The sequence below is a fragment of the Aeromonas sp. XH genome (assembly GCF_033348475.1).
GTDB lineage: Bacteria > Pseudomonadota > Gammaproteobacteria > Enterobacterales > Aeromonadaceae > Aeromonas > Aeromonas sanarellii.
Genome location: NZ_CP137630.1, coordinates 840172 through 1295128, shown reverse-complemented (window position 1 = coordinate 1295128; position 454957 = coordinate 840172). Strand labels below are relative to the sequence as shown.

419 protein-coding genes, 21 tRNA genes, 1 other RNA gene, 5 pseudogenes and 1 riboswitch (2 of these 447 running past the window's edge) are annotated in these 454957 nt (G+C 63.8%); of the genes and pseudogenes, 206 read left to right on the top strand and 240 right to left on the bottom strand.

Translation table 11 applies throughout. The annotated features are described in order from the left end of the window. Both nifJ and R2B70_RS06195 read right to left on the bottom strand, forming a co-directional pair. On the bottom strand, positions 1–346 hold the beginning of the coding sequence (gene nifJ / locus R2B70_RS06200; protein ID WP_318162895.1) for a pyruvate:ferredoxin (flavodoxin) oxidoreductase. Its footprint begins 3230 nt before the window's first position; 346 of the gene's 3576 nt are visible here — the first part of the coding sequence; the start codon lies at positions 344–346; its stop codon lies beyond the left edge, outside the window. After that, positions 343–1989, bottom strand: a complete 1647-nt coding sequence (locus R2B70_RS06195; protein WP_318162894.1) for an NAD(P)-binding protein — start codon at positions 1987–1989, stop codon at positions 343–345. The genes nifJ and R2B70_RS06195 overlap by 4 nt, the downstream gene beginning before the upstream one ends. Before the next feature lie 338 nt (positions 1990–2327). Here R2B70_RS06195 and R2B70_RS06190 point away from each other — a divergent pair, with 338 nt between their 5' ends. Continuing rightward, positions 2328–4142, top strand: coding sequence for an MOSC N-terminal beta barrel domain-containing protein (locus tag R2B70_RS06190; RefSeq protein WP_318162893.1), 1815 nt, complete (start codon positions 2328–2330; stop codon positions 4140–4142). Between the two features lie 81 nt (positions 4143–4223). Here the strand turns inward: R2B70_RS06190 and htpX are convergent, their stop codons facing one another. The 5 genes from htpX to bioB form a co-directional block, all read right to left on the bottom strand. Next, entirely contained in the window at positions 4224–5096 is an 873-nt protein-coding gene (htpX, locus tag R2B70_RS06185; RefSeq protein ID WP_042077276.1) for a protease HtpX, read from the bottom strand. 113 nt (positions 5097–5209) lie between these two features. Continuing rightward, the gene (gene bioD, locus R2B70_RS06180; RefSeq protein ID WP_318162892.1) at positions 5210–5890 is read right to left on the bottom strand and encodes a dethiobiotin synthase; all 681 of its coding nucleotides are present in this window, start codon (positions 5888–5890) and stop codon (positions 5210–5212) included. A 120-nt stretch (positions 5891–6010) separates the two neighbouring features. Next, positions 6011–6814, bottom strand: a complete 804-nt coding sequence (bioC, locus tag R2B70_RS06175; protein WP_216989861.1) for a malonyl-ACP O-methyltransferase BioC — start codon at positions 6812–6814, stop codon at positions 6011–6013. Continuing rightward, a complete protein-coding gene (bioF, locus tag R2B70_RS06170) occupies positions 6804–8000 on the bottom strand; it encodes an 8-amino-7-oxononanoate synthase (RefSeq protein ID WP_318162891.1) in 1197 nt (398 codons plus the stop codon). The genes bioC and bioF overlap by 11 nt, the downstream gene beginning before the upstream one ends. Continuing rightward, on the bottom strand, positions 7997–9085 hold the full coding sequence (bioB, locus tag R2B70_RS06165; protein WP_318162890.1) for a biotin synthase BioB: 1089 nt from the start codon (positions 9083–9085) through the stop codon (positions 7997–7999). The genes bioF and bioB overlap by 4 nt, the downstream gene beginning before the upstream one ends. A 192-nt stretch (positions 9086–9277) precedes the next feature. On the opposite strand from bioB, the gene bioA reads away from it, so the two are divergent. Further along, complete coding sequence (bioA, locus tag R2B70_RS06160) at positions 9278–10552, top strand: adenosylmethionine--8-amino-7-oxononanoate transaminase (RefSeq protein ID WP_216989858.1); 1275 nt, start codon at positions 9278–9280, stop codon at positions 10550–10552. 156 nt (positions 10553–10708) lie between these two features. Continuing rightward, positions 10709–11530 (top strand): HAMP domain-containing protein, encoded by an 822-nt coding sequence (locus R2B70_RS06155; protein ID WP_216989857.1) that lies wholly within the window; start codon positions 10709–10711, stop codon positions 11528–11530. 122 nt (positions 11531–11652) lie between these two features. Here R2B70_RS06155 and R2B70_RS06150 read toward each other — a convergent pair whose 3' ends face one another. Then, the gene (locus R2B70_RS06150) at positions 11653–11955 is read right to left on the bottom strand and encodes a hypothetical protein (protein WP_254203778.1); all 303 of its coding nucleotides are present in this window, start codon (positions 11953–11955) and stop codon (positions 11653–11655) included. Between the two features lie 240 nt (positions 11956–12195). Here R2B70_RS06150 and asnS point away from each other — a divergent pair, with 240 nt between their 5' ends. From asnS to R2B70_RS06100, 10 genes are all read left to right on the top strand, one after another. Then, positions 12196–13596 carry an asparagine--tRNA ligase gene (gene asnS / locus R2B70_RS06145; RefSeq protein WP_216989856.1) on the top strand — a complete coding sequence of 467 codons (1401 nt, stop codon included), beginning with the start codon at positions 12196–12198 and terminating at the stop codon, positions 13594–13596. Between the two features lie 297 nt (positions 13597–13893). Further along, a complete protein-coding gene (locus R2B70_RS06140; protein ID WP_143237313.1) occupies positions 13894–15237 on the top strand; it encodes an anaerobic C4-dicarboxylate transporter in 1344 nt (447 codons plus the stop codon). A 126-nt stretch (positions 15238–15363) separates the two neighbouring features. Next, positions 15364–16020 carry a hypothetical protein gene (locus R2B70_RS06135; RefSeq protein WP_318162889.1) on the top strand — a complete coding sequence of 219 codons (657 nt, stop codon included), beginning with the start codon at positions 15364–15366 and terminating at the stop codon, positions 16018–16020. A gap of 339 nt (positions 16021–16359) precedes the next feature. Further along, a complete protein-coding gene (locus tag R2B70_RS06130; RefSeq protein ID WP_042077263.1) occupies positions 16360–16674 on the top strand; it encodes a hypothetical protein in 315 nt (104 codons plus the stop codon). 199 nt (positions 16675–16873) lie between these two features. Next, entirely contained in the window at positions 16874–17224 is a 351-nt protein-coding gene (locus R2B70_RS06125) for an ArsC family reductase (RefSeq protein ID WP_209793504.1), read from the top strand. 9 nt (positions 17225–17233) lie between these two features. Continuing rightward, positions 17234–18361, top strand: a complete 1128-nt coding sequence (dapE, locus tag R2B70_RS06120) for a succinyl-diaminopimelate desuccinylase (protein WP_318162888.1) — start codon at positions 17234–17236, stop codon at positions 18359–18361. Between the two features lie 41 nt (positions 18362–18402). Further along, positions 18403–19089 carry a M15 family metallopeptidase gene (locus R2B70_RS06115; RefSeq protein ID WP_318162887.1) on the top strand — a complete coding sequence of 229 codons (687 nt, stop codon included), beginning with the start codon at positions 18403–18405 and terminating at the stop codon, positions 19087–19089. Next, positions 19089–19235: a hypothetical protein gene (locus R2B70_RS06110; RefSeq protein ID WP_084202797.1), complete on the top strand. Its 147-nt coding sequence runs from the start codon at positions 19089–19091 to the stop codon at positions 19233–19235. The genes R2B70_RS06115 and R2B70_RS06110 overlap by 1 nt, the downstream gene beginning before the upstream one ends. Positions 19236–19506: 271 nt before the next feature. Next, the gene (locus R2B70_RS06105) at positions 19507–21234 is read left to right on the top strand and encodes a potassium/proton antiporter (protein ID WP_042076910.1); all 1728 of its coding nucleotides are present in this window, start codon (positions 19507–19509) and stop codon (positions 21232–21234) included. A gap of 45 nt (positions 21235–21279) precedes the next feature. Beyond that, on the top strand, positions 21280–22383 hold the full coding sequence (locus R2B70_RS06100; protein ID WP_318162886.1) for a beta-N-acetylglucosaminidase domain-containing protein: 1104 nt from the start codon (positions 21280–21282) through the stop codon (positions 22381–22383). 74 nt (positions 22384–22457) lie between these two features. Here the strand turns inward: R2B70_RS06100 and R2B70_RS06095 are convergent, their stop codons facing one another. Then, positions 22458–23090 carry a LysE family translocator gene (locus R2B70_RS06095; protein WP_318162885.1) on the bottom strand — a complete coding sequence of 211 codons (633 nt, stop codon included), beginning with the start codon at positions 23088–23090 and terminating at the stop codon, positions 22458–22460. Positions 23091–23253: 163 nt separating this feature from the next. On the opposite strand from R2B70_RS06095, the gene R2B70_RS06090 reads away from it, so the two are divergent. From R2B70_RS06090 to R2B70_RS06080, 3 genes are all read left to right on the top strand, one after another. After that, positions 23254–24876, top strand: a complete 1623-nt coding sequence (locus R2B70_RS06090; RefSeq protein ID WP_318162884.1) for a methyl-accepting chemotaxis protein — start codon at positions 23254–23256, stop codon at positions 24874–24876. A gap of 158 nt (positions 24877–25034) precedes the next feature. Further along, a complete protein-coding gene (locus R2B70_RS06085) occupies positions 25035–25565 on the top strand; it encodes a DUF1523 family protein (RefSeq protein ID WP_042076902.1) in 531 nt (176 codons plus the stop codon). Continuing rightward, positions 25562–25858: a winged helix-turn-helix domain-containing protein gene (locus R2B70_RS06080; protein WP_318162883.1), complete on the top strand. Its 297-nt coding sequence runs from the start codon at positions 25562–25564 to the stop codon at positions 25856–25858. The genes R2B70_RS06085 and R2B70_RS06080 overlap by 4 nt, the downstream gene beginning before the upstream one ends. Before the next feature lie 98 nt (positions 25859–25956). On the opposite strand, the gene R2B70_RS06075 is transcribed toward R2B70_RS06080, so the two are convergent. Further along, positions 25957–26433 (bottom strand): hypothetical protein, encoded by a 477-nt coding sequence (locus R2B70_RS06075; protein ID WP_042076899.1) that lies wholly within the window; start codon positions 26431–26433, stop codon positions 25957–25959. A gap of 29 nt (positions 26434–26462) precedes the next feature. Then, on the bottom strand, positions 26463–27398 hold the full coding sequence (gene rihA, locus R2B70_RS06070) for a pyrimidine-specific ribonucleoside hydrolase RihA (protein WP_318162882.1): 936 nt from the start codon (positions 27396–27398) through the stop codon (positions 26463–26465). A 159-nt stretch (positions 27399–27557) separates the two neighbouring features. Here rihA and R2B70_RS06065 point away from each other — a divergent pair, with 159 nt between their 5' ends. Beyond that, positions 27558–28322, top strand: coding sequence for an RluA family pseudouridine synthase (locus R2B70_RS06065; protein ID WP_318162881.1), 765 nt, complete (start codon positions 27558–27560; stop codon positions 28320–28322). 97 nt (positions 28323–28419) lie between these two features. On the opposite strand, the gene udp is transcribed toward R2B70_RS06065, so the two are convergent. Continuing rightward, entirely contained in the window at positions 28420–29175 is a 756-nt protein-coding gene (gene udp, locus R2B70_RS06060) for a uridine phosphorylase (RefSeq protein ID WP_042076893.1), read from the bottom strand. Between the two features lie 754 nt (positions 29176–29929). Here udp and R2B70_RS06055 point away from each other — a divergent pair. The 4 genes from R2B70_RS06055 (at position 29930) to R2B70_RS06040 (ending at position 32530) form a co-directional block, all read left to right on the top strand. Beyond that, positions 29930–30784, top strand: a complete 855-nt coding sequence (locus R2B70_RS06055) for a hypothetical protein (protein ID WP_318162880.1) — start codon at positions 29930–29932, stop codon at positions 30782–30784. Positions 30785–30915: 131 nt separating this feature from the next. Then, the gene (locus tag R2B70_RS06050) at positions 30916–31434 is read left to right on the top strand and encodes an iron-containing alcohol dehydrogenase (protein ID WP_318162879.1); all 519 of its coding nucleotides are present in this window, start codon (positions 30916–30918) and stop codon (positions 31432–31434) included. A 7-nt stretch (positions 31435–31441) separates the two neighbouring features. Then, positions 31442–31780: an outer membrane protein assembly factor BamE gene (locus tag R2B70_RS06045; RefSeq protein ID WP_005325779.1), complete on the top strand. Its 339-nt coding sequence runs from the start codon at positions 31442–31444 to the stop codon at positions 31778–31780. A 114-nt stretch (positions 31781–31894) separates the two neighbouring features. Continuing rightward, positions 31895–32530, top strand: a complete 636-nt coding sequence (locus R2B70_RS06040) for an NAD(P)H-binding protein (RefSeq protein ID WP_042076912.1) — start codon at positions 31895–31897, stop codon at positions 32528–32530. Positions 32531–32599: 69 nt separating this feature from the next. On the opposite strand, the gene R2B70_RS06035 is transcribed toward R2B70_RS06040, so the two are convergent. Together R2B70_RS06035 and R2B70_RS06030 are read right to left on the bottom strand one after the other, a co-directional pair. Further along, positions 32600–32959 (bottom strand): RnfH family protein, encoded by a 360-nt coding sequence (locus R2B70_RS06035; protein WP_042076892.1) that lies wholly within the window; start codon positions 32957–32959, stop codon positions 32600–32602. Then, complete coding sequence (locus R2B70_RS06030; RefSeq protein WP_042076890.1) at positions 32952–33386, bottom strand: SRPBCC family protein; 435 nt, start codon at positions 33384–33386, stop codon at positions 32952–32954. The genes R2B70_RS06035 and R2B70_RS06030 overlap by 8 nt, the downstream gene beginning before the upstream one ends. A gap of 169 nt (positions 33387–33555) precedes the next feature. Here R2B70_RS06030 and smpB point away from each other — a divergent pair, with 169 nt between their 5' ends. Together smpB and ssrA are read left to right on the top strand one after the other, a co-directional pair. Continuing rightward, positions 33556–34044, top strand: a complete 489-nt coding sequence (gene smpB / locus R2B70_RS06025; RefSeq protein ID WP_042076889.1) for an SsrA-binding protein SmpB — start codon at positions 33556–33558, stop codon at positions 34042–34044. 106 nt (positions 34045–34150) lie between these two features. Beyond that, positions 34151–34510: a transfer-messenger RNA gene (gene ssrA, locus R2B70_RS06020) on the top strand. 139 nt (positions 34511–34649) lie between these two features. Here the strand turns inward: ssrA and R2B70_RS06015 are convergent. Further along, complete coding sequence (locus R2B70_RS06015) at positions 34650–35084, bottom strand: GNAT family N-acetyltransferase (RefSeq protein ID WP_318162878.1); 435 nt, start codon at positions 35082–35084, stop codon at positions 34650–34652. Positions 35085–35266: 182 nt separating this feature from the next. Between R2B70_RS06015 and R2B70_RS06010 the strand changes: the two genes are divergently transcribed. Beyond that, positions 35267–35767: an SRPBCC family protein gene (locus tag R2B70_RS06010; protein ID WP_042076887.1), complete on the top strand. Its 501-nt coding sequence runs from the start codon at positions 35267–35269 to the stop codon at positions 35765–35767. Between the two features lie 72 nt (positions 35768–35839). Here the strand turns inward: R2B70_RS06010 and R2B70_RS06005 are convergent, their stop codons facing one another. From R2B70_RS06005 to R2B70_RS05985, 5 genes are all read right to left on the bottom strand, one after another. Next, positions 35840–36346 carry a GNAT family N-acetyltransferase gene (locus tag R2B70_RS06005; protein ID WP_042076886.1) on the bottom strand — a complete coding sequence of 169 codons (507 nt, stop codon included), beginning with the start codon at positions 36344–36346 and terminating at the stop codon, positions 35840–35842. A 91-nt stretch (positions 36347–36437) separates the two neighbouring features. Further along, entirely contained in the window at positions 36438–37388 is a 951-nt protein-coding gene (locus tag R2B70_RS06000) for a GNAT family N-acetyltransferase (RefSeq protein ID WP_318162877.1), read from the bottom strand. Between the two features lie 134 nt (positions 37389–37522). After that, positions 37523–38161, bottom strand: a complete 639-nt coding sequence (pdxH, locus tag R2B70_RS05995; protein WP_318162876.1) for a pyridoxamine 5'-phosphate oxidase — start codon at positions 38159–38161, stop codon at positions 37523–37525. A 163-nt stretch (positions 38162–38324) separates the two neighbouring features. After that, positions 38325–38648, bottom strand: a complete 324-nt coding sequence (locus tag R2B70_RS05990) for a hypothetical protein (RefSeq protein ID WP_318162875.1) — start codon at positions 38646–38648, stop codon at positions 38325–38327. Then, the gene (locus R2B70_RS05985) at positions 38645–40630 is read right to left on the bottom strand and encodes a reprolysin-like metallopeptidase (protein ID WP_318162874.1); all 1986 of its coding nucleotides are present in this window, start codon (positions 40628–40630) and stop codon (positions 38645–38647) included. The genes R2B70_RS05990 and R2B70_RS05985 overlap by 4 nt, the downstream gene beginning before the upstream one ends. A gap of 210 nt (positions 40631–40840) precedes the next feature. On the opposite strand from R2B70_RS05985, the gene R2B70_RS05980 reads away from it, so the two are divergent. Beyond that, on the top strand, positions 40841–42052 hold the full coding sequence (locus R2B70_RS05980) for an RsmB/NOP family class I SAM-dependent RNA methyltransferase (RefSeq protein ID WP_318162873.1): 1212 nt from the start codon (positions 40841–40843) through the stop codon (positions 42050–42052). A 66-nt stretch (positions 42053–42118) separates the two neighbouring features. Here the strand turns inward: R2B70_RS05980 and R2B70_RS05975 are convergent, their stop codons facing one another. Then, on the bottom strand, positions 42119–42463 hold the full coding sequence (locus R2B70_RS05975; protein ID WP_139435261.1) for a Grx4 family monothiol glutaredoxin: 345 nt from the start codon (positions 42461–42463) through the stop codon (positions 42119–42121). 287 nt (positions 42464–42750) lie between these two features. On the opposite strand from R2B70_RS05975, the gene sodB reads away from it, so the two are divergent. Then, the gene (gene sodB, locus R2B70_RS05970; protein ID WP_318162872.1) at positions 42751–43335 is read left to right on the top strand and encodes a superoxide dismutase [Fe]; all 585 of its coding nucleotides are present in this window, start codon (positions 42751–42753) and stop codon (positions 43333–43335) included. A gap of 109 nt (positions 43336–43444) precedes the next feature. On the opposite strand, the gene R2B70_RS05965 is transcribed toward sodB, so the two are convergent. From R2B70_RS05965 to R2B70_RS05770, 40 genes are all read right to left on the bottom strand, one after another. Continuing rightward, on the bottom strand, positions 43445–44257 hold the full coding sequence (locus R2B70_RS05965) for a VacJ family lipoprotein (protein WP_318162871.1): 813 nt from the start codon (positions 44255–44257) through the stop codon (positions 43445–43447). A gap of 82 nt (positions 44258–44339) precedes the next feature. Further along, entirely contained in the window at positions 44340–45614 is a 1275-nt protein-coding gene (gene ccmI, locus R2B70_RS05960) for a c-type cytochrome biogenesis protein CcmI (protein ID WP_318162870.1), read from the bottom strand. Next, a complete protein-coding gene (locus R2B70_RS05955; RefSeq protein WP_318162869.1) occupies positions 45611–46093 on the bottom strand; it encodes a cytochrome c-type biogenesis protein in 483 nt (160 codons plus the stop codon). Before R2B70_RS05955 ends, ccmI begins: the two co-directional genes overlap by 4 nt. A gap of 11 nt (positions 46094–46104) precedes the next feature. Further along, the gene (locus R2B70_RS05950; RefSeq protein ID WP_318162868.1) at positions 46105–46635 is read right to left on the bottom strand and encodes a DsbE family thiol:disulfide interchange protein; all 531 of its coding nucleotides are present in this window, start codon (positions 46633–46635) and stop codon (positions 46105–46107) included. Beyond that, positions 46632–48587, bottom strand: coding sequence for a heme lyase CcmF/NrfE family subunit (locus tag R2B70_RS05945; RefSeq protein WP_318162867.1), 1956 nt, complete (start codon positions 48585–48587; stop codon positions 46632–46634). The genes R2B70_RS05950 and R2B70_RS05945 overlap by 4 nt, the downstream gene beginning before the upstream one ends. An 82-nt stretch (positions 48588–48669) precedes the next feature. Continuing rightward, a complete protein-coding gene (gene ccmE / locus R2B70_RS05940) occupies positions 48670–49161 on the bottom strand; it encodes a cytochrome c maturation protein CcmE (protein WP_318162866.1) in 492 nt (163 codons plus the stop codon). Next, the gene (ccmD, locus tag R2B70_RS05935) at positions 49158–49364 is read right to left on the bottom strand and encodes a heme exporter protein CcmD (RefSeq protein WP_209793477.1); all 207 of its coding nucleotides are present in this window, start codon (positions 49362–49364) and stop codon (positions 49158–49160) included. Before ccmD ends, ccmE begins: the two co-directional genes overlap by 4 nt. Positions 49365–49366: 2 nt before the next feature. Then, positions 49367–50107 carry a heme ABC transporter permease gene (locus R2B70_RS05930; protein ID WP_216989836.1) on the bottom strand — a complete coding sequence of 247 codons (741 nt, stop codon included), beginning with the start codon at positions 50105–50107 and terminating at the stop codon, positions 49367–49369. 165 nt (positions 50108–50272) lie between these two features. Continuing rightward, positions 50273–50941 carry a heme exporter protein CcmB gene (ccmB, locus tag R2B70_RS05925; protein WP_042076860.1) on the bottom strand — a complete coding sequence of 223 codons (669 nt, stop codon included), beginning with the start codon at positions 50939–50941 and terminating at the stop codon, positions 50273–50275. A 3-nt stretch (positions 50942–50944) separates the two neighbouring features. Then, positions 50945–51580 (bottom strand): cytochrome c biogenesis heme-transporting ATPase CcmA, encoded by a 636-nt coding sequence (gene ccmA, locus R2B70_RS05920; protein WP_318162865.1) that lies wholly within the window; start codon positions 51578–51580, stop codon positions 50945–50947. Between the two features lie 214 nt (positions 51581–51794). Further along, complete coding sequence (locus tag R2B70_RS05915) at positions 51795–52181, bottom strand: DUF2802 domain-containing protein (protein WP_010673943.1); 387 nt, start codon at positions 52179–52181, stop codon at positions 51795–51797. A gap of 79 nt (positions 52182–52260) precedes the next feature. Next, on the bottom strand, positions 52261–52749 hold the full coding sequence (locus R2B70_RS05910) for a chemotaxis protein CheW (RefSeq protein ID WP_005333026.1): 489 nt from the start codon (positions 52747–52749) through the stop codon (positions 52261–52263). 69 nt (positions 52750–52818) lie between these two features. Next, on the bottom strand, positions 52819–53679 hold the full coding sequence (locus R2B70_RS05905; protein ID WP_318162864.1) for a chemotaxis protein CheW: 861 nt from the start codon (positions 53677–53679) through the stop codon (positions 52819–52821). Then, positions 53676–54470: a ParA family protein gene (locus tag R2B70_RS05900; protein ID WP_209793473.1), complete on the bottom strand. Its 795-nt coding sequence runs from the start codon at positions 54468–54470 to the stop codon at positions 53676–53678. Before R2B70_RS05900 ends, R2B70_RS05905 begins: the two co-directional genes overlap by 4 nt. Positions 54471–54474: 4 nt before the next feature. Beyond that, complete coding sequence (locus tag R2B70_RS05895) at positions 54475–55383, bottom strand: flagellar motor protein MotB (protein WP_318162863.1); 909 nt, start codon at positions 55381–55383, stop codon at positions 54475–54477. 2 nt (positions 55384–55385) lie between these two features. After that, the gene (locus tag R2B70_RS05890) at positions 55386–56123 is read right to left on the bottom strand and encodes a flagellar motor protein (protein WP_042076851.1); all 738 of its coding nucleotides are present in this window, start codon (positions 56121–56123) and stop codon (positions 55386–55388) included. Between the two features lie 2 nt (positions 56124–56125). Further along, the gene (locus R2B70_RS05885; protein ID WP_318162862.1) at positions 56126–57238 is read right to left on the bottom strand and encodes a chemotaxis response regulator protein-glutamate methylesterase; all 1113 of its coding nucleotides are present in this window, start codon (positions 57236–57238) and stop codon (positions 56126–56128) included. A 31-nt stretch (positions 57239–57269) separates the two neighbouring features. Continuing rightward, positions 57270–59414 carry a chemotaxis protein CheA gene (locus tag R2B70_RS05880; RefSeq protein WP_318162861.1) on the bottom strand — a complete coding sequence of 715 codons (2145 nt, stop codon included), beginning with the start codon at positions 59412–59414 and terminating at the stop codon, positions 57270–57272. Positions 59415–59425: 11 nt separating this feature from the next. Next, positions 59426–60166 carry a protein phosphatase CheZ gene (locus R2B70_RS05875; RefSeq protein WP_042076845.1) on the bottom strand — a complete coding sequence of 247 codons (741 nt, stop codon included), beginning with the start codon at positions 60164–60166 and terminating at the stop codon, positions 59426–59428. Between the two features lie 12 nt (positions 60167–60178). Then, the gene (cheY, locus tag R2B70_RS05870; RefSeq protein WP_010673934.1) at positions 60179–60562 is read right to left on the bottom strand and encodes a chemotaxis response regulator CheY; all 384 of its coding nucleotides are present in this window, start codon (positions 60560–60562) and stop codon (positions 60179–60181) included. A 110-nt stretch (positions 60563–60672) separates the two neighbouring features. Beyond that, on the bottom strand, positions 60673–61389 hold the full coding sequence (locus R2B70_RS05865) for an RNA polymerase sigma factor FliA (RefSeq protein WP_042076843.1): 717 nt from the start codon (positions 61387–61389) through the stop codon (positions 60673–60675). After that, on the bottom strand, positions 61382–62257 hold the full coding sequence (locus R2B70_RS05860; protein ID WP_209428960.1) for a MinD/ParA family protein: 876 nt from the start codon (positions 62255–62257) through the stop codon (positions 61382–61384). The genes R2B70_RS05865 and R2B70_RS05860 overlap by 8 nt, the downstream gene beginning before the upstream one ends. Before the next feature lies 1 nt (position 62258). Further along, positions 62259–63758, bottom strand: a complete 1500-nt coding sequence (flhF, locus tag R2B70_RS05855; RefSeq protein ID WP_318162860.1) for a flagellar biosynthesis protein FlhF — start codon at positions 63756–63758, stop codon at positions 62259–62261. 16 nt (positions 63759–63774) lie between these two features. After that, positions 63775–65877: a flagellar biosynthesis protein FlhA gene (gene flhA / locus R2B70_RS05850; RefSeq protein WP_042076837.1), complete on the bottom strand. Its 2103-nt coding sequence runs from the start codon at positions 65875–65877 to the stop codon at positions 63775–63777. 274 nt (positions 65878–66151) lie between these two features. After that, the gene (flhB, locus tag R2B70_RS05845; RefSeq protein ID WP_042076835.1) at positions 66152–67282 is read right to left on the bottom strand and encodes a flagellar biosynthesis protein FlhB; all 1131 of its coding nucleotides are present in this window, start codon (positions 67280–67282) and stop codon (positions 66152–66154) included. 86 nt (positions 67283–67368) lie between these two features. Next, positions 67369–68166, bottom strand: coding sequence for a flagellar biosynthetic protein FliR (fliR, locus tag R2B70_RS05840; protein ID WP_042076833.1), 798 nt, complete (start codon positions 68164–68166; stop codon positions 67369–67371). A 52-nt stretch (positions 68167–68218) separates the two neighbouring features. Next, positions 68219–68488, bottom strand: a complete 270-nt coding sequence (fliQ, locus tag R2B70_RS05835; protein WP_042076832.1) for a flagellar biosynthesis protein FliQ — start codon at positions 68486–68488, stop codon at positions 68219–68221. Positions 68489–68514: 26 nt separating this feature from the next. Continuing rightward, the gene (gene fliP, locus R2B70_RS05830; RefSeq protein ID WP_042076830.1) at positions 68515–69270 is read right to left on the bottom strand and encodes a flagellar type III secretion system pore protein FliP; all 756 of its coding nucleotides are present in this window, start codon (positions 69268–69270) and stop codon (positions 68515–68517) included. After that, positions 69257–69640 (bottom strand): flagellar biosynthetic protein FliO, encoded by a 384-nt coding sequence (gene fliO, locus R2B70_RS05825; protein ID WP_318162859.1) that lies wholly within the window; start codon positions 69638–69640, stop codon positions 69257–69259. Before fliO ends, fliP begins: the two co-directional genes overlap by 14 nt. A gap of 61 nt (positions 69641–69701) precedes the next feature. After that, positions 69702–70097, bottom strand: coding sequence for a flagellar motor switch protein FliN (gene fliN, locus R2B70_RS05820; protein WP_010673924.1), 396 nt, complete (start codon positions 70095–70097; stop codon positions 69702–69704). 44 nt (positions 70098–70141) lie between these two features. After that, complete coding sequence (fliM, locus tag R2B70_RS05815; RefSeq protein ID WP_042076826.1) at positions 70142–71212, bottom strand: flagellar motor switch protein FliM; 1071 nt, start codon at positions 71210–71212, stop codon at positions 70142–70144. 10 nt (positions 71213–71222) lie between these two features. Further along, entirely contained in the window at positions 71223–71729 is a 507-nt protein-coding gene (gene fliL / locus R2B70_RS05810; protein WP_042076824.1) for a flagellar basal body-associated protein FliL, read from the bottom strand. A gap of 57 nt (positions 71730–71786) precedes the next feature. Further along, positions 71787–73976, bottom strand: a complete 2190-nt coding sequence (locus R2B70_RS05805) for a flagellar hook-length control protein FliK (RefSeq protein ID WP_318162858.1) — start codon at positions 73974–73976, stop codon at positions 71787–71789. 83 nt (positions 73977–74059) lie between these two features. Further along, positions 74060–74500 (bottom strand): flagellar export protein FliJ, encoded by a 441-nt coding sequence (gene fliJ, locus R2B70_RS05800; RefSeq protein WP_042076981.1) that lies wholly within the window; start codon positions 74498–74500, stop codon positions 74060–74062. A 26-nt stretch (positions 74501–74526) separates the two neighbouring features. Then, complete coding sequence (gene fliI / locus R2B70_RS05795; protein WP_318162857.1) at positions 74527–75858, bottom strand: flagellar protein export ATPase FliI; 1332 nt, start codon at positions 75856–75858, stop codon at positions 74527–74529. Between the two features lie 59 nt (positions 75859–75917). After that, positions 75918–76721 (bottom strand): flagellar assembly protein FliH, encoded by an 804-nt coding sequence (gene fliH / locus R2B70_RS05790; RefSeq protein ID WP_318162856.1) that lies wholly within the window; start codon positions 76719–76721, stop codon positions 75918–75920. Between the two features lie 70 nt (positions 76722–76791). Beyond that, a complete protein-coding gene (gene fliG, locus R2B70_RS05785; RefSeq protein ID WP_042076986.1) occupies positions 76792–77853 on the bottom strand; it encodes a flagellar motor switch protein FliG in 1062 nt (353 codons plus the stop codon). Continuing rightward, on the bottom strand, positions 77846–79552 hold the full coding sequence (fliF, locus tag R2B70_RS05780; RefSeq protein WP_042076987.1) for a flagellar basal-body MS-ring/collar protein FliF: 1707 nt from the start codon (positions 79550–79552) through the stop codon (positions 77846–77848). Before fliF ends, fliG begins: the two co-directional genes overlap by 8 nt. A gap of 55 nt (positions 79553–79607) precedes the next feature. Further along, positions 79608–79925, bottom strand: a complete 318-nt coding sequence (fliE, locus tag R2B70_RS05775) for a flagellar hook-basal body complex protein FliE (RefSeq protein WP_042076988.1) — start codon at positions 79923–79925, stop codon at positions 79608–79610. 196 nt (positions 79926–80121) lie between these two features. Continuing rightward, the gene (locus tag R2B70_RS05770) at positions 80122–80898 is read right to left on the bottom strand and encodes a lipoprotein (RefSeq protein ID WP_042076989.1); all 777 of its coding nucleotides are present in this window, start codon (positions 80896–80898) and stop codon (positions 80122–80124) included. A gap of 272 nt (positions 80899–81170) precedes the next feature. Here R2B70_RS05770 and rimO point away from each other — a divergent pair, with 272 nt between their 5' ends. The 11 genes from rimO to R2B70_RS05715 all read left to right on the top strand — a co-directional run bounded on the left by rimO (position 81171) and on the right by R2B70_RS05715 (position 95462). After that, positions 81171–82499: a 30S ribosomal protein S12 methylthiotransferase RimO gene (gene rimO, locus R2B70_RS05765; RefSeq protein WP_318162855.1), complete on the top strand. Its 1329-nt coding sequence runs from the start codon at positions 81171–81173 to the stop codon at positions 82497–82499. Between the two features lie 532 nt (positions 82500–83031). After that, positions 83032–84714: an ABC transporter substrate-binding protein gene (locus tag R2B70_RS05760; protein ID WP_042076992.1), complete on the top strand. Its 1683-nt coding sequence runs from the start codon at positions 83032–83034 to the stop codon at positions 84712–84714. A 117-nt stretch (positions 84715–84831) separates the two neighbouring features. Next, positions 84832–85815, top strand: coding sequence for an ABC transporter permease (locus R2B70_RS05755; RefSeq protein WP_042076993.1), 984 nt, complete (start codon positions 84832–84834; stop codon positions 85813–85815). 1 nt (position 85816) lies between these two features. Further along, entirely contained in the window at positions 85817–86722 is a 906-nt protein-coding gene (locus tag R2B70_RS05750; RefSeq protein WP_318162854.1) for an ABC transporter permease, read from the top strand. After that, positions 86719–87741 carry an ABC transporter ATP-binding protein gene (locus tag R2B70_RS05745; RefSeq protein WP_318162853.1) on the top strand — a complete coding sequence of 341 codons (1023 nt, stop codon included), beginning with the start codon at positions 86719–86721 and terminating at the stop codon, positions 87739–87741. The genes R2B70_RS05750 and R2B70_RS05745 overlap by 4 nt, the downstream gene beginning before the upstream one ends. An 11-nt stretch (positions 87742–87752) precedes the next feature. After that, positions 87753–88751 (top strand): ABC transporter ATP-binding protein, encoded by a 999-nt coding sequence (locus R2B70_RS05740; RefSeq protein ID WP_318162852.1) that lies wholly within the window; start codon positions 87753–87755, stop codon positions 88749–88751. Positions 88752–88858: 107 nt separating this feature from the next. Next, on the top strand, positions 88859–90586 hold the full coding sequence (locus R2B70_RS05735) for a glycoside hydrolase family 9 protein (RefSeq protein WP_318163320.1): 1728 nt from the start codon (positions 88859–88861) through the stop codon (positions 90584–90586). Then, a complete protein-coding gene (locus R2B70_RS05730; protein ID WP_318162851.1) occupies positions 90579–91451 on the top strand; it encodes a BadF/BadG/BcrA/BcrD ATPase family protein in 873 nt (290 codons plus the stop codon). Before R2B70_RS05735 ends, R2B70_RS05730 begins: the two co-directional genes overlap by 8 nt. Continuing rightward, positions 91436–93295 (top strand): beta-N-acetylhexosaminidase, encoded by a 1860-nt coding sequence (locus R2B70_RS05725; protein ID WP_318162850.1) that lies wholly within the window; start codon positions 91436–91438, stop codon positions 93293–93295. The genes R2B70_RS05730 and R2B70_RS05725 overlap by 16 nt, the downstream gene beginning before the upstream one ends. 196 nt (positions 93296–93491) lie before the next feature. Next, entirely contained in the window at positions 93492–95045 is a 1554-nt protein-coding gene (locus tag R2B70_RS05720) for a PAS domain-containing methyl-accepting chemotaxis protein (protein ID WP_318162849.1), read from the top strand. 66 nt (positions 95046–95111) lie between these two features. Continuing rightward, entirely contained in the window at positions 95112–95462 is a 351-nt protein-coding gene (locus R2B70_RS05715; protein WP_216989814.1) for an MGMT family protein, read from the top strand. A 30-nt stretch (positions 95463–95492) separates the two neighbouring features. Here R2B70_RS05715 and R2B70_RS05710 read toward each other — a convergent pair whose 3' ends face one another. Both R2B70_RS05710 and topA read right to left on the bottom strand, forming a co-directional pair. Then, a complete protein-coding gene (locus R2B70_RS05710; protein WP_167335713.1) occupies positions 95493–95663 on the bottom strand; it encodes a hypothetical protein in 171 nt (56 codons plus the stop codon). A gap of 115 nt (positions 95664–95778) precedes the next feature. Beyond that, the gene (topA, locus tag R2B70_RS05705; protein WP_318162848.1) at positions 95779–98412 is read right to left on the bottom strand and encodes a type I DNA topoisomerase; all 2634 of its coding nucleotides are present in this window, start codon (positions 98410–98412) and stop codon (positions 95779–95781) included. Positions 98413–98772: 360 nt separating this feature from the next. On the opposite strand from topA, the gene astB reads away from it, so the two are divergent. Continuing rightward, positions 98773–100110, top strand: a complete 1338-nt coding sequence (astB, locus tag R2B70_RS05700; RefSeq protein WP_318162847.1) for an N-succinylarginine dihydrolase — start codon at positions 98773–98775, stop codon at positions 100108–100110. Between the two features lie 89 nt (positions 100111–100199). Here astB and sohB read toward each other — a convergent pair whose 3' ends face one another. Continuing rightward, positions 100200–101207, bottom strand: a complete 1008-nt coding sequence (gene sohB / locus R2B70_RS05695; RefSeq protein WP_042078123.1) for a protease SohB — start codon at positions 101205–101207, stop codon at positions 100200–100202. 225 nt (positions 101208–101432) lie between these two features. On the opposite strand from sohB, the gene R2B70_RS05690 reads away from it, so the two are divergent. Both R2B70_RS05690 and R2B70_RS05685 read left to right on the top strand, forming a co-directional pair. Then, positions 101433–102188, top strand: a complete 756-nt coding sequence (locus R2B70_RS05690; RefSeq protein ID WP_216989810.1) for a YciK family oxidoreductase — start codon at positions 101433–101435, stop codon at positions 102186–102188. An 88-nt stretch (positions 102189–102276) separates the two neighbouring features. Then, positions 102277–103161: a LysR family transcriptional regulator gene (locus R2B70_RS05685; protein WP_042078121.1), complete on the top strand. Its 885-nt coding sequence runs from the start codon at positions 102277–102279 to the stop codon at positions 103159–103161. Positions 103162–103195: 34 nt separating this feature from the next. Here R2B70_RS05685 and R2B70_RS05680 read toward each other — a convergent pair whose 3' ends face one another. Continuing rightward, complete coding sequence (locus R2B70_RS05680; protein WP_042078120.1) at positions 103196–104368, bottom strand: MFS transporter; 1173 nt, start codon at positions 104366–104368, stop codon at positions 103196–103198. 162 nt (positions 104369–104530) lie between these two features. On the opposite strand from R2B70_RS05680, the gene R2B70_RS05675 reads away from it, so the two are divergent. Both R2B70_RS05675 and R2B70_RS05670 read left to right on the top strand, forming a co-directional pair. Continuing rightward, positions 104531–105673 (top strand): MalY/PatB family protein, encoded by a 1143-nt coding sequence (locus R2B70_RS05675; RefSeq protein WP_042078119.1) that lies wholly within the window; start codon positions 104531–104533, stop codon positions 105671–105673. Between the two features lie 142 nt (positions 105674–105815). Further along, positions 105816–107135 carry a TAXI family TRAP transporter solute-binding subunit gene (locus R2B70_RS05670; protein ID WP_318162846.1) on the top strand — a complete coding sequence of 440 codons (1320 nt, stop codon included), beginning with the start codon at positions 105816–105818 and terminating at the stop codon, positions 107133–107135. 71 nt (positions 107136–107206) lie between these two features. On the opposite strand, the gene R2B70_RS05665 is transcribed toward R2B70_RS05670, so the two are convergent. Then, positions 107207–108115: a LysR family transcriptional regulator gene (locus R2B70_RS05665; RefSeq protein ID WP_318162845.1), complete on the bottom strand. Its 909-nt coding sequence runs from the start codon at positions 108113–108115 to the stop codon at positions 107207–107209. Between the two features lie 191 nt (positions 108116–108306). Between R2B70_RS05665 and R2B70_RS05660 the strand changes: the two genes are divergently transcribed. The 3 genes from R2B70_RS05660 (at position 108307) to R2B70_RS05650 (ending at position 111089) form a co-directional block, all read left to right on the top strand. Then, a complete protein-coding gene (locus R2B70_RS05660; protein WP_219143780.1) occupies positions 108307–109563 on the top strand; it encodes an adenylosuccinate synthetase in 1257 nt (418 codons plus the stop codon). 177 nt (positions 109564–109740) lie between these two features. Next, complete coding sequence (locus tag R2B70_RS05655; protein WP_209793452.1) at positions 109741–110274, top strand: YbhB/YbcL family Raf kinase inhibitor-like protein; 534 nt, start codon at positions 109741–109743, stop codon at positions 110272–110274. An 11-nt stretch (positions 110275–110285) separates the two neighbouring features. Then, on the top strand, positions 110286–111089 hold the full coding sequence (locus R2B70_RS05650) for a helix-turn-helix transcriptional regulator (RefSeq protein ID WP_318162844.1): 804 nt from the start codon (positions 110286–110288) through the stop codon (positions 111087–111089). A gap of 103 nt (positions 111090–111192) precedes the next feature. Here R2B70_RS05650 and tyrS read toward each other — a convergent pair whose 3' ends face one another. Beyond that, the gene (gene tyrS, locus R2B70_RS05645) at positions 111193–112392 is read right to left on the bottom strand and encodes a tyrosine--tRNA ligase (protein ID WP_318162843.1); all 1200 of its coding nucleotides are present in this window, start codon (positions 112390–112392) and stop codon (positions 111193–111195) included. A 114-nt stretch (positions 112393–112506) separates the two neighbouring features. Between tyrS and R2B70_RS05640 the strand changes: the two genes are divergently transcribed. Beyond that, positions 112507–113817, top strand: a complete 1311-nt coding sequence (locus R2B70_RS05640; RefSeq protein WP_042078110.1) for a peptidoglycan DD-metalloendopeptidase family protein — start codon at positions 112507–112509, stop codon at positions 113815–113817. 53 nt (positions 113818–113870) lie between these two features. Then, positions 113871–114992 carry an anhydro-N-acetylmuramic acid kinase gene (locus R2B70_RS05635; protein WP_318162842.1) on the top strand — a complete coding sequence of 374 codons (1122 nt, stop codon included), beginning with the start codon at positions 113871–113873 and terminating at the stop codon, positions 114990–114992. A 130-nt stretch (positions 114993–115122) separates the two neighbouring features. On the opposite strand, the gene R2B70_RS05630 is transcribed toward R2B70_RS05635, so the two are convergent. Beyond that, entirely contained in the window at positions 115123–115410 is a 288-nt protein-coding gene (locus R2B70_RS05630) for a hypothetical protein (protein WP_318162841.1), read from the bottom strand. Between the two features lie 413 nt (positions 115411–115823). On the opposite strand from R2B70_RS05630, the gene R2B70_RS05625 reads away from it, so the two are divergent. Continuing rightward, positions 115824–117089: a RidA family protein gene (locus tag R2B70_RS05625; protein WP_318162840.1), complete on the top strand. Its 1266-nt coding sequence runs from the start codon at positions 115824–115826 to the stop codon at positions 117087–117089. Between the two features lie 147 nt (positions 117090–117236). After that, positions 117237–118277 carry an IS481-like element ISAs19 family transposase gene (locus R2B70_RS05620; protein ID WP_318161979.1) on the top strand — a complete coding sequence of 347 codons (1041 nt, stop codon included), beginning with the start codon at positions 117237–117239 and terminating at the stop codon, positions 118275–118277. 142 nt (positions 118278–118419) lie between these two features. On the opposite strand, the gene R2B70_RS05615 is transcribed toward R2B70_RS05620, so the two are convergent. Both R2B70_RS05615 and tkt read right to left on the bottom strand, forming a co-directional pair. Beyond that, positions 118420–119100 (bottom strand): site-specific DNA-methyltransferase, encoded by a 681-nt coding sequence (locus R2B70_RS05615; RefSeq protein ID WP_318162839.1) that lies wholly within the window; start codon positions 119098–119100, stop codon positions 118420–118422. Positions 119101–119659: 559 nt separating this feature from the next. Beyond that, complete coding sequence (gene tkt / locus R2B70_RS05610; RefSeq protein WP_318162838.1) at positions 119660–121651, bottom strand: transketolase; 1992 nt, start codon at positions 121649–121651, stop codon at positions 119660–119662. 340 nt (positions 121652–121991) lie between these two features. Here tkt and metK point away from each other — a divergent pair, with 340 nt between their 5' ends. The 7 genes from metK to ruvX all read left to right on the top strand — a co-directional run bounded on the left by metK (position 121992) and on the right by ruvX (position 127567). Next, positions 121992–123143: a methionine adenosyltransferase gene (gene metK / locus R2B70_RS05605; protein WP_318162837.1), complete on the top strand. Its 1152-nt coding sequence runs from the start codon at positions 121992–121994 to the stop codon at positions 123141–123143. A gap of 68 nt (positions 123144–123211) precedes the next feature. Next, a complete protein-coding gene (locus R2B70_RS05600) occupies positions 123212–123751 on the top strand; it encodes a SprT family zinc-dependent metalloprotease (RefSeq protein ID WP_318162836.1) in 540 nt (179 codons plus the stop codon). Between the two features lie 73 nt (positions 123752–123824). Beyond that, positions 123825–124517, top strand: a complete 693-nt coding sequence (locus R2B70_RS05595; protein ID WP_318162835.1) for an endonuclease — start codon at positions 123825–123827, stop codon at positions 124515–124517. A 62-nt stretch (positions 124518–124579) separates the two neighbouring features. Continuing rightward, complete coding sequence (rsmE, locus tag R2B70_RS05590) at positions 124580–125311, top strand: 16S rRNA (uracil(1498)-N(3))-methyltransferase (RefSeq protein WP_042078102.1); 732 nt, start codon at positions 124580–124582, stop codon at positions 125309–125311. Between the two features lie 122 nt (positions 125312–125433). After that, entirely contained in the window at positions 125434–126384 is a 951-nt protein-coding gene (gshB, locus tag R2B70_RS05585; RefSeq protein WP_216989796.1) for a glutathione synthase, read from the top strand. A gap of 148 nt (positions 126385–126532) precedes the next feature. After that, on the top strand, positions 126533–127087 hold the full coding sequence (locus tag R2B70_RS05580) for a YqgE/AlgH family protein (protein ID WP_318162834.1): 555 nt from the start codon (positions 126533–126535) through the stop codon (positions 127085–127087). A 57-nt stretch (positions 127088–127144) separates the two neighbouring features. Then, positions 127145–127567: a Holliday junction resolvase RuvX gene (gene ruvX / locus R2B70_RS05575; protein WP_012477381.1), complete on the top strand. Its 423-nt coding sequence runs from the start codon at positions 127145–127147 to the stop codon at positions 127565–127567. A gap of 65 nt (positions 127568–127632) precedes the next feature. On the opposite strand, the gene blaMOX is transcribed toward ruvX, so the two are convergent. Beyond that, positions 127633–128781, bottom strand: coding sequence for a CMY-1/MOX family class C beta-lactamase (gene blaMOX / locus R2B70_RS05570; RefSeq protein ID WP_318162833.1), 1149 nt, complete (start codon positions 128779–128781; stop codon positions 127633–127635). Positions 128782–128999: 218 nt separating this feature from the next. Between blaMOX and R2B70_RS05565 the strand changes: the two genes are divergently transcribed. Genes R2B70_RS05565 through R2B70_RS05555 form a run of 3 tightly spaced genes read left to right on the top strand, consistent with a single transcriptional unit; the run spans position 129000 to position 132866 of the window. After that, positions 129000–129920, top strand: a complete 921-nt coding sequence (locus R2B70_RS05565) for an AAA family ATPase (RefSeq protein WP_318162832.1) — start codon at positions 129000–129002, stop codon at positions 129918–129920. Beyond that, a complete protein-coding gene (locus R2B70_RS05560) occupies positions 129920–130906 on the top strand; it encodes a DUF58 domain-containing protein (protein WP_318162831.1) in 987 nt (328 codons plus the stop codon). The genes R2B70_RS05565 and R2B70_RS05560 overlap by 1 nt, the downstream gene beginning before the upstream one ends. Then, positions 130893–132866, top strand: a complete 1974-nt coding sequence (locus tag R2B70_RS05555) for a DUF3488 and transglutaminase-like domain-containing protein (RefSeq protein ID WP_318162830.1) — start codon at positions 130893–130895, stop codon at positions 132864–132866. The genes R2B70_RS05560 and R2B70_RS05555 overlap by 14 nt, the downstream gene beginning before the upstream one ends. An 85-nt stretch (positions 132867–132951) precedes the next feature. On the opposite strand, the gene R2B70_RS05550 is transcribed toward R2B70_RS05555, so the two are convergent. Next, entirely contained in the window at positions 132952–134391 is a 1440-nt protein-coding gene (locus R2B70_RS05550) for an alanine/glycine:cation symporter family protein (RefSeq protein WP_042078088.1), read from the bottom strand. 743 nt (positions 134392–135134) lie between these two features. On the opposite strand from R2B70_RS05550, the gene tal reads away from it, so the two are divergent. Together tal and R2B70_RS05540 are read left to right on the top strand one after the other, a co-directional pair. Next, positions 135135–136085 carry a transaldolase gene (tal, locus tag R2B70_RS05545; RefSeq protein ID WP_209793436.1) on the top strand — a complete coding sequence of 317 codons (951 nt, stop codon included), beginning with the start codon at positions 135135–135137 and terminating at the stop codon, positions 136083–136085. 181 nt (positions 136086–136266) lie between these two features. Next, positions 136267–136446, top strand: a complete 180-nt coding sequence (locus R2B70_RS05540) for a DUF3545 family protein (protein ID WP_010673858.1) — start codon at positions 136267–136269, stop codon at positions 136444–136446. Between the two features lie 89 nt (positions 136447–136535). On the opposite strand, the gene R2B70_RS05535 is transcribed toward R2B70_RS05540, so the two are convergent. Both R2B70_RS05535 and ung read right to left on the bottom strand, forming a co-directional pair. After that, on the bottom strand, positions 136536–137078 hold the full coding sequence (locus R2B70_RS05535) for a hemerythrin domain-containing protein (RefSeq protein ID WP_042078086.1): 543 nt from the start codon (positions 137076–137078) through the stop codon (positions 136536–136538). Positions 137079–137216: 138 nt separating this feature from the next. Next, positions 137217–137903, bottom strand: a complete 687-nt coding sequence (gene ung, locus R2B70_RS05530; protein ID WP_042078084.1) for a uracil-DNA glycosylase — start codon at positions 137901–137903, stop codon at positions 137217–137219. 622 nt (positions 137904–138525) lie between these two features. Between ung and grcA the strand changes: the two genes are divergently transcribed. Continuing rightward, positions 138526–138906, top strand: coding sequence for an autonomous glycyl radical cofactor GrcA (gene grcA / locus R2B70_RS05525; protein WP_216989790.1), 381 nt, complete (start codon positions 138526–138528; stop codon positions 138904–138906). 82 nt (positions 138907–138988) lie between these two features. Here the strand turns inward: grcA and R2B70_RS05520 are convergent, their stop codons facing one another. From R2B70_RS05520 to hemA, 7 genes are all read right to left on the bottom strand, one after another. Next, positions 138989–140272 carry a dicarboxylate/amino acid:cation symporter gene (locus tag R2B70_RS05520; RefSeq protein WP_318162829.1) on the bottom strand — a complete coding sequence of 428 codons (1284 nt, stop codon included), beginning with the start codon at positions 140270–140272 and terminating at the stop codon, positions 138989–138991. Positions 140273–140558: 286 nt separating this feature from the next. After that, positions 140559–141413 carry a 3-deoxy-8-phosphooctulonate synthase gene (kdsA, locus tag R2B70_RS05515; protein ID WP_209793434.1) on the bottom strand — a complete coding sequence of 285 codons (855 nt, stop codon included), beginning with the start codon at positions 141411–141413 and terminating at the stop codon, positions 140559–140561. 105 nt (positions 141414–141518) lie between these two features. Further along, the gene (locus R2B70_RS05510; protein WP_010673852.1) at positions 141519–142319 is read right to left on the bottom strand and encodes a SirB1 family protein; all 801 of its coding nucleotides are present in this window, start codon (positions 142317–142319) and stop codon (positions 141519–141521) included. 11 nt (positions 142320–142330) lie between these two features. Then, a complete protein-coding gene (locus R2B70_RS05505) occupies positions 142331–142714 on the bottom strand; it encodes a SirB2 family protein (protein ID WP_318162828.1) in 384 nt (127 codons plus the stop codon). 43 nt (positions 142715–142757) lie between these two features. Beyond that, entirely contained in the window at positions 142758–143591 is an 834-nt protein-coding gene (gene prmC / locus R2B70_RS05500) for a peptide chain release factor N(5)-glutamine methyltransferase (protein WP_318162827.1), read from the bottom strand. Beyond that, entirely contained in the window at positions 143591–144679 is a 1089-nt protein-coding gene (gene prfA / locus R2B70_RS05495) for a peptide chain release factor 1 (protein WP_318162826.1), read from the bottom strand. The genes prmC and prfA overlap by 1 nt, the downstream gene beginning before the upstream one ends. Positions 144680–144730: 51 nt before the next feature. Continuing rightward, entirely contained in the window at positions 144731–145990 is a 1260-nt protein-coding gene (gene hemA, locus R2B70_RS05490; RefSeq protein ID WP_042078066.1) for a glutamyl-tRNA reductase, read from the bottom strand. A 125-nt stretch (positions 145991–146115) separates the two neighbouring features. Here hemA and lolB point away from each other — a divergent pair, with 125 nt between their 5' ends. From lolB to R2B70_RS05420, 14 genes are all read left to right on the top strand, one after another. After that, positions 146116–146694, top strand: coding sequence for a lipoprotein insertase outer membrane protein LolB (lolB, locus tag R2B70_RS05485; protein WP_318162825.1), 579 nt, complete (start codon positions 146116–146118; stop codon positions 146692–146694). Continuing rightward, on the top strand, positions 146691–147578 hold the full coding sequence (gene ispE, locus R2B70_RS05480; protein ID WP_257520006.1) for a 4-(cytidine 5'-diphospho)-2-C-methyl-D-erythritol kinase: 888 nt from the start codon (positions 146691–146693) through the stop codon (positions 147576–147578). Before lolB ends, ispE begins: the two co-directional genes overlap by 4 nt. After that, positions 147558–147632, top strand: a tRNA-Gln gene (locus R2B70_RS05475). Before ispE ends, R2B70_RS05475 begins: the two co-directional genes overlap by 21 nt. A 183-nt stretch (positions 147633–147815) precedes the next feature. After that, entirely contained in the window at positions 147816–148763 is a 948-nt protein-coding gene (locus R2B70_RS05470) for a ribose-phosphate pyrophosphokinase (RefSeq protein WP_010673845.1), read from the top strand. Between the two features lie 258 nt (positions 148764–149021). Next, positions 149022–149618, top strand: a complete 597-nt coding sequence (pth, locus tag R2B70_RS05465; protein WP_113977790.1) for an aminoacyl-tRNA hydrolase — start codon at positions 149022–149024, stop codon at positions 149616–149618. Positions 149619–149710: 92 nt separating this feature from the next. Next, the gene (ychF, locus tag R2B70_RS05460; RefSeq protein WP_042078059.1) at positions 149711–150802 is read left to right on the top strand and encodes a redox-regulated ATPase YchF; all 1092 of its coding nucleotides are present in this window, start codon (positions 149711–149713) and stop codon (positions 150800–150802) included. Positions 150803–151037: 235 nt separating this feature from the next. Further along, positions 151038–151114, top strand: a tRNA-Met gene (locus R2B70_RS05455). Between the two features lie 8 nt (positions 151115–151122). Next, positions 151123–151197 (top strand) — tRNA-Gln (locus tag R2B70_RS05450). A 45-nt stretch (positions 151198–151242) separates the two neighbouring features. Beyond that, positions 151243–151317, top strand: a tRNA-Gln gene (locus R2B70_RS05445). A 41-nt stretch (positions 151318–151358) separates the two neighbouring features. Beyond that, positions 151359–151433 (top strand) — tRNA-Gln (locus tag R2B70_RS05440). Between the two features lie 36 nt (positions 151434–151469). Next, positions 151470–151546, top strand: a tRNA-Met gene (locus tag R2B70_RS05435). 45 nt (positions 151547–151591) lie between these two features. After that, positions 151592–151666 (top strand) — tRNA-Gln (locus R2B70_RS05430). Between the two features lie 36 nt (positions 151667–151702). Then, positions 151703–151779, top strand: a tRNA-Met gene (locus R2B70_RS05425). Between the two features lie 8 nt (positions 151780–151787). Next, positions 151788–151871 (top strand) — tRNA-Leu (locus R2B70_RS05420). A 232-nt stretch (positions 151872–152103) separates the two neighbouring features. Here the strand turns inward: R2B70_RS05420 and R2B70_RS05415 are convergent. Further along, positions 152104–153936, bottom strand: a complete 1833-nt coding sequence (locus R2B70_RS05415) for an SLC13 family permease (RefSeq protein WP_318162824.1) — start codon at positions 153934–153936, stop codon at positions 152104–152106. A gap of 266 nt (positions 153937–154202) precedes the next feature. On the opposite strand from R2B70_RS05415, the gene pnuC reads away from it, so the two are divergent. The 7 genes from pnuC (at position 154203) to R2B70_RS05380 (ending at position 158889) form a co-directional block, all read left to right on the top strand. Then, positions 154203–154925 carry a nicotinamide riboside transporter PnuC gene (gene pnuC, locus R2B70_RS05410; RefSeq protein ID WP_318162823.1) on the top strand — a complete coding sequence of 241 codons (723 nt, stop codon included), beginning with the start codon at positions 154203–154205 and terminating at the stop codon, positions 154923–154925. Then, complete coding sequence (locus R2B70_RS05405) at positions 154922–155647, top strand: nucleoside phosphorylase (protein ID WP_318162822.1); 726 nt, start codon at positions 154922–154924, stop codon at positions 155645–155647. Before pnuC ends, R2B70_RS05405 begins: the two co-directional genes overlap by 4 nt. 120 nt (positions 155648–155767) lie before the next feature. Further along, entirely contained in the window at positions 155768–156439 is a 672-nt protein-coding gene (locus R2B70_RS05400; RefSeq protein ID WP_219143744.1) for a Crp/Fnr family transcriptional regulator, read from the top strand. Between the two features lie 24 nt (positions 156440–156463). After that, complete coding sequence (yqfB, locus tag R2B70_RS05395) at positions 156464–156790, top strand: N(4)-acetylcytidine aminohydrolase (protein WP_042078989.1); 327 nt, start codon at positions 156464–156466, stop codon at positions 156788–156790. Positions 156791–156877: 87 nt separating this feature from the next. Then, entirely contained in the window at positions 156878–157798 is a 921-nt protein-coding gene (locus tag R2B70_RS05390) for an alpha/beta hydrolase (protein WP_042078987.1), read from the top strand. A gap of 60 nt (positions 157799–157858) precedes the next feature. After that, a complete protein-coding gene (locus R2B70_RS05385) occupies positions 157859–158209 on the top strand; it encodes a DUF1622 domain-containing protein (RefSeq protein WP_042078986.1) in 351 nt (116 codons plus the stop codon). Between the two features lie 83 nt (positions 158210–158292). After that, positions 158293–158889, top strand: coding sequence for a beta-phosphoglucomutase family hydrolase (locus tag R2B70_RS05380; RefSeq protein ID WP_318162821.1), 597 nt, complete (start codon positions 158293–158295; stop codon positions 158887–158889). 90 nt (positions 158890–158979) lie between these two features. Here the strand turns inward: R2B70_RS05380 and R2B70_RS05375 are convergent, their stop codons facing one another. The 19 genes and pseudogenes from R2B70_RS05375 to tapM all read right to left on the bottom strand — a co-directional run bounded on the left by R2B70_RS05375 (position 158980) and on the right by tapM (position 177152). Then, positions 158980–159777 (bottom strand): DUF1338 domain-containing protein, encoded by a 798-nt coding sequence (locus R2B70_RS05375; RefSeq protein WP_318162820.1) that lies wholly within the window; start codon positions 159775–159777, stop codon positions 158980–158982. Positions 159778–159834: 57 nt separating this feature from the next. Further along, the gene (gene astD, locus R2B70_RS05370; protein ID WP_318162819.1) at positions 159835–161304 is read right to left on the bottom strand and encodes a succinylglutamate-semialdehyde dehydrogenase; all 1470 of its coding nucleotides are present in this window, start codon (positions 161302–161304) and stop codon (positions 159835–159837) included. 61 nt (positions 161305–161365) lie between these two features. Next, complete coding sequence (gene astA, locus R2B70_RS05365) at positions 161366–162385, bottom strand: arginine N-succinyltransferase (protein ID WP_042078978.1); 1020 nt, start codon at positions 162383–162385, stop codon at positions 161366–161368. A 75-nt stretch (positions 162386–162460) separates the two neighbouring features. Further along, positions 162461–163678 (bottom strand): aspartate aminotransferase family protein, encoded by a 1218-nt coding sequence (locus R2B70_RS05360; protein ID WP_042078977.1) that lies wholly within the window; start codon positions 163676–163678, stop codon positions 162461–162463. A gap of 278 nt (positions 163679–163956) precedes the next feature. Then, a complete protein-coding gene (locus R2B70_RS05355) occupies positions 163957–164538 on the bottom strand; it encodes an aminodeoxychorismate synthase component II (protein WP_318162818.1) in 582 nt (193 codons plus the stop codon). Positions 164539–164944: 406 nt separating this feature from the next. Further along, positions 164945–165160, bottom strand: a complete 216-nt coding sequence (locus R2B70_RS05350) for a hypothetical protein (RefSeq protein WP_318162817.1) — start codon at positions 165158–165160, stop codon at positions 164945–164947. 120 nt (positions 165161–165280) lie between these two features. After that, complete coding sequence (gene trpS / locus R2B70_RS05345; RefSeq protein ID WP_219143740.1) at positions 165281–166285, bottom strand: tryptophan--tRNA ligase; 1005 nt, start codon at positions 166283–166285, stop codon at positions 165281–165283. A gap of 17 nt (positions 166286–166302) precedes the next feature. Then, on the bottom strand, positions 166303–166968 hold the full coding sequence (locus tag R2B70_RS05340; protein ID WP_318162816.1) for a phosphoglycolate phosphatase: 666 nt from the start codon (positions 166966–166968) through the stop codon (positions 166303–166305). After that, on the bottom strand, positions 166958–167629 hold the full coding sequence (rpe, locus tag R2B70_RS05335) for a ribulose-phosphate 3-epimerase (protein ID WP_042078970.1): 672 nt from the start codon (positions 167627–167629) through the stop codon (positions 166958–166960). The genes R2B70_RS05340 and rpe overlap by 11 nt, the downstream gene beginning before the upstream one ends. Before the next feature lie 250 nt (positions 167630–167879). Then, the gene (locus R2B70_RS05330) at positions 167880–168752 is read right to left on the bottom strand and encodes a Dam family site-specific DNA-(adenine-N6)-methyltransferase (RefSeq protein WP_042078969.1); all 873 of its coding nucleotides are present in this window, start codon (positions 168750–168752) and stop codon (positions 167880–167882) included. A 69-nt stretch (positions 168753–168821) separates the two neighbouring features. Beyond that, entirely contained in the window at positions 168822–170369 is a 1548-nt protein-coding gene (locus R2B70_RS05325) for an SPOR domain-containing protein (protein WP_042078968.1), read from the bottom strand. Further along, positions 170359–171441 carry a 3-dehydroquinate synthase gene (gene aroB / locus R2B70_RS05320; protein ID WP_042078967.1) on the bottom strand — a complete coding sequence of 361 codons (1083 nt, stop codon included), beginning with the start codon at positions 171439–171441 and terminating at the stop codon, positions 170359–170361. Before aroB ends, R2B70_RS05325 begins: the two co-directional genes overlap by 11 nt. 17 nt (positions 171442–171458) lie before the next feature. Beyond that, positions 171459–171977, bottom strand: a complete 519-nt coding sequence (gene aroK, locus R2B70_RS05315; protein ID WP_042078966.1) for a shikimate kinase AroK — start codon at positions 171975–171977, stop codon at positions 171459–171461. Positions 171978–172168: 191 nt separating this feature from the next. Then, positions 172169–173488 (bottom strand): type IV pilus secretin PilQ, encoded by a 1320-nt coding sequence (locus R2B70_RS20185; RefSeq protein ID WP_408867466.1) that lies wholly within the window; start codon positions 173486–173488, stop codon positions 172169–172171. 24 nt (positions 173489–173512) lie between these two features. Then, positions 173513–173791: pseudogene (locus R2B70_RS20180) on the bottom strand (AMIN domain-containing protein); the annotation flags it as partial. A gap of 616 nt (positions 173792–174407) precedes the next feature. After that, the gene (locus tag R2B70_RS05305; RefSeq protein WP_042079004.1) at positions 174408–174935 is read right to left on the bottom strand and encodes a pilus assembly protein PilP; all 528 of its coding nucleotides are present in this window, start codon (positions 174933–174935) and stop codon (positions 174408–174410) included. Between the two features lie 2 nt (positions 174936–174937). Then, the gene (gene tapO, locus R2B70_RS05300; RefSeq protein WP_042078964.1) at positions 174938–175537 is read right to left on the bottom strand and encodes a PilO family type IV pilus biogenesis protein TapO; all 600 of its coding nucleotides are present in this window, start codon (positions 175535–175537) and stop codon (positions 174938–174940) included. Beyond that, on the bottom strand, positions 175534–176103 hold the full coding sequence (tapN, locus tag R2B70_RS05295) for a PilN domain-containing protein (RefSeq protein WP_209793419.1): 570 nt from the start codon (positions 176101–176103) through the stop codon (positions 175534–175536). Before tapN ends, tapO begins: the two co-directional genes overlap by 4 nt. After that, complete coding sequence (tapM, locus tag R2B70_RS05290; RefSeq protein WP_042078961.1) at positions 176091–177152, bottom strand: PilM family type IVa pilus assembly protein TapM; 1062 nt, start codon at positions 177150–177152, stop codon at positions 176091–176093. Before tapM ends, tapN begins: the two co-directional genes overlap by 13 nt. A 297-nt stretch (positions 177153–177449) precedes the next feature. On the opposite strand from tapM, the gene R2B70_RS05285 reads away from it, so the two are divergent. Further along, positions 177450–179939 (top strand): penicillin-binding protein 1A, encoded by a 2490-nt coding sequence (locus R2B70_RS05285; RefSeq protein WP_042078960.1) that lies wholly within the window; start codon positions 177450–177452, stop codon positions 179937–179939. Between the two features lie 66 nt (positions 179940–180005). On the opposite strand, the gene oxyR is transcribed toward R2B70_RS05285, so the two are convergent. The 3 genes from oxyR to R2B70_RS05270 all read right to left on the bottom strand — a co-directional run bounded on the left by oxyR (position 180006) and on the right by R2B70_RS05270 (position 182627). Beyond that, positions 180006–180902 carry a DNA-binding transcriptional regulator OxyR gene (gene oxyR / locus R2B70_RS05280; RefSeq protein WP_209793418.1) on the bottom strand — a complete coding sequence of 299 codons (897 nt, stop codon included), beginning with the start codon at positions 180900–180902 and terminating at the stop codon, positions 180006–180008. A gap of 148 nt (positions 180903–181050) precedes the next feature. Next, positions 181051–181686, bottom strand: a complete 636-nt coding sequence (locus R2B70_RS05275) for a DsbA family protein (protein WP_318162814.1) — start codon at positions 181684–181686, stop codon at positions 181051–181053. Between the two features lie 80 nt (positions 181687–181766). Next, complete coding sequence (locus tag R2B70_RS05270) at positions 181767–182627, bottom strand: Vmh family MBL fold metallo-hydrolase (RefSeq protein ID WP_318163319.1); 861 nt, start codon at positions 182625–182627, stop codon at positions 181767–181769. A 125-nt stretch (positions 182628–182752) separates the two neighbouring features. Between R2B70_RS05270 and R2B70_RS05265 the strand changes: the two genes are divergently transcribed. Next, on the top strand, positions 182753–183655 hold the full coding sequence (locus R2B70_RS05265) for a LysR family transcriptional regulator (protein ID WP_318162813.1): 903 nt from the start codon (positions 182753–182755) through the stop codon (positions 183653–183655). A 47-nt stretch (positions 183656–183702) separates the two neighbouring features. On the opposite strand, the gene R2B70_RS05260 is transcribed toward R2B70_RS05265, so the two are convergent. Genes R2B70_RS05260 through R2B70_RS05235 form a run of 6 tightly spaced genes read right to left on the bottom strand, consistent with a single transcriptional unit; the run spans position 183703 to position 190181 of the window. Beyond that, on the bottom strand, positions 183703–184485 hold the full coding sequence (locus R2B70_RS05260) for a BPSS1780 family membrane protein (RefSeq protein ID WP_042079002.1): 783 nt from the start codon (positions 184483–184485) through the stop codon (positions 183703–183705). Positions 184486–184525: 40 nt separating this feature from the next. After that, on the bottom strand, positions 184526–185560 hold the full coding sequence (locus R2B70_RS05255; protein WP_318162812.1) for a fimbrial protein: 1035 nt from the start codon (positions 185558–185560) through the stop codon (positions 184526–184528). Then, entirely contained in the window at positions 185553–186281 is a 729-nt protein-coding gene (locus R2B70_RS05250; protein WP_318162811.1) for a molecular chaperone, read from the bottom strand. The genes R2B70_RS05255 and R2B70_RS05250 overlap by 8 nt, the downstream gene beginning before the upstream one ends. Next, positions 186278–188836 carry a fimbria/pilus outer membrane usher protein gene (locus R2B70_RS05245; protein WP_318162810.1) on the bottom strand — a complete coding sequence of 853 codons (2559 nt, stop codon included), beginning with the start codon at positions 188834–188836 and terminating at the stop codon, positions 186278–186280. The genes R2B70_RS05250 and R2B70_RS05245 overlap by 4 nt, the downstream gene beginning before the upstream one ends. Positions 188837–188870: 34 nt before the next feature. Next, entirely contained in the window at positions 188871–189632 is a 762-nt protein-coding gene (locus R2B70_RS05240) for a fimbria/pilus periplasmic chaperone (protein WP_318162809.1), read from the bottom strand. A gap of 9 nt (positions 189633–189641) precedes the next feature. Further along, positions 189642–190181, bottom strand: a complete 540-nt coding sequence (locus R2B70_RS05235; RefSeq protein ID WP_318162808.1) for a fimbrial protein — start codon at positions 190179–190181, stop codon at positions 189642–189644. A gap of 244 nt (positions 190182–190425) precedes the next feature. Here R2B70_RS05235 and R2B70_RS05230 point away from each other — a divergent pair, with 244 nt between their 5' ends. After that, positions 190426–191253 (top strand): peptidoglycan DD-metalloendopeptidase family protein, encoded by an 828-nt coding sequence (locus R2B70_RS05230; RefSeq protein WP_318162807.1) that lies wholly within the window; start codon positions 190426–190428, stop codon positions 191251–191253. Between the two features lie 78 nt (positions 191254–191331). Here the strand turns inward: R2B70_RS05230 and R2B70_RS05225 are convergent, their stop codons facing one another. Further along, the gene (locus R2B70_RS05225; RefSeq protein WP_318162806.1) at positions 191332–192669 is read right to left on the bottom strand and encodes an MATE family efflux transporter; all 1338 of its coding nucleotides are present in this window, start codon (positions 192667–192669) and stop codon (positions 191332–191334) included. Positions 192670–192824: 155 nt separating this feature from the next. On the opposite strand from R2B70_RS05225, the gene mscM reads away from it, so the two are divergent. From mscM to frdD, 7 genes are all read left to right on the top strand, one after another. Then, positions 192825–196100: a miniconductance mechanosensitive channel MscM gene (mscM, locus tag R2B70_RS05220; protein WP_318162805.1), complete on the top strand. Its 3276-nt coding sequence runs from the start codon at positions 192825–192827 to the stop codon at positions 196098–196100. A gap of 78 nt (positions 196101–196178) precedes the next feature. Continuing rightward, positions 196179–196856: a glycerophosphodiester phosphodiesterase gene (locus R2B70_RS05215; RefSeq protein ID WP_318162804.1), complete on the top strand. Its 678-nt coding sequence runs from the start codon at positions 196179–196181 to the stop codon at positions 196854–196856. A 156-nt stretch (positions 196857–197012) separates the two neighbouring features. Next, a complete protein-coding gene (locus tag R2B70_RS05210; RefSeq protein ID WP_042078946.1) occupies positions 197013–198890 on the top strand; it encodes a methyl-accepting chemotaxis protein in 1878 nt (625 codons plus the stop codon). Positions 198891–199406: 516 nt separating this feature from the next. Next, positions 199407–201191 carry a fumarate reductase (quinol) flavoprotein subunit gene (frdA, locus tag R2B70_RS05205; RefSeq protein ID WP_042078945.1) on the top strand — a complete coding sequence of 595 codons (1785 nt, stop codon included), beginning with the start codon at positions 199407–199409 and terminating at the stop codon, positions 201189–201191. Next, complete coding sequence (locus tag R2B70_RS05200) at positions 201184–201918, top strand: succinate dehydrogenase/fumarate reductase iron-sulfur subunit (protein WP_042078944.1); 735 nt, start codon at positions 201184–201186, stop codon at positions 201916–201918. The genes frdA and R2B70_RS05200 overlap by 8 nt, the downstream gene beginning before the upstream one ends. A 16-nt stretch (positions 201919–201934) precedes the next feature. Next, positions 201935–202333, top strand: a complete 399-nt coding sequence (locus R2B70_RS05195; protein WP_042078943.1) for a fumarate reductase — start codon at positions 201935–201937, stop codon at positions 202331–202333. A 117-nt stretch (positions 202334–202450) separates the two neighbouring features. Continuing rightward, positions 202451–202807, top strand: a complete 357-nt coding sequence (gene frdD / locus R2B70_RS05190) for a fumarate reductase subunit FrdD (protein WP_042078942.1) — start codon at positions 202451–202453, stop codon at positions 202805–202807. A gap of 83 nt (positions 202808–202890) precedes the next feature. Here the strand turns inward: frdD and R2B70_RS05185 are convergent, their stop codons facing one another. Together R2B70_RS05185 and R2B70_RS05180 are read right to left on the bottom strand one after the other, a co-directional pair. Further along, on the bottom strand, positions 202891–204108 hold the full coding sequence (locus R2B70_RS05185; RefSeq protein ID WP_318162803.1) for a winged helix-turn-helix domain-containing protein: 1218 nt from the start codon (positions 204106–204108) through the stop codon (positions 202891–202893). Between the two features lie 74 nt (positions 204109–204182). Continuing rightward, entirely contained in the window at positions 204183–204818 is a 636-nt protein-coding gene (locus R2B70_RS05180; RefSeq protein WP_219143726.1) for a class I SAM-dependent methyltransferase, read from the bottom strand. Between the two features lie 194 nt (positions 204819–205012). On the opposite strand from R2B70_RS05180, the gene R2B70_RS05175 reads away from it, so the two are divergent. From R2B70_RS05175 to R2B70_RS05145, 7 genes are all read left to right on the top strand, one after another. Continuing rightward, entirely contained in the window at positions 205013–205678 is a 666-nt protein-coding gene (locus tag R2B70_RS05175; RefSeq protein WP_219143725.1) for a thermostable hemolysin, read from the top strand. Continuing rightward, positions 205675–207198 (top strand): AMP-binding protein, encoded by a 1524-nt coding sequence (locus tag R2B70_RS05170; protein ID WP_318162802.1) that lies wholly within the window; start codon positions 205675–205677, stop codon positions 207196–207198. Before R2B70_RS05175 ends, R2B70_RS05170 begins: the two co-directional genes overlap by 4 nt. After that, positions 207195–207851 carry an iron-containing redox enzyme family protein gene (locus tag R2B70_RS05165; RefSeq protein ID WP_318162801.1) on the top strand — a complete coding sequence of 219 codons (657 nt, stop codon included), beginning with the start codon at positions 207195–207197 and terminating at the stop codon, positions 207849–207851. Before R2B70_RS05170 ends, R2B70_RS05165 begins: the two co-directional genes overlap by 4 nt. After that, positions 207848–208696: an SDR family oxidoreductase gene (locus R2B70_RS05160; protein ID WP_216989753.1), complete on the top strand. Its 849-nt coding sequence runs from the start codon at positions 207848–207850 to the stop codon at positions 208694–208696. Before R2B70_RS05165 ends, R2B70_RS05160 begins: the two co-directional genes overlap by 4 nt. A 1-nt stretch (position 208697) precedes the next feature. Further along, positions 208698–209330: a tetratricopeptide repeat protein gene (locus R2B70_RS05155; RefSeq protein ID WP_209793403.1), complete on the top strand. Its 633-nt coding sequence runs from the start codon at positions 208698–208700 to the stop codon at positions 209328–209330. 81 nt (positions 209331–209411) lie between these two features. Then, a complete protein-coding gene (locus R2B70_RS05150) occupies positions 209412–210104 on the top strand; it encodes a response regulator (protein ID WP_042078934.1) in 693 nt (230 codons plus the stop codon). Continuing rightward, positions 210101–211543 (top strand): ATP-binding protein, encoded by a 1443-nt coding sequence (locus R2B70_RS05145; protein ID WP_042078933.1) that lies wholly within the window; start codon positions 210101–210103, stop codon positions 211541–211543. The genes R2B70_RS05150 and R2B70_RS05145 overlap by 4 nt, the downstream gene beginning before the upstream one ends. A gap of 68 nt (positions 211544–211611) precedes the next feature. Here R2B70_RS05145 and R2B70_RS05140 read toward each other — a convergent pair whose 3' ends face one another. Beyond that, positions 211612–212103, bottom strand: a complete 492-nt coding sequence (locus tag R2B70_RS05140) for an ATP-dependent zinc protease (RefSeq protein ID WP_042078932.1) — start codon at positions 212101–212103, stop codon at positions 211612–211614. Between the two features lie 386 nt (positions 212104–212489). On the opposite strand from R2B70_RS05140, the gene R2B70_RS05135 reads away from it, so the two are divergent. The 5 genes from R2B70_RS05135 to R2B70_RS05115 all read left to right on the top strand — a co-directional run bounded on the left by R2B70_RS05135 (position 212490) and on the right by R2B70_RS05115 (position 217417). Beyond that, positions 212490–213533, top strand: coding sequence for a GMP reductase (locus R2B70_RS05135; protein ID WP_318162800.1), 1044 nt, complete (start codon positions 212490–212492; stop codon positions 213531–213533). Between the two features lie 81 nt (positions 213534–213614). Then, a complete protein-coding gene (gene earP / locus R2B70_RS05130; RefSeq protein ID WP_318162799.1) occupies positions 213615–214790 on the top strand; it encodes an elongation factor P maturation arginine rhamnosyltransferase EarP in 1176 nt (391 codons plus the stop codon). Positions 214791–214834: 44 nt separating this feature from the next. Further along, on the top strand, positions 214835–215401 hold the full coding sequence (gene efp / locus R2B70_RS05125; protein ID WP_042078929.1) for an elongation factor P: 567 nt from the start codon (positions 214835–214837) through the stop codon (positions 215399–215401). A gap of 200 nt (positions 215402–215601) precedes the next feature. Continuing rightward, a complete protein-coding gene (locus R2B70_RS05120) occupies positions 215602–216360 on the top strand; it encodes a DUF3530 family protein (RefSeq protein ID WP_318162798.1) in 759 nt (252 codons plus the stop codon). Between the two features lie 100 nt (positions 216361–216460). Continuing rightward, entirely contained in the window at positions 216461–217417 is a 957-nt protein-coding gene (locus tag R2B70_RS05115; protein ID WP_209793399.1) for a D-2-hydroxyacid dehydrogenase, read from the top strand. A 60-nt stretch (positions 217418–217477) separates the two neighbouring features. Here R2B70_RS05115 and R2B70_RS05110 read toward each other — a convergent pair whose 3' ends face one another. Together R2B70_RS05110 and R2B70_RS05105 are read right to left on the bottom strand one after the other, a co-directional pair. Further along, positions 217478–217951 (bottom strand): glycine zipper domain-containing protein, encoded by a 474-nt coding sequence (locus tag R2B70_RS05110; RefSeq protein ID WP_042078924.1) that lies wholly within the window; start codon positions 217949–217951, stop codon positions 217478–217480. Positions 217952–218190: 239 nt separating this feature from the next. Beyond that, positions 218191–219738, bottom strand: a complete 1548-nt coding sequence (locus R2B70_RS05105) for a sensor domain-containing diguanylate cyclase (RefSeq protein ID WP_318162797.1) — start codon at positions 219736–219738, stop codon at positions 218191–218193. Positions 219739–220028: 290 nt separating this feature from the next. On the opposite strand from R2B70_RS05105, the gene R2B70_RS05100 reads away from it, so the two are divergent. After that, entirely contained in the window at positions 220029–220631 is a 603-nt protein-coding gene (locus tag R2B70_RS05100) for a nitroreductase family protein (protein ID WP_209793388.1), read from the top strand. Between the two features lie 57 nt (positions 220632–220688). On the opposite strand, the gene R2B70_RS05095 is transcribed toward R2B70_RS05100, so the two are convergent. Together R2B70_RS05095 and R2B70_RS05090 are read right to left on the bottom strand one after the other, a co-directional pair. Next, the gene (locus tag R2B70_RS05095; RefSeq protein WP_219143718.1) at positions 220689–221342 is read right to left on the bottom strand and encodes an HAD-IA family hydrolase; all 654 of its coding nucleotides are present in this window, start codon (positions 221340–221342) and stop codon (positions 220689–220691) included. Beyond that, positions 221339–221563: a hypothetical protein gene (locus tag R2B70_RS05090; protein ID WP_042078919.1), complete on the bottom strand. Its 225-nt coding sequence runs from the start codon at positions 221561–221563 to the stop codon at positions 221339–221341. Before R2B70_RS05090 ends, R2B70_RS05095 begins: the two co-directional genes overlap by 4 nt. Before the next feature lie 114 nt (positions 221564–221677). On the opposite strand from R2B70_RS05090, the gene R2B70_RS05085 reads away from it, so the two are divergent. Next, on the top strand, positions 221678–222577 hold the full coding sequence (locus R2B70_RS05085; protein WP_318162796.1) for a LysR family transcriptional regulator: 900 nt from the start codon (positions 221678–221680) through the stop codon (positions 222575–222577). A gap of 38 nt (positions 222578–222615) precedes the next feature. Here R2B70_RS05085 and R2B70_RS05080 read toward each other — a convergent pair whose 3' ends face one another. Beyond that, a complete protein-coding gene (locus tag R2B70_RS05080; RefSeq protein WP_318162795.1) occupies positions 222616–223779 on the bottom strand; it encodes an FAD-dependent monooxygenase in 1164 nt (387 codons plus the stop codon). A gap of 242 nt (positions 223780–224021) precedes the next feature. Here R2B70_RS05080 and miaB point away from each other — a divergent pair. The 5 genes and pseudogenes from miaB to lnt all read left to right on the top strand — a co-directional run. Continuing rightward, positions 224022–225449, top strand: a pseudogene (gene miaB, locus R2B70_RS05075) (tRNA (N6-isopentenyl adenosine(37)-C2)-methylthiotransferase MiaB); the annotation flags it as partial. 129 nt (positions 225450–225578) lie between these two features. After that, positions 225579–226634, top strand: a complete 1056-nt coding sequence (locus R2B70_RS05070) for a PhoH family protein (protein ID WP_042078916.1) — start codon at positions 225579–225581, stop codon at positions 226632–226634. Continuing rightward, positions 226631–227101, top strand: a complete 471-nt coding sequence (gene ybeY / locus R2B70_RS05065; RefSeq protein WP_042078915.1) for an rRNA maturation RNase YbeY — start codon at positions 226631–226633, stop codon at positions 227099–227101. Before R2B70_RS05070 ends, ybeY begins: the two co-directional genes overlap by 4 nt. 189 nt (positions 227102–227290) lie before the next feature. After that, positions 227291–228172 (top strand): CNNM family magnesium/cobalt transport protein CorC, encoded by an 882-nt coding sequence (corC, locus tag R2B70_RS05060; protein ID WP_042078914.1) that lies wholly within the window; start codon positions 227291–227293, stop codon positions 228170–228172. Between the two features lie 146 nt (positions 228173–228318). Further along, positions 228319–229896 (top strand): apolipoprotein N-acyltransferase, encoded by a 1578-nt coding sequence (gene lnt, locus R2B70_RS05055; RefSeq protein ID WP_209793377.1) that lies wholly within the window; start codon positions 228319–228321, stop codon positions 229894–229896. Positions 229897–229967: 71 nt separating this feature from the next. On the opposite strand, the gene R2B70_RS05050 is transcribed toward lnt, so the two are convergent. Beyond that, on the bottom strand, positions 229968–230450 hold the full coding sequence (locus R2B70_RS05050) for a zinc ribbon-containing protein (protein ID WP_042078912.1): 483 nt from the start codon (positions 230448–230450) through the stop codon (positions 229968–229970). A 143-nt stretch (positions 230451–230593) separates the two neighbouring features. Between R2B70_RS05050 and leuS the strand changes: the two genes are divergently transcribed. From leuS to R2B70_RS04975, 15 genes are all read left to right on the top strand, one after another. Next, on the top strand, positions 230594–233173 hold the full coding sequence (gene leuS / locus R2B70_RS05045; protein ID WP_318162794.1) for a leucine--tRNA ligase: 2580 nt from the start codon (positions 230594–230596) through the stop codon (positions 233171–233173). Positions 233174–233252: 79 nt separating this feature from the next. After that, positions 233253–233735 (top strand): LPS assembly lipoprotein LptE, encoded by a 483-nt coding sequence (gene lptE / locus R2B70_RS05040; protein WP_209793373.1) that lies wholly within the window; start codon positions 233253–233255, stop codon positions 233733–233735. A 13-nt stretch (positions 233736–233748) separates the two neighbouring features. Next, positions 233749–234783 (top strand): DNA polymerase III subunit delta, encoded by a 1035-nt coding sequence (gene holA, locus R2B70_RS05035; protein ID WP_318162793.1) that lies wholly within the window; start codon positions 233749–233751, stop codon positions 234781–234783. Positions 234784–234859: 76 nt separating this feature from the next. Further along, positions 234860–235516 carry a nicotinate-nucleotide adenylyltransferase gene (gene nadD, locus R2B70_RS05030; RefSeq protein ID WP_209793369.1) on the top strand — a complete coding sequence of 219 codons (657 nt, stop codon included), beginning with the start codon at positions 234860–234862 and terminating at the stop codon, positions 235514–235516. Positions 235517–235732: 216 nt separating this feature from the next. After that, complete coding sequence (rsfS, locus tag R2B70_RS05025; protein WP_042078907.1) at positions 235733–236071, top strand: ribosome silencing factor; 339 nt, start codon at positions 235733–235735, stop codon at positions 236069–236071. Between the two features lie 39 nt (positions 236072–236110). After that, a complete protein-coding gene (gene rlmH, locus R2B70_RS05020; RefSeq protein WP_005298242.1) occupies positions 236111–236578 on the top strand; it encodes a 23S rRNA (pseudouridine(1915)-N(3))-methyltransferase RlmH in 468 nt (155 codons plus the stop codon). Positions 236579–236677: 99 nt separating this feature from the next. Then, positions 236678–238594: a penicillin-binding protein 2 gene (gene mrdA, locus R2B70_RS05015; protein ID WP_042078905.1), complete on the top strand. Its 1917-nt coding sequence runs from the start codon at positions 236678–236680 to the stop codon at positions 238592–238594. Further along, a complete protein-coding gene (gene rodA, locus R2B70_RS05010; protein ID WP_042078904.1) occupies positions 238587–239690 on the top strand; it encodes a rod shape-determining protein RodA in 1104 nt (367 codons plus the stop codon). Before mrdA ends, rodA begins: the two co-directional genes overlap by 8 nt. Positions 239691–239722: 32 nt before the next feature. Then, the gene (mltB, locus tag R2B70_RS05005; protein WP_318162792.1) at positions 239723–240703 is read left to right on the top strand and encodes a lytic murein transglycosylase B; all 981 of its coding nucleotides are present in this window, start codon (positions 239723–239725) and stop codon (positions 240701–240703) included. Then, positions 240645–241574, top strand: coding sequence for a septal ring lytic transglycosylase RlpA family protein (locus R2B70_RS05000; RefSeq protein WP_209793365.1), 930 nt, complete (start codon positions 240645–240647; stop codon positions 241572–241574). Before mltB ends, R2B70_RS05000 begins: the two co-directional genes overlap by 59 nt. A gap of 165 nt (positions 241575–241739) precedes the next feature. Further along, positions 241740–242969 (top strand): D-alanyl-D-alanine carboxypeptidase family protein, encoded by a 1230-nt coding sequence (locus R2B70_RS04995; protein WP_042078901.1) that lies wholly within the window; start codon positions 241740–241742, stop codon positions 242967–242969. Between the two features lie 280 nt (positions 242970–243249). Next, positions 243250–243513: a DUF493 family protein YbeD gene (gene ybeD, locus R2B70_RS04990; RefSeq protein ID WP_042078900.1), complete on the top strand. Its 264-nt coding sequence runs from the start codon at positions 243250–243252 to the stop codon at positions 243511–243513. Positions 243514–243604: 91 nt separating this feature from the next. Beyond that, positions 243605–244297 (top strand): lipoyl(octanoyl) transferase LipB, encoded by a 693-nt coding sequence (gene lipB / locus R2B70_RS04985; protein ID WP_318162791.1) that lies wholly within the window; start codon positions 243605–243607, stop codon positions 244295–244297. 85 nt (positions 244298–244382) lie between these two features. Further along, entirely contained in the window at positions 244383–245348 is a 966-nt protein-coding gene (gene lipA / locus R2B70_RS04980; RefSeq protein WP_219143710.1) for a lipoyl synthase, read from the top strand. Positions 245349–245518: 170 nt separating this feature from the next. After that, positions 245519–246028, top strand: a complete 510-nt coding sequence (locus R2B70_RS04975) for a GNAT family N-acetyltransferase (RefSeq protein ID WP_318162790.1) — start codon at positions 245519–245521, stop codon at positions 246026–246028. Between the two features lie 46 nt (positions 246029–246074). On the opposite strand, the gene nqrE is transcribed toward R2B70_RS04975, so the two are convergent. The 6 genes from nqrE to R2B70_RS04945 form a co-directional block, all read right to left on the bottom strand. Then, positions 246075–246674 (bottom strand): NADH:ubiquinone reductase (Na(+)-transporting) subunit E, encoded by a 600-nt coding sequence (nqrE, locus tag R2B70_RS04970; protein WP_318162789.1) that lies wholly within the window; start codon positions 246672–246674, stop codon positions 246075–246077. 175 nt (positions 246675–246849) lie between these two features. Continuing rightward, positions 246850–247275, bottom strand: coding sequence for a hypothetical protein (locus tag R2B70_RS04965; protein ID WP_318162788.1), 426 nt, complete (start codon positions 247273–247275; stop codon positions 246850–246852). 185 nt (positions 247276–247460) lie between these two features. Then, complete coding sequence (locus R2B70_RS04960; RefSeq protein ID WP_318162787.1) at positions 247461–247964, bottom strand: N-acetyltransferase; 504 nt, start codon at positions 247962–247964, stop codon at positions 247461–247463. Between the two features lie 39 nt (positions 247965–248003). Then, complete coding sequence (locus R2B70_RS04955) at positions 248004–249185, bottom strand: MerR family transcriptional regulator (protein WP_318162786.1); 1182 nt, start codon at positions 249183–249185, stop codon at positions 248004–248006. Positions 249186–249336: 151 nt separating this feature from the next. Continuing rightward, entirely contained in the window at positions 249337–251067 is a 1731-nt protein-coding gene (gene recJ / locus R2B70_RS04950) for a single-stranded-DNA-specific exonuclease RecJ (protein WP_042078893.1), read from the bottom strand. 96 nt (positions 251068–251163) lie between these two features. Continuing rightward, a complete protein-coding gene (locus R2B70_RS04945; RefSeq protein ID WP_318162785.1) occupies positions 251164–252498 on the bottom strand; it encodes a sigma-54 dependent transcriptional regulator in 1335 nt (444 codons plus the stop codon). Between the two features lie 452 nt (positions 252499–252950). On the opposite strand from R2B70_RS04945, the gene R2B70_RS04940 reads away from it, so the two are divergent. The 3 genes from R2B70_RS04940 (at position 252951) to R2B70_RS04930 (ending at position 258453) form a co-directional block, all read left to right on the top strand. Beyond that, on the top strand, positions 252951–254651 hold the full coding sequence (locus tag R2B70_RS04940) for a hypothetical protein (RefSeq protein ID WP_042078997.1): 1701 nt from the start codon (positions 252951–252953) through the stop codon (positions 254649–254651). A 330-nt stretch (positions 254652–254981) separates the two neighbouring features. Next, a complete protein-coding gene (gene mscL, locus R2B70_RS04935; protein WP_042078892.1) occupies positions 254982–255392 on the top strand; it encodes a large-conductance mechanosensitive channel protein MscL in 411 nt (136 codons plus the stop codon). Between the two features lie 709 nt (positions 255393–256101). Continuing rightward, positions 256102–258453 carry a hypothetical protein gene (locus R2B70_RS04930; RefSeq protein ID WP_318162784.1) on the top strand — a complete coding sequence of 784 codons (2352 nt, stop codon included), beginning with the start codon at positions 256102–256104 and terminating at the stop codon, positions 258451–258453. A gap of 86 nt (positions 258454–258539) precedes the next feature. Here R2B70_RS04930 and xerD read toward each other — a convergent pair whose 3' ends face one another. Then, positions 258540–259439 (bottom strand): site-specific tyrosine recombinase XerD, encoded by a 900-nt coding sequence (gene xerD / locus R2B70_RS04925; RefSeq protein ID WP_318162783.1) that lies wholly within the window; start codon positions 259437–259439, stop codon positions 258540–258542. Between the two features lie 188 nt (positions 259440–259627). On the opposite strand from xerD, the gene fldB reads away from it, so the two are divergent. The 6 genes and pseudogenes from fldB (at position 259628) to R2B70_RS04895 (ending at position 264031) form a co-directional block, all read left to right on the top strand. Continuing rightward, the gene (gene fldB, locus R2B70_RS04920; protein WP_042078890.1) at positions 259628–260146 is read left to right on the top strand and encodes a flavodoxin FldB; all 519 of its coding nucleotides are present in this window, start codon (positions 259628–259630) and stop codon (positions 260144–260146) included. Positions 260147–260209: 63 nt separating this feature from the next. Next, positions 260210–260311, top strand: a pseudogene (locus tag R2B70_RS04915) (flavodoxin FldB); the annotation flags it as partial. Between the two features lie 21 nt (positions 260312–260332). After that, positions 260333–260476: a hypothetical protein gene (locus R2B70_RS04910; protein WP_412055159.1), complete on the top strand. Its 144-nt coding sequence runs from the start codon at positions 260333–260335 to the stop codon at positions 260474–260476. Positions 260477–260763: 287 nt separating this feature from the next. Then, on the top strand, positions 260764–262164 hold the full coding sequence (locus R2B70_RS04905; protein WP_318162782.1) for a TldD/PmbA family protein: 1401 nt from the start codon (positions 260764–260766) through the stop codon (positions 262162–262164). Beyond that, a complete protein-coding gene (locus R2B70_RS04900; RefSeq protein ID WP_318162781.1) occupies positions 262164–263504 on the top strand; it encodes a TldD/PmbA family protein in 1341 nt (446 codons plus the stop codon). Before R2B70_RS04905 ends, R2B70_RS04900 begins: the two co-directional genes overlap by 1 nt. 149 nt (positions 263505–263653) lie before the next feature. Beyond that, positions 263654–264031 carry a VOC family protein gene (locus tag R2B70_RS04895; RefSeq protein WP_042078887.1) on the top strand — a complete coding sequence of 126 codons (378 nt, stop codon included), beginning with the start codon at positions 263654–263656 and terminating at the stop codon, positions 264029–264031. Positions 264032–264097: 66 nt separating this feature from the next. Here the strand turns inward: R2B70_RS04895 and R2B70_RS04890 are convergent, their stop codons facing one another. Further along, complete coding sequence (locus R2B70_RS04890) at positions 264098–265024, bottom strand: L,D-transpeptidase family protein (protein ID WP_042078886.1); 927 nt, start codon at positions 265022–265024, stop codon at positions 264098–264100. 444 nt (positions 265025–265468) lie between these two features. Between R2B70_RS04890 and yegQ the strand changes: the two genes are divergently transcribed. The 3 genes and pseudogenes from yegQ to R2B70_RS20175 all read left to right on the top strand — a co-directional run. Continuing rightward, the gene (gene yegQ / locus R2B70_RS04885; RefSeq protein WP_209793333.1) at positions 265469–266833 is read left to right on the top strand and encodes a tRNA 5-hydroxyuridine modification protein YegQ; all 1365 of its coding nucleotides are present in this window, start codon (positions 265469–265471) and stop codon (positions 266831–266833) included. A 1-nt stretch (position 266834) separates the two neighbouring features. Then, the gene (locus R2B70_RS04880; protein ID WP_042078883.1) at positions 266835–267083 is read left to right on the top strand and encodes a YfhL family 4Fe-4S dicluster ferredoxin; all 249 of its coding nucleotides are present in this window, start codon (positions 266835–266837) and stop codon (positions 267081–267083) included. 120 nt (positions 267084–267203) lie between these two features. Further along, positions 267204–267287, top strand: a pseudogene (locus tag R2B70_RS20175) (ferredoxin); the annotation flags it as partial. Positions 267288–267368: 81 nt separating this feature from the next. On the opposite strand, the gene R2B70_RS04875 reads toward R2B70_RS20175, so the two are convergent. Next, positions 267369–267761, bottom strand: coding sequence for a DUF1090 domain-containing protein (locus tag R2B70_RS04875; protein ID WP_318162780.1), 393 nt, complete (start codon positions 267759–267761; stop codon positions 267369–267371). Positions 267762–267921: 160 nt separating this feature from the next. On the opposite strand from R2B70_RS04875, the gene R2B70_RS04870 reads away from it, so the two are divergent. Further along, complete coding sequence (locus R2B70_RS04870; RefSeq protein WP_209793327.1) at positions 267922–268275, top strand: DsrE/DsrF/TusD sulfur relay family protein; 354 nt, start codon at positions 267922–267924, stop codon at positions 268273–268275. A 3-nt stretch (positions 268276–268278) separates the two neighbouring features. Here R2B70_RS04870 and R2B70_RS04865 read toward each other — a convergent pair whose 3' ends face one another. The 16 genes from R2B70_RS04865 to rlmE all read right to left on the bottom strand — a co-directional run bounded on the left by R2B70_RS04865 (position 268279) and on the right by rlmE (position 285084). Continuing rightward, complete coding sequence (locus R2B70_RS04865) at positions 268279–269490, bottom strand: MFS transporter (protein ID WP_318162779.1); 1212 nt, start codon at positions 269488–269490, stop codon at positions 268279–268281. Between the two features lie 146 nt (positions 269491–269636). Then, a complete protein-coding gene (gene pnp, locus R2B70_RS04860) occupies positions 269637–271781 on the bottom strand; it encodes a polyribonucleotide nucleotidyltransferase (RefSeq protein WP_318162778.1) in 2145 nt (714 codons plus the stop codon). 180 nt (positions 271782–271961) lie between these two features. Continuing rightward, a complete protein-coding gene (gene rpsO, locus R2B70_RS04855) occupies positions 271962–272231 on the bottom strand; it encodes a 30S ribosomal protein S15 (RefSeq protein ID WP_042078876.1) in 270 nt (89 codons plus the stop codon). Between the two features lie 144 nt (positions 272232–272375). Beyond that, positions 272376–273335 (bottom strand): tRNA pseudouridine(55) synthase TruB, encoded by a 960-nt coding sequence (truB, locus tag R2B70_RS04850; RefSeq protein WP_318162777.1) that lies wholly within the window; start codon positions 273333–273335, stop codon positions 272376–272378. Position 273336: 1 nt separating this feature from the next. Then, positions 273337–273771: a 30S ribosome-binding factor RbfA gene (gene rbfA, locus R2B70_RS04845; RefSeq protein WP_042078874.1), complete on the bottom strand. Its 435-nt coding sequence runs from the start codon at positions 273769–273771 to the stop codon at positions 273337–273339. Between the two features lie 55 nt (positions 273772–273826). After that, positions 273827–276529 (bottom strand): translation initiation factor IF-2, encoded by a 2703-nt coding sequence (gene infB / locus R2B70_RS04840; RefSeq protein ID WP_042078873.1) that lies wholly within the window; start codon positions 276527–276529, stop codon positions 273827–273829. 20 nt (positions 276530–276549) lie between these two features. Next, positions 276550–278052, bottom strand: a complete 1503-nt coding sequence (nusA, locus tag R2B70_RS04835; RefSeq protein ID WP_042078872.1) for a transcription termination factor NusA — start codon at positions 278050–278052, stop codon at positions 276550–276552. Between the two features lie 14 nt (positions 278053–278066). Then, positions 278067–278525 carry a ribosome maturation factor RimP gene (rimP, locus tag R2B70_RS04830; protein ID WP_318162776.1) on the bottom strand — a complete coding sequence of 153 codons (459 nt, stop codon included), beginning with the start codon at positions 278523–278525 and terminating at the stop codon, positions 278067–278069. Between the two features lie 166 nt (positions 278526–278691). Continuing rightward, positions 278692–278768: transfer RNA gene (locus tag R2B70_RS04825), tRNA-Met, on the bottom strand. Positions 278769–278859: 91 nt separating this feature from the next. Next, positions 278860–278944, bottom strand: a tRNA-Leu gene (locus R2B70_RS04820). A gap of 7 nt (positions 278945–278951) precedes the next feature. Further along, the gene (secG, locus tag R2B70_RS04815) at positions 278952–279278 is read right to left on the bottom strand and encodes a preprotein translocase subunit SecG (RefSeq protein ID WP_010633113.1); all 327 of its coding nucleotides are present in this window, start codon (positions 279276–279278) and stop codon (positions 278952–278954) included. Next, complete coding sequence (gene tpiA, locus R2B70_RS04810; RefSeq protein ID WP_216989726.1) at positions 279279–280043, bottom strand: triose-phosphate isomerase; 765 nt, start codon at positions 280041–280043, stop codon at positions 279279–279281. Positions 280044–280174: 131 nt separating this feature from the next. After that, complete coding sequence (glmM, locus tag R2B70_RS04805; RefSeq protein WP_216989725.1) at positions 280175–281509, bottom strand: phosphoglucosamine mutase; 1335 nt, start codon at positions 281507–281509, stop codon at positions 280175–280177. 18 nt (positions 281510–281527) lie between these two features. Beyond that, positions 281528–282373 carry a dihydropteroate synthase gene (gene folP, locus R2B70_RS04800; RefSeq protein WP_318162775.1) on the bottom strand — a complete coding sequence of 282 codons (846 nt, stop codon included), beginning with the start codon at positions 282371–282373 and terminating at the stop codon, positions 281528–281530. A gap of 83 nt (positions 282374–282456) precedes the next feature. Further along, on the bottom strand, positions 282457–284409 hold the full coding sequence (ftsH, locus tag R2B70_RS04795; protein ID WP_042078868.1) for an ATP-dependent zinc metalloprotease FtsH: 1953 nt from the start codon (positions 284407–284409) through the stop codon (positions 282457–282459). A 45-nt stretch (positions 284410–284454) separates the two neighbouring features. Next, entirely contained in the window at positions 284455–285084 is a 630-nt protein-coding gene (rlmE, locus tag R2B70_RS04790; RefSeq protein ID WP_010675375.1) for a 23S rRNA (uridine(2552)-2'-O)-methyltransferase RlmE, read from the bottom strand. A 97-nt stretch (positions 285085–285181) separates the two neighbouring features. On the opposite strand from rlmE, the gene yhbY reads away from it, so the two are divergent. Then, a complete protein-coding gene (gene yhbY / locus R2B70_RS04785) occupies positions 285182–285478 on the top strand; it encodes a ribosome assembly RNA-binding protein YhbY (RefSeq protein WP_042078865.1) in 297 nt (98 codons plus the stop codon). 106 nt (positions 285479–285584) lie between these two features. Next, positions 285585–286178 carry a hypothetical protein gene (locus tag R2B70_RS04780; protein WP_042078864.1) on the top strand — a complete coding sequence of 198 codons (594 nt, stop codon included), beginning with the start codon at positions 285585–285587 and terminating at the stop codon, positions 286176–286178. A 46-nt stretch (positions 286179–286224) separates the two neighbouring features. On the opposite strand, the gene greA is transcribed toward R2B70_RS04780, so the two are convergent. The 3 genes from greA to pomA form a co-directional block, all read right to left on the bottom strand. Continuing rightward, positions 286225–286701 (bottom strand): transcription elongation factor GreA, encoded by a 477-nt coding sequence (greA, locus tag R2B70_RS04775; RefSeq protein WP_042078863.1) that lies wholly within the window; start codon positions 286699–286701, stop codon positions 286225–286227. 146 nt (positions 286702–286847) lie between these two features. Then, on the bottom strand, positions 286848–287741 hold the full coding sequence (locus R2B70_RS04770; RefSeq protein WP_042078862.1) for a flagellar motor protein MotB: 894 nt from the start codon (positions 287739–287741) through the stop codon (positions 286848–286850). Positions 287742–287749: 8 nt separating this feature from the next. Then, positions 287750–288508, bottom strand: coding sequence for a flagellar motor protein PomA (gene pomA / locus R2B70_RS04765; RefSeq protein WP_042078861.1), 759 nt, complete (start codon positions 288506–288508; stop codon positions 287750–287752). Between the two features lie 233 nt (positions 288509–288741). Here pomA and xseB point away from each other — a divergent pair, with 233 nt between their 5' ends. Genes xseB through dxs form a run of 3 tightly spaced genes read left to right on the top strand, consistent with a single transcriptional unit; the run spans position 288742 to position 291771 of the window. After that, complete coding sequence (gene xseB / locus R2B70_RS04760; protein ID WP_025326041.1) at positions 288742–288993, top strand: exodeoxyribonuclease VII small subunit; 252 nt, start codon at positions 288742–288744, stop codon at positions 288991–288993. Continuing rightward, positions 288994–289884, top strand: a complete 891-nt coding sequence (gene ispA, locus R2B70_RS04755) for a (2E,6E)-farnesyl diphosphate synthase (RefSeq protein WP_216989723.1) — start codon at positions 288994–288996, stop codon at positions 289882–289884. It abuts the gene before it with no gap. A gap of 21 nt (positions 289885–289905) precedes the next feature. Further along, positions 289906–291771: a 1-deoxy-D-xylulose-5-phosphate synthase gene (gene dxs, locus R2B70_RS04750; protein ID WP_318162774.1), complete on the top strand. Its 1866-nt coding sequence runs from the start codon at positions 289906–289908 to the stop codon at positions 291769–291771. A gap of 75 nt (positions 291772–291846) precedes the next feature. Here dxs and R2B70_RS04745 read toward each other — a convergent pair whose 3' ends face one another. The 13 genes from R2B70_RS04745 to glyA form a co-directional block, all read right to left on the bottom strand. Further along, the gene (locus R2B70_RS04745; protein WP_209793311.1) at positions 291847–292788 is read right to left on the bottom strand and encodes an ABC transporter permease; all 942 of its coding nucleotides are present in this window, start codon (positions 292786–292788) and stop codon (positions 291847–291849) included. Between the two features lie 4 nt (positions 292789–292792). After that, positions 292793–293767 (bottom strand): ABC transporter permease, encoded by a 975-nt coding sequence (locus R2B70_RS04740; RefSeq protein ID WP_042078855.1) that lies wholly within the window; start codon positions 293765–293767, stop codon positions 292793–292795. A gap of 96 nt (positions 293768–293863) precedes the next feature. Continuing rightward, positions 293864–295420 carry an ABC transporter substrate-binding protein gene (locus tag R2B70_RS04735; protein WP_209793310.1) on the bottom strand — a complete coding sequence of 519 codons (1557 nt, stop codon included), beginning with the start codon at positions 295418–295420 and terminating at the stop codon, positions 293864–293866. Between the two features lie 70 nt (positions 295421–295490). Continuing rightward, a complete protein-coding gene (locus R2B70_RS04730) occupies positions 295491–297215 on the bottom strand; it encodes a dipeptide ABC transporter ATP-binding protein (protein WP_209793303.1) in 1725 nt (574 codons plus the stop codon). Positions 297216–297989: 774 nt separating this feature from the next. Continuing rightward, positions 297990–298469: a phosphatidylglycerophosphatase A gene (locus R2B70_RS04725; RefSeq protein ID WP_216989720.1), complete on the bottom strand. Its 480-nt coding sequence runs from the start codon at positions 298467–298469 to the stop codon at positions 297990–297992. After that, on the bottom strand, positions 298466–299425 hold the full coding sequence (gene thiL, locus R2B70_RS04720; RefSeq protein ID WP_318162773.1) for a thiamine-phosphate kinase: 960 nt from the start codon (positions 299423–299425) through the stop codon (positions 298466–298468). Before thiL ends, R2B70_RS04725 begins: the two co-directional genes overlap by 4 nt. A 57-nt stretch (positions 299426–299482) precedes the next feature. Continuing rightward, positions 299483–299896, bottom strand: a complete 414-nt coding sequence (gene nusB / locus R2B70_RS04715; RefSeq protein WP_010675390.1) for a transcription antitermination factor NusB — start codon at positions 299894–299896, stop codon at positions 299483–299485. Positions 299897–299910: 14 nt separating this feature from the next. Then, positions 299911–300381 carry a 6,7-dimethyl-8-ribityllumazine synthase gene (gene ribE / locus R2B70_RS04710; protein ID WP_042078850.1) on the bottom strand — a complete coding sequence of 157 codons (471 nt, stop codon included), beginning with the start codon at positions 300379–300381 and terminating at the stop codon, positions 299911–299913. A 360-nt stretch (positions 300382–300741) separates the two neighbouring features. Continuing rightward, a complete protein-coding gene (ribBA, locus tag R2B70_RS04705) occupies positions 300742–301851 on the bottom strand; it encodes a bifunctional 3,4-dihydroxy-2-butanone-4-phosphate synthase/GTP cyclohydrolase II (protein ID WP_318162772.1) in 1110 nt (369 codons plus the stop codon). A gap of 138 nt (positions 301852–301989) precedes the next feature. Then, the gene (locus R2B70_RS04700; RefSeq protein WP_318162771.1) at positions 301990–302643 is read right to left on the bottom strand and encodes a riboflavin synthase; all 654 of its coding nucleotides are present in this window, start codon (positions 302641–302643) and stop codon (positions 301990–301992) included. Positions 302644–302698: 55 nt separating this feature from the next. Next, on the bottom strand, positions 302699–303808 hold the full coding sequence (gene ribD / locus R2B70_RS04695; RefSeq protein WP_318162770.1) for a bifunctional diaminohydroxyphosphoribosylaminopyrimidine deaminase/5-amino-6-(5-phosphoribosylamino)uracil reductase RibD: 1110 nt from the start codon (positions 303806–303808) through the stop codon (positions 302699–302701). Between the two features lie 89 nt (positions 303809–303897). Continuing rightward, a complete protein-coding gene (nrdR, locus tag R2B70_RS04690; RefSeq protein WP_005338880.1) occupies positions 303898–304347 on the bottom strand; it encodes a transcriptional regulator NrdR in 450 nt (149 codons plus the stop codon). A gap of 152 nt (positions 304348–304499) precedes the next feature. After that, positions 304500–305753 carry a serine hydroxymethyltransferase gene (glyA, locus tag R2B70_RS04685; RefSeq protein WP_161469847.1) on the bottom strand — a complete coding sequence of 418 codons (1254 nt, stop codon included), beginning with the start codon at positions 305751–305753 and terminating at the stop codon, positions 304500–304502. Positions 305754–306103: 350 nt separating this feature from the next. On the opposite strand from glyA, the gene R2B70_RS04680 reads away from it, so the two are divergent. The 12 genes and pseudogenes from R2B70_RS04680 (at position 306104) to R2B70_RS04625 (ending at position 317791) form a co-directional block, all read left to right on the top strand. Then, positions 306104–306391, top strand: a complete 288-nt coding sequence (locus tag R2B70_RS04680) for a hypothetical protein (RefSeq protein WP_161469846.1) — start codon at positions 306104–306106, stop codon at positions 306389–306391. Between the two features lie 166 nt (positions 306392–306557). Then, a complete protein-coding gene (torD, locus tag R2B70_RS04675; protein ID WP_219143684.1) occupies positions 306558–307202 on the top strand; it encodes a molecular chaperone TorD in 645 nt (214 codons plus the stop codon). Positions 307203–307209: 7 nt separating this feature from the next. Next, positions 307210–307578: a hypothetical protein gene (locus R2B70_RS04670; RefSeq protein WP_042078166.1), complete on the top strand. Its 369-nt coding sequence runs from the start codon at positions 307210–307212 to the stop codon at positions 307576–307578. Positions 307579–307683: 105 nt separating this feature from the next. Beyond that, positions 307684–309474 carry an EAL domain-containing protein gene (locus R2B70_RS04665; protein ID WP_318162769.1) on the top strand — a complete coding sequence of 597 codons (1791 nt, stop codon included), beginning with the start codon at positions 307684–307686 and terminating at the stop codon, positions 309472–309474. A gap of 173 nt (positions 309475–309647) precedes the next feature. Beyond that, positions 309648–311594 (top strand): acetate--CoA ligase, encoded by a 1947-nt coding sequence (gene acs, locus R2B70_RS04660; RefSeq protein WP_318162768.1) that lies wholly within the window; start codon positions 309648–309650, stop codon positions 311592–311594. Next, positions 311591–311716 (top strand): hypothetical protein, encoded by a 126-nt coding sequence (locus tag R2B70_RS04655; RefSeq protein WP_318162767.1) that lies wholly within the window; start codon positions 311591–311593, stop codon positions 311714–311716. Before acs ends, R2B70_RS04655 begins: the two co-directional genes overlap by 4 nt. Before the next feature lie 284 nt (positions 311717–312000). After that, complete coding sequence (gene aroQ, locus R2B70_RS04650; protein ID WP_318162766.1) at positions 312001–312450, top strand: type II 3-dehydroquinate dehydratase; 450 nt, start codon at positions 312001–312003, stop codon at positions 312448–312450. 36 nt (positions 312451–312486) lie between these two features. Further along, on the top strand, positions 312487–312951 hold the full coding sequence (gene accB, locus R2B70_RS04645) for an acetyl-CoA carboxylase biotin carboxyl carrier protein (RefSeq protein ID WP_209793288.1): 465 nt from the start codon (positions 312487–312489) through the stop codon (positions 312949–312951). Between the two features lie 15 nt (positions 312952–312966). Continuing rightward, positions 312967–314307, top strand: coding sequence for an acetyl-CoA carboxylase biotin carboxylase subunit (gene accC, locus R2B70_RS04640; protein WP_042078171.1), 1341 nt, complete (start codon positions 312967–312969; stop codon positions 314305–314307). A 189-nt stretch (positions 314308–314496) separates the two neighbouring features. Continuing rightward, a pseudogene (locus tag R2B70_RS04635) lies at positions 314497–314748 on the top strand (DUF997 family protein); the annotation flags it as partial. A 73-nt stretch (positions 314749–314821) separates the two neighbouring features. Next, positions 314822–316279 carry a sodium/pantothenate symporter gene (panF, locus tag R2B70_RS04630; RefSeq protein ID WP_042078172.1) on the top strand — a complete coding sequence of 486 codons (1458 nt, stop codon included), beginning with the start codon at positions 314822–314824 and terminating at the stop codon, positions 316277–316279. Positions 316280–316366: 87 nt separating this feature from the next. Beyond that, complete coding sequence (locus R2B70_RS04625; protein ID WP_042078173.1) at positions 316367–317791, top strand: PTS transporter subunit EIIC; 1425 nt, start codon at positions 316367–316369, stop codon at positions 317789–317791. Here the strand turns inward: R2B70_RS04625 and R2B70_RS04620 are convergent, their stop codons facing one another. Beyond that, complete coding sequence (locus R2B70_RS04620; protein WP_318162765.1) at positions 317792–318667, bottom strand: LysR family transcriptional regulator; 876 nt, start codon at positions 318665–318667, stop codon at positions 317792–317794. Between the two features lie 100 nt (positions 318668–318767). Between R2B70_RS04620 and R2B70_RS04615 the strand changes: the two genes are divergently transcribed. The 3 genes from R2B70_RS04615 to R2B70_RS04605 all read left to right on the top strand — a co-directional run bounded on the left by R2B70_RS04615 (position 318768) and on the right by R2B70_RS04605 (position 321918). Further along, entirely contained in the window at positions 318768–319784 is a 1017-nt protein-coding gene (locus tag R2B70_RS04615; RefSeq protein ID WP_318162764.1) for a zinc-binding alcohol dehydrogenase family protein, read from the top strand. A gap of 528 nt (positions 319785–320312) precedes the next feature. Continuing rightward, entirely contained in the window at positions 320313–321191 is an 879-nt protein-coding gene (prmA, locus tag R2B70_RS04610) for a 50S ribosomal protein L11 methyltransferase (RefSeq protein WP_318162763.1), read from the top strand. A gap of 163 nt (positions 321192–321354) precedes the next feature. Beyond that, complete coding sequence (locus R2B70_RS04605; protein WP_318162762.1) at positions 321355–321918, top strand: sugar O-acetyltransferase; 564 nt, start codon at positions 321355–321357, stop codon at positions 321916–321918. Positions 321919–322386: 468 nt separating this feature from the next. On the opposite strand, the gene R2B70_RS04600 is transcribed toward R2B70_RS04605, so the two are convergent. Then, entirely contained in the window at positions 322387–322935 is a 549-nt protein-coding gene (locus tag R2B70_RS04600) for an NAD(P)H nitroreductase (protein ID WP_318162761.1), read from the bottom strand. A gap of 132 nt (positions 322936–323067) precedes the next feature. Next, positions 323068–325095: an NADPH-dependent 2,4-dienoyl-CoA reductase gene (locus tag R2B70_RS04595; protein ID WP_318162760.1), complete on the bottom strand. Its 2028-nt coding sequence runs from the start codon at positions 325093–325095 to the stop codon at positions 323068–323070. Positions 325096–325401: 306 nt separating this feature from the next. Here R2B70_RS04595 and sppA point away from each other — a divergent pair, with 306 nt between their 5' ends. Continuing rightward, positions 325402–327246 carry a signal peptide peptidase SppA gene (gene sppA / locus R2B70_RS04590; RefSeq protein WP_318162759.1) on the top strand — a complete coding sequence of 615 codons (1845 nt, stop codon included), beginning with the start codon at positions 325402–325404 and terminating at the stop codon, positions 327244–327246. 63 nt (positions 327247–327309) lie between these two features. On the opposite strand, the gene R2B70_RS04585 is transcribed toward sppA, so the two are convergent. Both R2B70_RS04585 and R2B70_RS04580 read right to left on the bottom strand, forming a co-directional pair. Continuing rightward, positions 327310–327867, bottom strand: coding sequence for an NUDIX domain-containing protein (locus R2B70_RS04585; protein ID WP_209793271.1), 558 nt, complete (start codon positions 327865–327867; stop codon positions 327310–327312). Then, a complete protein-coding gene (locus R2B70_RS04580; protein ID WP_209793269.1) occupies positions 327864–328667 on the bottom strand; it encodes a DUF2989 domain-containing protein in 804 nt (267 codons plus the stop codon). Before R2B70_RS04580 ends, R2B70_RS04585 begins: the two co-directional genes overlap by 4 nt. 210 nt (positions 328668–328877) lie before the next feature. Here R2B70_RS04580 and R2B70_RS04575 point away from each other — a divergent pair, with 210 nt between their 5' ends. Then, entirely contained in the window at positions 328878–330311 is a 1434-nt protein-coding gene (locus R2B70_RS04575; RefSeq protein WP_318162758.1) for a glyceraldehyde-3-phosphate dehydrogenase, read from the top strand. A gap of 39 nt (positions 330312–330350) precedes the next feature. Further along, entirely contained in the window at positions 330351–330644 is a 294-nt protein-coding gene (locus R2B70_RS04570; protein ID WP_042079182.1) for a YeaC family protein, read from the top strand. A gap of 80 nt (positions 330645–330724) precedes the next feature. Here R2B70_RS04570 and ansA read toward each other — a convergent pair whose 3' ends face one another. Beyond that, positions 330725–331732, bottom strand: coding sequence for an asparaginase (gene ansA, locus R2B70_RS04565; protein WP_042079181.1), 1008 nt, complete (start codon positions 331730–331732; stop codon positions 330725–330727). A gap of 496 nt (positions 331733–332228) precedes the next feature. Here ansA and gltS point away from each other — a divergent pair, with 496 nt between their 5' ends. Then, on the top strand, positions 332229–333428 hold the full coding sequence (gene gltS, locus R2B70_RS04560; protein ID WP_042079180.1) for a sodium/glutamate symporter: 1200 nt from the start codon (positions 332229–332231) through the stop codon (positions 333426–333428). Between the two features lie 176 nt (positions 333429–333604). After that, positions 333605–335899, top strand: coding sequence for an EAL domain-containing protein (locus R2B70_RS04555; RefSeq protein WP_318162757.1), 2295 nt, complete (start codon positions 333605–333607; stop codon positions 335897–335899). A gap of 187 nt (positions 335900–336086) precedes the next feature. Here the strand turns inward: R2B70_RS04555 and R2B70_RS04550 are convergent, their stop codons facing one another. Next, positions 336087–337958, bottom strand: coding sequence for a methyl-accepting chemotaxis protein (locus tag R2B70_RS04550; protein ID WP_042079179.1), 1872 nt, complete (start codon positions 337956–337958; stop codon positions 336087–336089). 249 nt (positions 337959–338207) lie between these two features. Here R2B70_RS04550 and prfB point away from each other — a divergent pair. Next, positions 338208–339306 (top strand): peptide chain release factor 2 gene (gene prfB / locus R2B70_RS04545; RefSeq protein ID WP_318162756.1). Its coding sequence is split into 2 segments (ribosomal slippage): positions 338208–338282 and positions 338284–339306, totalling 1098 coding nucleotides; the frame shifts between segments, so codons are not numbered across the junction. Positions 339307–339326: 20 nt separating this feature from the next. After that, entirely contained in the window at positions 339327–340862 is a 1536-nt protein-coding gene (gene lysS / locus R2B70_RS04540; protein WP_042079176.1) for a lysine--tRNA ligase, read from the top strand. 105 nt (positions 340863–340967) lie between these two features. Here lysS and R2B70_RS04535 read toward each other — a convergent pair whose 3' ends face one another. Next, the gene (locus R2B70_RS04535) at positions 340968–341768 is read right to left on the bottom strand and encodes a PhzF family phenazine biosynthesis protein (protein ID WP_318162755.1); all 801 of its coding nucleotides are present in this window, start codon (positions 341766–341768) and stop codon (positions 340968–340970) included. 198 nt (positions 341769–341966) lie between these two features. On the opposite strand from R2B70_RS04535, the gene R2B70_RS04530 reads away from it, so the two are divergent. The 3 genes from R2B70_RS04530 to R2B70_RS04520 are packed head-to-tail and all read left to right on the top strand — an operon-like array spanning position 341967 to position 346262. Then, a complete protein-coding gene (locus tag R2B70_RS04530) occupies positions 341967–343754 on the top strand; it encodes an assimilatory sulfite reductase (NADPH) flavoprotein subunit (protein ID WP_318163318.1) in 1788 nt (595 codons plus the stop codon). After that, positions 343754–345466, top strand: a complete 1713-nt coding sequence (gene cysI, locus R2B70_RS04525; RefSeq protein ID WP_318162754.1) for an assimilatory sulfite reductase (NADPH) hemoprotein subunit — start codon at positions 343754–343756, stop codon at positions 345464–345466. Before R2B70_RS04530 ends, cysI begins: the two co-directional genes overlap by 1 nt. After that, a complete protein-coding gene (locus tag R2B70_RS04520) occupies positions 345456–346262 on the top strand; it encodes a phosphoadenylyl-sulfate reductase (protein WP_318162753.1) in 807 nt (268 codons plus the stop codon). The genes cysI and R2B70_RS04520 overlap by 11 nt, the downstream gene beginning before the upstream one ends. A gap of 66 nt (positions 346263–346328) precedes the next feature. Here the strand turns inward: R2B70_RS04520 and folA are convergent, their stop codons facing one another. From folA to R2B70_RS04500, 4 genes are all read right to left on the bottom strand, one after another. Further along, positions 346329–346823, bottom strand: coding sequence for a type 3 dihydrofolate reductase (gene folA, locus R2B70_RS04515; protein ID WP_042079169.1), 495 nt, complete (start codon positions 346821–346823; stop codon positions 346329–346331). Between the two features lie 24 nt (positions 346824–346847). Continuing rightward, positions 346848–347315 carry a threonine/serine exporter family protein gene (locus tag R2B70_RS04510; protein WP_042079168.1) on the bottom strand — a complete coding sequence of 156 codons (468 nt, stop codon included), beginning with the start codon at positions 347313–347315 and terminating at the stop codon, positions 346848–346850. 67 nt (positions 347316–347382) lie between these two features. Continuing rightward, on the bottom strand, positions 347383–348180 hold the full coding sequence (locus tag R2B70_RS04505) for a threonine/serine exporter family protein (RefSeq protein WP_042079167.1): 798 nt from the start codon (positions 348178–348180) through the stop codon (positions 347383–347385). A gap of 218 nt (positions 348181–348398) precedes the next feature. Beyond that, positions 348399–348737, bottom strand: a complete 339-nt coding sequence (locus R2B70_RS04500; protein ID WP_042079166.1) for a DUF3135 domain-containing protein — start codon at positions 348735–348737, stop codon at positions 348399–348401. 407 nt (positions 348738–349144) lie between these two features. On the opposite strand from R2B70_RS04500, the gene mog reads away from it, so the two are divergent. Further along, on the top strand, positions 349145–349675 hold the full coding sequence (gene mog, locus R2B70_RS04495; RefSeq protein WP_318162752.1) for a molybdopterin adenylyltransferase: 531 nt from the start codon (positions 349145–349147) through the stop codon (positions 349673–349675). An 80-nt stretch (positions 349676–349755) separates the two neighbouring features. Here the strand turns inward: mog and R2B70_RS04490 are convergent, their stop codons facing one another. The 18 genes from R2B70_RS04490 to R2B70_RS04405 form a co-directional block, all read right to left on the bottom strand. After that, positions 349756–350094, bottom strand: coding sequence for a DUF2541 family protein (locus R2B70_RS04490; protein ID WP_257520094.1), 339 nt, complete (start codon positions 350092–350094; stop codon positions 349756–349758). A gap of 162 nt (positions 350095–350256) precedes the next feature. Beyond that, the gene (locus R2B70_RS04485; protein ID WP_318162750.1) at positions 350257–351483 is read right to left on the bottom strand and encodes a beta-ketoacyl-ACP synthase; all 1227 of its coding nucleotides are present in this window, start codon (positions 351481–351483) and stop codon (positions 350257–350259) included. Between the two features lie 55 nt (positions 351484–351538). Then, positions 351539–352264, bottom strand: a complete 726-nt coding sequence (locus R2B70_RS04480; RefSeq protein ID WP_318162749.1) for a 3-ketoacyl-ACP reductase FabG2 — start codon at positions 352262–352264, stop codon at positions 351539–351541. 76 nt (positions 352265–352340) lie between these two features. Next, positions 352341–352790 (bottom strand): hotdog family protein, encoded by a 450-nt coding sequence (locus R2B70_RS04475; protein WP_318162748.1) that lies wholly within the window; start codon positions 352788–352790, stop codon positions 352341–352343. Then, a complete protein-coding gene (locus tag R2B70_RS04470) occupies positions 352787–354037 on the bottom strand; it encodes a beta-ketoacyl-[acyl-carrier-protein] synthase family protein (protein WP_318162747.1) in 1251 nt (416 codons plus the stop codon). Before R2B70_RS04470 ends, R2B70_RS04475 begins: the two co-directional genes overlap by 4 nt. Further along, complete coding sequence (locus R2B70_RS04465; RefSeq protein WP_318162746.1) at positions 354034–354603, bottom strand: DUF3261 domain-containing protein; 570 nt, start codon at positions 354601–354603, stop codon at positions 354034–354036. The genes R2B70_RS04470 and R2B70_RS04465 overlap by 4 nt, the downstream gene beginning before the upstream one ends. A gap of 32 nt (positions 354604–354635) precedes the next feature. After that, positions 354636–356987, bottom strand: coding sequence for an MMPL family transporter (locus R2B70_RS04460; RefSeq protein ID WP_318162745.1), 2352 nt, complete (start codon positions 356985–356987; stop codon positions 354636–354638). Further along, a complete protein-coding gene (locus R2B70_RS04455; RefSeq protein WP_318162744.1) occupies positions 356977–357579 on the bottom strand; it encodes an outer membrane lipoprotein carrier protein LolA in 603 nt (200 codons plus the stop codon). Before R2B70_RS04455 ends, R2B70_RS04460 begins: the two co-directional genes overlap by 11 nt. A gap of 17 nt (positions 357580–357596) precedes the next feature. Further along, complete coding sequence (locus tag R2B70_RS04450; RefSeq protein ID WP_318162743.1) at positions 357597–358022, bottom strand: thioesterase family protein; 426 nt, start codon at positions 358020–358022, stop codon at positions 357597–357599. Further along, a complete protein-coding gene (locus R2B70_RS04445) occupies positions 358012–359583 on the bottom strand; it encodes an HAL/PAL/TAL family ammonia-lyase (RefSeq protein ID WP_412055166.1) in 1572 nt (523 codons plus the stop codon). The genes R2B70_RS04450 and R2B70_RS04445 overlap by 11 nt, the downstream gene beginning before the upstream one ends. Next, positions 359573–361258, bottom strand: coding sequence for a glycosyltransferase family 2 protein (locus R2B70_RS04440; RefSeq protein ID WP_318163317.1), 1686 nt, complete (start codon positions 361256–361258; stop codon positions 359573–359575). Before R2B70_RS04440 ends, R2B70_RS04445 begins: the two co-directional genes overlap by 11 nt. Then, the gene (locus R2B70_RS04435) at positions 361255–361605 is read right to left on the bottom strand and encodes a 3-hydroxyacyl-ACP dehydratase FabZ family protein (RefSeq protein ID WP_042079157.1); all 351 of its coding nucleotides are present in this window, start codon (positions 361603–361605) and stop codon (positions 361255–361257) included. The genes R2B70_RS04440 and R2B70_RS04435 overlap by 4 nt, the downstream gene beginning before the upstream one ends. Next, on the bottom strand, positions 361596–363029 hold the full coding sequence (locus R2B70_RS04430) for an AMP-binding protein (RefSeq protein WP_318162741.1): 1434 nt from the start codon (positions 363027–363029) through the stop codon (positions 361596–361598). Before R2B70_RS04430 ends, R2B70_RS04435 begins: the two co-directional genes overlap by 10 nt. Next, positions 363026–363592, bottom strand: coding sequence for a hypothetical protein (locus R2B70_RS04425; protein WP_318162740.1), 567 nt, complete (start codon positions 363590–363592; stop codon positions 363026–363028). The genes R2B70_RS04430 and R2B70_RS04425 overlap by 4 nt, the downstream gene beginning before the upstream one ends. A 9-nt stretch (positions 363593–363601) precedes the next feature. After that, positions 363602–363850 (bottom strand): acyl carrier protein, encoded by a 249-nt coding sequence (locus R2B70_RS04420; protein ID WP_042079155.1) that lies wholly within the window; start codon positions 363848–363850, stop codon positions 363602–363604. Positions 363851–363874: 24 nt separating this feature from the next. Continuing rightward, positions 363875–364129 carry a phosphopantetheine-binding protein gene (locus R2B70_RS04415; RefSeq protein ID WP_042079154.1) on the bottom strand — a complete coding sequence of 85 codons (255 nt, stop codon included), beginning with the start codon at positions 364127–364129 and terminating at the stop codon, positions 363875–363877. 17 nt (positions 364130–364146) lie between these two features. Further along, a complete protein-coding gene (locus R2B70_RS04410; protein WP_042079153.1) occupies positions 364147–364905 on the bottom strand; it encodes a lysophospholipid acyltransferase family protein in 759 nt (252 codons plus the stop codon). Next, positions 364890–365615 carry a beta-ketoacyl synthase chain length factor gene (locus R2B70_RS04405; RefSeq protein ID WP_318162739.1) on the bottom strand — a complete coding sequence of 242 codons (726 nt, stop codon included), beginning with the start codon at positions 365613–365615 and terminating at the stop codon, positions 364890–364892. Before R2B70_RS04405 ends, R2B70_RS04410 begins: the two co-directional genes overlap by 16 nt. 257 nt (positions 365616–365872) lie before the next feature. On the opposite strand from R2B70_RS04405, the gene R2B70_RS04400 reads away from it, so the two are divergent. Genes R2B70_RS04400 through R2B70_RS04390 form a run of 3 tightly spaced genes read left to right on the top strand, consistent with a single transcriptional unit; the run spans position 365873 to position 367627 of the window. Beyond that, positions 365873–366265: a hypothetical protein gene (locus R2B70_RS04400; protein ID WP_042079152.1), complete on the top strand. Its 393-nt coding sequence runs from the start codon at positions 365873–365875 to the stop codon at positions 366263–366265. 18 nt (positions 366266–366283) lie between these two features. Beyond that, positions 366284–367366, top strand: coding sequence for a methyltransferase (locus tag R2B70_RS04395; protein ID WP_318162738.1), 1083 nt, complete (start codon positions 366284–366286; stop codon positions 367364–367366). A 45-nt stretch (positions 367367–367411) separates the two neighbouring features. Continuing rightward, complete coding sequence (locus tag R2B70_RS04390; protein ID WP_042079149.1) at positions 367412–367627, top strand: hypothetical protein; 216 nt, start codon at positions 367412–367414, stop codon at positions 367625–367627. A gap of 43 nt (positions 367628–367670) precedes the next feature. Here the strand turns inward: R2B70_RS04390 and R2B70_RS04385 are convergent, their stop codons facing one another. Beyond that, positions 367671–367805, bottom strand: coding sequence for a hypothetical protein (locus R2B70_RS04385; RefSeq protein WP_318162737.1), 135 nt, complete (start codon positions 367803–367805; stop codon positions 367671–367673). A 451-nt stretch (positions 367806–368256) separates the two neighbouring features. Between R2B70_RS04385 and R2B70_RS04380 the strand changes: the two genes are divergently transcribed. Beyond that, positions 368257–368982, top strand: coding sequence for a carbonic anhydrase (locus tag R2B70_RS04380; RefSeq protein ID WP_318162736.1), 726 nt, complete (start codon positions 368257–368259; stop codon positions 368980–368982). 70 nt (positions 368983–369052) lie between these two features. Here the strand turns inward: R2B70_RS04380 and R2B70_RS04375 are convergent, their stop codons facing one another. The 10 genes from R2B70_RS04375 to R2B70_RS04330 form a co-directional block, all read right to left on the bottom strand. After that, entirely contained in the window at positions 369053–369961 is a 909-nt protein-coding gene (locus R2B70_RS04375) for a pseudouridine-5'-phosphate glycosidase (protein WP_318162735.1), read from the bottom strand. Continuing rightward, complete coding sequence (locus R2B70_RS04370; RefSeq protein WP_318162734.1) at positions 369955–371046, bottom strand: PfkB family carbohydrate kinase; 1092 nt, start codon at positions 371044–371046, stop codon at positions 369955–369957. Before R2B70_RS04370 ends, R2B70_RS04375 begins: the two co-directional genes overlap by 7 nt. Before the next feature lie 144 nt (positions 371047–371190). After that, the gene (gene nirD, locus R2B70_RS04365) at positions 371191–371544 is read right to left on the bottom strand and encodes a nitrite reductase small subunit NirD (RefSeq protein WP_318162733.1); all 354 of its coding nucleotides are present in this window, start codon (positions 371542–371544) and stop codon (positions 371191–371193) included. Positions 371545–371591: 47 nt separating this feature from the next. Then, positions 371592–374174 carry a nitrite reductase large subunit NirB gene (nirB, locus tag R2B70_RS04360; RefSeq protein WP_318162732.1) on the bottom strand — a complete coding sequence of 861 codons (2583 nt, stop codon included), beginning with the start codon at positions 374172–374174 and terminating at the stop codon, positions 371592–371594. A 26-nt stretch (positions 374175–374200) separates the two neighbouring features. Next, positions 374201–375022 (bottom strand): ABC transporter ATP-binding protein, encoded by an 822-nt coding sequence (locus R2B70_RS04355; protein ID WP_318162731.1) that lies wholly within the window; start codon positions 375020–375022, stop codon positions 374201–374203. Between the two features lie 191 nt (positions 375023–375213). Beyond that, complete coding sequence (locus R2B70_RS04350; protein WP_318162730.1) at positions 375214–376173, bottom strand: ABC transporter permease; 960 nt, start codon at positions 376171–376173, stop codon at positions 375214–375216. Positions 376174–376187: 14 nt separating this feature from the next. Beyond that, entirely contained in the window at positions 376188–377543 is a 1356-nt protein-coding gene (locus tag R2B70_RS04345; protein ID WP_318162729.1) for a CmpA/NrtA family ABC transporter substrate-binding protein, read from the bottom strand. Positions 377544–377891: 348 nt separating this feature from the next. Next, complete coding sequence (locus R2B70_RS04340; RefSeq protein ID WP_318162728.1) at positions 377892–378476, bottom strand: ANTAR domain-containing response regulator; 585 nt, start codon at positions 378474–378476, stop codon at positions 377892–377894. A 125-nt stretch (positions 378477–378601) separates the two neighbouring features. After that, complete coding sequence (gene cobA, locus R2B70_RS04335; protein WP_318162727.1) at positions 378602–379360, bottom strand: uroporphyrinogen-III C-methyltransferase; 759 nt, start codon at positions 379358–379360, stop codon at positions 378602–378604. Between the two features lie 28 nt (positions 379361–379388). Further along, complete coding sequence (locus tag R2B70_RS04330; RefSeq protein WP_318162726.1) at positions 379389–382013, bottom strand: nitrate reductase; 2625 nt, start codon at positions 382011–382013, stop codon at positions 379389–379391. A 283-nt stretch (positions 382014–382296) separates the two neighbouring features. Between R2B70_RS04330 and R2B70_RS04325 the strand changes: the two genes are divergently transcribed. Beyond that, a complete protein-coding gene (locus tag R2B70_RS04325; protein WP_318162725.1) occupies positions 382297–382800 on the top strand; it encodes an RNA methyltransferase in 504 nt (167 codons plus the stop codon). Between the two features lie 32 nt (positions 382801–382832). On the opposite strand, the gene R2B70_RS04320 is transcribed toward R2B70_RS04325, so the two are convergent. Next, the gene (locus R2B70_RS04320) at positions 382833–383573 is read right to left on the bottom strand and encodes a hypothetical protein (RefSeq protein WP_219143649.1); all 741 of its coding nucleotides are present in this window, start codon (positions 383571–383573) and stop codon (positions 382833–382835) included. Positions 383574–383765: 192 nt separating this feature from the next. On the opposite strand from R2B70_RS04320, the gene R2B70_RS04315 reads away from it, so the two are divergent. Then, entirely contained in the window at positions 383766–384197 is a 432-nt protein-coding gene (locus R2B70_RS04315) for a universal stress protein (RefSeq protein ID WP_042079134.1), read from the top strand. Between the two features lie 57 nt (positions 384198–384254). Here the strand turns inward: R2B70_RS04315 and R2B70_RS04310 are convergent, their stop codons facing one another. The 6 genes from R2B70_RS04310 to gpt all read right to left on the bottom strand — a co-directional run bounded on the left by R2B70_RS04310 (position 384255) and on the right by gpt (position 389918). Next, positions 384255–384890, bottom strand: coding sequence for a murein L,D-transpeptidase catalytic domain family protein (locus R2B70_RS04310; protein ID WP_318162724.1), 636 nt, complete (start codon positions 384888–384890; stop codon positions 384255–384257). 156 nt (positions 384891–385046) lie between these two features. Then, positions 385047–386300, bottom strand: coding sequence for a glutamate-5-semialdehyde dehydrogenase (locus R2B70_RS04305; protein ID WP_318162723.1), 1254 nt, complete (start codon positions 386298–386300; stop codon positions 385047–385049). Positions 386301–386332: 32 nt separating this feature from the next. Beyond that, entirely contained in the window at positions 386333–387436 is a 1104-nt protein-coding gene (gene proB / locus R2B70_RS04300) for a glutamate 5-kinase (RefSeq protein WP_219143647.1), read from the bottom strand. 134 nt (positions 387437–387570) lie between these two features. Further along, positions 387571–387963: a sigma factor-binding protein Crl gene (crl, locus tag R2B70_RS04295; protein WP_209793200.1), complete on the bottom strand. Its 393-nt coding sequence runs from the start codon at positions 387961–387963 to the stop codon at positions 387571–387573. A 63-nt stretch (positions 387964–388026) separates the two neighbouring features. Next, positions 388027–389295 carry an esterase FrsA gene (gene frsA, locus R2B70_RS04290; RefSeq protein WP_042079129.1) on the bottom strand — a complete coding sequence of 423 codons (1269 nt, stop codon included), beginning with the start codon at positions 389293–389295 and terminating at the stop codon, positions 388027–388029. 155 nt (positions 389296–389450) lie between these two features. Beyond that, positions 389451–389918, bottom strand: coding sequence for a xanthine phosphoribosyltransferase (gpt, locus tag R2B70_RS04285; protein ID WP_209793199.1), 468 nt, complete (start codon positions 389916–389918; stop codon positions 389451–389453). A 921-nt stretch (positions 389919–390839) separates the two neighbouring features. Here gpt and R2B70_RS04280 point away from each other — a divergent pair. Further along, positions 390840–392291 (top strand): aminoacyl-histidine dipeptidase, encoded by a 1452-nt coding sequence (locus tag R2B70_RS04280; protein ID WP_209793197.1) that lies wholly within the window; start codon positions 390840–390842, stop codon positions 392289–392291. Between the two features lie 609 nt (positions 392292–392900). Here the strand turns inward: R2B70_RS04280 and R2B70_RS04275 are convergent. The 5 genes from R2B70_RS04275 to R2B70_RS04255 form a co-directional block, all read right to left on the bottom strand. Continuing rightward, entirely contained in the window at positions 392901–393902 is a 1002-nt protein-coding gene (locus R2B70_RS04275; RefSeq protein WP_209793195.1) for an ABC transporter ATP-binding protein, read from the bottom strand. 91 nt (positions 393903–393993) lie between these two features. Next, on the bottom strand, positions 393994–395031 hold the full coding sequence (locus R2B70_RS04270) for an ABC transporter ATP-binding protein (protein ID WP_318162722.1): 1038 nt from the start codon (positions 395029–395031) through the stop codon (positions 393994–393996). A 25-nt stretch (positions 395032–395056) separates the two neighbouring features. After that, positions 395057–396874 carry an extracellular solute-binding protein gene (locus tag R2B70_RS04265; protein WP_318162721.1) on the bottom strand — a complete coding sequence of 606 codons (1818 nt, stop codon included), beginning with the start codon at positions 396872–396874 and terminating at the stop codon, positions 395057–395059. Positions 396875–396956: 82 nt separating this feature from the next. Beyond that, on the bottom strand, positions 396957–398000 hold the full coding sequence (locus R2B70_RS04260) for an ABC transporter permease (protein ID WP_219143643.1): 1044 nt from the start codon (positions 397998–398000) through the stop codon (positions 396957–396959). A 103-nt stretch (positions 398001–398103) separates the two neighbouring features. Further along, positions 398104–399129, bottom strand: a complete 1026-nt coding sequence (locus tag R2B70_RS04255) for an ABC transporter permease subunit (RefSeq protein ID WP_318162720.1) — start codon at positions 399127–399129, stop codon at positions 398104–398106. A 14-nt stretch (positions 399130–399143) separates the two neighbouring features. Here R2B70_RS04255 and R2B70_RS04250 point away from each other — a divergent pair, with 14 nt between their 5' ends. The 8 genes from R2B70_RS04250 to R2B70_RS04215 all read left to right on the top strand — a co-directional run bounded on the left by R2B70_RS04250 (position 399144) and on the right by R2B70_RS04215 (position 407622). Next, the gene (locus R2B70_RS04250; protein WP_157005480.1) at positions 399144–399455 is read left to right on the top strand and encodes a hypothetical protein; all 312 of its coding nucleotides are present in this window, start codon (positions 399144–399146) and stop codon (positions 399453–399455) included. Positions 399456–399866: 411 nt separating this feature from the next. Continuing rightward, entirely contained in the window at positions 399867–402473 is a 2607-nt protein-coding gene (locus tag R2B70_RS04245; protein ID WP_042079121.1) for a TonB-dependent receptor plug domain-containing protein, read from the top strand. Positions 402474–402575: 102 nt separating this feature from the next. After that, on the top strand, positions 402576–403340 hold the full coding sequence (locus R2B70_RS04240) for a DUF3450 domain-containing protein (protein ID WP_318162719.1): 765 nt from the start codon (positions 402576–402578) through the stop codon (positions 403338–403340). Beyond that, on the top strand, positions 403337–404710 hold the full coding sequence (locus R2B70_RS04235) for a MotA/TolQ/ExbB proton channel family protein (protein WP_216989670.1): 1374 nt from the start codon (positions 403337–403339) through the stop codon (positions 404708–404710). The genes R2B70_RS04240 and R2B70_RS04235 overlap by 4 nt, the downstream gene beginning before the upstream one ends. A 10-nt stretch (positions 404711–404720) precedes the next feature. Next, positions 404721–405248, top strand: coding sequence for a MotA/TolQ/ExbB proton channel family protein (locus R2B70_RS04230; protein WP_042079118.1), 528 nt, complete (start codon positions 404721–404723; stop codon positions 405246–405248). A 67-nt stretch (positions 405249–405315) separates the two neighbouring features. Continuing rightward, entirely contained in the window at positions 405316–405723 is a 408-nt protein-coding gene (locus tag R2B70_RS04225) for an ExbD/TolR family protein (protein ID WP_005327075.1), read from the top strand. 16 nt (positions 405724–405739) lie between these two features. Then, a complete protein-coding gene (locus tag R2B70_RS04220) occupies positions 405740–406375 on the top strand; it encodes an energy transducer TonB (RefSeq protein WP_209793187.1) in 636 nt (211 codons plus the stop codon). Positions 406376–406386: 11 nt separating this feature from the next. Then, complete coding sequence (locus R2B70_RS04215; RefSeq protein WP_318162718.1) at positions 406387–407622, top strand: tetratricopeptide repeat protein; 1236 nt, start codon at positions 406387–406389, stop codon at positions 407620–407622. 524 nt (positions 407623–408146) lie between these two features. Here the strand turns inward: R2B70_RS04215 and R2B70_RS04210 are convergent. Then, positions 408147–411185 (bottom strand): glycosyl hydrolase family 18 protein, encoded by a 3039-nt coding sequence (locus tag R2B70_RS04210; protein WP_412055158.1) that lies wholly within the window; start codon positions 411183–411185, stop codon positions 408147–408149. 112 nt (positions 411186–411297) lie between these two features. Then, positions 411298–411381, bottom strand: a riboswitch (cyclic di-GMP riboswitch). Positions 411382–411676: 295 nt separating this feature from the next. On the opposite strand from R2B70_RS04210, the gene R2B70_RS04205 reads away from it, so the two are divergent. Then, on the top strand, positions 411677–413827 hold the full coding sequence (locus tag R2B70_RS04205; RefSeq protein ID WP_318162717.1) for an ExeM/NucH family extracellular endonuclease: 2151 nt from the start codon (positions 411677–411679) through the stop codon (positions 413825–413827). 113 nt (positions 413828–413940) lie between these two features. Here the strand turns inward: R2B70_RS04205 and R2B70_RS04200 are convergent. From R2B70_RS04200 to gltX, 6 genes are all read right to left on the bottom strand, one after another. Further along, a tRNA-Ala gene (locus tag R2B70_RS04200) sits at positions 413941–414016 on the bottom strand. A gap of 34 nt (positions 414017–414050) precedes the next feature. Then, positions 414051–414126 (bottom strand) — tRNA-Ala (locus R2B70_RS04195). Positions 414127–414185: 59 nt separating this feature from the next. Next, positions 414186–414261 (bottom strand) — tRNA-Ala (locus tag R2B70_RS04190). A gap of 64 nt (positions 414262–414325) precedes the next feature. Continuing rightward, positions 414326–414401, bottom strand: a tRNA-Ala gene (locus tag R2B70_RS04185). 28 nt (positions 414402–414429) lie between these two features. Next, positions 414430–414505: transfer RNA gene (locus R2B70_RS04180), tRNA-Ala, on the bottom strand. Between the two features lie 370 nt (positions 414506–414875). Then, a complete protein-coding gene (gltX, locus tag R2B70_RS04175) occupies positions 414876–416291 on the bottom strand; it encodes a glutamate--tRNA ligase (protein WP_318162716.1) in 1416 nt (471 codons plus the stop codon). Between the two features lie 251 nt (positions 416292–416542). Between gltX and R2B70_RS04170 the strand changes: the two genes are divergently transcribed. From R2B70_RS04170 to R2B70_RS04160, 3 genes are all read left to right on the top strand, one after another. Then, positions 416543–418645, top strand: coding sequence for a methyl-accepting chemotaxis protein (locus tag R2B70_RS04170; RefSeq protein WP_318162715.1), 2103 nt, complete (start codon positions 416543–416545; stop codon positions 418643–418645). 99 nt (positions 418646–418744) lie between these two features. After that, positions 418745–419413 carry a LysM-like peptidoglycan-binding domain-containing protein gene (locus R2B70_RS04165; protein WP_318162714.1) on the top strand — a complete coding sequence of 223 codons (669 nt, stop codon included), beginning with the start codon at positions 418745–418747 and terminating at the stop codon, positions 419411–419413. 296 nt (positions 419414–419709) lie between these two features. After that, the gene (locus R2B70_RS04160) at positions 419710–419919 is read left to right on the top strand and encodes a cold-shock protein (RefSeq protein WP_005297820.1); all 210 of its coding nucleotides are present in this window, start codon (positions 419710–419712) and stop codon (positions 419917–419919) included. Positions 419920–420586: 667 nt separating this feature from the next. Here R2B70_RS04160 and R2B70_RS04155 read toward each other — a convergent pair. The 4 genes from R2B70_RS04155 to orn form a co-directional block, all read right to left on the bottom strand. Next, positions 420587–420662, bottom strand: a tRNA-Gly gene (locus R2B70_RS04155). A 31-nt stretch (positions 420663–420693) separates the two neighbouring features. After that, positions 420694–420769: transfer RNA gene (locus R2B70_RS04150), tRNA-Gly, on the bottom strand. 24 nt (positions 420770–420793) lie between these two features. After that, positions 420794–420869: transfer RNA gene (locus R2B70_RS04145), tRNA-Gly, on the bottom strand. 177 nt (positions 420870–421046) lie between these two features. After that, the gene (gene orn, locus R2B70_RS04140; RefSeq protein WP_216989664.1) at positions 421047–421592 is read right to left on the bottom strand and encodes an oligoribonuclease; all 546 of its coding nucleotides are present in this window, start codon (positions 421590–421592) and stop codon (positions 421047–421049) included. A 92-nt stretch (positions 421593–421684) separates the two neighbouring features. Between orn and rsgA the strand changes: the two genes are divergently transcribed. From rsgA to R2B70_RS04115, 5 genes are read left to right on the top strand one after another with little or no spacing between them, the layout of a single operon-like run. Further along, entirely contained in the window at positions 421685–422719 is a 1035-nt protein-coding gene (gene rsgA / locus R2B70_RS04135) for a small ribosomal subunit biogenesis GTPase RsgA (protein ID WP_216989663.1), read from the top strand. A 30-nt stretch (positions 422720–422749) separates the two neighbouring features. After that, on the top strand, positions 422750–423622 hold the full coding sequence (gene asd, locus R2B70_RS04130; RefSeq protein ID WP_318162713.1) for an archaetidylserine decarboxylase: 873 nt from the start codon (positions 422750–422752) through the stop codon (positions 423620–423622). Next, on the top strand, positions 423619–423870 hold the full coding sequence (locus R2B70_RS04125) for a VF530 family protein (protein ID WP_318162712.1): 252 nt from the start codon (positions 423619–423621) through the stop codon (positions 423868–423870). Before asd ends, R2B70_RS04125 begins: the two co-directional genes overlap by 4 nt. Before the next feature lie 4 nt (positions 423871–423874). Beyond that, positions 423875–424126 carry a DUF2960 domain-containing protein gene (locus tag R2B70_RS04120; protein ID WP_318162711.1) on the top strand — a complete coding sequence of 84 codons (252 nt, stop codon included), beginning with the start codon at positions 423875–423877 and terminating at the stop codon, positions 424124–424126. A 2-nt stretch (positions 424127–424128) separates the two neighbouring features. Next, a complete protein-coding gene (locus R2B70_RS04115) occupies positions 424129–424530 on the top strand; it encodes a hypothetical protein (protein ID WP_318162710.1) in 402 nt (133 codons plus the stop codon). A gap of 74 nt (positions 424531–424604) precedes the next feature. On the opposite strand, the gene R2B70_RS04110 is transcribed toward R2B70_RS04115, so the two are convergent. Next, the gene (locus tag R2B70_RS04110; RefSeq protein ID WP_042078021.1) at positions 424605–425099 is read right to left on the bottom strand and encodes a hypothetical protein; all 495 of its coding nucleotides are present in this window, start codon (positions 425097–425099) and stop codon (positions 424605–424607) included. A gap of 171 nt (positions 425100–425270) precedes the next feature. Here R2B70_RS04110 and R2B70_RS04105 point away from each other — a divergent pair, with 171 nt between their 5' ends. After that, positions 425271–427241: an EAL domain-containing protein gene (locus R2B70_RS04105; RefSeq protein ID WP_318162709.1), complete on the top strand. Its 1971-nt coding sequence runs from the start codon at positions 425271–425273 to the stop codon at positions 427239–427241. 76 nt (positions 427242–427317) lie between these two features. On the opposite strand, the gene rraB is transcribed toward R2B70_RS04105, so the two are convergent. Next, the gene (gene rraB / locus R2B70_RS04100; RefSeq protein WP_042078026.1) at positions 427318–427653 is read right to left on the bottom strand and encodes a ribonuclease E inhibitor RraB; all 336 of its coding nucleotides are present in this window, start codon (positions 427651–427653) and stop codon (positions 427318–427320) included. A gap of 497 nt (positions 427654–428150) precedes the next feature. Here rraB and R2B70_RS04095 point away from each other — a divergent pair, with 497 nt between their 5' ends. The 3 genes from R2B70_RS04095 to R2B70_RS04085 all read left to right on the top strand — a co-directional run bounded on the left by R2B70_RS04095 (position 428151) and on the right by R2B70_RS04085 (position 430700). After that, entirely contained in the window at positions 428151–430364 is a 2214-nt protein-coding gene (locus R2B70_RS04095) for an immune inhibitor A domain-containing protein (RefSeq protein ID WP_412055157.1), read from the top strand. Between the two features lie 177 nt (positions 430365–430541). Beyond that, positions 430542–430617 (top strand) — tRNA-Phe (locus R2B70_RS04090). A 7-nt stretch (positions 430618–430624) separates the two neighbouring features. After that, a tRNA-Asn gene (locus tag R2B70_RS04085) sits at positions 430625–430700 on the top strand. A gap of 65 nt (positions 430701–430765) precedes the next feature. Here R2B70_RS04085 and R2B70_RS04080 read toward each other — a convergent pair. Both R2B70_RS04080 and R2B70_RS04075 read right to left on the bottom strand, forming a co-directional pair. After that, a complete protein-coding gene (locus R2B70_RS04080; RefSeq protein ID WP_042078030.1) occupies positions 430766–430987 on the bottom strand; it encodes a hypothetical protein in 222 nt (73 codons plus the stop codon). A 164-nt stretch (positions 430988–431151) separates the two neighbouring features. Then, the gene (locus tag R2B70_RS04075; protein WP_081843827.1) at positions 431152–431286 is read right to left on the bottom strand and encodes a hypothetical protein; all 135 of its coding nucleotides are present in this window, start codon (positions 431284–431286) and stop codon (positions 431152–431154) included. 224 nt (positions 431287–431510) lie between these two features. On the opposite strand from R2B70_RS04075, the gene R2B70_RS04070 reads away from it, so the two are divergent. Together R2B70_RS04070 and R2B70_RS04065 are read left to right on the top strand one after the other, a co-directional pair. After that, positions 431511–432788, top strand: a complete 1278-nt coding sequence (locus R2B70_RS04070) for an alpha/beta hydrolase (protein WP_318162707.1) — start codon at positions 431511–431513, stop codon at positions 432786–432788. Positions 432789–432886: 98 nt separating this feature from the next. Beyond that, positions 432887–436450 carry an ATP-binding cassette domain-containing protein gene (locus R2B70_RS04065; protein WP_318162706.1) on the top strand — a complete coding sequence of 1188 codons (3564 nt, stop codon included), beginning with the start codon at positions 432887–432889 and terminating at the stop codon, positions 436448–436450. Positions 436451–436503: 53 nt separating this feature from the next. On the opposite strand, the gene R2B70_RS04060 is transcribed toward R2B70_RS04065, so the two are convergent. From R2B70_RS04060 to trmB, 5 genes are all read right to left on the bottom strand, one after another. After that, a complete protein-coding gene (locus R2B70_RS04060; protein ID WP_318162705.1) occupies positions 436504–436713 on the bottom strand; it encodes a YgdI/YgdR family lipoprotein in 210 nt (69 codons plus the stop codon). A 200-nt stretch (positions 436714–436913) separates the two neighbouring features. Next, complete coding sequence (locus R2B70_RS04055; protein WP_412055165.1) at positions 436914–438197, bottom strand: sulfurtransferase; 1284 nt, start codon at positions 438195–438197, stop codon at positions 436914–436916. Between the two features lie 38 nt (positions 438198–438235). Further along, complete coding sequence (gene glsB / locus R2B70_RS04050) at positions 438236–439156, bottom strand: glutaminase B (RefSeq protein WP_164884769.1); 921 nt, start codon at positions 439154–439156, stop codon at positions 438236–438238. Positions 439157–439254: 98 nt separating this feature from the next. Further along, positions 439255–439587, bottom strand: coding sequence for a YggL family protein (locus tag R2B70_RS04045; protein WP_042078042.1), 333 nt, complete (start codon positions 439585–439587; stop codon positions 439255–439257). Between the two features lie 26 nt (positions 439588–439613). Then, a complete protein-coding gene (gene trmB, locus R2B70_RS04040) occupies positions 439614–440327 on the bottom strand; it encodes a tRNA (guanosine(46)-N7)-methyltransferase TrmB (protein WP_042078043.1) in 714 nt (237 codons plus the stop codon). Between the two features lie 260 nt (positions 440328–440587). On the opposite strand from trmB, the gene R2B70_RS04035 reads away from it, so the two are divergent. Both R2B70_RS04035 and R2B70_RS04030 read left to right on the top strand, forming a co-directional pair. Next, positions 440588–441655: a M28 family metallopeptidase gene (locus R2B70_RS04035; RefSeq protein ID WP_318162703.1), complete on the top strand. Its 1068-nt coding sequence runs from the start codon at positions 440588–440590 to the stop codon at positions 441653–441655. Between the two features lie 188 nt (positions 441656–441843). Continuing rightward, positions 441844–443025 carry a PLP-dependent aminotransferase family protein gene (locus R2B70_RS04030; RefSeq protein ID WP_318162702.1) on the top strand — a complete coding sequence of 394 codons (1182 nt, stop codon included), beginning with the start codon at positions 441844–441846 and terminating at the stop codon, positions 443023–443025. A 63-nt stretch (positions 443026–443088) separates the two neighbouring features. Here the strand turns inward: R2B70_RS04030 and R2B70_RS04025 are convergent, their stop codons facing one another. Continuing rightward, on the bottom strand, positions 443089–444630 hold the full coding sequence (locus R2B70_RS04025) for a cyclic diguanylate phosphodiesterase (protein ID WP_318162701.1): 1542 nt from the start codon (positions 444628–444630) through the stop codon (positions 443089–443091). Between the two features lie 235 nt (positions 444631–444865). Between R2B70_RS04025 and R2B70_RS04020 the strand changes: the two genes are divergently transcribed. Next, a complete protein-coding gene (locus R2B70_RS04020) occupies positions 444866–445771 on the top strand; it encodes a TIGR01777 family oxidoreductase (protein ID WP_042078051.1) in 906 nt (301 codons plus the stop codon). A gap of 42 nt (positions 445772–445813) precedes the next feature. On the opposite strand, the gene R2B70_RS04015 is transcribed toward R2B70_RS04020, so the two are convergent. Both R2B70_RS04015 and R2B70_RS04010 read right to left on the bottom strand, forming a co-directional pair. Further along, positions 445814–448267, bottom strand: coding sequence for an ABC transporter permease (locus R2B70_RS04015; protein WP_318162700.1), 2454 nt, complete (start codon positions 448265–448267; stop codon positions 445814–445816). A gap of 162 nt (positions 448268–448429) precedes the next feature. Continuing rightward, the gene (locus tag R2B70_RS04010; protein ID WP_042073978.1) at positions 448430–449146 is read right to left on the bottom strand and encodes an ABC transporter ATP-binding protein; all 717 of its coding nucleotides are present in this window, start codon (positions 449144–449146) and stop codon (positions 448430–448432) included. 57 nt (positions 449147–449203) lie between these two features. Between R2B70_RS04010 and R2B70_RS04005 the strand changes: the two genes are divergently transcribed. Continuing rightward, positions 449204–449812 carry an arylesterase gene (locus tag R2B70_RS04005; RefSeq protein WP_042073979.1) on the top strand — a complete coding sequence of 203 codons (609 nt, stop codon included), beginning with the start codon at positions 449204–449206 and terminating at the stop codon, positions 449810–449812. Positions 449813–449877: 65 nt separating this feature from the next. Here R2B70_RS04005 and R2B70_RS04000 read toward each other — a convergent pair whose 3' ends face one another. The 3 genes from R2B70_RS04000 to R2B70_RS03990 all read right to left on the bottom strand — a co-directional run bounded on the left by R2B70_RS04000 (position 449878) and on the right by R2B70_RS03990 (position 452966). Further along, the gene (locus R2B70_RS04000) at positions 449878–450822 is read right to left on the bottom strand and encodes a chemotaxis protein CheV (RefSeq protein WP_042073980.1); all 945 of its coding nucleotides are present in this window, start codon (positions 450820–450822) and stop codon (positions 449878–449880) included. A 342-nt stretch (positions 450823–451164) separates the two neighbouring features. Beyond that, positions 451165–452235, bottom strand: coding sequence for a porin (locus tag R2B70_RS03995; protein WP_318162699.1), 1071 nt, complete (start codon positions 452233–452235; stop codon positions 451165–451167). Between the two features lie 320 nt (positions 452236–452555). After that, a complete protein-coding gene (locus tag R2B70_RS03990) occupies positions 452556–452966 on the bottom strand; it encodes a CBS domain-containing protein (protein ID WP_042073983.1) in 411 nt (136 codons plus the stop codon). A 146-nt stretch (positions 452967–453112) separates the two neighbouring features. On the opposite strand from R2B70_RS03990, the gene R2B70_RS03985 reads away from it, so the two are divergent. Continuing rightward, positions 453113–454957, top strand: the 5' portion of a protein-coding gene (locus R2B70_RS03985) for an ABC transporter ATP-binding protein (protein WP_042073985.1). The gene runs 66 nt beyond the window's last position; the window shows 1845 of its 1911 coding nt (coding positions 1–1845); it begins with the start codon at positions 453113–453115; the stop codon falls past the right edge of the window.

Sequence of the window (454957 nt, the reverse complement as noted above, 5' to 3'; positions counted from 1 at the left end):
GCGATCTGGCCGCCACATGGAACACCGCCGAGGTCAATTCGCCTGCGATCTTGTACATGTTGGGCAGCATCAGCATCAGCCCCTGGCTGGCGGTGAAGGTGGTGGCGAGTGCCCCCGCCTGCAGGGCGCCGTGTACCGTGCCGGCCGCCCCCCCTTCGCTCTGCATCTCCACCACTGTGGGGATGTTGCCCCACAGGTTGCGCTGCCCCTCGGCCGCCCAGGCGTCGGCCAGTTCGGCCATGGTCGAGCTCGGGGTGATGGGGTAGATGGCACAGACTTCGCTCAGCTGGTACGCCACCCGGGCCGCGGCTTCGTTGCCGTCGACCATGATCAGTTCGTGTTTCATAGGGACACCTCAGGTTGGCGCAGCAGGATGGCGTGGCAGGGGCACTGGTCGTGGCAGGCGCCGCAGCCGGTGCAGCGCGCCGCATCCACCCGATAACCCAGACCCGGCCCCAGCTTGACGATGGCCTGCTCGGGGCAGCTGCCGTAACAGCCGTCACACTCGAAGCAGTTGCCGCAGGAGTAGCAGCGCGCCGCCTCGTAGCGGGCCGCCGTCTCGTCCAGTCCGCCGATGATCTCGCCAAAGTCGTCCCGCGCCGAGGGCGGTTTGACCGGCTGGCTGCTGGCAGGTGCCTGGGTCTGGAACCAGAGCTGCAACTGCTCTGGCCCCACCAGGGGGTGGGCGTCCGGCTTGCGATACTGCCCCCCCCTCAGCCAGGCATCCATATGGCGCGCCGCCTTCTTGCCGTGGCCGGTGGCGATGGTGACGGTGCGCTCACTCGGCACCATGTCGCCGCCGGCAAAGAGGCCCGGCACGTCCGTCATCAGGTTCTCGCCAACCTGCACCACCCCCTCCTGGTTGACCCGCACGCCGGGGATTCTCTCCAGCACGCTCAAGTCCACCTCCTGACCCAGCGCCAGAATGAGGGAGTCCGCTTCGAGGGTTTCAAACTTGCCGGTGGGCACCGGCTTGCCCTCGGCATCCAGCGCCATCACCTCCACTTCAATACTGGTGCTGTCGAGCTGGCGGATGGTGCGCAACCAGTTGATCTTGATCCCCTCCTCCTCGGCCTCAAGGGCTTCGAAGGCATGGGCCGGCATATGATCCCGGTCGCGGCGGTAGATGATCATCGCCTCCTCGACCCCGAGGCGGCGGGCGGTGCGGGCCGCGTCCATGGCGGTGTTGCCGCCGCCGTAGATGGCCACCCGCCGTCCCAGCTTGGGTGGCGGCAAGCCCTGCTCCTCGGCCAGGCTGGCCTGCTCGAGGAAGCTCACCGCATCGAGGATCTTGCCCGCCTCCCGGGCCGGAATGTCGACCCGCTTGGCCAGATGGGCGCCGATGGCCATGAAGACGGCGTCAAAGCCCCCCTCATCCCGCTCGCGCAGCACATCCTCCACCTTGTGGTTGAGGGTGAGGGTGACGCCAGCGGCGACGATGCGGGCTACCTCCCGATCCAGCACGTCGCGGGGCAGGCGGTAGGCGGGAATGCCGAAGCGCAGCATGCCACCGGCGAGCGGGCCCGCCTCGCGGATCTCCACCTGATGGCCGAGCCGGTTGAGGTGCCAGGCGCAGGAGAGGCCGGAGGGGCCGGCACCGATCACCAGCACCTTCTTGCCGCTGGCGGGTGCAGGCGGCGCAGGCTGCCAGCCCCGGGCCAGCGCCTCGTCGCCGAGGAAGCGCTCGATGGCGTGAATGGAGACGGCATCATCCACCTGGGCCCGGTTGCAGGCCGTTTCGCAGGGGTGATAACAGACCCGCCCGTGGACCGCAGGCAGGGGATTTTCTTCGATAAGTCGCTGCCAGGCCGCCTCGAAGCGGCCTGCCTCGGCCAGGGCAAGCCAGGCCTGGATATTCTCGCCAGCCGGGCAGGCGTGGTTGCAAGGTGGCAGGGCCGCCCGCCAGACGGGCAGCCGGGTACGGACCGGGCCCGTCCCCGTCTTCTGGGAGAGATCCGGCTGTGGGGTCATGTCCAGTTGTTTGCTCATAGATTGCTTTCTTCTTTCTGGGTGACAGGCCCCACCCGAATGCACTTGATACCGTGTCGCCTGGGCGGACGGTGGCCGGAGGGGAAGAAGCGAAAGCGTCAGAAACTGGAAGCTGGTTCGATGATGGGCCGTTTTTTGTACGACATGGCGGATCAGGATCAATAAATGTTGCATTTTATGGTGCCCGGCCCCCACAACCGGATCCCGATCACAGGGCGGGGCGGCAGAGGCCATGCGCCGCCCCCCCATCATGGGGGGAGAAGAGAGGATTGCCGCTCGGGGCAGGAATCGTTATCTTCCCCTCTTCACCGGATTCGCCACAGCACAAGGACCAAGACATGCCGACCCTCGCCAGCATACATCTCTACCCCATCAAGTCGACGGCCGGCATGCCGCTGAGCCGCGCCCTGGTCACCGAAGAGGGTCTCGCCGGGGATCGCCGCTACATGGTGGTCAAGCCGGACGGCAGTTTCATCACCGCCCGCACCCATCCCCAGCTGCAGCAGGTGGTGGCGACCCCCATGGACGGCGGCCTGCAACTGCACTATCCGGGCCTTGAGCCCCTCATCCTGCTGGAGGCGGCGTTCAGCCGGGTCCCCCAGGCCACCGGGGTCTGGAGCGACCATTTCACCGCCCTGCATACCACACCGATCGCCGACAGCTGGCTAAGTCGAGTGGCTGGCGAACCGGTTGCGCTGCTCTGGCTCGGCGAGGAGTCCACGCGTTTCCGGGAGAAGACCGGCACCCGGGTGAGCTTTGCCGACGGCTATCCCCTGCTGCTCATCAGCCAGGGTTCCCTTGAGGATCTCAACCTGAGATCCGACGCCTTGCACCAGATGAGCCAGTTTCGCACCAACCTGGTGGCGAGCGGCACCCGCCCCTTCGAGGAGGACGGCTGGAAGCGGATCCGCATCGGCGAGGTGGAGTTTCGGGTCGCCAAACCGTGCAGCCGCTGCATCATGACCACGGTGGAACCGGGCACGGATCGCTTCAACGCCCTGAAAGAGCCGCTCGCCACCCTCAGCCGCTATCGCCGTGGCGAGGATGGGGAGGTCTACTTCGGCCAGAACCTGGTGGCCCTGAACGAGGGGTGGATCGAGGCGGGCAGCGAGATCGAGGTGCTGGAGCGGGTGCGCCCGCCTGTCTACCCCAACGCGGCCCCCAAAAAACGGGAGCTGGTGTGCGTGGCCAGGGAGCCCCTGGCGCGGGATCTGGAGACCTTCTGGTTCGAGGCCGCCGACGGCGAGCCCCTGCCCGACTACCTGCCGGGCCAGCACCTGCCCATCAGCCTCGACATCGGCCAGGGAATCAAGATGGAGCGGGTCCAGCGCCGCTATACCCTGAGCTCCACCCCGGAGCGGCCCGAGCGTTACGGCATCAGCGTCAAGAAGCTGGCCGATGGCCGCCTCTCCCCCTGGCTGCACCGGCAGTTGCAGGTGGGTGACCGCCTGCTGGCGGCCGCCCCTGCCGGCGAGTTTCACCTGGGGGCCGAGCGCGCCCTGCTGCTGCTCTCGGCGGGATCCGGCGTCACCCCCATGCTCTCCATTGCCCGCACCCTGGCCCTGCGCGGGGAGCTGGATGACGTTCACTTCATGCACCTGTGCCGCTGCGAGGCGGACATCCCCGCCGCCGCCGAGCTGCACGCACTGGCGCGGCAGGGGATGACCCTCACCCTGATCCTGAGCCAGCCCGAGGCGCACTGGCAGGGGCTCAAGGGACGGCTGGATGACAGCCACCTCGGCCAGGTCAAGGGGCTGGCCGGACGAGAGGTGTTCGTCTGCGGTCCCCAGGGCTTTATGGCCGACGCGGCCAACCGGCTGACCACCCTCGGCGTGCCCGCCGACCGCATCCGCCAGGAGAGCTTTGGCGGCGCCATCCTCTCGGTGGCACGCCCCCACCAGGCGGTACGGCTGCGTATCGGGGAGCGGGAGTTTGCCGGCAACAACCAGGGTACAGTGCTGGATCAGGCCAACAAGCAGGGGGTGGAGCTGCCCTGGAGCTGCCGCGCCGGCATCTGCGGCAGTTGCAAGCAGACGCTGTTGTCGGGAGAGGTGGATCACCCGGATGCGCCGGCCATCACCGCCGCCGAGCGGGCCCAGGGCAAGTTCCTCGCCTGCTGCGCCGTGCCCCTGACGGATCTCGTGGTCGAATAGGGTGATCGGGGGACAAAATGCCCCGCCCCGAAAAGCAAAACGGCTGCCCCTGGGCAGCCGTTTTCTTGTGGTGTCTGGCCATCAGCCACGCAGGGCGGCGATGCGCTGCTCGATGGGCGGGTGGCTCATGAACAGCTCGCTCATGGAACGCTTGCCGTTGATGCCGAAGGCCATCATGGAACCTTCCAGCTGCGGCTCGGCACCGCGGGCGAGACGCTGCAGGGCGGCGATCATCTTGTCACGGCCGGCCAGCTTGGCGGCACCGGCGTCGGCGCGGAACTCGCGCTGACGGCTGAACCACATGACGATCATGGAGGCCAGCACGCCGAACACCATCTCCAGCACGAACACGGTGATCATGTAGGCGAAGCCGCCGGAGCTGCTGCTCTCCTCGTCGTTGTTGGAGCTGAAGACGTTGCTGATGACGCCGGCCACGATGCGGGCGAAGAACATCACGAAGGTGTTCACCACCCCCTGGATCAGGGTCAGGGTCACCATGTCGCCGTTGGCCACGTGGCTCACCTCGTGGGCCAGCACGGCTTCCGCCTCGTCGCGGCTCATGCTGTAGAGCAGGCCGGACGACACGGCCACGAGGGAGTCGTCGCGGCGGGCGCCGGTGGCGAAGGCGTTCATCTCGGGGGAATCGTAGATCCCCACTTCCGGCATCTTGATGCCAGCCTCACGGGCCTGACGGGCGACTGTGCTCACCAGCCAGTGCTCGGTCTCGTTGCGGGGCTGCTCGATGACCTGGACGCCATAGCTGCGCTTGGCCATCCACTTGGACATCAGCAAGGAGATAAAGGAACCCCCAAAACCGAACACGGCGCAGAACACCAACAGCCCGGAAATGCTGGACTTGTTGATCCCCAGAACCGAGAACAGGATATTGAGCACCACCCCCAGCACCAGCATGACGGCCAGGTTGGTCACCAGGAATAGCATAATTCGCTTCATATTGACTCCTTGTGAGATATGGATGCATGGCTCGGGTCACCCCAGGGGCGACCGATGCCACACTTGCCCCAGATAATAGACAGACACGATGAATGATTGCTGAATGTCTGGCCTCAGAGCAGGGGCGAGATGTCGAGGCAGTCGCGCAAGTCCGTCTCGTGCGGTGCCTCCACGAAGGGTATCTCACCCAAAAATGGGGCCGGCAGCAAGGCTTTCAAGGTCGCCAGGTTCTCCGGATAACGATTCATGTGCGGATCCACCCGGTTGGACACCCAGCCCGCCAGGGTCAGCCCCTGCTGGCGAATGGCGGCGACGGTGAGCAGGGCATGGTTGAGACACCCCAGCCTCGCCCCCACCACCAGGATCACCGGCAACCGCTCAAGGACGACCCAGTCCGAGAGCAGATGCTGGTGATCCAGCGGCAGCAACCAGCCCCCCGCCCCCTCGACGATCACGAGATCGGCCCCGCTCGCCTCTATCTCCCTCAGCCCAGCCGACAAGCCGGCGAAGGGGATGCTCTCCCCCGCCTCCCGGGCGGCGATATGGGGGGCTATGGGGGGCTCGAAGGCATAGGGATTGACCTTCTCGTAGGGCAGAGGCAGGCTGGCGGCCTGCTGCAACAGCAGGGCATCCCGATTGCGAAGCCCCTCCGGGGTGCGGGTGCAGCCCGCCGACACCGGCTTGTAACCGGCGCAGACTATCCCCTGGGCGGCGAAGGCGTGCAGCAGGGTGCGGGCCACCAGGGTCTTGCCCACATCGGTGTCCGTGCCCGTGATGAAATAGGATCTGGTCATGATGACTCCTCGGCGCGATGGCGGGCGACATGCCTGCCTGCGCACATTGATGATGTTCGGTGACAAGATCGGGCCGCGTTGAGCTGCGGACCCGGTGATGACGCTTGGTTGGCGAACGGCTTATGCCCGGATCAGGCGCCCGAGGCAAACCTCATAGCTGGCGGCCAGCAGGCCGTCGGGCTGGCGATAACGCTCGTAGGCCTCCCCCAGGCGCACCAGGCGCTGGCGATGACCCAGGCCCGCGGGCCGCTCGTCGTTGACCTGGCTCGCGCCTATCCCCTTGAGGTCGCGCAGCAGTCCGCTGAGCGCCGGGTAGGCGAGGGACCAGGTCAGCGGGCAGAGCTCAGGGGCATCGAAGCCCCCGTCACGGGCCGCCTGCTGCAACTGGGGCAGCGTCAGGAAGCGATTGACGTGGGCGCGGCCATCGACGGCGCGCCAGGCCTCCCGCAGTTGCCACAGGGACCCCGAAAGCAGGGTCGAGAAGAAGACCTGACCACCGGGCCGGAGCACCCGGTTGAGCTCGGCGAAGGCCTGGGCCGGACGCTCGCACCACTGCAGGGCCAGGCTGGAGAAGACCCAGTCCAGGCTCTGGTCGGCAAAGGGGAGCGCCTCCGCGTCGCCGCACACCAGGCGGGCGCCACTGCCGCGAAGGGCGGCCTGGGCCAGCATGCCGGGGGCGAGATCCAGCCCGGTCAGCGCGTCGCAGCGCGAGGCCAGATCCGGCAGAAAGAAACCGGTGCCGCAGCCGAGATCCAGCCCGGCCCCTGAGCGCACCTCTTTCACTCCCCCCTCGTCCATGCACACCAGCAGTGCCTGCCCCACCTCCTGCTGGAAGCGGGCGTGGGCGTCGTAGTGACGGGCCGCCGCCCCGAAGCGGCGGGCGAGCTGCGCCTTGTCCACCGACTGGAAACGCTCATGGAGCATGGCCGCCCCCTCTCTCGTCGGTGGCCGGGCGCGAACCCAGGGCCTCGAGCAGGCGATCCACGTCGTCCTCGCCGTGGGCAGCGCACAGGGTGATGCGAAGGCGCGCCGTGCCGACCGGCACCGTCGGCGGGCGGATGGCCCCGGCCCAGATGCCGCGCTCCCGCAGCCGCTCGGCCAGTTGCAGGGCAGCACCGCTCTCTCCCACCAGCAGCGGCTGGATGGGGGTGTCGCTTGCCCCCAGCTGCCAACCCAGGGACCGCGCCCCCTGCCGAAAGCGGGCGACAAGGCGAGCAAGGTGGGCACGGGCCTCGTCGGCTACGCGTACCAGCTCGATGCTCTGGCGCACGGCGCACGCCTGGGCGGGGGGCATATGGGTGCTGTAGACGTAGTGGCGGGCGAAGTTGACCAGATACTCCACCAGCTCGCGACTGCCGCCCACGAAGGCGCCGGCCACCCCGAGCGCCTTGCCAAAGGTCCCCATCTGGATGTGCACGCTGGCAGGAGCAACCCCCTGGGCCGCCAGGGTGCCGCGCCCCTCGGCCCCAAGCACCCCAATACCGTGGGCATCGTCGATCATCAGCCAGTTGCCGCTCTGGGCAGCCAATGTTGCAAGTTCAACCCAGGGACCCTGATCCCCGTCCATGCTGAACACCCCTTCCGAGACGATCAGGCCCCGGTTTGGCTCAAGCAGCCGTTCCAAGGCCGCCATGTCGTTATGACCGAAGCGCTTCATCCTGCAGGGGAGCTGGCTGCCCATCTCCTGCAGGGAGGCGTGGTTGAGCCTGTCCTGCCACAGCAGATGCTCCTTGCCGAGCAGGGCCTTGAGCACCGCCTGGTTGGCGGAGAAGCCGCAGTTGAACAGCAGCACCGCCTCCACCCCGAGCCAGTCGGCCAGCGTCTCTTCCAGCTGCTGGTGAGCGCGGCTGTAGCCGGTCACCAAGGGCGAGGCGCCGGCGCCCGCGCCATATTGCGCCACGCCTGCCGCGAAGGCGGCCTTGATGGCGGTATGGCCCGCGAGCCCCAGGTAGTCGTTGCCAGAGACGTTGAGGTAGTCCCGCCCCCCGACCCGGATCCGCCCGCCGCTCGCGGCCTCCACCGGGGTGCGGCGGCGCAGCAGGGCGGCCTGCTCACGCTCGGCCAGGGCCTGCCCCAGTGCAAAGGGGCTGGTGACAACGGGCGTCATCATGTACGGACGGCTTCTGTGCGGGGACGAGTAGCGTCGTAGAAGAGCTCGCTGGGCTCGCTCTGGCGACTCACCTCGGCCAGCAGCTCCTCCTCTTGAACCTGATCCGGCTTCTGGGCCCGCTGGGCGGGGCGGATGCCGAGGCGCTTGAAGAGCTGCATGTCGCTGTTCTCGTCCGGATTGGGAGTGGTCAGCAGCTTGCAGCCATAAAATATCGAATTTGCCCCCGCCATAAAGCACATGGCCTGCATCTGCTCGTTCATCTTCTCCCGCCCGGCGGAGAGGCGCACGTGGGAGGCGGGCATCATGATGCGTGCCACGGCGATGGTGCGGATAAATTCGAACGGGTCCAGGTTCTCCTGGTTCTCCAGGGGCGTTCCCTTCACCTTGACCAGCATGTTGATGGGCACGCTCTCCGGGTGGCGCGGCAGGTTGGCGAGCGCCATCAGAAGGCCCGCCCGGTCTTTCGCCTGCTCCCCCATGCCGACGATGCCGCCGGAGCAGACCTTCATCCCGGCGCCGCGCACGTGCTCCAGGGTGTCGAGCCGGTCCTGATAGGTACGGGTGGTGATGATGTCGCCGTAAAACTCCGGCGAGGTGTCGAGGTTGTGGTTGTAGTAATCCAGCCCCGCGGCCCCGAGACGCGCCGCCTGATCGGCAGTCAGCATCCCTAGCGTCATGCAGGTCTCCATGCCGAGCCCGCGCACCTCTTCAATCATCCGGATGATGTAGGGCATGTCCTTCTCCTTGGGGTTGCGCCAGGCGGCCCCCATGCAGAAACGGGACGAGCCGTTGGCCTTGGCTTCCCGGGCCCGCTCCAGCACCTTTTCCACCTCCATCAGCCGCTCGGTCTCGAGCCCGGTGTGATAGCGGGCGCTCTGGGGGCAGTATTTGCAATCCTCCGGGCAGGCGCCGGTCTTGATGGAGAGCAAGGTGCTCACCTGCACCTCGTTCGGGTCGAAATGGGTGCGGTGCACCGTCTGGGCCTGGAACAGCAGATCGTTGAATGGCAGGGCAAAGAGAGCCTGAACCTCGGTCAGGGTCCAGTCGTGACGAAGGGCGTGGGCGCCCGCGGTGAGAGCATTCATACATGGCTTCCGGTTGTTATAGGTGGGATCCTGCGCCGCGCTCATGGAGAGATGGCCGCAGAACCCGCCAGCTGGACTATGCACCGCAAGGGCGTGAGCGAAGCCAAGTGGCTGAAATTGTTGGCTAGTGTAGAGAGCGCGCGTAGACTGTCAACACCGACCAGATCAAATCAATTGACAACAGAACACAAAATGACCAATCAAGAATTCGACCTGCACCACGTCTGGCATCCCTATACCTCCCTCACCCATCCCCTGCCCTGCTACGAAGTGGCCAGCGCCAAGGGGGTGACCCTCACCCTGACGGACGGGCGCGAGCTGGTGGATGGCATGAGCTCCTGGTGGGCCTGCGTGCACGGCTACCAGGTGCCTGAGCTCGACGCGGCCGCCACCGCCCAGCTCGGCAAGATGTCCCACGTGATGTTTGGCGGCCTGACCCATGCCCCCGCAGTCGAGCTCTGCCGCAAGCTGGTTGATATAACGCCAAAGGGGCTGGATCGGGTCTTTCTGGCGGACTCCGGCTCGGTGGCGGTGGAGGTGGCCCTCAAGATGGCCCAGCAGTACTGGCACGCCAAGGGGACGCCCCGCGCCAAATTCGTCTCCCTGCGGGGCGGCTATCACGGTGACACCTTCGGCGCCATGAGCGTGTGCGATCCCGATGGCGGCATGCACGAGCTCTACAAGGGCTTCCTGCCCGAGCACCATTTCGTCGAAGCCCCCGGCTGCCGCTTCCACGCCGAGTGGGACGAGCGTTGCGTGGTGGAGCTCGCCACCCTGGTGGCGGATCATCACGAGGAAATCGCCGCCATCGTGCTCGAACCCATAGTCCAGGGGGCAGGCGGCATGCGCTTCTATCACCCCCGCTACCTGCAGTGGGTGCGCGCCCTGTGCGACGAGTTCGGCCTGCTGCTGATTGCCGACGAGATCGCCACCGGCTTTGGCCGCACCGGCCAGCTCTTCGCCTGCGACTGGGCGGGGATCAGCCCCGACATCATGTGTCTGGGCAAGGCGCTTACCGGGGGCTATCTGACCCTGTCGGCCACCCTGACCACAGAGCATGTCGCCCGCACCGTGTGTGATGGGAAGGCGGGCGTCTTTATGCACGGCCCCACCTTTATGGGCAATCCATTGGCGTGCGCCGTCGCCAACGCCTCCATCGAGCTGCTGCTGGCCTCACCTTGGCGCGATCGGGTGCAAGCCATCGAACACCAGCTGCGCACCGAGCTGGTGGAGCTGACCCTGCACCCGGCGGTGGCCGATGTCCGGGTGCTCGGCGCCATCGGGGTGGTGGAGATGAAGGAGCGGGTGGATGTGGCGCGCATCCAGCGCAAGTTCGTGTCGCTTGGGGCCTGGATCCGCCCCTTCGGCAAGCTCGTCTACCTGATGCCTCCCTTCGTCATCACCCCCGAGGAGCTGCGGGTATTGACCTGCGCCATCCGCGAGGCCATCACCGCCGGGGAGTTCTGAGCCAGAAGAGGCTCGGCACAAGACCCCGTCACAATGGCCCCGTCATGGCGACGGGGCCTTTTGGCTCTTTTTCATCAGAATGTGAGCAAGTCATCAAAACCCGTCCGGCGAGGAGAGTAGACTGCGCGGGTTTTACCCAACAGATGTACCAGTCCCATGCGCCTCTCCATTGCTGCCAAGATCAATTTCTTCCTGCTCTTCATCTTCTCCATGGTATTGGTGTTTTCCGCAGCCTATCAGGCGGTGCGCGAGCGGGATCTCATCCTGACCCTCATCAAGGAGCAGAGCCGCGAGCAGACCGAGGCCTACTTCGACGGTCTCAACATGCTGATGCTGACCGGCAAGATGGAGGCCCGCGACACCCTGCGCGCCAAGTTTCTCGATCACGCCCACGTGGAGGATGCCCGCATCGTGCGCGGGGCGGCGGTCAACAAGCAGTTCGGGCCGGGCCGTGACGTGGAGGCTCCGAAAGACAGATTTGACGCCCTGGCCCTGGCGGGCAAGGGCAGCCTGGAGGTGGAGCATGACGGCATGCACAGCCGGCTGGTGGTGACCCGCCCGTTGCTGGCGCAGAAAGACTTTCGCGGCACCGACTGCACCAGTTGCCACCAGGTGCCGGAAAATACCGTGCTGGGGGCGGTGCGCTTTGACTACTCCCTCGACTCCCTGTTCACCCGGGTCGAGCAGAACATCCTCACCTCGGCGCTCAGCCTCACCCTCATCTTCGGGCTGGGGCTGCTGCTCACCCTCTGGGTCATCCGCACCTGGATAGTTCGCCCCCTGAACCAGCTGACCCGCTCCATGGAGGAGGCGACCGATCGCAACGACTTCGGCCATCGGCTGGAGGGGGATGAAGGGGACGAGATTGGCCGGGTGGCACTCGCCTACAACCAGATGCTCGACAGCGTGGAGCGCCAGCTCGGCAAGCGCTCGGTCGCCCCGCCGCAGGACGAGCCGTCAGACTATCACCCCAGGTAGTAAAACAGTAGGCTGGCCACCAGGATCCGCTGCTGGATCAAGAGATTGATGTGCAGCGCATCCTCTTGCAGTAGGCTGCGCCTGCGCTCCAGCGCCTCGCCGTAGGACGAGCCGTCAGACTATCACCCCAGGTAGTAAAACAGCAGGCTGGCCACCAGGATCAGCAGCAGGATAAAGAGGTTGGCGTGCAGGGCATCCTCCTGCCGGCGGCTGCGGCCGCGCTCCAGCGCCAGGACCACCAGGGTCAGCAGGCAGCAGGCCCAGAGCCCGCGCTCCAGCCAGGGGGTGAGGGCGGGATCCCAGCTTTGGCGCACCCTGACCCCGCCATAGACCAGAAAACCATAGGCAGTCTGCGGCCTGGCGAAGTGATAGAGGGAGAGCAGGGCGATGAAACCGCCCCAGCAGAGGATCACCAGCCCCCTCAGTAGCCGTACCCGGCCATCCGGCCCCCGCCTGCGCTCCTTCACCCTCACCCCCGTCCAACCGTCAGGATCCATGCAGGATGCATGGGGAAATCCCCGCAAGGGTCCGACATTTTTGCTTGTTTATCAAACCCGCGCGGGTAAGATGAACGGCTTAGTCTGCCATGGTGGGCCAACTGTGCCCGGGCCAGACCCCTAGTGTTGCAAATAGCGCTGCAAGAACAAGCTGGAGACAATATTTCGATGACGCACGCATCCGTAGTAGATGTGCTGGCCGGTAAGTATTCGGTCGGCACCACCCAGACAGTGAAAGGGTGGATCCGGACCCGCCGCGATTCCAAGGCGGGGATCTCATTTTTGGCCATCTCCGATGGCTCCTGCTTCCATCCGGTGCAGGCAGTCGTCCCCAATACCCTGGCCAATTACGAGAATGAAGTGCTGCGTCTGACCACAGCCTGCTCGGTGGAAGTGACAGGTCTGGTGGTCGAATCCCAGGGCAGCGGCCAGGCGTTCGAACTGCAGGCCACCGAGGTCAAGGTGGTGGGCTGGGTCGAGGATCCGGACACCTACCCCATGTCCGCCAAGCGCCACAGCATCGAATACCTGCGCGAGCAGGGCCACCTGCGTGCCCGTACCAACATCGTCGGCGCCGTGACCCGGGTGCGCAACTGCCTCTCCCAGGCCATTCACCGCTTCTTCCACGAACAGGGCTACCTCTGGATCGCCGCGCCCCTCATCACCGCCTCCGACACCGAAGGGGCCGGCGAGATGTTCCGCGTCTCCACCCTGGATCTGGAAAACCTGCCGCGCACCCCCGAAGGCAAGGTGGACTACGACAAGGACTTCTTCGGCAAGGAGACCTTCCTGACCGTCTCCGGCCAGCTCAACGTCGAGACCTATGCCTGCGCCCTGTCCAAGGTCTACACCTTCGGGCCCACCTTCCGCGCCGAAAACTCCAACACCAGCCGCCACCTGGCCGAGTTCTGGATGGTGGAACCGGAAGTGGCCTTCGCCAACCTGGAAGACAACGCCGCCCTGGCCGAAGCCATGCTGAAGTACGTCTTCAACGCCGTGCTGGCGGAGCGCCGGGACGATCTGGAATTCTTCGCCCAGCACGTGGACAAGGACGCCATCGGCCGTCTGGAGCGCTTCGTCGCCTCCGACTTCGCCCAGATTGACTACACCGACGCCATCGAAGTGCTGAAGAACTGCGGCAAGAGCTTCGAGTTCCCGGTCTCCTGGGGTATCGACCTCTCCTCCGAGCACGAGCGCTACCTGGCCGAGGAGCACTTCAAGTCCCCGGTGGTGGTGAAGAACTACCCGAAGGACATCAAGGCCTTCTACATGCGCCTCAACGACGACGGCAAGACCGTCGCCGCCATGGACGTGCTGGCCCCGGGGATCGGCGAGATCATCGGCGGCTCCCAGCGCGAGGAGCGTCTCGAGGTGCTGGATGCCCGTCTGGCCGAGATGGGCCTGAACAAGGAAGACTACTGGTGGTACCGCGACCTGCGCCGCTACGGCACAGTGCCGCACTCCGGCTTCGGCCTGGGCTTCGAGCGTCTGGTGGTCTACGTGACCGGCATGGGCAACGTGCGCGATGTCATCCCCTTCCCCCGGACTCCCCGCACCGCCGAGTTCTAAGGCGACCGCCTGCTCGCACCGTGCAAGAGCCGACCTCTGGGTCGGCTTTTTTATGCCTGTCGTTTCCCCCCTTGTCTCCCTCCTTCCCACGACCCTGACCCGGTTTTGCCTTTGGTAAAGCGGGTCGACCGTAGTTTTTATGCACTTAAATCGGAAAAAAGCGGGTTGTTGAAGCAACGCAAATTTTTACCCCTTTAGGGGTGACAGAATATCCATAACCCTTCAGGGGTAATTGACGACAGCGGATCCCGGGCAGCTGGCCGATGGGGACATGGATAAAACACACGAGGTAATGGAATGATCTTGATGGAATTTTTGGTGGTACTCGGCTGCTTGCTGCTGGGAACCCGCTTTGGGGGCATGGGGCTTGGTCTTATCAGCGGCATCGGCCTCTTCCTGCTGACCTTCGTCTTCGGCCTGGTGCCGGGCGAGCCGCCGGTGCAGGTGATGCTGACCATACTCGCGGTGATCGGCTGCGCCGCCACCCTGCAGACCGCCGGCGGCCTCAACCTGATGATGCAGGTGGCCGAACGCCTGCTGCGCCGCCACCCCCAGTACATCACCCTGCTGGCGCCGCTCACCACCTGGACCCTCACCTTCCTGTGCGGCACCGGCCACGTGGTCTACACCATGTTCCCCATCATCGCCGACATCGCGCTGCAGAAGAACATCCGCCCGGAACGCCCCATGGCGGTGGCGTCCGTCGCCTCCCAGATGGCCATCTGCGCCTCGCCGGTCTCGGTGGCCGTGGTCTCCATGGTCTCCATCCTGGCGGCGGCCCACGGCGTGGGTCAGGCCTATGGCCTGCTCGACATCCTGATGATCGCCATCCCCTCTTCCCTCACCGGTGTCATGGTGGCGGCCCTCTGGAGCCTGCGCCGCGGCAAGGATCTGGACAAGGACGAGGAGTTCCAGGCCAAACTCAAGGACCCCGCCCAGCGCGACTTCATCTACGGCGGCGGCGAGACCCTGCTCAATACCAAGTTCCCGAAAGAGGCCTATTGGTCCACCTGGATCTTCTTTGCCGCCATCGCCGCCGTGGTGCTGCTGGGTGCCGACGAGGCGCTGCGCCCCGTCTTCACCATCAAGGACAAGACGGGCCCCCTCTCCATGAACCTGGTGATCCAGATGATGATGCTGATCGCCGGTGCCATCATACTGATGCGCTGCAAGGTCAAGCCGGGGGAGATCGCCAACGGCGCCGTCTTCAAGGCGGGCATGGTCGCCATCTTCTCCGTGTTCGGGGTTGCCTGGATGAGCGAGACCTTCTTCCAGGCCCACATGCCGCTGCTCAAGGAGTCCCTCTCCCACGTGGTGCAGGCCCAGCCCTGGACCTACGCCCTGGTACTCTTCCTCATCTCCAAGCTGGTGAACAGCCAGGCGGCGGCGCTCACCGCCATCGCCCCCATGGGGCTGGCGCTGGGGGTGGAGCCCAAGCTGCTTATCGCCTTCCTGCCGGCGAGCTACGGCTACTTCGTGCTGCCGACCTACCCGAGCGATCTCGCCTGCATCGGCTTCGACCGCTCCGGCACCACCCGCATCGGCAAGTTCATCATCAACCACAGCTTCATCCTGCCCGGCCTCATCGGGGTGGTAACCTCCTGTACCCTGGGCTTCATCCTGACCAGCATACTGCTGTGACAGGCCCCCAGTTCGAACGGCTCCCACACGGGGGCCGTTTTTTTATCCCCCGCCACCGGCCCGCGCTTTGCCAACCGCCCGCACTCTGGGTAGCATGAGCCCTCTTTTTCTTTGCGGAATCTCCCCATGTCTCGCGTCATCCTGCTCTGGAGCGGCGGCAAGGATGCCATGCAGGCCCTCTGCCATGCCCGCGAAGCGGGTCATCAGGTGGTGGCCCTGGTCACCTTTGCTCCACCCGAACCCCGTTTCCTCGCCCATCCCCTGCCGCTGGTGCGCCGTCAGGCGGCGGCCCTCGGCCTGCCTCACCAGCTTGTCACCATAGAGGCACCGTTCGAGCTGGGTTATGAGCGGGCGCTGATACGGCTCAAGGAGCAGTGGCACCTCGATGGGGTGGTCACCGGCGATATCGACAGCGTGGGCGGTGCGCCGAACTGGATCCGCGAGCGCTGCCGCCCCCTTGGGATCAAAGTCCACACCCCTCTCTGGCAGCAAACCCGCGAGGAGCTGCTGGCGGACCTGCTGGCACGCGGCATCGTCGCCCACCTCTCCTGCGTCGATACCCGGGTGCTGGCCCCCGACTGGGTCGGGCGCAGGCTCGATGCCGCCACCCTGGCCGAGTTGCAGCGGCTCGCCAACGCCCAAGGATTCGATGCCTGCGGCGAGCAGGGGGAGTACCACACCATGGTGACCGACGGCCCGGGTTTTGCGGCGCCCGTGCACCTCGGCCCCTGGCGGGTCGCCCGTCAGGATCACCTGGCCTATCTGGCGCAGGCAGAGCCCTGACAGGACGCGGGCCACCGTCACCACGCCCGGAAGAGACCAAGCTGGCTCATACCGACCCGCACCGCCTGCGGGTCACCGAGCGTGGCCCTCCCGTGGGGATAGCTCAGGTCTTCTTTGACCGACACCCACAAAAGTTACCAAACCGCACATTGATGGATGTAAATTCCATAAATAAACAAAACAACGATATTTAACGCCAACCTGGAGGCGCTAGAATGTGCCCCAGGGTATCCCTGACCGACAACCTCCACTTTGTTTGCGTTGGATCAACATCCATCCGGGGTGAACTGGCCAAGATGCCCGTCGACACAGAGCGACCATTTCGCACCGGAGAGAGTTATGACAAACCAAGCCACCGCGGGCACCTCGGCCTGCGACTACAAGCTGTGGGACATCCTCGTCGAGTCTGCAAAGGAACGCACCACCATTCGTTACTCCAAGCTGGCCAGGCAGGCCGGGCTGGAGCAGTGCCAGGATGAACTGCGCACCCTGCTGCAACGCATTCGCATGTACTGCACCGAGAACAACCTCCCCATCCTCTCCGCCATCGTGATGGATGACGTGGGCAAGTACACCGGCCTCTCCTCCAGCCTGCCGGATGCGCCCTGGGAGAGGGCCAGGGTCTTCGACCACGAGTGGACCACCCTGCACTGACAGGCATCCCCTTCCCCTCGAAACGCGCCGGCCGGCGCGTTTTCGTCTCTTGCCCCCATCGGCGTCCCCTACTGCACTGGTAAAACCAGCGAGCCTGGCCATGAGCGTTGCCATGGGGGGGCCACAATGCCAGAATCGGGCCCTTGTATGATTCCACCCCGGATTTCAGGGCCGCAGGCCCGCAGACAAAGGATCCCCCATGGCCACCACCCTCTATGGCATCAAGAACTGCGACACCATCAAGAAGGCCCGCAAGTGGCTGGAGGAGGCGGGCATCGACTACCGCTTTCACGACCACCGCGCCGACGGCCTGGCTCCCGAGCAGCTCGATAGCTGGCTGGAGCGCCTCGGCTGGGAGGCCCTGCTCAACACCCGCGGCACCACCTTCCGCGCCCTGCCGGACGAAGCCAGACAGGATCTCGACACCGCCAAGGCGCGCGCCCTGCTGCTGGCCCACCCGGCCATGATCAAGCGCCCCTTGCTGGACAAGGACGGCGAACTGACCCTGGGCTTCAAGGCCGATCACTACCAATCCCTCTTCTCTCGTTAAGGAAAAACGATGTCGGATGTCATCGCACTGGCCAAGGATCTGATCCGCCGCCCCTCCGTTACCCCGCTGGATGAAGGGTGCCAGACCCTGATGGCGGAGCGCCTCCAGCGCCTCGGTTTCGTCATCGAGCCCATGGTGTTCGAAGACACCACCAACCTCTGGGCCCGCCGCGGCAGCGAGGGGCCGCTGTTCTGCTTCGCCGGCCACACCGACGTGGTGCCCGCCGGCCCGCTGGAGAAGTGGCACACCCCGCCGTTCGAGCCGACCATCCAGGATGGCGTGCTGTACGGGCGCGGCGCCGCCGACATGAAGGGGTCCCTCGCCGCCATGGTGGTGGCCACCGAGCGCTTCGTGGCCGAACACCCGGACCACAAGGGCTCCATCGCGTTTCTCATCACCTCGGATGAAGAGGGGCCCTTCATCAACGGCACGGTGCGCGTCATCGACACCCTGGAGGCGCGCAACGAGAAGATCACCTGGTGCATCGTCGGCGAGCCCTCCTCCACTGCCGTGGTGGGGGACGTGGTAAAGAACGGCCGCCGTGGCTCCATCACAGGGGATCTGGTGGTGCGCGGGGTGCAGGGCCACGTGGCCTATCCCCATCTGGCGGACAACCCCATTCACAAGGCGGCCCCGGCCCTGGCCGAGCTCGCCGCCACCGTCTGGGACGAGGGCAACGCCTACTTCCCTCCCACCAGCTTCCAGATCGCGAACATCCAGAGCGGCACCGGCGCCTCCAACGTCATCCCGGGGGAGCTGCACGTCCAGTTCAACTTCCGTTTCAGCACCGAGCTCACCGATAGTGCGATCCGCGAGCGGGTCGAAGCCCTGCTGGATCGTCACGGCCTCGACTACCAGATCAAGTGGACCCTCTCCGGCCAGCCCTTCCTGACCGACACCGGCGCCCTGCTGGAGGCCACAGTGGCCGCCGTGGCGGCGGTCAACGGTCAGCAGCCGGCCCTGCTCACCACGGGGGGAACGTCCGATGGACGCTTCATCGCTCCGACCGGGGCGGAAGTCATCGAGCTGGGCCCGGTCAACGCCACCATCCACAAGGTGAACGAGTGCGTGAAGGCGGACGATCTGGATCTCCTGGCCGACATGTACCAGGGAGTGCTGGCCCGGCTGCTGGCATGAACGCCTTTCGCCGCCTAGCCCAAGAGGGAGACCATGCAACCATGACCCAGGATCAACTGCTTGGACTGGATGAGAGCCACCTCATCCTAGTGGGGCGTGGCCCCCATCGCCTGACCGCCGCCACCGCGGCGGCCTTCAACGACATGCAGGTGGCCGCCGCCCACGCGGGGTTCAACCTGCAGGCTGCCTCCAGCTGGCGCAGCTTCGAGCGCCAGCTCGCCATCTGGAACGGCAAGTGGCGCGGAGAGCGCCCCCTGCTGGATGCGGACAACCAGCCCCTCGATGCGCTGCAGTTCGGCGATATGGAGCGGCTGCACGCCATCCTGCGCTGGAGCGCCCTGCCCGGCACCAGCCGCCACCACTGGGGCACGGATCTCGACATCTACGATCCGGACTGCCTGCCCGCAGGCACCAAGCTCGCGCTGGAGCCCTGGGAGTATGAGGCGGGGGGCTGGTTTGCCGACTTGAGCGAGTGGCTGGATGATCACATGAACGACTTCGGCTTCTTCCTGCCCTATGCCAGGGGGGGGCAACCGGGTCAGGGGGTGGCCTACGAACCCTGGCACCTGAGTTTCGCCCCCGAGTCCGACGAGCTGGCCCTGGATCCGGCGGCGCTGGCGCTTTGCCTGCAAGGGGCGGATATTGAAGGCAAGGCGTGCATACTGGCCCATCTCGACGAGATCCTGGCCCGTTATGTCACCCTGGCACACCACGAAAGGAGGATCTGATGAGCTTGTGGTTATGGATAGGCCTGCCGCTGCTGTTTCTGCTCGGCCTGTTTCTCAATGCCATCAAGGACATGAAACAGCTCGAGAAGCAGTTGCCCAAATACAGGGACAAGATCCGCGACGTCAAGGACGACGAGGACGACTGACCCCCTTCGCAGGAGCCCGCTGGCGCTCCTGCATCCCGACACGGCCAGGGGCCGACACAGGCCTCTCGTCACCCTGGTTTTGCCCCTCAATCCCGCGCCGATTGCCCCCTTTTTATCCCCTCCCCCTCCCCGAACGCCCGATCGCGGCCGGCGCCTGAAAACGACGCTGAAAACGTAAAAAACTGCAAAACGATGCACAATTAAGCCACACAAGGGGGATCAAACTGCATATAATGTGCCTGTTTTGCCGACCGCTACGAGGAGTTCGCCATTGGATGCCACCACCATCAACAGTTTCTTCTTTATCGGTGCCCTGTTGGTGGGAGCCAGTGTCCTGTTGAGCGCACTCTCGTCCCGGGTCGGCATCCCCATCCTGGTCATCTTCCTCGCCGTCGGCATGCTGGCCGGTGAGGATGGCCCCGGCGGCATCCACTTCGCCGACTACTCGGTCGCCTACCTGGTGGGCAACCTGGCGCTCGCCATCATATTGCTCGACGGCGGCATGCGCACCCGGGTCTCCTCGTTTCGCGTGGCGCTCTGGCCCGCCCTGTCGCTGGCCACCGTCGGGGTGGCCATCACCACAGGCCTGACGGGTCTTGCCGCCGCCTGGCTGTTCGATCTCAACCTGCTGCAGGGGATGCTGATCGGCGCCATCGTCGGCTCCACCGACGCGGCGGCGGTCTTCTCCCTGCTCGGCGGGCGCAGCCTCAACGAGCGGGTCAGCGCGACCCTGGAGATCGAATCGGGCAGCAACGATCCCATGGCGGTCTTCCTCACCGTCACCCTGATCGAGGTGCTGGCCACCGCCCAGCAGGGGCTGGACGCCGGCTTCCTGCTGCTGCAACTCATCAAGCAGTTCGGCCTGGGCGCCGGCATCGGTCTCGCGGGGGGCTGGCTGCTGTGGAAGCTCATCAACACGGCCCGCCTGGCCCCGGGCCTCTACCCCCTGCTCACGGTGAGCGGCGGCCTGCTCATCTTCGCCCTCACCACGGCGGTGGGGGGCAGCGGCATCCTCGCCATCTACCTTACCGGCCTGCTGCTCGGCAACCTCTCCCTGCGCAGCCGCAGCACCACCCTCTCCGTGCTGGACGGTCTGACCTGGCTCAGCCAGATCGGCATGTTCCTGGTGCTGGGGCTGCTCGCTACCCCGAGCAACCTGCTGCCCATCGCCCTGCCGGCCCTGGCGCTGGCCACCTGGATGATCCTGTTTGCCCGCCCGGTGTCGGTGTGGATCGGCCTGCTGCCGTTCAAGAACTTCGCCCCCCGGGAGCGCTGGTTCATCTCCTGGGTGGGACTGCGCGGCGCCGTGCCCATCATCCTCGCGGTCTTCCCCATGATGGCGGGACTGCCGGGCGCCCAGCTCTACTTCAACGTCGCCTTCTTCGTGGTGCTGGTCTCCCTCATCCTGCAGGGCAGCTCGCTGCCGCTCGCCTCCCGCCTCGCGCGGGTCGAGGTGCCGGCGCCCCCCTCTCCCATCAACCGCTCGGGCCTGGAGATCGATCTCGACAGCCAGTGGGAGACCTTCGTCTATCGCCTGAGCGCCGAGAAGTGGTGCATCGGCTCCCCCCTGCGGGAGCTGCGCATGCCCCAGGGGACCCGCATCTGTGCCCTGTTCCGCGGCCAGGAGCTGCTGCACCCCTCGGGCAGTACCCGGCTGCAGTCCGACGACATCCTCTGCGTCATCGGCCACGAGCGCGATCTGCCCGCCCTCGGCCAGCTGTTCAGCCAGGCCCCCGAGCAGGATCTGGGCCCGCGCTTCTTCGGCGACTTCCTGCTGGAGGCCGCCGCCAGGCTGGTGGATCTGGCCCCCCTCTACGGGCTGGATGTGAGCGAGGTGGCGGATCAGACGCTCGGCGATTTTATTGCCCATCAGTTGGGCGATAATCTGGTTGTCGGTGACCACGTCGCCTGGCAGGGGCTGCTCTGGACCGTGGCGGAAATGGAAGAGGGCGAGCCCCGCAAGATAGGGGTGCGCTTCCTGGAAGAAGACCCCGTCTAGGCACCGGCCATAAGTTGCCATTACTCAGTGAGAAGGGAGTGACCCATGCCTTATCAAACCCTGTTGTCTGGTCTGTATCCTCCCTCGCCCAAGCTGGGCCTTATCGAGGGCTTCTTCGGCAAGGGCTGGAGCTGGGAGGCCCGCGCCCGCTATGCCCAGTGGCTGCCCCGCCATGGCTACGGCTTCTACCTCTACGCCCCCAAGGAAGACGGCTACCTGCGCAAGCACTGGGCCCAGCCCTGGCCCGCCGACCAGCTAGAGGCGCTGCGTCGCCTCGCCGGGCAGTGCCGGGACAACGGGCTCGCCTTCGGGGTGGGTCTGAGCCCCATGGGCGCCCATCACGACTACGCCCACAAACGCCCCGCCCTGCTGGAGAAGGTGCGCCTCATCGAGCAGGAGCTCAAGCCCGACATCCTGGCGATCCTGTTTGACGACATGAAGGGGGATACCCCGGATCTCGCCCACTGGCAGCTCACCATCACCCACGACATTGCGGCCCACACCGGCGCAGGCCGGCTGCTGTTCTGTCCCAGCTACTACTCGACGGATCCCGTGCTGGAGAAGGTGTTCGGCGCCATGCCCCCCCATTACCTCACCGACCTCGGCCAGGGGCTGGACAGGCGCATCGACATCTTCTGGACGGGCCCCAGGGTCTGCTCCACCGAATACCCGGCGGCGCACCTCAGGCAGGCGGCCGACTGGCTGCACCGCAAGCCGTTCCTGTGGGACAACTACCCGGTCAACGACGGCAGCAAGGCGAGCAGCTTCCTGCACCTGCGCGCCTTCGAGAACCGCCCGGCAGAGCTCGCGGATCTCACCGCCGGCCACGCGGTCAACCCCATGAAGCAGGCCGCCCTCTCGGTGCTGCCACTCGCCACCCTGCCCATGAGTTACCGGCTCGGCCGCCAGTACGATCCGGACAAGGCGCTGCACGCCTCCCTCAACGCCACCTGCGGGCCGCAGATCTCCGCCATGATCCAGGCCGACCTGCCGCTGTTCCAGGACATCGGCCTGGCCCAGCTCACGGCTGATCAGGTGAGCCATCTCAAGACCCGCTACCTGCCGTTCCAGGATCAGGCCTGCGTCGCCGAGATCCTGCGCTGGCTGGACGGCGAATACGTGTTCGATCCCGACTGCCTGACCGACTGACACATCGCCAAACGCCCAATAAAAATGCCACCTCCCCTTCACCAGGGGAGGTGGCATTTTTCATTCCGAGAGCCTCAGCCGAAGGCGAGCCAGACGCCCACAAACAGCATGAGCGAGCCCGCGATCCGGTTCATCAGGGTGACGTTGCCGCTCCTGGCGAGGAAGTGGCGCAGGGTGCGGCCACCGCTCGCGTAGAGCAGCAGGCAGGAGAACTCGATGACCAGGATGAGCGTCACCAGGGCCCCTATCTGGGGTGCCATGGGCTTGGCCGCGCTGATGAAGGGGGGCAGCAGGGAGACCATGAAGGCCCAGCCCTTGGGATTGGCGATGGCGGTGACGAACCCCTGCAGCGCCAGCCCGAGCGGCCTGGTCTCCTGTTCCGCCGACAGGTCGGCCGGGATGGCCATCTTGCCCTTGGCCTGCCACATCTGGATGCCGAGCCAGACCAGATAGGCGCCCCCCACGTACTTGAACGCCGAGAAGAGGGCCGGATAGTTGAGCATGACCGCCGCCACCCCGACCACGGAGAGCACGGAGACCAGACCGACGCCGATGAGCTCGCCCCACATCATGTGCAGGGTACGGCGCACCCCCAGGCTCATGCCCAGGGTCATCGCCAGGGTCATGCACATGCCGGGGGTCACGGAGACAAAGAAGAACGTGGGAACAAAGAGCGCCAAGATGGCGGGATCAATCCAGTCGGACACACTACACCTCCAGGTAACAAGCAGACGATCATGCCCAGCACACTCTTTTAACACAAGAAAAACCTTTTCGTTCAGCCCGAATTCAGACTCAAAAACCCTGTGACAAGGATTGTCGCACCTGTGTAAGATGCGGCCTTGTTCCTCTTTCGGGTTAGGATCTTTCATGTCTTTGAACAATCTCTCCATTCGCCTTCAAGTGCTCATCCCTCTGCTGCTTGCCAGCCTGCTGATGCTGCTGATGGCCGTTGTCAGCAAGCAGGAGATAGACGGTGCGATCGGTGACATGAACGACACCACCGCCAGCGTCACCCGCCACAAGGACGACATCGCCGCCCTGATCCACGCCACCTACCGGCTGCGCACCAACGCCATCTACGGCCTCTACGATCAGGCGCGCTTCGCCCAGTTGCCGGCCCAGCTCTCCGCCGCCGAGCAGGAGATAGGCACCATACTGTCACGGCTGGTGATCCCGGGGGCCGAGCAGGACAACACCCAGGTGGCCGCGGCCCTGCAGGCCTACCTCGGCCACACCCGCAGCAACATGCTGCCGCTGCTGGCCGCCAAACATCAGGGCAGCGGCGAGCCCGCCAGCTATGAGCAAGCCAGGCTGCGCTTTCGCGATCTGGGGGAGCAGCTCATCAAGCAGATCGACACCCTGTCGGCCCACATCAGCCAGCTGAGCCAGCAGGAGATCGCCCTGGAGCAGGCCCACTACCACGCCACCCTGCTGCAGACCCTGCTGCTGATGGGAGCCACCCTGGTGGCGGCGCTCTGCTGCGGCTGGTGGCTCTCCGGGCGCATCGTCCAACCCATCGGCCAGCTGCAGGAGGTGATGCACGCCGTCGCCCTCGGCCGCTTCAACGTGCGCGCCAGGGCCGAGGGCGACAACGAGCTGGGCCAGCTCGCCAGGGACATCAACCAGACCCTGAGCCAGCTTGGCAACACCATTCAGACCCTGACCGGCATCAGCGGCAACGTGGCCTCCGCCGCCACCGAGCTGGCCGCCGTCATGACCCAGTCCGAGGCCAATGCCCAGCAGCAGCGCAGCGAGACCGAGCAGGTGGCCTCCGCCGTCACCGAGCTGGCCAGCACCGCCGACAACGTCAACCACAATGCCGCCCTGGCCGACGAGCTGGCGCGGGACGCCAACCGCCGGGTCGAGCAGGGGCTGGCGCTCTTTACCGAGAGCATCCAGGCCAACGGCCGCATGGCGGGCAGCCTGGAGCAGGCCGCCACCGTGGTGGCCAGGCTCAAGTCCCAGTCCGAGCAGATCGGCAAGGTGATCGAAGTGATTCAGAGCATCTCGGAGCAGACCAACCTGCTGGCCCTCAACGCCGCCATCGAGGCCGCCCGCGCCGGCGAGACCGGTCGCGGCTTCGCCGTGGTGGCCGACGAGGTGCGTCTGCTGGCGGCCCGCACCCAGGACTCCACCAAGGAGATCCAGGTCATCATCGAGCAGTTGCAGAGCCAGTCCCTCTCCGCCAACAGCGGCGTGCAGGAGACCCTGGAGATCCTCGGCCACAACCAGCGCCTCTCCGCCGAGGTGCAGGATCTGCTGGGGGGCATCACCGAGGCGGTCAACCAGATCAATGGCGCCAACGCCCAGGTGGCGACCGCGGCGGAGGAGCAGTCCTGCGTCACCGCCGACATCAGCCGCAACCTCACCAACATCCACGAGATAGTGAACCAGAACGCCGCCGGCATCAGTCAGAGCGCCGCCGCCAGTCACGAACTGTCACAGCTCGCCGAACAGCAGCGCAGACAGCTCGCCCAGTTCCAGCTGTAATACTCCCCTCTCGTTGACAGACTCCGGGCCCCGCCCCGGGGTCTGCCCCCTCACGTTTAAAACGGTTTTTTGCCTTTAAGGTGTCATTGGGGGCTGGGCTGCATCCGCAAATATGGGTATGGTAGAGGCACGTCACTCCCCCTCACCCAGAGAACACCATGAGCCTCAAGTTCAAGAAACCCGCTTTTGTCGCGCTCGGCCTCATCGCCCTGCTCTCCGCACTCTGGCTCGATTTCTATCTGCCGGAGCACACCATCGCCACCATCACAGGGGTCGAGGTGAAACGCACCGACAAGGACGGCCCCATCAGCCAGAAGAACCCGGCCGACGGCCCCACCGTGGATGTCTATTACATCTATACCGAGCGCCCCGGCGAGAAGATCCGGGTATTCCGCAACGAGGATACCCTCTGGGGCTGGCCCTTCTACTTCAAGTTCAACGCCGCCGACGTCCAGGCCAAGGCCAAGTCCATGGAGTTCGAGAAACGCCTGGCCATGATCACCTCCTACGGCTGGCGGGTGAACATGTTCTCCCTCTTCCCCAACGTCACCAAGATCGAGAGCGCCGAGCCCGATGCCTCCACCTGGAGCTTCTTCCGCTGGTTCTGGTTCGGCGTCTGGGCCCTGGTGATGGGCAAGGCCGCCATCGCCACCTGGCGCTACTTCGATCGCCTCGAGGACGAGATATGAGCGAGCCGAGCAAAACACGCACCAGCTTCTACCGCCGGCTCTACGTGGCTCACCTCATCAGCCAGGGCACGGATACGGTGCCCGCCATCATGACCGCCACCGGCATGCCGCGCCGCACCGCCCAGGACACGCTCAGTGCCCTGGCGGAGCTCGACATCTGCTGCGCCTTCGAGCAGACCGAGGGGGCCCGCCACCTCCAGGGTCACTATCGCATCAGCGACTGGGGGCCCATCAATCCTGACTGGATCCGGGCCCAGCTGCCCGCCATCAAGCAGACCCTGGGTTATCCCTGATTTCCAGGCCCCTGGTCTGCCTCCCATAGAAAGGGGCCAGCCTTGCGGCTGGCCCCTTTCTTGTCTGGCCGGGTCACCCTTCTGCGAGCGCCGGGCGCTTAATCCCCTTCGTCAAAGGACTCTTCCGGCAGCGGCTCCGCCGACTCGCCCCGGGTGCAATCGATGATGGAGCGCTTGGGGTTGTTGGGATCGCGCAGCAGCAGGGGGGCCATCCCCTCATCATGCAGCTGCTCGTCAGCAAACTCGCTGCCATAGGCGTTGTGGGTCAGCCTGCGCGCGTTGGCGATGGGGGTGTCCACGAAGAGGGCGTGTACCTCGAAGGTTGAGGCGGGGACGAGAAAACCGACGATGGGCAGGCCGTGCAGCTCCTCGTGCAGCTTGTACCAGGCAAAGCCGTCGCTCACCTTGTCGGGGGTGTAGATGGCAAGCTGTGGATTCGCCGGGCGCCCCGTCTCGCTGTCGAGATGGAGGGAGTCCAGCTCGCAGGTCGCCAGCCCCTGCCACATCTTCTCGAACGGGGTGGCACAACCCGCCAGTTGCATGCATGTCAGCAGCGCCAACGTCCCTTTCCACATTCCCAACCCCTTATCCGATGTCCGAGATGTTAGCCAAATGTCTGCAACCGCTGCACCAGCAGTTCGATGAAGCCGACCCTGTCCAGCCCCAGCAGCACCAGGGCATTGGCGGGCCTGCCGGTCAGATCGTAGCGATCCACCACCGTCATGCCCAGGGTATGAGTACCGCAGGTTTCGATGTCGACCCGGCACTCCACCCCATGAAACAGGGAGGGTGCCAGCAACCAGGCGATGGTACAGGGGTCGTGGAGCGGTGCGCCAGCAAATCCCCACTTGGGATCCCGATGATAGATCATGAAGAAGTCGAGCAGCTGTGCCACGCACTGCGCCACCGGGTTCGGGATGGCGCGCACCCGCTCGATATCCTCGTCCATTACCTGGGCCTGGTGGGTCACGTCCAGCCCGCACATGGTGATGGGCAGCCCCGACTTGAACACCATATCGGCCGCTTCCGGGTCCACATAAATATTGAATTCCGCCGCCGGGGTCCAGTTGCCCGCCCCTGCGGCGCCGCCCATCAGCACGATGCGGGCGATCTTCTGCTTGAGCTCGGGGTGGGCCGCCAGCAACAGGGCGATGTTGGTGAGCGGACCAGTCGGCACCAGGGTGACCGGCTCCGGGCTCTCGCGCAGGCATTGGGCCATCAACTCCAGCGCCGTCATGGCCTGGGGCGCAAAGGCGGGATCCGGCAGACTGGGGCCATCGAGGCCCGACTCCCCGTGCACCTTGTCGGCGATGATGAGCTCCCGGGCCAGGGGCCTGGGCGCCCCCGCCGCCACCGGCATGTCGTGGCGACCGAGCAGGGTGAGGATGCGCAGGGCATTGTTGAGGGTCTTGTCCGGCGTCTGGTTGCCGGCGCTGGTGGTGACCGCCAGCACCTTCAACTCCGGGCTAGCCAGCGCCAGGATGAGGGCGATGGCATCGTCGTGGCCGGGATCGCAATCGAGAATAAGGGGCAACGCCATGGACAGACTCCGTGCAACCTGACAGGCCCCCTACCTTAGCAAGCCGCGGCCGGATGAACTCTGGAGGGAGTCACAAAACGGCTTCACCCGCCAGATCAATCACTTGCCGCCCCATGTCGGTAGCGCGTCGTGTGGTCGCCTCTGTCCGGTCATTCGGGTATGATCCCTCCCCCTTCTCAGCCCGGGTGCCCTATGTCCGTCATCGTCGATACCTTCGTTGCCCCGCCCTGCGAGGCCGGCATCGGGATCCTGTTCGAGGATGAGCACCTGCTGCTCATCAACAAGCCGAGCGGCCTGCTGAGCCTCTCGGGCAAGAACCCGCAGAACCTCGATTCGGTCCATTACCGCCTGGTACAGGATTACCCCGGCTGCACCCTGGTCCATCGCCTCGACTTCGGCACCTCCGGCATCATGGTGGTGGCCAGGAGGAAGGCCATCAACGCCCGGCTCTGCCAGCAGTTCAGCCTGCGCTCGGTGAGCAAGGCCTACGATGCCCTGCTGTGCGGCCATCTGGCAGCGGACGAGGGGGTGGTCGACGCCCCCATCGCCAAGGATCCGGCCCTCTTCCCGCTGATGAGCATCTGCGCCGCCAGCGGCAAGCCCGCCCGCTCCCGCTACCGGGTAGTGGAGCGGCTGACACGGGAGGTGCAAGGCCAGCCGGTGCCATTGACCCGCGTACGGCTGGTGCCCGAGACCGGCCGCACCCACCAGCTGCGCATCCACAGCCAGTGGCTGGGCCACCCCATCCTGGGCTGCGATCTCTATGGCGGTCTGCGGCTGCCCGGCTGCGCGCGGGCGCCACGGCTGATGCTGCACGCCAGCGCCCTGGATTTTGTCCATCCGGTGAGCGGTGAGCCCATGCAGATCCGATGCGAGGCCCCCTTTGGGGAGGCGTTGGCAGCCATGACGGGGCAGCAGGAGTAAGGCGGGTCGAGGGAGAGTGAGCAGGGCGGTAAGCGGCGGATAAAGATAGGGGCCGCGCTTTCGCAACGGCCCCCACCCCCCACTCGGTGTGGTGCTATCAGATCAGCTTGCGGGCGGCGCCCAGCACGATCTTGATGGCATCAGATTCGGTTTTCGCCATGGTCTCGGCGTTCGGGATTTCCTGCTGGGTACGGTTGACGATAACGCCAGCCACCATGCCGGCGCGCAGGCCCTGGCTGGTGCACATGGTCAGCAGGGTGGCGGACTCCATCTCGTAGTTCAGCACGCCCATGGCTTGCCACTCTTTCATGGAACCCTGGAAGCGCTGCACCACGCGGCCGGAGACGGTGTCGTAGCGCTCCTGACCCGGGTAGAAGGTATCGGAGGAGGCAGTCACGCCCACGTGCAGCCTGGAGCCCAGCTCCTTGGCGGTGTTCACCAGGGCGGTGGTGCACTCGAAATCGGCCACGGCCGGGAACTCCATCGGCGCGAAGTGCAGGCTGGCACCGTCGAGGCGCACGGAGCCGGTGGTGACGATGACGTCGCCCACGTTCAGGTGCGGCTGGATGGCCCCCGTGGTGCCGATGCGCAGGAAGGTGCGGATGCCCAGCTGGGCCAGCTCTTCCACCGCGATGGAAGTGGACGGGCCGCCGATGCCGGTGGAGCAGATGATCACGGCCTTGCCGTCCATCTCGCCGCGCCAGGTGGTGAACTCACGATGGCTGGCCAGGTGCACCGGGTTGTCCAACAGCTCTGCGATGCGCTTCACGCGCTCGGGGTCACCGGGAACGATCGCCAGGGTGGCGCCTTGCAGATCCGCTTTCTTCAAACCCAAGTGAAATACATCAGACATAGTGGACTCCTGGTTGCGCCCCGCCGCCTGGCAGCCGAGTGCAGTTAAGGTGATTCTTTATGGTACTTTCAAGCCTGTACCCCCTCGTCCGGGGAGGCGCCAACTATGGTCGAAAGCGCTTTCCAATTCCTTGATGCGCCTCACACTTCTGTGCTTCCAAGATGACAAAAACGGCGCGAAACGTTTGCTAACGTGATGAATTTATTGAAAAACGTTTTTGCGTTCTTTTGCCACCCCTCCCCCTTGTCAAACCCCTCTCAGCCCCGCATAACCAGAGCTCGATCGAGCCCACAAAGTTGCCAACAAGATACCATCGACCCCTTCTCATCCCCTCCGACGCTGTTATGTTGGCGCCCGCATGCCACTTAATGGCTAATCAACCGGAGTCCATCATGACCACATTCAAGTTCTACATTCCCGCTATCAAGCTGTAGCCCGCCGCGAAAAATGAAAAACAGTGGTGGGTAAACGGGCGTTGTTGCCCAAATCAACCAGCAAGTCATGACTTTCCCAGCCCCAGGTGACCGCTACACTCGGGGCTTTCTGGCAGGCAGTGTAGAGGGCACTAAAGGATCCATGGACTGCCGATCTTGAAACCTCTTCTGCAATCCCTTCAGAGGGCCGGGGGGGGATGGTGTGCTACATCTTCTCCGTGACACCGAAACCTCTCGATGATAAAGTGCCAATAGAGTCTTTTTATTGAACGCTGCCATACTTTAACGCATCGATCACCAGTACACATAAGGAACGTGGTATGACTGGTCTGTTTAAGCAGCTAAAAGATCATGGTGTTGATATTTTAACCTACCGAATGATCGGGATTGAACGTATTGAATCATTCAACAGCAAACGCAAGCTATCATTTAACCCTACTATCATAAATCTTTTCCAGCCTGTGGTTCAGGACATTCATATAGCATCAATATTTAGATCACGCCAAGTCAATCTCCCGTCCATCGCCATTGAAGGTCAGCCACGGCTATTGGAGATTTTATATCGACCACAGGAAGCTGTCCCCCCCACCAGTTTTTATAATTCATGTGACTCAATATCACTTATTGAGTTAACTCTTCTACAGTTAAGTGACGCACTTATTAATGCTTTAAAAGAAAAAGTCACCATGTTTTTCTTTAAAGTTGAATACCGAATACTACACGCTGTAGAAGAGGCTCTAATTTATTTCTCCAACATTTTCTCTTCATATAATATTTCTTTATACATTGAGATAAGCCACTGCCCGATTATTGACAACAACATCACCATTAATAGTTTGGTGAGGCTCAAAGAGCATGACATTAATTTGGCTGTCGATAACTTCTTGTGGCAGGGGGGGGATTGGCGTAAACGGTATCTTTCAAGTGGGATATTCAATTGCGTTAAATTTGGCGCGCCTCCATCATCGCAGCAAGAGATAAATAATTTCAAAGATTGCGTGCTATCACTTCAGGAAAAATACAGCCTAACAACTATCATCAGTAAAATTGAAACAAAAAAACAACACGATATTGCTCTGTCCAGCGGCAGTTGGGCGATCCAGGGATTTTATTATTCAAAACCCAGAGCAGTTAAACTAATGGATCTCTATTCTTTTCACACCGAAAAACCCTAATCAAACCCCCACGGACTGATAGGGCCGTCGTTTAGATTAACGAAGCATAATAAGACGGTCACGATATATGAAAAGCCGCGGATTTTCCCGCCGTCTTCCATTCCCTTCCCCACCCGTCACGCCGTCTCCGGGTGAACCAGCTGATTGCCAGACACCTGCGTACCGCCGTCGACCGGGGGGATGATCTGCACGCCCGCGAGCAGATGGCCTACGCCCAGTTCCTGGCCGGCATGACCTTCAACAACGCGAGCCTGGGTTACGTGCACGCCATGGCGCACCAGCTCGGCTGGCTTCTACGACCTGCCCCACGGGGTCTGCAACGCCGTGCTGCTGCCCCATGTCCAGGCCTACAACACCCAGGTGAGCGCCATGACCGACGAGCAAGGGGCCGCAGCCATTGCCGCATCCGGCAGCTGACCCGTGACGTGGCGCTCCCGGCCAGGCTGGCGCAGTTCGGGATCTGGGCCGATGACTTCGACGTGCTGGCCGAGAACGCCCTGAAAGATGCCTGCGGCTTCACCAACCCCAAGCAGGCGTTGCCAGGACCGCCGTCCGGCCCTTTTTATTGGCTGATGGATCAATGGCTTTTTACTTCCGCCCGGGGAGTGGGTATGATTTGCCGAGCTAAAAAGACTGTATGGATGATCTGAACCCGATATGCGGATGAAACACCTGATTGCCGCGGCCCTGACCGCCCTCACCCTGTCCGGTTGCAGCCTGGTCTATCGCATCGATATTCCCCAGGGCAACTACGTGGAACAAAAGCAGGTCGACAAGCTGCGCCAGGGCATGACCCGCGAACAGGTCGAGTTCGTGCTGGGCTCCCCCATGCTGCGCGATGGCTTCGACCCCAACACCTGGTACTACCTCTACGAGTTCCAGCCAGGTCGTGGCGACAAAGAGCGCAAGGAGCTGACCCTGAACTTCGTGGGGGACAGGCTGGCCACCGCCACGGGCGATTTCCCCCTCCCCGCCGCCTTCACCACACCGCTCTAGATTGCATCACAAAACCGGCCAAGGCCGGTTTTGTCTTGTCAGAGCCGGGAAAAACGGCCAAGGCTCCCCTGCCGGGCCATGCTCAAGGGCACAGGACCCACCAAGGAGATCATCATGAGCCAGATCCTGATTGCCGGGGCAACCGGTCTGATTGGCCAGGCCCTGATCCGCGAGTTGAGCCCGGCGCACTCGCTGACCCTGCTCTGCCGCAAGCCGGGCGAGCCGGCCCCCGGTCGACACTGGCTGCCGGTAGACTTCGAGCACCTCGACGAGGTCGCGCTGCCCACCCCCATCGATCTCGCCTTCTGCTGCCTCGGCACCACCCGCAAGGAGGCCGGCTCGGCGCAAGGATTTCGCCGGGTCGACCTCGACTATGTGCTGGCCTTTGCCGATCTGGCCCGCCGCCACGGCTGCCGGCGCCTGCTGGTGGTCTCCAGCCTGGGGGCCAATCCGCGCGCTCCCGCCCTCTATCCCCGCACCAAGGGGGAGATGGAGCAGGCCCTGCTGGCACAGGAGTGGCAGCGACTCGTCATCCTGCGCCCCGCCATGCTGCTGGGCGATCGCCAGCCACCTCGCCTGTCGGAGCAGATCGTCCAGGCCATCTACCCGCTGATAAGGCCGTTGTTGCGCGGCCCTCTCAGGCGCTGGCGGGCCATAGAGGCCAACCAGGTGGCCCACGCCATGGCGCTGCTGGCACAGCAGGAGAGCGGCATCGAGACGGTGGAGAACGAGCGCCTGCTCGCGCTGTAAGCGGCCTTCGGCATCAGAGTGCGGGATCAACAAGGGGCGCCGCAGCGCCCCTTGTCATTGCATCCTTCGTCAGGCCGATTCGCCGTCGTCCCGCTTGCGGTGGACGTCGGGCCGCCCGCCGGTGACCACATCGGCCCGCCCTTCTTCCTTGGCCTTCTCCGCCCGCTTCTTGCGCATCTCCTTGGGATCGGCGATGAGGGGGCGGTAGATCTCGATGCGATCCCCGTCCTGCACCGGCTCGCTCCCCTTGACCGGACGGCTGTAGATGCCGAACTTGTTGACCGCCAGATCGATCTCCGGGTGCTTTTGCACTATGCCGGACGCCTCGATGGCCGCCAGCACGCTGGTACCCGGGGCGACGCGCAAGCTGAGCACGGTTTGCCGCTCGGGCAAGGCATAGGCCACTTCGATACTGAGCAGTTCAGACACCGTACACCACCTTGGCACGATTGGAGAAGGCGAGCACCATGGAGCTCACCAGTTCACGGAAGATCTGGCCGAACGCCAGTTCGATCAGCTTGGAGGTGAACTCGAAGTCGAGGTCGAACTCCACCTTGCAGGCATCCTCGTCGAGGGGGGTGAAGGTCCACCAGCCCGCCAGCTTGCTGAAAGGGCCCTCCACCAGCTCCATCTTGATGGCGCGGTTGGCATCGAGCCGGTTGCGCGTGGTAAAGGTCTTGGCAATCCCCGCCTTGGCCACGTCGACCGACGCCATCATGTAGTCCTCCCCCGACTCGTGAACGCGACTGCCGACGCAGCCGGGCAGAAACTCGGGATAAGCGTGAACATCATTGACCAGCCGGAACATCTGTTCCGCGCTGAACATCACCAGGGCACTGCGAGTAATACGGGGCATGGGTTTTCCTCATCCAATCGCCGCGATTTTATCACCATGTTTCGGCTTGTGGAGGTAAAACCTCGGTCAAACTGCTCACAAAGCCGCCACTCGAGCCGCTGCGCGTTTTACAGCCGTCCCTGCCTACGTATAATACGAACCTCCCAGTCATTGCCGGAAATCGCCCGTCATGAGCAAAAAAAACAGTAAAAACAAAGCCGGGTCCAACACCATTGCACTCAACAGAACCGCGCGCCACGAGTACTTCATCGAAGAGAAGATCGAAGCGGGCCTGTCCCTGCAAGGGTGGGAAGTCAAATCCCTGCGGGCGGGCAAGGCCAACATCAGCGAAGCCTACGTCATCTTCCGTGATGGCGAAGCCTATCTGTTCGGATCCAGCTTCCTGCCGCTGCAGGCAGCCTCCAGCCACGTGGTGTGCGACCCGACCCGCACCCGCAAACTGCTGCTGAGCCGCCGCGAGCTCGACAAGCTCGAGAGCCTGATCGCCCGCCAGGGCTACACTGTGGTGCCGCTCGCCCTCTACTGGAAGCAGTGCTGGGTCAAGGTCGAGATCGGCCTGGTGAAGGGCAAGAAGGAACACGACAAGCGGGAAGACACCAAGGCCCGCGAATGGGATAGGGAGAAGGCCCGCATCATGAAGAACAAGCACCGCGGCTGATGCGCCAGACGCCCAATAAACCAGCAATCGACCGGCCCAGGCCGGTCGATTGCCATCAACGCCTTGCCATGGCAGGTTTTTTGCGTACAATCCCTCTTAACAACTTGGGGCTGATTCTGGATTCGACAAGATTCACGAAACCCAAGGTGCATGCCGAGGTGCGGTAGGCCTCGTTAATAAACCGCAAAAAAATAGTCGCAAACGACGAAAACTACGCACTCGCAGCTTAATAACCTGCGCTGAGCCCTTCTCCCCTAGCTTGCCTGTGTCCTAGGGAAATGGAAGGTCATCCTTCACAGGATCGTGTGGAAGTCCTGCTCGGGGCGGAAGCATTAAAACCAATCGAGCTAGTCAATGCGTGGCGTGTCTCTCCGCAGCGGGTTGGCGAATGTAAAGAGTGACTAAGCATGTAGTGCCAAGGATGTAGTAATTTTGGACGGGGGTTCAAATCCCCCCAGCTCCACCAAATGTTTGGAAAGGGCCACCTCGCAAGAGGTGGCCCTTTTTTCTGCCTGTAGTCGGAAACAGGGCCTGTCAGTAGCCGAAGACATGGCACTACCATGGGGCGCGGGCTGCGGGGTGATGGCGTTGCCTGTCGGGTTCCCTCATGCCGGGCCTGATTCCAGAATGAGCCTGCGCCAGGGTCCCGTGATGTCGCAGTGGCCGGTCTCGTCCGTGTTCTGCCAGCCCAGGCGGTGGTAGAAGGCCATCGCCGTGGTGTTGCGGGTGGCCACCTTGAGGGAGGCCGGTGACGGGTATCCGGCCAACCCTGCAGCCAGCAAGGCACGCCCCATGCCCTGCCCGTGCCAGTCAGCCACCACGTAGAGGTGATGCACGAAGCTGTCTTCACCCCAGATGGAGACGAATCCGCAAGGGTTGCCCCCCTTCTCCGCCACCCAGATCCGCTCACCCCGGGTCTGCTCGGCAAAATCCTCCAGCCGGAACAGGGAGGGATCGACCCAGTGAAAGGCCTGACGCCTCCCCTTGAGAAACAGCTGTGCCAGCTGGGGTTCGTCGGCATCTCTCATCATTCTGATCATGGTGCCATCCTTGAATTAGGTTCTCACGGTTTCCCACTCTCGATGGATCCCGCCGCGCTGTCAAATCGGCAATCTGGACCCTCTTGAATACATGACGGTGTGACACAGGGCTGCCTATTTTATCGCCCGACGGGCTATACTGCCGAGGTCCCGTCCATGACTGGTTTGAGGTTCACTGATTTATGGATAACAAGCAAATAGAAGGCAGTATTCTGGTACCCGCCCACATTGACGATGTCTGGCGCGCCTGGACCACGGAGAGCGGGCTGCGCAGTTTCCTGGCGCCGGAATGCCTCATGGTGCCGGAACCCAACGGACCTTTCGAAATCTATTTCAGACCCGATGCCCCGCTGGGAGAGCGCGGCAGCGAGGGATGCAGGGTGATGGCGGTCATGCCCCATGACCTGCTCAGCTTCAGCTGGAATTTCCCGCCCCAGTTTCCCCATATCCGCCAGCAGAAGACCCAGGTCAGCCTGCGCTTCGTGCCGGAAGGTCAGGGCACCCGGCTCCACTTCCTGCAGACCGGCTGGGCCAATGACCCGGATTGGGATCAGGGTTATGCCTACTTCCGGGAGGAGTGGCTGGAGCTCAGCCTGCCGAGGCTGCAGTACCGCTTCACCCATGGCCCCATCGACTGGAGCAATCCACCGGGCAAGCAGCAGCTGAAATCCTTGGCTCAGTGACGTCCATTCAAGCGATGGGCATGGCACAAAAAAGGACCCGTTCAGGGTCCTTTTTCGTGGATGGGCAGGCGGTCACGCCACCGGCTCCTCATCAAACAGGGGGTGGTAGAGCACTTCGCCCCGCATGCCGTCTAGCCCGCCGGGCTGCAGCTCCATCGCCATGAAGCACTCCGAGGGCACCTCGTAGATGCAGTGCAGGCCGAAGTCACTGGCGGGCCGAAAGCCGAAACGGCCGTAGTAGGCGGGATCGCCGAGCACCACCACCGCCTTCCAGTCCATCTCCAGGGCGGTATCCAGCCCCTCCCGCACCAGGTCCGAGCCGATGCCTTGCCCCTGCCAGTCGGGATGGACGGCCACGGGAGCCAGTCCGAGCCAGGGTCCTTCCTGCCCGTCAATGGTGATCGGGCTCAGCATCAGGTGCCCCATGAACTCGTACTCTTCCTCTTCGACCATGGTGACCACGGCAGCCCCACACTCGCGCAGGCGGTTGACCAGTTCGGCCTCGTCGGGACGGCCAAAGGCGGCGCTCACCAGCTCATAGACTGGCAGCATGTCGCCGGGACGCTCGGTTCTCAACATACAGGGTTACTCCTCGTACAGCAGGGCGGCCATTATTCCACAGAAGTGGCATCCGGCTTGAGTGCCTTTGTCTGAAAATGGGAGGACGGACTCAGGAAAAGGGGCGAGAATGCGTCCTGGCCGCCGACAGGGAGGGCTCCCTGTCCAGTCGCCAGTGATCGAGTACCAGGGGCTGGCGAGCCGAGTCGGGCCACCGCCCGCAGTGGCGCATGCCGAGCTTGGCCATCACCCGGGTGGAGGCGAGGTTGCCCGGCAGGTGGCGGGCGGTCAGGGCAGCTAGGTGGAGCCGGTCGAACGCGAACGCCCTGATCAGCAACCCGGCGCGCGTGGCCAGCCCCCGGTTCTGCCAGGGCACGCCCACCCACCAGGCCAGCTCCCCGTGCCAGTGCAGGGAGATGGTGCCGACCAGGGGAGCGGGCTCGTCTTCGCGCCCCTGCGGCAGGGTCAGGGCCCAGGTTCGCCCCAGCCCGAGGGCCGCCTTGCGCCCGCTCATGGCGAGCCAGTCCCTGGCCGCCCCGTCGGGATAGGGATGGGGGATGTTAAGGGTGTAGCGGGCGAGCGCCTCGTCCGAGCAATAGTGCTGGATGGCGCTCTCATCGGCAGGCGCGAGGGGGCGCAGCACCAATGCGTCCTGCCCGCCGGTTTCGCGCAGCACCGGCGTGGTCAGGCGCCGGGCGAGCAGCGCTTGCAGCGCGCTGGCCAGATCCTCATCGGCGCCAAGGGTCTGGTCAGCCCCCCTCGGTCCCAGGGTGATCAGGCCGCTCTCCTTCGCCAGGGTCAGCAGGGCGCCGGAGCCGGCGATCAGGATCTGCCGGATCGGCTCCCCGGTCATGAGGGGGGCGGCATCCGCCTCGAGCCAGGCGGCGAGCAGGTCCCGGGCACGGAGAATGCCATTTGGCGGGCAGGCCGCCCAGGGAGCCCCCACCGCCTGCCCCTCCCCCTTGCCGAGCAGCAGCCACCAGCGGTTCCCCTGCCGCTGCCAGGCCTGCAACACACCTTGCCAGCGGGGCTGCCAGAGCCTCCCCTCTATCAACAGATCCATGTACCCTCCTGCGACAACAGGATGCTGACACGGGAAGAAACCGTGACCATTACCGAGCGACGCCCACGGATCCTGCGCTCAACCGCGCTCACCAATACACAACCGCCCTTGCAGGGAGAGCCTGGCAAGGTTCATCAGGGGGCCAGACGCTCGATGTGCCAGCAGTCCCCCTCTCGGGTGTAGTAGAAGCGATCGTGCAGGCGATGCTCACCCCCCTGCCAGAACTCGACGGTGTCGATGCGCACCCGGAAACCGCCCCAGAAGCTCGGCAGCGGCACCTCGCCCTTGGCAAATTTCTGCTTGAGTTCGAGGAACTTGGCCTCCAGCACGCCACGGGTCGAGATGCGGGTCGACTGCTGGGAGACCCAGGCCGCGATCTGGCTGTCCTTGGGGCGGCTGTGGAAGTACTTCATCACCTCGAAGGTGCTCATCTTCTCAACCCGGCCGGTGACGTGCACCTGGCGGTCCAGGGTGTGCCAGGGGAAGAGCAGGCTGATGCGGGGATTGTCCTCCAACTGGCGCGCCTTGCGGCTGCCCATGTTGGTGTAGAACACCATGCCCTCGGCATCGTAGTGCTTGAGCAGCACGGTGCGCTGCCAGGGCTGGCCGTCTGCGTCCACTGTGCCCACCACCATGGCGGTGGGGTCGGTCAGCTTGGCCTCGCACGCCTGGGCCAGCCACTTCTCGAACAGGGCGAGGGGCTCGGCCGGCAGATCGGCCCGGTGCAGTCCGCCCCGGGTGTATTCACGACGCAGATCAGCCACATCCATCATCTTGATTTTCCTTCTCTCTTTCTCTGCCGCCCGTGCGGCGATCGGTGGAGGCATTGTGCGACGAGCACGCCATGGGTACAAGCCTCGGAGCGGCCAAATGGCCGTGCAAAAAAAGAAAGGGAGGCTCATGCCTCCCTGTTTCTGCCAACTGGCTGCCGCCTGCCTATGGCTTGCCGTCAACCGGCGGGCAATGGGCCAGCATGCGCTGGTTGTACTGCGCCGCATAGGCGCTCAGCCTGGCGAGGGCCTCCTTCTGCTCCGGCTTGATGACATCGCCGAAGCCGTCGAGGTAGCGCACACCGCAGCGCGCCTTGGCCGAGACCTGCTGCTCCGCCGCGATGCCGGGCGCCACCTCGCCGCGCCCGGCCCGCACGATCAACCGGTAGTCCTGCCTGGCGAGGCTGTCGTCGATGGCCTGTGCCAGGGTATCGGCATCGGCCTGACAACCGCCGAGCAGGGCGAGCAGCAGCGTGCCGAGCAGCCTCATGCCCGCCTCCGCCGCCAGCCCAGCAGGGCCAGCACCAGGGTCCAGATGCCGAGGGCACCGCCGCCGCCACCGCCGCCTTCCACGCGCTGGGTCACCGACAGCTTGAGGGGGCTGATGGCGAAGAAGAGGTTGTTGCTGCAGGCCACCTTCAATCTGGCGGTGCCGTCCTTGCCCGCCGGAATGGCGACGCTCGCCGATCCCGAGTTGGGCTGGCCGCCGGCGAGCAGGGTCCAGTTCACCCCCTCGTCCCGGGTCATGTAGAGATCCACCTTGCTACAGTTGATGGGCGCCACATTGGTGCCGGCCACTTCCCAGCCGATGGTCTGCGTCTGGCCGGCCGCCAGCGGGGTCACCAGCGGGCTGGTCAGGGCAAAGGCCTTGCCGGTGTCGACCACCTGCACCTTCATGTCGTCGCTGCTGACCCCCCCCTTGCCATCCCGTGCCGTGAGGCGGAAGTTGAGATCCCGGTTGGTGGTGGGCCAGGCCTCTCCCTTCGCCAGGGTGTTGGTGAGCAGGGAAGGCAAGCTTGGCAGGGTACGTTCCGGCACGCTGGTCGGCGCCACGAAGGGGAACAGCGGGCGACTGCCGTCGTCCACCATGCTGGCGACGCTGAAGGACTCGGTGCCGAGATCGATCTGCTCCCAGGTGTAACTCAGGGCGTCGTTGTCCAGATCGGTGCCTGCCCCCTTGAGCACGAAGGGGGTGTTGGCCGGGATCACATGGTCGCTGCCCGCCGCCACCTGGGGCGCGTTGTTGACGAGCGTCTGGCTGGTACCACAACTGGGTACGGTGGCCATGTGGGCCCGCATCTGCTCGATGGACTTGCTGTGGAAATAGGGCAGGCTGTTGGCCTGCAGGTTCTCCTCCCCGCAGATCCCCGCATAGGCCATGATGGAGCTACCGCTGCCGGGCTCCCAGGCCTGGCTGGGCTCCCGGTTGCCACCGCCGCAACTGCCTGTGGTGCCGTTGAAGGTGTGCTCGGCGCCGAACTGGTGACCGATCTCGTGGGCCACGTAGTCGATGAAGAAGGCATCTCCCACCGGGTTGGGGGAGCCCGTCATCCCCGCCGATTTCTCGCCGGTACAGAGCACGCCCAGGCCCGCCAGGCCGCCGCCCCCGGTGTTGACCACGTGGCCGATGTCGAAGGCGCCCAGCCCCAGGGTCTGCGCCACGGCCTGCACCTGCATGTTGACGTCGACGTCGTTCAGGCCAGAGCCGGAGGGATCATCCCCGTTGAAGAAGGGATCCGTGGCCGCGTCGGTGAAGATGATGGTGTCGTTGCCGCTGGCCAGCTGGAACTCGGCCGCCACGTCACGCTGGTACACCTCGTTGACCCGGTTGAGCAGTGTGGTGATGGCGCCAAGACCGGCCTCGACGGTACCGCCGTGATACTGGGTGTACTCCCCCGCCGCCGAGATGGCGATGACATAGCGTTTGCGCTCGTTGCCATCCACCAGCACCTGGCGGGCCAGCTTTTTGGCCTCGCCACCGATAACCTTGTCAGCTTCCTCTTCCAGCCGGCTGTGGGCGTCCTGCTGGTAATAGACCGCGTAGCCCTCGCCATTGCGAAGAGGGTCGACGAACACCATCTTGCCCTGGTGGCTGAACATGGCGTGGAAGCCCTGGGGACCGAGATCGACGCGCCCGGTCTCGACCGGGTTCGCTTCGTCGTGTCCCTTGAAGGTCCGGATCCCGGGGTACTTGGCGGCGAGGTCCGCCGGCAGCAGATCATAGGGTTGCAGGCTGAAGGTCACCTCCTGGCCGTCCGGCAGAGGCAGGGTCAGCTGGCGCTTGCCTGCCTTCAGCTCGGCCAGATAGTCGGTGGACACGGTCACGATGCGGTACTGGTTGGCCCGCACCTCATAGCCATCGGCGGCGGTGGCCCGTGCCGCCACCGTATTCCACTCCCTGGCGGCCAGGCCGCTGGAGGTCATCAGACCGGCCACCAGCAACGCCAGCGGAGAATATTTCATCAACTGCATCTTTTTATTCCTTTTTAAATGCGTTCGCCTGAACTGCCACGGCATCATTTGCCTGCTGGTCCGATTAGTCCAGCACCATCCTCTGTACATTCCCCGTATGGGGAAGGTTGCACCAATGCAGACTAGCCCCTATCATGGCGCGGATTTGTCCGTTTCAGAACCCCTCTCCGACGGGGCCGGTTCACCCTTTCTTTGGCCAAGGTTAATCTCATGCTCAAGTCCCCACTGTTGCCCCGTTTCGGGGATCTGGTCGTTGCCATCGTTGACGATGTGCTGGGTCAGGGTCTCACCCTCGACCGCGCTTATGCCCGTCACTTCTCCGGCATCGAACTCAAGCCGCAAGAACAGGCAAGGATTGCCCTGGTCACCGGCGACCTGCTGCGTCGCCTCAGCCTCTACTGCTTCCTCACCGGCATTCAGGTCCGTCAGGCCGAGAAGAACGTCTGGCCGCTGCTGCACAGCTGGCACGCCTTCCACAAGATAGACCAGCCCAACCATCCGACCCTGGATCGCTTCAACGAAGAGGCGTTCCGTCGCCGCCTGACCGAGGCCAAGAAGAACCCGGTGCTGATGGATGGCTGCCCCGCCTGGCTGGAAAAACTCGGCAGCGAGCAGCTGGGTGAGGCCTGGCCTGCCGAACGCGCCGCCCTGGCCTGGATGCCCAAGCGCTACCTGCGGGTCAACACCCTCAAGTGCACCCGGGACGAGCTGCAAGCCATGCTGGCCAAGGAGCATGTCACCACAGTGCCCGTCGAGGGGGTGGAAACCGCCCTGCAGGTCACTTCGGATGCCGCCCTGTTCCGCACCCAGGCCTTCGCCGACGGCTGCTTCGAGCAGCAGGACGCCGGCTCCCAGCTGGTGGCCGCGGCCCTGGACGTGGCGCCCGGCATGCGCGTCATCGATGCCTGCGCCGGTGCCGGCGGCAAGACCCTGCACCTGGCCGCCATGATGCAGGGCAAGGGCCGCCTGCTGGCCATGGACGTGGAAGAGTGGAAGCTGGAGAACCTCAAGCAGCGCGCCCGCCGTGCCGGTGCCCACAACGTGGAGACCCGGGTCATCACCACCAGCAAGACCGTCAAGCGCCTCAAGGAGAGCGCGGATCGCGTGCTGCTGGACGTGCCCTGCTCTGGCCTGGGCGTGCTCAAGCGCAACCCGGATGCCAAGTGGCGCGACACCGCCGAGCGTCTGCCGGTGCTGGTCGCCCTGCAAGAAGAAATTCTGCAACGTTACAGCCAGATGGTGAAGGTGGGCGGCCTGCTGGTCTACGCGACCTGTTCCATCCTGCCCGAGGAGAACCGCCAGCAGGTGGACAAGTTCCTCGCCGCCAACGCGCACTTCCGTCTGCTGGAGGATCACACCGTGAGCCCGGCCGCCACCGGCTTCGACGGCTTCTACATGGCGCGCCTCGAGCGCATCGCCTGATGCCGCCTAGGGCACAAAGAAAAGGGGAGCCAGTGGCTCCCCTTTTTGCATGGTACGGATGGGGCCTTATTCGGCGGCAGCATCGTCCTGCTTGTGCTTGGCGGCCACTTCCTTGATCAGGGTCTGCAGCTCACCAGCCTGGAACATCTCGATCATGATGTCGCAGCCGCCGACCAGCTCGCCCTCGACCCACAGCTGCGGGAAGGTGGGCCAGTTGGCGAATTTCGGCAGCTCGGCGCGGATGTCCGGGTTTTGCAGGATGTCGACGTAGGCGAAGGGCTCGCCGCAGGACATCAGGGCCTGGGAGGCCTGGGCAGAGAAACCGCAGCTGGGTAGCTTGGGGGATCCCTTCATGTACAGGATGATGGGATTCTCAGCCAGCTGCTGTTTGATCTTTTCGATAGTTTCCATAAATGCCTCACTGGAGCGATTTCGGCGGCCATTCTACTGCAATCCGGGCAGACCACAAACTGGCAAACCGTTCAGAACGAAAGAAGTCATGCGCCAATACGCCGCAGCTTGATCCGGATCATGGCGAGAATCAAGAGTTGTTCGCCCATCTTTGATGCTGCTACAATCGACGGGCTTTGGGCCGCCAGGCCCCATCACTTCAAGAACAATTCTTTTCGAGACAGAAAAGAGTACGCAATGTCTTGCAACCGTCGCCTTCGCACGGTCCAGCCAATGGAGAGTAGAAAATGGCATTCGAACTTCCCGCTCTGCCCTATGCAATCAACGCTCTGGAACCGCACATCTCCCAGGAGACCCTGGAATACCACCATGGCAAGCACCACAACACCTACGTGGTCAACCTGAACAACCTGGTGCCGGGTACCGAGTTTGAAGGCAAGTCTCTGGAAGAGATCATCAAGACCTCCACTGGTGGCATCTTCAACAACGCCGCCCAGATCTGGAACCACACCTTCTACTGGCACTGCCTCTCCCCGAACGGCGGTGGCGAACCCACTGGCGCCCTGGCCGATGCCATCACCAAGGCCTTCGGCTCCTTCACCGAGTTCAAGGATGCGTTCACCAAGTCTGCCATCGGCAACTTCGGCTCCAGCTGGACCTGGCTGGTGAAGAAGGCTGACGGCTCCCTGGCCATCGTCAACACCTCCAACGCCGGCTGCCCGCTGACCGAAGCCGGGACCACCCCGCTGCTGACCGTCGACCTGTGGGAGCACGCCTACTACATCGATTTCCGCAACCTGCGTCCGAAGTACATGGAAACCTTCTGGGCCCTGGTCAACTGGGAATTCGTGGCCAAGAACCTGGCTGCCTGATAAGCCTTTCTTGCCAAAACGCCCCGCACTTGCGGGGCGTTTTTTTATGGACGGCGTTTCTCGCCCATGAAAAAGGCGCCCGCGGGCGCCTTATGGAAGATGACCGTGCTTACTGGTCTATCTCGTCCATGTAGTCGTCCAGGCTGCCGTCGTCCTGTGGCTGTGACTTCTGCTGCTGAAGCTCGGGCTTGCGCCCCGTCACCTTGCCATCGTTGTACTGCAGGTAGAAGTCCTTGGTCAGCGCATAGGGATCCAGGGCGTTGTCGATGATCCGCTCCTGATCGATGAGCTTGGCCCGGGTGCCCAGGCCGTCCAGCGCCCAGTGCACCACCCGCAGTGGGAAAGTCAGCAGGGCATAGGGGAAGTAGACGGTATCGATGGTATCCCCCACCAGCTCCCGGGTGGTGGTCGGGCCGTAGACGGGCACCATGATGTAGGCGCCATCCCCGATGTCGGCCTTGCCGAGCACCGTATCCATCTCCAGCATGTTGCGCTCGAGACCCGCATGCCTGGCCACGTCGAAGATGCCCAGCAGGCCCACTGTGGTGTTGAGGGTGAAGCGGCCCAGGTTGGTCCCCGCCCCCTTCAAGTCCCCCACCAGCAGGTGGTTGACCATGCTGCTCGGCTCGTCGAAGTTATCCACGAAGTTCGCGATGCCGTCCTGCACCCCCTGCGGGACATAGCGGGCATAACCGTGTACCACGGGGCGGGCCACATAGGGCTCCAGCACGTCGTAGTTGACGGCCCACATGGCCCGGTTCGCCCCCTGGAAGGGGTCACGGGGGTCGCTGGCCGTGCTGGTCGCCTCGGGGCGGCTGGGGGTCTCGTTGAGATCCAGGCTCTCTGGGCCCGGCTTGGGAGGGCCACCCGCACAGCCCCCAAGCAGCAATGCCACTGCCAATGCTCCTGAACGCAGATACATATGAAAGTCCTAAGCTTTTTTATTGGGTATTGGTATGGATTATACAGGTGACCCGCCCCTCCAGGGGCGGGCCAAAGATGTATTAGAGGGCGTGATCAATGCGGATGTCAATCGGCGCTGTGGGAATGGTACTGGTCGGCACGGTGACGGAGACCCCTTCGAAGGCCCCCTCCTTGTTCATGACGTTGCCGCCCCGGGAGAGGCGCGCCTTGAACTGCAGCTCGGCGTGGGCCGCCAGCTTGCTGCCCTCCATCATGGCGTCCCCGTCACCCAGGGACAGGGTGAGGGGCAACTGCGGCGCCGGGATGCGCTTGACCGCGATGGGCATGGGCGGCCCGTTGGGGATCACCGCAAACACGAACAGATGGGCATCCTCCGGCAGCTGAATGCCGGGGGCCAGGGTGATATGCAGGGGGAACTCCCCCTCCTTCACCGCCAGTTCCTGCGCCTGGGCTGCAGCCTGGCTCGTTTGCGTGGCGGTGGCCGCGCTCACGGCCACCCCGCGCTGGCGCAGTTGCTGCTGGGCGTACTCGATGGAGCGCTCCACCATGACCTGGCGGGTCGACCCTTTCTCCAGCAGCGGCAGCATGGCTTGCCAGCGATCGAGGGCGGTCTGGAAATCCTCTTTTTGCAGCGCCATGAAGGCGTGAACGGAGCGCGCCTCGATATTGGCGGGATCCTCGGCGATGACGGCCTGCAGCAACTGGTCCGCCCTGGCCTCCTCCCCCGTCATCATCAGGGCCTGGGCATAGGGCACCGCCACCAGCGCCTTCTGGGGCGCCAGGGCATAGGCTCGCTCCAGCGCCTCGCGGGCCATCTCTGGGTCATTGCCATCCAGGGTCAGACGCCCCAGCAACAGCCAGCCGCGATAGTCATTCGGTTCCTCTTTCAGCCGGGTGCGCAGCCCCAGGGTGAAGTCCAGCAGATCCTGCTCGGTCACCTGGGCGTCCCGCTCCACCAGGATGCGGTTGCTGAGCTCTCCCAGCCGGCTGCTGGCATCCTGCCAGCGACTCACCTCCTGCCAGGCGCCGAGCTTGGCGTAGAGGCCGACGCTCACCACCGCCAGCACCAGCACACCGGGGATCCAGATCAGGCTCTTGCCGCCGCGGGCGGTCTGCTCCACGTCGGGGATGTCGTCCAGCAGGCTGCGCTGCAGCTCCACCAGGGACTCCGACTCCTCGGCCAGCACCCCCTGTTCACGCTCCTCGCCTATCTCCAGCAGGCGCTGGCGATAGAGCTGCTTGTTGAGGGCCGAGCGGCTGATGCTCTGGCGTCCTTCGCCGCGCCAGAGCGGCACGATCAGCGCCAGGCTCGCCAGCACCAGCAGGGCGGCGCCCAGTATCCAGAATGGGGTCATGGTTTCTCTTCCTCTTTGAGCAGGGCGGATAGCCTTGCCTGCTCTTCTGCGCTCAGGGCGCCTTCAGGCTGTTGCAGGGTAGCGGGGACGTGACGGCGGCTGCGCACCACCACGGTGACGGCGCCGATGACGATGACCAGCAAGGGGCCGAGCCAGAGGATCAGGGTCGAAGCCATCAGGGGGGGATCATAGAGGATGAAGTTGCCGTAGCGGGCCACCATGTAGTCCACCACCTCCTGCTTCTCCTTGCCCTCGCGCACCATCTGGTAGGTCTTGTCCCGCAAGTCCTTGGCCAGGCCCGCATTGGAGTCGGCGATGTCCTGGTTCTGGCACTTGGGGCAGCGCAGCTCACGGGTCAGCTCGCGAAAGGTCTGCTCCTGGGCGTCGCTGTCGAAGGTGTAGACATCGATGGCGGCGCTGGCCTGGCCGGCGCCAAACAGTCCCGCCATCAGCAGCAAGGACGCAATAAGCGTTTTCATCGGTCGCTCCCTTATTTCATGGCGTCATAGATGGGTTTGAGGGTCGAAGCCCAAATCTCGGGATTGACGTCCCCCACGTGGCGATAGCGGATGATGCCCTGGCTGTCGATGAAGAAGGTCTCGGGCGCACCATAAACACCGAGATCCAGCCCCAGCATGCCGTCCGGATCATAGAGGTTGATCTGGTAGGGGTTGCCGAGCTCCGCCAGCCACTTGATGGCCTTGTCCCGCTCGTCCTTGTAGTTCATGCCGACGATGTAGATCCCCTGCCCCGCCAGCTCCTTGAGGTAGGTATGCTCCCCGTAGCAGGTCGGGCACCAGGTGGCCCAGACGTTGAGCAGCATGGGGCGTCCCTTGAGGATGCTCCTGTCGTGTTGCTTGCCGAGATCGTAGATGTCCTGCAGGGTGAACACGGGCACCTCCTTGTCCACCATCACGGACTCGAGCTTGGTGGGATCGGAGTAGAGCCCCTTGAACAGGAACAGGGCCCCCAGCAGGAAGATGATGAAGGGCAGCAGATAGAGCCAGGTCTTCTTGTTCATGCCTTGACCTCCTCGTCACGACGGCCGAACCGGTAGCGCTTGTCCAGCATGGCCAGCACGCCGCCGATGGCCATGAAGACGCCGCCGAACCAGATCCAGCGCACGAAGGGTTTGTAGTAGATCCGCACCGCCCAGGCGCCGTTGTCGAGCTGCTCGCCGAGCGCCGCATAGAGATCCCGGGTAAAGCCCGCATCGATGGCCGCCTCGGTCATCGGCATGCGGCTCACGGTGTACATCCGCTTCTCGGGCTTGAGCAGGGCCACCTGCTTGCCGTCCCGGTGCACCTCCAGCACACCCTTGAAGCCGTCGTAGTTGGGACCGTTCTTCTCCTTGATGCCGGTGAAGACGAACTCGTAATCGGCGAACTGGACGCGATCCCCGGCCTGCATCCGCAGGTCCTTCTCAATGCTGTAGTTCTGGGTGCAGGCGATGCCGATGATGCTGACCGCGAGCCCCACGTGGCCCAGGATCATGGCCCAGTGGCTATTGCCCAGCCTGCGCACGCCGGTGGCGAAGCCGTGCTTGTGGGTGGCGCGCACCCAGGTCTCCTGCACGCTGGTGACGATGATCCAGACGCCCAGACCGATGCCGAGTGCAGCCCAAGGCTTGAAGTCTTCCGCGAAGGCGAGGGGCAGCAGGAAGGCGGCGGCCAGGCTCAGCACCAGGGCGACCACCACCTTGAGCCTGAGCTCCCCCAGCTCCTGACGGCGCCAGCGGAACAGGGGGCCCACCCCCAGCAGCAGGGCGAACGGGATGATGAGCCAGCTGTAGATGTGGTTGAAGAAGGGGGTGCCGATGGAGATGCTGCCGAGCCCCAGCTCCTTGTGCACCAGGGGCAGCAGGGTGCCGAGCAGCACGGTGAGCAGGCCCGCCACCAGCAGGATGTTGTTGCCAAGGAGCAGGGTCTCGCGACTCCACAGCTCATGCTTGCCGTGGCTCTTCACTTGGGAGCCCTTGAAGGCAAACAGCAGCAAGGATGAGCCTATCACCGCCAGCAGGAAGCCCAGGATGAAGAGGCCCCGGGTCGGGTCCGAGGCGAACGCATGGACGGACACCAGCACGCCGGAGCGCACCAGGAAGGTCCCCAGCAGGCTCAGGGAGAAGGCGGAGAGCGCCAGCAGCACTGTCCAGGCCTTGAAGGTGGCGCGCTTCTCGCTCACCGCCAGGGAATGGAGCAGGGCAGTGCCCGCCAGCCAGGGCATGAAGGAGGCGTTTTCCACCGGATCCCAGAACCACCAGCCGCCCCAGCCGAGCTCGTAATAGGCCCACCAGGAGCCGAGCACTATGCCCAGCGTCAGGAAGACCCAGGCCGCCATGGTCCAGGGGCGGGACCAGCGCGCCCAGGTGGCGTCGAGGCGCCCCGTCATCAGGGAGGCGATGGCGAAGGCGAAGGCCACCGAGAAGCCCACGTAACCCATGTAGAGCATGGGGGGGTGGAAGATGAGGCCGGGATCCTGCAGCAGGGGGTTGAGGTCACGCCCGTCCACCGGGAAGTACGGCAGGGTGCGGGTGAAGGGATCCGAGGTGAACAGCACGAAGGCGGTGAAGCCCACCGAGATGAGGCCGAGCACCCCCAGCACCCGTGCCACCGCATCCAGCGGCAGCCGGCGGCTGAAGAGGGCGACGGCCGCGGTCCAGCCCCCCAGGGTCAGTACCCAGAGCAGCAGGGACCCCTCGTGGGCCCCCCACACCGCCGAGATGCGATAGGCCAGCGGCAGCAGGCTGTTGGAGTTAGTGGCCACGTACTGCACGGTGAAGTCGTTGTCGATAAAGGCCCAGGTGAGGCAGAGGAACGACAGCAGCAGCAGCAGGAACTGGCTGTAGGCGAGCGGTCGGGCCGCCGACATCATGCCGAGTCGGCCGAGATGGGCCCCGATCAAGGGGTAGCTCCCCAGCAGCAGGGCGGTGGCAAAGGCCAGGATCAGGGCGAATTGACCGAGTTCAGGGATCATGACTGGCTTCCTTTCAATCGAGCCGCGGCATGAACCGGTGCACGGGAGAGAGACGGGGAGAAGGGCGCGGGTAGCTCCGGGATCATTGCTTGGCTCCCTGCAACTGCGCCTCTGTGTATTCGGGCTTGAAGTGCATGCCGCTGGTGGCGTCTGCCACTTCCGGCGGCATGTAGTTCTCGTCGTGCTTGGCCAGCACCTCGAAGGCCGCCACCGTGGTGGCATCCTTGAGATTGCCCTGGGCGACTATCCCCTGCCCTTCCCGGAACAAGTCCGGCAGGATGCCGTCAAACTCCACCTTCACCATGTGGCCGCCGTTGTCCACCAGCTTGAAGGCAACCTTGAGGCTCTGGGGGTCCCGCTCGACCGAGCCCGGCACCACCAGGCCGCCGATGCGCAGGCGCTGCCCCTCTTCGGGCTTGATCTTGTCCGGCCCCTTGCCCTCCACCAGCTCGCTCGGGGTGTAGAAGAGGTCGATGTTCTGGCTGAGGGCATAGAGCACCAGGCCGATCACGCTGGCGAGGCCCAGGCTGATCGTCAGTATGATGGTGAGGCGTTTCTTGCGGCGCGGGTTCATAGGGTGTTCTCCATCTGCTGGGCCGCCTTGCGGCGGGCCTCCCGCGCCTGCTTGTTGCGCAGTTCGCCGAGCAGGCTGCGGGTCTTCAACCGGGTGGAAATGACGAGGCCGACCAGGCAGAGCCCGGTCAGACCGAAGGAGAGCCAGACGTAGAAGGCGTAGCCCCCCATGGCCATGAAATCACTGAACGAGGCAAAGTGCATGCTTACTTCTCCTGGCTGGCGATGTCGGCGACCCAGGGGCGGTGCCACTCCCGCATCAGGAGCTCGTTCCTGAAACGCATCAGGGTCAGGGCCCCCAGGAAGGCCGAGAACGCCAGTATCATGATGAGCAGCGGCCACAGCATCTCGGCCGAGATGGAGGGCTTGTCAAACTTGGTGATGGTGGCCCCCTGGTGCAGGGTGTTCCACCACTCCACCGAGTAGTGGATGATGGGCAGGTTGATCACCCCCACCAGCGCCAGGATGCCGGCGGCGCGGCCCGCCACCACCTTGTCGCTGAAGGCGTTGTAGAGGGCGATGACGCCGAGGTAGAGGAACAGCAGGATGAGCTCCGAGGTGAGCCGTGCGTCCCACACCCACCAGGTGCCCCACATGGGCTTGCCCCAGGCGGCGCCGGTAAAGAGGGCGATGAAGGTGAAGACGGCGCCCACCGGGGCGATGGCCGCCACCGTCATGTCCGCCATGCGCAGCTGCCACACCAGGCCGATGAAGGCCGCCACCGCCATGGTGGAGTAGGCCCCCATGGAGAGGATGGCGGAGGGCACGTGAATATAGATGATCCTGAAAGAGTCCCCCTGCTGGTAGTCAGCGGGGGCAAAAGCCAGCCCCCAGACAGTGCCTATGATGAAGGCGAGCAGGCTTGTCACGGCAAACCAGGGCAACAGGGTGCCGGCCAGCCCATAGGCACGCTCGGGTTTGGCATAAGGGTGCAACCATTTCCACATAGCTCACAGAACCTTTCAGTTATTAATTCTAAAGTGGCGAGGCCTACCATACCCACGGGGGGGAAACATCATATCCCCCGAAAGCAGTAAGCCGCCATCCCCTTGATCTATCTCAACAATATCGCCAAAAAAACGGCCTCAAAAAAGGACGTCCCACCAAATTAATCAGTTGACGCTGACCCGCAGCGCCGCCGAGATGGCCAGGGGGGTCAAGGTGACGGCCCCCACCAGCATGGCCCCCAGGATGGCGAGCTGTCCGGCATAGGGCAACCCCATGCTCGCCGCATCGATGGCGGAGGTGGCGAAGATCAGCACCGGAATATAGAGCGGCAGCAGCAGCAGGCTGAGCAGCACGCCCCCCTTGCGCAGCCCCGCCGTCAGCGCCACCCCGACCGCCCCGAGCAGGCTCAGCACAGGGGTGCCGAGGGCCAGGGTGGCCACCACGGCCAGATAGGTCTTCATGTCCAGGGAGAGCAGGATGGCCAGCAGCGGGGAGATGAGCAGCAGCGGCAGGCCGGTCAGCAACCAGTGAGCGATCACTTTGGCCAGGGCCAGCAGCCCGAGCGGATGGGGCATCAGCATCATCTGCTCCAGGGCGCCGTCGCTGAAGTCATCGCGAAACAGCCGCTCCAGGGAGAGCATGGCCGCCAGCAGGGCCGCCACCCAGATGATGCCGGGGGCGATGCGGGCCAGCAGCTGGGGCTCGGGCCCGATGCCGAGCGGGAACAGGGTAATGACGATGAGGAAGAACCAGAGCGGATTGAAGATGTCGGCCCGCTGGCGCAGGGCCATCAGCAGTTCGCGGTGAATAAGGTGGAAGACGGCGCGCAGCATGGGCTACTCCTGCAACAGCGAGGACAGGGAGAGGGTCTTGAGACGCCCCTGCATCAGGGTGAGATCCTGGTGGGTGGTGAGCACCACCATGCCCCCCCGGTCCGCATGGGTCAGGAACAACTGCTCCAGCACCCGGACCCCCTGCTTGTCGATGGCGGTGAAGGGCTCGTCCAGGATCCAGAGCGCCGGCCGGTCGCTCAGCCAGAGCCTGGCCAGGGCCACCCGTCGCTGCTGCCCCGCCGAGAGCTGGCCCGCGGGATAGTCCTCGAAACCGGCCAGGCCGACCTGGGCCAGCACCCGCCACAGATCCACCTCGCCCCCGGCCGTGCCGTGCAGCTTCTGGTAGAAGGAGAGGTTCTCGAGGGGGGTCAGGGTCGCCTTGACGCCAGGCTGATGGCCCAGGTAGAGCAGGTTGGCATGGTACTCGTCCCGGCAGCGGCGGATGTCCTCCCCGTTCCAGCACACCTCCCCCGCGAAGGGCTGGGAGAGGCCGGTCAGCAGGCGCAGCAGGCTGGTCTTGCCCACCCCGTTGGGCCCTTCAATCTGCATCAGATCCCCCGAGCGCACCGCGAAGGAGAGATGTTCAAACAGGGTACGATCTTCACGTACGCAGCTCAGATTGTTCGCTTGAAGCAGCATGGGGATCTAATCGTTGAAAATGAGGCGGCCTGCATATTAACACAGGATCCGGAGGCGTCTTTTCAAAGATGCCGATAATCAACAGGATTTGTGGGGGAGATCGCGCCCCATCAAAGAGGCTTGATACCAAAGGAATATCGGCCACCCCTGTCTTGGCACCGCACGGGGATGGAAGGGAAAACGGGGAGGCCTCGGCCTCCCCGCAACACATCCGTCAGCTCCGTCCCTTGCGCAGGGAGATCAGCAGCTCCGCCTCGGCCTGGGGCAACTCGCACTCGCTCATCACCTCGTCGAGATCGGCGCCGAGCTCCACCATCTTGGCGGCCCGGCTGTAGAGGCGGCGCTCAGGATCCTGCAGGGTCAGCTCCTGCTGGCTGTCGTGGATCTTCTGCATGGCGCCCTCTGCGGCCTGCAGCCGCTGACCCATGCCGATGGCACCGGTATGCAGCTCCATCATCTGCTTGCGTAGACTCTCGAGCTGGCCCTGCAGCGCCTCCACCCTGGCCTCGGACTCTCGCTGGCGACGACGGTGACCCAGGATCCCGTAAAGGGCCAGCACCAGTGCGAGCAAGGACAACCCCAAGGCTGCAAATTCAATCATCAAACCATCACCTTCCTATCAGGGTAAACGGACAAGGAGCGCAGGCGCCCGGCCTGGTGCCTTGCACGCCCTGCTCCCGTTACAGGGAACCGATATCGTCCCACTCTTCGTCGGAGAGCAGCTTGTTGAGATCCACCAGGATCAGCAGCTGGCCATCGCGGTTGCTGACGCCCTGGATGAACTTGGCGCTCTCCTCGGTGCCCACCGCCGGGGCGGCATCGATCTCGGAGGAGCGCAGATAGACCACCTCGGCCACGCTGTCCACCATAATGCCGATCACCTGCTTCTCCGCCTCTATGATGACGATGCGGGAGTTCTCGCTCACGTCACCGGCCGGCAGGCCGAAACGGGAGCGGGTATCGATGACGGTCACCACGTTGCCACGCAGGTTGATGATGCCCAGCACGTAGTCCGGTGCACCCGGGACCGGGGCGATCTCGGTGTAGCGCAACACCTCCTGAACCTGCATCACGTTGATGCCATAGGTCTCGTTTTCCAACTGGAAGGTCACCCACTGCAGCACTTCGTCTTCGGCCAGATTCTGTGCGATATTGCGCTTCTCTGTCATCTTCTTGATCCTTGTATGAACCCGTCAACGGGTAAAATTAGCAATAAAACCATGGCAGTGCCGATCTTGTCAGCGCCCTTCGATGTTCACGCCGCGACCGAGCAGCACCAGCAGCTCCCTGACGTGCAACAGGGCGCACATCTTCTCCTTGACCATGCCAGCCAGCCAGGGGCGCTTGCCCTCCTGATGGCGCCACTTCACCTGATCCCGGTGCAGCAGTTCGGTGCCCTTCAACTGATGACAGGCCAGTCCCCAGGGTGATTCCCCCAGCATAATCAGATATTTGTAATCGTCCATCGCCAGATGCTGGCCCGGCATGACCCACTGGGCCGTGTCCACCACGTTCATCTTCTGCTCCCTGGAGGTCATGATCCCCTTGTACCAGCCCGGCTGGCCGAACAGGGAGGTCACCTCCCCCAGCTGATGGATGCCGCCAAGCTCGGTCAGGGGCACCGCGAAGGTCACCCCGGCCACATCGAAGAAGAGCGCCTGAAACTCGTTGCCGGTGTCCAGGTTCTCCCAGGTCGAGGGAGCGGGCGCCGTCTCGAGCGCACGCTCGGGCTCGGCCACCGCCAGGGCCACGGGTTCGGGCTCCGCCGCCACGACCTCGGGCGGCGCCAGGGCCGCCTCTGGCTCGGTGTCGACCGCCTCGGCCTCGAGCTGAAATGGCTCGACATGGACCTCTTCGTGGCTCAGGGCATCCATCTCGAACTGCACCTGGCCCACCTGGGCGAGCAGCTCGCTCAGTTGCGCCAGCCTGGCATCAGCCTCCAGATAGGGGGCGGCGGTCACCTCCGGCAAGGCAGCGGGCTGACGCTGCAGCGCCGGGGCCGGCGCTTCGTCCTCCGGATCCTCCCGCAGCAGGGCATCGTCCAGCAACAGGGAGTGGAAATAGTCGTCCATGGCCCGAACCTGGGTGGTCTCTCTCATGGCTTCACCTCCTGGGTCCGTTGACGCTCCAGGGCGTCGAGATGGTTGAGCAGGGTCTCATAGGCATAGGTGCCGCGGCTGCCCGGCGCATAGATGGACGGGGGAATGTGCACCAGGCTCGCATCCCGGAACTTGGTGTCGATGGGAATGACCGCATTCCACACCGCCTCGCCATACTGCTCCTTGATGGACTGCAGTGTCATCAGGGAGGCCCGGGTGCGCTTGTCAAACATGGTCGGGATCACGGTGTAGCGGAACTTCTCCCGCTTGGAACGCTGCATGATCTCGAAGGTCTTCATCATCCGCTCCAGCCCCTTCAGGGCCAGGAACTCGGTCTGCACCGGCACCAGGATGCGATCGCAGGCCGCCAGCGCGTTCACCATCATCACCCCCAGCACGGGCGGGCAGTCGATGAGCACGTAGTCAAACTGATCCTGCACCCGCAGCAGGGCGCGCTTGAGCACCAGCCCCATCCCCTCCCGGTTGCCCATCACCCGGTCCAGGGTGGCCAGCGTGATGGACGCGGGCAGCAGGCTGATGTTCTCGAACCTTGTCTTGAGGGTCATCCGGTTGACCAGCTCCGCACTGGGTTTGGCCGCCTGGAACAGCTCGTACAGGGTGCCCTCCAGCCGGTCCGAGTCGAAGTCGAGATAGGAGGTCAGGGAGGCATGGGGATCGGTGTCGATCAGCAGTACCCGCTGGCCACGCTGGGCCAGAATGCCCGCCAGGGAGACGACCGTGGTGGTTTTACCGACTCCACCCTTCTGATTGGCAACCGTCCAAACAATCACTGTATCAATCCTGCCTTGTTGTTATGCGTATGCCACCACCCGGCAGCGTGACCACCCTGACGTTTTCACTGTCGACACTCTGCAACTCGTCCTGCACCGGCGTCCCCGTCAGCGGTTTGACGGTGGCTGGCGGCACCCAGGCGAATCTGGAGATGGCGACCACCACCTTGCGATTCTGTAATCGTCCCTGCTCGCTGCCGTTGTCGGCGAAGGGGGAGAACTCCCCGTAGGCCTCGTAGGCGAGCCGCTCTGGGGCGATTCCCTTGCCCACCAGGGCGGTGAGCACCGCCTCGGCTCGGGCGGCGGACAGCGTCCAGTTGGAGCGGAAAATCTCGTTGTTTATCGGCTGGTTATCCGTGTAACCCCGCACCCTGACATAGTTATCGGCCGGTTTCAGAATACCTGAAAGCGTATCGAGCACGGGGCCGGCATTGCTGCCGAGGAAGGCGCTGCCGCTGTTGAACAAGAGGCCCGAGCTCAGCTCCACCGTCAGCCAGTCGTCGTCCTTCGCCAGCTTGACCACGCCGGCGTCGACTAGGGCGCCCATGGCCTGCTGAAGCTGCAGATCTATCGTGGCAAGGGCCGTGCCATCTTGCTGAACTGGCGTACCCGTAATGGGGGCCTGCGAGGGAGATGGCGACGCCTCGCTCTCCAGCAAGGAGGGGGCGGCCGACACCGGGTGGTCGAGCAGGGACTTGCCCTGCCCCTCCAGCAGGCCATCGCTGCGCGGCACCTGGTTGAATGCCCTGGTCATGCCCTCGATGACGGCGCGGTACTCCTCCTTGTTGACGATGGCCACGGAGTAGAGCACCACGAAGAGGGCGAAGATGAGGGTCATGTAATCGGCGTAGGAGACCAGCCAGCGATCGAGATGTTCTCGCCCTTGCAGGTGCAAACGATAGCGCTTGCGCATGGCTATTCCCCTTTCAGATAAGCCCGTAGCCGCCGTTCAACCTGCTGGCCGTTCTCCCCGTGGGCGATGGCCAGCAGTCCCTCCAGGGTCATCTCCTGATAGAGACCGTAATGGTAGTGGAAGGCCCGCAGGCGGTTCGCGATAGGCAGATAGAGAAGGTTGGCAAAGCCGACCCCGTAGATGGTGGCGACGAAGGCGACGGCGATACCGGCTCCCAGGGTGCCCGGCTCCTCCAGGTGGAACATGGCCTGGATGAGGCCTATCACGGCCCCTATGATGCCGATGGTCGGGCTGTAGCCCCCCATGGCCTCGAACACCCTGGCAGCATGCTCGTTGCGCTCCTGCTCGATGTCGATGTCCGCCTCCAGCAGGCGGCGCAGATCCTCGATGGGGACCCCGTCCACTATCATGGTGAGCCCCTGGCGGGTGAAGGGATCGGGCTCCTCTTCGGCCTGGTTCTCCAGCGCGAGCAAGCCCTGCTGGCGCGCAAACTGGGCCCAGGCCTGCAGACGCTCGGCCTGATGCACCAGATCCCGCTGCGGCGGAAACAGCATCCAGGCCGCCTGCCTGAGGGCGGACAGCATGTACTTGCGGGGCGTTTGCAGGATCACCGCCCCCCAGGTACCGCCGACCACGATGACGAAGGCCGGGCCGTCGAGCAGGGTCAGCAGGCTGCCACCGTGCCACCACTGGGCGACGGCGAGCGCCCCCAGCGCCAGCACCAGGCCGAGCATGCCCATGGTCAGCGACCCAACTCGACCAGGATGCGCTGGGCCACCCTGTCCAGCGGCAGGGATTCGCTCGCGATGCCGGCCTTGGCGACGGCCTGGGGCATGCCATAGACCACGCAGGAGGCTTCATCCTGGGCCCAGATGGTGGCGCCCTGCTCCTTGAGCAGGCGGGCACCATCCCGGCCATCCGCCCCCATGCCGGTCAAGACGATGGCCAGCACCTTGTCGCCATAGGTCTTGGCGGCCGAGGCGAAGGTGATGTCGACGCAGGGCTTGTAGTTGACCTTGTCGTTGCCCTCGATGATGCGAAGGCGGGCACCGGGCCCGCGCCCTTCCAGCAACATCTGCTTGCCGCCCGGGGCGAGGTAGGCGTGGCCAGGCCTCAGCACGTCGCCGTCCTCCGCCTCCTTGACCCCGATCTGGCACAGGCCGTTGAGACGGGCGGCGAAGGCGGCGGTGAAGGTGGCCGGCATATGCTGGATTAACAGGATCGGATGGGGAAAATCGCCCGGCAGCTTGGTCAGCACGTTTTGCAGCGCCACCGGGCCACCGGTGGAGGTGCCGATGGCCACCAGCTGGTAGCTCTTGCCGCTGCGCTTGAAGCTGGCGGGGGCGCTCGGTGCACGCACGGGCTCTGGCTGGCGCTCGGTGGGGCGGGTCAGGGCACCGCCGAGAGCGGGCCGCCCCAGAGGCTCGGGCGCCCGGGGCCGGGTCGTCATCAGGAAACGCTTGCGGGCGATCTCCTTGACCCGCTGCTGCAGCAGGCTGACCGCCTCGTCCTTGTCCCGGGCGATGTCTTCGAATTTCTTGGGCAGAAAATCGAGGGCACCGGCATCCAGCGCATCCAGGGTCGCCTTGGCCCCCTCGTGAGTGAGGGAGGAGAACATCAGGATGGGGGTCGGACACTTGGCCATGATCTCGCGCACGGCGCTGATGCCGTCGAGCACCGGCATTTCGATGTCCATGGTGATGACGTCCGGCCGCAACTGCAGCGCCTTGTCTACCGCCTCCCGTCCGTTCTGGGCCGTGTCGATCACCGTCATCAGGGGATCCTGATTGATGATCTCGCTGACCCGACGACGGAAGAAACTCGAATCGTCGACCACTAATACCTTGACTGCCATTGTTATTCTTTTAACTCCTTGAGCCAGACGCTCAGTGGCGACGGGCATAGGCCTTGAGCAGGCTGGGCACATCCAGGATGAGGGCGATGCCGCCGTCGCTGGTGATGGTGGCACCGGCCATGCCGGGGGTCCCCTGCAGCAGGTTGTCCAGGGGCTTGATCACCACCTCTTCCTGGCCGATGAGGTTGTCCACGACGAAGCCCACCTGCTGGGTGCCGATCTGGACGATGACCACGTGGCCTGTGTCCTGGCGCGCAGACTTGGCGCCACGCACCAGCCACTTGTGCAGGTAGAACAGCGGGATAGCCTTGTCGCGGACTATGATGGTGAGCTGGCCGTCCACCACGTTGGCCTTCTTCAGGTCCAGGTGGAAAATCTCGTTCACGCAGCCGAGCGGCAGGGCGAAGGTCTGCTGGCCCACTTCCACCATCAGGGTCGGCAGTATGGCCAGGGTCAGGGGCACCTTGATTTCCAGCCGGGTGCCCTTGCCCCAGGTGGAATCGATGTGCACCGAGCCATTGAGGCTGACGATGCTGGTCTTCACCACGTCCATGCCGACGCCGCGGCCGGAGATGTCGGAGATCTCGGACTTGGTGGAGAAGCCGGGGGCGAAGATCAGGTTGTAGGCGTCGTTGTCGCTCATGCGCGCCGCGCTGTCGGCATCCAGCACGCCGCGACTGATGGCGATGGATTTCAGCTTCTCCGGATCCATGCCGGCACCGTCATCCTCGATGCAGAGCAGGATGTGATCCCCCTGCTGGGAGGCGCTCAGGGTGATGGTGCCCTGACGGGGCTTGCCCGCCTTCTCGCGCACGTCCGGCATCTCGATGCCGTGGTCGCAGGAGTTGCGCACCAAGTGAACCAGGGGGTCTGCCAGGGCCTCCACCAGGTTCTTGTCCAGATCCGTCTCCTCCCCCACCATCACCAGCTCGATCTCTTTCTTGAGGGTGCGGGCCAGATCGCGCACGACCCGCGGGAAGCGGCCGAACACCTTCTTGATGGGCTGCATGCGGGTCTTCATGACCGCGCCCTGCAGATCGGCGGTCACCACATCCAGGTTGGCCACCGCCTTGGACATCTCTTCGTCGTTGCTGGCGATGCCGAGGCTCACCAGGCGGTTACGCACCAGCACCAGCTCCCCCACCATGTTCATGATGACGTCCAGGGTCTTGGTGTCCACCCGCACCGTGGTGTCGCTCTGTACCGCGCCGCTCTCGGCGGGGGCGGCCGGCTTGGCAGGGGCGGCCTTGGCCGGCGCGGTAACGGGTTCCGAGGCGGGCTTGGCCGCCACCGGCGCCTTGGGGGATGTCACGGGGGCGGCGGCAGGCGCCTTGGGTTCGGGGGCCGGGGCAGCAGCAGCCATGCTGTGCTGGGGCCCCTGGCCACGGCCGTGCAGCTCGTCCAGCAGGCGCTCGAACTCGTCGTCGTCGATGAGCTCGTCCACCTCTTTCTGGACCGACTGCAGCGGCGTCAGATCGGGGGCACCACCGTGCTGGCCCTGGCCGTGGAGCTGGTCGAGCAGCGCCTCGAACTCGTCGTCTGTGATGTCCCCTGAACCGCTCAGCACGGGGGCGGCAGAGACGGTCGGGGCCTTGCCGACCCCGTGCAGCTCGTCGAGCAGGCGCTCGAATTCGTCGGCGGAGATCTCGTCGATGGAGCCGCCGCCATTGACGGCCACCGGCTCGCTCGGGGCGACGATGACGGGCTCCGGCTCCGGCTCGGGCTCAGGCTCGGGTTCTGGCTGTGACTGGGCGGCGACGCTGGCGGTGCGCAGCTGCTCCTGCCCCTCGGGCTTGCACAGCTCGTGCAGATCGTGCAGCAGGTCGGGAGAGGCCGGGCTTATCTCCTCGCGGTTCTGCACCTGGGCAAACATGACGTTGATGGCGTCCAGCGCCTGCAAGATGACGTCCATCAGCTCGGCGCTGAGGGTCCGCTTGCCGTTGCGCAGCATGTCGAACAGGTTCTCGGCGCCGTGGCAGACGTCCACCAGCTCAGTCAGGGAGAGGAAGCCAGCCCCCCCCTTGACGGTATGGAAGCCGCGGAAGATGGCATTCAACAGATTCTTGTCATCGGGCCGCTTTTCCAGGTCGACCAGTTGTTCAGACAACTGTTCCAATATTTCTGATGCTTCGACCAAAAAGTCTTGCAGTATGTCTTCATCAACTTCGAAGGCCATGCGTCACTCCATTAGAATCCCAGGCTAGACAGCAGATCGTCCACATCATCTTGACCATTGACCACGTCGGACCTCGTCTGCGGGTTCATGATGGGACCTTCCGCCTCGATGCCGCTCGCCGGCAGGCTGCGCGCCGAATGATCGATAACGCCCTCACCAAACATGGTCAGCATCTCTATCAACTTTGTTTCAACTTCCTGCACCAGCTTGATCACCTTGCGGATCATCTGACCGGTCAAGTCCTGGAAATCCTGAGCCATCAGGATCTCCGTCAGCAGTTGTCGTAACTTATCGGCATCGCTTTCCGAAGCCTTAATAAAATCATTCAGTTGATGACAGAGCGCCTTGAATTGACCCAGCTCCAGATCCCGGCTCATCAGGGCATTCCAATTGGGCATGACCAGCTGAATGTTGTCATTGAGTCGATCGGCGATGGGGAGACTGGCCTCCACCGCATCCATGGTGCGGTTGGCCGCCTTGTCCGTCATGTCGATGACATAGCTGAGGCGCTCCCGGGCATCCGGGATCTCATGGGTGGCCAGGTCGGGGATCCTGGGATCCAGGCGAAAATCTTGCAATGAGTTGTGCAACTGGCGGGTCAACTGCCCCACCTTGTCAAACAGGGCTGCCGCGTTGGGGGCACACACATCGGCGAGGATGTTGTCGGCCTGTTCAAACTCCTCTCGCTCCAGGTGGGCAACCAGCATCCTTGCCTGTTCAAGCGAGATCATGGCACTCGTTTTGGCCTTCATCCCTGCCGCTCCTTAGCCGATTCGTTCAAAGATTTTGTCGAGCTTCTCTTTGAGGGTGGCGGCGGTGAACGGCTTGACGATGTAGCCATTGACCCCTGCCTGGGCGGCTTCGATGATCTGCTCGCGCTTCGCTTCGGCAGTCACCATCAGGACCGGCAGGTGCTTGAGTTTGTCATCGAGGCGAATGGCCTTGAGCAGGTCGATGCCCTGCATGCCCGGCATGTTCCAGTCGGTGACCACAAACTGGAAGTCGCCGTTCTTGAGCATCGGCAGCGCCGTGTTGCCATCGTCTGCTTCATGGGTGTTGTTGTATCCCAGGTCACGCAGCAAGTTCTTGATAATCCGGCGCATCGTTGAAAAATCATCGACGATGAGGATTTTCATGTTCTTGTCCAAAGTTCCTCCTAAATAGCCGTCAAGACGGCTCGCTTACATGATGCAGATCGCAGGTTTTATGGTGCGGATTATGCCTTAGAGTTGCGCTCCAGTGTAGCCAGTACAGTCACTTATACATTCCAATCTCGCAGACGGGCGCGCAGTCTGTGCATGGCCTGGCTGTGGATCTGGCTCACGCGAGACTCGCTCACGCTCAATACCTCGCCGATCTCGCGCAGGTTCAATTCTTCGTCGTAATAGAGGGAGAGCACCAGGGCCTCCCGCTCCGGCAGTCGGGCGATGTGCTCGGCCAAGGCGCCCTGAAAGCGCTCGGCCGCCAGATCGTCGTAACCGCCGTGGCTGGCGTCATCGGGATGCCCTATCACATCCTCGCTGACCCCCAGATCCTCGATGCCGATGATCTTGCCGCAGGAGACATCCTGCAGCATGGCGTGATACTCCCCGAGGGAAACCCCCATGTTGGCGGCCACCTCGGTGTCCCTGGCGTCGCGGCCATGGGCCTGCTCCACGTTCTCGATCGCCTCGGCGATGGCGCGGCTGTTGCGGTGCACCGAGCGGGGCACCCAGTCCCCGCGGCGGATCTCGTCGAGCATGGCGCCGCGGATGCGGATGCCGGCATAGGTTTCAAAGCTGGCGCCCTTGCTGCCGTCAAAATTGCGGGAGGCTTCGAGCAGCCCAATCATACCTGCCTGGATCAGGTCATCCAGCAAGACACTGCTTGGCAGGCGAGCCAATAAATGCTGGGCAATCCGCTTGACCAGCGGAGCGTGACGCTCGACCAGCACGTAGGAATCCTGATGACGCAAGTATGCTTGGGCTTTATTCACGGGAGTCTTCCTGTGTTATGACCGGCTTTTGCAACAAGTTTTCCAGGAAAAATTCGAGGTGCCCCCCCGGCTGGTTCGGGATGGGCCAGCTCGCCGCCTTGTTGGCCAGGGCACGGAATGCCAGGGAGGCGGGGGATTTCGGAAACGCCTCGACGATCAGCTTCTGCTTGCGCACGGCGGCCCGCAGGTTGGTGTCGTAAGGGACGCAGGCCACCAGTTCCAGGGAGGTGTCGAGGAAGCGGTCGGTGACCCGGGTCAGCTTGGCGAACAGCTCCTGCCCCTCGCGCAGGGAGCGGACCATGTTGGCCACCACCTTGAAGCGGAACACGCCGTGATCCTTGGAGAGGATCTTGATGAGGGCGTAGGCATCGGTGATGGAGGTGGGCTCGTCGCACACCACCACCATGATGTCCTGGGCGGCGCGGGTGAAGCTCAGCACCATGTCGGAGATCCCCGCCGCCGTGTCCACCAGCAGCACGTCCACCTGGGTCTTCATCTCGCCGAAGGCGCGGATGAGCTCGGCGTGCTGCACCGGCGACAGCTCGACCATGGACTGGGTGCCCGAGGTGGCCGGCACTATCATCATGCCGTAGGGGCCCTCGACGATGATGTCGTCTATGGTGCACTCCCCCGCCAGCACGTGGGAGAGGTTGCGGTGCACCCGCAGCCCCAGCATGACGTCGACGTTGGCCAGACCCAGGTCGGCATCCAGCACCAACACCCGTTTGCCCTGGGCGGCCATGGCTCCCGCCACGTTCAGGGTCACGTTGGTCTTGCCGACGCCCCCCTTGCCTCCGGACACGGCGATCACTTTCACTCGATTGTTTTGACGCATTTTGCGCAGACCACTCGCCTGATCCATATACATGTTACTCATAAAACTCCGAATCTTCGGTCTCGCCGAAACCCGATCCCCAGAAATAGGGATCCTCTGCTTCCCGCTCCAGCGACCCCATGGCGGCACCGACCAGCAGCGCCGCGTTGGCAACTTGAATATCTTCCGGCACCCGCTGCCCGTCGGTGATGTAGCTGATGGGCAGGGCGTTCTGAATGCACACGTTGATCACTTCCCCCAGATTCAGGCTCTCGTCGAGTTTGGTCAGGATGCAGCCGGAGAGCGGAATGCGCCTGAAATGATCCACCGCCTCCTGCATCACCCGCCGCTGGGAGGTGGCCGACATGACCAGATAGCTGCGAATGCGCACCTTGGCGTTCTTCACCAGGGTATCGAGCTGCTCGGTCAGGCGGATGTCCCGCTGACCCACCCCGGCGGTGTCGATGAGCACCAGCCGGCGATGGCGGAACTGGTAGAGCGCATTGGCCAGCTCTTCGGCGTCCCGCACCTGGCGCACCGGGCAGCCCATGATGCGACCATAGGTCTGCAGCTGTTCGTGGGCGCCGATCCGGTAGTTGTCCGTGGTGATGAGCGCCACCTGCTCGGCGCCATATTTCATGGCGAAGCGGGCCGCCAGCTTGGCGATGGTGGTGGTCTTGCCCACCCCGGTCGGGCCGAGCAGGGCCACGGCGCCGCCCTGACGCAGGATCTCGTCCTCGCTGATCTTGAGCTGGGCCGTCAGCACCTCGGCCAGCTGGGCCATGGCCTGATGGATGGGCATGTCCTCGGGGATGAGCCCCGCCAGCTGATCGGCGAAGGCGTCGTCGAAGCCCATCTTCTTGAGCTCCTTGATGAGCAGGGCGCGCATGGGCTCGCGGCGCTCCACCTCCTGCCACATCAGGCCGGAGATCTGGTGCTCCAGCAGCTTGCGGATGCTGGCCATCTCCTTGCGCATCCCCTCCATCTCCTGATCCCGCTGGGGGGACTGGGCAGGACGGGACGCGGCGGCCGGACGTGGCTTGGGCTTGGCGGGCTCGGACGCCGCCCCCCACTGGCCCTGTTCGGCCAGGGTTCTGGGGGCGCTGCCGGCCGCGGCCAGCCCGGCGGACTGGGTGCCGGCACCGCCATTGGTCTGCCAGGAGGCCGGCGCAGCATTGCCGCTGCCCGCCCCATTCCCGGACCTGGGGCCCTGGGCTGCATTGCCGCCCGCGGGGTTGGCCGGGTTGAGCTTCTGCTGGCGCGCCAGCAGGGCGGCCAGGGTATCGGCATAGTATTCGTTCTGTTCCTTGGGCGGCGCCGAACGCGTCATCTGCTTGCCCGCAGACGAGATATTGACGCTCTCTTCGTTCAACTGACGGCGAACCGGCGCGTCTTTGGGCCCCGGCACCTGGGACTGGTAATCGACGGCCGCGACTATCTCCACCCCACCGGTGACCTTCTTGTTGGACATGATGACGGCATCGGGCCCGAGAGTCTCCTTGACCTCGGCCAGCGCCGTGCGCATGTCTTTGGCAAAAAACCGCTTAATCTTCACCCGTCATCTCCGCTAACTAGCCCTGTCCCACCGCACTGACGATGCGGATCTGCTTGTCGTCAGGCACTTCCTGATAGGACAGCACGCGTAATCCAGGAATGGCATTCTTGACAAATTTCGCCAGGGTATTGCGCAATATCCCCGATGTCAGAAGCACGGCCGGCTGGCCTTCCAGTTCTTGTCGTTGAGTGGCTTCCACCAGGGAGCGCTGCATCCGCTCCGCCAGTCCCGGCTCGATGCCGGCGCCATCTCCCCCACCTGCCTGCAGGGATTGATGCAATATGCGTTCCAACTCCGGTGACAGGGTGATCACCGGCAGCTCGGGCTCTGGGCCGGCGATCTCCTGCACGATGAGTCTGCGCAGGGCGATGCGGCAGGCCGCGGTCAGCACTTCCGGATCCGGGCTGCGGGGCGCATATTCCACGAGGGTCTGCAGGATAGTGCGCATATCGCGAATTGGCACGCCTTCATTGAGGAGATTTTGCAGTACCTTCACCAGGTTGCCCATGCTGATCACCTCGGGAACCAGCCCTTCCACCAGCTTGCTCTGGTGTTTCCCTATCATGTCCAGCAGTTGCTGCACTTCGTCGTGGCCAAGCAGCAGGGCGGCGTGGTTGGAGAGGATCTGGCTCAGGTGGGTGGCCACCACGGTGGCCGCATCGACCACGGTATAGCCCAGAGTCTGCGCCTGGGAGACCTGCTCCTTGGCAACCCAGACCGCCTCCAGCCCGAACGCCGGGTCCTGGGTGGCGATGCCGTGGATCTGGCCGAACACCTGGCCCGGGTTGATGGCCATCTCCTTGTCGTGATAGACGGTGGCCTCGCCGGTGCTCACCCCCATGAGGGTGATGCGGTACTGGTTGGGGGCGAGATCCAGGTTGTCGCGAATGTGCACCGCAGGCACCAGGAAACCGAGCTCCTGGGAGAGCTTCTTGCGCACCCCCTTGATCCGGTTGAGCAGCTCGCCGCCCTGGTTCTTGTCCACCAGCGGGATGAGCTGATAGCCCACCTCCAGGCCGATGATGTCCACCGGCATGACGTCGTCCCAGCTCAGATCCTTCTGCTCCACCGGGGCATCCCCCTGGGCCGGCAGGAGTTCGCCGCTCGCCGCCCTCGCCTTGTTCTGCTTCTCCCGGCGCAGCAGCCACCAGGCACCGGCGGCCGCCACGGCCCCCAGGCTCAGGAAGGCCAGGTGCGGCATGCCGGGCACGCTGCCCATCATCAAGAGGATGCCGGCGGAGATGACCAGCGCCTTGGGGTTTTCGAACAGCTGGCCGAGCACGGCCGTGCCCATGTCCTGATCCGTGTTCTGGCGGGTCACTATGATGGCGGCGGCGATGGAGAGCAGCAGCGAGGGGATCTGGGCCACCAGGCCGTCACCGATGGCGAGCAGGGTGTAGATCTGGGCCGCCTCGGCGAAGGTGAGCTGGTGTTGCAGCATGCCGATGATAAAGCCGCCGATGATGTTGATGAAGAGGATCATGATGCCCGCGATGGCATCCCCCTTCACGAACTTGGAGGCACCGTCCATGGAGCCGTAGAAGTCCGCTTCCTGGGTCACGTCCTGACGGCGTTTCTTGGCCTCTTCCTGGTTGATGAGGCCGGCGTTCAGGTCCGCGTCGATGGCCATCTGCTTGCCGGGCATGGCGTCCAGGGTGAAGCGGGCGCTCACCTCGGAAATCCGCCCCGCCCCCTTGGTGACCACCACGAAGTTGATGATCATCAGGATCATGAAGACGATGATGCCCACCGCATAGTTGCCGCCGATCACCACGTTGCCGAACGCCTCGATCACGTGGCCGGCCGCCGCGCTGCCGTTGTGGCCCTCCAGCAGCACCACCCGGGTGGAGGCCACGTTGAGGGCGAGTCGCAGCAGGGTCGCTATCAGCAAGACGGTGGGGAAGGCGGCGAATTCCAGGGGCCGGCGGGTATAGACGGCCACCAGCAGCACCACGATGGAGAGGGCGATGTTGAAGGAGAAGAGGATATCCAGCATCAGGGGCGGAATGGGGAGTACCACCATGCCGAGGGAGGCGAGCACCAGCAGCGGGGTCCCGACCCCCTTGGTCAGCAACCACCTGTACTCTTTGAAACGGCCTAGCCCTGCCTTCAATCCCATCGTGCTTCTCAATGTTCAACTACCGATGCCGGATTAAAGCAAATATCAAGCCAATGATTCAACCCATTGATCTGCATGGGTTTTATTTTGATGCTGTCAGAAGTCCGTCGCAGGCTTTCCGGGCTGGGGCGGCAAGGAGGCTGGCGTCTCCCAGCCGGGAGAACATTGGGGACGGGTCCCAGGCGAACAGGTCAGGCTCCAGCCAGCGCCTTACGACGCTCAGGTGGAAGCTTGGAGCAGCCCCTGGCGACAAAGCCAGACAGCAGCCAGCGCCTTACTTGCGAAACTCGGGCGGGATGGGCAGATCCTTGGCGAGGGGGGTCGGCCGCCGGCCACGGCCGCGGCGGAACTTCTTGAGCTGGTAGACATAGGCCAGGACCTGGGCCACGGCGGCGAAGAGCCCCTCGGGGATCTCCTGGCCAATCTCGGTGGCGTGGTAGATGGCCCGGGTCAGCGGCGGCGAGGACATCACGGGGATGTCGTACTCGCGCGCTATCTCCCGGATCTTCATTGCCACCTCGTCGACCCCCTTGGCCAGCACCTTGGGCGCCGCCCCCGGCTTGCCCGCATCGTATTTCAGGGCCACCGAGTAGTGGGTCGGGTTGGTGATGATGACGTCCGCCTTGGGCACGTCCCCCATCATGCGGCGCATCGCCATCTGCATCTGCAGCTGGCGGATCCGCCCCTTGACCTCGGGCTTGCCCTCGCTGTCCTTGAACTCGTCCTTGACCTCCTGCTTGGTCATCTTGAGCTGGCGATTGTGGTTCCAGGTCTGGAACGGCACGTCGATGGCGACGATGGGAATGAGGGCGCAGCAGAGGATGATCAGCATCCAGAGCAGCAGGTCCAGGGCGTCTATGATGCCACCAGGGAAGCCCTCCAGGGAGAGGTTGAGCAGGTGGTTGAACTGGCTGGAGAGCATCCACCAGGCGAACAGGGAGATGAACAACACCTTGGCGATGGACTTGACCAGTTCCACCAGGGACTGCACCCCGAACATCCTCTTCAAACCACTCAAGGGGCTCAGTTTGCTCCACTTGGGCAGCATGGCCTCGGAGGAGAAGTTCATCCCGCCGAGCAGGGTATTGCCGACGAAGGCGGCGATGATCACCAGCAGAAACAGCAGCCCCAGGGGTTGGAGCAGCTCTCCCAGCAGGGCCGGCACCATGACTCCCATGGCGTTGGGATCGAACGCCTGATCCCGGTCCAGGGTGAAGCCCATGGTGAGCACCTTGACCATGGCATCGGCCAGGCTCTCCTTGATCATCAGAAGCCCGAACACGGTCGCCAGCAGGACGCTGGCGGTACCCAGCTCCTTGGAACGTGCAATCTGCCCTTTTTCCCGGGCCTGTTGCAGTCGTTTGCCCGTGGGTTGTTCTGTGCGTTCCTGATCGGTATCAGCCATGCTGACCTCCGATGGGGATCATCCCGCCAGCAGCCTGCCACGATGGCAGACCACTCGGTTGTTCGATGCCATCGCCCCGAACGAGATCAGCCATGCTGACCCCCCAGGCACTGGACGTTGATCAGCTCGCAGCTGGTCTCCTGCACCCGCTCCCAGAGGGCATCGAAGTGCCCCATGAAGCCGCCTATGGTGAACCAGAGGATGAAGAGACCCGACATCATGCTCACCGCGAAGCCGATGCTGAAAATGTTGAGCTGGGGCGCCGCCCGGGTCATGACCCCGAACGCGAAGTTGATGAGCAGCAGGGCGATGATGGCCGACAGCGCCATCACCAATGAGGCCTGGTACATGATCCCGAGGAAGCTCACCAGGCTGCGGATGGCGGGCAGGGTGAGCCCGCTGTCCGACACCGGCAGGGTCTCGAAGCTCAGCACCACCATGCGCAACATCAGCAGGTGACCATCCACCGCCAGGAACACCAGGGTCGCCAGCATCAGGTAGAACTGGCCCACCACGGGGGCCGACTGACCGTTCATGGGGTCCACCAGGGTGGCGAAGCCTAGGCTGGTCTGCATGGCGATGACCTGACCCGCCATTACGAAGGTTTCCAGCAGGAACTGGGTCATCAAGCCCAGCGCGATGCCGATGAGCAGCTGCTGGCCGAGCACCAGGAAGCTGCCGACGGAGAAGAGCTCAATCTTGGGCATGGGGGGCAGCAGAGGCGCGATGATGAGGGTGATGGCGAGCGCCAGACCGATGCGGATATGGGCTGGGGCCAGCCGGCTGCCAAACACCGCCATCACCATCAGCAGGCTGCTCACCCGGGCGAGCGGCCAGAGGATGCTGGTCAGCCACTCCATGATCACCGCCGTGGTGTAGCTCATGCCCCTACCTCGTGGCTGCGTGATGCCGGCACCACCACGGCCTCCCCCTGACTCACCCCACCACCTCGGGGATCTGGCTCACCATCAGCAAGAAGAAGTCCATCAGGCTCTGCAGGCCCCAGTGGGCACCGGCCCCCAGGGCCAGCAGGGTCACCACCAGGCGGGGCAGGAAGCTTAAAGTCTGTTCGTTGATGGAGGTCGCGGCCTGGAAGATGGCGACGATGAGGCCCACCATCAGGCTCGGCAGGATCACGGCGCAGACCATGATGGTCACCAGCCAGAGCGCCTCGCGAAAGACGTCGACAAAGGTTTCAGGGCTCATCTATCGGCTCCTCTCCATTGACCGGCTTAGCCTGCACCCAGCCCGAAGCTGTTGGCGAGCGAGCCCAGGATCAGGTTCCAGCCGTCTACCATGACGAACAGCATCAGCTTGAAGGGGAGCGATACCAGCATCGGCGACAGCATCATCATCCCCATGGCCATCAGGATACTGGCTACCACCAGATCGATGACCAGGAAGGGCAGGAACAGCATGAAGCCTATCTGGAAGGCGGTCTTGAGCTCGCTGGTGACGAAGGCCGGGATCAGCACCCGCAGGGGCACCTCCTCGGGTTGCGCCACCTGGACGTTCGCTATCTCCATGAAGGTATTGAGATCCTTGACCCGGGTCTGGGCCAGCATGAACTGGTGGATGGGCAGCTCCGCCTTCTCCAGGGCCTCCTTGGCCCCTATGGTCTCGGCCAGGTAGGGCTGCAGCGCCTCGTCGTTGATGCGATCCAGCACAGGCGACATGATGAAGAAGGACATGAAGAGCGCGATGCCGATCAGCACCTGGTTGGAGGGGCTCTGCTGCAGGCCGATGGCCTGTCTGAGGATCCCGAGCACCACTATGATACGGGTGAAGGAGGTCATCATGATGACCATGGCCGGCAGGAAGGAGAGCGCGGTCATGAGCGCCAGCACCTGCAGGGTCAGGCTGTACTCCTGACTGCCATCCGCCATGGTCTTGACGGTGAGGGCCGACATGCCGTCCTGGGCCATCGCCAGGGGCGACAGCAGCAGGGAGATCAGGGCCAGCCATCCAGTCCAGTTAACGTTTTTCATGCTTGCCCATCAATTTGCCGAGCTGCTGGGAGAAGGCCTGGGGCTGGCTCTCGTCCAGCGGCGTCTCCAGACGATAGAGGAAGTTGACCTGCTGCGGCGTCACCCCGATGAGCAGCTGCTGCTCCCCCACCTTGACCACCATCAGCTTCTCCTTGTAGCCGAGCGGCAGGGTGGCGATGACCTTCATCTGGCCCCCGCCCATCACCTGGGTGAGTTTGCTCTTCTTGAGCAGGAAGCCCAGCACCAGGATGAGGCCGATCACCATCAGGCTGGAGAGCAGCCAGGAGGTGATGCTGGGAGGGTTGGCGCCCGTCCCCGGGTTGGCCAGGGCGGGCAGGGACAACAGCAGTAACGGGAAAGCGCGGATCATTTGAGCTTCTTGATCCTCTCGGCCTGATCGATGATGACATCGGTCAACGCAATGGGTCTGGTCATTTGAGTTTCTTGATCCTCTCGATCTGGCTGATGACATCAGTCAGCCTGATGCCGAACTTGTCGTTCACCACCACCACCTCGCCGTGGGCGATCAGGGTGCCGTTGACCAGCACATCCAGCGGCTCGCCCGCCACCCGGTCGAGCTCCACGACAGAACCCTGGTTCAGTTGCAGCAGGTTGCGGATGCTGATCTGGCTGCGTCCCACCTCCATGGCGATGGTCACCGGGATGTCCAGTATGGTGTCCAGCTTGCGCCGCTCCTCGGCGCTGATGGGGGCTTCGTCCTTGAGCTCTTCCAGGGGGGCGGGCTTGGCCTCGGCCGTGACCTGCTCCTCCAGCGCGGCCGCCCAGGCGTCAGCCATCAAATCCTGCTCGTCATCGGTTCCGCTCATCTTCAATTCCTCAGTGTTGCAAGCTCCCCTCGGGGAGGATCAATTCAGGGGTGTTTGTCCGCTATGCTGCGTTCGAGCTCTTCCAGCTCGGCCTCGCCATCGATGCGCACGCCCCCCCGGGTCACCAGATGCATCTCTGTCTTGACCCCGTCAGGGCGCTTGATCTTGTCGACTATCTTGAGCGCCACGTTCTCCTTGGTACGCCCCATCTTGGCGTGGAAGGTGGGCAGGTCCTCCACGAAGACCAGCAGGTTCTCCGGCATCTCCACCGGAATGATGTCGCCGGGCCTCAGCTCCATCAGCTCCCGCAGGGAGAGCTCGGTCTCCAGCAGCTTGGCCCTCAGCTCCACCTTGACGTCCATGATCTCGTCGCGCAGGGCCTTGCTCCAGCGCACGTCGGTGTCGCCCTTGTCGCTCTGCACCCCGGCATCGAGCAACTCGCGGATGGGCTCCAGCATGGAGTAGGGCATGGCCACGTGAAAATCGCCGCCACCGCCGTCCAGCTCGATGTGGAAGGAGCTCACCACTATCACCTCGGTGGGGCTGACGATGTTCGCCATGGCCGGATTCACCTCGGAGTCGAGGTACTCGAAGCCCACGTCCATCACCGGCGCCCAGGCATCCTTGTAGTCCTCGAACACCAGCTTGAGCAGCATCTGGATGATGCGCCGCTCGGTGGGGGTGAACTCGCGCCCCTCGATCTTGGCGTGGTAACGGCCGTCACCGCCGAAGAAGTTCTCCACCAGGATGAAGACGAGGCGGGCCTCCATGGTGATGAGCGCCGTGCCCTTCAAGGGGCGGAAGCGCACCATGTTCAGGCTGGTCGGCACGAACAGGGTGTGCACGTACTCGCCGAACTTCAGCATCTGCACGCCGTTGATCGACACCTCCGCGGTGCGCCGCATCATGTTGAACAGGCTGATGCGCATGTGGCGGGCGAAGCGTTCGTTCACCAGCTCCAGGGTCGGCATGCGGCCACGGACGATGCGGTCCTGGGAAGAAAAGTCGAACTGGGTGATGCCGGGATCCCCGGCAGGCCCTAACTCTTCCTCTTCGACATCATCGACACCGTGCAGCAGGGCATCAATTTCGTCCTGACTTAACAAATCGCTCACGCTTCACCTTTTATTGCATGACAAAGCCGGTAAACAGCACTTGTTCGATTACGGGGGAAGAGACCAGGTCATTCAGCACCCGGCGACACTCTTCCAGCGAGTCCTGTCGCAGCTTCTCCTTGCCTTCGAAGGTCATCAGCTGTTCGGCGGTCGCCGCGCTGAAGACCCGCAGCAGGGTGCCTTCGATCAGGGGAATATTCTGTTTGGCCAGGGTCTCGTCGGGGGCCCCCCGCACCATCAGCTGGATCTTGATCTGCACCAGCCGATCCCGCTGGCTGCCCGCCACGTTGAACACGAAGGGGCGCGGCATGCCCACATAGAGCGAGGGCTGGGGCGTGTTGGCCTCAGGCTTGGCCTCGGCCTGCTCGGCCGGCGGTGTATCCGAGCCGGCGAACATGAACCAGGCGCCGGCCCCGCCGCCGCCCAGCAGGACGACAACCAGGGCGAGTATCATGATCAACTTCTTTTTCTTGGCCGCCGCCGGGTCTTTCAGCGTCAGCTCGTTATCCTCTGCCATCCCTTGTCCACCCTAGTCTTAAACTTGTTCGGTATCATAAACTTACTTATGAATGCATCAAGCATAGAAATCGATCCCGGCATCGTTTGCCGATTCCACCAGCAGGCTCAGGGTGCGGGACCCGCCCTCGCCCCCCGCCTGCTCGCCGCCACCGAAGCCGCGCCCCCCCTGCTGACCCTGACCGCCGAAGGCTGACTGGCCCTGGGATTGCTGCTGTGCCTGCTGTTGCGACTGCTGCTGCACCTGGGTCTGGCCGAGCTGGATCCCCTGTCCCGCCAGCATCTCCCTCAGCCGCGGCATGGCCTGCTCCAGCATCTCCCGGGTCTGGCCATGCTGCACCACGAAGTGGACGTTGGCCTGGCTGGAGGCATCAATCTGGATCTGGATCTTCATCTTGCCAAGGCCCAGGGGGTCTAGCTGGATCTCCGCCTGTTGCAGCTTGTCCGCCAGCATCAGGTTCACCTTCTGGTGCAACTGGGCCGGCGCCTCCGGGGTCGCCAGCTTGAGGTGGGGCAGGCTCTGGGGCTCCCGCCGTGCGGCGAGCTCGGCCGCGGGCTTGCTCTCGCCAGCCGCCGTCTGGGCAGGCGGCAGGGAGGCCGTGGCGTCGGTCTGTCCCGCCCCCTTGGTCTCAACCCCGCCAGGCTTGCCTACGTCGTCCAGGGACCCCTTCATATCGCTCTTCTTGAACTCGGCGGCAACCTTGACCATCGCGGGGGCCGACTCCATCTGCTGGATGCCGGCCGACAAGGCCGTCAGAGAGGCCTGGGGCCCCTGGGACTCCTGGCGTGCCAGGATCTGTTGCGGCGCCGCCAGCGTCGGCTCCGGGGTGCTCACGGGGGCGGCTGCCGGGCTGGGGCTGCCGGTCTGAGCCGTATTCTGTTCCGGCTTGGTCGTATTCTGTTCGAGCCTGGCTGCCTGCACCGGCTTGTTCTCCGATGCCTCCTGAGCCGAGCCGGGCTTGCCGTCCCCGGTCGTGCCCGTCAGCCCGTCCCGGGTGCTGGCCTCACGGCGCAGGTTCCCAGCGGCATTGGGCGCGTCACCCTGGGCTGTCACCTGGCTGTCCAGACCAACCTTGACCAGCCCCTCGCCGAAGGACCTGGCCGCACCGGCCTGCGCCGTTGGGGCTTCGAGGTGTACCGCGGTGCCGGTTCCCTTGTCAGCAGCGGCCTCCTGGCTCGGGATCACTTTTGATAGCAAAGCCGCCCGCTCCGCGCCGGACAGGGGGGATGGCCCCTCGGTCTTGGCCCGTGTGGCGCCAGTGTCGGCGGCCTTGTCTGTACCCTTCTCCGTGCCTTTCTCTGCAATCTGGTCGGGAGCGGCGGATCCGAGCTCTGCGTCGCTCGCCACAAGGGCGTCTGCCAGGGTCCCTTGTCCCCCCTTGCTTGCGCCAGCCTCGGTCGTAGCAGATTTATCCACGCTCTGGACATCGCCGCGCACCGCGGTTTGCGTCGTCTCGCCGTCCGCTGCTAGTGCTGGCTCAGCCTTTGCGAATCCGGTCTGAGCCAGGGCGCCTCTGGCAAGGTCGCTTTGTGTCACGTCGCCCTGTGCCTGGCCACTCTGTATCGGGCCACGGGCTGTCGCCCCGGTCTGTGCCAGATCTGTTTGTGCCAAGCCGGTTTCTGCCAACGCGTTCTGCATCGGGCCACGCGCCGTCGCCACGGTCTGGACCAGATCGGTCTGTGCCAGCTCGGTCAGTCCTGCGCTGCCCGGCACAGGGCCGCTCGGCGGCATCGGTGCAGGCTTTGCGGTAACGCCCTTGCCTTCGGCACCGGGCCCGGACAGGGCACGGGACTCGACCAGCGGCTGCGACTCGGGCGGCAAGTCATTGCCGTCGACGGGCACACTCTCTCCCTGAGGTGAAGGAGGCACGGCGGGGTGCACCAGGCTCACGTCCTGACGCAGGGAGGCCTGCAACTGCTGAAGGAAATCGTCGGGAGGCAGGGCCGCCTCGTCACCTGAGGCCTTGGCGGCTTGGGTCTCCTCGCCAGCCAGCTCGCCAGACGCCAAAGATTTGGCATCAGCGCCGTTCGTCTGCGGGATATCGTCACTCACCTGAGGCGTCATCGCGGCCTGACTGGCGGGGGCCTTGCCCATCAGCTGGGCCCTGACCATGGCGTCGGAGAAGGCAACCTTGCCATCGACCGGCAGCTGACCCCCCTCGACTCCCCCGATGGGAAGCGCCGAGGACGCACTGCTGTCGCTGGAAAGCACCTGAGCGGGCGTTTTAATCAACTGGGTCTGTATCATGCTGGGATCCCTGGCGACGATTCGGTGATGACAGCACGAGCAGCGGGGTAGGCCACGTGCCCGTTCAGACTATGGAAAGCAAATTACAGGCCAGATTGGTGGTACCGACGCTGGATGGCGTAATCGTCCAGCATCTTCTGCTCCTGGCGCTGGGCCTTCTGGCGCACCTTGTCCGCCTTCTTCTCCAGCAGCAGCTCCACCGCCTTGCGCCGCTGTTGGGCCTCGAGCCACTGGGTACGGCACTGGGCCAGCGCCTCGCGCACCTGAAGCACCCCCTGGTACTGCTGGGTGGCCGCATTCTCGAGCTTGTTGATGAAGGCGTGATACTGGCTGTTCTGTTGGGGGCTGATCCCCTGCAGACCGCGGTCGGTCCACTGCTGGTGGTAGATCTGGCGGTACTGATTCAGCGCCTCTTGCTGATCCATAAACAGCTTCAAGTCCTGCTGCGCCTTGGCCAGCGCCATGGCGGCCTGGTTCTCGGCCTCCACCAATCGGGTCGCCAGCAACTCCAATCCTTTACTCATCTCGGCACTCCAGCGGCATTATCGGCTCAACGCATCAATGGCATGGCGACCATGTGCAGGGATTGCAGGCCTTCGTCGTAGGGAATGACCTCGCGCATCTTCTGTTGCAAGAACTGATCCAGATAGGGTTTCTGGATGATCGCCCGGTCGATCCTGGGATCCGATCCCTGGCTGTAGGCGCCTATGGTGATGAGATCCCGGTTCTGCTGGTAGAGGGAGTAGAACTGCTTGAAGGTGCGCGCCAGCTCCATGTGCTCAGGGGAAGTGACCATGGGCATGACCCGGCTGATGGACTTCTCGATGTCGATGGCCGGGTAGTGCCCCGCATCCGCCAGCTCCCGCGCCAGCACGATGTGGCCGTCGAGGATGGCCCGCGCCGCGTCGGCGATGGGGTCCTGCAGATCGTCCCCCTCCGTCAGCACGGTGAAGAACGCCGTGATGGAACCCTGACCGTCGCTGCCGTTGCCGGCCCGCTCCACCAGCGCCGGCAATTTGGCAAATACCGAGGGCGGATAGCCCTTGGTGGCCGGCGGCTCTCCCACCGCCAGGGCAATTTCGCGCTGGGCCTGGGCGTAACGGGTGAGGGAGTCCATCAGCAGCAACACGTTGAGCCCCTGATCCCGGAAGTATTCTGCGATGGCGAGCGCCGTCTCGCACCCCTTGAGCCGCATCAGCGGGGAGGCATCGGCGGGGGCCGCCACCACCACGGCGCGCTCGCGCCCCTCGGCACCCAGGATCTCCTCGATGAACTCCTTCACCTCCCGGCCCCGCTCGCCGATGAGGCCCACCACCACCACGTCCGCCACCGAGCCCCGGGTCATCATGCCGAGCAGCACGGACTTGCCGACGCCGGAGCCGGCGAACAGCCCCATGCGCTGGCCCTGGCCCACGGTGAGCACGGCGTTGATGGCGCGCACCCCCACGTCCATGGGTTGATGGATGGGGCGGCGGGCCAGCGGGTTGATGCGGTGCTGGGCGAACTGCACCGTCTGGGAGGAGATGATGGGGCCCATCCCGTCCAGGGGCTGGCCGATGCCGTCGATGACGCGCCCGAGCAGGTTCATGCCCACCGGAATGCCGTGATCCTCGGTGACGGGCACCACCCGGGCGCCGGGAATGACCCCCTTGAGCTGTTCGCTCGGCATCAGGAACAGGCGATCGCCGGAGAAGCCCACCACCTCGGCCTCCAGGGCCCCATCCTGGGTGTCGATCCGGCACAGGGAGCCAATGGCGGCGCGGCAGCCGATGGCCTCCAGGGTCAGCCCCACCACCCGGGTGAGCTTGCCCGCCACCGGCGGTATGGGGGCCTGATCGCGCACCCGGTAGCCTTGCAACCGGCTGAGCAGGGATGCAGTCATGTCGCCTCCGAAGATAGATCGTGGGAGATACCCAGGGTGTTCAAGCGCCAGGCCACGGCTCAGCCCGCATTGTCGCGCAGGAAATTGCGCAGCAGCTGATCGATGCGCCCGGAGAGGGTGAGATCGATGCTGGAAAGCTCGGTGGCCAGTTGCAGATCGCCGGGAGAGAGGGTGGGATCGCTTTGCAGCCGCCAGTGGCGCCTGGCGCACTCCTCGGCGCCAAAGGCGGCCTCTACCCGGGTCACATCCTCCGGGTGCAGCATCAGGGTGACCCCCTGCTCGGCGGCAGGGAGCAGGGCCAACCCCTGCTTGAGTGCCTCCAGCAGCAGCGTGGGGGAGGTTTGCGCCTCATGGCGGATGAGGGCGCGGGCGAGCTGTTGCACCAGGGCGATGAGCTGCTGCTCCACCGCCCCATCCAGTTCGCTGAGCGGCGTGGCGAGGCGGGTGGCGAGCGCCTGCCAGCGGGCCACCTCCTGCTCCACCTGATCCCGGCCCAGGGCGAGCCCTTCTTCCCTGCCCTGCTCCAGACCCGCCTGATGGCCCTGTTGCAGCCCCTCCAGCTTGCCCTCTTCCAGCCCCTTGGCGAAGCCGGCTTCCCGGCCTTCGCGCATGCCCTCCTCCCAGGCGGCCTGGCGAATCGCCTCCACCTCCTCGGCGGTGATGCTGGGGGCGGGCTCCTCCACAGGGGCATCCGGCGGGAGCTCGGGAGCCTGCTCCTGGCGATACCAGTCCGGGGCCAGCCCCAGGGCGTTGGTCTCGACTTCGGCCTCGGTCTCCATCTCGGGCCAGCCCCAGGCTTCAATCTGCGCCTCGTCAGCCTCGGGCCTGAGGTAACCGCGCAGCTTGTTGTTCTTGTTGTTCATGTGCCGAAGACACTCCTATCGAGAGCCGGATGCAGGGCCCGACATCATCGCACATATGATGGCCGATGGCTTAGAGGAACTCTTCGCCACCGCCGGCCCCCAGCATGATCTCGCCCGCATCCGCCAGACGGCGGGCGGTGGAGAGGATCTCCTTCTGGGCGGCCTCCACCTCGGAGACCCGGATCGGCCCCATGGCCTCCAGGTCGTCCGCCAGCATCTCGGCGGCCCGCTTGGACATGTTCTTGAAGACCTTCTCCCGCATCTGGTCGTCCGACCCCTTGAGGGCCCGTTGCAGCAGATCCCCCGGCACTTCCCGCAGCAGGGTCTGGATGCCGCGATCGTCCACGTCGATGAGGTTCTCGAACACGAACATCAGATCCTGGATCTGCTGGCTCATCTCCTCGTCCGACTCGCGGATGGAGTCCATCAGCTGGCCTTCGATGTTGGTGTCCAGGTAGTTCATGATGTTGGCGGCGGCCTTGAGGCCACCCATCTTGGCCGCCTGGGCGCCCGCCGCACCGGCGAACTGTTTCTCCATGATGTCGTTCAATTCTTGCAGCGCCGCCGGTTGCACCTCTTCCAGGTTCGCGATCCGCATCACCAGATCCAGGCGCACCTGCTCCGGGAACTGGCTCAGGATCTCGGCGGACTGCTCCGGCTCCAGGTAGGAGAGGACTATGGTCTGGATCTGCGGGTGCTCGTTCTGAATGATGCTGGCCACCTGGCGCGCATCCATCCACTTGAGGGAGTCGAGGCCGCGGGCACCCGAGCCCAGGATGATCTGATCCACCAGGTTGCTGGCCTTGTCCTCCCCGAGCGCCGCCACCAGGGCCTTGCGCACGAAGTCTTCGCTGCCGATGCCGATGTTGGTGTATTTCTGGATGTCGTCGATAAATTGACGATGCACCGCCGCCACCCGGTCGTGACTGAAATCCGACATGGAGGCCATGGACATGCCGAGCCGCTGCACCTGCTTGGGCTCGAGGTGGCGGAAGATCTGGGCGGCATCTTCCTCGCTCAGGCTCAGCATCAGCACCGCCGCCATCTCCATCCCGCTCATCTGATCCAGGATCTGACGCTGGGTATCGGTAATCTCGTTACCGGTGACTTGGGTTTTCTTCTCTTCAGGCATCTCGGTTCGTTACCCATTCTTTGATGACCTGAGCGGCCAGGTCGGGTTCGTTTGCTACCAGGGCGCGCACGGCCTTGAGCAGGTCCTCGTCACGGTGCAGATCCGGCAGCTTCAGCTGGCCATCCCGCAGACCGAACACGGGTTCGGCCTCGGCCTGGGCCGCCAGCAGGCTCAGTTCGTCGTCCCCACCCAGCACGGTGTGGTTGTCGAAGTCCAGCTCCCCTTCCGGCTTGGCATCCGGGTAGAGCAGGCGCTTGAGCATGGGCCTTACCACGGTGACGATGAGCACTATGATGACCAGCACCGAGGCGGCGATGCGCACCGCGCGCCAGAACCAGGGCTGCTCGTAGAGCGGCGTCTCGGCGACGGCTTCCAGCTCCGGACGGTTGAACGGGATGGCGACCACCTCCAGGGTATCGCCCCGGGTCACGTCGAAACCCAGGCCGCCGCTCAGCAGACGGCGCAGGGTATCGAGTTCGGCCTGGCTGCGGGCCTCCCGGGTCACGGCCCCGTCGGCACCGGGGACGGCCTTGTAGTCCACCGCCACCGACACCGTCATGCGGCGGATGCCGCCCTGCTGGCGCCGGATGTGGCTCACGGTGGTGTCCAGTTCGAAGTTGCGGGTCGCCTCCTTGCGGGAACGGCCGGAAGAGCCGGTTCCCCCTTCCCCGCCGGCGGCCTGCTCGGGAATGCTGGAGGCGGCGGGCGGCTGGTTGGAGAGGGCGCCGGGCACGCCGCCGTTGCTGCCGTTGGCGCTGTTCTCCTCCACCGTCATCTCGGAGCGCACGGCGGGCAGGTCCGGGTTGTAGGTCTTGCGGGTCTGCTCCTGCTGGGAGAAGTCGAGGGAGAGATCCACCTCGGCGGTGTAGTTGTCCGCCCCCAATACCGGGATCAGGATGGCGTCAATTTTTTGTTTGTATTCCAGCTCCTGCTTCTGCTGCATCGCAAACTCCTTGCGAGTCTGGGCAGAGAGGGGATCCTGGGAGCCGGAGTTGAGCAGGCGACCGTTCTGATCGGTCACGGTGACGCGGGTCGGCTCCAGACCGTGGACGGCGGAGGCCACCATGTCGACGATGGAGTCCACCTCCCCCTGGCCGAGGGCGCTGCCCTTGAGGCTCAGCACCACAGTAGCGCTCGGCTTGCGCTCGTTGCGGGCGAACACGTTGTCTTTCGGGATAGCCAGCAGCACCTGGGCCTTGGCCACGTTCTGGAACTGCTCGATGGCGCTCGCCAGCTGGCGCTCGCGGCTCAGTTTCAGGCGTTCGCTCTCCATGCGCTGGCTGACGCCGAAGCTGGAGTCCTTGAGCAGGATGGCCTCCCCGTCGTTGCTGACCTCACTGCTGCCGGCCAGGCCGGCCCGGGTCAGGCGCAGACGGATGTCCGCGTAGTTTTCGGCACTGACCAGCACGCTCTTGCCGTCGACCTGGTAGGGGATCTTCTGCTGATCCAGATAGTCGAGGGTGGAGACCAGCTCCTGGGTGTTGAAGGTGCCGAGGGGACGCATCTCCGGCTCCTTGCCCCACAGCAGGATGAAGACGGCGATGGCCAGACAGATGGTCAGCCCCAGGATCAGGGTGATCTGGCGCAGCACATCGGTGTTGGACAGGAAGCCCAGCGCCGAGCTCTTCTGCTCGTTCTCGTCGAGGGCCGCCGCCCCCTCGTTGTTCATCAGCAGATCGCCGTTTGGATCGTTAGCCACGGTTTATGTCCTTGTTGCTGACATGTTTATGATGCTCGGTCGCCATGGGCCCGAGTTACACCGGCATGTTCATGATGGTCTTGTAGGCGTCGACCATCTTGTTGCGCACCTGCACCGTCGCCTCGAAGGCGATGGAGGATTTCTGCCCGGCGATCATCACCTCGGAGAGATCCACCGACTTGTCACCCAGATCGAACCGGGTGCGCAGATCGTTGGCGCTGCCCTGCAACTCGTTGACGTTGTCGAGGGCCTGCTGGAGCATCTGGCCGAAGTCCGAATTGACCGGACGACCGGGCTGGGTCAGCGGCGTGGCACCGGCTTCCACCCTGAGAGCCTGCATCTCTTGCATCAGACTGCTTGCGCTTATTTCCATCTTCCCTTCCCAGACAAATCATTGACACTGGCAAGCCTTAAGCAATTAGAGTGCCAACCAGGAAGGATCCATAAAAGCCTCACGGCAACGGCAGGTCCTGCCGCCATGGTCAGCCTCACCGCCAGGGGATGGATCCGCCCGGCAGACATAAAAATGGCCCGCAGGGTACGGGCCATCATCACGACGGATCCTGAGGTTATTGAGTCAGATCCTCGTCGATCCAGTATTTGGATCCCGTGACGCTGACGCCGTACAGCAGCCCCTTCTCCCCAAGCTGGTAGATGGCCATGCCCCCGTTGTAACCCGAGTCGAGGGAGGCGCTCTCCTTGCCGGCCACCACCCCCGCCTCCGAGGTCGCCTCCCAGCCCTTGTTCACGAAGTTGTCGAAGGTCTGCTTGGTCTCGAACAACATCACCTGCTGGTAGAACTTGCCGCCGAAGCCAGCCGCCATGCCGGCGCCGAACATCTTCATGTAGGTGTGCTTGCCGCTGGCGCGGTTGACCGCCACCCCGGATCCCTGGTTGGTGTGCACCATCAGGGAGAACTTGCGCGAATCGAACACCGCATAGCCATAAGCCTTGTCAAACAACAGCTTGGCAGAGGGCTGCTCGTTGAACAGCCGCACCAGGGCGGTATCGGCCATGGTGTCGAGGGCGGTGCGGGCCTCCTCCGGGGTCTTGGGCTCGAGCATGGTGTCGAGCTTCTTGTCGGCGGCCGCCAGCCACTCCTTGCCGGTGGCCGCGCTCTCCGCCGTCCAGGCACCGGCCTTGTTGTAGGCCTCGGCCCCCCAGTTGGAGACAGACTCCCAGGTCTCCTTGGAAAAATCGGTGATCCCCTTCCACGCCTCCTTGCCGGTATCGCTCACCGCGGTACCGAGTTCGGAGGCGGCCTCCTTCAACTTCGCCCAGTCGGCATGGCCGGGGGTCGACGCCAGCACCAGGGTGGCGGCAATCAGCCAGGATCGGCTCTTCATGATCAGCTCCTCTTTCGTTGTGCCAAGACTCAGCCTAACAGACTCAAGCTTACTCGAAGAAGGGCTTGATTCTCTCCCGTTCAGCCTGCGTCAATGAAACCACCACGGGCCCGTTCCCGTCCTTTCCGGGCAGGCACACGGCCGCACGGGGGCAGGCCTTGCCGTGGCGCGAAAGAATGTTCGGACCAGCGACGCCAGTTGTATAGTTTTTGGTTAGCCATTCCGGTAAAATCCGCGCCCTTGAATAAGAGCCACCTAAGAGTGATTGAGCGATGTCCAACACAAAACAGGCCCCCAAAGTAGGATTCGTCTCCTTGGGTTGCCCCAAAAACCTGGTCGATTCCGAGCGCATCCTGACCCAGCTGCGTACCGAAGGGTACGACGTGGTGCCCAGCTATGACGATGCGGAGCTGGTGGTGGTCAACACCTGCGGCTTCATCGACAGTGCGGTGCAGGAGTCCCTGGAAGCCATCGGCGAGGCCCTGGCCGAGAACGGCAAGGTGATCGTCACCGGCTGCCTGGGTGCCAAAGAGAACCAGATCCGCGAGATCCACCCCAAGGTGCTCGAGATCACCGGTCCCCACGCCTATGAAGAGGTGCTGGGCCACGTTCACAAGTACGTGGAAAAGCCCACCCACAACCCCTTCACCAGCCTGGTGCCGGCCCAGGGCGTCAAGCTGACCCCGCGCCACTACGCCTATCTCAAGATTTCCGAAGGCTGCAACCACCGCTGCACCTTCTGCATCATCCCCTCCATGCGCGGGGATCTGGTGAGCCGCCCCATCGGCGAGGTGCTGGCCGAGGCCAAGCGCCTGAAAGAGGCCGGCGTGAAGGAGATCCTGGTGATCTCCCAGGACACCTCCGCCTACGGCGTCGACGTCAAGCACCGCACCGGTTTCTACGACGGCATGCCGGTCAAGACCAGCATGGTGGCCCTGTGCGAGGAGCTGGCCAAGCTCGGCATGTGGGTGCGCCTGCACTACGTCTACCCCTACCCGCACGTGGATGACGTCATCCCCCTGATGCGCGACGGCAAGATCCTCCCCTACCTGGACATACCGCTGCAGCACGCCAGCCCGCGCATCCTCAAGCTGATGAAGCGCCCCGGCTCCGTCGAGCGCACCCTGGAGCGCATCCAGAAGTGGCGCGAGATCTGCCCCGAGATCACCCTGCGCTCCACCTTCATCGTCGGCTTCCCCGGCGAGACCGAGGAAGAGTTCCAGATGCTGTTGGACTTCATCGACAAGGCGGAGCTGGATCGGGTCGGCTGCTTCAAGTACAGCCCGGTCGAGGGCGCCAAGGCCAACGAGCTGCCGGATCCGGTGCCGGCCGAGGTGCAGGAGGAGCGCTTCCAGCGCTTCATGGAGCTGCAGCAGCAGGTCTCCATCCGCAAGCTCGCCCGCAAGGTCGGCAAGGAGATGCTGGTGCTGATCGACGAGGTGGACGAAGAAGGTGCCACCGGCCGCTCCACCGCCGATGCCCCCGAGATCGACGGCCTGGTCTACCTGAACGGTGAGACCGGCCTCAAGCCCGGCGACATGGTCAAGGTTCGCATCGACGAGGCGGACGAGTACGACCTCTGGGCCAGCCTGGTCGAGTAATCTCCCAGAACATCCCTCAAGCCAGTCAGCCACCGCTGACTGGCTTTTTTATTGCCCTCGACTCCCCGACCTCCGGCCATGCCTCCCTTGGGACTGAGTGTGGCAGAGCGCCCTTCGCCTCGGCCCCTCTCTGGCCGTGAACCGGCGCACAGTTTCGCCTCACCTCGCATCCTGCTTCTTTCCCGGTCAAAAAAAAGCCACCATGGCGGAGAAAAAACGAGCACGATCCAGTTCACACTATCGTCGTCACGCTGTCAAAACAGGTGACTTCGTATTTTGTGAGAATTAATGCAACTGTATAATTTAAAAGGATTAAAAATACATTTTGACGATAATGACGAGAGGCCGTGCGTTTTTACGATATCGACGAAATGAAGAGTTGTTGTCTTCCTGTTAATTCTGCTTTTCTAAGGGCGTTGGACGACACAACAACAAGGGTGTAAAACCTGACCAACATTGAGGGCCGGTATCCAAGCATGGGATCCGGTGCTCCATTCCAAAACCATGGAAGACCAATAAGAAAGGAAAAAATATGCTTGCCAAAGTATCCAAAATCGCTACCTCAGTCATGCTGGGAACCCTGATGCTCGGTGCCGCCGGCACCACCATGGCCGCCGACAACAAGACGGTGCTGACCCTGGTCGCACAGCAGGAAACCGCATGGGTCAAGAACTTCAACCCCTTCCTGCAGGCCGGTCTGCTGCACACCACCCGCCACTTCATCTATGAGCCGCTGGTGATCTTCAACGATATGCAGGGTGGCAAACCCGTCTATCGTCTGGCCACCCACTACGCCTTCAGCGATGACCTGAAGTCCGTCACCTTCGATCTCCGTGAAGGGGTCAAGTGGTCAGACGGCGAAGGCTTCGACGCCGACGACGTGCTCTTCTCCTTCAACCTGGTCAAGGCCAACAAGGCCCTGGACGAACGCTCCATCTGGACCCAGGTGAAGAGTGTCGAGAAGCTGGGCCAGTACAAGGTCAAGTTCGATCTGGCGGCCGTCAACACCAACGTGGTGAACGACATCGTGCTGGTGCCCATAGTCCCCGAGCACCAGTGGAAGTCGGTGAAGGACCCGGTCGCCTTCACCAACGACAAGCCGGTCGGCAGCGGCCCCTTCACCGAGGTGGACAACTTCTCCGCCCAGCTCTACACCCAGTGCCGCAACCCGCACTACTGGGACAACGCCAACCTCTCCATCGACTGCCTGCGCATGCCGCAGATGGCCACCAACGACCAGGTGCTGGCCGCCGTGATGAAGGGTGATGTGGACTGGTTCGGCTCCTTCGTGCCGGACATCGAGCGCCTCTACGTCGGCAACGATCCCAAGAACAACAAGTACTGGTTCCCCGCCTCCGGCACTGTGGCGTTCAACGTCAACTTCCAGAGCAAGCACCCCGGCAACCACGAAGCCTTCAACGACATCAACTTCCGCCGCGCCTTCTCCATGGCCATGGACCGCCAGTCCATGGTGGACATCGCGGGCTACGGCTACCCCACCGTCAACGAGTACCCGTCGGGCCTGGGCAAGGCATTCGCCTCCTGGGACAACCCGGAAGTCGAGAAGAAATACGGCAAATACAACAAGTTCGACCTGGAAGGGGCCAAGGCCCTGCTGAAGGAAGCGGGCTACAAGGACTGTGACGGCGACAAGTTCCTCGACACCCCGAGCTGCAAGAAGATCGAGTTCAAGGTGCTGGTCCCGAACGGCTGGACCGACTGGGTCAACACCGTCCAGATCGGGGTTGAAGGCCTGCAGGCCCTGGGCCTGAACGCCAAGACCGCCACCCCGGAAGCCACCGTCTGGACCGAGTCCCTGATCACCGGTGACTTCGACGTCGCCCTGCAGGGTTACTTTGCCGGTGCCAACCCGCACAAGTACTTCGAGACCGCCTTCCACTCCCGCAACATGGGTGAGCGCGGCAACCGCTTCGCGGCGCCCCGCTACAAGGATCCCGAGCTCGACAAGCTGATCGACGACTTCACCCAGACCGCCGATGCGGCCAAGCAGAAGGAGATCATGTTTGCCATCCAGGAGCGTGTCGGGGCCAACCAGACCATCATCCCGGTGTTCAACAACCCGACCTGGTACGAATACAGCACCAAGCGCTTCAACGGCTGGTTCAGTGCCGACAACCCGGTCGCCAAGCCGCAGGTTCACCCGGACACTCCGGAGCGTCTGCTGCACGTGCTGTCACTCAAGCCGAACAGCTAATCACCCCGGCCCCCTGCGGGGGGCCCTCTTCCCCGCCATGTCTTTCACCCCCGTCCTCTGCCGGGGTTGGGGGAGCTTTGCCCGGCGCGGGGCAGGCTTGCAGTAAAAGGTATCACCATGGGATTCATACTTAGACGCTTCTCCTTCTATCTGGTCGCCTTCCTGGTGGCCGCCACCATCAACTTCCTGCTACCCAGAGCCATGCCGGGGGATCCCGTCTCCGTCATGTTTGCCCGGGCCGGCGCCATGATGGAACCTGCCGCCCTGGAAGCCCTCAAGGCCACCTTCGGCTTCGTGGACGGCCCCATCGGCACCCAGTTTCTCGCCTATGTGAAGAGCGTCTTCACCTGGGATCTTGGCACCTCGGTGCGCTACTACCCCCAACCGGTTGCCGACGTCCTCGGCCGCGCCATCGGCTGGACTCTGTTCCTGGTGGGCACCTCCACCATTCTGAGCTTCTCCATCGGCTCCATCGTCGGCATCTTCGCCGCCTGGTACCGGGGCGGACGCATGGACAGCATCCTCTCCCCGCTCACCCTGGTGATGCAGGCCATCCCCCCCGTGGTGGTCTCCCTGCTCGCCCTCTTCCTGTTCGGAGTGAGCCTCGGCTGGCTGCCCATCGGCTACGCCTACAGCCCCGAGATCCCCGCCGATTTTGGCTGGGAACACATCAAGAGCATCCTGCTGCACGCCATCATGCCGGTGGGTACCCTGGCGCTGGTACAGGTGGGTGGTTTCCTCATCACCATGCGCAACAACATGATCAACCTGCTGGGCGAAGACTACATCACCATGGCCAAGGCCAAGGGGCTCTCCAGCAACCGGGTGATCTTCAACTACGGCGCCCGCAACGCCGTGCTGCCCAGCGTCACCGCCCTCTCCATGGCGCTGGGCTTCGTCATCGGCGGATCCCTTATCACCGAGGTGATCTTCAACTATCCCGGCCTGGGACTGACCCTCTATCAGGGCATCCTGGCCCGTGACTACCCCCTCATCCAGGGGCAACTGCTCATCATGACCATCACCATGCTCAGCTTCAACTTCCTGGCGGACGTGCTCTACGTCTTCCTGGATCCCCGTCTGCGTACAGGAGGCAAATAAGATGCGTATGCCGACTATCTTGAAAATCCTGCTGGGCAACAAGAAGGCCGCCTTCGGCCTCGCCATCGTGGTCACCTTCGTGCTGATGGCCCTGTTCGCCCCGCTGCTGGCCAGCAACGAGCCCACCAAGCGGGTCGCCCGCCCCCACCAGCCCCCCAGCGTGGAGCTGGTGATGGGATCGAACCGCATGGGCCACGATCTCTGGGCCCAGTTCACCCATGGAGCCCGCATCTCCCTGCTGGTGGGCTTCGGGGCTGGCCTGCTGGTCTGCGCCCTGGCCATCACGGTCGGCATCACCGCCGGCTACTTCGGCGGCGTGGTGGACGAGTGCCTCACCTTCCTGATGAACGTGGTGCTGGTGATCCCGAACCTCCCCCTGTTGCTGGTGCTCGCGAGCTTTATCGGGGAGGCGTCGCCCATGGTGATAGCCCTCATCATCGGCTTTACCTCCTGGGCCTATGGTGCCCGCGTCATCCGCGCCCAGACCCTGGCCCTGCGGGAGAAGGAGTTCGTCATCGCCGCCGAGGTGCTGGGTGAGCCGGCCTGGCGCATCATCCTGGTGGAGATACTGCCGAACCTCATCTCCATCATAGGGGTGAGCTTCATCGGCTCCATCATCTACGCCATCGTCACCGAGGCGACCCTGGAGTTCCTGGGGCTCGGCGACCCGACCGTGGTCAGCTGGGGCATCATGCTCTACAACGCCCAGACCTCGAGCGCCATCCTGGTGGGCGCCTGGTGGGAGATTTTGGCCCCTTGCTTCGCCATCGCCACCCTGGGGGCGGGTCTGGCCATGCTCAACTTCGCCATCGACGAAATCGCCAACCCGCAGCTCCGTTCCCACAAGGGCCTGCGTCGCTGGAAGCAGCTCGCCACTCCCATCGCAGCCCAGGAGAAGACAGCATGACCTTGCAACAACCCCTGCTGTCGGTGCGCCAGCTCTGCGTCGACTACATCACAGAGAGCGGCGACGTGCGCGCCGTCAATTCGGTCAGCTTTGACATCATGCCGGGTGAGGTGTTCGGCCTCGCCGGCGAGTCCGGCTGTGGCAAGTCCACGGTCGCCTTCTCGGTGGCCCGGCTGCACAAGCCGCCCGCCTACATCAGCGGCGGCGAGATCCTGTTCAAGGGGGAGAACATCCTCGCCTTCGACGACGAGCGGCTGCGCAGCTACCGCTGGCGCCAGGCGAGCGTGGTGTTCCAGTCCGCCATGAATGCGCTTAACCCCGTGCTGCGCATGGAAGAGCAGTTCTGCGACGTGCTGCTGGCCCACAACCCCGGCATGACCCGCTATGAGGCGATCAAGCGTGCCCAAGTGCTGCTGGAGATCGTCGACATCCACCCGAGCCGGCTCAAGGACTACCCGCACCAGTTCTCCGGCGGCATGCGCCAGCGGCTGGTGATCGCCATCGCCATGGCCCTCAACCCCGAGCTCTTGATCATGGACGAGCCGACCACGGCGCTGGACGTGGTGGTGCAGCGGGAGATTTTGCAGAAGGTCTATGCGCTCAAGGCGAAGTTCAACTTCTCCATCCTCTTCATCACCCATGACCTGTCGCTCATGGTCGAGTTCTGCGATCGCATCGGCATCATGTATGCCGGTGAACTGGTGGAGGTGGCGCCGGCCAAGGCGATCCTGACCGCGCCCCTGCACCCCTATACCAAGGGACTGGGCAACTCCTTCCCGCCCCTGCACGGCCCGAAGACCGTGCTGGAGGGGATCCCAGGCACCCCGCTCAACCTGCTGGAGGTGCCGGCCGGCTGCCGCTTCCAGGCCCGCTGCAGCAAGGTGCACGAACGCTGCCGCCAGGAATACACCCGGCTGGCCGAGATCCGGCCCGGCCAACAGGCTGCCTGCCACCTTCATGAGGCAGCAGAGGAACAACCGGATCTTCCGATCCATATGGACAAGGCCGCTGGCTGTTAAGGATGTCTGTCATGCAAATCGCCCAAACCGACGCGCCCATCATCGAGGTCCAGCACCTCTACAAGGACTTCGCCGTCAACTCCAACGCCATCAAGAGCGGCAAGATGCGGGCGCTGTCCGACATCACCTTCAACCTGCACCGGGGCCGCGCCCTGGCGGTGGTGGGGGAATCCGGCTCCGGCAAGAGCACCATCGCCAAGATCATCGCCAAGATGTACAAGCTCTCCAACGGCCGCATCCTCTACCGCGGCCGCGACCTCGAGGAGTTCAACAAGGGCACCGCCCTGCTGGACTATCGCCAGAGCGTACAGATGGTGTGGCAGGATCCGTTCGGTTCGTTGAATCCGACCCACACCATCTACCACCACATCGCCCGCCCCCTGCTGCTGCACAGCAAGGTGAGCGACAAGCGGGATCTGCCCGACATGGTCTACGGCCTGCTGGAGAAGGTGGGGCTCACTCCCGCCAAGGCGACCGCGGCCAAGTACCCTCACCAGCTCTCCGGCGGCCAGCGCCAGCGGGTCAACATCGCCCGCAACCTGGCGGTGGAGGCGGAAGTGGTGCTGGCGGACGAGCCCACCTCCATGCTCGACGTCTCCATTCGCATCGGCATCCTCAACCTGATGGAGCAGATGAAGAACGAGCTCGGCGTCTCCATGCTCTACATCACCCACGACATCGCCACCGCCCGCTACGTGGCGGAAGATCTGGCGGTCATGTACGTGGGGCACATGGTGGAGTGGGGAGAGGTGGACGAGATCCTGCACCACCCCCAGCACCCCTACACCCAGTTGCTCATCTCGGCGGTGCCCGATCCCGAGAAGAGCATCCACGCCGAGCTGGAGGGAGGCCGCAAGGGGGAGATACCGCTCTGGACCCCGGAATCCCGCGGCTGCCCCTTTGCCGGGCGCTGCCACCAGGCCATGCCCCGCTGCAAGGAGAGTCTGCCCCCCGTGACCAAGCTTGCCGACAACCACTTCGTGCGCTGCTACCTGCACGAACAGGGGTAAGCAGGCCCGCGGCCGGGCACCGTCGCCCGGCCATGCCTCGCGTCGGGGCCGCAAGGCCCCGCATTGAGCCTCGCCCGCCCGGGGCGAGCCTTCGGAGTAAAAGCTTGATGGAACTTTTGATCAACCAGGTGGGTTACGAATGTGACGGGGAGAAGAGCGCCCTGCTGCAGTGCGGCGCCGACCTCGATATCCGCGGCCACGTCAGGCTGCTGCGCCGGGAGGACGACCACCTCCTGCTGGAAGCGCCGCTGGTGGCGGCAGGAAGCGTCCCCGGCTGGCAGGGGCGCCACTACTGGCAGGCCGACTTCTCCGCCTTCACCGAGCCCGGCCACTACCGGCTGGAGGCCGTCGTGACCACGGGAGCGCAGGAGCGTCTGGTGCGCTCCCCCCCCTTTGCCATCGGCCGGGGGCTGCTCGCGCGCCGCTGCCTCTCCGACGTCATCCACTACTTCAAGGGGCAGCGCGCCAGCGGCGCCTTCGATAGAGCCGATCGCCGCGCCCGTCTGTTTGGCACCGATCAGCACAAAGACGTACACGGCGGCTGGTTCGATGCCAGCGGCGACATGAGCAAGTACCTGAGTCACCTCTCCTACGCCAACTACCTCAATCCCCAGCAGACCCCCCTGGTGGTCTGGTCCCTGCTCAAGTGCCGGGAACTGCTGGCGACGCGCCGCGACATCGACGGGGTGAACCTCTGCAAGCGGCTCAACGACGAGGGGCTGCACGGGGCGGATTTTCTCTGCCGGATGCAGGACGAGAGCGGCTTCTTCTACATGACCCTGTTCGACAAGTGGAGCAAGGATCCCGAGCAGCGGGAGCTGTGCGCCTATGCGACCCAGCAGGGGATCAAGTCCGCCCGCTGGCAGGCGGGTTTTCGTCAGGGGGGCGGCATGACCATCGCCGCCCTGGCCCGCGCCGCCCGGGAACCGAGTGGCGGCGACCTTGACACAAACCAGTACGCCGAGGCGGCCAGACGCGGCTACCTGCACCTGCGCGAACACAACCTCGCCTGCCTGGACGACGGGGTCGAGAACATCATCGACGACTACTGCGCCCTGCTGGCGGCGGTCGAGCTCACCAGAACGCTGGGCGCCGAGTGGCTCGCCGAGGCGCGGGACAGGGCAGGCAGGCTGTGCGCCCGCCAGCGCCCTCACCCCGAGCTCGGCCACCATTGGGCCGCCAACGACGATGGCTCTCGCCCCTACTACCACGCCGCCGAGGCGGGCCTGCCGGTGCTGGCGCTGCTGGAATATCTAAGCGTTGAGCCGGATCCGGCGCGCCAGTGGGCGGCCCGGACCGTCGCCGAGCAGGCGTTGGCCGCCGAGCTGGCGCTCTGCGCCCGGGCAGGCAACCCCTTCGCCCTCGCCCGCCAGTATGTGAAAGGCGTTGGCGAAGAGCCTCGCATCAGCTTCTTTATGCCCCATCACAACGAGTCCGGTTACTGGTGGCAGGGGGAGAACGCCCGGCTGGCGTCGCTGGCCGCCATGGCCTTCGCCGCCGCAGAGCAACTGCCGCAACAGAGCCGGTTGCTTCGCACCTTCGGCCAGCAGCAGCTCGACTGGATCCTGGGGAGAAACCCCTTCAACGCCTGCATGCTGGCGGGTCAGGGCATCAACAACCCGGAATACACCGCCGGCTACCCCAATGCACAGGGGGGGATCTGCAACGGCATCACCGCCGGCTTCGATGACGAAAATGACGTGGCCTTTATTCCAGAGGAGTACAAGGATCGGCTGGATCAGAACTGGCGCTGGGGGGAGCAATGGATCCCGCACGCCGCCTGGTTCGCTTTGGCCATCACCTGGCAGAGCGCGCAGGGAGGTCACCATGATTGAGTTCTGGGTCGGGGTGGACGGCGGCGGCACTCACACCCGGGCCCGCATCCGCAACAGCGCAGGCAAGCTGCTCGGCGAGGGGCGCGCCGCCGGCTCCAATCTGGAGCTGGGCATCGCGCTCGCCCACGGCAACGTGCTGGCCGCCATCGATCAGGCCCGCATCGAGGCCGGTTTGGGCGAAGATGCACAGCAGCGGATGGGAGTCGGACTGGCGCTCGCCTCCGCCGAGCTCGCCGACTGCTATCACGCCCTGCTGACCATGCCTTTCCCGTTTGCGAGGGTGAAGCTCACCTCCGACGCCTTTGGTGCCTGCCTCGGCGCCTTCGGCGGCCAGGAGGGGGCCATCCTGATCGCGGGCACCGGCTCCGCCGGGCTCATCTACCGGGATGGCCGGCTGCGCACCTGCTCGGGTCGCGGCTTCCCCGTCTCGGATCTCGGCAGCGGCGCCTGGCTCGGGCTTCGCGCCATCCAGCAGTCCCTGCTCTGCCACGACGGCATCCTGCCCCCCAGCCCCCTGGCGGTGCGGCTGATGGATCACTTCAGGCGGGATCAGGCGGAGGTGGTGCGCTGGGCCGCCCGCGCCCTGCCTGCCGACTACGGCCGCTTCGCCCCCTGGGTGTTCGATGCCGCCAGCGACGGGGACGAGCTCGCCACCGCCCTGCTGGATGAGACCTGTGCCCAGCTCGGCATGCTGCTCGAGGGCATGACCCAGCTCGGGGCGGACCGGATCGCCCTGCTGGGCGGCATCGGCATGCGCCTCTCCCCTCGCCTCTCCCGTTTCAACCTGGTGACCCCCAAGGCCGATGCCCTTGACGGCGCCATCCTGTTTGCCCAATCAGAGGAATACCCATGTCTGCACCCCTGATCCATACCCAGGTCGATCACCGCGACGGTGAGGACGTCTGGTTCCGCTTCACCCTGAGCCAGTTGCCGGGCGTGCCCTGGAAACTGCACTTCTGCCTGGCCCGGCACATAGACGCGAGCTCGGTTGAGGGCGGGACACTGGAGCGCCAGAGCGGCAGCTACAAGGTGCTGGTGCCCCATGAAGGGGTGAGCGAACTGCGTTTCTGCTGCCGCAAGACCCCCGTCAAGCGCCTCTCCGATCTGCCCAAGGGCTTCTTCCTGAGCCTGATGGAGGGCGAGGGACGGCTGCAACCCGTGGTGCTGGGGGGGGAAGCGCTCGGCCTGCCCTCCCCGCCGCCCGCCGCCCCCGATCTGCCCGAGGTGGAGGCCGCCAACGGCATAGTGCCCGAGCCCGCCCACCTGATTTATACCGAGGGCAACTTCCGGCTGGCTGAGCGCGCCCACGTCGACGGCCCCGTCCCCCTCGCCCCCCTGCTCGCCCATTTCAACGAGCTGACGGGCCTGGCCCTGACCCAGGATCACGATGCGGAGATCCACCTCGTCGAGGCGCCGCTCCCTCAGGAAGGGTATGAACTCTCCATCACCACGGAGGAGATCCGCATCCGGGCCGCCGGCGAGGCGGGCTGGCGCCACGGTCTGGTGACCCTGGCCCAGTGGTATCTGCAGCACGGCGAGAGCCTGCCCTGCCTCGAGGTCAGGGATGCGCCGCGCTTCGGTTTTCGCGGCATCTTTCTCGACTGCGCCCGTCACTTCCACTCCATCGCCACCCTCAAGCGCCTGCTCAGGCAGATGAGCCTCTACAAGTTCAACCGCTTCCACTGGCACCTGACCGATGACGAGGGGTGGCGCCTGGAGATCAAGGCCTTCCCCCGCCTCACCGAGGTGGCGGCCTGGCGCGGCCATGGGCTGGCGATCGATCCCCAGCTGAGCGGCGGCCCCGACCCCTATGGCGGCTACTACACCCAGAGCGAGGTGCGCGAGCTGGTAGCCTATGCCGCCGGGCTCGGCATCACCATCATCCCGGAGATAGACATCCCGGGGCACTGCCACGCCGCCATCAAGGCGCTGCCCGAACTGCTGCGGGAAGAGGCCGACCGCTCGTGCTACCTCTCGGTGCAATATTTCGACGACAACGTGCTCAACCCGGCGCTGCCAGGCACCTATGAGTTCCTGGAGACGGTGATGGACGAGGTGTGCGCGCTCTTCCCGGGGCCCCAGGTGCACATGGGGGGAGACGAGGTGCCCACCGGCGTCTGGACCGACAGCCCCGCCTGCCGACAGTTGATGACAGAGCAGGGCTACACCGATTGCCGTGAGCTGCAGGGCCACCTGCTGCGCCACTGTCAGCACTATCTGGCCGCCAGGAGCAAGCAGATGCTGGGCTGGGAGGAGATACTGCACGGGGACAAGGTGAGCCGGGAGGCCGCCATCTGTGCCTGGACCAGCTTCCAGGCCGGGCTGGACGCGGCGGCGGCGGGCTATCCCGTGGTGATGGCGCCGGCCCAGCACCTCTATCTGGATCTCGCCTGGAACCAGGACATCCACGAACCGGGGCTCTACTGGGCGGGCACCCTCAATCTCGAGCAGGTCCATGCCTGCGATCCTGCCCCGGCCGATTTCCATGCCAACGATAACATCCTGGGGGTGCTGAGCCCCTTGTGGTCGGAACTGATCACCTCTCGCGATCGTCTCGACTACATGTTGTTCCCGCGCCTGCTGGCCACGGCCGAGGTGGCCTGGAGCGACCCCGCCCGCAAGGCGTGGGATCACTTCGCGGCCCGCCTGCCCGGCCAGCTGCAGATCCTCGACCAGTTGCAGGTGCGTTACCGGGTGCCACAGAGGTAGTGTTATCTTTCTCTTTTCGGCGACCTCCTGGTCGCCGTTTTTTTACCCATTGACAACAAAAACCCAACCTAAGCCCTACTTTTAACCCGCCTTTATTGGCAGAATAGGGCCCACGATGGAACCGGCCAGGCACAAGGTCAGCGTTTCATCCGCTCAATCACAATAACAATCAGCATGAATATCGGAGCTTATCCCTATGGCCCGCAGAGACGTCCAGACACTGGACAGCGAAGTGGAGTTTCCTGCCGACGTACAACTCGTGTCCACCACGGACTTGCGCGGCGTCATCACCTACGCCAACCCCGCCTTCTGCCGGATCGCCGGCTACCGGGTCGATGAACTGGTCGGTCACAATCACAACCTGGTGCGTCACCCCGACATGCCCAAGGCTGCCTTCGCCGATCTCTGGGCCCGCCTCAAGGAGGGCAATCCGTGGCGCGGCGTGGTCAAGAACCGCTGCAAGGATGGCCGCTACTACTGGGTCGACGCCTATGTGACCCCCATCTACGAGCACGGCAAGATAAGCGGCTACCAGTCGGTGCGCTGCAAGCCCGAGCCCCGGCTCAAGCAGGCCGCCGCCCAGGCCTATCAGGCCCTGCTCAAGGCCGAGCGGGGGGAAGCCCGCAAGCTCCCCTCCCTGCAACCCTTCAGGCCTCTGCTGCTCGGCTTGCCGCTGCTGGGGCTGCTGGGCTGGGCCGCCCTCACCCAGGGGGCCCTCACCGTGCTGCTGATGCTGTTGCCCCCGATCGCCATCGCCGGCGCCTACTGGCGCGAGCTCATCGCCCTGCCGCGCTATCTCAGGCAGCTCGGCCAGCAATACGACAGCCTGACCCGGCTGGTCTATTCCGGTGACGCCCCGGGCGCCATCGCCGACTTCCACCTGAAGATGCTGCAGGCCAGGATCCGCACCGTGCTGGGCCGGGTCGACGACGCCACCCATCCTCTGCAGGCCCTGGCGACCGATCTGCAGGACTCCTCCCACCGGGCCTTCCTCGACATCAACGAGCAGGATGCCCAGACCCAGCAGATGGCCGCCGCCATGACCCAGATGGCCAGCACGGCCCACGAAATCGCCCGCAACATCCAGGACACCAACGGCCAGGTGACGGAGGCGCGCAGCAGCTGCCAGAACACCGTCATGCAGCTGGATCAGACCCAGCAGCAGATGACGCAACTGGCCAGGCAGGCGGAGCAGGCCTTCCACTCCGCGGTGGAGCTGGCCAGCGAGTCGGAGCGGATCGGCAGCGTCATGGGGGAGATCCAGGGCATCGCCGAACAGACCAACCTGCTGGCGCTGAACGCCGCCATCGAGGCGGCCCGGGCCGGGGAGCAGGGCCGCGGCTTCGCCGTGGTGGCGGACGAGGTGCGCACCCTGTCGACCCGCACCCACAAGGCGACCGAGCAGATCCAGGGCAGCATCCGCCAGATCCAGCAGACCCTCGAGCGCTGGCAGGGCATGATGCAGGACAATCTGGCCCAGACCCGGGAGTGCGTCGAGATGACCCGCCAGGGCTCGGGCAACCTGCACCAAGTGCTGAAGGAGATCGATCAGGTGACCGAGTTCTCCACCCAGATCGCCGCCGCCGCGGAACAGCAGCAGGTGGTGGTGGAGGAGATCAGCCGCAACATCCACCAGATCTCCGAATACTCCCGCGCCAACAGCCAGAAGATCCGGGCGGTGGACGACTCCAGCCAGGAGCTGCTCAAGCGCGCCAGCGAGCTCAGGGGGCTGAGCCAGACCTTCGGCTGACGGATTGCAAGCCATATGACGGAAGCGCCACAATGGCGCTTCTGTTGTTTCTGACGAGTCAACTTCATGAGAACGGAATCGACACCTCTGGACAAGGTTGCCCGCATCGAGGCCATCCTGGCCCTGATCCCGACCGGTCGCGTGGTGAGCTATGGCCAGGTCGCCGATCTCGCCGGCCTGCCCGGGCGGGCTCGCCTGGTGGGAAAAGTATTGCGGGAGACCGACAAGACACTGCCATGGCACCGGGTGCTGGGGGCGGCGGGCACCATATCGCTGCCAAAGGGATCGGCGGGGTTCGACAGGCAGGCGGGGCTATTGCAGGAGGAGGGGGTGCCGGTGATCGGCGGGCGGGTCAGGATGCGGGAGTGGCAGTGGCAGCCCGATCTCGCCGAGCTGCTGTTTCTGCTCCCCTTCTAGGGACTCCCTGCCGGGAGTCCCTCAGGGTTGCTAGTCGCCCACCAGAGGCCCCAGGATGTCATCGCTGCGCACCTGCACCGGGATGGTTTCGTCCTCCCGTTGCAACAAGACCAGCAGACTCTGCCTGTCCACCTCCAGCACATAGGCCGTCCCTTCCCGCGTCAGGCAGGTCATGCCCGGCCGGATATCCTGTATCTCCATGACAACCTCCGTGTCTTGCACTGCCATCCATGCAGCCCTTCCAGTATACCGCCATCTCCCAATGAAGAGGCCCCTCGCAAGGGGCCTCTTTCGTCATTGTGTGACCGGAAACGGGTCAGGATTTCTTCGCCTTGGGCAGGCTCTCCTGCCATTTTCCGTTGTCGTAATGGGCCGTCCAGCCGGTCGCCTTGCCGTTCACCTCGGTCATCACGTACTGCTCCTTGCTCTTGCGGCTGAAGCGCACCACGGAGGCGTTTCCGTCAGGATCTGACGCCGGGGCGTCCGCCAGGTACTGGTGCTTGGGGGAGAGGCGGTCGCGGAAGCGCTTGAGCTCCTCAACCAGAGGCGCACGAGTCTCACGTGACTTGGGGAAGTTGCTGGCGGCGAGGAACAGACCCGCCGCGCCGTCCCGCAGCACGAAGTGGGCGTCGGACTGGGTGCACTTGAGCTCCGGCAGCGGCACCGGATCCTCCTTCGGCGGCGCGATGTCGCCGTTTTTCAGGATCTTGCGGGTGTTCTTGCAGCTCTCGTTGGTGCAGCCCATGTACTTGCCAAAGCGCCCGTTCTTGAGCTGCATCTCGGATCCGCAGCGATCGCACTCTATGCTCGGCCCTTCGTAGCCCTTGAGCTTGAACTGGCCCTGCTCCACCTCGTAGCCGTCGCAGTCCGGGTTGCGGCCGCAGACGTGGAGCTTGCGGCTGTCGTCGATGATGTAGGCGTCCATGGCGGTACCGCAGATGCCGCAGCGGTGCTTGGCGCGCAGGGCGTCGGTTTCCGCCTCGTCCCCGTCGGTGGCGGAGACAAACTCGTCGGCAGAGACCAGGTTGATGGTCTTCTTGCAGCGTTCCTTGGGCGGCAGGGCATAGCCGGAGCAGCCGAGGAAGACGCCGGTGGTGGCGGTACGGATGCCCATCTTGCGGCCGCAGTCCGGGCAGTCGATGTCGGTCAGCACCATCTGGTTGGCGCGCATGCCGCCTTCCTCATGGGGTTTGTCGGCCTGCTCCAGCTCCTGGGTGAACTCGGCGTAGAAGGCGTCCAGCACCTTCTTCCACTCCAGGCTCCCCTCGGCGATGCCGTCGAGCTTGTCCTCCATCTTGGCGGTGAACTCGTAGTTCATCAGCTCGACGAAGTTCTCCACCAGGCGGTCGGTGACGATCTCCCCCATCTTCTCGGCGAAGAAGCGGCGGCTCTCGACCCGCACATAGCCGCGGTCCACTATGGTGGAGATGATGGAGGCGTAGGTGGACGGACGGCCGATGCCGCGCTTCTCCAGCTCGCGCACCAGGGCCGCTTCGGTGAAGCGGGCGGGCGGCTTGGTGAAGTGCTGGCGCGGATCCAGCTTGACCAGTTTCAGCACCTCGCCGACGGTCACCGCCGGCAGCTGGCTGTCTTCGCCCTTGCGGCCCATGGGCGGCAGCGCCTTGGTCCAGCCGGCGAAGCGCAGGGTGCGGCCGCGGGCCTTGAGCTCGAACTCGCCCGCCTTGACGGTCAGGGTGGAGGAGTCGTACTGGGCCGGGGTCATCTGGCAGGCGACAAACTGGCGCCAGATGAGGTCATAGAGCCGCATGGCATCCGGCTCCATCCCTTCCAGCATCTCGGCGGTCACCTGGACGCTGGAGGGGCGGATCGCCTCGTGGGCCTCCTGGGCGTTGGCCTTGGCACCGTACAGGTTCGGCTCGGACGGCAGGTAGGCGGCGCCATACTGCTCGCCGATGTATTCCCGCACCGCGTCCACCGCCTCCTTGCTGAGGTTGGTGGAGTCGGTACGCATGTAGGTGATGTAACCCGCCTCATAGAGACGCTGAGCCATCATCATGGTCTTCTTGACCCCGAAGCTCAGGCGGGTGGAGGCGGCCTGTTGCAGGGTGGAGGTGATGAAGGGAGCGGACGGCTTGGAGCCGGTCGGCTTGTCTTCCCGGCTCACCACCTTGTAGTCGACCCCTTCCAGGGCCGCCACGGCGGCGAAGGTCTCGGCCTGGGTCACCGGCTTGAAGTCGGCCCCGTTGCGGCTGACCACCTCCATGCGCAGCTCGCTCTTGTCGCCGGTCAGCAGATCGGCGTTCAGATCCCAGAACTCCACCGGCACGAAGGCCTTGATCTCGCGCTCCTTGTCGACGATGAGGCGCACCGCGACGGATTGCACCCGACCGGCGGAGAGACCCCGGGCCAGCTTCTTCCAGAGCAGCGGCGAGACCATGTACCCCACCACCCGGTCGAGGAAACGACGGGCCTGCTGGGCGTTGACGCGGTGGATGTTCAGCTCGGACGGCTGGGCAAACGCCTCCTGGATAGCCGTCTTGGTGATCTCGTTGAACACCACGCGCTTGTAGCGGCTGTCGTCGCCACCGATGATCTCGCGCAGGTGCCAGGCGATCGCCTCCCCCTCTCTATCCAAGTCGGTTGCGAGATAGATGGTGTCGGCCTTGGCGGCCAGACTTTGCAACTCGCTGACCACCTTCTCCTTGCCGGGCAAAATCTGGTAGTTGGCCTGCCAGCCTGCGGTCGGATTGATCCCCATCCGTGCGAACAGGGCGTTGCGATCCTTGGCCGCCTTCTCGGATTCGCTGAGCTTGATGCCGCGAATGACAGGTTTTTTGGGCGCCGTGCTGCCATTAGCGCTGGCGCTGCCGCTGGTCGGCAGATCGCGCACATGGCCTACGCTGGATTTCACCACGTAGTCCTTGCCCAAATATTTGTTGATGGTCTTGGCCTTGGCCGGAGACTCCACTATGACCAGTGATTTGCCCATGCTGTAACTATTATCCTCATTGCACCCGACGGGGTTGGCGTGCGGTTTTGTGGGGCTGTATAAGAGATTTGACGGGAAAAAGCAATCTTGCGGGTCAATTTGCCCGACAGCCCGAACCGCCTCGTTTCTTTATTTATTAATGCGAAGCCGGGTCGCGGTAAGCAACCGCTTTTTTGTTTTTATGCTATATCCCCCCCTTTTTTAGATTGGAAATGACATATCCAGCCACCCTTGTGACATAAAAACCCACTCTGGTTATCAGCTTGTTACAAAGGATGAAATCTCTTTATAATGGCCACACGCCGCAGCTTTGTGCGCGGAAGGAACCGCTCCCCATATAAAAATCGAAAGGATGTCATCATGAAGCACTTCGAGGTCAACTTCGACGGCCTGGTCGGCCCCACCCACAACTACGCCGGCCTCTCCTATGGCAACGTCGCCTCCCAGAACAACGCCAAGGAGGCGTCCAATCCCAAGGAGGCGGCCAAGCAGGGGCTGCGCAAGATGAAGGCGCTGACCAAGCTCGGCATGGTGCAGGGGGTGCTGGCGCCCCAGGAGCGGCCGGATCTCGCGACCCTGCGCCGCCTCGGCTTCACCGGCAACGATGCCAGCGTACTGGCCCAGGCCGCGAAGCAGGCGCCCGCCGTGCTGGCCGCCTGTTACTCGGCCTCCAGCATGTGGACCGCCAACGCCGCCACCGTCTCCCCCAGTGCCGATACCCAGGATGGCCGCATCCATTTCACCCCCGCCAACCTGACCAACAAGTTCCACCGCTCCCTCGAGCCCGAGGTGACCGGCCGCATCCTGCGCGCCGTCTTCAACAACGATCGTCACTTCAGCCACCACCAGCATCTGCCGGAGAACGACCACTTCGGTGACGAGGGGGCCGCCAACCACACCCGGTTGTGCCGCGCCTATGGCGAGGCAGGGGTCGAGCTGTTCGTCTATGGCCGCAGCGCCTTCGACGTCTCCCGGCCCGCGCCCAAACGCTACCCGGCCCGCCAGACCCTGGAAGCCAGCCAGGCCATCGCCCGCCTGCACGGCCTTGGGGATGAGAGCGCCGTCTTTATCCAGCAGAACCCGGACGTGATCGATCAAGGGGTGTTCCACAACGACGTGATCGCGGTGGGCAACCAGAACGTGCTCTTCTTCCACCAGCAGGCCTTCCTCCATACCGAGGCGGCCCTGGCCGAGGTGCGCACCAAGTTCGGCGAGGGGGATCTGCACTTCATCGAGGTCCCCACCAGCGAGGTGTCGGTGCAGGATGCGGTGAAGTCCTATCTGTTCAACACCCAGATCCTGACCCTGCCGTCCGGCGAGATGGCGATCATCGCCCCCACCGAGTGTCGCGACAACCCGGCGGTGTCGGCCTATCTGGCCAGGCTGGTGACCCTGGGCACCCCGATCAAGGGGGTGCACTACATGGACGTGAAGCAGAGCATGAAGAACGGTGGCGGCCCCGCCTGTCTGCGGCTGCGGGTGGCCATGAACGACACCGAGCTCGCCGCGGTCAATCCGGCCTGCCTCATCAACGACGCCCAGTTTGCCCGCCTCGACAACTGGGTGGATCGCCACTACCGCGACAGCCTGACCCTGGACGATCTGCGCGACCCCTCCCTGGTGCTGGAGACCCGCACCGCCCTGGACGAGCTGACCCAGATCCTGAAACTCGGCTCCGTCTATCCGTTCCAGCGCTGAGCACAGGCTCGCAGCGAAGCCGCGACATCCGCATCAACAGAGAGCCGGGCAATGCCCGGCTCTCTTTTTTCACGCATTGTTAAGGCGCCTCAGCGCCAGGGGCTCTGCTGCCACAGGCGGCCGAGCGCCCCCTCCAGCCCCAGGGCGGCCTGGCGACCCAGCTTCTGGGTCAGGCTCCTGGGCTTGCTGTAGCGAATACCGACCACCTTGTGATGGCTGGCCTGGGCCAGCAGGTAGTCGTCGCTGGTGCAGAGCGCATCCACCAGGCCGAGCTGCTTGGCCTGGCTCGCCAGCCAGTGCTCGCCCGTGGTGACGGCGTCGATGTCGAGCGCCGGTCTGTGCTCGGCCACGAACGCCTTGAAGCGCTCGTGGATGGCGCCCAGCTCCTCGCGAAACTTCTCCCGGCCCTGATCATCGTTCTCGCCGAACATGGTGATGGTGCGCTTGTACTGGCCGGCGGTGTGCATCTCGAACTCGATATCGTGCTTTTTCAGGAGCTTGTTGAAATTCGGCAGCTGGGCGATCACCCCGATGGAGCCGACGATGGCGAACGGGGCCGCCAGGATCTTGTCCGCGACGCAGGCCATCATGTAGCCGCCGCTCGCCGCCACCTTGTCGATGGCCACGGTGAGGGTGATGTCCTTGTCCCGCAGCCGCTGCAGCTGGGAGGCGGCCAGGCCATAGCCGTGCACCACACCCCCGCCGGACTCGAGACGCAGCAGCACCTCGTCGCCTGGCCGGGCAACGCCGATCACCGCGCTCACCTCTTCCCGCAGGGAGGCCACCTCTCTGGCGTCCATGCTGCCGTGGAAGTCGATGACGAACAGCCGACTGCGCTCATCCTCGCTCCTGGCACGGGCCTTGTGCTCGGCCTTGCGTGCCTTCTCCATCAGCTTTCGCTCGGCCTTGCCAGCCAGAGCCGATTGCAGCTGGTGACGCCCCTGCTCCAGCTCGCCGGAGAGATCGGTCACCACCAGCTCCCCCTTGCGCGCCTTCGGCTGGCGGCTGCTCGCCACCATCAGGATGACGGCGCCGATGGCCAGCAGGAAGGTGAGGGTCTTGGCCAGAAACAGGCCGTATTCGGTCAAAAATGCCACTTGATGCTCCGCTCTATGTCCGGTTTTTTCACATAGTAAGGAGTTTGGCTTCGGGGTGCAAAAACTCTGCCATGGCCCTGGCACCAGGGGAGGCGATCCGCGCTAGCGCCCTGTTTTCTTCACATTTTTGCCGTCTCATACTGGTCAACCGCCGGGCCGGATCAGTACACTTGCCTCCTCTATTTCCGTCGCGCCAGCCGCCACGCATTGTTAACAGGAGTCCACATGCTCGATTATCAGGCCCCCCAGGATCTGCTCAAGGACAAGGTCATTCTGGTGACGGGCGCCGGTGACGGCATCGGCCGCGAAGCGGCGCTCACCTACGCGGCCCACGGCGCCACCGTGATCCTGCTCGGGCGCACCAGCGCCAAGCTGGAGGCGGTCTACGACCAGATCGAGGCCGCCGGCCACCCCCTGCCCGCCATAGTGCCGGTGGATCTGAAAGGGGCGACCAAGAGCCACTACCTTGGCATGGCCGAGACCTTCGCCCAGCAGTTCGGCCGCCTCGACGGCGTGCTGTTCAACGCCGGGCTGCTCGGTACCCTGTCGCCGTTCGAGCACATCCAGGAGCAGGAGTGGGACGAGGTGATGCAGGTCAACGTCAAGTCGGAATTCCTGCTGACCCAGGCGCTGCTGCCCCTCATTCGCCAGACCGCGAAGGAGCACGGCGAGGCGTCCATCGTCTACACCTCCTCCAGCGTGGGCCGCAGGGGGCGCGCCTACTGGGGCACCTACGCCATCTCCAAGTTCGCCATCGAGGGAATGATGGAGGTGCTGGCGGACGAGCTGGAGAACACCACTGTGCGGGTCAACACCCTGAACCCGGGCGGCACCCGCACCAGGATGCGGGCCAGCGCCTTCCCGGCGGAAGATCCCCAGACCCTGAAGACACCGGCCGACCTGATGCCGCTCTATCTCTATCTGATGGGACGGGACAGCCGGGGCCAGAGCGGCAAGACCTTCGTGGCCCAGCCCAAATAACCCAACAAACCGATCAGACAGGATTACATTGAAGAGGGGCGCTACCCGCGCCCTGTTGAATCCCATCGGTCCCCTGACAGGTTGCACTATGTTTCGTCCCAAGAGCACGTTTGAGCAATGGCGGATCTTTCAGGCCGTGGTGGACTGTGGCGGTTATGCCCAGGCCGCCGAGGCGCTGAACAAGAGCCAATCCTCCCTCAATCATGCGGTCGCCAAGCTGCAGCAGAGCCTGGGGCTGGCCCTGCTGGAGGTGCGGGGACGCAAGGCGGTGCTGACGCCGGCGGGGGAGATCTTCCTCAAGCGGGCCCGCCAGCTCAGCCAGCAGGTGGAGGAGCTGGAGAACCTGGCCAACAACCTGGAGCGCCAGTGGGAGCCGCAGATCAACCTCTATGTGTCGGTGTTGCAGCCGCGGGAGCGGCTCTACCGGGCGCTGGCCCACTTCCACCCCCGCAGCCGGGGCTGCCGCATCAACCTGCACGAGCGGATCCACTGCCACTTCAATGCGCTGCAACCCGGGGATCTGATGCTCTCCGAGCACCTGCCCCAGGATCGCACCGGCCTGCCCCTGGACGAGGTCTGTCTGCTGCCCCTGTGCGCGGCGACCCATCCCCTCGCCGGGCAGGAGGAGCCCGTCACCGCCGAGCAGCTCGCCAGCCACAACCAGATCAGCCTGCATCCCCCCATCCACCGCTCGGTGGACTGGAACGATGCGGACGACACCGGCTGGAAGGCAACCCACTATCACGAGGTGCTCAGCATGGTGCGCCTCGGTCTCGGTTACGCCTGGGTGCCCCGCCACCTGGTGCAGGAGGAGCTCGACGGCGGTGCCCTGGTGCGGCTCGATCTGGCCGGCGGCAGCGAGCGCTATCTCTACACCTACCTGCTCACCCCCTCCGTCGATGCCCTGGGCCCGGCGGCCGAGCTGCTGCTGCGCTGCCTGCGCAACGAATACCAGGGCGACAACGGCAAGTAAGCCCTCCCACGCCCTTCTCAGGGCGGATCAGGCCCTAGACGTTGGGCACCCGCCAGCAGGCGGCCAGCGCAGCCAGCGCCAATGCGGTGGCCACCATAAAGACCCCATGGAAACTCCAGATCTCCGCCACAGTGCCGGCAATGGCCCCCGCCATGATGGAGCCGGTGCGGATGCTGTTGGCGAACAGGGTGGTCGCCACCCCGGCGCGGCCCGGCATCAGATCCTGGAAGTAGGACATGCCGATGCCGGCGACGATGCCGATGAAGATGGCATTGAGCAGTTGCAGCGCGATGAGCGCCGTCTGGCTCGACAGTGTCACCAGCCCCAGGTAGAAGCCCACCCCGGCCAGCACCGCCAGCAGCATCATGGGCCGCTTGCCGAAGCGCCGGGTGTAGTAGCCCGCCAGCAGCATGAAGGGGATCTCGAGGGCTGCCGCCGTGCCCATCAGGATCCCGGCCAGCTTCTCCTCCAGTCCCAGCTCGCGGGTGATGTAGAGCGGCATGTTGATGAGATACATGCTGTTGCAGGTCCACATCAGGGTGGAGGCGATGAACAGCGCCCGCACCGAGGGCATCCGCCAGCTGCTGACCCGCTCCTGGCCTCCTCCCGATGCGGGCAGCGGCAGGGAGGGCAGCCAGCGCCAGACCACGAAGGCGCAGACCAGATAGGCGAAGGCCGAGGCAAGGTACATCACCTCGAAGCCGTAGCCGATGGCGAGCGCGAAGGCGGCCGGCGGCCCTATCACCCAGGCCAGGGAGAACTGGGCCCGCAGCACCGAGCTGAACATGTCGGCCCGTTTGTTGCGGCTGTCGGCGTATTCCCGCGCCAGGGCGAACAGCTGGGGGCTGGCGGTGGCGGTCAGGCTCGCCAGCACCACGCCGAGGCTCACCAGCAGCCAGTACTGGCGATTCCAGGCGAACAGCAGGGAGAGCACTATACCGGCGAAGCAGCAGCGCAGGATCAGCTGCTTGCGATCCCCCTTGCTGTCGGAGCGGTGACCGAGCCACTGGCTGATGAGGATGCCGATCACCGCGTTGACGGTGTAGAAGAGCCCCACCAGGAAGGGGCGCACCTGCACCTCTTCGGCCAGGAACAGGCTCAGGGTGGGCACCTGAAGCGCCACCGCCACCCCGGTCATGAAGGTCACGGCGAGAAACGAGAGAGAGACGGGATCCGGCCTCTTGCGGGCAGCACTCAGCAAACTCATGGAGACACCTAGATACGGACGCGAAAAGGGAGCCAGAAACGGGCGGGCACGGCTATGACGGCGGCTATTTTATGCCATTATCAACAGCCACCTCAAGGGTTGCGAGGGCGCGTCCAAGTCCGTACATTGGAAGCCCATCCAGCGCCAGTACAAGGATTTAACATGTTTGATTTTGATCGGGAAATAGATCGCAGCGGCACCATGAGCCTGAAATGGGACAAGTACAAGGGCCAGGATGTGCTGCCCATGTGGGTGGCAGACACCGACTTCGTCTCTCCCCCCGCCATTCTCGAGGCGCTCACGAAGCGGGTCGCCCACGGCATCTTCGGCTATTCCCGCCCCTCTCCCCGGCTGATCGAACTCATCAAGACCCGCATGCAGCAGCGCTATGGCTGGACCATCCAGACCGAGTGGCTCGTCTTCCTGCCCGGCGTGGTGCCGGGGCTGAATCTCGCCTGCCGGGCCTGGAGCCAGCACGGTCGCGGCATCATCACCCCCAAGCCGGTCTACTATCCCTTCCTGCAGGCGCCGGGCTTCAACGACCGCCCCCTGCTCACCGTGCCCATGGTGGAAGAGGCCGGTCGCTGGGTGCTGGATCTGGAAGAACTGGAGCGCCAGGCGCCCAGCGCGGATCTGCTGCTGCTGTGCAACCCCCACAACCCGGGCGGTACCGTCTTCACTCGCGAGGAGCTGCTCGCCATCGACGCCATCGCCGAGCGCCACAACCTGGTGATCTGCTCAGACGAGATCCACTGCGACCTGTTGCTGGACAAGGACGCCCGCCACATCCCCTATGGCGCCCTGAGCCCGGCGGCGGCCGAGCGCAGCGCCGTCATGATGGCGCCGAGCAAGACCTTCAACATCGCGGGTCTGTGCTGCTCCTTCGCCGTGGTCCCCAACGCCCGCCTGCGCCTCAAGCTGCAGCAGGCGATGCGCGGCATCAGCGCCGACGTCAACCTGCTGGGTTTCGTGGCGGCCGAGGCGGCCTACGAGGGGGGCGAACAATGGCTCACCGAGCAGCTCGACTATCTGAGGGGCAACCTGGCGCTGATCGAGCAGGCGGTGGCCCGCTGGCCCGGCATCAAGCTGGCACGCCATCAGGCCACCTACCTCGCCTGGGTCGACGTGAGGGCCCTCGGCCTGGATGACCCCATCGCCTTCTTCGAGCAGGCCGGTGTGGGCCTCTCCCCCGGCGCCCAGTTTGGCGATGGCCAGTTCGTGCGCCTCAACTTCGGCTGCACCCGGGCGCGGCTGACCGAAGCCCTGTCGCGCATGGAGAAGGCCATCCTCCAGGCGCGCCGCTGATGGCAAGGGGTGGCGGCCGTTTCACCGCCCCCGGACCTGAAATGGTGAAAGCCATTCAGCTTCCCATCCGATGCAGATAAGATGAGATTCATGACGGGATGAGCCTGGCTCATCCTTTTTTCAGCCACGGTTCCGGTTCACTATGCGCCCATTCGCCCTGTCTTCCCTGCTGCGCCTGTCGCGCTTCGCCCTGCCCTGGCTGGCGACCATGCTGGCCCAGCCCCTCCTGGCCGCCCCCGCCTATGTGACCATAGGCACGGGGGCGCTCAACGGTGTCTACTACCCCACGGGAGGCGCCATCTGCCGCCTGCTGAACGAGGAGAGCGCCCGCCACGGCGTGCACTGCACGGTGCAGAGCACCTCGGGCTCCCTCGCCAACCTGGCGGCGCTCGCCAAGGGGGACATCCAGCTGGCCCTGGTGCAGTCCGATGTGCTCCACCACGCGGTCCACGGCAGCGGTCCCTTCTCGGGCCAGCCCTCCTGGGATCAACTGCGCAGCCTGCTGCGACTCCACAAGGAGTCCCTGACCCTGCTCGCCAGCGCCACCAGCAACATCACCACCCTGGCGGATATCAAGGGCAAACGGGTCGACCTCGGCGCCCCCAACTCGGGGGACAGGATCACCAGCCGGGCACTGCTCGATGCCATGGGCTGGCAGGCCACCGACTTCACCCTGCCAGCGGTGGCATCCCCGGGCAACCGGCTGGAGGGGCTCTGCAACGACACCCTGGATGCCGCCTTCGTGGTCGCCGGTCACCCCAACCAGGGCATCGGCGATCTCACCGGTCGCTGCAAGGCCCGTCTCATCCCCATCGAGGGGGAGCAGATAGACAGGCTGCTCGAGCAGTATCCCTACTATGAGCGCAGCCGCATCGGCGCCAACCTCTATCCGGGGCAGACCAGCGGCGTCAATACCTTCGCCGTCACCGCCGAGCTGGTGGCGCAGGCCAGCCTGCCCGAGACCGAGGTACGCACCCTGCGCGACGTGCTGAGCGAGCGCCTCAAGCAGTTCACTCGCCTGCACCCGGCCCTCACTACCCTCACCTGGGAGGGGATGCAGGCGGGAGATCTGGCCCCGCTCCACCCAGGCATGCTGGATGCCGCGCCAACGCCGGTCCTGCCACCGGACAGCCTCACGGCGTCGGGGGCCGGGGCGACCTCGGGCGCCCAGCCCACCGGGTTCCCGGCTCCCACCAGCGCGGCCACACCGCTGGAAGGGGCAGACACCCAGCCGGAACAGCCTTCCGGAGCCACCCTGCCGGCCAGCTCGGCGGCAGCGCCCACGGGGACGGCCCCGGCACTGACCGATCTCCCCTCCCAGGAGAGCGCCGTGATGACGCCTGACGCGCTGCCCGTCCCCATCAGCCCCACCCCGTCTGCGGCGCAGGCGAGCGACCAGACCGACCCCGCCGCCTCCCGACCAGACGGCGCCGCCGAGGGGAAGGAGACGCCCGCCCAGTGACGGGCACCGGATATACGAGAGGCCACCCCAGGGTGGCCTCTCTTCGTTTCAGCGGTGGCAGCGGGTCTGGCTCAGGCCTTGGCGGCCGGCAGCAGGGCCGGGCTCTGGATCTCCTCCTCCACCCAGTGCAGCAACTGCTTGATGGCCCGCGACAGCACCTGGTTCTGGCGCACCACATACCCCAGGCTGGTGCCGGGAAAGTCGGTGAGCCGGGTCACGGGGGCGGTCAGCTTGAGCCTGGGGTGAAGGGAGAAATCCGGCACTATGGCGACGCCAAAGCCCGCCTCGGCCCAGTCGAGCTGGGCATCCACGCTCCCCACCTCCATGATGCGGCAGCTCGGCAGACCGAGCAGGGGCAATGAGGGGTCGATCAGCGCCCGGGTCCGGGTGTCGTGCCCCAGCAGGATCAGGGTCGGCTCGTCCAGAGGATCGCTCTCCCCCGAGCTGGCCCGCGCCTGCCCGCGGGCCAGGCCGTGCCCCAGGGCACACCAGGTCACCTGCTGCAACTCGGTGTAGAAGAGCGGTTCGCTGCGCTTTTGCGCCATCACGAAGCCCAGATCCGCCTTGCCCGCCCGCACCAGATCCGCCGCCTGATCCGAGGTGGTGTTGAACAGGGTGAGGTCGATGCCGGGGAAGGCCTGCTTGAAGCGCTGGAACGGCTGGATAAGCAGCAGGCGCGAGATGATGTCGCTGGCGGCGATGGCGAGCGTCCCCTGGCTCAACTGGCTCAGGGCATTGAGATCGGACTGGCACAGCTGCAGCTCGTTGATGGCGCGCTCGGCGCTTTGCAGCAGCCGCTCGCCGGCCTGGGTCAGGCGGAACGGGCTGCGCTCCACCAGCTTGACCCGGGTCGCCTGCTCCAGGTTCTTGAGGTGCAGGCTGACATTGGGCTGGGTCATGTGCAGCTCGGTGGCGGTCTGGCCGAAGTGCTGCAACCGGGCCAGGGTGACGAAGGTGTGCAGCCAGTGAATGTCCAGCATGGGGGTCCTCTTCTCCCGGGATCGGTGGCAGGGCCAGCGCCGCCAGGGCACGGGCACCGCGGAAGGGAGCGCGTTGTCGATAATTGCACCGTAATTATATGACTCTCTTATCGGAATTATAAAGATAATTAATTTTTCTAATCCTCACGGGACTCCTAGGATGAACGCCTAACGTCTTAGGAGAAAGAGTCATGTCGTCTATCGTAGTCGTAGGTGCTAACTGGGGTGATGAGGGCAAGGGCCGCATCGTCGATTATCTGGCAGGCCAGGCTGGCGCCAGCATTCGTTTCCAGGGCGGCAACAACGCCGGCCACACCGTGGTCAACGATCTGGGCACCTTCAAGCTGCACCAGGTGCCGAGCGGCGTCTTCAACCCGGATTGCCTGGTGGTGCTGGGCCCCGGCATGGTGATCAGCCCCGAGAAGCTCACCGTCGAGCTGGAAGAGGTCAAGGCCTCCGGCGTCACTCCCAAGCTCGCCATCTCTGACCGTGCCACCCTCTGCCTGCCGCTGCACGCGCTGGAAGACACCCTGGAAGAGCAGCGCCTGGGTGACGGCGCCTACGGCTCCACCCGTCAGGGCATTGCCCCGGCTTACGGTGATCGGGTCATGAAAAAGGCGATCCTGGTGGGCTGGCTGAAACAGCCGGACGTGCTGGTCGAGCGCATCCAGTTCATGCTGGACTGGAAGCTGCCGCAGATGAAGGCTCTCTATCCCGACTTCACATTCACCCAGACCGCCCAGGAGATGGCCGACTGGCTGCTGGAAGTGTCCGCTCCCTGGATTGACGCCGTCTGCAACGTCAGCATGCCCCTCAAGGCGCTGCAGGCCGAAGGCAAGACCCTGCTGTTCGAAGCCCAGCTGGGCGCCGGCCGTGATCTCATCTACGGCGAGTACCCCTGGGTCACTTCCTCCCACGTGTCCGGCGCCTACGCCGGCATCGGTGGCGGTCTGCCGGGCCTGCGCCCGGAGCGCGTCATCGCCGTGGCCAAGGCGTTCAGCTCCTCCGTCGGTACCGGCACCCTGCTGACCGCCATGGAGAACCAGGACGAGTTTCGCAAGATCACCAACGAGTTCGGCGCCACCACAGGTCGTCCCCGTGACGTGGGCTACTTCGATGCCGTCGCCACCAAGAACGGCGTCGAGCTGCAGGCCGCCACCGAAGTGGCCCTGACCAAGCTGGACTGCCTGACCGGTCTGCCGGATCTGAAGATCTGCGTGGCCTACGAAGGGGCTCACACCGAGAACCCGATCTGGCCGCAGACCGCCGCCCTCACCCCCGTCTACGAGAAGATGGAGAGCTGGAGCGAAGACATCAGCGGCTGCCGCACCTTCGCCGAGCTGCCCAAGGCGGCCCAGGACTACGTGCTGCGCATCGAAGCCCTGCTGGGCGTGCCGGTGCCCATGGTCTCCGTCGGCCCGGGCCGTGACGAGATGATCCTGCGCTAAGCAGCGCTCCGCGCATAAAAACCGGCATCCCTGGATGCCGGTTTTTTTATGCCCTTTGAAAAAGCACCAAACGACTCACAAAAACCGCTTCCAAGGCATGATTTGAGCCATAGGGGCACTCTGTTTTGAGCCTGCCCCCTTAGAGTGAACTCCTTATTCACACAAGGAGTGCACACCATGAGATCCCCCATCACCACCCTGCTGCCCCTGCTCTGCCTGACCGCCCTGCCCGCCGGCGCCATGACCCTGAAGAGTACCGACATCCGCGAGGGTGAACCCATGGACAAGGTCTTCAGCTTCAACGGCTTTGGCTGCAGCGGCGAGAACCGCTCCCCCCAGCTGAGCTGGCAGAACCTGCCCGCCGGCACCCAGAGCATCGCCATCACCGCCTATGATCCGGACGCTCCCACCGGCAGCGGCTGGTGGCACTGGCTGGTGGTGAACCTGCCGGCCAGCCAGCACGAGTTGCCGAGCAACGCCTCCGGCAAGCTCAAGCAGGGGCTGGAGCTTGGCACCGACTACGGCACCCAGGGTTATGGCGGCCCCTGCCCACCCGCGGGTCACGGCATGCATCGCTACCAGTTCACCGCCTGGGCCCTGCCCGGGGCGCTGGAGGTGAAGGCCAACACCCCGCCCGCCATGGTAGGCTACATGCTCAACAGCCAGGCCCTTGGCAAGGCCACCCTGACCGCCACCTTCACCACCCCCTAGGAGCCCGCCGGATGAGCACGCCCCTGCTGCAACTGAATCACTACTTCGGGATCCGCCAGCAGCCCCTGCGCCGGGTGCTCATCTATGCGCCGACCCTCATCTGGGTGCAGCAGGGCCGCAAGCAGCTGTGGTGGCGGGAGCAACGCCTGTCGTTTGACAAGGAGAGCTGGCTGCTGATCCCGGCGGGTCACCGGCTCACCTTCGTTAACCAGCCGGAGCAGGGCACGTTTCGCTCCCAGGCGCTCACCCTGCTGGCCCCGCCACCGGCCGAGTGGCTGACAGGGAGCGCCCTCGATCTCCTCAAGCCACCGGCCATCAGGGTGAATCCGGCCCTCGCCTTCTGCTTCGATCTCGTCACCACCATGGCGGACCGGCAGCTCTGCGAGGCGGCCCAGACCCGGCTGCTGCAAGGGTTTTATGGCGAGCTCAGGGAGGCGGGGGGTCTCGGCCTGCTCTTTCCCGCCACCACCATGACCCTGGGGGAGCGGCTGGCCCGCTACCTCAGCGTGGAGCCGGGCTGCGATCACCGGCTGGAGACGGTGGCGACCCACTTCGCCATGAGCCGCGCCTCCCTGGTCCGCAAGCTGGCCGCCGAGGGGCGCAGCTTTCGCCAGGTGCTGACCCAGGTGCGCCTGGGTCATGCCCTCACCCTGCTGCAACAGGGGTTCAATCCGCTTCAGACCGCCCTCGCCTGCGGTTACGACTCCCCCGGCCGCTTTGCCGCGCGCTTCAAGGAGGAGTTCGGCCTGACCCCCTATCAATACCTGCGAACCTGCCCCGGGAGTCCTGCCGCTCGCCAGGTGGAAGGACGCTGAGCGCCCCTCTCCTTTGCATGGCACCGAACGCCATGCCGACCCCAAAAACAAGAAGGCCTCCGCAAGGGAGGCCTTCTTCATGGCGGTGTGACGCGCAAGGAACTTACTTGACGGTCACCCGGGCAAACTTGCGCTTGCCGACCTGGTAGACGGCGGTGCCGGCACCGATGAGTGCCTTGCCATCATCCAGCTTCTCGCCATCAACCTTCACCGCGCCCTGCTTGATCATGCGCAGCGCCTCGGAGGTGGTGGCCACCAGATCGGCGTCTTTGAGCAGGTTGGCGATGGCCAGCCCGTCCCCTTCCAGGGCCAGCTCGACCTCCGGCATCTCGTCCGGGATCGCGTTCTTGGAGAAGCGCTGGGTGAAGTCCTCGTGGGCCGCCTCGGCCGCCGCGGCGTCGTGATAGCGGGCAATGATCTCCTTGGCCAGCCAGATCTTCACGTCGCGGGGGTTCAGGGTACCGGCGGCAATGCCCGCCTTGAACTCTTCGATTTCAGCCAGCGGACGGAAGGAGAGCAGCTCGTAGTAGTTCCACATCAGATCGTCGGTGATGGACATGATCTTGCCGAACATCTCACCCGGGGCGTCGTGTACGCCGATGTAGTTGGCGGCGGACTTGGACATCTTCTTGACGCCGTCCAGGCCCACCAAGAGCGGCATCATCAGCACACACTGGGTCGCCATGCCGGCATCTTTTTGCAGCTCGCGGCCCATCAGCAGGTTGAACTTCTGGTCGGTACCGCCCAGCTCGACGTCCGCCTTCAGCGCGACCGAGTCATAGCCTTGCAGCAGCGGATAGAGGAATTCGTGAATGGCGATGGACTGGCCGTTGCTGTAGCGCTTCTTGAAGTCGTCGCGCTCCATCATACGGGCCACGGTCTGCTTGGCCGCCAGCTTGATCATGCCGGTCGCGCCCAGCTCGCTCAGCCAGGTGGAGTTGTACTCGATGCGGGTCTTGGCCGGGTCCAGGATCTTGAACGCCTGCTCGGCATAGGTGAGGGCGTTGTGCTTGATGGCCTCTTCGGAGAGCGGCGGACGGGTGGCGTTCTTGCCGGAGGGATCCCCCACCATGGCGGTGAAGTCGCCGATCAGCAGGATCACTTCGTGGCCCAGATCCTGGAAGGTCTTCAGCTTGTTCAGGATCACGGTATGACCCAGGTGGATGTCCGGCGCGGTCGGGTCCATCCCCAGCTTGATGCGCAGCGGGCGCCCTTCCTTCAACTTGGCGACCAGTTCTTCTTCAACCAGAATTTCTTCCGCTCCGCGCTTGATCTCGGCTAGCGCCACCTCGAGCTGGGACATTTTTTGACTCTCCAATCACGATTCCACAGGGCCAGACATATTACTGGAATGGCGGGCCAATTGGAAAGGCGGTAAACTCCGACCTTCTTCTGGGTTCAACTTCGTCTGCTTCTCATGGTCCTTTGGCACGCCTTCAATTCTCTTCCTACCTGGCACCGCAAGATGGTGCTGATCCTGAGCATCATGATCATGATGCTGGCCGCCTGGCCAAGCGAACAGGCAGTCGCCACCCGGGTCGATGACAACGACAACGAGCTGGCCGTCGAGCAGCGGGTCGACGAAGAGGCGCTGCTGGCCCGGGCCGAGCCCGTCACTCCGCCCAAGCCGAGCTATGTCACCAAACAGGTGAAGGTGCGCCGCGGCGACAACATGCAGGTCATCTTCCAGCGCCTCGGCCTCAGCGCCAGCGATCTCTACCTCATCGCCCAGCTGGAGGCCACCAACCCATTGCGAACCCTGCAACCCGGCCAGGAGCTCACCTTCAAGCTCACCAGGAACGGGGATTTGCACAGCCTCTACTACCCCCACAGCCTGGAGCAGGCGCTCAAGGTGAGCCGCAAGGCCGAGGGCTTCGTGGCCAGGCCGGTGAAGCTCGAGCTCGACACCCGCGAGCAGGTGGCCAGGGGGGAGATCCGCTCCAGCTTCTGGGGCGCCGCCGTCGACGCAGGCATGACCGAGGACCAGATCATGGATCTCGCCGCCATCTTCGGCTGGGACATCGACTTCGCCCAGGACCTGCAACCAGGGGACAGCTTCCGGGTGGTCTACGAAGAGAAGTACCAGGATGACGAGCGGGTCGCCTCCGGCGACATCCTGGCCGCCGAGTTCGTCAACCAGGGCGCCACCTATCGCGCCGTGCTGAACGAGGATGGCAACTACTACACCCCGGAAGGCAAGGCGATGCGCAAGAGCTTCCTGCGCGCGCCGGTCAACTTCAAATACATCAGCTCCAACTTCAACCCGCGCCGCCTGCACCCAGTCACCGGCAAGGTACGCCCCCACAACGGCATCGACTACGTGGCGCCGGTGGGCACCCCCATCATGGCGGCGGGCTCAGGCAGCGTGGTGGCCGCCGGCTACAACCAGTTCAACGGCAACTACGTCTTCATCAAGCACGCCGGCAACTACGTCACCAAGTACCTGCACCTCTCCAAGCGCACCGTCAACAAGGGGCAGCGGGTCAAGCAGGGCCAGACCATCGGCCTGCTCGGCGGCACAGGCCGCGTCACCGGGCCCCATCTGCACTATGAATTCGTGGTCGGGGGCGTGCACAAGAATCCGCGCACCCTCACCCTGCCCCAGGCCGAGACCCTCAGCGGTCGGGCGCTGGCCAACTTCAAGGCCCAGGCCATGCCCCAGCTGGCCAAGCTGGACAGCACCGAGCTGCAACTGGCCCAGAACAAACGGGACAGCAACGGCGGCTAAGACCGGCCCGACTGCGGCAATTGGCCGTCATGGAGAGAGCACAAGGAGAAACCATGAGTGAGCGCTATATCGGATTGATGTCGGGAACCAGCCTGGATGGCATAGACGCCGTGCTGATCGAGACGAAGGGGGATCAACTGCGGGTAGAGGCGGCGCTGTGCCACCCCTGGCCAGCGGAGACCGCCCGCGAGCTGCACGCCCTCTGCACCCCGGGCGACAACGAGATCGATCGCATGGGGGTCGCCGACAACCTGGTGGCGCGGGAATTCGCCGCCGCGACCCAGGCCCTGCTCGCCAAGGCCGGGCTGAAACCGGCCGACATTAGCGCCATCGGCTCTCACGGCCAGACCATACGCCACCGCCCGCAACTCGGCTTCACCCTGCAGATCGGCAATGCGGCCCTGCTGGCGGCCCTGACCGGCATCGACGTCATCAGCGATTTTCGCACCCTGGACATGGCTCTCGGCGGCCAGGGGGCGCCCCTGGTCCCCGCCTTCCATCAAGCCATTTTTGCCAAGCCGGGCGCCCTGCGGGTGGTGCTGAACCTCGGCGGCATCGCCAATATCTCGGTGCTGCCTGGCCACGCCGACGGGGGCTCCGGTTCAGGGGTCTATGGCTTCGATACCGGCCCCGCCAATACCCTGCTCGATGGCTGGTATCGCCGTCACCACCCCATGGGGGGCGACTACGACGCGGGCGGCCGCTGGGCGGCTGGTGGCCGGCTTGTTCCCGAGCTGCTCGAAAAACTGCTGGCTCACCCCTACTTCGCCGCCCCCCACCCCAAGAGCACGGGACGGGAGATGTTTACCCTCGACTGGCTAGACCACGAGCTGGCAGGGGGCACTTATGCCCCGGTGGACGTGCAGCGTACCCTGCAGGCGCTGACCTGCCACAGCATCGCCCGCCAACTGCCCGTGCTTGAGCCCGATGCGACGGGAGCGCTCTTTATCTGCGGCGGCGGCGCCCACAACGCCCCCCTGCTGGCGGAGCTCGCCGCCCTGCTGCCCCGCTGGCGCCTGGCCAGCACCGCCGAGCTCGGCCTCGCCCCCGACTGGGTGGAAGGGGCCGCCTTCGCCTGGCTGGCGATGCGCTTTATCCAGCGCAAGCCGGGCAACCTGCCCGCGGTGACCGGCGCCAGCCGCCCGGCGGTGCTGGGCGCCCTCTATCCCGCCTGAGCGGGCAACCCGCTCACGCCAAGATGGAGAGGGCGGCACATGCCGCCCTCTCTGTCATTGTCCGGTTCAGCCATTGCCCAGCCTCACCCTTGTCCGGCTCTGCCGGCAGACCTTATCGACCCTGCGCATCCTACTTCTTTTTCCGCTGCAATTTCATTGCATAAATCTGGATGCCATTTTCAGCCCGGATTGACTGATGGCGGCGGCTCGCTTTTGTCGACGACATTGTCACCATGCAGCCTGCGTGAATCATATTTCCAGCTGCGGTTTCAGGGGCCAAAAACGGGCACTGGCTAGCATATTTTTGATATTGCCGACAGCCCCGTCCATTGGCATAAAATGCATAGCAATTCATATCTGGATGCATGAACAGCCGAATATCGCCGATGTTTAACCCTTTATTCACACCATTGTTCAAGGGCGCCTCGACACAAACCCGCATGCGACGGCCATTCCCCTGATAAAACGCTTTATCACCCCAGACCAGCCGCCATATATCGTGAATTGAACCGCATTTTCGCTATTTTTCAGAGCATTGAGCCACCTCATAGAAATGCGATCCCGGTTTGCATCCCCTGGTTGCCCCCCATAGAATCCCCCTGTCTGAAATAACCAACCCAATCCATATCTCTGTTATCCGTTCGCCTGCACAGGCGACTACGACTCATTATTCGAGGCAATGTCTGCCACCCGTCATTATTTGCCGGGCATGGCTGGCCATTGCCGAAATAAAGAGGAGTGCCTGCTCGTTCCTGAGCCGGGACGGCTATCGGAGGATGAGGGAGGGTGACCCGTACCTACACCAATAATGCTTGAAAAAGGAGTATCGCCATGAGTGGTACCATCATCAAATCCGCCAGAAATACCCCCAACGCACCGCAGGATCTGGGCCCCTATACCCAGAGCGTGGCCTTCTCCCACTACAACAATATTGCCGCCCAGCTCCCCGTCGATCCCAGGACGGGCAAGCTGATCGAGGGGGATATCCAGGCGCAGGCCAGACAGTGTCTCACCAATATCCAGGCCATAGTCCAGAGCGTCGGCCACGGCATGGAGGACATGGTGAAAGTCACCCTCTTCCTCAAAGACATGGGGGATCTGGAGGCGGTCGATACCGTCTATCACGAGTTCTTCCCCCACTCGCTGCCGACCCGCACCGTGCTCGCCGTGGCGGCCCTGCCGCTCGGCGCCGCCGTTCAGATGGATGCCCTGCTCTCCAACGGGGAAGGCACCTTCCCCCAGGCTCCCTGCCCCCTTATCAAGCTTGCCCGAAACAGCGATCGCGTGCCGCAGGACCCGCTCTCCAGCCAGAGCGTCGCCTTCTCCCATTACAACAATATCGGCGCCCAGCTGCCCCTCGACCCCGCCTCCGGCGCCCTGGTTGGCGGCGGCATCCGCGAACAGGCCGCCCAGTGTCTTCGCAATATCAAGGCGGTGCTGGAGAGCATCGACGTACCCTTCGACGACATCGTCAAGGTGACCGTCTATCTGACCAGCCTCTCGGATCTGGAGGCCGTCAACGAGGTCTACACCACCTTCTTCCCGGATTCGGCCATCGCCCGCGCCGCCGCCTACCTGCCGGCCCGCTCGGTGATCAGTGCAGCGGCCCTGCCGCTGGGTGCCCGGGTGCAGATGGATGCGGTCATCTCCCACGGTGACGGCACCCCGCCCCAACTGGTGGAAGACCGCCACAACCTGGTGATCCGCGCCCGCAATACCGACAAGGCGCCGCGCAGCCCCTTGCACACCCAGACCGTGGCCTTCTCCCACTACAACCATATCGCCGGCCAGCTGCCGCTCGACATGGCCACCGGCAAGGTGCTGACCGGCTGCGTCCGTGAGCAGACCGCCCAGTGCCTCGGCCATATCAAGACCATCGTCGAGAGCATCGGCCATGTGATGGACGATATCGTCAAGGTCAATATCCAGCTGAAGAACATCGAGGATCTGGAGGCGGTCAACGCCATCTATACCCAGTACTTCCCGGGCTACCACCCCGCCCGCACCGTGATCGGTGTAAGCGAGCTGCCCGCCGGCGCCCTGGTGCAGATGGATGCAGTGATGTCCAACGCGGAAAGTACCCCGCCACAGATCTAAAGTCTCTCAGTGAGATATAAAAATACACCGGCTAATGTCTGTATGGAGACGGTATTCACCTGACAGTTGCCCACAAAAGGGAGTGGTCATACGGCTTCAAACCGGATAACAAAACGGTACCCCTACCGTGTTATCTGGAGTCACCGTATGACCACCAACGAGAAAGTAGCACGTCGCAAACTCAGCCTGCTAGAGCTCGCCAAAGAGCTCAATAATGTCAGCAAAGCCTGCAAGCTCATCGGCTACAGCCGTCAGCAGTTCTACGAAATTCGCCGTAATTACCAGACCTATGGCGCCGAGGGCTTGCTCGACAAATTGCCCGGCTGTAAAGGGGCTCATCCCAATCGGGTCGCTCCCGAGATTGAACACGCCATCCTCGATTACTCCCTCACCAGACCAACTCATGGCCCGCTGCGGGTCGCGCAAGAACTGGCTCTGCAAGGCATCAATGTCAGTGCGGGCGGTGTGCGTGGCGTGTGGCAACGGCACGACTTGCTCTCCAAACACGACCGCTTGCTGCGCCTTGAGAAAACTCACCGGGAGCAGACCATTGAGCTCAATGACGAGCAGATTCGCCTGCTCGAACGCTTCAGCCCCGAGTTTCGCGAACGCCAGATTGAGGTTCACTACACCGGAGAACTGGTGGCGGTCGACACCTTCTTCGTCGGCGCGCTCAAGGGGGTTGGCAAGGTGTATCTGCAAACCGTGCTGGACTGCTATAGCCGCCACGCCTGGGGACGGCTCTACACCAGCAAGCTGCCGGTGACCTCGGTTCATGTGCTCAATGAAACGGTACTGCCGTTTTTCGAGGCCCACGAGGCACGGGTCTATACCATCCTGTCGGATAACGGGCGCGAGTTCTGTGGACGAGCTGACCACCATCCCTACGAGCTGTTCCTGCAACTGGAGGGGATTGAGCACCGGACAACCAAGGTACGCAGGCCGCAGAGCAACGGCTTTATCGAACGGCTGCATCGCACACTGCTGGATGAACACTTCCGTATCAAGGGGAGGACGACCTGGTATGAGTCGGTAGAGCAGATGCAGACAGACCTGGATAGCTACCTGGAACACTACAACACCCAGCGGCCACATCAGGGCAGGATGATGGAGGGACAGACGCCTTACAGCATGTTCAAGAAGGGTCTGAAATTGATACCGAAGGAAGTGCGCACTAAAGTAGCGTAAACAAGACACCGGTTTGAGGCCGGTGTCAGGTGATAACTAGATCTGTACATAATGTCGGTGTATTTTTTACTGAAACTAAAATGTATATAAAAATAAACAAACACTCCATGTTATAAAAAATAAAGGCTGAAAGATGTAATAATTATACGACTTTGTCGAAATTTAAATAGTTTTCCATTCTTGTATTCAAATGCTCGTGAGCTGAATGAGAAATATCACATCCCATTGCTTTTCTACCGAGATTTTCAGCTGCAACCAAAGTTGAACCAGAACCAAAAAATGGGTCTACTACCAAGTCACCATGACCAGAGCTCTGTGATATAAGAGTCTCCAATAATGCAACTGGTTTCTCTGTGGGATAGCCACGATGTACGCGTTTGCACTCCAAGACATCAGGTATACCTAGGTCATTTAATTTTCTTTTCCCCTTTTCGAAGAAAAGGATAAATTCATATTTTGCCCTATAATGATATCCCATCCCAATTGCCATTTTATTCCATACAATCGGCTTCCAAAACTTAAAGCCAACTTTTTCTGCTATAGGTTTGACATGAAACATTGTTTCTTGATCACAAAATAAATAAAAATGTGAGTTTTTCTTTAGCACACGATAAATATCTACAAATAATTCTTCAAAACGTTCATTTGGGAAAATATCAAACCATTGATTACTCGAACCATCACTTATTTTTAGGCGGGTAGTAGTTCCTATTTTTCGGTGCTTTTCAAGAGATTCATAAGGGGGGTCAGTTATAATAAGATCAACGCTTGCATCCGCAAGCGTTGACAACCAGTTCACTGCGTCATCACGAAATAGCTTCATTTTCCCTACTTAAAAAGAACTACAAAGTTTGCCATTCAAGTATACCGTTGATGGAGCCCCTGGGTCTAATGTCCGACAATCGACACAGTAGCTTTGATCACCTTGAGGGTTCGTCTCCGTCACACGTGCAGGGGTTTGGCCAAAAGCCTCTGGATGACGATGAAAAACATGTTCACTACCATTTGTGTCAGAACAACGAGGACAAGACTTGTATTCATGACCTAGCTCATTGTACTTATGTAAAACTCCGATATTCAATCGTTGACCACAACATTGGCAAGGCATCTAAATACTCCCTATTTTAGGCTTTTATAATTTCAGAGTTCATCAATACTCTGATTTCTATCTCATAGTAATGATATTAAAAATATCAAAACTGATGCCTAATCTACTGCTGAAAGGGGGCTGTATGAAGCCTTTTTATTCTGTTTTGAGATCCTTGTCATTATGTGATTTGAATTACATAGACTAAGAAGCCCTAAGCAGGCGTAATATCTGCCATGTAAAAAAGCGCCTCCCTCGGGAGGCGCTTTTCAGTTCAGTACCAAGCAATCAGCGATTACAGGGATTCAGCGGTCGCAACCACGTTTTCCACGGTAAAGCCGAATTCCTTGAACAGCAGCTCGGCCGGGGCGGACTCACCGAAGGTGCGCATGCCGATGATCTTGCCGCCAAAGCCCACGTACTTGTACCAGTAGTCGGCGATGCCCGCTTCGATGGCCACGCGCTTGGTGACGGCGGCCGGCAGGACGGACTCCTTGTACTCGGCGGACTGGGCGTCGAACACGTCGGTAGACGGGATGGAGACCACGCGCACGGCACGGCCCTTGGCAGTCAGCTGCTCATAGGCGGCCACGGCCAGCTCCACTTCGGAACCGGTGGCGATCAGGATCAGCTCCGGAGTACCGGCGCAATCCTTCAGCACGTAACCACCCTTGGCGGCATCGGCCAGTTGCTGGGCGGTGCGGTCCATCTGGGCCAGGTTCTGACGGGAGAAGATCAGGGAGGTCGGGCCGTCGGTACGCTCGATGGCGTGTTTCCAGGCGATGGCGGACTCTACCTGGTCACAGGGACGCCAGGTGCTCATGTTCGGGGTCAGACGCAGGGAGGCGATCTGCTCGACCGGCTGGTGAGTCGGGCCATCTTCACCCAGACCGATGGAGTCGTGGGTGTAGACGAAGATGGCGCGCTGCTTCATCAGGGCGGCCATGCGCAGGGCGTTGCGGGCGTACTCCATGAACATCAGGAAGGTGGCGCCGTAGGGGATGAAACCACCGTGCAGGGCGATGCCGTTCATGATGGCGGACATGCCGAACTCGCGCACGCCGTAGTGGATGTAGTTGCCTGCGGCGCTCTCGGGAGTCAGGGACTTGGAGCCGGACCACATGGTCAGGTTGGACGGAGCCAGGTCGGCGGAGCCGCCCATGAATTCCGGCAGCAGCTTGCCGAAGGCTTCCAGGGAGTTCTGGGAGGCTTTGCGGGTCGCGATCTTGGCCGGGTTGGCCTGCAGGGTTTCGATGATCTTGGCGGATTCTGCGGCCCAGTTGGCCGGCAAGTCGCCTGCGGTGCGGCGCTTGAACTCGGCAGCCAGGGCCGGGTGAGCGGCTTCATAGGCGGCGAACTTGGCAGCCCAGTCGGATTCGAGCTTGGCGCCCTTCTCCTGACCGTTCCATTCGGCGGCGATCTCGGACGGGATGACGAAGGGCGCGTGGTCCCACTTCAGGAAGGCACGGGCGGCGGCGATCTCGTCGTTGCCCAGCGGTGCGCCGTGGCAGTCGTGGGAGCCGGACTTGTTCGGGGAACCGTAACCGATGATGGTGCGGCAGCAGATCAGGGTCGGCTTGCCGGTCTCGGCCTTGGCGGCTTCGATGGCAGCGTTGATGGCCTCAGGGTTGTGACCGTCGACGGCCGGGATGACGTGCCAGCCGTAGGCTTCGAAGCGCTTGGGAGTGTCGTCGGTGAACCAGCCTTCCACGTGACCGTCGATGGAGATACCGTTGTCATCCCAGAACGCGATCAGCTTGCCCAGACCCAGTGTGCCGGCCAGGGAGCAGGCCTCGTGGGAGATGCCTTCCATCAGGCAGCCGTCGCCCATGAAGGCGTAGGTGTAGTGGTCGACGACATCAAAGCCCGGCTGGTTGAACTGCTCGGCCATGGCCTTCTCGGCGATCGCCATGCCGACTGCGTTGGTGATGCCCTGACCCAGCGGACCCGTGGTGGTCTCGACGCCCGGCGCATAACCGTACTCCGGGTGACCCGGGGTGCGAGAGTGCAGTTGGCGGAAGTTTTTCAGATCGTCGATGGAGAGGTCATAACCGGAGAGGTGCAGCAGGGAGTACAGCAGCATGGAGCCGTGGCCGTTGGAGAGAATGAAACGGTCGCGGTCGGCCCACTTGGGGTTGTTCGGGTTGTGTTTCAGGTGGCTGCGCCACAGCACTTCAGCGATATCCGCCATTCCCATGGGGGCGCCCGGGTGACCGGAGTTGGCTTTTTGAACGGCATCCATACTCAATGCGCGAATGGCATTGGCAAGCTCTTTACGAGAAGGCATCTGTATCTCCTGCGATTGCTTCATTTGATGGCCAAGATTAAGGCGCGTTATTGTCCCAGCAGGGGGCGCGGCGTGCAAATATTATCTGGGCGAATAAAGTGGCTTTGGGAGCACAATCGCTTTTCTGCTGCGGGAAAACGATTCAATCCGCCCCCTCGTTTACCCCCATGGGGGTGGATCCACCCCGAGCCTTGGCCCGGTCGACTCCAACCCCAAATAGTGCTGGCAATCACCCGGTGACCTAATTAAAATAGACGTCCAGATGTAGATACCTCTACAGTCATCCTGTCATTATCCGGTTATGGCCAAGGCGATAACCCTTACGAATTGAGAACCAAACATGGCAAAGCTGTTTACTTCCGAGTCGGTCTCCGAAGGCCATCCCGATAAAATCGCCGACCAGATCTCCGATGCGGTGCTGGACGCCATCCTGGAACAGGACACCAAGGCGCGCGTCGCCTGTGAAACCCTGGTCAAGACCGGCATGGTGATGGTCGCCGGCGAAGTAACCACCTCTGCCTGGGTCGACATCGAGCAGATCGTGCGCGACACCGTGCGCGAGATCGGTTACACCCACTCCGATATGGGCTTCGACGCCGACTCCTGCGCCGTGCTGAACGCCATCGGCAAGCAGTCCCCGGACATCAACCAGGGCGTCGACCGTACCGACCCGTACGAGCAGGGTGCCGGTGACCAGGGCCTGATGTTCGGTTACGCCACCAACGAAACCGACGTGCTGATGCCCGCGCCCATCACCTACTCTCACCTGCTGGTGAAGCGTCAGGCAGAAGTGCGCAAGAACGGCACCCTGCCGTGGCTGCGCCCGGATGCCAAGAGCCAGCTGACCTTCGCCTACGACGACGCAGGCAAGATCCTGGGTGTCGATGCCGTGGTCCTCTCCACCCAGCATTGCGACTCCATCAGCCACAAGGACCTGGTGGAAGCGGTGCGCGAAGAGATCATCAAGCCGGTGCTGCCGGCCGAGTGGATCACCAAGGACACCAAGTACTTCATCAACCCGACCGGCCGTTTCGTCATCGGCGGCCCCATGGGTGACTGCGGCCTGACCGGTCGCAAGATCATCGTCGATACCTACGGCGGCATGGCCCGTCACGGTGGTGGCGCCTTCTCCGGCAAGGACCCGTCCAAGGTGGACCGTTCCGCCGCCTACGCCGCCCGCTACGTGGCCAAGAACATCGTCGCCGCGGGTCTGGCGGATCGCTGTGAAGTGCAGGTCTCCTACGCCATCGGCGTGGCCGAGCCGACCTCCATCAGCGTCGAGACCTTCGGTACCGGCAAGGTGGCCGAGGAGCTGCTGGTCAAGCTGGTGCGCGAGTTCTTCGAACTGCGCCCGTACGGCCTCATCGAGATGCTGGATCTGAAGCGTCCGATCTACCAGGCAACCGCCGCCTACGGCCACTTCGGCCGCGACGAGTTCCCCTGGGAGAAGACCGACAAGGCAGAGCTGCTGCGTTCCGCCGCCGGTCTGTAAGACACGCTGTCGTGATGAAAGGGGAGCCTGGCTCCCCTTTTGCTTTTGTGTCCTGTCCCGAGGATCCCATGCCTGCCACCGCTACCCGGCTCGACCCCGCCCTCATCGAGACGCTGCTCGCGCGCGTCGAGGCCTGCTTTGTGCAGGCCGAAACGCGCCTTGGCCGCCCCTTCCCCCGCCCGCAGGTCCACTGCAATATGCGGGGCCGGGCGGCAGGATCGGCTCGGCTGCAGACCTGGGAGCTGCGTTTCAATCCGACGCTCTATCAGGCCAATCAGCAGGCGTTTCTCAGGGAAGTGGTGCCCCACGAGGTGGCGCACCTGCTGGTCCATGCGCTCTGGGGAGAGGGGCGCGGCAAGAGCCGGGTACTGCCCCACGGCCGCCAGTGGCAGTCGGTGATGCGGGAGCTGTTCGGCCTCGAGCCCAGCACCACCCACAGCTTCGATCTCGGCGTGCTGACCCAGCGCACCTTCGTTTACGCCTGCGCCTGCCAGCAGCATCCCCTCTCGGTGCGCCGCCACAACAAGGTGATGCGCGGCGAGGCCCGCTATCACTGCCGTCGCTGTCGCCAGCCCCTGGTGTGGCAGCGCGACACCACGGCGGATTGAGTCACCCTGTGTCGCGCCCCTGTGATAGTGTGCGCATCCTCTTCACTCAACTGTTTCATTGCCAAGGATATTCATGTTTCGCCCTCTGCTCTCCCTCTGCCTGGCCCTGCTGGTCAGCGCCCCGGCCCATGCCGACAACATCCAGACCTTTCGCGCCGCCAAACAGGATCTGAACAAGCTCTACCAGAGCCACCCCACCACCTTCTATTGCGGCTGCAACATCAAGTTCAGCGGCAAGAAGATGGCCCCCGATTGGGAGAGTTGCGGCTACCTGCCGCGCAAGCAGGCCGAGCGGGCCTCGCGCATCGAGTGGGAGCACGTGGTACCCGCCTGGGAGTTCGGCCACCAGCTGCAGTGCTGGCAGGAGGGGGGCCGCAAGAACTGCGGCAAGAGCGACGAGTTCAACAGGATGGAGGGGGACATGCACAACCTCTTCCCCGCCATCGGCGAGGTGAACGGCGATCGGGCGAACTTCCGCTTCTCCGACTGGAACGGCAAGCCGAACCAGTACGGCAAGTGCCAGATGCTGGTGGACTTCAAGGAGCGCCGGGTGCAGCCGCCCAAGGGGCCGGTGCGTGGCCAGATCGCCCGTGCCTATCTCTACATGAGCGAGCAGTACGGGCTGCGCCTCGCCGCCCAACAGCGTAAACTGTTCGAGGCCTGGGATCGCCTCTATCCGGCGGATCGCTGGGAGTGCGAGCGCAACCGCCGCATCGGCAAACTGCAGGGCAATACCAACCCCTTCATTGAAAAGCAGTGCCAATAGCCCCATCTATGGGCACAAGGGATTTAACATCCCTTCCCTTGAGCGAGAGACAGAATTGAGCCATGCGCATCCCACGTATCTATGAACCGGCCCCCCTGCAGGCGGGCCAGACACTGGCCCTGTCGGAAGACGGCGCCAACCACATCGGCCGGGTGCTGCGCATGCAGCCAGGCCAGCAGCTCGAACTGTTCAACGGCGACGGCCACCAGTACCCCGCCACCATCACGAATGTGGGCAAAAAGTCGGTGGAGGTGCGCATCGACCGTTGCGACACCCAGTCGGTGGAATCGCCCCTTGCCATTCACCTGGGCCAGGTGATCAGCCGCGGCGACAAGATGGACTTCACCATCCAGAAGTCCGTGGAGCTCGGCGTCACCTGCATCACCCCGCTCTTCTCCGAGCGCTGCGGCGTCAAGCTGCCGGCGGATCGGTTGGAGAAGAAGCGCGAGCAGTGGCAGAAGGTGGTGATCAGCGCCTGCGAGCAGTGCGGCCGCAATACCGTGCCCGAGGTGCGCATGCCCATGGAGCTGGACGCCTGGCTCGCGGAAGAAACGAAAGAGCTCAAGCTCAACCTGCACCCGCGGGCGCCCTACAGCATCAACACCCTGCCGGTACCGGAGCACGGGGTGCGCCTGCTGATCGGCCCGGAAGGGGGCTTGTCCAGCGACGAGATCGCCCGTACCGTGCAGGAAGACTTCAAGGAGATGCTGCTGGGGCCTCGGGTGCTGCGCACCGAGACCGCCGCCCTGACCGCCATCACGGCGCTGCAGTGTCGCTTCGGCGATCTGGCCTGACAGCCGACCCCATCCCGGCCCTCCCCTTCGCAGGGGAGGGAGCAACAGGTCCCTCCCCCTTGTGAAGGGGGAGGCAGGGAGGGGGTCATCACACCCAATCGAGCCACCAGAAGGAAATTCGGATGACCATCAAACTCGGCATCGTGATGGACCCCATCTCGTCCATCAACATCAAGAAGGACTCCAGCTTCGCCATGCTCGAAGAGGCGCAGAAGCGCGGCTATGAGCTGTTCTATCTGGAGATGAAGGATCTCTACATGGAGGCTGGACGGGCGTTTGGCACCATGCGTCCGCTCACCGTCAGGCATGATTACGCCCACTGGTTCACCCTGGGCGAGGTGGTGGATCAGCCCCTCTCCACCCTGGACGTGATCCTGATGCGCAAGGATCCCCCCTTCGACACCGAGTTCATCTACGCCACCTACATGCTGGAGCGGGCCGAGGACGAGGGCTGCCTCATCGTCAACAAGCCCCAGAGCCTGCGCGACGCCAACGAGAAGCTCTACACCGCCTGGTTTGCCGAGCACACCCCGACCACGCTGGTGACCCGCCGCGCCGACAAGCTGCGCGCCTTCCACGCCGAGCACAAGGACGTGATCCTCAAGCCCCTGGACGGCATGGGCGGCGCCTCCATCTTCCGCATGAAGGAGGATGACGCCAACGTCGGCGTCATCATCGAGACCCTCACCGCTCACGGCAGCCAGTACTGCATGGCCCAGACCTATCTGCCCGCCATCAAGGAGGGGGACAAGCGGGTGCTGGTGGTGGACGGCGAGCCGGTGCCCTACTGCCTGGCGCGCATCCCGGCCCAGGGGGAGACCCGCGGCAACCTGGCGGCCGGCGGCCGTGGCGAGGCCCGTCCCCTGAGCGAGGCCGACTGGGCCATTGCCCGCGCGGTGGGCCCGACCCTCAAGGAGAAGGGGCTCATCTTCGTCGGCCTCGACATCATCGGCGATCGCCTGACCGAGATTAACGTCACCAGTCCCACCTGCATCCGCGAGATAGAGGCGGCCTTCCCGGTGCACATCAGCGCCATGCTGATGGATGCCATCGAGCGCCGACTGGGTAAATAAAACCGACCGGGGTCTTCAAAGGCCCCGTTCATCCCCTTGCGCCGGGGCGATCCACCGCCTTCCCCGGTCGCAAAAAGCGGTTTTGCCTGCCGCCCCTAACTGCCATAATCACCCCAACTACCTTTGCACTATTAGTCCTATGCACTCTATGCAGACATTGCAAAATCACTTCCTGCTCGCCATGCCGAGCCTCACGGACGCCTATTTCCAGCGCTCCCTGGTCTACCTGTGCGAGCACAGCAGCGAAGGCGCCATGGGCCTGGTGGTCAACATTCCGGTCGACATGTCCCTGGACACCATGCTGACCAAGCTCAAGCTGAGCCCCCCCGATACGGCCGAGATGAAGCAGCCGGTGCTGCAGGGCGGCCCGGTGCACGGGGATCGCGGCTTCGTGCTGCACAGCTTCCGCCCGGGCTTCAACTCCACCCTGCAGGTGAGCGACGAGATCATGGTCACCACCTCCAAGGACATCCTCGAGACCCTGGGCACCGACCAAGCCCCTGACCACTGGCTGGTGGCCCTCGGCTACGCCGGCTGGCGCGCAGGGCAGCTGGAGCAGGAGCTGGCGGATGGCGCCTGGCTGGTGATCCCGCCCAATCCCAAACTGGTCTTCGACACCCCCATCCACCTGCGCTGGCAACAGGCCGCCGCGAGCATAGGCGTCAATCCCCTGCATCTCTCCAGCCAGGTGGGGCATAGCTAGCCTTGTACCAAGCGGGCCCCAAGGGCCCCTTTTACTCATTCCGTTGTAAGGAACCCCATGTCATCACGCAGCATCATGGGCTTTGATTACGGCACCAAGAGCATAGGTGTCGCCATCGGCCAGGAGATCACCGGCAGTGCCCGCCCCCTTCGTTCCCTCAAGGCCAACGACGGCATCCCCAACTGGGACGAGATAGAGAAATTGCTCAAGGAGTGGCAGCCGGACCTGCTGGTGGTGGGATTGCCGCTCAACATGGACGGCACGGATCAGGAGATCACGGTGCGGGCCCGCAAGTTTGGCAACCGCCTGCACGGCCGCTTCGGCAAGCCGGTGGAGTTCAAGGACGAACGGCTCACCACCACGGATGCACGCGCCCGCCTGTTCGAGCGTGGCGGCTACAAGGCCCTGGACAAGGGCAGCGTGGATGGCGTCTCCGCCCAGCTCATCGTCGAGGCCTGGATGGAAGAGCAGTACGACTAACGGGGGTATTCCCCCAGCACCAGAAAAAGGGCGGCACATTCACCGAATGTGTCGCCCTCTTTCTGTCACCCGGCCAACTGCGCCAGGATGGCGTGGGCCGCCTTCACCCTGGCCGGGATGGGATAGTTGCGATTGGCCAGCATGACGATGCCGATCCCCCTGGCCGGCACGAAGGCCACATAGGCGCCAAAGCCATTGGTCGAGCCGGTCTTGTTGAAGAGCACCAGGCTCCCCGACTCCCGGGGAGCCGCCGTCGGATTGGCTTCGAGGATCACCTTGGCCGAATTGCCCGCCAGCAATATCTGCTCGGTGACGGGATAGGCGTAACTCTCCCAACCCAGCCCTTGGGTCATCCCGCCTACCGAGTAATGCCCCTGGTGGGTCAGGGAGATGGCCTGCTGCAACGCCTTGTCATCAACCCCGCTGATGTTGGCCTTCACGAAGGCGAGCAGATCCGCCGAGCTGGTCTTGATGCCATAGGCCTCGTCCGCCAGCATGCCGGGGTTGACCCGGATGGGCTTGTCCTCTTTCGAATAGCCATAGGCATAACTCGCCATGGCCTGCTTCGGCACATTGACATAGGTGTGGTGCATGCCGAGGCCGGGCAGCAGGGTCTGCTCCATCAAGGGGGCAAACGGCTGCTTCAGGCTGCTCGCCGCCAGGTGGCCGAACAGCCCTATGCTGGGGTTGGAGTACTGGCGATGGGAGCCCGGCGAATAGACAGGGGTCCACTGGCGGTAGTAGGCGCGCATCTTCTCGGGTGAATCCACCTCCTCGGGGAATTGCAGCGGCAGGCCTCCGGCGCTGTAGGTGGCAAGCTCCCCCATGGTGATGCTGTCAAAGGCGGATCCCTTGAGCCAGGGGGCATGCCGGCTCGCCTTGTCATCCAGTTGCATCGCTCCCTTGACCACCGCATAGGCCCCCAGGGTCGCAGTCAGGGTCTTGCTCACGGACCCTATCTCGAACAGGGTCTGCTCGCTGACGCCGGCCCCGCTCTCCCGGTTGGCCACCCCGTAATTGAAGTAGTGGGCCTTGCCATCCTTGAGCACGGCCACCGCCATGCCCGGGATCCTGTGCTCCTTGAGCAGCGGCTGGATGCTGGCATCCACCACGGGGCGCAGGGGATCGACCGGTGAAGCCTCACCTGCATGGGCCAGACCGGCCCACATCAGGGTGGCCACGGCCCCCCACAGGATGGATTGTCGTTGTTGCATCGGGTCTACTCCTCTCGTCATAAGTCGAATGTGCTGCCTGGGTACCTGGCAGTGCTCCCAGCCTAATCCCGCAAGGTGTGCGCAATATGAGGCTCTGTGAAGCCGATGTGAAGTCGGCGTTCAAATAGCCCAGTTTCAATGGGTTATCCATGACTTGCCCCCCTTGCCCGGCGGCTGGCGTATAAGCTGTAGGGGCGGCAACGAAGAGGGAGGCGCGCGTGCAGACACAACCACAGATAACCCGGCTGCTGACGGCACTGGAGCAGGTGATCCTCGGCAAGCCGTTGCAGCTCAGGATAGCCCTGGTGACCCTGCTGGCCCGGGGCCACCTGCTGATCGAGGATCTGCCCGGCATGGGCAAGACCACCCTGGCCCACGCCCTGGCGCAGGTGCTGGGGCTCGACTGCCGGCGGGTGCAGTTCACCGCCGATCTGCTGCCGGCCGACCTGCTGGGGCTGCAGATCTTTGATGCCCACCAGCAGCAGTTTCGCTTTCACCCGGGCCCCGTCTTCGCCCAGGTGCTGCTGGCGGACGAGATCAACCGCGCCAGCCCCAAGGTGCAGAGCGCCCTGCTGGAGGCCATGGCCGAGGGCAAGGTGAGCATCGAAGGACAGAGTCACCCGCTCCCCTCCCCCTTCTTCGTCATCGCCACCCAGAACCCGGCGGATCAATCGGGCACCTATCCCCTGCCGGAATCCCAGCTCGACCGCTTCGCCGTGCGCCTCTCCCTCGGCTTTCCGACCCCGGAGGCGGAGCGGCGGCTGCTGCGCGGGGCCAGTCAGACCAGCCCCCTCGAGCGCCAGCTGGATGCCGCAGACCTCGCCGCCCTGCAGGCCGAGGCGGCGCAGATCCACCTCTCCGATGCCAGCCTCGACTACCTGCTGGCCCTGGTGCAGCAGAGCCGCTTCGATGCCGAGCTGCCACAGCCGCTCTCGCCCCGCGCCGCCCAGACCCTGCTGGCGGTGAGCCGGGCCTGGGCCCTGGTGGCGGGTCGCCGCTTCGTCAGCGTGGAGGATGTGCAGGCCGTCTTCCCCTACGTGGCCGAGCACAGGCTCAGGGGCAGCTTCGGGGTGCAGCGCGGTGAGGCCTGCCCCCTGAGCCAGCGCCTGCTGGCCCGGGTCGATCCGGATCGCCCCTGATGAGCTGGCGCCAGCGCAGAGCCGGGTGGCAGCGACGCTGGCTGGCCCGGCGCATCCCGCCGGCACGCCAGATCACCCTGGGCTCGCGCAGCCTGTTCATCCTGCCTACCCGGCTCGGCCTCTGCTATCTGCTGGTGATGCTGGCCATCTATCTGCTCGGCACCAACTACCAGAACAACCTGGTGCTGCTGGTGGCCTACGCTCTCGGCAGCCTGTTCATGGTCACCATGTGGCTCACCCACCGCAACCTGCTGGGACTGTCTCTGCTGGGGGGGCCTGCCGTGCTGAGTGAGGCGGGCAACCCCTTGCCCATGCCCATCACGGTGCGCAGCGAACGGCCGCTGCAGGCGCTGCAATTTTCCCTGAACGAGGGGCGGCTCTGGCTGGCGCAGGCCGATGCGGTCCCCCAACCCCTGCTCCTGCCGGTGCAGGGCATCCGGCGCGGACGCCTGCCGCTGGAGAGGCTGCGGGTGGAGAGCCGCTACCCCCTGGGCCTGTTTCGCTGCTGGTCCCTGCTGGACCTGCAACTGGAGGGCTGGCTCGCCCCGGCCCCCGAGTACGGCCCCCTGCGCGGGGAAGCCACGAGCGATGCGGCGGGCAGCCGGGGGCAGCCCACCCCGGCCTCGGTGGGGGATTTCGACACGCTGCGGGCCCACCAGGGCGGGGAGCCGCTGAGCCGGGTCGCCTGGAAGCAGCTCGCCCAGGGACGCGGCCTGCTGGTGAAACAATTCTGCGAGCCGGGGCAGGATGATACCAACCTCAGCCTGCAGCGGGTCGGCGGCCGGGATCTGGAGCAGCGGCTGGCGGTGCTCGCCTGGTGGTGCGGCGACTATGCCAGGCGGGGCATCCCCTTCACCCTGACCCTGGCGGGCCGGATGCTGGGACCGGGCTGCGACCCCGCCTTCCTCCAGCGCTGCCGGCTGGACCTGGCCCGCGTCGATGCCGAGGATCCTGCGCAGGAGGCCGACACCGATGCTGCTCGATAACCGGCGCCTGCTGCCGCTCCTCGCCCTGCTGCAACTGTTGCTGATCCCGGCCCTCTGGCCCCAGCTGCTGCTCTGGGTCGTGGCCGTCTCGCTGCTCACCCTGGGCGTGCGGGCCATGATGCTGTGGCGGGGCTGGCGTCCCCCGCCCGCCACCATGCTCGCACTGCTGGCCATGCTCAGCGTGGCACTGCTGGCCTGGCAGTGGCGCCAGCTCGGCACCCTGCCGGCCCTCATCAACCTGCTCTGGCTCGGCTACGGCCTCAAGCTCGTCGAGGTGCGCCGGGAGCGGGATGTGGAGCAGGTGCTGCTGCTCGCCTTCTTTCTCGTCGCGCTGGCGCTGGTGCAACGGCAGAGCATGGGCTGGGCCCTGGCGATGGCGGGAGCGCTCTGGCTGGCGGTCACCACCCTGCTGGCGGCGGTGCAGCCCCTCGGCCGACGGCTGTGGCGCAGTGCCGGGATCATCCTGCTGCTGGCCGGCCCCCTGCTGCTCACCCTGTTCCTGCTGCTGCCGAGGCTAGCGCCGCTCTGGCAGATGCCGAGCAGCAGCCGGGCTCTTTCCGGCCTCTCTGAAGAGGTGGCCCCCGGCGACATCGGCGAGCTGGTCAACTCCTCAGAGCTGGCCTTTCGCATCAGCTTCGCCGAAGCGCCGCCCCCGCCGGGGGAGCGCTACTTCCCGCTGATGCGCCAGGAGCTGTTCGATGGCCGGCGCTGGCTGCTCAGCGACCAGGTGCGCCGCTGGCAGCAGTCCCAACCCACGCGGGGGCAGCCATCGGCAAGCCCGGTGACGCCGCTGCCCGCCGGCGGTTACCAAGTGATCGCCGAACCCCAGCGCCACCGCTGGACCCTGGCCCTGGCCGACCCCGAGGTGCTGAGCGGCCCTGTCGCCTTGAGTCCCCTCGCCACCCTCTATCGCCAGGACAGGGGGGATGGTCGCATCAGCTATCGGGTCAGCACGGCCGCCACGGCGCCGCCTGCCAGCCAGGCAGCCCGCCGCCTCAACCTGCAACTGCCCGCCGGCGGCAACCCCAAGGCCCGGGCTTACGCCCTGCGGCTCAAGACCCGCCATCCGGGGGCCGGGGCGCTGGCCGCCGCCCTGCTCGGCGAGTTTCGCGAAGGCGACTTCTACTACACCCTGCAGCCGCCGCGGCTGGGGCAGGACGGGGTGGATGACTTCTTGTTCGAGAGCCGGCGCGGCTTTTGCGGTCACTACGCCACGGCCACCGCCTTCGTGCTGCGGGCGGCCGGCATTCCGGCCCGGCTGGTGACCGGCTACCTCGGCGGCGAGTGGAATCCCAGGGGCAACTATCTGGAGGTGCACCAGTTCGATGCCCATGCCTGGGTGGAATATCTGGATGAAAATGACCGCTGGCAGCGGCTCGATCCCACGGCCGTGGTAGCCCCCCGGCGCATCGAGGAGGGCATGCCGGCGGCCCTTGGCGGCGAGTTCACCGCCGCCGACCCCCTCTCCCTGCAGCGCTATCGCCACTGGGCCCTGCTCAACCAGCTGCGCTGGTGGGGGGCCAATCTCGACTACCAATGGGCCCGCCGGGTGCTCAACTATGACGCCGCCAGCCTGTGGCAACGGCTGGGGCAACGCTGGCCGGGGCTCTTAGGCCATACCCACTGGCTTATTCTGGCCGCCCTGCTAGGGGTGGCCGGCCTGGTGGGCGGCCTGCTGCTCTGGACCGGCCCAGCCCCGATCCGGCTGCGGCTATGGCAGCCCCTGCGCCGGCGCGCCGCCCGCCACGGCTGGCAACCCCTGGCGGGGGAGAGCCTGGCCAGCTGGTGCGAACGGCTCGCCAGCCTCAGACCCGCCCTGGCGCGGCCGCTGCAACAGGGCGCCTGGCTCTACCGGCGCTGGCGTTATGCCCCCCTGTCGGCGGCGCAGCGACAACGCACCCTGCGCCAGCTGAAACGACGGCTGCGCCAGGCCTGCCGCGACTGGGATCGCGACCGCTGAGGAGACGCCGGCCAGCCCCTGTGGCATAAAAAAGAGGGAGCCACTGGCTCCCTCTTGCTATCAAACAACTGCAATCACGCAATCATCATGCCTGTTTGCTTCTGCCCGGGTTGTCCCAGATCCCCTCTTCCAGCTGACTGCGCAGCTCGGGGTATCTGTTGGCATCGAAGGTCGGCACGCGGCCCAGCTTGAGCTGGTCGTTGTAGTCCTTGGCCAGCTTGATGGCGACGCCGGAGAGCAGCAGGATGGCGATGAGGTTGACGATGGCCATCAGACCCATGGAGACATCCGCCATGGCCCAGACGGTCGGCAGTTCGCCCACGGAACCGAACATCACCATGCCCAGCACGAACAGCCTGAACAGCATCAGGCCGCCCTTGTGGTTGTGCTCGAGGAAGACCAGGTTGGTCTCGGCATAGGAGTAGTTCGCGACTATGGAGGTGAAGGCGAAGAAGAAGATGGCCGCCGCGATGAAGATGTTGCCACCGCCGCCGATCTGGGAAGAGAGCGCCCGCTGGGTCAGCTCCACCCCTGTGATGCCGGAGCCCGGCTCAAACTGGCCGGACATCAGGATGATGGCGGCGGTACAGGTACAGATGACGATGGTGTCGAGGAAGACCCCCAGCATCTGCACATAGCCCTGGGAGGCCGGGTGCGGCGGATAGGGGGTGGCGGTGGCGGCGGCATTGGGGGCAGATCCCATGCCCGCCTCGTTGGAGAAGAGGCCGCGCTTGATGCCGTTGATCATCGCCTGGGAGATGGCATAGCCCATGGCGCCGGAGCCCGCCTGCTCGATGCCGAAGGCAGACTTGATGATCAGCGCCAGCACGCCGGGCAGCTCGCCGATGTTCATGACCACCACGAACAGCGCCATCAGGATGTAGGCCAGCGCCATGAAGGGCACGACCAGCTCGGCGAAACGGGCGATACCGCGAATGCCGCCGAAGATGATGAGGCCGGAGAGCACCACCAGGGCCAGACCGCTCACCCAGTCAGGGATGCCGAACGCCACGTTCATCGCCAGGCTGATGGAGTTGGCCTGCACCGCGTTGAACACCAGGCCGAACGCCAGCAGCAGACAGAGGGAGAAGACCACCCCCATCCAGCGCATGCCGAGGCCGCGCTCCATATAGTAGGCGGGACCGCCCCGGTAGTTGCCGTCCTCGTCCTTGACCTTGTAGAGCTGGGCCAGGGTGCTCTCGACGAAGGCGGTGGACATGCCGATGAAGGCGATCAGCCACATCCAGAACACGGCGCCAGGGCCCCCCAGATAGATGGCGACGGCCACACCGGCCAGGTTGCCCGTGCCCACGCGGGCGGCCAGGCTGGTACAGAGCGCCTGGAAGGAAGAGATGCCGGCACTGTCGGATTTGCGGCTGTTGCGCAAGACCGAGAACATGTGGCCGAAGTGGCGGATCTGGATAAACCCCAGACGGAAAGTAAAGAAGAGTCCGACCCCGATCAGCAGGTAAATGAGCACGGCTCCCCACATCAGGTCGTTAATCATTGCAATCAAGGTGTCCATAATTCTCTCGTTGTTATCACATCCATGGCCAGTCTGCGCTGACCGCTCTCTGTCAATTTCCGAATTAGCATTGCGCCGAAGGGGCGGAATCTAGCATAGCGAGGGAGTTCAGAATAGTGATAAGGCTCACTGGAAAGACAAAAAACGAGCGATTTGGTGCAAAAAAGCTTCATTTAGCACGCAAAAAATCAACAAAAATTGATTCCCCCTCCCGAGGCCACAAGATTAGAGCCAAGAGAGAACCTTTTTGCAATTAGCCCCATGGAGGTAAGAGAGGGGAAATGACGCTCCCAGGAGAGGCAAGCGTTTGCCTTCGGGAGGGGGCTGACAGGGGGTTGAAACGCAAAACGTTTTACACGTAATTAAATTTCAAGTAGCTGACAATGATATTTATGTGACGCAGTTCTCATATTTGCCAATCAGCCAAAAAAACTGCGCCTGCTCACGCCTTGACCCGCTGCCGGGAAATCAATAAAAGTCGTTTTTTATCAAATACTTTTCTTCAGGCATCGGTAGCGTTTTCACCACCTGGCTGATTCCCATACAAGGGCCCCTATTGCAGGAAGCGCCGCATCCGTATTAATTAGGCAGGCAATGGTGATGGGTCGCCCCCATCGTGCCTTTCTGAGCCTGAGCCGCCGGGATTTTGTAATTTTATTTCAGAACTGTCGTCTCACGCCCGCCACCCCCGAGCCTGCGCCCTCACCAAGAGAGTGCGCCCTCATAAAGAGATGATATTTGCCATGGCCGATAAATTAACCCAGCTGAAAGCCCTGACCACGGTAGTTGCCGATACCGGCGATATCGAAGCCATCAAGCGCTACCAGCCCATCGATGCCACCACCAACCCCTCCCTGGTGTTGAAGGCATCCGAGATCCCCGAATACGCGGCGCTGATCGAAGACGCCATCAACTGGGCCAAATCCCAGAGCCAGGACAAGGCACAGCAAATCATCGACGCGGGCGACAAGCTGGCGGTCAACATCGGCCTGGAAGTGCTGAAAATCGTCCCGGGTCGCATCTCCACCGAAGTGGACGCCCGCCTCTCCTTCGACACCGCCGCCAGCATCGCCAAGGCCCGCAAGCTGATCCGTCTCTACAACGAAGCGGGCATCAGCAACGACCGCATCCTGATCAAGCTGGCCTCCACCTGGGAGGGCATCCGTGCCGCCGAGGTGCTGGAGAAAGAGGGCATCCAGTGCAACCTGACCCTGCTGTTCTCCTTCGCCCAGGCCCGTGCCTGTGCCGAAGCCGGCGCCTTCCTGATCTCCCCCTTCGTGGGCCGCATCCTCGACTGGTACAAGGCCAAGCACAACCGTGACTACACCGCCAGCGAAGATCCGGGCGTGGTCTCCGTCACCGCCATCTACGACTACTACAAGCAGCACGACTACCCGACCGTGGTGATGGGTGCCAGCTTCCGCAACACCGGCGAGATCCTGGAGCTGGCCGGCTGCGACCGCCTGACCATAGGCCCCGCGTTGCTGGAAGAGCTGAGCAAGGCCGAAGGCACCGTGGTCCGCAAGCTGGACTACACCGGCGAGCGCAAGCCCAAGCCGACCCCGATGACCGAAGCCGAATTCCGCTGGGAACTGAACCAGGACGCCATGGCCGTCGAGAAGCTGGGGGAAGGCATCCGCCTGTTCGCCGTCGACCAGGGCAAGCTGGAAACCATGCTGGCCAGCCGCCTGTAACAGGCGCTTGCCGGCCACCTTCGGCAGGCAGGTCTTGAGCCGATAAAACCGGGCTCCCGCAAGGGCAGCCCGGTTTTTTTATCCACCTTTTCGATTGTCACAACTTCGTCATAAAAACGTTTTATTTTCAAAGGCGTCGTGTTATACGGGTGGTGAAAACCATAAAACCAAGGAGGGAGCCATGGACATGTTCAACTTCGATTTTGACGAGGTCGTTGAGCTGGGTTCACGTAGCCGCGGGACAACGGGAAAAAAACGCAAATGGCGTGAGATCGAGGCGCTTAAAGACAAGCACCGCCTGCAAAAGGAGCTGCAGGCCATCGACATCGCCTATGAGGGCTCGGACGACCTGGAACTGTGACAACCTCCGTCCTTGCCGCACTCGTACGAGTGGACACATAAAAACAGCGCCCCGGTTTGACCGGGGCGCTGTTTTTATGTGTGGCGGCATCAGGAGGGCAACGAAAGCTGCTTGGCCAGCGCCCGGAAGTGCTGGCTCACCTCGGCGCCGAACAGGGGATCATTGATGGCCCGGTTCTGCCAGAGCTGCTCCAGGTGGCGCCAGTCATCCTCGGTCAGGGAGTCGCGCAGGTGGGGGAAGATCACCCCTTCCTCATAATTCATGTGGGCTTCCTGCTGGGCGATGAACTCCTCCAGCCTGGCGGTGAACTGATCCAGCGGGATCACCGCATCCATCAGGATCATCTCCACCATCTCCTTGAGCTCGGTCCCCGCATCCAGCAGGCGAGCGTGCTCCTCGTGCAGCCGGTTCGCCACCTCCCCCTCCACCACCCGGTATTTCAGGTAATAGTCGTAAATCATGTCCTCCTTCGGGTGGTGGTACTTGTCGGACACCTCCCGAAGGTAGTCCACCACGTCCCTAAGCAGGAAATAGCTCACCGGCTGTTCATTGCGAATGGCTGCCAGCTTCTGCTTGAGCAGCGTCAGCAGCCTGGCGATGTTGAGGTGGTCCTTATGCAGACTGGATAACATGGGCACTCCTTGCACTGAATTGAGAAAGACGCTGTCTCGAGTATACGGTCATTTATCACGCGAACTTTGCACTCAATCAAGTCGGATGCAGACAACACCCCTCCGGCATGGCTCCCCGGCCTGGCGGCACCAGGGCCATCAGGCCGGCACGGACGGCGCCTTGCAGACCGAGAGCCAGTCGATGGGGCTCATCCCCTGCTGGCTGAGCAGGCGGTTGGCCTCGGAGAAGTGGCCGCAGCCGATGAAGCCACGATGGGCGGACAGCGGGCTGGGATGGGGAGCGCTCAGCACATGGTGGCGCGACCTGTCGATGAAGCGGCCCTTCTTCTGGGCGTGGGCCCCCCACAGCAGGAAGACCACCCCCTCGCGACTGGCGTTGATCTGCTCGATGACCCTGTCGGTGAAGGTCTCCCAGCCGAGATGGGCGTGGGAGTGGGCCATGCCCGCCTGTACCGTCAACACCGTATTGAGCAGCAACACCCCCTGCCTGGCCCAGGACTCCAGAAAACCGTGATCCGGTGTGACAAAACCGGGCAGATCCCGCTGCATCTCCTTGTAGATGTTCACCAGGGAGGGGGGCGTGCGCACCCCGGGCAGCACCGAGAAGCAGAGGCCGTGGGCCTGATCCGGGCCGTGATAGGGATCCTGGCCCAGGATCACCACCTTGACCTCGTCCAGCTCGGTCAGCTTGAAGGCGTTGAAGACCTCGGTCGCCGGAGGATAGATCACCTTGCCCGCTTCCCGCTCGGCCCTGACGGTCGCCAGGGTCGCCTTGAAGTACTCCTGCTCTTTCTCCGAACCAATCACATCTTTCCAGGTCAGCACGCCCGTCTCCTCTCTCTGCAAATCCACATCGACAACCCAGGCTGGCGCACCAGCCTCCCCTGCTCCGACGCCACCTTTCTGTCCAGGCCGGCGCCGCTTCACCCCGGTCAACGAAGCAAGGGGCTCAGGATAGGGGCCCGGGCGACAAGACGCAACCGCAGCCCGGTCAGCAGAGCCCGGGAAGGGGGCCGGCCTGCCCCCCGCTGGACTATCCCCAGTGATGACCACTGGAGGGGCTGTGCCCGGCCCCGGGGCCGGAACCAGCATCCGCACCGGCCAGCACACACCTCAGGCCAGCTCCTCGACGGGAAATAACGGTCAAAGATGTAGTTAAATTACTAGATATGATCATTGAAAAATGCATAATTCATATATCTTACAAAATCAGAAAAATGATCTCTTTTTGATTAATCTCAATGAATTAATGCCTTTCATTTCGCGAAAAACGCGATTTTATTGATGTGGATCAATTTTCGTATTATTACCATCATGGTATACATGACCCCAACGAAGTAAAGGTGTAAGGCAAGGCCCCGTTAAATCATTCCTCCCGCGAGGTGGTTTAAAAACATCAGGGTAATGTGCTTACCGTTGAATCCGCTTTCCTATGAGGAGTCATACCATGATCAAGGGCATCCAAATCACCCAGTCCGCCAACGCCGCACTGCTGAACTCTTTCTGGCTGCTGGACGAAGAGAAGCAACAGGCTCGCTGCATCTGTGCCAAGGGCGACAGCTTCGCCGCCGACCAGGAAGTAGCCCTGTCTGATCTGGGTCAGTTCGAATACCGTGAGCTGCCGGTCCAGAGCGAACCCGTGGTGGAGGGGGGTCAGCACCTGAACGTCAACGTGCTGCGCCGCGAAACCCTGGAAGACGCCATCGCCAACCCGGAGAAGTACCCGCAGCTGACCATCCGCGTCTCCGGCTACGCCGTGCGCTTCAACGCCCTGACCCCGGAGCAGCAGCGTGACGTGGTGACCCGTACCTTCACCCAGAGCCTGTAAGTCACTCTGCGTAACGAAATGATGAAAAAACGGCCCGCTCGGGCCGTTTTTTTATGGGTAACCGTCACGCTCAAGGAGCGGTTCAGCCCCGCAGATCCACCGGCTTGGCCACCACGGGTTTCGCCAGAGCCTCCTGCATCCTCTCCTCATCGAGCTGTTCGCAGTAGCGGGCCACCACCAGGGTCGCGATACCGTTGCCGATAAGGTTGGTCAGGGCGCGGGCCTCCGACATGAAGCGATCTATCCCGAGGATCAGCGCCAGCCCGGCCAGCGGCAGATGTCCCACCGCCGAGATGGTCGCCGCCAGCACGATGAAGCCGCTGCCCGTGACCCCGGCCGCCCCCTTGGAGGAGATGAGCAGCACCACCAGCAGAGTGAGCTGATGGAACAAGTCCAGCGGGGTGTTGGTCGCCTGGGCGATGAAGACGGCGGCCATGGTCAGGTAGATGGAGGTGCCGTCCAGGTTGAAGGAGTAACCGGTCGGGATCACCAGGCCCACCACCGACTTCTTGCAGCCGAGCGCCTCCATCTTCACCAGCATGCGCGGCAATACGGATTCAGATGAGGAAGTGCCGAGCACGATCAGCAGCTCTTCCCGGATGTAGGAAATAAAGCGCACTATGCTGAAGCCATTTGCCTTGGCGATGCTGCCAAGCACCAGGAAAATAAACAGCAGACAGGTCAGATAGAAGCTGGCGATCAATTGCCCGAGCTGCACCAGGGAGCCAATACCATATTTTCCTATGGTAAACGCCATGGCACCAAATGCCCCGACCGGTGCCAATTTCATGATCATGTTGATGATCCCGAAAATAACCTGGGAGAAGCCGTCGATGATATTGAAAATAGCCTTGCCTTTCTCACCGATATGATGCAGGGAAAAACCGAACAGCACCGCAAACAGCAGCACCTGGAGAATATTGCCGCTGGCAAAGGCGCCGATCACGCTGGCCGGGATCACGTCCAGCAGGAAGGCGACGATGCCCTGTGACTGGGCCTGCTCCGCATAGGCGGAGATGGCGCTGGCATCCAGCGAGGAGGGGTCCACGTTCATGCCGACCCCGGGTTGCAGCAGGTTGACCACGCACAGGCCGATGATCAGCGCCAGGGTGCTCACCACCTCGAAATAGATGAGCGCGATGGCCCCCGTCTTGCCGACTGCCTTCATGCTCTCCATGCCGGCGATCCCCGTCACCACGGTACAGAAAATAACGGGGGCAATGATCATCTTGATCAATTTCACGAAGCCATCACCGAGGGGTTTCATATCGGCGCCCAGGCTCGGATAGAAGTGCCCTAGCAATATTCCAATGGTGATGGCCAATATCACCTGAAAGTAGAGGCTGCTGACTATTTTCTTGTGCATGCTCAACGTCCTGTTAATTAATTGACACGGGCGATGGCAAAAAACGCGTGCAGGGATCCGCGGCGAGACAGTTCACTCCTCTCACCCGGTTCATGCCATTTCGCCATTCCGACGGCGGCACTTTCACACGTTATAAGAATCATTTTAGCGACATCAATCACACAACACATTTAACATCATTAACACCACGGCAACCTTGCCGTAATGACCATGAAGGGGCGCCATGTGAAGATGGAAGAAATAAAAATGCCCCGCAGAGCGGGGCATTTTTCAACCTAAGCCTGGATCAGACCGAGGTATCGAGGGGCTCGAAGCCCTTGACCAGATCGTCGATGGCCTTCATCTGCTTGAGGAAGCCTTCCAGCTTCTCCAGCGGCAGGGCGCTCGGACCGTCGCAGCGGGCGACCTTGGGATCCGGGTGGGATTCGATGAACAGGCCCGCCAGGCCCACCGCCATGCCGGCACGGGCCAGCTCGGCCACCTGCTCGCGGCGACCACCGGAGGCGGCGCCCAGGGGGTCACGGCACTGCAGGGAGTGGGTCACGTCGAAGATGACGGGGTAGCCACCCGTGCTCTTCTTCATGACGCCCAGACCCAGCATGTCCACCACCAGGTTGTCATAGCCGAAGTTGACGCCGCGTTCGCACAGGATCAGGCGATCGTTGCCGCACTCCTCGAACTTGTCGGTGATGTTCTTCATCTGGCTCGGGCTCAGGAACTGCGGCTTCTTGATGTTGATGACGTTGCCGGTGCGGGCCATGGCCTCCACCAGATCGGTCTGGCGCGCCAGGAAGGCGGGCAGCTGGATGACGTCAACCACCTCCGCCACCGGCTTGGCCTGATGGGGCTCGTGCAGGTCGGAGATCACCGGCATGCCGAAGGTGCGCTTAAGCTCCTCGAAGATCTTCATCCCCTCTTCCAGACCCGGGCCACGATAGGAGTGGATGGAGGAGCGGTTGGCCTTGTCCCAGCTCGCCTTGAACACGAACGGGATGCCCAGCTTGCTGGTCACTTCCACGTACTTCTCGCACACCGCCATCGCCATGTCGCGGGACTCCAGCACGTTCATGCCGCCGAACAGCACGAAGGGCTTGTCGTTGGCGACGTCGATCTGGTTGATCTTGATATTCTTCTGTTCCATCTCAGGCTTCCTTAGGTAAAAGGGCTCGGGGCTTGAATCCACATCCGGCCGCTGTGCCCTGGGCACGGCGACCTCGATATTCGTCCGCTTGATTTCCCAGCCACCTCAATGGAGTGGCTTGGGGCTCAGATCCAGACTGGCCAGCTGGGTTTTCAGCACGTCGGCCACGGGATCGTCGGGGCATTGTTCAATAAAGTACTCGAAATCGTCGGCGGCGAAGCGCGGGCAATCGAGCTGTTCGTAGATGAAGCCCCGATCCCGCGTCTCCAGCGGATCGCCGGGTTTCATGCGCAGCAGCAGCTCGCTGCAGCGCAGCGCCTCCGTCATCCGCTCCTCCCGCAGCAGGGCCCCCTTGCTGACGTTGAGCAACCGCTCGATGATCTCCCACTGCCCCGATGGCTGCAGGTGGTCGTCGCTCAGGCTCGCCAGGTTGCCGAGGGCGCCGCGCAGCAGCAGTTCGATGCGGTGCCTGCTCAGCTCGTCCCCATTGAAGGGGTCCACATAGACCTCCCCTTCCAGGCCGGCGAAGCTCAGCAGGAAGTGGCCGGGGAAGCAGATCCCCTCCACATCCAGCCCTATCTTGCGACCCAGCTGGATGATGAGGATGCCAAGGCTCACCGGGATCCCCTTGCGCCTTGCCAGCACCTGGTTCAGGTCGCAGTTGGCCGCCGAGAAGTAATCCTGCCAGTCGCCGCGAAACCCTAAGGTCTGGTAGAACCCCTGCAACAGCTGGCGGCGCACCTCGTCGCAGTCCCCCTCGGCAATCGCCTCGTCCAGCCAGGCGTCGAGGCGGGCCAGCTCGGCCTCCCCGCTCCCACCCTGTCCCCGGATCTCGTCGCTCACCGACAGCGCCAGCTCGGCGATGTCATGGGCTTCGAAATCGGTCCATTCGTCCACGCGTATCATCGTCGTCATCCCTAACCGAACAGGCTGGCCTGCTTTTGTACCGCCAGCTTGGCGATAAAGAAGATCCACCCCAGGGCGCCCAGGAAGGCAAACCAGCGGATGCCGTTGCTGCGGGCCAGGCGCAGCGCCATCAAGGCCAGAAACATCACCACCAGCACCGCGGCCAGCTTCTCGCTGAGCCAGGGAATGGCGTTGTTGAGGGGGTTGAGGTCCAGCACCATGCACAGCAGCACGCCGGTGAGCACCACCAGGCCGTTGAGCCAGCCGCTCACCTTGAGGGTGCGGGCGCCCCCTGCCAGGGCGGAGCCGGTCTGCAACCAGTAAAAGCGCAGGATAAACATCAGCACGGCCCCGGCTATCAGGGCGAGGTGCAGATGCTTGAGCACAACATACATAACATTTCCTTGCTCGGGGGCGGGAAGAGCCCGCCCGTCATCGTCAACGAGCCAGCCGCCCCAGGGTCACCCGCTCGTTATCACCGTAATCGCGCACGGTTTCCACCTGGTCGTAGCCTTGCTGCAACAGGAGTTGACGCACCAATGCCCCCTGCTCCCAGCCGTGCTCCAGCAGGAGCCAGCCACCGGGAACCAGGTGGGCAGGTGCGCCTGCCACGATGAGGCGGATGTCCGCCATCCCCTGCTCGTCCGCCACCAGGGCGGAGCGGGGTTCGAAGCGCACGTCCCCCTCGTCGAGATGAGGATCCGCCCCGTCGATGTAGGGCGGGTTGGAGACGATCATCGCAAAGCGCGGGGCACCCGAGAGCGGCTCGAACCAGCTGCCGTCCCGCACCGTGACGGGCAGCCCCAGGGCGGCGCTGTTGGCGCGGGCCAGGGCGGCCGCCTCCGGCATCCGGTCCACGGCCCATACATCGGCATCCGGTCGCTCGGACTTGAGCGCGAGCGCGATGGCGCCGGTCCCTGTGCCGAGATCCAGCAGGGCGCAGGGGCCAGCCGGCAGGCGCGCCAGCGCCTGCTCCACCAGCACCTCGGTATCGGGACGCGGGATCAGGGTGGCCGGGCTCACTTTCAGCGGCAGGGACCAGAACTCCCGCTCGCCGATGAGGTGGGCGATGGGTTCGCCCTGGAGGCGGCGCGCCAGCCAGCCCGCCAGGGTCGCCTGCTGGGCGGCATCGAGCTCGCGCTCCGGCCAGGTCATCAGGTAGCCGCGTCGGCAATCCAGCAGATGGCAGAGCAGGGCATCGGCGTCGGCGCGGGGGGATTCCCCGGAGGCCAGGGTCGCCATGATATGGGCACGGGCCTGCTGGATCTGCATCAGTTGCTCTCGGCCAGGGAGGCGAGCTGATCCGCCTGATACTCCTGCACCAGGGGGGTGATCACGCAGTCCAGATCCCCCTCCAGGATCTCGCCCAGGCGATAGAGGGTGAGGTTGATGCGGTGCTCGGAGAGGCGTCCCTGGGGGTAGTTGTAGGTGCGGATGCGCTCGGAGCGATCGCCGGAGCCCACCAGGTTGCGGCGGGTGCTCTGCTCGGCGGCGCGGTGGCGCTCGTCCTCGGCCGCCTGCAGCCGGGCCGAGAGCACCGACATCGCCTTGGCGCGGTTCTTGTGCTGGGAGCGCTCGTCCTGGCACTCCACCACCAGGCCGGTGGGCAGGTGGGTGATGCGGATGGCGGAGTCGGTCTTGTTGACGTGCTGGCCGCCGGCCCCGGAGGCGCGGAAGGTGTCGATCTTCAGCTCCGAGGGGTTGATCTCGATCTGCTCGGCCTCCGGCACTTCCGGCAGCACGGCGACGGTGCAGGCGGAGGTGTGCACCCGGCCCTGGGACTCGGTCTCCGGCACCCGCTGCACCCGGTGACCGCCGGATTCGAACTTGAGGCGGCCGTAGACGTGCTCGCCGTCCACCTTGGCGATCACCTCCTTGTAGCCGCCGTGCTCGCCGTCGTTGCAGCTGACGATGGAGACGCGCCAGCCCTGGCGCTCGGCGTAGCGGGAATACATGCGGAACAGATCCCCCGCGAAGATGGCCGCCTCGTCGCCACCGGCGCCGGCGCGGATCTCCAGATAGCAGTTGTTGTCATCCTTGGGATCCCGCGGCAGCAGCATCACCTGCAGCGCCTGCTCCTGCTCCTCAAAGGCCGCCTTGGCGAGCGGCAGCTCCTCCTGCGCCATCTCGCGCAGGTCGGCATCCTCCTCCTCCAGCATCAGCCGGGTGGTTTCGAGGTTCTCTTCGGCCTGACGGAAACGCTGGAAGGCGTGGACTATGTCTTCCAGCTGGGCATATTCCCGGGTCAGGGCACGGTATCTGTCCTGATCCGAGGCCACCCCGGGCTCGCCGAGCAGGGCCTGTACTTCTTCGTGGCGCTCGATGAGGCCTTCCAGCTTTCTGATCAATGACGGGTTCATGACTCTTGGATTCTCGATGGAGGACGGGACGGCCAAGGGGCCGCCCCAACACTATGATTCTTGTGACAATCCCAGCACCTGACGCAGCTGGGCCAGCTTGTGGGCATCCCCCTGGGCGGCGGCCTGGCGCAGGGCCTGGGTCGGTGCGTGGATCAACTTGTTGGTGAGGCGGTGCGCCATGGCCCTGAGGGCCTGCTCGGCATTCTCGCCCTGTTGCAGGGCCAGCAGGGCGCGCTGCAGCTCTTCATCGGCCACCTGCTGGGACTGGTGACGGTAATCGCGGATGAGATCCACCGAGTGCTGGCTGCGATACCAGCCCATGAAGTCGTCGCGCTCTTCCTGGACGATGAGCTCCGCCTCGGCGGCCGCCCGCTTGCGGGTCTCGAGGTTCTGCTCGATGATGCCCTGCAGGTCGTCCACCGTGTAGAGGTAGGCGTCGGAGAGCTCGTCCACCTCGGCCTCGATGTCCCGCGGCACGGCGATGTCCACCAGGAACATGGGCCTGAAGCGGCGGGCCTTCAGCGCCCGCTCCACCATGCCCTTGCCGAGGATGGGAAGGGGGCTGGCGGTGGAGCTGATGACGATGTCCGCCTCGTGCAGGTAGTCCGGGATCTCCTCCAGGGTCATCACCTGGGCGCCGAACTCCTCGGCCAGCAGCTGGGCCCGCTGCAGGGTGCGGTTGGCCACCATCATGCGGGTGACGTTCTGCTCGCGCAGGTGACGGGCCACCAGTTCGATGGTCTCGCCGGCCCCTATCAGCAGCACCTTGGTCTGGGAGAGATCGGAGAAGATGCGCCGGGCCAGGCTCACGGCGGCGAAGGCCACCGACACGGCGCTGGCGCCGATCTCGGTGTCGGTACGTACCCGCTTGGCCACCGAGAAGGATTTCTGGAACAACCGCTCCAGGGACCCCTTCACCGCCTCCGCCTGCTGGGCGTGGGCGTAGGACTGCTTGATCTGCCCCAGGATCTGCGGCTCCCCGAGCACCAGGGAGTCGAGGCCGCAGGCGACCCGCATCAGGTGGCGTACCGCCTCCTCGTCCCAGTGCTGGTAGATGGCGGAGACCACCTCGGCCGCATCCAGCTCGTGAAACCGCTGCAACCAGTGCAGCACCTGCTCCCCCTGCCCCTGCTCCAGGCTGCAATAGAGCTCGGTGCGATTGCAGGTGGAGACGATCACCGCCTCGCTGACACCGGGCTGCTCCACCAGCTCACGCAGGGCGCGATCGATGCGGTCCGGGCCAAAGGCGACCCGCTCCCGCAAGGCGACACTGGCGGTGTTGTGGTTGATTCCGAGGGCAAGCAGACTCATGGGTGGGTGATGATCGTTTCATGCACTGGGTGTAAAGGCCGACAATTGTACGAGAAAGGGTAAGTCTTTAAAAGCGATACGGCCGCCCCGTATACTGTGGCAAACCTTTTGTTCGGAGCTCGACCTTGTTCTTGCGTATCTTCTCCCTCGCCTGCCTGCTGGTGCTGGCGGGCTGTACCACCACCCAACCCCAGCGGGATCAGGTCAACTGGCAACAGGAGCGCGCCCGCCTCGAGCGCCTCACCCACTGGCAGCTGTCGGGCAAGATGGCCATCATCACCGCCCGCCAGAAGGGCAGCGCCCGCCTCAACTGGCATCAGAACGGCGACGACTACCGCCTCAACCTCACCAGCCTGATCGGCACCCATATCCTGGAGCTCTCTCGCAGCAAGGGGGAGATCACCCTGACCGACAACGAGGGCAAGGTGCACCAGAGCCAGGATGCCGAGGCGCTCGTCTACCAGCTCACCGGCTGGCACATTCCGGTGGCCGGGCTGCCGGAGTGGATCAAGGGGCTGCCGGGCAACGCCGAGTTCGAGCTCAATCCCGACGCCAGCCTGGCCTCGGTGCGCGACGGCCAGTGGCAGATCGTCTATGGGGACTACCGGGATCAGGACAACTACCGGCTGCCGCACCTGCTGACCATGACGGGCCAGGGCAGCCGTCTCAAGCTGCAGATCAACCAGTGGACCCTGGCGCCATGATGCACGATATCCCCCAGGCGCCTATCCGCTGGCCCGCCCCGGCCAAGCTCAACCTCTTCCTGCACGTCAACGGCCGCCGCCCGGACGGCTATCACGAGCTGCAGACCCTGTTCATCTTCCTCAGCCACGGGGACTGGCTGGAGTTCGAGGTGATCCCGGGTAGCGACCAGCTCACCCTGAGCCCCGCCATTCCCGGCGTGCCCGATGAACAGAACCTCATCATCCGCGCCGCCCGCCTGCTGCAGGGGAGGCTGCCAAGCCCGATGGGGGCCCACATCCGGCTGGAGAAGGTGCTGCCCATGGGCGGCGGCATCGGCGGGGGCTCGTCCGATGCCGCCACCACGCTCGTGGCCCTGAACCATCTCTGGCAGGCGGGCCTCGGCGAGGATGAGCTGGCGCAGCTCGGCGTGCAGCTCGGCGCCGACGTGCCGGTGTTCGTGCGCGGCCGGGCCGCGTTTGCAGAAGGAGTGGGCGAGCGACTGCAACCGGTCGAGGTGCCCGCGGCCTGGTATCTGGTGCTCAAGCCCGACTGCCATGTGGCAACGGCGGCCGTGTTCCAGGATCCGGAACTGCCTCGCGACACCCCCAAGATGACCCTGGGCAATCTGCTGGAAGGGGAGTGGAAAAACGATTGCGAATTGCTGGTGAAAAAGCGCCACCCCGAGGTTGCCAATGCGCTCGGCTGGTTGCTAGAATACGCGCCGTCAAGAATGACGGGCACTGGCGCCTGCGTCTTTGCTCAATTTGAAGACGAAATGGCTGCTCGGAAGGTGTTGGCCAAAGTGCCGGAAGGCTGGGATGGGTTTGTCGCCAAGGGCGAGAACATATCACCACTCTTCGCCACTTTGCAACAAGTCAGTGATTGGGGTATCGCCAAGCGGTAAGGCAGCGGGTTTTGATCTCGCCATTCCTAGGTTCGAATCCTAGTACCCCAGCCAAGCTGGCATGATGACGCATCAAGGGTAGACGCCCCCTGTCCACCCACCCAGCCAGGGTGATGCGACGCCATTTTCCCTGTGCTGAGACCTTGTCCGTCATCTTGCTAAATCGTTTGCCCCCAAACGATCCGGGTCTGAACTCAGACTCCCCACATACTGGATGCAACCCCGAGGTTTCAAACCGTGCCTGACATGAAGCTGTTTGCTGGTAACGCAACGCCGGAACTAGCCCAGAAGATCGCAGATCGCCTGTTTATCAAACTCGGCAATGCTGCCGTAGGTCGCTTTAGCGACGGCGAGATCAGCGTACAGATCAACGAGAATGTACGCGGTGGCGATATCTTCATCATTCAATCCACCTGTGCCCCGACCAACGACAATTTGATGGAATTGATCGTCATGGTGGATGCACTGCGTCGTGCTTCAGCTGGCCGTATCACTGCCGTTATCCCCTACTTTGGTTATGCCCGTCAGGACCGCCGCGTCCGCTCCGCCCGTGTGCCCATCACCGCCAAGGTCGTCGCCGACTTCCTCTCCAGCGTGGGTGTGGACCGTGTGCTGACCGTTGACCTGCATGCCGAGCAGATCCAGGGCTTCTTCGACGTCCCCGTCGACAACGTGTTCGGCAGCCCTGTGCTGCTGGAAGACATGAAGGCCAAGAACCTCGAATCCCCCGTGGTCGTCTCTCCGGACATCGGCGGCGTGGTCCGTGCCCGTGCCATCGCCAAGCTGCTGGACGACACCGACATCGCCATCATCGACAAGCGTCGTCCCCGCCCGAACGTCTCCCAGGTCATGCACCTGATCGGCGACGTGGCCGGTCGTGACTGCGTCATCGTCGACGACATGATCGACACCGGCGGCACCCTGTGCAAGGCGGCCGAAGCGCTGAAAGAGCGCGGTGCCAAGCGCGTGTTCGCCTATGCGACCCACCCGGTCTTCTCCGGCACCGCCGTGGAGAACATCAAGAACTCGGTCATCGACGAGCTGATCATCACCGACTCCATCCCGCTCACCCCGGAAATGAAGGCCGTCGGCAAGGTCAAGCAGCTGACCCTCTCCTCCGTGCTGGCCGAAGCCATCCGCCGTATCAGCAACGAAGAGTCCATCTCTGCCATGTTCGAGCATTGATAGATCCCGTTGTCACAAAAACCGCCGCACGGCGGTTTTTGTTTTTCTGTTTCCGCTCGATCCCGCCCTGGTGCGCCGATGAGGGCGGCCGGCACGGCAGACAAGGGCCGGGCGATGCCCGTTCTGGCCGCCATGCACGGCCGTTATCCTCCCCGCTGCCGCACTTTGGTTGAGTGTTCGCCAGCCGGCGGCTAGAATATTGCGTCCCATTGCCCAGGGCCATCCGCTCATGGCAAGTAGCGAGTGAAGACATCAAGCGTGACAAGTCAAATCAAACTGATTGTCGGGCTCGGTAATCCCGGCCCCGAATATGCCAAGACCCGCCACAACGCGGGGGCCTGGTATGTGGAGCAACTGGCCCGCTGGCACAATGTCAGCCTGCGCGAAGAGCCCAAGTTCTTCGGCCATACCGCCCGCATCCTGGTGGACGGACAGGATGTGCGGCTGCTCATCCCGAACACCTACATGAACCTCTCCGGCAAGGCGGTGGCGGCGCTGGCGCGCTTCTACCAGATAGCCCCGGAAGAGATCCTGGTGGCCCACGACGAGCTGGACCTGCCCCCCGGCATCGCCAAGTTCAAGCAGGGTGGCGGCCACGGCGGCCACAACGGCCTCAAGGACATCATCGCCAGGATGGGCAACAACAATAACTTCTTCCGCCTGCGTCTCGGGATAGGTCATCCCGGCGCCAAGGAGCTGGTGGCCGGCTTCGTGCTGACCAAGGCCCCCAGCAGCGAACAGAGCCTGATCGAGGCCGCGCTGGACGAGTCCCTGCGCGCCACCGACATCCTGTTCAAGCAGGACATGACCAAGGCCATGCATCGCCTGCACAGCTTCAAGGCCGAGAAGGTTTGAACACGGAGCCTTGGCAAGATGCCAGGCGCGAACAATATGACGAGGTCGCCCGCGTGGCCTCCCACAGCATCCATCACGTAAGGTAACTATCCATGGGTTTTAAATGCGGTATCGTGGGCCTGCCCAATGTAGGCAAATCCACCCTGTTCAATGCGCTGACCAAGGCCGGCATCGAAGCCGCCAACTTCCCGTTCTGCACCATTGAGCCGAACACGGGTGTGGTCCCCATGCCGGATCCTCGCCTCGACCAGCTGGCGGCCATCATCAACCCGCAGCGTGTCGTGCCGACCACCATGGAGTTCGTGGACATCGCCGGCCTGGTGGCCGGTGCCTCCAAGGGCGAGGGCCTGGGCAACCAGTTCCTGGCCAACATCCGCGAGACCGAGGCCATCGGTCACGTGGTGCGCTGCTTCGAGGACGAGAACATCGTCCACGTGGCGGGCAAGGTCTCCCCGGCCGACGACATCGAGGTGATCAACACCGAGCTGGCCCTCTCCGATCTGGACGCCTGCGAGCGCGCCATCAACCGCCAGTCCAAGCGTGCCAAGGGCGGTGACAAGGATGCCAAGCTGGAAGTGGAAGTGCTGGAGAAGATCAAGGTGGCCCTGGAAAACGGCCAGATGATCCGCGGCATGAAGCTGGACAAGGAGGAGCTGGACGCCGTCAGCCACCTCAACTTCCTGACCCTCAAGCCCACCATGTACATCGCCAACGTGGCGGAAGATGGCTTCGAGAACAACCCCTATCTGGATCAGGTCCGTGAGATCGCCGCCGCCGAGAACGCCGTCGTGGTCGTGGTCTGCTGCGCCATCGAGGCGGACATCGCCGAGCTGGACGACGAGGATCGCGCCGAGTTCATGGCGGATCTGGGCATCGAGGAGCCGGGCCTGAACCGGGTGATCCGCTCCGGTTACGAGCTGCTCAAGCTGCAGACCTACTTCACCGCCGGGGTGAAGGAAGTGCGCGCCTGGACCATTCCGGTCGGTGCCACCGCCCCGCAGGCCGCGGGCAAGATCCACACCGATTTCGAAAAAGGCTTTATTCGCGCCCAGACCATCGCCTTCGACGACTTTATCACCTACAAGGGTGAGCAAGGCGCCAAGGAAGCGGGCAAGATGCGCGCCGAAGGGAAAGACTACATCGTCAAAGACGGCGACATCATGAACTTCCTGTTCAACGTCTAACCCCATGAGAGGCCAGCATTTGCTGGCCTCTTTTCTATCCGGCCGGACAGGCCATCTGCTGGCAAATGTCGCAAAAAAAACCAGATTGTTGGGCTTTTGCACGACAGCGACCAATAACTCGCCAAACGCACCCAAATTCGTTTTTTCAAACAAAAAAAGGGTTGACGCCCCAGAGCCAGATACGCATAATTCCGGCCGCACAGTGACGAGGCAACGACTCACTGGAAGCACGGTTGGCTATGTAGCTCAGTTGGTTAGAGCATCGCACTCATAATGCGGGGGTCACAGGTTCGAATCCCGTCATAGCCACCATCTCAAGTTGGGGTATCGCCAAGCGGTAAGGCAGCGGGTTTTGATCTCGCCATCCCTAGGTTCGAATCCTAGTACCCCAGCCATTTTCAAGGCTCTTTGCCTGTCATATGACGGTCGAGGAGCGCTGTTGGGGCATCGCCAAGCGGTAAGGCAGCGGGTTTTGATCTCGCCATACCTAGGTTCGAATCCTAGTGCCCCAGCCATTTTTGCATGATGTTTGACAGTCTCTGTCAGGCATCGCTGTTGGGGTATCGCCAAGCGGTAAGGCAGCGGGTTTTGATCTCGCCATCCCTAGGTTCGAATCCTAGTACCCCAGCCATTTTTACTTGTCTTCGACGCGAGTTGGGCACAAGACGGCTATGTAGCTCAGTTGGTTAGAGCATCGCACTCATAATGCGGGGGTCACAGGTTCGAATCCCGTCATAGCCACCATTTTTGAAAATGTTCCTTCAATCATCCGATTGCAGGGAACACTGTTGGGGCATCGCCAAGCGGTAAGGCAGCGGGTTTTGATCTCGCCATACCTAGGTTCGAATCCTAGTGCCCCAGCCATTTTTACTTGTCTTCGACGCAAGTCGGGCACAAGACGGCTATGTAGCTCAGTTGGTTAGAGCATCGCACTCATAATGCGGGGGTCACAGGTTCGAATCCCGTCATAGCCACCATTACTCTTGCGGAAGTGGCGAAATTGGTAGACGCACCAGATTTAGGTTCTGGCGCCCTAGGCGTGAGAGTTCGAGTCTCTCCTTCCGCACCATCAAAGCCGTACCAAACAGACCAGCCCAGGCTGGTTTTTTTGTGCCCGGCGTTTGCCGCCCGTCTCCCGCAGTCCCGCGCCTGCAACGCCTCCCAGCCATTAGCGGCTGCACCTCGTGCTCTCCCCGGCACAGGGTACTCATCCTCTGCACCCTCTTGATGTCGGCCTTTCATGTCGGGGCCCAGCAGGCAACAAAAAGGCGGCCCGCAGGCCGCCTTTCTCATCGATGCCGTCAGAACGGGAAGAACCAAGGGATGGCGATGACGCTCACCACCATCACCAGCAGAGTGAAGGGCACGCCGATACGCACGAAATCCACGAACCTGTAGTTGCCTGGGCCGAGCACCAGGGTGTTGACCGGCGAGGAGACCGGCGTCATGAAGGCCGCCGACGCCGCGATGGCGATGGTCATGGCAAAGGGATAGGGGGAGACCCCCATCTGCTGGGCCGTGCCGAGCGCAATGGGCGCCATCAGCACCGCCGTCGCCGTGTTGGAGATGAAGAGCCCGATGACGGCGCACAGGGCGAACAGGCTGGCCAGCATCACGCGAGGTCCCATCTCTCCCACCACCGAGATCAGTCCCCCGACGATGAGATCCACCCCGCCGGTCTGCTGCAGCGCCAGGGCAAAGGGCAGCATGCCCACGATGAGGATCAGGGTCGGCCAGTGAATGGACTTGTAGGCGCTCTCCAGATCGATGCAACGGAACTTGCCCATCAGCAGGCAGGCGATGAGCGCCGCGATCACGTTGGGCACGGGATCCGTCACCATCAGCACTATCATGACCCCGAGCGCCACCAGGGCGTGGATGGCCTGGCTGCGGGCCGGCGCCATCTCGTCCACCTCGGCGGGCAGGCCGAGCAGCAGGAAATCGCGATGATGGGTCTGCAACTGGCGAATGAGGCTCCAGTTGCCCACCACCAGCAGGCTGTCTCCCATCAGCAGCGGCTCATCCACCAGCTTGCCGGTGAGCGCCTCGCCGGCGCGGCGGATCCCCACCACGCTCAGGCCATAGCGGGAACGAAACGCCACCTCGCGGATGCTCTTGCCGAGCAGTCGGGAGCCGGGGATGAGGGAGACCTCGGCCATGCCTACCTCCCGCGCCTGATCGGAGAAGTATTCCCCGCGCAATATCATGGGCTCGAGCCGCGCCTCGCTGCAGAATTCCCGCACGTCCACCTCGGGATCCGACATGTCGATGAGCAGAACGTCCTTGGCCTGGAACTCGGTCACCCCGGAGACGGTCACCATCACCCGCCTGAACTTGCGCCAGCGCTCCACCCCGATGACGTTGGCCCCGTAGCGGGCCCGCAGCTGCAGCTCGTCCAGGGTCTGACCGATCAGGGGGGAATCGGGCCGAAGTGCCAGTCGGCGCGCCCGCCCGGCCAGCCTATAGTCGCGGATGAGATCGCGCATGGTGCTGCGCCCGCTCTGCTTGCCCTTGCCCTCCTCCTCCTCGCGCACCAGGGAGGTGCGCATCAACAGCATGTAGAGGATCCCCATCCCTAGGATGATGACCCCCATGGGGGTGAAGCCGAAGAAGCCGAACCCCTGAATGTCGTGGCGCATCAGCTCGCTGTTCACCACCATGTTGGGGGGCGTCGCCACCAGCGTCATCATGCCGCTGATGAGGCCGGCAAAGCCGAGCGGCATCATCAGCCGGCCGGGCGGGATCCCCATGCGATTCGCCACACTCAGCACCACCGGGATGAAGATGGCCACCACCCCGGTTGAGCTCATCACGGCCCCCAGGGTCGCCACCGCCACCATCAGCAGCACCAGCATGCGGGTCTCGCTGCTGCCGGCCACCTTCACCAGGGCATCCCCCACCTGATAGGCGATGCCGGTGCGCACCAGCCCCTCCCCCACCACGAACAGGGCGGCGATCAGGATGACGTTGGGGTCGCTGAAGCCCGCCAGCGCCTGCGGCAGGGTCAGGGTGCCGCTCAGCACGAACAGGATGATGATCGACAAGGCCACCACATCCATACGCACCCTGTTGGTAATAAACAGGAAGATGGCCCCCACCAGCATGCAGAGTACCCAGATCAACTCGGAATTCACACTCGCTCCTTTCGTTCCACTCCCCGACCGCACCAAGGGGGATCCCATCAGACCACAGCCTGCTCATCCCCATGTTGTGACATATCAAAAAACTGGGGCAGGGCATCATCGCATATCAGGGTGCCATCGGGGGCCTAAAGTTGCTCCCGCCGTTTGTCCATTCTTTGAGGTGGCTCGGCCCTGCACGGACAAAAGTCCTGCCAGCGCCTCCGCGCCGCCCCTAGAATAGGCCCGGTTCACGCCCCCAATTTTCAAAGGAAACGAAAATGAGCTTATTCGAGTGGTTCAGCATCCATCACACCCTGGTGACCATCCCCCTGGGCGGTGGTTACGCCATGTCGTGGATCGAGGCCATCGGCACCCTGTTCGGGCTGGCCTGCATCTGGTGCGCCAGCCAGGAGAAGACCATCAACTACCTGTTCGGGCTCATCAACGTCAGCCTGTTCGCCATCATCTTCTTCCAGATCCAGCTCTACGGCCTGTTGCTGCTGCAGCTGTTCTTCTTCTGCGCCAACCTCTATGGCTGGTACGCCTGGACCCGCCCGGCCAACGCCCAGGGTGACACCCTGCAGATCCGCTGGCTCAGCAAGTCCAAACTCATCGCCACCGCCGCCGCGAGCGTGCTGGCCATCGCCCTGCTGACCCTCTATATCGACCCGGTATTCGCCGCCCTGGCGCGCACCTCGGTCGCCCTGCTCAACCTGTTTGGCGCCAATCTCGCCACCCCTGAGCCCTCCCCCGATGCCTTCCCCTTCTGGGATGCCAGCATGACGGTGCTCTCCGTGGTGGCCCAGATCCTGATGACCCGCAAGTACGTGGAGAACTGGATCCTATGGGTGGTCATCAACATCATCAGCATCGGTGTCTATGCCGCCCAGGGGGTCTATGCCATGTCCCTTGAGTACCTGATCCTGCTGTTCATCGCCGCCAACGGTACTCGCCTCTGGATGGTCAGCGCCAAACGTCCGCAACAGGAAGCGATCGCATGAGCCTGCTGCCCCACCTGCAATGCCACCCGGATCAGATAGCCGCGCGGGTGGTGCTGTGTGGCGACCCGGCCCGGGTCGAGCGCATCGCCAGCCAGCTAGAGGAGTGCGAGAGTCTCGGCCAGCACCGGGAGTTTCGCCTCATCAACGGCCGCTACCGGGGGATGCCCGTCACTGTGTGCAGCACCGGCATCGGCGGCGCCTCCGCCGTCATCGCGCTGGAGGAGCTGGTGCAGGCGGGCGCCCGTGCCCTCATCCGGGTCGGCTCCGCCGGCGCCCTGCAAGGCCATATCGGGCTCGGGGATCTTATCGTGGTGGAGGGGGCGGTGCGCAGCGAAGGCGCCTCGCAAGCCTACCTGCCCCCCGAGTACCCCGCCTGCGCCGACATCCGCCTGCAGGCCGCCCTGCTCGCTCATCTCGGCGCCAGCGACCAGCCTCACTGGCACGGGCTGGTGCGTTCCCACGACAGCTTCTATCGGGATGACGAGCAGGACGTCTGTCGCTACTGGCACCAGCGCGGGGTACTCGGGGCAGACATGGAGACCGCCTCCCTGCTCGCCGTGGGGCGCCTGCGCAAGGTGCGGGTGGCCGCCGTGCTCTGCAACGTGGTGGCCTTCGAGCAGGACGTGCAAGCGGGGGTGAGCGACTACGCCGCCAGCGAAGCCGCCATGATGACCGGCGAGCGGCTGGCCATCGCCGCCGCCCTCCACGCCCTGACGCAATAGCCGGGTCTGCCGGGGTCCGTTGCGCAAAACGTTAAGCCCGGCACATTCGGGGGTGCGGGGGCTGGCATCCCGCCCCCGCCCTTGTTAGCCTCATGGCCCTCGTCAAGCCGGGCCTTCCCCATGCAGCAACAACCCTACCCCCTCGGTCGCTTTCACGCCGAGCTTGCCGCACTCGAACCGCGCTTTGCTGCGGCGCTGGCGGCCTGCACCCTCTATTCGCGCCGCTACCTGCCGGGCGAACCCATCATGCGGCAGGGGGAGCGGTGCGAGCAGCTCTATCTGGTGGCCCAGGGCCGCATCTCCCTCAACAGTGCGGTGCACTCGGGGCGGCAGTTTCAACTCGGCGAGATCGAGTGCCACCAGCAGATCTTCGGCGAGATGGAGTTCTTCAGCGCCACCCCGGTGCAGTGGAGCGTGGTGGCCGAGACCGAGCTGGACGCCGCCGTCATCTGCGCCGACAAGCTGGCCAAACGGCTGCTGGCCGAGCCCGAGCTGACCCTCTTCTTCGCCGCGGCGCTCGCCAGCGACTACCTGGATACCCTGGACATCACCACCAGCCGGCTGCTGCACCCCATCGCCTACAACATCGCCTTCGAGCTGTGGCGCGAGCGCCAGCGCACCCCCATGCTGGGCTCGCGCAATCGGGCCCACGAGGCGGCTCGCTTTGGCACCACAGAGCGGGTCTATCGGCGCGCCCTCAAGGAGCTGATCGAACAGGGGATTGTCTGCGAAGGGGCCGAGGGACCCGCCATCGCCGATCTCGCCAGGCTGCGCGCCTATCTCGATCTTTGACCTTCACTCACCATCGGAGCCCCCATGTCTGTTGCAACCCACCCCGAGTTCACCTTCTTCAGCCGCTTCGTCGCCGACATCCAGGCCGGGCGCAAGACCATCACCATCCGCGACGAGAGCGAGGCCGACTGGCAGCCCGGCCAGCGGCTGGCCCTGTTCACCAACCCGGAGCATCAGCCCTTTGGCACCATCGAAGTGATCTCCGTCAAGGCAGTCGCCTTCGATGAACTCGATGACGAGCACGCCCGCCAGGAGAACATGACGCTCCCCGAGCTCAAGGAGGTCATCCGCGCCATCTACCCCGATCTGCCACAGCTCTATGTGATTGAATTCCAGCTGGTTGAAGCCTGATTTTGTGAGCTGTCTCATTTAACTCCGGTTGCGCTCCCGGGCCAAAAGCGCACAATACCTGTTTTTATATACAGTTATTGGTGCGTTATGGAAGAACAACTCGAACCGGCCATCGCGGCCATGGTGGCGGACTTCATCGCCGCAGGCAGACCCAGGGCGAGCGAGCTGAGCTGGCAGGCGCGCCGTGAAGGCTACCTTGCCTCTGCCGCATTGGGCGGCGAGCGGGAGGAGGTCGGCAGCATCGAGGAGTGGCAAGAAGAACATTACGCCATCCGCCTCTATCAGCCCGTCGATCCCGCAGACTCCCCCTCTCCGGTACTCATCTACTTTCATGGCGGCTGCTTCGTCAGCGGGGATTTCGAGACCCACGACCGCCAGATGCGGATGCTGTGCAACCGTGCCGGCGCCCTGGTCTTTGCCGTGCATACCCGCCTCGCTCCCGAACACACCTATCCGGCGGCCCATGACGATGCGCTGGCCGCGACCCTCGCCATCATGGCCGAGCTGCCGCAGTGGCGCGGCGATCCCAAGCGCATCGCGCTCGCAGGCGACAGCGCAGGCGGTCACCTAGCCCTGATCACCATGTTGCGGCTCAAGGAGACGGGAGCGCCCCTTCCCGCCGCCCAGATCCTCCTCTACCCCATGCTCGATGCGTTGGGGGGAAGCGACAGCTATCGCCTGCTCGGCGACGACAACCTCATCACCCGCGACATGCTGCTCAGCGGTTTTCAGGCCTATCTGGGCACCCTGCCCGCCCATCATCCGGAGGCGAGCCCGCTGCACCACCCGGCCCTGCCAGGATTGCCGCCGACCCATATCGTGACCGCGGAATTTGATCCGCTGCGCGACGAAGGAGAAGCCCTCTATCGCAAACTGCTGCAAGCCGGCGTCGTCGCCACCTGCCAGCGGCAGCTCGGGGTCATCCACGGCTACTTTCAACTGGCCGCCGTCAGTCCGGCCGCCCGCCAGCTCGTCGAGCAGATGGCCGCCCTGCTCAGGAGGCTCTGAGTTGGCCCGGGCCGGTCAGCGTGGTACAAGTGTCTCTTTTGAATCGTGGAGGAGTCGAGCGTGTTTGAAATAACCGGCCTGAGAGAGGCCATGATGCACGGGGTCGAGCTGTTCCAGCTGCTGCTGGAACTCATCTCCATCGCCTGCGTGGTGATGGGGCTCGGCAAGACCCTCTGGCTGGCGGCCAGGGTGCGGGATCACGAGCCCGGCTTTCCCCGCATCCGGCTCTGCTTCGGCAGCTGGCTCATCCTGGCGCTGGAGTTCCAGCTCGCCGCCGACATCCTGGCCACCACGGTGGCACCGAGCAAGGAGGAGCTGATCCGCCTCGCCATCATCGCGGTGATCCGCACCTTCCTGAACTACTTCCTCGGCAAGGAGCTGGAGGCCCAGAGCGAGCGCCAGCGCGCCTAGGCCGAGACACCGCCGACGGGGCGAGCGGCATCCAACCGACGGATCTGGTACCCTGGGCCTTTCGCCCAGGAGGAAGCAGTCCCATGACCGAGCAACACCGCTTTGAGCAGTACGACGCCCTGATCTTCGATATGGATGGCACCCTGGTGGACTCCATGCCCCTGCACCTGGATGCCTGGGAGCAGACGAGCGCCGAGTTCGGCCTGCCGTTCGATCGGGCGCAGCTCAACGAGTACGGCGGCATTCCCACCCGCAAGATAGTGGCCATGCTGGCAGAGCAGCACGGGCTGGCCATCGACGTGGAGGCCTTCGCCCGCCGCAAGGTGGCGCTCTATCTTGAGCATATCGATAAGGTAAGCGTGTTTCCCGCCATGTGGGAACTGGTCAAGGAGTGCCACGGAAAGGTGCCCATGGGAATAGGCACAGGCTCCACCCGGGCGCATGCGGCGCACATCCTGCACCAGACCGGGCTCGACGCCTTCATCCCCGTGCTGGTGAGCGCCGATGACGTGGTCAACCACAAGCCCCACCCCGACACCTTCCTGAAAGTGGCCGAGCAGCTCGGCGCCAAGCCGGCCAACTGCCTGGTGTTCGAAGACACCCCCATAGGCCTGGAGGCGGGCCGCGCCGCCGGCATGGAGACCCTGCTGGTCCATCAGGGCGCACTCTGCCCGCGCTAGGGTGGGCAAATGTGCCCCGTCCGCCAACAAAAACGCCTCCACCAGGGAGGCGTTTTTCATAACGTGGTGCCGGCATGAGCCGGCACCACCTTACATGGCGTTGGTGGATTCGAAAATCTTGTCCGCCGAGGCCTCGACGAAGCCCGGGTAGAGCACGCCGTCCGGCTGCGGGTAGCGCAGGGCGAATTCGTAGAAGCAGCTCGGGATGGCGCGTACGCCGTCGCTGAAGGCGACCTCGGCCTTGTCCGCCATGGTGGAGGACTGCTCCAGCATCACCTGGGGATCTCCCTTCACCTCGCCGCCGACGGTGTTCAGCACGAAGCCCGCCGCCTTCAGGGCCGCGTTGACCTGTTCGATGGTGTCAAAGTCGGCCAGACGGTTGATGTTGACCGTGAAGTGGTTGGCACGATAGCCCCAGGCCGCCATCCAGGCCGCGTACTCGCTCTCCGCCAGCAGGATCTGGTAGTCGGCATGGGAGACCTGCCAGGGAGCGCCGGCATAGAGGAAGGCCGGGGTGTCGGTGAGGTGCTCGGGCACCTGATCCACCAGCTTGTGGATGATGGCCTGGGCGCCTGCCGAGAGCTCTTCCACCTTCAGCTCGCTGATGAACACCTTGGGGGCGTCCGGATCCGCATGCTCGAAGTGCTTGGCATAGAGCTTCTTGGCCTTGAACACATACTCGCCCTTCTCCTCGTACCCCAGGGCACGGAAGTGGGCCGCCAGCTTCTCGAGGCCGAGCTTGGGCAGGTTGTAGGTCCGAAACGCCACGTGATCGTTGATGATGGGGGCACCGCCCCCCAGCAGTTGGTGAACCTTGTGGGCACTGGGGGTGACCTGAATGTAGTTGTCCCACAGATGGCCAAACAGGGTCTCGATATCCTTTTGCATCTCTCTTTCCTTTGATTGCGGGTACAGACAAGGGCACCCGTGGATGCCCCTTTGTTATTAGAAGGTCAGGCCGGGGGACAGCTGATCCGGCATGCTCGCCTTGCCATCCTCGACCGAGGCCACCGGATAGGCACAGTAGTCGGCGGCGTAGTAGGCGCTCGCCCTGTGGTTGCCGGAGGCACCTATGCCGCCGAAGGGCGCGGCACTGGAGGCGCCGGTGATGGGCTTGTTCCAGTTGACTATGCCGGCACGAATGCGCTTGAAGAAGTGCTGCCAGTCCGCCTCGTTGTCGCCGAGCAGGCCGGCCGAGAGGCCGAAGCTGGTGGCGTTGCCCTGGTCGATGGCGGCGTCGAAGTCGTCATAGCGGATGAGCTGCAGCAGCGGGCCGAAGTACTCTTCATCCGGCAAGGCGCTCACGGCGGTCACGTCGATGATGCCGGGAGAAACGAACCCCGTGCCCGCCTCCAGGTGCCTGAGGGTGAGCAGGCTCTCGCCGCCAAGCCGTTGCAGGTTGGCTTGCGCCTCGACCATGCCGAGCGCAGCCTTCTCGCTTATCATGGCGCCCATAAAGGGTTGTTCGGCGGCATCGTACAGACCGACTTTGATCTGACCGACCACGTCCACCAGGCGCTTGACCAGGGCATCCCCCTTGGCGCCGCGCTCCACAAACAGGCGGCGCGAGCAGGTGCAGCGCTGGCCCGAGGTGATGAAGGCGGACTGCACTATGGCGTGCACTGCGCCGTCGATGTCGCTCACGTCTTTCACAATAAGGGGGTTGTTGCCCCCCATCTCCAGGGCCAGGATCTTACCGGGCTGACCGGCAAACTGCTGGTGCAGGAAGTGACCGGTGCGGGACGAGCCGGTGAAGAAGAGGCCGTCGATGTCCGGATTGCCGGCCAGCGCCTTGCCGGTCTCCACCTCGCCCTGCACCAGGTTGAGCACGCCCTTGGGCAGCCCCGCCTCCTGCCAGATCTTCAGCATGGCCTCGGCCACCATGGGGGTCAGCTCGGAGGGCTTGAACACCACCGCATTGCCGGCGATGAGCGCCGGCACTATGTGGCCGTTGGGCAGGTGGCCCGGGAAGTTGTAGGGGCCGAACACGGCGACCACGCCGTGGGGCTTGTGGCGCACGAACGCCTTGGCGCCGGGCATGGGGTTCTCCACCGTGCCGGTGCGCTCGTCATGGGCTCGGATGGAGATGGCGATCTTGCCCTGCATGGCGGCGACCTCGGTGCGGGTCTCCCACAGGGGCTTGCCGGTCTCACGGGCTATGGTCAGGGCCAGCGCCTCCTTGTGCTCGCCGAGCAGGTCGGCGTAGCGGCGGACGATGGCGAGGCGCTCCTCGAGGGCCAGATCGGACCAATGGTAGAAGGCCGCACGGGCCGCCTTGACGGCGGCGTCCACCTGGGTCTGGCTTGCCGCCTCCCCCTGCCAGATCACTGCATTCTTGGCCGGATCTTTTGATTCGAACGGCTTGCCTTCACCGGCCAGCCACTGGCCATCGATAAACTGGACTAAAGACATCATCAATTCACTCCCTGTGGTGCACGGGCCGCCTTGGCGCCCCGTCTCAATGCGGATATACCCGTTACTCCAGATCGACGACCCGTACCATGTCGCCATTCTCCACCTTGAGGGCGGCCGCCATCTTGGGCGGAATGATGGCTTCGTGCTTGTCCAGATCGACCCGGATGTTGCCGTAACAGGCGCGGTACTGTTCGAACCTGGCGTTGCAGATGAGGTAGGTGTGACCGCCGATGGGCTCGCCCACCAGCACCGCCAGCTTCTGGCTGCGGCGCACGCTACGGATGTTCTTCACCTCGCACTCGACCGTGGGGCCGGCATCGAAGATGTCGACGTAGCCGCGGTTCACGAAGCCCTCGTCCTGCAACATCTTGATGGCCGGACGGGTCTTCTCGTGGGTCTGGCCGATGACGGCGCGCGCCTCGTTGCTCAGCAGGTTCACGTAGATGGGGTACTTGGGCATCAGCTCGGCGATGAAGCGCTTCTTGCCGATGCCGGTGAGATAGTCGACGGTGGGAAAGTCCATCGAGAAGAAATGCTTCTGCAGCCACTCGTAGAAGGGGCTGTGGCCGTTGCCATCGGAGACGCCGCGCATCTCGGCAAAGACGGTACTGTCAAACAGCTCGGGGTGCTCGGCCATGAACAGGAAACGGTGCTTGGAGAGCAGACGGCCGTTGAGCCCCTCGCGGGCGCATTCGCGCAGGAAGAGGGTGCAGAGCTCGGAGTTGCCGGTGTAATCGTTGGAGAGGGTGAGCGTCTCCACCACGTTGTAGATGCCGAGCTTGGGGGAGGAGTGCACCACCTTGCCGATGTGATAGTTGTAGAACGGTTGGGACAGGCCGACGGCGGCGTCGATGGCGCAGGTGCCGACCATCTCGCCCGTTTCCAGATCCTCGGCCACGAAGAAGTAGAGACAATCCCCCTTGCCGGCGGGCTTGTCCAGGAAGGTCTGGGTCGAGGCATCGATCTTGCGTTGCAGCAGCTCGTCGTTGACCGGCAACGAGGTCATGCCGGTGCCGGATTCGATGGCACAGGTCTTGAGGCCGGCGAAGTCGCGCTGCTCGATAGGACGGATAACCAACATAAATGACAACTCCCTTTCATTGACGACAGGTGGGGGCCCGGCTCCTGCCGGGCGGGTTCCCCACCTCAACTAGCCTCAGGCGTTGACCACCTGGGCGACGGCTTTCTCGAACCGGGCCAGACCTTCCTTGATGTCCGCTTCCGGGATCACCAGGGACGGAGTGAAGCGCACCACGTTGGTGCCCGCCACCAGCGCCAGCAGGCCCTGATCGACGGAGGCCAGCAGGAAGTCGCGGGAGCGCCCCTTGAAATCATCGTTCAGCACGGCGCCCAGCAGCAGACCCTGACCGCGCACTTCGCTGAAGCAGTGGTACTTGGCGTTGATGGCTTCCAGACCCTGGCGGAACAGCTGTTCGCGCTGCTTGATGCCGTTCAGCACCTCCGGGGTGTTGACCACGTCCAGTACCGCCTCGGCCACGGCGCAGGCCAGCGGGTTGCCGCCGTAGGTGGAACCGTGAGTACCCACTTTCAGGTGAGCCGCGATCTCGGTGGTGGTCAGCATGGCGCCGATGGGGAAGCCGCCGCCCAGCGCCTTGGCGCTGGTGAGGATGTCCGGCGTGACCCCCAGACCCATGTAGGCATAGAGCTCGCCGGTACGGCCGACACCGGACTGCACTTCGTCATAGATCAGCAGGGCGTTGTGCTTGGTGCACAGCTCGCGCACACCACGGGCGAACTCGTCGGTGGGACGAATGATGCCACCCTCCCCCTGCAGCGGCTCCATCACCACGGCACAGGTATTGTCGGAGATGACGGAGGCCAGCTCTTCCAGGTTGTTGTAGGCCACATGGGTGATGTCGGCCGGCTTGGGACCGAAGCCATCGGAGTAGGCGGCCTGGCCACCGACGCTCACGGTGAAGAAGGTACGGCCGTGGAAGCCCTGATGGAAGGCGATGATCTGGGTCTTGTGGGCCCCGAACTTCTCGATGGCGTAGCGGCGGGCCAGCTTGAGGGCGGCTTCGTTCGCTTCGGCACCGGAGTTGCAGAAATAGACCTTCTCGGCGAAGGTGGCGGCAACCAGCTTCTTGGCCAGGCGCAGGGCCGGCTCGTTGGTCATCACGTTGGAGAGGTGCCACAGCTTCTCACCCTGGGTTTTCAGGGCTTCGACCAGCTTGGGATGGCAATGGCCCAGGCCATTGACCGCGATCCCTCCCGCGAAGTCGACATACTCGCGGCCTTCCTGATCCCAGACACGTGATCCCTCGCCGCGAACCGGAATGATCTTGGCCGGCGCATAGTTGGGAACCATCACTTCATCAAACACTTCACGTGTCACTGCCAACAACTCTGACATATTGCTCTCCTGCTATATCGCGGCAGAATAATCCACCGCCCAAAAGTTAAATCCGTGTAAACGTGGCGGAATTATCACAGAAAAAAAGTAAAAAGTCTGTAACTTGACCGCCTATGAGGAACATTGTTCGATTGCCCGTGAGATTTTAGGCAACCGCATTGCATAACGGCTCAGGGGGTGTTGGCAAGAGATAATTTGGACAGGGAGGAGGGTGAATAAAGTGTCAGGGAAAATTTTTTTCGCCTCATCTCGGTTTTGAGGCGCATGTCACAATTTCTTCAGGAAACGGCTAAAAAATTGGCCAATAACTGGTGGCCCTGCTCGCTCAGGATGCTCTCCGGATGGAACTGAACCCCTTCCAGCGCCAGTGTTTTATGTCGCAGGCCCATGATCTCGTCCATGGAGCCGTCGGCATGCTCGCTCCAGGCGGTGATCTCGAAACAATCGGGCAGGGAGCCCTGCTCCACGACGAGGGAGTGATAGCGGGTGACCCGCAGCGGATCCTTCAATCCCCTGAACACCCCCTCCCCCCGATGGCGGATGAGGGACGTCTTGCCGTGCATCATCTGGCGCGCACGTACAACCTGAGCACCGAACGCCTGGGCCAGGGACTGGTGACCGAGACAGACGCCGAGGATGGGGATCTCGCCCGCGAAGCGGCGGATGGCGGCCAGGGAGATGCCCGCCTCGTTCGGCGTGCAGGGCCCAGGGGAGATCACCAGGTGGCGTGGGGCGAGCCGGGCTATCTCCTCCAGGCTCAGCTCGTCGTTGCGCTTCACCAGCACCTCCTGTCCCAGGGCACCGAAATATTGCACCAGGTTCCAGGTGAAGGAGTCGTAGTTGTCGATGAGTAGCAGCATGAAAAGACCCTGGGAGTCAGACAGAGACGGTGATCGGACAGCCCGTCGCGAGCGGCGACGGACAGACGCCGCGCATTCTGGCATGTCTCTCCCCGTTAATAAACCGGGGCCGTCGTGGTGATCCGGATGGCGAGCCTGGCGGTGGCGGCGCGTCCCTGTTATCGCCCTCCCGACGGGCGGAGATAATCGACAGGCCGACGGCGGGGGAACATCGCGGCCCCCTTCACGCCCCGTGCAGGCGCAACGCCATTTTTCATGGTCTGCGAGGTGGGCAGGAGCCAAGGGGGAGACGAGCGCTCTCGCCACCATGGGCAGGCCCCGGGGAGGAATAAACGGGACTCGGCTTGCGCCGGGCTCAGGGGATCGGCAGCACAGCCCGCGAATGGCCAGCGCCCGCAGGCAGGGCTCAGCGATCCAGCAGGCGCCCCTGCTCCAGCTCGCGCTCGCGCTGACACTCGGCCAGGTAGATGGCCGCCGCGATGGCCGGGGTCTTGTAGTGCTTGTCGATGGCATTGGAGACCATCAGCTGCAGGGTGTTGAGGTTCTTGGCCTTGCGAAACTTGCGCAGCCAGTGGCCCTTGTCACTCAGTTCTTCAGTCAGGATATGTGATTCGGCAGACATGCTTTCTCTTGGGGCAACGACCCCTGTGTGACATTGAAGGAGGAAATGACGAACCGGGCGGGTAAAACAAAGAAAGCCAGGCAGATACCCAGCTCTCTTCTACTACACCTTCCCAGTATGTCAGGCTCGAGGAACGAAGCCGACGACATCATATACGCTGGTCAGGGTTTTTTCAGCCCTTTCCCGCGCCTTTTGTGCGCCAGCCGCCAAAATGGCCCGCAGATGAGTCTCATCCTGACGCAGCTCGCGGAAGCGCGCCTGGATGGGCTCCAGCAAGGCGACCACGGCATCGGCCGTCTCGCCCTTGAGGTGGCCGTACATCTTGCCCTCGAAGTGCTGCTCGAGCTCGGGGATGGCGCGACCCGTCACCCCGGACATCAGGGTCAGCAGGTTGGAGACCCCCGGCTTGTTCTCGGGGTCGAAGCGCACCACGGCCGGCTCGTCGGAGTCGGTCATCGCCCGCTTGATCTTCTTGACGATCTGCTTGGGATCTTCCAGCAGGCCGATGAAGTTCGCCTCGTTGTCGTCGGACTTGGACATCTTCTTGGTGGGATCCTGCAGGCTCATCACCCGCGCCCCTTCGGTCGGGATGAAGGGCTCGGGCAGGGTGAACACCTCGCCGTACAGGTTGTTGAAGCGGGTGCAGATGTCGCGGGTCAGTTCCAGATGCTGCTTCTGGTCATTGCCGACCGGCACCTGATTGGCCTGGTAGAGCAGGATATCCGCCGCCATCAGCACCGGATAGCCAAACAGGCCGACGTTGACGTTGTTCTCGAAACGGGCGGACTTGTCCTTGAACTGGGTCATGCGCGACAGCTCGCCCATCTGGGTGTAGCAGTTCAGTATCCAGCCGAGCTCGGCGTGCTGGGGCACGTGGGACTGGATGAAGACGGTGCTCTTGGCCGGATCGATGCCGACCGCCAGATAGAGGGCGGCGGCGTCCAGGCAGGCCTTGCGCAGGGCCGCGGGATCCTGGCGGGTGGTGATGGCGTGCAGATCGACGATGCAGTAGAGGCAGTCGAAGTCATCCTGCATGCTGACCCACTGACGCAGGGCACCCATGTAGTTGCCTATGGTCAGCTGGCCCGAGGGTTGGGCCCCGCTCAATACGATTGGTTTAGCCATGAATGTGTTGATCCTTGTTATTCGGCCAGCAGGGCATCGAGCTGTGCAAACTGCTCGCATACCCAGTCCGGGCGGGAATCCGCGATGGGGCGGCCATAGTTGTAGCCGTAGGTGAGCCCCACCACCTTCATGCCGGCCGCCTGGGCAGCCAGCACGTCATTTTCGGAGTCCCCCACCATCAGGGTGCGGGACGGGCTGACACCCAGCTCGTGGCAGGCGTGCAGCAGCGGCTCCGGGCTCGGCTTCTTGACGGGCACGCAGTTGCCCCCCAGCCAGAGGGCGAAGCAATCCTGGATGCCGAGGGCCTCCAGAATGGGCTGCACGAAGTGGCTCGGCTTGTTGGTCACCACGGCCTGGCGATAGCCGAGCCGTTGCAGGCGATGCAGGCTCTGCTCGACCCCTTCATACATCCCCAGGCCTTCCAGCAGGCAGGCCTGGTAGTGCTGGTCAAACAGGGGGCGGGCCCTGGCGAACAGCTCGGGCGCCTCGCGGTAATCCAGCGCACGCTGGATCAGCTTGTCGGCACCGTTGCCGACCCAGGTGCGCACCACCGCCTCGTCGGCCTCCGCCAGCCCCAGATCCGCCAGGGTACGGTTGACCGCCAGCGCCAGCTGGGGGGCACTGTCGATCAGGGTGCCATCGAGATCGAACAGCACCAGATCGAAGGGACGCTCAACGGACATGGGCCAGCTCCGCCCGCATCTCGTCGATCACCGCCTTGTAGTCCGGCTTGCCGAAGATGGCGGAGCCGGCCACGAACATGTCCGCACCGGCGGCCGCGATCTCGCGGATGTTCTCGACCTTGACGCCGCCGTCGATCTCCAGACGGATGTCGCGGCCGCTCTCGTCGATCAGGCGGCGCACCTGACGCAGCTTGGCGAGGGTGCCGGGGATGAAGCTCTGGCCACCGAAGCCCGGGTTGACCGACATCAGCAGGATCACGTCCAGCTTGTCCATCACGTATTCGAGGCAGGTGAGCGGCGTGGCCGGGTTCAATACCAGACCGGCCTGGCAACCCTGCTCCTTGATGAGACCCAGGGTGCGATCCACGTGGTCGGAGGCTTCCGGGTGGAAGGTGATGAGGTTGGCGCCCGCCTTGGCAAAGTCGGGCACGATGCGATCCACCGGCTTGACCATGAGGTGCACGTCGATGGGGGCTTCGATGCCATAGTCACGCAGGGCCTGGCAGACCATGGGGCCTATGGTCAGGTTGGGGACATAGTGGTTGTCCATCACGTCGAAGTGCACCACGTCGGCCCCGGCGGCCAGCACCTTGGCCACGTCCTCGCCCAGGCGGGCAAAGTCGGCGGAGAGGATAGAGGGGGCAATCAGAAAGTCTTTCATCAGCGTCATCCATTGGCAGCGTGGCAGAAAAAACGGCGCAATTTTATCGCAAAAGGGCGATGAAAACGACCCGCATCTGCTGAACCAGTGAACCGCGGCGCTCCCCCGTGCAATCGGTGCAAACGGGCTGTTCCTGCAGGGAAAACCCATCCGCTGCCTGGCGCACCGGGTGGCAGGAAGGATCCGCTCGTGTCGCGGCAAGCCGGCAGTACCAGAAACGACAACGGTCCCCGCAGGGACCGTTCACGACTCAACCGGCGACGGCCAGCTCCGCCTCGCCAGGATAATAACCCTGCTCGGGTTCGATGCCGGGCGGATAGAGTGCCAGCAGCTCGGCCACCTTGTTGCGACCGCCGCCGTTGCGGCTGATGGTACGCTTGACCAGGATCTCGTCCAGCCGGGCCCCGCGATAGAGCTCCCGGGTCAGCTCGATGTCGTGGTTGCTGATGAGCACGGGCACGCCCTTGTGGGCGGCGGTGTGGCGGGCCAGGCGAGCCAGCAGAGCCTGATCGTCCAGGGTGAAACCGCCCGCCGAGTAGGTGGTGAAACTCGCCGTGGTGGAGAGGGGCGCATAGGGCGGATCGCAGTAGATCACCCAGTCTTCCTCGGCGCGCGCCATGGCGTCGGCATAGCTCTCGCAGATGAAGGTGGCCTTCTGCGCCTTCTCGGCGAAGGCCCACAGCTCCTTCTCCGGGAAGTAGGGTTTCTTGTAGGAACCGAAGGGGACGTTGAACCCGCCCTTCTTGTTATAGCGGCACAAGCCGTTGAAGCCGTGGCGGTTGAGGAAGAGGAACAGCTGGGCCCGCTCGAACCCGGCCTCGGCCTGGTTGAACTGGGTGCGCAGACGGTAGTAGGCGGTCTTGTGGTTGTGTTCGGCCACGAACAGCCGACGAGCCTCGCCGATGAAGCGATCCGGCTGCCGCTTGAGGTGGTTGTAGAGATCGATGAGATCCGGATTGATATCGTTGAGCACATAGGCATCGTAATCCGTGTTGAGGAACACGGATCCCGCCCCGACGAAGGGCTCCAGCAACACACGTCCGTCCGGCAAGCGCTCGGCGATCTCTTCGACCAGGGAGTATTTTCCCCCGGCCCATTTTAAAAACGCACGTGTTTTTTTCATGGATGTCCGGTGTTAACAAGGCGATGCCAAAAAAGGGGGGTGATTCTACCCCCTTCTTCGGGCGGCTGGCTATTGCTTCAGTTCTTTTTGTATCTGGGCAAACGACTTGGGCCAGGGTTGTCCCTTGAGCAAGGCGGGCGAGAGCTTGCGGATCGCCGCCTTGGCCTGGGCGCTGCTGGCATAGTCGCCCTGCACCACCACATACCAGGGACTGCCACGGAAACTCGTCTTGTAGACCCAGATCTTGCCCGCCAGCCCGTGCTCCGCCACGAAGCTGTCCACGGCCTTGGTGTTGCTCGCCCCCATCAGCTGGACGCTGTAGTGGTTCTTCGGCTTCTTGTTGAGGGTCGCGACCGGAGTCAACGCCACCTTGGGGGCCGGCGCCGCAGCCGGTGTGGCCGACGCAGGCTGGGTGCCGCTGCCCTGGGCAGCCGGTTTGACCGCCGGGGCGCTGCCCTGTGCCTTGGCCTGCACCGTCGGCACTGCCTGGGAACCGCCGCCCACCAGCTCGTCCACCACGGCCGTGGGCAGGGCGCCGCTGACGTTGGGCTGATTCATCAGTTTTTCGACCACTTCGTCGGAGATGACTACCCGGCGCCCCTCGTAGTTGGTCGACTCCGTAGTGACCGTCTCGCTCTCGACCTTCTTGGGCAAGGGCTTGGCATCGGGTTGCCAATCCCGGGCGACCTGCGTCCCCGCCGCCCCGGGGCCGGTGTCGCTCTCCTGGGTGCCCTGTGCCGCACTCGCACCGCCGACGCTCAGGGGATCTGCGGTGACGGGGTCGGGCAACGCCGTTCCCTGGGACGATGCCTGGTCTGGCGCCTTGCCGCCATCATCGAACAGGGGCAGGTAGCTCAGGGCCAGCAAGCCGGCGGCCACCAGGGCCAGCACGGTCGCGATCTTCTTGACGGGCAACTCGGCCTGGCGTTTCTTGGGCCTTCTGTCGGTCATGATATCCTCCAGTGACTGCATGATGGCGGACGGGTGTCCGCCCGCCCCATTCAGGATCTCTTCCACCTTGGGCTTGGGCAAGAGGGCTGTGGGGATCTTGAGTTCTTTGGCCTTCTCATACAAGAAGATGCGTTGCTCCGGCGCGCTCAGTGGCGCGACCTCCAGCTCGAGGGCGGGCATGGCACGCCCTTTCAGCAGGGCCTTCTGGTTGCGACACCAGGCGTCACCGCCGGAGAGCAGGATGGCGAGTTTGTGGGGCGCGGCCAGGGTATCGTTGTGACGACAGAGCGCCCACAGCTCCCCCACCAGCTCGGCGGGCAATGCGTCGGCGCGCTCGACCATGAGCAGCAGGGTGGACGGCTTGCCCTCCAGCATGCGAAAGAAGCTGTCGGCCAGCGCATCCTGCGCATTGAACAGGGGGCGAGCTACTACCTGCTGCAGCAGCAACTGGCGTACATCCGCCATCTTCATGGCCGGACTGCCGATGAGGCTCACCACCCGCACCGTGTCAGGCAACTGGGCAAGCAGCGACTCGCAGAGCGTGCCACGACCGCTGCCGGGCTTGCCACAGAGAAAGATAAAGGGGTGATTGAACTCAATCAGGTGCAGCAGCCGGTCGACCAGCTGCCGCTGGGAAGGGAGCTTGAGCAGTTTGTTAGTGGTCACGACCAGACTCGATCACCGCCATCAATTGAGCATCCGTCACGTCGGCCACCACCTGGGCCCGCCCGATCCCGACCGGCAGCACCAGTCGCAGCTTGCCCTCCAGCACCTTCTTGTCACGGCGCATATGGCGGATGAAGGCGGCAAAATCCATCTCGGGCGGCGCCTGCACCGGCAGCTCAGCCGCCAGCAGCAGGGCGCGGATCCGCGCAACCTCTTGCTCTGTCATGTCGCCACGGGCCAGGGCCGTGTCCGCCGCCAGCATCATGCCTGCCGCCACCGCCTCCCCATGGAGCCAGTTGCCATAGCCCTTCTCGGCCTCGATGGCGTGGCCGAAGGTGTGCCCCAGGTTCAGCAGGGCCCGCACCCCGTGCTCGGTCTCGTCCTGCCCGACCACATCGGCCTTGATCTCGCAGCAACGGCGAATGGCGTAGGAGAGCGCGTCGGCATCGAGCCGCTGCAGGCGCGTCATGTTGGCCTCGAGCCAGGAGAAGAAGGACTCATCCCAGATGATGCCGTACTTGATCACCTCGGCCATGCCGGCGGCAAACTCCCGTGCGGGCAGCGTCTTGAGGCAGTCGGTATCGATGATCACATGCCTGGGCTGGTAGAAGGCGCCCACCATGTTCTTGCCAAGGGGATGGTTGACGGCGGTCTTGCCGCCGACGGAAGAATCAACCTGGGAGAGCAGCGTGGTAGGCACCTGGATGAACGGAATGCCTCGTTGATAGCTTGCCGCAGCGAAGCCGACAACGTCGCCTATCACGCCGCCCCCCAGGGCGATGAGAGTGGTGTCACGGCCATGGCTGGTTTCCAGCAGAGCGGACATGATCCGCTCGAAGGTGGCCAGGGTCTTGTGGGCCTCCCCATCCGGCAGTATCAGGTGTTCCACCTGAAAGCCGGACAGCAACTGAATGATCTGCTCAAGATACAGGGGCGCGACCACGGTATTGGTCACTATCATGACCCGCTTACCCTTGATCGTCTGCGCCAGCACCTCGGGGTGTTGCAACAGACCGGCAGCTATCTCTATCGGGTAGCTGCGTTCACCCAGTTCGACCTTCAACCTTTCCATGGACGTCCTCTAATGGATTACATGCCGATCAACTTGACGATTTGATTGGCGACAACTTTTGCACTCTGATCATCGGTCTGGATGACAAAGTCAGCGACTTCTTCATACAGGGCGTTGCGCTCTTGCGCCAGACGCTCCAGCACTTCCCGGGGCGGCTCTTCGGTTTGCAGCAAGGGGCGGCGCTTGTCTCTCTGGGTGCGCGCCAGCTGCTTCTCAATGGTGGTTTCGAGGTAGACCACGATGCCACGGGCAGAGAGCTTGTTGCGGGTTTCACGGCTCTTGATGGCGCCGCCACCCGTCGCCAGCACGATCCCCTGATGCTCGGCGAGCTCACCGATCACCTTCTCTTCGCGGATCCGGAAACCCTCTTCGCCTTCAACATCGAACACCCAGCCGATATCGGCACCACTGCGGCGCTCAATCTCATGATCTGAGTCGAAAAACTCCATGTGCAGTTGTTCTGCCAGATGTCTACCTATGGTGCTCTTGCCCGCACCCATGGGACCTATCAGGAAAATATTGCGTTTCTCAGCCATGTCTTTTCGTTAGTAATTACAAACTGTATGGCCCCGGTAAACACTCGACCGGGGTACCTATGAACCTTATCTTGCGATGGATCAGGAGGGGGATTATCTCAACAGAAACCAGGACTGGCAACCGCAGCCCTTACGCCCCAGCCTCATCGGGGCGTAAGGTTATATGTGTTTTGCTCTCACATGTAAAGTTTTCAGAGGGCGTCGGTGACTATCCTCGGGGTCACGAAAATCAGCAGTTCACGCTTCTTGTTTTCACTGGTGGTTTTCTTGAACAGGTAGCCGAGGCCGGGGATATCCCCCAGCAGCGGCACCTTGCTGACATCATTTTTAATCGTCTGCTGATAGATGCCGCCAAGCACCAGGGTCTCGCCGTTGTTGACCAGCACCTGGGTGGTGATCGACTGGGCATTGATGGAGACTGCGTCACCAGTACCGGTCGGCACGGTTTCCCCCTTGGTGTCCTGGGTCACGGTCAAGTCGAGGATAACCCTGTTGTCCGGGGTGATCTGTGGTGTGACCTTGAGGCTCAGTACCGCCTTCTTGAAGGTGACCGAGGTGGCCCCGCTGGAGGAGGACTCTACATAGGGGATCTCAGTCCCCTGCTCGATCAGGGCCGGCTTCTGGTTGGCGGTGGTGACCCTGGGGCTGGCGATGATCTCGGCCTTGCTCTCCTTCTCGAGGGCGGAGAGTTCAAGATCGAGCAGGGTACCGTTGGCGAGACGAGCGACCTGGAACGCCAGCGTACCGGCGGCATTAGTCACCGGCAGATTGACGTTGAGCCTGTCTTCCACGCCGGGACGCGTGATGGTGGAGCTACCGTCATTGTTACCGGCGCCGTCATTCCCCTCTATGGTGCCCGAGGTGCCGTTGCCATGACCGTCCGTCTTGGTCACGCCCCAGCGCACCCCCAGCGCCTCGTCGAAACCGTCGTCTATGGTCACCATGCGCGCCTCGATCACCACCTGCTTGACCGGGATATCGAGGATGTCCAGCATGCGCTTGACGTTGCCGATGACGTCCGCCGTGTCCTTGACCACCAGCACGTTGGTACGCTCATCCACGCTCACCGCCCCCCTGGGGGAGAGCAGCTTGGTGCTCTCGGAGGAGAGCAGGGCGGCCACTTCGGCTGCCTTGGCATAGTTGATCTGCAGGTATTCAGTGTAGAGAGGCGCAAGGTCGGCCACCTGGCTGCGACTCTCCAGTTGCTGCTTCTCGCGAGCGGCGATTTCATCCGCCGGGGCCACCAGCAGGATGTTGTTGTCCAGCCGCTTGTCCAGCCCCCTCACCTTGAGGATGATGTCCAGCGCCTGCTCCCAGGGTACCCCATCGAGGCGCAGGGTGATGTTGCCGGCGACGGAGTCCGTGGTCACCAGGTTGAGATTGTTGAAGTCGGCGATGATCTGCAACACGGTTCGCACCGGAATATCCTGGAAGTTCAAGGATATCGGCTTGCCCTGATATTGCTTGGCCGCCGTGGTGGCCGCCCGTTTCTTTACCTCTATGATGAACATCTTGTCGGCCTGATCGTAACGGTAATCGAACTGACCGTTGACCGAGAGTTCAAACAGGGTGTCATTGCCCTGGCGGAACACCTCTACCTGGGAGACCGGGGTGGCAAAGTCCTGCACATTGATGAGGTTGAGCTGTTCATCCGGGATCCGGGTGCCGTGGAACTTGGCAAATACCTTCTGACCTCGGCTGCTGACGTCCACCGCCGCCGAGCTGTTGTCCAGGGTCACGAGGAACTCCCCCTGCCCCTCCTTGCCACGGCGAAAATCGACGCCCTTGACCGAGTTGAAATAGGCACCTCCCGGATTCGTCGGCGCGACGGACAGCACGGGCTTGCTGGCAGCGGCGGGGATCGGCACCACGGCAGGGGCCTGCGCCACGGCGGGTTGTGCCTGATACTGGGACTGGTTCTGGGCAACCCGCTGGGTATCGATCAAGGCGGATTGCGTCACCGGCTGGCTCCTCACAAGCGCCGACGAGCTGGCTGCCGCAGGGGCGGGCGAGGAGGCCACTGGCTGACCGGCCTTTTCCCCCAGCGACACCAGCAGTTTGTTGCCCTGCTGATGGACCTGATACGGAGTCAGCTGATCGAGGGCTATCTTGATGTCGAGCCCCTGCCCCTTGCCCTCGACCTTGAGGTTGTTCACCCCCTGTTGCTTGATCGACAGCGGATTGACCGTCAGTGCCCCCACAGCTCCGGGCACATGCAACAAGAGCTGATTGGGTTCATACGACAGCCTATCGGTAAACCCGCTCACGGGCTCGCTGAAACTGAGTTCCAGCAAGAGTTGATCGGCCAGCAGGGGATTGACTTTGACCTCCTGCAACGCGGGGACCGCCCACACCTGAGTGCATCCGCCCAGACACAGCAGCGCCACACCTGTCATCCTTCTTATTGTTCTCATCTCTGCTCATCCCTGATCATAGTTTTGCGTCGAGATTGGCCATGGCCAGCTGGGTCTCTCGGGTGACCCAGCATCCTTTGCCATCCGGTACCGTCTCCATCAAGTCAACATGCGTATTCGTTATCTTGATGACCCTGCCCTGATCCAGTCCCATGTGCTGATTGAGCCCCACTCGCACGGCCTGCCCGTCCGGGGTATTGATCAATGCCCATAGCTGTCCTTGTCTGCCGATCGATCCCTTCATGCTCAGGCTGGCCAGCGAATAGCGTTCCAGCACCTCCTTCTCCCGATTGGCGACGATCTGTGCGCAATCCGGCTTGGCTTTGGCATCCAGCCTGGAACTGGTCTCCGGCTGGGGGGCAATGAAAGGGCTGCGCTGATCGCTGCGTTGGTAGGCCATGGGAGAAAAGGCCTTTATCTCAGGCAAGGGCTCGATCGGGATGGGTTTCCTCGCCTTGGTCTGCCTGACGTACTCGTCCATGTCCTCCTGTACGCCGCAGGCCGTCACCAACAGCGCCGACAAGAGGAGTACTGTCACTCTCATGCTCATGGCTTCTGCTCCACGGTTTTACCGTTGTATTTGTAGGTTTTGGCCTGCATGGACATGCCGATCAACTCGTCCTGTCCCTTGTCTTGGTTGAGTTGAAACGACTCCAGGATCACGATGCGCGGCAACGCGGCCATGTCTGCCGTGAATTTGCCGAGTTCGTGATAGGTGCCCACCACCTCGATGCGCATGGGCAGTTCGGTCGAAAATTCGTGTTTGACCTCCGGCTCCCAGTTGATCCTGTTCAATTTGAGACCGTTGTCGGTGGCGATGAAGCTGATGTCGTCCAGCAGGCCGGCAACCTCATGGGTGTTGGGCAACTGCTTGAGCTGGGTATCGACCAGGTGCTCCAGTTGCACCATCTGCTTCCTGTACGCCTCCAGATTGGCGGCCAGCATGGCCTTGCTCTCGAACTGGCTCTTCAGTTCCTTCTCTTTATCCGCCTCCCTGGCCAATGCCGTCATGGAGTTGGCAATCACATAGTAGTAAATGGCCCCCCCCAGCAGAGCACAGCAGAGGAAGATGAAGATGCCCTGAGCGACCCTGGGCCAGCGCGCGATGTCATTGATATCCAGTTCATTGAGCTGTTGCAGGTTCATTCTTGCCCCTTAGCCGCGTCCGGGAGTGCCGTGGCGATCTGGAACATCATGGAGAACTGGCTCAGTGCAATGGGTGCCACCTCTGCCGTGAAGATGGTGCTGAGCTGGGACTGCGCCAGCCAGCCCGACCCGTCGATGCGTCTCATCATGCTGGCCACCCTGCCATAGGCTTCGGTCTTGCCCTTGACATCGATCTTGTTGTTCTGCAGGGCGAGGGTGTCAAGGTATACCCCATTGGGCACCAGCACGGGCAGCTGATTGAACAGACGCACCGGTATGTTGCGTCGCATCTGCAACTGCTCGATGAGCTGCATGCGATCGATCAGATCCTTGCGCCGCTCCTTGAGCAGCCGGATTTCGCCGAGCTGGGTGTCTAGCATGGCCATCTCCTGCAGCAATCGCTGATTGCGCTCCTGCTGATACCCGATCTGCTGTTGCACCAGCCAGTCGACGGCAAAGGCGATGACGGCAGTTCCCGCCAGGAACAGCCCGAACATGATGCCGAACTGCTTCTTCTGGCGCTGGGCCCTGGCCTGCCGCCAGGGCAGGAGATTTATATTTGACATGGTGTGAAGCTCCGCAGTGCCAGACCGAGTGCCGTCATGTACTTGGCCCCGTGGGCCAGACCCCCTTCTCCCTGAGGCTTGCCAAAGAGCGCAAAGGGGTCGGGATGCAGCACTTCACAGTTGAGCTCGCTGCCTAGCTGCCCGGCCAGACCGGGCAGCAGACTTCCCCCGCCCGTCAGCACCAGCTTGGACAGCTCCTTGTTGCCCGACGAACTGCAGAACAGTTGCACATTGCGCCGGATCTGCAGCACCAGGGTACTGAGGTGCGGCAGCAGCACATCCACCTCATGATCCGCAGGCAGGGATCCCTGGAGCTTGGCAAGTTCCGCGTCTTCCAGGCTCATGCTGTAAAAAGAGGCCAGGGCCTGGCTGTATTGATCGCCACCGAAATTCTGCAAGCGGGAATAGATCACCTGCCCCCTGAGCAGGACGGCAAAGGTCATGGCACTGGCACCGATGTCGACGATGCCGACCGGCTTGTCCCAGGTTTGCAGCTCGGGCAGGCAGGCCAGCACGGCGCGCCCGAGCGCGTGGACCCCCACGTCCACCACCATGGTATTCATGCCCGCCTCCGTCAGTGCACTGACCCGGCCGCTGACGCTCTCGGTCCGTGCCGCACTCAGCAGCACCTCCTGACGGCTGTTGTCGGCGGTCATGCCGAGGATCTCGAAATCCAGGCTGACTTCGTCCAGAGGAAACGGAATGATCTGTTCCGCCTCCAGATGAACCTGGTTCTCCAGCTCGCTCTCGTTGATGTTGGTGTCGACCTGGATGATCTTGGTGATGACATTGGAGCCCGTCACGGCCGTGGCCACGTGCTGGCAGTCCCCTTGCACGAGCCGCCTGAGCGACTTGAGGGACTGGCCGACCCGCTCAATGTCCTGCAGTTGATAATCGACCAGAGTGCCCCTGGGCATGGGGACCTCGGCAACCGAGCCGAGATGCACCTTGCCGGGACGCCCGCTGATGGTGACGGCCTTGATGGTTTGACTGCCAAAATCAATGCCCGCCAAGGAGAGGAGGGATCCCTTACTTAATAGCCCAAACATATACACATCCATGCGTTATTGGGTTTCGGACTTATTGTAGGACAGCGCATCACAGGGTGATGCCTTAACTCAATATAATGCTCTATCTATCAATGTCATAAAGTTTATGTCAAAAGTTGACCTTCCTCTCCTTTCGGCCCTGGCTGCGGCCCCCCTTGGTAATTGCGTCCCGGAATGCTACCCTCCCGCCTCTTCTCGAGGTCGCCGTCTGCGGACAGGAAAACCTCGAATCCGCGAGGGTAAAAAGGCTATACTCTGCGCCCGTTGGCTAATTTTAAGACGATTGGTAGTTCTTCCATGCTGAAATGGCTCGTTCGCCTGTTTATTGTCATGATGCTGGGTGCAGTGCTGGGTGTTGCCAGCCTCATCGGCATCTACTTCTACATCAAGCCCCAGTTGCCGGATGTGAGCGCTCTGCGCGATGTCAAGCTGGCCACCCCCATGAAGGTCTACAGCCGGGACGGGGAACTGATCTCCCAGTTTGGCGAAATTCGTCGCATTCCCCTGCGGCTGGATGAAATCCCCCAGCCCATGATCGATGCCGTGCTCGCCACCGAGGATGCCCGTTTCTATGAACACCCGGGCATTGACCCCATCGGCATCATTCGTGCCGCGACCGTCTGGGCAGTCTCCGGTCAGGCGCGCCAGGGGGCCAGTACCATCACCCAGCAGGTGGCACGCAACTTCTTCCTGAGCAACGAGAAGACGCTGGTGCGCAAGATAAAGGAAGTGTTCCTCGCCTGGCGCATCGAGCAGAACCTCACCAAGGACGAGATCCTGACGCTCTATCTCAACAAGATCCCCCTCGGTTACCGGGCATTCGGGGTCGGCGCCGCCGCCCAGGTCTACTTCGGCAAGGAGGTCAAGGATCTGACCCTGGACGAGATCGCCATCATCGCGGGGCTTCCCAAGGCCCCCTCCATGCTGAACCCCATCCGTTCCCCGGAGCGCGCCTTCGCCCGCCGCAACGTGGTGCTTGGTCGCATGCTGGAGACCGGCAAGATCACCCAGGCCCAGTATGACGAAGCCTCCAGAATGCCGGTCAAGGCCCGCTACCACGGTGCGGAAACGACCCTGAACGCCCCCTACCTGAGCGAGATGGTGCGCCAGAAGATGGTGGAGCAGTTTGGTGAAGATGCCTACACCATGGGACTGCACGTCTACACCACTGTCACCGCCAAGCGCCAGCGCGCCGCCCACCAGGCGCTGCTCGACGGCGTCTTCGACTACGACACCCGCCACGGCTATCGCGGCCCGACCGCCCTGCTGTGGAAAGCCGGCGAAGCGGCCTGGGATTACGACCAGATCATGGCCCACCTGGCCAAACAGCCGAGCTATCAGCCCCTGATGGCCGCCGTGGTCACCAAGCTGGGCGACAAGAGCGCCACCCTGGTGCTCAGAAACGGCAAACAGGCCGAGCTGGGCTGGAACGGCATCAAGTGGGCGCGCGCCTTCATCACCGACGATCGCCAGGGCTTCGCCCCGAAATCGGCGCGGGATGTGCTAAAAGTCGGCGCCCAAATCTGGGTGCGGGAAAAAGGGGAAGAGCTGCTGCTCTCCCAGATCCCCGACGTCAACGCCGCCCTGGTCGCCATGAACCCGCAAGACGGCGCCATCGAGGCCCTAGTGGGCGGCTTCAGCTTCGAGATCTCCAAGTTCAACCGGGTCGATCAGGCTCGCCGCCAGGTCGGCTCGAACATCAAGCCCTTCCTCTATGCCACCGCGCTGGAGCAGGGCTATACCCTGGCGTCCCTCATCAACGACGCGCCGATCAACCAGTGGGATCCGGCCAAGGGCCCCATGTGGCAGCCCAAGAACTCGCCGGCCATCTATGAAGGGCCGACCCCCTTGCGCCTCGGCCTCGCCAAGTCCAAGAACGTGATGTCGGTCCGGCTGATGCGCGCCATCGGGCTGGATACCTATATCGACGGCCTCACCCGCTTCGGCTTCGCCCGGGATCACATCTCCGCCAACGAATCCCTGGCCCTCGGTGCCGCCGAATTCACCCCGCTGGAAGTGGTGCGTGGCTACTCTGTGCTGGCCAATGGCGGCTTCCAGGTCAGCCCCTACTTCATCACCGAGGTGACCGACAGCTTCGGCAAGTCCCTGTACCAGGCCAATCCGGCCGCCGCCTGCCGCGACTGCGGCGTGCTGGCCGCCGCCGGCCTCGACAGCGCCGATGCCTATGCCAATACGGTGCCCGACTGGAAGGCCCAGTGCCCCATCGATCCCGTCGTGCCCAACAAGATGGCGCCGCAGACCATCAGCGCCCAGAGCGCCTTCCTGATCACCGACACCCTGACCACCGCCATCTGGGGTGGCAATGGCTGGCGCGGCACCGGCTGGCGAGCGGCCCGCGACCTCAAGCGCCACGACATCTCGGGCAAGACGGGGACCACCAACGAATCCCGCGATGCCTGGTTCTCGGGCTATACCCCGAATCTGGTCGCCACCTCCTGGATCGGATTTGACAACCACCAGCGCGGACTGGGTCGCGCCGAATTCGGTGGCGGTGCCGCCCAGCCCATCTGGATCGACTTCATGAAGACGGCGCTCAAGCAGGTGCCCGAGCGCAAGATGCCGGTGCCCGAGGGGATCATGCAGGTGCGCATCGATCGCGAGACGGGTCTGCTGACCAATCGCGCCGATGGCAGCAGCACGGACGAGTTCTTCAAGGAAGGCACTGAACCGACCCGCTACGCGAGCCAGCTCTCCGATGGCAACCAGGTGTATGGCGGTGACGGCTCGGCCACCGATGGCCCCGTCTCGACCGACGACATCTTCTAGATCTGCGAGAGACAAAAAAACCGGCGCCCTGCGCCGGTTTTTTCTTTGTGCCCGGGGACCTTGCCCCTAGACGGGCAGGCTCTTTATCAGGCGCGAGATGCGGGCCGCCAGTTCGTTGAAGCAGGGACGCCGCACCGAGTAGTGACGGTAGAGCAGGGAGATGGTGCGCCCCGGCACGGGGTCGATCACCGGACGATAGCTGACGCCCCCCTCCTCCGGATTGGCGGGCACCGCCAGCCTGGGCACCAGCGTCATGCCGCTGCCGGCCGCCACCATGTTGCGCAGGGTCTCGAGGCTGGTGCCCTTGAAGCGCTGATCCTCCCCGATGCCCGCGGCAAAACAGAATCCCAGCGCCTGCTCCCGCAGACAGTGGCCATCGGCCAGCATCAGCAGCTTCTTGCCCTTGAGGTTGTGCAGCGGCACCGCCCTGGCGCTGGCCTCGGGGTGATGCTGGGGCACCGCCAGCCACATGGGCTCCTGATAGAGGGGGATGGATCCAAAGCCCTCCATCCCCTCCAGCTCCGCCAGCACGAGGCAGTCCAGCTCCCCCTCCTCCAGCCGCTTGAGCAGCACCTGGGTCTGCTCTTCGTAGAGGTAGAACTCCAGCTTGGGGAAGTGTTCGCGCAGATCCTGAATGATGTGGGGCAGCAGGTAGGGACCCACGGTGGGAATGAAGCCGATGTGGATCTCGCCGGACATGGGCTCGGCGAAGTGCTGGCCTATGCTCTTGAGCTCGCGCACCTCCTTGAGTACCTTGCGGGCCTGCCGGGCCATGGCGTCCCCGGCCGGGGTGAACAGCACCTTGCGGGAGGTGCGCTCGATCAGGATCACCCCCAGCTCATCTTCCAGCTTGCGCAGCTGGCCGCTCAGGGTCGGCTGACTGACGAAGCAACGCTCCGCCGCCTTGCGAAAGTGTTTCTCCTCTTCCAGCGCTACCAGGTATTCGAGATCGCGAAGGTTCATGGGTACTGCATCCTGCCATTCAATGTGGCCGCTAGCATGCACAAGAACGGTCCGGGGGACAAGGGAGGCTCGCAGGCGAATGCACGTCCGCCACACAGGTAGCAGGAGCATGGCGGCGGCCACGGCATGGAACCGCGGCCGCCAGGGGTCAGTCAGTCATCAGGGAGGCGAGATGCTTCGCGAAGGCGTGCGGCTCCCCCAGATACGGTGAGACGGGGACGGGCAGGAGGCGCTCGCCCCGCATCAGCCCCAGGGCCGGGAATCCCTGCCCGCCGAGCCGTCGCAGCCACGCCTGGCTGTAGGCCAGATGCCCGGCGAGATCCACCCGCTGGCAGGCCTGGGCAAAGGCCTCAGGCTGCACGCCCTGCTCCTGCGCCAGCACCGTGAGCCGCGCCGGGGAGCCGACCCAGTCCCCCTCCCCATAATGGGTTTCCTGGATGCGGTGCAACAGCGCAAGGCCATCCCCGCCCAGCTCGTCCAGTGCCAGAATGGCGCGAATGGGCGGCTCGGAATCGAGGAGCAGCCCTTCGTTGAGCAGGAGCTCGTTGAAGTAGCGCTCCCCGAAGGGTTGGCCGGTCAGGGCGTGGATCCGCTCGTCATGGGGGCGCACATGGTCCCGCAGGGCCTGGCCCATGGGCTGGCGCCGGGCGCCCAGCCAGAGGCCGCCCGCATGCAGCGCGATGCGAAGGCCCGGGATCCCGGCTGCGGCGCGGAGCAGGGGGGCTGCGCCATAGCACCAGCCACAGAGGGGGTCATAGACATAGTGCAGAGTCGTTTCGTTCATGTGATTCACTCGTTCATTCGGCTAAAAAAACCGGGCCCTCGGGCCCGGTAAAAAAACACAGGGAAGTTGGCGTCAGGGGTTTACCACTTCATCTCGCCCATGTTGACCTTGGCACCTATGGCCAGGCCGTCGTCCACCGGCAGGGACGGATAGGCCTTTTTCAGGCCCTCGATCAGCTCACCGGAGCTGTTCGCCTTGGCCAGCTCCTGCTCGAAGCGCTGGACATAGTCACGGGTAAAGGTCACTGCGGCAGTGCCCTGGGGCGCGGTGCCCAGGAAGTGGCCCGGTACCACGCGCTCGGGTTTCAGGGCCAGCAGGTTGTCCAGCGCCTTGACCCAGTTGCTGCGGGCCGCTTTGGTCTGGCTGTCCGCCATCCAGACGTGCACGCCGCTGTAGACCGGCACGCCGCCAAACGCCGTCTTGATGGAAGGGGCCCAGAGGTAGGCATTGGGCGTGTTCATCTCTTTGATTTCAATCCTCTCCCCATCCAGGGTCAGATGGCTGGCAGTCATCACTTGCGGCACGGTCAGGCTCTTGGGTGCCCCCTTGCCCAGGATCGGGCTCCAGTAGCTCAGCTTGGCATCCTTGGTCAGGTTGATATGGTCAACCACATGCTGGTCGGCCAGCACTTTGACATCCGGGAACGCAGCCATGACGGGCTCCAGACCGAAGTAGAAGTCGGGATCACCGGCACTGATATAAACAGCGGTCAGCTTCTTGCCGCTCTTCTTGATCATGTCGACCAGCGCCTGGCCATTTTGCACGTCGAACTGGGCATCGATCAGGATCGCCTCTTTGTCACCGGTCACCAGTGAGGAGGAGACCGGGAAGATCGCCTTCTCGCCGGGGTTGTAGACGGTCACGGTCAGGGGGGCGGCCAGCGCGGTGCCACCGAGCAGGGTGGTGGCCAGCGTCAGGTTGCGGATCAGGGTGCTGTTCATCATCTATTCCTCATTAAGTATTCGGGGGGTCATTTGATGGACACAGTGTATTGGATCGCCTAAGGTGCAAATACCGCATAATCAGTGCATCACTGTTGCACAAATCGATCATATAGAGGCACAAGATGGATAGGCTGACCGCATTGCGGGTCTTCGTCTGCGTGGTCGAACAGGGTAGCCTGAGCGGGGCCGGGGAGAAGCTGGAGATGTCTCGCGCCATGGTCTCGCGCTACCTGGCCGAGCTGGAGCGCTGGATGGGAGCCAGATTGCTGCACCGCACCACCCGCCGACTGAGTCTGACCGGCCCGGGCGAGGAGGCCCTGAACCGGGCCCGCGCCATGTTGGCACTCGGAGAGGAGATGGAACAGATCGCCGTGAAGGGCGACGACGCCCCCAAGGGCCAACTGCGCATCACCAGCAGCTACTCCCTCTCCGAAGCCCTGCTGGTCAAGGTGGCGAACGACTATCTGGCTCGCTACCCGGGCACGGCCATCGACATCCTGCTGCTGGACAGGACGGTCAACCTGGTGGAGGAGCGGATCGATCTCGCCCTGCGCATCACCAACGATCTGGATCCCAATCTGGTGGCGCGCCCCTTAGGCACCTGCCACTCCGTGGTCTGTGCCAGTCCCGCCTACCTGGCTCGCCATGCTCCGCCCCAGCAGGTGCAGGATCTGGCCCTGCACAACTGCCTGACCTACACCTATTTCGGCAAGAGCCTGTGGGAGTTTCAGGGGCCTCATGGTCCCGAGTCGGTGCCGGTGAGCGGCAACCTCAGCGCCAACATCTCCAACCTGCTGCTGGCGGCAACCCTGGATGGGGCGGGGATCAGCCTGCAGCCCCGCTACTCGGTGGAAACCCACCTCGCGAGCGGCGCCCTGGTGCCCCTGCTGACCCAGTGGCAACCCAAGCGGCTCGGCGTCTATGCGGTCTACGGCACCCGCAAGCAGATGTCTCCCCTGCTGCGCAGCTTCCTCGACTTTCTCGTCGCCCGGATGGCGGACGATCCCCTGTGGCAAGCCCGGTGAGGGTCCATGAAAAAGGGGCCTGGCGGCCCCTGTCTGCGGATCCTGGCTCACGCCTCGAAACCAAACTCCCTGGCAGGCGGCTCGCCATCGTTCGCCACCGGCTCCTCCAGATAGATGTCGTGATAGGCGGCATAGATGGAGTAGTTGATGGCGGGCAGCACCACCAGCAGGCCCACCAGCATCAGCAGCGCCCCGAAGAAGATCAGCACGGCCCCGAGGAGTCCCCACCAGAGGAAGGGCCACATGTTGCGCAGGCAGCCCCTGAAGCTGAGCCTGGCCGCCTGCCAGACCCCGACCCCATGGAAGAAGATCAGGGCGGGGGCGAAGGTGATGGCCATCAGCACGGGCACCAGCAGGGCCAGCCCCAGCAAGGCGCAGAGCAGGAAGCCCCGGGCCTGTTCCGGGGTCAGCGTCAGGGTCTCGGGATCCTGGGACAACAGGCCGGTCAGCCCCCACAGGTGCAGCATGAACGCACAGATCATCAGGATCATCATGAACAGGGCGAGCACCATGAGCCCCCCCAGCATCAGCGGCGTCAGGCGATGGCGAAAACCGGCGAAGAAGTCGGCGAACTGCAGCGGCTGCCCCCCAAAGCCCCGTCGTGCCACCGCCACCCAGCCGGCTCCCCACACCATGTAGAGCAGCTGGGAGATAAGCCCCCCCGCCGGCAGCTGGTCCAGCACTATGCCCACCACGAACCAGAGCACTATCATGGCCACGCTGGCCCCCATCCCCTTGTTGAAGATGTCGAATCCCGTGCGGACCCAGATCCAGCCCTGTCCGATGGAGTGGCGCTTAGGTTCGCGGCGCAGGGCGCTGTCGCTTTGCATCATTGACCTCGTCGAAAAATAGGAGCGGGGAAGCCTCTCGTCAGGGCACGCTCACCGTGACCATGATGGTTCCCGTATAGGTACCGGTACGCACCACCTGACCCGGCAACCGGGTCGGATAGAGCCTCACCCTGTAGTCGGTGTCATGGGTAGCCGCCGAATAGGGTACCGCGATGGCGGTATCGAATGGAATAGGGGTCAAGGTGTCCTGCTCCACCATGCCCACCCCGACTCCGGCCAGACTGGTGGTGATGAAGCGGTTCTGGCTGCTGAGCGCCCCTCCGAAGCTGTAGCGCAGCGGCACCACGTAGTCGTTCGGGATCTGGCTGCAGGTCACGCTCACATCGACGCTGCGGGGGCTATATCCCCTGGGGATCTCCCCCTCGACGAAGGCACTCTGCGCCACGGCGCCGAGATCGATGGGGATGCTGGTGCCAGCGGGAAACTGGCAGGTCGGCGTCGAGGTGACGCTGATGTTCATCGCCAGGGTGCTGAATGCATTGACCGGGCTGGTGTCGGGTGTGCCGGCACGGCGCACGAAGAGGTGGGCGACGGTGCCGCTGAAGGTCTGGGTGCCCGTGACCCCCTTGAGCAACTTCAACGTAGCGCGCCCGCCGTTCACGTTGATCCCTCCCAGCAGGGAGACATTCAGCAAGCCGCCGACACAGGCGCTGAGCAACCCACTGGTCGTGGCATTGAAGGGAACTGTCTGGTATGCCCCTGCCGCGTTGAACTCCACCTTGAGGCCGAAATAGGGGGTGAGCTTGATGAGGGTACCGAGGGGATCGGCAACGGTCGGCAGGCCGGTCGTGCCCTGGTAGTAGACCGTCACCAGCAGGCCCACCGAGATCCCGGTGCAGTCACAGGTGGCCGTGTCCGTGGTCGAGAAGGTCGCGCTCCGGGTCTCGCCAGGCTGATAGAGATCGTTATCGGCGCTGATGGGCAGGGTCGCCACGAAGGGGCTGGTGCATTGACCGCTGACGGCCAGCCCCTCTTGAGGCCACATGCCCGCCAGCAGCAGGAGCGCCCCCGCCAGCAGGGGCCAGGGGCCATGACGGCCAGCCATGTTACTCATCCCGCGCTCCTCCCACCAATCCCAGCACAAAGGCCTGTTCACGGTAGGTACCGTCGTCGTCTATCCAGCGCAGCCTGCCCCTGGCGTCCGGCGGTACCCTCCCCGCCATGACCACGGGCAGGGCACCATAGGGCGGCAGCACCCCGCCCTCGCGCCAGGCCAGCCCCCGCCCGCCAGCCGTCAGCAGCACCTCGCTCAGGCTGATGTGGAAGGGGCCCGGATTCGTGACCCTGAGCCCGCCCCCGGGCAAGGCCTGCCAACCCAGCTTAGACACCGACTCCGCCACCGAGCCCGCCAGCCCGGGCGGCCGATAGAACAGCTTGATGCGGGTGCGGTAGGCCAGCTGCACGCTCCCCTGCGAGGCGTGAGCCTTGGGGGGAAGCCCCAGCACATTGAGCCAGAACAGGGACTCCCTGTCCCGGGGAAGCCGGCCCAGATCCGCGCCGAGGACACGCAGCGTCTGCCCCCGTCCGGGCCCCAGCCGCATCACGGGGGGCACCACCAGAAAGGGGGTCGTGACCTCGGCCGGTCCCTGGCGTTCGTCCCCCTCATCGACCCAGGCCTGCAACAGGCTGGGGCCGGCGCCATCGTTGCGTACCAGCAGTGTGGCCTCACCCCCCTCATGGACGAGCCGGGTACGGGTCAGGTTGAGGGCGCCCTCGCCCTCCCTTGCCCACAGCAAGGCCAGCAGCACGACACCCGGCCATCCGACCCGTCTCATGAGCCAGACTCCACGCCGAGGCAGCGGGCCGCCACCTGCTGATAGGGCATGGCCGGATCCGGCCGGGGAGCCCGATAAGCGAGCCGGCATCGCTCTTCCCTCTCCTCACCCCATTGGACGTAGAGGGGCCCCTGCTCGCCACGCACGAAGATAAGCCCCCCCTGGCCGACCACGGCCACCGAGCCGCCGCTGCCGTCGACCACCTCGGCCCCGAAGGGCGGGGCGCTGCCATCTTGCCGTTCGGCCTTGATCAGCAGGGGCTGACCGACCCGGGTCTCGTAGGCCAGCTTGACGATGGCCCCCCGGCGGGGGGCCACCATGCGGGCGCTGCCGTCGATCTCCACATCCAGCGGCAAACCGCTCGGATCCAGGCCGATGATGTTGGTGCGATAAGGGTTGAGCCCGGCCAGCACGGCATAGCCATCGCCGTCCACCTCGCTGCCGATCCCGTGGCTGACCCTGGCCCCCTGGGCCCCCTTTGCCTCCACCAGTGCCATCGTCTCCCCCTGCGTCTGCCCCAGCACCCAGCCCTCACCGTGCACCAGCAGGGTCCCCTTGGCAGAGGCCACATACTGGGCATACCCCTCCCCTTGGCTGGTGCTGAGCCCCAGCTGGGCGGATGCCGTCTGATACTGCAGATTGGCGCCATAACCCTGGGTACTGCCCTCCCCGCCGGGACCATGGCTGCCGTAGAGGCCGTAATAGAAGCGGCCGTCCCGGGAGCCGCCGTTGAGATCCAGCCTGGCGCTGGTCCCCAGCCCCTCCTGATAGGAGAGGGTGCTGCTAAGGCGCGGGGCCCCCAGCTTGTCGCCGATGGGAATGCTGAGGCTCAGCACATATTGATCGCCGACCCCTTCCTCCAGGGAGTGGCTGGCCGACAGGGTCAGGCTGCCCCAGTCAAACCCCCGGTTGTAGCCGAGTTGGAAGCTGCTGCTCTCCCCCTGGCCTCCCCAGTAGTCGCGGCGAATGCCGTTGAAGTAGAGATCCCCCCACTCCCCCACCGGCTGATTGACATTGAGCTGGAAGCGATTGCGCTCCCGCTGCAGGCGGTCCAGCGCCTGGGCCTGTATCGCAGCCACGTCGTTGAGATCGAGGTAGCCTTCGCTGGAGAAGCGGTAGGCGGCCAGGGTGACATAGGTCCGGGTCATCTCCATCTGCTTGCTGTAGGTGAGGCGATAGCTCTGGCCGGACTGCGACGCCGGCAAGGCTGCGCTGACGGGCAGGGCGCGCGCCCAGGATCCGGTGACATCGACGGCCAGGGCCCCGTAATCCGACCCCACCGCCACACCGCCCAGCAGGGCGGTGTAATCCTCGGCGGCGATGGCCCCGCCATAGAGGGTCAGGGCATCCGAAAAGCCGCGCCTGTAGGTGCCTTGCAGAAAGTCCGGCCCATCGGACCCCGCCTCGTTGCGATAGCGCCCCAGGGTCAGGCTGAAGCGGGAGGTGTCATCTCGCAACATCTGCACCACGGAGGAAAACGGCAGGGTGAAGCTCTGAACGCTGCCATCCGCCTCCGTGATGGTCACGTCCAGATCTCCGGCAAAGCTGGTGGCATAGAGATCGTCGATGGCAAAGGCACCGGGCGCCACCTGGGTTTCGTAGATAAGGGCGCTGCCCTGACGAACGGTGACCCTGGCGTTGCCCTGGGCCACCCCGCGCACCACGGGGGCGAACCCCCGTTCGAAGTCGGGCAGCATGGCGTCGTCGCTGGCGATCTGCACACCGGTGAAGGGCACGCTGTCGAAGCTGTCGCCCGGGGTGAAATACTCCCCCAGGGTCAGCTGGGCGGTGCGGGAGGTAATGTCCCGCTGCGCATAGCTGTTGAGGGGATCATAGCCCCCGTGACTGCCCCCCTGATAGGAGCCGTTGTGGCGCAGGCGCCAGGCGCCGAGGTTGAGACCTGTGTTGAGGTTGATGCTGCTGCTCAGCGGTTCGTCGACCGCCTCCTGCTCGCTGTAGTAGAGGTTGGCGTTGTAGCTGACGAAGGCGGCATTGATCCCCTGCATCCACTGCTCCGGCCCCACATAGTCCCGTCTGACACGGCCCAGGTAGGCCTGGGGCAGGCTGAGTGCCCCGCTCAGGCTGGCGAGATCGAACGTGAAGCCGGCGCCGGGTACCAGGGCCCCCACCTCGATGCAGTCGAGGCCGAGTTGCCGCGTCACCTCGGCCTGATCGGGCAGCTTGTCCAGGATCAGCCCCCACTGTTTCAGGTGGTCGGGCTGGAAGCAGAACCTGGGGGTGGCGGGATCCTTCCCCGCTCTCACCTCCACCTGCTGGCTCAGCCTCTCCTTGCCATTGAGGGTGATGTCGAGCTGATAGCGCCCCGGGGGGATGAAGTCGGCACGGGAGAAGCGCGCCAGATCGATGTCGACCCCCAGGCTGTCGAGCAGACGGCTGTCAAACTCCACCTCGTCGTGTGAGCCGCCTGCCTGCTTGGGAGCCTCCTCGGCCATGGCCAGGGCTCCCCAGAGCAGGAGGAAGAGACACCAGCCACCGGGGGCGGGCCCGCAGGCCGGCGGAGAAGCATGGCAAGGGAGGGACACGCCGGCGCTCATGGCATCCCCCTCGGCGCAGGCGCATGCACCGGGATCAACGGAAGACGAATTCACCCACCTCGCGGGCGCCATAGTCGTTGAGCCAATGGAAGGTCACCCTCTTGGCATGGACGGCCCCGGAGAGTTGCTCCACGGGGAAATCGAAGGTGCCCCCCGGCGCCACCATGCCACCGCTCAGGTTGCTGTAACGCTTCGACTGGGTCGTCTGCAGCTCCAGATTGCTGATGCTGACGTGATAGAGGCTCGGATTGCTGGCCCGCAGGGCATAGCCTGCGCCCTGGTGGACCAGCCGCCAGGTGAGCCGGTGTGCGGAACGCTCCACATTGCCGGCCAGACCCGCCGGCCGGTAGAACATCTTGATCCGGGAGCGAAAGGCGAGCTGCACCATGTTCTGGCCCGCCTGGGTGGATTTGACGCTCGGCGGCACCTCCAGCACGTTGAGCCAGAACACGGACTCGCGGTCTTGAGGCAGCCCCTGTCCCACATAGGCCAGACGCAGGGACTGGCCGCGCTGGGCCTCGATGCGGGTGATGGGAGGCGTGATCAGAAACGGCAGGGCCTCGGCACCGGGCCGGATCCGGCGGTCACCGGCATCCAGCCACACCTGCACCAGCGAGGGGGTGCTCCCCTTGTTGGTCAGCTCCAGCGTGACTTCCCGCGCATTGGCCGGGTAGATGACCCGTGTACCGGAGATCTGGACATGACCCCAGGCCTGCCAGGACAGGAGCAGCAAGGCGCACCAGACGATGCGGCCAGGCCCGGCCAGGGGGGAACGATGGGAGGCAGGGAGGCTCATGGGGCAGACTCAGTGGTAGTCCAGGGAATAGATGAGATCCGCAGAGACCAGGCCGGCACCGACGGCGCCGGTGGCGATGTACTGGGCGCTGTAGTAGAGGGTCGCCCCGCCGGTGGCACTGAAGTTGACCAGCACATTGTTGCCTGTGTTGGTACGAAGATCGATGGGGGTGCTGTTGGCCGAGAGGATCTGCACCTCCACGTTCTGGGCCGGGTTCTTGCCTCCCGAGGCGACGGCCTTGTTGCTGAGATTGCCCGTGGTCTGCTCCACCCCGATGTTTTCGAAGTAGGCCCGCACAGATCCCGTGGTCGGGCAACTGGTGAGGGCGAGGTTGAAACCGGTCGCGCCTGCGGTCTGGCCTATGCTACCAAGGGCATTGGTACTGACGGTGGGCAGGGTCACGGTCGCAGACGCCGTGCCCCCGTTGACCGCGATGGCACAGGTCCCCGCAGTCACTTCGCCATTGATGGTAATGACCCCGTTGAAGGCGGCAACGGGTGCCGACATCCCCATCATGAGTCCGAGTAGCAAGAGAGCCTTGGTCTTCATCACAACCTCCGTCTATCCCTGGATGTCGCTGGCGACTGCCGTCCTCCTGCCAGTGCTTCACTGCCTGCCGACATAGGTGCCATTCAAAGACACCTTTAGTGACACATTAGTAAATAGCACAGAGTTTTCACTCCTGCTCCTTTCAGGCTGCCCCGAGGCCATGGGTCCGGGGGACGGACAGCCCCGGCAGAATGTGGCATCATCTGCCCCCTCGTATCTCACCGCCTTGTTCGATGGAGCCACCATGCGCCGCCTGTTCTTCCTTCTCGTGCTGCTCGGCAGTCCCGCTCTTCACGCCGAATCCGGCTTTATCAGCCGCCTGCTCAACCACCCTGTGCCGGGGGGCGTGGCCGTGGTGCCGCTCGGGGACGGCGCCAAGGCGCCCGCCGTGCGGTATCAGGACAAGCCAGTGCTGGTGGTGCAGGAAGAGGGCAGGCGCTGGATCGCCATCGTCGGCATCCCGCTCAAGAGCCAGCCCGGCCCCCACCAGCTGAAGCTGGGCGATGGCCGCACCCTCGGCTTCCAGGTCGGCACCAAGCACTACCGGGAGCAGCACATCAAGTTGAAAAATACGCGCCAGGTCAATCCGCTGGCGGAGGACATGGCGCGCATCAATCGGGAGCTGGCCGAACAGAACAAGGCCTACCAGACCTTCAGCCCGGCCCAGCCCAGCAACCTGCTGTTCGACAAGCCGGTCAACGGCCCCCTCTCCAGCCCGTTCGGCCTGCGCCGCTTCTTCAACGGCGAGGAGCGCAACCCCCACTCTGGCCTGGACTTCGCGGTCGGCGCCGGCACCCCCATCAAGGCGCCGGCGGCGGGCAAGGTGATCCTCATCGGCAACTACTTCTTCAACGGCAATACGGTGTTCGTCGATCACGGCCAGGGGCTCATCAGCATGTTCTGCCACATGTCGAAGATCGACGTGAAGCTGGGCCAGAGCCTGCCCCGCGGCGGCATCGTCGGCCGGGTCGGCGCCACCGGTCGTGCCACCGGTCCCCACATGCACTGGAACGTTAGCCTGAACGATGCCCGGGTCGATCCCGCCATCTTCATCGGCGCCTTCAAGCCCTGAGGCGAGTCGCGCATGACACGCCTAAAAAGAGAAGAGGCAGCCAGGGCTGCCTCTTCTCTTTTATGCCGGTGACTTGAGTCAGCGCGGGAGGGTATGCAGCCTGGCCTCCTTGCCCATGGCTCGCCACATCACCAACACCAGCAGGGTGCTGCAGGTCGGCAGCGCCAGCCAGACCCCGGCCACCCCCCACAGGGAAGAAAAGCCCCACAGGAAGCCGCCAATCAGCACCAGCTTGCCACCGGTGAGCAGGGAGGCGATGCGGGCCCGGTTGATGGCCTGGAAGTAGGTGGCCCCCACCAGCAGCAGCCCCTCCATGGGCAGCCCCCAGAAGTAGAGCCAGATCCCCAGGGTCGCCACCGGCAAGAGGGCTGCATTGTCGCCGGCAAACAGGTAGACCACCCCCTCCGGCCACAGATAGAGCGGCACCATGCCGCACAGCGCCACCAGCAGGGTCACCCCCAGCGCCAGGTTGCGCACCCGCAGCACCCGCGCCCAGTTGCCCGCCCCGGCGTTGAAGCTGGCGATGGGCTGGATGCCCATGGCGATCCCCTCGAAGATGAGATAGAAGAAGGCCTCGCTGTAGCTGATGACGCCATAGGCTGCCACGTGCAGCGAGGTGCCGACCGAGAGCAGCGCCTTGTTGTGCAGCGCCAGCACCACCGACAGGTAGAGATACATCAGGAAGCTCGACACCCCGAGTCGCAGCGTCTCCCCCATCAGCCGCCAGTCCGGCACCAGGGTGTCCCAGCGGATGCGCAGCTGGCTGCGGGGGGTGAAGAAGTGCCACAGGCACAGGCCGCCGGTCACCGCCTGGGAGAGCATGGTGGCGATGGCCGCCCCCGCCAGCCCCCAGGGGACTACCGCCATCAGCAGGTAATCGAGCAGCACGTTGAGCACGCCGCCCCCTACCAGGATCCAGGTGGTGAGGCCGGGTCGCCCGTCGTTGCGCAGCAGGGCGGTGAACGCCATGGAGAGCACAGCGAAGGCCCCGAGCCAGGCGTACCACTGCAGGTAGGCGAGGCCAGCATCGAAGATGACTCCCTCGGCCCCCATCCAGCGCAGCATCTCGTCCCCATGACGGATGCCGACAAGGCCGAGCAGGGCCGAGGCGATGAGCACCATCACCAGGGCGTTGCCGACGATGTGGCGCGCCTTAGCCTGTTCCCCCTTGCCCAGATAAAACGAGGCGAGCGACGAGGAGCCCATGCCGATCAGCGCCCCCACCGCATAGAGCACGGCGCAGATGGGGTAGGCCAGCATCATGCCGGCCAGCCCGTCCTGACCCAGGATATGCCCGACGAAGATGCCATCTATGGTGACATAGACGCCGGTGACCAGCATGGCGGCCACCGTCGGGGTCACATAGCGCAGGAAGAGGCGGGAGAGGGGGGCCGTGCCCAGGTCGACGGAGGACATAGAATGCTCAACAAGGTGGGAAACGGCCAGAATAATAGCCAAACAAGACCCGGATCACCCGTCATTTATGTTGTGAATCATTAGGATGGAAGGCTTTACCCGCTCCAGCCCCTGCTTTAGGCTAGGGCGATTTCTCATGAACGGAAACGTGCGCCATGTTGCAACGCCTGCTCTGCCTGATGTTCTGTCTCAGCCTGCTCCCCTTCTCCGCAGCCCAGGCCGATGATGCCGTCACCCAGGTGGAAGAGTTGCTGCAAAGCGTCCCCAAGACCGACAGCCCCGAGAACCAGCAGCTGCGGGAGAGCTACCAGCAGGCGCTGCAGTATGCCCGGGACGCCCAGCGCTACCGGGAGCAGGGCAAGGCCTATCAGCAGATCCTCATCGACTACCCCAAGGAGTCGGCCCGCCTCAAGGAGAGCCTGCACAACTATCAGCCCCAGCCCCGCCCGCCCCTCGCCTCCCTCAAGGAGGACGCCCTGCGCCAGGCCATCAGCCTGAGCAGCAACCGCCAGATCAACCTGCGCAAGGAGCGTCAGGGGGTGACCGACAGCCTCAACCAGCTGGAGAGCACGGGACAGGAGTATCACCTGCGGGTCGATGAGCTGCGCAAGCAGCTGTTGCAGACCCGCTCCCAGCTCGATCGCCTGAGCTTCAGCAACGAGTCGGACCGGCTGCAGGAGGCCCAGCAGCTGGCGACCCGGCTCAAGGAGCAGAGCCTCTCCGACCGGATCCAGATGCTGGAGCTGGAGCAGCTCTCCGCCCAGCAACGCAACGATCTCGGCAAGCTGAAGCTGCAGGAGCTCAACCTCGCCATCACGGACGAGGACGAGTGGCAGGCCAGCCTGCTCGCCCAGCAAAACCAGCTGCGGCGAGAAAAAACGGAGCAGGCGCTGGCCGAGAGCGAGCGGCTGCGCCGGCAGCTCACCTCGGACTTGCCCCTGCTGCAGGAGCAGCAACAGCAGAACCAGGCGCTCTCCCTGCAACTGGGGGCCCTGGAGGACCAGATCGAGCGGGTGCAGGACGAGCAGCGCACCCTGGACAGCTCCCTCTCCGGGCTCAACGACCTGGTCAACTCGGTGCGCGAGCAACTGGAATGGCTGCAGATCAGCAACGCCTACGGCGAGAACCTGCGCAGCAAGCTGGCGGATCTCCCCGCCTACTTCCCCCTGGACAAGCTGGAGTCCGACATCGTCAAGGCGCGCATGGCCAAGTACCAGTACGAGACCGAGCAGGATGCCTTGAAGGATCCCGCACAGATCCGCAACGCACTGCTGAGCGGGGATGAGATCACCCTGGATCGCGGCCAGCGCGCCGTGCTCGACAACCTGCTCAAGGCCAGGCGGCAACTGCTGACCCGGCTCAACGACGCCTCCGACACCCTCATTCAGGAGCAGACCCGGCTCAAGCTGCTCTACAGCCGCCAGAACAGCAAGATCGACGAGATCCGCGAGATAAGCGCCAGCCACCTGTTCTGGATGCCGGACGTGCGCCCCCTCACCCCGGCCGTGTTGCTCGACGTGCCCACTGCCCTGAGCCTGCTGCTCGATCCCGTCAACTGGCTGCAACTGCCCAGGGCCATAGTGGAAAACAACCCCATGACCCTGACCCTGGCCGGGCTCGGTCTGCTGGTGCTGGCCTGGTGCTGGGCCAAGCTGGGCCGCCACCTAGTGCAATACAGCCACTACATAGCCCCGCGCATCGGCAAGGTGACCCAGGACAAGTTCAGCCTCACCAGCCGGCTGTTGATGCGCTCCCTGCTGGCGGCCCTGCCGCTGCCCGCCATGGTGCTGATGGTGCGCGCCCTGCTGGAGGGTGCCTGGCAATACCCGTTCGCGGTGGCGGTGGCCCGCGGCCTTGGCGAGATCTGGTTCCTGCTGCTGGCCCTGCTGGTGGCCCGCCACCTCACCCTGGAGAAGGGGATCCTGATCCTCCATTTCCGCTGGCAGAGAGAGCGGGTCCAGAAGGTGTGGGGCCAGTTCCGCACCCTGCTGCTGGTGCTGATCCCGAGCTTCTTCGTGCAGGGCATGGCCAACAGCTATCAGGAGCACGCCTTCTACGACTCCCTCGGCCGCCTCGCCTTCATCGTCGGCGCGCTCTGGCTGCTGCTGTTCTTCGCCCGCCTCAACCGGGAGAAGCTGCCCCTCACCTGGGGCCAGGCGGACATGACCAAGCCCCACCTGCTGCACCACTTCATCTGGAACAGCCTGATGCTGGCCCCCCTGCTGGCGGTGCTGGGCACCCTGTTCGGCTACTTCTATACCTCCCGCATCCTGCTGCGCCAGTTGGAGCTGAGCCTGCTGGCGGGGCTCGGCTGCCTGCTGGTCTACTACCTGGCCCATCGCTGGATGCTGATCCAGCGCCGCCGCCTCGCCTTCGATCGCGCCAAGAGCAAGCGGGCCGAGATCCTGGCCCAGCGGGAGCGGGACGAGGACGATCTCAGCTCCGAGATCCCGGACGTGGTGGAGGAGCCGGAGCTGGATCTCGACACCCTCAGCGCCCAGTCCCTCGGTCTGGTGCGCACCCTGCTGATGCTGGGCTTCACCATGCTGGTGGTGGTGCAATGGTCGGATCTCAACTCGGCGTTCAGCTTCCTCAGCAGCATCGAGGTGTGGCAGGTGAGCAGCAAGGTGGCCGGTATCGAGCAGCTCTCCGCCATCACCCTGCAGGATCTGATGCTGACCGCCTTCGCCTTCATCCTGACGGTGGTCACCGCCCGCAACCTGCCCGGGCTGATGGAACTCACCCTGCTCCAGCACCTGAGCCTCTCCCCCGGCACCGGCTTTGCGCTGACCACGGTCAGCAAGTACCTGGTGCTGCTCATCGGCGCCCTCACCGGCTTCTCCATGCTCGGCATCGACTGGTCCAAGACCCAGTGGCTGGTGGCGGCGCTCTCGGTGGGGCTGGGCTTCGGGCTGCAGGAGATCTTCGCGAACTTCGTCTCCGGCCTCATCATCCTGTTCGAAAAGCCGATCCGCCTGGGCGACACCGTCACCATCCGGGAGCTGACCGGCACAGTCACCAAGATCAAGACCCGTGCCACCACCATAGTGGACTGGGACAGGAAGGAGATCATCGTCCCCAACAAGGCCTTCATCACGGAGCAGTTCATCAACTGGTCCCTGTCAGACGCCATCACCCGGGTCAAGCTGCGCATCCGCATCGGCCTGACCCAGGAGCCCAGGCGGGTGCAGCAGCTGCTGGAGCAGTGCGTGCAGGAGTCCACCCTGGTGCTGGACACCCCGGTCCCTGAGGTATTCCTGATCGAATTCACCGACTCGGCCCTCATCTACGAGATCCGGCTCTACGTCAACAGCATGGATCACCGGATGCCGATCACTCATGAAGTCCACTCGCTGATCCTGGAGAAACTCAACCAGCTCGGCATGCATCTGCCTCATCAGCAGATCGATATCAGGATGAGCCGGGGTTGACGGGCCCCCTCCCCTTGTGAAGGGGAGGGCCGGGGTGGGGTTATCACCATCCCCCAATGACGACAACAGGAGCAACGAATGCAGATCATTGCCCATCGCGGGGCCAGCGGACTGGCACCGGAGAACACCCTCAAGGCCATCGCCCTGGCGCTGGATCTCGGGGTAGGTGCCATCGAGCTCGACGTGCAGCAGGCTGACGGCGAGCTCTGGGTCTTCCACGACCGGCGGCTGGAGCGCTGCACCGACGGCCACGGGGTGCTCAGCCACCAATCCCGGGACTATCTGGCAAGCCTGGATGCCGGAGACGGGGAGCGGATCCCGACCCTGTGGCAGGTGATGAGCCTGATTGCGGGGCGCTGCGAGCTGCATATCGAGCTCAAGGGTGCAGGCACCGCCGAGCCGGTGGCCGCCCTGACCCGGCGGGCCGAGGCGGAGCTTGGCTTCACCCCGGCGCACTGGGTCGTCTCCTCCTTCCATCATCCCGAGCTGATACGCTTCAAGGTGTTGCGGCCGGAGATCAGAACTGGCGCCCTGACCGCCAGCCTGCCGCTGCACGGTGCCCGCTTCGCCGAGGAGCTGGGGGCCTGGACCCTGAACTGCGACGTGGATTTCGTCGACCAGGCCCTGGTAGCGGATGCCCATCGCCGGGGGCTCAAGATCCTGGTCTACACGGTCGACGAGGTGAGTGATGGGGATGCATTGGCGGCCATGGGCGTCGATGGCATCTTTACCAACCGACCAGATCGATTCAGCTGAGTATCGGCGCGGCCTGGCGGGCCGTCGGGAGGTGAAATAAATCGAAAATTTGCTGTGCACCGGGATACATAAAGTCCACAGTCGGCCGATACAGAGTTGGCCCATAACAATAACAAACACCACGGATCTCAGACTGACGCTCACAAGGATGTAAACATGAACCTATCCATCAAGAACAAGCTGGTCCTCGCCATCGGGGCCATTATCCTGGTCATCTCCGGCCTGCAGGTCTGGTACAACACCACCCAGCTGCGCAGCGAAACCCAGCGGCTGATCTGGAGCTTCATCGACGACAGCTCCATCGCCAACGTCAAGGGCATCTCCCGCTGGCTCGATGCCCGCATCAGCCTGGTCCAGGCCACCAAGGAGGCCTTCGCCAAGGAGGAGGAACCGCTGAGCCACCTGGCCCAGTCCATGAACGCGGGCAACTTCGACCTGGTCTACGTGGGGACCAAGGATGGCCGGATGATCCAGAGCAAGCCGACCGATCTGCCGGCCGGCTATGATCCGCGCCAGCGCCCCTGGTACAAGGACGCCATGGCCGCCGGCAAGCTCGCCATCACGGCCCCCTATGCCGACGCCGCCTCGGGCAACCTCATCATCACCATCGCCGAGCCCTTCAGCCGCGGCAGCACCGACGGCGTCATCGCCGGTGACGTCTCCATCGACGGCCTGGTGCGCGACGTGCTGGCGATCAACTCGGAAGGCACCTACGCCATCCTGGTGGACAGCAACGGCACCATCATCGCCCACCCGGACAAGGCGCTGACCCTCAAGCCCGCCACCGCCCTCTCCCCGGACCTGACCGCCGCCAAGGTCAACGAGCTGGCCCATGACAACACCATCTCCGAGATGAATATCAGCGGCAAGGCGAGCGTGTTCGATCTCACAGAGATCCCCAACACCAACTGGTACTTCGGCATCGTCGTGGACGAGGCGGTGGCCTATCAGTCCGTCTCCCGCATGGTGACCTCCGCCCTGCTGCAGGGCCTGCTCACCATCCTCATCGTGGCGGGCTTCTCCTACGTGGCCATCAACCGCTCCCTGGCGCCCCTGAAGACCCTCGGCGACGCCATCGCGGATCTCTCCCGTGGCAACGGCGATCTGACCCGCCGCATCAAGATCGAGCGGGAAGACGAGGTCGGCACCGTCGCCAAGCACGTCAACACCTTCATCGAACGCATCCACGTCATGGTGCAGGACATCTCCAACTCCTCCACCCAGCTCAACCAGCAGGCCAGGTCCTCCCACGACATGGCGGAGAAATCCAACCAGGGGCTGGCGCGCCAGCAGAACGAGATCTCCCAGATTGCGACCGCGGTGCACGAGATGTCCGCCACCGCCGTCGAGGTCGCCAGCAATGCCGAGCAGACCGCGGAGGCAGCCCGCAGCAGCTCCAGCAGCTGTGAGCACGGCAAGCAGGTGATCGCCCGCAACCAGCGCTCCATCACGGATCTCGCCACCCAGGTCAAGCAGGCCTCCGGCATCATCCAGGAGCTGGAGAAGAACGCCCAGGAGATCAACACCATCCTCTCCACCATCCAGGGCATCGCCGAGCAGACCAACCTGCTGGCGCTGAACGCCGCCATCGAGGCCGCCCGGGCCGGCGAGCAGGGCCGCGGCTTCGCCGTGGTGGCGGACGAGGTGCGGGTGCTGTCCCAGCGTACCCACAGCTCCACCGTCGAGATCCGCAGCATGATCGAGACCCTTCAGCGCAACACCCAGGGGGCCGTCAGCACCATGCACGAGGGTCAACTGCTGGCCCAGAACAGCGTGGAAGACGCAAACGACGCCACCCAGGCCCTGGAGCAGATCACCACCTCCATCAACCAGATCTCCGACATGGCGACCCAGATATCCAGCGCCGCCGAGGAGCAGCGGGCGGTGACCGACGAGGTCAGCCGCAACATCCAGGCGGTCAAGGACGTCTCCGACGAGCTGGCGATCGATGCGGACAGCTCCCGCAACCTGTCGGCTCAACTTAAAAATATTTCAGGCGAACTGAACAATCAGGTGGGCATGTTCCGCATCTGAGACCACCCCATCCAGGGGGCCGCACAGGCCCCCTTTTTTACGTAAAATCCCTTTTGTTTCAGTAGTTATTACCCGGGCGCCCCGTATCGCATTTTTGTGAGGCTCCTCCCCATTCAGGTCGCATACAGCCTGCCCATGGTTCACCTCGGCTATATTCGCATTACTTTTTTTAAAATATTTCAGACCATAAAATGCTGAGAATAGTTCTTATTAAATATTTTTGATAAAAAACTTAAAAACTTTGAGGGTAATACCCAAAAAGAGAGGCATTTCTCATTTTACTGAAAGAAAACTACATATAATCTGGGAGTTAAAACAACCAGACTGATGGTTGCGGCTGATCCTGATCACTGAAGGATGGCGATAAAAACGGCGTTTTCATCCATGGAATGGGGTGGTTGTATTAAAAACCACCATTGCCACGCACTAAAACAGAGCAGTTTGACTTGCATCAAGCCTGAATTTTTTTCATAGAGCAAAATCGTGCCCAGCAAATCTATCCCTAAGGAGGCAGATGTGGATATTATCAAGACCGATGTCGCCATCATCGGTGCCGGTGGTGGTGGCCTGCGTGCCGCAATCGCCATTGCAGAAGCCCACCCCGATCTGGATATCGCCCTGATTTCCAAGGTCTATCCCATGCGCAGCCACACAGTGGCCGCGGAAGGCGGCGCCGCCGGCGTCGTCCGTGATGACGACTCTCTCGAGAACCACTTCAACGACACCGTCTCCGGCGGTGACTGGCTGTGCGAACAGGACGTGGTCGAGTACTTCGTCGAGAACGCCACCAACGAGATGATCCAGCTGGAGCACTGGGGTTGCCCCTGGAGCCGCAAGCCCGATGGCAAGGCCAACGTGCGCCGCTTCGGCGGGATGAAGATCCCCCGTACCTGGTTCGCCGCCGACAAGTCCGGCTTCCACATCCTGCACACCCTGTTCCAGACCTCCATCAAGTACCCGAGCATCAAGCGCTTCGACGAGCACTTCTGCCTGGATCTCATCGTGGAAGATGGCCGCGTCCAGGGCGTACTGACCTTCGACATCCAGAACGGCATCACCCGCTTCATCCAGGCCAAGTCCGTGGTGCTGGCCACCGGCGGTGCCGGCCGCGTCTATCGCTACAACACCAACGGCGGCATCGTCACCGGTGACGGCATGGCCCTGGCCTACCGCCACGGCGTGCCCCTGCGGGACATGGAGTTCGTCCAGTACCACCCGACCGGCCTGCCGGGCACCGGCATCCTGATGACCGAAGGCTGTCGCGGTGAGGGTGGCATCCTGCTGAACAAGGATGGCTACCGCTACCTGCAAGACTATGGCCTGGGCCCGGAAACCCCGGTCGGCCAGCCGAAGAACAAGCACATGGAGCTGGGCCCGCGCGATCGCCTCTCCCAGGCCTTCTGGCAGGAGCAGCAGAAGGGCCGCGTGATCCAGGGCCCCATGGGCGACGTGGTTCACCTCGACCTGCGCCACCTCGGCGAGAAGTACCTGAAGGAGCGTCTGCCCTTCATCTGCGAGCTGGCCAAGGCCTACGTGGGGGTGGATCCGGTGAAAGAGCCGATCCCGGTGCGCCCGACCGCCCACTACACCATGGGCGGCATCGAGACCAACGGCCAGTGCGCCACCCGTCTGCCGGGCCTCTATGCCCTGGGCGAGTGTGCTTCCGTCGGCCTGCACGGCGCCAACCGTCTGGGCTCCAACTCCCTGTCCGAGATCGTGGTGTTCGGCAAGGTGGCCGGCGAGCACGCCGGTGAGTTTGCCAAGACCCAGGCCCACGGCGACACTGCCGCCCTGGCCGCCAAGGCCGAGGCTCTGATCAAGCAGCACCTCTCCCTGCTGGATGTCGACGGCACCGAGAATCCGGCGGATATCCGCAACGAGCTGGGCATGTCCATGGAAGCCGGCGTCGGTATCTACCGTACCGAAGAGCTGATGCAGGGCACCATCGACAAGATCAACGAGCTGAAGGCCCGCTACAAGAAGATCAAGATCAACGACAAGTCCTCGGTCTTCAACACCGACCTGCTGTACGCCATCGAGCTGGGCTACATGCTGGACGTGGCGGAAGCCATGGCGCACTCCGCCATCAACCGCAAGGAGTCCCGCGGTTCCCACCAGCGTCTGGACGGTTACGAGGAGCGCGATGACGTCAACTTCCTCAAGCACACTCTCTCCTTCTACAACGGCGAAGGGGCCCCGACCATCGACTACTCCGATGTGAAGATCACTAAATCCCAACCGGCCAAGCGCGTGTACGGTTCCGAGGGTGAGAAACAAGACGAGGCTAAGAAGAATGGCTGAGATGATCGAAATTGAAATCCTGCGCTACCGTCCGGAGCAGGACAACGAGCCCTGGATGCAGACCTTCCAGGTGCCCTACCTCAAAGAGATGTCCCTGCTGGACGCCCTGCAGTACATCAAGGATCAGCTGGACTCCACCCTGAGCTTCCGCTGGTCCTGCCGGATGGCGATCTGCGGCTCCTGCGGCATGATGGTCAACGGCATTCCGAAACTCGGCTGCAAGACCTTCCTGCGGGACTACCTGCCGGGCAAGATGACCATAGAGCCGCTCAACAACTTCCCCATCGAGCGCGACCTGGTGGTGGACATGTCCGACTTCATCGAGAAGCTGGAGAGCATCAAGCCCTACATCATCCCGGCCGAACCGCGCAACCTGTGCGACGGCGAGTACACCCAGACCCCGGCTGACATGGCGAAGTATCACCAGTTCTCCATGTGCATCAACTGCGGTCTGTGCTATGCGGCTTGCCCACAGTACGGCATCAACAAGAAGTTCACCGGTCCGGCGGCCCTGGCGCTGGCCTACCGCTACAACGCCGACAACCGCGACAGCGCGTCCAGGGAGCGGATGAAGATCATCAGCCAGGACGAGGGCGTCTGGGGCTGCACCTTCGTGGGCTACTGCTCCGAAGTGTGCCCTAAGGGCGTGGATCCGGCCGCCGCCATCCAGCTTGGCAAGGTCGAGAGCGCCAAGGACTACATGATCGCCATGTTCAAGCCGGATTGAGACCAGGAGTGAGACCATGAACAACACTGAGAGCAAACGTAAGCCCTACGTGCGCGAGATGAAGAAAGACTGGTGGCTGAAGAATGCCTTCTACACCGGCTACATGATCCGCGAAGGCACCAGCATCTTCGTCTCCATCTACGCCGTGGTGCTGATGTGGGGTCTGATGCGCCTGGTCCAGGGTCAGGAGGCGTTCAACGGCTGGCTGGAGTCCCTGCAGAGCCCGGTCGCCATCCTGTTCCACGTCGTCGCCCTGGCAGCCTGCCTGTTCCACGCCAAGACCTGGTTCGCACTGGCCCCGAAAGCCATGCGCATCTTCCGTGGTGAAGACCTGGTGCCGGAGAAGCCGATCGTCATCGCCCAGTATCTGGCGCTGGCGGTGGTATCCCTGCTTGTCCTGATCATCGTGGCCTGAGGAGAAAACCCTGAAACGTTCTGACGAACCCGGTTATTGGAGCCAGCCTGGCCCCGGAACCCGTGCGTCAGCAAGGTTGCCACGATATCGCTATTAATCCTGATTTGAGGAAAAAGCATGAGACGTTCTGACGAGCCAATATACTGGGGTCTGTTTGGTGCCGGTGGCATGGTGGTTGCCATGCTGCTGCCGGTGATTGTCCTGATTACCGGTCTGCTGGTGCCCATGGGCATCATGGACGTGGAGACCATGAGCTACGAGCGCGTGCTCGCCTTCGCCAGCTCCTGGTGGGGGGCCTGCATCCTGCTGGCCATCATCGCCCTGCCCATCTGGCACGGCATGCACCGCATCTACCACGGCCTGCATGACCTGGGGATCCACACCACCAAGCTGCACCACTACGTGTTCTACGGCTTCGCCTTCCTGGTGTCCGCCATCACCGTCGGTCTGCTGATGGTGCTGGTGTTCCAGTAAGCACATCCTGACGCAATGAGAAACCGGGCCAAGCGCCCGGTTTTTTTATACCCCTCCCCCTTTTCAAGGGGGAGGTTGGGAGGTTATGCCCCCGCCGCCCAAAGCGCCAGCAGGGGCGCCGGCACGGCGCCGTATCTCAATTGCGGGGTCTGGTGCCAGTCCGCCAGCTTCCGGAGTGCCTTGTCCAGCTCCCGGGCCAGGATCTGGGTGACCCTGACGCCCGGCTCCAGATAGAGGCTCTTCACCTCGAACACCCCCTCCTTGCGGTGGGCCTTAGCGTCCATCCTGCCCACCAGCCTGCCGCGATGCAGCAGGGGCAGCACGAAGTAGCCGTACTGGCGCTTGGGGGCCGGGGTGTAGCACTCGATACGGTAGTCAAAGCCAAACAGCTCGCTGGCCCGCTTGCGATCCCACACCAGGGGATCGAACGGCGAGAGCGCTGTGGTGTGGGTCGCCTTGAGGGTGCCCGCCTGGGCCTGCGCCAGCTCGCCCGCGAGCGACGCGTGCACGAAGGCACCGTGCTGCCACCCCTCCACCCGCACCGGCAACAGCTCCCCCTCGTCCGCCAGCCGATGGAGCAGGGCGTCGTACTTGCCCCGCCGCAGGCGATAGTAGTCCGCCACCCAGCCGGTCTTGACCAGCCCCAGCGCCCGGCAGCTGGCCCGCACCATGTCCCGTTGGGCGAGCTCGAGGCTCGGCAGATCCCGCTCGTCGTCCCACTCGGGGATGATCCGCTCGGCGAGATCGTAGACCCGCTGGAAGTTGCGCCGCTCGCGCACCATCAGGCGGCCCGCGGTGAACAGCACCTCCAGGTGCCGCTTCTCCGGCTTCCAGTCCCACCAGCCATTGCCCTTGCCCCCCTTGCGCTCGAAGTCGGCAGCCCGCACCGGGCCCTCCAGGCGAATGCGCTCGACGATCTGCTCGATCTCCTCCCCGTGGGTCTTGAGCCACTGGGCCGAGAACTTCCAGCCCATGGCGGCGGGATCCAGCATGCGATGGCGCAGCAGCCGGTAATCCTCCCGGGGCACGAAGCAGGCCTCGTGGGCCCAGTATTCGAAGAGGTCGCCCTCGGCCAGCAGCCGCTCCAACCAGGCGGGGTCGTAGTGGCCGAGGCGGCTGAACAGCACCAGGTAGGGGCTGCGGGCCACCACCGAGATGGTGTCTATCTGCAGCAGCGCCATGCGGCGGATGCAGTCAAGCAGATCGGCGGGGGCGGCCTTGGTGCGGCGCGGGGTCAGCAGCCCCTGGGCCGTGAGCTGCAGATGGCGGGCGTCCTGCAGGGAGAGATGGGGAATCGACATGAAGATAAGGGCATCCGTTCCAAGGTTGCAAAGCACCAGCATGCCCAACTCGGCGGCAAATGGAAACGCCCGGCTCAGGGTTTGGTGAAGACGGCCACATCGGCATGGGGAAACTCGACCTCTGCCCGCCAGCGAGCCCCCAGGGCGCGGAACGAAGCTTCGGCGAAGAAGACGATGTGGGTGGGATCCTGGCGATAGCGCCAGGTCCTGAAGCGCTCGTCCCCCAGCACCCGCTGGGTCTGCACGACCAGCACGCCGCCGGGCTTGAGCCGGGCCCAGAGGCCGTCCAGCACGGCGCGGGGGTCGGCCAGGTGCTCCACCACCTCGGTGCTGGTGATGAAGTCATACTCCCGCGACAGCAGCTCGGGATCGTCGGCGTAGAACTTGTCGTAACCCGCCATCTCGAAGCCCGACTCCCGCCCCATGGCGACCAGCGCCGGGCCCGGGCCGCAGCCAAAGTCGAGGCCACAGGCAGGAGGCGGCACCCGGGCCAGCACTTCCCCGAAGGCCCGCATCAGGAAACGGCGATAGCCGGGATCGTCCACCCGGTTGTCGTGATCGTCGTAGACCGCCTTCTCGGCCGCTTCGTCCAGGTGATCCGCCTCATCCAGCCAGACCAGCTCGCACGCCAGGCAGCGGTGATACGCCTTGCCTGCCACCGGCAGGGGGTAACTTCGGCAGGACGAACAGAGAGGGCAAGGGGCTGGCATGGGGACTCCTCGGATGGCGACAGCGGGGCAGATTGCCTGCCACGCCCGCCGCTGGCAACTGTTTTGTCTCAGCCGGGTCGTCTCCCGCGCCCGACTTCGGGTGCCCCTCGCATTTTTCCTCCTTTTTTCGCTCCTTAAGGGTTTCTTAAGTTTGCCCTTTTACTCTCAACCCATTCCAAGAGAAGGAGCCAACCATGACCAGCGAGATCCAAGCCCCCTACAGGTTGATCCTGGCCGAATCAGAGCAGCAGGTCATGGCGCTGCAAGCCTATATCCAGGCCGCCTACACCCTCGAATTCAACGCCCGCATCCCCCATTTTCTGCCCTGCCTGCTCGGACTCTACCGGGCAGACGGCGTGCTGGTCGGCGCCTGCGGCCTCAACCAGGCCAGCCATGGCGAGCGTGAGCAGCCCCTCTATCTGGAGCAGTACCTGGAACAGCCCGTCGAGGCCGCCATCGAGACCCGCCTCGGGGTACGTCCGGCCCGCAGCCGCATCATCGAAGTGGGCAACCTCGCCTGCCGCGAGCCGGGCAATGCCCGCCTGATGTTTGCCGCCCTGTGCCGGCTGCTGTGCGACAACGCCCTCGACTACGTGGTGTTCACCGGCACCGCCAAGCTTCGCAACAGCTTTGCCCGGCTGCGCCTCAACCCGGTGGAGCTGGCACTCGCAGAGGCCCACCAGGTGGGGGAAGACGCCAGCGCTTGGGGGGAGTACTACCGCTGTCAGCCCAGGGTCATGGCGGGCGACCTCAACCAGGGGCGCGAGGTGCTCGCCCAGAGCAGCCTGCTGCTCAACCTGCTGGGGCCCATGCCCATGCTTTTTGACCAGGCCGGCCATGACAAGAGGTGCGCTCAATGAGCCTGTTCGACGCCATCGCCCGCCACGCCAGCCTGACGCCGCGACAGCCCGCACTGCAAGGCAGCCAGGGAGAGCTGGATTACCGGACCCTGTGGCAGCAGACCCAGCGCCTGGCCGACCGCTTGCAGCACACCGGCATTCGCCGCCTGGCCCTGCAGCTCGACAACGGTCTGCCCTGGGCCCTGATCGATCTGGCCTGCACCCGGGCCGGGATAGTGGTCATTCCCGTGCCTCACTTCTTCAGCCCGGCGCAACAGGCCTGGCTGCTGGAAAGCAGCGGGGCCGATGCCCTGGTGGGGCCCGAGCACCAGGGATGGCAGGCGGCCGCGCCGCTCGTGCTGATGGCAGGCAGGCCGGATGAGCAGGCCGTGCCCCTGTGGCGCCGCATCCCAACCAGCCTGCCCGAGCTGCCGGCGGGCACCGCCAAGATCACCTATACCTCGGGCACCACGGGCCAGCCCAAGGGGGTCTGCCTGTCGCTGGCGCAGATGACGGCGGTCTGCGAGTCTCTGGCCGAGCGCGTCGCCCCGGCCAGGGTGGAACAACACCTGACCCTGCTGCCGCTCACCACCCTGCTGGAGAACCTGACCGGTCTCTACGTGCCGCTGCTCACCGGTGCCAGCAGCCGCATCCCCGCCCTGGGGGAACTCGGCTTCTCGGGCTCCAGCAAGCTGGATCCCGCCACCCTGGCACAGGCCCTGTTGCGATGGCCCAGCCACAGCCTGGTGCTGGTGCCCGAGTTGCTGCGCCTGCTGCTGGCCCTGTGCGGCGCCAATCCTGTGCTGGCCGAAGGGCTCAGGGGGCTGCGCTTCGTCGCCGTCGGCGGCGGCAAGGTCGCCCCCGAACTCATCGCTCACGCCCGTGCAGCGGGGCTGCCGGTCTACGAGGGATACGGTCTCTCCGAGTGCGGCTCCGTGGTCGCCCTGAATGGCCCCCTGGGGGATCGCCCGGGCAGCGTCGGCCTGCCCCTGCCCCACTGCCGGGTGACGATCGCCGCCGACGGCGAGGTCATGGTGAGCGGCAGCGCCATGCTGGGCTACCTGGGGGAAGAGGGCGCCGCGGCCAACCCGCTTGCCACAGGTAAGCCTGCTGACCCGCAGATCGCCACCGGCGATCTGGGCCATCTGGACGAGGAGGGCTATCTCCACATCACGGGGCGCAAGAAGAACGTGCAGATCACCGCCTTCGGCCGCAACTTCTCGCCGGAATGGGTGGAGGCCCAGGCCCAGCTCTGCCCGGCCATCGCCCGCATCGTCATCTTCGGCGACGGCCAGCCCGCCAACGTGGCCTTGATCCAGCCGCTGCCGGGCAGCCAGTCCCAGCTGGCCGAGCAGATAGCCCGGCTCAACCGGCAATTGCCCGACTACGCCCGCATCCATCACTGGCTGCCGGTGGCGCTGGATCAGCACCCCGGCCTGCTGACCGCCAACGGTCGCCCCCGTCGCAACGAGATTTATCAGCACTTTTCCCGGCAGATCGACCAATGCCTGACACAAGGCCTCACAGGAGAATCCTCATGAGTTTCTATCAGACCCTGCAACAAGCCACCGCCGGCGAGCGCGAGCGCCTGTTCAATGCTCCCATCATCGAGGCCTGCCGCCGTGGCGACATCAGCCGGGAGACCTACCTCGCCTTCCTGGCACAGGCCTATTACCACGTGCGCCACACGGTGCCGCTCCTGATGGCCACCGGCGGCAGGCTGGGGCAGGAGTACGAGTGGATGCGCGGCGCCATCCGCGAGTACATCGACGAGGAGTACGGCCACCAGGAGTGGATCCTCAATGACATCCGCGCCTGCGGCGGCGATGCAGAGGTGGTGCGCCACGGCCGGCCCGGGCTCCCCATCGAGCTGATGGTCGCCTTCCTCTACGACCAGATCCAGCGCGGCAACCCCATGGGCTTCTTCGGCATGGTGCAGGTGCTGGAGGGCACCAGCGTCGCCATCGCCCTGACCGTCGCCGATCAGCTCAGGAGCGGTCTGGGTCTGCCGCCCCAGGCGATGAGCTACCTCAGCTCCCACGGCGCCCTGGATCAGGAGCACCTCAAGTTCTTCGAATCCCTGATGAACCGGGTGGAAGACCAGGCCGATCAGGCTGCCATCATTCACGCGGCCCGCGTGGTCTACCGCCTCTATGGCGACATGCTCTATCAGCTCACGGGATCCGGCCAATGAAGCTCGAAGGAAAACGCATACTGCTCACCGGCGCCAGCGGCGGCATAGGCGAGGCCCTGGCCATGGAGCTGGCGGCCCAGGGCGCACACCTGCTGCTGCACGGACGCAGGGCCAATGCCCTGGAGCGCCTGCGCAAGGAGCTGCCGCATCCGGAGCGCCACCAGACGGTGACAGCCGATCTGGGCTCGCCCCAGGAGCGGGCCAGGTTGTTGCAGCACCCGGCCCTGGACGAGGGGCTGGACGTGCTGATCAACGGCGCGGGCTGCAACCAGTTTGCCTGGCTGGAGGATCAGAGCAGCGAGCAGGTCGAGCGCCAGCTGCTGCTCAACGTCGAGGCCCCCATCCAGCTCACCCGCGCCCTGCTGCCGAGGCTGCGCAAGCCCGCGATCATCATGAACATAGGTTCCAGCCTGGGGGCCATCGGCTATGCCGGCTACAGCGTCTACTGCGCCAGCAAGTTCGCCCTGCGGGGCTTCAGCGAGGCGCTGGGACGGGAGCTGGAGGGCACCGGCATCAAGGTGCTGCACTTCGCCCCCCGCGCCACCCGCACCCACCTCAATTCCGAGGCGGCCTACGCCATGAATGCCGAGCTCGGCACCCACACCGACAGCCCCCAGGACGTGGCCGAGGAGGCCGTCATCGCCCTGTGCAACGAGACACGCCGCAGCTGGCTCGGCTGGCCGGAGAAGCTGTTTGTGCGGCTCAACGCCCTGCTGCCCGCCGTGGTGGACAGGGCGCTGGCCAGGCAGCGCCCGATCATCGAGCGCCACGCCCGCCGCTCGCTCCCCCTTGCCACCGGGCACCAGAGCCCGCCCCCCTGTGCCACGAACGAGAAGGAACATTGAGATGAAACACGCCACATCCCCCCGTATCGCCCTGGGCGCCCTGCTGCTCACCCTGGGAAGCATGCAGGCCCAGGCCGCCGATGCCCTGCCCACCATCCAGCAGCAGTGGGCCCACTGCCAGTACCAACAGACCGGCAAGGCCAAGGAGAGCTGCCTGGAGACCCTGAGTGCAAAGGCCGATGAGGCGAGCGCCAAGGAGGCGTTTCGCACCGATCTGCTGATCTGGTCCGCCATCGTCAAGAGCACCTGGGCCGGCGCCAAGGGTGGCCTGGGAGCGCTGGGCCTGGTGAAGGAGGCCAAGGCCAGGCTGGAGATCGCCATCAAGCAGGATCCCGCTGCGCTGGACGGCTCGGCCTACACCAGCCTGGGCTCCCTCTACTACCAGGTGCCGGGCTGGCCGGTCGGGTTCGGCGATGACGAGAAGGCGGAGCAACTGCTCAAGCAGGCGCTGGCCATCAACCCCACCGGCATCGACCCCAACTTCTTCTACGGCGACTTCCTGCTGGATCAGGGGGACAAGGCGCAGGCGAGGATCTACCTGGACAAGGCCCTGGCCGCCCCCGCCAGACCGGGCCGCGAGGTGGCGGACGAGGGGCGCAGGGCGGAGATCCGCGAGCGCCTCGCCAAGCTGTAAACGCAAGCAGATCAGTGCGCTATTTAAACTCTGCCCACCAGCTTGCATACTGGTGGGCAGTGTCGTTTGAGGGAGAAGAGAATGCGGATCCTGTTGGTGGAAGATGATGTGATGCTGGGGGACGGCATGGTGGATGCCCTGCGCGGCAGCGGCTACACGGTGGACTGGCTGCAACAGGGGCTGCCCGCCCTGTCGGCGCTCAAGAGCGAGGAGTTCGCCGCCCTCATCCTTGACCTCAACCTGCCGGACATCGACGGCATCAGCCTGCTGCGCAAGCTGCGCCGGGAAGGGCAGACCCTGCCGGTGCTCATCCTCACCGCCCGGGATGCCCTGGACGACCGGGTGCTGGGGCTGGATGCGGGCTCCGACGACTACATGGTCAAGCCCTTCGCCCTGCAGGAGCTCAACGCCCGCCTGCGCGCCCTGGTGCGCCGCAGCAAGGGGCAGGCCCAGGCCGAGCTGGAGTACGGCGAGCTGCTGCTCTATCCGGCCTCACAGCAGGTCACCTATCGAGGCGAGCCGGTCAGGCTGACTCCCCACGAATACAAGCTGTTGCAGGAGCTCATCACCCAGAGTGGCCGGGTCCTGAGCCGGGATCAGCTGCAGCAGAGCCTTTACGGTTGGGACGAGGGGGCCGAGAGCAACGCGGTGGAGGTGCACATCCACCACCTGCGCAAGAAGTTCTTCCCCGAGCTCATCCGCAACATCCGCGGCGTCGGCTACATAGTGCCCCAGCTCGATGTCACGGGTGGCAAGGGAGCCCCGGCCCCATGAGTCGCGTCCGCTCCATCCGCCGCTTCCTGCTCTCCGGCATCCTGGCCCTGGTCAGCGTCAGCCTCGCCGTCAGCGGCCTCATCGGCTATCTGGAAGCCAATCACGAGATGGAGGAGCTGTTTGATGCCCGTCTGGCCCAGTCCGCCCGCATCACCAACCAGCTGCTCGACCGCTATCTGAAACAGCGCGGCGATCTGCCGAGCAACGGCGCCATCTATCAGGAGTGGGAGCAGGCCGTGCCGAACGCCCCCCACCAGGAGCCGAGCGGCTTCGGCCAGATCGGACAGGACAACGAGTTCACCCCCTATGGCCACGAGTTCGAGCGCAACCTCACCTTCCAGCTGACCGACGGCGAGGGCAACATACTGCTGCGCTCCCCCAGCGCGCCGCGCCAGCTGTTCGGCAAGCCGGAGCTGGGCTTTGGCGCCGTGCACCGCGACGGCCACGACTGGCGCACCTTCACCCTCTACAACGAGGATGAGCAGACCTGGCTCATCGTCGCGGAGCGGGACGACGAGCGGGGCGAGCTGGCCAGCAAGATGGCCACCCTCACCATGCTGCCGCTCTTCATCACCCTGCCCTTCCTGCTCGGCCTGCTGTGGTGGCTGGTCACCCGTGGCCTGGCCCCGCTGCACCTGCTGGCGCAAGCCATCGGCGAGCGGCACCCCGCCAACCTGAGCCCGCTCAACCTGGCCATCAAGGCCGAGGAGCTGACGCCGCTGGTGGGGGAGATCAACCGCCTGATGCACACCCTGGCCGACACCCTGGAGCGGGAGAAGCAGTTCACCAACGAGGCGGCCCACGAGCTGCGCACCCCGCTGGCGGTACTGCGCATCCACAGCGAGAACGCCATGGCGGCCGAGGATGAGCAGAGCCGCGAGCAGGCGCTGCGCAAGATGCAGCTGGCCCTGGATCGCAGCGATCGCCTGATCCGCCAGCTGCTGACCCAGGCCCGCATCGACAACCAGCAGACACCGGCGCTCGCCAGCCTGGCCCTGGAGCCGCTGCTGCAGTCCACCCTGGCCACCCTGGCCCCCATCGCCCTGAAGAAGGACCAGCAGCTCTCCCTGGAGGGCGCCGGCCACCTGCAGGTGATGGGGCAGGCCATGCTGCTGGAGCTGATGTTCGGCAACCTCATCGACAACGCCCTGCGCTACACCCAGGTGGGCGGCGAGATCGCCGTGGTGGTCAGCCAGGAGGGCAACCGGGTCCGGGTGGATGTGCGGGACAACGGCCCCGGCATCCCCACCGCCGCCCTGTCACGGCTGTGCGAGCGCTTCTTCCGGGTCAATCCCCAGCAGGGGGACGGGGTGGGGCTCGGCATGGCCATAGTCCAGCGCATCGCCCAGCTTCACGGGGCGGATCTCGACATCCACAACCGGCCTGAAGGGGGGCTCGAAGTGAGCGTGCTGCTGCCCTCCCCCCTGCGCCCTGCCTGAGCTGCACCGCCCGCATTCCAGCCATGAAAAACGGGGGCCAGGCCCCCGTTGTTCATCTCCACGGAACATCAGCGGCAGCTGGGCTGCACCGTGAAGGTCCGGCTCGCATCCACCGGCCCCAGCTCCGCCAGCAGCCGGCGTCCCAGCAGCACGGGGTAGATCATCTCGCTGCGATCCCGCAGGGTGAACCACTCCTTGTAGACCTTGTCGCCGACGCAGATGCTCATGGTCACCGTGGGCCTCTGCTCCATGCCGCCGGCACCGCGCACCGTCACGCTTCGCTCCACCGGCCGCTCCAGGGTCTGGCGCACCGCCTTGTCGGTGTTGGCATCGGTCAGCGCCAGGGTAAAGCGCACCCAGGGCTTGCCGTCGCGCTTGAAGTGGTGAAGCTCCCGTGCATCGAGGGAGGAGGTGAGCGCCCCGGTATCCAGCTTCATCTTGACCGCCACCCCGTAGGGCATGATCACCCCCTTCTCGATCCAGCCGTAGCTGACCGGCGCCGCCACCGCACTGCCACACAGGGCCCACATCATGACCGCGCTCGCCATTCTCTTGCTCATCTCGCTCTCTCGCCTTGCCGATGTTGCGCCCAGATGTACCACAGCCATCCGGCGGGTCAACCGGATTCCAGGCCCGGGGCGAACCGCCCCCGGCCACCCCGATGGCAGGCGACAGGCCGTGCCGGACACAGTGCATGCCCCCACAGAGAGGGAAGGAACAGAAAGAAACGGGGGGAGGAAGGTGCTGGATGACACTGGCTGCCATCCTGAGGTTGTGACGCCAAAGGCTACCACAAGGCCTCGTGAATTATCAGTCTTGTTCCGGCGGGATTTTTCCCTACACTGTTGTAAACCGGAGGCCTTGAAAACCTACGGTTTTTTTGTGCCTGCCGAAAATTTTGCCCACTGCAACAGTGACTTTCACAAGGCTCAATAAGGAATTCGCAATGCGTATCGAAGAAGACTTGAAGCTCGGTTTCAAGGATGTACTGTTCCGCCCCAAGCGCTCTACCCTCAAGAGCCGTTCCCAAGTCAGCCTGACCCGCCAGTTCACCTTCAAGCACACCCAGACCCAGTGGCAGGGGGTGCCCGTCATCGCCGCCAACATGGACACCGTCGGCAGCTTCGCCATGGCGCGCACCCTGGCGGGCTTCGAGATGATGACGGCGGTACACAAGCACTACAGCCTCGCGCAGTGGCAAACCTTCGTCAATGAGACAGACCCGGCCATCCTGGGCCATGTGATGGTCTCCACCGGCACCTCGGACGAGGACTTCACCAAGACCCGCCAGATCCTTGCCATGTCAGAAGCCCTGCGCTTCATCTGTGTCGACGTGGCCAACGGCTACTCCCAGCACTTCGTCGAATTCCTGCGCAAGATCCGCGAGGCCTGTCCGAACCACGTCATCCTGGCGGGCAACGTGGTCACCGGCGAGATGGTCGAAGAGCTGATCCTCTCCGGCGCCGACATCGTCAAGGTCGGCATAGGCCCCGGCTCGGTCTGCACCACCCGGGTCAAGACCGGGGTCGGCTACCCCCAGCTCTCCGCCATCATAGAGTGTGCCGATGCGGCTCACGGCCTCGGTGGCCAGATCGTCGGCGACGGCGGCTGCACCTGCCCGGGTGACGTGGCCAAGGCCTTTGGCGGCGGCGCCGACTTCGTGATGCTGGGGGGCATGCTGGCGGCCCACGAGGAGTGCGGCGGCGAGCTCGTCGAAGTGGATGGATCCCCTTTCATGAAGTTCTACGGCATGAGTTCGTCCAGCGCCATGGACAAGCACGCCGGCGGCGTCGCCGACTACCGCGCCTCCGAGGGCAAAACCGTGCTGCTGCCCTACCGTGGCCCGGTGGAGAACACGGTGCGCGACATCCTGGGGGGCGTGCGCTCCACCTGCACCTATGTGGGCGCCAGCCAGCTCAAGGAGCTCACCAAGCGCACCACCTTCATCCGGGTTCGCGAGCAGGAGAACAACGTCTACGGCAAGGAGTAACACAGCACCAGCCCGACCGTTAGAAGCCGAGTCACCGGTGTGCTACCCTGCGCACCGGTTTTTTTGCATCTGGACCCCGACATGAGCAGCCCCCTGCCCCCCTTTGACTGGGATATCTTCTGCGCCGTGGTGGACAACTTCGGCGACATCGGCGTCACCTGGCGGCTCGCCCGTCAGCTTCAGCGGGAAGGCCACGGCAAGGTCAGGCTCTGGGTGGACGATCTGGCCAGCTTCGCCCGCATCTGCCCCGGGCTGGATCCCGCACAAGAAGCCCAGTGGGTCGAGGGCATCCATATCCAGCGCTGGTACGACGCGCTGCCCGCCGATGCCGTGCCGGCGAGCGTGGTGATCGAGGCCTTCGCCTGCGCCCTGCCCGCCCCCTTCATTGCGCGCATGGCCGAGCAGAGCCCGCCCCCCTGCTGGATCAACCTGGAGTACCTCAGCGCCGAGGCCTGGGTCGAAGATTGCCACGGCCTCGCCTCCCCCCAGCGGGTCGGCAGCCAGAGCCTCGACAAATACTTCTTCTTCCCGGGCTTCACACCGAGAACCGGCGGCCTCTTGTGCGAACGGGGGCTCATCGCCGAGCGGGATGCCTGGCAGCAGGATGACACGGGGCTTGCCGCCTACTGGGCCAGCCTGGGCCTGCCACCCAAACGAGAAGGCGAGCTGAGGGTCAGCCTCTTTACCTATGAGAGCGCGGCGCTCAGGAGCCTGGTCCAGCGCTGGAGCCAGAGCGCCACGCCGGTCACCCTGCTGCTGCCGCTCGGGCGCGCCCTCGATGACGTGCTCACCGGGGCCGGGCTGGCAGACGCCATCCCTACGGCCCAAGCGGGAGATCTGCTGCAGGCGGGGAGCCTGTGCATCAAGCTGCTGCCGATGACGGATCAGGCCGGTTACGACCGGCTGCTGTGGAGCTGCGATCTCAACCTGGTGCGGGGCGAAGACTCCTTCGTGCGGGCCCAGTGGGCAGGGCGCCCCTTCCTGTGGCACATCTACCCCCAGGACGATGAGGCCCATATCGCCAAGCTGGATGACTTTCTCGACCATTATCTGGCAACGCTGCCCGCAGACGCGGCCCAGTGGCTGCGCGACGCCAGCCACGCCCTCAACCATGGCCAGGCGCTCGGCGAACTCTGGGCCCGATGGCCGATCCATGCCGCACACTGGCAGCAGCATGCGCGAGCCTGGTCACAGAAGTTGCTCGCCGAGGGGGATCTCGTCACGAGGTTGGTGAAATTTTTAGAAAGCCGTATATAATCTGGCAGTTTTTATCTGCCCGTATACGAACAGGAATTTTTTACATGAAAACCGCACAGGAAATCCGCGCTGGTAACGTCGTCATGATCGGTACCGAGCCGATGGTGGTCCAGAAAGCCGAATTCAACAAATCCGGCCGTAACTCCGCCGTGGTCAAGATGAAGCTGAAAGGCCTGCTGAACGGCAGCGCCACCGAGACCGTATTCAAGGCCGACGACAAGCTGGAAGTCGTTCAACTGGAGCGCAAGGAGTGCACCTACTCCTACTTCTCCGACCCCCTGTATGTCTTCATGGACACCGAGTACAACCAGTACGACGTCGAGAAGGACAACCTGGGTGACGCGCTGAACTACCTGGTAGACGGCATGGAAGATCTGTGTGAAGTGACTTTCTACAACGAGAAAGCCATCTCCGTAGAGCTGCCGACCACCATCGTTCGCGAAGTCGAGTACACCGAGCCGGCCGCCCGTGGCGACACCTCCGGCAAAGTGACCAAGCCGGCCCGCCTGAAGGGCACCTCCTACGAGCTGGCCGTTGCCGCCTTCGTGGAGATCGGCGACAAGATCGAAATCGATACCCGCACCGGTGAGTTCAAGCGTCGCGTCAACTAAGTTGCCCCCTCGAACCCATTGCAAAAAGCGAGCCTCAGGCTCGCTTTTTTATTGGCCGTGTCACCGGACTGCCCCGCTCCGGCTGGCGACCGGCGACATGCATACCCGGGCCATGGCGCCCAGCCAGGCATCCCCCTTCAGAAATGGCCGCCGCCGCCGCTAACTGTAAGACCCATCCCGGGACAATCCACGAGGGGCCCATGGCCAGAGCGTTGTTACCACTGTTGTTGCTGAGTCTTGGCTGCCTGTACGGCGGGCTGGCGCGGGCCGGCGAGCCCGCCCCCCTGGTGCCACCCGACTACTGGCAGAATGGCGACTGGCAAGGGGTGCCTGACAGCACCCTGGTCGACAAGCAGCGGGTGCTGTTCGCCAGGCACGACGGCGACAGCTATCTGGGGCTCGCGATCCTGCTGCCCGACTGGCAGCGAAGCGGCCAGCTGTGGCAACTGACCCGGGATCTGGGGCGGCTCGGCTTCGACACCCTGCTGCTGCTCCCCTCGCCGCAACAGACGGAGCTGGACCCCGCCGCCGAGAAGAAGCAGCAGGCCATCGACGATTTTCGCAAGCAGTTTGCCACCCGCATCAGCAAGCTCGGCGACGCCAAGCTGCAGGAGGGGGGCTTCAGGCTGCTGCTGGCACAGGGGACCAGCGCGGCCTGGGCCGCCAACCTCATCGCGAGCGAACAGCTGCCGGCCCCCGATGCCCTGGTCCTGCTCGATGGCTTCTTCCCCAATCAGCAGAGCAACCAGACCCTGGCCAAGCAGGTGGCACAGGCCAGCGTTCCCACCCTGGACCTCTATCAGGAGGAGGGCAGCACCTGGCCTCTGCTGGCCGCCGAGGCGCGCAAGAGCGAGAGCCGCCGCAGCCACAAGCTGAACTATCGTCCCTATGCCCTGATGGATCTGGACGAGACGCACGGGCGCATCCAGGGCTGGCTGACCCACCTGGGCTGGATCTGACCCCGTCGCCCTGGAGGCGGGCCTCTCCCGGACACGCTCCCGGGCTGGTCAGCGGCACGCCATCTTTGGCATCATGTCCGCACCAATGGCAGGAGGCTTCATGCAGCAAATCGTGTTTCTCGACAGCGACACCCTGGACGCCGGCATCAATCTGCGCCGCCCCGATTTTCCCCATCACTGGCAGAGCTACCCGACCACGGCGCCGGATCAGGTGGTGGAGCGGCTCAAGTGCGCCAGCATCGCCATCATCAACAAGGTCCGCATAGGCGCCGCCGAGCTGGCCCAGTTGCCGGAGCTGCGCCTGATTGCCCTGGCGGCCACCGGCAGCGACAACCTGGATCTGGAGGCCTGTCGCGCCGCCAATGTCGCCGTGTGCAATATCCGCAACTACTCGGGCCCCTCGGTTCCCGAACACGCCATGGCGCTGATGCTGGCCCTGTCGCGCAACCTGTTTGCCTGGCGCCAGTCCCTGCTGGAAGGGCGCTGGCAACAGAGCGGCCAGTTCTGCTTCTTCGACCACCCCATCACGGATCTGCACGGCAAGCGGCTCGGCATCATCGGCAAGGGCACCCTGGGGCAGGCCCTGGGGCAGCGGGCCGAGGCCATCGGCATGGAGGTGCGCTATGCCCAGAGCCAGATAGGGACTCCCGGCGATGACGACAGACTGCCCCTGGACGCCCTGCTGGAGAACTCGGATGTCATCAGCCTGCACTGTCCGCTCACCCCCTACACCCGCCACCTCATCGGGGAGCGGGAGCTGGCCATGATGAAACCGGGGGCCCTGCTCATCAACGTGGGCCGTGGCGGCCTGGTGGACGAGCAGGCCCTGTTGGAGGCCCTCGGCAACGGCCGGCTCGGCGGCGCCGGTTTCGACGTGGCAAGCGTGGAGCCTCCGCCCCCGGACCATCCCCTGATGCAGGCCCTGCGCTACCCCAACTTCATCCTGACCCCCCACGTGGCCTGGGCCAGCGAGGAGTCGATGCAGCGGCTCGCGGATCAGCTGATCGACAACATCAACGCCTTCTACCTCGGCAGGCGCCAGCACCGCCTGGTCTGAGACCGCGCGGCGGGATCAAGAAAGGGGCCCAGGGCCCCTTTCTGTCGTCTTGTCGCGGCATCAGTCGTCATGCCATCTGTGCTTGCGGTGCTTCTTGTGATGCTTGTGATGCTTGTAATAGCGCCTGTCGTCGTAATAGCGGTGGTTGTTGCTCTCGTGAGTGTCGCCGGTTTTGGCGCCGATGGCGGAGCCGCCGGCACCGCCGATGCCGGCCCCGATCAGGCGACCAGTGTCACCCCCGACGCTCTTGCCGATGGCGGCGCCCCCCAGGGCACCGACGGCCCCCCCGAGGGCGGCCTCATTCTTGTTGCCCCGGTTGGCCGTGGCGGCCCCACCGGCGGCACCGCCGATCGCCGCCCCCACCAGGGCGCCCGTGTCGCCGCCCAGCTCCTTGCCGATCATGGTCCCGGCCACCCCGCCAGCACCGCCGCCGAGTATGGTGTTGAGGGTCTCCGACGCCTGCACCTGGCCCGTCCCCAACAGCAGTGCACCCAGCAATGCCAGTGCGCTCACGCCATATGGTTTCATCTTCATGGGCTACTCCTGTCAAACCTGATGATTGATTATTTTCCCTGCACTATACAAAGCGGCCTGGCCAACGCTACCGGGGCAACGGGTCCGTCATCGCCGGGCCGTCTGTCTCCTCTTCGCGACACTCAGGAGTGAAATAGAGCAACCCAATGAAAATTAACCAAAAAAAAAGGTCACACGGGAAATTATCCCCGCTGTGACCCCGCACCCGGGCCCGAGGGCCCTTTTTGTCATGATGACGGTCAGACAGATACTGTCACAACCTCCCCCTCGGAGGGAGGCCGGCTGGACGCCAGATGCCAGCAGTCCCGCCCCTGGTGCTTGCTCCGGTACAGGCATTCATCGGCCCGCTCGAGCAGGTTGGGAGCACCTTCCGGGTAATGCGCCCCTCCGGCGCTCAGGGTGATGGACGCCTCAAACTCGCGCCACTGCAGCGCCCGTACCCGGGCCAGCAGATGGGTCAGGCGGCACTCTACCTCACCCTGTTCCCAGGGCAGCAGGGCCGCAAATTCATCACCGCCGATCCGGTAGACCTGGGCCTCCCCCAGGGTCCTCGCCATGATGGTGGCCACCCGGAACAGCACGGCATCTCCCACGCCGTGGCCCCAGCTGTCGTTGACGCCCTTGAAGTTGTCCACATCGAACAGGACCAGCCAGTAGGGGACCGCCTCCTGATCCAGCCTGGCCCTGTCCTGATCGAAGGCCCGCCGGTTCATGATCCCGGTGAGGGGATCGTGCAGCAGGGCATCCTGGCCCTGGATCAGGCTGTTTCTCACCTGGTTGATCTCCCCCAGACTGCCGTGCACGAACCAGGTGCGCCGGCGCCGCTGGATCTCCAGCAGGGCCTCATCCCGGACGAGACCGCTGAGGGAGCCCTGCACCAGGGCCTGCTCCTGGCGGAATATTCGCACCAGAAACACCAGGCTGCACAGCCAGACGCACAGCAGCGCCAGCGCGGGCAACACCACCATCAGCAGGGTATCCTGCAGGTTTTCATGGAAGTGGGCAGGGGGCAGATAGAGATTGAGATCCCAGCCGATGTTCGTCAGCGGGTGCCTCAGGTGGCTGCCCTCCCAGATCACGTCCAGCCCGGCTACCTGCTTCTCAGGATCAAGGCCGACCGGCAGCAGCTGCAGATTGTGCCCCACCACCAGCTGCCCCCCCTTGCGCTCCGTGATGTAGAGGGCGGCCCTGTCCCCTCCCAGTGCCCGTCCCAGCGCCGCCTGCAGCGTGTTGAACGACATGTCCACCATCAGCAGCCCCAGCAGTTGCCCCTCGTCATCCCTGACGCGCTTGATCAGGGTCAGGACCTGGCTGGCGGAATCAAACTCCTCGTAGGGACCAAACCAGATGAGGTCGTCCCCCTCGCCGGAGAGCGCCTGATACCAGGGGCGCTTCTGTGCCTGATAGCCGGCCGGCGCCTGCCAGTGGGGGTAGCTGTCGAGACGATGGGTGCGGGCGTTGTAGAAATAGAGGAAGTGGGCGTCGTGCTTGAACTGGTGGGCGATGGCCCAGATCGGGTTGATGGCCGCCTCTCCCCGTGCGATGGCCCGCTTGTCCAGCGAGGACTCCAGCACGCCGAGCTGGCGCTGGTTGTCCTGCACCAGTTCATGGATCAGGGTGGCGTCGATGGAGGTGAGCATGTGGCCGTAGCCTGCCATGGTCTTGTCGATGCTGCGCAGGTAGCTGGCCGCCGCCAGCAGCAGGGTGGCGATCAACACCAGGACGCCGAGCAGGCACGACAGCGGGGTCAAGATGTAATAGCGTTCCTTGATGATAGTGGCAGCCATCCAACCCCCTATAAAATGTCATATGTCATGCATTTTATAGTTGAAACAACCACCAAGGTATTGATTGAAATCATTAACGTCTACTGTTAATGATAAAAAAGATATCAGCAGTCTCCGTCGACCATATGCGTTCCCGTCATGTGAATATCCATAAAAAGTAGAAACTGTCATCACCCTGCGTTGACGGTTTCCTGCGCGGAAGGTGTTATAGTCGATGGCTCGAGAGATCGGAGCCAGATGGCCTTTGCCGGCATGACTGGCGGCGATGATTCAGCAACCAAGGAGATGTTATGAGCAGTCCGTTTATCGAACAGATCAAAGTACGTCGTACCATCTATGCCCTGGGCAACCGGGTGACCCACTCCGAGGCCCAGCTGACGGCGCTCATCAAGGATGCCGTCAAGCACAGCCCCTCCTCGTTCAACTCCCAGAGCTCCCGCGCCGTCATCCTGTTTGGCGAGCAGCACCACAAGCTGTGGGACATCGTCAAGGCCGAGCTCAAGAAGATAGTCCCGCCAGAGGCCTATCCCCAGAGCGAAGCCAAGGTCAACGGCAGCTTCCGCTCAGGCTTCGGCACTGTGCTGTTCTTCGAAGACACCGCCGTCATCGAGGATCTGCAGCAGAAGTTCGCCCTCTATGCCGACAACTTCCCCATCTGGTCCGAACACGGCACCGGGATCGCCCAGTTCGCGGTCTGGACCACCCTGGCCCAGGAGGGCATAGGGGCCTCCCTGCAGCACTACAACCCGCTGATAGACCAGGCGGTCCGCCAGGAGTGGAACCTGCCTGCCAGCTGGCTGCTGCGCGCCCAGATGCCCTTCGGCAGCATAGAACAGCCGGCCGGTGACAAGACCTTCATCGACGACGACGTGCGCTTCCGGGTCTTCAAGTAATCCTGACGCCTCGCCCGCTCAAGCCCCCGCCAGTCGGGGGCTTTTTCTGCCCGCCTCTCAGGCCGTCAGCTGCACCTGCAGTTGGCCTGCCTCCTGCACGACCACAGTCACCCGGCCCCAGTTCGGGATCAAGGCAGTGACCGCCGGATCGCACCTCTGGGTTCCCCCCACCTGCACCACCCGGCAGCCGGCCCGCAGGGCGCTGGCGATGCCCGCGGGTGCATCCTCGAACACCAGGCAATCGGCGGGAGCCAGGCCAAGCCGGCTTGCGGCCAGCAGATAGGGCTCGGGATCCGGCTTGCCCCGCACCACGTCCTCGGCGCCGACCAGGAGGCGTGGCAGCGGCAATCCGGCGCTGCCCAGGCGGTGGCGCGCCACCCTGTGGCTCGCGGAAGTCACTAGGCTCCAGCGATCCGCCGGCAGGCCATCGAGCACGGCGCGGGCCCCGGCGATCGGCTCTGCCGCCCCGCCGTGGCGGATCTCCAGCTCGTCGAGCAGGGCCACCTCAGACGCCAGGTCCAGCCAGGGAGCCAGCGCCCGGATCACCTCCCGCGAGCGCACCCCGTGGCACATGGCCAGCACGGGCTCCGGATCCAGCCCATGGCGCCGGCACCAGAGCCGCCACACGGCTTCCACCTCGCCGGTGGAGTGCACCAGGGTGCCGTCCATGTCCAGCAGCAGGGCTGCCGCCTCCAGAGTGAGCCCTGTCATGCGGCTCTCCCCGCCAGCACATCCACGAAGGCCTGCCGCTGGACCGCCTCTTCGTAGCAGGCGAGCGCCTGCTCCGCATTGCTCGCCCACACCGGCACGGGCCCCACGACAAACCCCTGCTGCAGCAGGCTGGTCAGCAGCTCCCCCGTCTCCGGCGCGGCCAGTGGCTGGGCCATCACCAGGCTCCCCTTGATCAAAAACAGATAGCGTTCGCTCGACATGGCATGACTCCTTGTGGCTGGTCAGCGGGCAAGAAGGCCCGTTTCGAGACCATTAGAACAAGGCAGTTAGATAATTTATAATCAATAAATCGCCACATTGGATAACCAAATGGAATGAGATTCGACCTGAGGCAGTTGCAGGCGTTCGTGATGCTGGCCGAGACCGCCAACTACCGGGAGGCGGCCAGCCGGCTCTTCGTCACGCAACCGGCCCTGACCAAGCAGATCCAGGGGCTGGAACTCGCGCTCGGCAGCACCCTGTTCAACCGGGGCCGCCATGGCGCCGAACTGACCGCCATCGGTCTCCAGCTGCTTCCCCAGGCCCGCGCCCTGGTGGATCACGGCAAGGGATTCGAGCAGCACGCCCTGGCTCTGGCGAGCGGCGCCGCCGGGCGCCTCAAGATAGGGTTCGGGATCTCCAGCTTCGCACTCGCCCCCTCACTGGTGGCCCGCTTCAAGCAGCAGGTCCCGGACGTGCTGGTGCACCTGCAGGACATGACCTCCGCCACCCAGCAGGAGCTGCTGCTGGCGGGACGACTGCAGCTGGGCTTCATGCGTCGGCCAGACGCGCCCCAGTTGAGGGAGCACAGATTGCTGACGGACAGGCTGGTGCTGGCGGTGCCCACCCGGCTGATTGGGTCGGATCCCGCCGCCTTCGACGTGGCGCAGGCGCTGACCCGCCAGCCCCTGCTGCAGATGGTGGGCCATCGCTGCCCCGGTCTCAGCCAGCAGATCGCCCGCTTCCTCGGCGCCAACCGGTTGAGCGGCATCATCCAGGAGGCGGAAGACATCCAGACCCTGGTGGCCCTGGTGGCCGCCGGTATCGGCAACGCCATCCTGCCCCGCAGCGTCGGCTTTATCGCGGGCAGGGAGGTGACCCTCTACCCCCTCTTCGGCCCCTGGTCCGAGTGGGAGATAAGCCTGGTGTGGAACCCGGAGTTTGCGGATCCCATCCGGGATCGCTTCCTGACCCTGGTCAGGGCGGAGCACCCGGAGCCCGGACAAGGCGGATAGGGCGCGCGACTCCTCTAACGCAATGGGGGGAATGCCCCCTATACCAACCCCAGGGCGTAGCGCAGCGCCATCTCCTTGAGGGGGCCCGCCTTGTCCGCCAGATTGAGGGCCAGGTTGCGGGCGAGCTTGAGGGGCCCTATCTCGTTGCTGAACACCCCGTAAAAGAGATCCATCCCCGACTGCATCAGCAGGTTGTCCGGGCGGCGGCGCCGCTCGTAGCGCGCCGCCAGCGCCGGTGCATGCCACTGGGCCCCCGCCTTGCCGAGCAACTCGGTCCAGCAGGCCACGTCCTTGAGGCCGAGGTTCACCCCCTGCCCCGCCAGCGGGTTGATGGTGTGGGCGGCGTCGCCGAGCAGCACCACCCGACCGGTGCAATAGTCGTTGGCGTGGCGGCGCACCAGCGGGAAGCTCCCCTTGCCGGTGACGGTGAAGCCGCCGAGCCGGGCCGGGAAGTGGCGGCGCACCTCGGCGGCCAGGGCCTCGTGGCTCATGGCCGTGAGCGCCCGGATGCGGGCCGGGCTGTCGTACCACACCAGGGAGCCGTGGCGGCCCGGCAGGGGCAGGAAGGCGCGCGGGCCGCTCGGGGTGAACTGCTGCCAGGTGATGTCTTCCTGCTCGAAATCGGTGTCGATATTGATCAGCATGCAGTGCTGGCGGTACTCGAAGCGCGACACCCCGATCCCGGCCAATTGGCGGGTGTGGGACTCGGCGCCGTCGCAGGCCAGCACCCAGCGGGCGGCGAGCTCGCTGCCATCGTCCAGGGTCAGCACGGCCTCTTCCGCACTCTGGCGCAGGCTTTTCACCGCCGCCGGGGTGTGGGTCTGGATGGTCGGGAAATCCTCCATCCTCTTGAGCAGGGCGAGCTGCACCAGCCGGTTCTCTATGATGTAGCCGAGCTGGGGCAGCCCCAGATCGGCGGCGTCGAAGCGGGTGGCGAAACCGTCCAGCTCCCAGGTCTCCAGCCGGCGATAGGGACACAGCCGCATCTGTTGCAGGTATTGCCAGGCACCGGCCCGGGTCAGCAGCGCCACCGAGGCCTGGCTGATGGCGGAGACCCGCAGATCCAGCGGCTGCCCGGGGGCGTAGGGCTCGGGCAGCCGGGTCTCGATGACCCGCACAGAGAGGCCCTCTGCCGCCAGCAGACAGGCGGTGGCGGCGCCCACCATGCCGGCGCCGACGATGGCGATATCACACTGTTCCATAACTTGATTCCTGCAAGGAGTCGCCCCGCACGAGGGCGCAAGGGCCGAACCGAATGGGGCATGATAGCGCAAGGCGACGGGAGAAACAGTGCGCCAGTCGTGCAATTGCCGGCGGCCATCCCAGGCCGGGCACGGGGAGGCCGGGGGGCGGCGGCCGGCCCCAGACTGGTCAGCACCGGGATTGCGGAGTAAAATGGCCGGTCCTTTGACCCTGCCGATTTCAAAAACAGTCAAGAGAAGCGATGAGCAAGAAACTTCATATCAAGACCTGGGGCTGCCAGATGAACGAGTACGACTCGTCCAAGATGGCCGACCTGTTGGATGCCAGCAACGGCTACACGCTGACCGAGGAGCCCTCCGATGCCGACGTCCTGCTGCTCAATACCTGCTCCATCCGCGAGAAGGCCCAGGAGAAGGTGTTCCACCTGCTCGGTCGCTGGAAGAAGCTCAAGGCGAAGAAGCCGGGGCTGGTGATCGGCGTGGGCGGCTGCGTCGCCTCCCAGGAAGGGGACAATCTGAGAAAACGCGCCCCCTATGTGGACATCGTCTTCGGACCCCAGACCCTGCACCGCCTGCCGACCATGATCAAGCAGGTGCAGGAGGGCCATGGCGCCCAGGTGGACATCGCCTTCCCCGAGATAGAGAAGTTCGACAACCTGCCCGAGCCCCGCGCCGAGGGGGCCACGGCGTTTGTCTCCATCATGGAAGGCTGCTCCAAGTACTGCTCCTTCTGCGTGGTGCCCTACACCCGTGGCGAGGAGGTGAGCCGTCCGCTCGACGACGTGCTCTACGAAATCGCCCAGCTCGCCCAGCAGGGGGTGCGCGAGGTGAACCTGCTCGGCCAGAACGTCAACGCCTACCGGGGCCCGACCTTTGACGGCGGCCACTGCACCTTCGCCGAACTGCTGCGCCTGGTGGCCGCCATCGACGGCATCGACCGCATTCGCTACACCACCAGCCACCCCATCGAGTTCACCGACGACATCATCGAGGTCTATCGGGACACCCCCGAGGTGGTCAGCTTCCTGCACCTGCCGATCCAGAGCGGCTCGGATCGCATCCTGACCATGATGAAGCGCCCTCACACGGTGCTGGAGTACAAGTCCAAGATCCGCCGTCTGCGTGCCGTGCGCCCCGACATCACCATGAGTTCGGACTTCATCGTCGGCTTCCCGAACGAGACGGACGAGGACTTCGAGGCCACCATGAAACTCATCGAGGAGATCAACTTCGACATGAGCTTCAGCTTCATCTACAGCCCGCGCCCCGGCACCCCGGCCGCCGATCTGCCGGACGACGTGGACATGGAGGTGAAGAAGGCCCGCCTGACCCGGCTGCAGAACCGCATCAATCACCAGTCCATGCTCATCGGCCGCGCCATGCTGGGCTCGGTGCAGCGCATCCTGGTGGAGGGGCCGTCCAAGCTCGATCCCATGCAGCTTTCCGGCCGCACCGAGAACAACCGGGTGGTCAACTTCGAGGGGCCGCACCGCCTCATCGGCGGCTTCGCCGACGTGGAGATCACCGACGTGCGCCCCTACTCATTGCGCGGCCGCTTCATCCGCGGCGAGGACGAGATGAACCTGCGCATCGCCACGGCGCCGAGCGAGATCCTGGCCCGTCGCCCCGACAACGTGCCCGATGGGTTGGGTGTGGCCGCTTTTACCCCCGCTCCAAGCGAGATCCTGGTCCAATCCGGCCGCCCCGACAACGAGCCCGATCCCCTGGGCGTTGCGGCCTTCACTCCCCATTAATGTCTCTTCCCTCACAGAAGGGAAGAACCTTGAAACGAGGTCAATTTGAGCCGACATATCGCGACCCTGAACCTGCATCTGGAGCCCGCCGACAACCTGCGTCTCGCCAGCCTGTGCGGCCCCTTTGACGACAACCTCAAGCAGCTGGAGCGCCGCCTCGGCATCGAGATCAGCTACCGGGACAACCACTTCCAGGTGCTGGGCAAGCAGGCCCAGGTGGACGCGGCCGCCGTCATCCTCAAGCACCTCTATGTGGAGACCCAGCCCCTCAAGGGGGGCAAGGTGACCGACATCACCCCAGAGATGGTGCACCTGACGGTGCAGGAGTCCCGCGTGCTGGAGCAGGACGACGAGGAGGTGCCTAGCCTCCCCTATGGCAAGGAGGTGACGGTCAAGACCAAGCGTGGCCTCATCAAGCCGAGGAGCCCGAACCAGGCCCAGTACATCGCCAACATAGTGCGCCACGACATCAGCTTCGGCATAGGCCCCGCCGGCACCGGCAAGACCTATCTGGCCGTGGCCGCCGCCGTGGATGCCCTGGAGCGCCAGGAGATCCGCCGCATCCTGCTGACCCGCCCGGCGGTGGAGGCGGGGGAGAAGCTCGGCTTCCTGCCAGGGGACCTCTCCCAGAAGGTGGATCCTTACCTGCGCCCCCTCTACGACGCCCTGTTCGAGATGCTGGGCTTCGAGCGGGTGGAGAAGCTGATGGAGCGCAACATCATCGAGGTGGCGCCGCTCGCCTATATGCGCGGAAGAACCTTGAACGACGCCTTCATCATCCTGGACGAGGCCCAGAACACCACCACCGAGCAGATGAAGATGTTCCTGACCCGCATCGGCTTCAACTCCAAGGCGGTGGTCACCGGCGACATCACCCAGGTGGACCTGCCCCGCAGCACCAAGTCCGGTCTGCGCCACGCCCTGGAGGTGCTGCAGGGAGTCGACGGCCTGTCGTTCAACTTCTTCGAGTCCAAGGACGTGGTACGCCACCCCGTGGTGGCCCGCATCGTCCAGGCCTACGAGGCGTTCGACGCCCAGCAGGCGGCCGAGAAGGCCGCCGCCAGCAACAAAGAGAACATCAGCAGAGAGAATGCCCAATGAGCCTGACCCTGGATCTGCAACTGGCCTGCGCCAGCCCCGACGGCCTGCCGAGCGAGGCCCAGCTGCAAGGCTGGCTCGAGGGCACCATCCTCGGCTTCCAGCAGGAGGCCGAGGTGACGGTGCGCATCGTCGACGAGGAGGAGAGCCGCGAGCTCAACCACACCTATCGCGGCAAGGACAAGCCCACCAACGTGCTATCATTCCCGTTCGAGGCCCCTCCCGGCCTGGAACTGCCCCTGCTCGGGGATCTGGTGATCTGTCGCCAGGTGGTCGAGGCCGAGGCCGTCGAACAGGGTAAAACCCTGGACGCCCACTGGGCCCACATGGTTGTGCACGGCAGTCTGCATCTGCTAGGTTATGACCATATCGAGGACGAGGAAGCCGAGGAGATGGAGCAGCTAGAGCGCGACATCATGCAGGAGCTGGGCTTTGCGGACCCCTATCTGGACGACGATGTCGAAGGATAAGGTGAATCAAGAGCCGCTCAGATGGTGCCGTTCCGAACGCGACATCATGCAGGAACTCGGTATCGCCGGCCCTGGTCTGAACGACGAAGAGTAAAACACCGGATGGTCATCGCCTTGAAACAGCCGATGCCTATCCTCATATAGCCACAACGATTTCAAGTGTGTTCATACGAGTAACCAAGAGAGAAAATGACCGACGATCACCCTAGTACCGGCTCGCCGAAGAAAACCTGGCTCGACAAGCTCAGCCAACTCTTCCAGGGCGAGCCAAAAGACCGCAACGATCTGGTGGATGTCATCGCCGATGCCGAGGAGCGAGACCTCATCGATCAGGACACCAAGGACATGATCGAGGGCGTGCTCGAAATTGCCGAGCTGCGCGTGCGTGACATCATGATCCCCCGCTCCCAGATGGTGACCATAGAGAAGTCCCAACCGGTGGACGACTTCCTGCCGGTCATCATCGAATCCGGCCACTCCCGCTTCCCGGTGATCAACGAAGACAAGGATCACGTGGAGGGCATACTGCTCGCCAAGGATCTGCTGCCGTTCGGCTTCGGCGGCCATCACGCCAGCGAGCCGCTGCAGCTCGAGAAGATCCTGCGCCCCACCGTCATCGTGCCGGAGAGCAAGCGGGTCGATCGCCTGCTCAAGGAGTTCCGCGAAGAGCGCTACCACATGGCCATAGTGGTGGACGAGTTCGGCGGTGTCTCGGGTCTGGTGACCATAGAGGACATTCTGGAGCTCATCGTCGGCGAGATCGACGACGAGTTCGACGACATCGAGGACGAGCCCGTCGATATCCGCCGCATCAGCAAGCGGGTCTTCTCCGTCAGCGCCCTCACCGAGATCGAGGACTTCAACGACTTCTTCGGCACCCAGTTCAGCGATGAAGAGGTGGATACCGTCGGCGGCCTGGTGATGCACGCCTTCAGCCACCTGCCGAAGAAGGGCGAGGAGATCGAGCTCGACGGCTACCTGTTCAAGGTGATGCACGCGGACCGGCGTCGTCTGCAACAGCTGCAGGTGAAGATCCCGGAGCATCACGCGGCGGCCCAGCCGGAGTCCTGATCTCTCCCGCCCCGGACCTGACGTTCAACGCCCCTGCCAAGGGGCGTTTGTCATTCTGTCAGACCCTTACCCTTTCATTCTCCCTGCCACCGCCCCTCGATACCCGGCCGCCGGGAGGCTCGCCGTTGGCACCGTTTGCGGTTAAGATGTCGGCCACTTTATTTTATTCAGCCCAATTCGAGCCCCGATCCCCCGTGAAATCGAAACTCCTAACAAGCCTGTTCGCCCTGGCCTCCGGTGCCATCGCCGTGCTGGCCTTCTCTCCTTTCGGCTACTGGCCCCTGGTGATCCTCTCCCTGCTCGGCCTCTATGCCCTGCTGGACAAGGCCAGCCCCAGGCAGGCGGCCTGGCGCGGCTTCGGCTACGCCATGGGCCTGTTCCTGCCGGGCCAGTGGTGGATCCACGTCAGCATGACGGAGTTTGGCGGCATCCCGCTGCCGGCCGCCTTCGTGCTGTTGGCCGGGCTCTGCGCCTATCTCTCCCTCTATCCGACCCTGGCCTGCTGGCTGTTCGCCCGCGTCTTCGCCGGCCGCCACTGGAGCCGCTGGCTGCTCGCTTTCCCGGCGCTCTGGCTCGGGGCCGACTGGCTGCGTGGCTGGGTGATGACCGGCTACCCCTGGCTCTGGTTCGGCTACACCCAGATAGACGGCCCCCTCAAGGGGTTCGCTCCCCTCCTGGGAGTGCAGGGCATCACCCTCGCCCTGCTGCTCACCACCTCCGCCCTCTGGCTGGTGTGGCAGAGCCGCAAGCCGGCCTGGCTGCTGCTGCCCGTCGCCCTGGTGGGGGCGGCGCAAGGATTGATGCAGCTCAACTGGGTCACCCGGGGGGAGCCGGTCAAGGTGGCCCTGGTGCAGGGCAACATCGCCCAGTCTCTCAAGTGGGATCCTGAGGCCCTGATCCCCACGGTGCGCACCTACCAGGACTTGAGCCGCGAGAACCAGGATGCCGACATCATCGTCTGGCCCGAGTCCGCGATCCCGGCCATCGAGAAGGAGATGGGCACCTATCTGGAGAGCCTGGACAAGGCGATGAAGGTGAACGATACCGGCCTGCTGGCCGGCATCATTCACTACGATCTCCAGCAGCAGCGCTTCTACAACACCGTGCTCGGCATGGGGGTGCAGGATGCCGAGGGCAAGGAGTCCTATCACTACGAGCACAAGAACCGCTACTACAAGTACCACCTGCTGCCCATCGGCGAGTTCGTGCCCTTTGAAGATCTGCTGCGCCCCATCGCCCCCTTCTTCAACCTGCCCATGTCCTCCTTCAGCCGGGGGGACGAGGTACAGCCGAACCTGATCGCCAAGGGACTCAAGTTCGCCGCAGCCATCTGCTACGAGATCATCTTCCCGGACGAGGTGCGCCGCAACGTGCAGCCGGATACCGACTTCCTGCTGACCGTCTCCAACGACGCCTGGTTCGGCACCAGCATAGGCCCCTGGCAGCACATGGAGATCGCCCGCATGCGCGCCCTGGAGCTGGCCCGCCCGCTGCTGCGGGACACCAACACCGGCATCACCATAGTCACCGAGATAGACGGCAGCATCATCGCCCAGATCCCGCAGTTCCAGGCCGGGGTCTTGAGAACCGAGGTGCGTCCCGCCCACGGCGAGACCCCCTACCTGCGCTTCGGCAGCTGGCCCATGTACGGCATCGCCGCCCTGCTGCTGGGCCTGGCGCTGGTGCTGCGCCCCCGCGCCCATCCCTGGGCCCGCAAGGCCTGAAGAGATAGACGTGGATAAATCGCAGAGGCGCCCTTGGGCGCCTCTCTTTATATGCCGTTGTCAGGGGGAAATCAGGGCGAGAGCGGCTCGCGATGATACTCGTCGGCCCCGCACTCGGGGCAGGTGCCGAGCTGTTCAGGATGCAGCACCGTATGGCGCCACTCACAGTGATCGCACACCAGCACGCCGAGTCCGACCCAGTCCCCGGCCCGGTAGATGCCCTTGTGCTCCAGCTCGTCCGCGAGCTCCTGCCACTCCACCTGGGCGCGGTCGGTCACATCCGCCAGCCAGGACCAGGCGGTGTCTTTCAGGGCCAGCATAAAGGCGGATTCGGGCACCTCTTGCTTTCCCTCGTCGTAGTTGCCGAGATCCCGCTTCACGTATTCGGCGATCAGGGCGAGTTCATCCTTGGTCAGATCCCCCGCCGCTTCCATATAGGCCTGCACCCTGGCGATCATCCGGTTGAGACGCTCCCCCTGGAACTCTTCCGTCTCCTCCCACTGCTTCCTGAGCTGGGCGATAAAGGCTTCATACCCTTTCTGGCGTTTGTCCATGATGTTGCTCCTGTGCAGATAGCTGATCGTGCCCGGCCGGGGACCGGCGGATGCTGGCGGTTGTTGCCGCCGCAGGATATGGGTATTCTATTGCGATTTCCCAGCCGTTTTATCTATTCATTTCACAGATCCGGATGTCACCAATGCAAGAGCAATACGTTCCCCAATCCATAGAACCAGCAGTGCAGCAGCACTGGGATGCCAAGAAAACCTTCAAGGCGGTGGAGAAAGTAGACAAGGAAAAGTTCTACTGCCTCTCCATGTTCCCCTACCCGTCTGGTCGACTGCACATGGGGCACGTGCGTAACTACACCATAGGTGATGTGATCTCCCGTTATCAACGGCTCAACGGCAAGAATGTGCTGCAACCCATCGGCTGGGACGCCTTCGGCCTGCCGGCGGAGAACGCCGCCATCAAGAACGCCACGGCGCCGGCCCCCTGGACCTACGAAAACATCGAATACATGAAGAACCAGCTGAAGATGCTGGGTCTGGGCTATGACTGGGACAGAGAACTCGCCACCTGCAAGCCGGACTACTACCGCTGGGAGCAGTGGTTCTTCACCAAGCTCTACGAGAAGGGCCTGGTCTACAAGAAGACCTCCTCCGTCAACTGGTGCCCGAACGACATGACGGTGCTGGCCAACGAGCAGGTGATCGACAACTGCTGCTGGCGCTGCGACACCCCGGTGGAGCAGAAAGAGATCCCCCAGTGGTTCATCAAGATCACCGACTACGCCGAAGAGCTGCTGAACGACATCGACAACCTGGAAGGCTGGCCCGAGATGGTCAAGACCATGCAGCGCAACTGGATCGGCCGCTCCGAAGGGGTCAACATCAGCTTCGCCGTCGACGGCCAGGATGAGCACCTGGAGGTCTACACCACCCGTCCGGACACCTTCATGGGCGTGACCTATGTGGGTATCGCCGCCGGTCACCCGCTGGCCGCCCAGGCAGCCGAAGGCAACCCCGAGCTCGCCGCCTTTATCGAGGAGTGCAAGCACACCAAGGTGGCCGAGGCGGACATGGCGACCATGGAGAAGAAGGGCATGGCCACCGGCCTCTACGCCATTCACCCGCTGGATGGCCGCAAGGTACCGGTCTGGGTCGCCAACTTCGTGCTGATGAACTACGGCACCGGTGCCGTGATGGCGGTGCCCGGCCACGATCTGCGCGACCACGAGTTCGCCACCAAGTACGGCCTCGAGATCAAGCCGGTCATCAAGCCGGCCGACGGCGAGGCGCCGGACGTGATCGCCGCCGCCTACACCGACAAGGGCGTGCTGTTCAACTCCGGCGAGTTCGACGGCCTCGAGTTCCAGGCGGCCTTCGATGCCATCGCAACCAAGCTGGAAGGGCTCGGCCGCGGCAAGCGCACCGTCAACTACCGCCTGCGCGACTGGGGTGTCTCCCGTCAGCGCTACTGGGGCGCCCCCATCCCCATGCTGACCCTGGCTGACGGCACCGTAGTGCCGACCCCGGAAGATCAACTGCCGGTGCTGCTGCCGGAAGACGTGGTGATGGACGGCATCCAGAGCCCCATCAAGGCCGACCCCGAGTGGGCCAAGACCACCTACAACGGCCAGGAAGCGTTCCGGGAAACTGACACTTTTGACACCTTCATGGAGTCCTCCTGGTACTACGCCCGCTACTGCTCCCCGGACTACGACAAGGGCATGCTGGATCCGGCGGCCGCCAACCACTGGCTGCCGGTGGATCAGTACATCGGCGGCATCGAGCACGCCTGTATGCACCTGCTCTACGCCCGTTTCTTCCACAAGCTGCTGCGCGACGCGGGCCTGGTGAACAGCGACGAGCCGTTCAAGCGCCTGCTCTGCCAGGGCATGGTGCTGGCCGATGCCTTCTACTACAAGGACGAGAAGGGCGGCAACGTCTGGGTCAGCCCCCTCGACGTCAAGGTAGAGCGGGACGACAAGGGCCGCATCACCAAGGCGGTGGATAACGATGGCCGCGAGGTGATCCACTCCGGCATGACCAAGATGTCCAAGTCCAAGAACAACGGCATCGATCCCCAGCTGATGGTGGAGCGTTACGGCGCCGACACCGTCCGTCTGTTCATGATGTTCGCCTCCCCGGCCGACATGACCCTGGAGTGGTCCGATTCGGGCGTTGAGGGCGCACAGCGCTTCCTGCGCCGCCTGTGGCGCACCACCTTCGAGCACGTCTCGGCGGGTGCCGTGCCGGCGCTGGATGTGGCGTCCCTCTCCAGCGAGCAGAAGGCCGTGCGCCGCGAGCTGCACAAGACCATCGCCAAGGTGAGCGACGACGTGGGTCGCCGCCAGACCTTCAACACCGCCATCGCCGCCATCATGGAGCTGATGAACAACCTGGCCAAGCTGGGCTGCGACGAGCAGGACAGAGCCCTGATGCAGGAAGCGCTGGAAGCCGTGGTGGTCATGCTCTACCCCATCACCCCGCACATCGGCTTCGAGCTGTGGAAGATGCTGGGCAAGGAAGGGGACATCGACGTGACCGGCTGGCCGGTCGCCGATGAAGCGGCCATGGTCGAGACCGAGAAGCTGGTGGTGGTGCAGATCAACGGCAAGATGCGCGGCAAGCTGACCGTGCCGGCCGAGATCAGCCAGGCCGACATCGAGAAGCTGGCCATGGCCGACGCCTCGGTGCAGAAGTTCACCGACGGCCTGACCGTGCGCAAGGTGGTCTATGTGCCGGGCAAGCTGCTCAACATCGTCGCCAACTGATCTCTGGTCACCAAATCTGACCAACTGAAGACGGCGGGCCTGGCCCGCCGTCGTTCAAGCACAGCAAAGAGGATTTCATATGGGCATGTCCCTTACTCGCTGGATTGCCATCATGCTGACGGGCCTGCTGCTGCAGGCCTGCGGTTTTCAGATGCGGGGCACCGCCATCCCCCCCGAGCTGATGACCATGAAGGTGGTCGGTGACAACAAGAGCGACTTCTATCGCCTGGTGACCACCCGCCTCAAGGCCTCCGGGGTGACCCTGGCGGACAAGGAGGGCATTCCGGTGCTGACTCTGGCCGGCGTGCGCAGCACCAGCCAGGTCGCCTCCGTCGACGCCATCGGCCAGGATCGCGAGTACCTGCTGGGCTACAGCACCCAGTTCAGCGTGACGGTGCCGGGCAAGCCGACCCAGGTCTTCCCCATCACCTTCAACCGCAGCTTCCTGAACAAGCCGGATGCGGCGCTCGCCTCCTCCCGCGAGCAGGAGCAGCTCGGCAAGGAGATGCAGGAACAGGCCGCGAACCTGGTGATCCGTCAGCTCAGCCAGGTCAAGTTCTGATGCGAGCCTCCTGATGAGAGTCTATCCGGAGCAGTTCGCGGACCATCTCAAGGCAGGGCTCAAGCCCTGCTATCTCGTCTTTGGGGACGAGCCGCTGCTCAAGCTCGAGGCCATCGACGCCGTGCGTCAGATCGCCCGCAAACAGGGGTTCGACGAACGCCACAGCTTCGTGGTGGAGGCCGGGCTGGACTGGAACCAGGTCTATGACGCCTGCCAGGCCATGAGCCTCTTCTCCGCCCGCCAGATCATCGAGCTGGAGCTGCCGGCCAAGGTCGACAAGGATCTGGCCGCCCGCATCGCCGAGATAGCCAAACAGCTGCACCCCGATCTGCTGCTGATGCTCTCGGGCCCCCGCCTCAACCAGACCCAGATGAAGGCGGCCTGGTTCGACAAACTGAGCCAGAGCGGCACCTATGTGCCGGTCAACCACCCCGAGCCCCGCTTCTTCCCGCGCTGGATGAGCGCCCGTTTCCAGCGCTTCGGCCTCAAGGTGCTGCCGGACGCCGTCAACTTCATGTGCCACAGCTACGAGGGCAACCTGCTGGCCGCGAGCCAGGAGATTGAGAAGCTGACCCTGCTCTCGCCCCCTCAGCCGATCACGGTCGCCTACCTGCAGGAGACCATCATCCGCCACGCCCACTTCACCCCGTTCCAGCTCATCGACACCCTGCTGGAGGGCAAGGTGAACCGGGCCCAGCGCATCCTGCTGGCCCTGCGCGCCGAGGGCACCGAGCCCGGCATGCTGGCCTGGACCCTGTGCCGGGAGCTGGAACAGCTGACCGAACTGGCGCTGGCGGCCAGGGCCGGTCAGCCCCTGGTGGAGCACTTCTCGCGCCTGCGCATCTGGCAGAGCCGCCAGCAACTGATCCAGCAGGCCCTGACCCGGCTGCCCTTCGCCAAGCTGCAGCAGCTGTGGCAGCTGATGGCCCGGCTCGACGACGCCCAGCGCCGCTTCGATACCGAGCAGGCCTGGCTGATGTTGCAGACCCTGGCGCTGGGTTTTCGCGATGGCACCCCGCTGCCGCTGCTGGAGGCGGATCCATGCTAAACGCACCCATCGGCATCCTCGGCGGCACATGCGAGCCGATCCATATCGATCACCTTGTTCAGACAGGGGCAGAAGAATGACGCTGAGACCACCCATCGGCATTCTGGGGGGGACTTTCGATCCCATCCACATCGGCCATCTGAGACCCGCCATCGAGGCCCGCGAGGCCCTGCGGCTGGCGGAGGTTCGCCTGGTCCCGAACCATATTCCCCCCCATCGCGCCAGCCCCTACTGTTCGAGCGAGCAGCGCCTCGCCATGGTCGCGCTGGCAGCAGCGGAGAATCCGGGCTTCGTGGTGGATGAGCGGGAGCTGGATCGGGACAGGCCTTCTTACACCATCGACACCCTGATCGCGCTGCACGCCGAGCTGCCGGACACCCCAGTCTGCTTCCTGATGGGCATGGACTCCCTGCTCGGCCTGCCGAGCTGGCACCGCTGGCAGGAGCTGCTCGACCATGCCCACCTGGTGGTGAGCACCCGCCCCGGCTGGCAACCGGACTATCCGGCCGAGGTGGCCGATCTGCTGGCCCGTCACCAAACCCAGGACAGCGAGGATCTGCATCGTCACCGCCACGGCCATATCTGGCTGGCGGGCAACCTGCCCGTCGAGCTCTCCGCCACCCGGCTCAGAGCCCTGCTGGCATCGGGCCGGGATCCCAGGTATCTGCTACCCGCGCCGGTCGCCGATTACATCCGGCTGCACGGCCTCTATCGGCCAACCCGGGGCCAGTGAACGGGCCAAACGGTGCGGCCCAGCCAGCCGACACCCTGAGGCGCACCCGGCACCGGCCCGGCTATTGCCGGAGCGGGTTGCGCACTATAGTGATCGTTAAGGGGTTGCCCCCTGCATGAGTGGCAACCCCGGATCCGCTCCCTTTGCCAGGCTGGGAAACGGGAGTGACCATGATATAATCCGCCGCCCTCTGGCGCCGGAAGATAGGAGAAGACATTGCAAGGCCAAGAATTGCTCGCCTTTATCGTCGACAAGATCGATGACATGAAAGGCCGCGACATCATCATCCTCGATGTGCGCGGCAAATCCAGCATCACGGACACCATGATCATCTGCTCCGGCAACTCCAATCGCCACGTCAGTGCCATCGCCCACAACCTCGCCAGCGAGGCGCGCCACGCCGGGCTCGATCTGCTCAGCGTGGAAGGCGAACTCACCGGCGAGTGGGTGCTGGTGGACATGGGCTCGGTCATCGTGCACGTGATGCAGGATGAGTACCGCGACTTCTACCAACTGGAAAAACTCTGGGGCGGTGCCCAGGTGAATGCACAGTAAGCGTGCAGACGCGCAAAAAAGGCAAGGGCGTAGAGCAAGATGAAGATCCAGTTGATTGCAGTGGGCACCAAGATGCCTGCCTGGGTAGAGCATGGCTTCGAAGAGTACCGTCGCCGTTTCCCGAAAGACATGCCGTTCGAGCTGGTCGAGATCGGCGCCGGAAAACGCGGCAAGAATGCCGACATCCCCCGCATCCTGCAAAAGGAAGGGGAAGCCATGCTGGCAGCCGCCGGCCGCTCGCGCATCGTGACCCTGGACATTCCCGGCAAGCCCTGGACCACTGAGCAGCTGGCCGTGCAACTGGAGGCCTGGAAGCTGGATGGCCGCGACGTGGCGCTGCTGGTCGGGGGGCCTGAAGGCTTGTCTCCCGAGTGCAAGGCCGCCGCCGAACAGAGCTGGTCCCTGTCACCGCTCACCCTGCCCCATCCGCTGGTGAGGGTGCTGGTGGCCGAGAGCCTCTATCGCGCCTGGAGCATCACCACCAATCACCCCTATCACAGAGAGTGACCCATGCAGAGCCCACGCACTCCGCTTATCCAACCGGCCCCCGGAGCCTGAGCATGCATATCGCCTCTCTCACCCGTACGTCAGCCACAAGGTAACGGCATGCTGAAGAATCGCATCGAAATGCGCGACCACAGCGCCGAGGGGCGCCTGTTCTTCCGGCGCACCCTGGTCGCCTACATCGGCATGGTCGTGCTCATGCTGGTGTTGCTCGGCAACCTCTACTACCTGCAGGTAGAGTCTTACGAAACCTACCAGACCCGTTCCAATGACAACCGGATCCGCGTCGTGCCGGTGGCGCCGCCCCGCGGCCTCATCTATGACGCCAACGGGGTGCTGCTGGCGGAAAACCGCCCCGTCTACAGCCTGGAAATCGTGCCGGAAGAGACCGAGAACCTGGAGCAGACCGCCGACGATCTCATCGCCCTGCTGGCCCTGCCGGAGGGAACCAAGGAGAAATTCCTGGCCGAGGTCAAGCGCCAGCGCCGTTTCAAGCCGGTGCCCCTGTTCGAGAAGCTGAGCGAGTACCAGGTCGCGCTCTTCTCGGTCAACCAGCACAACTACCCGGGGGCCAGCATCGAGGCCTACCTCAAGCGCTACTACCCGTTCGGCGACACCCTGACCCATGCGCTGGGCTATGTGGCGAAGATCAACACCCGCGACGTGGAGCGTCTCGAGAAGGAGGAGAAGCTCGCCAACTACGCCGCCACCAAGGACATCGGCAAGCAAGGGGTGGAGAAGTTCTACGAGGACGAGCTGCATGGCGTGGCGGGCTACCAGGAGGTCGAGGTCAACAACCGCGGCCGGGTGGTGCGCACCCTGAAGTTCCAGCCTCCCGAGCCCGGCAAGGATATCTACCTCAACATCGACATCCGCCTGCAATTGAAGGCGCAGGAGCTGCTGGCCGGTCGCCGGGGCGCCATCGTCATGATGGAACCCAACACCGGCGCCATCCTGGCCATGGAGTCGAGCCCGAGCTATGACCCCAACCTGTTTGTGACGGGCATCTCCAGCGCCAACTACTCGGCACTGCTCAACGATCCCGCCAGGCCGCTGGTGAACCGCACCACCCAGGGCATCTATGCCCCCGCCTCCACCGTCAAGCCCATGATGGCGGTGATGGGGCTGAACGAGGGGGCCATCACCCCCAACTATCGCTACTTCGGCGGGCCCAGCTTCTCCATCCCTGGCACCACCAAGAAGTTTCGCGACTGGCGCCGCTGGGGCCACGGCTGGCTCGACGTCTACCGCGCCATCGAGGTGTCGGCGGATACCTACTTCTACGATCTCGCCTACCGGGTCGGCATCGACAAGATCAACAGCTACATGACCAAGTTTGGCTTCGGCCAGTACAGCGGCGTCGATCTGTTCGAGGAGACCAAGGGGGTCATGCCGTCCCGGGACTGGAAGATGGCGCGCTGGCGCCAGCCCTGGTATCAGGGGGACACCATCTCCATCGGCATCGGTCAGGGCTACTGGAGCGCCACCCCGATCCAGCTGGCCAAGGCCATCAGCATCCTGACCCAGAACGGTCACGACGTGACGCCGCACCTGCTCAAGAGCACCGCCTCCTCGGACGGCGTGGTCAACGCCCCCATCAACCCGAACGTGGCCATCGCCGCCAAGAGCGACACCTACTGGCAGGTGGCCAAGGACGGCATGTGGCGCGTCATCAACGGCCATGAGGGCACCGGTCGACGGGCCTTTGCCAATACCCCCTACAAGGCGGCGGGCAAGTCAGGAACCGCCCAGGTGGTGGGCCTCAAGGAGAACCAGGTCTACAACGCGGCGACCACCAAGATGGAGCACCGCGACAACGCCCTGTTCGTCGCTTTCGCCCCCTTCGAAGCCCCCAAGGCCGTGGTCGCCCTAGTGCTGGAGAACGCCGGGGGCGGCAGCGCCATGGCCGCCCCGGTGGCTCGCCACATGCTGGATGCCTATCTGTTGCCGCCGGAGCCCCAGCTGCCGCCGGCCCCGGCCAAGCAACCCCAATCTGAAGAGGTCGCCCCTCATGAGTAATTCCGCCCGCCAGCAGAGCATCTGGTACAGGCTGCACATCGACCTGCCGTTGCTGCTCGGCCTGCTGGCCCTGATGACCCTCTCCATGGTGGTGCTCTACTCGGCGTCGGGACAGAGTGTCGACGCCATCGTACGCCAGCTGGTGCGCGGCGGCCTCGCCTTCGCCCTGATGATCGGCATGGCCCAGCTGCCCCCCTCCCTCTACGCCCGCTGGTCCGTGCCCCTGTTCGCCGTGGTGGTGCTGCTGCTCATCGCGGTGGACGTGTTCGGCCATATCGGCAAGGGGGCTCAGCGCTGGCTCGACCTCGGCTTCATGAAGTTCCAGCCCTCCGAGGTGATGAAGCTCTCCATGCCCATCATGGTGGCCGCCTGGCTCAGCCGCCATTCGCTGCCGCCGAAGTTCAGCCACGTGATGATCGCCCTGGTGATGGTACTGCTGCCCACCCTGCTGATCGCGGCCCAGCCCGATCTCGGTACCTCCATCCTGGTGGCCGCCTCCGGCTTCTTCGTCATCTTCCTGGCGGGGATCAGCTGGTGGCTGATCGGGCTGGCGGTGCTGCTGATCTGCGCCTTCATGCCGGTGCTCTGGTTCTTCCTGATGCACGACTACCAGCGCCAGCGGGTGCTGATGCTGCTGGATCCGGAGAAGGACCCGCTCGGCCGCGGCTATCACATCATCCAGTCCAAGATAGCGATCGGTTCAGGGGGCGTCTTCGGCAAGGGGTGGCTGCAGGGCACCCAGTCCCAGCTGGAGTTTCTGCCCGAGCGCCACACCGACTTTATCTTCGCGGTGTTCAGCGAGGAGTTCGGCCTGGTGGGGGTCGCCCTCTTGCTGGTGATCTACCTCTACATCATCAGCCGCTGCCTCTTCATCTCCATGCAGGCCCAGAACAGCTTCGAGCGCCTGCTGGGCGGCGCCCTGACGCTGACCTTCTTCGTCTATGTGTTCGTCAACATGGGCATGGTGAGCGGCATACTGCCGGTGGTGGGGGTGCCCCTGCCGCTGGTGAGCTACGGCGGCACCTCCATGGTGACCCTGATGGCGGGCTTCGGCGTCCTGATGTCCATCCAGACTCACAGAAGACTGCTGGCCTGATGATCCGGGGGCTGCAAAGGCTGGCCTGCGGGATGCTGGCAGCCTGGTCACTGACGGCAGGTGCGGCTTCCGAGCCACCCCAACTGGCACAACTCGCCCTGCAGCACTCGGTGCCGCTGGCCGAGCTGCAAGCCGCCGCCGCCCAGGCCAGGGTGCGCCAGGAGGTGCTCGACACCATCAGCAAGCCCTGGGAGGCCAAGCCCTGGCACCGCTACCGGCCGCTGTTCGTCACCCCGGAGCGGATCCGGGACGGGGTCGGCTTCTGGCAACGCCATGCGACCACCCTGGCGCAGGCCGAACAGCGCTACCGGGTGCCCGCCGCCCTCATCGTCGCCATCATCGGCATCGAGACCTTCTACGGCCGCCAGATGGGCCGCCATCCGGTACTCGACAGCCTCTATACCCTGGGCTTCCACTACCCCGAGCGGGCCGACTTCTTCACCAAGGAGTTTGCCCAGCTGGTGCTGCTTGCCCGGGAGGAGCAGTGGTCGCTCACCACCCTCAAGGGCTCCTATGCCGGCGCCATGGGCATGGGCCAGTTCATGCCCTCCAGCTATCGCCACTACGCGGTCGACTTCGACGACGACGGCAAGCGGGATCTGTTCGCCAACCCGGCAGATGCCATCGGCAGCGTGGCCAACTACTTCGCCCTGCACCACTGGCGCTGGGGGGAGTCGGTGGTCGAGCCCGCCTTGATCGGATTGGCACCAGTGGGTACCCTGCTGGCACCCGAGCCCGAGCTCAAGCAGCGCTGGGCCGAGCTGGCGGCCGCGGGCATCGAGCTCGCCACCCCGCTGGCACCCGACACGCCGGTGAAACTGCTGGCATTGGAGCAGGCCGAAGGACCGGAATACTGGGTCGCGCGCCACAATTTTTACGTGATCACCCGCTACAACCGCAGCCCTCTCTATGCGATGGCGGTGCATCAACTCAGTCAAGCCATCCAGGACGCTTATGCATTACAGCCACAAACTTCTTCCCCTCAGCCTGACCTTGTTGCTGGCCGCCTGTAGCAGCCAACCCGAACCCCAGCCGCTGCCCCCGGAGCCCGTCCCCCAGGAGAAGCCCCAGGTCATCGAGATCCCCCAGGCCACCGGCGCCATTCCCCGCCCCGAACCCATGAGCGAGAGCGGCAACCGGGACTACTGGATCGGCAAGCAGAAGTTTGAGGTGTGGCGCGACATCAAGCACTACAGCGAGGAAGGCACGGCCAGCTGGCTCGCCCGGGATCTGGACGGCAACAAGACCGCCAACGGCGACGTGCAGGACAGCACCCTGTTCAGCGCCGCCCACCGCAACCTGCCGCTGCCGAGCTATGTACGGGTCACCAACCTGGACAACGGGCTGGAGACCATAGTACGCGTCAACGACCGCGGCCCCTTCGGCAGCGATCGCCTCATCGACCTCTCCCACGCCGCCGCCAGGCAACTGGAGATGGTGGACGGTGGCGAGGCCAGGGTGCGCCTCGAGCTCATCACCGATCAGCCGGACCAGATGGTCGAAATGGTGCCCATGACCCCGATGACGCCCATGGTGCCTGCGGCGCCGGCCGCGGATACCTTCGTCAACGAGACGCCGGCCGCCACCCCGCCGGCCAAGGCGGCTCCGGCAGCGGCACCGGCCGCCACGGCGACCAGCACCCTCTCAACTCCCAAGGCCGCCACCGGCCAGGGCAAGATGATCCAGGTGCTGGCGAGCGGCTCCGAGACCCGGGCCCAGGCCATGGGCAAGGTGATGACCCAGCGCTACGGCGTGCCCTATCAGGTGGTGGCCCACGGCGCCGTCTTCCGCGTCCTGCTGGGACCGGTGGCGACCGATCAGCAGGCGACCCTGCTGGAACAGATCCGCCAGGGCGGGCTGGAGCAGGCCTTCATCGTTCCCTGACATAGCCCCCGACCTTACGCCGGGATACGACGCGAGGTCGGGGACAACCCCATAAAATCCCGTCCAGATCGCATCTCGGGCTATGACCGACACGCACATCTGGTATAGTGAAGCCCGCTTTTTTTCAACTTGGGTACACCCCATCCAGGCACCAGGAATTTCAAGATGTCCAAATTTGCCCGTTCCGTTATTCTGGCCTCCCTGTTAAGCGCCACCGCTCAGGCCAACCAGCCTGTTCCGACGCCGGATTCGGCCCTGCCGAGCGCCCAGCCGGTCCCCACTTTGAACAGCGCCCCCATGGTGATCCCCGCCGCGCCGGAGATCTCCGCCAAGGCCCACATCCTGATCGACTACTTCTCCGGCCAGGTGCTGGCCGAGCAGAACGCCGACGAGCGTCTGCCGCCCGCCAGCCTGACCAAGATGATGACCTCCTACATCGTCGGCGACGAGCTGCACAAGGGGAACATCAAGGGCACTGACATGGTGACCGTCAGCCAGAACGCCTGGTCCAAGAACTACTCCGACTCCTCCAAGATGTTCATCGAGGTGGGCAAGCAGGTCTCCGTCGATGATCTGAACAAGGGCATCATCATCCAGTCCGGCAACGACGCCTGCGTGGCCATGGCCGAACACCTGGCGGGCAGCACCGACTCCTTCGCCAGCCTGATGAACGCCTGGGCCGCCAAGCTCGGCATGAAGGACTCCCAGTTCAAGAACCCCCACGGGCTGGATGAAGAGGGCCACTACAGTACCGCCCGCGACATGGCCCGCCTGGGTCAGGCCCTGATCCACGATCAGCCGGAGGAGTACAAGATCTACTCCCAGAAGTCCTTCGTCTTCAACGGCATCACCCAGCACAACCGCAACCGCCTGCTGTGGGATCAATCCCTGCAGGTGGACGGCATCAAGACAGGTCACGTCAGCCAGGTGGGCTACAACCTGGTCTCCTCCGCCACCAACAACGAGGGCATGCGCCTGATCGCCGTGGTGCTGGGCGCCAGCAGCGAAGCCACCCGCGCCGCCGAGAGCAAGAAGCTGCTCACCTACGGCTTCCGCTTCTTCCAGAGCCTGACCCCGTACAAGGCGGGCACCGAGCTGGTGACCCAGAAGATCTGGATGGGTGACAAGCCGGAAGTGAAGCTGGGGGTCGACAAGGACGTCTCCGTGCTGGTCACCCGGGGTCAGGGCAACAACCTGAAAGCGGACTTCCAGCTGGAGAGCGAGCTGAAGGCGCCCCTGGCCAAGGGCCAGCGCGTCGGCACCGTGTACCTCAAGCAAGGGGACAAGGAGATCAAGCAGGTGCCCCTGGTCGCCCTGGAAGAGGTGCAGGAAGGTGGCCTGATGAGCCGTCTGTGGGATTACCTGGTGATGCTGGTCTCCAGCTGGTTCAAGTAACAGACCCCTCCTCCAGCAGCGGCGCCAACAGGCGCCGCTGCTGTCTTTTGCGGTCTGTCCAGTCAATAACCCTGTAATCTGCAGGTTCCGCCGACTGACGATTTGTGGTAAAAAGCAGCATTTCCACGTCTTGCCGAACCGCCGGGCCTTGATCCCGAGGCGGCTCATGCCCATATAGAATGGGAGACTGCCCCTTCTGGGCAGATAGGGGGACCGTTTAAACGGCCCTCAAAGACGTAAAGATGACGTCGCTTCCCGGCGACCCAGAAAGGTGAAGTAGATGAATACCAAGTTTGATGAACTGCTGGAGTTCCCCTGCAAGTTCCCGTTCAAGGTGCTCGGCGTGGCCGATCCCGCCCTGCCCGACATGGTGGTGGAAGTGCTGCAGCAACACGCCCCCGGCACCTACAGCCCGACCGTCCAGCCGAGCTCCAAGGGCAACTATCACTCGGTACGGGTGACGGTCACAGCCCATAGCAAGGAACATATCGAAGCCATGTACACCGCTCTTGGCAAGATCGAGCTGGTTCGCTACGTCCTGTAAGTCGCCTCTCTCGCCCCGCCATCGGGGCGACTGATTATTTGCCAGCCGGCGACACGCGCCGGCCGACCCAAGCGCCTGTCAGTGAGGAAAGATGTCACCCGAAACGCCCGCCGAGCCACAATCGCCCCCGAGCCAGCTGTTCGTCAGACAGCTGGGCCGTCGTCCCTACCAGCCGGTGTGGGATGCCATGAAGGCGTTCACCGACAACCGCACCCCCGACACCCCCGACGAGTTCTGGGTGGTGGAGCACGACCCCGTCTACACCCAGGGTCAGGCCGGCAAGGCCGAACACCTGCTCGCCCCCGGCGACATCCCGGTGGTGCAGAGCGATCGCGGCGGTCAGGTGACCTATCACGGCCCGGGCCAGCTGGTGCTCTACGTGCTGGTGGACGTGCGCCGCAGCAAGCTCTCGGTACGCGAGCTGGTGACCTGCCTCGAAACCGCCATCATCAACACCCTGGCCAAGAGCGGGATCGAGGTTTATGCCAAACCCGATGCCCCCGGCGTCTACGTGAAGAGCGATCTGGGCATGGAGGCCAAGCTGGCTTCCCTGGGTCTGCGTATTCGCAAGGGCTGCTCCTTCCACGGGCTGGCCCTCAACGTCGACATGGACATGACCCCCTTCCTGCGCATCAACCCGTGCGGCTATGCGGGCATGGCCATGACCCAGACCAGCGCCCTGGGCGGCCCCCGGAGCGTGGCCGAGGCACAGTCCCTGCTGGTGACGGAGCTGGCCCGCCTGATCGGCTACCAAGAGATCACGAATACCGAAGAGGCGGCATGAGCAGGCTCATGCCGCGCGGCCATGAGGGCACAGCGATGCCCCTGGTGGCCATCAACCAGACAATAACAAACACCGAGAGTGAATCATGAGCAAACCCGTTCGTATGGAGCCGGGCGTCAAGCTGCGCGATGGCGACAAGATGGCCCTGATCCCGGTGAAATTCATGCCGGATCCCAACGAGGAAGTGCTGCGCAAGCCGGACTGGATGCGGATCAAGCTGCCGCCGTCGAGCCAGAAGATCGAGCACATCAAGAGCACCCTGCGCAAGAACAAGCTGCACTCTGTGTGTGAGGAAGCCTCCTGCCCGAACCTGGCGGAGTGCTTCAACCACGGCACCGCCACCTTCATGATCATGGGCGCCATCTGCACCCGTCGCTGCCCCTTCTGCGACGTGGCCCACGGCCGCCCGCTGCCGCTGGATCCGGAGGAGCCGAAGAAGCTGGCGCTGACCATCAAGGAGATGAACCTCAAGTACGTGGTGATCACCTCGGTGGACCGCGACGATCTGCGCGACGGCGGTGCCCAGCACTTCGCCGACTGCATCAAGGAGATCCGCGAGCACAGCCCACAGACCCGCATCGAGATCCTGACCCCGGACTTCCGCGGCCGGATGGAGCAGGCGCTGGAGGTGTTCCGCGAGACCCCGCCTGACGTCTTCAACCACAACCTGGAAACCGCCCCGCGCATGTATCGGGTCGCCCGCCCCGGCGCCGACTACAAGTGGTCCCTGGAGCTCTTGCGCCGCATCAAGGAGATGCACCCGCACGTGCCCACCAAGTCCGGTCTGATGATGGGCCTTGGCGAGACCAACGAGGAGATAGTCCAGGTGCTCAAGGACTTGCGCGAGCACGGCGTCAACATGCTGACCCTGGGCCAGTACCTGCAGCCGAGCCGTCACCACCTGCCGGTGAAGCGCTACGTGCCGCCCGCAGAGTTCGACGAGCTGAAAGACGTGGCCATGGAGCTCGGCTTCAGCCACGCCGCCTGCGGCCCCTTCGTGCGTTCGTCCTACCATGCGGACCTGCAGGCCAAGGGCGAAGAGGTTAAATAACCTCGCACGAAAGAGAGGTCAAGCAAGCCTCCCCGCCACAGACAGAAAAGAGCGCCCTTGGGCGCTCTTTTTATTGAGCATTCCGGACTCGGCCATCCCGGCCAGCCCCTTGGCTAGCCCTGGGCTCCGGGGTTAAGGTAGCGACTCCCTTTCCTTGAGTGAAACGCCGGATGCCGACCCCTATCGTTCGCCTGATCCCCATGGATGAGGCGCATTTCCCCGCCTATCGCGACTACTTCATCGACGACTACGCCCGGGATCTCGCCAGCAACCACGGGCTGACCCAGGCCGAGGCCCGCCAGCAGGCCGAAGCCTCCCTGCGGCAATACCTGCCCCAAGGGGCCGCCACGCCGGGTCAGAGCCTGCTCTGCATCATCCCTGTCAATGACACTGTGAATGACAATGTCGGGAGCGCAGTCGCCCCCATCGCCGGCTATCTCTGGCACAGCATCGACGGCGCCGCCCACAGCACCTTTATCTATGACTTCTACACACTCCCGCCCCATCGCGGCCTGGGGTATGGCAAGGCCGCCATGGCGGTGCTGGAGGCCGAGTTGAAGTGCCTTGGCGTCAGCCAGATCAAGCTGAGGGTCGCCCAGGACAACCCACGGGCACTGGCGCTCTATCAGGAGCTGGGGTTCGTTATCACCGGCTACAACATGGCCAAAACGCTGGGTTGATAGCTCCCGCCATCAACCCTCTTCCCGGTTTCAGTCGTGCGGGCACTCAGAGCGAGATCCCGGAAAACGACATGAAGCCCAGCGACATCAGCCCCGCCACGATAAAGGTGATGCCGATGCCGCGCAGCCCCTCTGGCACATCCGAATACTTCATCTTCTGGCGCAGACCGGCGATGGCGACGATGGCCAGCAGCCAGCCCAGTCCTGAGCCCGCTCCATACACTACGGATTCGATAAAGTCGTAATCCCGCTGGGCCATGAACATCACCCCGCCGAAGATGGCGCAGTGCACCGTCAGCAACGGCAGATAGATGCCGAGGGCGTGGTGGAGCGCCGGGAAGTGCTTGTCCAGCACCATCTCCATCACCTGCACCAGGGCCGCCAGCACCCCGATATAGACGATGAAATCGAGAAAGCTCAGATCAAACTCGCCGAGAAAGGTACTGTCCGGACGCAGGATATGGTGGTAGATCAGGTTGTTGAGGGGGATGGCGATCACCATGACCACCAGCACCGTCATGCCGAGGCCGAAGGCGGTGTTGATGTTCTTGGAGACGGCCAGGAAGGTGCACATGCCGAGGAAGAAGGCCAGGGCCAGGTTTTCCACGAAGATCGACTGAATGAACAGGTTGACGTAATAGTCCATGAATGGGGCTCACCACTTGTCTGCATCGAGAGAGGGGTCGCTGCAGGCCGACGGGCCGCGGCGACACGGGATGACAAAAAGGCACGGGCGCGATCGGGACACAGGAACGACGCCCTGTGCCCGGTCGGATCAGCAACGGGAAAGCTCCCGCCCAACGCCCGCGAGGGATGAGACGCTAGTCCCCCTGGCAGAAGCGAAATTGCAGGTGGTGGCAGCGAAGCCGCCGAGTGTGCAGATAGCCGAAGCAGTCAGGCAACTGCCTGAAGTAGATGAGGGGCAAAAAGAACAGCAGGCCGCAGAGCAGGCCGAGGATCTCGTGCTGGAACCAGGCCAGTAGCATCTGGTAGGGCTCGGGGTGGTTGGCGCCTTCCAGCCGCCGTCCCTGCTCGAAGCCGAGCCGCCACTGTCCGCCCGGCGGCAGGCTGACGCTGTTGATAAGCCCGGGATCAGCCGGCTCATGCAACTGCATCGAGGCGCCCTGGCCGACCGCAGCCTGACGTACGGCTGCACCGACCTCTGCCGCAGCGAAGGCGGCAAGCCACATAAGGCTGGCGATGGCGAGGGCCATCAGCCAGGTCGAGCGTCGGCCAGCGGGTGACAAGCGGGGAGTCCCTTCTTTAAAAGAGGATTCAGCGAGGCCGAATATATCACAATTCATCTTTTTATTGAATTCGAAACCCTGCAAACACCCACGAATTGATACTAAAAACCCTCGTTATCAATAAATCTGGCAATTAAAAACCACAATGAGCACACGGGGCACTCTCTTTACCCTCACGGTGCCCCTCACTCCTGCACAAAGGCTGGGTGGTAGCACACTTCGCCACTGGGCATGGCGGCGCCGAACGAGCGGGCCATGAAGTACTCGGCCGGCACGCCGGGCAGCGTCAACCCCGGCTCGGACACGAAGCCGAAACGGCCGTAGAAGCCGGGATCCCCCAGCACCACGCAACCGGCCGCCCCCATCCCCTTGATCTCGGCCAGACCCGCATCCATCAGTCGTGAACCCAGCCCCTTGCCGTGCAGCACAGGAGAGACCGAAATGGGGCCAAGACCATACCACGGCTCGCTGCCATCGCTGATGGTCACCGGCGAGAAGCAGAGGTGGCCGACCACCCGGCCTTCCAGCTCCGCCACCAGCGACAGGCTGAGTGCCCCGGCCTGGCGCAAGGCGCGCACGATCAGCTGTTCGTTGTGATCGGTATGGGGGGTATTGAGGAATGCGGCCACGGTCACCGCCTCAATGGCCTCGTGATCGGCGCCCGTTTCCGGTCGAATGAGGATGTTCATAGGGATTCTCCGTTTGTTCTCTTTCAATGAATGCTCTGATCAGGCGACCTGCAGGCAGCAGATCACATAGCCGTAGCTGCCCAGATACTGGCGGTGGATGGCCATTTCCTGGCTCAAGTCCTGCCAGGCGGGACTATGTCCCAGCTCGGCGCGATGACGCGCCAGATTGCGCTCGATGGGGTCCAGATAGTTATTCCAGGCACTCATCGGCAACGGGGTGTGCGACAGGCAGCGATAACCCGCCTCCTGCACCGTCTTCAGCAGACCAGCCAGGGTCTGCATGGCAGGATAATCCCGTTGCCAGAACGCCAGCGCCTCCTCTGGCGGCGTGTCCGTCAGCCACACCAGGTCGCTCAGCACCAGGCAGGCAGCAGGGCCGGCAAGGTGCGCCCGCCAGGCTTTCAGCGCATTGGCCACCCCTATGGTGTAGGCGCTCCCCTCGGCCCAGATGAGATCGGCGGGGGCAAGTTCCATGGGCAAGTCCGCCAAATTGGCGCACAGGGTGGTGACCTGACCCAGCCCCGCCGCACTGGCCGATCTCGCCACGGCGGCCAGCGCCTCCTCGTCCAGATCGATGGCCACGATGGTGGCGTCCGTCACCTGTGCCAGCGCCAGAGTGGCGGCGCCACGCCCACAGCCCATGTCGAGGATCCGACGAGGCTGGCTGGGCAGCGCGGCAAACTGCTGCTGGGTGAAGAGGCTATCGCCCGGCCCCCAATAGCTCATGCCATCCAGCAGCAGCTTGAAATCCCGGATGTAACGCTCATGTTCGTTCATGTCTTTGCTCAGCCATTGCAGGTGGTAACGCTCTTTTTCACTGAATCCCTGCTTCATCACCCAGGCAAAGTAAGCCTGCGGGGCTTGATGCTGCAGTTGCCGCTGCCAGGCCTTGAACTCGTCGCCGGAGTGCGCACGCAAACCGGCGAGATCCGCCAGCAAATCCCGGGCGCGCTGCATCCGCGCCAGCTCTTCATCCAGCTCCCTGACCCGGGCTTCCAGTGTCGCCTGCTCCAGCTCGCCCGCCAGACAGGCGAGACACTGCTTGAGGCTGAGCCCGCCGGCCTGCAGGGCCTGTACCATCCGCAGCCGCTGCAGATCTTCATCGTCGTAGTGGCGATAGCCGTTGGCGGCCCTCGTTCCCGCAATCACCCCCAGCTTCTCGTAATAGAGCAGGGTGGAGCGGGCCAGGCCGCAGCGCCGGGCCAGTTCGGATATTTTCATGACAGCGACTCGCAATGGGGTCTGTGACCCGATGCAGGGAAGCTTAAACTGTGAAGCAATAGACGGGTCAACGGCAAAATCCGGGTTCACACCATAAAAAAACGGCCACCCTGGGGTGACCGTCATCGGCAGCAAGAGAGACTCGCGGGAATCAGAGGCCGGCGGCCTCCAGATGCTCCACCAGCAGCTGCACGCTGCGGTTGCCGCGCCACTCGTTGACGTCGAGCCGGTAGACCAGCCGCACCCGCTTCACCGAGGCGTCGGGCCAGCGCTGCAAGTCGACGCCAAAGGCGATGGCATCCACCGCGTGGCCGGAATCCGTGGTCAGCATCATCTTGAGGTGCTTCTCCCCCACCAGCCGCTGCTGCACCAGCACGAATTCGCCATCGAACAGCGGCTCGGGGAAGGCCTGACCCCAGGGGCCGGAGGCGCGGATCAGCTCCGCCAGCTCCAGACTCAGCTCATCGGGCAGCAGCTCGCCATCGGTGAGCAGCACCCCGGTCAACAGCTCAGGCGTCACCAGCTCGCCGATGACCGCCTCGAAAGCCCGACCGAAGGCCTCGATATTGGCCTTGGGCAGGGTCAGCCCGGCCGCCATGGCGTGACCGCCAAACTTGCCCATCAGGCCGGGATGGCGGGTGTCGAGCAGTTCCAGCGCATCGCGCAGATGCACACCGGGGATGGAGCGCCCGGAGCCCTTGAGCTCGGTCTCGCTGCTCTGCGCAAACGCGATGACCGGGCGGTAGTACTTCTCCTTTACCTTGGAGGCCACCAGCCCCACCACCCCCTGATGCCACTCGTCCCGGTGCAACACTATGCCGGAGGGCACCTCGCCGTCACGAAAACGGATCTGCTCCAAAGTGGCGAGCGCCTCCTGCTGCATCCCCTGCTCGATCTCCTTGCGCTCCTGGTTGAGGCTGTCCATTTCGGATGCGAACTGGCGCGCCAGGTTGATGTCGTCACAGAGCAGACAGGCGACCCCGAGGGACATGTCATCGAGCCGGCCCACCGCGTTGAGGCGCGGCCCCAACGCAAAGCCGAGATCGGCGGCGCACAGGCGACGACCGTCGCGGCCCGACACGTCCACCAGCGCCTGGATGCCGGGGCGACAACGGCCGGCCCGGATCCGCTGCAAACCCTGATGAACCAGGATGCGGTTGTTGCCATCCAGCGCCACCACGTCAGCGACCGTACCGAGGGCCACCAGATCGAGGTAATCCGCCACGTTGGGGGCGCGCAGACCCTGGCGCTCATACCAGCTGCTCTGGCGCAGATGGGTGTTGAGGGCGGCCATCAGATAGAAGGCGACCCCGACCCCGGCCAGCGACTTGGAGGGAAAGTCGCAGCCATGCTGGTTGGGGTTCACGATGGCATCGGCGTCAGGCAGCTCCTGACCCGGCAAATGGTGATCGGTAACCAGTACCTGCATGCCGGCCGCCTTGGCCGCCGCCACCCCGGCGATGCTGGAGATGCCGTTGTCCACCGTGATCAGGAACTCGGCGCCGCGGGCCACCGCCAGCTCGACGATCTCCGGGGTGAGGCCATAACCGAACTCGAAGCGGTTGGGCACCAGAAAATCGATGTGGCGACCGCCCATGGCGCGCAGGGCCAGCACGCACAGGGCCGAGCTGGTGGCGCCGTCGCAGTCGAAGTCACCGACGATGAGGATCCGTTTCTGGGCCGCCAAGGCGTCAGCCAGCAGTGGCACCGCCTGCTCCATGCCGAACAGGCGCTGGGGCGGCAGCAGCTGGCTGGCGCTGCGCTCCAGCAGGGCGGGATCCTCCACCCCGCGGCTCGCGAAGATCTGGCGAAGCAGGGGGTGCAGGGTGGCGGGCAGATGGGAATCATCGACTCGCGGACGACGACGGATGTGCAGGGGCATGAATTCGATCCTGTCTTCTGAGGCTATGAGCTATGGCAGGCCGTATGATACACGCCTTGAGCGGATCGGCGAGGGGGGAGTTTGCGGGACCAGACTCTAGGAGGTCTGGACTTCAGGAGGCACAGGGGGGGCTGAGCGTTCCAGCACCCGGTAGAGGGTCAGCCTGGAGATCCCGAGATGGCGGGCAGCCTCGGTCACATTGTTGCCGCACAGTATCAGGGCCCGGCGCACGGCCTCGCACTCCGCCTCGGCCCTCACCAGGTTCAGCGGGCGAATGCCCCCCTCTGCCAGCGGCAGAGCCAGACCCAGATCCTGGTGATCGATGCGACACCCCTCGCACAGGACCAAGGCTCGCTCCAGCCGGTTCTTGAGCTCCCGCACATTGCCAGGCCAGTGATATTTCATCATCTGGTGAATGGCGCTGACCGTAAAACCGTGCACCTTGGGATTCAGACTACCCATCTTGTTCAGGAAATGGTGGGCCAGCAGCATGATATCCTCCCCCCGCTCACGCAGGGGTGGCAGCTCCAGATCCAGCACGCTGAGGCGGTAGAAGAGATCTGACCGGAAGTTCCCCTGTGCCATCTCTTTGTCCAGCATCCTGTTCGTCGCGGCAATCACGCGGATGTCCACCTCGATGGGCTCGGTGCCCCCCACCCTCACTATGGTGCGCTCCTGCAAGAACCTCAGCAGGTTGACTTGCATCTGCACCGGCAGCTCCCCTATCTCGTCGAGGAACAGGATCCCCTTGTGCGCCCTCTCCGCACAACCGATATGGCGCCGCCAGGCATCGGTGAAGGCCCCCTTCTCGTGGCCAAACAACTCCGACTGGATCAGGGTGGGTGGAATGGCACCGCAGTTGATGGCGACGAAGGGACCATTCGCCCGCTGGGAATGCCGATGGATGAGGCGAGCCACCAGCTCCTTGCCCGTACCGCTCTCCCCCTGCAACACGACAGACGAGTCCGCCTTGGCCAGTCGCTCCACCCGATGCATGAGCTGCTTCATGACGGGGCTGGCACCGATCAGCCCCCCCTCATCCTTGCCATGCCCGCAGGGGCGATGCCTCTCTCCCCTCAGGCAGGCGATGCCAAACGCATGGCCCAGTATGGCCAGCAGACGATCATCCTCCACCGGCAGGCTGTGATAATCGAAGCAGTAGTTCAGAAGCTGCTCCTGCATTCTGGGTAGCGCGAGCAGATGAGGGGGAGCGAGGGCAACCCAGACCATGGTGCCGCAGGTCTGGCGAAAGAGCGTCTCCACGGCCTCGGCCTCCCCCTCACTTAGCAGCACCACTCCCACTCTGGGAGCCTTCTGTACGTAGTGGCTGAAGGCCTCCTGCGGCGACGAGGCCGAACAGACCCGCCACCCAAGAGAGGATGCATTGGACGGAGGACGCCACACCTCGCTCGTGTTGACACACAGCAGCATACGAATTTCCATCAATGCCCCCCACCGCATGGCGGCACAAACAATGTGCAAAGTATTGGATAGAAGGTCGACTTGTGCCACTGATGAAACAGGGATGAAAACTCTCTCAAACGAGACCCAAAACCAACAAAAACCCATTAAAAACAATAAATTTGAAATATTTGCCAATTAAATCCGATCGCTCGCAAGACAATCATCCCCCTCACCATGTTCCACCTTGGAGACAGCATCAAAAAGCCCCCTTCGTTGTCCCATCGGCGTGTGCGCTAGGCGCGCGTCCCGGAGTGCATCATGTCATTAACAACGCCTCTTCAGATGCGTATTGAAACCCTTCTTTTTCTTTGTTTTTCAGCATATTGGCCTTGTGGAACAAAGCCTGCATTCCAGCTGCGCCCCCGGCTGTGCACACAGCACCGGACGACATGGACAACAACAAGCAGAAGGAATGCAACATGGATACCCGAGCAATACATCTCTGGCTACGCTGTTGGCAGCACGGCCTCCTCGCCCTGGCCTTGCTGTTGGCGCTCTGTGCTCCGGCACTGGCCGCCACGGCGGAGTCCCCCTTCGAGCTGGATGCCAACCCGCAGGATGACAATCCAGCCCTCAACAGCGATGACTGGGCCACCCCCCCCGACAGCGGAGCGGCAACCAAGTTCACCGGCATCATTCAGGACACCGCCCCCAGGACCATCTTCGAGGGGGGCAACAAGGACATACTGGATATAGACAAATGGAGCTGGAAGGATGGCTCCGTGCCCGACAAGGATGACCTGACCCACGCCTATGCCGCCGCCTACAACGAGGATAACGACCTGTTGCTCTACTTCGGTGCCGACAGGATCTCCAATGTGGGCGACGCCTTCATGGGGTTCTGGTTCTTCAAGCAGAAGGTCACCGCCCTGCCCAATGGCGGCTTCAGCGGCAAACACACAGTGGGGGACACCCTGGTGCTCATCAACTTCCCGCAGGCGAGCAACGCGGTTCCCTATCTGGCCGTGGTGACCTGGGATCCGACCTGCAGCAAGGCGACCAACAACAACCCGCAGCCGGGTCAATGCGCCGCCGCCAACCTGAGGCTCAAACTGCAGGGCTCGGGGGCCAACGACGTCGTCTGCGCCAATCAGGGCGGTGCCAACCTGGCCTGCGCCCTGACCAACACGGGTAATGTGCCCGTGCCCGCCAACACGCTGGCAAACGGTGTCAGCGGCCTGTGGAGCGATTACACCCCCAAGAGCGGCACCCAGGGCACCTTCCCCTTCGAGAGCTTCTTCGAGGGCGGGATCAACCTCAGCCAGATCGTCGGCGGCAGTGACGGCTGCTTCAGCAGCTTCATGGCCGAGACCCGCTCCTCCAGCTCCTTCACGGCAGCCTTGAAGGACTTCGTGCTGGACAACTTCGAACTGTGCAAGGTCGAGATCACCAAGGTCTGTACCGGCGGCGATATAAACGGCGACGATACGGGCTTCACCTACAGCTTCGAAGGCACCGTCACCAATGCAGGCTTCGGCACCATCTATGACGTCGTCGTCACCGACGACAACGGCACCCCGGCCGACACCAGCGATGACTTTGTCGTCGCGACCTTCGATTCCATAGCCAAGGGGGGATCAGAAGACTACAGCGGCAGCTTCGGCTCCGCCGGTAACGGACCGACCAACGGCGTCAGTGTCAAGGCCGCCTCCAGCGACGGTGGCACACTGTCCATCACCGCATCCGCTGCGGCAACCTGCCCCGTCGTCCAGCGAGAGCCCGGGATCAGCGTCACCAAGGCTTGCAGCACCAAAGTCATCGACGCCGGCAGCCAGCTCGTGCTCAGAGTCGACTACAGTGGTGAGGTCTGCAATACCACAGGGGTGGGTGACCCCAACTCCCCTGATTACAAGCCTCCTCTGAACCTGAGCGGTGTCACCGTGACCGACGACCCCAGCGGCAACGTGCATAACATAGGCACGCTGAATGCGGCAGACTGCAAGGACTATTCAGGATCCTACACGCCCAGCAGTGCAGGTTCGGAAGAGCCCGGCGCCATCTCCTTCAGCGATACCGTCACGGCCACGGGGACGGCTCCTCTCGGTTTTGGCAGCGACACCGACACGGCGACCGCCACCTGCCCGCTCTGCCCGACTTGCCCGGATTGCCCCACTCCTTAGGCATGACAGGTTTTAGTCACGCATGAACCACAGGGCCATGGTGCAGACCATGGCCCTTCTTCATGGCATCAAGGCTGGGAGTCTGCTCCCCCCATCGCCCCCCTCACGAACGCCGACGGGCACAGAGGCCACCACGCCCCGCAGTGAGCAAAGCGTTAATAGCGGCAGAGGCATAAATTTCTCGGGCATTGAGGTTGCCAATCGGGCTTGAGCCCCGCAAGCTAAACGTGACGACGGGAGGCATCATAGCCATCCCTCTGTTTTACAGATGTTTTATTGTTCAAAACCAGATGTGGTCACGCCACACGCCGTCCATTTTTAGGGGGAAAAATGAGTCTGATTCAAGAATTCAAGGCCTTTGCATCCAGAGGCAACGTGATCGACATGGCGGTCGGTATCATCATAGGCGCCGCCTTTGGCAAGATAGTCTCCTCCTTCGTGGGAGACGTCATCATGCCGCCCATCGGCCTGATCCTGGGCGGGGTGGACTTCAGCGATCTCGCCGTGACCCTGAAGGCAGCCGAGGGGGAAGCCCCGGCCGTGGTCATCGCCTACGGCAAGTTCATCCAGACCTGTATCGACTTCCTGATCATCTCCTTCGCCATCTTCATGGGGCTCAAGGCCATCAATACCCTGAAGAAGAAGCAGGAAGAGGAAGCCGCCGCACCGGCCGGCCCCACCAAGGATCAGGAGCTGCTGACCGAAATCCGCGACCTGCTCAAGTCCCAACAGGGGAAGTAAGCAGCCCGGTGTCACCGGCATCGCCAATACGCATGCCTGGCACCACCCCATAGCAAGAGGGAGGCCCTGTGGCCTCCCTCTCTCGTTGGCGAAGACTTCCCGTCTCCCCTCGCAGCCGGTCATCCCGACACGGATCTGTGCCAAGTCCCCTCCCCGGGGCGCGATGCCGGGGCGGGCGCCAAGCATGCCGGGCGATGGGGTTGTCTCAGCCTTGATACAGGGGATGCCCGAACTATCTGCCCCCCTGCCAGCAGTCACCAGCACCGCCTGGCACCCCGCCTCCCCTCTGCACGCTGGCGCAAGCTCCCCGCCATCACGTCTGCTGACGGGACCACCCCGGAGCGCCCCTGTTCCATCGCTGTAACAGGGGAGATATTTAAAAAAGCATTATTTATCAATTAATTATGCTCAAGACTTCGCCGTCGCCCCCATGCCGTCGTTACAACTTCGCGGACATCACCCCGTTTACGCGACCAAAACCCGAGCTAATTTCTTATTTTTCAAATATTTATGTGCTTGGTGCATTCCTTGCTGTAGGGGTGCTGTCTATCGATGCCCACCCCACAGGGCCGCGCCCGCCCCCCTGCGTTACTCGCAAGGGACAGGGCCTCCTTGTGGTCACGTTCAGGCCTGGGACATCACCCGGCCCAGGCAGTCGCAGCCGGGTGACATGGAACAAAAAACCACAGGATAGGAAGAGGGAAATGCTATGAAATCAAGTCAGCGCAATCGCCTGCTCAGATCCCTGACGCTCCCCCTCGGGGTCGTCATGCTGGGGGGACTCCACCTCACCCCGGCCTGGGCCGGCATCTTTCCGGGCCTGCAACAAGAGGCCTGCATGGCAGACGCCTATATTGCCAAGGGGGGTTCACTCTCGGGCGGCAGCCTCAACTGCACGGCCAAGGACATCGAGGTCTCCAAAGTGGTACCGGTGAATCCGAACCAGGAGTGTACCAACGGCCAGGTGTTCACCTTCAACGCAGACGTGACCATCAAGACCAACGCCAGTGAGCGTTATGACACCACCTTCTACCTGCCGAGAACGTCCCAGAGCCCGCAGGTGGTGCAGGGAGGAGCAAGAAACTGCAGCCTCGTGCTGCCCAAGGCGAGCGACGCCGGGGAGAATGGCCAGGTCGCCTATGTGAATCTGGAACCGAAGCTGAAGGCGACCGACTTCCTGGACACCTGCGGCGATATCACCAAGGCCAACGGCACCGATCAATACACGCTCTTCAACCAGCCCATCACCATGCTCTGCCAACCCAGCCCCACGGATCCCAACAAGGCCCTCTTCACCTACTGCGCGGCCTGGGACATCCAGAAGAGCCTCAGTTGCAGCGAGAGCACGGTTCCTCCCGGCGCCGTGCCCGCCACCAAGTCCAAGTGCAACTGTGACAGCTTCGCCATCAACGTGTTTATCAGACCCGAGCCGCCTGCCATTACCAAGACGGTCGAGCCGACCAGCCTGCCCGAGCCGGGTGGCGTGTTCACCTACAACCTGAGCTTCACCAACTCGAGCGTCGCCTCCTTGTATATCGCCAGCCTGAAGGATGAGATAGACGTGGGTGGAGATGGCTCCTACGACAAGAGCGTGGACCTCTGGGGCGCTACCGAGAGCGTCGGGACGGCGGACGGCATCTATCTGCTCAGCAGCACCTGTGCGAAACCCGCCGCGGGCTCGACGACGAAGGAGGTGCTGCCCAACGCCACCTACAGCTGTCAGTTCACCCTGCATATCAAGGATCGCGATCTGCCCAACGATCAGAGCCCCGAGAAGTACGTCGACAACATAGTGGCCCTGTTCAAGGACAAGAACGGCGGCACGGTCGGCGACGGCAGCACCTGCCCGACCGGCTTCCAGACCGCCGGCAACAACTGCAGCGGCGCCAAGCTGGTCGAGATCACCAATGTCCCGCCCACCATAGCGGTTGAGAAGACCCCCTCCACCGACGAGGTGCTGGAGCCGGGGGCCAATGTGACCTACACCATCAAGGTCACCAATACCGCGGGCGATCACGACGATCCGCTCACCCTGACCAGCCTGGTGGACGACAAGTTCGGCGATCTGGACGGACAGGGCACCTGCGATCTCGGCAGCGGCGTGGCCCTGTACAAGGGCACCCCCTTCCAGTGCAGCGTCACCGAGTTTGTCGGTGGCAACGCCGGCGATGTGCACACCAACAAGGTGACCGCCAAGGCCCTGGACAACGAAGGGGATGAGGCAACGGGAGAGGACAGCGCCACCGTCAACATCAATGACGTGGCATCGACCATCACGCTGCAAAAGGATGCCGTCCCCGTCAGTGTGCCCGAGACGGGCGACTCCGATGAGAAACGTTCGGTGGCCTATACCTTCACCTTCTCCGTCGATGCCAATGGCGTGGACAAGGTCACCTTCAATGACCTGGATGATGACGTGTTCGGCAATCTGACCAGCCAGTGCCAGGTCAACAGGAAGAACGGTGACCCGCTCGTGCCCGCCGTGGCGCTGGCCGGCTTCGTCCTGAGCCCGGGCGAGTCGGCCAGTTGCACCCTCTCCAAGGATCTGCAGGGCAATGCTGATGAGAGTCACACCAACACGGCAACCATCAGCGGCAAGGATGAGGACAATCAGACCGTGACCGACAGCGATGATGCCACTGTGGAGTTCACCGATGTCCCCCCCGACATCACCAAGCTCTTTGCCCTCAAGGCCGCCGGCTTTGTCCGCATCAGCAACAACGGAGTGGACACCCTGACCGTCACCTCCCTGACCTTCAAGGGAGTCGATGTGGCCGATGGGAACGGGATCCCGGGCAGCTTCACCCTCTACGATGAGCCGGGGGTGAGTACCCATGAAGCCGGCTTCGGGCCCTTCGCCTTCTGCACCACTGGGGGGGCCATACTGCCCGGCGGCCACTATGACTGCGCCTTCGTGCTGGAGCTCGAACCCGGGCTCGCCGATCTCGGCAACATCGATCTGAAGGCGATCAACCCGGAACCTCTGGTGGTCACCCTGAAGGATGACGAACTCAACGAGGTCAAGGCCGAAGTGGAGGTCACCATCCAGACCCTGGAATGATGATGCAGTGAAACAGGCCGGGAAACTGGCTATTGAGGGGGAGACGGCTGAACCGTCGCCCCCTTTCTTTGTCCGGGCACGGGAGCCTAGGCGCGGGGATGGTGCTGGCCGTGCAGCGCCTTGAGCCGCTCGTTCGCCACGTGGGTGTAGATCTGGGTGGTGGAGAGATCCGCGTGCCCCAGCAGCATCTGCACTACCCGCAGGTCGGCGCCGTGGTTGAGCAGATGGGTGGCGAAGGCGTGGCGCAGGGTGTGGGGAGAGAGCTCGCCCTGGATACCGGCGCGCTGGGCATAGAGTTTGATGCGATGCCAGAAGGTCTGGCGGGTCATCATGCGCGCCTGCTTGGAAGGGAACACCACGTCCGAGCTGGTGCCCCCGAGCAGCAGGGTGCGCGCCTCCCGGTAGTAGCGCTCCAGCCAGTGCACTGCCTCCTCCCCCATGGGCACCAGCCGCTCCTTGTTGCCCTTGCCGACCACCCGCACCAGCCCCTGGCGCAGGCTGACGTGCTCGGCGGTCAGCCCCACCAGCTCGGAGACCCGCAGCCCGGTGGCATAGAGCAGCTCGAGCATCGCCTTGTCGCGCAGCTCCAGCGGGTCATCCACCAGGGGCGCCATGAGCAGCGCCTCCACCTCGGCCTCGCTCAAATCGGCGGGGAGCTTCTTGGGGAGCTTGGGCCCCTCCAGCAGCACGGTGGGATCGTCGCTGCGCAGCTTCTCCCGGTTGAGGTACTGATAGAAGCGGCGCAAGGCCGACAGGAAGCGGGCCGTGCTGCTCGCGGCGAACTGATGGTCCACCCGCCAGGCGAGGTAGTGCTGGATGTCGTCCAGCCCGGCCAGCAGCAGGGAGCCCCCCTGCTCATCGAGCCAGAGGGCGAATTTTTCCAGATCGGTGCGATAGGCGCCGACCGTGTTGTCAGACAGCCCCCGCTCCAGCCAGAGGGCGTCGAGAAACGGCTCGATAAGGGGATGGGATTCAGCTTTGCTCATGGTACTCCGCGCTCAGGGAAACAGGGGGCCATTGTAGCGCGTCGACCCACCCGGGCCGCAAGGCAGGCTTCTCCATTGCCCGCCAGGCGGTGAAGCGCGCCGGGCAATCTGCTAGACTGGCGCCCTCCCCCGGGCGCCACCCTGCCGGTTGCCCGCCCCCCTGGCCTACTGCGATCAAGAGAAGAGCGATGAAGATAGGTTTGTTTTACGGCTCCACCACCTGCTACACCGAGATGGCCGCCGAGAAGATCCGCGCCCTCATCGGCCCCGAGCTGGTCGATCTCCACAACATCAAGGATGTCCCCCTCGTCCGCATGCAGGAGTACGACATCCTGATCCTGGGCATCTCCACCTGGGACTTCGGCGAGCTGCAGGAAGATTGGGAATCCCGCTGGGAAGACATCAGGGATGTGCATCTGGAGGGCCGCATCATCGCCCTGTTCGGCCTGGGCGATCAGCTGGGATATGGCGAGTGGTACCAGGATGCCCTCGGCCTCTTGCACGATCAGCTGGTGCCCAAGGGCGTCAAGCTGGTGGGCTACTGGCCCAACGAGGGGTACGAGTTCGACGCCTCCAAGGCGCTGATCGACGATGGCCGCCACTTCGTCGGCCTGGCCCTCGACGACGCCAATCAGTACGACCAGACCGAATCCCGCATCGAGCAGTGGGTCGACCAGATATTAAGCGAGATCCACGAGCTGCTCTGATCCAGGAAACTTGCATGTTCGATGATCCCTTGGATACGGATCGACGATGGCCATCATCTTGTCGTCGGCCTGGCCCTCGACGACGCCAACCAGTACGACCAGATCGCATCCCGCATCGAGCAGTGGGTCGACCAGATATTAAGCGAGATCCACGAGCAGCTCTGATCCTGGTAGCTTGCATGCTCGATGACCCCTTGGATACGGATCGACGATGGCCATCCTCTTGTCGTCGGTCTGACCCTCGACGATGCCAACCAGTACGACCAGATCGCATCCCGCATCGAGCAGTGGGTCGACCAGATATTAAGCGAGATCCACGAGCAGCTCTGATCCTGGTAGCTTGCATGCTCGATGACCCCTTGGATACGGATCGACGATGGCCATCATCTTGTCGTCGGCCTGACCCTCGACGAGACCCACGAACGGCTCTAATCCCACTGCCGGTGGCCCGATTTCGGGTAACCGGGCGCATAAATCGCACCGATTTTCTCGTTTGGTATCATCGCCTGACGCTATAGCGACTTTTGGCCTCTGGTCTGCAACAATGGGTTCGACACCCTATAACAACCTAAAGCCGGGTGTCGGAAGCAAACGGACAGACCAGAAAAGGATATTCTATGACTTCATTCTCCCTGTTGGCCCCCGCCATCGCCCGCGACGTGCTCGATCACGCCCTGGCACTGGGTGCCGACTTCGCCGAACTGTTTGTGGAGCGCAAGCGCCGCAGCCAGCTCAGCCTGCTCTCCAGCCAGATAGAGAACATCAGCGGCGGCCTCGACTTCGGCATCGGCGTACGCCTGTGCTACGGCCACAAGGTGCTCTACGGCTACACCAACCTGGCCGATCGCAACGAGCTCCTGCGCATCGTCACCCTGCTGGCGGCCAAAGACAGGCGTGACCCCGTGGTGACCGCCACCGCCTTCGATTTCACCCGCCTGACCGATCGCAACCCGATCGCCCTGCCCCTGTCGGCCGACAAGCTGCTGGAGCAGAAGATCGCCTACCTGCACGCCATGGACGCCGCGGCCCGCGCCGAGAGCGACAAGGTGAGCCAGTTCTCCGGCAATGTGCTGGGCTGGGAGCAGGAGGTGGAGATCTTCAACAGCGAAGGGGTACAGGTGGCCGATCGCCGCCACTACAACCGCATCATGGCCCAGACCATCGCCCTGGACGGAGGCGAGCAGAGCGTGGGCTATGAAGCCCCCGGCGCCATGAAGGGGTGGGAGCACGCCGCAGGCGTGGATCCCCGCGAGCTGGCCCTCACCGCCACCCGCCAGGCGCTGGTGAAGCTGGGTGCCGCCCCCTGCCCGAGCGGCACCCTGCCGGTCATCATGGAGAGCGGCTTTGGCGGCGTCATCTTCCACGAGGCGTGCGGCCACCTGCTGGAGACCACCTCGGTGGCCAAGAAGGCGTCCGTGTTCCACGACAAGATGGGCCAGCTCATCGCCAACCCCGCGGTCAGCGCGGTGGACGAGGGCTTGCAGGGCAACGCCTGGGGCTCCATCAACGTCGACGACGAGGGGATGGCGACCCAGCACACCCAGCTCATCAAGGACGGGGTGCTGACCGGCTTCCTGGTGGACAGGATGGGATCCCTTCGCACCGGCTACGCCCGCACCGGTTCCGGACGGCGCGAATCCTACAAGTTCGCCCCGGCCTCGCGCATGCGCAACACCTACATCGAGCCGGGCAACCACAGCCTGGACGAGATGCTGGCGACCGTGGAGCACGGCATCTATGCCAAGCGGATGGGGGGCGGCTCGGTGCAGCCCGGCACCGGCGAGTTCAACTTCAACGTGCAGGAGGCCTACCTTATCGAGGGAGGCAAAATAACCAGACCGCTGAAGTCGGCGACCCTGATCGGCACGGGCCCCCAGGTGCTCAAGGAGATCTCCATGGTGGGGCGCGATCTGGCCCTCTCCGCCGGCATGTGCGGATCTGTCTCCGGCTCCATCCCGGCTTCGGTCGGGCAGCCGCCACTCAAGGTGGACAACATCCTGGTGGGAGGGAACGCCTGATGAGCCAGCTCGACATGAACCAACTGCTTGCCCGCCTGCTGGACAAGGTCGCCGATCTCGGTGCCGAGGCGGACGTCATCGCCAACCAGGACAGGGCCTTCTCCCTCAAGGCCGACAAGGGCGAGCTCAGCGAATACAAGGTCACCAGCAGCCAGCAGATCGGCATTCGGCTGATAAAAGAGGGCCGGGTCGGCATCGCCTACTCGGAGGCCCTCGATGAGGCCGCCCTGGATGCCATGGTGCAGGATGCGCTCGATGCCAGCCGCTTCGCCCAGGTGGACCCGGACCAGCGCATCACAGTGCAGCAGAGCAGGCTCGCCACCGACTGCGCCGAGATATGCCAGCCCGACACCACGGCGGTGGAAGAGAAAATCGCCCTGGCCCTGCGCCTCGAGTCCGACATGCTGGCCCTGCCGGACGTGACCGGAGCCCCCTACAACGGCTTCTTCGAGGGGGAGAGCCGGCTGTGGCTCGCCAACAGCCAGGGCTCGTTCTGCCAGCACCAGGAATTCAGCGTCGGCTGCCACAGCTCGGCCCTGATCGAGCGGGGCGGCCGCCAGTCCATGCACTACCAGGGGCTGTACGGCCGCCGCTTCGACGAGCTGGACCCGGCGCCCCTCATCGCGCAGATCCATGCCGTGGCCGATGGCCTGCTGATGGGTGAGGCGGTGCCGAGCGGTCGCTACAGCGTCATCTTCAGCCCCAACTGCCTGGCCAGCCTGTTTGGCTGCTTCCAGTCGGCGCTGTCCGGCAAGTGGGCCCAGCAGGGGATCAACCCCTGGCGCAGCAAGGTGGGCCAGAGCGTGGCGTCACGCTGGCTCACCCTGGAGAGCCGGGTCCATATGCCGGGGGGCATGAAGATCAAGGCGTTCGACGGCGAAGGGGCCGCCACCTCGGATCTGCTGCTCATCGGTGAAGGGGAGCTCAAGACCCTGCTGCATAACAGCGCCACCGCCCGCCACTTCGGCGTGACGAGCAACGGTGCGGCGGCCCGCAGCGCCCGCAGCGCCCTGGACGTGAGCCCGCGCCACCTGGTGTTCGGGCTCGGCCCCCACGGCGAGGGCGAGGTGCAAAGCGGCGAGTACCTGGAGCTGGTCAAGCTCGACGGCCTGCACTCCGGGGCCGACGCGGTGAGCGGCGACTTCTCGTTCGGCGCCTCCGGCTTCCTGTGCCGGGACGGGGAGCGGGTGGCGCCGGTGCGCGGCATCACGGTGGCGGGCAACTTCTATCGCCTGCTGGGTGAGCTGGAGGCGGTCGGCAACCTGCTGCACCACGACGACGGCAAGGAGTTCTATGCCCCGCAGATCCGCTTCGGCGGCTTGAGCATCGCAGGTAAATAGCTGAATGACATGGACAAACCCCTGGTTTCCTGCAACTGAAAACGGCGCCTGATGGCGCCGTTTTTTTGCCTCTGGCACCGCGTATTGGCCACTCCTAACCTCAAAGAGCCACCGGCCGCATTGGCCGGGAATCTCTGGAGAATACGACGATGGACAACACCCTGGTCTGGGCCGACATTCCGACACGGGATCTGGATCGCGCCATGGACTTCTACTCGGCCCTGCTCGATGTGCAGGTCACCCCCATCCAGGAGGAGGAGATGCGCTATGCCATGTTGCGCTACGACGGCAACAACGCGGCGGCCTGCCTCGGCCCCATGGACAAATACCACCAGCCCGGCGGCGCCGGCCCCCTCATCTATCTCTCCCTCGGTGACAGGCTGCAGGAGGCGGAGCAGCTGGTGCCCCGGCTCGGCGGGCGGGTGCTCGAACCCCTGCACAGCATCGGCAGCGGCCATGGCTCCCGGGTCATCATCGAAGATACCGAAGGGAACTGGCTGGCCCTCTATGCCCCGCCAGCCGCCTGACGGGCGGGCAGAAAGAACAACGGCGACCCTGGGGTCGCCGTTGTTGTTTAACTGCACTGCCAGCCATTACGCCTCTGGATTGAGACGGGTCGGCATGCCGGTGCGCTGTTCCAGCACCTGCTTGACCACGTTGGAGTCGCTCTCGGCGTGGGCGATGAAACGGGTGGTGGCCGGGGTCATGGGCAGCGGCACGGCGGCGGTGGAGTTGAACTCCTCCTCGGTGCGCGACAGCGGCTCGTGCACTTCCATGTAGCGACCGCCATCCGGTTCGACCGTGGTCTTGACCGGCTGGTTCACGAACTGGACGCGGGTGCCGACCGGCACGTTGTCGAACAGGTACTTGATGTCGTCGGCGCGCAGGCGCACGCAGCCGCTGCTCACCCGCAGACCGATGCCGAAGGTGGCGTTGGTACCGTGGATGGCGTAGAGGTTGCCGATGTAGAGGGCGTGCAGACCCATGGGGTTGTCAGGACCGGCCGGCCAGACTGCGGGCAGGGTCTTGCCTTGGGCGGCGTAGCGGCGACGGATGTTCTCGGTCGGGGTCCAGGTCGGGTTCGCGCGCTTGCGCTCCACCTTGGTGATCCAGTTCTCCGGGGTGTTGACCCCCAGCTGGCCGATCCCGATGGGCAGCACCTGCACCACGTTCTTGCCCTTGGGGTAGTAGTAGAGGCGCATCTCGGCCACGTTGATGACGATCCCCTCGCGCGGCGCATTCGGCAGGATCAGCTGATGGGGAATGACCAGCTTGCTGCCCGGCGTCGGCAGGTAGGGGTCGACGCCCGGGTTCGCTTCCATGATGTTGGTCAGACCCAGCTGGAAGTCGGCGGCAATCTGCTCCAGCGGACGGTTGTCCGCGGGGACCACGTACTCCTGGTTCTCGCCGATCAGGCGGCTGTTCGCGGCGGGCAGCACGTATTCAACGGCAGCAGCCTGCTGGCTGACCAGGGTCAGAGTGCAAAAAAGGGCCGAAGCGGCAATGCGAAGGGGATTCATAAAATTCCTGTATGGTTTCCTGTACCTGTGGGCCTTTGGCCTGCTCATCCTCGGCTTGTTCTGTGACGCGTCACCCGAGACCAATAACCGAGCGCGCATTCTTTCCCGAGTAGGGCAAAATTTCAACTTGGAGATGGGCTTTTTCGCGGAAAAGATCCATTCCCTCCCCAGCGACCGCCCCTCCCGGCTTGCTGACACCCTAACATCGCTCTTATGAGCATAAAATGAACAGGTCGGCGGCCTGGCTGCCCCTCCCCAAATTGCATGAAGGGCCGGTCACGAGTACAATCTCGCACCCTCTGTATCAGGAGTATCGAACCATCTCGTTCCCTGGTGTAGTCCGATCGGAGGCGGTGCGTCGAGTACGGTCGCGCCATGCCGATTAATCCATACGACGCCATCAGGTGGCGCCGTCCTGATTTGCAATCAGACAAAGAGTCCAACATGTTCAGACCAGAATTGCTCTCCCCCGCCGGGACCCTCAAGAACATGCGTTACGCCTATGCCTATGGCGCCGACGCCGTCTACGCGGGTCAGCCCCGCTACAGCCTGCGGGTACGCAACAACGAATTTGATCACGAGAATCTGCAGCTCGGCATCAACGAGGCCCATGCCCTGGGCAAGCAGTTCTATGTGGTGGCCAACATCCAGCCCCACAACTCCAAGCTCAAGACCTTCATCCGCGACATGCGCCCCGTGGTGGAGATGAAACCGGACGCACTGATCATGTCCGACCCCGGTCTCATCATGATGATGCGCGAGGCCTTCCCCGAGATGCCGATCCACCTGTCGGTGCAGGCCAACGCGGTCAACTGGGCCACGGTGAAGTTCTGGCATCAGATGGGCCTGACCCGGGTCATTCTCTCCCGAGAGCTGTCGCTGGACGAGATCGAGGAGATCCGCATGCAGGTGCCGGAGATGGAGCTGGAAGTCTTCGTCCACGGCGCCCTGTGCATGGCCTACTCGGGCCGCTGCCTGCTCTCCGGCTACATCAACAAGCGCGACCCCAACCAGGGCACCTGCACCAACTCCTGCCGCTGGGAGTACAAGGTCCACGAGGGCAAGGAAGATGACGTGGGCCAGATCGTCCACCGCCAGGAGCCCATCGCCGTGCAAAAGGTGGATCCGACCCTGGGGGCCGGCAAGCCGAGCGACGCCCTGGTGCTGCTGGAGGAGTCCAACCGTCCCGGCGAGTTCATGACCGCCTTCGAGGACGAACACGGCACCTACATCATGAACTCCAAGGACCTGCGCGCCGTCGAGCACGTGGAGCGCCTGACCAGGATGGGCGTCCATTCCCTCAAGATCGAAGGCCGTACCAAGTCCTTCTACTACTGCGCCCGCACCGCCCAGGTCTATCGCAAGGCCATCGACGATGCGGTGGCCGGCCGGCCGTTCGATCCCACCCTGATGGGCACCCTCGAGAACCTGGCCCACCGCGGCTACACCGAGGGCTTCCTGCGCCGCCACAACCACAGCGAGTACCAGAACTACGACTACGGCTACTCCGTCTCCGACACCCAGCAGTTCGTCGGCGAGATCACCGGTCGCAACGGTGACATGGTCGAGGTCGAGGTGAAGAACAAGTTCCTGCTGGGCAACAGCCTGGAGCTGATGACCCCGCAAGGCAACCTCAGCTTCAACCTGGAGCAGATGCAGAACCGCAAGGGCGAGCTCATCGACACCGCGCCGGGCAACGGCCACGTGGTCTATGTGCCGGTACCGAAGGAAGTGGACGTGAACTACGGCATCCTGCTGCGCAACCTCGGCGAGCGCGAGGATACCCGTCAGCCCCACTCGGCGGCCTGAGATGGCGCTGCTCATCACCGACAAGTGCATCAACTGCGACATGTGCGATCCGGAGTGTCCGAACCAGGCCATCAGCCTGGGGACCAAGATCTACGAGATCGACCCGGATCGCTGCACCGAGTGCGTCGGCCACTATGAGAAGCCCACCTGCATCAGCGTCTGCCCCATCGACTGCATCATCTGGGATCCCGCCCATGTGGAGACCGAAGAGCAGTTACTGGACAAATTCGTCAGGATGCACAGGCAGTAGTGCCTGCGTCTGCTGCTTATGGACTGCATCCTCCGGGATCCCGCCCACGTGGAAACCGAGGATAAGTTGCTGGACAAATTCGTCAGGATGCACAGGCAGTAGTGCCTGCGTCTGCTGCTTATGGACTGCATCCTCCGGGATCCCGCCCACGTGGAGACCGAGGATCAGTTGCTGGACAAATTCGTCAGGATGCACAGGCAGTAGCGCCTGCCGCTCGTTGAGTCCATTCTCCAAACATAGAAAAAGCCGGGCATGCCCGGCTTTTTCTATTGCGCTGCCCTCCCCTCAGGGCTTGACCAGTTTCTGCAGCGCCTCGAGTTCCCGTTGGGCCTCCAGCAGCTCGGCCTGGGACGCTTCCAGCTTTGCCTGCTTCTTGGCGATCTTGTCCGGTTTACCCGCCACCCGCGCACTCTGCAGATCCGCCAGCCGCTCTTCCACCTCGGCCTTCTGCTTGGCCACCTTCTGCTGCTGATCCTCAAGGAGCCCGGCATCGGTACAGTGGGTCTCGATGTTGCGCAGGGCCTGCTCCAACCCGGCAACCCGCTCTGCGTTGTCGTGCGCCCTGGCGAACGCGAGCTGCTCGGTCACCGCCTGATGTCTGGCCTTGCAGCCGACGTTTTCAGTGCCATAGGCCTGCCCGGCCAACAGCAACAAGCCTATTCCGGCGATCTTCCACATAACGACCTCTTTGCTCTGTCATACTGGATGGCCGCCCATGAGACCTGACTCATCCCGCGAGGTCAAGACGCGGGAACCCGGGCTACGACAGAGTTTGCACTGCATCAAGCCAGTGTCATCCGGGTGGCGCTACAATGCCCCTTTAACCCAGGAGAGTCCCATGAAACCGCAGATCCTCATCGTCGCCAACGGCGCCCCCTATGGCAGCGAGTCCCTGTTCAATGCCCTTCGCCTCGGGATTGCCCTCCAGGAGCAGGAGAAGACAGACCTGAAACTCTTCCTGATGTCGGATGCGGTCGGCGCCGCCCTGGCAGGACAGAGCCCGGCCGAGGGCTACAACCTGCGCCAGATGCTGGAGATCCTGCTGGCACAGGGCACCCAGATCCGGCTGTGCAAGAGCTGCACCGACGCCCGTGGCATCACCCCTCTGCCCCTCATCGAGGGCATCGAGATAGGCACCCTGCCCCTGCTGGCCCAGTGGACCCTGGCCGCCGACAAGGTGCTGACCTTCTAGCCATCAGGTACCGGCCCGGGCCAGCGTGGGTCGCGGGATCCGGGTGCTCAGGCCATAGAGCATCAGGATCATCAGGCAGAGCAGCGCCATCAGGGCGTAGAGGGTGGCGCCTCCCCAGTGGGCCAGTATCCAGCCCCCCAGCAGGGCCCCCATGGCGACCCCGAGCCCGGACATGGAGGCCGCTCCGAAGTAGCTGCCCTTCAGGTGGCTCGGCGCCATCTGATCGATCAGCACGTTGAGCAAGGGGAACAGGATGCACTCCCCGACGCTCAAGAGGACCACGGCCACTATCCAGTGCCACCAGATGGCGGTATCCCCCAGCGCAAACAGCAACTGGGCTCCGAGAAACAGCGCCACCCCGAGTTGCAGCCTGCGCCGGGTGGGCCAACCCGCGGTCAGGTGCAGCAGGGGGAACTGCAGTATCACTATGGTCAACGCATTGGCGGTGACCAGCCAGCCGATGAGCCGCTCCACCTCGGGTGTGCCCGAACGGGTCAGGTACTGGATGAGGGGGGATTCGAACTGGGCATAGACCAGCATCAGCAGCAGGTTCGCCAGGGTCAGCAGCAGGAAGCCCCTGTCCTGCCAGAGCACCCGCAACACGGTGCGCATGCCGGGACCGGCCGCCTGGCTTGCCTGACAACCGGCCAGCCGAAAGCCGGTGACGAAGATAGCGCCGAGCAGCAGGTAGCTGGTGCTGAGCAGCAGGAAGGTCTCCTGCCGCGCGCTCAGGCCATAGGTGACCCCGAGCAGGGGACCTATGGCGGCCCCCAGGTTCAGCAGGAAGTAGCGCAGGTGCAGCGCCAGTTCGCGGGCCTTGGGCTCGGCCAGGCTGTCGGCCATCAGCGCCTTGCCGGGGGAGTCGATGAGCCCGTAGGAGAGGCCGCTGCCGATCACCCCGACCGCCAGCCAGACCACCTGATGGGAGAGGCCGAGCAAGGCCACGCTCGAGGCCGATATCAGGCAGCCAAACAGCAAGATGTTGCGCCTCCCCCACTTGTCCGACAACCAGCCACCATAGAAGCTCACCAGGGTGGAGAGAGCCGCCGTCGCCCCCAGGATGGCCCCTATCAGGGTCGCCGACAGGCCGTAGTCACGGTAGAGCAGGATGGAGAGGAAGGGCCAGACCATGAAGAAGGTGGTGCGCACCATGAAGGTGCCCAGGATGACGATCCAGACCAGGGGGGTAAACTGCCTGAGAGAGGCCCATGACATGTTGCACTTCCTTTTGACAATCGAGAGGCGGGTCGCCCCTTATAGCAAGTGGCGCCAAAAGGAACAAGGCACCTCGCCGACGGGATCGCCGGATGCCAGACAACAAAAAGCCGACCCTGAGGTCGGCTTTTTCAGCAAGCGGCGGCTTATTCGGCAGCCGGTTCTTCCACGGCAACGGCGGCGGCGGCCGGAGCGGCAGCGGCTTCGGTCGGGGCGTTCGCTTCCTTGATGGAGAGACGCACGCGGCCCTGACGGTCCACTTCCAGTACCTTTACCTTCACCACGTCACCGATCTTCAGGTAGTCGGCCACGTTCTGCACGCGCGCATCGGTGATCTGGGAGATGTGCACCAGACCGTCCTTGCCCGGCAGGATGTTGACGAAGGCACCGAAGTCGGCCAGACGGACAACCTTACCTTCGTAGATGCGGTTCACTTCGATCTCGGCGGTGATGGCCTCGATACGGCGGATCGCTTCCTTGGCGGCTTCACCGTCGACGGCGGCGATGCGGACGGTACCGTCGTCATCCAGCTCGATGTTGGTGCCGGTCTCTTCGGTCAGCGCGCGGATCACGGAGCCACCCTTGCCGATGACGTCCTTGATCTTCTCCGGGTTGATCTTGATGGTGTGGATGCGCGGGGCGAAATCGGAGATCTCGGCACGCGGTGCCTGGATGGCTTCGTCCATCACCTTCAGGATGTGCAGGCGAGCACCACGAGCTTGCTTCAGGGCAATCTCCATGATCTCCTTGGTGATGCCTTCGATCTTGATGTCCATCTGCAGGGCGGTCACACCTTCGGTGGTACCGGCAACCTTGAAGTCCATGTCGCCCAGGTGATCTTCGTCACCCAGGATGTCGGACAGCACGACGAAACCTTCTTCTTCCTTCACCAGACCCATGGCGATACCGGCGACGGAGGCCTTGATCGGCACACCGGCATCCATCAGCGCCAGGGAGGAACCACAGACGGAGGCCATGGAGGAGGAGCCGTTGGATTCGGTGATTTCAGAGACCACGCGTACCACGTACGGGAACTCGTCGGCGCTCGGCATCACAGCGGCAACGCCGCGCTTGGCCAGACGGCCGTGACCGATTTCGCGGCGCTTCGGGCTGCCCATCATGCCGGTCTCACCGACGCAGTATGGCGGGAAGTTGTAGTGCAGCATGAAGCGATCGGCGCGGTTGCCGGTCAGCTCGTCGATGTTCTGGGCGTCACGCTCGGTACCCAGGGTGGCAACGACCATGGCCTGGGTTTCACCACGGGTGAACAAGGCGGAGCCGTGGGCACGCGGCAGTACGCCAGTGGCGACGGACAGGGCGCGGATCATCTCGGGATCGCGACCATCGATGCGCGGCTCACCGCGAACAACGCGGCCACGAACGATGCGGCTTTCCAGGCTGTGGAACTCCTCGCCGATCTTCTTGGCATCTTCTTCCACGCCGGAGGCGATGACCTGCTCGACCACGCGGCCCTTGATGGCGGCGATGGTTTCGTAACGCACGGCCTTCTCGGTGATGCGGTAGGCTTCACCCAGTTCAGCTGTCGCCAGCTCGGCCACCTTGGCCTTCAGTGCTTCGTTGACGGCAGGCGGTGTCCAATCCCACGGCTTGGTGCCGACGTCGGCAGCGAATTCGTTGATGGCGTTGATCACGGCCTGCATCTGCTCGTGACCGTAGACCACGGCGCCCAGCATCACCTCTTCGGAGAGGATGGCCGCTTCGGATTCCACCATCAGCACGGCGTTGGCGGTACCGGCAACCACCAGGTCCAGATCGCTCTGAGGCAGTTCGGTGGTGGTCGGGTTCAGCACGTACTGGCCGTTCATGTAACCCACGCGGGCTGCACCGATCGGGCCGCCGAACGGGATGCCGGAGATGGCCAGCGCCGCGGAGGCACCGATCATGGCAACGATGTCGGGGGAAACGGCCGGGTTCACGGACATGACGGTGGCAACCACCTGAACCTCATTGAGGAAGCCTTCCGGGAACAGCGGACGGATGGGACGGTCGATCAGACGGGAGATGAGGGTTTCACCCTCGCTCGGACGGCCTTCACGACGGAAGAAACCACCCGGGATACGACCAGCAGCATAGGTACGCTCCTGATAGTTGACGGTCAGCGGGAAGAAATCACGGCCGTGATCGGCCTCTTTCTTGCCTACGACGGTCACGAAGACACAGGTATCGTCCATGCTGACCATGACGGCCGCAGTGGCTTGACGGGCCATCACACCGGTTTCCAGTGTGACGGTGTGTTGACCGTACTGGAATGACTTTACAATAGGATTCACGTGAATTTCCTTTTAACAATTTGGCGCTTTAAATTCGCGTGCAAGTATACTTGATTCGCATCAAAAGGTAAGCGCGGACGTTAATTCTGTGAGGCAGGCAACGGCCTGCATCCCGTTTGAAACGGGCCATAAAAAAGGGGAACCTCACGGTTCCCCTTTTTCGCGAAATCTGATGGTCGATTAACGACGCAGACCCAGCTTGGCGATCAGAGCGGCATAACGCTCGGAATCTTTACGCTTCAGGTAGTCCAGCAGCTTGCGGCGCTGGGAAACCATGCGCAGCAGACCACGACGACCGTGGTGATCCTTGGCGTGCTCCTTGAAGTGACCTTGCAGATGGTTGATCTGGGCAGTCAGCAGGGCAACCTGCACTTCGGGGGAACCGGTGTCGTTGGCGCCACGAGCGTTGTCGGCAACGATTTGCGCTTTGATCTCAGCATTTAGAGACATGATGTTACTCCAGTAGAGTGTTTAAAGGTCCACAGCCAATCTCTAATTCAGCCGTGAAATGAGGGCGGTATCATAATCGCCCCCGTCACTTTTCGCAACGGGAAAGAGGCACAACGGCCAACACGCCTCGATACCGCCTGAGGATCACTCCTCGTCGTGTTCGTCGTGATAGCGCACCAGACGCTTGGGCGCCACGCGCCCCTCGTCGTCGATCTCGCCCACCCCGATGAACTCGCGTTCCGGGCCGACCGTCATGCGGACCTGGCCGCTCTGCGGCGCCCCCGCCACCTGAACGGCCTGGCCCTGGTTCACGTAGGCGGCCACCGCCACCTGCATGTTCACCTCGGGCAGGGAGGCCACGGCGGTATCCATCGGCAGCAGCAGGGGATCCAGCTGCTCCCGCGGCGGGATGCTCTCCGCCTTGGCCTGCTCGAAGATGCACTCGAGCTGCTCCAGGGTCAGCATCCGCTCGTACGGGTAGCTGGCCACCCGGGTGCGGCGCAGCTGGGTGACGTGCGCGCCACAGCCCAGCACCTCGCCGAGATCGTCCACCAGGGAGCGGATGTAGGTGCCCTTGCTGCAGTGCACCTCGAGACGCACCTCATCCCCCTCGAAGCTCAGCAGTTTGAGCTCGAAGATGGTGATGGGACGGGCTTCCCGCTCGATCTCGATGCCCTCGCGGGCGTACTCGTAGAGCGGACGGCCGTTGTGCTTGAGAGCGGAGTACATGGACGGCACCTGCATGATGGGGCCGCGGAACTGGTCCAGCGCCTCGATCAGGGTGCCCACCGCCAGGTTCACCGGCCGGGTGGAGACCACCTCGCCGTCGGAGTCGCTGGTGTTGGTACGCTCGCCGAGCTTGGCGGTCACCTCGTAGCGCTTGTCCGCTTCCAGCAGGTACTGGGAGAACTTGGTGGCTTCCCCCAGGCAGATCGGCAACATGCCGGTCGCCAGGGGATCCAGGGCGCCGGTGTGGCCGGCCTTGGCGGCGTTGTAGATCCGCTTGACCTTCTGCAACACATCGTTGGAGGTCAGGCCGGTGGGTTTGTCCAGCAGCAGGATGCCGTGCACGTCACGGCCCTTGAAACGACGTCTTCGAGACATCTCAGGCTTTGTCCTCAGTAGTGTCATCCGGTGCGGCATCGCTCTCGTCACGACCGGCTTCGGTCATGCGGCGCTTGTCTTCCCGCACAGTGTTGGTCACCAGGTTGGAGAGGCGCATCCCCTCGACCAGGGTCTGGTCATAGTAGAAACGCAGCTCCGGCACCACCCGCAGGCGCATGGCGCTGCCAAGCAGGCTGCGGATGTAGCCGGCGGCTTCGGTCAGGCCCTTGAGCCCTTCCGCGATGCGCTCGGCATCGTTCTCCAGTTGCAAGAAGGTGACGTAAATCTTGGCATAGTTCAGATCCTTGGACACTTCCACATCGGAAACCGTCACCATGCCGATGCGCGGGTCTTTCACCTCGCGCTGCAGGATCAGCGCGATTTCACGCTGGATCTGCTGCCCGACCCGACGGGTCCGGCTGAATTCTCTGGCCATATTCTATCCTGCGATAAAAGGGGGCCGCGGCCCCCTATTTTGTATAACGCTCGGCTTACAGAGTCCGCTGGATTTCAACGGTCTCGTAAACTTCGATCTGGTCGCCTTCGCGCACGTCGTTGTAGTTCTTGACCGCGATGCCGCACTCGTAGCCGTTCTTGACTTCGTTGACGTCATCCTTGAAGCGACGCAGGGATTCCAGCTCGCCTTCGTAGATAACCACGTTGTCGCGCAGAACGCGAATGCGGTTGGAACGCTTGACCACACCTTCGGTGACCATACAGCCGGCCACGGCGCCAAACTTCGGCGACTTGAAGACGCTGCGCACTTCCGCCAGACCGATGATCTCCTGACGGTACTCGGGGGCCAGCATGCCGCTCATGGCCTGCTTCACTTCGTCCAGCAGGTCATAGATGACGGAGTAGTAGCGCAGATCCAGGCTCTCGGCCTCGATGACCTTGCGGGCAGAGGCGTCGGCACGGACGTTGAAGCCCACCAGGATGGCGCTGGACGCGGCAGCCAGGGTGGCGTCGGTCTCGGTGATGCCACCCACGCCGGAGCCGACGATCTTCACCTTCACCTCTTCGGTGGAGAGCTTGACCAAAGCGTCGCAGATCGCTTCCACGGAACCCTGTACGTCGGCCTTGATCACCACGTTCACTTCGGACACTTCGCCCTCGGTCATGTTGGCGAACATGTTCTCCAGCTTGGCCTTCTGCTGGCGAGCCAGCTTGACTTCGCGGAACTTGCCCTGACGATAGAGTGCCACTTCGCGGGCCTTCTTCTCGTCACGCACGACGGTGGCTTCGTCACCGGCAGACGGCACACCGGACAGTCCGAGGATCTCGACCGGCAAAGACGGACCCGCTTCCTTGATCTCGCGACCCAGTTCGTCACGCATGGCGCGCACACGGCCGTACTCCAGACCGCACAGCACGATGTCGCCCTGACGCAGAGTACCTTCCTGCACCAGCACGGTAGCAACCGGGCCACGGCCCTTGTCCAGGAAGGACTCGATCACGACGCCGCTGGCCATGCCGTCGACCACGGCCTTCAGCTCCAGCACTTCAGCCTGGATCAGGATGGCCTCCAGCAGGTCGTCGATGCCCTGACCGGATTTGGCGGAGACGTGCACGAACTGGCAGTCGCCACCCCAGTCTTCCGACATGACGTTGTAACGGGCCAGCTCGGTCTTGACGCGATCGGGATCCGCTTCCGGCTTGTCGATCTTGTTGACCGCAACGACCAGGGGCACTTCTGCGGCCTTGGCGTGCTGGATCGCTTCGATGGTCTGCGGCATGACGCCGTCATCGGCAGCCACTACCAGTACCACGATGTCGGTCGCCTTGGCACCACGGGCACGCATGGAGGTGAACGCCGCGTGACCCGGGGTATCCAGGAAGGTGATCATGCCACTGTCGGTTTCGACGTGGTAAGCACCGATGTGCTGGGTGATGCCGCCGGCTTCGCCCGCGGCAACCTTGGCCTTGCGGATGTAGTCCAGCAGGGAGGTCTTGCCGTGGTCGACGTGACCCATGATGGTCACGACAGGGGCGCGCGGCTTGGCTTCGGAGGTCTCGTCACGATCGCTAAGTACCGCCTCTTCCAGCTCGTTCTCGCGGCGCAGCACCACCTTGTGACCCATCTCCTCGGCGACCAGCTGGGCGGTCTCCTGGTCGATCACCTGGTTGATGGTGGCCATGGCACCCATCTTCATCATCACCTTGATGACTTCGACACCCTTGACGGCCATCTTGTTGGCGAGTTCCGCCACTGTGATGGTCTCGCCGATGACGACATCGCGGTTGACCACGGCCGCCGGCTTGTTGAAGCCGTGCTTCATGGCGTTCGGCATGGCCATCTTGCCACGCTTGCCCTTGCGAGCACGCGGATCGCGGGAGTTGCGGTCGTTGCGATCGTCTTCGCGACGGCCGACCTTCTTCGGCGCCTTGGCAGCGGCAGCCGTGCGACGGCTGGTCTCTTCCTTGCGATCCAGCTCATCTTCCGCCGCTTGCGCGTGCTTGTTGGTGGTCAGATGGTAATCGCTGCTCTCTTTGGCACGAGCCGCCTCTTCCTCGGCCCAGCGGGCCGCATTCTGTTCCGCCATGAGACGAGCCTCTTCGGCTTTCTTCGCGGCGAGTTCTTCAGCTTTTTGCAAAGCTGTCTGTTCCTGTTGGCGCTTCAGTTCTTCTGCTTCGCGCTTGGCCATCTTTTCTGCCTCTTGCTGAGCTGTGCTACTGGCTGCTTTGGCGGGCTGTTGAGCCTGTCGAGCCTTTTGTTGTGCCTCGATCCGCGCCTTTTCCTCAGCTTCACGACGAGCCTGCTCAGCCTCACGGCGAGCCTTCTCTTCAGCGTCGAGGCGGGCCTTCTCTTCGGCCTCGCGACGAGCTTTTTCTTCTGCTTCCAAACGCGCTTTTTCCTCGGCTTCCGCCTGACGCTGTTCATCTTCCAGCGCCGAGCGTCTTACATAGGTGCGAGACTTGCGCACTTCTACCTGCACTTCCTTGTTCTTGCCACCAGTACCTTGAACACTCAGGGTGCTCTTGGTCTTGCGCTGCAAGGTCATGCGGGCAGGGGCGGCAACCTCGTCACCTCCATGCTGTTTCTTCAGATGGGCCAGCAGAGTCTGCTTCTCGGACTCGCTGACCAGGTCGTCGGCCTTGCTCTTGCTGATACCGGCATCGACAAACTGCTGGAGAAGACGATCAACCGGTGTGTCGATGTCAGTGGCAAGTTGTTTGACTGATACTTCTGCCATTCATTTTCCTCCGTTTGATCTTAACTAGACTGCTCTTCTCCGAACCAACAGATATTGCGAGCAGCCATAATCAGCTCACCTGCCTTCTCGGCGGTCAGCCCTTCGATGTCGGCAAGGTCATCAATGCCTTGCTCTGCCAAATCTTCCAGGGTGCCGATGCCGCGCGCGGCCAGGGCGTACGCCATGTCACGGCCGAGGCCGTTCAGATTGAGCAGTTCTTCGGAAGGTTCGACACCTTCAAAGGATTCTTCTTTGGCCAGGGCCTTGGTGGTCAGGGCATCCTTGGCGCGCTTGCGCAGCTCTTCGACCATGTCTTCGTCCAGACCGTCGATGGCCAGCAGCTCGTTGACCGGCACGAAGGCGATCTCCTCCAGAGTGGAGAAGCCCTCTTCCATCAGCAGGCCGGCGAAATCGTCGTCGATGTCCAGGGTGCTGGTGAACAGGGTCATGATGCGGTCGTTCTCGGCCTGGTGCTTGGCACGCATGTCCTCGACGGTCATCACGTTCAGCTCCCAACCGGTCAGCTGGGAGGCCAGACGCACGTTCTGACCGTTGCGACCGATGGCCTGGGCCAGGTTGGCGGCTTCCACGGCGATGTCCATGGTGTGGTTGTCTTCATCGACGATGATGGAGGCCACATCGGCCGGCGCCATGGCGTTGATCACGTACTGGGCCGGGTTGTCATCGTACAGCACGATGTCGGCGCGCTCGCCGCTCAGCTCGGCGGAAACCGCCTGAACGCGGGCACCGCGCATGCCGATACAGGCACCGATCGGGTCGATGCGACGATCGTTGGTCTTCACCGCGATCTTGGCGCGGGAACCCGGGTCACGGGCGGCACCCATGATTTCGATCATCTCTTCGCCGATCTCCGGCACTTCGATGCGGAACAGCTCTTTGAGGAAGTCCGGGCTGGAGCGGCTGACGAACAGCTGGGAACCACGGGCTTCCGGACGCACGGCGTACAGCAGGCCGCGGATGCGGTCACCCGGGCGGAAGGTCTCGCGCGGCAGCATGTCGTCGCGGAAGATCACGGCCTCGGCATTGCTGCCCAAGTCCAGGATCACGTTGTCGCGGTTGCTCTTCTTGACCACGCCGCTGATGATAGTGCCTTCCTTGTCCTTGAACTGGTCGACGACCTGGGAGCGCTCGGCCTCGCGCACTTTCTGCACGATGACCTGCTTGGCGGTCTGGGTGGTGATGCGGTCGAAGGTCACGGAGTCGATCTGATCTTCCACGTAGTCGCCAATCTGGATATCCGGCTGCTCGATCTGAGCCGCTTCCAGGGTGATCTCGGCGTAGGGGTTTTCCATCGCAGCCTGATCCGCGATGACGACCCAGCGGCGATAGGTGTCGTAGTCGCCGGTCTTGCGATCGATCTCGACCCGCACTTCAATCTCGCCTTCGTATTTTTTCTTGGTCGCAGTCGCCAGCGCAGTCTCCAGAGCCTGGAAGATCTTCTCGCGGGGGACAGCCTTCTCGTTGGACACTGCGTCAACGACCAGCAAAATCTCTTTATTCATATCCGATAGCCTCGTTAACCAAAGTTCGGCACTATGTTCGCTTTTTGGATATTGGTGAAAGCCAACACCTCGTCCTTACCATCTACCGTCAGGGTGATCATGTCCCCCAGCACGGCTTTGATTACGCCTTTGAACTTGCGGCGGTTGTTTGTTGCCATCCGAAGCGAAATCGCCGCCTCCTGGCCAACGTATTTTTCGAACTGGGCGACCTTGAACAGCGGACGATCCAGACCCGGGGAGGAGACTTCAAGGTAGTACTCCTCGGTGATGGGGTCTTCGACGTCCATGATGGCGCCGACCTGGCGGCTCACCTCGGCGCAATCTTCCACCGTCACACCTTGCTCCGCGTCGATGAAAACGCGCAGGGTCGAGTGTTTGCCCGCACGAACAAATTCGATACCCCACAGTTCAAAACCCAAGGCAACGACAGGAGCCTCGAGCAGATCGGTCAAACGTTGTTCCAACGTAGCCAAAGTCACCCTCCGAAAAACAAAAAAAGGGCATATAGCCCAGATAGAAATAAAGTCAGAATAAATCGCACATAACAAAAAGCCCCGATGTCAAATCGGGGCTTGGCGCTTTACCCTGATTGTCGCCTCGCAGCGACCGCCTTCCTGAGCGTAGGAAATGCGTGAAATTTGGTTGCGGGGGCCGGATTTGAACCGACGACCTTCGGGTTATGAGCCCGACGAGCTACCATGCTGCTCCACCCCGCGTCCGAAATCGTGCGAGATTATAGCCACTTCACTCTCATCACACAAGACTGACTGGCTATAACACCCCGGTCACCCGGGTTCACTGCTTAATTGGTGCCGTGGGCGGGACTCGAACCCGCACACCCTAGAGCACTACCCCCTCAAGATAGCGTGTCTACCAATTCCACCACCACGGCAAAACTCTTACTCGGGAACATCAGTGTCTTTCTTCACTGGCGCTTTGCTCTGCTCAACCTGTTGGGTCTGTTGCAGATTTTCCCATTCACTACCCTGTTTTACCTTGTTGCTCGACATGGATCCGAGCACCAAGCTAATCAAGAAGAACAGAGTAGCCAAAATCGCTGTTGTGCGGGTCAGGAAGCTGCCTGAACCACCGGAGCCGAATACGGTATTCGATGCCCCTGCGCCGAAGGAGGCGCCCATATCAGCCCCTTTACCTTGCTGAATCATCACCAGACCAATGAGAGCCAGCGATACCAGCAGATAAACGACCAAAAGAATCTCGTACATTTAACTTGCACCCTTTGCCGCTTCAACGATTCCTAAAAACGCCTTGTCATCGAGACTTGCGCCACCAATCAGACCGCCGTCTATGTCGGGCTGGGCAAACAAATCCTGTGCATTGGCCGGCGTCACGCTCCCACCATAGATGATTCTGACTTTCTCACCTATTACCGGAGTATCCTCCGCCAAGCGACCGCGTATAAAGGAATGAACCTCTTGTGCCTGCTCGGGTGTGGCGCATTTACCTGTACCTACAGCCCAAATCGGCTCGTAGGCGATGATAGCATTATCGAAAGCCATCGCGCCATTTTTCTCTATGACGATGTCCAGCTCTTCGGCAATAACCTCGAAGGTTCTTCTTGCCTGCCTCGCCGCCCCTGACTCACCCAGACATAGTATGGGTACCAGGCCTGCCGCTCTGACTGCCGCGAACTTCTCCGCGACGATGAAACTGGTCTCACCAAAGAGACGCCTGCGCTCGGAGTGGCCAACCAGTACGTATTGGCACCCTGCCTCGACCAGCATCTCACACGAGACTTCCCCCGTGTAAGCGCCCTGTCTGTGCTGACTCACATTCTGAGCCCCCAACTTCATCACCCTCTGCTCATTGAGCAGAGCGGCCGTGAAATCGAGATGCACATGGGATGGACACAAGACCACGTCTACTCGTTCATCAATGCGCTCTAGGCACTGACCAGTAAACTGCTCTAACTGCGACCTACTACCGTGTAACTTCCAGTTGGCTGCTACAAACGGCTTGCGATGTCCCATCGGCAACTCCCTTGCGAAAGCGGGGCTGATAATATCCAGAGGATGCTCAGCTGACAAGTGCTATTTTCAAATTTTCGAATCGTTTGAACAAGATACAACCAAGGCGACTAAAAAGCCGCCTCGGCTGTTCATTAAAACGCCGATTCGACCCGTTGTGCGATGCGTGTGGCCATGTCACGCACCTGTTGCTCGTGTTCCCCTTCCACCATGACCCGGATCAGCGGCTCTGTCCCGGATTTGCGCAGCAGCACGCGACCACGTCCGGCCAGCTCCTGCTCCACCGCGGCTACTTCCTGCTGAACGGCGTCCGATGCCAGCGGATCCTTGCCTTCGGCGAAGCGCACATTCACCAGCACCTGGGGGAATTTGCTCATGCCGGAGCGCAGCTTGGCCAGCGGCATCTCGGCGGTGCGCATCGCAGTCAGCACCTGCAGGGCGGCGACGATGCCATCCCCCGTAGTGGTCTGATCCAGGCAGATGATGTGACCCGAGTTTTCACCGCCGATGCGCCAGCCCTTCTCGTTCATCATCTCCAGCACATAGCGGTCACCCACCTTGGCGCGGGCAAACGGGATGCCGAGGGTCTGCAGCGCCAGCTCCAGCCCCATGTTGGCCATCAGGGTACCCACCACACCGCCCTTGAGACGACCGTTGCGCAGCGCATCCCGGGCGATGATGTAGAGGATCTCATCCCCGTCGATGATGTAGCCAGTACCATCCACCATCACCAGACGATCGCCGTCACCGTCGAAGGCGACACCGAGATCGGCCTTGCACTCCAGCACCTTGGCGGCCAGCGCCTCCGGTGCGGTGGAACCGACGCCATCGTTGATGTTGAGGCCATCAGGGCTGCAACCGATGGCGATCACTTCGGCTCCCAGCTCGCGGAAGACGGAAGGGGCGATGTGATAAGTTGCACCGTGGCCGCAGTCCACCACCATCTTCAGCCCTTCCAGGCTCAGGTTGGAGGGGAAGGTACTCTTGCAGAACTCGATGTAGCGGCCGGCCGCATCGTCGATGCGCTGCGCCTTGCCGAGTTCGGCGGACTCCACGCACTTGAGCTCGTGATCCAGTTCGGCCTCGATGGCCAGCTCGACGTCGTCAGGCAGCTTGGTGCCGTCGGCGGAGAAGAACTTGATGCCGTTGTCGTAATAGGGGTTGTGGGATGCGCTGATGACGATGCCGGCCTCGGCACGGAAGGTGCGGGTCAGGTAGGCGACGGCCGGAGTGGGCATGGGCCCCATCAGAATGGCCTTGAGACCGGCGGCGGAGAGGCCTGCCTCCAGCGCCGACTCCAGCATGTAGCCGGAGATGCGGGTGTCCTTGCCGATCAGCACCTTGCGGGTGCCCTTCTTGGAGAGCACCTTGCCGGCAGCCCAGCCGAGCTTCATCACGAAATCCGGGGTGATTGGGTATTCGCCCACCTTGCCGCGCACACCGTCGGTGCCGAAATACTTTCTGGTCATTGTCTGTTTCTCGTTTTTCTATTTGGATACGAAATCTTGTCCCGTCATGGTCATCCAGCCGACACGCAGCGCATCCATGGTGGCGCGCACGTCGTGCACCCGGATGATCCTGGCCCCTTGTTGCAACCCGATCAGGGCACAGGCCAGACTGCCGGCCAGCCGTTCATCGACAGGGCAGCCGAGCAGGTTGCCTATCATAGACTTTCGCGACATGCCCACCAAGAGCGGCAAACCGTAATCAAGCAACTTGTGCTGCTCGGCCAGCAGCCGATAGTTGTGGGCCAGGGTCTTGCCAAAGCCGTAACCCGGGTCCAGCAACAACCGCTCGCGCGGGATCCCGGCCGCCAGGCAGGCTGCGATCCGCTCGTCAAAGAAGGCCCTCACCTCTCCCACCAGATCGTCGTAATGGGGCTCTGCCTGCATGGTTCTGGGCTGCCCCTTCATATGCATCAGGCACACCGGCACACCCGCCTCTGCCGCGGCGTCAAGCGCTCCCGGTTCCTGCAAGGCGCGCACATCGTTGATCAGGTGGGCGCCGGCGGCACAGCCCGCCGCCATCACTACCGCCTTGGAGGTATCGAGGGAGACCATCACATCGAGCTCCTTCACAATCCGCTCGACGACGGGGATGACCCTGTCCAGCTCTTCCTGCTCGCTCACGTCGGGGGCACCGGGACGGGTCGATTCGCCACCGATATCGATAAGGGTCGCCCCATCGGCCACCATCTCGCTGGCATGGCCCAGCGCCAGATCGATCCGCTTGAAGCGACCGCCATCGGAGAAGGAGTCCGGCGTCACATTGAGAATGCCCATCACATGAGGGCGATCCAGAGAGAGGCTGCGCCCCTTGCTGTCTAGTTGCATCTTTTCATCCACCTGCATCAGAACATCTGACTATCCGCACAAAGAAAAACCCCGGGCGAGCCCGGGGTTTGGATCATGACAATTTATTTGGCCGGGACATCGTTCGCCTTGTCGACGTCGCTCAGTGGCGCCTTGCTGTCATCGGCCGGAGCCTTGACTTCGGACCCGTTGCCCACAGTGGCGCCACCTTGCGGGGTGTCACCGTGTTCATCGTGCCAGTTGCTGGGGGCGCGGACCTCGCGGCGAGCCATCAGATCGTCGATCTGCTTGGCGTCTATGGTCTCGTACTTCATCAGCGCATCTTTCATGGTGTGCAGCACATCCATGTTGTCCAGCAGTATCTGCTTGGCACGATCGTAGTTGCGATCGATGACCTGCTTGACCTCGGCATCGATGATGCGAGCGGTGTCGTCGGACATGTGCTTGGCCTTGGCCATGCTGCGACCGAGGAAGACTTCACCGTCCTCTTCCGCGTAGAGCATGGGACCCAGACGCTCGGACATGCCCCACTGGGTGACCATCTTGCGGGCTATCTCGGTGGCGCGTTCGATGTCGTTGGACGCACCGGTCGATACCTTCTCGGCACCGTAGATCAGCTCTTCCGCCAGACGACCGCCGTACAGACTGGAGATCATGGACTCCAGGTGCTGCTTGGAGTGGCTCCAGCGATCCTGCTCCGGCAGGTACATGGTCACACCCAGCGCGCGGCCGCGCGGAATGATGGAAACCTTATAGACGGGATCGTGATCCGGTACCACACGACCGATGATGGCGTGACCCGCCTCGTGATAGGCCGTCATCTCCTTCTCGGATTCCTTCATCACCATGGAGCGGCGTTCCGCCCCCATCATGATCTTGTCCTTCGCCTTCTCGAACTCCAGCATGGAAACCACGCGGCGGCTCTCGCGTGCGGAGAACAGGGCAGCCTCGTTGACCAGGTTGGCCAAATCCGCACCGGAGAAACCGGGAGTACCGCGGGCGATCAGGGCCGGGTTGACGTCATCCGCCAGTGGCACCTTGCGCATGTGTACCTTCAGGATCTGCTCGCGACCGCGCACATCCGGCAGTCCGACCACCACCTGACGGTCGAAGCGGCCCGGACGCAGCAGAGCGGGGTCCAGTACGTCGGGACGGTTGGTGGCGGCGATAACGATGATGCCCTCGTTGCCTTCAAAGCCATCCATTTCGACCAGCATCTGGTTCAGGGTCTGCTCGCGCTCGTCGTGACCACCGCCCAGACCGGCGCCACGCTGGCGACCGACCGCGTCGATCTCGTCGATGAAGATGATGCAGGGGGAGGACTTCTTCGCCTGCTCGAACATGTCGCGGACACGGGAGGCGCCCACACCCACGAACATCTCGACGAAGTCGGAACCCGAGATGGTGAAGAAGGGCACCTTGGCCTCGCCTGCGATGGCCTTGGCCAGCAGGGTCTTACCGGTACCAGGAGGACCTACCAGCAGCACGCCAGTCGGGATCTTGCCGCCCAGTTTCTGGAATTTGCTCGGGTCGCGCAGATAGTCGACCAGCTCCTTGACCTCTTCCTTGGCCTCGTCACAGCCGGCGACGTCGGCGAAGGTGGTCTTGATCTGATCTTCACTCATCAGGCGAGCCTTGCTCTTGCCAAACGACATGGCGCCCTTGCCACCGCCGCCCTGCATCTGACGCATGAAGAAGACCCAGACACCGATCAGCAGCAGCATCGGGAACCAGGAGATGAAGATGGAGGTGATGAGAGACGGCTCTTCCGGCTTCTCACCCATCACCTTGACGTTGTGATTGAGCATGTCGTTGAGCAGCTGGGGATCCGGCGCAGGGATGATGGTAGTGAAACGTTCACCGGTGCGCTTGACGCCATTGATGACCTTGCCATCCATCCGCACTTCACGGATCTGCTCTTGGGTCACTTCTTTCACGAAGCTGGAATAGTCCAGCTGGCGACTGGTGGTATCGCTGGGGCTGAAGCTATTGAACACCGACATCAGCACGACGGCGATGACCAGCCACAGGATTAGGTTTTTCGCCATGTCACTCAAATCAATGACCTCGCAGACTGACAGTTAACGATGAGGGTTAGGGTACTACAGTTTAAAACCGGTAGCCACAATGTAGACTTCTCGTGAACGGGCACGGGACGAGTCGGGTTTACGAATCTTGACGACAGAGAAAAGTCTACGTATTTCATTGAGATAGGCATCAAACCCCTCCCCCTGGAACACCTTGACCACGAAGCTGCCGTTACTGCTCAGGACCTGATTGCACATGTCCAGCGCCAGCTCGACCAGATACATGGCACGGGCCTGATCCACCTGCTGGGTACCGCTCATGTTGGGTGCCATGTCAGACATGACCACATCCACCTTGTCCGGGCCGACGCGTTCCAGCAGGGCGCCGAGGACAGTTTCCTCCCGAAAGTCCCCTTGCAGGAAATCGACACCGGCAATGGAATCCATCGGCAAGATGTCGCAGGCGATCACCCGCCCCTTGTCGCCCACCTGGTCGATGGCAAATTGGGACCAGCCACCGGGGGCCGCCCCCAGGTCCACCACCGTCATGCCAGGCTTGAGCAATCTGTCCTTGCCCTGGATCTCGTCGATCTTGAAAACGGCACGGGAACGCAACCCCAGCTTCTGGGCTTTTTTGACGTATTGGTCGTCGAAATGTTCTTTTAACCAGCGGGTTGAACTGGGGGAACGTTTTTTCTGGGTCATGATTGTCGACTTTAAAAAACCACAAGGGTTATTAGTATTAAGGGCTAAGTGGGGGTAGAATACGCCCCTTTCAACCCTGACTTATGAAGAAATTGCCATGATTCTCAACAATAAACAGAAACAGTACCTCAAGGGCCTTGCCCACAGCCTGAAGCCGGTCGTCCTGCTGGGACAGCACGGTCTGACCGAAGGGGTGCTGGCCGAGATCGATCTGGCGCTGAACCACCACGAGCTGATCAAGGTCAAGGTGTCGTCTGAAGATCGTGAGATGAAGCAGCTGGTAATGGATGCCATCGTCCGTGAGACCGGCGCCATCAAGGTACAGAGCATGGGCCATGTACTGACCATCTATCGTCAGGCCAAAGAACCCAAAATCCAGTTGCCGCGCAAGTAACAGGAAAGAGCATTCGCTCTTTCCTTCATTTCCCCTTCTTCCCAAGTCGCTTGCCAAAATAGCCGTCAGGCCCTTAACCTGCGATGAATAGTCGCGGACACCCACTATGGACAAGCATCAGCTTCTCACCGATGAAGAACTGGCCATGCTGCGGGACCTGGGCAAGAGCGAGGACCAGGCTGCCGGCCAGTTCCTGCGAGGCAATCTGCCCCTTCCCCTGCAGAGCCTGCTGCAACGCGCCACCCCTTTGACACTCGAGGCCCGCATCGCCGGCCACCAGCTGCGTTTTCCGCTGCACTGCACCCAGGCCGCGGAGGGCCACGCCGAACTGCGCATCGCCGCCCCCACCATCACCGAGCTTGGCTCGCCTCATCTGCGCGCCTGGCGCCTCGAAGAGCACGCTGTGCTGCGCAGCGGGGATACCGAGTATGAGGTGCACAGCCTCTCCCTCGGCGGCCTCATAGTGGCGGGCCTGCCCGCATCCATGGTCAGGGGCGATCCCCTGAACGGCACCCTCTGCATCGAGGGGCTCTCCCCCCTGGCGATGACGGGCAGCCTGATCAGGCATGTGGATACCAACCAGAGCCAGCATGACTGGGCCGTGCAATTTCGACTGGACAAGGACGATCAGGAACAGCTGCGGGACTGGCTCTTCCAGCGTCATCAGGACGCCTTCGTCCAGGCCTATCAGGGGGAGTAAATGCAACAGGGGAGCCCGGCTCCCCTGTCTCTTCCGCCCCTCAGACTCAGAGGTAGGCGACTTCCAGGATCTCGTACTCCACGTCACCACCAGGGGTCTTGACGATGGCGACATCGTCCACTTCCTTGCCGATCAGGGCGCGGGCAATGGGCGAGTTCACGGAGATCATGTTCTGTTTGATGTCCGCCTCGTCGTCACCCACGATGCGGTACACCACTTCCTCTTCCGTCTCGCTCTTGAGCAGGGTCACGGTGGCGCCGAAGATGACGCGGCCATTGTTGGCAATCTTGGTGACATCGATCACCTGAGCGTTGGAGAGCTTGCCTTCGATTTCCTGAATGCGGCCTTCACAAAACCCCTGCTGCTCGCGGGCGGCATGGTATTCGGCATTTTCTTTCAGATCGCCGTGTTCACGGGCATCAGCAATCGCTTCGATAATCTGGGGACGCAGCTCGGTCTTGAGATAGTCGAGCTCCTGGCGCAGCTTTTCGGCGCCGCGAACAGTCATCGGAGTATGATTCATAGTCGAAACCTGGGTTGCTTTATAAAGAGAAGCTGCGGCAATCAAAAGAGAGCCGCAGCTGTCGGTTCGGATGGGGCATCTTAATATGAAGCCGCCACAAAATCCATGTCAGCCCCTGCGAGGGGGATCGCGCTTCCCGGCGAAAGCTACTTGGGATCCGCAACCCCGATGGGCGCCGAGACCGTCGGCTTGCCCTGCATGATGGCGATCTCCACCCGCCGGTTCATGCGCCGGTTTTCCGGGCTGTTGTTGGGCACCAGCGGCTGGGAATCCGCCATACCCTGCACCACCAGCCGGTTGCCGTCAAAGCCGGGCACCTTGATCATCTGATGGGCCACCGCCACCGCTCGCTGGGATGAGAGCTCCCAGTTGGACTGGAACAGCTCGTCTTCGGTGGCGACATCGTCGGAGTGGCCGGAGACGGTGATCTCACCCGGCACATCCTTGAGCAGGGTCGCCACCTTGCGGATCACAGGCCAGAACTGGGGCTGCAGGAAGGCAGACCCTGCCGGGAAGGCCGCCTTCTCGCGAATCCGGATGATGACCTGCTGACCCAGCGCCTCTATCTCGATGGCCCCGTCCTGGATCTGGGCCTGCATCTGCTCCGCCAGCGCCTTGGCCAGGGTATTGGACTGCTCCTGCGCCTTCTGGGCCTGCTGGGCGGTGTCACCCCCACTCTGCTGTCCCTCGGTCTTGTCATGCCCCCCGGCCTTGTCAGCATCTCCGGGCTGGAAGTCCAGCTCGGTCTGGGTCATGTCGATGGTCTGCTGCATGATGGTGTCGATGGGGGTCGGTTCGGGACGGCCAGGGCGAAACTCCTGGGCGATGACCGAGGTCCCCTTGGGAATGTCTTTGACCTCCAGGATGTTCTGCACCCCGAACGCCTTCTCCATGGAGCCGGCGATCTGCTTGAACTTCTGCACGTCCATCTCGGCAAACGAGAGCAACAGCACGAAGAAGCACATCAGCAGGGACATGAGGTCGGCGAAGGTCCCCATGTAGCCGGGCAGACCGGGAGGCGGGCACTTGCACTTTGCCATGCGCGCTCCTATTCGGTCCCGTTGTTGCGTTTGGACTGATTCAGGTAGTTCTGCAACATGGCCTGGATCACTCTCGGGTTCTGGCCGTCCTGGATCCCCATGATGGCGTCGAGGATCAGGGTACGGCTCAGCTGCTCCTCACCGCTGCGCAGCTCCAGCTTGTCGGCGATGGGGATGGCGATCATGTTGGCCTCGATCGCCCCGTAGAGGGTGGTCAACAGGGCCACCGCCATGGCAGGGCCGATGGACTTGGGATCGCTCATGTTCGCCAGCATGGCCACCAGGCCCACCAGGGTACCTATCATGCCCATGGCGGGGCCGAGATCCCCCAGGGAGCGGAACACCTTGACGGCGATGACGTGGCGCTCCGAGGTCAACTCGATGTCCTTCTCCATCACGGATCGCACCACGTCGGCGTCATGGCCGTCCACCAGCATGTCGATGCCCTTCTTCATGAAGGTATTGGGGATCTCCGCCGCCTCCAGGGCCAGGAAGCCCCCCTTGCGGGCCGCGTCCGCCAGCTCCACCGCCTTGGCAATCAGATCATCGAGCTTGTCGCCCTTGTACATGAATGCCTTGCCGGCCACCTTGAACGCCATCAGAAACTGGCCGAGGTTGAACTTCATCATGCAGATGAACAGAGAACCCAAGATGGTGATGTAGACCGAGGGCATATCCACATACATGCTCATGGGGCCACCCAGCAGCATGCCGTACACCACGACCCCGAACCCCAGCACTATGCCTATCAGACTGCCTAAATCCACATCCTTGCTCCTGTCACCAAACTTGCGTCTATTTATACTGCGCTGAATTTTCTGCTATTACGCCCCTGGCAGCAAGCCCGGTTCCCCCCTATTGGCGCGCGGAGATGCGGGGATATCAGCCAGTTCTTATCGGCCGGGGACGGGATAGTTTGAGGGCAGCGCACTTTTCTGCCTCCCCCCTGTGGCCGGTCGATGTTAAGATGAGCCGTTTTTTTCAATCCCCGAGGATGGACATGGCCAGTAAAAAAATCGACCGTCTGAGTTTTGATGCCACCCTGGAAGAGCTGGAAACCATAGTGCATCAGCTCGAACAGGGTTCGCTCCCCCTCGAGGAGGCACTCAAGCAATTCGAACAGGGCATCCATCTGGTGCGCGCCGGCCAGCAGAAGCTGGAGCAGGCCGAGCAGAAGATCCAGATCCTCCTGACCCAGGCCGATGGCAGCGAGCAGGCGGTCCCCTTTCGCTCAGAGCAAGGAGAGGAGTGAGTGACTCTCGACGATTTCTCCCGCCTGCACCGCCAGCGCATCGACGGCTGCCTCTCGGCACAGCTTGAGGCCCTGCCCCCCATGGCGCCGCGCCTGCGGGACGCCATGAAATACGGCCTGCTGCTGGGTGGAAAACGGGTGCGTCCCTTCCTGGTCTACGCCGTGGGCGAGATGCTGGGCGTCAAGAGCGAGCTGCTGGACGGCCCGGCCGCCGCGGTGGAGTGCATCCACGCCTACTCCCTGCTGCACGACGACCTGCCCGCCATGGACGACGACGACCTTCGTCGTGGCCAGCCCACGGTGCACAAGGCGTTCGACGAAGGCACCGCCATCCTGGCCGGCGATGCCCTGCAGACCCTGGCCTTCTCCATCCTGGCCGATCACCCCATGCCGGCCGAATTGATGGCCAACCGGGTCAAGATGCTGAGCGCCCTGGCCCGCGCGTCGGGCTATCTCGGCATGTGCGGCGGCCAGGCGCTGGATCTGGAGGCCGAGGGCCGCCGGATCACCCTGGCCGAGCTGGAGCAGGTGCACCGCCACAAAACGGGGGCGCTCATCGAGTGCGCCGTCACCCTGGGGGCCCTGTGCAAGGCCGACGTGGAACCCGCGACACTGGCCGCCCTGCAGACCTATGCCGCCGCCATTGGGCTCGCCTTCCAGGTACAGGACGACATCCTCGACATCACGGGCGATACCGCCACCCTGGGCAAGCCGCAAGGTTCGGATCTGGCGCAGGAGAAGAGCACCTACCCGGCCCTGCTCGGACTCGACAATGCCCGTGAGCTGGCTCGCGAACTGCATGACAAGGCCTTAACAGCCCTGCAAGCCTTGCCCTACAATACCGACATTCTGGAAGCGTTTGCCGATTACATCATCGAGCGAACCCACTAAACGCTGGATAACAGTAACAATATGAGCGTTGATATAAGCGATTACCCCAACCTGGCCCTCGCGGACACGCCGGTCGAGCTGCGATCCCTCCCCTTCGAGCGACTGCCCGTGCTGTGCAACGAGCTGCGCGAGTACCTGCTGCGCTCGGTGAGCCGTTCCAGCGGTCACTTCGCCTCCGGCCTTGGCACCGTCGAGCTGACGGTCGCCCTGCACTACGTCTACAACACCCCCTTCGATCGCCTGGTGTGGGACGTGGGCCATCAGGCCTATCCCCACAAGATCCTGACCGGCCGGCGGGATCGCATCCACACCATCCGTCAGAAAGACGGCCTGCACCCCTTCCCCTGGCGGGAGGAGAGCGAGTACGACGTCCTCAGCGTCGGTCACTCCAGTACCTCCATCGGGGCGGCCCTCGGCATGGCGGTCGCCGCCGAGCGCGAGGGACTGGGCCGCAAGGTGGTGGCCGTCATCGGTGACGGCGCCATCACCGCCGGCATGGCCTTCGAGGCCCTCAACCACGCCGGCGACGTCCACAAGGACATGCTGGTGGTGCTGAACGACAACGAGATGTCCATCTCCGAAAATGTCGGCGCCCTGAACAACCACCTCGCCAGGCTGATGTCAGGCAAGCTCTACACCACCATCCGCGAAGGCGGCAAGAAGGTGCTGGCCGGTCTGCCGCCGGTCAAGGAGCTGGCCAAGCGGGCGGAGGAACACCTCAAGGGCATGGTGGTGCCCGGCACCCTGTTCGAGGAGTTCGGCTTCAACTACATCGGCCCCATCGACGGCCACGACATCCACGCTCTGGTCGAGACCCTGCGCAACATGCGCAGCCTCAAGGGCCCCCAGCTACTGCACGTCAAGACCAAGAAGGGCAAGGGCTACGAGCCTGCCGAGAAGGATCCCATCGGTTATCACGCCGTCCCCAAATTCAACCCGGACGAGTGCGCCCTGCCCAAGAGCGCCGGTGGCAAGCCCACCTTCTCCGCCATCTTCGGTCAGTGGCTGTGCGACATCGCCGCCAGGGACGAGCACGTGGTCGGCATCACTCCCGCCATGCGCGAGGGCTCCGGGCTGGTGAAGTTCAGCCAGCAGTATCCGGATCGCTACTTCGACGTGGCCATCGCCGAGCAGCACGCGGTCACCTTCGCCGCCGGCCTCGCCATCGCCGGGCAGAAGCCGGTGGTGGCCATCTATTCCAGCTTCCTGCAGCGCGCCTATGACCAGCTGATCCACGACGTGGCGCTGCAAAACCTGCCGGTGCTCTTCGCCATCGACCGGGCCGGTCTGGTGGGGGCCGACGGCCCGACCCACCAGGGGGCCTTCGACATCAGCTTCCTGCGCACAGTGCCGAACATGGTGGTGATGACGCCGTCCGACGAGAACGAGTGCCGTCAGATGCTCTACACCGGCTACCAGCACAACGGGCCGGCGGCGGTGCGCTACCCCCGCGGCAGCGGCAACGGCATCCAGGCAGAGAGCGAGATGCAGGCGCTGGCGCTCGGCAAGGGCCGCGTCGTGCGTGAGGGCAAGGGTACGGCCATCCTGGCGTTCGGCACCCTGTTGCAACAGGCCAGGGCCGCCGCCGAGGCGCTCGATGCCACCCTGGTGGACATGCGCTTCGTCAAGCCCATGGACGAGGCGCTGGTGCTTGAACTTGCCGCGACCCACGATCAGCTCGTTACCCTGGAGGACAACGCCATCATGGGCGGCGCCGGCTCCGCGGTGAACGAGCTGCTGATGGGCGCCAGGCTGTGCAAGCCGGTGCTGAATCTCGGCCTGCCGGATCGCTTCATCGAGCAGGGCACCCAGGAGGAGATCTACGCCCTGCTGGGGCTGGATGCCACCGGTATCCTCGCCAGCATCGAGCGCTGGCTGCAGGCCTAACAGGCTTATCGCACGCAAATAAAGAAGGGCGCCTATATGGCGCCCTTCTTGTTTCTCTTCCTTAACTGACCCGAGTCAGCCCTTGTAGATCTTCGGGTTGAACACATCCCGCAGCCAGTCGCCGAGTAGGTTGATCACCAGCACCAGCACCACCAGGCAGATGCCCGGGAAGGCGGTGATCCACCAGGAGCCGGAGAAGATGTAGTTGAAGCCCACGCTGATGAGCGAGCCCAGTGACGGCTGATCCACCGGCATGCCGAGCCCCAGGAAGGAGAGGGCCGCCTCGCTCATGATGGCGTTCGCCACCTGCACGGTGGAGATGACCAGGATGGGCGACAGGCAGTTCGGCAGTATGTGGCGGAACATGATGCGCGGGGCGCGGAAACCCATCACCTTGGCCGCTTCCACGTACTCCTTCTTCTTCTCTGCCAGCACGGAGGCGCGCACGGTCCGGGCATACTGGGGCCATTCGGCGATGCCGATGATCACCACCAGCATCACGATGGCAAACTTCGAGTAGAACTCGGAGCCGAAGGTCGCCTGGAAGATGGCAGAGATGATGATGGCCACCATCATGGTGGAGAACGACAGCTGCACGTCGGCGAAACGCATCAGCAGGTTGTCGATGCGACCGCCGAAGTAACCGGCGATGAGGCCGATGACGATGCCGAGCACCAGCTGCAACCCTACCGCAAACAGGCCTATGGTCAGCGAGATGCGGGCGCCATACAGGATGGTGCTCCAGATGTCGCGGCCCTGGTTGTCGGTACCGAGCCAGAAGCGCTCCTCGCCCCCTTCCAGCCAGGAGGGGGGCAGCTCCGCATCCATCAGGTCGAAGCTGGTCTGGTCATAGACGTTGTGCGGGGCGAGCCAAGGCGCCAGCAGGGCCGCCAGCACGAAGACCACGAACACCGCAAAGCTGAACATGGCTACCTTGTCCCGCAGGAAGTAGTAGACGATGTCGGAATTCTTGAAACGTGCCCAACGGCTCGGGCCCGCTGTTACTGCATTACTCATGTGCTCACCCCTTGGCGGTCAAATTGACGGTCGGGTTGATCAACCCGTAGAGCAGGTCGACCAGGGTATTGGTCACCACGAAGATCAGGCCGACGAAGATGACGTAGGCGGTGATGAGGGGCGTATCGACCCGGTGGATCGCCTCGAGGAACAGGAAGCCGGTCCCCGGCCACTGGAACACGCTCTCGGTCAGTATGGTGTAGGCCACCATGGTGCCGATCTGCACGCCGCCGACGGTGATGACCGGCAGCATGGTGTTCTTCAGGGCGTGCTGGTAGTAGACCTTGTTGTTGTCCAGCCCCTTGGCCCGGGCAAACTTGACGTACTCGGAGGAGAGCTGCTCCAGCATCTCGGAGCGCACCAGCCGGATGAACAGCGGCAGCATGATGGAGGAGAGGGAGACTGCGGGCAGGATCAGGTGCAGTATGCCGTCCCAGGTGAAGAAGCCCGACTCCCAGCCCAGCAGGTTGTAGGTCTCGCCGCGGCCATAGGCCGGCAGCCAGCCGAGCTGGATGGAGAAGAGGTACATCAGCATGATGGCGGTCAGGAAGACCGGGATCGAGATGCCGATGCTGCTCACCGCCATGATGACCTTGGTGAGAATGCTGCGCGGTCTTATCGCTGAATAAACCCCCAGCGGAATGGAGACGACGACGATGATGATCGCGGCGGCAAACACCAGTTCAAGGGTTGCCACCAGCTTGTCGAGGATCACCTCGAGGGCCGGTCGCTTGAAGAAATAGGAGGTGCCCAGATCCCCTTGCACCGCGTTCTGCAGGAAGCGGCTGTATTTCACCAAAAAGGGATCGTTGAGGCCCATCTTGTCGCGCAGCTCCTGGCGCACGGACTCGGAGACGGATTGTCCCACCAGCTCGCGCAGCGGATCCCCCAGGTTGTCCTGGATGGAGAAGGCGACCAGGCTGATGACGAACATCACTATCACGGCCTGATAGAACCGTTTCAGCAGGAATGTAAACATGCTTGTCCTTCTACGTGGCCTGTGTCTTGGCACAGGCTTCTGTTAATGGCGGGGCAAACATGGTTGCCCCGCCGGGTCCTTCCTTGAGCGCCTCGCTTACTTGTTGACCACCAGGTCACCCAGGTAAGGGAAGTTCATCACGTTGACGATCGGCTTGATGTCGACGTTCTTCTTGGCACCGTAGGCCAGATCTTCCCAGTGCAGCGGCACATAGGCGGCGTCGTCGATCAGCATGGCTTCCACCTTCTGCAGGATGGCGGCACGCTTGGCCGGATCGGTCTCGGTGTTCGCTTCCATCACCATCTTGTCAGCCTCAGCGTTGGCATAACCGCCGCAGTTGTACTGGCCCATGCCGGTTTTGGCATCCTTGGTGAAGGTCAGGAACTCGAAGAAGTTCGCACTGTCTTCGGTGTCGGAGTGCCAGCCGATCAGCTGCATGTCTGCGGCGCACTTGTCAAACTCCGGCCAGTACTGGGCTACCGGCATGGTCTTCAGATCCACCTTGATGTTGATCTTGGACAGCATGGCGGAGACCGCCTGGGCGATCTTGACATCGTTGACGTAGCGGGCAGCCGGGGAGATGAAGGTCATCTTGAAGCCCTTCTCGTAACCGGCTTCCTTCATCAGCTCCTTGGCCTTGGCCAGATCATACTGGGGCTTGAGCGCCTCGTTGTGACCGGCATAGCCTTTCGGGCTCAGCTGGCCGGCCGGGGTACCGAAACCCTTGTTGATCTTGTCGACGATGCCCACCTGGTTGATGGCGTAGTTGATCGCCTGACGCACGCGCTTGTCTTTCAGCGCCGGGTTGGTGTTCTGGTTCAGCTCGATGATGATGGCGCGGGTACCGGACAGGGTGACCAGCTGGGAATCCTTGCCGTTCTTCACGCGCTCCAGATCGTTCGGGGCGACCGGGTAGATCATGTCCACGTCCCCACCCAGCAGGGCGGCCACGCGGGTGGCATCTTCCTTGATGGGCACCACGGTCAGGTTGTCGACGTTGCCCTTGGAGGCCTTGTCCCAGTAGTTGGCGTTGCGGGCATAATCCAGCTTCACGCCCTGCTCGCGGAACTTGACGGTGAACGGGCCGGTACCGGAGACATTGGTCGAGGCGTAGGAGTCGCCGTTCTTGACGATCTCGGCCTTGTCCTTGCCGGCGTCTGTCTTGCCGGTATAGAACTTGGAGTCCATCGGGAAGATGTAGGTCACGGTCTGCAGCACCAGCGGGAAGGGCTTGGCGGTGACGAGATCCACAGTGAAATCATCTACCTTCTTGGCTTCGGCGATGGGGTCGAAGATCGCCTTGAAGTCCGGGGAGGCCTTCAGACGGTTGACGGTCCACACCACGTCGTCGGCGGTGAAGTCGTTGCCGGAGTGGAACTTGACGCCCTTGCGCAGGTGGAAGCGGACGGTCTTGTCGTCGATGCGCTCATACTTCTCGGCCAGGCGCGGCTCGAACTGCAGATCCTGGGTGTAACGCATCAGGGGATCGAATACCAGGTGAGACATCTCCAGCGTCTGGCCGGAGAGCTGCTCCTGCGGGTCCAGCGAGGTGGCGTCGGAAGCGACGGCGACCTTGATGTCGGCGGCAGAGACGTTAAACGCGAGACCAGCGGCGAACAGCGCCATGGCGATCTTGGATAATCCTTTCTTCATGTCTTTCTCCATGCTTTTGGCTTTTTATTGACACTTTTTTTGACAAGCAGACCGGCGAGCCGGCTCTTTCCTAGCTTGCGATTTCCAGCCCCTCGCGGGACATTCCCTTGAACTCCGGCATGAGGGAGATCAGCTTGCGGCTGTACTCATGCGCGGCATTGGTAAAGAGCTTCTCGGTCTCGGCCACCTCCACCAGGTTGCCGTGCTGCATCACGCCGATGCGATCGCACATCTGGCGGATGACCGGCAGATCGTGGCTGATGAACAGCATGGTGAGCCCGAGCTCCTGCTGCAAGTCTTTGAGCAGGTTGAGGATCTGGGCCTGCACCGAGACATCAAGCGCCGAGGTGGGCTCGTCGCAGATGAGGAAGCGCGGCCGGGTCGCCAGGGCACGGGCGATGGAGATGCGCTGGCGCTGACCGCCGGAAAACTCGTGGGGATACTTGACCCCTGCCCCGCTGCCCAGGCCGACGTGATCCAGGAGATCCCCCACGATCTGCTCGATCTGCCGCTCGCTCTCGGCCAGGCGGTGGAAGCGGATCGGCTCGGCGATGATGTCGCGCACCTTCATGCGCGGGTTCATGGACGAATAGGGGTTCTGGAACACCATCTGCATCTGGCGGCGCAGGGGGCGACGCTCGTGCTCCCCTTTCAGGGCGGTGAGGTCGATCCCCTCGAAGATGATCTTGCCGGCATCGGGCGGATAGAGGCCGGTGATGGCCCGGGCTATGGTGGACTTGCCGGAGCCGGACTCTCCCACCAGGCCGAAGGTCTCCCCCTCGAAGATCTCGAAGCTGATGTTGTTGCAGGCACGCACGTACTGGCGGCGGCTCGGGAAAATGGAGTCCTTGGTGACGAACTTCAGATCCACGTTCTCCACCCGCAGCAGCGCTCCTTCATAGGCGCGCTCGTCCTGACTCTGGCCGAGCCAGTGGGTCTTCAGATCGATGCTGGTATCCGGTGCACCGGCATCCTCGATGTAGGAGACCAGGGGGAAGCGTACCAGCTTGACGTCCGAGCGGGGCACCGCCGAGATGAGGCTGCGGGTATAGGGATGATTGGGGCGGCCCAGCACCTGCTCGGTGGTGCCGAACTCCACCAGATCGCCGCGATACATGACCGCCACCTTGTCGGTGACGTTGGAGACCACGCCCATGTCGTGGGTCACCAGCATGCAGCCTACCTGGCGCTCCTTGCACAGGGAGCGGATGAGCTGGAGGATCTGATCCTGGATGGAGACATCCAGCGCCGTGGTGGGTTCGTCGGCGATGATGAGCTCGGGATCCCCGGAGAGGGCGATGGCGATCACCACCCGCTGGCGCATGCCGCCGGAGAACTGGTGGGGATACTGCTTGATGCGCACATCCGGGTTCGGGATCCCCACCGCGCCCATCAGCTCGAGGGCCTTGGCAAAGGCCGCCTCGCGGGTGAGGCTGGTGTTCGCCAGTATGGTCTCCACCAACTGCTGCTCCACGGTGAACAGCGGGTTCAGGGAGGTCATGGGATCCTGGAAGATGAAGCCGATGCGGGAGCCACGAATGGCCCGCATCTCGTTCTGGCTCTTGCCGGAGATGAGCTCGCCGTTGAGGTAGATATCGCCGCGGGCGATGCGACCGGGCGGGCTCAACAGATCGATGACGGCGTTGCCGATGGTGGACTTGCCGGCGCCGGACTCACCGACGACGCCGACGATCTCGCCCTTTTCAACAGAAAAAGAGAGATCCTTGACCGCGGCCAGCACCCCGTAGCGGGAGGGGTACTCGATCCGCAAGTTTTTTACTTCAAGCAAGGACATGGTTACCTCTGCGGGGGACATCCGTCCCAAATAATTCGTCCGTAAATCAGCCGCAGATGCTGGTTGTGCCTTGGGTACTGCTCGAGAGCCGTTGTCGTGTAATAAACGCTCAATCCATGAGGCAGCCAAACCAGCGATCCGGGCGGGTTTTTTGCATTTTTTTGGAATAACCCGCGAGTAAGTTAGTCGGTTTGCCCGCGGGTGTAAATGATCCAGTTATACAATTTCGCAATACTTTGCCCAGATAAAGCTGGAACCATGGGCGTAAAATGTTGGTAAAAGTCACATTACCAGATATTGCATTGGCATTACGAGCAGATTTGCTATTTATGTTTCAACAAAATGATAACAAACCACCATTTCCACTACCCCACACAAACTGGCAAGTCTCGAATGAGTAGTGAATATTTATGTGAAATGTTTTTTTGACGACAGCATATCTTGGAGAAGGAAAACTAAGCAGAGATAAATAGTGGCCATCCAGAATGTTCAACCAGAGACCCTTGCCGGTTGGCGGCGCGGATCGGGAGGGATTGCATACAAAACGGCCCAGGACCGGGAAGTCCCTGCCCAGACGCCTGGCCTCGTCCCGGCGAGCATTGGCATGGGACGGCACGGGCGGCGAGAGGACCAGCCAGAGATGGCTGCCCTCGCTGGTCGACAAGGCCATTCACGACGAGGGATGAGAGGGGTGGGAGCCGCAGGATCGGAGGCTGCCTGCCACCCGGGCTGGCAGGCAGATGAGACGGGACAGGCGGACCTGCCCCGGCTCCCTTACCAGCGGGCCAGCAGCTGCATGCACAGCAGGGCGAACAGGCCGGCGATGAGATCGTCCAGCATGATGCCGAGTCCGCCGTGGATGCGGCGATCGAACCAGGAGATGGGCCAGGGCTTGAGCACGTCGAACAGGCGAAACAGCACGAAGCCGGCCAGCACCCACTCCCAGCCGGCGGGCGCCGCTATCATGGTGACGCCGAATCCGATGACCTCGTCCCAGACGATGGCCCCGTGATCCGGCATGCCGATGGCGTCGGTGGCGCTCTGGCAGATGCGGATGCCCGCCACGAAGCCCACCACCAGCAGGGCGATAAACCAGGGGGTGGAGAGGCCGCTCACCAGCAGGTAGAGGGGGATGGCGGCAAGCGTCCCCATGGTGCCCGGCGCCCTGGGGGAGAGACCGGAGCCAAACCCCACCGCCAGCAGGTGGAGCGGGTTCCTCAGGTTAAGTTGCTTGAGCTCAGGTTTGATCTTCATGCGAAATGATCCCACCCCTTGAGATGGAGCTCGACCGGCTGCTCATCCTGCACATAGTCGATGCCGGGTTCCCCGGCCAGGATGCGGCCGATGCGGGTGAACTTGACGCCGCAATTGGCCAGTGCCGTGTCCAGGGCACCGTGATGTTCCTGGGGCACGGTGAAGCAGAGCTCGTAGTCATCGCCACCGGCCAGCGCCAGTTGCCAGGCATCCGTGACGGGCACTGCATCCTGCAACACGGGAGAGAGGGGCAGCAGGTTGAGATCGATCTGGGCCCGTACCCCGGAGGCCTTGAGGATGTGGCCGAGATCCGAGGCCAGGCCGTCGGAGAGATCCAGGGCGCTGCTGGCCAGCCCGCGCAGGGCCTGGCCCGCCAGGATGCGGGGATGGGGATGGTCGAGCCTGGGCAGCGCAGCCGCCAGCTGGTTCTCGTTGAGGGTGCGCTTGCCCAGCAGGTGGGAGAGGGCCAGGGCCGCATCCCCCAGGGTGCCGGTCACATAGATGCCGTCCCCCGCCTTGGCACCGCTGCGCAGCAGGGCGCGGCCGGCAGGCACCGATCCCTTCACCGAAACGGTGATGGAGAGCGGGCCCCGGGTCATGTCACCGCCCACCAGGGCCACGTTGTAGTATTCGGCAAGCTCGAGGAAGCCCTCGGCGAAACCGGCGACCCAGCTCTCGTTGACGGCGGGCAGGGTCAGGGCCAGAGAAACCCAGCGCGGCTCCGCCCCCATGGCGGCGAGATCGGACAGGTTGACCGCCAGCGCCTTGTAGCCGAGATCCACCGGATCCATGTCGGGAAAGAAGTGGACGCCGCTCACCAGGGTATCCGTGCTCACCGCCAACTGGACGTCGGGGGGCAGGGTCAGCAGGGCACAGTCATCCCCAGGTCCCATCACCACGTCCTTGCGGGCGTGGGGGGCCTTGAAGTACTTCTCAATCAGCTCAAATTCACCCATACAATAAAAAGCCAGCAATAAGCTGGCTCCTCTCTTAAATGCTGACGGACGGCGGGATCAACGCTTGGGCAGCGTCTTGATCACCTTGTCCAGTACGCCGTTGACAAACTTGTGGCTGTCATCGGCGGCGAAGGCTTTGGCCAGCTCGATCGCTTCGTTGATCACCACGCGCGGCGGCACATCTTCACGACGGGTCAGCTCGTAGGTCGCCAGACGCAGGATCGCCTTGTCTACCATGTCCACTTCTTCCAGCGGACGGGAGAGGAAAGGTGCAAACACCTTGTCCAGCTCGTTGCAGTGGACCGCAACCCCGAACAGCAGATCGCGGAAATAGTTCAGGTCCACACCCTTGGTGTCCTGATCGATCTTGAACTGCTCTTCGATGTCGCCCACGTTGGCCTGGGTCATCTGCCACTGGTAGATGGCCTGGGTGGCGCAATGACGGGCCTTACGGCGCTCGGACGGTTTCAATGCATTTCTCCTCGTTACACGTCCAGTTGTTTCAGGACGTTGATCATTTCGAGCGCGCTCAGTGCAGCCTCTGCACCCTTGTTACCCGCCTTGGTACCGGCGCGCTCGATGGCTTGTTCGATGTTTTCGGTGGTCAACACGCCGAAGGCAACGGGAATCTCATACTCCATCATCACCTGGGCCAGCCCCTTGCCGTTCTCGCTCGCCACCAGTTCGAAGTGGTAGGTACCGCCACGGATGACGGTGCCCAGCGCGACGATGGCGTCGTATTGACCGCTCTTGGCCAGCTTCTTGGCCGCCAGGGGGATCTCGACGGCGCCCGGCACGCGCACCAGGGTCAGGTTGCTCTCCTGGATCTGGCCTTGACGCTTCAGCACGTCCAGCGCACCGTTCACCAGGCTGTCATTGATGAAGCTGTTGAAACGGGCAACGACAATAGCAACACGCGCCTCGGGAGCGGCGATATTTCCTTCGATAATCTTCATTGGAAATCCTGTCTCTGTGCAATCAGTAGGGCCATCAATGGGGCCGCGGCCAAAAGTGCACGCATTCTAGCACAACAGAGCCGCGACAAAAAACCATGGCCGCAACGGGCGGCCATGGTGATGATTTCAACCGTATGCAGGCTTACTCGCCGACGTACTCCACCACTTCCAGGCCGAAGCCGCCCGGCAGGAGATGGTACTTCTCCGGCAACATCCAGTGGCAAACTTTCTCCATCCCGCCACTGGATCGCTTACTCGCCGACGTACTCCACCACTGCCAGGCCGAAGCCGCCCGGCAGGAGATGGTACTTCTCCGGCAACATCCAGTGGCGAACGTTCTCCATCCCGCCACGGGATCGCTTACTCACCGACGTATTCCACCACTTCCAGGCCGAAGCCGCCGAGGGCGTGGTACTTCTTCGGCGAGCTCAAGAGGCGCATCTTGCCCACCCCCAGCGCCTTGAGGATCTGGGAACCCACGCCGACCCGGCGCGAGGTGCCCTGCCACTTGGCCCCTTCCGGCGCCAGCCCCTTGTCGGCGGCCTCGAATCCCTTGACCCTGGCCAGCAGCTCGGCGCCATGGGCTTCCGCCCCCAGGATCACCAGCACGCCCCCTTCATCGGCGATGCGGGCCATGGACTTGGGCAGCGGCCAGCTACGGGCGCTATGACGATCCGTCAGCAGCAGATCGCTCAGCACGTCGTGCAGGTGGACCCGCACCAGGGTCGGCTGGTCGGCCTTTACTTCCCCCTTCTTCAGGGCGAAATGGACCTGGTTGTCGATGGTGTCGCGGAAGGTGACGAGGTCGAACTCGCCGTATTCGGTGGGCAGCTTGCACTCGGCCACTTTCTCTACCGTGGTCTCGTGCTGGTTGCGGTATTCGATAAGATCCGCGATGGTGCCGAGCTTGATGCCGTGCTGCTCGGCGAAGATCTCGAGATCCGGGCGACGCGCCATGGAGCCGTCCTCGTTGAGGATCTCGACGATGACGGACGCAGGCTCATAGCCAGCCAGCCGGGCCAGATCGCAGCCGGCCTCGGTGTGGCCGGCGCGGGTCAGCACGCCGCCATCCTGCGCCATCAGCGGGAAGATGTGGCCGGGCTGCACCAGATCCGAGGCCTTGGCATGGGGCGCGACCGCCGCCTGCACGGTGACGGCGCGATCGGCGGCGGAGATGCCGGTGGTCACCCCCTCGGCCGCTTCTATGGTCACGGTGAAGGCGGTGGAGAACTGGGCGTTGTTTCTGTCCACCATCAGCGGCAGCGCCAGCTGTTTGCAGCGATCCCGGGTCAGGGTGAGGCAGATGAGGCCGCGACCGTAGCGCGCCATGAAGTTGATGTCTTCCGGGCGGACACAGGAGGCGGCCATGATGAGATCCCCTTCGTTTTCCCTGTCTTCGTCATCCATCAGGATCACCATCTTGCCAGCCTTGATATCGGCAATGATTTCCTGGGTCGTGCTCAGCGCCATGGGCTACTCCATCAATGTGCTTGGGAATTGAGCCCGCGGGCTCGGTTCGAACTGGGTTCATTCCGCTCTAGATTGGGGCAGCCGGCCCCATTTCAATCGGAGCGGGATCACAGAAAAGCGTTTTTCCCGCAAAACGGCTCACAAGAAACCGGACTGGGCCAGCTTCTCCAGGGTCAGGGTGGAGGCGCTGCTCTCCTCGCGCTTGCCCGTCATCAGCCGCTCCAGGTAGCGGGCGATTTGATCCACCTCGAGGTTGACCCGATAGCCGGGTTTCCAGCGGGCTATGGTGGTCTCCTGGGCGGTGTGGGGCACTATGGTCAACCGGAAGAGATCCCCCTGGACGGCGTTGACCGTGAGGCTGATGCCATCCACCGCAATCGACCCCTTCTCGGCGATGTAGCGGGAGAGCTCGTATGGCGCCTCTATCCAGTATTCGATGGCGCGGCCGCTGGCGGACTTGCTCTTCACCTCGCCCATGCCGTCCACGTGACCGGAGACCAGGTGGCCACCGAGGCGGGAGGTGGGCATCAGCGCCTTCTCGAGGTTGACCGGGTCCCCCACCTTGGCGGCCGCAAAGCCGGTGCGGGACAGGGTCTCCAGGGACACGTCGGCGGTATAGCGCTTGTCGCCCAGGGCGACCACGGTGAGGCAGACGCCATTGGTGGCGATGGAATCCCCCAGCTTGACGTCGCTGAAGTCCAGGGTCGGCGCATGGACGGTGAGGGCCATGTCCTCCCCCTGGCGGCGCAGCTCTACCAGGGTTCCCACCGCTTCGATAATTCCGGTAAACATGCAGATCACCTTGCTGATGACGGGGGCGACGGATACCCCCGTGAACATTGAAAAATCAGGCTATTTTCGCAGTGATGCGAATATCCTGGCCAAGCATGCGCACATCCTTGAGGTTGAGTTTGGGTGCCTGGAACAGGCGGGTCAGCCCCGGCAGATGGAACAGGCCGCGCCCCTCGTCCCCCATCAGTTTGGGCGCCTGATAGAGCACCAACTCATCCACCAGCCCTTTCTCCAGCAGGGCGCCGCAGAGGCGCGGCCCCGCCTCCACCAGTACCGAGTTGATATTCTGCCTGGCCAGCAGCATGAAGAGGCTGACCAGATCCAGCTTGCCATCCAGCAGCGGCACCTCCAGCTGCTGCACCCAGGCGGGCCAGTCGCCGTCCGCCTTGTGGCGGGCCAGCAACACAGGGCTCTCGCTCTGGAACAGGGGCAGATCCGGGGTGAGCCGGTTTTGCGAGTCGACGATGACCCGCAGCGGCTGGCGCAGGGTCTCTTTGGGATAGACCGCCTTGACCGAGGGGGGCAGCTCGTCCCAGCGCACGGTCAGGGAGGCGTTGTCCGCCAGCACGGTCTCGGCGCTGGAGAGCACCGCATCGTGGCGCGCCCGCAGCCGCTGCACGTCCCGGCGCGCCTCGGGGGAGGTTATCCACTGGCTCTCGCCGCTCGCCATGGCGGTGCGGCCATCCAGGCTGGCACCGAGCTTGACCGTCACCAGCGGGAAGGCGGTGCGCATCCGCTTGAAGAAACCGGGGTTGAGGGCCTCGGCTTCCGCGGCCAGCAGGCCGAAATCGGTCTTGATGCCCGCCTCGGAGAGCATGCGCAGGCCGCGCCCGCCCACCTGGGGATTGGGATCCACCATGGCGGCCACCACCCGGGTCACCCCGGCCTTGATGAGCGCCTCGGCGCAGGGGGGCGTGCGACCGTGATGGGAGCAGGGCTCCAGGGTCACATAGGCGGTGGCACCGCGGGCCTCTTCCCCTGCCGCGTGCAGGGCATAGACCTCGGCATGGGGCTCGCCGGCCCGCTGGTGCCAGCCTTCCCCCACCACCACGCCGGCCTTCACCAACACGGCGCCGACGCAGGGGTTGGGGGCCGTGGTGTAACGGCCGCGGCGGGCCAGTTCGAGGGCCCGGCTCATCCATTGGTAATCGTCTTGACTAAACATCTGGGCTCCTCTGACAAAACATCCCCCTCTCCCGGCGTCGGGCTCATCGGTTGGAGCGCCGCCGAACGCAGTCTGGGTGGACGGAAAACTCACTTCTCCAGCTTGGCGATCTCTTCGCCGAATTCGCGGATGTCCTCGAAGCTGCGGTAGACGGAGGCAAAGCGGATATAGGCCACCTTGTCCAGGCTCTTGAGCTCGTCCATCACCAGGTTGCCCACCAGCTCGGAGGCGACCTCGCGCTCGCCGGTGGCGCGCAGGCGGGACTTGATGTGGTTGACCGCCTTCTCGATGGCCTCCATGCTCACCGGTCGCTTCTCCAGCGCCCGCAGTATGCCGGCACGCAGCTTGTCTTCGTTGAAGGGCTCGCGCGAGCCGTTGGACTTGATGACGCGGGGCATCACCAGTTCGGCCATCTCGAAGGTGGTGAAACGCTCGTGGCAGAGCAGGCATTCGCGACGGCGGCGCACCTGATGGCCCTCGGCCACCAGACGGGAATCGATCACCTTGGTATCAACGGCACTACAGAAAGGGCAATGCATCGGACCTCCGGCGTGGATGAAAAAGGGCGCGGGCCCCGGGGGCTGGCGCTAGGCCGGTCAGTGTAACACGGCCATGGAAAACCGGTAAAAGCCCAGAAAAAACAATGCCACCCATTGGGTGGCATTGGTCTCAAACCGGGCATAGGCCGTTATCAGGCATAGACAGGGAAGCGGCGGCAGATGTCCAGCACCTTCTCGCGCACGGTCGCCAGCACTTCTTCGTTGTCGTGGCTGTCCAGCACGTCGCAGATCCAGTTGGCCAACTGGATGGACTCGGCCTCCTTGAAGCCGCGGCGGGTGATGGCCGGGGTGCCGATACGCACGCCGGAGGTCACGAACGGAGAGCGCGGGTCGTTCGGTACGGAGTTCTTGTTGACGGTGATGTTGGCCTTGCCGAGGGCTGCGTCGGCGTCTTTGCCGGTCAGCTCGCGGCCGATCAGATCCACCAGCATCAGGTGGTTGTCGGTACCGCCGGAGACGATCTTGTAGCCGCGCTCCATGAAGGTGGCGGCCATGGCCTTGGCATTCTTGACGACCTGGGCCTGGTAGGTCTTGAACTCGGGCTCCAGCGCCTCCTTGAAGGCCACGGCCTTGCCGGCGATGACGTGCATCAGCGGGCCGCCCTGACCGCCCGGGAAGACGGCGGAGTTCAGCTTCTTGTACAGATCTTCGTCGTCGGCGGCGGAGAGGATCAGACCACCGCGCGGACCGGCCAGGGTCTTGTGGGTGGTGGAGGTGACCACGTGGGCGTGGGGCACCGGGTTCGGGTAGACGCCGGCGGCAATCAGACCGGCCACGTGGGCCATGTCGACGAACAGCCAGGCGCCGATCTTGTCGGCGATCTCGCGCATGCGGGCCCAGTCGACGATGCCGGAGTAGGCGGAGAAGCCGCCGATCATCATCTTCGGCTTGTGCTCGACGGCCAGACGCTCCATCTCGTCGTAGTCGATCTTGCCGGACTCGTCGATGCCGTAGGGGATGATGTTGTACAGCTTGCCGGAGAAGTTGACGGGGGAGCCGTGGGTCAGGTGACCGCCGTGGGCCAGGTTCATGCCGAGCACGGTGTCGCCCGGCTGCAGCAGGGCCATGTAGACGGCGCTGTTGGCCTGGGAGCCGGAGTGCGGCTGCACGTTGGCGTAGGTGGCACCGAACAGCTCCTTGGCGCGCTCGATGGCCAGGGTTTCAACCACATCCACATACTCGCAACCACCGTAGTAGCGCTTGGCCGGGTAGCCTTCGGCGTACTTGTTGGTCAGCTGGGAGCCCTGGGCTTCCATGACGCGGGGGCTGGTGTAGTTCTCGGACGCAATCAGCTCGATGTGCTCTTCCTGACGACGGGTCTCGTCTGTGATGGCCTGCCACAGCTCTGGATCATAGCCGGCGATGGTCATGTCACGTTTCAACATCCGTTTATCTCCTGAAAATCGTTTGCGCGATAGGTGAAGTGGGCCCGCGCATTGTAACGTGAGCTGGATCAAAGAGACAGTCCAACCACCCAAAAAAATGTTTATAAAATGTAAAATACGTCGCAATTCTCGAAACCCGCTCCTCCTCCCGGTCAGCGCCCGCTCACCCCAGCCAACGAGTCGCCGGCCCCCGCCACCCCACCAGCCTCTGCCGACAGGCAGCCAAAAACCAGAGCTAGATCATGGATATAGCGTTTACTAACAGATAACATCTTTAGACCGCGCGGCCTCTGCCGGCCCCGCAGAGGCCACGCCATGCGTTTTCATCCCGGACCACAAGGGGAAACACCATGATGGATCATCTGATGCTGTTCTTGATTGTCGCGGTCTTCGCTCTCTTCTACTGGGTCTACTACACCGGCAGCCGCAAGGGCGCCTGCACCACCCGCTGGGAAGCACTGCCCACTCGGGAGCAGTACCTGGCGGCCCACCCCGGCGCCGCCGATGGGGATATCATCTTCTGCATTCATTGCGGCCACCACCAGCAGCAGGCTGTGGGCCTGGTGCACCAGCTGGATTACCGGCGCCAGCATATCTGTCCCCGCTGCAAGCAGGCGCTCTATCGCGTCGAGGAGTAGGACCACGCAGCGTCCGCTGTCGCGAGCGAGAACCGCCGCCTGCTCCTGCGTCATCACTCCGCTCGCCAAGGCGATCCGGCCAAAGCGCCCCGTGAGTTTCCTTTATTTTTAAAGTCGTTAGAATCGGGAGCCTCTATGACTCCCGATTGTCATCCACGGAGGAAAAATGCAGGAATTCATGGCTACCAGCGAACGCCGGGCAGAGCTTTACTGGTGGTTTTCCACCCTGTTCGCTGCCGAACTCAGTGATGCACAGATCGCTGAATACGACACCTATGACGTACGCAGCTTCTTGAAGAGTCTCTCCACCCTGGATCCCATGCGCGAGGCGGTGGCAGAACTCAACGAAGCCATCGCCCGCCTGCTGGTTCGCGAGGAGCGCGCCACTGCACTGGCTGCCGACTTCAACGCGCTATTTCTCTCCCCCAAAGCGGTGCAACCATACGAATCCGCTCATGGTGACAACACGGCGCGTAGCCGCATGGAACAGCGCCTGAACCGGCTCGCTATCGATGTCAGCGAGAAATACCAGCAGCCTGTCGACCACCTGGCCATCGAACTGGATCTGATGGGCAACCTCATCATCCGCGCCGCCGAGGCGACCACCGCCGCCCTTCGCGAGGAGTGGCTCGGCGAACAGGAAGGGCTGCTGCACGGCCATCTGCTGGCCTGGTTCGAGCCCTTCGAGCAGGCCTGCCGCGCCGCCGACCCGTTTGGCTTCTACGGTGCCAGCGCCCGGCTGCTGGGGGTATTCCTGAAGATGGATGCCAACTACCTCTCCTTGGTCAAACCGGCGAAATCCGCCGACTGAGCCCGCCATGAAGACAGCCCTGCTGCTGATCGCCTGCTGGCTGCTGGCCCTGATCCCGCTGGATCAGGGCATTACCCCCCTCGTCGTCCTGCTGTTCAATCCGGATCGGGCACTCTACGGCACCGCCCAGCTCACCGGTTTTGCCGGCATACTGCTGACCCTCTACCTCGCCAATCTCGGGGTGGAAGTGGTACTGCGCCGCCGCTTCCAGATCGCGGGCATGCTGGCCCTGCTGGCCGCCTGGATCGGCTTCATCAACAGCAGCGGCACGGAGAGTCACTGGCTGCTGCTCTACGCCATGGCGCTGCCGTTTCATCTGGTAGGCTGGCTCGTGTTCGTGCGGGGCATCCAGGCCTTTGGTCGCCAGAAAGGCTGACATCCCGTTGATTTAACTCCTCCCCACACTTTCTTTCTCTCCTGAAACTTCATGCCATACTGACACAGCCGTCCAAATGACAAAGAAATCAATTCAGGAGCCTCCATGGAAAAAGTGCTACCCGAATCGGTTCCGACACCGCATCTGTCAGGCCCGCTCTCCCTTCACGAGTTGCAACGGTTGTTCGAGCAGGCCCCGTTTGGCATTGGCGTGTTCGATCGAGAGTTCAGATGCCGTGGCGTCAACGCCAGCTTTGCCGAGCGAAGCGGCCTCCCCCAGGCGGACCACGTCGGCAAGACGCTGCTTGAAATCAGTCCGGCCCAGGCCCCCCTGCTGGCCCCTTTGCTTCAGCAACTGCGCCATGGCGCTGTGCAGGTCGACGTGGAGCTGGACGACATGGAGGCCACTCATTCCGCGCCGCCGAGACGGTGGCACCTGAGCTGCAGCCCGGTGCTGGATGACGACGGCATCTTCAACGGCCTCTTTCTCATCATGCGCGAACTCTCCCCCGTGCCCCGCCTCCACCCCGGAGTGCCCGGCCCCCTCGGGATCCAGGAGATGGCCCATCACCATGTGCAGCGGCTCTACCAGATGGAGGCCAGACTGCAGCACCTCTCCTATCACGATCCCCTCACCGACCTCGGCAATCGCCACCTGCTGCAGGAGCGACTCGCCATGGAGATCGCGACGGCCCGCCTGAACAGGCAGGCCCTGGCGCTGCTCTTCATCGATCTCGACGGCTTCAAGCTCATCAACGACAACCTGGGGCACAACGCCGGCGATCAGCTGCTCAAGCTGTCAGCGGATCGCATCCGCCACTGCCTGCGCCCCGGAGATGTCGCCATCCGGCTGGGGGCGGACGAGTTTCTGGTGCTGCTCCCAGGCATCGGGGAGCCGCAGGAACTGGTGGGGCTGATCGAACGGCTGCAACGCAGGCTGCACGATCCCGCCGACATCGGGCAGGAGCGGGTGAGACTCTCGGCCAGCATAGGCGTCTCCCTCTATCCGGAGCATGGCCAGACCCCGGACAGTCTCATCAGTGCGGCGGACAATGCCATGCACGAGGCCAAGCGCCGGGGTCGCAACGGCTATCTGTTCCACTCCCCGGACATGGCGGCGCAGATCAGGGAACGGATGCTGCTGGAGCAGGGGCTGCTCAAGGCCATGGAACAGCAGCAGTTTCGCCTGCTCTACCAACCCATGGCGGATCTCGCCCATGGCAACCTCAGCGGTCTCGAAGCCCTGGTGCGCTGGCAGCATCCCAGCCTGGGCATGATTTCCCCCGCCAAATTCATCCCGGTGGCGGAGGAGTGCGGCCTCATCGAGCAGCTCGGGGAGTGGGTGATGCGCACCGCCTGTCAGCAGGGGCAGAAGTGGCTGGCCGAGGGCTTCAGCGTTCCCAGGCTGTCGGTCAACGTGTCGGTCAGGGAAATGCGCTCTCCCGACTACGTGGAGCGGGTCAACGCCATCCTGGCCGAGACCGGCTTCCCCGCCGAGCGGCTGGAGATCGAGGTGACAGAGAGCATCATCCAGAGCGTGGATCACAGCCTGCGCCTCTTCACCCGCCTCAAGGCGCTGGGGGTGCAGATCGCCATCGACGACTTCGGAACCGGCTTCTCTTCCCTGAGCCTGCTCAAGAGTCTGCCCATCGATCGCATCAAGATAGACAGGGCCTTCGTCCAGGCGCTGCCCGACGACAAGCACAGCCGGGAGCTGTGTCGCACCATAGTCCAGCTGGCCAGCTCCCTTGACATGGTGGTCACGGCGGAGGGGATCGAAACCCAGCCTCAACGCCAGTTCCTGCAATCCCTACGCTGCGAGGAAGGCCAGGGCTACCTGTTCAGCCATCCCCTGCCGGAGCCCCACATGGCCTCCATGCTCGCCACACGGCATTGAGGATCCCGGACAGCCCAATGACAGAAGGGAGCCCCAGGCTCCCTTCTTCGTACTCCCCTCGGGCCATGTCGACCGGCCCGCCTCGTCGCTATCCAAAAGTCTAATTGCCCTCCGGCACCAAAGGTATAAGTTGTTACTCAATCATTAAGAAAATGTATTCACAGGAGTGAGAGATGAGCGAGAGCAAGGTCTACCCGGTCAAGGCCCACATCGGCAGCGGCGCCCTGCTGGACAAGGAAGGTTATGAAGCCATGTATAAGGCGTCTGTGCAGGATCCGGACGCCTTCTGGGGGGAGCAGGGCAGGATCCTCGACTGGATGACCCCCTACACCCGCGTCAAGAACACCTCCTACGATCCGGGCCACGTCTCCATCAAGTGGTACGAGGACGGCCTGCTCAACGTATCGGCCAACTGCCTGGATCGCCACCTGAGCGAGCGTGGCGACAAGGTCGCCATCATCTGGGAAGGGGACAACCCGGCCGAGGATCGCAAGATCACCTACCGTGAGCTGCACCTTGAGGTGTGCAAGTTTGCCAACGTGCTCAAGGCCCAGGGGGTCACACGCGGCGACATGGTCTGTCTCTACATGCCCATGGTGCCAGAAGCGGCCATCGCCATGCTGGCCTGTACCCGCATAGGTGCCGTGCACAGCATCGTCTTCGGCGGCTTCTCGCCGGAAGCGCTCTCGGGTCGCATCATCGACTCCGGGGCCACCATCGTCATCACCGCCGACGAGGGGCTGCGCGGCGGCCGTCCCATCCCCCTCAAGAAGAACGTGGACGAGGCGCTCACCCACCCGGAGACCCGGGTCAGCAAGGTGATCGTGCTCAAGCGCACCGGCGGCAACGTCGCCTGGCATGGTCACAGGGACATCTGGTGGCACGATGCCGTCGCCGCCGCCAGCCCGGATTGTCCGCCCGAGGCCATGGGGGCCGAAGATCCCCTGTTCGTGCTCTACACCTCCGGCTCCACCGGCAAGCCCAAGGGGGTGCTGCACACCACGGGCGGCTACCTGGTCTATGCCGCCCTCACCTTCAAGTACGTGTTCGACTACCACGAGGAGGACATCTACTGGTGTACCGCCGACGTGGGCTGGGTCACCGGCCACTCCTACCTGGTCTACGGGCCACTGGCCAACGGCGCCACCACGCTCATGTTCGAAGGGGTGCCGAACTACCCGGCCACCAACCGCATGAGCCAGGTGGTGGACAAGCATCAGGTCAGCATCCTCTATACCGCCCCGACCGCCATCCGCGCCCTGATGGCCAAGGGCAAGGAGGCCGTCGAAGGCACCTCCCGTACCAGCCTGCGCATCATGGGATCGGTGGGTGAACCCATCAACCCGGAAGCCTGGGAGTGGTACTACCGCACCATAGGGGACGAGCGCTGCCCCATCGTCGACACCTGGTGGCAGACCGAGACCGGCGGCATCCTGATCAGCCCCCTGCCCGGCGTCACCGCGCTGAAGCCCGGCTCCGCCACCCGCCCCTTCTTCGGGGTACAGCCGGCTCTGGTGGACAACCTGGGCGAACCGCTGGAGGGGGCCACCGAGGGCAACCTGGTGCTCACCGACTCCTGGCCCGGCCAGATGCGCACTGTGTTCGGCGATCACGAGCGCTTCGAGCAGACTTACTTCTCCACCTTCCCCGGCCGCTACTTCACCGGCGACGGCGCCCGTCGCGACGAGGATGGCTACTACTGGATCACCGGCCGGGTGGATGATGTACTGAACGTCTCCGGCCACCGCATGGGCACCGCCGAAATCGAATCGGCTCTGGTGGCCCATCCCAAGATAGCCGAGGCGGCCGTGGTGGGGGTGCCCCACGAGATCAAGGGCCAGGGCATCTATGCCTATGTCACCCTGATCGCCGGGGAAGAGCCGAGCCGCGAGCTGCATAAAGAGGTCAAAGAGTGGGTGCGCAAGGAGATAGGCGCCATCGCCACCCCGGACGTGATCCACTGGGCCGAGGGGCTGCCCAAGACCCGCTCCGGCAAGATCATGCGCCGGATCTTGCGCAAGATCGCCACCGGCGAGACCGACAGCCTGGGGGATATCTCCACCCTGGCGGATCCGGGCGTCGTGGACAAGCTGATCCGCGAGAAGTCGGAAGCGGCATGATCATGCCCCAGGTTCTGCGCAAGATCGCCACCGGCGAGACCGACAGCCTGGGGGATATCTCCACCCTGGCGGATCCGGGGGTCGTGGACAAGCTGATCCGCGAGAAGTCGGAAGCGGCTTGAGTCCCCTTCCTCCCCGCAACAGAGCCGGCCCAGTGCCGGCTTTGTTGCGTCTGGAGCCCGTGCGAAGAAGCAGGCAGCGGCAGAGAGGGGGCTTGTGCCGAATCGTTCAATAAACAGGCAGATGTAGAGATTAGACCAGTAAAATGCTGCTAATTTTCACGAAATCAATATAATTGCGAAATCTGTGTGCCAGGGCACACCGAATTGTGCAAAAATTGGCTAGATTTCTGGTAGTCCACAGATAGCTGATAGATAGCAGCATAATCATCGAGGATGTACTCAATATGTCGCAACATCACCGAATCCTCCTGCTCAACGGCCCCAATCTGAATCTGCTGGGCAAGCGGGAACCGGGAATCTACGGCAGCAAGACGCTCGATGAGATCGTCGCCGATCTGGCCGCTCGCGCCAGCGAACTCGGTGTCACCCTGGAACATCTGCAATCCAACGCCGAATACGAGCTGATCGGCCGCATCCATCAGGCCATGGGCCAGGTGGATTTCATCATCATCAATCCCGCCGCCTTCACCCATACCAGCGTCGCCATTCGCGATGCTCTGCTGGGTGTGGCCATCCCCTTTATCGAGGTTCACCTGTCAAACGTTCATGCCAGGGAGCCCTTCCGTCATCACTCCTATCTGTCCGATGTCGCCGAGGGGGTGATCTGCGGGTTGGGTGCCGATGGCTACCATTTCGCTTTAACCGCGGCCGTGCATCAGTTGCGCGCGGCTTGATAATCACTGATCAGATAAAGAAGAAAGAGAATGCTAATGGATATCCGCAAAATCAAGAAGCTGATTGAACTGGTTGAAGAGTCCGGCATCGCCGAGCTGGAAATCTCCGAAGGGGAAGAGTCCGTTCGCATCAGCCGCAATTTCTCCGGCCAGGTTAGCGTTGCCCCGCAGATGATGATGCAGCCGGCACCGGTGCAACAGGCCGCCGCTCCGGTTGCCGCGGCCCCGGCCGCTGCCGCAGCGCCCGCTGCCGATGCCGCTCCGAGCGGTCATCTGATGCGCTCCCCCATGGTGGGCTCCTTCTACCGCTCCTCCAGCCCGGAAGCCAAGCCGTTCGTGGAAGTCGGTCAGCACGTCAATGTCGGCGACACCCTGTGCATCGTCGAAGCCATGAAAATGATGAACCAAATCGAGTCTGACAAGGCCGGCGTGATCAAAGCGATCCTGGTTGAAAATGGTCAGGCCGTCGAGTTTGACGAGCCGCTGTTCATCATCGAATAAGGGAAAATGCCACCCATGTTGGACAAAGTAGTCATCGCCAACCGCGGTGAAATTGCCCTGCGGATCCTGCGCGCCTGCAAAGAGCTCGGGATCAAGACAGTGGCCGTTCACTCCACTGCCGATCGGGAGCTCAAGCATGTGCTCCTGGCCGACGAAACCATCTGCATCGGCAAACCTGCCAGCGGTGAGTCCTACCTCAACGTGCCGGCCATCATCGCCGCCGCCGAGGTGACCGGTGCCGTCGCTATCCACCCGGGCTACGGCTTCCTCTCCGAGAACGCCGACTTTGCCGAAGTGGTCGAGAAATCCGGCTTCATCTTCATCGGCCCGCGCGCCGAGACCATTCGCCTGATGGGTGACAAGGTCTCCGCCATCGAGGCGATGAAGAAGGCGGGCGTGCCCTGCGTACCCGGCTCCGACGGCCCGGTGGACAACGATGCCAAGCGCAACGCCGCCATCGCCAAGCGCATCGGCTATCCGGTGATCATCAAGGCCGCCGGTGGCGGTGGTGGTCGCGGCATGCGCGTGGTGCGCAGCGAGTCCGAGCTGGCCGCCGCCATCGCGCTGACCAAATCCGAAGCGGGCCAGTTCTTCAAGAACGACATGGTCTACATGGAGAAGTACCTGGAGAACCCGCGCCACATCGAGATCCAGGTGCTGGCAGACGGCCAGGGAACCGCCCTCTACCTGGGTGAGCGGGACTGCTCCATGCAGCGCCGCCACCAGAAGGTGGTGGAAGAGGCGCCGGCTCCCGGCATCACCGAAGAGATGCGCAAGTTTATCGGCGAACGCTGCGTGCGCGCCTGTCTCGAGATAGGCTACCGCGGTGCGGGCACCTTCGAGTTCCTGTACGAGAACGGCGAGTTCTACTTCATCGAGATGAACACCCGTATCCAGGTGGAGCACCCGGTCACCGAGATGGTCACCGGCGTCGACCTCATCAAGGAGCAGCTGCGCATCGCCGCCGGCCAGCCCCTGTCGATCACCCAGCAGGACATCCGCATCCGTGGCCATGCCATCGAGTGCCGGATCAACGCCGAGGATCCGGCCACCTTCCTGCCCTCTCCCGGTCTCATCCAGCGCTTCCACGCGCCGGGCGGCCTGGGGGTGCGCTGGGAATCCCACATCTATGCGGGTTACAAGGTGCCGCCCTACTACGACTCCATGATCGGCAAGCTGATCTGCTACGGTGAAAACCGCGACGTGGCCATCGCCCGCATGCGTCACTCCCTCGACGAGCTGGTGGTGGAAGGGATCAAGACCAACATCGCCCTGCAAAAAGAGATCATGAAGGACGAAAACTTCCAGCACGGTGGGACCAATATCCACTACCTGCACAAGAAGTTGGGTCTGTAACAGCGTCAGGCCCAACCACTTGGGCACGGTGGCGACACGAGCAGCCACTACCTGCACAAGAAGCTGGGTCTGTAAGGACACCTTCATCGAGAAAACGCGCGATCCGGCAGGATCGACAAATGAAAAGGGCCATGGCGACATGGCCCTTTTTTGTTATTCTTGCGCCCCGCTCACTCGTCGGAGGCCACAGTGAACCGCTTCGCACTCGCCCGCCGGGAAGCAGCCCTCTGCCTGCTGCTCACCCTGCTCTATTTCCTTGCCTGGTATGGCTCGGCTTATTTCATCCCCGAGGATCTCGAGCTCTGGGAGATGCCGCTCTGGTTTCTGCTCAGCTGCATCCTGATGCCGCTGCTGTTCATCGGTCTCTGTGCCCTCATGGTGGATCGCCTGTTCGTCGATATTCCCCTGGATACCGAGGCGCCGCTCACCGACCCCGAGCCGGGACAGGCGGGCGACCCCATGACCCAGCATCGCCTCCACGACACCCCCTCTCCCGCCCACGAGGAGCACCACCATGAATCTTGAGCTGATGCTGCCGTTGGTGGTCTACCTGGTGCTGGTGCTGGGAGTGGGATTCTGGGCCAGTCGTCACCGTATCGCCGGCGACTTCGTGCAGGAGTACTTCATCGGCAACCGCAGCATGGGGGGCCTGGTGCTGGCCATGACGCTGGTGGCCACTTATACGTCTGCATCGTCCTTTATCGGCGGCCCCGGCGCCGCCTACAAGGTCGGCCTCGGCTGGGTGCTGCTGGCCATGATCCAGCTGCCCACCGTCTGGCTCACCCTGGGAGTGCTTGGCAAGAAGTTTGCCATCATCGCCCGCCGGGTCAATGCGGTGACCATCAACGACATGCTGTGGGCCCGCTACCAGAGCCGGGCCGTGGTGATCCTGGGCTCCGTCACCATCATCCTGGCCTTTATCGCGACAATGGTGGTGCAGTTCATCGGCGGAGCCCGTCTGCTGGAGGCGGCCACCGGCCTCTCCTACCAGCAGGGGCTCTTCCTGTTTGCCAGCTGCGTGCTGCTCTACACGGTGATCGGCGGCTTTCGCGCAGTGGTGATGACGGATGCCCTGCAGGGCATCGTCATGCTCATCGGCACCGGGGCCCTGCTGGCGGGGATCCTCATCGCAGGTGACGGATTGCCGAACCTTGTCCACCAGCTCAAGGAGATCGATCCCAAGCTGGTGAGCCCGCAAGGGGCCGACGACATGCTGACCCAGCCCTTCATGCTGAGCTTCTGGGTGCTGGTCTGCATCGGGGTGGTGGGGCTGCCCCACTCCGCCCTGCGCTGTTTCGGCTATCGCGACAGCAAGGCGCTGCACCGCGGCATCCTCATCGGCACCATAGTCTGCGCCCTGCTGATGTTCGGCATGCACCTGGCCGGGGCCCTGGGCCGCGCCATCCTGCCCGGCATGGACAGCCCGGACAAGATCATGCCCTCCCTCATGATGGAGGTGCTGCCCCCCTGGCTGGCCGGGGTCTTCCTGGCGGCGCCCATGGCGGCCATCATGTCCACCATCGACTCCCAGCTGATCCAGGCCTCCGCCACCCTGGTGAAAGATCTCTACCTCAACTACCTCAACCCCCGCCAGGAGAGGCTGGAGGTGCGGGTACCCAGGCTCTCCCTGCTCTGCACCCTGATCCTCGGCACCCTGGTGCTGCTGGCGGCGTTGCAGCCCCCCGAGATGATCATCTGGCTCAACCTGCTCGCCTTCGGCGGCCTGCAGGCGGTGTTCCTCTGGCCGCTGGTGCTCGGCCTCTACTGGTCGCGGGCCAACGGGCCAGGGGCCCTGGCCAGCATGGCGAGCGGCATCCTCTGCTACACCGCCCTGAGCCAGTGGGGGATCAAGCTGGCCGGCCTGCACGCCATCGTGCCCAGCCTGGGGCTCGGGCTCGTCGCCTTCGTGCTGGTTAGCCTGCTCACCCCGCCCCCGGATCAGGCGGTACGCCGATTGTTTGATCAAAATTAAGAAAAGGATCAATAAAGGACCCCTCGCCTATTCCCAAATGGGGGCCCACGGGTAAAATGTGCGCCACGTCACAAATACCGTGCCCCCATGCCAGTTCCGAACGCCAGAAAGATCCTGACCCAGTCCCTGCAACGGCTCGGCTATGCCCTGCTGCTGCCCGTCTCCATCCTGCCCCTGGCCGCCCTGCTGTACCGGCTTGGTCAGCCTGACGTGCTGGATCTGGCCGTGCTCTCCCTCGCCGGTCGCGCCCTGTTCAGCCAGATGCCGCTCATCTATGCCGTGGCCATCGCCTTCGGACTGAGCCGCCAGGGACAGGGAGCCCAGGCCCTCGCAGGTGCGGTCAACTTCCTGCTGCTGAGCTCGGCCCTCGGCACCCTGGCGCCCGGGCTGCATGCGGACATGATCTGCGGCCTGCTGTCCGGCCTCGTCACGGCGCTGGTCTGCTCCCGGGCCCGCAGCCTGCGCCTGCCGGGCTGGCTTCGCCCCTTGCAGGAGGACCTGCCGGGCATGCTGCTCTCGGCGCTCGCCTGTCTGTTGCTGGTGATCCCCCTCTCGCTCCTCTGGCCGCTGCTGGAAGATGGCATCACCCTGCTCGCCTCGGACCTGCTCACCACCCCCTTCGGCGCCTTCTGCTACGGCGTGCTGAATCGGCTGCTGATCCCCCTCGGCCTGCACCAGGTGCTGGGCAGTCTCATCGGCCTGGGGGAGAGCAACCTGCAGGCCCTCTCCACCGCCCAGCCGCTGCACGAAGGCTACGTGGCCGGGCTCTACCCCGTTATCATGTTCGGCCTGCCCGGCGCCTGTTTCGCCATCTGGCTCCATCGCCAGCGGATGCGGCAGCTGCCGCAGGGGGGGCTGCTGCTCACCCTGGCGCTCACCTCGGCTCTAGTGGGCATCACCGAACCCATCGAGTTTCTGTTCGCCTTCACCGCCCCCTGGCTGTTCCTGGCCCACGCCCTGCTGACCGGACTGTCGCTCGCCATCTGCAACGGCCTCGGCATCCAGGTGGGCAGTTACTTCTCCGCCGGGCTGCTGGATCTGGTGCTGAGCTACCAGTACGGTGAGCACAGTTTCTGGCTCATCCCCCTCGGTATCCTGTTCTTCGTCATCTACGCCCTGCTCTTCTCCCGGCTGCTGGAGCACGCGCCCTTAAGCCTGCCGGGCAAGCCCATCGCCGAAGAGTTGCCCCAGCTCGCCACCGTGGCCCCCACGGACCCCCAGATGCTGGCCATCCAGTACCTCAAGATGCTGGGGGGCATGGACAACCTGCAGGCCATGAGCGTCTGCCTGACCCGCCTCAGCCTGCGGGTGCGGGAGATGGCGCTGGTGGATCAATCCTGCCTGGCCAGGCTGGGCTGCCTCTCATGGATAGTGCTGAATGAGCATCAGCTGGTGCTGGTGTTGGGCCCCAATGCCGGCCTGATCGAGGGGCAGATCCGCATGCTGGCCGAGCGCCAGTCGGTCCCCCTCGGCCTCGAACCTGCCCAGGCTCCCCTCGGCCAGCACCAGTGATCAGGCGAAGGGCAGACGCTCGGCGACGAAGTCCATCAGGCTGCGCAGGGCGGGCGCCAGGTGCTCCCGGCTCGGGTAGATGAGGTAGAAGGGATTGGGGGGAATAGGGTGCTCCGGCAGCACCTTGCACAGCCGCCCCGCCGCCAGATCGTCACGACAGACGTGGGCCGGCAGCAGGGCTATCCCCCCTTCATGGAGCGCCAGCTCCCGCAGCGCCAGCAGGCTGTTGCTAAGACAGGCCCCCTGGGGTCGCCAGCCCCCCTCCTGCAGCGGCCACACCGGCAAGGAGCCGTGTACCAGGCAGGCATGCAACTCCAGTTCAGAGAGCTGCTGCGGCGTGCCGTGGCTCGCCAGGTAGCCAGGGGCCGCCACCAGATGGCGCGCCACCTGGCCGATGCGCCGGCAGATGAGGCTGGAATCCTTCAGCGGCGCCGCCCGCAGCGCCAGATCGTAGCCCTCCCCCACCAGATCCAGCTGTTCATCGCAGAGGGTCAGCTCCAGCACCACCTCGGGATAGAGGGCGCGAAACTCTGCCAGGATCCGGCCGAGCAGCAGGGTGCCGGTGGCCTCGGGCGCGGTGATCCGCACCCGGCCCGCCGGGGCCGAGCGCAGCCTGGCCATGGCCAGGTTGGCGCTGCGCGCCAGGGTCAGCAGCCCCTGGCAATGCTCCACATAAACCTCCCCCTGGGGCGTCAGACTCAGCCTGCGGGTGGTGCGCTGCAGCAGGCGGACCCCGAGGCGGGACTCGAGGCGCGAGATCTTCTGGCTCACCGAGGACTTGGGCATGCCGAGCACCTCGGCCGCCCTGGTAAAGCTCCCCTGCTCCACCACGGTGGCGAACAGTCCCATCAGCTCCAGCTCGGCATTATTGTTCATATATTCAAACAGTCTTTATTAATTACCCATCTTAATCTTGATAATCATCCAGACTAGAGTGAGTGGCAATCCCGAACACTGCTATTTGAAAGGAAAAGCCATGAAAGCCATCGCCCTCACGCACTATCTGCCAAGCGACCACCCCCACTGCTTCATCGAGAGCGATCTGCCCGACCCGACACCGGGCCCGCGGGATCTGCTGGTACGGGTCAACGCCACCTCCATCAATCCGGTCGACACCAAGGTGCACGCTCCCAAGGACAAAGTTGAAAGCAGCCCCCGCGTCCTGGGCTGGGACGCCGTGGGGGAAGTGATCGCCGTCGGCAGCGACGTCACCCTGTTCAAGACGGGCGACCGGGTCTGGTACGCGGGCGACATCAGCCGCCCGGGCAGCAACAGCGCCCTGCAACTGGTGGACGAGCACATCGCCGCCCTCGCACCCCGGACCCTGAGCGACACCCAGGCCGCCGCCCTGCCGCTCACCGCCATCACCGCCTGGGAGGCCCTGTTCGAGCGCATCGGCCTGAATCTTGAGAGCCAGGGGCGCCTGCTCATCATCGGCGGCGCAGGCGGGGTCGGTTCCATCGCCATCCAGCTGGCCCGCCAGCTCACCAATATGGAGGTGATCGCCACCGCCTCGCGGCCTGAAACCCGGGAGTGGTGCCTGGACATGGGCGCCCACCGGGTAGTGAGTCATCACAAGCTGCAGGCAGAGCTGGCCGCCCTTGGCATCAACCAGGTGGACGCCATCTTCTGCACCAATGCCACCGAACAGCACTGGGACGCCATGGCGAGCCTCATCCGCCCCTTCGGTCACATCTGCACCATCGCCGAATCCAGCGAGCCCTGGGACCTGGCCCGACTCAAGCCCAAGAGCGTCACCTTCAGCCAGGAGTTCATGTTCACCCGCTCCCTGTTCCAGACCCCGGACATGATCGAGCAACACCACCTGCTCGGCCGGGTCGCGGCCCTGGTCGACGAGGGGGTGCTCAAGACCACCCTCACCAGGACGCTGCCCGAACTGACCCCCGCCACCCTGGCGCAGGCCCATCGCGAGCTGGAGGCCGGCCGCATGGTGGGCAAGCTGGTGATCGACATGAGCGGTTTCGATCGCTGAGGCAGTGCAAGGCCGGGCTTGATGGTATCTATTCCCTTATGGGTAAAAAATGCACCATCATGGGGTGAAATCACCAGTGACAAGCCCCAAGAGTGCACAGCCGCGGCAGGCCCTGCCCCTAGATAGCGGGGCTTTCCCGGCAAAAATCATAAAAAAGGGGCCATCCCGTTTGGGATGGCCCTAAAAAACCTGAACGTTGGGGTAACAATCACACACATATCCTTATGCAGGACATATCCATCTTTGCAGATAACGTGCCAATACCTTATTTTTACCGCCAATTCGCCGATATTCCCCGCTTTTCCATAAAAAAAGCCACCCGAAGGTGGCTGAAAAAAGATGACGGAACTTCATAGAGCAAAGCATTCAGCGGGAACAAGTTGCTTCCCGTCACCCAGTAGTGAATACACTAATCGTGCCAACTTGGCAGAAGTGCCCTCCTTCCCCATGCCGCCACGGGCAGACCACGACAGCACAGGCCCATGATGATAGAATCCCGCGATTTCACATTTATGAAGAGTCGACGCCATGCCCTGGATACAAATTCGAATCAACGCCACCGCCAAGACCGCGGACAAGGTGAGCAACATGCTGCTGGGGCGTGGAGCCCAGGCGGTGACCTTTATGGATGCCAAGGATGTGCCCGTCTATGAACCCATGCCCGGCGAGACCCCGCTCTGGGGCGAGACCGAGGTGATGGGGCTGTTCGACGCCGAAACCGACCCGGCCCCCACCATCGCCTTCTTCCAGCAGATCTTCGGTGAGGATGTGGGCTACAAGGTCGAGCAGCTGGAGGACAAGGACTGGGTGCGTGAATGGATGGATCACTTCCACCCCATGCAGTTCGGCGAGCGGCTCTGGATCTGCCCGAGCTGGCGCGACGTGCCCAACCCCGATGCGGTCAACGTCATGCTGGACCCGGGCCTGGCCTTCGGTACCGGCACCCACCCCACCACGGCGCTCTGCCTGCAGTGGCTGGACGGGCTGGATCTCGCGGGCAAGACGGTGGTGGACTTCGGTTGTGGCTCCGGCATTCTCGGCATCGCCGCCCTGAAGCTCGGCGCAGCCCGGGTCATCGGCATCGACATCGACCCGCAGGCCATCCAGGCGAGCCGTGACAACGCCGAGCGCAATGGCGTCGCCGACCAGATAGAGCTCTATCTGCCGGCGGATCAGCCGCAAGGGGTGGAGGCGGACGTGGTGGTGGCCAACATCCTGGCCGGCCCGCTGCGCGAACTGGCGCCGCTCATCGCTGGCCACGGCAAGCCCGGCAGCCTGATGGCGCTCTCCGGCGTGCTGGAGAGCCAGGCCCAGGAGCTGGAGCTCATCTACGGCCAGTGGTTCGACATGGACCCGACCGCGGTGAAGGAGGAGTGGTGCCGCCTCTCCGGCCGCAAGCACGGCTAAGGGCGGCGCCCGCCATCAGGGCGGCAAGCGGGCATGTTTATCAAACAAGAGCACCGGACGGTGCTCTTGTTGTATCTCCCCTTGGCCCACTCTGGGGGATGGCTCACGCCTCTCTGGCCGCTGAGGGATTAACATCGAGCGTCCCCATCATAGAGGCCCAGTCATGACCGAATACCAGAAGATGATCAGCAGCCAACCCTACAACTGCATGGCGCCGGAGCTGGACGCCTTGCGCCGGGAGACGGCGCGCCTGTATCGCCGCTTCAATCAGGCGGAAGATGAGGCTGAACAGCGGACACTGCTGGCGGAGCTGGTTGGCGAGCTGGCAGAGAACGCCTTCATCTGCCCGCCCCTCTACTGCACCTATGGCCGCCACATCCACCTGGGCAAGGGCTCCTACATCAACATGGGCGCCACCCTGCTGGACAACGCCCCCATACGCATCGGCGCCAACGTCATGATCGGGCCGAACGTGCAGATCTATACCGCCGCCCACGCGCTGGACGCCGATGAGCGCATCCAGGGGGTGGAGACGGCGCTGCCGGTCACCATAGAGGACAGGGTCTGGATAGGCGGCGGCGCCATCCTGCTGCCCGGCGTCACCCTGGGGCGGGAGGCCATCGTCGGCGCCGGATCTGTGGTGACCAGAGACGTACCGCCCGGCGCCCGGGTGGTGGGCAACCCGGCCCGGGTGCTGACTGCCAGGACAAAGCACACCGCCCAGTAGCCCCCATCACGCTGATCTCAAGACCGCGCCATCTGTCAAAAGGGTTGCCCGCCAAAAAGCGCAGATAAAAACAAAGCTCGATGTCATCAAGACCGAGCGGGTTTGTAAAAGGGCTTGCTTGCCGGGGCTACGAGACGAATGGAGCCGACACCTGAAAAGCGCGGATAAAAATGAAGCCCAATGTCACCGGGACCTTGGGCTGTAAAAAGGTGCTACGGAATTGCGACTCTCATCGCAGAAAATTAGAAGGGGTCACCTTCTAAACTGGCACTGGGATAATAGCGGGACGCAAACGTTTTACATAGCGTAATCAACCGGGATTGAGAAGAACCTCTCACTATTTAAAAAATGTTCGTCCGTCCCCCTTCTCCCCCCTTGGCAAGCGCCCAATTATCAGTACAGCCTGATGCCGATGCGAAGAAACAAAAAAGCCCTGAATAATCAGGGCCTTTTTGCATTTATCCTGGCTCAGAAGCGGCGCACGAAGTCCGCCATCGGCAGCTCGCGCAGCTTGCGGGCCTCCAGCATGGGGGTGCCGAGATAGAGGAAGCCCACCAGCTGGTCCTCGGGTGCCAGCCCCAGTCCGGCGTTGATCTGCTGATCGAAGATGAACCAGCCCGAGCGCCAGATGCCGTTGAAACCCTGGGCCTGGGCCGCCATCTGCATCGCCATCAGGGCGCAGCCGGCGGAGAGCTCCTGCTCCAGTTTCGGCACCTTGGGGTGCACCTGATAGCGGGTCGCCACCGCGATCACCAGGGGGGCGCGCAGGGGTGCGGCACGGCTCTTCTCGATGCCATCCTCGTCCTCGCCGCGGGCACGGGCCGCCTCGGCCAGCAGGTCCCCCAGTCGCTCCCGTCCCTCTCCCTCAAACAGGATAAACTGCCAGGGGGTCAGGGTGCCGTGATCCGGCGCCCGCAGCCCCGCCTTCAGGATGTTGTCGAGCACCTCGCCGCTCGGGGCTGGCTCGGTCAGGCGGCCACAGGAGTGGCGATTGAGTAACAGATGGAGGGCGTCCATGGGCAGTTCCTTGTCAAAGGCGATGATGGCGCTACCTTAGCACAGCACCGGATGAAGAAAACCCCTGGGTCTCAGGGGTTTGTCGCAATGCCCATGATGTTGTGCAGCCACCGGTGGCAGGGTGGAGAGCGGTCAAATGACGGCGGCCAGTTCGGCCCCCTGGCGGATCGCCCGTTTGGCATCCAGCTCGGCGGCCACGTCAGCCCCGCCGATGATGTGCACCGGCTTGCCCGCCGCCTGCAGGCCGGCCTGCAGCTCCTTGAGGGGCTCCTGCCCGGCACAGATGATCACCTGATCCACCGGCAGACACTGCTTGGCATCACCCACCTGGATGTGCAGCCCCTGGTCGTCGATACGCAGGTACTGCACCCCGGAGAGCATCTGCACCCTGCGGTTCTTGAGCACGGTGCGGTGGATCCAGCCTGTGGTCTTGCCAAGGCCGTCCCCCACCTTGCTCTCCTTGCGCTGGAGCAGCCAGATCTGGCGCTCGGGGGCGTCGATCTCGGGTTTGATCAGACCGCCGCGCTCGGTGAGCTGCCGGTCGATGCCCCACTCCTTGAGCCAGTGATCCCGCTGCTGCACCGCCTCACCCTCGGCTCGCTTCTCCACCAGATATTCCGCCACGTCGAACCCGATGCCGCCGGCCCCGATCACCGCCACCTTCTCGCCCACCGGCTTGTGATCTCGCAGCACGTCCAGGTAACTCAGCACCTTGGGATGCTCGATCCCCGGGATGTTGGGAGTGCGCGGGCGGATGCCGGTGGCGAGGATCACCTCGTCAAAGCCGCCGCCGAGCAGGCTCTCGGCGCTCTGGCGCTGACCCAGATAGAGCTCGACACCGCACTTCTCCAGCCGCCTGGCGAAGTAGCGCAGGGTCTCGTGGAACTCCTCCTTGCCCGGGATCTGCTTGGCGAAGTTGAACTGGCCGCCGATCTCGCTCGCCTGATCGAACAGGCTCACCTGATGGCCGCGCTCGGCGGCGTAGCAGGCGAATGCCAACCCCGCCGGACCCGCCCCCACCACCGCCAGCTTCTTGGGCTGGGGCACCCGGCCGAAGGTGAGCTCGGTCTCGAAGCAGGCTCGCGGGTTGACCAGACAGGAGGCGCGCTTCTGCTTGAACACGTGATCCAGGCAGGCCTGGTTGCAGGCGATGCAGGTGTTGATCTCGTCCGCCCTGTCTTCGGCCGCCTTGATGACGAACTCGGGATCCGCCAGGAAGGGGCGCGCCATGGAGACCATATCCGCCTCGCCCCCCGCCAGGATGCGCTCCGCCACCTCCGGCGTGTTGATGCGGTTGGTGGTGATGAGGGGCACGGTGAGATGCTTCTTCAGCTCGGCGGTCACCCAGCTGAAGGCGCCGCGCGGCACGCTGGTGGCTATGGTGGGGATGCGGGCCTCGTGCCAGCCGATGCCGGTGTTGATCAGGGTCACTCCCACAGCTTCCAGCGCCTTGCCCAGCGCAATCACCTCTGCCAGGGTCGAGCCCTGCTCCACCAGATCCAGCATGGAGAGGCGGAAGATGATGATGAAATCCGGGCCGACCCGCTCGCGGATGGCGCGCACTATCTCCACCGGGAAGCGCATCCGGTTATCAAAGCTGCCGCCCCAGCCGTCGGTACGCTTGTTGGTGCGCTCGCAGATGAACTGGTTGATGAGATAGCCTTCCGACCCCATCACCTCCACGCCGTCGTAACCCGCACTCCTGGCCAGGGTTGCCGTGGTGGCGAAGTCGCGGATGGTGCCGCGGATCTGCCGCTCGCTCATGGCGCGGGGCTTGAACGGGGAGATGGGCGCTTTGAGGGCGCTCGGCGCCAGGCTGAACGGATGATAGGCGTAGCGGCCGGCATGGAGGATCTGCAGCGCTATCTTGCCCCCTTCCCGGTGCACCGCCTCGGTCACCTTCCTGTGCTTGGCCACCTGCCAGGGGAAGCTCAGCTGGGTGCCATGGGGCACCAACCGCCCCCGCAGGTTGGGGGCGATGCCGCCGGTCACGATGAGACCGACCCCGCCACGGGCCCGCTCGCCGTAGAAGGCGGCCAGCTTGTCGAAGCCCCCCTTCTCCTCTTCGAGGCCGGTGTGCATGGACCCCATCAATACGCGGTTGCGCAGCCGGGTAAAGCCGAGGTCGAGGGGGGTCAGCAGCGTGGGATAACGGCTCATCATGAACTCCTTGTCGGGGCCGGGCTGGAGGCACCCCGCCCTGATCCGGCCATCGCCCAAGGCCAGGGCGACGTCGGCAGGATGGGCGTGTGGCTCACGGGGCCTCCAGTTAATTTTTTGTTATCAAACTGGAGCTAGAGTAAAGAATCGAAAATTCTTTTTCAAACAATTGTTTGGACATTTTTTCAGCGAACAGCCGTGTTCCGAAAGCGGGGCAGGCGATCGTCGCCAAGGGGAAATGGCAATTAACGGTGCAACTGGTTAATAATGCCCTTCTCTACCCATTAACAGGGCGACAACGCAGCCATGTCTATTTTCAAAGGTCTGGGGTGGCTATTTCGCAGCCTCTGGCGTCTGCTCAACTTTACCCGGTTGATGCTGGTCAACCTGCTGTTTCTGCTCGTCGTGCTGGTCATCGCCTTCAGCGTCGGCCAGAGCGAGACCCCGGACACGCCCATCGAGGGAGCCCTCACCCTCAACCTCTCCGGCGTGCTGGTGGAGCAGCGCACTCAAACCGATCCGACCGTGCAACTGCTGCGGCAGATGGACAGCAGCGACGAGCAGCCGAGCGAGATAGTGCTCTCCGATCTGCTGTGGGCCATCAAGAGCGCCGGGGATGACGATCGCATCAAGGCGCTGGTGCTCAAGCCCCAGGGACTGCAGGGAGCCAGCCTCTCCAAGCTGCAGGAGGTGGCAGCCGCCATCGACACCTTCAAGGAGAGCGGCAAGCCGGTCATCGCCATGGCCGACTACTACAGCCAGGGAGCCTACCTGCTCGCCGCCCACGCCGATCACGTGCTGCTCAACCAGAGCGGTGCCGTGCTGATCGAGGGCCTCGGCGTCTACCAGACCTATTTCAAGTCGGCGCTGGAGAAGCTCAACGTCACCCCCCACGTGTTCAAGGTCGGCACCTACAAGTCCTTCGTCGAACCCTATACCCGGGACGAGATGTCCCCCGAGAGCAAGGAGGCGAACCAGCGCTGGCTGGATCAGCTGTGGCAATCCTATGTGGCGGACGTGGCCGAGCAGCGGGAGATCGAGCCCGATGCGGTCGCACCCAACAAGGATCACTTCCTCGAGCTGCTGCGCAAGGCCGGTGGCAACGCCGCCAGCTACGCCCTCGACAACGGCCTGGTGGATCAGCTCGCCACCCGCGACGAGATGACCCAGGCGGTGATCAAGGAGGTGGGCGAGAGCGATGATCACGGCTGGAAGGGGGTGGGCCTCAAGGAGTATCTGACCGCCATTCCGGAGCAGTATCCCCAGAGCGGCAAGGATGAGGTGGGCCTCATCACCGCCAGCGGCGCCATCATGGACGGCGTGCAACCCGCCGGCACCATAGGGGGCGACAGCCTGGCCGATCTGCTGGCCGAGGCCCGCCGCGACGACCAGGTGAAGGCCGTGGTGCTGCGGGTCGACAGCCCGGGGGGCAGCGCCTTCGCCGCCGAACAGATCCGCGCCGAGCTGCTGGCCCTGAAACAGGCGGGCAAGCCCGTGGTCATCTCCATGGGCAGCTACGCCGCCTCCGGTGGCTACTGGATCTCCGCCGATGCGGACAAGATCTTCGCCTCCCCCACCACCCTCACCGGATCCATCGGGGTGTTCGGCATGTTCGCCACCATCGACAAGGCGCTCTCCCAGTACGGGGTGCATACCGACGGCGTGGGCACCACGGACTTCGTGGGGATCGGGTTGACCCGGGCCCTGCCTGAGCACGTGGGCGAGGCCATCCAGCTCAGCGTGGAAGACACCTACCAGCGCTTCGTCGGCCTGGTGGGCAAGGGCCGCGGCCTGAGCCCGGAGGAGGCGGAGAAAGCCGCCGAGGGCAGGGTCTGGACAGGTCGGGATGCCAAGGATCTGGGACTGGTGGACGAGTTCGGCAATCTGGACGACGCCCTCAAGGCCGCCGCCGAGCTCGCCAATCTCAAGCGCTGGCAGGTCACCCCCATAGCACCGGAAGAGTCCGCCCGGGACAAGTTCCTGCGCGAGCTGTTCGACAGCAGCGCCCGCATCCTGGCCCCGCACCTGCAGAGCTGGCTGCCCGCGGGCTTTGGCAAGGCGCTGCTGGAGATGAACCGCGGCCTGGATCCCCTGACCCGCTTCAACGATCCGCAGGGCACCTATGCCTTCTGCCCGGTCTGTGTCCAGTGACATGACTCCCCATAAAAAAAACCGCCCTCGGGCGGTTTTTTTATGGGCGAAGAGAAGAAGGCCTCAGGCCAGCAGGCCGGACTCATGCCAGCGGTGCAGCTCGGCCAGCACCCGGGTCTCCCGCACCGTCCACTGGGGACAGGGGCCGGCCAGCTGGGTCTTGTTGGTCTGCAGGGCCTCGGCCAGGGCGAACCAGCCCGGGGCGAAGCCGAGGCGGATCTCGTAAGGCTGGGGACAGGGCTCGCTCCACCCCTCCCCCACCCGGCAGAGGTAATAGGACGATCGGATGCAGTAGGCGTCGTAGTCCGGCTCGCGGGCGGCGCGGTACTCCCGGGTTTCTCCCAGCAGGGGCCCCACCTCCAGCAGCTCGGCACCGCACTCTTCCCGCAGCTCACGGGCCAGGGCGGCACCGTGGCACTCCCCCGCCTCGACGCCGCCACCGGGGAACATGAGATCGCCGTTGACGCTGGAGTGCACCAGCAGCAGCCGATCGCCGCGCAGCACCACGGCCCTCACCGTGCTCCGCTCGAGCACCCGCCCCTCGCACTGGATCCGGCCGTGCACGAGGCGAATGTCGAAGGGGTGGGCCCACTCCCGGGCTTCTGACAGGGGCGGGATCATGGGGCCTGGTAGCTCCCCTGCTCGAGCGCGCCGACGATGGCGGCGGCCTGTTCGTCCAGCTGCTCCTGCCGCGCCTTGCCGATGGCGTGATAGAGGCCGAGCCGGGTGGAGGAGACCTCGGGGCTCTCCTGGAAGGACTCGCTCACCTTGCCCCACAGGTAGGCCTGGTCAAACGCCTTCTGCCCCATGTAGAGGGTGCTGAGGGCGGTGAGGATCCGGCTGTTGACCCTGTCCCCCTCCCCGTAGAGGGAGAGCGCATGGTGCATGAGCGTGATGGCCTTCTGTGGCTCGCTCTTGGCATAGATGCCTCCCAGGGCCAGTTGCAGTTCGGGCTCCTCGAGGGCGGGGGTGCCTTCCAGCGCCAGGAAGTCGGCCCGGGCCTGGGGATTGGTGTTGTTGGTCCAGTGCCAGAGCAGCAGATAGGGATCCCGGGAATTGCGGGTCTGCGCATCCAGCTGCTCCAGCTGGGTGCCGGCGGCCAGCATGCCCTCCACCCGGGGGCTCTTCTGCTCGCGGGCCCGCTTGTACTCGATGTTGGTGGAGTGCTCGGCGCACTGCAGGTAGCGCTCCAGTCCGCGCATCAACTCGTACTGGCGCCTGTCCGTCCCCTCTTCCTGCAGGCGGTAGCGGGCGCGGATGACGTCGCTGCGCTCGTGGCGACACCAGCCGTCGTCCACCAGATCCTCACACAGGGCCGGGGATTGGGAACAGATGTTGTGGATCCTGTCGTCGTCGCAGGCCGTCAACGTCAGGCAGCAGGCGAGGGAGAGCAGTAACGGACGCTGTGGGAATAGGGTCATGGTTCACGTCTGGTCGGTAACAATTGCAACCCGCCATGGCCACCGCCAACTAGCAAACAGGCTACATATCCATTACAATGCGCGCGCCGTATAAGGCCGCGACTGCAGAATAATATAACGAAACCATCAGCCCTACACTGATCTGCATTCGACGAATTTCAATTTGCCCAGGCAACTTGCTTCAACAACGTGAAATAAAGGATCTGGTTAATGACCCACGAGCACTACTTGCAGGCGTGGCAGGAGAGCCAGGAGCTCGCCGAAGCCATGCAACCCTTGATAGGCCGCCTCTACCGCCAGCAAGGGGTAGAGATCACCATCTTTGGCCGCCCCCAGCAAAACGCCTCCACCATCGACATCCTCAAGGCCCACCGGGTCGTTCGCCGCCACCAGGGCGCTCCCCTCCCCATCCAGCACAGCTTCCCCCTGCTGCAGGCCATGGTCGCGCTGAACCCGACCGCCGCCGAAGTCGATCTCGGCAAGCTGGCGGTGGGTTACTGGCAGGATCATGAGGACGAGGCGGGCATCGAGGACTATCTGCGCGCCAAGCTGGCACCGGCCCTGAACCGGGCGGGCGTGCCCGCTCCGACCGACGTGGTGCTCTACGGTTTCGGCCGCATCGGCCGCCTGCTGGCCCGGCTGCTGATCGAGCGCACCGGCGCCGCCAACTCCCTGCGCCTGCGCGCCATCGTCGTGCGCGGCGGCCGGGACGGGGATCTGGAGAAGCGCGCCAGCCTGCTGCGCCGCGACTCGGTGCACGGCCCCTTCAACGGCTCCATCGAGGTGGATGTGGAGCGCAGCGCCATCATCGCCAACGGCACCTTCATCCAGGTGATCTATGCAAACAGCCCGGCCGACATCGACTACACCGCCTACGGCATCGATAACGCGCTGATCGTCGACAACACAGGCGTCTGGCGTGACAATGCGGGCCTGTCCGAGCACCTCAAGGCCCGTGGCGCCGCCCGGGTGCTGCTGACCGCCCCCGGCAAGGGGGAGATGAAGAACGTGGTGTTCGGGGTCAACCACGAGGTGATAGGCCCGGATGACAAGATCATCTCCGCCGCCTCCTGCACCACCAACGCCATCACCCCTGTGCTCAAGGTGATGCAGGACAGGTACGGCATCCGCCACGGCCACGTGGAGACGGTCCACTCCTACACCAACGATCAGAACCTCATCGACAACTATCACAAGGGCGAGCGCCGCGGTCGCAGCGCGGCCCTCAACATGGTGATGACCAGCACCGGCGCCGCCAAGGCGGTGGCCAAGGCGCTGCCAGAGCTCAAGGGCAAGCTGACCGGCAACGCCATCCGGGTGCCGACCCCCAACGTGTCCCTGGCCATCATCAATCTGTCCCTGGAGCAGGCGACCGACCGGGAGAGCCTCAACGCCTATCTGCAGCAGATGGCCCTGAGCTCGGCCCTGCATCGCCAGATCGACTTCAGCGCCAGTACAGAGCTGGTCTCCTCCGACATGGTGGGATCCCGCTTCGCGGGCATCGTCGACTCCCAGGCCACCATCGCCGAGGGGGATCACTGCGTGCTCTACGTGTGGTATGACAACGAGTTCGGGTACAGTTGTCAGGTAGTGCGGGTGATGGAGCAGATGGCCGGCGTAGTCCGCCAGGATCTGCCGGTCTGATCCCGCAGTTTATGGCTCAATAGTTCAAGGAGAGGCCGGATGTCGTTTCAACAGGGTGAGTTTTTGCAAGCAATCAGGCAGATGCCCGAAGAGGTGTACGAGCGGCTCAAGACCGCGGTCGAGCTCGGCAAATGGCCGGACGGCAAGCCCCTCACCGAGGAGCAGAAGGCCACCTCCCTGCAGGCCGTGATGGCCTGGCAGGCGATGCACCTTGAGAACCCCGAGCACATGAACATTGGCCGTGACGGCGAGATAGTGATGAAGAGCAAGAGCGAGCTCAAGCGCCAGTATCGCGACGAGGAAGAGATAGTCCGTATCGAGATCAGTCACTGAGCCTGACCTGCCCGCAACAACTACAGAGGGGAGCCAACATGGCTCTCCTCTCTCTTTGCGCCGTGCAGCAAGCTTTACCTTCAGGGGGTCAGCTCGCCGCGCAGCGACTGCTGCATCAGTTCACGGATGCGCGGGGCCGGCAGATCCTGGCTCAGCAGGAAGTGCAGCTTGGTGAGCGCCGCCTCGGCGGTCATGTCGAAGCCCGAGATGACCCCGGCCCGGGAGAGGGCGTTGCCGGTGGCATAGCCCCCCATGTTGACCTTGCCGTGCAGGCACTGGCTCAGGTTGACGATGATGACGCCCCGGGCCGAGGCCTCGGAGAGCAGCGCCAGCATGGCCGGGTTCTGCGGCGCATTGCCCACCCCGAAGGAGAGCAGGATCAGCGCCCGCACCGGCTGCTGCAGGATGTTCGCTATCACCTCCGCCGAGATGCCGGGGTAGAGGGTTACCACGCCGATGGGCTGGGGGGTGATGTCGTGCAGCACCAGGGGGCGATCGGAGGGCATCCCCAGCTCACCCGCTTCCAGCGAGATGGCGATGCCGGCGTTGAGCAGCGGCGGGTAGTTCGGCGAGTCGAAGGCGTGGAAGCCGTCGGCGTGCACCTTCTTGCTGCGGTTGCCGCGATAGAGCTGGTTGTTGAAGAAGAGCGTCACCTCGTGGATCGGGTAGTTGGCCGCGATGTAGAGGGCGTTGAGCAGGTTCTGCTGACCGTCGGAGCGCAGCTCGGCGAGCGGGATCTGGGAGCCGGTGATGATCACCGGCTTGTGCAGATCCTCGAGCATGAAGGAGAGCGCCGAGGCGGTGAACGACATGGTATCGGTGCCATGCAGGATGACAAAACCGTCGTACTGCTCGTAGTTGCCTTTAATGTCCTCGGCGATGCGCTGCCAATCCGCCGGCGTCATGTCGGAAGAGTCGATGAGGGGAGCATATTCGTGGATATGGTAATCCGGCATTTCCGGTCGATGGAACTCGGGCATCCGCGCCAGACAGTCTTCCATGAAGCCCGCCATCGGCACATAGCCGTGGTCGGAACGCTGCATCCCTATGGTGCCGCCTGTGTAGGCAATGTAGATGGACTTCTTCACACCCTCTCCTCTTTGTGGACTGGAAACCGGCAAATCATGTTGGGGCTCAACCGACACGTTCCCTCGTCACGCCCAGCATCCTGGTGCGGACAGGGGGAAATATCGGGCATCAGCCGCGTCCTTCACTTTCTGCTTCCCCCTGCGGGCTGGAAACGGGCGAATTATAAAGAGTGTCGCCCCAAATGACAGCCGCGGCTGCATCACCGCCCTTCGCAGCGGACTCCGCATGGCAGTGTTAAATTCCATGTTAACGTCTTGTTTTAATCATTAATGTGATGAACATGGATATAAACGATGTTTTTTGCTAATATCCGCCGGATTTCTCAAGAATCTCATCTGAACGCCCGTCGCTGACGGGCTCGTATCGTTCCCATTTTCGCGTGGGACGGGGCCCAGGCCCCCTCTGTAATTGGCGCCTTCGCCACTCTGTTTCATCCCGGCTGGATCTGTGCGTCTTTCTCGCCAAAGACACAGCCGATCAACATGGGAGTACCGAATGCTACAACTTGATTCCTACACCACCCTGGTCGCCGCCACTCTGGTGCTGCTGCTCGGCCGTCTGCTGGTCAACCGGATCGGGCCGCTGCGCACCTTCAACATCCCCAAACCCGTGGCCGGTGGCCTGGTTGTCGCCCTTATCCTGCTGCTGCTGCGCTCCACCCTGCAACTGGAGGTGCAATTTGACACCAGCCTGCAGACCCCGCTGATGCTGACCTTCTTCGCCTCCATCGGTCTCTCCGCCGATCTCGCCAGCCTCAAGCGCGGCGGCAAGGCGGTGCTCACCTTCCTGCTGGTGGTCACCGGCCTGCTGCTGATGCAGAACAGCCTGGGGGTGGGTCTGGCCACCCTGCTGGGTCTGGATCCCCACATGGGGTTGCTGGCCGGTTCCATCACGCTGTCCGGCGGCCACGGCACCGGGGCCGCCTGGGGCTCCATCTTCACCGAGAAGTACGGGGTGCAGTCCGCCGCCGAGCTCGCCATCGCCTGCGCCACCTTCGGCCTGGTGCTGGGGGGGGTGATCGGCGGCCCCGTGGCCCGTCATCTGGTGAAGAAGGTGCAGGTGCCCGGCGAGGAGCACAACCGGGACGATGCTCCCCAGGGCTTCGAGATGCCGGACATGGAGCGGCCGCTGACCACCTTCAGCGTGATCGAGACCCTGGCGCTCATCGCCATCAGCCTGAAGGGGGGCGAGATGCTCTCCGCCTACCTCAAGGGCGGCGCCCTGGAGCTGCCGGTCTTCGTCTGCGTGCTGTTCGTCGGCGTGCTGCTGCGCAACGTGCTGACCCTGCTGAACTGGCACGAGGTGAGCGATCGGGAGGTCTCCCTGCTCGGCAACGTCAGCCTGTCGCTCTTCCTGGCCATGGCCCTGATGAGCCTGAAGCTGTGGGATCTGGCGAGCCTGGCCCTGCCCATCTTCGTGCTGCTGGCGGCCCAGACGGTGGCGATGGCGCTCTACGCCGTGTTCGTCACCTTCAGGGTCATGGGCAGCAACTACGACGCGGCCGTGCTGGCGGCGGGCCACTGCGGCTTCGGCCTCGGCGCCACCCCCACGGCAATTGCCAACATGCAGGCCATCACCCAGCGCTTCGGCCCGTCCCACATGGCGTTCCTGGTGGTGCCCATGGTGGGCGCCTTCTTCATCGACATCATCAACGCCGTGGTGATCAAGCTGTTCCTGGCACTGCCCTTCCTGTAATTCCCGTCCTCTCAGACGCAATAGGCACAGGAACCCTCAACCCGGGGGATGCTGGTGACCGAGGCCCCCTCTTTTTGCGAAGAGGGGGCTTTTTGCGTAATAGGAGTCAGACAGCGACCGCCTTGATCACCTTCCACTACTATTGGCTTACGACGTAGTCAATGTGAGGTGATGTGGTGAGACTCAACAGTCTGCGCAATAAAGTGTCTCTCTATCTTCTGCTGCTGATCTCATGCGCAGCAGCCATCAGCTATGGCGTCAGCACGACCGTACTCTCTGCCAATACCCGGATTCTAAACGAGCATAATCAGCAAGCAGCCCTGGATCGTGCCCAGCTGTACATTGAATCCATGCACAAGAGCCTCATGATCAGCACACGAGACTATGCCGAATGGCGAGACTCCATTCGCTTTATCCATGGCAACTTGCCCACTTATCTCGACGAGAACTTCAACGCGGGAACACTGGATAACCTCAATGCCCACTTTGTCCTGTTCATCAGACCGGATCACTCGCTCTACCGTGTAATCGGTAGAGGGGGAGCGACCTACGTGACGCTGGGCAACACCCACCCCATCTGGCCCAAAACGCAGGACTATCTCACCCGCTACTGGTCATCACCAGGCACACGGGGATACACACTGAACGGCTGGTATCAAGAGCACCCCATCCTGCTAGCGGTTCATCCTGTTCACGACCCTGATGCCACCAACCCGCAGCTGGAGGGCTGGATAGCCATGATCCGCCAACTTGATGGGACAGGCGTGCAACAGATCCGGGACATGACCAAGCTGGACATCGAGTTTCTCCGAGATACAGGAGGGGCCCCCCTTGCCGAGCAACGCGCTCTGCCAGACAGCGAGAATACCAATCGGCTCATACTGCGCATCCCCCCAGATCACCAATTGCTGACACAACAGCGGCTCAGCAATCGCATGCTACTCATCAACTCAACCCTGCTCCTGATCGCCGCCGGTCTGGGCACTATTACCATTTATGAACGAATGGTGATGCGTCGGCTCACCATTTTTACCCGCCTGGCCGAGCAATACAGCAGCCTGCAGCCAACAAGCAAACACTGGCCTCTATCGGGTAACCCCGAGTTCGATACTCTGGCCAAGGCGCTCAATAGCATGGTGGAACAGCTCCGACTCTCGGAGCAGGCTCTCTACGATGAGGCCAGACGCGATGGGCTGACCCAATTGGGCAATCGGAAATTTTTGAGCGAGCAGCTCAATCAGCATCCCTGCCTGCTCACCAAACATGACCGTTGCCGCATTGCCTTGCTGATGATCGATCTGGACGATTTCAAGACCCTCAATGACAGCCTGGGACACGAGACAGGGGATCGGGTCTTGCTAACCATCGCAGAACGCCTCAAGCAGGTGATTCGTGGTGAAGACATGCTGTTTCGCATAGGTGGTGACGAATTTGCCATCATCACCAAGATGGTCAGAGAGGAAGAAGGCGCCATTTCGCTCGCCGAGCGTCTGATGTTCACTATATCCGGCCAGCAAATCGAGCAGGGAGGGCGAAAAATCCAGGTCGGAGCCTCCATCGGAATCGCTTACGATGATGGTGCCATGAGCGCAGATGAGCTCATCCGGAACGCCGACCTGGCCATGTACGATGCCAAGCGGGCGGGCAAACATTGCTACCGCTGTTATCGGGATATACTGCATCAGCAGCTTTCACAGCGCATGCAGCTGGAACAGGCATTGCGGGAAGCGTTGCAACTGCGGCAATTTGAGGTCTGGTATCAACCCATAGTAGATGTGGAAGGTGGCAGCGTCGCCATGGTGGAAGCCCTGTGCCGCTGGCCCACCCCAACGGGGTTCTGTCCCCCCAGTGAATTTATCCCTCTGGCAGAACAGGCCGGACTGATCATCCCCCTGGGTAAGTGGATTGCCGACCAGGCGATGGGAACGCTGCGTGAACTGAGATGCGCCTACCCCGACCTGAACATCAACATCAATCTGTCGGTGCTGCAATTGATGGAGCCAGATCTGGTGACACAACTCGCCGAGCTGGCCGATCGTCATCAGTTGCCGAGGAGCGCCATCCATTTTGAACTCACGGAGAGTCTCTTTGCCGAGAATCACGGTCGCTTGGAAGATCAACTGCTGGCACTGAATCAAGCGGGATTCAAAATCCATCTTGATGACTTTGGCACCGGTTACTCCTCCCTGGAGCGCTTGCTGTCCCTGCCTATCGATGCGATCAAACTGGACTACAGCTTTACCCAGACGCTGCTGAAAGGGGATGAAAGGCTCGTCAAGGCGGCGCTTTTACTGGGACGCGAACTGGAGATGCCCGTCATTGCGGAAGGCGTCGAGACCGAGGAGATGCGCGTGCAGCTCTACCAGTTGGGGTGCCATTTGATGCAAGGCTACCTGTTCGCGCATCCCATGAACAAAACCGATCTGACTCATTGGCTTGAACTAAACACTGGCAAGACCCCGCCTGATTGACAGAGACCTGCGCCCAGCGAAGGGATGCCTTCGCTCGCTGGCGTCCCCAGGCGAGCACGCCAGGCACAACTGGCGTTTCGCCGCAAGCAGCGTTGACGACATACCCGCAGCCCCTGACGAACAAGCCCCGCGCTCTCTCGAGTGCGGGGCTTGTTTATGTCAGCTCGAACAGGCTGCGACTGGCGTCTTACAGGATAAAGGTCGACACCTGCTTGTTCAGGTCGGTGGCCCGCCCCTTGAGGTTGTGCGCCTGATCCAGGTCGCGCATGGCGGCGGCGGTGATCTCGTCGCTCACGTCCTTGATGGCGGTGGTGTTCTGGGTGATCTCGCCGGTCACCTGGGTCTGCTCCTCGGCGGCGGTGGCGATCTGGCCCGCCATGTCGGAAATCAGCGAGACGGCCTGGGTGATCTCTTCGAGCGCGGCGGCGGCAGCATCGGCGTCTTTCACGCTGTTGTCCGCCAGCCCCTGGCTGGTCTGCATCAGGCTCACCGCGCGGGCCGTGGTCTGTTGCAACGTCTCTATGGTGGACTGGATCTCCTGGGTGGAGTCCTGTGTGCGGCGGGACAGCACCCGAACCTCGTCCGCCACCACGGCGAAACCGCGACCCTGTTCACCGGCACGGGCCGCCTCGATGGCCGCGTTCAGCGCCAGCAGGTTGGTCTGCTCGGCGATGCCCTGGATGGTGGAGAGGATGCCGGAGATGGCCTGGGCGTGGCGGCTCAGCTCGCCGATAACGCCGGTGGCCTGACCCACTTCCTCCGCCAGGTTGTTGATGGAGTGGCGGGTCTGGTTCACCAGCATCTTGCCCTGCTCGCTGCTCTGGGCGGATTGCTGGGCGGCGGCGGCGGTGTTCTCGGCGTTGCCGGCGATCTCCATGGTGGCGCTCGCCATCTCGGTGACGGCGGTGGCGACCATGGTCACTTCCTGCTGCTGGCGCTGCAGTTCTTCCACCGCGGCCTGGTTGGTCACCAGGCTGCGCTCCGCATCGGCGTTCAGCTCGTTGGCGAGCTGGCGGATGTTGCCGATCAGCTGATGCTGACTGCCCACGAAGCGGTTGAAGCTGTTGGCGAGCTGGCCCACCTCGTCATTGGCGTCGATCTTGATGCGCTGGGTCAGATCGCCGTTACCGTCGGCGATGCGGGCCAGGGCCTGGGAAACCTTGGTGAGGGGGCCGAGCAGCAGGCTGACCAGCCAGGAGATGGCGAGGATGCTGCCCACCAGCACCAGCAGGGCCAGGCCGAGCTGGGTCATCAGCAGGGAGGAGAGCGGCGCCTCCAGGGTCGCCTTGTCCAGCACCAGCACCAGCTCCCAGTCGGTGTTGGGAATATCCACCGCCCACAGCAGCTTGTCACGGCCCTCGTTGTCGAAGTAGGCCGGCACCAGGCTGTTACCGCTCTTGCTCTGCTCGATCAGGGCGTTGGTCAGATCGTTGTCGATCTCGCTGGCCGGTTTCATCGCCTTGGCCGCGTCCTTGTACGCGATCACGGTGCCGTCCTTGTGCATCAGGATGGCGAAGCCGTCCGCCGGCAGGGCCATCTTGGTGACGTCCTCCACCAGGGAGGCGATGGAGAGGTCGCCCCCCACCACGCCGCCCTGGGCCGGCTGGGCCAGGGTCACCACCAGGATGTTGTAGGCCACGTCCAGGTAGGGCTTGGTGACTATCATGCCGCCCTTGGCCATGGCTTCCTGATACCAGCCACGGGAGCGGGGATCGTAACCGTCGCGGTTGATGGAGGGGTCGGAGTCGTGCATCTTGCCGCTGCCCTCGCCGAAATAGGTGAGCTGGAAGCGGCCGGAAACCTGGGCCTGTTGCAGGGCGTTGAGGGGCTCGGGGCCGGCCTTGTTGCCAAGGGCCTGGATCACGTCACGGCGCGCGGCGAGCCAGTCGCTGACGCTGGCCGCCTGCTGGCTGCCAAGACGCTGCACCTGTTCCTGACTGCCTTGCAGCAGCAGGGACTTCTGACTGGTATAGCTCTGCCAGGAGAGCAGCAGGATCACCAGGGAGAGGGCGATGACCACAGACAACAGTATCTTCTGCTTGAGTGATAGGTTTTTCATCGTGTTTTCTTCTTGTGGGGTCAGGAACAGGATTGCTCGAGTGCACGGCACTATATGTTGTTAGCGGCCAGTCAGAGCAAAACTGAAGCTGAGAATGGCGCCACGGACGATATTTTGCCCGGAAATGAAGAAAATGGCCTGGGAAATCGGCGACGAAAGGCGACCGGGGCCAGCCAACCCTGTTTATTCCTTCTGCAATTGGCTAGAATATCCCGTTTTTAAATCACATCGACCCCGAGAGTTTTCACGATGTTTGAAGTCAATCCTGTATTAAACAAGCTTAAGGAGCTGTCTGAGAGGACCGAGCTGCTTAGGGGGTACCTTTGACTATGACGCCAAGAAAGAGCGTCTAGAAGAGGTCAATGCCGAGCTGGAACAGCCGGATGTCTGGAACGAACCCGAGCGCGCACAGGCGCTGGGCAAGGAGCGCGTCTCCCTGGAAAACGTCGTCAGCACCATAGACGTCTTGACACAAGGTGTTGAGGACGTCGAGATGCTGATCAGCCTGGCGGTCGAAGGGGAAGACGAAGAGACCTTCAACGAGGCCGTGGCCGAAGCCGACGAGCTCGAAGCCAAGCTGGTGGATCTCGAATTCCGCCGCATGTTCTCCGGTCAGCACGACGGCTCCGACTGCTACATCGACATCCAGTCCGGTTCCGGCGGCACAGAGGCCCAGGACTGGGCCAACATGGTGCTGCGCATGTACCTGCGCTGGGGCGATGCCCACGGCTACAAGCCCGAGCTCATCGAATGCTCCGAGGGCGACGTGGCCGGCATCAAGTCCGCCACCATCAAGTTCACCGGCGAGTATGCCTTCGGCTGGCTGCGCACCGAGACCGGCGTCCATCGCCTGGTCCGCAAGTCACCGTTCGATTCCGGTGGCCGTCGTCACACCTCGTTCTGCTCCGTGTTCGTCTACCCCGAGATCGATGACGACATCGAGATCGAGATCAACCCGGCCGACCTGCGCATCGACGTCTACCGCGCCTCCGGTGCCGGTGGTCAGCACGTCAACCGGACCGAGTCCGCGGTGCGTATCACCCACATCCCGACCGGCGTGGTGGTGCAGTGCCAGAACGACCGTTCCCAGCACAAGAACAAAGATCAGTGTATGAAGCAGCTGAAGGCCAAGCTCTACGAGCTGGAAATTCAGAAGCAGAACGCCGAGAAGCAAGCCCTCGAAGAGACCAAGTCCGACATCGGCTGGGGCAGCCAGATCCGCTCCTACGTACTGGATGACTCCCGTATCAAGGATCTGCGCACCGGCGTCGAGACCCGCAACACCCAGTCCGTACTCGACGGCGACTTGGACAAGTTTATCGAAGCCAGCCTGAAATCAGGCCTGTAAACAGAGCAGCAGGAATCACCATGTCTGAACAAACCACCACCCCGGAAGTCGACCAGACTCTCGAACTGAACAACGAGATGACTGAGCGTCGCTCCAAGCTGGCCGCCTTGCGCGCCCAGGGCAACCCCTTCCCCAACGACTTCCGTCGTGACAGCCTGTCCGGCGATCTGCACGCCGAGTTCGGCGACAAGAGCGCCGACGAGCTGGCGGCCTTGAATAAACGGGTGAAGATTGCCGGTCGCATCATGACCCGCCGGATCATGGGCAAGGCTTCCTTCGCAACCCTGCAGGACATGGCTGGCAAGATCCAGGTCTACGTGACCCGTGACGACCTGCCGGAAGGCTTCTACAACGAACAGTTCAAGAAGTGGGATCTGGGGGACATCGTCGGCGTCGAGGGCACCCTGTTCCGCACCAACACCGGCGAGCTCTCCGTCCACGTCGGCGAGATCCGCCTGCTGACCAAGGCGCTGCGCCCTCTGCCCGAGAAGCACAAGGGCCTGACCGACCAGGAAGCCCGCTGCCGCCAGCGCTACCTGGACCTCATCGCCAACGAAGAGTCCCGCAAGACCTTCGTGACCCGTACCAAGGTGGTGGCCGGCATCCGCAAGTTCCTGAACGACAAGCGCTTCATGGAAGTGGAAACCCCCATGATGCAGGTCATCCCGGGTGGCGCCTCCGCCCGCCCGTTCATCACCCACCACAATGCGCTGGACATCGACATGTACCTGCGTATCGCGCCTGAGCTCTATCTGAAGCGTCTGGTGGTCGGTGGTTTCGAGCGTGTCTACGAGATCAACCGCAACTTCCGCAACGAAGGCATCTCCGTTCGCCATAACCCCGAGTTCACCATGCTCGAGTTCTATATGGCCTACGCCGACTACATCGATCTGATGGATCTCACCGAAGAGATGCTGCGCACCCTGGCGCAGGACATCCTGGGCGACACCAAGATCCGTTACGCCAAAGAGGGCGAAGAGGGCCTGACCATCGACTTCGGTCAGCCGTTCCAGCGCCTCTCCATGGTGGACTCCATCCTGAAGTACAACCCGAGCGTGACCCGTGACGATCTGGCGACTCTGGAGAAGGCCACCGCCGTCGCCAAGGGCCTGAAGATCGAGCTGATGAAGAGCTGGGAGCTGGGCCACGTGATCACCGCGATCTTCGAAGAGACCGTGGAGCACATGCTGCTGCAACCGACCTTCATCACCGAGTACCCGGCCGCCGTCTCTCCCCTGGCCCGCCGCAACGACCAGAACCCGGACGTCACCGACCGCTTCGAGTTCTTCATCGGCGGCCGCGAGCTGGCCAACGGCTTCTCCGAGCTGAACGATGCGGAAGATCAGGCCGAGCGCTTCCAGGCCCAGGTTGACCAGAAGGCCGCAGGCGACGACGAAGCCATGTTCTACGACGCCGACTTCGTCACCGCGCTGGAACACGGTCTGCCGCCCACTGCCGGTCAGGGCATCGGTATCGACCGTCTGGTGATGCTGTTCACCAACAGCCACACCATCCGCGACGTCATCCTGTTCCCGGCCCTGCGTCCGCAGAAGTAAGTGTGATCCCCGCCGGGCTCCCTCCCTAGCGCGATCACAATGGAAACGCCCCGCACTGCGGGGCGTTTTTTTATCTCCGATGATCCAGGGCGGGCTGCCCCGGCTTTATATCGCCGGCGGCAACAACCACGCCCCCTGCCACAGGGTCAGCGCCCGGCCCGCCATCAGCACCCGTTCCCCTTGCAGGATAAGCCTGAGCTCCCCGCCTCTGGCCGAGATCTGGCGCGCCTTGAGCCGCGTCTTGCCGAGCCGCTCGGCCCAGAAGGGCACCAGGGCGCAGTGGTTGGAGCCGGTCACCGGATCCTCGTCCACCCCGACCCAGGGGGCGAAGTAGCGGGAGACGAAGTCATGGTCCGGGTCGCTCGAGGGCGCCGTCACCATCAGACCGCGACCGGGCAACGCGCGCAGGGCGTGAAAATCCGGGGTGAGCGCGTGGACCGCCTCCTCGCTGGCCAGCTCAAGCAGGAACTTGGCCCCGGCCGCCAGCGTGCGCAGCGGCTGGCAGCCGAGAGCCGCCCCATAGGCGGGATCCAGCTCGAGGGGCGCCAGGGCAATGCGGGGAAAATCGAGCCAGATCCACTCCCCCTCCCGCCGGGCCAGCAACTCGCCGCTGCGGGTCGCGAAGCGGATGGGGAGATCCACGGGCACCTCCCCCGTCTGCCACAGCACGTGGGCCGCCGCCAGGGTGCAATGGCCGCACAAGTCCACCTCCACTTGCGGGGTGAACCAGCGCAACCCGTAGTGCCCCTCTCCCAGCCGGGTCAGAAAGGCGCTCTCAGAGAGGTTGAACTCCGCCGCCATGGCCTGCAGCTCGGCGTCGGGCCGTGTCTCCCCCAGCACCACCACGGCGGGGTTGCCTCCGAAGGGGTGATGGCTGAAGGCGTTGACATGATAGAGACGGGACATGGTTGCTCCTTGGGGCATGAGAGATCCCCGGGACAGGGGGCTCGGCAAGGCCATTTTTATATCACGGGCGCCCCGGGGCTGAGATGGATTTTGGCTTTATAAATTCATAAATCGCATAAAGAAGATATTTTTATTCTTTGTTGTTATTCATTACACCCCTTACCCTGACCAAAAATCAGACCATGGAAGACATGTGTGATGCCATTGACAGCCCCCACCCTGAGCCCGCTCTCTGACGAACAGCAGCGCCAGCTCAACCAAGTTCTCTCCACCCTCAATACCCAGCAACTGGCCTGGGTCAGCGGTTATCTCTACGGCCTCTCCCAGGCGGGCGTCCAGCCCGTGGCGGCCGCAGGCGCAGAAGCCGCGGCCCCCGGCGGCAGCCTGACCATCCTCTACGGCTCCCAGACCGGCAACGCCAAGGGCGTGGCCAGCGCCATCAAGGCCCAGGCCGAGGCCCGCGGCCTGCCGGTGACCCTGACCTCCATGGCGGACTACAAACCCAAGCAACTCAAGAAAGAGACACACCTGCTGGTGGTAGTGAGCACTTACGGGGAGGGGGAGCCCCCCGAGAGCGCCGTCGATCTGTTCGAGCAGCTCAAGAAGGGCAAGGTCGGCAAGCTGGACGGCCTCAGGTTCGCCGTGCTGGGGCTGGGTGACAGCTCCTACGAGTTTTTCTGCCAGACCGGCAAGGATTTCGACGGCTTCCTGTCAAAAGCCGGTGGTGAGCGCATTTATGAGCTTGCGAGCCTGGATGTGGATTATCAGGATGCCGCCAAGGCCTGGGGCGAACAGGCCGTTACTGCGGTGGCCGCCACCCTGTCCGCAGGCGCCGCGACCGCCAGCGTGGCGGGCGCGGTGCAGGCCGCCGTCGGCCACAGCCAGTACCACAAGGAGAACCCCTTCCCGGCACGGCTCTCGGTGAACCAGAAGATCACCGGCCGCGACTCCACCAAGGACATCCGCCATATCGAGATCAACCTGGAAGAGTCCGGCATCACCTATCAACCGGGAGATGCGCTCGGTATCTGGTTCGACAACGACGCGGATCTCGTGGGAGAAGTGCTGGCCCTGGCCGGTCTGACCGGTGACGAGGCCACCCCCCATGGCAACCTGAAGGACGCCCTGACCCGCCACTACGAGCTGACCCGGCTGCACGGCGGCTTTATCACGGGCCTCGCCGAGATCGCGGGCAACGCGGCGCTGAAAGATCTGGCCGGTGACAAGGCCCAGATCAACGCCCTGGTGGCCAGCGCCCAGGTGGTGGACGTACTGAAACGCTTCCCGGCTTCCTTGAGTGCCGATCAACTGATCGCGCTGCTGCGCCCCCTCACCCCCCGCCTCTACTCCATCGCCTCCGCCCAGAGCGAGGTGGAAGAGGAGGTGCACCTGACCGTCGGCGTGGTGCGCTACCCGCAGGAAGATGGCACTGTGCGCTCAGGCGGCGCCTCCTCCTATCTGGCGGACCGCTTGGCCGAAGATGCCGAGATCCGGGTCTTCGTCGAGCACAACGACAATTTCCGCCTGCCGCAAAACCCCGACGCCCCCGTCATCATGGTGGGTCCGGGCACCGGCATCGCCCCCTTCCGCGCCTTTATGCAGGAGCGGGAGGCCCAGGGGGCGGAGGGCAAGAACTGGCTCTTCTTCGGCAACCCCCACTTCACCCAGGACTTCCTCTATCAGGTGGAGTGGCAGCGTTATGTGAAATCGGGCCTGCTGTCGAAAATTTCCCTGGCCTTCAGCCGGGATCAGGGCCACAAGATCTATGTACAGGACAGACTGCGCGAAGCCGGGCTCGAGCTCTACCAGTGGCTGGAAGCAGGCGCTCACTTCTATGTGTGCGGCGACGCCAATCACATGGCGAAGGATGTGCAGGAGGCCCTGCTGGATGTGATTGCCGAACACGGCCACAAGAGCCGTGAGGAGGCGGAAGAGTATCTGAGCGAATTGCGTCGTGCCAAACGTTATCAAAGGGATGTCTACTGATGAGCAAAAAAACGATTCCGGGACCGGTCGAAGGGCCGCTCTCCGACAACGAGCGCCTCAAGCGCGAGAGCAACTTCCTGCGCGGCACCATAGCCGAGGATCTGCAGGATCCCCTCACCGGTGGCTTCAACGGCGACAACTTCCAGCTGATCCGCTTCCACGGCATGTACCAGCAGGATGACCGCGACATCCGCCCGGAGCGCGCGGCCCAGAAGCTGGAGCCCCTGCACAACGTCATGCTGCGCGCCCGCCTGCCGGGCGGCATCATCACCCCGGCCCAGTGGCAGGTGATCGACAAGTTCGCCGAAGAGCACAGCCTCTACGGCAGCATCCGCCTGACCACCCGCCAGACCTTCCAGTTCCATGGCGTACTCAAGCGCGACATCAAGCTGATGCACCAGACCCTCAACAGCACCGGCATCGACAGCATAGCCACCGCGGGCGACGTGAACCGCAACGTGCTCTGCACCAGCAACCCGGTGGAGTCCGAGCTGCACCAGGAGGCCTACGAGTGGGCCAAGAAGATCTCCGAACACCTGCTGCCCAAGACCCGCGCCTACGTGGAGATCTGGCTGGACGGCGAGAAGCTGGGGGGTGACGAGGAGCCGATCCTGGGTTCCACCTACCTGCCGCGCAAGTTCAAGACGACGGTCGTGATCCCGCCCCACAACGACGTGGATATCCACGCCAACGATCTCAACTTCGTGGCCATTAGCGATCACGGCAAGCTGGTGGGCTTCAACGTGCTGGTGGGCGGGGGGCTGGCCATGACCCATGGCGACACCAGCACCTACCCGCGCAAGGCGAGCGACTTTGGCTTCGTGCCGCTCTCCCACGTGCTGGAGGTGGCGGCGGCCGTGGTCAGCACCCAGCGCGACTGGGGCAACCGGGTCAACCGCAAGAACGCCAAGACCAAGTACACCCTGGAGCGCGTTGGCGTCGAGGCTTTCAAGGCCGAGGTGGAGAGCCGCGCCGGCATCCAGTTCGGGCCGGTTCGCCCCTATGAGTTCACCAGCCGTGGCGATCGCTTCGGCTGGGTGGAGGGGATCGACGGCAAGCACCACCTCACCCTGTTCATCGAGAATGGCCGCCTGCTGGACTTCCCGGGCAAGCCCCTCAAGACCGGCATGCTGGAGATCGCCAAGGTGCATCAGGGTGACTTCCGCCTGACCGCCAACCAGAACCTGATCATCGCCGGGGTTCCCGCCAGCGAGAAGGCCCGCATCGAAGCCCTGGCGCGCCAGTACGGCCTGCTGGATGACGGCGTGAGCGAGCAGCGCAAGCAGTCCATGGCCTGCGTGGCCCTGCCCACCTGCCCCCTGGCGATGGCCGAGGCCGAGCGCATGTTGCCCGCGTTTGTCACCGACATCGAGGGCTTGCTGGCCAAGCACGGTCTGGCGGATGACGCCATCATCTTCCGGGTCACCGGCTGCCCCAATGGCTGCGGTCGCGCCATGCTGGCGGAAGTGGGACTGGTGGGCAAGGCGCCGGGACGCTACAACCTGCACCTAGGAGGCAACCTCGAGGGGACCCGCATCCCGCGCCTGCATCTGGAGAACATCACGGAGCCGCAGATCCTGGCGGAGCTGGATGCCCTGATCGGCCGCTGGGCCAAGGATCGCAACCCGGGCGAGTGCTTCGGCGATTTCGTCATCCGCGCCGGCATCATAGCCCCGGTCATCGACTCCGCGAGGGACTTCTATGCAGCCTGAGCAGACTGGTACAACCCGGCTGGCGCGCACCGCCGACGGCCGGCTCGACCTCGACGCCCTGCTGGCCCTGAGCCGCGAGGAGCAGACCGAGGCGCTGACCCCCCTCAACCGGGAGCTGGACGCCATGAGCGCCCCCGAGCGGGTGCGCTGGGCCCTGGCCAACCTGCCGGGGGAGCACGTGCTGTCGTCGAGCTTCGGCATCCAGGCGGCGCTCATGCTGCACCTGGTGAGCCGCGAGCGGGCCGACGTGCCCGTGGTGCTGACCGATACCGGTTATCTCTTCCCCGAGACCTACCGTTTCATCGACGAGCTGACCGAGCGGCTCGCCCTCAACCTCAAGATCTACCGGGCCGAACTCAGCCCGGCCTGGCAGGAGGCCCGCTTCGGTCTCCTGTGGGAGCAGGGGGTGGAGGGGATCACCCGCTACAACCAGCTCAACAAGGTGGAGCCCATGGACCGCGCCCTGAACGAGCTCGGTGCCCGCACCTGGTTCTCGGGCCTGCGCCGGGAGCAATCAGGCAGCCGGGGCAAGCTGCCGGTGCTGGCCATCCAGCGCGGCCGCTTCAAGTTCCTGCCGGTGATCGACTGGAGCAACAAGGACGTCTTCTACTACTTCAAGGAGTTCGACCTGCCCTACCACCCGCTGTGGGAGCAGGGCTACCTGTCGGTGGGCGACGTGCACACCACCACCAAGTGGGAGCCCGGCATGAGCGAGGAGCAGACCCGCTTCTTCGGCCTCAAGCGCGAGTGCGGCCTGCACGAGGAGAACGGCGAGAACGACGGCTCCGGCATCTGAGCCCGACCTTCGTCCATAAAAAAACGCCCGGCCAGTGCCGGGCGTTGTCGTCTCGGGCCGGCGCACTCAGCACCGTTGCCAGGTCTCGAAGCGATAGGGATGGGGGTTCTTCTCGTCAGCGGGATGGGCCTCGCTCTCCACGAGCAGCCACTGCTCGTCGTCGAACGCCGGGAAACGGGTGTCCCCTGCCACCGCCAGATCGATGCGGGTCAGATAGAGCCTGTCGGCCCGGGGCAGCAGCTGGCCATAGAGGTGGCCACCACCTATCACCATCAGCTCCTCTGGCGACTCGGCCTCAGATAATGTGGCCAACACCTCGTCGATGGATGAAAAAACCTCTATGCCGGGTGCTTTGAATCCCGGATTACGGCTAATGACCAGGTTGCGACGCCCGGGCAGCGGGCGGCCGATGGACTCGAAGGTCTTGCGCCCCATCAGCACCGGCTTGCCCAGGGTCACCCGCTTGAAGTGGGCCAGATCGGCCGGCATATGCCAAGGCATCTGGTTGTCCAGACCGATCACGCGATCGTGGGCCATGGCGGCAATCATGGAAATTTTCATGGTGTCGGTCTCTTGCACCCTGACTCAGACAATGGGGCGATTACGGTACACGACCAGGGAGGGTATCGCCAACCCGAAACTCAATGCTCCTACTATAAAGATAGCCTTCAAGCCGTTTTCCACCGCGCTCTGGAGCAGTTCCATGGTCACCCCGGAGATGTTGAGCTCCACTATGGCGATCATGGTCTTGAACGCATAGCTGCCCGGGATCATGGGGATGATGGAGGCGACGCTGAACACCGGGCGTGGCGCCAGCAGACGGCGCGACCAGTAGACACAGACAAAGCCGACCGTGGTCGCCGCCGCCAGGGTGGCCCACTCGATGGGCATGCCGTAGTGGATGAGCAGGGTGCGCAGGCTGTGGGCCAACGCGCCCCCCATGGCGCAATATTTCAGCATCCGTGGCGGTACGTTGAACAGCATGGCAAAGCCCACCGCCGGAATCGCCGACCAGAAGGCATCCTTGGCCAGCAGCCAGAGCAGATCCATCATGCCTTTCCTCCTTGAATGCGGCCGACCGACGTCGCCAGCGTGATATTCGGCGCCTGATGCAAACCCCTCATACCTTCCACCCCCAGATACCGGTGACCGACATGGCCAATATGATGCCGATGGCGGCACTGATGGTGAGCAGGGTCGCCGTGCCCCAGCGGGCCAGCCCCATGTTGAAGTAGCCCTTCACCATGTCGGAGACCGCATTGATGAGCGGGAACCCCGGCACCAGCAGCAGCACGCTGGCCGCCATGGCGAGATAGGGTTGCTCGCCCCAGCCAAAGAAGGTGGCGCTGGAGGAGAGCAGTGTCGCAATGAAGCCGGTGGCGGCGAAGTTGATGAGCGGGCTGTGGTGATGGCGGGCGATCAGCTGGCGCACCCGCATCGCCACCGAGGCCGAGAAGCAGGTCACCAGGAAGATGGGCCAGTCACCGCCGAACAGCAGGCTGAAGGCGCCGCAGGAGAGGCCCACCATGGGCACCACCAGCCAGGGGTGGTAATGGAACGGCGTGATGGCCTCCAGCCGCTGGCGCACTTCCCGCGCGCCGATCAGCGCCTTTTCCGTCATGATGCAGATGCGCTGGATCTCGCACACCACCTGCATGTTGATGCCGTGCTCCCGCACCCGGCGCGTGGTGGTGACGCAACTGCCACGATAGAGGCTGGTGAGCACGATGGCGCTGGAGGAGATGGCCATCTCGACGCTCTCCAGCCCCAACGCCATGCCGAGCCGGACCGTGGTCTGCTCTATGATGCGGCTCTCGGCCCCAAACTGGGCCAGCATCTGGCCCGCCTTGACGATGATCCGGGTGATCTCCGTCTGCTGCTCCCGCGACAGCTCCCTTCCTGGTGTGATGCTGCTCATGATCCCTTTGAGTGTTAGCAAGATGGAATATGCCGAGATATTACCCCAAACGTGATATTTCTCCATCCCTATCTGCCGTACCACCGGCCTTGCGGGTATTAATTCAATGGGCGCCGCGGATTTGCAGCAAATAAAAAACAAATCGCCCAGGTTGCTTAACACCGGGCGATCTTCATTAAAGAGTGGAGGGGAATATATATCCGGCGGGTGACTAGGCGTTATTTTTCTTTGCGGTAGGTCGCAAGCTGGACAACATTATTTGGCAACGGGTTATCCTGCGTTTCGGCCGATGATTCGTTCTGCAGCTGAATGAGATGGTGGCGCATGGCATGGACGGATTCGTGCATCATATTGGCAATCCGGATGCAGCTGTCCATATTGTTCTTGGCGAGACGGCGCTGACAGTCGATGCGAAATTGCAGGCCTCGCAACCGCCGCTGCTGCTCCGGTCCCACCTGGGCGATCAGGGCATCTATCTGCTGGTGTAGCAGCGCATCGAGCCGCTTCGGGTCGGCCAGGGCCCAGTGCTTCAGGGTGTCGAAATCGGGCAGCTCCATGTCTCCTCCTAGCTGGACCTGTGGTGGTGGCACGGCACGACGCCGCCGGTGCATCACTCCTTCACTGTCCATAGGAAAGGTTATATAAGATGGCGATGAATTTGGGTCAGTCAGCTCCGAGCCACAGGAGTCCTTCTTTCCGGAGAAGGGGGCGTTTTGCCGGGGAGGAATTCATTTATTCCTTATGATTCATGAAATTGTTTTCAATCTGCCTGCGTCAGTTTTTTTATAAAATTTAAAGTCGTTTATAGCCACTCTTATGCTCTATTCATCGGTGCGACATAAATAGTTTTTCGTTCGAATCTCGGCCTGAATGACCCGACTTCCCGCCTCCACCCGGTGGTTTAACATATCTCACTGATTATGTTATTTTATTTTCCACTTATTAGGACAACCAAGAGCAGACCATGAGCAAGGCAAGAATCGGTATCGTCACCGTCAGCGATCGCGCCAGCGCGGGCATCTACGAAGATCTCTCCGGCAAGGCCATCATAGACACGCTGAACGCCTATCTGACCTCGACGTGGGAGCCCGTCTATCAGGTGATCCCGGACGAGCGGGACCAGATCGAGGCAACCCTGTCTCGGCTGGTCGACGAAGAGCAGTGCTGCCTCGTCGTCACCACGGGCGGCACAGGGCCGGCCAGGCGGGATGTGACCCCGGAGGCGACCGAAGCGGTCTGCGATCGCATGATGCCGGGCTTTGGCGAACTGATGCGGGCAGAGTCCCTCAAGTTCGTGCCGACCGCCATCTTGTCGCGCCAGACCGCCGGCCTGCGCGGCAGCGCCCTCATCGTCAACCTGCCGGGCAAGCCCAAGTCCATCCGCGAGTGCCTGGACGCTGTCTTCCCCGCCATCCCCTACTGCATCGATCTGATGGAAGGGCCCTATCTCGAGTGCGACGAGGCGGTCATCAAGCCGTTCCGTCCCAAGAAATAAGCCACTCTCTCCATGACATGAACAAGGTGGACGAAAGAACCGACCACCTTGTTTTATGGTCTCGCGCCGCGCCCTGCCCGCTACTTCCTGCCATAGACCTCGACGCCGGCCTTGCTCCCTGACGAGTTGCCGTAGACCTCTATCTTCTTGATGCAGAGCCGGCTGCCGAGGGACTTCCACCCAGACTCCTGACCCTCTTTCAGGTGCCTGTCAAAGTGCAGGGTCTTGCTGCGGTCGTTGCCGTAGATCACCTTGACCCTGTCCAGGGTCAGATCCCGCCTCGCCTTCACCATGAGCGACTTGACGGGTCGACAGATGACCATGGGGATAGTGGCCGGATAATCCCCCACGCCCAGCAGCAGTGTCTTGCCAAGGCGAATATCATCATCGGCCAGGGCCGGCGTGGCCAGCATCAGCAGGGAGAACGAGAGCGCGACCAGGCCGGGCGCGTGAGCTTGACGAGGGTGTGAAATGGACATGATGCCTCCTGAAAATGGAGGCATCTTAATGAGCCGAACCTAAACCCAGGCTGTACTGGAGCTGAATCCAAGCTGGACCAGGGCTGAACGGGCGCCTCCCCGTCAGGCCCAGCGCTTGAAGATGAGGGAGGTGTTGATGCCACCAAAGGCGAAGTTGTTGGACATCAGGTACTCCACATCCAGCATCCGGCCACCGCTGCGGACATGGTCCAGGGGGGCGCAGGCCGGATCCGGTTCGTTCAGGTTGAGGGTCGGGGCGAACCAGCCCTCGGCCATCATCTCCAGGGAGAGCCAGGCCTCGATGGCGCCGCAGGCCCCCAGGGTATGGCCGAAATAGCTCTTGAGGGAGGAGATGGGCGTCCTGTCGCCGAACAGGGCGGCGGTGGCATGACTCTCGGCGATATCGCCGCGCTCGGTGGCCGTGCCATGGGCGCTGATGTAACCGATGTCCTTGGGTTCGAGACCGGCATCCGCCAGCGCCAGCGCCATGCAGAGCTGCATGGTCTCCTGCTGGGGCTGGGTCACATGGGCAGCGTCGCAGTTGGTGGCAAAGCCCACCAGCTCGGCGATGATGTGGGCACCACGCGCCCTGGCGTGCTCCAGCTCCTCCAGGATCAGGGTCCCCGCCCCCTCGCCGATCACCAGGCCATCCCGGTCCCGGTCAAACGGCCTGGGACTGAGGGAAGGGGTGTCGTTCATCTGGCTGGTGGCGAACAGGGTATCGAACACCACGGCCTCGGACGGGCACAACTCTTCGGCCCCCCCGGCGACCATCACATCCTGATAGCCGTGCTTGATCGCCTCATAGGCGTAACCTATGCCCTGGCTGCCCGAGGTGCAGGCACTGGAGGTGGGAATGACCCTCCCCCGCAGACCGAAGAAGAGCCCGGTATTGACCGCCGCCGTGTGCGGCATCATCTGCACATAGGTGGTGGCCGTGATGCTGGCGGTGGTCTTGTCATTGAGCATGGCGCCAAAGGCGCTGATGGGGGTCGTGCTGCCGATGGAGGATCCATAGGCGATCCCGGTGCGCCCGCCGGTCAGCACCGGATGGTCGAGCAGCCCCGCCTGCGCCAGGGCCAGCTCGGTGGCCACGGTCGCCAGCTCAGAGACCCGCCCCATGGCCCGGGTCTTCTTGCGCGGATAGCGGGCCGGCAGTGCAAAGTCCGCGATGGGGGCCGCCAACCGGGTATTCAAACCCTCATAGACGGCCCACTCCGGCATGGCGCGCACGGCGTTGCGCTCCTCCCTGAGGCGGGGCCCCACGCTCTGCCAGTCATTGCCAAAGGCGGTCACGCCGGCCATGCCGGTGACGACGACACGCTTCATGCTGCTACTCTCCATCCGTTCCCCTTCACCGGGTCAACCCGTCTCATGTCCCCCCTCATACCAGGCCTCCGTTGATCGAGATGACCTGGCGGGTGACGTAACCTGCGATGTCCGACATCAGATAGGAGACCAGCCCCGCCACTTCGTCGGCCTGCCCCATCCGCTTGAGGGGGATCATCTTCAGCGCTTCCGCCTCCACCTCGGCATTGACCATGCCGGTGTCGATGAGGCCGGGGGCCACGCAGTTCACCGTGATCCTGCGCTTGGCCAGCTCCAGGGCCAGGGCCTTGCTGGCCCCTATGATGCCCGCCTTGGCCGCGCTGTAGTTGACCTGGCCGCGATTGCCCATCAGGCCGGAGACCGAGGAGAGGGTCACGATGCGCCCGCCCCTGCGAAGGCCTATCATGGGCATGATGCAGGGTTTGAGCAGGTTGTAGAAGCCGTCAAGGTTGGTGTGCACCACCCCGTCCCACTCCTCGTCGGTCAGGGCCGGGAAGGCACCGTCGCGGATGACGCCGGCGTTGCAGACCACCCCGTAGTAGGCGCCGTGGGCCTCGATATCGCCCTCCAGCCGGCTGCGGCACTGCTCCCTGTCCGAGATATCGAACTGGATGAGGCGCCCCTGCCCCCCCGCGGCCGTCAGCTCACTCAGGGTACCCTCGGCCCCTTCCCGATCGCTGTGATAGTGCACCACGACATGAAAGCCATCGGCGGCCAGCCTCAGGGCGATGGCACGGCCTATGCCCTTGCTGGCACCGGTCACCAGTACGGTGGAATTCATCCTCACTCCCTCTTCAAAAAAACAGACAATTCGACGGTTGCATGCAACCAACCCCGCCAGGATCGCATCTGTCCTGCTATCCAAGCAGGGTCGACAACGCTTCATCGCCCGGCAGATAGGTGCTGAGCCTGGCCTCGGCGCAGGGCAGATCCCCGCACAGGATCCGGCACTCGAAGCTCGCCATGCCGCCATCCTCCAGCAGGCATTCGGCCTCGATGACGATCCGCTCACCGGCCGCGAAGCTCGGCACCCGACACTGGTACTGCCGGCTACCGAGCAGCATGCCGATGCGCACCGGTTTCCCCCGCGCCCTGGCCCGCATCCCGGCCCAGGCGGCTATGGTCTGGGCCATCAGCTCAAGACCCACCCAGGCGGGCAGATTGCCCCGCTCGTCCAGCAACAGGCCATGGCGCTCGCCGATACGGGTCTCGCAGCGCACTCTGGCTCCCTGGTAGTCCAGCAGCCGGTCCAGCAGCAGCATGGGGGCCTGGTGGGGCAGCAACTCGGCGATGGTGATCTCGTTCATGCTTCTTTCCCCTGATCAATCGGCACGGTACGCCCCAGCAGCAGGCTGGCGTTATTGCCGCCGAAGGCGAAGGAGTTGGACAGCACCCTGGCCACTGGTCTGCCACGACCGGAAGCCACGCCGGCCTGCACCAGCGCGATGGGCGCCAGGGCGGGATCCTGCTCGCCCCCCTGATGAGGCAGGGCCAGTCCCAGCTCCATCAGCAGGCAGCAGAGCGCCGCCTCGATGGCGCCCGCCGCTCCCAGGGTGTGGCCGGTCAGCATCTTGGTGGAGCTGCAGGGCGCCGTCCCTTTTCCGCCAAACAGACGGGCCAGGGCCTGGCTCTCCATCTCGTCGTTGAGCCGGGTCGCGGTGCCGTGCAGGTTGATGTAGTCAAGGTCGGCGGCGCCGAGCCCGGCCTGGCGCAGCGCCATGGCCATCGCGGCTTCGGCCCCGATCCCCTCCGGATGAGGGGCCGAGATGTGCCAGGCATCGGAGGATTCACCGGCACCCAGCAGGGCCAGTTCGGCGTGCTCCCGGGTCAGCAGGAAGAGGGCGGCCCCCTCCCCGATGTTGATGCCCCGCCGCTCGCGGCCAAAGGGGCGACAGCGCTCTAGGCTCAGGGACTCCAGGCTGTCGAAGCCGTTGAGGGTCAGCCCGCACAGGCTGTCCGCCCCCCCGACGATGACCGCATCCGCCAGCCCGCTCATCAACAGCCGCTGACCGCTGATGAAGGCGCGGGCGCTGGATGAACAGGCGGTGGAGAGGGTATAGGCGGGGCCGGTGAGGCCCAGATGGCGGGCCAGAAACTCGCTCGGCGAGCCCAGCTCCTGCTGGCGGTAGTCAAACCCCGCCGGCAGCGGTTGGCCCGAGTGCATGGCCGCGACGGCGACCTCGGCCTCGGCGATCCCCGAGGTGCTGGTGCCGAGCACGATGGCGATGCGATCCGCGCCCAGCCGGCACTTGAGCCCGTCGAGGGCGGGCTGGATCTGGGCAAGTGCCGCCAGCAGCAGGCGGTTGTTGCGCGATTCATAGGCACAGAGCGCCGCCGGGATGGCGGGCAGTTCGGCGTGCACCCGGCCGACCGGCACGAGCCGGCCATCGCTCAGTACGGCCCGTTCACCGTCGAGGGGGGTGATGTCGGCCTGTTGCCAGCGGGCCAGGGCCGCAGACACGGCCGCCTTGCCCTCCCCCAATGCGCAGATCAGGCCATAACCCTGGATATAACAGGGGGCAACGGGAGCCGCGCCTTTCACGTTCAGATTCATGGGGCCAGCCTCTCCATCTGCAACTGGTAATCGAAGGCGTGCTGGATGAGCCGCACCGGCTCGCGCTCCCCGGCGATCAGGCGGTAGTGGATCTCGCTCACCAGCCGGCCGTCGGGATCGGTCAGGCGCCGCACCATGCCGTCATCCTCGAGGCGCCAGCCTGCCGGCAACCTGGGCTGCCAGGCTGTGAGCGGCCAGTAGCTCAGCATCACGTCGGCGAGCACCTGGGTCACCGGCGGCAGGGCGGTACCGCCGAGCAGCGCGGCGAGCTGCTCGGTGTGAATGCTCTCGCCGTCATAGCTGAGCCGGAACAGGCGGATCCCGCTCGGGGTCAAGCCTGCCAGGGCGAGCCGGTGGCCGTCGGCCTCCAGCACGGTCAGCAGCTGATGATCTCCCCCCTTGCTGTGGGCGCTCAGCAGTTGCTGGCGATAGAGGGGCTGGGCACGGACCGGTGCCGGCAGCAGCACACTGGCGCCCGGGGCCAGATAGGCGCGGTTCTCGGGCACGGGCTGGCTGGCGCAGGCGCCGAGCAAGAGGGCGAACAACAGAGGCAAGAGCTGCTTCATAATGAGTCCTGCAGGGCTGTGGTGAATGGTGGTCATCGCCGCTCCAGCACCAGTGGCGAGAGCAGAAACGCGATAAAGATACCGCCGCTCAGCACTAGGCCGAAGCCCTCGATGGCCGAGGTATGGCTCAGGGCCAGCAGGCCGAACGACAGCTGGGTGGTCAGGTTGGCCAGCAGGATGGCGAACATGGTCGAGCGCTGGCGCAGGGGATCTTCGCCGCTGTAGGCGAAGAAGAGGCTGTAGTCGATGCCGATGCCGAAGATGAGGCTCATGGCCAGCACCCCGAACAGAGTGAGCGGCTGACCGCAGGCGGCCAGCAGGGCCAGGCCTGCCCCCAGCGAGAAGCCGCTGATCAGCAGGATCCGCAGGCTCTTGCGCCAGCCGAACCTCACCCACAGCAACACGCCCACCAGGGCGATGGCCAGCAGCAGCAGCTCGGTCAGCTTGACGCGGTAGTGGGCAAACAGCTGGCTCCACTGGCCGCGCTGATCCTGCCAGAAGACCCCCTCCTGCCCCTCGGCCAGGGCCGCCACGGCCGCCCCGTCCGTCACCCCGTAGACCGGCAGCCAGAGCGCGACCCGACCATCTGGCAAGCCGTGCCAGAGCAACCGACTTCCCTCGCTGACGGGACTCCCGAGCCAGTGCGCCGGAGTCAGGGGATGCCAGGGGCGAGGCTCGGCCCTGGCCGGCACCCCGGCCCGGTTGAGCCGCGCCACCACCTCGGGCAGCAGACGGGTGAGGGCGGCGTGATCCGCCCGCTGCTGCGCCAGGGAGGGCAGCCACTGGGCCAGCGAGACGAAGCCCGCCAGCTGGCCCGCGGCCCTGGCCTCGGTCAGCTTCTGGCTCATGGCCTCGAGGCGCTGCAGGGCGGTCTCCCCATCTTTCGCCGTCACCAGGAAGCCGGTCATGCCCCCCTGCTGGCCGGTGAGCTGCTGGATCTGCCGCTCCTGGGCCTGCAACTCGGTGGGCAGGGGTTGCAGACGGGCGATATCGTCGTCGACCTCCAGCCGGCTCAATCCCGCCCCGATCAGGGTCAGGCAGAGCAGCGGCACGCCCCGGCGCAAGGCGGGCCACTCGCGCCACCAGCTGAGCCAGAGCGCCATCGGCACCAGCACGCGCGCCTCCCGCCGGGGCAGGTCACCGAGCCAGAGCGGGAACAGGCAGAGCACGGTAATGAACGAGGCCGTCAGCCCCACCAGGGCGCAGAGCGCCATCTGCTGCAAGCCGGGGAAGGGGGCGAGCCAGAGCAGGCCATAGCCCACCAGGGTCGCAAACAGTGCCATCGAGAGGCTGGGCAGCAGGCGGGCGCGGGTCTGGTGCGGGCTCTCCTGCTGGCCGTGCAGGCGCCGCTCGGTCAGGAAGTGGATGCCGTAATCTATGATGCCCACCAGGCTGGCGCTGATCACCAGGGTGAAGATGTGCACCTCGCCAAACCACAGCACCACGGCCAGTACCCCCCAGGCGAGGCCGATGGCGATGGGCAGCAGGGAGATCCAGAGCGCCCGGTACGAGCGAAACGCCAGCCACATCAGCAGCAGGACCCCGACCGTGGAGCCCAGCCCTATGGTGGAGATGTCTTGCTGGGCCAGGTCGCTGGCGTGCTGGCTGTAGAAGAGGGTACCTCGGCGCAGCAGCTCCAAGCCGGGATATTGGCTCTTGAGGCCCTGCTCCACCGCGTCGAGGCGGCTTAGCAGCTCGGTATTGCGAGCGAGGTCGAAGGCCGACAGATCCAGCTCGGCCCGCAGCAGGAACCACTGCCTGCCGGCCCCATCCTCGCTCAGCAGCCAGCCATGGTCGAGACGCAGGGGGCTGGCAATCTGGCCCTGCACCCCGGCCCGGACCAGCAGCAGGGGGTCGGCCTGCCACTCGGCGCGGGAGACGCCGCCGAAGGGGCTGTAGATCTGGCCGAGCACCCACTGGCTCCAGGCCTCCGGCCCCGCCGCCAGCCGGGCCCGGCTGCCCTCGTCGAGGCGCTGCCAGGCATGGTCATAGAGAAACCCTTGCCAGACCGAGGCCAGTTCAGGCTGGGCACCGCGAACCGCACTGAGCTCGGGCAAGGCGTTCAGGGTCTTGGCCCACGCCTGCGCCGCGACGCGGCCATCCTGGCCCGCCGGCAGGCTCAGCATCCAGACCAGCTGCCTGTCGAGCTGGCGCAGCAGGCCCTCACGCAGGGCCGGATCCAGGGTGGCGCGCTCCTCGTGGGGCAACAGGTCCATCAGGCTGGTGTTGATCCGGCCCAGGGAGAGCTGCCAGCCGAGCAGCGCCAAGGCCAGCAGACTGAGCAGCAGCCAGCAGCAGGAGAAGCGGCGCCAGGTCAGCTCGCTCCAGCCCCGGACAGAGGATGCGCGTTCGGCAGCAGATGCGGCGGGCTGTTCAGGGAGCAAAATGGGCCTGCTCCTCGGCAGATAGGGGCAGCGTCACCCTCTGCCAGTGAGAGAAGCGGATGCGGGTCTCGTCTCCCTGGCGATCGGCGATCACCAGCCGCTCCAGCTGCTTGCCGCCGCTCAGGGTCAGGCTGGCAAACACCTTGTCGAGCGGCGCCACCTGCGGCGTCAGCACCAGGCTCCAGCCCTGCTCGCCGGACTGGAAAGCGAGGGCGAAGTAGCGGGTCAGCGTCTGCTCGTCCGAACCGAACAGGGCCAGCATCATGCTGCTGAACTGGAGCAGCTGGGGATTGTCGATCACCTGGACAGGGCCCTGCATCACCTGCTGGCTCATGCGCTTGGCGGTCAGGCTCAGGGCCAGCTCGAAGGGCTGTCGCTGATGCCACCAGAGCCCCTGACCCCGCACCAGCAGCAGCTCGCCGCTGGATGTCAGGGGCCGGGCCAGCCCTTCCACCTGCTTCTCCTGCTCGAAGCGGGCGCGCTGGGCGGGCTCGGCACTCAGCAGCTCGCGGACCTCCGCCTGGGTCATGGGCAAGGCCCATGCGCCCATCGGCATCATCAGCCACAGGCAGGCACAGATCCAGCCTCCCATTCCTCTGAGCCAGCGCCTCATTCGCTCACTCCCAGCTTGTCGAGCAGCACCCTCGGGGAGGCGAGACACATCTCGCCGCTCTCCTTGTTCACCGCCACCTGGATGCTGTAGCCCTTGCTGGTGCGAGTGCCCGTCTTCGCATCGAACAGCTGGTACTCGATCTTGAGGCGGTTCTGGTATTCGCACAGCCGCGCCTCGACCCGCACCTTCTGACCGAAGCGCAGGGGCGCCATGTACTTGAGGCGCAAGTCTATGATGGGCCAGTGGTAGCCGGAGGCCTCCATCTGCGGGTAGTTGTAATCGATCCGCTCCAGCAGGGCGCAACGGGCCAGCTCGATGTAGCGCACGTAATGGCCGTGCCAGGCCACCGCCATCATGTCCACGTCGTGGAAGGGTATCTCCACCTCTATGCTGTGGCAGATCATCCAGGGTTCACTCTGCATATGAGGTTTCCTCGTACAGATCGTAATGGCGGGCCTGCAAGCGGGCGATCAGGGCCCTGAGCTCCTGCTCCAGCGGCCTGTCCTCCACCAGCACCGGGTGATCTTCTCGCACCGCCTGCACCATCTCCCACAGGGGTTGGCTCAGTGCCTCCAGCCCAGAATGCTGCAGGCCCAGGCGCAGCTCGACCCCCTGCACCGCCGCCAGCAGGCAGGCGGCCCCCACCTGTTCGGTCAGGGTCAGCACCCGCAGCGCATCCCGCGCCGCTATGGTGCCCATGCTCACCTTGTCCTGGTTGTGGCACTCGGTGGAGCGGGAGAAGACGCTGGCGGGCATGGTCAGCTTGAGCGCCTCCGCTGTCCAGGCGGAGACCCCTATCTGCACCGCCTTGAAGCCGTGGTTGATCATACGCCGCTCGCCGCTGGCGCCGGACAGATTGCTCGGCAGGCCGCCGTTGAACTTGACGTCCACCAGCTGGGCCAGCTGGCGGTCGAGCAGATCGGCGAGGTTCGCCACCGCCGTCTTCATGCTGTCCATGGCCATGGCGATGTGGCCGCCGTAGAAGTGACCGCCGTGCATCACGTGCTCGAAATCGCCGTCGATGAGCGGGTTGTCGTTGGCGCTGTTGAGCTCGTTCTCGATGAGCTGGCGCCACCAGGGCTGGCTGTCGGCCACCACGCCGATGACGTGGGGCGCGCAGCGCAGGGAGTATCTGTCCTGCAGCCGGTCGCTGTGGCGCGGCAGCTCGCCGCTTCGCAGATCGGCCCGCAGCCAGGCGGCGATATTCTGCATGCCGGGGTGCGGCTTGGCCGCGAACAACCGCTCGTCGAAGTGGAAGGCGTTGCCCTCCATGGCGACGCTGACCAGGGCGGTGATCCGGGTCGCCAGCCGCATCAGGTACTCGGTGCGGGCATAGGCGAGGCAGGCGAGCGCCGTCATCACCGAGGTGCCGTTCATCAAGGCCAGCCCCTCTTTCGGACGCAGCCGCAGCGGCATCACCCCCAGTTCGCCATAGACATCCGAGGTGCTGGCGAGCCGGCCGTCCCGATAGAGCTCACGCTCCCCCACCAGCACGGCGGCCACGTAGGAGAGCGGGGTGAGATCGCCGCTGGCCCCCACCGACCCCTCCTGCGGGATGCGCGGGATCAGATCCTGCTCCAGCAGCCAGCAGAGCCGCTCCAGCAGTGCCGGGCTGACGCCGGAGACCCCCTGGGCCAGGGAACAGAGGCGGGTCGCCAGCACGGCGCGTCCGGCCGCGACGCCGAGATCCTCCCCCAGGCCGCAGCCGTGGAAACGGGTCAGGTGCAGGGGCAGCTCGGCCACCAGGGTGGGGGGCACGGCCCGGGTCACGGAGTCGCCGTAGCCCGTGGTCACCCCGTAGATGACCCCCTCCTCCGCCAGCAGGCGATCGAGGAAGTCGGCGCCACGCTGGACGCGGGCCATAAAGGCGGGATCGGCGTTCAACGCCGGGCGGGCGCGGCGCTCGGCCAGGGCCACCACCTGCTCTATGGTGAGCCGTCCAGCCCCGAAGGTGACCTGGGGAGAGGGAGTATCACTGTTCATCATGGGTCAGCTGCCAAAAATCGAAGAAATTGAACCAGTCCAGCGGCGCGTGCAGGCAGTGGTGCTGCAAGCGGTCTGCATAGGCCTGTACCCAGTGGCGCAGGGCCGCCTCCCGTTCGGTGCGGGGCAACAGCAGCCGCTCGGCGAAGGGCTCGAAATGGACCCTAAAACGCCCCTGCTCCTTGAGGCCGAACATCAGATAGACGGGGCAGGCCAGGACGCTGGCCAGGGCGAAGGGCCCCAGCGGGAAGGGGGCCGGCGCGCCGAGGAAGTCGGCCCAGACCACCCGCTTCTCCCGGGTCACCGAGGTGCGGTCCCCGACGATCACCACCCACTCCCCCGCCTCTATCTTCTCCTTGAGCAGGATGGCGGTGTCAGCCCCCATCTCCTGCACCTGGATGAGATTGATGCCGGCATCCGGATTGACCTGCCTGAGCAGGGCGTTGAAGCGGGCCGCGTGGCGGGTGAACACCAGGGCATTGATGCGCACCTGGCCGTCCCGGGTGCCGAGCGCCCGGCACAGCTCCAGATCCCCGAGATGGGAGCCGAGCAGCAGCAGGCCGCGCCCGCTGACCAGGGCCGCCTCGTGGTGCTCTCGCCCCACCAGCTCGACCCGCTCCCGGGGAATGTCGCCGCGCCAGCCCGCCAGCTTGTCCAGCGCCGCCTCGCCAAAGCGCAGGAAGTGCCGGAAGCTCGTTCTCGGCTCGGGGGGCAGGGCCACCTGCTGGCTGGCCGCGAAGGCTTCCAGCCTCTTCAGATACTGCTCGGACGCCGCCCGCTGGCGGCGACCGGTCAGCCAGAAGTAGCCGATGACGGGGTAGAGCAGCGCCTTGAAGCCCGTCCGGCCCAGCAGCCGATAGCTGGCCAGCATGATCTGCAGGCCCAGCAGCGAGCCCCGCTCCGGCGTGCGCGACCAGTGCCGCCTGCCCTGCTGCCAGAGCCGGACCGGCACGGCAGGCAGCTTGCGGACCCCATCCCAGAGCAGGCGGCACACCAATCGGGTGTGCATCCAGGAGATGTCCACGTTGTCCCGCCAGAGCCGAAAGTGCGAGCTGCCGTCTTCGGGATAGATGACCCGGGTCGGCACGAAGCGCATGGGCACCCCGCGCCAATGGAGGCGCACCATCACCTCGGTATCGAAATCCATGCGCCGGCCGAGGCGCACCTCGTCCAGCAGGGCGCAGCTAGTTGCCAGGGGGTAGACCCGAAAGCCGCACATGCTGTCCTGTATGGTGAAGGAGAGGGTCTCTATCCAGACCCAGACATGGGTGATGTAGCGGCCATAGAGACGCCCCCTGGGCACGGAGTCATCGTAGAGGGGTTTCCCCGAGACCAGGGCATCCGGCTGGCGTTCGGCCTCCGCCAGCAGGCGCGGCACGTCCGCGAGGCAGTGCTGGCCATCCGCGTCTATCTGCACCCCGTGGCTGAAGCCCAGGGCCCGTGCGGCCATGAGCCCGGTGGCCACGGCGGCCCCCTTGCCGAGGTTGCGATCGTGACGCAACAGGGTCAGCCACGCCCCATGTTCCTCGGCCAGGGCATACAGGGCGGTGGCAGCACCGGGCTCGCTGCCGTCGTCGATCAGCAGGCAGGGCAATCCCAGGGGGTGCAGCTCGGCCAGCACCCCGGCCAGGGGGGCAGAGTGGTTGTAACAGGGGATGATGAGGCAGGGCTTCAGGGACATAGCCGCACCCGACCGCTGCTGGCATGCTCGTCCCCGAGCCGGTAACTGAACAGCAGCTGGCCCTTGTCGGCCTGCCAGCAGAGGTGCAACTCGCACTCCTGGCCCGGGCGCAACGGCCTCTGGAATTTCAGCTGGTTCATGCCGGCGAAGCTCCCCACCAGGCCTGGCAACTGGCGGCCATAGTGCATGGCCCAGTGCACCTGCACCACACCGGGCAACAGGGGCGCGCCCGGGAAGTGGCCGCGAAACCAGGGCAGCTCGGGGTCGAGACGCAGGCGCAGCACCAGATCGCGCCCCTGCCAATGCTGCTCGAGCAGGGTGGGCAGCCCGCTTATCTGCATGGCGCCTGCCCGCTGGCTGAGTGTTCCATCTGGCCCAAGGCGGGCTCTTTGGCATTGATGTCCATGGGTGCCTTATCGAATAATGCTCTCAACTGCCCCCAGGGGCGCTTCCCCTGGCTGTTGAGGGGCAGCTCGGGCAGCAGGCGCAGCCGGCGCGGCAGGGCGACCGGCTCAAGCCAGGGCCTCAGTTGCTCCCGCAGGGCGATGAGGAAACGACCTGGCCCCAGCGCCTGCCACTGGAGCAGTCCCGCCTCGGTCAATACCAGCACGGCACCGAGCTGCTGCCTAGTCGCCACGTTCAGAGGCAACACGGCCACCTCCCGCACCCAGGGCAGTGCCCGCAGCCGCCCCTCCACCTCCTCGAGGGAGATGCGTTTCTCTTCGAGCTTGATCACCCTGTCCCCCCGCCCGATCAGATGAAAACCGGACTCGCACAGACGAATGCGATCGGCACAGAGCAGGGGGGTGCCATCCGGCAGGTAGGGGGATCTCAGCAGCAGCTGGTCGTCTTCTCCCAGCGCGATCGCTATGCCCGGCATGGGTTGCCAGGGGGTGTCGGCCTCCTGACTCTGGCGCCAGGCGATGCCGCCGGTCTCGCTGCTGCCAAACACCTCCACCGGCAGTTGGCCGAGGAGTTGCTCGCACCGGGACGCATCTGCCGGCGCCAGGGGGCCGCCGGAGGAGACGACGAGACGACAGCCCGTCGCCTTGAGTCCGGGGTCGAGCCGGCTGAGAAGCGCCGGGGAGGCGATCAATGCCCACAGGCCAGGCTGTGCGCTCAGTTGCTCGGGGTAGAGCGTCAGGGTACGCGCGAAGGGCACGCGCAGGATGAGCGGCAGCAGGATGCGAAACAGCAGGCCATAGATGTGTTGATGACTGACGCTCGCCAGCAGGCGGGCCCCCGCCAGCGGCTCGCCCCAGAGTCCGATCAACACCCTCAGCTCGGCATCCAGCTGGTGCCAGGCCTTGGGGATCGCCTTGGGCTGCCCCGTCGAGCCCGAGGTGAACAGGGTCAGTTGCAGGGAGGCGGGGGCAGGCCAGCGCGCGGTCGACGGCGCCTCGGCCGCGGTGGACAGGGGCAGATGCAACCAGGGGACGGTACTCCCCTCCCCCAGGGTCTGGCTATCGGTCAGCACCCCATCGAACCCGGCACTGAGCTCGGCCAGGGCGGCCGGCCGCTGATGACCGGGCAGGATGGCCTCCCGTCCCGTCAGGGCGCAGGCGAGCAGGGCCTCTGCAAACAGCAGGCTGTCCTCGAAGCAGAGCGCCCAGCGCCGGGCGGGCAGGCTCGCCAACCGGGTGGCCAGCCGTTCGGCCCCCAGACGGAGGGCACCGAAAACGGCATCCCCTTGCGGACCAAACGCCACCACCTCGTCGTCGGCTCGCCCCCAGATGGCGGCGAGCAGGTTCGCTGGCGCCATCATGCTGCGAAACGCCGTTTGACTCGGCGACGCACCAGGTACTCCCCGGCCATCAGCAACCCCATCAGCAGATAGCTGAGGAGACCGTTATAGAGGCTCCAGAGGGCGAGATCCCCGTACCAGACGGTGGCGACAGCCAGGCCACCGTTGAGTACGAAGAAGCCGCACCAGACCTGGGTCACGGTACGGGTGTAGCGCACCCCGGCCGGCGGTAAATCGGGATCTTGCAGGCGCGCGAGGCGCTCCACCAGGCTCATGGGCTGGGTCAGGCTCCAGCCAAACAGACAGAGCAGTGCCAATGAGACGGCGATGGGGTAGTAGAGCAGCCAGTGCTGGGCCGAGAAGAGGGCGCTCAGACTCGTCAGCAGCAGGCCGACGCAGGCCAGCAGGCGACCGAGCAGCAACCACTCGCGCCGCGGGGCTGAACCGGGCAGGAGGCGCAGGGCGAAGGTGACCATCAGGATCACGAGCAAGGCGGAGCCACCCCAATGGGTCAGCCCCCAATACACCGCCAGGGGATAGACCAGCAGCAGACCGCCCGCCAGCAGGGAGAGCAGGCGCATCATGGCAGCAGATCAGCCATGGTTCATCAGACGATCGACCGCCTCGACCACATCGGCCACGCTGCGCACCGACTTGAACTCTTCGGGCTTGATCTTCTTGCCAGTGAGTTTTTGCAGGTGCACCACCAGATCGATGGCATCTATGCTGTCGAGCTCCAGATCCTGGTAAAGCTGGGCATCCAGGGTCACGGCGTCTTCATCCACCTCGAACAGCTCGACCAGGGTCGCCTTCACCTTGGTAAAAATGTCGTCTCTATTCATCACGATATCTCCTCGATGGCGGGATCAGGCCTGGGACTGGACCAGGGCAGCCAGGGCCTCGACACTGGCGAAATGGCGACGGGTGTCCGCATCGTCGGCGGAGAGCACTATGCCGTAACGCCCCTTGATGGCCAGTCCCAGCTCCAGCGCATCGATGGAATCCAGACCCAGTCCGTCGCCAAACAGGGGAGCCTGGTCGTCGATGTCATCCGGGGTCAGCCCCTCCAGATTGAGGCTGTCGATGATGAGTTGCTTTATCTCTCGTTGCAGGTTTTGCATTGCGCTTCCATAGGCTGTCATGGGGTCCCGGGTTGCAGGACCTGGGTAAGAAATCGGGTTAGCTGGCGGGCGGCCAGGCCACTGCTCTGTTCGCCGTCGCCCCACCCGGTGGCCGCGATCTGTGGCAAAAACTCCAGGGTAAAGATCGGCTTGCGCTGCGGGACATGGAACCACTTGTCCTGCTTGGTGAGAAAGCGCTCGCTGCAGTGAATGCGCACGGGCTGCAGTGTCACTTGGCCGCGCAAGGCAAGCTGGGCGGCGCCCCGCTGCAACCGGATGGGCTCGCCCGGCGTAGTGCGGGTACCTTCCGGAAAGATCAGCAGCAAGCCACCGCGGCGTACCCGTTCGATGCACAGTGGCAACAGTTGTTCCGCTTCCCCGTTGGGAATGTAGTCGGCGGCACGCACCACGCCACCGAGGAAAACATTATGCCACAAAGCCCGCTTGACGATGCAGTCGCACACCGGCAGCTCGGCCGCCAGGATCACGTAGTCGAGCAGGCTGGGATGGTTGGCGACGATGAGGGCCCCCTGCAGGGCAGAGGGCATGCCGCTGACCCTGTAGTCCAGCACCCCCAACCTCTTGAGCATGCCCATAAACAGCCGGAAGCTCTGCTTGATGCTGGCCTGCGCCAGGATACGACGCCGCTCCCCGCGCAGGCAGATGGCCAGCAACGGAAACCAGCACAGACTGAGCAGGAGCCCACCCAGACCGAACAGGGTAAAGCCGAGGGCGGTCCCCATCAGCCGCCAGAGCCGATTCAGCTGCGTCGCCATGACCACTCCCGGCGGCCGTCGCTCAGCAGGCATGCGGGTTGTTGCAAGAGATGTGCGCGCCAGAATGCCAGGGGCTGGGCCAGCTCGGGGTTCCGCCCGGCTTCCCGTTGCCCCTCGCAGCGCCAGCGTTCGACTGCGTGTTCATCTTCGCCACGCCCTAGCACCAGCGCCACCGCATAAGGCGCCGTGGCAGGGAGCCAGGCTTGATGAAACGCCGGGATCTCCCCCTCGAACGCCACCAGCAGCACCCGTTCACCGCCGGCATGCAGGTTGGCGATCGCCTCGGTAAATCCGGCCATCAGGCCCCCTTCTCCTGCGGCAATGGAACTCATGGGCAGGGCCGCCTTGCCCTGGATGGAGCAGAGCCCGGCCGCGGTGTTGTGCACCGACATGGAGAAATCCGTGGGGGAAAGCGGCTTGCCGGCCGCCAGGCCCTGCAGCAGCGCCATGGAACGCGCCAGCTCCCCATGACGACTGACGAAGATGGCGCTGTCGATGGGGTGGCGACCCAGCATATCCAGACCGAGTTGTACCGCGAGGCGGGCGCCTGCACTGAGGCGGCGCGCCATCATCATGGGGATCAGGGGGGTAAGGGGCAGCGCGGGAGTGACCCGGGGCCACTGTACCTCTCTGGCCCACTGTTGCCATTGACCGGCCTGCTCCAGTCCAGGAGAGAGCGCCTGCGCATCAAGGAGTGAAAATGAGAGCATGATAGCGGCGTTCTGTCCTTTTTTGGCGCGGGAATTCATTAGATATAATAAATGAGTTGTTCAATGTCGGCATAAAAATATGCGCAAACAATAACCAACTTGTTATAAGTATTAACTTTTTGGCATGGTAACATTATTTTTTAAAAAAGTAGATCCCCTCACATATCACTTATTGCATCAGACCATATTTTATTGAAAATATCATGACAATGATGTCTCATTGCCTGGCTTATTGCATTTAGCACCGGAGAATAATAATGAATTGGATCACAAAATCGGGGTTGGTACTCGGCGCATTCCTGCTCGTCGCCTGCTCCACCAGCAAGCCGATACAGAATCTTCCTGCCAACCAGGTGAATTTCAATTTGAGCGAAGAACAGGTTGGCAATGCCATCATCAACGGTGGTATCAGCAAGGGCTGGGTGATGAAAAAAGAACAGCCAGGTGTTATTCGCGGTCAATTGAACGTGCGCCAGCATCAGGCGGTGATCAATATTCCTTATACTGCTCGTGATTACTCTATCAATTATGTCAGCAGCATCAATCTGGATGATGATGGCAAAGGTGCCATCCACCGCAGTTATAATCGCTGGATCCTGGGGCTGAATCAGGCCATCCAGATCGAACTGTCCCGCGCCGGCACCCAATAACCAGAGACAGGACCGCCATTGAAACACTACCAGTGTGAGCAATACAACGCCCTCGATGCCATCAGCCAGGCTCAGCGCATCGCCTTCGCCCCCATGCTGTTTCAGGCGAGCTGGTGCCTGCGGGAAACCGGGGTGCTCGCCTATCTGGAGAGCCGAGGCAAGACGGGGGCCACCACGGCCGACATCGCCAGCCACTGCGGGCTCAGCGAATATGCGGTGGCGGTGCTGCTGGACATGGGGCTGGGTGGCGGCGTCTGTCATCTGGCCGGGGAGCACTATGTGCTCGGCAAGGTGGGCAAGTACCTGCTAAACGACCCCATGACCCGGGTCAACATGGACTTCACCCAGCACGTCTGTTACCAGCCGCTGGCCCAGCTGCTGGATGCCATTCGCGAGGGCAGGCCGGAGGGGCTCAAGGTGTTCAGCCCCGATTGGGAGACCATCTACCCCCATCTGGATGAGTTGCCTGAACCTGCCCGCGCCAGCTGGTTCTCCTTCGATCACTTCTACTCCGACTGGGCATTCCAGCAGGCGCAGGATCATGTGCTGAACTACGCGCCACGCTGCCTCTATGACGTCGGGGGCAACACGGGCAAGTGGGCCCTCTCCTGTGCGGCCAGGGATCCTGAGCTCAGTGTCACCATTCTGGATCTGCCGGAGCAGCTCGCCCTGGCCCGGCCCAGGATAGAGGCTGCGGGTCTGGCAGACCGGGTCCATGGTCACGGGGTCAACATGCTGGAGGCCGAAGGCCACCTGCCCGGGGAGGCCGACATCTGGTGGATGAGCCAGTTCCTCGACTGTTTCAGCCACGAGCAGATCGTCACCATCCTCAAGCGCATTCGCCAGCACATGAAGCCGGGAGCCAGGGTCTGCATTCTGGAACTCTTCTGGGACAGGCAGAGTTTCGAGGCCGCCAGTTTCTGTCTCAACGCCACCTCCCTCTACTTCACCGCCATCGCCAACGGCAACAGCCGCTTCTATCACTCCAAGCAGATGTACCAGTGCCTGCGTGAGGCCGGCTTCCACGTGGAGGCCGAGCACGAGATCCCGGGCCCGGGCCATACCCTGCTGGTTGCCCAACCTCTGCCTGCGCGGCCATAATGGCCCATCGATAATGGATGGCATACATCAGGAAAGGAGCGACCCATGATGCGCAATGGCCGGATATGGCTGGTGCTCGGGCTGGCCCTGGGGGCGGTGACGACCGGCTGCACCCACATCAAGGAGGCGGGCAGAACCGTGGGCCATACCACCAGAGACGTGACCCGCGAGATTGGCCACACCACCCGGGATGTGGCCCGAGAGATAGGCCATGGCACCCGGGATACCGTCAAGAAAGTGGGTGACGAGATAAGCAAATGACAACAGGGGCCCAGGCCCCTGTTGTGTTATCTGCGATTCGGAATCACCACATGGCCATCAGCCGGGACTCCATGGTCTCTCCCTGTCCGTCCGGCAGCGTGGCGAAGAAGTCGAGCCTGGTCTGCTCCTCAACCGCATCCACCGTCACCCTGCAGTCGGCCAGCCGGCTGGCCGACACCTTCTGCTGGGACAGGCCCGGCCCATCGCTGTCATGGGCATGCCTGCCCCGGCAACAGAGGACTGCTTCTTACGTCGGGAGAGGTGTGGGGGTGGCATCGTCGACGCCGGGAAATAGTGCGTGCTTGTTTGTTCAAGATCAAAGGGGTCAATCAGAACGACTCTAGAATCAGCCCGTTATTTATTTGGAACGGCATGAAAGGCGAGTCACCACCACGGGCAGGCGTTATTAATTCATCGATATACTTCCCATGAATTAATACGCCACCTTGCCAGATGAATTATTTGAGCCCATTCATTTCACGCCAAAAATGCAACATAACAACCAGCCTTCCATAACAAATAACCGGGTCTGATCCTTGGTACCCCGTATTCAGACAATGCCATTGATGATGCCTTCTTGTGTGAAGGCAAGAAATGGCCGTGCTTTTCAATCAAGATAAGGATGCATGATGAGAAAGTCCCTGTTGGCCACCGCCCTGCTGCTCTGCCCCACCGCCTTCGCCGCCACGACGCACTGGGAATACAGCGGTGAGGCTGGCCCGGCGAAATGGGCCAGCCTGACCCCGGAATATGGCCAGTGTGCGGGCAGCAACCAGTCGCCGGTCAACCTCGCGGGCCTGGTGGAGGCCGAACTGGCGCCCCTGCAGTTCCACTACCTGGCGGGTGGCAAGACGCTGGTCAACAACGGCCACACGGTGCAGGTCAACTATGCCCCCGGCAGCACCCTGGCACTCGACGGCATGCGCTTCGAGCTCAAGCAGTTCCACTTCCACGCCCCCAGCGAAAACCTTATCGAAGGCAGGTCCTACCCCCTGGAGGGTCACCTGGTCCACGCGAATGACAAGGGGGAGCTGGCGGTGGTCGCCGTGATGTTCGAGCCGGGCCAGGCCAATGCGGCCCTGAGCCAGGCCTGGCAGGCGCTGCCAGCCAAGGCGGGGGAGAGTCACGAGCTCAAGGAAGGGGTCTCGGCAGAGCCACTGCTGCCCGCCAAGCCGGACTACTACCGCTTCAGCGGGTCCCTGACCACCCCGCCCTGCTCGGAAGGGGTCCGCTGGCTGGTGATGAAACAGCCGGTGCAGGTGAGCCAGGCCCAGATCGATGCCTTCAAGGCGGTGATGCACCACCCCAACAACAGACCCGTCCAGCCCCTCAACGGGCGACTGGTGCTGCAATAAGGTTGTATGTCACCGACTTGCGCAATAAAAAGAGGGCCAACGGGCCCTCTTTTTTAATTGCAGCAAGTGGTTACAGGCTGGCGGCAATCTTTGCCCCCAGGGCGGCGTTGTTCAGCACCAGCTGGATGTTGGAAGCCAGGGAGTTGCCGCCGGTCAGCTCGCAGACGCGGGCCAGCAGGAAGGGGGTGGAGGCCTTGCCCTTGACCCCCTGCTCGTCCGCTTCCTTCAGTGCCTGGGTAATGGCAGCATCGATGTCCGCCTTCGGCATCGCAAACTGGGTCGGGATGGGGTTCGCCACCACGGCGCCGCCCGCCAGCCCCAGCTCCCACTTCAGGCGCAGCGCCTCGGCGATCGCCGCCGGGGTGTCGAGGCGGTAATCCACCTTGAAGCCGCTCTCCCGGGTGTAGAAGGCGGGCAGCTCCTCGGTCTGGTAGCCGATGACCGGCACGCCCTGAGTCTCCAGGTACTCCAGGGTCAGACCGATGTCGAGGATGGACTTGGCGCCGGCGCAGACCACGGCCACCGGGGTCTGGGCAAACTCCTGCAGGTCGGCCGAGATGTCGAAGGTCTCCTGGGCGCCGCGGTGCACGCCGCCGATGCCGCCGGTGGCGAATACCCGGATACCCGCCATGGCGGCCACTATCATGGTGGAGGCCACCGTGGTCGCCCCCATCCCCTTGTTCGCCAGCACGAAGGGGATGTCACGGCGGCTGCACTTGATGGCGGCGTGGCCGGCCTTGCCCAGCGCCTCCAGCGCCCCCGCATCCAGACCCACCTTGAGGCGGCCGTCGATGATGGCGATGGTGGCCGGCACGGCGCCGTTGTCGCGCACCACCTGCTCCACCTGGCGCGCCGTCTCCACGTTCTGCGGATAGGGCATGCCGTGGGAGATGATGGTGGACTCCAGGGCAACGACGGGTTTGCCGGCGGCAAGAGCTTCGGCGACGACCGGTTGGATATCGAGGTAAGCGTTCAACATGGGTACTCCTCCAGCATGCGTTCAACGGCGGCCTTGGATAGGCCGGAAAAGACGGTATCGGAACAATTGACGGTGAGGGCGGCGCAGCCGAGGGCGAACCGGGTCGTCTCGACGATGTCCTGCTCCTGCAACCAGGCGTGGGCCAGCCCTGCCATGAAGGCATCGCCGCCGCCGGTCACGTTGACGACCGGGCTGCCGAGCACGGGCAGATGGCCCTGGCACGCCCCATCGCTATAGAAGATCCCCTGATCGCCGAGGCTCAGGAAGAGCCGCTGCACCCCGGCGCGGTGGAACCAGGCCGCCGCCATGGGCCAGGTGTCGGGGCCGGCGATGCGGAAGCCGCACAGCTGCTCCGCCTCGGTGCGATTGGGTTTGAGGGTGTGGATGCGGTGCAGCCAGGGGCGGATCTTCTCCACCTTGGCGACAGAGACGGTGTCGACGAAGATGATGTGCTCGCCCTGGCGCTCGAACAGCCAGTCCAGGGTGTGGGTGGCGAGGTTAGTGTCGAGCACCCAGAGCCGGGCCGCGCCGAGGAAGCCGCTCAGGGGGGCAAGCCGGGCCGGGGTGAGCTGCTCGATGATCCCCATGTCGTTGACGGCGCAGCTCATCTCGCCGCTGCCATCGTGCAGGCTGAGGTAGCAGGAGGTCGCCTGCCCCTCCAGCACCAGCACCTGGCGCACGTCGACGCCGGCGCGCTGGCTCACCTCCAGCAGGTGGTGGCCGTATTGATCGTTGCCCACCGCGGTCAGCAGCCGGGTGTCGGTACCGAGCCGCGCCAGGTTCTCGGCGATGTTGCGCCCCACCCCGCCGGCCGAGGTGCGCACCTTGCCGGGGTTGGAGTCGCCGATGCGCAGGTTGTCGTGGCTACAGCCGCAGATATCCATGTTGGCGCCGCCGATCACCACGGCATAGGGGCCTTCTCGCAGCACATAGCCGCGCCCCTGCACATAACCCTGGCGCATCAGGCTGGAGATATGGCTCGCCAGCGCCGAGCGACTGATGCCGAGCCTGTCCGCCAGCTCCTGCTGGGCAATCATGGGGTCCTGGCGCAGCAGGGCGAGGATCTCTTGCTCACGTTCCGTCATAGACAAACATCCAGTTACAAACGTTTGTCCATTATCATCGAGAAACGTTTTCCCGCCACGATTGCGTGCAAGAAATGTCGGGTCGCGCACAAAAAATCACCGGGCAAGCCCGGTGATAGAAAAACGGTTTTCAGTTGATGCCACTCACCCCAGCTGTACCCAGACCTCGTTTCCCTCCAGCCGCACCGGCCAGCAGGCGACACTCAGGGCCGGATCGTCCAGGCAGCGACCGTCCATCAGGGCGTAGCGCTGCTTGTAGAGGGGCGAGGCGACCACGGGTTCCCCACCGGCATCCCCCACCAGGCCGCGCCCCAGCACGGCGACGCCGGCCAGGGGGTCCACCCCGTCCAGGGCATAGACATGCTCCCCGAGGCGAAACAGCGCCAGTACCCGCCCCTCCAGCCAGGCGCTGCGCCCGGCCTGCTCCGGCAGCGCCGCCAGCTCGCATACCCGATGCCACTGCCCGGAGAGCTGTGCACCGTCCTTGTCATCCTTCATACCACCTCCTTGATACTGATGGCGGGCGTGCAACCCGCTGGCCCCGCTCATACCACCTCCTTGATAGCGATATCCGGCACCCATTGCCCCCGCTCCTCACGGCGCGGCGGCGTCTCGTCCTCGGGCCGGTTGACGAAGGCCTCGAACAGCTTGAGCTTGTCCGGATCCGCCAATGTGCTCTTCCACTCGCACTGCCAGGTGCCGACGATCCCCTCCATCATGGCCTCCAGCTCGGCACCGATGCCGAGCTTGTCCTCGATGATCACCGACTTGAGGTAGTCGAGCCCCCCTTCCATGCTCTCCATCCAGACCGAGGTGCGCTGCAGCCTGTCCCCGGTGCGCACATAGAACATCAGCAGCCGATCGATGTAGCGGATCAGGGTCTGCTCGTCGAGATCCGTGGCGAACAGGTCGGCGTGGCGCGGCCGCATGCCGCCGTTGCCACACACATAGAGGTTCCAGCCCCGCTCGGTGGCGATGACGCCGATGTCCTTGCTCTGGGCCTCGGCGCACTCCCGGGTGCAGCCGGAGACCGCAAACTTCAGCTTGTGGGGCGCCCGCAGCCCCTTGTAGCGGTGCTCCAGGGTCTGGGTCAGGGTCATGGAGTCCTGCACCCCGTAGCGACACCAGGTCGACCCCACACAGGATTTCACGGTGCGCACCGACTTGCCGTAGGCCTGACCGGTCTCGAAGCCCGCCGCCACCAGCTCGCCCCAGATGGCGGGCAGCTGGTCGACCCGGGCGCCGAACAGATCGATGCGCTGGCCGCCGGTGATCTTGGTGTAGAGGCCGTACTTGCGCGCCACCTCGCCGATGGTGATGAGCCCCTCCGGGGTGATCTCCCCCCCCGGGATGCGCGGCACCACCGAGTAGGTGCCGTCCTTTTGCAGGTTGGCAAGGAAGGCGTCGTTGGTATCCTGCAGGCCACGGTGGGGCTTCTCCAGCACGTGCTCGTTCCAGAGGGACGCCAGGATGGAGGCCACCGTCGGCTTGCAGATGTCGCACCCCAGCCCCTCGCCGTGCTTGTCGCGCAGCGCCTCGAAGCTCTTCAGCTCACCCACCCGGGCCAGGTGATAGAGCTCCTGACGGCCGTAGGCGAAGTGCTCGCACAGCCCCTTGTCCGCCTTGACCCCGATCTCGCTCAGGGTCTGATCCACCACCTGCTTGAGCAGGTTGCTGCAACCTCCGCAGCCGGTGCCCGCTTTGGTGCAGCTCTTCACCGCCGACAGCTCGTGACTGCCCGCCCGAACGGCGGCCACCACGTCCCCCTTGCTGACGTTGTGGCAGGAGCAGAGGATGGCGCTGTCCGGCAGCACCAGGGGTGCCGGAGCGGCCCCTGCCTCCCCCACCAGCAGGGAGAGCGGCGGCTGGGGCAGCGCCACCCCGTTCTGGTAGTACTGCAGCAGCCGCTCATAATCGGCTCCGTCTCCCACCAGGATGGCGCCGAGCAGGCGATTGCCCTCGCCGTCGGTCACCAGCTTCTTGTAGATGCCCTTGACCCTGTCCAGCAGCAGCAGCTCCTGGGCGCCGGCGGTACTGGCGTGGGCGTCGCCGATGGAGCCCACGTCCACCCCCATCAGCTTGAGCTTGGTGGACATGTCTGCCCCCGTGAAGCGGCTCTCGCCGCCGCACAGGCTGGCCACGGCGGCCCGGGCCATCTGGTAACCGGGGGCCACCAGTCCGAAGATGCGGCCCTGCCAGAGCGCGCACTCGCCGATGGCGAGGATGGCGGGATCCGAGCTGTGGCAGCCGTCGTCGATGCAGATGCCGCCGCGCTCCCCGACGTCCAGCCCGGATTGCCGGGCCAGGGCATCGGCGGGGCGGATCCCCGCCGAGAACAGCAGGACATCGGTCTCAATGTGAGTGCCGTCCTTGAAGCGCAGGCGGTGGCGGGCCTGCTCCCCCTGCTCGATGCACTCGGTGGCCTTCTCCACCAGCACCTCGACCCCGAGCGCCTGGATCTTGTCCCGCAGCACGGCGCCGCCGCTCTCGTCGAGCTGCACCGGCATCAGCCGGGGGGCGAACTCCACCACCTGGGTCTTGAGCCCGAGCAGGCGCAGGGCGTTGGCCGCCTCCAGCCCCAGCAGACCGCCGCCGATGACCACGCCGCTGCGAGCCTGGGCGCAGGCATCGCGGATGGCGGCGAGATCCCCCAGGGTGCGATACACGAAGCACCCCTCCCGCTGATGGCCGGGGATGGGGGGTACGAAGGGCACCGAGCCGGTCGCCAGCACCAGGCGGTCGTAAGGGAACCGCTCGCCGTTGGCGAGGGTCAGGGTGCGGGTCTCTCTGCCCAGCACCTCCACCTCGGCCCCCAGTCGCAGCGTTATGCCGTGCTCTTCATACCAGGCGGGATCCGCCATGCGCAGGGCCTGGGGCGCCTTGCCGCCAAACACCTCGGACAAGTGCACCCTGTCGTAGGCGGCGTCCGGCTCGGCGCCGAACACCGTCACCTGGAAGCGCGTCAGCCCGCCGGCCGCCACCAGCTGCTCGACGAAGTGATGACCCACCATGCCGTTGCCCACCACCAGCAGCCGCTGCTTTTCGGTCTTGTCGGCGGAACCGCTGTTCTGGCGACCGGGCAGGTCCATGCCGTCCCCAGTCACCCACTGTTGCTCTTTGTCAGTCATGTCTCTCTTCCTTGAATCCGGCGGGCTCAGGCGCGCAGCTTGCTGCGCACCTGCCCGGCTGCCTTGAGGGGGGTCACATTGCGCTGCTTCTCGTAGAGGAATCGCAGCACCTGCTGGCGCAGCTTGTGGTAGTGGGGATCATCCGCCAGGGCGACCCTGTCCCTGGGCCTTGGCAGGTCCACGGTCAGGATCTCCCCCACGGTGGCGCTGGGGCCGTTGGTCATCATGACGATGCGATCGGAGAGCAGCACCGCCTCGTCCACGTCGTGGGTGATCATGATGACGGTGTTGCCAAGCTCCGCCTGGATCGCCATCAGGGCATCCTGCAGATGGGCCCGGGTCAGGGCATCGAGGGCGCCGAACGGCTCGTCCATCAGCAACACCTTGGGGGAGAGTGACAAGGCGCGGGCGATGCCGACCCGCTGCTTCATCCCCCCCGACAGCTCGTGGGGCATCTTCTGGCTGGCGTGATCCATCTGCACCAGGGAGAGGTAGTAATCCACCCGTTCCGCCACCGCCCGCTTGTCAGACTCCACCTGGGCCACCGCCAGCGCCACGTTCTGCTGGACGCTGAGCCAGGGCAGCAGGGCGTGGTTCTGGAACACCATGGCCCGCTCGGGCCCGGGGCCCGCTACCTCGCGGCCATCGAGAATGATGCCCCCCAGGGTCGGCTCCAGCAGCCCGGCCACCAGGTTGAGTACCGTGCTCTTGCCGCAGCCCGAGTGACCGATGAGAGAGACGAACTCCCCCTTCTCGATGCGCAGGTTGACCCGGCTCAAGGCCTCGAAGCGCCCCTGCTCCGTCTCGAACGAGATGCCGAGGTCGCTCATCTCCAGATAACTCTTCATTGGCTCTTCTCCTGCCTGAATAGGAATGTGGTTAACGCAGCACCTGGCGCTTGTCCTGAAGCAGAACCACTGCTGCAGGGCCTGTGCTGCCTCGGTTTCCCGTGGGCGTTCCTAGCGCAATACCTGGCGCTTGTCCTGAAGCAGGACCACTGCTGCAGGGCCTGTGCTGCCTCGGTTGCCCGCGGGCGTTCCTAGCGCAATACCTGGCGCTTGTCCCAGGACAACCACTGCTGCAGGGCCAGCATGCCCCTGTCCAGGGCACAGCCGATGAGGCCTATGGTGATCACCGCCACCATGATGCGGGCCAGGGAGGACGAACCGCCGCTCTGGAACTCGTCCCACACGAACTTGCCGAGCCCCGGGTTCTGGGCCAGCATCTCCGCCGCGATCAGCACCATCCAGGCCACCCCCAGCGACAGGCGCAGGCCGGTGAAGATCATGGGCAGGGCGCCGGGCAGCACGATGCGCCGCACATGGGTCAGGAACGACAGGCGCAGCACCCGGCTGACGTTGTGCAGATCGCCGTCCAGCCCCGCCACCCCCACCGCCGTGTTGATCAGGGTCGGCCAGAGGGAGCAGAGGGTCACCGTCAGGGCCGAGGTAAGGAAGGACTTGGCAAGCCAGGGCGCGGGACTGGCGTAGAGGGCGCTCACCACTAGCGTGATGAGGGGCAGCCAGGCCAGGGGGGAGACCGGCTTGAGCAGCTGGATCACCGGGTTGGCGGCGCGATAGAGCCCCTGGTTCATGCCGAGCAGCACCCCGCACGGGATGGCGATCAGGGTCGCGAGGCCAAAGCCGCACAGCACGGTGAGCAGGCTGGTGGCTATCTGATCGAAGAAGGTGGGGCGTCCTGTGTAGGGGCGCAGCTTCACCTCGGCCGCCGGATCCTCCGCCAGCCTTGCCGCATTGCGCGCCTGCTGGCGCTCGAGAAAGGCCGCCGCCTTCTCCCGCTCCTGCAGATGCTCCTGCCCGAGGGACCAGAGCTGGCTGGCGGTGGCGAGCGGCCCCGGCAGGGTGCCCAGACTGGTCTGCACCTGGCTCGCCCCCCACTGCCAGAGGCCGAGGAAGAGCAGCACGCCGAGCAGGGGCTGCACCAGGGTTTTCAAATTGATGAGTTTCCAATTGATGGATAGCCACTTGTGTCGTTTCATCGGGATCTCCTTGCTCATTGCACCCGCTCATCGCCCTTGAGGCCGATGGCGAACTGCTGCAGATAGGCGTTGGGGTGGCGACCGTCGTAGATGAGGCCGTCGATGAAGCCATCCTGGGGGCCGCGATAGCCCTGCTCGCTGGCAAAATCGGGGAAGTCGGTGGCCTTGAGCTTGCCCTCGGCGATGAGGGCCTCGGCGGCCTGGCGATAGACCTCCGGCTGGTAGACCGCCTTGGCCACCTGCTCGAACCAGGCGTCCGGCTTGGCCTCGGGGATCTGGCCCCAACGCCGCATCTGGGTCAGGTACCAGATGGCGTCGGAGTAGTAGGGATAGGTGGCGTGGTGGCGGAAGAAGACGTTGAAGTCCGGCACCTGGCGCTTGTCCCCCTTGGCGTACTCGAAGGTGCCGGTCATGGAGCTGGCGATCACCTGCTCGTCGGCCCCCACGTACTCGGGCCTCGCCAGCAGCTTGGCCGCCGCGCGCCGGTTGCCGTTCTGCTCGGCATCCAGCCACCAGGCCGCCCGCAGCAGCGCCTTCACCAGCCGGACATGGGTGTTGGGATGGCGCTCGGCCCACTGCCGGGTGACGCCGAACACCTTCTCCGGGTTGTTGCGCCAGATCTCGTGATCCGTGATGACGGGCACCCCTATGCCCCTGGCGACCGCCTGCTGGTTCCAGGGCTCACCCACGCTGTAGCCGGCGATGGTGCCCGCCTCCAGGGTGGCTGGCATCTGGGGCGGCGGCGTCACCGACAGCAGCACGTCCGCCTGGCGCTGGCCCGAGTTGTCCCCAAGTTTGGGCGCATAGAAGCCGGGGTGCAGGCCGCCTGCGGCCAGCCAGTACCTGAGCTCGTAGTTGTGGGGGGAGACGGGGAACACCATCCCCATGTTGAAGGGCTTGCCCCCCTGGCGATAGTCCGCCACCACGGGCTTGAGGGCGGCGGCGCTCACCGGGGCCGGCACCTGGCCCGCCACCGGCTTGGGCAACTGGGGCGCCATGGCGGCCCAGACGCTGTTGGCCACAGTGATGGCGTTGCCGTTGAGATCCATGGCGAAGGCCGTCACCAGCTCGGCCTGGGTGCCGATGCCGATGTGGGCCGCCAGGGGCTGACCCGCCAGCATCTGGGCGCCGTCCAGCTCGCCGTCTATCACCCTGTCCAGCAATATCTTCCAGTTCGCCTGGGCCTCCAGGGTGACGTAGAGTCCCTCGTCCTCGAAATAGCCCCGCTCGTAGGCCACCGCCAGCGGCGCCATGTCGGTCAGCTTGATGAAGCCGAGCCTGAGCTCCTCCTGCTCCGGGGCTCCCAGTGCCAGCACCGGCAGCGACAGCGCCGCCAGCAGCATCCCCGCACATCCTTGTCGTCCGTTCATTCCAGTCCCTCGCTCGGTTCACTCTTCCCGGCGGCCACGCCACGCTCCTGGGGGTTGCAGCGCCACCTCGTTGCAGCGCTGCGACCCGAAAGGCGAGTCGCGACCAAAAAAAAGCCCCACCGATCCGGGATCGGTGGGGCTTCTTTGCCCTGTTGCGGAGGAATGGCCGGATGGCCCTTCCCTGTCCGCTGTCTCTTCACTTGCTATCGTGTATTCGGTTATTCACTTTCCGTGCCAGCTCTGCCAGAGCCCGCCAGACGGGCTTTCGCCCCTCCAATCTCGCCCTCGCCACCCCCAATTTGCCTCAATTAGGCGCAGTTGCACCAAAACGGTTGACCACGGGGGCGCTCAGGCGGGCAATGCCAGCAACAGCTGCCGTGCCAGCTCCCCCAGGCTCAGGTGGCGGCTCATGGCGGTGCTGCGCATCAGGCGATAGGCCTGCTCCTCGTCCAGCCCCTGATGGCGCATCAGCCGCCCCTTGGCCTGCTCGACGAGCCGCCTCTCCTCCAGCTTCTGGCGCAGCTCGCTCTCGGTCTGCATCAGGGCCTGCACCATGGCGAGGTGGCTGCGGGCGAGGCGCAGCCACTGCTCCACCGGCTCCCGCTCGCCGCAAGGGTGGGGCACCAATAGCACACCCTGCTGCAACAGGGCGAGCTGGGTGTCTCCCCCCAGCCGCTCGCAGAACAAGAGGCGCGGCAGGCCGGGCCAGAGGGAGAGGCCGAGGCGCACCTCGGCGCCGAACTGTCGGCAGCTGACGAGCAGGGCGTCCCCCTGCTCCATCGGGGTCAGCAACTGCCGGACGTCGAGGATCCTGGGCTGATGACCGTAGTGGCTGACCAGCAGGGCCAGCCGATTGGCCTGACCGGGATCATCGGCGTGGATCAGCAGGCGGGAAGCGGGGCCGTCCTGACCCCGGGTGGAAAGAGTAGTCATGGCGCTCCTTGCCAACGGCTATCGCAACTTGTCTGCTGCCAATGCCGCAACATGAAGGCCAACTCTTTGAATCTACCTCCTTTTTATCTATCAGGAGGTAGTGGGGGTAGAGGGTGGATATCGGCTCAGGCGACCCTGTCCAGCGCCTCCGTCAGCAGACCTTGCAGCTCGGCGCGCAGGCGCACCACCTCCCCCATGATGATCAGCACCGGGCTCTGGCCGAGCAGGGCCAGCGCGGCCTGCGCCAGCCCGTCCAGCGTGGTTTCGTGCACCTGCTGGCGGGCACTGCACCCGGCCACCACCAGGGCCACCGGCACATCCAGTGAGGCCCCCGCCGCCAGCAGCCCCTGCCGGATCTGGGCCGCCCGCTCCAGCCCCATGTAGAACACCAGGGTGTGGCCGGCCCGGGTCAGCCCCTGCCAGCCCTGATAGTCGCCCTCGTCCATCAGGTGCCCCGTCACCAGGGTCAGGGAGCGGGCCAGCCCCCTGTGGGTCAGGGGGATGAAGGTGCTGGCGGCGCACCCCAGGGCCGCCGTGATCCCCGGCACCAGCTCGGCGGCGATGCCGTGCCGGGCCAGGTGCAGCGCCTCCTCGCCGCCACGGCCGAACACCAGGGGATCCCCCCCCTTGAGGCGCACCACCCGCTTGCCCGTGCGGGCCAGGGCCAGCAGCAGGGCGTTGATCTCCTCCTGGGTCGGGCTCGGCTCGCCGCAGCGCTTGCCCACGTCGAAGCGGGCCGCCCCCTGGGGAATGCGTGCCAGGATCTCGCTCCCCACCAGGCGGTCATAAACCACCACCTCCGCCGCCTCGATGCGTTGCAGGGCGCGCAGGGTCAACAATTCGAGGGGGCCGGGGCCCGCTCCCACCAGACTGATTTGGCTCATCTCAGGCTCCTTGTGTCCTGGCATCGCACTAAGCGGATGCCAGGAAAACATGTTTGATCAACAACTTGTCTATCTCGGGCAGGCAGGTACCGCAGTTGCTGCCGCAGCCGAGCAGGGCCTGCAGCCCCGCCAGCTCGCTCACCCCCTGCCGGGTGATGGCGTCCACGATGCGCTGCTCCGATACCCGCAGGCAGGAGCAGACCAGCCGGCTCTCCCCGGCCAGGGCCTGACTCAGGGTCTGGCTCAGGGCCCCCGCCTGGAGCGGCGTGCCGAGCAGGCTGGCCAGCAGGTCGACCTTGATGTCCTGGCGCCGCGCCCCCACCAGCAGGATGCCTTCGATGCGATCCCCGGCCAGGGCCACGGCGAGCCAGCCCTCTTTCAGGGGCAGCCTGAGCCAGTGCCCCTCGGCCCCCAGCCGTTGCCACAGGCGCTCGGGGCTCTCTGACCAGGAGGCCAGCAGGGTGCAGTTGCCCTCGGGCAGGGGGCGCCTGGCCCACCAGTCCACCCCCTCGCGCCAGTCATGGCGGCCGCACCAGAGCCCCTGCCAGCGGGTGGGCTGCGCCCTGGCCTGCACTCGCCCCTGCTTGAACATGGGCTGGCCCGAGAGGGGATCCACCACGGCGGCGATGAGACGGTTGACCGCCCCCTGGCTGCACTGGCTGTCGGTCCAGTGCATGGGCAGGAAGGCCTCCCCCTCCCTTAGCCCCTCGTCCAGCCCGACCAGCAGCAGCGCCTCCCCGAGCGCGTTGCAGAGGCGCACCAGATCCCCCTCCCTGGCGCCGAGCGCCAGCAGGCTGGCGGCCCCCACCCGCACCCTGGGCCAGGGCTCGGCCTCCTGCAACCTGGGCACGTGACCGGTGCGGGTCATGGTGTGCCACTGATCCCGCAGCCGCCCGCTGTTGAGGAGCAGGGAGACAGCCCCTGCAAGCGGGGGCGTTTCTGGCTGCTCGGGGAAGCGCTGGGCCAGGGGCAGCAGGCGGGCCCGGCCATCCGGGGTGGCAAAGCGTCCGTCCTCGAACAGGCGCTCCCGCCCACGGGGCCAGTCGGCGTTGACGGGCCAGCGCAGGGGAGAAAGGGCCTCGAATTCGGCACGGGTGAGACCCGCCAGCCCGGAGATGTCGAACTGGCGGGATCCGTCGTTCTCAAACCCGGAGAGGGCGGCATGCTCGCAGAAGATCTCGTGCTCGTGTTCATAGGCGAACCCCTCGCCAAAGCCGAGCCGGCGGGCGAGCCGGGTCAGGGCCCACCAGTCGGGCCTGGCCTCCCCCGGCAGGGGCAGGAAGGCGCGCTGGCGGCTGATGGTGCGCTCGGAGTTGGTGACGGTGCCGCCCTTCTCCCCCCAGGCGGCGGCAGGCAACAGCAGGTGGGCGAGGCGCGCCGTGTCGGTGTTGGCCGTCACCTCGGAGACTACCAGCAGCTCGCAGCGGCTCAGGGCCTCGCGCACCCGGTTGCCGTCCGGCAGGGAGACCGCCGGGTTGGTGCCGAGCACCCAGAGCGCGCGGATCTCCCCCCTGTGCACCGCCTCGAACAGCTCGACCGCCTTGTGCCCCGGCCCGCGCACCATGGTCGGGCTTCCCCAGAAGCGCTGCACCCGATCGCACTCGGCCCCGCCAAAGCCCATGTGGGCGGCGAGCTGGGTCGCGAGCCCCCCCACCTCACGCCCTCCCATGGCGTTGGGTTGCCCCGTCATGGAGAAGGGAGCCGCCCCCGGCTTGCCGATGCGGCCGCACATCAGGTGGGCGTTGAGGATGGCGTTGGCCTTGTCCACCCCCTGGTTGGACTGGTTGATCCCCTGGCAGAACAGGGTGACGGTCTTGGGGGTACGGGCAAACAGCTGGTAGAAACCGAGCAGATCGCTGCGGGAGAGGCCGCAGCTGCGGGCCACCTCGTCCAACTGCCAGGCCGGATCGTCCAGCGCACCCGCAAGTTCCTCGAAACCGCTCACGTGCTGCGCTACATAGGCCTTGTCCCAGCCATCGACATCGAGCAGGTAGCGGCACAGGCCGTTCCAGAGCGTCACGTCGCTGCCGGGTTTGAGCGCCAGGTGCAGATCCCCCTGCTCCGCCGTCATGGTGCGGCGGGGATCCAGCACCACCAGCCTGAGCTCGGGGCGCCGCGCCCTGGCCTGCTGCAGGCGGCGAAACAGCACGGGATGGGTCCAGGCGGTGTTGGCGCCGGTCAGCACCACCAGATCGGCGAGCTCCAGATCCTCGTAGCAGGCGGGCACCAGATCCTCCCCGAAGGCGCGCTGGTGGGCCACCACGGCCGACGACATGCAGAGCCGGGAGTTGGTGTCCACGTTGGCACTGCCGAGGTACCCCTTCATCAGCTTGTTGGCGACGTAGTAATCCTCGGTGGTGAGCTGGCCCGACAGGTAGATGCCGATGGCCCCGGGGCCGGACTCGGCCATGATGGCGGCCAGGCGTTCCGCCAGGGTGTCCAGGGCCTCCTCCCAGCCGATGCGCTGCCCCATCCAGCGCGGATAGAGCAGGCGGTCGGGAAAGGCCAGGCTCTCCAGCAGGCTGGCCCCCTTGACGCACAGGGCGCCGCCGTTGGCCGGATGCTGCTCATCCCCCTGCAACTGCCAGTTGTCGCCCTCCCGACTCAGCCGGATGCCGCACCCCACTCCGCAATAGGCACAGGTGGTCTTCATTCCCTTGCTCCTTGTCATGTGTCTGACGAGGGGCCCATAAAAAAGCGTCCGCCCCCCTGCGGGGACGGACGCCTTTGTCCGGATGCCTCATCGTCTTGTATGGGAAAGTGACTGCAAACCCCGCGCCAGGATGCAAGGGGCGCCGCCATTGCGCATCAGGGTGCCGGGCTGCGCCAGAGCGGTGCAGCCGCCCCCTTGTTGGGCCCGCTGGACGGGAATGCGCCCCGCACGCTGGGCAAGGGGCGCGCCGGGGGTATAATGCGCCGCCACACAGGAGAACGAGATGAAAGTGTCAGGTTACGGCGCCGCAGAGCGGGTCGATGCGTGGCCGGGTGCGGCCCCCGAGTATTGCGCCATCGGGCTGGTCAACCCCAAGTCACCGGAGAACGTGGGGGCCGTGATGCGGGCCGCCGGCTGCTATGGGGCAGACGAGGTCTACTACACGGGGCAGCGCTTCGAGCTGGCGCGCCGCTTTGCCACCGACACCAAGCAGATGGTGGAGAAGATCCCCCTGCTCGGGGTCGAGGAGCTGCTGGCGTTCGTCCCCGAGGGCTGCACCCCTGTGCTGGTGGATCTGATCGAGGGGGCCACCCCCCTGCCGGATTACGTGCACCCCAGGAGAGCCTTCTACATCTTCGGCCCGGAGGATGGCACCCTGGAGCCCGCCCGCTTCGCGGCGGTGAAGGAGGTCATCTATGTGCCGACTCAGGGTTGCATGAACCTCGCCGCCTCGGTCAACGTGATCCTCTACGACCGGCTGGCCAAGACGCTGAGGGCGGAGGCTTGAGCAAGAGGGTGCGCTACGTGGCAAACATGGCGCTAGGGTAACGGCTTGCGCGCCCTCGCCTCCTGCTCCCGGATAAAGTCCCGGAAGTAGTCGTAGAGCCGGTGTTTCCGATAGATCTGTGCCAGCTTCCCCTGCCTTGCCAGGGTGCGCATGCCGGGATCCCAGAGCCCGTGCAACTGCCTGCCCCGCTCGTTATCGGCGAAGATGGGGTAGGTCGGGATCCAGCGCAGGAAGACCTGGGCCAGTTCGGGAGGGAGGGAGCCCTTGGGATAGAGGACGCCGGCGGTCAGGTAGTAGCGGTAGCGCCCCTTGACCAGCAGTTGCAGCGCCATCTCATGGCTGTCTAGCTCGTGCCAGCGCATGGGCACCGGGATAAATTTGTCGAAGGCCCAGCCCCGCAGCCAGAGCACCTCCTGCTCCTTCAGGCTGGCCTCCCCCGTCCACAGCGGCAACCAGCGCTTCTGCATCACCACGGTCACGTCGTCGGCCGAGTCCGGATAATCCGGCTGATGGACGCCGTCCACCTCCTCCCGATAGACCCCCATCGCCATGTCGCCCCCCTTCTGCACCACCGCCAGCGCCCGTTTATAGGGCACCAGGTGAGGCTGAACCACATAGCCTTCGGGCTCATAGATGGCGCGCACCAGGTCCAGGTAGATCCCGCTGCCATCCCTCTGGCAGAAGCCGGGCCAATCATCGCAGTAGACGTGCAGGGTGTCGGCCCGCAGGGGCCAGACGATCAGAAGGGAGCACAACAGGAGCAGACGAACCATGGGTTTCCTCGGTGGTATGGCCATCGGCGGTGCTCACCGCAGACGGCCCGTTCAGGCTTACAGATAGCATAGAAAACTGCCGTGCCAACCGACATTTTCCTGATTTTGCGAGCGGGTCGAGGGTTATTGCCGCCCCCTCAGGTATCATGAGAAACAAGATTCATTAGTAGCCCAACCAGAGGGGAGTTTCTCATGCCAACCATCAAATCCCTGCTCTGCCCCGTCGACTTCTCCGACATGTCCAGGGCCGTGCTCGACTACGCCGTCTTCATGGCCAATACACACCAGGCCGAGCTCAAGCTGGTCCACGTGGTGGATCAACTGCACGGCTTCGACAGCTACAAGATCCTGCACATGACCGCCATCGAGATCACCCACGAGATGGAGCGCCAGGCCAAGAACCAGCTGAAAGAGCTGGTGGCGCTGCTGCCCATCCCGGCCAAGTTCGAGGTGCGCTTCGGCCGCGCCGCCGACGAGATCGTCCTCCAGGCGAAGGAGGACAAGGTGGATCTGGTGGTCATGGGCAGCCACGGCCGCTCCGGCATCAGCCATCTGCTGGTGGGCAGCGTGGCCGAATCCGTGGTGCGCCACGCCCCCTGCCCGGTGCTGGTGGTGCGCAAATAATCCCTCCCTGATGCACGAAGGCCAGCACGAGCTGGCCTTTTTGCCATCTGCGCCTTCTCAACCGTGGGCATAGATGACGCTGCCCCCCTTGATGGTGTCGATGATGGCCCTGGACTGCTCCCGCGGCAGGGCGGGGCAACCCCAGCTTCTGCCCAGCTTGTCAAATTTGCGCAGATGCTTCGGGCTCGCATAATCCGCCCCGTGCACCACGATGGCCCGCTTGCGGGCATTGCTGTTCTTGCCTGGGCTGAGCCCGTCGAGGCGCAGGGAGTAGCCGTGCTTGCCCTGATAGGTTTCGGCGGTGCGATAGACCCCGAGGGAGCTCTGCCGGGAATTCATCTGGTTGGAGAACTGGCGGGCTGCCAGCTCCCCGGAGTTGCGGCCGTGGCTCACCCAGGTGTGGTAGAGCAGCTTGTGGCGCTTGACGTCGATGACGAACAGCCGGCGCATGGTCGAGGGCTTGCTGTAGTCGATGATGGTGAGGATGGGCTTGCGCTTGTGGCGCACCTTCTGGTAACCGTCCAGAGCCTGGCGAAATACCTGCTTGTCGAGCTTGCCAGCAAGACCCAGCTGGCGATAGAGATCCTGATCCCAGCTGGCGTGACTGGCTCCGCTGAACCAGAGCGCCCCCAGCAGCAGTAGCAGTCTCAGCCAGAGGCGGCCGCACCACGCCCTCCAATCCAGTCCCTTCATCCTTGAAGTCGCTCCCCTTGCTGTCGGTGGCCTGACGCCCCGAGTGACACCGCATCCTGCAGGATAGTTATATGCAAGCCCTTGATTGCGAGCAATAAAAAACCACAAAAATGCCGACCCGAGTCGGCATTGTATGGATTGTTGCGCACACCCGCCTCAGGCACGGCTGAGATAGTCCGCCTGCCCCACCCACTTGTAGCTGGTGAGCTCGGTCAGCCCCATGGGGCCGCGGGCGTGCAGCATCTGGGTCGAAACCGCCACCTCGGCACCCAGCCCAAACTGGCCGCCGTCGGTGAAGCGGGTGGAGGCGTTGACATAGACCGCCGCCGAACCGGCACCGTTGACGAAGCGCTCGGCGTTGGCGAGGGAGTTGGTCAGGATGGCATCGGAGTGGCCGGCGTTGTGCTCGCGCATATGGGCCAGCGCCTCGTTGACGTCGGCCACCAGCTTGACCCCCAGGGTCAGCCCCAGCCACTCGGTGTCGAAATCTTCCGGGCCCGCCTCGCACAGGTTGTCACCGCCGGCCAGCAGCGTCATGGCATTGGGGGCCCCCACCAGGGTCACCTTGCGCTCGTTCATGAGCGCCACCAGCTGCGGCAGGAAGGTGGCTGCCACCTTCTCGTGCACCAGCAGGGTGTCGAGGGCGTTGCAGGCGGAGGGGCGCTGCACCTTAGCGTTGTCGATGACCGCCAGGGAGCGCACCAGGTCGGCGCTCTCGTCCACGAAGATGTGGCTGATGCCGAAGCCGCCGATGATCACCGGTATGGAGCTGTTCTCCTTGCACATCTTGTGCAGGCCGGCGCCACCGCGGGGGATGATCATGTCCACGTAGCGGTCGAGGCGTAGCAGCTCGCCCACCAGAGCCCGGTCCGGGTTGTCGATGTATTGCACCGCCGCCTCGGGCAGGCCGGAGGCCGCCAGCGCATGCTGGATCACCCGCACCAGCTCCAGGTTGGAGTGGAAGGTCTCCCGGCCGCCGCGCAGTATGCTGGCGTTGCCGGTCTTGAGGCAGAGGCTGGCGATGTCGATGGTGACGTTGGGACGCGCCTCGTAGATGACGCCGATGACGCCGATGGGCACCCGGCGACGAGAGAGGCGCAGGCCGTTCTCCAGCACCCGGCTGTCGATCTCGGCGCCGACCGGATCGTCCAGGGTGATCACCTTGCGCACGTCCGCGACGATCCCGGCCAGACGCGCCGGGTTCAGCAGCAGGCGATCCAGCATGGCCTCCGTGAGCCCCGCCTCGCGCCCGGCGGCGATGTCCTTCTCGTTGGCCGCCAGGATCTGGGCACTGCGTGCCTCCAGCTCGTCGGCGATGGCCGCCAGCGCCCGGTTCTTCTGCGCCGTGCTGACGGTCGCCAGCTGATAGGCGGCCTCGCGGGCCGCCAGCCCCATTTTCTCCAGACTCATAGCCTTATCCCTTTTACTTTCATTGGGACTGCTCATAGCAGCACCATATCGTCTCTGTGAATGGCCACGGCCCCGTAGCCGTACCCCAGCACCTGTTCGATCTGATCCGAGTGTACCCCGCGCAGTTTCTCCAGCTCGACGTGATCGTAGCGGCAGATGCCGCGCGCCAGCTCGCTCCCCTTGGGATCCAGGATGCGCACCACCTCGCCCCTGGCGAAGTCGCCCTTCACCGCCGTGATGCCCTTGGGCAGCAGGCTGGAGCCCTTCTCCTGCATGGCGGCCACGGCCCCCTGATCCACCTGCACCTCTCCGTGGGGAGGGGGGCCCGCCAGGATCCAGCTCTTGCGCCCTTCCAGCGGGGAGGCCAGGGCCGGGAACAGGGTCCCTACCCGCTCCCCTGCGGCGAGACGGCCGATCACTTCCGGGATCTGGCCGGTGGCGATCACCACGTCCACCCCGGCCCGGCGGGCCACGTCGGCCGCCTGCAGCTTGGTGGCCATGCCGCCGGTCCCGAGGCCACTGACGCTGTCGCCGGCGAGGGAACGCAGGGTGTCATCTATGGTCTGCACCTCTTCGATGAGCCGGGCATCCGGGTTGGTGCGCGGATCGGCGGTGAAGAGCCCCTTCTGATCGGTCAGCAGGATCAGCAGATCGGCGTCCGCCAGGATGGCGGCACGGGCGGAGAGGTTGTCATTGTCCCCCACCTTGATCTCGGCGGTGGCCACGGCGTCGTTCTCGTTGATGACAGGAATGATGCGGTGATCGAGCAGGGTACGCAGGGTGTCGCGGGCATTGAGGTAGCGCTCCCTGTCTTCCAGATCGGCGCGGGTCAGCAGCATCTGGCCGATGTGCAGCCCGTAGAGATTGAACAGGTCCTGCCACACCCGGATGAGCTGGGTCTGGCCGACCGCCGCCAGCATCTGCTTGTTCGGCAGGGTAGGCGCCAGCGGAGGATGGCCCAGGTGTTCACGACCGGCGGCGATGGCCCCCGAGGTGACCAGGACGACACGGTGTCCGTGTCGATGCAAGGCGGCACACTGCCTGACCAGCTCCACCATGTGGGCACGGTTGAGCCGGGCAGATCCCCCGGTGAGCACGCTGGTGCCCAGTTTGACGACTATGGTTCTGTTTTCCATGGGAACGAAGGGTTAGAAAAGTAAGGAATCCCTTTATACCCACGGCCCTGTTGCCCTGCAAGGCAATTAAGCCTGCCGGGTTGCAAGGACAAGAGAGAAGCGGCCCCGCGCCAGTCAGACAGGGGGCCGGGAGATCAGGCCGCCGTCACGCTCAGCTCGGCGGTCACCTGGTCGGCGGGTGACAGGGTGCACTCCAGCTGGGCCAGCTTGCCGCTGATGAGCTTGTAGAAGTGATGGAGAGTGCGCTCCACCTCGGCCTGGTGCTTCTTGGGCAGCGGTTTGTCGAGCCAGACCCCCTCCGCATTGTAGAAGCCGACCTGATAGTGGTAGCTGAAGTGGTGATCCTCCTGCTCCAGCACCAGCCACCAGCCCCAGAACTCCCGCTTGTCCGGCGCCGGCTTGGCGCTGACGCAGACGGACAGGCAGTCGAAGCGGTAGCGCCCCTCCTCGCACAGATCTTCACGCAAATAGGGGCCAATGGCCGCGAACTGCCGCAGCAATCGCTTGTAGGTCACTCTCTCTGACATGCTGAACCTCCCTGTTGAACAAGCCATACCATCACATGGTGATGTTACATTTTTAGTTTTATATCATGTACATAAGTGCTTTTTCAGCCAATCGACCGTCTCTTTCAGCGCCTCGTCATACACCTCGAGCAGCGGCTGCTTGTCAAACACCACCGCCTTGCCGTTGCGACTCGCAGCGGCCAATGCCCGGACATCCTGCTCGGGGCAGATGAAATCTTTCTTGTGACCGATGCTCAGGATGGGCACAGAGGTGCGGCTCCCCAGCAGCCCCTGGGTCTTGAGGGAGAAGACCTGGCACTTGGTGCGCAGCAGATCCCACTGGCCAGCGTCGGCCCCCAGCCGGTTTGCCAGGCCGTCGCGCATCATGCGGGGGCAGCGGGCAAACAGCTCCTGGTTGGTGAACACCTGATTGATGCCGGCACCGATGCAGACCACGGTCCTGAGCTTGAAGGGCTCGACGAAGGCGAGGCGGGCCGCCACATTGCCGGCCAGGCGGAAACCCACCATGGCGATGCGCTGGTGATCGACCCAGGCCACCTCGGCGAGGTAGCCCAGCACCGCCTGGTGCAGGCGGCTGGTGTCCTGCACCAGCGGCCAGTGCTCGGCATAGCCGGTCCCCGGCATGTCCAGGGACAGCATGCCGATGCCGTGGGGCTCGAGGCACTTGAAGTAGAAGTTGAGAAAGTCGACCTGGAGGGAGTCGATGCCACCGCTGACGATGACCAGGGGCACCGGCTTGTCGGTGGTGGGCAGGTGCAGATAGCCCTGGATGGTCTTGCCCCGGAACGGGACCTGCAGCTCCTTGAGCGGCACCTTGAACAGGCGTCCGGCCTCGCGATAGGCCATGTTGCCGAGCAACTGGGCCTGATCCGCCAGCTCGTCGTGCTTTAGGTGGGGGTAGCTCGCGATGGAGTAGTAGCGTACCGCCTTGAGCAGATGCTTCAGGGCGCTGGCCGATTCCCCCTGGGCCACCAGCTCGCGCCCCCGGTTGAAGTAGCGACCGGCCAGCTGGCTCCACTCATAGACCCAGTTGCCGGGCACATAGCCCTTGATGGTATCCAGGTAGCGCTCGTGGCTGCGCTCCCCCTGCCCCATGGCGATCTGGGCCAGGGTCTGCTCCACCTCCACCGGATCCGCCCCCTGCCAGGCCCAGGTCGGCCGACGCAGCAGGCGATACCAGCGGGGGGAGAGGGCACCGTCGATAAAGCTCTCGGTCAGCGAGCCATCGTGCTCGTCAACCGGGCTGGAATTGGAGATTTCGGAGGTTTCCAATACCTTTTTGACCCGGGTGAACAGCTTTTCCGTCAGGTTGGTATCGTCGTTTGGTTCCAAGATGGTGGCTCTTCTGTCGCAAACAATGCTCCATCTTAACCACTTTTCAGGGCGGGCAGCCACACCTGAAACGCATCGGGCCCCAAAAGGGGCCCGAGTGGTTCATTGATGCCTCAGGGAGTCAGACGCGGCGACCGGTCGAGGCAGGGCAATGATCAGGCTTCGTCGCAGATAGGCTTGGCGAATTCCAGCGCCATGTCCCAGGGCTGTTCGATCCAGGTGTCCTGCGGGATGGCGACTTCGAAGTCATCCACCAGGGGCTCCCCCATGGGTTTGGCGAAGATGGTGATGAACTTGGCCTTGGGATAGAGCTCGCGGATCGCCTTGGCGGTACCGCCGGTGTCCACCAGATCGTCCACCACCAGCCAACCTTCGCCGTCACCGGCCGTGGTGGCCGCCTTGACGACCACCAGTTCACGCTGGTTGTCGTGGTCATAGCTGGAGATGCAGAGGGTTTCGACGTTGCGAATGCCAAGTTCGCGGGCCATCAGGGCCGCAGGCACCAGACCGCCGCGGCTGACGGCGATGATCCCTTTCCACTGGCTGACAGGCAGTTGACGACGGGCCAGACGGCGCGCTTCACGTTGCAGGTTATCCCAGGATACGTAGAACTTTTTTGGCATGCTATCGATCTCAACGAGTTATAAAGCAATCACTTAAGAGGCAAGGACCCCGGCAGACACAGGGGATCCGGTCAATTCTGGCGCTCCGTTTCCCGAATTTTGCTTGCACGTCTGCCGCCTCAGGGCTGGCGCCTCGGTGGCAGACACGGATGCAATGAACGCAGGGATTGGAGGTAGCTGGCGGCCATGTCGGGCAGGATCCCGCACTCGGGCCGGCTGTTGGGCCGGTATGATAGCACCCTTTGTCGATAAAAAGAGTGGCAAACGTATGCGAAAAGCAGGAATAGTCGGCCATCTCCCGCCGTTCAGGCTACACGGGGAACAGGTTTTCGCCAGCAGGGTGTCCATTACGAGCAGCTCATTTCCGAATGCCGGACAAAAAAATAGCAGGGGAGGATGGGGTCCTCACTCCTGCTGCTCTTGGGTTGCCTGTCAGCCTCAACGGCGACTGGCGTAGGGATTCGGGTAGTTGAAGCCCTGGGTATAGAGGGATTGGGCAAACCAATAGGTTGAATTGCTGCCTGACATCATGAACTCCTGATTGCTTAACAAGTTACGTACCTTAATGCGGGTTCAAATCCTTGAACGGACACTCGGTTCCATGGAGGCGCACTTGCTTTGCTTCGGTTCCCTGGAGGCATTGATTGTCATCCTGACAAGTGGGCTGGCCACGGCGGCTAATTTACCATTCGGCGCCGAAATGACAATATTTTTGTGATACGCATCACGAATTTCATCTTGTGCTGATTCAACGAGGCGGGACAGTGAAGTGCGCCATGTCGACGCCCTTTGCCAGCACAAGCAGACCGCTATTTGCGCTGATCGCTCACATTTTTGCGTGATTGACTGTATTATCGTTGTCCTCTTCCCAGGCCCGCAGATGGGGCCCCGACAATTTCCATGCTGGTAAGGAGTCCCGACGTGGCACAGCTCAGTTCTCTGTCTCCCAAGTTGATTTGGCAATTCTTCGAGCAGATCTGCTCCATCCCCCACCCCTCCAAGCACGAAGCCCAGCTCAGCGCCTGGATAGTGCAGTGGGCCCAGGGAGAAGGCCTGGCGGTCAAACAGGACGCCGTCGGCAACATCATCATCAAGAAACCGGCCACGCCGGGGATGGAAAACCGCAAGGCCGTGGTGCTGCAAGCCCACATCGACATGGTGCCCCAGGCCAACGCGGACACCCAGCACGACTTCACCAAGGATCCCATCGATGCCTACATCGACGGCGAATGGGTCACCGCCCGCGGCACCACCCTGGGTGCCGACAACGGCATGGGCATGGCGGGTTGTCTGGCCGTGCTGGCCGACAAGAGCATCAAGCACGGCCCGCTGGAAGTGCTGCTGACCACGGACGAAGAGACAGGCATGACCGGCGCCTTCGGTCTGGAAGCGGGCTGGCTGGAGGGCGAGATCCTGCTCAACACCGACTCCGAAGAGGATGGCGAGGTCTACATGGGCTGCGCCGGCGGGGTGGATGCCAATATCCGCTTCCCCCTGGAGCGGGTCGCCGCCGCTGAAGGCGAAGGCTTCGAGCTGCAGGTCAAGGGGCTGCGCGGCGGTCACTCCGGGGTCGACATCCACCGCGGTCGCGGCAACGCCAACAAGCTGCTGGTGCGCCTGCTCAAGGCCGCCGAGCCGCTCGGCCTGCGTCTGGCCGAGATAAGCGGCGGCACCCTGCGCAACGCCATCCCGCGCGAGGCCCGCGCCAGCCTGCTGGTGCCCGCCGCAAGCGTCAACGAGTTCAAGGCCCTGGTCGACCGTTACACCGGCATCTATCAGAGCGAGCTGGCCGCCACCGAAGCCAACCTGACCGTGCTGCTCACCGCCCGGGACAAACCGGCCCAGCTGATGAGCGAAAGCCTGCAGTCCCGCCTGCTGGACGCCCTGATGGCCTGCCCGAACGGGGTGATGCGCATGAGCGACGCCATTCCGGGCGTCACCGAGACCTCCACCAACCTGGGCGTCGTCAAGACACTCGACGGTGAGGTGTACGTACAGTGCCTGATCCGCTCCCTCATCGATTCCGGTCGCGAGAGCATCGAGCAGATGACCCGCTCCCTGTTCACCCTGGCCGGCGCCAGCTGCGAGTTTACCGGCGCCTACCCGGGCTGGGCACCGAACGTGGACTCCCCTGTGATGGCACTGGTGCGCAGCAGCTACCAGACCCTGTTTGGCGAGATGCCGAACGTCATGGTGATCCACGCCGGCCTGGAATGCGGCCTGTTCAAAAGCGCCTATCCGGACTGGGACATGGTCTCCTTCGGTCCGACCATCCGCGGTGCCCACGCGCCGGGCGAGAAGGTGCACATCCCGGCGGTCGAGCGTTTCTGGCAACTGCTGGTCCACGTGCTGGAACATATCCCCGCCAAGTAAACAGCCGCGTCACCTCGACAACAAAGATGCCCCGCCCCGTGCGGGGCATCTTTTTGGCTGCCCCTCCCGGCCTGCCAGTTTTTGCCCAGCCTTCGCCCTCTCAACCGCGACCCGGGCTTGAAATCGTATCCATAAGCAACCCTGCTTTTGAAAACCCTTTCCATGATTTATGTAAATTTACAACACAAAAAGTTGATCCAGGTCACAGAAGGCCATAGGATCAAACCGTGACCCAGGTCACACGCAACCGATGAACACCAACCGATGAGGTGAATATATGTTTGAGAACCTGGCAGTGCTGTTCCACCTGAAGGGTGCAACCAGCAAGAAAGGCGTCGAAGAGAAAGACACTTATGCGCCTGCAACCCGCGACTACTACTTCCGCTATGGCGCCTGATGTCGTCCGTCCGGAAGTTGAAGTTAGCAACGTAATAAAACTACAAAACAATCCAGCAATCCACACAACAGCCACCCCTTCGGGGCGCTGTCCTGCCCGGGCCAGATGTTCCACGGCCAAACCTGAACTCCAACCATGAAGATGGGGCCTGCAGGCCCCATTTTTTTATTGCTTGTCCCCCGTGCCATCTTGCTGCGATGCGGGCACCGGCATCATATCGCCTTTCCCAGCGGCACCGCCTCCGCCGAGGCCAGGGGGAAATGGCAGGCCACCTGATGGGCCGCACCGCCGCACGGCTCCAGATTGGGTGACGTGGTGCGGCACAGCTCAGTCGCATAGGGGCAGCGCTGATGGAAGTGGCAGCCGCTCGGCGGCGAGATGGGGGACGGCACGTCCCCGGTCAGCAGGATGCGCTGGCTGCGCCTGCGGGGATCCGGCACCGGGATGGCGGAGATCAGCGCCTGGGTATAGGGGTGACGGGGGGCCAGATAGAGCTGCTGGGCCTCTGCCAGCTCGACGATCCGGCCCAGATACATGACCGCAATCCTGTCGGAGATGTGCTTGACCACCGACAGGTCGTGGGCGATGAAGATGATGGCCAGGTTCATCTCCCGCTGCAGGGTGAGCAGCAGGTTCACTATCTGGGACTGCACCGAGACGTCGAGGGCCGACACCGCCTCGTCGCACACCAGCAGCTTGGGCTTGAGGGCGATGGCCCGTGCGATGCCGATGCGCTGGCGCTGACCTCCCGAGAACTCGTGGGGATAGCGATCCGCCGCGCTGCCGGGCAGCCCCACCTTGTCCAGCAGCTCCTGCACCCATGCACGCCGCTGTTCGGCGTTGCCCTTGCCGTGGATGATGAAGGGCTCTTCCAGGATCTGCCCCACGGTATGGCGGCCGTTGAGGGATTCCGCAGGATCCTGGAACACGACCTGCATCTCCTGGCGCAGGGAGCGCATCTCCCTGGGCGAGAGGTGGGTGATGTCGCGCCCCTCGAAGGTGATGGAGCCGGCGGTCGGCTCGAACAGCTTGAGCAGGGAGCGCCCCAGGGTGGACTTGCCGCACCCCGACTCCCCCACCAGGCCGAGCGTCTCCCCCTGCCGGAGATCGAAGCTGATGCCATCCACCGCATAGACGGTGTATTGCTTGCGCAGGAAGCCGCCGCCCATCTTGAAGTGCTGTTTCAGATCCCGTATGGACAACAAGGTGCTCATGACGCTCTCCCTCCACCGCTTGGGAGGCACAGTGGCGATCCCTCTGCCCCGCAGAGGGACGGAGCCCCGTCCCGTATCGGCAACACACGACTCATATGCTCAACTCCTTCCAGTGGTGACAGGCCACGGCGTGGCGATCGCTCAGCTGCTCGGTCACCGGTATGGTCTCCACGCACAGTGCGGTGGCATGGGGGCAACGGTTGGAGAAGCGGCACCCCGCCGGCATCTCGTGCAGGGCGGGCACCTGGCCCTTGATGGTCTTGAGCAGGCTCTTTGGCACATCTTCGAGGCGCGGGATCGAGGCCATCAGACCATGAGTATAGGGATGCCGCGGATGGTCAAACAGCTCGTAGATGTCGGCCCGCTCCACCGCCCTCCCCGCATACATCACCACCACCTCGTCGCACAGCTCCGCCACCACCCCGAGATCGTGGGTGATGAAGATGATGGCCATGCCGGTCTGGGCCTGCAGCGCCTTCATCAGATCCAGGATCTGGGCCTGAATGGTGACGTCCAGCGCCGTGGTCGGTTCGTCGCAGATGAGCAAGTCGGGCTCGCAGGCGAGCGCCATGGCGATCATCACCCGCTGGCGCATGCCCCCCGACAGGTTGTGGGGATAAGCCGAAAACCGCTGGACGGGCTCCGGGATCCCCACCTTCTGCAGCATGGCGATGGCGGCCTCCCGGCGCTGTGCCTTGCTGTAGTCCGGCCTGTGCAGGTGAAACACCTCCATCAGCTGATCCCCGACCGTCTGCACCGGGTTGAGCGCCGTCATGGGCTCCTGGAAGATCATGGAGATGCGGTTGCCGCGCACCCTGTACATCTGATCCGGTGCCAGCGTGAGCAGTTCCTCCCCCTGAAAGCGGATGGAGCCTGCCACCACCCGCCCATGGGGCCTGGGCAGCAGCCCCATGATGGCGAGCGAGGTGACGCTCTTGCCGCAGCCGGACTCGCCGACGATGCCCAGGGTCCTGCCCGGCGCCACGGAAAAACTTACCCCGTCGAGCACCTTTATCTTGCCGTCGTCGACGGCGAACTCCACCTCGAGATCCCGCACCTCCAGGATGGGGGCCTGGCGCGGATCCTCATGATGCCTGGCACCAAAAACGGGGGCCTGTGTGTTGGGCATGACTGCTGCTCCCTTCTCAACCACATCAATGACGTGCATAGGTCTTGTCGATCAGTGTGACGGGGGTGAGCGCCTCCCCCTCGGCCTTGGCCTTCTGGGTCTCTTCCTTCACCTTGGGATCGATCCAGAGCAGGCCGCCGCTGCTGTGGGGGTAGCCATCCATGGGCCAGTAGAGCAGATCCGGCGTGTTCCGGGTGGCGGGCACCTCTGGCAGCATCACGTGGCGCCAGCTGCTGGCCCGCACATAGTTGAGCTGGACGCCGGGCACGAAGATGGCGAGATCATAGATGCGTTGCTGGATCTGGCGGGAGAGCTCGGCCCGCTTGGCCATGTCGAACTCGACGTTGTAGGCGTCGATCAGGGTATCCAGCTCCTTATCCGCCACGTTGAACAGGTTGTTGGTCTGCGGCTTGTTGGCGTTGTCCGAGTGGAAGGACTCCCAGTATTGCGGGTAAAGACCGCCGCCGCCCCAGCCGAGCCAGGCCGCCTCGTGCTTCTTCTCCAACATCACCTTGAAGCCGGTGGCGCCGTCCACCAGGTTGAGCTCCAGATCCAGGCCCGCCTTCTTGGCCTCTTCTTTGAGCACGGTCAGCCGCTTGGAGTGCTCCTGGCTGGTGTAGGTGAGGGCCAGGGTCAGCCGCTCCCCCTTGTCGTTCTGCAGTATGCCGTCCGGCCCCGGCTTGCCGTAGCCCCCCTTGGCGAAGTACTCCCGCGCCTTGGCGATGTCGTAGGCCCGCTCCGGCAGCGTCATGTCGGTGAACTCGCCAAAACCCGATCCGAAGGTGGTGGCCCTGTCGTAGTCGCCGCGCAGCACCGTCTCGATCATCTTGTCGAGGTTCATGGCGTGCTGGATGCCGAGCCGCACGTTGATGTCCGCCAGCTTGGGATGGCTGACGTTGAGGTGTATCCCCTGTCCCCCCTGCTTGGTGTCGGTCATGGCCATCACCTTCTGCACATAGCCCTTCTTGTACTCCGGGGTGACCGCCTTCTCATGCCACCAGTTCGGCAGGATCATCTCGAAGGTGTCCAGCTCCCCCTTCAGGAAATGGCGAAACGCGATGTTGTGGTCGCGGATCACCTGCACCTTGATGGTGTCGATGTTGAACCTGTGCTGGTTGTAGCGATCGTCCTTTGCCCACCACTCCTTCTGCTTGCTGAAGGTGACGGACTTGCCCTTCTTCACCTCGCTCATCACGTAAGGGCCCGTGGTGGGCACCACGGCCCAGTTGTACTGCTTCACCCAGTTCGGGCCCATCTTGTAGTAGTGCTTGGGCTGGGGCCACAGTTCGGTGGTGTTGAGGAGATCCAGCTTGGCCTTGCGGCTGCCCGCCTTGACCAGGATGGTGTGGTCGTCAATCTTCTCCACCGCCACCACCTCGGTGGTGTAGTAGTTGTTGAACCAGGGCCCCTTGATGTCCTTGGAGCGCATCATCTCGTAGCCGAAGGTGTAGTCATCGGCGGTGACCGGCTTGCCGTCCGACCACTTGGCGCGGGGATCCAGCTTGAAGTAGACGGTCTGGCTGTCCGGCGCTATGGCCCAGGCACTCGCGAGCGAGGGTATGGGGTTGCCCGTATTGGGGTGAAAGCTGATGAGCCTCAGCTGGTTGTCCTGGATGAAGGAGCGGAACGAGCCGTTGGAGTCGGGCCCCACGGTGCGAAACGTCAGCGGGAAGCTGTCGACGAAGAGGTTGAGGGTGCCGCCGGGCAGCGCCTTGGGGGAGGCGAACACGGGGTCGGTGTCGTTGGTCTCCCACTTGAGATCCGCAGGCAGGCTGGCCGCCCACACCCAGGTCCCGTTCACTAGCAGAAAAATAGCACCTATCCATTTGATTTTATTGTTCATGTTTGACTTCCTGGTCATGCCCCTGCACTGGGGGCTTATTCATCAAGGGTTCTGGCAACGCGGCCTGGCATGGCGCAGCGCCTCACTGATAACGGGTAAATTTGCGCGGATCGAACGCCTCCCGGATGGCCTCGCCGATAAAGGAGACCATGATGAGCACCAGGCTCACCGCCGCCACCACCGAGCTCACGATCCAGATGGCATCCAGGTTGTTGATCCCCTGGGAGAGCAGCTCCCCCCAGCTCGGGGTCGGCGGCGCCAGGCCGAAGCCCAGATAGTCCAGCGCCGTCAGGGTGGAGATGTTGCCCACCACGGCGAAGGGCGCCAGGGTGACGATCATCATCAGGGTGTTGGGCAGAATGTGGTGGAAGATGATGCGCCCCGTGCCCGCCCCCTGGGCCCGCGCCGCCATCACATAGTCCCGCGCCCGCTCCTTGTAGGTGAGGGTGCGCATGTACCAGGTGATCCCCATCCAGCCGAACAGCACGTTGATGCCGACGAAGAGGCCGAAATTCGGCTTGGCCAGGGACACCAGGATCATGATGACGTAGAGGAAGGGCACCTGGGACCAGATCTCGATAAAGCGCTGCAGAATGAGATCGAAACGGCCGCCGAGGAAGCCCATCATGCAGCCGATGCTGACCCCGATGACATAGCTCGCCACCAGCGCGATGAAGGCGAAGCCGATGGCGATGCGAAAGCCGTAGACCAGCCGTGCCAGCACGTCGCGACCGCTGGTGTCGGTGCCGAGGAAGTGGCGCTCCGCCAGGCTAGGCGCATAGGGCGGATAGGCCTCCTCCTTGAAGTCCTGCTCATAGGGGTTCCAGGGCACCAGGGGCAGCAGCACCCAGTCTCCCTTGTCCTCTTGCTCCAGCTTGGCTTGCAGTTGGCGGTAGTTGGTCTCGTACTCGTAGTCGAGCCCGAAGTGCTGCCCTGGGATCACGTCGCCATAGGTGGGGAAGTAGAGCTCCCCCTGATAGCTCACCGCCAGCGCCCGGCTGTTGACCAGGAGCTCCGCCAGCAGGGAGATGATCACCAGGGCCGAGAAGATGACAAAGGAGTAGTAACCGCGCTTGATGGACTTGAAGCGCTTGAGTTTTTTCAAGGTAACCGGATTGAGCTGCATGGTTATTCTCCAAACCGCACGCGGGGATCCACAGGAGGTGCAACGCAGGTATCGGAGACGATAGGGCGTGACATCGGCATGAGAAGAGAGATCAGATTCATGCTCAGTCTCCAAATCTGACACGGGGGTCGACCAGGGCCACACAGATGTCGGAGACGATGTTGCCCACCAGCATCAGCATGGAGGTGATGGCCAGGATGCCCATGACGGTGGGGTAGTCCCGCTCCACGATGGCCTCGTAGCCGAGCAGGCCGATGCCGTCGATGTTGAAGATGGTCTCGATGAGGAAGGAGCCGCCGAAGAAGACGGTGAGCACCGATCCCAGGTGGCTCGCGATGGGGATCAGGCTGTTGCGCATGGCGTGGTCGGTGACCGCCTTGCGAAACGGCAACCCCTTGGCCACGGCGGTGCGCACGTAGTCCGCCGACAGGTTCTCCATCAGGCTGTTCTTCATGGTCATGGTGAGGATGGCAAAATCCCCGATAGCGTAGGCGATGAGGGGCAGCAGGGCGTGGGAGAAGAGGGTGCGGATCTGATCCCAGCGGCTCTCCATGTACTCGAAATCGTCCCCAGGGAAGCCCCCCATGGGCAGCCACTCCAGATGGAAGGCGAAGACGGTGATGAGGAAGATCCCCACCACGTAGGCGGGCAGCGCATAGGCCATGTAGATGAGCATGGAGCTCAGCGAATCGAAGCGGCTGTTGTGCCTGAGCGCCTTGGCCACCCCGAGCGGGATGGAGACGGCATAGCTCAGCAGGAAGGTCGCCAGCCCGAAGAAGGCTGTCACCGGCAGCCGCTCCTTGATGAGGTCCCACACCGGCTCGTAGTAGCGGGTCGACTCGCCGAGATCAAGCACCGCCAGCTTCTGCAGCCACTCCCAATAGGCGATCAGCATGGGCTTGTCGAGGCCGTAGAAGGCCTTGAGCTCCTCGATCTGCTCGTCGGAGAGCGCCTGCGCCCCCTTGCTGCCGCTGGAGCGGCCGGACTCGTTTTGCGAGACCTGGGCCTGCAGCAGCATGCGCTCGACCGGACCACCCGGCACGAAACGGGTGATGGTGAAGACGAGCAGGGTGATCCCGAGAAACGTCGGGATGATCAGAAGCATCCGACGTAAGAAATACGACAGCATGTGGAACCTCGTCCTTGTTGTTCTTTTATGGCCAGTCACATCCGGTGACAGGCCTGTCCTTCCTGGCATTACTCGCTGAATTGACTGGCATTGGCAGACAATCCGGCCTGGTCACTGTAAAAGCTCTGCAACAAAAATCAAGTAGAACCAAGCCAGCGATCATGGCATCCCTCCCGCAGCATATCTCGCCGATGATTTTTTTCAAAAAAACCAACTTCAATATAAAAAACTGCTACACCATCCTCTTTAACTTGTTTTTAATTATTAAAAAATTAATTACACATCCGTTTAAAGAATTGCAAAGCACAATAAAAACAACAAGATAAAAACCAATCATCGCCCTCTTTATTTTACCTGTAGAAGAAGAGGGATATATCCATGGAGATCAGACCAGCTCAAAACGGCCTCCCGCAGAAAGGCAGATGAATATACTGGAAAAGTATGGGTTAACGATATTGAGCCTGGCGAGACAGGCGAGTTATCGATAAGTTCAAAAATAATAAATAAAATTGCAAAGATCGAAATTAACAACATCTTTACACAATCTTGATTGATATTTTCGGAATAAAACGCCAAAAACAATCCATCAATCATAGATAGTCATCTGATTCCCTGCTTCATCCCCATCCTCGCCGCTCCATTTGACGTCCGTCATCAAACCTTGATAAGCCTTACGCACCGCTCCAACGAGGGCGGTAATGGAAGCAAACAAAAAACAATCAGGAAGGATACTAGCCATGCTTAGGAAAAGCAGACTCTCTGCTGCCGTAGCGTTTGCCTTGGCGAGCGCGGCAGTTGTGGCCACCCCTGTCCTGGCCGAAGAGGGCCAGAACGTCGAAAAACTGCAAAAAATCAAGGTTACCGGCTCGCGGATCTCCCGGGTCGACGTGGAGGGGGCCACCCCGGTCGTCTCCGTGACCAAGGCAAAGATCGAGCAGTCAGGTCAGCAGACCGTCGCCGATTACCTCAAGCAAGCCTCCTACAACTCCTTTGGCGGCGTCTCCCCGGCCTCCGGCAGCTCCTTCCAGTCCCAATCCACCGTCGGCCTGCGCGGCCTGGGTTCAGAGCGCACCCTGGTCCTGCTGAACGGCAAGCGGGTGGCGGGCTCCCCCACCATGGGTGGCACCTCCATCAACCTCAACACCATCCCCATGGCCGCCGTTGAACGGGTCGAGGTCAACCTGGACGGCGGCTCCGCCATCTACGGTTCCGACGCCATCGGCGGCGTCATCAACGTGGTGCTCAAAGAGGGCTACGAAGGCCTGACCTTCCAGGGTCGCCTCGGCTCCCCGACCGAAGAGGGCGGTGACGAGAAGAGCGGCTCCATGGTCGCGGGGATCAACGGCGAGAAGGGCTCGCTGATGGCGGTCTACGAGCACGACAAGAAGGACGTGATCTACAGCCGTGATCGCGACTATCTCGCCAAGCAGGGCAACGATGCCCCCAGCCCCTACGGTCGCAACGTGGAAGGGATCACCGGCCTCGATGCCAACGGGGATCCCATCTGGAAATACGGCCCCCTGGCCGGCGCCACCAATGCCGACGGCACCTGCAAAGAGCCCTTCATCGGGTTCGAGGGCGGCTGCAACTTCAACTATGGCCAGGTCGCGGCCACCACCGCCTCCCGCAGCCGTGACACCCTCTACGTGAACGGTCGCTACCACATCAACGACACCGTGGACTTCGTGCCGCAGCTCATCGGCTCCCGGGTCGAGAGCTTCGGTCGCTTCGCCCCCGCCGCCGGCGCCTTTACCATAGATCCGGCCAACCCGAAGAACGCCCAGTTCTTCACCGACAACGGCCTGGATGCCGCCGCCACCCAGGGTCTGGGTGAGGCAGCCTACGCCTACTACCGCTTCAGCAACGTCGGTCCCCGCGACAACTACGTGACTGACGTGACCGGCAGCATGAACCTCGGCTTCGAGGGCACTGTCACCACGGAAAGCGTCGGCGACATGCAGTGGAACGCCGGCTACATGTACTCCAAGACCGACAACAAGGAGAACGGCACCGGCTACGTGCTGAAGTCCGCCGCCCAGCAGGCGGTTGCCGACGGCAAGTTCGTGGGGGGCGAGTTTGACGCCAATACCACGGCCTCCATGGCCGCCGACACCAGCCGCCGTTCCACCATGGACTTCTACCAGTGGTACGCCGGTGTCCAGTGGGACATGGGCGAGCTGCCGGCCGGTCCGGTCAGCTGGTACGCGGGTGCCGAGTACAACGACTGGGTCTACAGCGACAAGTACGATGCCCAGTCCGAGGCCGGCAACATCATCGGCTCCGCCGGCAACTCCTCCGGTGGGGTGCGCGACGTGACCGCCGCCTACATCGAGTCCCTGGTGCCCATCACCGAGCAGGTCGAGCTGAACGTGGCCGGCCGCTTCGATGATTACAGCGACTTCGGCAGCGCCTTCTCGCCCAAGGCGAGCCTGCGCTACCAGCCGCTGGACAACCTGATGCTGCGTACCTCCTGGTCCCGCTCGTTCCGCGCCCCCAGCCTGAGCGATCTCTACGCGGCAGATTCGGAGTCCGCCGACTGGGCCAAGGACTATGTCTACTGCGAGGCGAACGGCATCTCGGCCGCCGACTGCCCGAACCGCCAGTACACCACCACCCGCACCGCCAACGAAAATCTGAAGGAAGAGACCGCGGATACCTGGAACTTCGGGGTGGCCTACAGCCCGCTGGACGACCTGAACCTCTCCCTGGACTACTACACCATCAAGATCGAGGACGTGATCCAGCTGAACTCCCTGCAGTCCGTCATCTATGACGAACTGAACAACGGTGGCTCCAGCAACATAGTCCGCAACAGCCAGGGCAAGATCAGCAGCGCCATCGCCCCCATGGTCAACCTCGGCACCCTGAACACCAGCGGCCTGGATCTGAAGCTGGATTACCGTTACGACCTGAACGCCGCCACCATCCGCTACGACCTGGGCGGTACCTACATCCTGGAGTACAAGGAAGGTCTGTACGCCGGTGGCCCCGTCATCGACAAGATCGGCCAGAACGGTCTGCCGCAGCTGCGCTTCAGCTCCGGCGTGGGCGTCAACGTTCCCCAGTGGTGGAACATGGATACCTACCTGAGCGCGAACTACATCGACTCCCAGAGCCAGGACTACATCGCCGACACCGGTGAGGAAGTGGGCCACATCGCGTCCCAGACCACCTGGAACCTGAACGTCGGCGTGGATGCCCCCTGGGATGGCAAGATCCAGGTCGGGGTGAAGAACATGTTCAACGTGGGCCCGTCCCTCGAGAGCGATGGCTTTACCTATGACGAGGATCTCTACAGCATCGACGGCCGCATCTACTACCTCGACTACAGCCAGAAGTTCTAATCCACCAGCAGATGACAAGCCGGCCCGGTCGGGCCGGCTTTGCCCCATGCCCCAAGGAAGTTACGGAGATAGGGTAATCCTATGAAAACAAGGACAATTACAATGAAGAAAGCGCTCCTCGGCAGCCTGGTTTCGGCTGCCTTGCTGACCAGCTTCAATCTGAGTGCCGCCACCGCCGGTCAGGCCGTGGACACTCAAGCCGCCACCGACAATGCCTCCAAAGTTTCCCAGCAGAAGATCGACAGCTACGCCGACTCTGCCGAGTCAGCCCTGGCCCAGTACAAGGCCGCCCTGCGCCAGGTCGACAGCCTGCGCACCTACAACGAGCAGGTGGGCAAGATGGTCGAGTCCCAGAGTGCCGAGCTCGCCTCCATGCAGAAGCAGATCGCCCAGATCGACCAGACCAGCACCGAAGTGGTACCCCTGATGCTCAAGATGATCGACTCCCTCGATCAGTTCGTGGCCCTGGACCTGCCGTTCCAGAAGGTCGAGCGGGAGGACCGCGTGGCGGCCCTGACCGATCTCATGAACCGGGCCGACGTCACCATCTCCGAGAAGTACCGCAAGATCCTCGAGGCCTACCAGATCGAAGAGGGCTTCAGCCGCACCATCGAAGCCTACAAGGCGAGCCTGGACAAGGATGGCGGCGAGAAGACCTACGAGTTCCTGCGCGTGGGTCGCATCGCCCTGCTCTACCAGTCCCCGGATGGCAATGAGACCGGCATGTGGAACAAGAAGACCCGCCAGTGGGAGGAGCTGCCCCAGGAGTATCGCAGCGCGGTTGAACAGGGCCTTCGCATCGCCAAGAAGCAGGCACCTCCCGCCCTCATCAAGCTGCCGGTTCAAACTGCGGAGAAAGCATCATGAAAGGAATCAAACTTGCCATCGCCTCGCTGATCGCGGGCGCCACCCTGGTCACCCTGCCGGTGACCGCCGCCGAGAAGCCGGTGGATCTCAATGCCCTGCTCAATCAGGTCAAGGCCGCCAGCACCAGCGAGTCCCAGCTCAACAAGGAGCGGGAAGCCCGCTTCCTGGCCGACAAGAACGAGCAGACCGCCCTGCTGGCCAAGGCCAAGGCGGAGCTGGCCGCCGAGGTTGCCAAGGGCGAACAGCTCAAGGCCACCTTCGATGCCAACGACAAGCAGCTCACCGAGCTGACCGAGACCCTGCGCCAGCGCTCCGGCAACATGGGCGAGATGTTCGGCGTGCTGCGCCAGTTCGCCGGTGAGTTCAAGGGGATCTTCAACGCCTCCGCCCGCCGGGTCGAGCATCCTGAGCAGACCGCCCTGCTGACCCGTCTGGCCGAGAGCAAGGAGCTCCCCTCCAGCGATGACCTGACCGCCTTCTGGACCACCACCCTCAGCCGCATGGTCGACGGTGGCAAGGTGAGCCAGATCCCGGCGACCGTGGTCTACGGCGAGGGCAACCAGGCCGAGAAGACGGTCACCCAGATCGGCGAGTTCAACACCGTCTCCGAGGGCAAGTACCTCACCTTCGTGCCGGAGACCGGCAAGTTCGAACAGCTGCCACGCCAGCCCGACAAGGCGGTACTGGAGCCCGTGGCCGACTTTGAGCAGGGTGACGGCAGCGTCAAGCCCGTCTTCATCGATCCGTCCCGCGGCGTGATCCTCTCCCTGCTGGTGCAGTCCCCGACCCTGAAGGAACGGATCGACCAGGGGGGTGAAGTGGGTTACGTCATCATGGTGCTCGGCGTACTCGGGACCCTGCTGGCCCTGTTCTGCGGTGCCCGCCTCTCCCTCATCGGCGGCGCCATGCGCAAGCAGCTGAAGTCCGAGCAGGTCATCAAGGGCAACCCCATCGGCGAGATGCTGGTGGCCTACCAGGAGCACCGCGGTGACAACATCGAGGATCTGGAATCCAAGCTCGACGAGATCATCCTGCGCAACGTGCCCAAGTTCGAGAAGGGCATCAGCATCATCAAGCTGATCGCCTCGGTCGCCCCGCTGCTGGGTCTGCTGGGCACCGTGGTGGGGATGATCGCCACCTTCCAGGCCATCACCCTGTTTGGTACCGGCGATCCCAAGCTGATGGCGGGCGGCATCTCCGAGGCCCTGGTCACCACCATGCAGGGTCTGGTCGTGGCCGTGCCCATGCTGTTCCTCTACACCATAGTGCAGACCCAGAGCCGCCGTCTCATCCAGGTCCTGGAAGAGCAGAGCGCCGGCTTCGTCGCCCGCTATCAGGAACGCCTGCACGCCGCCAAGGCCGCAGCCTAAGGAGTCACCCATGTGGTTCTGGTTGATTGAAGAAGTCGAGTCGGTCCGCCGGTTTCTGGGATTGGGGGGCGACGTGCTGGTCGCCCTGTTCTTCCTGACCCTGATGATGTGGGCCCTGCTGCTGGAGCGCTGGTTCTACTTCAGGGCGGTCTACCCCAAGCAGGTGAAGCAGACCAAGGCCGCCTGGCTGGCCCGCACCGATCACCTCTCCTGGTCCGCCAAACAGATCCGCCGCGAGCTGGTCTCCCGGGTCGCCATGGCGGTGGACAAGGGGATGCCGGTCATCAAGGTGCTGATCGCCCTCTGCCCGCTGATGGGGCTGCTCGGGACAGTGGTCGGCATGGTGCAGGTGTTCGACACCCTGGCCATCACAGGCACCGGGTCGCCGCGCGCCATGGCCTCGGGGATCTCCAAGGCGACGGTGCCGACCATGGCGGGCATGATTGCCGCCCTTTCCGGCCTGTTTTTTGTCAACCAGCTCGATCACAAGGCCAAGTTGGCGGTGCAGAAGCTGGAAGACAACCTGAAACACGGCTGATGCAGGATGCACATCCCCGGCAGGCCCTGGCCCGCCGGGGCACAGAACAAGCAAGGAGTTTTTTGCCATGAGAAAACGTCACAGCGACAGCGGTGCGGACGAGGCGGCCATCGATTTGACCCCCATGCTGGACATAGTGTTCATCATGCTGATCTTCTTCATCGTCACCACCTCGTTCGTCAAGGAGTCCGGCGTGGAGATCAACCGCCCGAGCGCCAGCACGGCCGAGACGGTGAAGAAGGGGAACATCATGGTCGCGGTCCGCGAGAACGGTCAGGTCTGGGTCGACAAACGGGTCGTCGAGGTGGGCGCGGTGCGCGCCAACATCGAGCGGCTGCGGGCGGAGAACCCGGAGAGCGCCGTGGTGATCCAGGCCGATACCGAGTCCCGTTCCGGGCTGGTGGTCCAGGTCATGGATCAGATCCGCATGGCCGGTGTCCAGAACATCTCCATCGCGGCAAGCAAGAGCAGCTGATGCCGGAGCGAGCCCTATGAGATACCTGATATCGTTGGCGGTCTCCTGCGTGGTGGTGTTCTTCCTGTTCCTGGGAATGAACAAGCTCATCACGCCGGATCACCGGGAGCTGACGGAGAGGGAGGACGTCACCATGACCGACTTCATCCGCCTCAAGCCTCAGGAGACCCTGCAAGAGAAGCAACGGGAACTGCCCAAGCCGCCGCCCCCGAACCGCCCGCCTCCCCCTCCCGAGATGGAGGTGGCGAGCACGGACAGGCCGCAGATGGAGAGCTCCCCCATGGACATGCCCAAGCTCGACATCCCGGTCAACATCGGTGGTGGCAACGCCCTCGGCGCCTACAGCACCGGCGGCGGTGGTGGCGGCATGGGTGGCAACAACGGCGCCATCCCGATGGCGACCTTCGAGCCCATGATGCCCCGCAAGGCGGCGCTGGCCGGCCTCGCCTCCGGCAAGGTGCTGGTGGAGTTCACCGTCACCGAGCGCGGCACCGTGAGCAACATCCGCATCGTCAAGGAAGAGCCCCGCAGCTATGACCTCGGCAAGGCGGCGCGCCAGACCATAGCCAAGTGGACCTTCAAGCCGGCCATGGTGGACGGCAAGCCGCAGCCCAGTCGCATGCAGCAAGAGATCGAGTTTGCGACCAACTAAGGAAGGTGGCGATGAAAAAGTTATATACCCTGATCCTCGCCCCGGTAGCCATGGCGGTGCTGCTCAGCACCGCCGCCTGGGCCGCCGAGCAGCCCGCCCTGTCTGACCGCGCCTACCGCGCGGTCAACAAGGCCCAGGCGTTGATCACCGAGAAGAAATACGGCGAGGCCAATGCCAAGCTGCAGGAGGCGCTGTCAGGCGCAGGCGAGCGGGTCTACGACAAGGGGGTCATTCTGCAGACCCTGGGCTTCGTGGCCGCCCAGCAGGAGAAGTACGGTCAGGCGACCAAGTACTTCGCCGACGCCATCGCCACCGGCGGCCTGCCGCCCCCGGTGGCCCAGCAGGTGCGCTACAACCTGGCCCAGCTCTATATGGCGGAGGGCAATTACCAGGGGTCGATCAAGACCATGAAGGAGTGGTTTGCGAACCTCGGCAAGGACGAGAAGCCGACCCCGCACGCCTACATCACCCTGGCCAACGCCCATGTGCAGCTCAAGCAGTACCGGGAAGCCATCCCGGCGGTGGACAGCGCGATCAAGCTCTCCGCGGGCAAGGCACCGGAGTCCTGGTACCTGCTGAAGATGGCGGCCCACTACGAGCTGAAACATTACAAGCCGGCCACCGAGGTGCTCACCGCCCTGGTGGACAGATACCCGGAGAAGAAGAAGTACTGGACCCAGCTCTCGGCCATGCACATGCAGGCGGGCAACGATGCCAAGGCCCTGGCGGCACTGGAAGGGGCCTACAACCTCGGCATGCTGACCGAGGCCAACGAGTTGCAGCGTCTGGCCAACTACCTCGCCTTCGCTGGCATTCCCCACCGCGCCGCCCGCGTGATGGAGAAGGCCATGAAGGAGGGGACCATCGAGAGCACCGCGGCCAACTACAAGACGCTCGCCAACTACTGGCATCAGGCCAAGGAGCTGGACCCGGCCATCGACACCCTGGCCAAGTCCTACAAGCTGGCCCCCAATGCCGAGCTGCAGCTCAAGATGGCGCGCATGATGATCCAGAGCAAGCGCTACCAGGATCTGGTGGCCTTCGCCGCCAAGCCTGCCGCCAACGCCAGCGGCGAGCAGCGGGCGGATCTGAAGTTCCTGACCGGGGTCGCCTATTTCGAGCAGCAAAAGCCCAAGGAGGCGCTCAACGCCTTCACCCAGGCCGCCCAGAATGGCAACGTCAGCGGCCGCGCCACCCCCTGGATCAGCTTCCTGAAGGAGCAGCAGGGCGGCGCCGTCACTCAATAAACCGGCACGCCATGGACAAGAATCCGCCCATGGCGACTGCCCATTCACAATGGGGTTCGCCCCGCAGATTGCCTTGGTGGCAATTGGCCGCTCTTCGGAGCGGTCTTTTTTATGGCACCTCCCCTGCCCTTTTCCCCCTCCTTCTCCTTATACAAGGCACAAAAAATCCGGAGCCTGGGCTCCGGATTGGGTCGTTGCGTTAGAGGGAGTTGCCCCCTCAACCTGTCATCAGTAGCTGCACACCAGCTTCCAGCTGCCGTCATCCGCTCTGAGTTCGCTGCTGGTACAGCAGCCGGGACAACTCAGTAGTTGCACACCAGCTTCCAACTGCCGTCACCCGCTCTGAGTTCGCTGCTGGTAGAGCAGCCGGGACAACTCAATAGTTGCACACCAGCTTCCAACTGCCGTCACCCGCTCTGAGTTCGCTGCTGGTACAGCAGCCGGGACAACTCAGTAGTTGCACACCAGCTTCCAGCTGCCGTTACCCGCTCTGAGTTCGCTGCTGGTACAGCAGCCGGGACAACTCAGTAGTTGCACACCAGCTTCCAACTGCCGTCACCCACCTTGGGCTCGCTGCTGGTCCACCAGTTGGCCTGCCACACCCCCTTGTTGTGGGTCATGCGGTCGTTGCCATTGGCGTGATCCCCGCGCGGCCAGGTCGGATAGGCATTGTAGTCCGCCGGGTTGACGTTCTGGCTGGCACAGGTGGTGCCACCGCTGCCACCGTCACCACCGCCACTGCTGCCCAGCACCGCCTCGGCCAGGGCAGGGAAGTCGGACTTCAGGCCTATGGTCTGGCTGCCGGCAATCAGGCGCATGCCGCTCGGCACGCCGGCGGCCGGCAGGTAGTAGGTCATGGCCACTTCCACGTCGGTGCCCGGCGTCCAGGCTTTCCAGGCCGGCAGCGTCAGGGCCACCTTGTGGAAGTCCTTCTCATTGGCGATGCCGTCCGAGTTCTGGTTGCCGCCGCTCTCCACCACCTTCAGCCCCATGCCGCTCTGGTCGGTGATGGTGTCGGAGGTGGAGGTGGGCACCAGGAACTCGATGCGGGTGCCGCCCGGAATGGTCTGGGTCGACCTGTTGGTGAGCTTGAGGGTCGGGTTGATCGGGTAGTTGGAGTCCCCTTCCTTGAAGCCGGAGAGGCTCACGCCGATGTCGAGCTGGGCGGCCGGGGCCGGCAGATCATTCTGCTTCAGGGCCGCCTTGTCGGCCTTGCTGAACGTCTCGTAGGCGAGGCTGGTGAGGGTGCTGCCCATCACGTACTCGTTCTTCGCGGCATCGAAGTCATAGTCCCCCGCCATCTCCCAGAACATGACGCCCCCGAGGCCGCGCTTGACGATGTAGTCGAGCTTGTGACCCATGGACTCTTCATCTTCGGTGGAGAGGAACACCTTCTTCTGCTCGTTCCAGAGCCAGGGCGCGTGGGCCTTGTCGTCGTAGTAACGCACATACTGGCCTTGCATCACGTGGGCCGGGTTGTTGGGATCCAGACCCCAGGCCTGGCTGTAGCTCGGCAGGGTGGTGATGCCGAGGCTGGCCGCGTGCTCCAGGTTCTTGGCATGCCACATGGGCACGGCGCCCCCGCCTATCTCCTTGCCGTTCTTGTCAAGGTCATGCCAGATGTTGTCGATGCCCACCGCCCCGTTGCCGCACGGAATGGTGCTGCCACCGGTGCCCGGCTGGCAATCGCTCTGGCTCGGCAGCGCCGCCTTGCCACCCAGACCGTGGGTGCCACCGGTGACCCCCTGCCAGCCACGGGTGTAATAGGGCACCCCTATGTTGATCTTGCCCGCCGCTAGGGCGCCACGGAAGTAGTGGGCCGCCCAGGCGGAGTTGAGATAGCCGATGCCGCCAAACTGGGTCTGGGTGTAGACCCCCCACTGGGACAACTCGGGATCCGCCTTGTTGTCGAACAGGGCGGCGTTGTGACCGACGAAGTGGTTCCAGGCACCGTGGAAGTCATAGGTCATCAGGTTGACGTAGTCGAGGTACTGGGTGACCTGGAAGTTTTCCATGCCGCGCAGCAGGTAGGCCGAGGCCGGCGAGGCGATGGTCAGCATGTACTTGCGACCATCCTCGCTGCCGGCGCTGTCGAGCTTGTTGCGCAGGGTCTTCATCAGCACTTCATAGTTCGCAAAGAGCTTGCCGCGACACTGGTTGGAGAGCGGGAAGTCGTTGGGGTTGCCCGCATCCTTCATGGAGGTGGGGTACTCGTAGTCGATATCCACCCCATCGAAGCCGTACTGGCGGATGAAGCCCACGGCCGAGTCGGCAAAGGCATTGATGCCGGCGGTGTTGACCGAGCAGTCGCCCTTGGTGGTGGCGGCGTAGAAGCCGCGGGTATCGGCCCAGCCCCCGACGGAGATGAGGGTCTTCACGTCCGGGTACTGCTTCTTGTACTTCGACAGCAGGTTGAAGTGGCCCTGATAGGCGAACTCGGGATCCATCTCGGCGCCCGGCACCCCGTTCCAGGTCAGCTTGGTGGCGGCGTCATCCACCTTGATGGTGTGACTCTGCTCGTCCACCGCCGCGAAGGCGTAGTTGATGTGGGTGATCTTGTCCCAGGGGATGTCGCTCACCAGGTAGGCGGGCAGGCCGTTCTTGCCGGTGCGCCAGGAGGTGAAATAGCCGATGACGCGGCGGCCGTGGTCATCCCCCATGCACTCGCTGCCGTCGGCGCGGTAGATCTGGCGCACGTCGCAGGAGAGGTTGCCGCCGGTGGGGGGTAGGGCCGCCTCTTCCACCTGGACATCGACCTGGGCCGATTCCCCGACCAGGTTCTCCTTGTCGGTCGCCACCAGCTTGAGACCGGCCAGCCCCTTGCTCTGGGGCGTCCAGCTCAGCTGCCAGGGAGCGCTGCTGTCCTCGCCCACCTTCTGGCCATTCACGAACAGCTCGACCCTGGCGACGTCGTCGTTGGCGTCAGTGACATTGCCGCTCACGGTAAGGGCGCGGCCCAGAGTCACCCTGGCACCGGCGGCGGGGCTCGCGATGCTCGCCCTGGGTGCCTCGGGCGCCACCACGGCGGCGACCTGGAAGCTCGAATCCGCCTCGCTCAGCACCTTGCCGTCCTTGTCCAGTGCCCGGGCCTTGAGGGCGTGTGCCCCTACCCCGGCGGCATTCCAGCTGGCACTCCAGGGGGAAGCCGTGGCCGTGGCAACCAGGGTGCCGTCGACCAGGTATTCCACCTTGGCGAGCGCCGTGACCGGGCCGCTCAGGGTCACCGCCAGCGCGACGCTTGCCCCTTCGCTGACGCTGCTGCCCACGGCAGGGGAGCCGATGGCGACGACCAGGGCCGGTGGCGGCACTTCGCCGCCATAGAGCCTCCAGGCATCTGCCCAGACCACGCCCACCCCGGGGGCATAGTGGTAGGGCGAGGCGCCGCACCAGCCGGAGTAGGGGAATTCCTTGCATTCATAGAGGGCGCCTGCGTTGCTGACGATGTCGCCAGCCTGGTAGGCGGTGCCGGCCTGATAGGCGGGATAGGCGGCCTGCGCCCAGGCAGGGACGGCCGCAAGGGCGACCAGCATGGCGAGCCTGCTGGGCCTCAAGATCTGTTGCATATTGTTGTCATCCTTGTTTTGTCTTGGCTTCAACACCGGGAAAAGCGCAATCGCAACAGGGAACAAGGGAACGACAACAGGCCATGGACGGGCCACAGACCCTCAAGTCACCCCGGGTAACCCCGCTGTCTGGCCCACGTGGGTCAGATCGGAGGCTTTGCGTCCCGACATCGCTGCCGGTTTGCCCTTTGCCTGGGTTCCGTGAGGAACAGCCCGAGTATAGGAAGCAAGTGACAACGGCTCAATCTTTATTCTCGAAGGAAAATATGTGAATGCCGGCGGCTTCACACTTTTCACCCACCGGACAAATAACAAATAACTCATCAATATCAAACTGTTAGCCATGTCAAAAAATGGCAGATGGCCTCTTTTGTCTCCTTATAATGTGCGCTCCCTCACTGGTCAGAGCAGCCAGAAATGTGACAATGCGCGCCCTTGGCCAAGAGGCCAAGGCTATGGAAACACTGGCAAAAATAAAAAAAGGAATCCCCATGAAAGGAACACCTACCCTGCTGTCGCTGGCAGTGGGGCTCGCCCTCGCGTCCCCGTCTCTCCATGCCGCGGGCTTCAGTTGCCCGGCCGACAGTGCCCTCACCCCCATCCCCGCCATCCAGGGCAGCGGCGACAAGAGCCCCCTCGTCCCTGACGATCAGTTCGAAAGCCCCGGCAGCGTCTCGGTCAGGGCCGTGGTCTCCGCCCTCGGCGAGAGTCTCAACAAGGGCTTCTACCTGCTGGATGTGCAGGGGGACGGCAACCTCGAGACGTCGGACGGCATCTTCGTCTACCTCAATGACAAGAACTTCGCCAGCAAGTACCCGGACATCCAGCCAGGCGCCCTGGTCTGTCTGGAGGCCAAGGTCGAGGAGTATCATGGTCACACCCAGCTCAAGCCCCTGTTTGATGGCAGCACACCGCGCCTGACAACCCTGGCCCAGGGCGCCGCCCCCGCCCCCGCCGCCACGGCACTGCGGGTGCTGGAGGGGGAAACCCTGGCCCGGGCCCTGGAGCGTCACGAAGGGATGCGGGTGCGCCTCGATGGGGGCAGCGCGCTCAAGGTAAGCCGCAACTTCAGCTACGACTATGCCGCCCGGCGCAACAACCTGGTGCTCGCCCACGGCGCCCCGCTGATGAAGCCGACCCAGCTCCATGTGGCGAGCAGCCCCGAGGCCGTGGCGCTGGCCGAGGCCAATGCGGGCAACCGCGTCTTCCTCGAGTCGGACTTCAAGGCCGCCAACGGCAAGCTGCCCTGGTTGCCCGCCTGGGAGCCGGAGCAGGGTTACCTGCGCATCGGCGATGCCCCGGTCAATCTGGAAGCCCTGGTGGGTTACAGCCATGACGAGTACCGCCTGATAGTGCCCAAGGATCAGCGCATCACGGCGGGGGATCTGCTGCGCACCGATGAGAACGACCGCCAGGGCGCACCGGCCCGCGCCAATGGCACCGACCTGCGCATCGGCAGCTTCAACGTGCTCAACTACTTCACCAGCCACTCCAGCGTGGGGGGCGCTCTCAACGTGCTCTGCGCGGATCAGGCGGACGCGGACAGCGCCAAGGGCTGTAACCGCGGCGCCAAGAGCCTGGAGGAGTTCCAGTTGCAGCGCGCCAAGATCGTCAACGCCATCACCGAGATGGACGCCGACCTGCTCGGCCTGATGGAGATGGAGAACAACGGCTTCGACGAGCACGCCGCCCTCCACGATCTGGTGGAGAGCCTCAACGCCCGGCAAAAGGAGGCGAGCAAGCACTACGCCTACGTCACCCTGCCCAAGGCCCTGCTCACGGAGGATCGCTTCTTTGGCGGCGACGCCATCATGGTGGCCATGATCTACCGCCCCGCCCTGCTCACCCCGAGCGGGGATGCCGACGTCATCCCCCTGCCCCAGCAGCGCTACACCACGGGCGGCGTCACCAGGAGCGCCGGTCAGCGGGACTCCCTGGTCCAGCGCTTCACCGTGGCGGGCAGCGACGCCCCCCTGACCCTGGTGGTCAACCACCTGAAATCCAAGGGGTCGGGTTGCTATGAGAACGGGGATGGCAAGACGGAGCCTGCGGATCTGCAGGGCAAGTGCACCGAGTTCCGGGTCAGTGCCGCCAAGGTGCTGGGGGAGGCGGTGAGCAAGATGCCGGGCCAGGTGCTGCTGGTGGGGGACTTCAACTCCTACGCCAAGGAGGATCCCATCCGGGTGCTGACCGACTATGTGCCGGTCGCGGGGGAGCGCCAGATCCGCTCCGCCTCCCACACCTACATCGGCGATAAGCCCTATGAGCAGATGGGCCAGACGGTGGCCAAGGGTTACGGCCTGGTTGATCTGAACGTCAAGTTCAACCAGGAGAAGGCCATCTCCTACAGCTACGAGGCCGAGCTCGGCACTCTGGACTATGCCCTCGCCAACCCGGCGCTGGCTGACAAGGTGGTGGCGGTGGCCGACTGGCACATCAACTCCTTCGAGAGCAACCTGTTCGAATATGGCAGCGCCTACACCGGCGATCTCATCAAGTCGGACAACCCCTTCAGCGCCTCGGACCACGACCCCGTCATCGTCGACCTCAGGCTCAAGGAAGCGAGCAAGGGGGGTGGCGGCGCCTTGGGCGTCCTGCTGTTGGCGCTGCTGCCGCTGGCCTGGCGTCGTCGTCACGGCTGATGCCGAACCGGCATGAACCAAAAGCCCGCCGCAGTGCGGGCTTTGTTACGACGAAGAGAAAGGGAAGATGGAGGCGAAAAGAAAAAGGCCACCGCAATGCGGTGGCCTTTATATGGTGGAGCTACGCGGGATCGAACCGCGGACCTCTTGCATGCCATGCAAGCGCTCTCCCAGCTGAGCTATAACCCCGATATGTGTGAATGACGTCTCGTCATTCTGAATTTGGTGGAGCTACGCGGGATCGAACCGCGGACCTCTTGCATGCCATGCAAGCGCTCTCCCAGCTGAGCTATAACCCCAAATTCTTTCTTCATTAGACAACGGGTTCTGGCGGCCGGTTGTCCGTGACTGCAAATAATGGTGGAGCTACGCGGGATCGAACCGCGGACCTCTTGCATGCCATGCAAGCGCTCTCCCAGCTGAGCTATAACCCCACAAAGGTCGGCCTGGGTGATACACACCGCACTGCCCTGGGTACTTCATCTTCAATCAGGAACCTGGTGGAGCTACGCGGGATCGAACCGCGGACCTCTTGCATGCCATGCAAGCGCTCTCCCAGCTGAGCTATAACCCCTTGGATTCCAGATTGTTCGAGGAGAATTTGGTGGAGCTACGCGGGATCGAACCGCGGACCTCTTGCATGCCATGCAAGCGCTCTCCCAGCTGAGCTATAACCCCAACTCACCTCGGCGCTACCAAAGTTATCTCTGGCAACGGAGGCGCATGATAGGCATCGCCCGCTTTGCTGTCAACCCAAAATTCTCGCTCGTTGGAGCGTTTAGTCAAAATTCAGGCAGTTAGCCGGTTTTACCGCCAACCTCGCCGCTATCTCCCTGTTTTACGTCGCAAATCCGCTCGAAGCCAAAATGCGAAGGGCCCCCGTCAGGGAGCCCTTTTTCAAGCAATGGCAGGAGCTTATTCGGCGGCCATGCGCGCTTCGATATAAGCCAGCGCGCGATCGATACGAGCGAGGACCCGCTCCTTGCCCACCAGTGCCATCACGGCGTCGGCGATGCCAAGGGGACTGACCCGTACCGGCGAGCCTGAATTACTCGGCGGCCATGCGCGCTTCGATGTAGGCCAGCGCGCGATCGATACGAGCGAGGACTCGCTCCTTGCCCACCAGCGCCATCACGGCGTCGATCGCCGGGGACTGGCCCTGGCCGGTGACGGCCACGCGCAGCGGCATGCCGACCTTGCCCATGCCTTGGCCCAGCTCGGCGGCGGTCGCTTCAATCAGCTCGTGCAGCGCCTCCGTGGTCCAGGTATCCAAAGCGGCTAGCTTGGCCTTGGCCAGTGCCAGCGGCTCGGCCGCGACGCCACGCAGATGCTTCTTGGCAGCAGCTTCATCGATGGCCTCGTACTCTTCGAACAGGTAGCGGCTCTGGGCGGCCATCTCTACAAGAGTGTTGCAGCGCTCGGCCAGCAGGGTCACCACGTCGGCCAGCGCCGGGCCCTTGCGGGTGTCGATCTGCTGGTGCTCCATGTGCCAGGCCAGATGCTTGGCAACATAAGCCGGATCCAGGCTGCGCATGTAGTGGTTGTTCAGCCACAGCAGCTTGTCGGTGTTGAAGGCAGAGGCAGACTTGGAGATGGCATCCAGGCTGAACAGCTTGATCATCTCGTCCAGGCTGAAGATCTCCTGATCGCCGTGGGACCAGCCCAGACGCACCAGATAGTTCAGCAGGGCTTCCGGCAGGTAGCCATCGTCGCGGTACTGCATCACGGAGACTGCACCGTGGCGCTTGGAGAGCTTGGCACCGTCGTCACCCAGGATCATGGAGACGTGGGCAAATTCCGGTACCGGCGCGTTCAGCGCCTTGTAGATGTTGATCTGGCGCGGGGTGTTGTTGATGTGGTCTTCACCACGCACCACGTGGGTGATCTCCATATCCCAGTCATCGACTACAACACAGAAGTTGTAGGTCGGCGCACCGTCGGTACGGCGGATGATCAGATCGTCGAGCTCTGTGTTGGCGAACTCGATGCGGCCACGGACGTGGTCATCGAACACCACCGAGCCTTCGGTGGGGTTGCGGAAGCGGATCACGTGGGGCGCATCGGCCGGGTGATCGTGGGCGCCATCCCGGCACTTGCCGTCATAACGGGGCTTCTCGCCGTTGGCCATCTGGCCTTCACGCAGCGCTTCCAGCCGCTCCTTGGAGCAGTAGCACTTGTAGGCGCGACCGTCCGCCAGCATCTCGTCGATCAGCGCGTTGTAGCGGTCGAAGCGCTTGGTCTGATAGTAGGGACCCTCATCCCAGTTCAGCTCCAGCCATTCCATGCCCTCAATGATGGCGTCGATGGCCTCCTGAGTGGAACGTTCCAGATCGGTATCCTCGATACGCAGCACAAACTCGCCGCCCTGGTTCTTTGCAAACAACCAGGAATAGAGTGCGGTACGGGCACCGCCGACATGCAAAAAGCCGGTCGGGCTGGGAGCAAAACGGGTCTTGACTTTCATCTTTAAGCCTTGTGTAGAGGGCCTTGGGCCAATTCGTTAAAAAAACCGTCGCATTTTAGCACCGACAATGACGGATGGGAAAACCATGGAGAGGCAGAGGGTAAAATAGGGGAGAAACAGGTAAAAACCACTGACTTTGAGTAGGATCGCAGAATGTTACCTCTTTTTCCGCTTAGCTAGGCGAGATTGCTGGAGAGATCTCCCGCCCTGCCGATACTTCGGACAACCTTCTACCACACAAGGAACGCAAGATGCAGTTTCGTTCTATCCAGAATCGCATCCTGGTGCTGGCCGGGATCGCCATGACCGCGGCCCTGGTCATCCTGATCCTGCTCAATCAATACTCGGGCCGGCAGACCCAGCAGCTCACCATCAGTTCCAGCCGTGCCGCCCTGCAACAGGAGGCCTGGCAGAAGGTGAGCGCCAATGCCCGCGCCGAGGCCGCCACCATCACCCAACTGCTGCAAAAGGGGCTCTCCTACACCCAGCAGATGGCCAGCGTCTTCGCCCGGCAGCAGGAAGGCAAGCTGCCGCTGGATCGCCAGCAGGCCACCGATCTGCTCAAGGCCCAGCTCGGTCTGGAACCCCAGCTCTATGGCGCCTTCGCGGGCTTCGAGCCCAATGGCTTCGACGGCCAGGACGCCAGCTTCACCGGCCAGACGGCGCTGGGCAGCGACGGTCAGGGGCGCTTCGTCCCCTACTTCTATCGCGACAAGGATCAGGTCGGCACGGATCTGTTGCTCTCCATCGAGAAGAGCGACCCGGACGAATTCGGCAATCCGGCCAACGACTACTACGCCTGCCCACAACGGGAGGGGCGCTCCTGCCTGATCGACCCCTTCAAGGTGGACATCAACGGTCAGCAGGTGCTGGTGAGCACCATCACCACCCCCATCCTGGTAAACGGCCAGTTCAAGGGGATAGCCGCCCTGGATCTGGCGGTGGACTCCATCAGCCGTCAGGCCAAGTCCCTCAACAGCAACATCTATGACGGCAAGGGGGAGACCCTGATCGTCAGCGCCGCCGGTGTCATCACCGGCACCAGCGGCGATGCCGCCCTGCTCGGCAGCCGGGCCGACAAGGTGCTGGGCGACGGCTGGCAGCAGTACCTCAAGCCGGAGGTACAGCGCCAGGAGCTCGACGAGGCGTTTCGCATCTCGGTGCCCATAGCGGTGCCTGGCATGGCCCGCAACTGGGCCATCATAGTCACCCTGCCCTACCAGGTGGTGCTGGCGGGGGCCGACGAGCTGGAAGCCCAGCTCACCGACATGAACCGGGCCGCCATGACCCAGCAGCTGATCGGTGCCCTGCTGGTGCTGGTGCTGGCGCTCGCCACCATGCTGGTGATCGCCCGCAGCATCACAGGCCCCATCCGCCAGATGGTCAGCCTGGTGGATGACATCGCCGATGGCGAGGGGGATCTCACCAAGCGCCTGGAGACCCGATCCCAGGACGAACTGGGGGCCCTGGCCCGCGGCATCAACCGCTTTATCGACAAGCTGCAGGCGCTGCTCGGCGACGTGCAGAAGACCGCCAGCGAGGTACATCGCCACGCCGGGGACACCGACCGCATCGCCGGCCAGACCGACGGCAACCTGCAGCACCACCAGGCGGAGATGGAGCAGATGCTGACCGCGGTGCAGGAGATGTCCTACGTCAGCCAGGAGGTCGCCACCCATGCCAACAACACTGCCGACTCCGCCAAGCAGGCCCAGAGTGCGGCGGATCAGGGCAAGGTGCGCTTCCAGCAGGTGATCCACTCCATGCACAGGGTCGCCGCCGAGGCGGGCAAGGGCGCCGAAGTGGTGGAGGGGCTGGCCCACGACAGCGAGCAGATCACCAGCATACTCACCGTGATCCAGGGCATCGCCGACCAGACCAACCTGCTGGCCCTCAACGCCGCCATCGAGGCGGCCCGGGCCGGCGAACAGGGGCGCGGCTTCGCGGTGGTGGCGGACGAGGTGCGCAAGCTGGCGGGCAATACCCAGCAGGCGGTGCAGAACACCCAGGAGCTGATCGAGAAGATCCGCCACAGCTCGGCCAACGCGGTCAATGCCATCCAGCAGAGCCAGCAGCTGACCCATCAGGCGGTGGGCGAGGCGGATCAGGCGGAGGCGGCGCTGGACAGCATCTTCCAGGCCATCGCCACCATCAACGACATGACCTACCAGATAGCGTCCGCCGCCGAGGAGCAGAGCTCTGTCTCCGAGACCGTCTCCGGCAATCTATCAAAAACCAGCGCACTGGCCAACGACATCGCCCGGGACGCCACCAGCACGGCCAACGCCAGCCAGGCCCTGCGTCAGGCGGCGGAGCGTTTGCAGCAGTTGTTGGGACAATTCCGTCTCAACTGATAATTTTCATGCTCTGGACTCTCCCCCTCGGGGGCGAGTCCGTTTACCATAGGCGGCATATTTGCCTGATGGCAGGCAATGTAGTGAGAGGTAAATGCCGTGCCCACCCCGGACCGTCGCCCACGTGGCCATAACAGACGAGCCCAGCAGCGTCGCCAAGACGAATCACAAGGAACCCTGCTCCAACGTATCAACGCGGCTACCCTGCCCCTGCGCCAGCGCCTCGGCCAGGGCATGAGTGGCCTGGGTCAGCGCAACAAGGAGCCGAAGGCGGCCTCGTTCAGGCTGGCAAGCCCGCTGCCCCGCAAACACACCATAGGGTTGCTGGTGCTGATCCCGCTCTGGCTGGTAGTGCTGGCCTGGGAGCCTTCCCCCAGCGCACCGGCGGCCGCTCCGTCCGGTTCCCTTGCTGTGCCACTCGCCGTACCGGCCCAGGCGCTGACCGTGGGCAGCGAGACGGCCGGCAGCGCGCCAGCCGCGACCAAGCCGGTCGAGGAGAAGGTGGACGGCACCTGGCTGCAGCACGAGGTGCAGGCGGGCGAGACCCTCTACTCCATCTGGCGCAAGTTCGAGCTGCCGGGGGCCGAGCTCAGCCGTCTCATCGCCATCGAAGGGCCTGATCGTCCGCTGACCCGGCTGCAGTCCGGCAAGTCGGTCTTCATTCTGGTGGACGACAACCGCCGCATCCAGCGGGTCGAGATCCGCTCTTTCGGTCAGGCAAACTATCGCTACGACCGCCAGGGGGAAGGGTTCGCCCTCAAGGAGTGAGGCACAGTCAGCCACAGTGCGATCGTGCAGACGGGAGGCCATGGCCTCCCGTTTTTTTGACGTGAAGCATGAAACAAGCCGCTGACTTCACAATACTTTTAGCTTGCTCAAAAAATGAAAAGGGCCAAATTGACAAGGGATCGGGCTCCAGTACAATCGGTCAGGCTTTAGACAGGGATTGTGCTACATGCTACTGGGACAAAGAGACGTGGTCAGTCATGCTTCAACCCCTGGCTTCCAGGCAAATGCAGCCTAACGAGGCTTAGTTTCATTTTGTTATAGATAGGACTTACCACATGTCTGACATTCGCACCGGCCAAGTAAAATGGTTCAACGAAACCAAGGGTTTTGGCTTCATCGAGCAATCCCAGGGACCGGACGTTTTCGTTCACTTCTCCTCCATCCAGAGTGCAGGCTTCAAGACCCTGGCTGAAGGTCAAAAAGTCCAGTTCACTGTGACCCAGGGCAAGAAAGGCCCTCAGGCCGAGAACGTCACCGTTATCTGAGCCGGCACCAGTGAGTCTGTAGGAGGAGCCCTTGCCCCTCCTATTTTTTTGTCCGTCATTTCCCCTCCCCGCACGAACCGCTGCCGCCATCAGCCACTTAGCACTTGCTTGCACGAAAAAGTGAGCGCAGAGCTGGCCGAAAGCCGGATCCGGCAAAGCATAACGGCGCGATGTGGTGGGCAATGCGAACGGATGATGAGAGCTTCGAGGAGAGATTGGAGCGAGAAACGGAGACTCGAACTCGCGACCCCAGCCTTGGCAAGCGCAGATCATGCTCTACCAACCGGGTATGGCAAGCATTGTCTTGGGAAACTGGATGCGCGAACTTGGCGCAGAGAGATTGGATTTGAAGGATTTGACGAGAGATTGGAGCGGGAAACGAGACTCGAACTCGCGACCCCGACCTTGGCAAGCGCGGATCATGCTCTACCGACCGGGTATGGCAAGCATTGTCTTGGGAAACTGGATGCGTGAACTTGGCGCAGAGAGATTGGATTTGAAGGATTTGACGAGAGATTGGAGCTGGAAACGAGACTCGAACTCGCGACCCCGACCTTGGCAAGCGCGGATCATGCTCTACCAACCGGGTATGGCAATCATAGTCTTGGGAAACTGGATGGGTGAACTTGGCGCAGAGAGATTGAATTTGAAGGATCTGACGAGAGATTGGAGCGGGAAACGAGACTCGAACTCGCGACCCCGACCTTGGCAAGGTCGTGCTCTACCAACTGAGCTATTCCCGCAACATGGATTGTCTTGAGGCTGGCGGATGATTGGAGCGGGAAACGAGACTCGAACTCGCGACCCCGACCTTGGCAAGGTCGTGCTCTACCAACTGAGCTATTCCCGCATCGGAATAATCATCTGCACATTTTGGAGCGGGAAACGAGACTCGAACTCGCGACCCCGACCTTGGCAAGGTCGTGCTCTACCAACTGAGCTATTCCCGCAAAACCTGAAAACAGACCGTACAGCATTTGGTTGCTTGCGCTACTGTACGGGAGCCGAATTATAAGAGCAGACATTCCAATTGCAAGGGCTTTTTTGTCTGGTTGCAGCCGTTCGCTCAAAAGCTGGCCGAACTGCCGATTTTAGCAACCGGACGACGGCAACCCCTTGCCTGTCACTCAGATTTTGAAGACGTGGGCGCGGTAGAACTGCAGTTCGGCGATGGATTCGCGGATGTCGTCGAGGGCCTGGTGAGAGCCGCTCTTCTTGAACTGCTCCAGCAGCTCCGGCTGCCAGCGGCGCACCAGCTCCTTGATGGTGCTGACGTCCACGTTGCGATAGTGGAAGAAGGCTTCCAGCTCCGCCATGTGCTTGACCATGAAGCGGCGATCCTGGCCTATGCTGTTGCCGCACAGCGGGCTGGTGCGCTCGGGCACCCACTCCCGGATAAACGCCAGCGTTTCGGCGATCGCCCTGGCCTCGTCGTATTCACTCGCCTTGACCCGGGCCACCAGGCCGCTGTTGGTATGGGTGTTGACGTTCCAGTCGTCCATCTTGGCCAGCTCTGCGTCGCTCTGGTGGATGGCGATGACAGGCCCCTCGGCCAGCACGTTCAGGTCCTTGTCGGTGACTATGGTGGCGATCTCCAGTACCACGTTCTGTTCGGGGTCCAGACCCGTCATCTCCATGTCGATCCATACCAGGTTCTGCGCGCTGACTGTCATGATTGCTCTCTTCAGTTGGGAGGAATGGCGGAATTTTGCCAATTTGCATGTATCATACTGGCTTTGGATCTGTTCATAAACCGGCAAACCCCGTGGCAAAGAAAGCAAAACTCAATCTGGGTCAACAAAGGCGCGTCCAGGCCAACCGCGATCGGCGGCTGCAAAAAGAGCACACGACAGTGGTGGATGACACCCTGTTCGGACCCGCCATCGAAGGGGTGGTGATCAGCCGCTTCGGCCAGCATGCGGACGTGGAGGCGAGCGACGGCACCATCCACCGCAGCAACCTGCGGCGTAGCAGCATCAGCAGCCTGGTGTGCGGCGACAAGGTGGTCTGGCGTCCCGGCCTCAATGCCGCCACCGCAGGCGTCATCGAGGCGGTGCACCCGCGCCACTCGGTACTGACCCGGCCGGACTTCTACGACGGGGTCAAGCCCATCGCCGCCAACATCGACCAGATCATCATCGTCTCCGCGGTGATGCCGGAGTTCTCCACCAACATCGTCGACCGCTATCTGGTGGCGGCGGAAGACGTGGAGATAGCGCCCCTCATCGTGCTGAACAAGGTGGACATGCTGGACGAGGCCGCCCGCGCGCAGGTCGAGCGCCAGCTCGAGACCTACCGCAAGCTCGGCTACGAGGTGCTGCTGGTGAGCTGCGAGAGCGGCGAGGGGCTGGACGAGCTGAAAGCCGCCCTCACCGGCAAGATCAGCATCTTCGTCGGTCAGTCCGGGGTGGGCAAGTCGTCCCTCACCAACGCCCTGATGCCGGGGCTGGACGTGCTCACCGGCGAGATCTCCGAAAACTCGGGACTCGGCCAGCACACCACCACCACGGCGCGGCTCTACCACTTCCCGAGCGGCGGCGACCTCATCGACTCCCCCGGGATCCGCGAATTCGCCCTCTGGCACCTGGAAGCCGATCGCATCACCTGGTGTTTCGTCGAGTTCCGCGACTACCTGGGCGGCTGCAAGTTCCGCGACTGCACCCACAAGGACGATCCCGGCTGCGCCCTGCGCACGGCGGTCGAACGCGGCGCCATCAGCGCCGATCGCTTCCGCAACTATCACCGCATCCTGGAAACCATGCAGGAAGCCCGCCACGGTCGCCAACAGGCGCGGCTGTGACCCATTCAACTCATTCCTTAGATGAAGATCATGAGCATCACTGACAACCTGAAAATTGCCGGTCAATACTGTCTGCCCAAACACGCCCTCTCCCGCCTGGTGGGCAAGCTGGCCGCCGCCGAGGCCGGCAACCTCACCACCAAGGTGATCGAGGCCTTTATCAAGCAATACGGCGTCGACATGAGCGAGGCGCTGCACGAGAGCCCGGCCCACTACAAGAGCTTCAACGCCTTCTTCACCCGCGAGCTCAAGCCCGGCATCCGCCCCGTGGTTGAGGACGCCATGACCCTGGCGCTGCCGGTGGACGGCACCGTCAGCCAGCTCGGTCCCATCAGCCAGGGCCGCATCATCCAGGCCAAGGGCCACGACTACAGCGCCCGTGAACTGCTGGGCGGCTATGAGGATCTGGTGGCGCCGTTCAAGGATGGCGACTTTGCCACCATCTATCTGGCACCCAAGGATTACCACCGCATCCACATGCCGCTGGACGGCGTGCTGGAGAGCATGGTGTTCGTACCCGGCGATCTCTTCTCCGTCAACCCGCTCACCGCCGAGAACGTGCCGAACCTGTTCGCCCGCAACGAGCGGGTGGTGGCCACCTTCCGCACCCCCCACGGCCCCATGGCGCTGGTGCTGGTCGGCGCCACCATAGTCGCCAGCATCGAGACCATCTGGGCCGGCAATATCGCGCCGACCAAGCAAAAGGAAGTGGTACGCTGGGACTACAGCGGCGATGAAGCCATCACCCTGCAAAAAGGCGCCGAGATGGGCCTGTTCAAACTCGGCAGCACCGTCGTCTGCCTGTTTGGCCCGGGCATGCTGGCCGGTTTCGAACCGCACCTGGCCAACGGGGTCACCACCCGCATGGGTCAGCCCTTTGCCACCCTGGCGGCGCAGGCATGAGCGAACAGTCGCCCACTCCCCAGAAGAACAACCCGCTGCACGGGCTGACCCTGGAGGCGATTGTCACCGCATTGGTGGCCCACTATGGCTGGGAAAGATTGGGGCAGGAGATCGCCATCCGCTGCTTCACCCAGGACCCCAGCATCAAGTCCAGCCTGAAGTTTTTGCGCAAGACCCCCTGGGCGCGGGAGAAGGTCGAGAGCCTCTACCTCTACGTCCAGCGCAAGCAAGCCACATCGAAGGAATAACGCCATGGCGTTCAAGATTACCTACACCTACAAGAAGCAGGCCAAAGAGATCGGCTACGCCAACGACAAGTTCAACAGCATCTACGATGCCGTGGCCGCCGCCGAGGGCATCGATCTCACCCGCTTCCACGCCATGGAGGAGCAGCTGGCCCAGGTGTGCCGGCGCGACAAGAAGAGCGTGAAGGACTACAGGGAGAACTACTTCAAGGAGCTGGGGTTCGCCAGCATCGTCATCGAACGGGCTCCCAAGGAGTAAGCATGCGCACCCTGACTCTGATGGCCGCCTCCCTGCTGCTGGCCGCCTGCAACGGCACGCAGCAGGCCCAGATGGTGGGGGCTGACCGCGACGAGCACGGTTGCATCGGCAGCGCTGGCTATCAATGGTCCGAGCTGACCGGCCAGTGCGTGCGGCTGTTCGAGCAGGCGGTGCGGCTGCAATCTCTGGAGGCGGGCGAAACCGGCAGCGCCTTCGTGCTGTTCAACGACGATCGGAGCCAGGCCGAGCTGACCCTGCCGAGCGGCGAGCGGGTTCGCCTGATCCGTCAGGGGGAAGAGGGTGGCTGGTCCTGGCAGGGCGGCGCCTATCAGCTCTATCCCTGGAAGGGCTATGTGCTCAAGTCCGGCGAGCGGGCGCTGTTTCACGGTGACAGCGCACTCTGAGTGCAACTCCCGCGGCAAGCGACAGACACAAAAAAACCCCGTTGTAGGCAACGGGGTTTTTCTTTGGGGCCTGCTCAGTTGCCGAGGGTGGCGAACAGGCTCTGCTCCAGGCTGCCGCGAGAGACACACACCGGGGTGATGGAGGGGGCCAGTACGCGCTCGCCGGAGGACTCGACGAAGTAGAGCTGGGTGTTGCCCTTGACGTTGACGGTCGCCACGCTGTTGTTGCCGCTCTGGGTGATGATCAGGTTGATCTGCAGGTTCGGGTTGCCCAGTGCGACCTTGGACCCCATGGTGCCGCAATCCAGCCACTCCAGCCCCTCGGCCGAGTTCTCGACGTTGGCGGTCATCAGGCCGGAGCCCCGCTGGCTGTTCTCGATGTTCAGGCCGTGATCGCCAAACCACTTCTCGGCACGGGCCCACACCAGATCCACCGGGATCGCCATCTCCTGGGTGTTGTTGGTCGCCTTGGCTACCGGCGGGGTATAGCGGTACTGCTCGCCACCGTTGTTGTCGCTGGCACAACCCACCATCAGCAGGGCCAGTGCTACTCCCACTATCTTTTTCATGCTGCTTCTCTCATCCATATAATCCGGCCATAGGCCAACCGGCGGCTATTATGGCGATCGCGACACAGACTGTCAGCAGGGATCCGCATAAATGGCAGACTCTTAACCCGTGCTTTACAAAACTTGCCTGTTATCATAGATTTGCTCGAAGTCTCCCCCGTGAGTGCTCCCGTGAATTCTTCGCTCTCCCTGGCGCTGCTGCAGCAGATCATCGACCAGTTACCCATGAATATCTTCTGCCGGGATACAAACGGACGGTACCTGTTTGCCAACAAGGTCTTCGCGAGGGAGGCCGGGCTGCAGCACCCGGATGAGGTCATTGGCAAGTGCGATGCCGAGATGCCCTGGGGGGATGTGTTCCGCGAGGAGGACGATCACCTGCTGGCCGAGGGCAAGCCCCTGCTGCATCAGCAGCTCCATTGCCACAACGGTGCCGCCACCGGCTGGATGGAGATCCACAAGGTCCCCCTCTATGGCAAACAGGGCGAGCCCATCGCCCTGTTTGCCATGATCAGCGCCATCGACCAGCGCAAGGAGCTGGAGCAGACCTATCGTCAGCAGCAGCTGCTGCAGCGCCGCCTGCTGGACGCCATTCCGGACCTCATTCGCCTCGAGGATCACCAGGGCGTGCTCATCGACTGCAACCAGGCCTTTCTCGACTTCATGGGGCTCGCCGCCAGCGAGGCCCTGGGTCGGCGTGTGCCGCCCCGTCTGCCCGTCGAACAGACACTGGGGCAGGGGGAATACTGCGTGGTGGATGCCCAGGGTCAGGGCCGCCACCTGGAGGTCACCCGGGTCGAGGTACCGGACGACGAGGGCAACTCCCTCGGCATCCTCACCCTGAGCCGCGACATCACCGGGCTGCGCACCACCCAGGCCCAGTTGCAACAGGAGCAGCACTACGACAGCCTGACCGGCCTGCTCAAGCTCTCCCACTTCCTGCAGACCAGCCGCCATCTCGGCGCCCGCAAGGCCAGCCTGCTGCTGGTCGACCTGCAGCACTTTCGCGAGATCAACGATCGCTTCGGCATCCGCATCGCCGACCGCCTGCTGAGCCAGGTCGCCCGCCGCCTACAACGGCTGGCACCGCCCCAGTCCCTGCTCTGCCGGGTGGCCGCCGACGATTTCGCCCTGCTGCTGCCCGAGCTCCCCATCTCCCTGGACGAGTGGAGCCGCAATCTGCAACAGGAGCTGATGATCCCCTACCAGGTGGAGGAGCACAGGATCCAGATCCCGGTCTTCCTCGGCATCGCCCATGGCAAGGCCAAGGATGCGGAGCGGCTGCTGAGCCACGCGGAGGCTGCCCTGGCCCAGGGCAAGCGCCAACAGCAACACTGCACCCTGTTCGACCCCGAGCTGGATGCCAAGCTCAAACGCCGCCAGCTCATCGCCGTCCAGCTGCCGCTCGCCATCAAGTCCGCCGAGCTGACCGCCGTCTACCAGCCCATCATCTGCACCCACAGCAACCGGCTGCACGGGGCCGAACTGCTCTGCCGCTGGCCCCATCCGGAGTTCGGCATGATCTCCCCGGACGAGTTCATCCCGCTGGCGGAGGAGCTTGGGCTCATCGGCCAGCTCGGCCAGCTGATGCTGGAGCTGGGCTGTGCCCAGCTCGCCCGCTGGCAGGTGGCGGCGCCGGATCTGGTGCTCTCCATCAACCTGTCGCCGCTGCAGTTCCGCGACCCCGAGCTCTGCCCTCAGATCTTCGCCTGCATCGAACGCCACGGCCTCGCCCCCTGGCAGCTGGAGCTTGAGATCACCGAAGGGGTGCTGATGGAAAACGCCGACGAAATCGAGAGCAACCTGGCCAGCCTGATCGAGGCGGGTTTCCAGCTCGCCATCGATGACTTCGGCACCGGCTACTGCTCCCTGGCCTACCTGCCCAGGCTGCAGGTGGCGACCCTCAAGCTGGACAGAAGCTTCACCCAGGGGCTGGCCACCAACCAGGCCACCACCGCCATAGTGCGCTCCGTCATCGGTCTGGGCCACGAGCTTGGCATCAAAATCACCGCCGAAGGGGTGGAGACGGCGGAGCAACAGGCCTGGCTGGCGCAGGCCGGCTGCGATCGGCTGCAGGGCTACCTGTTCAGCCGCCCCCTTCCCCCCGCGGACTTCGCCCGCAACTACCAGCTGCCGGCCTGATGCGCCACCAACGACAAGGCCACCCTGAGGTGGCCTTGTCGTGTTTGCTGAGGGTGCACAGGCGCACCCGGCGCCCTTACTCCTGGAAGTAGGTGCCCCAGCCGTCGTAATCCACACCGTACTTCTCGAGGATAGGCAGCATCTTCTCGATGTCGGCGACTATGGTCTCCACATCCAGCTTGCACTCCACGGTGGCGTCGAAGCAGAAGATGGTGGCGCCGTCGTCCAGCTCCATCTCCTCGGCGTCGGTCACCTCGAACCCGGCCTTGAACAGATCCACCGCCGCCTTCTCCAGCAGATCGAACTTCTGGCAGGCAAAGTGATGCTCAATCTCATACTCCAGATCCGGATTGCTGCCATCGGCCAGCAATTCGTTGACGATGGCGGCGGTCTCTTCGCGCCACTCTTGCATATTGGTATTCATATAAACCCCAGGCGGTGTTGGATGGAGGTCAGCCCCGACTGGCGGGTGCACCGGACGGCGCCGTCCCGGGTCTCGGGGGGGATGATTGCGGCAAAGCATACCCGCAGAGTGCTGCTGGCTCAATCGGTGGGAGAAGATAACTGCCGGACTCCTCTCCTCCCAGATGGTGGTCCCCCCCCAAAAGGGGAAAATCAGTGCAATGCTCCACCCCAAGGTTGGATTCCGATGGATACATCCTTGCCGCTATGACTTTACCTGGTCATTCCCCTGCCCTCTTCACGACAGCCAGGGTTTCCCTCCACCGCCACCCCGGATGACAAATGGGCCGCCTGGCGGTATCAAGGGACGCGGGTGAATCATCACCCGCCCGGAAAAGGAGCCCGCCAGGCTCCTTTCTGATCATGTGAAGGAGCACATAGATAATGCCTAAAAAAACAATAATGAGCCTGCTTGTCGGCTCAACCCTTATGATTGGAAACCAGGCCATGGCCGCCCCGGTCCACGGTCCGTTCGATGCCCCCCTGGCCGACGAGGTGAAGGTGCTGGAGATGCTTAAAAAAAGCGGTCGCATCCCCACCCTGGCCTCCCCCGAGCAGGAGCAGGCGGCCCTCGCCCGCTACTACCGCGAGAAATCGCGGGCCTATCAGGGCAATGGCGGCACCCTGGCGGTGAAAGAGGGCAAGTTGCGCGAGACCATCCTCAAGAAGATCCGCCTCAACGGCACCGCCCGTCCCGGCGATCGGGTGCCCACTTTGCTGCTCAAGGCCATCGAGAAAGAGCACTACCGGGGCCAGATGCGCAAGGACAAGATCCTCGCCATCCTGGTGGACTTCCCCGACTACCCGAAGAACAGCGTGCGCCCCGAGCTCACCAAGATGTACTACCCGGATTACACCCCGGCGCACTACAACGATCTGCTGTTCTCGTCCAAGGGCTATGCGGGCCCGAACGGCGAGCGGTTCATCTCCATGCGCCAGTTCTACGAGCAGCAGTCCGGCCAGAGCTACAGCGTGCGCGGTCAGGTGGCGGGCTGGTATACCGCCGACAGGAACGCCGCCTACTACGGTGCCAACGCCACCCCGGAGACCATCCGGGAGCTGGTGAAGGAGGCACTGATCCAGGTGGCAGGAGACCCTGCCATCGATCTGGCGCAGTTTGACCAGGAGGATCGCTACGATCTCAACGGCAACGGCAACCGCAACGAGCCGGACGGCCTCATCGACCACCTGATGATCTTCCACTCCAGCATCGGCGAGGAGGCAGGGGGCGGCGATCTCGGCGAAGACGCCATCTGGGCCCACCGCTGGAATCTGGGTGCCCCCTACCCCATCCCCGGCACCAGCAGCCCGAGCCAGAACTTCGGCGGCCAGTTTGCCGCATACGACTACACCATCCAGCCCATCGATGCGGCGGCCGGGGTCTGTGCCCACGAATATGGCCACGATCTGGGGCTGCCGGACGAGTACGACACCAAGTACACCGGCAAGGGGGAACCGGTGGCGACCTGGTCCATCATGTCGTCCGGCTCCTGGGCCGGGATCATCGGCGGCACCGAGCCGACCGGGTTCTCCGCCTGGGCCAAGGAGTTCCTGCAGGCCTCCCTCGGCGGCAACTGGCTGCACGGCAGCAATGTGCAGCTCGCCGATCTCAGCCCCCGCGGCAACGTCTACATGCTGGATCAGGCCAACGACAAGGGGCGCAACGACGACGTGGTGCGCATCAACCTGCCGGCCAAGCAGATCCCGCTCAACCCGCCCTACGCCGGCCAGTACCAGTACCACGGCGGCAAGGGCAACAACCTCGACAACCGCATGAGCCTCAAGCTGGATCTGAGCGGCAAACAGAGCGCCAGCCTTGGCTTCAAGGCCTGGTATCAGATTGAAGAGGGGTACGATTACGCCAGGGTGCTGGTCAACGGCCAGCCCATCGCGGGCAACCTGACCACCAGCGACGATCCCAACGGCGTCGGCTTCGGGGTCGGCATCACCGGCAACTCCAACGGCTGGACCGATGCCGAGTTCGATCTCACCCCCTGGGCCGGTCAGCAGGTCACTCTGACCCTGCAATACCTGAGCGACGGCGGCGTGGCCGAGAACGGGCTGTTCGTGGACGAGCTGCAGATCCTCGCCGATGGCGACACCCTGCTGAGCGACGGGGCCGAGGGCAGCTCCCCCTTCACCCTGGCCGGCTTTGTGAAGAGCAACGGCAACGAGGCCAAGGATCACTACTACCTGGCCGAGTGGCGCAACCACGCAGGGGTGGACAAGGGGCTGGCCCACATCAACGTGGCCGACCAGCTGATGCGCTACGAGCCGGGCATGCTGCTCTGGTACGTGGACAACAGCCAGGTCAACAACTGGGTGGGTGTCCACCCGGGTGAGGGCTTCCTCGGGGTGGTGGATGCGGATCAGCGCACCCTCAAGTGGAGCGATGGCGCCGTGGCCGGCACCCGCTACCAGATCCACGACGCCACCTTCAGCCTGGGCTTCCAGCAGCCGCTCAACCTGAAACACCCGAGCGGCTCCCTGCTGCGCGACTTCTGGATCACCCCGAACCGGGTGTTCAAGGATTCCCGCAGTTACCAGAGCAAGGAGATCCCGGATGCCGGTCGCCTGCTGCCCGAATACGGGCTCAAGATCGGCGTCACCGGTCAGGCCCGTGACATGAGCACCGGGCGGATCATCGTCAGCCGCCACTGAGCACGACACTGATGACCAGGGGGCCCAGGGCCCCCTTTTTCGGCGCCGTACAACGCAGTGCGAGGCAGGACAACAGTGCCGATGAAGGGGGGATTGCTCGGTTATCGAGCGAACGACACCGCAATCTGCACCCCGTGGTTGACACCTCGGTCCAGAAAGGGTTTAATGCGCGCCGTTGCCCAGATAGCTCAGTCGGTAGAGCAGGGGATTGAAAATCCCCGTGTCGGCGGTTCGATTCCGTCTCTGGGCACCAAGACTCTTCCTCCGTAGTTCAGTCGGTAGAACGGCGGACTGTTAATCCGTATGTCACTGGTTCGAGTCCAGTCGGAGGAGCCAAATTTGAAAGGCCCGCTCAATCGAGCGGGCCTTTCTGCATCTTGTCCTTCCCCGGGCGCGTCATCCTAGTAGCGGTTCTCGTCGCCGTGCCACACATGCCCTGCCGAACAGGCCCGCGCGACCTCGTGACAGGGGTCGTCCGCATGGCGGCGGAAGAAATGCTGATCCTGTTGCAGCAGGAGCGAACTCATCGAGTGATTCATGCCGGCCAGCGCCTCGCCAGCGGTCAATCCTGCAACCCGGTGATCGGTGGCCAAATGGGCCAGAACTTTTTCACGACTATTCATGATCGCCTCCCTCTGTGGATCCCGTCGTAACTTGACCATAGCAGCAGCGCTCCGAATACCGCAAACCCGCGCCAGCAAAGGGTTTCAGGCCGGTCCTGGTTAGTGCCCGGGGCGCCAGACATGTAAAAGCCCGCTCATCAAGAGCGGGCTTTTACTTCATTCTGCTAGCCGCCGTTGCAGGCCGCCAGCAACAGGGTGGCCCCGCAGGTGGCGCTGAAAACCAGCAAGCCCGCCTGCAACACCCCCTCCGGATCCGTCTGTTTCCTTTTCTTCCTGAACCTTGTCCATCTAGGCTTCATCGAGCCTGCTCCATCCTTTCCTGCACCCCTGCCCTTCTCGGCAGGCGGCCCATCTTCGTCCGGGGAGACGCCCGCCGTCAATCGCCCGGGCGCAATAATTCAGCTCCCCGCTCCCGCCATGACCGCGGCCCATCATCTTGTTAACCATCAGGAAAACCGGCGTGACCCCTCTGCGCGCCGGGGCTATGATGAAGCCGACGATTTCCACCCCAGGGAGACCCCAGATGAGCAGCCCCTTGCACTACGTGCTGGATGGCATCCATTGCGAGCCACACTTCTTCACCGTGCCCCTCGACCACCAGCGACCGGACGACGAGGAGACCCTCACCCTGTTCGGTCGCACCCTCTGTCGCCAGGACAAGCGAGACGCTGATCTGCCCTGGCTGCTCTATCTGCAGGGGGGCCCGGGCTTCGGCGCCCCGCGCCCGACCGCAAGCGGCGGCTGGATCAAGCGGGCCCTGCAGGAGTTTCGGGTGCTGCTGCTCGATCAGCGCGGCACCGGCCACTCCAGTCCCATCCACGCCGAGGCCCTGGCGGGGATGTCCCCCCGGGAGCAGGCGCACTACCTCGGCCATTTTCGCGCCGACAGCATAGTGCGGGATGCCGAATACGTTCGCGAGGTACTGAGCCCGGGTCGCCCCTGGAGCCTGCTCGGCCAGAGCTTCGGCGGTTTTTGCAGCCTCACCTACCTCTCCCTGTTCCCGGACAGCCTGCACGAGGTCTACCTCACCGGCGGGGTGGCCCCCATAGGTCGCAGCGCGGACGAGGTCTACCGCGCCACCTACCGGCGGGTGGCGGACAAGAACCGCGCCTTCTTCACCCGCTTCCCCCATGCCCAGGCCATCGCCAACCGGCTGGCCAACCACCTGCACCACCACGACGTGCGCCTGCCCAACGGCCAGCGCCTGACGGTGGAGCAGCTACAGCAGCAGGGGCTGGATCTCGGGGCCAGCGGCGCCTTCGAGGAGCTCTACTACCTGCTGGAGGACGCCTTCATCGGCGAGCGGCTCAACCCCGCCTTCCTCTACCAGGTGCAGGCCATGCAGCCGTTCAACACCAACCCGGTGTTCGCCATATTGCACGAATCCATCTACTGCGAAGGCAGCGCCAGCAACTGGGCGGCCGAGCGGGTCAGGGGCGAGCACCCCGAGCTCAACTGGGCACCGGGCAAGGATTTCGCCTTCACCGGCGAGATGATCTTCCCCTGGATGTTCGAGCAGTTCCGCGAACTCATTCCCCTGAAGGAAGCTGCCCATCTGCTGGCCCAGAAGGCGGACTGGGGCCCTCTCTACGACCCGGCGCAGCTGGCCCGCAACCGGGTGCCGGTGGCCTGCGCCGTCTATGCCGAGGACATGTACGTGGAGTTTGACTACAGCCGTGACACCTTGCGGGGGCTTGGCAACAGCCGCGCCTGGATCACCAACGAGCACGAGCACAACGGCCTGCGGGTCGATGGCGAACAGATCCTGGACCGGCTCATCCGCTTGAACCGGGATCGCTGATCCCGCGCGGGCGACGCCCCCGCCACAATAAAGAATATCGAGGGCGGCCCATGAGCCGCCCCGCCCATGGAAGCAACACAAAATAATAAGGACACCCATTGGATCACCCGGAAATCTCGGCCGGCTGGCTGAGTCGCCTCTTCTATCGCTGGACGGGCCCGCTGTTGCGCAAGGGGCTGAGCCAGCCCCAGGTCGGTCTCGACGATCTCTACCCCCTGCTGCCGGAGGACAGGCGCGACGGGCGCGCCGACGCCTTCCTCGCGCTCACCGCCCGCCAGCCGGTACGCCCCTGGCCCATCACCGCCTTCATCTGGCGCCACTACAAGGGGCGGATTGGCCTGCTCACCCTGCTGCAACTGTTCGGCATGCTGGCGACCCTGGCCAGCCCCTGGCTGCTCAACCACGGCATGACCCAGCTCGGTACCGACGCCACCACCAGCCACAAGCTGCTGCTGGCCCTGGCCCTGTTTGCCTCCGTGCTCGCCTCCGGCATGCTGGCGGAGCACTCCCTGCAACTGGCCCTCAAGATGCACGTCCCCATCCGCCGCCTGCTGGCGGAGTCCCTGCTCGCCAAGGTGATGAAGCTGGGGGGCAAGAGCTTCGACGACCGGGCCGGTGGTCGGGTGCAGAACCTCATCAACCGGGACGTCTGGGACATTACTTGGATTCTTGCGGACCCCGCCATGCCGCTCACCATGGCACTACAGCTGGCGGGCACCATAGCCCTGCTGGTGTGGCAGGTGGGCAGCGCCGGCCTGGTGGGCTTCGCGGTGCTCGCCCTGCTGCTGCTCGTCTCCACCCGGGTGGTGCGGCGCATGAACCAGCAGGAGCAGCAGCTCAAGCGTCAGCAGGACGAGCGCAACGGCATCCTGGCGGAATACATCAAGAAGCTGCGGCTGGTGCGCCAGAACGGGCTGGGCCCCTTCTTCACCGGGGCGGCCAACGCCAAGCGCCGGCAGGAGCTGGGGGTGCTGGGCCGGGTGCTCAGGCTCGATGCCCTCAACGAAGGGCTGATGCTGGGCACTCCGCTGCTGGTGACGCTCGCCACCTTCACCACCTACCTGATGTCGGGCAACACCCTCACCCTGCCCCAGGTGTTCACCACCATAGCCCTGTTCACCGTGCTGCGCATCCCCATGATGCGGCTGCCTTACCTCATCCGCACCCTGATCAACTTCAACACCGGCTTCAACCGGCTGTGCGAATTCCTCAACAGCCCCGAGCAGCACCGGGATCTCGACGACCCCAACCTGCCGGCAGGGGCCTTGCAACTGGATGGCATCACCGCCCTGCACCAGCAAAAGCCGGTGCTGGAGGGGATCAGTCTCGCCATCGCACCGGGGGAGCTGGTGGGGATCACAGGCCCCACCGGGGCGGGCAAGAGCTGCCTGCTGCACCTCATCGCCGGCTTCGACGACGGCTTCGAGGGCAGCATCCGCCGCCATGGCCGGGTCGCCCACCTGGGGCACAAGCCCTGGCTGATGAACGACAGCATCCGCAACAACATCCTGTTCGGCCAGCCCTGGGATGAGGCGCGCTATCGCTGGGTGCAGGGCGCCTGCTCCCTCACCGCCGATCTCGAGCTGCTCAGCCACGGGGATCAGACCCTGGTGGGGGAGCTCGGCACCCGCCTCTCCGGCGGTCAGCAACAGCGGGTCGCCCTGGCCCGCGCCCTCTACGCCCGGGCCGATATCCTGCTGCTGGACAACCCCTTGTCTGCGCTCGACCCCGTGGTCGCGGCCCAGGTGCTGGCGCAGGGACTCGCCTTCAGGCCGGGGCCGACCCGGCTGCTGGTGAGCCATGACCCCGACGTGCTGGCCCGCTGCGATCGGGTGATCCGCATCGAGCAGGGCCGACTGGTGGAGCTAGACGCCCACCAGCTGGCGGACCTCATCCAGCACCCGCAGCCTGCCCCTCTGCTCGCCCCCCAGGAGGCGGAGCAGTTCAGCGAGGAGAAGGTGGTGGAGGGCAAGGTGGACTGGGGACTCTTCGGCTTCATGTGGCAGCGCCTGGCTGCTCCCGGCGCCATCCTGATCGCCCTGCTGCTCACGCTAGGTCAGGAGGGGCTGCGCATCGCCTCGGATCTCTGGCTCGGCGGCAAGGCCGAGGTGAGCGATGTCAGCACCCTGCTCGGCATCTATGTGCTGCTGGGGGCTGGATCGCTGGTCTGCATCATGGTGGTGCGGGTCATCAACTACAAACTCGGCCTCAAGCTGGCCTGGACCCTGTTCGACGGCATGCTGGGGCGCATCAGCCGCGCCCCCATGGCCTTCTTCGACAAGGTGCCCCAGGGGCGCATCCTCAACCGCTTCGATCGGGATCTCGGGGAGGCCCAGGAGATCCTGCTGTCGATGCTGATGGGGCTGTTCGGCATGCTGGTGTCGGTTGCTCTGCAGGTGGTGGTGATCGGCATCAACATCCCCCTGCTGCTGCTCATCGCCCCCCTGGTGGGCTGGGCGCTCTACGTGCTGCAGCGCCGCTACCGAGCGGTGCAGCTCAAGCTGCGGCGCCAGTCCTCGGTGCTGCGCTCCCCGCTCTACATCAGCATCAGCGAGACCATTCGCGGCGCCCCCGCCCTGCGCCTGGCCGGGGCCGAGCGCTTCGCACTGGATCAGGTGCTGCTGCACTATGACAACAACCTGCGCAGCTGGTACACCACCACCTCCATCAACCGCTGGCTCGGCATGCACCAGACCCTGCTCTCCGCCGCCCTGGTGGGGGCCGTGGCGCTGATGGTGGCCTTTGGCCACAGCCCGCTGCTGGGGGCCGTGGCCATCACCTACGCCTTCACCGCCTCGGCCATGCTCAACTCCCTGATCCGCACCTTCGCCGAGGTGGAGCAGGTGATGAACGCGGTGGAGCGGGTGCGGGAATACAGCGAGATAGAGAGCGAGCGCCAGGAGGGGGAGCCCCTCGCTACCCTCCATCCGGCGGTGCGCTTCGACAACCTGGGGCTGCGCTACCCAGGCGCCAGCCAGTGGGCGCTGCACAGGGTGAGCTTCGAGCTGTCCCCCGGCGAGAAGGTGGGCGTCTGTGGCCGCACCGGCGCGGGCAAGAGCTCCCTGCTGGGGGTGCTGCAGGCCATGTACCCGGCCTCCCAGGGGGAGATCCATTACGGCGATCAGCCGCTCTCGGCGCTTGCGCCTGAGGCGGTGCGCGCACTCTACGACACCGTCTCCCAGATCCCCCTCACCTTCTTCGGCACCCTGAGGGCAAACCTGGCCCCCCTGGCTACACACGACGACGCCGTGCTGGAACAGGCCCTGGCCCGGGTGGGGCTGGCCGAGCGCTGCGCCGGTCGGCTGGATGAGGATCTCGACAGGCTGCAACTCTCCGCTGGCGAGACCCAGCTACTGGTGATCGCCCGCATCCTGCTGTCGCACCGACCGCTCATCGTGCTGGACGAGGCCACCTCGGATCTCAGCCACGGCGGCATGCGCAAGATGGCGGCGCTGCTCTATCGCTACCGCCCGGAAGCCAGCTACCTGGTGATCGCCCACCACCTGGAGCCGCTCTTGTCGGTGGACAAGGTGGTGGTGATGGAGGCCGGCACCGTGGTGGAGCAGGGGTCCCCGGTCAGCCTGCTGGCCAACCCGGACTCCCGCTTCCACCGCCTGTTCGCCGGCCAGGTCAACCGCCAGGTGGAGGAGCTGATCAGATAGCGCCGAAACAAAGAGGGCTGCCCAGGGGCAGCCCTCTCGCCATGCCTCGCGCCTCAGCGCTCCATGATCTGGGTGATGTCGTCCTTCTTGATGAGCATCTCCCGCCCCTCTTCGTCGTAGTAGCGGTACATGCCGGTACTCTCGTCCAGCCTGGGCTTGCTGTCGGTCGCGATCATCCGTCCATCCTTGGTGCTCATGATGTATTGGGAGCTGCACGCCACCAGCCCCAGGGCACACACCAGGATCATCGTCAGCTTTTTCATCTGCTTTAATCTCCCCATTCATCCTTACCTCAAGGATGTCTTTTGAAGATTAGTTCAATGAAATCAACCCGTTCAAAAACCGCTACCAAATTGGATCCAGGTCAAGAATCAGCACAGCAAGCACCATCACCACCCTCTCTGCCCCCTGAATGAGCAGAGGCCGGACAGGGTCCGGCCTCTGGTTTCCATCGGTGCAAACATCACTCGGCAGGCTTGCGCTCGCCGGTGACCGTGGGGTTGGCAGGGTCGGCACTCCACTCGTACCAGCCGCCGTCGTAGACGCTGATCCGCTTCCAGTCCATCAGCCAGGCGTAGAAGAAGGCCTCGGAGGCGCGCCAGCCGGTGCCGCAGTAGAAGGCGGCCTGCTGGGTCGGCTCGATGTGCCACTCGTCCCACATGGAGAGGATCTCCCGGGCCGGCTTCATGGTGCCGTCCGGGTTGTGGAAGTCGCTCATGCTGTTGGCATCCACGCCCCCACGACCCCACTTGGCCCCGGGGATGTCGCCCTTGGGCTTGATGTAGCTGTAGCCCGAGGTGTTGCCGACGAACTCGTCCCAGGTGCGCACGCTGACCAGGGCGCCGTCGGGCTGCTTGAGCAGCTCTTTCGCCTGACTCAGGGTGGTGTAGTACTCGGGACGGGCCGGAATGGCGACGCCGAACTCCTTGGCCGGTTTGAAGGTGTTGGCCAGGCCGGTCTCGGTGCGCAGGTGCTGCACGAACCAGGCGTCCAGGCCGCCGTCCAGCAGGCGCACGTCCTCGACGCCCGCGTACATCATCAGGTGCGCCGCCCGGGCTGCCGCCATGGTGTTGCGACCGTAGAGGATGACGGTGGTGTCGTGGCGAATGCCGCTCTCCAGCAGCAGGGCCTTGAGCGCCTCGTCAGAGACCTTGTTCCAGAGCGGCTCCGCCTCCAGGCGGTTGGTGTCGATGTAACCGGCCCCCGGGATGTGGCTCAGCAGGTAGGCCTTGGGCGCGCCCCAGTCCACTTCGAAGACCTTCCAGTCCCCCTTGGGAGCGGCGGCGACCGGCTTGCCGGCCTGCAGATCCGCCAGCCAGAGCGGATAGACCAGCTGCTGCCAGCGGGCCAGGTACTCCCGGGGGGCCTCCTTCCAGCCCTGCAGCTCGAACAGCTGCTTGATGCCATGCTGGCGCAGCAGGCGGGCCACCTCGGCCACTTCCCGCGGGGCGCCGTAGAGGGCGACCGGCCGATCGGCCTTCAGCCCCTTGCTGGTCAGCGCCTTGGCCCACTCCTCGTCACTGTATTTCCACTCGGCGGAGAGCAGCTCGGCGCCGACCACGTGGCCCCCCTGCTTCTCCCCTTCCATGGGCCAGCCCTGATAGAAATAGCTGGGGCGGGTATCCAGGATCACCGCCTGCTTCGCCTTGGCATCGGCCAGGGAGAGGGGGGGCAGTTCGGCGGCCAGAGCCGGCCAGGCAGACCAGAGCAGCAAGGCCGCCAGCGCGGCCCGCCACACAGCTGTCATTCGTTTCATGATGTCGTCTCGATGCTAGTGAACAAAGGTTAAAAGATGGAGCGGCCAAGGCGCTCTGCCAGCAATTCCAGCGCCGCCGTCCCCGCCAGGGAGTTGCCCGCCTTGTTGAGCTCGGGCGACCAGACGCAGACCACCAGCTCCCCCGGGATCAGCGCCATGATGCCGCCCCCTACCCCGGACTTGCCCGGCATGCCGACCCGGTAGGCGAAGTCGCCCGCCTCGTCGTAGAGGCCACAGGTGGCGAGCAGGGCGTTGACCTGCTTGGTGGTGCGGGCCGGCAGCAGGGGCGTCGTCTCGCCAAGGGGCACGCCGCGGTTGGCCAGATAGATGAAGGTCCTGGCCAGATCGACGCAACTCATGCGGATGGCGCAGGCATTGAAATAGCTCTGCAGCACCTTGTCCACCTCGTTCTCGAAGTTGCCGTAGGCCTTCATCAGATAGGCGATGGCGGCGTTGCGGGCGGCGTGCTGGTATTCGGAGCGGGCCACCACCTGATCCGCCATGATGGCCGGGTTGCCCGAGAGGCGGCGGGCCAACTCCAGGGTGCGCTGGCGCGGGGCGGTGAGCCGGGTCTCCAGCAGATCGCTCACCACCAGGGCGCCGGCGTTGATGAAGGGGTTGCGGGGGATACCGTGCTCGAACTCCAGCTGCACCAGGGAGTTGAACGGCTGCCCCGAGGGCTCCTTGCCGACCCTGGCCCAGATCTCCTCCTCCTGATAGAGGGTGAGGGCCAGGGTCAGGCTCAGGGCCTTGGAGATGCTCTGGATGGAGAAGGGCTCGAAAGCATCACCTGCGGTGAACAGCTCCCCCTCCACGGTACAGACCGCGATCCCCAGCCGGTTCGCCGGCACCTGGGCCAGCGCGGGAATGTAATCGGCCACCTTGCCCTGCCCGAGCAGCGGTCGCACCTCTTCCAGGATGCTGGCCAGTAATTCGGATGACAACACCATCGGCAATTCCATGACGTGAGACGAGGCGGGACCAGCCCACCGACAAAAATCCCGCCGGCGGCGGGATTTTCTATGTGCCCGTGACAGGCAGTCCGATATCAGGCCGGCTCGCCGTACCAGAGGTCGAACAACTCGGTGACCACCACGGCTTCCAGCCCCTTGGCTTGCAGCCAGGACTGGATGGCGGCGCGATCCTCGTCGGTGCACTTGCCGAGTTGCTGGGTGCAGATCATGCCTTCCCAGGCCAGGTGACCCGAGCCGGCGAAGGCCAGCTTGCGAGGCTCCACCACCTCGTCGATCAGCGCATCGACCACGGCATCAATGGTCTCTTCGGCGGTGCCGACCGGGAAGTTGAAACTGATGTCGAACCCCATTTCCTGGAATTCGTCGACGCGCAGTTTCTTACGCAGGCGGCGGCTACGGTTGGCCATGATAGCTCCTTAGTTGATACGTTGACTCAGTTGACTCGTTTGAAAATCAGATCCCAGACCCCGTGACCCAGACGATGGCCACGTTGCTCGAATTTGGTCAGCGGGCGCCAGTCGGGACGGGGCACCCAGTTGCCGCTGGCGGAGGTGTTCTCGTACCCCTCGGCGGCGCTCATCACCTCCAGCATGTGCTCGGCGTAGTTTTCCCAGTCGGTGGCCATGTGGAAGACGCCACCGATGGCGAGCTTCTGGCGAATGGCCTGGGCAAAGGCCGGCTGCACGATGCGGCGCTTGTGGTGACGGCTCTTGTGCCAGGGGTCGGGGAAGAAGAGCTGCAGGCAGGAGAGAGAACCGTTCGGGATCATGTGCTCCAGCACCTCCACCGCATCGTGGCAGAGGACGCGCAGGTTGGTGACACCCGCCTCCTGGGCGGTGCCGAGGCAGGCGCCCACGCCCGGGGAGTGCACCTCGATGCCGATGAAGTTCTTCTCGGGGGCATGCTTGGCCATCTCCACCAGGGAGGCGCCCATGCCGAAGCCGATCTCCAGCACCACGGGGGCCTCGCGGCCAAACAGCGCGACCAGGTCGAGCTGCTTTTGCTCAAAATCGATGCCCATGACCGGCCAGAGCTCTTCCAGGGCCTTCTCCTGCCCCTTGGTCAGGCGGCCTTCGCGACGGACGAAGCTGCGGATCTTGCGCATGAACTTGCCGTCTTCGTTAAACACATCTTGGGTCACAGACATAGTAAATTGCTCGTTATTTCATCGCTCTGGAATAGAGGCGACATAAATGGATCGCTCGTTATTGCATCAATCGGCAAAAACAGGGGAGCGAATTATCCCAAGATAGCCACGGGGTGCAAGTGTTTCGCGCAACAAATCCCCTCGAACTGCCCACTTCCGCCGGCAAGGTTGACAAATGCCGCCCCCTTCACAGAATCTGCCGGGCGTCAGGCGCATCCTGACGCGGAAAAATAAAACCATACACAACAAAGGATTGCAGTATGAAGAAAACCCTGTTGGCCCTCGCCATCCCGCCCCTGCTGGCCGGGTGCAACCCCTCTGAAAACGACTCCCAACCCCCCGCCCCCGGGACCCAGGCCCATGAATATCTGGTGCAGCTGAGCTCGAGCGCCGAAGGCATCGGCGCCAGACCCACGGGCACCGAGGCCGAGACCCGGGCCGCCGCCTGGATCCAGGACCATCTGACCGGCTGGGGTTACGAGGTGCAGAACCAGCCTTTCACCTACACCCGGGGCGGCACCGAGAAGCACTCCCAGAACGTCGTCGCCGAGCTCAAGGGCCAGAGTGACAAGGTGATCCTCATCGGTGCCCACTACGACAGCACAGGCGAGAAGAAGGGCTCGGAAGGTGCCACCGACAACGGCGCCGGCGTCGCGGCCCTCTTGGCGGTCGCCGAGGCGCTCAAGGATCAGACCCTGCCCTACACGGTGCGCTTCGCCTTCTTCGGGGCCGAGGAGAACGGCCTCAACGGCTCCAGGGCCTATGCCGCCAGTCTCGACAACGACGCCGTCGCCAAGCTGCTGGCCATGGTGAACTACGACACCATCGCCGGTGGCGACATCGTCTACGTCCACTCCGCCCACTCCGACGTGGCCGAGTACAACTGTGCCGACCCGAGCCGCTACAGCTTCGATCCCAGGGTGCGCGACCGCCTGCTGGCCATCTCCAGGCAGACGTCGACCCCCTTCGCCATCCACCCCAGCTACGACGGCTACCCGGAGGGGGAGACCGGCAGCTGGTCCGATCACGCGCCCTTTGCCTGCCTCGGGGTGCCCATCGCCTATGTGGAGGCCACCAACTTCACCATCAACGGCGAGGCCGGCTATGACGGCTACTCCCAGAGCACCAACCCGGCGCTGTGGGACTGCTACGACGATGCCACCAAGAGCGCCTGCGATCGGGACAGCGAGACCCAGTGGGGCAAGATCTGGCATACCGAGCACGACCGCCTCGACAGGATGGCGGAGCTCTTCCCGGGCCGCATAGAGCAGCAGCTCGGGGCCAACACCGATCTGATGATCCGTTTCCTGAAGGAACCCGGGCTCTGATCCCAGGGCGCTCCGGCAGGGCTTTTTGCGCCCCCGGCCAGTGTTGAAGCGATAAAATTCGGGCAGGTGTCAAACCTGCCCTTTTTTATGGATTTTTGTGACAGCCATTGCCTCATTTCTGAAATCTGATACAAACGGATAACCTGGCGGTTGAATGGAGCGACCGCCACCTAGTCAGAGAGAACCCTATGCAGCCGTTTTTTGCCCAGCGCTTCGAGAAGGTCGAGCCTTCCTTTATCCGTGAAATCCTCAAAGTCGCCGCCAATCCGGAGATCATCTCCTTCGCCGGCGGCCTGCCCAACCCCCATCTGTTCCCGGTCAAGGCCATCGAGCAAGCGTGCCAGGACGTGCTGCGCGAGCAGGGAGCCGCCGCGCTGCAATACGCCACCACCGAGGGCTTCGCCCCGCTGCGCCAGTTCATCGCCGACCGCTACCTGAGCCGCCACGGCATGGCCGTCAATCCTGACAACATCCTGATCACCAGCGGCTCCCAGCAGGCGCTGGATCTGCTGGGCAAGGTGCTGATCGACGAGGGGCAGGATCTCATCATCGAGGAGCCGGGCTACCTGGGCGCCATCCAGGCGTTCTCCGTCTACCAGCCGACCTTCAAGCCCATCACCCTGGGAGAGGAGGGACTGGATCTGGCCGCGCTGGATGCGCTGCTGGAGCAGGGGTCCAATGCCAAGCTGCTGTACGGGGTTCCGAACTTCCAGAACCCGAGCGGCGTCTCCTACAGCCGTGCCAACCGCGAGGCGCTGGCACAGCGCCTGGTGCGCCACGAGCTGCTGATGGTGGAAGACGACCCCTATGGCGAGCTGCGCTTCGAAGGGGAGCACCTGCCCCCCGTCGCCAAGCTGGCCCCCCACAATACAGTGCTGCTCGGCTCCTTCTCCAAGACGGTGGTGCCCGCGTTCCGCCTGGGCTGGATGCTGGTGCCGGACTGGCTGCGCAAGAAGGTCACCATCGCCAAGCAGGCCACCGACCTGCACAGCAACGCCTTCAGCCAGCAGGTGCTGCACCGCTTCCTGACCGACAACTCGCTGGATGCCCATCTGGAGAAGATCAAGGAGGTCTACGGCCGCCAGCGTGCCGCCATGGAGGCCGCCCTGGCCCGTCACTGCCCGCCCGGCGTCAGCTACACCCGCCCCGAGGGGGGCATGTTCCTCTGGCTGACCCTGCCATCCAGCGTCAGCGCCATGGCCCTGTTCGACGAGGCGATCAAGGAGAAGGTGGCCTTCGTGCCCGGCGCCCCCTTCTACGTGCGCCCCGAGATCCAGAACACCCTGCGTCTGAGCTTCTCCTGCGTGGACGAAGCGACCACGGAAGAGGGCATCAAGCGCCTGTGCCGCGCCCTCGCCCGCATGCTCTGAGCCGACCGGCCATAAAAAAACCAGCGACCCGGTCGCTGGTTTTTTTTCGTCCCCCGTTCGGCCTCAGGACCCGCCCTTCGCCAGCAGGCCGGCAAAGTGCTTCATGGGCATGGGCCTGCCGAAGAGATAGCCCTGCAGGAAGGTCACCTGGCGCGCCCGCAGGTAGTCGGCCTGCACCTGGTTCTCCACCCCTTCCGCCACCAGTTGCAGCCCGAGCCGGGTCGCGAGATCGATGACGTTCTCGACGATGTGGCTGGAGAGGGCGTCCGACCCTATCATGCCGACGAAGCTCTGATCGATCTTGAGGAAGTCGACCTGGAAGGTCTGCAGATAGGTGAGGCTGGAGTGGCCTGTGCCAAAGTCGTCGATGGCGATGAAGACGCCGAGGGCGTGCAGTTCGGCAAACAGCTGGTCCGTGGTCTCGTCCGCGACGATGAGCTCCCGCTCGGTCAGCTCCAACACCAGCTTGATCGGGTTGGCCCTGAAGGCGTTGATGAAGTCCCGGCAATCCTCCACCAGGCTCAGATCCTTGCAGTGGCTCGCGCTGATGTTGAACCCGAAGTGAAACCCCCTTGGCAGCGTCTCCACCAGGGGCGCAAAGGCCTCTCGCACCTGCATCATCAGGAAGCGGGTCATGGGCACGATGAGGCCGCACTCCTCCGCCATGGGGATGAAGCGATCCGGCGAGATCATGCCCTGACGGGGATGCTGCCAGCGCATCAGCACCTCGCAGCCGCTCCAGTGGGCATCGTCCCCGGTCACCACGGGTTGCAGGTAGGGGATGAACTCCTGCTGATCCAGCGCCCGCTTCAGCTCCTGAACCGGCGAGGTCGGGCGCCCCATCAGCCAGAAGACCCCCACCCCGAGCAGCAGCCCCAGCAGGGGATAGAAGATGACGCCGACCTTGGAGTAGTCCCAGATGTGGGCGCCGTACTCATTGAGCGACACCCTGGTCACCACCTTGAACGGATATCTGGTCGAGGCCTGCTCGAGGTAACCCTGGCTCTCCTCGGGAATGAGCCGGTCGGTGAGCCGGCTGTCCCGCAGAAGCATCTGCTGACCCACCACCAGCCCGAGGGGCGAGTTGCGGCTCAGCATGTCCAGTATGTTGAGCAGGTAGTAGCCGTCGACCCCCACCAGCACGCTGAACTCCCCCGCCGCCTCCCGGTAGACGATGAGAGGGCGATTGGGCGTGACCGGGTTGCCCTTCATCAGATCGAGCCTGCCGCCCACATAGTCGTCCCGCGAGAACTTGCCGCTGACCGGGCCATAGAGGGAGGAGCAGTAGATGGTATCGCCCCTGGCCAGGTTGACGCTGCGCACGTCTGGCACCGTTGCCACCTGATCCCGCAGCCCCTGCACCACCTCGAGACAGGGCTTGTCCAGGCTGCCGGCAAGGGCCGACGCCGCCTGCCGGGCGTTGTCCAGGGTGCGGTCGAACATGACTCTGGCATGCTCCAGCCGCTCCACCGCATCCTGTCTCACGCCGTTGGCGGTCTGCCAGGTGACGATGGCCAGCCCCAGCACCATGGGCAGCAGGCCGGCCAGCAAGGCGCACAGCAGCCTGATATAGAATTGACGCACCCTTAAACGACGAAATGGCATAAGAGCCCTCATGGTCATGGCGAAAAAGCGCACAAGTGTACCCGCTGGTGCTCGCTTGGCAAGCACGAAGGAGACTCGGGATGCCGAGCCGGCCCGGATCATCGCCGACAGGTGGCCGCGGGGCCAGCCCCGCGCCCCCTGGCCAGCGGAAATTATAATGCTTATAAAAACAGGACCTTGTCCATCCAGCCCCCAGCCTCTAGAGTAGAGCCAACAGGGTCGGGGGAGGCAGCACATGAAGATACTGATCACGGGAGGCACGGGGTTCATCGGTCGCCGCCTGGTGGCGCACCTCAAGGTGGCACACGAGGTAGTGGTCCTGACCCGCCAGGGCAGCCGGGCCTATGATCTGCTCGGTCACGACGTCACCCTGCTCGACAGCCTGGACAGGCTGGATCATCTCAACGACGTGGACATCGTCATCAATCTGGCCGGCGAGCCCATCGCCGCCGGACGCTGGAGCGAATCCCGCAAGCAGTTGCTGTGCAACAGCCGCTGGCTGCTGACCGAACAGCTGGTGGATCTCATCAAGCTCTCCGGCACGCCCCCCAGGCTGCTGCTCAATGCCTCCGCCATCGGCTGGTATGGTCGCCAGGGGGATGCCCCGCTGGATGAAACGTGCCAGACGCCCCACGACGAGTTCACCCACCGCCTCTGCCAGCAGTGGGAGCAGCTGGCCCTGCAGGCCCGCACGCCCCAGACCCGGGTCTGCATAGTGCGCATCGGCCTGGTGCTCGGCATGGAGGGAGGGGCCCTGCCCAGAATGCTGCCCCCCTATCGGCTCGGCCTCGGCGGCCCCATGGGCAGCGGCACCCAGATGATGAGCTGGATCCACGTGCAGGATCTGGTACGCGCCATGCTGTTCCTCATCGAGCACGACGAGTGCGACGGCATCTTCAACGGCACGGCCCCGCAGCCCGTCAGCAATCGCGCGTTCAGCCAGACCCTGGCCGCCACGCTCCATCGCCCACACCTCTTCTTCGTGCCAGCGCCCCTCTTGCGCCTCCTGATGGGAGAGGCGGCGGATCTGCTGCTCACCGGCCAGCAGGTGCTCCCCGTCCGTTTGCAGCAGGCAGGCTTCCATTTCACCTATCCGGCCCTGCCCGAGGCCCTGGCCGACCTGCTGCGCTCCCCGCGCTGACCCCATGAAAAATCCCGACCGAAGTCGGGATTGTCGTCTGCCTCAGAGCAGCCCCTGCCCCAGCCCCCTGAGTCTGTCGCTCAGGGTGCCCGCCAGCAGCTGGCGGCGCATGCCCTGCCCGGCCAGGGTCACCAGCAGGGCTCCCAGCAGGGGGAGTCCGGCCCAGATGGCCCAGTGGAACTGCCACTGGGCATCCTGCCACCACCACTGCAGGCCGAAGGAGCAGAGCTCCACCACCATGGCGGCGCAGAGCCCCGCCAGGGCGCCGCTCGCCACCAGCTCCCAGCGCAGCATCTTCTCGAGCAGGGCGCTGCCCGCCCCCAGGGTGCGCATCAAGAGCAGCTCCCGGCGCCGATGGGCCATGCTGGCCTGGGTCTGGGTCAGCAGCACCAGCAGGGCGGCCACCGTCACCAGCCCCAGCATCAGCCCCAGGGCCCGGCTCACCTGATCGGACACCAGGGTCAGCCTGGCGATCAGATCCTCCACGTCGATGAGGCTCACCGTGGGGTGGTGGCGGATGATCTCCACCTCGGCGCGGCGTCCCTGCTCGGCCAGCCGGGCGGGCAGGCGGTAGCTGCCGAGCCAGGTCTGGGAGAAGGGGGCCAGCACGTCCGGCGAGAAGATCATGTAGAAGTTGGGCCTCATGTTGTCCCACTTGATGGATCTCAGGCTGGTCACCCTGGCCTCGAACGCCCGCCCCTCTATGGTGAAGCCGAGCACATCCCCCAGCGCGATGCCGAGCCGCTCCGCCAGCGCCTCGTCGACGGAGACCTCCCCCTTGCCGGCGAGCCATTGGCCGGACGTCACCCTGTTGTCGGGGGGCAGGGTCGTGGTGGTGGTGAAGTTGAGCTCCCTGTCCACCCCCTCCCGCGCCGCATCCTCCCCCACGGCCTCCCCCGCTATCCTGGTCAGGCGTCCGCGCACCATGGGATAGAAGTCCGAGGTGATGGCGCCGGCCCGCTGCAGGTCGGCCAGAATGCTGTCGCGCTCCTCATCGGCCACGTTGACCAGGAAGCGGTTCGGAGCATCGGCGGGCAGGCGGGCGGAGAAGTCCTCGAGCAGATCGACCCGCGCCGCCCACAGCAGCCCGAACAGCATGAGCGCCAGGGCGAAGCCTGCCAGCTGGAACAGGCCGCTGCCACGCTCCCGGGAGAGGTGGCTGATGGCGAGCCGCAAGGCATGAGGCCCCTTGAGCCGGCTGCCGAGGCGCAGCAGCCCGGAGGCGAGCAGCGCCAGCAGCAGCATCAACACCCCCATGCCGCCGATGAGGCCGAGCGCCAGCCGGACGTCCGCGGTGAAGCCCCACACCAGCGCGAACAGGCCGATCAGGCCCACCGGCACCGTCAGCCAGGGAGGGATCCCGGCCTCCAGCTCACGGCGCAGCACCCGCAGCGGCGGCACCTTGAGCAGGCGAAGGAAGGGCACGAACGCCAGCAGCAGGGTGATGAAGAAGGCGACCGCGATCCCCAGGGCGAACGGCCGCCAGGAGGGAGGCGGCAGATCCGCCGGCAGCAGGTCCCCCAGCAGTTGCAGCGTCAGCCACTGCATGGCGCTCCCCGCCACCAGGCCCATGATCGCCCCCGCCAGGGTGAGGGAGAACAGCAAGGTGCCCATCAGCTGCCAGAGGGTGCGCCGCGACGCGCCGAGCGTCTTGAGCAGCGCCACCATGTTGGTCTGGCGCTCGGCGAAATGGCGCACCGCTATGCCCATGGCCAGCGCCCCCAGCAGCACGCCGGCGAGGGACGCCAGGCGGAAGAAGCGCTCGGCATTGGCCAGGGGCTTGCCGACCTGGGAGCCCTCGTCGTCCGGCTTGATCAGCTTCTGCCCGGCGGTCAGTTTGGGGCCGAGCCAGGCCTCATAGCGGGCTATCCCCTCCCGGGAGCCCTTGATGAGGTAGCGCCACTGCTGACGGCTGCCCGGCAGGAGGGCGCCGGTCGCCTCCACATCGGCGCTGTGGATCAGGGCCCGCGGCGCCATCTGGAAGGGGCTGAAGCCCTGATCCGGCTCCTGGCCCAGCTCGCCGGCCACCCTCAGCCGGGTGTTGCCGACCTCCAGCTCGTCCCCCACCTTGGCGCCGAGCAGCAGCATCACCCGGGCGGAGAGCCAGATCTCGCCGGGGACAGGGGCGCGCTGGGGATTAAGCTCCAGCTTGCCGTAGAAGGGGAAGTCCCCCGGCACGGCGCGGATGGAGGCCAGTTGCAGGCCGTCGCCGTGAAACAGCATGCTGTTGAAGCTGACCGTGGTCTGCACGGCCAATCCCTCCTGACTCGCCCGCGCCAGCCAGTCGGCAGGCGCCGGTGTGGCGGAGCGCAGCACCTGATCCGCCCCGATGAAGTCGCGCCCCGACGCCTTGAGCCCCGCATCCAGCCGGTCCGCCACCAGGGCCACGCTCAGCACGCAGGCCACGCTCAGCGCCAGCGCCAACACAAACCAGCGCAGTTCTCCGCTAAACCCTTCCCGGCGCAGCAATGTCAATCCCAGTCGCCAGTGACTCATGACTCCCCCCTCACCGCCGACGCCAGCACAAGCCGGGGGGTCAGCTCGCCGCTGAACCCTTCCCGGCGCAGCAATGTCAATCCCAGTCGCCACTGACTCATGACGTACACCTCCTAGCCCGCACCGGCTTGCGCGATGGCGTGAATCCCTGCTTTCGCTGACTCATGACAACTCCCCGACCCGGGCGGCCACCACGGCGCCGGAGTCCGACTGCAGCCGCCCTGCCGCCATCACCAGTTGCCGCTGGCAGCGCTTTGCCAGCTCATGGTCGTGGGTCACCACCACCAGCGTGGTGTTGTGCTCGCGGTTCAGGCGAAACAGCAGCTCGATCACCGTCTCCCCCGTCTTGCTGTCGAGGTTGCCGGTGGGCTCGTCCGCCAACAGCAGGCTGGGGCGGGTCATGAAGGCCCTGGCGATGGCGACCCGCTGCTGCTCCCCGCCGGAGAGGCGTGGCGGCAGGTGGTGCAGCCGCTCGGCCAGCCCGACCTGGGCAAGCAGCGCGCGGGCACGGGGCTCGCTGTCGGTCTCGCCGCGCAGCTCCGCCGGCAGCATGACGTTCTCCAGGGCGCTCAGGGTGGGCAGCAGCAGGAAGGACTGGAACACGAAGCCCACCTGATCGGCGCGCAGTCTGGCGCGTCCCTCCTCGTCCAGCCGGGTCAGGGACTGACCGAGGATCTCGATCTCGCCACAGCTCGGCAGGTCGAGGCCGGCCAGCAGGCCGAGCAGGGTGGACTTGCCGGAACCGGACGCGCCGACCAGCGCCAGTGTCTCGCCGGTATTGACTTGCAGATCGATCCCTTCAAGGATGGTGAGACTTTCCTGGCCGAGGCGAACGGTTTTGCCGAGCCCCCTGACGGTGATAATGGGCGTTGAACTCATCTTGGGTTTCCTGTTTGCCTGAACCTGTAATGACAATAGATCTTGGGAGTTGAATGCATGATGCGTCTCTTGTTTGCCGTGAGCTGCCTGTGGTGCTGGGCAGCCTCTGTCCAGGCCCAGACCCTGCTGGTGCTGGGCGACAGCCTGAGCGCCGGCTATCAGATGAAGGCCGAACAGAGCTGGCCTGCCCTGCTCAATGAAAAATGGCAGCAGCAGGGCGGGGAACACAGGCTCATCAACGCCAGCATCAGCGGTGAAACCACCCAGGGCGGGCTGGCCCGCCTGCCCGCCCTGCTCGAGACCCACAAGCCGGACTGGGTGCTGATCGAACTCGGCGGCAACGACGGCCTGCGCGGGTTTTCTCCCGCCATCACCCGGGCCAACCTCACCAAGATGGTGGCGCTGGCCAAGGCGAGCCAGGCGAAGACGGTGCTGACCCAGATCCAGCTGCCCCGCAACTATGGCGCACGCTATCTGCAGCAGTTCGAGCAGATCTTCCCTGAGCTGGCGCAGGCCAACGACCTGCCGCTGATGCCCTTCTTTCTGGATGATATTGTGCTGCGCCCTGAACTCATGATGAACGATGGGCTTCACCCGACGGCGGCGGCCCAGCCCCAGATCCGCGACAAGGTCGCCCGCTTCATCGAGCCCCTGCTGACCCAGTAGCCCAACGCAAAGCCCCCGCCAGGGCGGGGGCTTAGTGCTCGTCGGTTGCCGATCAGGGCCCAGGCTCAGCGCCCCAGGATCTGCCGCATCCGCTCCTGTACCACGTCCACCAGCAGATCGGGCTGGAACTTGGAGATAAAGCGGTTGCATCCCACCTTCTTGACCATGGCCTCGTTGAAGTTGCCGCTCAGGGAAGTGTTGAGGGTGATGAAGAGATCGGACATGCGCGGATCGCTGCGCACCTCGTGGGTGAGCCGGTAGCCATCCATCTCCGGCATCTCGGCATCCGTGATCATCAGCATGATCTCGTCGGTCACCTTCCTGCCCCCGTCGCACCACCCCTTGAGCAGCTTGAGCGCCTGCAGACCATCCTGGCACTCGATCACCTCGAGTCCGAGCTGGGCGAGCGTCTCGCGCACCTGGTTGCGCGCCGTGCTGGAGTCGTCGACGATGAGCACTCTGCGTCCCTGCATCTGGGGCAGGATCTCCTCGTCCAGCACCTCGGCCGAGATGCGCACGTCATAGGTGATGATCTCGGCCAGCACCTTCTCCACGTCGATGATCTCGACGATCTGGTCGACGCCCCCCTCCGGAACGCGGGTGATGGCGGTCAGGTAGTTGGATCGGCCCGCCGAACGGGGGGGCGGCAGTATGTCCTTCCAGGTCATGTTGACGATGTGCGCGACCTGTCCCACCAGGAACCCCTGAATGGTGCGGTTGTACTCGGTGATGATGAGGTTGGACTCATGGTCGATGGCCATGGGGCGCATGCCGATGGCCCCGCGCAGGTTGATGACGGGGATGGAGACGCCGCGGATGTTCGCCACGCCGCTGATGTTGTGATGGGCGCCCGGCATCTTGTTGAGGTGGGGCAGCTTGACCACCTCCCGCACCTTGAAGACGTTGATCGCAAAGAGTTGCTGGCCCCCCAAACGGAACATCAACAGCTCCAGGCGATTCTCCCCCACCAGCTGGGTACGTTGATCCACTGAATCCAATATGCTCGCCATATAAAGCCCTTACGTCCGTTTCCCGAGTGCCGCCCCCAAGGGGTTGCAAGATGCCAACCAGACTCGCCCTCCCCTGCCTGGGCGACGCGAGTCCCTATAGAAATAATGAAAAGGGTCGAGGAAAGATAGGCTCTTGACCACGGGGCGTGATCCTCGCCCCATCGCCGCCTCCGTCACAGGACCATACGGCGGCCCTGCGCCCTACCACAAGGGTATCGACCAGCAAGGGAGAATGCTGAACCCCGGATCCGCCCCGCGACCCCTTGCGCTCAATAAAACCCATAAAAAAACCGGCCGCAATGCGGCCGGTCAACAATATACAGCAGGCAGTCAGGGAATGACTTAGAAGTGGTACTGCATGGCCACGCCAACGACGTCGTCGGTGTTCTGGCCAAACTTGTTGTAACCGTCGGACCCTTCGCTGCTCAGCAGGTTGGCCTTGTAGTCAACGTAGATGTCGAAGTTCTCGTTGATGTTGTACCAGGCACCGATGGAGACGTACTCGGTCAGGGTGTCATCCAGGTTCTGGTCGGAATCTTTCACGTCCAGGCGGTTATACGCCAGGGACGGCTTCCACTGACCCCAGGTGTACTGCACCACGGCTTCGTAGCCGTTGCTCTCGGAGGCATAGCCGTCGTTGCCGGCCTGGTTCACATAGACGTGGTTTTCACCGTAGGCATAGGTCGCGGCGGCGTACAGGTTGTTGGCGTTGTACTTGATGCCGACGGCGGTCAGCTTGGCGTCTTCGCTGCCACCGAAGTTGGTCTTGGCAGCCTGATCGGCCGTCTTGCCAGCCTGGTTATAGGCCAGACCCAGGCTGATGCCCATGTCGAAGTTGTAGTTGGCGGACAGGGCGTAACCCTCTTCGGAGCCCCGGGTCCAGCTGGAATCGCTCTCGTTCTGCGCTTCGTTCTCGCCGGTGAACTGGGCACCCAGCACCAGACCGTCGAAGGTGTAGATGTACTGGGCCAGACCGTTGGTACGGCCGGTACCGAAGACTTCGGTCCCCTTGCCCAGGCCATCACCGCCCCACTCCGGCAGGACGTCGGTGTAGTCGTTGACCGCCTTGGCAATCAGGCCGTCCTGACGACCGTAGCTGAAGGCACCGAAGCGATCGTTCTTGATGCCAACATAGGCATAACGCAGCTCATTGTCGGAGCTGTTGGTCGGTACGTTGTACTGCACAAAACCGTTGGCGACGGTTTCGTTGTTGATGCGGGTCTCGCCAGCGATGTTCAGACGCAGGTAGCTCTGGTCGCCGCTCTCGTCGTCGTTGTCGCTGCCGTAATACATGCCTTGAACACGACCACCGATATCAAGCTTGGTACCGTCCTGGTTGTATACGGTAGAAGCCTGTGCACCACCGGCCAGCAGCAGGCTGGAGATGGCCATCGTCAATGCTGTCTTTTTCATTGTTCGTTCCTCTGGTGTAAACACTCTCTGTCAGACCTGTGCTCGGTCGTTTATGATCGGGTCTATGTTCCGATGGCCTAAAGTAGATCCGGAAACCTTGATGGGAACTGAAGCGGGGAACGATTAATTCCAAAAACATGGCATGAACCGTTTGCCCACGACGCCAGGCGTCGTGACAACAATAATCAGCAGAACTTAAAACTAGCTGAATGAAGATGCACAAACAAAAAAGCTGTCATTTATTTCAATGACAGATTGAACACTCGATAAAGAGGACGGATGGACCTGCCAGGGGGCGTGTACGGTTCGTTCGGGCTCGTTCAGGCGGGTTGCCAGCCGCGCATGACCTTCAACAGATCCTTCCAGCTCACTATGCCGACCAGGGCGCCGTTCTCCAGCACCGGCAGGCAGGAGACGTGCTGCTGCAGCATGATGGCGGCGGCGTCTTGCAGGGATAGCTCGGGGGAGATGGTGATGGGGTGGCGGCTCATGATCTGGTGGGCCCGCCGGTTGAGGGTCTCGGTGTCCCGGTTCATCTCGGCATCCGTGTCGAGATAGGGGCTGATGGCGCGCAGCAGATCCCGGTCCGAGATGACCCCCACCAGCACCTCATCCTCCACCACCAGCAGGTGGCGAAAGTGGGCCTGCTCGAAGATCTCCTTGATGACGCTCAGCCTGTCGTCCATGGAAACGGTCGCCACCCGGGTCGTCATGATCTCTTTAATCAGCATGGTCAGCCTCCTGCCACCAGATGTCTCTGTTATGACACGTTTTTCCTGCCTCAGCCATCCCTCCCGCCCTCAAGTGCAAATTTGTGTCATTTCACGTAAGATCCGCGCCAGTTTTCCTCCTTCACTCGAGCCAAGCAGACCCATCCATGATAGTTGCCAGTCAAATCGAACTGATCCGCGGCGGCCGCACGCTGCTGGACAACGCGTCCGCCACCATCCACCCCGGCCACAAGGTGGGTCTGGTGGGCAAGAACGGCTGTGGCAAGTCCACCTTCTTTGCACTGGTGCGGGGCGAGCTGGCCATCGACAACGGCAGCTTCAGCCTGCCCGCCGGCTGGCAGATCGCAGGCGTCGCCCAGGAGACCCCGGCGCTGGAGTGCTCCGCCCTGGAGTACGTGATCGACGGCGACAAGGAGTTCCGCGCCCTGGAGGCCGAACTGGCCAACGCCGAGCAGGATGACAACGGTCTGCTGGTGGCCGAGCTGCACGGCAGGCTCGACACCATAGGCGCCTACAGCATTCGCGCGCGCGCCGCCGAGTTGCTGCACGGCCTGGGCTTTGGCGGCGATCAGCTCGACTCGCCGGTGAGAAGTTTCTCCGGCGGCTGGCGCATGCGCCTGAACCTGGCCCAGGCGCTGCTGTGTCGCTCCGATCTGCTGCTGCTGGATGAACCGACCAACCACCTGGATCTGGACGCCGTCATCTGGCTGGAGAAGTGGCTCAAGAGCTACCAGGGCACGCTGGTGCTGATCTCCCACGACCGGGACTTCCTCGACTCCGTGGTGAATCGCATCATCCACATCGAGAACGGCAAGCTCAACGAATACAGCGGCGGCTACTCCGACTTCGAGCTGCAGCGCGCCGAGCAGCTCGCCCAGCAGCAATCCATGTACGAGAAGCAGCAGCGGGAGATGGCCCACATGCAATCCTATGTGGACCGCTTCCGCTACAAGGCCTCCAAGGCCCGGCAGGCCCAGAGCCGCCTCAAGGCCATGGAGCGGATGGAGAAGATCCTGCCCGCCCACGCCGACTCCGAGTTCAGCTTCGAGTTTCGCGAGCCCTCGGCCCTGCCGACGCCCCTTATCGCCATGGAGAACCTCAGCGCCGGTTACGGCGACAAGGTGATCCTGGAGAAGATCAAGCTGAACCTGGTGCCGGGGTCGCGCATCGGCCTGCTGGGGCGCAACGGCGCCGGCAAGTCCACCTTTATCAAGATGCTGGCGGGCAGCAATCCGCCGCTGTCGGGCAAGCTGGAGGTGAGCGCCGGGGTCAGCATCGGCTACTTCGCCCAGCACCAGCTCGAGACCCTGCGCCTGAACGACTCCCCGCTCGATCACCTGGTGCGCCTCGCCCCGGACAAGACCGAGCAGGAGCTTCGCAACTACCTCGGCAGCTTCGGCTTTCACGGCGACAAGGTGCTCGACAAGGTGGCCCCCTTCTCCGGCGGCGAGAAGGCGCGCCTGGTGCTGGCCCTCATCACCTGGCAAAAGCCCAACCTGCTGCTGCTGGATGAACCGACCAACCACCTGGATCTGGAGATGCGCCACGCCCTGACCATGGCGCTGCAAGGGTTCGAAGGGGCCATGGTGGTGGTCTCCCACGACAGGCACCTGCTGCGCACCACCACCGACGACTTCTACCTGGTCCACGGTGGCCGGGTCGAGCCGTTCGATGGGGATCTCGACGACTACCACAAGTGGCTCGGCGAGCAGGAGAAGGAGGCGAACGCCAAGCCGGTGGACGGCCCCGTCTCCGCCAACTCGGCGGTGGCGCGCAAGGATCAGAAGCGCCTCGAGGCCCAGTTCCGCCAGCAGACCCGGCCGCTTCGCCAGAAGCTCGAGAAGCTCGAGGCCGCCATGGAGAAGCTGCAGGGCAGGCTCGCCGACATCGAGCAGCAGCTGGCCGACCCGGCCATCTACGAGGAGGGCGCCAAGGGCAAACTCTCCGAGCTGCTCAAGTCCCAGGGCCCCCTCAAGGAGGAGCTGGAAAAC

What these genes read in the sequence shown, in the direction of transcription:
- R2B70_RS05720 (WP_318162849.1), top strand. Translation starts at nt 93,492, where the DNA reads ATGGCCCGCAGAGACGTCCAGACACTGGACAGCGAAGTGGAGTTTCCT.
- R2B70_RS04955 (WP_318162786.1), bottom strand. Translation starts at nt 249,185, where the DNA reads ATGAAAATATCCGAACTGGCCCGGCGCTGCGGCCTGGCCCGCTCCACC.
- R2B70_RS05990 (WP_318162875.1), bottom strand. Translation starts at nt 38,648, where the DNA reads ATGAGGCTGCTCGGCACGCTGCTGCTCGCCCTGCTCGGCGGTTGTCAG.
- R2B70_RS06005 (WP_042076886.1), bottom strand. Translation starts at nt 36,346, where the DNA reads ATGTTGAGAACCGAGCGTCCCGGCGACATGCTGCCAGTCTATGAGCTG.
- R2B70_RS04605 (WP_318162762.1), top strand. Translation starts at nt 321,355, where the DNA reads ATGACCGAATACCAGAAGATGATCAGCAGCCAACCCTACAACTGCATG.
- R2B70_RS04455 (WP_318162744.1), bottom strand. Translation starts at nt 357,579, where the DNA reads ATGGGAGGCTGGATCTGTGCCTGCCTGTGGCTGATGATGCCGATGGGC.
- R2B70_RS04485 (WP_318162750.1), bottom strand. Translation starts at nt 351,483, where the DNA reads ATGAAGCGTGTCGTCGTCACCGGCATGGCCGGCGTGACCGCCTTTGGC.
- accC (WP_042078171.1), top strand. Translation starts at nt 312,967, where the DNA reads ATGTTGGACAAAGTAGTCATCGCCAACCGCGGTGAAATTGCCCTGCGG.
- R2B70_RS04010 (WP_042073978.1), bottom strand. Translation starts at nt 449,146, where the DNA reads ATGAGTTCAACGCCCATTATCACCGTCAGGGGGCTCGGCAAAACCGTT.
- R2B70_RS06115 (WP_318162887.1), top strand. Translation starts at nt 18,403, where the DNA reads ATGACCCAGGATCAACTGCTTGGACTGGATGAGAGCCACCTCATCCTA.
- astB (WP_318162847.1), top strand. Translation starts at nt 98,773, where the DNA reads ATGAAGCACTTCGAGGTCAACTTCGACGGCCTGGTCGGCCCCACCCAC.
- R2B70_RS03990 (WP_042073983.1), bottom strand. Translation starts at nt 452,966, where the DNA reads ATGCTGATTAAAGAGATCATGACGACCCGGGTGGCGACCGTTTCCATG.
- R2B70_RS04260 (WP_219143643.1), bottom strand. Translation starts at nt 398,000, where the DNA reads ATGCAGCTCAATCCGGTTACCTTGAAAAAACTCAAGCGCTTCAAGTCC.
- R2B70_RS04355 (WP_318162731.1), bottom strand. Translation starts at nt 375,022, where the DNA reads ATGAAGAGTTATCTGGAGATGAGCGACCTCGGCATCTCGTTCGAGACG.
- R2B70_RS05175 (WP_219143725.1), top strand. Translation starts at nt 205,013, where the DNA reads ATGACCAGCGAGATCCAAGCCCCCTACAGGTTGATCCTGGCCGAATCA.
- R2B70_RS05615 (WP_318162839.1), bottom strand. Translation starts at nt 119,100, where the DNA reads ATGAAGCTATTTCGTGATGACGCAGTGAACTGGTTGTCAACGCTTGCG.
- R2B70_RS04405 (WP_318162739.1), bottom strand. Translation starts at nt 365,615, where the DNA reads ATGCTCTCATTTTCACTCCTTGATGCGCAGGCGCTCTCTCCTGGACTG.
- rpsO (WP_042078876.1), bottom strand. Translation starts at nt 272,231, where the DNA reads ATGTCTCTAAATGCTGAGATCAAAGCGCAAATCGTTGCCGACAACGCT.
- R2B70_RS04475 (WP_318162748.1), bottom strand. Translation starts at nt 352,790, where the DNA reads ATGAACGAGATCACCATCGCCGAGTTGCTGCCCCACCAGGCCCCCATG.
- R2B70_RS04305 (WP_318162723.1), bottom strand. Translation starts at nt 386,300, where the DNA reads ATGAGTCTGGAGAAAATGGGGCTGGCGGCCCGCGAGGCCGCCTATCAG.
- R2B70_RS04255 (WP_318162720.1), bottom strand. Translation starts at nt 399,129, where the DNA reads ATGCTGTCGTATTTCTTACGTCGGATGCTTCTGATCATCCCGACGTTT.
- R2B70_RS04410 (WP_042079153.1), bottom strand. Translation starts at nt 364,905, where the DNA reads ATGGCGACGCAGCTGAATCGGCTCTGGCGGCTGATGGGGACCGCCCTC.
- cobA (WP_318162727.1), bottom strand. Translation starts at nt 379,360, where the DNA reads ATGAGCCAAATCAGTCTGGTGGGAGCGGGCCCCGGCCCCCTCGAATTG.
- R2B70_RS04465 (WP_318162746.1), bottom strand. Translation starts at nt 354,603, where the DNA reads ATGAAGCAGCTCTTGCCTCTGTTGTTCGCCCTCTTGCTCGGCGCCTGC.
- ybeD (WP_042078900.1), top strand. Translation starts at nt 243,250, where the DNA reads ATGAATACCAAGTTTGATGAACTGCTGGAGTTCCCCTGCAAGTTCCCG.
- R2B70_RS04095 (WP_412055157.1), top strand. Translation starts at nt 428,151, where the DNA reads ATGGCCGCCCCGGTCCACGGTCCGTTCGATGCCCCCCTGGCCGACGAG.
- R2B70_RS05170 (WP_318162802.1), top strand. Translation starts at nt 205,675, where the DNA reads ATGAGCCTGTTCGACGCCATCGCCCGCCACGCCAGCCTGACGCCGCGA.
- lipA (WP_219143710.1), top strand. Translation starts at nt 244,383, where the DNA reads ATGAGCAAACCCGTTCGTATGGAGCCGGGCGTCAAGCTGCGCGATGGC.
- R2B70_RS04110 (WP_042078021.1), bottom strand. Translation starts at nt 425,099, where the DNA reads ATGAAAAAGATAGTGGGAGTAGCACTGGCCCTGCTGATGGTGGGTTGT.
- R2B70_RS05965 (WP_318162871.1), bottom strand. Translation starts at nt 44,257, where the DNA reads ATGTATCTGCGTTCAGGAGCATTGGCAGTGGCATTGCTGCTTGGGGGC.
- R2B70_RS05215 (WP_318162804.1), top strand. Translation starts at nt 196,179, where the DNA reads ATGCAGATCATTGCCCATCGCGGGGCCAGCGGACTGGCACCGGAGAAC.
- R2B70_RS04890 (WP_042078886.1), bottom strand. Translation starts at nt 265,024, where the DNA reads ATGAATCCCCTTCGCATTGCCGCTTCGGCCCTTTTTTGCACTCTGACC.
- R2B70_RS04445 (WP_412055166.1), bottom strand. Translation starts at nt 359,583, where the DNA reads ATGAACAGTGATACTCCCTCTCCCCAGGTCACCTTCGGGGCTGGACGG.
- earP (WP_318162799.1), top strand. Translation starts at nt 213,615, where the DNA reads ATGAGCAGCCCCCTGCCCCCCTTTGACTGGGATATCTTCTGCGCCGTG.
- R2B70_RS04995 (WP_042078901.1), top strand. Translation starts at nt 241,740, where the DNA reads ATGTCCAAATTTGCCCGTTCCGTTATTCTGGCCTCCCTGTTAAGCGCC.
- R2B70_RS06155 (WP_216989857.1), top strand. Translation starts at nt 10,709, where the DNA reads ATGCGCCTCTCCATTGCTGCCAAGATCAATTTCTTCCTGCTCTTCATC.
- R2B70_RS05260 (WP_042079002.1), bottom strand. Translation starts at nt 184,485, where the DNA reads ATGCAAAGCGACAGCGCCCTGCGCCGCGAACCTAAGCGCCACTCCATC.
- R2B70_RS05680 (WP_042078120.1), bottom strand. Translation starts at nt 104,368, where the DNA reads ATGAGTTTGCTGAGTGCTGCCCGCAAGAGGCCGGATCCCGTCTCTCTC.
- R2B70_RS05930 (WP_216989836.1), bottom strand. Translation starts at nt 50,107, where the DNA reads ATGTGGAAATGGTTGCACCCTTATGCCAAACCCGAGCGTGCCTATGGG.
- aroB (WP_042078967.1), bottom strand. Translation starts at nt 171,441, where the DNA reads ATGGAAAGGTTGAAGGTCGAACTGGGTGAACGCAGCTACCCGATAGAG.
- tapO (WP_042078964.1), bottom strand. Translation starts at nt 175,537, where the DNA reads ATGAACCTGCAACAGCTCAATGAACTGGATATCAATGACATCGCGCGC.
- R2B70_RS04025 (WP_318162701.1), bottom strand. Translation starts at nt 444,630, where the DNA reads ATGCCATTTCGTCGTTTAAGGGTGCGTCAATTCTATATCAGGCTGCTG.
- R2B70_RS04900 (WP_318162781.1), top strand. Translation starts at nt 262,164, where the DNA reads ATGAGCCAGCTCGACATGAACCAACTGCTTGCCCGCCTGCTGGACAAG.
- glmM (WP_216989725.1), bottom strand. Translation starts at nt 281,509, where the DNA reads ATGACCAGAAAGTATTTCGGCACCGACGGTGTGCGCGGCAAGGTGGGC.
- R2B70_RS04060 (WP_318162705.1), bottom strand. Translation starts at nt 436,713, where the DNA reads ATGAAAAAGCTGACGATGATCCTGGTGTGTGCCCTGGGGCTGGTGGCG.
- R2B70_RS05735 (WP_318163320.1), top strand. Translation starts at nt 88,859, where the DNA reads ATGGAACTTTTGATCAACCAGGTGGGTTACGAATGTGACGGGGAGAAG.
- R2B70_RS05160 (WP_216989753.1), top strand. Translation starts at nt 207,848, where the DNA reads ATGAAGCTCGAAGGAAAACGCATACTGCTCACCGGCGCCAGCGGCGGC.
- folA (WP_042079169.1), bottom strand. Translation starts at nt 346,823, where the DNA reads ATGAAAATTTCCATGATTGCCGCCATGGCCCACGATCGCGTGATCGGT.
- R2B70_RS05955 (WP_318162869.1), bottom strand. Translation starts at nt 46,093, where the DNA reads ATGAAAACGCTTATTGCGTCCTTGCTGCTGATGGCGGGACTGTTTGGC.
- R2B70_RS05305 (WP_042079004.1), bottom strand. Translation starts at nt 174,935, where the DNA reads ATGAGAGTGACAGTACTCCTCTTGTCGGCGCTGTTGGTGACGGCCTGC.
- R2B70_RS04435 (WP_042079157.1), bottom strand. Translation starts at nt 361,605, where the DNA reads ATGCAGATAAGCGGGCTGCCCACCCTGCTCGAGCAGCATTGGCAGGGG.
- trmB (WP_042078043.1), bottom strand. Translation starts at nt 440,327, where the DNA reads ATGTCTGTGACCCAAGATGTGTTTAACGAAGACGGCAAGTTCATGCGC.
- R2B70_RS04940 (WP_042078997.1), top strand. Translation starts at nt 252,951, where the DNA reads ATGGATACCCGAGCAATACATCTCTGGCTACGCTGTTGGCAGCACGGC.
- R2B70_RS04235 (WP_216989670.1), top strand. Translation starts at nt 403,337, where the DNA reads ATGAAAGGAATCAAACTTGCCATCGCCTCGCTGATCGCGGGCGCCACC.
- bioC (WP_216989861.1), bottom strand. Translation starts at nt 6,814, where the DNA reads ATGCTCCATGAGCGTTTCCAGTCGGTGGACAAGGCGCAGCTCGCCCGC.
- fliO (WP_318162859.1), bottom strand. Translation starts at nt 69,640, where the DNA reads ATGATCCGCGCTTTCCCGTTACTGCTGTTGTCCCTGCCCGCCCTGGCC.
- R2B70_RS04520 (WP_318162753.1), top strand. Translation starts at nt 345,456, where the DNA reads ATGCAGCCTGAGCAGACTGGTACAACCCGGCTGGCGCGCACCGCCGAC.
- R2B70_RS05050 (WP_042078912.1), bottom strand. Translation starts at nt 230,450, where the DNA reads ATGGACAAACGCCAGAAAGGGTATGAAGCCTTTATCGCCCAGCTCAGG.
- yegQ (WP_209793333.1), top strand. Translation starts at nt 265,469, where the DNA reads ATGTTCAGACCAGAATTGCTCTCCCCCGCCGGGACCCTCAAGAACATG.
- R2B70_RS05115 (WP_209793399.1), top strand. Translation starts at nt 216,461, where the DNA reads ATGCAGCAAATCGTGTTTCTCGACAGCGACACCCTGGACGCCGGCATC.
- R2B70_RS04020 (WP_042078051.1), top strand. Translation starts at nt 444,866, where the DNA reads ATGAAGATACTGATCACGGGAGGCACGGGGTTCATCGGTCGCCGCCTG.
- R2B70_RS05145 (WP_042078933.1), top strand. Translation starts at nt 210,101, where the DNA reads ATGAGTCGCGTCCGCTCCATCCGCCGCTTCCTGCTCTCCGGCATCCTG.
- mscL (WP_042078892.1), top strand. Translation starts at nt 254,982, where the DNA reads ATGAGTCTGATTCAAGAATTCAAGGCCTTTGCATCCAGAGGCAACGTG.
- R2B70_RS05715 (WP_216989814.1), top strand. Translation starts at nt 95,112, where the DNA reads ATGAGAACGGAATCGACACCTCTGGACAAGGTTGCCCGCATCGAGGCC.
- dxs (WP_318162774.1), top strand. Translation starts at nt 289,906, where the DNA reads ATGAGCGTTGATATAAGCGATTACCCCAACCTGGCCCTCGCGGACACG.
- aroK (WP_042078966.1), bottom strand. Translation starts at nt 171,977, where the DNA reads ATGGCTGAGAAACGCAATATTTTCCTGATAGGTCCCATGGGTGCGGGC.
- R2B70_RS04615 (WP_318162764.1), top strand. Translation starts at nt 318,768, where the DNA reads ATGAAAGCCATCGCCCTCACGCACTATCTGCCAAGCGACCACCCCCAC.
- panF (WP_042078172.1), top strand. Translation starts at nt 314,822, where the DNA reads ATGAATCTTGAGCTGATGCTGCCGTTGGTGGTCTACCTGGTGCTGGTG.
- R2B70_RS05670 (WP_318162846.1), top strand. Translation starts at nt 105,816, where the DNA reads ATGCGCCCATTCGCCCTGTCTTCCCTGCTGCGCCTGTCGCGCTTCGCC.
- ccmB (WP_042076860.1), bottom strand. Translation starts at nt 50,941, where the DNA reads ATGCTGCGCGCCGTCTTCCACCTTATTCACCGCGAACTGCTGATGGCC.
- R2B70_RS06000 (WP_318162877.1), bottom strand. Translation starts at nt 37,388, where the DNA reads ATGGATCTGTTGATAGAGGGGAGGCTCTGGCAGCCCCGCTGGCAAGGT.
- R2B70_RS05725 (WP_318162850.1), top strand. Translation starts at nt 91,436, where the DNA reads ATGTCTGCACCCCTGATCCATACCCAGGTCGATCACCGCGACGGTGAG.
- ispE (WP_257520006.1), top strand. Translation starts at nt 146,691, where the DNA reads ATGATGCACGATATCCCCCAGGCGCCTATCCGCTGGCCCGCCCCGGCC.
- R2B70_RS04270 (WP_318162722.1), bottom strand. Translation starts at nt 395,031, where the DNA reads ATGCCCAACACACAGGCCCCCGTTTTTGGTGCCAGGCATCATGAGGAT.
- nrdR (WP_005338880.1), bottom strand. Translation starts at nt 304,347, where the DNA reads ATGCATTGCCCTTTCTGTAGTGCCGTTGATACCAAGGTGATCGATTCC.
- R2B70_RS05880 (WP_318162861.1), bottom strand. Translation starts at nt 59,414, where the DNA reads ATGGCCTTCGAAGTTGATGAAGACATACTGCAAGACTTTTTGGTCGAA.
- R2B70_RS06190 (WP_318162893.1), top strand. Translation starts at nt 2,328, where the DNA reads ATGCCGACCCTCGCCAGCATACATCTCTACCCCATCAAGTCGACGGCC.
- frdD (WP_042078942.1), top strand. Translation starts at nt 202,451, where the DNA reads ATGAGACGTTCTGACGAGCCAATATACTGGGGTCTGTTTGGTGCCGGT.
- aroQ (WP_318162766.1), top strand. Translation starts at nt 312,001, where the DNA reads ATGTCGCAACATCACCGAATCCTCCTGCTCAACGGCCCCAATCTGAAT.
- gpt (WP_209793199.1), bottom strand. Translation starts at nt 389,918, where the DNA reads ATGCCAAAAAAGTTCTACGTATCCTGGGATAACCTGCAACGTGAAGCG.
- R2B70_RS04865 (WP_318162779.1), bottom strand. Translation starts at nt 269,490, where the DNA reads ATGTCATGGGCCTCTCTCAGGCAGTTTACCCCCCTGGTCTGGATCGTC.
- nusA (WP_042078872.1), bottom strand. Translation starts at nt 278,052, where the DNA reads ATGAATAAAGAGATTTTGCTGGTCGTTGACGCAGTGTCCAACGAGAAG.
- glsB (WP_164884769.1), bottom strand. Translation starts at nt 439,156, where the DNA reads ATGGTGTTGTCATCCGAATTACTGGCCAGCATCCTGGAAGAGGTGCGA.
- R2B70_RS05640 (WP_042078110.1), top strand. Translation starts at nt 112,507, where the DNA reads ATGGTCCTTTGGCACGCCTTCAATTCTCTTCCTACCTGGCACCGCAAG.
- R2B70_RS05380 (WP_318162821.1), top strand. Translation starts at nt 158,293, where the DNA reads ATGACCGAGCAACACCGCTTTGAGCAGTACGACGCCCTGATCTTCGAT.
- R2B70_RS04115 (WP_318162710.1), top strand. Translation starts at nt 424,129, where the DNA reads ATGCGCACCCTGACTCTGATGGCCGCCTCCCTGCTGCTGGCCGCCTGC.
- nadD (WP_209793369.1), top strand. Translation starts at nt 234,860, where the DNA reads ATGACGCTGAGACCACCCATCGGCATTCTGGGGGGGACTTTCGATCCC.
- R2B70_RS06110 (WP_084202797.1), top strand. Translation starts at nt 19,089, where the DNA reads ATGAGCTTGTGGTTATGGATAGGCCTGCCGCTGCTGTTTCTGCTCGGC.
- R2B70_RS06140 (WP_143237313.1), top strand. Translation starts at nt 13,894, where the DNA reads ATGATCTTGATGGAATTTTTGGTGGTACTCGGCTGCTTGCTGCTGGGA.
- R2B70_RS04875 (WP_318162780.1), bottom strand. Translation starts at nt 267,761, where the DNA reads ATGTGGAAGATCGCCGGAATAGGCTTGTTGCTGTTGGCCGGGCAGGCC.
- R2B70_RS05085 (WP_318162796.1), top strand. Translation starts at nt 221,678, where the DNA reads ATGAGATTCGACCTGAGGCAGTTGCAGGCGTTCGTGATGCTGGCCGAG.
- flhB (WP_042076835.1), bottom strand. Translation starts at nt 67,282, where the DNA reads ATGGCTGATACCGATCAGGAACGCACAGAACAACCCACGGGCAAACGA.
- R2B70_RS06045 (WP_005325779.1), top strand. Translation starts at nt 31,442, where the DNA reads ATGCGGATGAAACACCTGATTGCCGCGGCCCTGACCGCCCTCACCCTG.
- R2B70_RS04330 (WP_318162726.1), bottom strand. Translation starts at nt 382,013, where the DNA reads ATGAAGACCACCTGTGCCTATTGCGGAGTGGGGTGCGGCATCCGGCTG.
- R2B70_RS04170 (WP_318162715.1), top strand. Translation starts at nt 416,543, where the DNA reads ATGCAGTTTCGTTCTATCCAGAATCGCATCCTGGTGCTGGCCGGGATC.
- R2B70_RS05285 (WP_042078960.1), top strand. Translation starts at nt 177,450, where the DNA reads ATGCTGAAATGGCTCGTTCGCCTGTTTATTGTCATGATGCTGGGTGCA.
- R2B70_RS06010 (WP_042076887.1), top strand. Translation starts at nt 35,267, where the DNA reads ATGGATAACAAGCAAATAGAAGGCAGTATTCTGGTACCCGCCCACATT.
- R2B70_RS04340 (WP_318162728.1), bottom strand. Translation starts at nt 378,476, where the DNA reads ATGACTACTCTTTCCACCCGGGGTCAGGACGGCCCCGCTTCCCGCCTG.
- R2B70_RS04220 (WP_209793187.1), top strand. Translation starts at nt 405,740, where the DNA reads ATGAGATACCTGATATCGTTGGCGGTCTCCTGCGTGGTGGTGTTCTTC.
- accB (WP_209793288.1), top strand. Translation starts at nt 312,487, where the DNA reads ATGGATATCCGCAAAATCAAGAAGCTGATTGAACTGGTTGAAGAGTCC.
- R2B70_RS05405 (WP_318162822.1), top strand. Translation starts at nt 154,922, where the DNA reads ATGAGCCTGCTGCCCCACCTGCAATGCCACCCGGATCAGATAGCCGCG.
- R2B70_RS04905 (WP_318162782.1), top strand. Translation starts at nt 260,764, where the DNA reads ATGACTTCATTCTCCCTGTTGGCCCCCGCCATCGCCCGCGACGTGCTC.
- metK (WP_318162837.1), top strand. Translation starts at nt 121,992, where the DNA reads ATGGCAAAGCTGTTTACTTCCGAGTCGGTCTCCGAAGGCCATCCCGAT.
- R2B70_RS05655 (WP_209793452.1), top strand. Translation starts at nt 109,741, where the DNA reads ATGAGATCCCCCATCACCACCCTGCTGCCCCTGCTCTGCCTGACCGCC.
- prmA (WP_318162763.1), top strand. Translation starts at nt 320,313, where the DNA reads ATGCCCTGGATACAAATTCGAATCAACGCCACCGCCAAGACCGCGGAC.
- R2B70_RS05690 (WP_216989810.1), top strand. Translation starts at nt 101,433, where the DNA reads ATGCTCGATTATCAGGCCCCCCAGGATCTGCTCAAGGACAAGGTCATT.
- ychF (WP_042078059.1), top strand. Translation starts at nt 149,711, where the DNA reads ATGGGTTTTAAATGCGGTATCGTGGGCCTGCCCAATGTAGGCAAATCC.
- infB (WP_042078873.1), bottom strand. Translation starts at nt 276,529, where the DNA reads ATGGCAGAAGTATCAGTCAAACAACTTGCCACTGACATCGACACACCG.
- R2B70_RS06055 (WP_318162880.1), top strand. Translation starts at nt 29,930, where the DNA reads ATGACTGGTCTGTTTAAGCAGCTAAAAGATCATGGTGTTGATATTTTA.
- R2B70_RS05710 (WP_167335713.1), bottom strand. Translation starts at nt 95,663, where the DNA reads ATGGAGATACAGGATATCCGGCCGGGCATGACCTGCCTGACGCGGGAA.
- R2B70_RS05105 (WP_318162797.1), bottom strand. Translation starts at nt 219,738, where the DNA reads ATGGCTGCCACTATCATCAAGGAACGCTATTACATCTTGACCCCGCTG.
- R2B70_RS04910 (WP_412055159.1), top strand. Translation starts at nt 260,333, where the DNA reads ATGACCCCTTGGATACGGATCGACGATGGCCATCCTCTTGTCGTCGGT.
- R2B70_RS04380 (WP_318162736.1), top strand. Translation starts at nt 368,257, where the DNA reads ATGAGAAAGTCCCTGTTGGCCACCGCCCTGCTGCTCTGCCCCACCGCC.
- R2B70_RS06065 (WP_318162881.1), top strand. Translation starts at nt 27,558, where the DNA reads ATGATCCCTCCCCCTTCTCAGCCCGGGTGCCCTATGTCCGTCATCGTC.
- R2B70_RS05120 (WP_318162798.1), top strand. Translation starts at nt 215,602, where the DNA reads ATGGCCAGAGCGTTGTTACCACTGTTGTTGCTGAGTCTTGGCTGCCTG.
- grcA (WP_216989790.1), top strand. Translation starts at nt 138,526, where the DNA reads ATGATCAAGGGCATCCAAATCACCCAGTCCGCCAACGCCGCACTGCTG.
- tapM (WP_042078961.1), bottom strand. Translation starts at nt 177,152, where the DNA reads ATGTTTGGGCTATTAAGTAAGGGATCCCTCCTCTCCTTGGCGGGCATT.
- R2B70_RS04230 (WP_042079118.1), top strand. Translation starts at nt 404,721, where the DNA reads ATGTGGTTCTGGTTGATTGAAGAAGTCGAGTCGGTCCGCCGGTTTCTG.
- R2B70_RS05580 (WP_318162834.1), top strand. Translation starts at nt 126,533, where the DNA reads ATGCAGACATTGCAAAATCACTTCCTGCTCGCCATGCCGAGCCTCACG.
- asd (WP_318162713.1), top strand. Translation starts at nt 422,750, where the DNA reads ATGAGCATCACTGACAACCTGAAAATTGCCGGTCAATACTGTCTGCCC.
- R2B70_RS04070 (WP_318162707.1), top strand. Translation starts at nt 431,511, where the DNA reads ATGAGCAGCCCCTTGCACTACGTGCTGGATGGCATCCATTGCGAGCCA.
- blaMOX (WP_318162833.1), bottom strand. Translation starts at nt 128,781, where the DNA reads ATGCAACAACGACAATCCATCCTGTGGGGGGCCGTGGCCACCCTGATG.
- R2B70_RS04080 (WP_042078030.1), bottom strand. Translation starts at nt 430,987, where the DNA reads ATGAATAGTCGTGAAAAAGTTCTGGCCCATTTGGCCACCGATCACCGG.
- R2B70_RS04895 (WP_042078887.1), top strand. Translation starts at nt 263,654, where the DNA reads ATGGACAACACCCTGGTCTGGGCCGACATTCCGACACGGGATCTGGAT.
- thiL (WP_318162773.1), bottom strand. Translation starts at nt 299,425, where the DNA reads ATGGGTGAATTTGAGCTGATTGAGAAGTACTTCAAGGCCCCCCACGCC.
- R2B70_RS04215 (WP_318162718.1), top strand. Translation starts at nt 406,387, where the DNA reads ATGAAAAAGTTATATACCCTGATCCTCGCCCCGGTAGCCATGGCGGTG.
- R2B70_RS05235 (WP_318162808.1), bottom strand. Translation starts at nt 190,181, where the DNA reads ATGAAGACCAAGGCTCTCTTGCTACTCGGACTCATGATGGGGATGTCG.
- R2B70_RS04430 (WP_318162741.1), bottom strand. Translation starts at nt 363,029, where the DNA reads ATGATGGCGCCAGCGAACCTGCTCGCCGCCATCTGGGGGCGAGCCGAC.
- lptE (WP_209793373.1), top strand. Translation starts at nt 233,253, where the DNA reads ATGGGCATGTCCCTTACTCGCTGGATTGCCATCATGCTGACGGGCCTG.
- R2B70_RS05185 (WP_318162803.1), bottom strand. Translation starts at nt 204,108, where the DNA reads ATGTCGATTCCCCATCTCTCCCTGCAGGACGCCCGCCATCTGCAGCTC.
- leuS (WP_318162794.1), top strand. Translation starts at nt 230,594, where the DNA reads ATGCAAGAGCAATACGTTCCCCAATCCATAGAACCAGCAGTGCAGCAG.
- R2B70_RS04245 (WP_042079121.1), top strand. Translation starts at nt 399,867, where the DNA reads ATGCTTAGGAAAAGCAGACTCTCTGCTGCCGTAGCGTTTGCCTTGGCG.
- lysS (WP_042079176.1), top strand. Translation starts at nt 339,327, where the DNA reads ATGTCTGAACAAACCACCACCCCGGAAGTCGACCAGACTCTCGAACTG.
- R2B70_RS05600 (WP_318162836.1), top strand. Translation starts at nt 123,212, where the DNA reads ATGCCTGCCACCGCTACCCGGCTCGACCCCGCCCTCATCGAGACGCTG.
- R2B70_RS04120 (WP_318162711.1), top strand. Translation starts at nt 423,875, where the DNA reads ATGGCGTTCAAGATTACCTACACCTACAAGAAGCAGGCCAAAGAGATC.
- R2B70_RS05255 (WP_318162812.1), bottom strand. Translation starts at nt 185,560, where the DNA reads ATGAGTAACATGGCTGGCCGTCATGGCCCCTGGCCCCTGCTGGCGGGG.
- R2B70_RS05270 (WP_318163319.1), bottom strand. Translation starts at nt 182,627, where the DNA reads ATGAACAGCACCCTGATCCGCAACCTGACGCTGGCCACCACCCTGCTC.
- R2B70_RS05985 (WP_318162874.1), bottom strand. Translation starts at nt 40,630, where the DNA reads ATGCAGTTGATGAAATATTCTCCGCTGGCGTTGCTGGTGGCCGGTCTG.
- R2B70_RS04160 (WP_005297820.1), top strand. Translation starts at nt 419,710, where the DNA reads ATGTCTGACATTCGCACCGGCCAAGTAAAATGGTTCAACGAAACCAAG.
- R2B70_RS20185 (WP_408867466.1), bottom strand. Translation starts at nt 173,488, where the DNA reads ATGTTCATCATAGAGGTAAAGAAACGGGCGGCCACCACGGCGGCCAAG.
- R2B70_RS04735 (WP_209793310.1), bottom strand. Translation starts at nt 295,420, where the DNA reads ATGAAGAAAGGATTATCCAAGATCGCCATGGCGCTGTTCGCCGCTGGT.
- R2B70_RS04225 (WP_005327075.1), top strand. Translation starts at nt 405,316, where the DNA reads ATGAGAAAACGTCACAGCGACAGCGGTGCGGACGAGGCGGCCATCGAT.
- R2B70_RS04975 (WP_318162790.1), top strand. Translation starts at nt 245,519, where the DNA reads ATGCCGACCCCTATCGTTCGCCTGATCCCCATGGATGAGGCGCATTTC.
- fliN (WP_010673924.1), bottom strand. Translation starts at nt 70,097, where the DNA reads ATGAGCGGAACCGATGACGAGCAGGATTTGATGGCTGACGCCTGGGCG.
- R2B70_RS05095 (WP_219143718.1), bottom strand. Translation starts at nt 221,342, where the DNA reads ATGACAGGGCTCACTCTGGAGGCGGCAGCCCTGCTGCTGGACATGGAC.
- R2B70_RS05915 (WP_010673943.1), bottom strand. Translation starts at nt 52,181, where the DNA reads ATGATTGAATTTGCAGCCTTGGGGTTGTCCTTGCTCGCACTGGTGCTG.
- recJ (WP_042078893.1), bottom strand. Translation starts at nt 251,067, where the DNA reads ATGCCCCTGCACATCCGTCGTCGTCCGCGAGTCGATGATTCCCATCTG.
- fliG (WP_042076986.1), bottom strand. Translation starts at nt 77,853, where the DNA reads ATGCCTGAAGAGAAGAAAACCCAAGTCACCGGTAACGAGATTACCGAT.
- R2B70_RS05240 (WP_318162809.1), bottom strand. Translation starts at nt 189,632, where the DNA reads ATGAGCCTCCCTGCCTCCCATCGTTCCCCCCTGGCCGGGCCTGGCCGC.
- fliR (WP_042076833.1), bottom strand. Translation starts at nt 68,166, where the DNA reads ATGAGCTACACCACGGCGGTGATCATGGAGTGGCTGACCAGCATCCTC.
- R2B70_RS04350 (WP_318162730.1), bottom strand. Translation starts at nt 376,173, where the DNA reads ATGAAACGACACAAGTGGCTATCCATCAATTGGAAACTCATCAATTTG.
- R2B70_RS04680 (WP_161469846.1), top strand. Translation starts at nt 306,104, where the DNA reads ATGATGGATCATCTGATGCTGTTCTTGATTGTCGCGGTCTTCGCTCTC.
- tkt (WP_318162838.1), bottom strand. Translation starts at nt 121,651, where the DNA reads ATGCCTTCTCGTAAAGAGCTTGCCAATGCCATTCGCGCATTGAGTATG.
- R2B70_RS04205 (WP_318162717.1), top strand. Translation starts at nt 411,677, where the DNA reads ATGAAAGGAACACCTACCCTGCTGTCGCTGGCAGTGGGGCTCGCCCTC.
- R2B70_RS04450 (WP_318162743.1), bottom strand. Translation starts at nt 358,022, where the DNA reads ATGCAGAGTGAACCCTGGATGATCTGCCACAGCATAGAGGTGGAGATA.
- rihA (WP_318162882.1), bottom strand. Translation starts at nt 27,398, where the DNA reads ATGGCGTTGCCCCTTATTCTCGATTGCGATCCCGGCCACGACGATGCC.
- nirD (WP_318162733.1), bottom strand. Translation starts at nt 371,544, where the DNA reads ATGAAGGATGACAAGGACGGTGCACAGCTCTCCGGGCAGTGGCATCGG.
- R2B70_RS05550 (WP_042078088.1), bottom strand. Translation starts at nt 134,391, where the DNA reads ATGGACACCTTGATTGCAATGATTAACGACCTGATGTGGGGAGCCGTG.
- R2B70_RS06090 (WP_318162884.1), top strand. Translation starts at nt 23,254, where the DNA reads ATGTCTTTGAACAATCTCTCCATTCGCCTTCAAGTGCTCATCCCTCTG.
- efp (WP_042078929.1), top strand. Translation starts at nt 214,835, where the DNA reads ATGAAAACCGCACAGGAAATCCGCGCTGGTAACGTCGTCATGATCGGT.
- lnt (WP_209793377.1), top strand. Translation starts at nt 228,319, where the DNA reads ATGTCGGCCACTTTATTTTATTCAGCCCAATTCGAGCCCCGATCCCCC.
- R2B70_RS05860 (WP_209428960.1), bottom strand. Translation starts at nt 62,257, where the DNA reads ATGTATATGGATCAGGCGAGTGGTCTGCGCAAAATGCGTCAAAACAAT.
- trpS (WP_219143740.1), bottom strand. Translation starts at nt 166,285, where the DNA reads ATGGCTAAACCAATCGTATTGAGCGGGGCCCAACCCTCGGGCCAGCTG.
- rimO (WP_318162855.1), top strand. Translation starts at nt 81,171, where the DNA reads ATGTCCAACACAAAACAGGCCCCCAAAGTAGGATTCGTCTCCTTGGGT.
- R2B70_RS04240 (WP_318162719.1), top strand. Translation starts at nt 402,576, where the DNA reads ATGAAGAAAGCGCTCCTCGGCAGCCTGGTTTCGGCTGCCTTGCTGACC.
- flhA (WP_042076837.1), bottom strand. Translation starts at nt 65,877, where the DNA reads ATGGGATTGAAGGCAGGGCTAGGCCGTTTCAAAGAGTACAGGTGGTTG.
- fliP (WP_042076830.1), bottom strand. Translation starts at nt 69,270, where the DNA reads ATGAAAAACGTTAACTGGACTGGATGGCTGGCCCTGATCTCCCTGCTG.
- R2B70_RS06195 (WP_318162894.1), bottom strand. Translation starts at nt 1,989, where the DNA reads ATGAGCAAACAACTGGACATGACCCCACAGCCGGATCTCTCCCAGAAG.
- asnS (WP_216989856.1), top strand. Translation starts at nt 12,196, where the DNA reads ATGACGCACGCATCCGTAGTAGATGTGCTGGCCGGTAAGTATTCGGTC.
- ybeY (WP_042078915.1), top strand. Translation starts at nt 226,631, where the DNA reads ATGAGCCTGACCCTGGATCTGCAACTGGCCTGCGCCAGCCCCGACGGC.
- pdxH (WP_318162876.1), bottom strand. Translation starts at nt 38,161, where the DNA reads ATGATGGATGTGGCTGATCTGCGTCGTGAATACACCCGGGGCGGACTG.
- bioF (WP_318162891.1), bottom strand. Translation starts at nt 8,000, where the DNA reads ATGATGACGCCCGTTGTCACCAGCCCCTTTGCACTGGGGCAGGCCCTG.
- R2B70_RS05155 (WP_209793403.1), top strand. Translation starts at nt 208,698, where the DNA reads ATGAAACACGCCACATCCCCCCGTATCGCCCTGGGCGCCCTGCTGCTC.
- R2B70_RS05080 (WP_318162795.1), bottom strand. Translation starts at nt 223,779, where the DNA reads ATGGAACAGTGTGATATCGCCATCGTCGGCGCCGGCATGGTGGGCGCC.
- R2B70_RS05360 (WP_042078977.1), bottom strand. Translation starts at nt 163,678, where the DNA reads ATGTCAGAGTTGTTGGCAGTGACACGTGAAGTGTTTGATGAAGTGATG.
- orn (WP_216989664.1), bottom strand. Translation starts at nt 421,592, where the DNA reads ATGACAGTCAGCGCGCAGAACCTGGTATGGATCGACATGGAGATGACG.
- R2B70_RS05275 (WP_318162814.1), bottom strand. Translation starts at nt 181,686, where the DNA reads ATGAACGAAACGACTCTGCACTATGTCTATGACCCCCTCTGTGGCTGG.
- R2B70_RS04930 (WP_318162784.1), top strand. Translation starts at nt 256,102, where the DNA reads ATGAAATCAAGTCAGCGCAATCGCCTGCTCAGATCCCTGACGCTCCCC.
- R2B70_RS04005 (WP_042073979.1), top strand. Translation starts at nt 449,204, where the DNA reads ATGATGCGTCTCTTGTTTGCCGTGAGCTGCCTGTGGTGCTGGGCAGCC.
- rbfA (WP_042078874.1), bottom strand. Translation starts at nt 273,771, where the DNA reads ATGGCCAGAGAATTCAGCCGGACCCGTCGGGTCGGGCAGCAGATCCAG.
- ribE (WP_042078850.1), bottom strand. Translation starts at nt 300,381, where the DNA reads ATGAAGATTATCGAAGGAAATATCGCCGCTCCCGAGGCGCGTGTTGCT.
- dapE (WP_318162888.1), top strand. Translation starts at nt 17,234, where the DNA reads ATGTCGGATGTCATCGCACTGGCCAAGGATCTGATCCGCCGCCCCTCC.
- truB (WP_318162777.1), bottom strand. Translation starts at nt 273,335, where the DNA reads ATGTCTCGAAGACGTCGTTTCAAGGGCCGTGACGTGCACGGCATCCTG.
- hemA (WP_042078066.1), bottom strand. Translation starts at nt 145,990, where the DNA reads ATGAGTCTGCTTGCCCTCGGAATCAACCACAACACCGCCAGTGTCGCC.
- R2B70_RS05740 (WP_318162852.1), top strand. Translation starts at nt 87,753, where the DNA reads ATGCAAATCGCCCAAACCGACGCGCCCATCATCGAGGTCCAGCACCTC.
- ribBA (WP_318162772.1), bottom strand. Translation starts at nt 301,851, where the DNA reads ATGGCGCTGAGCACGACCCAGGAAATCATTGCCGATATCAAGGCTGGC.
- R2B70_RS04575 (WP_318162758.1), top strand. Translation starts at nt 328,878, where the DNA reads ATGACCCACGAGCACTACTTGCAGGCGTGGCAGGAGAGCCAGGAGCTC.
- gshB (WP_216989796.1), top strand. Translation starts at nt 125,434, where the DNA reads ATGACCATCAAACTCGGCATCGTGATGGACCCCATCTCGTCCATCAAC.
- R2B70_RS05675 (WP_042078119.1), top strand. Translation starts at nt 104,531, where the DNA reads ATGTTTGATTTTGATCGGGAAATAGATCGCAGCGGCACCATGAGCCTG.
- R2B70_RS04725 (WP_216989720.1), bottom strand. Translation starts at nt 298,469, where the DNA reads ATGAAGATCAAACCTGAGCTCAAGCAACTTAACCTGAGGAACCCGCTC.
- R2B70_RS04345 (WP_318162729.1), bottom strand. Translation starts at nt 377,543, where the DNA reads ATGAACGGACGACAAGGATGTGCGGGGATGCTGCTGGCGGCGCTGTCG.
- R2B70_RS05975 (WP_139435261.1), bottom strand. Translation starts at nt 42,463, where the DNA reads ATGGAAACTATCGAAAAGATCAAACAGCAGCTGGCTGAGAATCCCATC.
- fliI (WP_318162857.1), bottom strand. Translation starts at nt 75,858, where the DNA reads ATGACTGCATCCCTGCTCAGCCGGTTGCAAGGCTACCGGGTGCGCGAT.
- R2B70_RS05890 (WP_042076851.1), bottom strand. Translation starts at nt 56,123, where the DNA reads ATGGGCATGCTCGGCCTGGTGCTGGCGCTGGGGGCGCTCGCCGTCGCC.
- R2B70_RS06015 (WP_318162878.1), bottom strand. Translation starts at nt 35,084, where the DNA reads ATGATCAGAATGATGAGAGATGCCGACGAACCCCAGCTGGCACAGCTG.
- R2B70_RS04550 (WP_042079179.1), bottom strand. Translation starts at nt 337,958, where the DNA reads ATGAAAAACCTATCACTCAAGCAGAAGATACTGTTGTCTGTGGTCATC.
- R2B70_RS05330 (WP_042078969.1), bottom strand. Translation starts at nt 168,752, where the DNA reads ATGAAAAAAACACGTGCGTTTTTAAAATGGGCCGGGGGAAAATACTCC.
- R2B70_RS05195 (WP_042078943.1), top strand. Translation starts at nt 201,935, where the DNA reads ATGAACAACACTGAGAGCAAACGTAAGCCCTACGTGCGCGAGATGAAG.
- rlmH (WP_005298242.1), top strand. Translation starts at nt 236,111, where the DNA reads ATGAAGATCCAGTTGATTGCAGTGGGCACCAAGATGCCTGCCTGGGTA.
- secG (WP_010633113.1), bottom strand. Translation starts at nt 279,278, where the DNA reads ATGTACGAGATTCTTTTGGTCGTTTATCTGCTGGTATCGCTGGCTCTC.
- astD (WP_318162819.1), bottom strand. Translation starts at nt 161,304, where the DNA reads ATGATGTCTTTAGTCCAGTTTATCGATGGCCAGTGGCTGGCCGGTGAA.
- yqfB (WP_042078989.1), top strand. Translation starts at nt 156,464, where the DNA reads ATGTCTGTTGCAACCCACCCCGAGTTCACCTTCTTCAGCCGCTTCGTC.
- prmC (WP_318162827.1), bottom strand. Translation starts at nt 143,591, where the DNA reads ATGCAGATCCAGCAGGCCCGTGCCCATATCATGGCGACCCTGGCCTCC.
- fliJ (WP_042076981.1), bottom strand. Translation starts at nt 74,500, where the DNA reads ATGAGTAAAGGATTGGAGTTGCTGGCGACCCGATTGGTGGAGGCCGAG.
- R2B70_RS06080 (WP_318162883.1), top strand. Translation starts at nt 25,562, where the DNA reads ATGAGCGAGCCGAGCAAAACACGCACCAGCTTCTACCGCCGGCTCTAC.
- R2B70_RS04655 (WP_318162767.1), top strand. Translation starts at nt 311,591, where the DNA reads ATGATCATGCCCCAGGTTCTGCGCAAGATCGCCACCGGCGAGACCGAC.
- R2B70_RS05875 (WP_042076845.1), bottom strand. Translation starts at nt 60,166, where the DNA reads ATGAAGGCCAAAACGAGTGCCATGATCTCGCTTGAACAGGCAAGGATG.
- R2B70_RS04055 (WP_412055165.1), bottom strand. Translation starts at nt 438,197, where the DNA reads ATGACAGCTGTGTGGCGGGCCGCGCTGGCGGCCTTGCTGCTCTGGTCT.
- R2B70_RS04415 (WP_042079154.1), bottom strand. Translation starts at nt 364,129, where the DNA reads ATGCAAAACCTGCAACGAGAGATAAAGCAACTCATCATCGACAGCCTC.
- R2B70_RS05520 (WP_318162829.1), bottom strand. Translation starts at nt 140,272, where the DNA reads ATGCACAAGAAAATAGTCAGCAGCCTCTACTTTCAGGTGATATTGGCC.
- R2B70_RS05390 (WP_042078987.1), top strand. Translation starts at nt 156,878, where the DNA reads ATGGAAGAACAACTCGAACCGGCCATCGCGGCCATGGTGGCGGACTTC.
- R2B70_RS04390 (WP_042079149.1), top strand. Translation starts at nt 367,412, where the DNA reads ATGATGCGCAATGGCCGGATATGGCTGGTGCTCGGGCTGGCCCTGGGG.
- R2B70_RS05770 (WP_042076989.1), bottom strand. Translation starts at nt 80,898, where the DNA reads ATGAAGAGCCGATCCTGGCTGATTGCCGCCACCCTGGTGCTGGCGTCG.
- R2B70_RS05805 (WP_318162858.1), bottom strand. Translation starts at nt 73,976, where the DNA reads ATGATACAGACCCAGTTGATTAAAACGCCCGCTCAGGTGCTTTCCAGC.
- cysI (WP_318162754.1), top strand. Translation starts at nt 343,754, where the DNA reads ATGAGCAAAAAAACGATTCCGGGACCGGTCGAAGGGCCGCTCTCCGAC.
- R2B70_RS05905 (WP_318162864.1), bottom strand. Translation starts at nt 53,679, where the DNA reads ATGAGAGAGACCACCCAGGTTCGGGCCATGGACGACTATTTCCACTCC.
- R2B70_RS05555 (WP_318162830.1), top strand. Translation starts at nt 130,893, where the DNA reads ATGCTGCTCGATAACCGGCGCCTGCTGCCGCTCCTCGCCCTGCTGCAA.
- R2B70_RS05760 (WP_042076992.1), top strand. Translation starts at nt 83,032, where the DNA reads ATGCTTGCCAAAGTATCCAAAATCGCTACCTCAGTCATGCTGGGAACC.
- R2B70_RS05225 (WP_318162806.1), bottom strand. Translation starts at nt 192,669, where the DNA reads ATGTCCTCCGTCGACCTGGGCACGGCCCCCCTCTCCCGCCTCTTCCTG.
- R2B70_RS04000 (WP_042073980.1), bottom strand. Translation starts at nt 450,822, where the DNA reads ATGGCGAGCATATTGGATTCAGTGGATCAACGTACCCAGCTGGTGGGG.
- R2B70_RS05350 (WP_318162817.1), bottom strand. Translation starts at nt 165,160, where the DNA reads ATGTCTGCCGAATCACATATCCTGACTGAAGAACTGAGTGACAAGGGC.
- R2B70_RS05230 (WP_318162807.1), top strand. Translation starts at nt 190,426, where the DNA reads ATGCGCCGCCTGTTCTTCCTTCTCGTGCTGCTCGGCAGTCCCGCTCTT.
- R2B70_RS05750 (WP_318162854.1), top strand. Translation starts at nt 85,817, where the DNA reads ATGCGTATGCCGACTATCTTGAAAATCCTGCTGGGCAACAAGAAGGCC.
- rraB (WP_042078026.1), bottom strand. Translation starts at nt 427,653, where the DNA reads ATGCAAGAGTGGCGCGAAGAGACCGCCGCCATCGTCAACGAATTGCTG.
- topA (WP_318162848.1), bottom strand. Translation starts at nt 98,412, where the DNA reads ATGGGCAAATCACTGGTCATAGTGGAGTCTCCGGCCAAGGCCAAGACC.
- R2B70_RS06075 (WP_042076899.1), bottom strand. Translation starts at nt 26,433, where the DNA reads ATGTGGAAAGGGACGTTGGCGCTGCTGACATGCATGCAACTGGCGGGT.
- R2B70_RS05980 (WP_318162873.1), top strand. Translation starts at nt 40,841, where the DNA reads ATGCTCAAGTCCCCACTGTTGCCCCGTTTCGGGGATCTGGTCGTTGCC.
- R2B70_RS06100 (WP_318162886.1), top strand. Translation starts at nt 21,280, where the DNA reads ATGCCTTATCAAACCCTGTTGTCTGGTCTGTATCCTCCCTCGCCCAAG.
- R2B70_RS04375 (WP_318162735.1), bottom strand. Translation starts at nt 369,961, where the DNA reads ATGTTGAACGCTTACCTCGATATCCAACCGGTCGTCGCCGAAGCTCTT.
- R2B70_RS04580 (WP_209793269.1), bottom strand. Translation starts at nt 328,667, where the DNA reads ATGACCCTATTCCCACAGCGTCCGTTACTGCTCTCCCTCGCCTGCTGC.
- R2B70_RS05745 (WP_318162853.1), top strand. Translation starts at nt 86,719, where the DNA reads ATGACCTTGCAACAACCCCTGCTGTCGGTGCGCCAGCTCTGCGTCGAC.
- R2B70_RS04425 (WP_318162740.1), bottom strand. Translation starts at nt 363,592, where the DNA reads ATGATGCGCCTGCTCTCCCTGCTGGCGGGCGGTCTGCTGCTGGTCTAT.
- R2B70_RS05885 (WP_318162862.1), bottom strand. Translation starts at nt 57,238, where the DNA reads ATGGCAGTCAAGGTATTAGTGGTCGACGATTCGAGTTTCTTCCGTCGT.
- R2B70_RS04960 (WP_318162787.1), bottom strand. Translation starts at nt 247,964, where the DNA reads ATGAACATCCTCATTCGACCGGAAACGGGCGCCGATCACGAGGCCATT.
- proB (WP_219143647.1), bottom strand. Translation starts at nt 387,436, where the DNA reads ATGGAAAACAGAACCATAGTCGTCAAACTGGGCACCAGCGTGCTCACC.
- R2B70_RS05210 (WP_042078946.1), top strand. Translation starts at nt 197,013, where the DNA reads ATGAACCTATCCATCAAGAACAAGCTGGTCCTCGCCATCGGGGCCATT.
- folP (WP_318162775.1), bottom strand. Translation starts at nt 282,373, where the DNA reads ATGCAACTAGACAGCAAGGGGCGCAGCCTCTCTCTGGATCGCCCTCAT.
- R2B70_RS04585 (WP_209793271.1), bottom strand. Translation starts at nt 327,867, where the DNA reads ATGATCCCGCCCCTGTCAGAAGCCCGGGAGTGGGCCCACCCCTTCGAC.
- R2B70_RS04310 (WP_318162724.1), bottom strand. Translation starts at nt 384,890, where the DNA reads ATGAAGGGACTGGATTGGAGGGCGTGGTGCGGCCGCCTCTGGCTGAGA.
- mltB (WP_318162792.1), top strand. Translation starts at nt 239,723, where the DNA reads ATGCTGGCAGCCTGGTCACTGACGGCAGGTGCGGCTTCCGAGCCACCC.
- R2B70_RS05950 (WP_318162868.1), bottom strand. Translation starts at nt 46,635, where the DNA reads ATGAACAAGAAGACCTGGCTCTATCTGCTGCCCTTCATCATCTTCCTG.
- R2B70_RS05375 (WP_318162820.1), bottom strand. Translation starts at nt 159,777, where the DNA reads ATGCAAAAGGATATCGAGACCCTGTTTGGCCATCTGTGGGACAACTAC.
- nirB (WP_318162732.1), bottom strand. Translation starts at nt 374,174, where the DNA reads ATGACTGACAAAGAGCAACAGTGGGTGACTGGGGACGGCATGGACCTG.
- R2B70_RS04570 (WP_042079182.1), top strand. Translation starts at nt 330,351, where the DNA reads ATGTCGTTTCAACAGGGTGAGTTTTTGCAAGCAATCAGGCAGATGCCC.
- R2B70_RS04265 (WP_318162721.1), bottom strand. Translation starts at nt 396,874, where the DNA reads ATGAACAATAAAATCAAATGGATAGGTGCTATTTTTCTGCTAGTGAAC.
- R2B70_RS05000 (WP_209793365.1), top strand. Translation starts at nt 240,645, where the DNA reads ATGCATTACAGCCACAAACTTCTTCCCCTCAGCCTGACCTTGTTGCTG.
- R2B70_RS04075 (WP_081843827.1), bottom strand. Translation starts at nt 431,286, where the DNA reads ATGAAGCCTAGATGGACAAGGTTCAGGAAGAAAAGGAAACAGACGGAT.
- yhbY (WP_042078865.1), top strand. Translation starts at nt 285,182, where the DNA reads ATGATTCTCAACAATAAACAGAAACAGTACCTCAAGGGCCTTGCCCAC.
- fliH (WP_318162856.1), bottom strand. Translation starts at nt 76,721, where the DNA reads ATGAACAACAAGAACAACAAGCTGCGCGGTTACCTCAGGCCCGAGGCT.
- R2B70_RS05910 (WP_005333026.1), bottom strand. Translation starts at nt 52,749, where the DNA reads ATGACAGAGAAGCGCAATATCGCACAGAATCTGGCCGAAGACGAAGTG.
- ccmD (WP_209793477.1), bottom strand. Translation starts at nt 49,364, where the DNA reads ATGCACTTTGCCTCGTTCAGTGATTTCATGGCCATGGGGGGCTACGCC.
- R2B70_RS04535 (WP_318162755.1), bottom strand. Translation starts at nt 341,768, where the DNA reads ATGTCCCGTCTCTATCATGTCAACGCCTTCAGCCATCACCCCTTCGGA.
- R2B70_RS04035 (WP_318162703.1), top strand. Translation starts at nt 440,588, where the DNA reads ATGAAGAAAACCCTGTTGGCCCTCGCCATCCCGCCCCTGCTGGCCGGG.
- bioD (WP_318162892.1), bottom strand. Translation starts at nt 5,890, where the DNA reads ATGACCAGATCCTATTTCATCACGGGCACGGACACCGATGTGGGCAAG.
- gltX (WP_318162716.1), bottom strand. Translation starts at nt 416,291, where the DNA reads ATGAAAGTCAAGACCCGTTTTGCTCCCAGCCCGACCGGCTTTTTGCAT.
- R2B70_RS04665 (WP_318162769.1), top strand. Translation starts at nt 307,684, where the DNA reads ATGGAAAAAGTGCTACCCGAATCGGTTCCGACACCGCATCTGTCAGGC.
- prfA (WP_318162826.1), bottom strand. Translation starts at nt 144,679, where the DNA reads ATGAACCCGTCATTGATCAGAAAGCTGGAAGGCCTCATCGAGCGCCAC.
- sodB (WP_318162872.1), top strand. Translation starts at nt 42,751, where the DNA reads ATGGCATTCGAACTTCCCGCTCTGCCCTATGCAATCAACGCTCTGGAA.
- rodA (WP_042078904.1), top strand. Translation starts at nt 238,587, where the DNA reads ATGAGTAATTCCGCCCGCCAGCAGAGCATCTGGTACAGGCTGCACATC.
- R2B70_RS05250 (WP_318162811.1), bottom strand. Translation starts at nt 186,281, where the DNA reads ATGAGACGGGTCGGATGGCCGGGTGTCGTGCTGCTGGCCTTGCTGTGG.
- R2B70_RS03995 (WP_318162699.1), bottom strand. Translation starts at nt 452,235, where the DNA reads ATGAAAAAGACAGCATTGACGATGGCCATCTCCAGCCTGCTGCTGGCC.
- R2B70_RS05650 (WP_318162844.1), top strand. Translation starts at nt 110,286, where the DNA reads ATGAGCACGCCCCTGCTGCAACTGAATCACTACTTCGGGATCCGCCAG.
- xerD (WP_318162783.1), bottom strand. Translation starts at nt 259,439, where the DNA reads ATGAGCAAAGCTGAATCCCATCCCCTTATCGAGCCGTTTCTCGACGCC.
- R2B70_RS05595 (WP_318162835.1), top strand. Translation starts at nt 123,825, where the DNA reads ATGTTTCGCCCTCTGCTCTCCCTCTGCCTGGCCCTGCTGGTCAGCGCC.
- R2B70_RS04870 (WP_209793327.1), top strand. Translation starts at nt 267,922, where the DNA reads ATGAAACCGCAGATCCTCATCGTCGCCAACGGCGCCCCCTATGGCAGC.
- holA (WP_318162793.1), top strand. Translation starts at nt 233,749, where the DNA reads ATGAGAGTCTATCCGGAGCAGTTCGCGGACCATCTCAAGGCAGGGCTC.
- ribD (WP_318162770.1), bottom strand. Translation starts at nt 303,808, where the DNA reads ATGTTTAGTCAAGACGATTACCAATGGATGAGCCGGGCCCTCGAACTG.
- acs (WP_318162768.1), top strand. Translation starts at nt 309,648, where the DNA reads ATGAGCGAGAGCAAGGTCTACCCGGTCAAGGCCCACATCGGCAGCGGC.
- R2B70_RS04510 (WP_042079168.1), bottom strand. Translation starts at nt 347,315, where the DNA reads ATGATGGATCTGCTCTGGCTGCTGGCCAAGGATGCCTTCTGGTCGGCG.
- R2B70_RS04505 (WP_042079167.1), bottom strand. Translation starts at nt 348,180, where the DNA reads ATGAGCAGCATCACACCAGGAAGGGAGCTGTCGCGGGAGCAGCAGACG.
- R2B70_RS04420 (WP_042079155.1), bottom strand. Translation starts at nt 363,850, where the DNA reads ATGAATAGAGACGACATTTTTACCAAGGTGAAGGCGACCCTGGTCGAG.
- R2B70_RS05140 (WP_042078932.1), bottom strand. Translation starts at nt 212,103, where the DNA reads ATGAGCAAGAGAATGGCGAGCGCGGTCATGATGTGGGCCCTGTGTGGC.
- R2B70_RS04400 (WP_042079152.1), top strand. Translation starts at nt 365,873, where the DNA reads ATGAATTGGATCACAAAATCGGGGTTGGTACTCGGCGCATTCCTGCTC.
- R2B70_RS04480 (WP_318162749.1), bottom strand. Translation starts at nt 352,264, where the DNA reads ATGAATTCCACCGTACTGGTGACCGGTGCCAGCAAGGGCATAGGCCGT.
- R2B70_RS06085 (WP_042076902.1), top strand. Translation starts at nt 25,035, where the DNA reads ATGAGCCTCAAGTTCAAGAAACCCGCTTTTGTCGCGCTCGGCCTCATC.
- mscM (WP_318162805.1), top strand. Translation starts at nt 192,825, where the DNA reads ATGTTGCAACGCCTGCTCTGCCTGATGTTCTGTCTCAGCCTGCTCCCC.
- fldB (WP_042078890.1), top strand. Translation starts at nt 259,628, where the DNA reads ATGAAGATAGGTTTGTTTTACGGCTCCACCACCTGCTACACCGAGATG.
- sppA (WP_318162759.1), top strand. Translation starts at nt 325,402, where the DNA reads ATGTCTATTTTCAAAGGTCTGGGGTGGCTATTTCGCAGCCTCTGGCGT.
- R2B70_RS04600 (WP_318162761.1), bottom strand. Translation starts at nt 322,935, where the DNA reads ATGGACGCCCTCCATCTGTTACTCAATCGCCACTCCTGTGGCCGCCTG.
- R2B70_RS04730 (WP_209793303.1), bottom strand. Translation starts at nt 297,215, where the DNA reads ATGTCCTTGCTTGAAGTAAAAAACTTGCGGATCGAGTACCCCTCCCGC.
- R2B70_RS05245 (WP_318162810.1), bottom strand. Translation starts at nt 188,836, where the DNA reads ATGAGCGCCGGCGTGTCCCTCCCTTGCCATGCTTCTCCGCCGGCCTGC.
- R2B70_RS05755 (WP_042076993.1), top strand. Translation starts at nt 84,832, where the DNA reads ATGGGATTCATACTTAGACGCTTCTCCTTCTATCTGGTCGCCTTCCTG.
- R2B70_RS05165 (WP_318162801.1), top strand. Translation starts at nt 207,195, where the DNA reads ATGAGTTTCTATCAGACCCTGCAACAAGCCACCGCCGGCGAGCGCGAG.
- R2B70_RS04595 (WP_318162760.1), bottom strand. Translation starts at nt 325,095, where the DNA reads ATGAGCCGTTATCCCACGCTGCTGACCCCCCTCGACCTCGGCTTTACC.
- pnuC (WP_318162823.1), top strand. Translation starts at nt 154,203, where the DNA reads ATGAGCTTATTCGAGTGGTTCAGCATCCATCACACCCTGGTGACCATC.
- R2B70_RS04740 (WP_042078855.1), bottom strand. Translation starts at nt 293,767, where the DNA reads ATGTTTACATTCCTGCTGAAACGGTTCTATCAGGCCGTGATAGTGATG.
- R2B70_RS06030 (WP_042076890.1), bottom strand. Translation starts at nt 33,386, where the DNA reads ATGCCCCGTATTACTCGCAGTGCCCTGGTGATGTTCAGCGCGGAACAG.
- R2B70_RS05505 (WP_318162828.1), bottom strand. Translation starts at nt 142,714, where the DNA reads ATGTATGTTGTGCTCAAGCATCTGCACCTCGCCCTGATAGCCGGGGCC.
- oxyR (WP_209793418.1), bottom strand. Translation starts at nt 180,902, where the DNA reads ATGAACCTTCGCGATCTCGAATACCTGGTAGCGCTGGAAGAGGAGAAA.
- R2B70_RS05620 (WP_318161979.1), top strand. Translation starts at nt 117,237, where the DNA reads ATGACCACCAACGAGAAAGTAGCACGTCGCAAACTCAGCCTGCTAGAG.
- R2B70_RS05535 (WP_042078086.1), bottom strand. Translation starts at nt 137,078, where the DNA reads ATGTTATCCAGTCTGCATAAGGACCACCTCAACATCGCCAGGCTGCTG.
- R2B70_RS04625 (WP_042078173.1), top strand. Translation starts at nt 316,367, where the DNA reads ATGCCAGTTCCGAACGCCAGAAAGATCCTGACCCAGTCCCTGCAACGG.
- R2B70_RS04015 (WP_318162700.1), bottom strand. Translation starts at nt 448,267, where the DNA reads ATGAGTCACTGGCGACTGGGATTGACATTGCTGCGCCGGGAAGGGTTT.
- R2B70_RS05200 (WP_042078944.1), top strand. Translation starts at nt 201,184, where the DNA reads ATGGCTGAGATGATCGAAATTGAAATCCTGCGCTACCGTCCGGAGCAG.
- R2B70_RS04320 (WP_219143649.1), bottom strand. Translation starts at nt 383,573, where the DNA reads ATGGTTCGTCTGCTCCTGTTGTGCTCCCTTCTGATCGTCTGGCCCCTG.
- R2B70_RS05625 (WP_318162840.1), top strand. Translation starts at nt 115,824, where the DNA reads ATGAGTGGTACCATCATCAAATCCGCCAGAAATACCCCCAACGCACCG.
- greA (WP_042078863.1), bottom strand. Translation starts at nt 286,701, where the DNA reads ATGAATCATACTCCGATGACTGTTCGCGGCGCCGAAAAGCTGCGCCAG.
- R2B70_RS04030 (WP_318162702.1), top strand. Translation starts at nt 441,844, where the DNA reads ATGCAGCCGTTTTTTGCCCAGCGCTTCGAGAAGGTCGAGCCTTCCTTT.
- R2B70_RS05100 (WP_209793388.1), top strand. Translation starts at nt 220,029, where the DNA reads ATGAGCAGTCCGTTTATCGAACAGATCAAAGTACGTCGTACCATCTAT.
- tpiA (WP_216989726.1), bottom strand. Translation starts at nt 280,043, where the DNA reads ATGGGACATCGCAAGCCGTTTGTAGCAGCCAACTGGAAGTTACACGGT.
- R2B70_RS04125 (WP_318162712.1), top strand. Translation starts at nt 423,619, where the DNA reads ATGAGCGAACAGTCGCCCACTCCCCAGAAGAACAACCCGCTGCACGGG.
- bioA (WP_216989858.1), top strand. Translation starts at nt 9,278, where the DNA reads ATGACCAATCAAGAATTCGACCTGCACCACGTCTGGCATCCCTATACC.
- rlmE (WP_010675375.1), bottom strand. Translation starts at nt 285,084, where the DNA reads ATGACCCAGAAAAAACGTTCCCCCAGTTCAACCCGCTGGTTAAAAGAA.
- R2B70_RS06135 (WP_318162889.1), top strand. Translation starts at nt 15,364, where the DNA reads ATGTCTCGCGTCATCCTGCTCTGGAGCGGCGGCAAGGATGCCATGCAG.
- R2B70_RS04500 (WP_042079166.1), bottom strand. Translation starts at nt 348,737, where the DNA reads ATGGAGCTGCCCGATTTCGACACCCTGAAGCACTGGGCCCTGGCCGAC.
- ccmA (WP_318162865.1), bottom strand. Translation starts at nt 51,580, where the DNA reads ATGCTGCTTCAAGCGAACAATCTGAGCTGCGTACGTGAAGATCGTACC.
- crl (WP_209793200.1), bottom strand. Translation starts at nt 387,963, where the DNA reads ATGTCAGAGAGAGTGACCTACAAGCGATTGCTGCGGCAGTTCGCGGCC.
- R2B70_RS04670 (WP_042078166.1), top strand. Translation starts at nt 307,210, where the DNA reads ATGAAGACAGCCCTGCTGCTGATCGCCTGCTGGCTGCTGGCCCTGATC.
- R2B70_RS05265 (WP_318162813.1), top strand. Translation starts at nt 182,753, where the DNA reads ATGGATAGGCTGACCGCATTGCGGGTCTTCGTCTGCGTGGTCGAACAG.
- R2B70_RS05730 (WP_318162851.1), top strand. Translation starts at nt 90,579, where the DNA reads ATGATTGAGTTCTGGGTCGGGGTGGACGGCGGCGGCACTCACACCCGG.
- R2B70_RS05635 (WP_318162842.1), top strand. Translation starts at nt 113,871, where the DNA reads ATGAGTGAGCGCTATATCGGATTGATGTCGGGAACCAGCCTGGATGGC.
- fliQ (WP_042076832.1), bottom strand. Translation starts at nt 68,488, where the DNA reads ATGAGCCCTGAAACCTTTGTCGACGTCTTTCGCGAGGCGCTCTGGCTG.
- R2B70_RS05340 (WP_318162816.1), bottom strand. Translation starts at nt 166,968, where the DNA reads ATGTCCGTTGAGCGTCCCTTCGATCTGGTGCTGTTCGATCTCGATGGC.
- R2B70_RS05110 (WP_042078924.1), bottom strand. Translation starts at nt 217,951, where the DNA reads ATGAAGATGAAACCATATGGCGTGAGCGCACTGGCATTGCTGGGTGCA.
- R2B70_RS06040 (WP_042076912.1), top strand. Translation starts at nt 31,895, where the DNA reads ATGAGCCAGATCCTGATTGCCGGGGCAACCGGTCTGATTGGCCAGGCC.
- R2B70_RS04945 (WP_318162785.1), bottom strand. Translation starts at nt 252,498, where the DNA reads ATGCTGCTGTGTGTCAACACGAGCGAGGTGTGGCGTCCTCCGTCCAAT.
- R2B70_RS05685 (WP_042078121.1), top strand. Translation starts at nt 102,277, where the DNA reads ATGTTTCGTCCCAAGAGCACGTTTGAGCAATGGCGGATCTTTCAGGCC.
- mrdA (WP_042078905.1), top strand. Translation starts at nt 236,678, where the DNA reads ATGCTGAAGAATCGCATCGAAATGCGCGACCACAGCGCCGAGGGGCGC.
- htpX (WP_042077276.1), bottom strand. Translation starts at nt 5,096, where the DNA reads ATGAAGCGAATTATGCTATTCCTGGTGACCAACCTGGCCGTCATGCTG.
- R2B70_RS04780 (WP_042078864.1), top strand. Translation starts at nt 285,585, where the DNA reads ATGGACAAGCATCAGCTTCTCACCGATGAAGAACTGGCCATGCTGCGG.
- R2B70_RS06125 (WP_209793504.1), top strand. Translation starts at nt 16,874, where the DNA reads ATGGCCACCACCCTCTATGGCATCAAGAACTGCGACACCATCAAGAAG.
- R2B70_RS04745 (WP_209793311.1), bottom strand. Translation starts at nt 292,788, where the DNA reads ATGAGTAATGCAGTAACAGCGGGCCCGAGCCGTTGGGCACGTTTCAAG.
- R2B70_RS04275 (WP_209793195.1), bottom strand. Translation starts at nt 393,902, where the DNA reads ATGAGCACCTTGTTGTCCATACGGGATCTGAAACAGCACTTCAAGATG.
- gltS (WP_042079180.1), top strand. Translation starts at nt 332,229, where the DNA reads ATGCTACAACTTGATTCCTACACCACCCTGGTCGCCGCCACTCTGGTG.
- ccmE (WP_318162866.1), bottom strand. Translation starts at nt 49,161, where the DNA reads ATGAACCCGCGCCGCAAGAAACGCCTCACCATCATACTGACGATCAGC.
- bioB (WP_318162890.1), bottom strand. Translation starts at nt 9,085, where the DNA reads ATGAATGCTCTCACCGCGGGCGCCCACGCCCTTCGTCACGACTGGACC.
- R2B70_RS04770 (WP_042078862.1), bottom strand. Translation starts at nt 287,741, where the DNA reads ATGGCAAAGTGCAAGTGCCCGCCTCCCGGTCTGCCCGGCTACATGGGG.
- kdsA (WP_209793434.1), bottom strand. Translation starts at nt 141,413, where the DNA reads ATGGAACAGAAGAATATCAAGATCAACCAGATCGACGTCGCCAACGAC.
- astA (WP_042078978.1), bottom strand. Translation starts at nt 162,385, where the DNA reads ATGTTGGTTATCCGTCCTATCGAGCAGCGCGACTTCGCCGGCCTCAAG.
- R2B70_RS06130 (WP_042077263.1), top strand. Translation starts at nt 16,360, where the DNA reads ATGACAAACCAAGCCACCGCGGGCACCTCGGCCTGCGACTACAAGCTG.
- R2B70_RS05510 (WP_010673852.1), bottom strand. Translation starts at nt 142,319, where the DNA reads ATGATACGCGTGGACGAATGGACCGATTTCGAAGCCCATGACATCGCC.
- R2B70_RS04045 (WP_042078042.1), bottom strand. Translation starts at nt 439,587, where the DNA reads ATGGCCAACCGTAGCCGCCGCCTGCGTAAGAAACTGCGCGTCGACGAA.
- glyA (WP_161469847.1), bottom strand. Translation starts at nt 305,753, where the DNA reads ATGTTGAAACGTGACATGACCATCGCCGGCTATGATCCAGAGCTGTGG.
- R2B70_RS04325 (WP_318162725.1), top strand. Translation starts at nt 382,297, where the DNA reads ATGAAAGTGTCAGGTTACGGCGCCGCAGAGCGGGTCGATGCGTGGCCG.
- fliL (WP_042076824.1), bottom strand. Translation starts at nt 71,729, where the DNA reads ATGGCAGAGGATAACGAGCTGACGCTGAAAGACCCGGCGGCGGCCAAG.
- nqrE (WP_318162789.1), bottom strand. Translation starts at nt 246,674, where the DNA reads ATGGACTATTACGTCAACCTGTTCATTCAGTCGATCTTCGTGGAAAAC.
- tyrS (WP_318162843.1), bottom strand. Translation starts at nt 112,392, where the DNA reads ATGTCCCAGCTCGAGGTGGCGCTAGCCGAGATCAAGCGCGGAGCGGAA.
- mog (WP_318162752.1), top strand. Translation starts at nt 349,145, where the DNA reads ATGAGCAAGGCAAGAATCGGTATCGTCACCGTCAGCGATCGCGCCAGC.
- R2B70_RS05895 (WP_318162863.1), bottom strand. Translation starts at nt 55,383, where the DNA reads ATGCGCAAGCGCTATCGTTTGCACCTGCAAGGGCGAGAACATCTCGAT.
- smpB (WP_042076889.1), top strand. Translation starts at nt 33,556, where the DNA reads ATGAGCAAAAAAAACAGTAAAAACAAAGCCGGGTCCAACACCATTGCA.
- R2B70_RS04880 (WP_042078883.1), top strand. Translation starts at nt 266,835, where the DNA reads ATGGCGCTGCTCATCACCGACAAGTGCATCAACTGCGACATGTGCGAT.
- R2B70_RS05560 (WP_318162831.1), top strand. Translation starts at nt 129,920, where the DNA reads ATGAGCTGGCGCCAGCGCAGAGCCGGGTGGCAGCGACGCTGGCTGGCC.
- tapN (WP_209793419.1), bottom strand. Translation starts at nt 176,103, where the DNA reads ATGTCAAATATAAATCTCCTGCCCTGGCGGCAGGCCAGGGCCCAGCGC.
- R2B70_RS05180 (WP_219143726.1), bottom strand. Translation starts at nt 204,818, where the DNA reads ATGCCAGCCCCTTGCCCTCTCTGTTCGTCCTGCCGAAGTTACCCCCTG.
- R2B70_RS04700 (WP_318162771.1), bottom strand. Translation starts at nt 302,643, where the DNA reads ATGTTTACCGGAATTATCGAAGCGGTGGGAACCCTGGTAGAGCTGCGC.
- R2B70_RS05400 (WP_219143744.1), top strand. Translation starts at nt 155,768, where the DNA reads ATGCAGCAACAACCCTACCCCCTCGGTCGCTTTCACGCCGAGCTTGCC.
- R2B70_RS04620 (WP_318162765.1), bottom strand. Translation starts at nt 318,667, where the DNA reads ATGAACAATAATGCCGAGCTGGAGCTGATGGGACTGTTCGCCACCGTG.
- R2B70_RS05090 (WP_042078919.1), bottom strand. Translation starts at nt 221,563, where the DNA reads ATGTCGAGCGAACGCTATCTGTTTTTGATCAAGGGGAGCCTGGTGATG.
- rsmE (WP_042078102.1), top strand. Translation starts at nt 124,580, where the DNA reads ATGCGCATCCCACGTATCTATGAACCGGCCCCCCTGCAGGCGGGCCAG.
- tal (WP_209793436.1), top strand. Translation starts at nt 135,135, where the DNA reads ATGGCCGATAAATTAACCCAGCTGAAAGCCCTGACCACGGTAGTTGCC.
- R2B70_RS05355 (WP_318162818.1), bottom strand. Translation starts at nt 164,538, where the DNA reads ATGCTGCTACTCATCGACAACTACGACTCCTTCACCTGGAACCTGGTG.
- torD (WP_219143684.1), top strand. Translation starts at nt 306,558, where the DNA reads ATGCAGGAATTCATGGCTACCAGCGAACGCCGGGCAGAGCTTTACTGG.
- R2B70_RS04370 (WP_318162734.1), bottom strand. Translation starts at nt 371,046, where the DNA reads ATGACGGAACGTGAGCAAGAGATCCTCGCCCTGCTGCGCCAGGACCCC.
- udp (WP_042076893.1), bottom strand. Translation starts at nt 29,175, where the DNA reads ATGTCTGATGTATTTCACTTGGGTTTGAAGAAAGCGGATCTGCAAGGC.
- R2B70_RS05665 (WP_318162845.1), bottom strand. Translation starts at nt 108,115, where the DNA reads ATGCTGGACATTCACTGGCTGCACACCTTCGTCACCCTGGCCCGGTTG.
- lipB (WP_318162791.1), top strand. Translation starts at nt 243,605, where the DNA reads ATGTCACCCGAAACGCCCGCCGAGCCACAATCGCCCCCGAGCCAGCTG.
- rpe (WP_042078970.1), bottom strand. Translation starts at nt 167,629, where the DNA reads ATGAAAGACTTTCTGATTGCCCCCTCTATCCTCTCCGCCGACTTTGCC.
- ruvX (WP_012477381.1), top strand. Translation starts at nt 127,145, where the DNA reads ATGTCATCACGCAGCATCATGGGCTTTGATTACGGCACCAAGAGCATA.
- R2B70_RS05150 (WP_042078934.1), top strand. Translation starts at nt 209,412, where the DNA reads ATGCGGATCCTGTTGGTGGAAGATGATGTGATGCTGGGGGACGGCATG.
- R2B70_RS05540 (WP_010673858.1), top strand. Translation starts at nt 136,267, where the DNA reads ATGGACATGTTCAACTTCGATTTTGACGAGGTCGTTGAGCTGGGTTCA.
- R2B70_RS05945 (WP_318162867.1), bottom strand. Translation starts at nt 48,587, where the DNA reads ATGATCCCTGAACTCGGTCAATTCGCCCTGATCCTGGCCTTTGCCACC.
- R2B70_RS04210 (WP_412055158.1), bottom strand. Translation starts at nt 411,185, where the DNA reads ATGCAACAGATCTTGAGGCCCAGCAGGCTCGCCATGCTGGTCGCCCTT.
- ccmI (WP_318162870.1), bottom strand. Translation starts at nt 45,614, where the DNA reads ATGACCCCATTCTGGATACTGGGCGCCGCCCTGCTGGTGCTGGCGAGC.
- corC (WP_042078914.1), top strand. Translation starts at nt 227,291, where the DNA reads ATGACCGACGATCACCCTAGTACCGGCTCGCCGAAGAAAACCTGGCTC.
- R2B70_RS04530 (WP_318163318.1), top strand. Translation starts at nt 341,967, where the DNA reads ATGCCATTGACAGCCCCCACCCTGAGCCCGCTCTCTGACGAACAGCAG.
- xseB (WP_025326041.1), top strand. Translation starts at nt 288,742, where the DNA reads ATGGCCAGTAAAAAAATCGACCGTCTGAGTTTTGATGCCACCCTGGAA.
- R2B70_RS05135 (WP_318162800.1), top strand. Translation starts at nt 212,490, where the DNA reads ATGCGTATCGAAGAAGACTTGAAGCTCGGTTTCAAGGATGTACTGTTC.
- R2B70_RS04470 (WP_318162747.1), bottom strand. Translation starts at nt 354,037, where the DNA reads ATGAATCTGAACGTGAAAGGCGCGGCTCCCGTTGCCCCCTGTTATATC.
- fliE (WP_042076988.1), bottom strand. Translation starts at nt 79,925, where the DNA reads ATGGAAATAAGCGCAAGCAGTCTGATGCAAGAGATGCAGGCTCTCAGG.
- R2B70_RS05660 (WP_219143780.1), top strand. Translation starts at nt 108,307, where the DNA reads ATGTCGTCTATCGTAGTCGTAGGTGCTAACTGGGGTGATGAGGGCAAG.
- R2B70_RS04315 (WP_042079134.1), top strand. Translation starts at nt 383,766, where the DNA reads ATGCCAACCATCAAATCCCTGCTCTGCCCCGTCGACTTCTCCGACATG.